General features: G+C 67.4%; 401 protein-coding genes, 45 pseudogenes and 2 riboswitches (2 of these 448 running past the window's edge). Of the genes and pseudogenes, 234 read left to right on the top strand and 212 right to left on the bottom strand.

The annotated features are described in order from the left end of the window. Both ACFJI0_RS24205 and ACFJI0_RS24200 read right to left on the bottom strand, forming a co-directional pair. Positions 1–384, bottom strand: partial view of a glutamine synthetase family protein gene (locus ACFJI0_RS24205; RefSeq protein WP_382163578.1) — the 5' end (the start) only. It extends 984 nt beyond the left edge of the window; 384 of the gene's 1368 nt are visible here — the first part of the coding sequence; its start codon is at positions 382–384; the stop codon falls past the left edge of the window. A gap of 61 nt (positions 385–445) precedes the next feature. Further along, positions 446–1255: a gamma-glutamyl-gamma-aminobutyrate hydrolase family protein gene (locus ACFJI0_RS24200; RefSeq protein WP_382322658.1), complete on the bottom strand. Its 810-nt coding sequence runs from the start codon at positions 1253–1255 to the stop codon at positions 446–448. A gap of 204 nt (positions 1256–1459) precedes the next feature. Here ACFJI0_RS24200 and ACFJI0_RS24195 point away from each other — a divergent pair, with 204 nt between their 5' ends. Continuing rightward, positions 1460–2956 carry a PLP-dependent aminotransferase family protein gene (locus ACFJI0_RS24195; protein WP_382322657.1) on the top strand — a complete coding sequence of 499 codons (1497 nt, stop codon included), beginning with the start codon at positions 1460–1462 and terminating at the stop codon, positions 2954–2956. A gap of 1 nt (position 2957) precedes the next feature. Here the strand turns inward: ACFJI0_RS24195 and ACFJI0_RS24190 are convergent, their stop codons facing one another. Further along, positions 2958–4259, bottom strand: coding sequence for an NAD(P)/FAD-dependent oxidoreductase (locus ACFJI0_RS24190; RefSeq protein WP_382322656.1), 1302 nt, complete (start codon positions 4257–4259; stop codon positions 2958–2960). Continuing rightward, positions 4259–5185 (bottom strand): agmatinase, encoded by a 927-nt coding sequence (gene speB, locus ACFJI0_RS24185; protein ID WP_382322655.1) that lies wholly within the window; start codon positions 5183–5185, stop codon positions 4259–4261. Before speB ends, ACFJI0_RS24190 begins: the two co-directional genes overlap by 1 nt. Before the next feature lie 155 nt (positions 5186–5340). On the opposite strand from speB, the gene ACFJI0_RS24180 reads away from it, so the two are divergent. Both ACFJI0_RS24180 and ACFJI0_RS24175 read left to right on the top strand, forming a co-directional pair. Then, positions 5341–6030: a DNA-binding response regulator gene (locus ACFJI0_RS24180; protein WP_382322654.1), complete on the top strand. Its 690-nt coding sequence runs from the start codon at positions 5341–5343 to the stop codon at positions 6028–6030. Continuing rightward, the gene (locus ACFJI0_RS24175; protein ID WP_382322653.1) at positions 6027–7811 is read left to right on the top strand and encodes a hybrid sensor histidine kinase/response regulator; all 1785 of its coding nucleotides are present in this window, start codon (positions 6027–6029) and stop codon (positions 7809–7811) included. The genes ACFJI0_RS24180 and ACFJI0_RS24175 overlap by 4 nt, the downstream gene beginning before the upstream one ends. On the opposite strand, the gene ACFJI0_RS24170 is transcribed toward ACFJI0_RS24175, so the two are convergent. Further along, positions 7801–8190: a hypothetical protein gene (locus tag ACFJI0_RS24170; RefSeq protein WP_382322652.1), complete on the bottom strand. Its 390-nt coding sequence runs from the start codon at positions 8188–8190 to the stop codon at positions 7801–7803. The two genes, ACFJI0_RS24175 and ACFJI0_RS24170, sit on opposite strands and share 11 nt — an antisense overlap. Next, a complete protein-coding gene (locus ACFJI0_RS24165) occupies positions 8191–8373 on the bottom strand; it encodes a hypothetical protein (RefSeq protein ID WP_382322651.1) in 183 nt (60 codons plus the stop codon). A 227-nt stretch (positions 8374–8600) separates the two neighbouring features. On the opposite strand from ACFJI0_RS24165, the gene ACFJI0_RS24160 reads away from it, so the two are divergent. Together ACFJI0_RS24160 and gstA are read left to right on the top strand one after the other, a co-directional pair. Next, positions 8601–10367 carry a hypothetical protein gene (locus tag ACFJI0_RS24160; protein WP_382322650.1) on the top strand — a complete coding sequence of 589 codons (1767 nt, stop codon included), beginning with the start codon at positions 8601–8603 and terminating at the stop codon, positions 10365–10367. A gap of 87 nt (positions 10368–10454) precedes the next feature. Continuing rightward, complete coding sequence (gene gstA / locus ACFJI0_RS24155) at positions 10455–11060, top strand: glutathione transferase GstA (protein WP_382322649.1); 606 nt, start codon at positions 10455–10457, stop codon at positions 11058–11060. A 98-nt stretch (positions 11061–11158) separates the two neighbouring features. On the opposite strand, the gene ACFJI0_RS24150 is transcribed toward gstA, so the two are convergent. Together ACFJI0_RS24150 and ACFJI0_RS24145 are read right to left on the bottom strand one after the other, a co-directional pair. Then, positions 11159–11785 (bottom strand): YbfB/YjiJ family MFS transporter, encoded by a 627-nt coding sequence (locus tag ACFJI0_RS24150; protein ID WP_382322648.1) that lies wholly within the window; start codon positions 11783–11785, stop codon positions 11159–11161. A 109-nt stretch (positions 11786–11894) separates the two neighbouring features. Next, positions 11895–12240, bottom strand: a pseudogene (locus ACFJI0_RS24145) (YbfB/YjiJ family MFS transporter); the annotation flags it as partial. Positions 12241–12499: 259 nt separating this feature from the next. On the opposite strand from ACFJI0_RS24145, the gene ACFJI0_RS24140 reads away from it, so the two are divergent. Continuing rightward, positions 12500–13852, top strand: a complete 1353-nt coding sequence (locus tag ACFJI0_RS24140) for a transaminase (protein ID WP_382322647.1) — start codon at positions 12500–12502, stop codon at positions 13850–13852. Here ACFJI0_RS24140 and ACFJI0_RS24135 read toward each other — a convergent pair. Both ACFJI0_RS24135 and ACFJI0_RS24130 read right to left on the bottom strand, forming a co-directional pair. After that, entirely contained in the window at positions 13849–14451 is a 603-nt protein-coding gene (locus ACFJI0_RS24135; RefSeq protein WP_382163599.1) for a hemerythrin domain-containing protein, read from the bottom strand. The two genes, ACFJI0_RS24140 and ACFJI0_RS24135, sit on opposite strands and share 4 nt — an antisense overlap. Positions 14452–14538: 87 nt before the next feature. Further along, a pseudogene (locus ACFJI0_RS24130) lies at positions 14539–16865 on the bottom strand (heavy metal translocating P-type ATPase). A gap of 141 nt (positions 16866–17006) precedes the next feature. Between ACFJI0_RS24130 and ACFJI0_RS24125 the strand changes: the two are divergent. The 6 genes from ACFJI0_RS24125 (at position 17007) to minE (ending at position 20744) form a co-directional block, all read left to right on the top strand. Continuing rightward, entirely contained in the window at positions 17007–17204 is a 198-nt protein-coding gene (locus ACFJI0_RS24125; RefSeq protein WP_382163603.1) for a heavy-metal-associated domain-containing protein, read from the top strand. Between the two features lie 4 nt (positions 17205–17208). Continuing rightward, positions 17209–17763, top strand: a complete 555-nt coding sequence (gene cueR, locus ACFJI0_RS24120; protein ID WP_382322646.1) for a Cu(I)-responsive transcriptional regulator — start codon at positions 17209–17211, stop codon at positions 17761–17763. 64 nt (positions 17764–17827) lie between these two features. Beyond that, a complete protein-coding gene (locus ACFJI0_RS24115) occupies positions 17828–18451 on the top strand; it encodes a Spy/CpxP family protein refolding chaperone (protein WP_382322645.1) in 624 nt (207 codons plus the stop codon). A 410-nt stretch (positions 18452–18861) separates the two neighbouring features. Further along, positions 18862–19629 carry a septum site-determining protein MinC gene (gene minC / locus ACFJI0_RS24110; RefSeq protein WP_382322644.1) on the top strand — a complete coding sequence of 256 codons (768 nt, stop codon included), beginning with the start codon at positions 18862–18864 and terminating at the stop codon, positions 19627–19629. A gap of 35 nt (positions 19630–19664) precedes the next feature. Beyond that, entirely contained in the window at positions 19665–20480 is an 816-nt protein-coding gene (gene minD, locus ACFJI0_RS24105) for a septum site-determining protein MinD (RefSeq protein ID WP_291116397.1), read from the top strand. 3 nt (positions 20481–20483) lie between these two features. Continuing rightward, a complete protein-coding gene (gene minE, locus ACFJI0_RS24100; protein ID WP_204735402.1) occupies positions 20484–20744 on the top strand; it encodes a cell division topological specificity factor MinE in 261 nt (86 codons plus the stop codon). Positions 20745–21040: 296 nt separating this feature from the next. Here the strand turns inward: minE and ACFJI0_RS24095 are convergent. From ACFJI0_RS24095 to ACFJI0_RS24035, 13 genes and pseudogenes are all read right to left on the bottom strand, one after another. Continuing rightward, positions 21041–23330, bottom strand: a pseudogene (locus ACFJI0_RS24095) (penicillin-binding protein 1A). Positions 23331–23458: 128 nt separating this feature from the next. Then, a riboswitch (glycine riboswitch) is annotated at positions 23459–23548 on the bottom strand. Between the two features lie 29 nt (positions 23549–23577). Then, positions 23578–24369 carry a type I methionyl aminopeptidase gene (gene map, locus ACFJI0_RS24090; RefSeq protein ID WP_382322643.1) on the bottom strand — a complete coding sequence of 264 codons (792 nt, stop codon included), beginning with the start codon at positions 24367–24369 and terminating at the stop codon, positions 23578–23580. Next, positions 24369–24623 (bottom strand): ParD-like family protein, encoded by a 255-nt coding sequence (locus ACFJI0_RS24085; RefSeq protein ID WP_382322642.1) that lies wholly within the window; start codon positions 24621–24623, stop codon positions 24369–24371. The genes map and ACFJI0_RS24085 overlap by 1 nt, the downstream gene beginning before the upstream one ends. 56 nt (positions 24624–24679) lie before the next feature. Next, positions 24680–25282 carry a hypothetical protein gene (locus tag ACFJI0_RS24080; protein ID WP_382322641.1) on the bottom strand — a complete coding sequence of 201 codons (603 nt, stop codon included), beginning with the start codon at positions 25280–25282 and terminating at the stop codon, positions 24680–24682. 83 nt (positions 25283–25365) lie between these two features. Further along, positions 25366–26553: a calcium:proton antiporter gene (locus ACFJI0_RS24075; RefSeq protein WP_382322640.1), complete on the bottom strand. Its 1188-nt coding sequence runs from the start codon at positions 26551–26553 to the stop codon at positions 25366–25368. A gap of 247 nt (positions 26554–26800) precedes the next feature. Next, a pseudogene (locus ACFJI0_RS24070) lies at positions 26801–27590 on the bottom strand (aminoglycoside phosphotransferase family protein). 23 nt (positions 27591–27613) lie between these two features. Next, positions 27614–27922, bottom strand: a complete 309-nt coding sequence (locus tag ACFJI0_RS24065; protein WP_382322639.1) for a hypothetical protein — start codon at positions 27920–27922, stop codon at positions 27614–27616. Between the two features lie 131 nt (positions 27923–28053). Beyond that, entirely contained in the window at positions 28054–29847 is a 1794-nt protein-coding gene (locus ACFJI0_RS24060) for an ATP-binding protein (protein WP_382322638.1), read from the bottom strand. Between the two features lie 7 nt (positions 29848–29854). Next, complete coding sequence (locus ACFJI0_RS24055) at positions 29855–30451, bottom strand: response regulator (protein ID WP_382322637.1); 597 nt, start codon at positions 30449–30451, stop codon at positions 29855–29857. Between the two features lie 92 nt (positions 30452–30543). Next, positions 30544–30936: a GFA family protein gene (locus ACFJI0_RS24050; protein WP_382163630.1), complete on the bottom strand. Its 393-nt coding sequence runs from the start codon at positions 30934–30936 to the stop codon at positions 30544–30546. Positions 30937–31021: 85 nt separating this feature from the next. Continuing rightward, entirely contained in the window at positions 31022–31723 is a 702-nt protein-coding gene (locus ACFJI0_RS24045; protein WP_382325810.1) for a spore coat protein U domain-containing protein, read from the bottom strand. Positions 31724–32016: 293 nt separating this feature from the next. After that, the gene (locus ACFJI0_RS24040; RefSeq protein WP_382322636.1) at positions 32017–32427 is read right to left on the bottom strand and encodes a hypothetical protein; all 411 of its coding nucleotides are present in this window, start codon (positions 32425–32427) and stop codon (positions 32017–32019) included. A gap of 13 nt (positions 32428–32440) precedes the next feature. Further along, complete coding sequence (locus ACFJI0_RS24035; RefSeq protein ID WP_382322635.1) at positions 32441–32950, bottom strand: hypothetical protein; 510 nt, start codon at positions 32948–32950, stop codon at positions 32441–32443. Positions 32951–33007: 57 nt separating this feature from the next. Here ACFJI0_RS24035 and ACFJI0_RS24030 point away from each other — a divergent pair, with 57 nt between their 5' ends. Both ACFJI0_RS24030 and infA read left to right on the top strand, forming a co-directional pair. Further along, on the top strand, positions 33008–33985 hold the full coding sequence (locus ACFJI0_RS24030) for an ATP-binding protein (protein ID WP_382322634.1): 978 nt from the start codon (positions 33008–33010) through the stop codon (positions 33983–33985). 651 nt (positions 33986–34636) lie between these two features. Then, on the top strand, positions 34637–34891 hold the full coding sequence (infA, locus tag ACFJI0_RS24025) for a translation initiation factor IF-1 (protein ID WP_056265133.1): 255 nt from the start codon (positions 34637–34639) through the stop codon (positions 34889–34891). A gap of 12 nt (positions 34892–34903) precedes the next feature. Here infA and ACFJI0_RS24020 read toward each other — a convergent pair whose 3' ends face one another. Together ACFJI0_RS24020 and ACFJI0_RS24015 are read right to left on the bottom strand one after the other, a co-directional pair. Next, complete coding sequence (locus ACFJI0_RS24020; RefSeq protein WP_382322633.1) at positions 34904–35932, bottom strand: patatin-like phospholipase family protein; 1029 nt, start codon at positions 35930–35932, stop codon at positions 34904–34906. A 5-nt stretch (positions 35933–35937) separates the two neighbouring features. Next, positions 35938–37035, bottom strand: a complete 1098-nt coding sequence (locus ACFJI0_RS24015) for a 3-deoxy-7-phosphoheptulonate synthase (protein WP_382322632.1) — start codon at positions 37033–37035, stop codon at positions 35938–35940. 171 nt (positions 37036–37206) lie between these two features. Between ACFJI0_RS24015 and ACFJI0_RS24010 the strand changes: the two genes are divergently transcribed. Then, on the top strand, positions 37207–37536 hold the full coding sequence (locus ACFJI0_RS24010; RefSeq protein ID WP_382322631.1) for a hypothetical protein: 330 nt from the start codon (positions 37207–37209) through the stop codon (positions 37534–37536). Here ACFJI0_RS24010 and ACFJI0_RS24005 read toward each other — a convergent pair. The 7 genes from ACFJI0_RS24005 to ACFJI0_RS23975 form a co-directional block, all read right to left on the bottom strand. Beyond that, on the bottom strand, positions 37517–38161 hold the full coding sequence (locus ACFJI0_RS24005) for a PolC-type DNA polymerase III (protein WP_382322630.1): 645 nt from the start codon (positions 38159–38161) through the stop codon (positions 37517–37519). The genes ACFJI0_RS24010 and ACFJI0_RS24005 overlap by 20 nt on opposite strands. Positions 38162–38247: 86 nt before the next feature. Further along, positions 38248–38613 (bottom strand): DUF4148 domain-containing protein, encoded by a 366-nt coding sequence (locus ACFJI0_RS24000; protein WP_382322629.1) that lies wholly within the window; start codon positions 38611–38613, stop codon positions 38248–38250. A gap of 93 nt (positions 38614–38706) precedes the next feature. Continuing rightward, positions 38707–39129 carry a PaaI family thioesterase gene (locus ACFJI0_RS23995; protein WP_382322628.1) on the bottom strand — a complete coding sequence of 141 codons (423 nt, stop codon included), beginning with the start codon at positions 39127–39129 and terminating at the stop codon, positions 38707–38709. A 38-nt stretch (positions 39130–39167) separates the two neighbouring features. Continuing rightward, complete coding sequence (locus ACFJI0_RS23990; RefSeq protein WP_382322627.1) at positions 39168–40553, bottom strand: MATE family efflux transporter; 1386 nt, start codon at positions 40551–40553, stop codon at positions 39168–39170. 13 nt (positions 40554–40566) lie between these two features. Then, a complete protein-coding gene (locus ACFJI0_RS23985; protein ID WP_382322626.1) occupies positions 40567–41274 on the bottom strand; it encodes an SDR family oxidoreductase in 708 nt (235 codons plus the stop codon). Between the two features lie 99 nt (positions 41275–41373). After that, complete coding sequence (locus tag ACFJI0_RS23980) at positions 41374–41970, bottom strand: TetR/AcrR family transcriptional regulator (RefSeq protein ID WP_382322625.1); 597 nt, start codon at positions 41968–41970, stop codon at positions 41374–41376. A gap of 73 nt (positions 41971–42043) precedes the next feature. Continuing rightward, a complete protein-coding gene (locus tag ACFJI0_RS23975) occupies positions 42044–42661 on the bottom strand; it encodes a TetR/AcrR family transcriptional regulator (protein ID WP_382322624.1) in 618 nt (205 codons plus the stop codon). Positions 42662–42761: 100 nt separating this feature from the next. On the opposite strand from ACFJI0_RS23975, the gene ACFJI0_RS23970 reads away from it, so the two are divergent. Further along, positions 42762–43502, top strand: a complete 741-nt coding sequence (locus ACFJI0_RS23970) for an SDR family NAD(P)-dependent oxidoreductase (protein ID WP_382322623.1) — start codon at positions 42762–42764, stop codon at positions 43500–43502. After that, positions 43499–43834, top strand: coding sequence for a multidrug efflux SMR transporter (locus ACFJI0_RS23965; RefSeq protein ID WP_291111674.1), 336 nt, complete (start codon positions 43499–43501; stop codon positions 43832–43834). Before ACFJI0_RS23970 ends, ACFJI0_RS23965 begins: the two co-directional genes overlap by 4 nt. A gap of 7 nt (positions 43835–43841) precedes the next feature. Here the strand turns inward: ACFJI0_RS23965 and ACFJI0_RS23960 are convergent, their stop codons facing one another. Next, positions 43842–44507 (bottom strand): TetR/AcrR family transcriptional regulator, encoded by a 666-nt coding sequence (locus ACFJI0_RS23960; RefSeq protein WP_382322622.1) that lies wholly within the window; start codon positions 44505–44507, stop codon positions 43842–43844. A 142-nt stretch (positions 44508–44649) separates the two neighbouring features. Here ACFJI0_RS23960 and ACFJI0_RS23955 point away from each other — a divergent pair, with 142 nt between their 5' ends. Genes ACFJI0_RS23955 through ACFJI0_RS23945 form a run of 3 tightly spaced genes read left to right on the top strand, consistent with a single transcriptional unit; the run spans position 44650 to position 48174 of the window. Further along, positions 44650–45456 carry an SDR family NAD(P)-dependent oxidoreductase gene (locus tag ACFJI0_RS23955; RefSeq protein WP_382322621.1) on the top strand — a complete coding sequence of 269 codons (807 nt, stop codon included), beginning with the start codon at positions 44650–44652 and terminating at the stop codon, positions 45454–45456. A 14-nt stretch (positions 45457–45470) separates the two neighbouring features. Beyond that, positions 45471–46607 carry a DUF5938 domain-containing protein gene (locus tag ACFJI0_RS23950; RefSeq protein WP_382322620.1) on the top strand — a complete coding sequence of 379 codons (1137 nt, stop codon included), beginning with the start codon at positions 45471–45473 and terminating at the stop codon, positions 46605–46607. Between the two features lie 13 nt (positions 46608–46620). Continuing rightward, positions 46621–48174, top strand: a complete 1554-nt coding sequence (locus ACFJI0_RS23945) for an AMP-binding protein (protein WP_382322619.1) — start codon at positions 46621–46623, stop codon at positions 48172–48174. Here the strand turns inward: ACFJI0_RS23945 and ACFJI0_RS23940 are convergent. Further along, positions 48159–49076: a LysR family transcriptional regulator gene (locus tag ACFJI0_RS23940; protein WP_382322618.1), complete on the bottom strand. Its 918-nt coding sequence runs from the start codon at positions 49074–49076 to the stop codon at positions 48159–48161. The genes ACFJI0_RS23945 and ACFJI0_RS23940 overlap by 16 nt on opposite strands. Before the next feature lie 103 nt (positions 49077–49179). On the opposite strand from ACFJI0_RS23940, the gene ACFJI0_RS23935 reads away from it, so the two are divergent. Continuing rightward, the gene (locus ACFJI0_RS23935) at positions 49180–50271 is read left to right on the top strand and encodes an alkene reductase (RefSeq protein ID WP_382322617.1); all 1092 of its coding nucleotides are present in this window, start codon (positions 49180–49182) and stop codon (positions 50269–50271) included. Positions 50272–50308: 37 nt separating this feature from the next. Beyond that, positions 50309–51329: pseudogene (locus ACFJI0_RS23930) on the top strand (zinc-binding alcohol dehydrogenase family protein). A 13-nt stretch (positions 51330–51342) separates the two neighbouring features. On the opposite strand, the gene ACFJI0_RS23925 reads toward ACFJI0_RS23930, so the two are convergent. Continuing rightward, positions 51343–52722, bottom strand: a complete 1380-nt coding sequence (locus ACFJI0_RS23925) for a sigma-54 interaction domain-containing protein (protein WP_382322616.1) — start codon at positions 52720–52722, stop codon at positions 51343–51345. Positions 52723–52935: 213 nt separating this feature from the next. Here ACFJI0_RS23925 and ACFJI0_RS23920 point away from each other — a divergent pair, with 213 nt between their 5' ends. Then, positions 52936–53718, top strand: a complete 783-nt coding sequence (locus ACFJI0_RS23920; RefSeq protein ID WP_382322615.1) for an alpha/beta fold hydrolase — start codon at positions 52936–52938, stop codon at positions 53716–53718. Positions 53719–53740: 22 nt separating this feature from the next. Beyond that, positions 53741–55307: pseudogene (locus ACFJI0_RS23915) on the top strand (MFS transporter); the annotation flags it as partial. 118 nt (positions 55308–55425) lie between these two features. Here ACFJI0_RS23915 and ACFJI0_RS23910 read toward each other — a convergent pair. Next, the gene (locus ACFJI0_RS23910) at positions 55426–56331 is read right to left on the bottom strand and encodes a LysR substrate-binding domain-containing protein (protein WP_382322614.1); all 906 of its coding nucleotides are present in this window, start codon (positions 56329–56331) and stop codon (positions 55426–55428) included. A 230-nt stretch (positions 56332–56561) separates the two neighbouring features. Between ACFJI0_RS23910 and phnD (ACFJI0_RS23905) the strand changes: the two genes are divergently transcribed. The 6 genes and pseudogenes from phnD (ACFJI0_RS23905) (at position 56562) to phnY (ending at position 62876) form a co-directional block, all read left to right on the top strand. Further along, positions 56562–57425: a phosphonate ABC transporter substrate-binding protein gene (gene phnD, locus ACFJI0_RS23905; RefSeq protein WP_382325808.1), complete on the top strand. Its 864-nt coding sequence runs from the start codon at positions 56562–56564 to the stop codon at positions 57423–57425. Continuing rightward, a complete protein-coding gene (phnC, locus tag ACFJI0_RS23900) occupies positions 57422–58252 on the top strand; it encodes a phosphonate ABC transporter ATP-binding protein (protein ID WP_382322613.1) in 831 nt (276 codons plus the stop codon). The genes phnD (ACFJI0_RS23905) and phnC (ACFJI0_RS23900) overlap by 4 nt, the downstream gene beginning before the upstream one ends. Next, positions 58249–59067, top strand: coding sequence for a phosphonate ABC transporter, permease protein PhnE (phnE, locus tag ACFJI0_RS23895; protein WP_382322612.1), 819 nt, complete (start codon positions 58249–58251; stop codon positions 59065–59067). The genes phnC (ACFJI0_RS23900) and phnE (ACFJI0_RS23895) overlap by 4 nt, the downstream gene beginning before the upstream one ends. Beyond that, on the top strand, positions 59067–60314 hold the full coding sequence (phnA, locus tag ACFJI0_RS23890) for a phosphonoacetate hydrolase (RefSeq protein WP_382322611.1): 1248 nt from the start codon (positions 59067–59069) through the stop codon (positions 60312–60314). Before phnE (ACFJI0_RS23895) ends, phnA begins: the two co-directional genes overlap by 1 nt. Positions 60315–60323: 9 nt before the next feature. After that, positions 60324–61424, top strand: coding sequence for an iron-containing alcohol dehydrogenase PsrA (gene psrA, locus ACFJI0_RS23885; RefSeq protein WP_382322610.1), 1101 nt, complete (start codon positions 60324–60326; stop codon positions 61422–61424). Continuing rightward, a pseudogene (gene phnY / locus ACFJI0_RS23880) lies at positions 61421–62876 on the top strand (phosphonoacetaldehyde dehydrogenase). The gene psrA and the pseudogene phnY overlap by 4 nt, the downstream one beginning before the upstream one ends. A gap of 7 nt (positions 62877–62883) precedes the next feature. Here phnY and ACFJI0_RS23875 read toward each other — a convergent pair. After that, positions 62884–63816 (bottom strand): LysR family transcriptional regulator, encoded by a 933-nt coding sequence (locus tag ACFJI0_RS23875; protein ID WP_382322609.1) that lies wholly within the window; start codon positions 63814–63816, stop codon positions 62884–62886. A 141-nt stretch (positions 63817–63957) separates the two neighbouring features. Between ACFJI0_RS23875 and ACFJI0_RS23870 the strand changes: the two are divergent. From ACFJI0_RS23870 to ACFJI0_RS23840, 7 genes and pseudogenes are all read left to right on the top strand, one after another. Next, positions 63958–64804, top strand: a pseudogene (locus tag ACFJI0_RS23870) (fumarylacetoacetate hydrolase family protein). Between the two features lie 28 nt (positions 64805–64832). Then, positions 64833–66930 (top strand): annotated as a pseudogene (locus ACFJI0_RS23865) (hydantoinase/oxoprolinase family protein). Continuing rightward, a complete protein-coding gene (locus tag ACFJI0_RS23860; RefSeq protein WP_382322608.1) occupies positions 66927–68681 on the top strand; it encodes a hydantoinase B/oxoprolinase family protein in 1755 nt (584 codons plus the stop codon). Before ACFJI0_RS23865 ends, ACFJI0_RS23860 begins: the two are co-directional and overlap by 4 nt. A gap of 1 nt (position 68682) precedes the next feature. Continuing rightward, positions 68683–69066, top strand: a complete 384-nt coding sequence (locus tag ACFJI0_RS23855) for a hypothetical protein (RefSeq protein ID WP_382322607.1) — start codon at positions 68683–68685, stop codon at positions 69064–69066. Next, positions 69063–70091: a CobW family GTP-binding protein gene (locus ACFJI0_RS23850; RefSeq protein ID WP_382322606.1), complete on the top strand. Its 1029-nt coding sequence runs from the start codon at positions 69063–69065 to the stop codon at positions 70089–70091. The genes ACFJI0_RS23855 and ACFJI0_RS23850 overlap by 4 nt, the downstream gene beginning before the upstream one ends. A gap of 23 nt (positions 70092–70114) precedes the next feature. Next, positions 70115–70453, top strand: a complete 339-nt coding sequence (locus ACFJI0_RS23845) for a tripartite tricarboxylate transporter substrate-binding protein (RefSeq protein ID WP_382322605.1) — start codon at positions 70115–70117, stop codon at positions 70451–70453. Then, the gene (locus tag ACFJI0_RS23840) at positions 70450–71088 is read left to right on the top strand and encodes a Bug family tripartite tricarboxylate transporter substrate binding protein (protein ID WP_382322604.1); all 639 of its coding nucleotides are present in this window, start codon (positions 70450–70452) and stop codon (positions 71086–71088) included. Before ACFJI0_RS23845 ends, ACFJI0_RS23840 begins: the two co-directional genes overlap by 4 nt. A 7-nt stretch (positions 71089–71095) precedes the next feature. Here ACFJI0_RS23840 and ACFJI0_RS23835 read toward each other — a convergent pair whose 3' ends face one another. The 5 genes and pseudogenes from ACFJI0_RS23835 to ACFJI0_RS23815 form a co-directional block, all read right to left on the bottom strand. Next, a complete protein-coding gene (locus ACFJI0_RS23835) occupies positions 71096–72712 on the bottom strand; it encodes a gamma-glutamyltransferase family protein (RefSeq protein ID WP_382322603.1) in 1617 nt (538 codons plus the stop codon). Continuing rightward, positions 72709–73706 (bottom strand): annotated as a pseudogene (locus ACFJI0_RS23830) (amidohydrolase family protein). The gene ACFJI0_RS23835 and the pseudogene ACFJI0_RS23830 overlap by 4 nt, the downstream one beginning before the upstream one ends. 195 nt (positions 73707–73901) lie before the next feature. After that, the gene (locus ACFJI0_RS23825; RefSeq protein ID WP_382325806.1) at positions 73902–74495 is read right to left on the bottom strand and encodes a Bug family tripartite tricarboxylate transporter substrate binding protein; all 594 of its coding nucleotides are present in this window, start codon (positions 74493–74495) and stop codon (positions 73902–73904) included. Positions 74496–74520: 25 nt separating this feature from the next. Next, positions 74521–74868 (bottom strand): annotated as a pseudogene (locus ACFJI0_RS23820) (Bug family tripartite tricarboxylate transporter substrate binding protein); the annotation flags it as partial. A 147-nt stretch (positions 74869–75015) separates the two neighbouring features. Beyond that, the gene (locus ACFJI0_RS23815; protein ID WP_382322602.1) at positions 75016–75948 is read right to left on the bottom strand and encodes an MBL fold metallo-hydrolase; all 933 of its coding nucleotides are present in this window, start codon (positions 75946–75948) and stop codon (positions 75016–75018) included. 98 nt (positions 75949–76046) lie between these two features. On the opposite strand from ACFJI0_RS23815, the gene ACFJI0_RS23810 reads away from it, so the two are divergent. Then, on the top strand, positions 76047–76946 hold the full coding sequence (locus ACFJI0_RS23810) for a LysR substrate-binding domain-containing protein (RefSeq protein ID WP_382322601.1): 900 nt from the start codon (positions 76047–76049) through the stop codon (positions 76944–76946). A 14-nt stretch (positions 76947–76960) separates the two neighbouring features. Here ACFJI0_RS23810 and ACFJI0_RS23805 read toward each other — a convergent pair whose 3' ends face one another. Both ACFJI0_RS23805 and ACFJI0_RS23800 read right to left on the bottom strand, forming a co-directional pair. Next, positions 76961–77872, bottom strand: coding sequence for a glutaminase (locus ACFJI0_RS23805; protein WP_382322600.1), 912 nt, complete (start codon positions 77870–77872; stop codon positions 76961–76963). Positions 77873–77886: 14 nt separating this feature from the next. Further along, positions 77887–80491 (bottom strand): annotated as a pseudogene (locus ACFJI0_RS23800) (excinuclease ABC subunit A). A gap of 251 nt (positions 80492–80742) precedes the next feature. Here ACFJI0_RS23800 and ACFJI0_RS23795 point away from each other — a divergent pair. From ACFJI0_RS23795 to ACFJI0_RS23780, 4 genes are all read left to right on the top strand, one after another. After that, positions 80743–81303 carry a DUF6622 family protein gene (locus ACFJI0_RS23795; RefSeq protein WP_382322599.1) on the top strand — a complete coding sequence of 187 codons (561 nt, stop codon included), beginning with the start codon at positions 80743–80745 and terminating at the stop codon, positions 81301–81303. 76 nt (positions 81304–81379) lie between these two features. After that, on the top strand, positions 81380–82024 hold the full coding sequence (locus ACFJI0_RS23790; protein ID WP_382152382.1) for a TetR/AcrR family transcriptional regulator: 645 nt from the start codon (positions 81380–81382) through the stop codon (positions 82022–82024). A gap of 106 nt (positions 82025–82130) precedes the next feature. Continuing rightward, positions 82131–83147 carry an amidohydrolase family protein gene (locus ACFJI0_RS23785; protein WP_382322598.1) on the top strand — a complete coding sequence of 339 codons (1017 nt, stop codon included), beginning with the start codon at positions 82131–82133 and terminating at the stop codon, positions 83145–83147. Between the two features lie 32 nt (positions 83148–83179). After that, positions 83180–84148 carry a Bug family tripartite tricarboxylate transporter substrate binding protein gene (locus ACFJI0_RS23780; RefSeq protein WP_382322597.1) on the top strand — a complete coding sequence of 323 codons (969 nt, stop codon included), beginning with the start codon at positions 83180–83182 and terminating at the stop codon, positions 84146–84148. 21 nt (positions 84149–84169) lie between these two features. Here ACFJI0_RS23780 and ACFJI0_RS23775 read toward each other — a convergent pair whose 3' ends face one another. Continuing rightward, complete coding sequence (locus ACFJI0_RS23775) at positions 84170–85783, bottom strand: hypothetical protein (RefSeq protein ID WP_382322596.1); 1614 nt, start codon at positions 85781–85783, stop codon at positions 84170–84172. Between the two features lie 150 nt (positions 85784–85933). On the opposite strand from ACFJI0_RS23775, the gene ACFJI0_RS23770 reads away from it, so the two are divergent. From ACFJI0_RS23770 to ACFJI0_RS23755, 4 genes are all read left to right on the top strand, one after another. Continuing rightward, complete coding sequence (locus ACFJI0_RS23770) at positions 85934–86176, top strand: glutaredoxin domain-containing protein (RefSeq protein WP_382322595.1); 243 nt, start codon at positions 85934–85936, stop codon at positions 86174–86176. Between the two features lie 81 nt (positions 86177–86257). Beyond that, positions 86258–86749: a GFA family protein gene (locus ACFJI0_RS23765; RefSeq protein WP_382322594.1), complete on the top strand. Its 492-nt coding sequence runs from the start codon at positions 86258–86260 to the stop codon at positions 86747–86749. An 11-nt stretch (positions 86750–86760) separates the two neighbouring features. Beyond that, complete coding sequence (locus ACFJI0_RS23760) at positions 86761–87030, top strand: alpha/beta fold hydrolase (protein WP_382322593.1); 270 nt, start codon at positions 86761–86763, stop codon at positions 87028–87030. Positions 87031–87065: 35 nt separating this feature from the next. Then, positions 87066–87434 (top strand): alpha/beta fold hydrolase, encoded by a 369-nt coding sequence (locus ACFJI0_RS23755; RefSeq protein ID WP_382322592.1) that lies wholly within the window; start codon positions 87066–87068, stop codon positions 87432–87434. Between the two features lie 21 nt (positions 87435–87455). Here the strand turns inward: ACFJI0_RS23755 and ACFJI0_RS23750 are convergent, their stop codons facing one another. Then, the gene (locus tag ACFJI0_RS23750) at positions 87456–87653 is read right to left on the bottom strand and encodes a hypothetical protein (RefSeq protein ID WP_382322591.1); all 198 of its coding nucleotides are present in this window, start codon (positions 87651–87653) and stop codon (positions 87456–87458) included. A 157-nt stretch (positions 87654–87810) separates the two neighbouring features. After that, complete coding sequence (locus ACFJI0_RS23745; protein WP_382152402.1) at positions 87811–88044, bottom strand: hypothetical protein; 234 nt, start codon at positions 88042–88044, stop codon at positions 87811–87813. 250 nt (positions 88045–88294) lie between these two features. Between ACFJI0_RS23745 and ACFJI0_RS23740 the strand changes: the two genes are divergently transcribed. Next, positions 88295–89413, top strand: a complete 1119-nt coding sequence (locus ACFJI0_RS23740) for a DUF2325 domain-containing protein (protein WP_382322590.1) — start codon at positions 88295–88297, stop codon at positions 89411–89413. Positions 89414–89441: 28 nt separating this feature from the next. On the opposite strand, the gene ACFJI0_RS23735 is transcribed toward ACFJI0_RS23740, so the two are convergent. Continuing rightward, the gene (locus tag ACFJI0_RS23735) at positions 89442–89891 is read right to left on the bottom strand and encodes a MarR family winged helix-turn-helix transcriptional regulator (protein ID WP_382152407.1); all 450 of its coding nucleotides are present in this window, start codon (positions 89889–89891) and stop codon (positions 89442–89444) included. Between the two features lie 115 nt (positions 89892–90006). On the opposite strand from ACFJI0_RS23735, the gene ACFJI0_RS23730 reads away from it, so the two are divergent. The 7 genes from ACFJI0_RS23730 to ACFJI0_RS23700 all read left to right on the top strand — a co-directional run bounded on the left by ACFJI0_RS23730 (position 90007) and on the right by ACFJI0_RS23700 (position 95886). Further along, entirely contained in the window at positions 90007–91506 is a 1500-nt protein-coding gene (locus ACFJI0_RS23730) for a carotenoid oxygenase family protein (RefSeq protein ID WP_382322589.1), read from the top strand. A gap of 5 nt (positions 91507–91511) precedes the next feature. After that, positions 91512–91832, top strand: coding sequence for an alpha/beta fold hydrolase (locus ACFJI0_RS23725; protein ID WP_382322588.1), 321 nt, complete (start codon positions 91512–91514; stop codon positions 91830–91832). Beyond that, a complete protein-coding gene (locus ACFJI0_RS23720) occupies positions 91829–92221 on the top strand; it encodes an alpha/beta fold hydrolase (RefSeq protein WP_382322587.1) in 393 nt (130 codons plus the stop codon). The genes ACFJI0_RS23725 and ACFJI0_RS23720 overlap by 4 nt, the downstream gene beginning before the upstream one ends. 15 nt (positions 92222–92236) lie before the next feature. Next, a complete protein-coding gene (locus tag ACFJI0_RS23715; protein ID WP_382322586.1) occupies positions 92237–93031 on the top strand; it encodes an alpha/beta fold hydrolase in 795 nt (264 codons plus the stop codon). A gap of 43 nt (positions 93032–93074) precedes the next feature. Then, positions 93075–94052, top strand: a complete 978-nt coding sequence (locus ACFJI0_RS23710; RefSeq protein ID WP_382322585.1) for a Bug family tripartite tricarboxylate transporter substrate binding protein — start codon at positions 93075–93077, stop codon at positions 94050–94052. A 59-nt stretch (positions 94053–94111) separates the two neighbouring features. Continuing rightward, positions 94112–95179, top strand: coding sequence for a porin (locus ACFJI0_RS23705; RefSeq protein ID WP_382322584.1), 1068 nt, complete (start codon positions 94112–94114; stop codon positions 95177–95179). 173 nt (positions 95180–95352) lie between these two features. Then, complete coding sequence (locus ACFJI0_RS23700) at positions 95353–95886, top strand: hypothetical protein (protein ID WP_382322583.1); 534 nt, start codon at positions 95353–95355, stop codon at positions 95884–95886. Between the two features lie 140 nt (positions 95887–96026). Here the strand turns inward: ACFJI0_RS23700 and ACFJI0_RS23695 are convergent, their stop codons facing one another. After that, a complete protein-coding gene (locus ACFJI0_RS23695) occupies positions 96027–96962 on the bottom strand; it encodes a LysR substrate-binding domain-containing protein (protein ID WP_382322582.1) in 936 nt (311 codons plus the stop codon). Positions 96963–97067: 105 nt separating this feature from the next. On the opposite strand from ACFJI0_RS23695, the gene ACFJI0_RS23690 reads away from it, so the two are divergent. From ACFJI0_RS23690 to fba, 13 genes are all read left to right on the top strand, one after another. Further along, positions 97068–98537 (top strand): form I ribulose bisphosphate carboxylase large subunit, encoded by a 1470-nt coding sequence (locus ACFJI0_RS23690; protein ID WP_382322581.1) that lies wholly within the window; start codon positions 97068–97070, stop codon positions 98535–98537. 27 nt (positions 98538–98564) lie between these two features. Beyond that, entirely contained in the window at positions 98565–99014 is a 450-nt protein-coding gene (locus tag ACFJI0_RS23685; RefSeq protein WP_382322580.1) for a ribulose bisphosphate carboxylase small subunit, read from the top strand. 20 nt (positions 99015–99034) lie between these two features. Next, positions 99035–99193 carry a hypothetical protein gene (locus ACFJI0_RS23680; protein WP_382322579.1) on the top strand — a complete coding sequence of 53 codons (159 nt, stop codon included), beginning with the start codon at positions 99035–99037 and terminating at the stop codon, positions 99191–99193. Next, entirely contained in the window at positions 99144–100007 is an 864-nt protein-coding gene (gene cbbX / locus ACFJI0_RS23675) for a CbbX protein (RefSeq protein WP_382322578.1), read from the top strand. The genes ACFJI0_RS23680 and cbbX overlap by 50 nt, the downstream gene beginning before the upstream one ends. Continuing rightward, complete coding sequence (locus ACFJI0_RS23670; protein WP_382322577.1) at positions 100000–100770, top strand: HAD-IA family hydrolase; 771 nt, start codon at positions 100000–100002, stop codon at positions 100768–100770. The genes cbbX and ACFJI0_RS23670 overlap by 8 nt, the downstream gene beginning before the upstream one ends. Positions 100771–100803: 33 nt before the next feature. Then, positions 100804–101565, top strand: coding sequence for a ribulose-phosphate 3-epimerase (rpe, locus tag ACFJI0_RS23665; RefSeq protein WP_382322576.1), 762 nt, complete (start codon positions 100804–100806; stop codon positions 101563–101565). Further along, positions 101556–102644 carry a class 1 fructose-bisphosphatase gene (locus ACFJI0_RS23660; protein ID WP_382322575.1) on the top strand — a complete coding sequence of 363 codons (1089 nt, stop codon included), beginning with the start codon at positions 101556–101558 and terminating at the stop codon, positions 102642–102644. Before rpe ends, ACFJI0_RS23660 begins: the two co-directional genes overlap by 10 nt. A 41-nt stretch (positions 102645–102685) precedes the next feature. Next, positions 102686–103564, top strand: coding sequence for a phosphoribulokinase (locus tag ACFJI0_RS23655; RefSeq protein ID WP_382322574.1), 879 nt, complete (start codon positions 102686–102688; stop codon positions 103562–103564). Continuing rightward, positions 103561–105636 (top strand): transketolase, encoded by a 2076-nt coding sequence (gene tkt / locus ACFJI0_RS23650; protein ID WP_382322573.1) that lies wholly within the window; start codon positions 103561–103563, stop codon positions 105634–105636. The genes ACFJI0_RS23655 and tkt (ACFJI0_RS23650) overlap by 4 nt, the downstream gene beginning before the upstream one ends. A 61-nt stretch (positions 105637–105697) precedes the next feature. Continuing rightward, a complete protein-coding gene (locus ACFJI0_RS23645; RefSeq protein ID WP_382322572.1) occupies positions 105698–106366 on the top strand; it encodes an HAD-IA family hydrolase in 669 nt (222 codons plus the stop codon). Positions 106367–106372: 6 nt separating this feature from the next. Continuing rightward, positions 106373–107389 carry a type I glyceraldehyde-3-phosphate dehydrogenase gene (gene gap, locus ACFJI0_RS23640; protein ID WP_382322571.1) on the top strand — a complete coding sequence of 339 codons (1017 nt, stop codon included), beginning with the start codon at positions 106373–106375 and terminating at the stop codon, positions 107387–107389. Continuing rightward, positions 107386–108579, top strand: a complete 1194-nt coding sequence (locus tag ACFJI0_RS23635; RefSeq protein WP_382322570.1) for a phosphoglycerate kinase — start codon at positions 107386–107388, stop codon at positions 108577–108579. The genes gap (ACFJI0_RS23640) and ACFJI0_RS23635 overlap by 4 nt, the downstream gene beginning before the upstream one ends. Before the next feature lie 35 nt (positions 108580–108614). Continuing rightward, positions 108615–109652, top strand: a complete 1038-nt coding sequence (gene fba, locus ACFJI0_RS23630; RefSeq protein ID WP_382322569.1) for a class II fructose-bisphosphate aldolase — start codon at positions 108615–108617, stop codon at positions 109650–109652. On the opposite strand, the gene ACFJI0_RS23625 is transcribed toward fba, so the two are convergent. From ACFJI0_RS23625 to ACFJI0_RS23515, 23 genes are read right to left on the bottom strand one after another with little or no spacing between them, the layout of a single operon-like run. Next, positions 109643–110983, bottom strand: coding sequence for a sensor histidine kinase (locus tag ACFJI0_RS23625; protein WP_382322568.1), 1341 nt, complete (start codon positions 110981–110983; stop codon positions 109643–109645). The two genes, fba and ACFJI0_RS23625, sit on opposite strands and share 10 nt — an antisense overlap. After that, entirely contained in the window at positions 110984–112441 is a 1458-nt protein-coding gene (locus tag ACFJI0_RS23620) for a nickel-dependent hydrogenase large subunit (protein ID WP_382322567.1), read from the bottom strand. Continuing rightward, positions 112438–113439: a HupU protein gene (locus ACFJI0_RS23615; RefSeq protein WP_382322566.1), complete on the bottom strand. Its 1002-nt coding sequence runs from the start codon at positions 113437–113439 to the stop codon at positions 112438–112440. Before ACFJI0_RS23615 ends, ACFJI0_RS23620 begins: the two co-directional genes overlap by 4 nt. Before the next feature lies 1 nt (position 113440). Then, a complete protein-coding gene (locus tag ACFJI0_RS23610) occupies positions 113441–114895 on the bottom strand; it encodes a sigma-54-dependent transcriptional regulator (RefSeq protein WP_382322565.1) in 1455 nt (484 codons plus the stop codon). After that, a complete protein-coding gene (locus ACFJI0_RS23605) occupies positions 114892–116628 on the bottom strand; it encodes an enoyl-CoA hydratase-related protein (protein WP_382322564.1) in 1737 nt (578 codons plus the stop codon). The genes ACFJI0_RS23610 and ACFJI0_RS23605 overlap by 4 nt, the downstream gene beginning before the upstream one ends. 4 nt (positions 116629–116632) lie before the next feature. Beyond that, entirely contained in the window at positions 116633–117745 is a 1113-nt protein-coding gene (hypE, locus tag ACFJI0_RS23600; RefSeq protein WP_382322563.1) for a hydrogenase expression/formation protein HypE, read from the bottom strand. Next, a complete protein-coding gene (hypD, locus tag ACFJI0_RS23595; RefSeq protein ID WP_382322562.1) occupies positions 117742–118902 on the bottom strand; it encodes a hydrogenase formation protein HypD in 1161 nt (386 codons plus the stop codon). Before hypD ends, hypE begins: the two co-directional genes overlap by 4 nt. Next, positions 118899–119135: a HypC/HybG/HupF family hydrogenase formation chaperone gene (locus ACFJI0_RS23590; protein WP_382322561.1), complete on the bottom strand. Its 237-nt coding sequence runs from the start codon at positions 119133–119135 to the stop codon at positions 118899–118901. The genes hypD and ACFJI0_RS23590 overlap by 4 nt, the downstream gene beginning before the upstream one ends. Beyond that, complete coding sequence (locus tag ACFJI0_RS23585) at positions 119126–120301, bottom strand: carbamoyltransferase HypF (protein WP_382322560.1); 1176 nt, start codon at positions 120299–120301, stop codon at positions 119126–119128. Before ACFJI0_RS23585 ends, ACFJI0_RS23590 begins: the two co-directional genes overlap by 10 nt. Further along, on the bottom strand, positions 120298–121167 hold the full coding sequence (gene hypB / locus ACFJI0_RS23580; protein ID WP_382322559.1) for a hydrogenase nickel incorporation protein HypB: 870 nt from the start codon (positions 121165–121167) through the stop codon (positions 120298–120300). Before hypB ends, ACFJI0_RS23585 begins: the two co-directional genes overlap by 4 nt. A 26-nt stretch (positions 121168–121193) precedes the next feature. Next, complete coding sequence (locus ACFJI0_RS23575) at positions 121194–121541, bottom strand: hydrogenase maturation nickel metallochaperone HypA (RefSeq protein WP_382322558.1); 348 nt, start codon at positions 121539–121541, stop codon at positions 121194–121196. Next, entirely contained in the window at positions 121534–122673 is a 1140-nt protein-coding gene (locus tag ACFJI0_RS23570) for a hypothetical protein (RefSeq protein ID WP_382322557.1), read from the bottom strand. Before ACFJI0_RS23570 ends, ACFJI0_RS23575 begins: the two co-directional genes overlap by 8 nt. Beyond that, on the bottom strand, positions 122670–123119 hold the full coding sequence (gene hybE, locus ACFJI0_RS23565) for a [NiFe]-hydrogenase assembly chaperone HybE (protein ID WP_382322556.1): 450 nt from the start codon (positions 123117–123119) through the stop codon (positions 122670–122672). Before hybE ends, ACFJI0_RS23570 begins: the two co-directional genes overlap by 4 nt. Before the next feature lie 8 nt (positions 123120–123127). Further along, complete coding sequence (locus tag ACFJI0_RS23560; RefSeq protein WP_382322555.1) at positions 123128–123355, bottom strand: rubredoxin; 228 nt, start codon at positions 123353–123355, stop codon at positions 123128–123130. Continuing rightward, entirely contained in the window at positions 123352–124230 is an 879-nt protein-coding gene (locus ACFJI0_RS23555; protein ID WP_382322554.1) for a hydrogenase expression/formation C-terminal domain-containing protein, read from the bottom strand. The genes ACFJI0_RS23560 and ACFJI0_RS23555 overlap by 4 nt, the downstream gene beginning before the upstream one ends. Positions 124231–124245: 15 nt before the next feature. Further along, the gene (locus tag ACFJI0_RS23550; protein WP_382322553.1) at positions 124246–124749 is read right to left on the bottom strand and encodes a hydrogenase; all 504 of its coding nucleotides are present in this window, start codon (positions 124747–124749) and stop codon (positions 124246–124248) included. 25 nt (positions 124750–124774) lie between these two features. Then, the gene (locus tag ACFJI0_RS23545) at positions 124775–125077 is read right to left on the bottom strand and encodes a HypC/HybG/HupF family hydrogenase formation chaperone (protein ID WP_382322552.1); all 303 of its coding nucleotides are present in this window, start codon (positions 125075–125077) and stop codon (positions 124775–124777) included. Between the two features lies 1 nt (position 125078). Next, on the bottom strand, positions 125079–125744 hold the full coding sequence (locus tag ACFJI0_RS23540; protein ID WP_382322551.1) for a HyaD/HybD family hydrogenase maturation endopeptidase: 666 nt from the start codon (positions 125742–125744) through the stop codon (positions 125079–125081). Between the two features lie 20 nt (positions 125745–125764). Continuing rightward, positions 125765–126100, bottom strand: coding sequence for a HigA family addiction module antitoxin (locus tag ACFJI0_RS23535; RefSeq protein WP_382322550.1), 336 nt, complete (start codon positions 126098–126100; stop codon positions 125765–125767). A gap of 2 nt (positions 126101–126102) precedes the next feature. Beyond that, on the bottom strand, positions 126103–126825 hold the full coding sequence (gene cybH / locus ACFJI0_RS23530) for a Ni/Fe-hydrogenase, b-type cytochrome subunit (RefSeq protein WP_382322549.1): 723 nt from the start codon (positions 126823–126825) through the stop codon (positions 126103–126105). A 31-nt stretch (positions 126826–126856) separates the two neighbouring features. Then, positions 126857–127468 carry a HupE/UreJ family protein gene (locus tag ACFJI0_RS23525; protein ID WP_382322548.1) on the bottom strand — a complete coding sequence of 204 codons (612 nt, stop codon included), beginning with the start codon at positions 127466–127468 and terminating at the stop codon, positions 126857–126859. 29 nt (positions 127469–127497) lie between these two features. After that, on the bottom strand, positions 127498–129357 hold the full coding sequence (locus ACFJI0_RS23520) for a nickel-dependent hydrogenase large subunit (protein WP_382322547.1): 1860 nt from the start codon (positions 129355–129357) through the stop codon (positions 127498–127500). Positions 129358–129392: 35 nt separating this feature from the next. Further along, entirely contained in the window at positions 129393–130475 is a 1083-nt protein-coding gene (locus tag ACFJI0_RS23515) for a hydrogenase small subunit (protein ID WP_382322546.1), read from the bottom strand. 524 nt (positions 130476–130999) lie between these two features. Between ACFJI0_RS23515 and ACFJI0_RS23510 the strand changes: the two genes are divergently transcribed. The 5 genes from ACFJI0_RS23510 (at position 131000) to ACFJI0_RS23490 (ending at position 137678) form a co-directional block, all read left to right on the top strand. Next, positions 131000–132748 (top strand): AIPR family protein, encoded by a 1749-nt coding sequence (locus ACFJI0_RS23510; RefSeq protein WP_382322545.1) that lies wholly within the window; start codon positions 131000–131002, stop codon positions 132746–132748. 660 nt (positions 132749–133408) lie between these two features. After that, positions 133409–133984, top strand: coding sequence for an NYN domain-containing protein (locus ACFJI0_RS23505; RefSeq protein ID WP_382322544.1), 576 nt, complete (start codon positions 133409–133411; stop codon positions 133982–133984). Between the two features lie 229 nt (positions 133985–134213). Beyond that, entirely contained in the window at positions 134214–135653 is a 1440-nt protein-coding gene (locus ACFJI0_RS23500; RefSeq protein WP_382322543.1) for a CHASE2 domain-containing protein, read from the top strand. Between the two features lie 95 nt (positions 135654–135748). Further along, positions 135749–136042: a hypothetical protein gene (locus tag ACFJI0_RS23495; RefSeq protein ID WP_382322542.1), complete on the top strand. Its 294-nt coding sequence runs from the start codon at positions 135749–135751 to the stop codon at positions 136040–136042. After that, a complete protein-coding gene (locus tag ACFJI0_RS23490; protein ID WP_382322541.1) occupies positions 136032–137678 on the top strand; it encodes a M48 family metallopeptidase in 1647 nt (548 codons plus the stop codon). The genes ACFJI0_RS23495 and ACFJI0_RS23490 overlap by 11 nt, the downstream gene beginning before the upstream one ends. Here ACFJI0_RS23490 and ACFJI0_RS23485 read toward each other — a convergent pair. Next, positions 137671–138591, bottom strand: coding sequence for a LysR family transcriptional regulator (locus ACFJI0_RS23485; protein ID WP_382322540.1), 921 nt, complete (start codon positions 138589–138591; stop codon positions 137671–137673). The two genes, ACFJI0_RS23490 and ACFJI0_RS23485, sit on opposite strands and share 8 nt — an antisense overlap. Positions 138592–138707: 116 nt before the next feature. Here ACFJI0_RS23485 and ACFJI0_RS23480 point away from each other — a divergent pair, with 116 nt between their 5' ends. The 6 genes from ACFJI0_RS23480 to ACFJI0_RS23455 are packed head-to-tail and all read left to right on the top strand — an operon-like array spanning position 138708 to position 143903. Further along, a complete protein-coding gene (locus tag ACFJI0_RS23480; RefSeq protein WP_382322539.1) occupies positions 138708–139262 on the top strand; it encodes a cupin domain-containing protein in 555 nt (184 codons plus the stop codon). A gap of 8 nt (positions 139263–139270) precedes the next feature. Then, positions 139271–140080 (top strand): alpha/beta fold hydrolase, encoded by an 810-nt coding sequence (locus ACFJI0_RS23475; protein ID WP_382322538.1) that lies wholly within the window; start codon positions 139271–139273, stop codon positions 140078–140080. Positions 140081–140099: 19 nt separating this feature from the next. Further along, positions 140100–141686 carry an FAD-dependent oxidoreductase gene (locus ACFJI0_RS23470; protein WP_382322537.1) on the top strand — a complete coding sequence of 529 codons (1587 nt, stop codon included), beginning with the start codon at positions 140100–140102 and terminating at the stop codon, positions 141684–141686. Further along, a complete protein-coding gene (locus ACFJI0_RS23465; protein WP_382322536.1) occupies positions 141683–141886 on the top strand; it encodes a hypothetical protein in 204 nt (67 codons plus the stop codon). The genes ACFJI0_RS23470 and ACFJI0_RS23465 overlap by 4 nt, the downstream gene beginning before the upstream one ends. A gap of 43 nt (positions 141887–141929) precedes the next feature. Further along, a complete protein-coding gene (locus ACFJI0_RS23460; protein WP_382322535.1) occupies positions 141930–142931 on the top strand; it encodes a Bug family tripartite tricarboxylate transporter substrate binding protein in 1002 nt (333 codons plus the stop codon). 12 nt (positions 142932–142943) lie between these two features. Next, entirely contained in the window at positions 142944–143903 is a 960-nt protein-coding gene (locus ACFJI0_RS23455) for a Bug family tripartite tricarboxylate transporter substrate binding protein (RefSeq protein ID WP_382322534.1), read from the top strand. On the opposite strand, the gene ACFJI0_RS23450 is transcribed toward ACFJI0_RS23455, so the two are convergent. Further along, positions 143890–144858, bottom strand: coding sequence for a LysR family transcriptional regulator (locus tag ACFJI0_RS23450; protein WP_382322533.1), 969 nt, complete (start codon positions 144856–144858; stop codon positions 143890–143892). The genes ACFJI0_RS23455 and ACFJI0_RS23450 overlap by 14 nt on opposite strands. An 83-nt stretch (positions 144859–144941) precedes the next feature. On the opposite strand from ACFJI0_RS23450, the gene ACFJI0_RS23445 reads away from it, so the two are divergent. The 4 genes and pseudogenes from ACFJI0_RS23445 to ACFJI0_RS23430 all read left to right on the top strand — a co-directional run bounded on the left by ACFJI0_RS23445 (position 144942) and on the right by ACFJI0_RS23430 (position 148129). Beyond that, positions 144942–146030 carry an adenosine deaminase gene (locus ACFJI0_RS23445; protein WP_382322532.1) on the top strand — a complete coding sequence of 363 codons (1089 nt, stop codon included), beginning with the start codon at positions 144942–144944 and terminating at the stop codon, positions 146028–146030. Between the two features lie 9 nt (positions 146031–146039). After that, positions 146040–146594, top strand: a pseudogene (locus ACFJI0_RS23440) (Bug family tripartite tricarboxylate transporter substrate binding protein); the annotation flags it as partial. Positions 146595–146655: 61 nt separating this feature from the next. After that, a pseudogene (locus tag ACFJI0_RS23435) lies at positions 146656–146865 on the top strand (tripartite tricarboxylate transporter substrate-binding protein); the annotation flags it as partial. Positions 146866–147028: 163 nt separating this feature from the next. Continuing rightward, positions 147029–148129, top strand: coding sequence for a nucleoside hydrolase (locus tag ACFJI0_RS23430; RefSeq protein WP_382322531.1), 1101 nt, complete (start codon positions 147029–147031; stop codon positions 148127–148129). A gap of 13 nt (positions 148130–148142) precedes the next feature. On the opposite strand, the pseudogene ACFJI0_RS23425 reads toward ACFJI0_RS23430, so the two are convergent. Together ACFJI0_RS23425 and ACFJI0_RS23420 are read right to left on the bottom strand one after the other, a co-directional pair. Then, positions 148143–149046: pseudogene (locus tag ACFJI0_RS23425) on the bottom strand (nucleotidyl transferase AbiEii/AbiGii toxin family protein). Continuing rightward, positions 149043–149642: a type IV toxin-antitoxin system AbiEi family antitoxin domain-containing protein gene (locus ACFJI0_RS23420; RefSeq protein WP_382322530.1), complete on the bottom strand. Its 600-nt coding sequence runs from the start codon at positions 149640–149642 to the stop codon at positions 149043–149045. Before ACFJI0_RS23420 ends, ACFJI0_RS23425 begins: the two are co-directional and overlap by 4 nt. Before the next feature lie 110 nt (positions 149643–149752). Here ACFJI0_RS23420 and ACFJI0_RS23415 point away from each other — a divergent pair, with 110 nt between their 5' ends. The 11 genes from ACFJI0_RS23415 to ACFJI0_RS23365 all read left to right on the top strand — a co-directional run bounded on the left by ACFJI0_RS23415 (position 149753) and on the right by ACFJI0_RS23365 (position 161738). Further along, a complete protein-coding gene (locus ACFJI0_RS23415; RefSeq protein WP_382322529.1) occupies positions 149753–150400 on the top strand; it encodes a TetR/AcrR family transcriptional regulator in 648 nt (215 codons plus the stop codon). A gap of 129 nt (positions 150401–150529) precedes the next feature. Next, complete coding sequence (locus tag ACFJI0_RS23410) at positions 150530–151585, top strand: NAD-dependent epimerase/dehydratase family protein (protein WP_382322528.1); 1056 nt, start codon at positions 150530–150532, stop codon at positions 151583–151585. Continuing rightward, positions 151572–152411 (top strand): GNAT family N-acetyltransferase, encoded by an 840-nt coding sequence (locus ACFJI0_RS23405; protein WP_382322527.1) that lies wholly within the window; start codon positions 151572–151574, stop codon positions 152409–152411. The genes ACFJI0_RS23410 and ACFJI0_RS23405 overlap by 14 nt, the downstream gene beginning before the upstream one ends. Before the next feature lie 3 nt (positions 152412–152414). After that, positions 152415–153479, top strand: coding sequence for a dihydrodipicolinate synthase family protein (locus ACFJI0_RS23400; protein WP_382322526.1), 1065 nt, complete (start codon positions 152415–152417; stop codon positions 153477–153479). Positions 153480–153498: 19 nt separating this feature from the next. Further along, entirely contained in the window at positions 153499–154275 is a 777-nt protein-coding gene (locus tag ACFJI0_RS23395) for an ABC transporter permease (protein WP_382322525.1), read from the top strand. Between the two features lie 73 nt (positions 154276–154348). After that, on the top strand, positions 154349–155365 hold the full coding sequence (locus tag ACFJI0_RS23390) for an ABC transporter substrate-binding protein (RefSeq protein ID WP_382322524.1): 1017 nt from the start codon (positions 154349–154351) through the stop codon (positions 155363–155365). A 115-nt stretch (positions 155366–155480) separates the two neighbouring features. Next, positions 155481–156257: an ABC transporter ATP-binding protein gene (locus ACFJI0_RS23385; protein ID WP_382325804.1), complete on the top strand. Its 777-nt coding sequence runs from the start codon at positions 155481–155483 to the stop codon at positions 156255–156257. Positions 156258–156295: 38 nt separating this feature from the next. Next, a complete protein-coding gene (locus tag ACFJI0_RS23380; protein WP_382322523.1) occupies positions 156296–157117 on the top strand; it encodes a sugar phosphate isomerase/epimerase family protein in 822 nt (273 codons plus the stop codon). Positions 157118–157130: 13 nt separating this feature from the next. After that, complete coding sequence (locus ACFJI0_RS23375; RefSeq protein WP_382322522.1) at positions 157131–158588, top strand: mandelate racemase; 1458 nt, start codon at positions 157131–157133, stop codon at positions 158586–158588. Then, a complete protein-coding gene (locus ACFJI0_RS23370) occupies positions 158585–160024 on the top strand; it encodes an amidase (RefSeq protein ID WP_382322521.1) in 1440 nt (479 codons plus the stop codon). Before ACFJI0_RS23375 ends, ACFJI0_RS23370 begins: the two co-directional genes overlap by 4 nt. Further along, on the top strand, positions 160014–161738 hold the full coding sequence (locus ACFJI0_RS23365) for an FAD-dependent oxidoreductase (RefSeq protein WP_382322520.1): 1725 nt from the start codon (positions 160014–160016) through the stop codon (positions 161736–161738). The genes ACFJI0_RS23370 and ACFJI0_RS23365 overlap by 11 nt, the downstream gene beginning before the upstream one ends. On the opposite strand, the gene ACFJI0_RS23360 is transcribed toward ACFJI0_RS23365, so the two are convergent. Next, positions 161713–162393 (bottom strand): hypothetical protein, encoded by a 681-nt coding sequence (locus ACFJI0_RS23360; RefSeq protein ID WP_382322519.1) that lies wholly within the window; start codon positions 162391–162393, stop codon positions 161713–161715. The genes ACFJI0_RS23365 and ACFJI0_RS23360 overlap by 26 nt on opposite strands. Positions 162394–162481: 88 nt before the next feature. Continuing rightward, positions 162482–162829 (bottom strand): hypothetical protein, encoded by a 348-nt coding sequence (locus tag ACFJI0_RS23355; RefSeq protein WP_382322518.1) that lies wholly within the window; start codon positions 162827–162829, stop codon positions 162482–162484. 40 nt (positions 162830–162869) lie between these two features. On the opposite strand from ACFJI0_RS23355, the gene ACFJI0_RS23350 reads away from it, so the two are divergent. Next, positions 162870–163142: a 2Fe-2S iron-sulfur cluster-binding protein gene (locus ACFJI0_RS23350; RefSeq protein ID WP_382322517.1), complete on the top strand. Its 273-nt coding sequence runs from the start codon at positions 162870–162872 to the stop codon at positions 163140–163142. Here the strand turns inward: ACFJI0_RS23350 and ACFJI0_RS23345 are convergent. The 5 genes from ACFJI0_RS23345 to ACFJI0_RS23325 all read right to left on the bottom strand — a co-directional run bounded on the left by ACFJI0_RS23345 (position 163126) and on the right by ACFJI0_RS23325 (position 164922). Then, a complete protein-coding gene (locus tag ACFJI0_RS23345; RefSeq protein WP_382322516.1) occupies positions 163126–163308 on the bottom strand; it encodes a hypothetical protein in 183 nt (60 codons plus the stop codon). The two genes, ACFJI0_RS23350 and ACFJI0_RS23345, sit on opposite strands and share 17 nt — an antisense overlap. Positions 163309–163458: 150 nt before the next feature. Beyond that, positions 163459–163713 (bottom strand): hypothetical protein, encoded by a 255-nt coding sequence (locus tag ACFJI0_RS23340; protein WP_382322515.1) that lies wholly within the window; start codon positions 163711–163713, stop codon positions 163459–163461. A 299-nt stretch (positions 163714–164012) separates the two neighbouring features. After that, positions 164013–164243 (bottom strand): hypothetical protein, encoded by a 231-nt coding sequence (locus tag ACFJI0_RS23335; protein WP_382158994.1) that lies wholly within the window; start codon positions 164241–164243, stop codon positions 164013–164015. 179 nt (positions 164244–164422) lie between these two features. Further along, the gene (locus tag ACFJI0_RS23330) at positions 164423–164722 is read right to left on the bottom strand and encodes a hypothetical protein (protein ID WP_382322514.1); all 300 of its coding nucleotides are present in this window, start codon (positions 164720–164722) and stop codon (positions 164423–164425) included. Beyond that, on the bottom strand, positions 164719–164922 hold the full coding sequence (locus ACFJI0_RS23325) for a hypothetical protein (RefSeq protein ID WP_382322513.1): 204 nt from the start codon (positions 164920–164922) through the stop codon (positions 164719–164721). Before ACFJI0_RS23325 ends, ACFJI0_RS23330 begins: the two co-directional genes overlap by 4 nt. 115 nt (positions 164923–165037) lie before the next feature. On the opposite strand from ACFJI0_RS23325, the gene ACFJI0_RS23320 reads away from it, so the two are divergent. Continuing rightward, the gene (locus ACFJI0_RS23320) at positions 165038–165433 is read left to right on the top strand and encodes a hypothetical protein (protein ID WP_382322512.1); all 396 of its coding nucleotides are present in this window, start codon (positions 165038–165040) and stop codon (positions 165431–165433) included. Between the two features lie 46 nt (positions 165434–165479). Here the strand turns inward: ACFJI0_RS23320 and ACFJI0_RS23315 are convergent, their stop codons facing one another. From ACFJI0_RS23315 to ACFJI0_RS23290, 6 genes and pseudogenes are all read right to left on the bottom strand, one after another. After that, positions 165480–165950, bottom strand: a complete 471-nt coding sequence (locus tag ACFJI0_RS23315; protein WP_382322511.1) for a hypothetical protein — start codon at positions 165948–165950, stop codon at positions 165480–165482. Between the two features lie 130 nt (positions 165951–166080). Next, entirely contained in the window at positions 166081–166317 is a 237-nt protein-coding gene (locus ACFJI0_RS23310) for a hypothetical protein (RefSeq protein ID WP_382322510.1), read from the bottom strand. A gap of 66 nt (positions 166318–166383) precedes the next feature. Next, positions 166384–167880, bottom strand: a complete 1497-nt coding sequence (locus ACFJI0_RS23305) for a cbb3-type cytochrome c oxidase subunit I (protein WP_382322509.1) — start codon at positions 167878–167880, stop codon at positions 166384–166386. A gap of 79 nt (positions 167881–167959) precedes the next feature. After that, positions 167960–168739: pseudogene (locus ACFJI0_RS23300) on the bottom strand (cbb3-type cytochrome c oxidase subunit I); the annotation flags it as partial. Positions 168740–168987: 248 nt separating this feature from the next. Beyond that, positions 168988–169923, bottom strand: a complete 936-nt coding sequence (coxB, locus tag ACFJI0_RS23295; protein WP_382322508.1) for a cytochrome c oxidase subunit II — start codon at positions 169921–169923, stop codon at positions 168988–168990. A 25-nt stretch (positions 169924–169948) separates the two neighbouring features. Then, positions 169949–170368 (bottom strand): c-type cytochrome, encoded by a 420-nt coding sequence (locus tag ACFJI0_RS23290; RefSeq protein ID WP_382325802.1) that lies wholly within the window; start codon positions 170366–170368, stop codon positions 169949–169951. Here ACFJI0_RS23290 and ACFJI0_RS23285 point away from each other — a divergent pair. Continuing rightward, on the top strand, positions 170367–171098 hold the full coding sequence (locus ACFJI0_RS23285) for a c-type cytochrome (RefSeq protein ID WP_382322507.1): 732 nt from the start codon (positions 170367–170369) through the stop codon (positions 171096–171098). The two genes, ACFJI0_RS23290 and ACFJI0_RS23285, sit on opposite strands and share 2 nt — an antisense overlap. Here the strand turns inward: ACFJI0_RS23285 and ACFJI0_RS23280 are convergent. Both ACFJI0_RS23280 and ACFJI0_RS23275 read right to left on the bottom strand, forming a co-directional pair. Further along, positions 171008–171640 (bottom strand): cytochrome b, encoded by a 633-nt coding sequence (locus ACFJI0_RS23280; protein WP_382322506.1) that lies wholly within the window; start codon positions 171638–171640, stop codon positions 171008–171010. The genes ACFJI0_RS23285 and ACFJI0_RS23280 overlap by 91 nt on opposite strands. Beyond that, positions 171637–172440: a cytochrome c oxidase assembly protein gene (locus tag ACFJI0_RS23275; RefSeq protein ID WP_382322505.1), complete on the bottom strand. Its 804-nt coding sequence runs from the start codon at positions 172438–172440 to the stop codon at positions 171637–171639. The genes ACFJI0_RS23280 and ACFJI0_RS23275 overlap by 4 nt, the downstream gene beginning before the upstream one ends. An 89-nt stretch (positions 172441–172529) precedes the next feature. Between ACFJI0_RS23275 and ACFJI0_RS23270 the strand changes: the two genes are divergently transcribed. Next, on the top strand, positions 172530–172913 hold the full coding sequence (locus tag ACFJI0_RS23270; protein WP_382322504.1) for a hypothetical protein: 384 nt from the start codon (positions 172530–172532) through the stop codon (positions 172911–172913). Further along, positions 172910–174181 carry a PQQ-dependent sugar dehydrogenase gene (locus ACFJI0_RS23265; RefSeq protein WP_382322503.1) on the top strand — a complete coding sequence of 424 codons (1272 nt, stop codon included), beginning with the start codon at positions 172910–172912 and terminating at the stop codon, positions 174179–174181. The genes ACFJI0_RS23270 and ACFJI0_RS23265 overlap by 4 nt, the downstream gene beginning before the upstream one ends. A gap of 10 nt (positions 174182–174191) precedes the next feature. Here the strand turns inward: ACFJI0_RS23265 and ACFJI0_RS23260 are convergent, their stop codons facing one another. From ACFJI0_RS23260 to ACFJI0_RS23250, 3 genes are read right to left on the bottom strand one after another with little or no spacing between them, the layout of a single operon-like run. Then, entirely contained in the window at positions 174192–174902 is a 711-nt protein-coding gene (locus tag ACFJI0_RS23260) for a nitroreductase (protein ID WP_382322502.1), read from the bottom strand. Continuing rightward, positions 174899–175465 (bottom strand): DUF4863 family protein, encoded by a 567-nt coding sequence (locus ACFJI0_RS23255; protein WP_382322501.1) that lies wholly within the window; start codon positions 175463–175465, stop codon positions 174899–174901. Before ACFJI0_RS23255 ends, ACFJI0_RS23260 begins: the two co-directional genes overlap by 4 nt. A gap of 2 nt (positions 175466–175467) precedes the next feature. Then, positions 175468–176451 (bottom strand): tripartite tricarboxylate transporter substrate-binding protein, encoded by a 984-nt coding sequence (locus tag ACFJI0_RS23250; protein ID WP_382322500.1) that lies wholly within the window; start codon positions 176449–176451, stop codon positions 175468–175470. Between the two features lie 120 nt (positions 176452–176571). Between ACFJI0_RS23250 and ACFJI0_RS23245 the strand changes: the two genes are divergently transcribed. Beyond that, positions 176572–177540: a LysR substrate-binding domain-containing protein gene (locus ACFJI0_RS23245; RefSeq protein WP_382322499.1), complete on the top strand. Its 969-nt coding sequence runs from the start codon at positions 176572–176574 to the stop codon at positions 177538–177540. 8 nt (positions 177541–177548) lie between these two features. On the opposite strand, the gene ACFJI0_RS23240 is transcribed toward ACFJI0_RS23245, so the two are convergent. After that, complete coding sequence (locus ACFJI0_RS23240) at positions 177549–178166, bottom strand: FMN-dependent NADH-azoreductase (protein WP_382322498.1); 618 nt, start codon at positions 178164–178166, stop codon at positions 177549–177551. A gap of 65 nt (positions 178167–178231) precedes the next feature. Between ACFJI0_RS23240 and ACFJI0_RS23235 the strand changes: the two are divergent. The 3 genes and pseudogenes from ACFJI0_RS23235 to ACFJI0_RS23225 all read left to right on the top strand — a co-directional run bounded on the left by ACFJI0_RS23235 (position 178232) and on the right by ACFJI0_RS23225 (position 180540). Next, positions 178232–179654: pseudogene (locus ACFJI0_RS23235) on the top strand (PLP-dependent aminotransferase family protein). Positions 179655–179764: 110 nt separating this feature from the next. Next, positions 179765–180223, top strand: a complete 459-nt coding sequence (locus ACFJI0_RS23230; RefSeq protein ID WP_382322497.1) for a carboxymuconolactone decarboxylase family protein — start codon at positions 179765–179767, stop codon at positions 180221–180223. A 5-nt stretch (positions 180224–180228) separates the two neighbouring features. Further along, a complete protein-coding gene (locus ACFJI0_RS23225) occupies positions 180229–180540 on the top strand; it encodes a DMT family transporter (protein ID WP_382322496.1) in 312 nt (103 codons plus the stop codon). A gap of 14 nt (positions 180541–180554) precedes the next feature. Here the strand turns inward: ACFJI0_RS23225 and ACFJI0_RS23220 are convergent, their stop codons facing one another. The 5 genes from ACFJI0_RS23220 to ACFJI0_RS23200 form a co-directional block, all read right to left on the bottom strand. Next, the gene (locus tag ACFJI0_RS23220; protein WP_382322495.1) at positions 180555–181703 is read right to left on the bottom strand and encodes a TIGR03364 family FAD-dependent oxidoreductase; all 1149 of its coding nucleotides are present in this window, start codon (positions 181701–181703) and stop codon (positions 180555–180557) included. A 40-nt stretch (positions 181704–181743) separates the two neighbouring features. Then, positions 181744–182529 carry a phosphonate ABC transporter, permease protein PhnE gene (gene phnE, locus ACFJI0_RS23215; protein ID WP_382163808.1) on the bottom strand — a complete coding sequence of 262 codons (786 nt, stop codon included), beginning with the start codon at positions 182527–182529 and terminating at the stop codon, positions 181744–181746. 41 nt (positions 182530–182570) lie between these two features. Further along, positions 182571–183521: a phosphonate ABC transporter substrate-binding protein gene (gene phnD, locus ACFJI0_RS23210; protein WP_382322494.1), complete on the bottom strand. Its 951-nt coding sequence runs from the start codon at positions 183519–183521 to the stop codon at positions 182571–182573. A 47-nt stretch (positions 183522–183568) separates the two neighbouring features. Continuing rightward, a complete protein-coding gene (gene phnC / locus ACFJI0_RS23205) occupies positions 183569–184399 on the bottom strand; it encodes a phosphonate ABC transporter ATP-binding protein (protein WP_382322493.1) in 831 nt (276 codons plus the stop codon). A gap of 315 nt (positions 184400–184714) precedes the next feature. Further along, positions 184715–185824, bottom strand: a complete 1110-nt coding sequence (locus tag ACFJI0_RS23200; protein ID WP_382152545.1) for a porin — start codon at positions 185822–185824, stop codon at positions 184715–184717. Between the two features lie 328 nt (positions 185825–186152). Between ACFJI0_RS23200 and ACFJI0_RS23195 the strand changes: the two genes are divergently transcribed. Genes ACFJI0_RS23195 through ACFJI0_RS23185 form a run of 3 tightly spaced genes read left to right on the top strand, consistent with a single transcriptional unit; the run spans position 186153 to position 188184 of the window. Further along, the gene (locus ACFJI0_RS23195; RefSeq protein WP_382322492.1) at positions 186153–186602 is read left to right on the top strand and encodes a cation:proton antiporter; all 450 of its coding nucleotides are present in this window, start codon (positions 186153–186155) and stop codon (positions 186600–186602) included. Continuing rightward, entirely contained in the window at positions 186539–187420 is an 882-nt protein-coding gene (locus ACFJI0_RS23190) for a cation:proton antiporter (RefSeq protein ID WP_382322491.1), read from the top strand. Before ACFJI0_RS23195 ends, ACFJI0_RS23190 begins: the two co-directional genes overlap by 64 nt. Before the next feature lie 20 nt (positions 187421–187440). Then, positions 187441–188184 (top strand): class I SAM-dependent methyltransferase, encoded by a 744-nt coding sequence (locus tag ACFJI0_RS23185; RefSeq protein ID WP_382322490.1) that lies wholly within the window; start codon positions 187441–187443, stop codon positions 188182–188184. Between the two features lie 16 nt (positions 188185–188200). Here ACFJI0_RS23185 and ACFJI0_RS23180 read toward each other — a convergent pair. Beyond that, a pseudogene (locus ACFJI0_RS23180) lies at positions 188201–189528 on the bottom strand (NAD(P)/FAD-dependent oxidoreductase). A 440-nt stretch (positions 189529–189968) separates the two neighbouring features. On the opposite strand from ACFJI0_RS23180, the gene ACFJI0_RS23175 reads away from it, so the two are divergent. Both ACFJI0_RS23175 and ACFJI0_RS23170 read left to right on the top strand, forming a co-directional pair. Further along, entirely contained in the window at positions 189969–191066 is a 1098-nt protein-coding gene (locus ACFJI0_RS23175) for a DNA cytosine methyltransferase (protein ID WP_382322489.1), read from the top strand. A 42-nt stretch (positions 191067–191108) separates the two neighbouring features. Further along, positions 191109–194225, top strand: a complete 3117-nt coding sequence (locus tag ACFJI0_RS23170; RefSeq protein ID WP_382322488.1) for an N-6 DNA methylase — start codon at positions 191109–191111, stop codon at positions 194223–194225. A gap of 70 nt (positions 194226–194295) precedes the next feature. Here the strand turns inward: ACFJI0_RS23170 and ACFJI0_RS23165 are convergent, their stop codons facing one another. The 6 genes and pseudogenes from ACFJI0_RS23165 to ACFJI0_RS23140 all read right to left on the bottom strand — a co-directional run bounded on the left by ACFJI0_RS23165 (position 194296) and on the right by ACFJI0_RS23140 (position 206437). Continuing rightward, positions 194296–195363: an AAA family ATPase gene (locus tag ACFJI0_RS23165; RefSeq protein ID WP_382325800.1), complete on the bottom strand. Its 1068-nt coding sequence runs from the start codon at positions 195361–195363 to the stop codon at positions 194296–194298. A 267-nt stretch (positions 195364–195630) separates the two neighbouring features. Next, positions 195631–195987 (bottom strand): annotated as a pseudogene (locus ACFJI0_RS23160) (NERD domain-containing protein); the annotation flags it as partial. A 1-nt stretch (position 195988) separates the two neighbouring features. Beyond that, the gene (locus ACFJI0_RS23155) at positions 195989–202297 is read right to left on the bottom strand and encodes a DEAD/DEAH box helicase (RefSeq protein WP_382322487.1); all 6309 of its coding nucleotides are present in this window, start codon (positions 202295–202297) and stop codon (positions 195989–195991) included. Between the two features lie 12 nt (positions 202298–202309). Next, positions 202310–205354, bottom strand: coding sequence for a hypothetical protein (locus ACFJI0_RS23150; protein ID WP_382322486.1), 3045 nt, complete (start codon positions 205352–205354; stop codon positions 202310–202312). A 613-nt stretch (positions 205355–205967) separates the two neighbouring features. After that, entirely contained in the window at positions 205968–206237 is a 270-nt protein-coding gene (locus ACFJI0_RS23145; protein WP_382322485.1) for a hypothetical protein, read from the bottom strand. Beyond that, positions 206234–206437, bottom strand: a complete 204-nt coding sequence (locus tag ACFJI0_RS23140; RefSeq protein ID WP_382322484.1) for a hypothetical protein — start codon at positions 206435–206437, stop codon at positions 206234–206236. Before ACFJI0_RS23140 ends, ACFJI0_RS23145 begins: the two co-directional genes overlap by 4 nt. 105 nt (positions 206438–206542) lie before the next feature. Here ACFJI0_RS23140 and ACFJI0_RS23135 point away from each other — a divergent pair, with 105 nt between their 5' ends. Then, entirely contained in the window at positions 206543–206944 is a 402-nt protein-coding gene (locus ACFJI0_RS23135) for a helix-turn-helix domain-containing protein (protein ID WP_382322483.1), read from the top strand. Positions 206945–206968: 24 nt separating this feature from the next. Further along, on the top strand, positions 206969–207838 hold the full coding sequence (locus tag ACFJI0_RS23130; RefSeq protein ID WP_382322482.1) for a serine hydrolase domain-containing protein: 870 nt from the start codon (positions 206969–206971) through the stop codon (positions 207836–207838). 29 nt (positions 207839–207867) lie between these two features. Here ACFJI0_RS23130 and fahA read toward each other — a convergent pair. The 4 genes and pseudogenes from fahA to ACFJI0_RS23110 form a co-directional block, all read right to left on the bottom strand. Further along, positions 207868–209140: pseudogene (fahA, locus tag ACFJI0_RS23125) on the bottom strand (fumarylacetoacetase). 6 nt (positions 209141–209146) lie between these two features. Then, entirely contained in the window at positions 209147–210142 is a 996-nt protein-coding gene (locus ACFJI0_RS23120; protein ID WP_382322481.1) for a Bug family tripartite tricarboxylate transporter substrate binding protein, read from the bottom strand. 40 nt (positions 210143–210182) lie between these two features. Then, positions 210183–210971, bottom strand: coding sequence for a cyclase family protein (locus ACFJI0_RS23115; protein WP_382322480.1), 789 nt, complete (start codon positions 210969–210971; stop codon positions 210183–210185). Between the two features lie 10 nt (positions 210972–210981). Continuing rightward, positions 210982–211662 carry a TetR/AcrR family transcriptional regulator gene (locus ACFJI0_RS23110; protein WP_382322479.1) on the bottom strand — a complete coding sequence of 227 codons (681 nt, stop codon included), beginning with the start codon at positions 211660–211662 and terminating at the stop codon, positions 210982–210984. A 198-nt stretch (positions 211663–211860) separates the two neighbouring features. Here ACFJI0_RS23110 and ACFJI0_RS23105 point away from each other — a divergent pair, with 198 nt between their 5' ends. Together ACFJI0_RS23105 and ACFJI0_RS23100 are read left to right on the top strand one after the other, a co-directional pair. Continuing rightward, entirely contained in the window at positions 211861–212844 is a 984-nt protein-coding gene (locus tag ACFJI0_RS23105; protein ID WP_382322478.1) for a Bug family tripartite tricarboxylate transporter substrate binding protein, read from the top strand. 11 nt (positions 212845–212855) lie between these two features. Further along, complete coding sequence (locus ACFJI0_RS23100) at positions 212856–213824, top strand: TAXI family TRAP transporter solute-binding subunit (RefSeq protein ID WP_382322477.1); 969 nt, start codon at positions 212856–212858, stop codon at positions 213822–213824. A 22-nt stretch (positions 213825–213846) separates the two neighbouring features. Here ACFJI0_RS23100 and ACFJI0_RS23095 read toward each other — a convergent pair whose 3' ends face one another. Both ACFJI0_RS23095 and ACFJI0_RS23090 read right to left on the bottom strand, forming a co-directional pair. Beyond that, the gene (locus ACFJI0_RS23095) at positions 213847–214449 is read right to left on the bottom strand and encodes a LysR substrate-binding domain-containing protein (RefSeq protein WP_382322476.1); all 603 of its coding nucleotides are present in this window, start codon (positions 214447–214449) and stop codon (positions 213847–213849) included. A 175-nt stretch (positions 214450–214624) separates the two neighbouring features. Next, a pseudogene (locus tag ACFJI0_RS23090) lies at positions 214625–214747 on the bottom strand (LysR family transcriptional regulator); the annotation flags it as partial. Positions 214748–214838: 91 nt separating this feature from the next. Here ACFJI0_RS23090 and ACFJI0_RS23085 point away from each other — a divergent pair. The 15 genes and pseudogenes from ACFJI0_RS23085 to ACFJI0_RS23015 form a co-directional block, all read left to right on the top strand. Beyond that, positions 214839–215534 (top strand): annotated as a pseudogene (locus ACFJI0_RS23085) (FAD-dependent monooxygenase); the annotation flags it as partial. Positions 215535–215733: 199 nt separating this feature from the next. After that, positions 215734–215862, top strand: a pseudogene (locus tag ACFJI0_RS23080) (FAD-dependent monooxygenase); the annotation flags it as partial. A gap of 151 nt (positions 215863–216013) precedes the next feature. Continuing rightward, positions 216014–216499, top strand: a complete 486-nt coding sequence (locus ACFJI0_RS23075; protein WP_382322475.1) for a hypothetical protein — start codon at positions 216014–216016, stop codon at positions 216497–216499. Further along, the gene (locus ACFJI0_RS23070) at positions 216496–217425 is read left to right on the top strand and encodes a VOC family protein (RefSeq protein ID WP_382322474.1); all 930 of its coding nucleotides are present in this window, start codon (positions 216496–216498) and stop codon (positions 217423–217425) included. The genes ACFJI0_RS23075 and ACFJI0_RS23070 overlap by 4 nt, the downstream gene beginning before the upstream one ends. After that, positions 217422–218282: a fumarylacetoacetate hydrolase family protein gene (locus ACFJI0_RS23065; RefSeq protein WP_382322473.1), complete on the top strand. Its 861-nt coding sequence runs from the start codon at positions 217422–217424 to the stop codon at positions 218280–218282. Before ACFJI0_RS23070 ends, ACFJI0_RS23065 begins: the two co-directional genes overlap by 4 nt. A 115-nt stretch (positions 218283–218397) precedes the next feature. Continuing rightward, positions 218398–219375, top strand: coding sequence for a hypothetical protein (locus ACFJI0_RS23060; RefSeq protein WP_382322472.1), 978 nt, complete (start codon positions 218398–218400; stop codon positions 219373–219375). A gap of 34 nt (positions 219376–219409) precedes the next feature. Then, positions 219410–220510 (top strand): alcohol dehydrogenase catalytic domain-containing protein, encoded by a 1101-nt coding sequence (locus ACFJI0_RS23055; protein ID WP_382322471.1) that lies wholly within the window; start codon positions 219410–219412, stop codon positions 220508–220510. 21 nt (positions 220511–220531) lie between these two features. After that, the gene (locus tag ACFJI0_RS23050) at positions 220532–221257 is read left to right on the top strand and encodes a dienelactone hydrolase family protein (RefSeq protein ID WP_382322470.1); all 726 of its coding nucleotides are present in this window, start codon (positions 220532–220534) and stop codon (positions 221255–221257) included. Positions 221258–221261: 4 nt separating this feature from the next. After that, entirely contained in the window at positions 221262–222035 is a 774-nt protein-coding gene (locus tag ACFJI0_RS23045; RefSeq protein ID WP_382322469.1) for a class II aldolase/adducin family protein, read from the top strand. Positions 222036–222099: 64 nt separating this feature from the next. Continuing rightward, positions 222100–222951, top strand: a complete 852-nt coding sequence (locus ACFJI0_RS23040; RefSeq protein WP_382322468.1) for a VOC family protein — start codon at positions 222100–222102, stop codon at positions 222949–222951. A 33-nt stretch (positions 222952–222984) separates the two neighbouring features. Beyond that, entirely contained in the window at positions 222985–223728 is a 744-nt protein-coding gene (locus tag ACFJI0_RS23035; RefSeq protein WP_382152621.1) for an IclR family transcriptional regulator, read from the top strand. Positions 223729–223740: 12 nt separating this feature from the next. Then, entirely contained in the window at positions 223741–225279 is a 1539-nt protein-coding gene (locus ACFJI0_RS23030) for a bifunctional 3-(3-hydroxy-phenyl)propionate/3-hydroxycinnamic acid hydroxylase (RefSeq protein WP_382322467.1), read from the top strand. Positions 225280–225337: 58 nt separating this feature from the next. Continuing rightward, on the top strand, positions 225338–226165 hold the full coding sequence (locus tag ACFJI0_RS23025; protein WP_382322466.1) for a fumarylacetoacetate hydrolase family protein: 828 nt from the start codon (positions 225338–225340) through the stop codon (positions 226163–226165). 2 nt (positions 226166–226167) lie between these two features. After that, entirely contained in the window at positions 226168–226551 is a 384-nt protein-coding gene (locus tag ACFJI0_RS23020; RefSeq protein WP_382322465.1) for a nuclear transport factor 2 family protein, read from the top strand. 153 nt (positions 226552–226704) lie between these two features. Next, on the top strand, positions 226705–227844 hold the full coding sequence (locus ACFJI0_RS23015) for a porin (protein ID WP_382322464.1): 1140 nt from the start codon (positions 226705–226707) through the stop codon (positions 227842–227844). Between the two features lie 22 nt (positions 227845–227866). Here ACFJI0_RS23015 and ACFJI0_RS23010 read toward each other — a convergent pair whose 3' ends face one another. From ACFJI0_RS23010 to ACFJI0_RS22990, 5 genes are all read right to left on the bottom strand, one after another. Beyond that, positions 227867–228253: a hypothetical protein gene (locus ACFJI0_RS23010; protein WP_382322463.1), complete on the bottom strand. Its 387-nt coding sequence runs from the start codon at positions 228251–228253 to the stop codon at positions 227867–227869. A 328-nt stretch (positions 228254–228581) separates the two neighbouring features. Further along, on the bottom strand, positions 228582–229457 hold the full coding sequence (locus ACFJI0_RS23005; RefSeq protein WP_382322462.1) for a Bug family tripartite tricarboxylate transporter substrate binding protein: 876 nt from the start codon (positions 229455–229457) through the stop codon (positions 228582–228584). Positions 229458–229610: 153 nt separating this feature from the next. Beyond that, positions 229611–230732: a dihydroorotase family protein gene (locus ACFJI0_RS23000; RefSeq protein WP_382322461.1), complete on the bottom strand. Its 1122-nt coding sequence runs from the start codon at positions 230730–230732 to the stop codon at positions 229611–229613. A gap of 15 nt (positions 230733–230747) precedes the next feature. Further along, on the bottom strand, positions 230748–231011 hold the full coding sequence (locus tag ACFJI0_RS22995; protein ID WP_382322460.1) for a hypothetical protein: 264 nt from the start codon (positions 231009–231011) through the stop codon (positions 230748–230750). Continuing rightward, positions 230999–232099, bottom strand: a complete 1101-nt coding sequence (locus ACFJI0_RS22990; RefSeq protein WP_382322459.1) for a CobW family GTP-binding protein — start codon at positions 232097–232099, stop codon at positions 230999–231001. The genes ACFJI0_RS22995 and ACFJI0_RS22990 overlap by 13 nt, the downstream gene beginning before the upstream one ends. A gap of 74 nt (positions 232100–232173) precedes the next feature. On the opposite strand from ACFJI0_RS22990, the gene ACFJI0_RS22985 reads away from it, so the two are divergent. Both ACFJI0_RS22985 and ACFJI0_RS22980 read left to right on the top strand, forming a co-directional pair. Beyond that, the gene (locus ACFJI0_RS22985; protein WP_382322458.1) at positions 232174–232959 is read left to right on the top strand and encodes an IclR family transcriptional regulator; all 786 of its coding nucleotides are present in this window, start codon (positions 232174–232176) and stop codon (positions 232957–232959) included. 107 nt (positions 232960–233066) lie between these two features. Continuing rightward, positions 233067–234044, top strand: a complete 978-nt coding sequence (locus ACFJI0_RS22980; RefSeq protein WP_382152649.1) for a Bug family tripartite tricarboxylate transporter substrate binding protein — start codon at positions 233067–233069, stop codon at positions 234042–234044. A gap of 253 nt (positions 234045–234297) precedes the next feature. Here the strand turns inward: ACFJI0_RS22980 and ACFJI0_RS22975 are convergent, their stop codons facing one another. After that, positions 234298–234498 (bottom strand): hypothetical protein, encoded by a 201-nt coding sequence (locus ACFJI0_RS22975; RefSeq protein ID WP_382322457.1) that lies wholly within the window; start codon positions 234496–234498, stop codon positions 234298–234300. A gap of 14 nt (positions 234499–234512) precedes the next feature. Between ACFJI0_RS22975 and ACFJI0_RS22970 the strand changes: the two genes are divergently transcribed. Then, positions 234513–235127: an NAD/NADP octopine/nopaline dehydrogenase family protein gene (locus ACFJI0_RS22970; protein ID WP_382322456.1), complete on the top strand. Its 615-nt coding sequence runs from the start codon at positions 234513–234515 to the stop codon at positions 235125–235127. Here ACFJI0_RS22970 and ACFJI0_RS22965 read toward each other — a convergent pair. Then, positions 235013–236011, bottom strand: coding sequence for a LysR family transcriptional regulator (locus ACFJI0_RS22965; protein WP_382322455.1), 999 nt, complete (start codon positions 236009–236011; stop codon positions 235013–235015). The two genes, ACFJI0_RS22970 and ACFJI0_RS22965, sit on opposite strands and share 115 nt — an antisense overlap. A gap of 164 nt (positions 236012–236175) precedes the next feature. Further along, complete coding sequence (locus ACFJI0_RS22960) at positions 236176–236742, bottom strand: DUF4148 domain-containing protein (protein ID WP_382322454.1); 567 nt, start codon at positions 236740–236742, stop codon at positions 236176–236178. Positions 236743–236955: 213 nt separating this feature from the next. Between ACFJI0_RS22960 and ACFJI0_RS22955 the strand changes: the two genes are divergently transcribed. After that, entirely contained in the window at positions 236956–237906 is a 951-nt protein-coding gene (locus tag ACFJI0_RS22955; protein WP_382322453.1) for a LysR family transcriptional regulator, read from the top strand. 10 nt (positions 237907–237916) lie between these two features. Here ACFJI0_RS22955 and ACFJI0_RS22950 read toward each other — a convergent pair whose 3' ends face one another. From ACFJI0_RS22950 to ACFJI0_RS22900, 11 genes and pseudogenes are all read right to left on the bottom strand, one after another. After that, positions 237917–239926 carry an acetoacetate--CoA ligase gene (locus tag ACFJI0_RS22950; RefSeq protein ID WP_382322452.1) on the bottom strand — a complete coding sequence of 670 codons (2010 nt, stop codon included), beginning with the start codon at positions 239924–239926 and terminating at the stop codon, positions 237917–237919. A 2-nt stretch (positions 239927–239928) separates the two neighbouring features. Next, on the bottom strand, positions 239929–240312 hold the full coding sequence (locus ACFJI0_RS22945; protein WP_382322451.1) for a porin: 384 nt from the start codon (positions 240310–240312) through the stop codon (positions 239929–239931). After that, positions 240240–241046, bottom strand: a complete 807-nt coding sequence (locus tag ACFJI0_RS22940; RefSeq protein ID WP_382322450.1) for a porin — start codon at positions 241044–241046, stop codon at positions 240240–240242. Before ACFJI0_RS22940 ends, ACFJI0_RS22945 begins: the two co-directional genes overlap by 73 nt. A gap of 187 nt (positions 241047–241233) precedes the next feature. After that, positions 241234–242280, bottom strand: a complete 1047-nt coding sequence (locus ACFJI0_RS22935; protein WP_382322449.1) for a phosphotriesterase — start codon at positions 242278–242280, stop codon at positions 241234–241236. Next, positions 242277–243569, bottom strand: a complete 1293-nt coding sequence (locus ACFJI0_RS22930; protein WP_382322448.1) for an aspartate aminotransferase family protein — start codon at positions 243567–243569, stop codon at positions 242277–242279. The genes ACFJI0_RS22935 and ACFJI0_RS22930 overlap by 4 nt, the downstream gene beginning before the upstream one ends. A 26-nt stretch (positions 243570–243595) precedes the next feature. Then, complete coding sequence (locus ACFJI0_RS22925; RefSeq protein WP_382322447.1) at positions 243596–245107, bottom strand: M81 family metallopeptidase; 1512 nt, start codon at positions 245105–245107, stop codon at positions 243596–243598. Further along, positions 245104–246742, bottom strand: a pseudogene (locus ACFJI0_RS22920) (ABC transporter ATP-binding protein). Before ACFJI0_RS22920 ends, ACFJI0_RS22925 begins: the two are co-directional and overlap by 4 nt. 2 nt (positions 246743–246744) lie before the next feature. Continuing rightward, a pseudogene (locus tag ACFJI0_RS22915) lies at positions 246745–247696 on the bottom strand (ABC transporter permease). A 13-nt stretch (positions 247697–247709) separates the two neighbouring features. Then, entirely contained in the window at positions 247710–248333 is a 624-nt protein-coding gene (locus ACFJI0_RS22910; RefSeq protein ID WP_382322446.1) for an ABC transporter permease, read from the bottom strand. A gap of 154 nt (positions 248334–248487) precedes the next feature. Beyond that, positions 248488–248652, bottom strand: a pseudogene (locus ACFJI0_RS22905) (ABC transporter permease); the annotation flags it as partial. A gap of 21 nt (positions 248653–248673) precedes the next feature. Then, on the bottom strand, positions 248674–250251 hold the full coding sequence (locus ACFJI0_RS22900; RefSeq protein ID WP_382322445.1) for an ABC transporter substrate-binding protein: 1578 nt from the start codon (positions 250249–250251) through the stop codon (positions 248674–248676). A 278-nt stretch (positions 250252–250529) separates the two neighbouring features. Here ACFJI0_RS22900 and ACFJI0_RS22895 point away from each other — a divergent pair, with 278 nt between their 5' ends. Further along, the gene (locus ACFJI0_RS22895; protein WP_382322444.1) at positions 250530–251273 is read left to right on the top strand and encodes a TetR/AcrR family transcriptional regulator; all 744 of its coding nucleotides are present in this window, start codon (positions 250530–250532) and stop codon (positions 251271–251273) included. Positions 251274–251346: 73 nt separating this feature from the next. Here the strand turns inward: ACFJI0_RS22895 and ACFJI0_RS22890 are convergent, their stop codons facing one another. Genes ACFJI0_RS22890 through ACFJI0_RS22880 form a run of 3 tightly spaced genes read right to left on the bottom strand, consistent with a single transcriptional unit; the run spans position 251347 to position 254070 of the window. Beyond that, positions 251347–252006 (bottom strand): hypothetical protein, encoded by a 660-nt coding sequence (locus tag ACFJI0_RS22890; protein ID WP_382322443.1) that lies wholly within the window; start codon positions 252004–252006, stop codon positions 251347–251349. Positions 252007–252054: 48 nt separating this feature from the next. Continuing rightward, positions 252055–252795 (bottom strand): SDR family oxidoreductase, encoded by a 741-nt coding sequence (locus ACFJI0_RS22885; RefSeq protein ID WP_382322442.1) that lies wholly within the window; start codon positions 252793–252795, stop codon positions 252055–252057. Between the two features lie 48 nt (positions 252796–252843). Beyond that, on the bottom strand, positions 252844–254070 hold the full coding sequence (locus ACFJI0_RS22880; protein WP_382322441.1) for an FAD-dependent oxidoreductase: 1227 nt from the start codon (positions 254068–254070) through the stop codon (positions 252844–252846). A 288-nt stretch (positions 254071–254358) separates the two neighbouring features. On the opposite strand from ACFJI0_RS22880, the gene ACFJI0_RS22875 reads away from it, so the two are divergent. Then, positions 254359–256248: a hypothetical protein gene (locus ACFJI0_RS22875; protein ID WP_382322440.1), complete on the top strand. Its 1890-nt coding sequence runs from the start codon at positions 254359–254361 to the stop codon at positions 256246–256248. 345 nt (positions 256249–256593) lie between these two features. Here the strand turns inward: ACFJI0_RS22875 and ACFJI0_RS22870 are convergent, their stop codons facing one another. Continuing rightward, positions 256594–257571: a Bug family tripartite tricarboxylate transporter substrate binding protein gene (locus tag ACFJI0_RS22870; RefSeq protein WP_382322439.1), complete on the bottom strand. Its 978-nt coding sequence runs from the start codon at positions 257569–257571 to the stop codon at positions 256594–256596. 134 nt (positions 257572–257705) lie between these two features. Here ACFJI0_RS22870 and ACFJI0_RS22865 point away from each other — a divergent pair, with 134 nt between their 5' ends. Next, positions 257706–258656 (top strand): LysR family transcriptional regulator, encoded by a 951-nt coding sequence (locus ACFJI0_RS22865; protein ID WP_382322438.1) that lies wholly within the window; start codon positions 257706–257708, stop codon positions 258654–258656. On the opposite strand, the pseudogene pcaB reads toward ACFJI0_RS22865, so the two are convergent. The 4 genes and pseudogenes from pcaB to ACFJI0_RS22845 form a co-directional block, all read right to left on the bottom strand. Then, positions 258622–259967 (bottom strand): annotated as a pseudogene (pcaB, locus tag ACFJI0_RS22860) (3-carboxy-cis,cis-muconate cycloisomerase). The gene ACFJI0_RS22865 and the pseudogene pcaB sit on opposite strands and share 35 nt — an antisense overlap. A 44-nt stretch (positions 259968–260011) precedes the next feature. Next, complete coding sequence (locus tag ACFJI0_RS22855; protein ID WP_382322437.1) at positions 260012–260842, bottom strand: HpcH/HpaI aldolase/citrate lyase family protein; 831 nt, start codon at positions 260840–260842, stop codon at positions 260012–260014. Positions 260843–260857: 15 nt separating this feature from the next. Further along, positions 260858–262057: a CaiB/BaiF CoA transferase family protein gene (locus ACFJI0_RS22850; protein ID WP_382322436.1), complete on the bottom strand. Its 1200-nt coding sequence runs from the start codon at positions 262055–262057 to the stop codon at positions 260858–260860. Positions 262058–262087: 30 nt separating this feature from the next. Then, positions 262088–262948, bottom strand: coding sequence for a MaoC family dehydratase N-terminal domain-containing protein (locus tag ACFJI0_RS22845; RefSeq protein WP_382322435.1), 861 nt, complete (start codon positions 262946–262948; stop codon positions 262088–262090). A gap of 207 nt (positions 262949–263155) precedes the next feature. Here ACFJI0_RS22845 and ACFJI0_RS22840 point away from each other — a divergent pair, with 207 nt between their 5' ends. Both ACFJI0_RS22840 and ACFJI0_RS22835 read left to right on the top strand, forming a co-directional pair. Next, positions 263156–264607, top strand: a complete 1452-nt coding sequence (locus ACFJI0_RS22840; protein ID WP_382322434.1) for a 4-oxalomesaconate tautomerase — start codon at positions 263156–263158, stop codon at positions 264605–264607. Further along, positions 264492–265163, top strand: a complete 672-nt coding sequence (locus ACFJI0_RS22835) for a tripartite tricarboxylate transporter substrate-binding protein (protein ID WP_382325798.1) — start codon at positions 264492–264494, stop codon at positions 265161–265163. The genes ACFJI0_RS22840 and ACFJI0_RS22835 overlap by 116 nt, the downstream gene beginning before the upstream one ends. Positions 265164–265514: 351 nt before the next feature. On the opposite strand, the gene ACFJI0_RS22830 is transcribed toward ACFJI0_RS22835, so the two are convergent. The 4 genes from ACFJI0_RS22830 to ACFJI0_RS22815 all read right to left on the bottom strand — a co-directional run bounded on the left by ACFJI0_RS22830 (position 265515) and on the right by ACFJI0_RS22815 (position 273102). Then, complete coding sequence (locus ACFJI0_RS22830; RefSeq protein WP_382322433.1) at positions 265515–266300, bottom strand: response regulator; 786 nt, start codon at positions 266298–266300, stop codon at positions 265515–265517. A 439-nt stretch (positions 266301–266739) separates the two neighbouring features. Beyond that, positions 266740–269619, bottom strand: coding sequence for a PAS domain S-box protein (locus ACFJI0_RS22825; RefSeq protein WP_382322432.1), 2880 nt, complete (start codon positions 269617–269619; stop codon positions 266740–266742). 247 nt (positions 269620–269866) lie between these two features. Further along, a complete protein-coding gene (locus ACFJI0_RS22820; protein ID WP_382322431.1) occupies positions 269867–270505 on the bottom strand; it encodes a response regulator in 639 nt (212 codons plus the stop codon). Beyond that, positions 270502–273102: a PAS domain S-box protein gene (locus ACFJI0_RS22815; RefSeq protein WP_382325796.1), complete on the bottom strand. Its 2601-nt coding sequence runs from the start codon at positions 273100–273102 to the stop codon at positions 270502–270504. The genes ACFJI0_RS22820 and ACFJI0_RS22815 overlap by 4 nt, the downstream gene beginning before the upstream one ends. Before the next feature lie 389 nt (positions 273103–273491). Between ACFJI0_RS22815 and ACFJI0_RS22810 the strand changes: the two genes are divergently transcribed. Further along, positions 273492–276353, top strand: a complete 2862-nt coding sequence (locus ACFJI0_RS22810; protein WP_382322430.1) for an ATP-binding protein — start codon at positions 273492–273494, stop codon at positions 276351–276353. Between the two features lie 19 nt (positions 276354–276372). On the opposite strand, the gene ACFJI0_RS22805 is transcribed toward ACFJI0_RS22810, so the two are convergent. Both ACFJI0_RS22805 and ACFJI0_RS22800 read right to left on the bottom strand, forming a co-directional pair. After that, the gene (locus ACFJI0_RS22805; protein WP_382322429.1) at positions 276373–277497 is read right to left on the bottom strand and encodes a sensor histidine kinase; all 1125 of its coding nucleotides are present in this window, start codon (positions 277495–277497) and stop codon (positions 276373–276375) included. A 926-nt stretch (positions 277498–278423) separates the two neighbouring features. After that, positions 278424–279354, bottom strand: a pseudogene (locus ACFJI0_RS22800) (LysR family transcriptional regulator). 97 nt (positions 279355–279451) lie between these two features. On the opposite strand from ACFJI0_RS22800, the gene ACFJI0_RS22795 reads away from it, so the two are divergent. The 5 genes from ACFJI0_RS22795 (at position 279452) to ACFJI0_RS22775 (ending at position 285804) form a co-directional block, all read left to right on the top strand. Further along, the gene (locus ACFJI0_RS22795; RefSeq protein ID WP_382325794.1) at positions 279452–280678 is read left to right on the top strand and encodes an MFS transporter; all 1227 of its coding nucleotides are present in this window, start codon (positions 279452–279454) and stop codon (positions 280676–280678) included. 106 nt (positions 280679–280784) lie between these two features. After that, positions 280785–282434 carry an aldehyde dehydrogenase gene (locus tag ACFJI0_RS22790; protein WP_382322428.1) on the top strand — a complete coding sequence of 550 codons (1650 nt, stop codon included), beginning with the start codon at positions 280785–280787 and terminating at the stop codon, positions 282432–282434. A gap of 37 nt (positions 282435–282471) precedes the next feature. Beyond that, the gene (locus ACFJI0_RS22785; RefSeq protein ID WP_382322427.1) at positions 282472–283458 is read left to right on the top strand and encodes a Bug family tripartite tricarboxylate transporter substrate binding protein; all 987 of its coding nucleotides are present in this window, start codon (positions 282472–282474) and stop codon (positions 283456–283458) included. A 47-nt stretch (positions 283459–283505) separates the two neighbouring features. Beyond that, the gene (locus ACFJI0_RS22780; RefSeq protein ID WP_382322426.1) at positions 283506–284675 is read left to right on the top strand and encodes an amidohydrolase family protein; all 1170 of its coding nucleotides are present in this window, start codon (positions 283506–283508) and stop codon (positions 284673–284675) included. Between the two features lie 22 nt (positions 284676–284697). Continuing rightward, entirely contained in the window at positions 284698–285804 is a 1107-nt protein-coding gene (locus ACFJI0_RS22775; RefSeq protein ID WP_382322425.1) for an NADH:flavin oxidoreductase/NADH oxidase, read from the top strand. Here ACFJI0_RS22775 and ACFJI0_RS22770 read toward each other — a convergent pair. Continuing rightward, complete coding sequence (locus ACFJI0_RS22770) at positions 285762–286802, bottom strand: LysR family transcriptional regulator (RefSeq protein WP_382322424.1); 1041 nt, start codon at positions 286800–286802, stop codon at positions 285762–285764. The two genes, ACFJI0_RS22775 and ACFJI0_RS22770, sit on opposite strands and share 43 nt — an antisense overlap. 2 nt (positions 286803–286804) lie before the next feature. On the opposite strand from ACFJI0_RS22770, the gene ACFJI0_RS22765 reads away from it, so the two are divergent. The 8 genes from ACFJI0_RS22765 to ACFJI0_RS22730 are packed head-to-tail and all read left to right on the top strand — an operon-like array spanning position 286805 to position 295192. Beyond that, a complete protein-coding gene (locus ACFJI0_RS22765; RefSeq protein ID WP_382322423.1) occupies positions 286805–287563 on the top strand; it encodes a VOC family protein in 759 nt (252 codons plus the stop codon). A 53-nt stretch (positions 287564–287616) separates the two neighbouring features. Continuing rightward, positions 287617–288627 carry a Bug family tripartite tricarboxylate transporter substrate binding protein gene (locus ACFJI0_RS22760; RefSeq protein WP_382322422.1) on the top strand — a complete coding sequence of 337 codons (1011 nt, stop codon included), beginning with the start codon at positions 287617–287619 and terminating at the stop codon, positions 288625–288627. 15 nt (positions 288628–288642) lie between these two features. Continuing rightward, a complete protein-coding gene (locus tag ACFJI0_RS22755; protein ID WP_382322421.1) occupies positions 288643–290223 on the top strand; it encodes an ABC transporter substrate-binding protein in 1581 nt (526 codons plus the stop codon). Positions 290224–290226: 3 nt separating this feature from the next. After that, positions 290227–291204 carry an ABC transporter permease gene (locus ACFJI0_RS22750; protein ID WP_382322420.1) on the top strand — a complete coding sequence of 326 codons (978 nt, stop codon included), beginning with the start codon at positions 290227–290229 and terminating at the stop codon, positions 291202–291204. Beyond that, positions 291201–292052, top strand: a complete 852-nt coding sequence (locus ACFJI0_RS22745) for an ABC transporter permease (protein ID WP_382322419.1) — start codon at positions 291201–291203, stop codon at positions 292050–292052. The genes ACFJI0_RS22750 and ACFJI0_RS22745 overlap by 4 nt, the downstream gene beginning before the upstream one ends. Next, complete coding sequence (locus tag ACFJI0_RS22740) at positions 292049–293059, top strand: ABC transporter ATP-binding protein (protein ID WP_382322418.1); 1011 nt, start codon at positions 292049–292051, stop codon at positions 293057–293059. The genes ACFJI0_RS22745 and ACFJI0_RS22740 overlap by 4 nt, the downstream gene beginning before the upstream one ends. Then, positions 293043–293885: an ATP-binding cassette domain-containing protein gene (locus ACFJI0_RS22735; RefSeq protein ID WP_382322417.1), complete on the top strand. Its 843-nt coding sequence runs from the start codon at positions 293043–293045 to the stop codon at positions 293883–293885. The genes ACFJI0_RS22740 and ACFJI0_RS22735 overlap by 17 nt, the downstream gene beginning before the upstream one ends. Continuing rightward, a complete protein-coding gene (locus tag ACFJI0_RS22730) occupies positions 293882–295192 on the top strand; it encodes an amidohydrolase family protein (protein WP_382322416.1) in 1311 nt (436 codons plus the stop codon). The genes ACFJI0_RS22735 and ACFJI0_RS22730 overlap by 4 nt, the downstream gene beginning before the upstream one ends. A 36-nt stretch (positions 295193–295228) precedes the next feature. Here the strand turns inward: ACFJI0_RS22730 and ACFJI0_RS22725 are convergent, their stop codons facing one another. From ACFJI0_RS22725 to ACFJI0_RS22700, 6 genes are all read right to left on the bottom strand, one after another. After that, complete coding sequence (locus ACFJI0_RS22725; protein ID WP_382322415.1) at positions 295229–295933, bottom strand: TetR/AcrR family transcriptional regulator; 705 nt, start codon at positions 295931–295933, stop codon at positions 295229–295231. A gap of 47 nt (positions 295934–295980) precedes the next feature. Beyond that, positions 295981–296691: an ABC transporter ATP-binding protein gene (locus ACFJI0_RS22720; protein ID WP_382322414.1), complete on the bottom strand. Its 711-nt coding sequence runs from the start codon at positions 296689–296691 to the stop codon at positions 295981–295983. Then, positions 296691–297443 carry an ABC transporter ATP-binding protein gene (locus ACFJI0_RS22715; protein WP_382322413.1) on the bottom strand — a complete coding sequence of 251 codons (753 nt, stop codon included), beginning with the start codon at positions 297441–297443 and terminating at the stop codon, positions 296691–296693. Before ACFJI0_RS22715 ends, ACFJI0_RS22720 begins: the two co-directional genes overlap by 1 nt. Continuing rightward, positions 297433–298440, bottom strand: a complete 1008-nt coding sequence (locus ACFJI0_RS22710; protein WP_382322412.1) for a branched-chain amino acid ABC transporter permease — start codon at positions 298438–298440, stop codon at positions 297433–297435. The genes ACFJI0_RS22715 and ACFJI0_RS22710 overlap by 11 nt, the downstream gene beginning before the upstream one ends. Continuing rightward, positions 298437–299312 carry a branched-chain amino acid ABC transporter permease gene (locus tag ACFJI0_RS22705; protein ID WP_382325792.1) on the bottom strand — a complete coding sequence of 292 codons (876 nt, stop codon included), beginning with the start codon at positions 299310–299312 and terminating at the stop codon, positions 298437–298439. Before ACFJI0_RS22705 ends, ACFJI0_RS22710 begins: the two co-directional genes overlap by 4 nt. A 75-nt stretch (positions 299313–299387) precedes the next feature. Then, positions 299388–300599 carry an ABC transporter substrate-binding protein gene (locus tag ACFJI0_RS22700; protein WP_382322411.1) on the bottom strand — a complete coding sequence of 404 codons (1212 nt, stop codon included), beginning with the start codon at positions 300597–300599 and terminating at the stop codon, positions 299388–299390. A 247-nt stretch (positions 300600–300846) separates the two neighbouring features. Between ACFJI0_RS22700 and ACFJI0_RS22695 the strand changes: the two genes are divergently transcribed. Then, the gene (locus ACFJI0_RS22695) at positions 300847–301323 is read left to right on the top strand and encodes a VOC family protein (protein ID WP_382322410.1); all 477 of its coding nucleotides are present in this window, start codon (positions 300847–300849) and stop codon (positions 301321–301323) included. Positions 301324–301346: 23 nt separating this feature from the next. Beyond that, positions 301347–302570 (top strand): FAD binding domain-containing protein, encoded by a 1224-nt coding sequence (locus ACFJI0_RS22690; RefSeq protein ID WP_382322409.1) that lies wholly within the window; start codon positions 301347–301349, stop codon positions 302568–302570. A gap of 51 nt (positions 302571–302621) precedes the next feature. Here ACFJI0_RS22690 and ACFJI0_RS22685 read toward each other — a convergent pair whose 3' ends face one another. The 5 genes and pseudogenes from ACFJI0_RS22685 to ACFJI0_RS22665 all read right to left on the bottom strand — a co-directional run bounded on the left by ACFJI0_RS22685 (position 302622) and on the right by ACFJI0_RS22665 (position 307475). Then, a complete protein-coding gene (locus ACFJI0_RS22685) occupies positions 302622–303263 on the bottom strand; it encodes a 3-oxoacid CoA-transferase subunit B (RefSeq protein WP_382322408.1) in 642 nt (213 codons plus the stop codon). Continuing rightward, positions 303260–303976, bottom strand: a complete 717-nt coding sequence (locus tag ACFJI0_RS22680; RefSeq protein WP_382322407.1) for a 3-oxoacid CoA-transferase subunit A — start codon at positions 303974–303976, stop codon at positions 303260–303262. Before ACFJI0_RS22680 ends, ACFJI0_RS22685 begins: the two co-directional genes overlap by 4 nt. Positions 303977–303995: 19 nt before the next feature. After that, positions 303996–304992 (bottom strand): annotated as a pseudogene (locus ACFJI0_RS22675) (NAD(P)H-quinone oxidoreductase). 14 nt (positions 304993–305006) lie between these two features. Next, the gene (locus ACFJI0_RS22670) at positions 305007–306002 is read right to left on the bottom strand and encodes a Bug family tripartite tricarboxylate transporter substrate binding protein (RefSeq protein ID WP_382322406.1); all 996 of its coding nucleotides are present in this window, start codon (positions 306000–306002) and stop codon (positions 305007–305009) included. A gap of 35 nt (positions 306003–306037) precedes the next feature. Next, positions 306038–307475: pseudogene (locus ACFJI0_RS22665) on the bottom strand (NAD-dependent succinate-semialdehyde dehydrogenase). A 114-nt stretch (positions 307476–307589) separates the two neighbouring features. Here ACFJI0_RS22665 and ACFJI0_RS22660 point away from each other — a divergent pair. From ACFJI0_RS22660 to ACFJI0_RS22635, 6 genes are all read left to right on the top strand, one after another. Next, positions 307590–308147, top strand: a complete 558-nt coding sequence (locus tag ACFJI0_RS22660; RefSeq protein ID WP_382322405.1) for a LysR family transcriptional regulator — start codon at positions 307590–307592, stop codon at positions 308145–308147. A gap of 16 nt (positions 308148–308163) precedes the next feature. After that, complete coding sequence (locus ACFJI0_RS22655) at positions 308164–308523, top strand: LysR substrate-binding domain-containing protein (RefSeq protein WP_382322404.1); 360 nt, start codon at positions 308164–308166, stop codon at positions 308521–308523. Positions 308524–309077: 554 nt separating this feature from the next. Continuing rightward, positions 309078–309587, top strand: a complete 510-nt coding sequence (locus ACFJI0_RS22650) for a hypothetical protein (protein ID WP_382322403.1) — start codon at positions 309078–309080, stop codon at positions 309585–309587. Between the two features lie 412 nt (positions 309588–309999). Then, positions 310000–311790, top strand: coding sequence for an AAA family ATPase (locus ACFJI0_RS22645; protein ID WP_382322402.1), 1791 nt, complete (start codon positions 310000–310002; stop codon positions 311788–311790). A gap of 36 nt (positions 311791–311826) precedes the next feature. Next, positions 311827–312378, top strand: a complete 552-nt coding sequence (locus ACFJI0_RS22640; protein WP_382322401.1) for a DUF6036 family nucleotidyltransferase — start codon at positions 311827–311829, stop codon at positions 312376–312378. Positions 312379–312388: 10 nt separating this feature from the next. Beyond that, positions 312389–312889 carry a hypothetical protein gene (locus ACFJI0_RS22635; protein ID WP_382322400.1) on the top strand — a complete coding sequence of 167 codons (501 nt, stop codon included), beginning with the start codon at positions 312389–312391 and terminating at the stop codon, positions 312887–312889. A 133-nt stretch (positions 312890–313022) separates the two neighbouring features. On the opposite strand, the gene ACFJI0_RS22630 is transcribed toward ACFJI0_RS22635, so the two are convergent. The 10 genes from ACFJI0_RS22630 to ACFJI0_RS22585 all read right to left on the bottom strand — a co-directional run bounded on the left by ACFJI0_RS22630 (position 313023) and on the right by ACFJI0_RS22585 (position 323281). Then, the gene (locus ACFJI0_RS22630; RefSeq protein WP_382325790.1) at positions 313023–313211 is read right to left on the bottom strand and encodes an antitoxin Xre/MbcA/ParS toxin-binding domain-containing protein; all 189 of its coding nucleotides are present in this window, start codon (positions 313209–313211) and stop codon (positions 313023–313025) included. Positions 313212–313347: 136 nt separating this feature from the next. Beyond that, positions 313348–313794, bottom strand: coding sequence for a helix-turn-helix domain-containing protein (locus ACFJI0_RS22625; RefSeq protein ID WP_382322399.1), 447 nt, complete (start codon positions 313792–313794; stop codon positions 313348–313350). A gap of 724 nt (positions 313795–314518) precedes the next feature. Next, complete coding sequence (locus tag ACFJI0_RS22620) at positions 314519–315079, bottom strand: TniQ family protein (RefSeq protein ID WP_382325788.1); 561 nt, start codon at positions 315077–315079, stop codon at positions 314519–314521. 605 nt (positions 315080–315684) lie between these two features. Then, positions 315685–316554 carry a TniQ family protein gene (locus ACFJI0_RS22615; RefSeq protein WP_382322398.1) on the bottom strand — a complete coding sequence of 290 codons (870 nt, stop codon included), beginning with the start codon at positions 316552–316554 and terminating at the stop codon, positions 315685–315687. Then, entirely contained in the window at positions 316551–317507 is a 957-nt protein-coding gene (locus ACFJI0_RS22610) for a TniB family NTP-binding protein (protein WP_382322397.1), read from the bottom strand. The genes ACFJI0_RS22615 and ACFJI0_RS22610 overlap by 4 nt, the downstream gene beginning before the upstream one ends. 15 nt (positions 317508–317522) lie before the next feature. After that, a complete protein-coding gene (locus ACFJI0_RS22605) occupies positions 317523–318539 on the bottom strand; it encodes a Mu transposase C-terminal domain-containing protein (protein ID WP_382322396.1) in 1017 nt (338 codons plus the stop codon). Further along, positions 318527–319534 carry a hypothetical protein gene (locus tag ACFJI0_RS22600; RefSeq protein WP_382322395.1) on the bottom strand — a complete coding sequence of 336 codons (1008 nt, stop codon included), beginning with the start codon at positions 319532–319534 and terminating at the stop codon, positions 318527–318529. Before ACFJI0_RS22600 ends, ACFJI0_RS22605 begins: the two co-directional genes overlap by 13 nt. Beyond that, complete coding sequence (locus ACFJI0_RS22595; RefSeq protein WP_382322394.1) at positions 319515–320288, bottom strand: Tn7 transposase TnsA N-terminal domain-containing protein; 774 nt, start codon at positions 320286–320288, stop codon at positions 319515–319517. The genes ACFJI0_RS22600 and ACFJI0_RS22595 overlap by 20 nt, the downstream gene beginning before the upstream one ends. 249 nt (positions 320289–320537) lie before the next feature. Further along, on the bottom strand, positions 320538–320969 hold the full coding sequence (locus ACFJI0_RS22590; RefSeq protein ID WP_382322393.1) for a helix-turn-helix domain-containing protein: 432 nt from the start codon (positions 320967–320969) through the stop codon (positions 320538–320540). A 704-nt stretch (positions 320970–321673) separates the two neighbouring features. Further along, a complete protein-coding gene (locus ACFJI0_RS22585) occupies positions 321674–323281 on the bottom strand; it encodes a hypothetical protein (protein WP_382322392.1) in 1608 nt (535 codons plus the stop codon). Positions 323282–323463: 182 nt separating this feature from the next. On the opposite strand from ACFJI0_RS22585, the gene ACFJI0_RS22580 reads away from it, so the two are divergent. From ACFJI0_RS22580 to ACFJI0_RS22560, 5 genes and pseudogenes are all read left to right on the top strand, one after another. After that, the gene (locus ACFJI0_RS22580) at positions 323464–326298 is read left to right on the top strand and encodes an SEC-C metal-binding domain-containing protein (protein ID WP_382322391.1); all 2835 of its coding nucleotides are present in this window, start codon (positions 323464–323466) and stop codon (positions 326296–326298) included. Positions 326299–326526: 228 nt separating this feature from the next. After that, entirely contained in the window at positions 326527–328317 is a 1791-nt protein-coding gene (locus ACFJI0_RS22575; protein ID WP_382322390.1) for an ATP-dependent endonuclease, read from the top strand. Between the two features lie 44 nt (positions 328318–328361). Next, positions 328362–328658: pseudogene (locus ACFJI0_RS22570) on the top strand (hypothetical protein); the annotation flags it as partial. Positions 328659–328750: 92 nt separating this feature from the next. Further along, a complete protein-coding gene (locus tag ACFJI0_RS22565) occupies positions 328751–329575 on the top strand; it encodes an ATP-binding domain-containing protein (RefSeq protein WP_382322389.1) in 825 nt (274 codons plus the stop codon). Positions 329576–329868: 293 nt separating this feature from the next. Beyond that, entirely contained in the window at positions 329869–331716 is a 1848-nt protein-coding gene (locus tag ACFJI0_RS22560) for a hypothetical protein (RefSeq protein WP_382322388.1), read from the top strand. A gap of 276 nt (positions 331717–331992) precedes the next feature. Here the strand turns inward: ACFJI0_RS22560 and ACFJI0_RS22555 are convergent, their stop codons facing one another. The 3 genes and pseudogenes from ACFJI0_RS22555 to ACFJI0_RS22545 form a co-directional block, all read right to left on the bottom strand. Then, on the bottom strand, positions 331993–332202 hold the full coding sequence (locus ACFJI0_RS22555; protein WP_382322387.1) for a hypothetical protein: 210 nt from the start codon (positions 332200–332202) through the stop codon (positions 331993–331995). Between the two features lie 253 nt (positions 332203–332455). Next, positions 332456–333765 (bottom strand): annotated as a pseudogene (locus tag ACFJI0_RS22550) (Y-family DNA polymerase). Between the two features lie 40 nt (positions 333766–333805). Further along, a complete protein-coding gene (locus ACFJI0_RS22545) occupies positions 333806–334183 on the bottom strand; it encodes a LexA family protein (RefSeq protein WP_382322386.1) in 378 nt (125 codons plus the stop codon). A 107-nt stretch (positions 334184–334290) separates the two neighbouring features. Between ACFJI0_RS22545 and ACFJI0_RS22540 the strand changes: the two genes are divergently transcribed. Next, complete coding sequence (locus ACFJI0_RS22540; RefSeq protein ID WP_382322385.1) at positions 334291–334962, top strand: SOS response-associated peptidase; 672 nt, start codon at positions 334291–334293, stop codon at positions 334960–334962. A 279-nt stretch (positions 334963–335241) separates the two neighbouring features. On the opposite strand, the gene ACFJI0_RS22535 is transcribed toward ACFJI0_RS22540, so the two are convergent. From ACFJI0_RS22535 to ACFJI0_RS22520, 4 genes are read right to left on the bottom strand one after another with little or no spacing between them, the layout of a single operon-like run. Beyond that, entirely contained in the window at positions 335242–335547 is a 306-nt protein-coding gene (locus tag ACFJI0_RS22535; RefSeq protein ID WP_382325786.1) for a DUF6527 family protein, read from the bottom strand. 35 nt (positions 335548–335582) lie between these two features. Beyond that, entirely contained in the window at positions 335583–336977 is a 1395-nt protein-coding gene (locus ACFJI0_RS22530) for a HesA/MoeB/ThiF family protein (protein WP_382322384.1), read from the bottom strand. Positions 336978–336979: 2 nt separating this feature from the next. Then, positions 336980–337378 carry an E2/UBC family protein gene (locus tag ACFJI0_RS22525; RefSeq protein ID WP_382322383.1) on the bottom strand — a complete coding sequence of 133 codons (399 nt, stop codon included), beginning with the start codon at positions 337376–337378 and terminating at the stop codon, positions 336980–336982. 3 nt (positions 337379–337381) lie between these two features. Continuing rightward, on the bottom strand, positions 337382–337657 hold the full coding sequence (locus tag ACFJI0_RS22520; RefSeq protein ID WP_382322382.1) for a multiubiquitin domain-containing protein: 276 nt from the start codon (positions 337655–337657) through the stop codon (positions 337382–337384). A gap of 169 nt (positions 337658–337826) precedes the next feature. Between ACFJI0_RS22520 and ACFJI0_RS22515 the strand changes: the two genes are divergently transcribed. The 4 genes from ACFJI0_RS22515 to ACFJI0_RS22500 are packed head-to-tail and all read left to right on the top strand — an operon-like array spanning position 337827 to position 340313. Then, a complete protein-coding gene (locus ACFJI0_RS22515) occupies positions 337827–338372 on the top strand; it encodes a hypothetical protein (RefSeq protein ID WP_382322381.1) in 546 nt (181 codons plus the stop codon). After that, entirely contained in the window at positions 338365–338742 is a 378-nt protein-coding gene (locus tag ACFJI0_RS22510; protein ID WP_382322380.1) for a hypothetical protein, read from the top strand. The genes ACFJI0_RS22515 and ACFJI0_RS22510 overlap by 8 nt, the downstream gene beginning before the upstream one ends. A gap of 37 nt (positions 338743–338779) precedes the next feature. Next, complete coding sequence (locus tag ACFJI0_RS22505) at positions 338780–340132, top strand: hypothetical protein (RefSeq protein WP_382322379.1); 1353 nt, start codon at positions 338780–338782, stop codon at positions 340130–340132. After that, the gene (locus ACFJI0_RS22500) at positions 340107–340313 is read left to right on the top strand and encodes a hypothetical protein (RefSeq protein ID WP_382322378.1); all 207 of its coding nucleotides are present in this window, start codon (positions 340107–340109) and stop codon (positions 340311–340313) included. The genes ACFJI0_RS22505 and ACFJI0_RS22500 overlap by 26 nt, the downstream gene beginning before the upstream one ends. Before the next feature lie 504 nt (positions 340314–340817). On the opposite strand, the gene ACFJI0_RS22495 is transcribed toward ACFJI0_RS22500, so the two are convergent. From ACFJI0_RS22495 to dnaA, 4 genes and pseudogenes are all read right to left on the bottom strand, one after another. Beyond that, complete coding sequence (locus ACFJI0_RS22495; protein WP_382322377.1) at positions 340818–341693, bottom strand: hypothetical protein; 876 nt, start codon at positions 341691–341693, stop codon at positions 340818–340820. A gap of 536 nt (positions 341694–342229) precedes the next feature. After that, positions 342230–344846 (bottom strand): annotated as a pseudogene (gene gyrB / locus ACFJI0_RS22490) (DNA topoisomerase (ATP-hydrolyzing) subunit B). Positions 344847–344928: 82 nt separating this feature from the next. Then, entirely contained in the window at positions 344929–346035 is a 1107-nt protein-coding gene (gene dnaN, locus ACFJI0_RS22485; RefSeq protein ID WP_297401592.1) for a DNA polymerase III subunit beta, read from the bottom strand. A 138-nt stretch (positions 346036–346173) separates the two neighbouring features. Beyond that, a complete protein-coding gene (gene dnaA, locus ACFJI0_RS22480) occupies positions 346174–347592 on the bottom strand; it encodes a chromosomal replication initiator protein DnaA (RefSeq protein ID WP_382322376.1) in 1419 nt (472 codons plus the stop codon). A 235-nt stretch (positions 347593–347827) separates the two neighbouring features. Here dnaA and rpmH point away from each other — a divergent pair, with 235 nt between their 5' ends. From rpmH to ACFJI0_RS22445, 7 genes and pseudogenes are all read left to right on the top strand, one after another. Then, entirely contained in the window at positions 347828–347962 is a 135-nt protein-coding gene (gene rpmH, locus ACFJI0_RS22475; protein ID WP_006299042.1) for a 50S ribosomal protein L34, read from the top strand. Between the two features lie 67 nt (positions 347963–348029). After that, on the top strand, positions 348030–348452 hold the full coding sequence (gene rnpA / locus ACFJI0_RS22470; RefSeq protein ID WP_382322375.1) for a ribonuclease P protein component: 423 nt from the start codon (positions 348030–348032) through the stop codon (positions 348450–348452). Continuing rightward, the gene (yidD, locus tag ACFJI0_RS22465; RefSeq protein ID WP_382322374.1) at positions 348442–348729 is read left to right on the top strand and encodes a membrane protein insertion efficiency factor YidD; all 288 of its coding nucleotides are present in this window, start codon (positions 348442–348444) and stop codon (positions 348727–348729) included. Before rnpA ends, yidD begins: the two co-directional genes overlap by 11 nt. Beyond that, positions 348726–350439 (top strand): annotated as a pseudogene (yidC, locus tag ACFJI0_RS22460) (membrane protein insertase YidC). Before yidD ends, yidC begins: the two are co-directional and overlap by 4 nt. A 163-nt stretch (positions 350440–350602) precedes the next feature. Beyond that, positions 350603–352003, top strand: a complete 1401-nt coding sequence (gene mnmE, locus ACFJI0_RS22455; RefSeq protein WP_382322373.1) for a tRNA uridine-5-carboxymethylaminomethyl(34) synthesis GTPase MnmE — start codon at positions 350603–350605, stop codon at positions 352001–352003. Between the two features lie 106 nt (positions 352004–352109). Then, entirely contained in the window at positions 352110–352601 is a 492-nt protein-coding gene (locus tag ACFJI0_RS22450; RefSeq protein ID WP_382163815.1) for a cyclic nucleotide-binding domain-containing protein, read from the top strand. A gap of 94 nt (positions 352602–352695) precedes the next feature. Then, complete coding sequence (locus ACFJI0_RS22445) at positions 352696–353319, top strand: hypothetical protein (protein WP_382322372.1); 624 nt, start codon at positions 352696–352698, stop codon at positions 353317–353319. A gap of 95 nt (positions 353320–353414) precedes the next feature. Here the strand turns inward: ACFJI0_RS22445 and ACFJI0_RS22440 are convergent, their stop codons facing one another. Both ACFJI0_RS22440 and ACFJI0_RS22435 read right to left on the bottom strand, forming a co-directional pair. Continuing rightward, the gene (locus ACFJI0_RS22440) at positions 353415–353960 is read right to left on the bottom strand and encodes an adenine phosphoribosyltransferase (protein WP_291115220.1); all 546 of its coding nucleotides are present in this window, start codon (positions 353958–353960) and stop codon (positions 353415–353417) included. 213 nt (positions 353961–354173) lie between these two features. Further along, positions 354174–356159, bottom strand: a complete 1986-nt coding sequence (locus ACFJI0_RS22435; protein WP_382322371.1) for a monovalent cation:proton antiporter-2 (CPA2) family protein — start codon at positions 356157–356159, stop codon at positions 354174–354176. Positions 356160–356219: 60 nt separating this feature from the next. On the opposite strand from ACFJI0_RS22435, the gene ACFJI0_RS22430 reads away from it, so the two are divergent. From ACFJI0_RS22430 to ACFJI0_RS22410, 5 genes and pseudogenes are all read left to right on the top strand, one after another. Further along, a complete protein-coding gene (locus ACFJI0_RS22430) occupies positions 356220–357218 on the top strand; it encodes an SIS domain-containing protein (RefSeq protein WP_382322370.1) in 999 nt (332 codons plus the stop codon). 11 nt (positions 357219–357229) lie between these two features. Next, complete coding sequence (locus ACFJI0_RS22425; protein ID WP_382325784.1) at positions 357230–357775, top strand: KdsC family phosphatase; 546 nt, start codon at positions 357230–357232, stop codon at positions 357773–357775. A gap of 119 nt (positions 357776–357894) precedes the next feature. Continuing rightward, positions 357895–358179 (top strand): annotated as a pseudogene (gene lptC, locus ACFJI0_RS22420) (LPS export ABC transporter periplasmic protein LptC); the annotation flags it as partial. Positions 358180–358291: 112 nt separating this feature from the next. Next, complete coding sequence (locus ACFJI0_RS22415) at positions 358292–358444, top strand: hypothetical protein (protein ID WP_382322369.1); 153 nt, start codon at positions 358292–358294, stop codon at positions 358442–358444. A 25-nt stretch (positions 358445–358469) separates the two neighbouring features. Further along, positions 358470–359279 (top strand): SDR family oxidoreductase, encoded by an 810-nt coding sequence (locus ACFJI0_RS22410; protein ID WP_382322368.1) that lies wholly within the window; start codon positions 358470–358472, stop codon positions 359277–359279. Between the two features lie 96 nt (positions 359280–359375). Here the strand turns inward: ACFJI0_RS22410 and ACFJI0_RS22405 are convergent, their stop codons facing one another. Next, on the bottom strand, positions 359376–359783 hold the full coding sequence (locus ACFJI0_RS22405) for an RNA-binding protein (RefSeq protein ID WP_291115208.1): 408 nt from the start codon (positions 359781–359783) through the stop codon (positions 359376–359378). Positions 359784–360065: 282 nt separating this feature from the next. Beyond that, positions 360066–360141, top strand: a riboswitch (SAM riboswitch). 24 nt (positions 360142–360165) lie between these two features. Between ACFJI0_RS22405 and ACFJI0_RS22400 the strand changes: the two genes are divergently transcribed. Both ACFJI0_RS22400 and metW read left to right on the top strand, forming a co-directional pair. Then, positions 360166–361365: a homoserine O-acetyltransferase gene (locus ACFJI0_RS22400; protein WP_382322367.1), complete on the top strand. Its 1200-nt coding sequence runs from the start codon at positions 360166–360168 to the stop codon at positions 361363–361365. Positions 361366–361426: 61 nt separating this feature from the next. Continuing rightward, entirely contained in the window at positions 361427–362008 is a 582-nt protein-coding gene (gene metW, locus ACFJI0_RS22395; protein ID WP_297402977.1) for a methionine biosynthesis protein MetW, read from the top strand. Positions 362009–362021: 13 nt separating this feature from the next. On the opposite strand, the gene ACFJI0_RS22390 is transcribed toward metW, so the two are convergent. Continuing rightward, the gene (locus ACFJI0_RS22390; protein ID WP_382322366.1) at positions 362022–362708 is read right to left on the bottom strand and encodes a transglutaminase family protein; all 687 of its coding nucleotides are present in this window, start codon (positions 362706–362708) and stop codon (positions 362022–362024) included. Between the two features lie 206 nt (positions 362709–362914). On the opposite strand from ACFJI0_RS22390, the gene ACFJI0_RS22385 reads away from it, so the two are divergent. From ACFJI0_RS22385 to ACFJI0_RS22350, 8 genes are all read left to right on the top strand, one after another. Next, positions 362915–363442: a chemotaxis protein CheW gene (locus ACFJI0_RS22385; RefSeq protein WP_291115200.1), complete on the top strand. Its 528-nt coding sequence runs from the start codon at positions 362915–362917 to the stop codon at positions 363440–363442. Between the two features lie 39 nt (positions 363443–363481). Then, complete coding sequence (locus ACFJI0_RS22380; RefSeq protein WP_382322365.1) at positions 363482–365701, top strand: methyl-accepting chemotaxis protein; 2220 nt, start codon at positions 363482–363484, stop codon at positions 365699–365701. A 35-nt stretch (positions 365702–365736) separates the two neighbouring features. Then, positions 365737–366156, top strand: a complete 420-nt coding sequence (locus ACFJI0_RS22375; protein WP_382322364.1) for a hypothetical protein — start codon at positions 365737–365739, stop codon at positions 366154–366156. Next, positions 366041–367294, top strand: coding sequence for a methyl-accepting chemotaxis protein (locus ACFJI0_RS22370; protein ID WP_382325782.1), 1254 nt, complete (start codon positions 366041–366043; stop codon positions 367292–367294). Before ACFJI0_RS22375 ends, ACFJI0_RS22370 begins: the two co-directional genes overlap by 116 nt. A 58-nt stretch (positions 367295–367352) precedes the next feature. Next, positions 367353–368933, top strand: a complete 1581-nt coding sequence (locus ACFJI0_RS22365) for a methyl-accepting chemotaxis protein (protein WP_382322363.1) — start codon at positions 367353–367355, stop codon at positions 368931–368933. Between the two features lie 19 nt (positions 368934–368952). Then, on the top strand, positions 368953–370473 hold the full coding sequence (locus ACFJI0_RS22360) for a methyl-accepting chemotaxis protein (protein ID WP_382322362.1): 1521 nt from the start codon (positions 368953–368955) through the stop codon (positions 370471–370473). A gap of 171 nt (positions 370474–370644) precedes the next feature. Continuing rightward, positions 370645–372147: a M20 family metallopeptidase gene (locus ACFJI0_RS22355; protein WP_382322361.1), complete on the top strand. Its 1503-nt coding sequence runs from the start codon at positions 370645–370647 to the stop codon at positions 372145–372147. A 9-nt stretch (positions 372148–372156) separates the two neighbouring features. Further along, complete coding sequence (locus tag ACFJI0_RS22350; RefSeq protein WP_382152802.1) at positions 372157–373014, top strand: alpha/beta hydrolase; 858 nt, start codon at positions 372157–372159, stop codon at positions 373012–373014. 8 nt (positions 373015–373022) lie between these two features. Here the strand turns inward: ACFJI0_RS22350 and ACFJI0_RS22345 are convergent, their stop codons facing one another. After that, the gene (locus tag ACFJI0_RS22345) at positions 373023–373550 is read right to left on the bottom strand and encodes a YidB family protein (RefSeq protein WP_291121853.1); all 528 of its coding nucleotides are present in this window, start codon (positions 373548–373550) and stop codon (positions 373023–373025) included. 41 nt (positions 373551–373591) lie between these two features. After that, a pseudogene (locus tag ACFJI0_RS22340) lies at positions 373592–374768 on the bottom strand (MFS transporter). Between the two features lie 24 nt (positions 374769–374792). Here ACFJI0_RS22340 and ACFJI0_RS22335 point away from each other — a divergent pair. Next, entirely contained in the window at positions 374793–375509 is a 717-nt protein-coding gene (locus ACFJI0_RS22335) for an aspartate/glutamate racemase family protein (RefSeq protein WP_382322360.1), read from the top strand. Between the two features lie 122 nt (positions 375510–375631). Further along, positions 375632–377191 (top strand): methyl-accepting chemotaxis protein, encoded by a 1560-nt coding sequence (locus ACFJI0_RS22330; protein WP_382322359.1) that lies wholly within the window; start codon positions 375632–375634, stop codon positions 377189–377191. A gap of 5 nt (positions 377192–377196) precedes the next feature. Here the strand turns inward: ACFJI0_RS22330 and ACFJI0_RS22325 are convergent. Further along, positions 377197–377933: pseudogene (locus ACFJI0_RS22325) on the bottom strand (16S rRNA (uracil(1498)-N(3))-methyltransferase). Positions 377934–377935: 2 nt separating this feature from the next. Further along, positions 377936–379028, bottom strand: a pseudogene (locus ACFJI0_RS22320) (aminoglycoside phosphotransferase family protein). 144 nt (positions 379029–379172) lie between these two features. Here ACFJI0_RS22320 and ACFJI0_RS22315 point away from each other — a divergent pair. Genes ACFJI0_RS22315 through rsmA form a run of 4 tightly spaced genes read left to right on the top strand, consistent with a single transcriptional unit; the run spans position 379173 to position 383825 of the window. Beyond that, positions 379173–381425, top strand: a complete 2253-nt coding sequence (locus ACFJI0_RS22315) for an LPS-assembly protein LptD (RefSeq protein WP_382322358.1) — start codon at positions 379173–379175, stop codon at positions 381423–381425. Beyond that, positions 381364–381639, top strand: a complete 276-nt coding sequence (locus ACFJI0_RS22310; RefSeq protein ID WP_382322357.1) for a hypothetical protein — start codon at positions 381364–381366, stop codon at positions 381637–381639. Before ACFJI0_RS22315 ends, ACFJI0_RS22310 begins: the two co-directional genes overlap by 62 nt. Beyond that, complete coding sequence (locus ACFJI0_RS22305) at positions 381632–383017, top strand: peptidylprolyl isomerase (RefSeq protein ID WP_382152822.1); 1386 nt, start codon at positions 381632–381634, stop codon at positions 383015–383017. Before ACFJI0_RS22310 ends, ACFJI0_RS22305 begins: the two co-directional genes overlap by 8 nt. Before the next feature lie 34 nt (positions 383018–383051). Beyond that, positions 383052–383825: a 16S rRNA (adenine(1518)-N(6)/adenine(1519)-N(6))-dimethyltransferase RsmA gene (gene rsmA / locus ACFJI0_RS22300; protein WP_382322356.1), complete on the top strand. Its 774-nt coding sequence runs from the start codon at positions 383052–383054 to the stop codon at positions 383823–383825. 196 nt (positions 383826–384021) lie between these two features. Here rsmA and ACFJI0_RS22295 read toward each other — a convergent pair. Both ACFJI0_RS22295 and ACFJI0_RS22290 read right to left on the bottom strand, forming a co-directional pair. Next, a pseudogene (locus ACFJI0_RS22295) lies at positions 384022–384417 on the bottom strand (barstar family protein); the annotation flags it as partial. Positions 384418–384471: 54 nt separating this feature from the next. Continuing rightward, positions 384472–384894: a ribonuclease domain-containing protein gene (locus tag ACFJI0_RS22290; protein ID WP_382152827.1), complete on the bottom strand. Its 423-nt coding sequence runs from the start codon at positions 384892–384894 to the stop codon at positions 384472–384474. Here ACFJI0_RS22290 and ACFJI0_RS22285 point away from each other — a divergent pair. Then, positions 384893–385093, top strand: a complete 201-nt coding sequence (locus ACFJI0_RS22285) for a hypothetical protein (protein WP_382322355.1) — start codon at positions 384893–384895, stop codon at positions 385091–385093. The two genes, ACFJI0_RS22290 and ACFJI0_RS22285, sit on opposite strands and share 2 nt — an antisense overlap. 21 nt (positions 385094–385114) lie before the next feature. Here ACFJI0_RS22285 and ACFJI0_RS22280 read toward each other — a convergent pair whose 3' ends face one another. From ACFJI0_RS22280 to bfr, 3 genes are all read right to left on the bottom strand, one after another. Next, complete coding sequence (locus ACFJI0_RS22280) at positions 385115–387442, bottom strand: NADP-dependent malic enzyme (protein WP_382322354.1); 2328 nt, start codon at positions 387440–387442, stop codon at positions 385115–385117. A gap of 228 nt (positions 387443–387670) precedes the next feature. Then, positions 387671–387895, bottom strand: coding sequence for a bacterioferritin-associated ferredoxin (locus ACFJI0_RS22275; RefSeq protein ID WP_382322353.1), 225 nt, complete (start codon positions 387893–387895; stop codon positions 387671–387673). A gap of 141 nt (positions 387896–388036) precedes the next feature. After that, positions 388037–388513 (bottom strand): bacterioferritin, encoded by a 477-nt coding sequence (gene bfr, locus ACFJI0_RS22270; protein ID WP_382152838.1) that lies wholly within the window; start codon positions 388511–388513, stop codon positions 388037–388039. A gap of 198 nt (positions 388514–388711) precedes the next feature. On the opposite strand from bfr, the gene ACFJI0_RS22265 reads away from it, so the two are divergent. From ACFJI0_RS22265 to ACFJI0_RS22195, 15 genes and pseudogenes are all read left to right on the top strand, one after another. Then, positions 388712–390955 carry a TonB-dependent hemoglobin/transferrin/lactoferrin family receptor gene (locus tag ACFJI0_RS22265; protein ID WP_382322352.1) on the top strand — a complete coding sequence of 748 codons (2244 nt, stop codon included), beginning with the start codon at positions 388712–388714 and terminating at the stop codon, positions 390953–390955. Between the two features lie 19 nt (positions 390956–390974). Further along, a complete protein-coding gene (locus ACFJI0_RS22260) occupies positions 390975–391307 on the top strand; it encodes a hypothetical protein (RefSeq protein ID WP_382322351.1) in 333 nt (110 codons plus the stop codon). Positions 391308–391351: 44 nt separating this feature from the next. Continuing rightward, on the top strand, positions 391352–392443 hold the full coding sequence (locus ACFJI0_RS22255; protein WP_382322350.1) for a hemin-degrading factor: 1092 nt from the start codon (positions 391352–391354) through the stop codon (positions 392441–392443). Beyond that, entirely contained in the window at positions 392440–392847 is a 408-nt protein-coding gene (locus ACFJI0_RS22250; protein ID WP_382322349.1) for a VOC family protein, read from the top strand. Before ACFJI0_RS22255 ends, ACFJI0_RS22250 begins: the two co-directional genes overlap by 4 nt. A gap of 32 nt (positions 392848–392879) precedes the next feature. Continuing rightward, positions 392880–393764, top strand: a complete 885-nt coding sequence (locus ACFJI0_RS22245; RefSeq protein WP_382322348.1) for a hemin ABC transporter substrate-binding protein — start codon at positions 392880–392882, stop codon at positions 393762–393764. Further along, a complete protein-coding gene (locus tag ACFJI0_RS22240) occupies positions 393761–394258 on the top strand; it encodes a hypothetical protein (protein ID WP_382322347.1) in 498 nt (165 codons plus the stop codon). The genes ACFJI0_RS22245 and ACFJI0_RS22240 overlap by 4 nt, the downstream gene beginning before the upstream one ends. Continuing rightward, on the top strand, positions 394255–395337 hold the full coding sequence (locus tag ACFJI0_RS22235; RefSeq protein ID WP_382322346.1) for a FecCD family ABC transporter permease: 1083 nt from the start codon (positions 394255–394257) through the stop codon (positions 395335–395337). Before ACFJI0_RS22240 ends, ACFJI0_RS22235 begins: the two co-directional genes overlap by 4 nt. Next, a complete protein-coding gene (locus tag ACFJI0_RS22230; protein ID WP_382322345.1) occupies positions 395334–396284 on the top strand; it encodes a heme ABC transporter ATP-binding protein in 951 nt (316 codons plus the stop codon). Before ACFJI0_RS22235 ends, ACFJI0_RS22230 begins: the two co-directional genes overlap by 4 nt. Next, the gene (locus ACFJI0_RS22225) at positions 396281–396718 is read left to right on the top strand and encodes a hypothetical protein (protein ID WP_382322344.1); all 438 of its coding nucleotides are present in this window, start codon (positions 396281–396283) and stop codon (positions 396716–396718) included. The genes ACFJI0_RS22230 and ACFJI0_RS22225 overlap by 4 nt, the downstream gene beginning before the upstream one ends. A gap of 146 nt (positions 396719–396864) precedes the next feature. Next, entirely contained in the window at positions 396865–398094 is a 1230-nt protein-coding gene (locus ACFJI0_RS22220) for an ABC transporter substrate-binding protein (RefSeq protein ID WP_382322343.1), read from the top strand. A gap of 95 nt (positions 398095–398189) precedes the next feature. Further along, positions 398190–398786: pseudogene (locus ACFJI0_RS22215) on the top strand (branched-chain amino acid ABC transporter permease); the annotation flags it as partial. Positions 398787–399060: 274 nt separating this feature from the next. Beyond that, a complete protein-coding gene (locus tag ACFJI0_RS22210; protein ID WP_382322342.1) occupies positions 399061–399951 on the top strand; it encodes a branched-chain amino acid ABC transporter permease in 891 nt (296 codons plus the stop codon). After that, positions 399948–400694: an ATP-binding cassette domain-containing protein gene (locus ACFJI0_RS22205; protein WP_382325780.1), complete on the top strand. Its 747-nt coding sequence runs from the start codon at positions 399948–399950 to the stop codon at positions 400692–400694. Before ACFJI0_RS22210 ends, ACFJI0_RS22205 begins: the two co-directional genes overlap by 4 nt. Continuing rightward, positions 400687–401394 (top strand): ABC transporter ATP-binding protein, encoded by a 708-nt coding sequence (locus tag ACFJI0_RS22200; protein ID WP_382322341.1) that lies wholly within the window; start codon positions 400687–400689, stop codon positions 401392–401394. Before ACFJI0_RS22205 ends, ACFJI0_RS22200 begins: the two co-directional genes overlap by 8 nt. Before the next feature lie 29 nt (positions 401395–401423). Further along, the gene (locus tag ACFJI0_RS22195) at positions 401424–402929 is read left to right on the top strand and encodes an amidase (protein ID WP_382322340.1); all 1506 of its coding nucleotides are present in this window, start codon (positions 401424–401426) and stop codon (positions 402927–402929) included. Positions 402930–402934: 5 nt separating this feature from the next. On the opposite strand, the gene ACFJI0_RS22190 is transcribed toward ACFJI0_RS22195, so the two are convergent. Next, positions 402935–403927, bottom strand: a complete 993-nt coding sequence (locus tag ACFJI0_RS22190; protein ID WP_382322339.1) for a carbon-nitrogen hydrolase family protein — start codon at positions 403925–403927, stop codon at positions 402935–402937. A gap of 107 nt (positions 403928–404034) precedes the next feature. Here ACFJI0_RS22190 and ACFJI0_RS22185 point away from each other — a divergent pair, with 107 nt between their 5' ends. Continuing rightward, positions 404035–404955: a helix-turn-helix domain-containing protein gene (locus ACFJI0_RS22185; RefSeq protein ID WP_382322338.1), complete on the top strand. Its 921-nt coding sequence runs from the start codon at positions 404035–404037 to the stop codon at positions 404953–404955. 3 nt (positions 404956–404958) lie between these two features. On the opposite strand, the gene ACFJI0_RS22180 is transcribed toward ACFJI0_RS22185, so the two are convergent. From ACFJI0_RS22180 to ACFJI0_RS22145, 8 genes and pseudogenes are all read right to left on the bottom strand, one after another. Beyond that, a complete protein-coding gene (locus ACFJI0_RS22180; RefSeq protein ID WP_382322337.1) occupies positions 404959–405873 on the bottom strand; it encodes a helix-turn-helix domain-containing protein in 915 nt (304 codons plus the stop codon). Positions 405874–405970: 97 nt separating this feature from the next. Continuing rightward, positions 405971–406480 carry a DUF1513 domain-containing protein gene (locus ACFJI0_RS22175; protein WP_382322336.1) on the bottom strand — a complete coding sequence of 170 codons (510 nt, stop codon included), beginning with the start codon at positions 406478–406480 and terminating at the stop codon, positions 405971–405973. Between the two features lie 106 nt (positions 406481–406586). Continuing rightward, positions 406587–407024 (bottom strand): annotated as a pseudogene (locus ACFJI0_RS22170) (DUF1513 domain-containing protein); the annotation flags it as partial. 49 nt (positions 407025–407073) lie between these two features. After that, the gene (locus ACFJI0_RS22165; protein ID WP_382322335.1) at positions 407074–408168 is read right to left on the bottom strand and encodes an imelysin family protein; all 1095 of its coding nucleotides are present in this window, start codon (positions 408166–408168) and stop codon (positions 407074–407076) included. Next, positions 408165–409619 (bottom strand): di-heme oxidoredictase family protein, encoded by a 1455-nt coding sequence (locus tag ACFJI0_RS22160; RefSeq protein WP_382322334.1) that lies wholly within the window; start codon positions 409617–409619, stop codon positions 408165–408167. Before ACFJI0_RS22160 ends, ACFJI0_RS22165 begins: the two co-directional genes overlap by 4 nt. Positions 409620–409805: 186 nt before the next feature. Beyond that, positions 409806–410990, bottom strand: coding sequence for an imelysin family protein (locus ACFJI0_RS22155; protein ID WP_382322333.1), 1185 nt, complete (start codon positions 410988–410990; stop codon positions 409806–409808). A 132-nt stretch (positions 410991–411122) separates the two neighbouring features. Then, positions 411123–412520 (bottom strand): aminopeptidase P N-terminal domain-containing protein, encoded by a 1398-nt coding sequence (locus tag ACFJI0_RS22150; RefSeq protein WP_382322332.1) that lies wholly within the window; start codon positions 412518–412520, stop codon positions 411123–411125. A gap of 45 nt (positions 412521–412565) precedes the next feature. Continuing rightward, entirely contained in the window at positions 412566–413270 is a 705-nt protein-coding gene (locus ACFJI0_RS22145) for an NDP-sugar synthase (protein ID WP_382325778.1), read from the bottom strand. A 299-nt stretch (positions 413271–413569) separates the two neighbouring features. Here ACFJI0_RS22145 and tkt (ACFJI0_RS22140) point away from each other — a divergent pair. From tkt (ACFJI0_RS22140) to ACFJI0_RS22120, 5 genes and pseudogenes are all read left to right on the top strand, one after another. Beyond that, positions 413570–415571 (top strand): annotated as a pseudogene (tkt, locus tag ACFJI0_RS22140) (transketolase). A gap of 44 nt (positions 415572–415615) precedes the next feature. Beyond that, the gene (gene gap, locus ACFJI0_RS22135) at positions 415616–416614 is read left to right on the top strand and encodes a type I glyceraldehyde-3-phosphate dehydrogenase (RefSeq protein ID WP_382322331.1); all 999 of its coding nucleotides are present in this window, start codon (positions 415616–415618) and stop codon (positions 416612–416614) included. A gap of 113 nt (positions 416615–416727) precedes the next feature. Further along, positions 416728–417330: a TetR/AcrR family transcriptional regulator gene (locus ACFJI0_RS22130; RefSeq protein WP_382322330.1), complete on the top strand. Its 603-nt coding sequence runs from the start codon at positions 416728–416730 to the stop codon at positions 417328–417330. Positions 417331–417340: 10 nt separating this feature from the next. Then, positions 417341–418237, top strand: coding sequence for an alpha/beta fold hydrolase (locus tag ACFJI0_RS22125; protein ID WP_382322329.1), 897 nt, complete (start codon positions 417341–417343; stop codon positions 418235–418237). A gap of 133 nt (positions 418238–418370) precedes the next feature. Next, entirely contained in the window at positions 418371–420287 is a 1917-nt protein-coding gene (locus tag ACFJI0_RS22120) for a S8 family serine peptidase (protein WP_382322328.1), read from the top strand. A gap of 19 nt (positions 420288–420306) precedes the next feature. Here ACFJI0_RS22120 and ACFJI0_RS22115 read toward each other — a convergent pair whose 3' ends face one another. The 3 genes from ACFJI0_RS22115 to ACFJI0_RS22105 are packed head-to-tail and all read right to left on the bottom strand — an operon-like array spanning position 420307 to position 422433. Further along, on the bottom strand, positions 420307–421080 hold the full coding sequence (locus tag ACFJI0_RS22115) for an SPOR domain-containing protein (protein ID WP_382322327.1): 774 nt from the start codon (positions 421078–421080) through the stop codon (positions 420307–420309). Beyond that, positions 421074–421877 carry a biotin--[acetyl-CoA-carboxylase] ligase gene (locus ACFJI0_RS22110; RefSeq protein ID WP_382322326.1) on the bottom strand — a complete coding sequence of 268 codons (804 nt, stop codon included), beginning with the start codon at positions 421875–421877 and terminating at the stop codon, positions 421074–421076. Before ACFJI0_RS22110 ends, ACFJI0_RS22115 begins: the two co-directional genes overlap by 7 nt. Positions 421878–421893: 16 nt before the next feature. Continuing rightward, a complete protein-coding gene (locus ACFJI0_RS22105) occupies positions 421894–422433 on the bottom strand; it encodes an SET domain-containing protein (RefSeq protein ID WP_382322325.1) in 540 nt (179 codons plus the stop codon). A gap of 97 nt (positions 422434–422530) precedes the next feature. Between ACFJI0_RS22105 and ACFJI0_RS22100 the strand changes: the two genes are divergently transcribed. Together ACFJI0_RS22100 and ACFJI0_RS22095 are read left to right on the top strand one after the other, a co-directional pair. Further along, a complete protein-coding gene (locus ACFJI0_RS22100; protein WP_382322324.1) occupies positions 422531–425476 on the top strand; it encodes a DNA topoisomerase III in 2946 nt (981 codons plus the stop codon). Between the two features lie 22 nt (positions 425477–425498). Next, positions 425499–426149, top strand: a complete 651-nt coding sequence (locus tag ACFJI0_RS22095) for a glutathione S-transferase family protein (protein WP_382322323.1) — start codon at positions 425499–425501, stop codon at positions 426147–426149. Positions 426150–426153: 4 nt separating this feature from the next. On the opposite strand, the gene ACFJI0_RS22090 is transcribed toward ACFJI0_RS22095, so the two are convergent. From ACFJI0_RS22090 to ACFJI0_RS22080, 3 genes are all read right to left on the bottom strand, one after another. Then, entirely contained in the window at positions 426154–427533 is a 1380-nt protein-coding gene (locus ACFJI0_RS22090) for a sensor histidine kinase N-terminal domain-containing protein (protein WP_382163823.1), read from the bottom strand. Between the two features lie 115 nt (positions 427534–427648). Continuing rightward, positions 427649–428323 (bottom strand): response regulator, encoded by a 675-nt coding sequence (locus ACFJI0_RS22085; protein ID WP_382152905.1) that lies wholly within the window; start codon positions 428321–428323, stop codon positions 427649–427651. A gap of 99 nt (positions 428324–428422) precedes the next feature. Beyond that, positions 428423–428941, bottom strand: a complete 519-nt coding sequence (locus ACFJI0_RS22080; protein ID WP_382322322.1) for a MarR family transcriptional regulator — start codon at positions 428939–428941, stop codon at positions 428423–428425. 134 nt (positions 428942–429075) lie between these two features. Between ACFJI0_RS22080 and recA the strand changes: the two genes are divergently transcribed. Next, the gene (recA, locus tag ACFJI0_RS22075) at positions 429076–430197 is read left to right on the top strand and encodes a recombinase RecA (RefSeq protein WP_382322321.1); all 1122 of its coding nucleotides are present in this window, start codon (positions 429076–429078) and stop codon (positions 430195–430197) included. 17 nt (positions 430198–430214) lie between these two features. Continuing rightward, positions 430215–430676 (top strand): recombination regulator RecX, encoded by a 462-nt coding sequence (gene recX, locus ACFJI0_RS22070; protein ID WP_382152914.1) that lies wholly within the window; start codon positions 430215–430217, stop codon positions 430674–430676. Positions 430677–430685: 9 nt separating this feature from the next. Here the strand turns inward: recX and ACFJI0_RS22065 are convergent, their stop codons facing one another. Together ACFJI0_RS22065 and argC are read right to left on the bottom strand one after the other, a co-directional pair. Further along, positions 430686–432245, bottom strand: coding sequence for an MFS transporter (locus ACFJI0_RS22065; protein WP_382322320.1), 1560 nt, complete (start codon positions 432243–432245; stop codon positions 430686–430688). Positions 432246–432346: 101 nt separating this feature from the next. Next, positions 432347–433259, bottom strand: a pseudogene (argC, locus tag ACFJI0_RS22060) (N-acetyl-gamma-glutamyl-phosphate reductase). A 171-nt stretch (positions 433260–433430) separates the two neighbouring features. Between argC and sucC the strand changes: the two are divergent. The 11 genes and pseudogenes from sucC (at position 433431) to tfpZ (ending at position 444232) form a co-directional block, all read left to right on the top strand. After that, positions 433431–434591, top strand: coding sequence for an ADP-forming succinate--CoA ligase subunit beta (gene sucC / locus ACFJI0_RS22055; protein ID WP_382322319.1), 1161 nt, complete (start codon positions 433431–433433; stop codon positions 434589–434591). A 15-nt stretch (positions 434592–434606) separates the two neighbouring features. Continuing rightward, positions 434607–435499 (top strand): annotated as a pseudogene (sucD, locus tag ACFJI0_RS22050) (succinate--CoA ligase subunit alpha). Positions 435500–435725: 226 nt separating this feature from the next. Beyond that, positions 435726–438143, top strand: a complete 2418-nt coding sequence (locus ACFJI0_RS22045; RefSeq protein ID WP_382322318.1) for a CHASE2 domain-containing serine/threonine-protein kinase — start codon at positions 435726–435728, stop codon at positions 438141–438143. Beyond that, positions 438103–438420, top strand: a complete 318-nt coding sequence (locus tag ACFJI0_RS22040; protein WP_382322317.1) for a hypothetical protein — start codon at positions 438103–438105, stop codon at positions 438418–438420. Before ACFJI0_RS22045 ends, ACFJI0_RS22040 begins: the two co-directional genes overlap by 41 nt. A 10-nt stretch (positions 438421–438430) precedes the next feature. Beyond that, the gene (locus ACFJI0_RS22035) at positions 438431–439216 is read left to right on the top strand and encodes a Stp1/IreP family PP2C-type Ser/Thr phosphatase (RefSeq protein ID WP_382322316.1); all 786 of its coding nucleotides are present in this window, start codon (positions 438431–438433) and stop codon (positions 439214–439216) included. Positions 439217–439266: 50 nt separating this feature from the next. Beyond that, positions 439267–439896 (top strand): FHA domain-containing protein, encoded by a 630-nt coding sequence (locus ACFJI0_RS22030; protein ID WP_382152925.1) that lies wholly within the window; start codon positions 439267–439269, stop codon positions 439894–439896. Positions 439897–440083: 187 nt separating this feature from the next. Continuing rightward, a pseudogene (locus ACFJI0_RS22025) lies at positions 440084–440888 on the top strand (3',5'-cyclic-nucleotide phosphodiesterase). A gap of 187 nt (positions 440889–441075) precedes the next feature. After that, positions 441076–441564, top strand: coding sequence for a prepilin-type N-terminal cleavage/methylation domain-containing protein (locus ACFJI0_RS22020; RefSeq protein WP_382322315.1), 489 nt, complete (start codon positions 441076–441078; stop codon positions 441562–441564). A gap of 64 nt (positions 441565–441628) precedes the next feature. Further along, entirely contained in the window at positions 441629–442534 is a 906-nt protein-coding gene (locus ACFJI0_RS22015; protein WP_382322314.1) for a hypothetical protein, read from the top strand. After that, positions 442422–443459, top strand: coding sequence for a Wzy polymerase domain-containing protein (locus ACFJI0_RS22010; RefSeq protein ID WP_382322313.1), 1038 nt, complete (start codon positions 442422–442424; stop codon positions 443457–443459). Before ACFJI0_RS22015 ends, ACFJI0_RS22010 begins: the two co-directional genes overlap by 113 nt. A gap of 11 nt (positions 443460–443470) precedes the next feature. Beyond that, entirely contained in the window at positions 443471–444232 is a 762-nt protein-coding gene (tfpZ, locus tag ACFJI0_RS22005) for a TfpX/TfpZ family type IV pilin accessory protein (RefSeq protein ID WP_382322312.1), read from the top strand. A 10-nt stretch (positions 444233–444242) separates the two neighbouring features. Here tfpZ and moaC read toward each other — a convergent pair whose 3' ends face one another. Beyond that, positions 444243–444740 (bottom strand): cyclic pyranopterin monophosphate synthase MoaC, encoded by a 498-nt coding sequence (moaC, locus tag ACFJI0_RS22000; RefSeq protein WP_382322311.1) that lies wholly within the window; start codon positions 444738–444740, stop codon positions 444243–444245. A gap of 57 nt (positions 444741–444797) precedes the next feature. Between moaC and ACFJI0_RS21995 the strand changes: the two genes are divergently transcribed. Continuing rightward, complete coding sequence (locus ACFJI0_RS21995; protein WP_382322310.1) at positions 444798–446450, top strand: M48 family metalloprotease; 1653 nt, start codon at positions 444798–444800, stop codon at positions 446448–446450. 69 nt (positions 446451–446519) lie between these two features. Here the strand turns inward: ACFJI0_RS21995 and ACFJI0_RS21990 are convergent, their stop codons facing one another. Together ACFJI0_RS21990 and ACFJI0_RS21985 are read right to left on the bottom strand one after the other, a co-directional pair. Next, a complete protein-coding gene (locus ACFJI0_RS21990; protein ID WP_382322309.1) occupies positions 446520–446870 on the bottom strand; it encodes a phage holin family protein in 351 nt (116 codons plus the stop codon). 94 nt (positions 446871–446964) lie between these two features. Continuing rightward, positions 446965–447717, bottom strand: a complete 753-nt coding sequence (locus tag ACFJI0_RS21985) for a TerC family protein (protein WP_382152949.1) — start codon at positions 447715–447717, stop codon at positions 446965–446967. Positions 447718–448159: 442 nt separating this feature from the next. On the opposite strand from ACFJI0_RS21985, the gene ACFJI0_RS21980 reads away from it, so the two are divergent. After that, positions 448160–448535: the 5' portion of a DUF3717 domain-containing protein gene (locus ACFJI0_RS21980; RefSeq protein WP_291111565.1), read on the top strand. The gene runs 47 nt beyond the window's last position; 376 of the gene's 423 nt are visible here — the first part of the coding sequence; it begins with the start codon at positions 448160–448162; its stop codon lies beyond the right edge, outside the window.

Genomic DNA, 448535 nt, shown 5'->3' with positions numbered 1-448535 from the left:
CACGTGGCGCAGCACGCTGCGCGGTGCGAACGGCACCAGCTTGCCGGCGTGGTCGAAACAGTCGTGGATCACCTGCGCCGTCGGGTCGGTGGCCCAGGGCACGATGCGCGCGGTGGTCGGGTCCGGGCGCAGCTGCATGTCGCGGTCGGTCGGCTCGATCACATCGTAGTAAGGCCCGCTGGCCGGAAACTCCCCCGTCACCCCCATGGCCACGATGCCCTGGGGCAGTCGCATGCCCCGGTCCTCGGTGAACTTCTCACGCGGCAGGATCTTGCCGCGCGCCACGCCGGTCAGGTCGGGCACCAGGCACTCGACTTCGGTCACGCGGTTCTGGTTGAGCCAGTTCTCCAGATCGTTGAAGCTCATCTTTTGGGGGGCTGTCATGTGCCATCTCCTGTGGGTGTGTTGTCGTTCGGGTAAGGCGGTCGGCAGAGCGAAAAGGGGGTCAGGCGCTGGCGCTGGCGGCGCTGCGCGCGAGGTCGGCGTGCTGCAGGCGCAGGTTCATGCGCTGGCGGCAGGCACGGCCGAAGGCCTCGAAGATCGCGGCGTAGAAAGGGGTTTCCCAGCAGCGCCACTCGGGGTGGAACTGCACGGCGTAGGCGAAGGTGCGCGCGCCGCGCACACCGAAGGCCTCCACCAGGCCGTCGGGCGCGTGCGCCAGGGCGTCGAGCCCGGCGGCCAGGCGGTTGATGCCCTGGCCGTGCAGCGAGTTGACCTGCGTCTCGCGGCCGCCGGCCCACTCCTCGAACACGCTGCCCGGCGCGAAGCGGATGGCGTGGCGCGGCGCGTACTGCTCGTCGGGCGGCGCGGTCTTGGGTTCGCGGTGGTCCATCATGCCGGGCACCTCGTGCACGCGCTGGTGCAGCGTGCCGCCCAGGGCCACGTTGATCTCCTGGAAACCGCGGCAGATGCCCAGCAGCGGCACGCCCTCGTGCACGCAGGCCTTCACCAGCGCCAGCGTGAGCAGGTCGCGGTCGGCATCCAGCGGCAGGCTGGGGTCGGCCACGTCCTCGTCGAAATGGGAGGGGTGCACGTTGGAGGGTGAGCCGGTCAGCATCACGCCGTCCACCAGGGCCAGCAGTTCGCTGATCTGGCCGGTGTCGGCCAGCGGGAACATCACCGGCTGGGCGTCCGCCCCGACCTTGACGGCCCGGGCGTATTTGTCACCCAGCAACAGAAAGGGCATCTGATGCCCGTGATCGCCCATCAGGCGGTGGTCGGCAGGCAGCCAGACCATGCAAGGTGGCTTGTTCATGAAGACTCCAGACAATGGCATTCATTGTGGGGGGCCAATTGGATTGGAACGAGGGCCATTTGGCCCCATGTTATGGTGCCAATGGCTCCCCCCCCTGCGCCGCTGACGCGGCTTCCCCCCGGAGGGGGGACCGCACCTGTGGCCCGGCCAAGCCGGTTCCACGGTACGCCTGGATGGGGGATTTCGCTCCGGATAAGGCTTTGCATGCTGTCTGAATTTCTTCTGGCTGAAATGAGCCGCCTGGGCTCGCAGGACGCCCTGCCCTTGCACCGGCAGCTCTACGAGGCGCTGCGCCGCGCCATGCTGGACGGCAAGCTGGGCGCGGGCGAACGCCTGCCGTCCAGCCGCGATCTGGCACAGGACCTGCGCCTCTCGCGCAACACGGTGGTGGCCGCGATCAACCAGCTCAGCGTGGAGGGCTACCTCGCCAGCCGCGTGGGCAGTGGCACCTTCGTCAACGACAACGTGCCGCGCACCACGCCAGGGCGCTCGGCGCGCCCGGGGCCGGGCCGGGCGGCCGCCACGGTGCAAGCCGCCCGCCTGTCCACACGCGGCCTGGCGCTGTCCAGCACCTTCTGCGCCACCGAACTGGAGGTGCAGCCCTTCACGCCCGGCATCGCCGACTTCAGCGCTTTTCCGCTCACGCTCTGGCAGCGCCTGCAGAACAAGCACTGGCGCATGACCTACCCGGACATGCTGGACTACAACGACTCGGGCGGCTACGCGCCGCTGCGCCGCGCCGTGGCCGACTACCTGCGCGTGTTCCGCAGCGTGCACCTGGAGGCCGACCAGGTCGTCATCACCAGCGGCACCCAGCAGTCGCTCGAGCTCTGCGCGCGCCTGCTGGCCGACCACGGCGACACGGTGTGGGTGGAAGACCCGGCCTACTGGGGCGCGGTCAAGGCCTTCATCGCCACCGGCCTCGCCCTGCACCCGGTGGCGGTGGACGAGCAGGGCATCAACCCCAGCACGGCCGACAACGCGCGCCCGCCGCGCCTGATCTACGTCACGCCCTCGCACCAGTACCCCACCGGCGCGGTGATGTCGCTGCCCCGGCGCCACCAGCTGCTGGCCACCGCGCGCGCGCACGACGCCTGGGTGCTGGAAGACGACTACGACAGCGAGTACCGTTTCAGCGGCCCGCCGATCTCCAGCCTGGAAGGCCTGGACACCGATGGCCGCGTGTTCTACATGGGCACCTTCTCCAAGGTGCTCTACCCGGGGCTGAAGATCGGCTACCTGGTGGTGCCCAAGCCGCTGGTGGCGGCCTTCAAGCAAGCCCACTACGACCTCAACCGCCCGGGCCAGATGCCGGTGCAGGCCGCGCTGGCCGAGTTCATCGAGATGGGCCACTTCGCCAGCGCGCTGCGCCGCGCGCGCCAGAACTACGGCGAGCGCCGCCAGTGCCTGCTCGAAGCCCTGAAACCGGTGCTGCGCGACGACCTGCCCGACGGCCCCAGCATCAGCGGCGCCGAGCAGGGCCTGCACCTGTGCCTGCGCCTGCCGCCCGAGGTGGACGACCGGGCGCTGGCGCAGCGCATCGCACAGCACGGCCTCACGGTGCGCCCGCTCTCGGCCTACTGCCTGCAGCGCAAGGACCTGCGCGGCCTGGTGATCGGGTACGGTTACGCGCCGCTGGCCGAGATCGAGCGCTGCGGGCCGTTGCTGGCCAACGCCGTGCGGCAGGTCCTCGCCGGCTGACTCAGATCACATCGCGCAGGCGGTGCCACAACATGCCCAGCGCCAGGCTGGGGGTGCGCAGCAGCGCGCCGCCGGGGAAGCGGCGGTGCTTGAGGCGCGCGTACACGTCGAAACGCGCCGCCTGCCCGGCCACGGCCTCGGCCACCAGCCGGCCGGCCAGACCGGTGAGCGCCACACCGTGGCCGCTGAAGCCCTGCAGGTAATACAGGTTGTCGCCGAGGCGGCCGAAGTCGGGCGCGCGGTTCATGCTGATGTCCACGAAGCCACCCCACAGGTGCTCGATCGGCACATCGCGCAGCGCGGGGAACACCTCGCCCATGCGCTGGCGCATCAGGGCCTCGAGGTTCACCGGCGTGCGGGTGGTGTAGCTCACGCGCCCGCCGAACAGCATGCGGTGGTCGGCGCTGAAGCGGAAGTAGTCGAGCACGAAGTTGTTGTCGCACACGGCCGCGTTGCGCGGGATCAGGCGCGCGCACAGCTCGGGGTCCAGCGGCGCCGTGCCCAGGATGTAGGTGCCCACCGGCATGATGCGCGGCGCGATCTCGGGCGCCACGCGCGGGCCGTACTCGGGCAGCATGCAGTTGCCCGCGAGCACGCCGAAACGCGCCTTCACCTGGCCGCGCGCGGTGCTCGCCACCAGCGTGGCGCCGCGCTGCAGGCCGGTCACGGGCGAGTGCTCGAAGAGGCGCGCGCCCGCGGCCTGCGCGGCGCGCGCCAGGCCCAGCGCGTACTTCAGCGGGTGCAGGTGGCCCGAGCGCTGCTCGCGCGCGGCCGCCACGTAGCGCGGGCTGTTGATCAGGCGCGGCAGGTCGGCGCCCTCGGCCCAGTCCACCGCGAGGCCGCGCCGCTTGAGGCCCTCCATCTCCTCGTGCAGCTCCTGCGCCTTGCGCGCCGAGTCGGCCACGTACACATAACCGTTGACGCGGTCGCACTCGATGCCGTGTTCGGCGATGCGCGCGTCGATCAGGTCCAGCGCCTCCAGCGACATGTCCCAGGCGCGCCTGGCGTCCTCGGCGCCGAGCTGCTGCTCGAACGGGCCCTGCCCACTCGCGTAACCCACGATGGCCTGGCCGCCGTTGCGCCCGCTCGCGCCGCTGCCGATGCGATCGGCCTCCAGCACCACCACCGAGAGGCCGCGCTGCGCGAGTTCGAGCGCCGCGCTCAGGCCGGAGAAACCTGCGCCGACCACCACCACGTCGGCCTCGACGGCTCCTTCCAGCGGCGGCAGCACCTCGGGCCGCTGCACGCTGGCCTCGTAGTAACTTTTCTGGTTGAGCTGGGTGTCCGAACCGATGAGTGACATCAGAGACCCCTCTGCCGCTTGGCGACCTGGCCGCTGAGGTAGGTCCAGACGAAGGTGGCCGCCGCGTTGGTGGTGAGCTCGGCGTGGTCGTAGGCCGGGGCCACCTCCACGCAGTCCATGCCGATCCAGTTCAGGTCGGCCAAGGCTTCCAGGAAGGTGAGCACCTGCGAGCTCGTCATGCCGCCGGGTTCGGGCGTGCCGGTGCCGGGCGCGAAGGCCGGGTCCAGGCAATCGATGTCCAGCGTGAGGTAACAGGGGCGTTGGCCGATGCGCGCGCGGATCGCCTCGATGGCGGGTTGCAGGCCCGCGCCGTCCAGCCCGCGCAGCGCGCGCGCCGTGAAGATCTGGCCGCCCTGGTCGGCCACGTACTCGCGCGCCGCGCGCTCGCCGCTGGAGCGAATGCCGATCTGCACCGTGTGCGCCGGGCTCGCCAGCCCTTCCTGCAGGGCCTCGTAGGTCCAGGTGCCGTGGCCGGCCGGTTCGCCGAAGTGGTCGGCCCAGGTGTCGCAATGCGCGTCGAAGTGCACCAGCGCCAGCGGCTCGCCGCCGTGCCGGGCCTTCGCGGCGCGCAGCAGCGAGAGCGTCACGGAGTGGTCACCGCCCAGGAACACGCAATGGTGCTTCGCCATCAGCGCCGCCGCCTGTTCCTCGATGTGGCGGCGCACCTCGGGCAGCGGCGAGGCGTTGGGCAGGCGCAGGTCCAGCGCGTCGCCCAGGTGCGCCAGGGGCGAGACGTCGAACACCGGGTGGATGCCGTCGCACAGCATCAGGCTGGCCGCGCGGATCGCCTGCGGGCCGAAGCGCGCGCCCGGCCGGTTGGTCACCACGCCGTCGAATGGCACGCCCGCGACGGCAAAAGGCTGGTCGGCCAGCGGGGCGCAGGCGAGGAAGCGGTTGGTGTTGCTGGCGTAGGCGAACTGACCCATCGGCCATGAAAACGTCCTCGGTGAACAGGGTGCCAGAAGATACCCCCCGCCGGTACCGCCCATGAGTCCAATTGACCGGCGGCGTCGGTGTCCACCGGCCGGGGTGACTTTCGTCACTTCCGCGATGCGCCCCCAGCGCCTAACATGCCCGCACCATGCATGCCCTGGTTGCCCCACCCGCCCACGCCGCGCCCGACCCGCACGGCGCCACCGGCTTGCTGGTGGTGGACGACCACGACCTGCTGCGCCTGGGCCTGCTCACCCTGGTGCAGGCCCACGCCACCGACAGCGGGCGTCAGATCAAGGTGCTGGAATCGCGCACCCTGCAGGAGGCGATGGAGCTGTACGGCCGCTACCGGCAGCGCATCGGCCTGGTGCTGCTGGACCTGCACCTGCCCGACGCCCACGGCCTCTCGGGCCTGACGGCCTTCGTCAAGGCCTTCCCCGAGGCGCCGGTGGTGGTGCTCTCGGGCGTGAACGACCCCGGCCTGATGCGCCACGCCCTCTCGCGCGGCGCGCGCGCCTACCTCGCCAAGTCGGGCGACCTCAAGGAGGTCATCGGCTACATCCGCTCGCTGGGCCTGTTCGGGCCCGCGCCGGCGCCCGGACCCGCCGCGCCCACCGAGCCGGTGCTGCGCAGCGTGCGCAACAACGCCAATGGCGAGTCGCTGCAGCTCACCGACCGCCAGGTGCAGGTGCTGGAATGGGTGCTGGCCGGGCAGTCCAACCGCGACATCGCCGAACGCGCCCACCTCAGCGAAGGCACGGTGAAGAACCATGTCTCGGCGCTGCTGCTGCTCTTTGGCGTGAGGTCGCGCGCGCAACTCATCAGCCTGTTGCGGTGAGCGAAGCCGACACCGGCGACCTGACCCAGCAGCGCGTGCTGCGCGAGCAGGTCGCCGCGCTGTACGCCACTTCGCTGAGTTCCACCATCGCCGACGCGGTGCTGGCCTGGGCCCTGTGCGCGCTGTTCTGGTGGCAGCTGCGCGACCCCCTGATCTTCGTGTGGCTGGGCCTGCACACCATCCAGGTGCTGCGCTACCCGCTCATCCACGCCTACTTCCGCGACCGCCAGGCCGCCGCGCGCAGCGCGTTCTGGGCCCGGCGACAGTGGCGCGAGCTGCTGTACTACAGCGCCACCTGGGGCCTGGCGCCCTGGCTGTTCATGCCGGCCGACGACCTGCCCATGACCACGCTGCTCATGCTCATCATGCTCGGCCTCATCAGCGGCGGCGTGCCGTCGGTGGCGCCACGCTGGGCCTCGGTGCTGGCCTTCGTGCTGCCCATGATGACCGGCCTGATCTCCGCCCTGCTCTGGCGCGGCGACCCCACGCACCTCTTCCTCGGCGCCTGCGTCGGCATCTACACCGGCGCCATGCTGCACTTCGCGCGCCGCCAGCACCTGCTGCTCACCGCCTCGCTGCAGATGCGCTTCGAGAAAGAGGCGCTGGCCGAGCAGCTCGCCGGGCAGATGGCCGCCACCCAGCGCGCCAGCGAGGACAAGACGCGCTTCTTCGCCGCCGCCAGCCACGACCTGCGCCAGCCGCTGCACGCCATCGCGCTCTTCGGTGCCGTGCTCGACAAGGAACTGCAAGGCCAGCCCACGCACGCCCACGCGCAGCGCCTCATGGGCGCGGTGCATTCGCTGGGCACCTCGCTGGACACCATGCTCGACGTCTCGCGGCTCGACGCCGGCGTGATCGAGGCCGATGTGCAGGACGTGCCGCTCAACACCGTGCTGCAGGCCCTGCACCCCTCGTTCGCCTCGCGCGCGGAAGAGCGCGAACTGCAGCTGCGCCTGCGCGCCACGCCGGTGTGGGTGCGCACCGACCCGCACCTGCTGCGGCGCCTGCTGGGCAACCTGATCGAAAACGCCATCAAGTACACCGCGCGCGGCGGCGTGCTGGTGGTGGCGCGGCCGCGCGGCGCGCAGGTCTGGATCGACGTGGTGGACACCGGCATCGGCATCGCGCCCGAGCACGCCGACCGCGTGTTCGACGAGTTCTACCAAGTCGACAACCCGGGCCGCGACCGCACGCGCGGCCTGGGCATCGGCCTGTCCATCGTGCGCCGGCTCTCCCTGCTGTTGAACCACCCGGTGCGCCTGCGCTCCTGGCCCGGCCATGGCACGCGCTTTCGCGTCACCGTGCCCCGCGCCAAGCCCACGCCCGAGCCCACCCTCTACAGCCCGCCGGCCACCCTGGCGGCCAGCCAGGCGCTGCCGCGCCGCGTGCTGCTGGTCGACGACGAGGCCGACATCACCGATGCGCTGAGTGCCTTCCTCCAGACCTGGGGCGTGGCCTCGGAGACCGCGCGCGACGAGGACGGCGCGGCACTCGCCCTGCAGGCCGCCGCTGCGCGGCAAGAGCCCTTCGACGCGATGCTCTGCGACTACCGCCTGGCCGAGGGCGCCGACGGCCTGGCCGCCTCGCAGCGCCTGCGCGCGCGTTTCGGCCTGGCGCTGCCCGTGCTGCTGATCACCGGCGAGACCGCGCCCGATCGCCTGCAGCGAGTGCGCGACTCGGGCGTGCCGGTGCTGTTCAAGCCGGTCGATCCCGACCGCCTGCTGCAGGCCCTGGCCCGCCTCGCCCCGCCGGGCACCGCCCCCGCCGCCTTCACGTCGTGACTTTCGGCACTGTCGCGCGCACCCGGCTTTGCCTATCGTGCGGACCCAAGGGCAGCCCCACCGCCCGGAGGTCTTCATGTTCGCTGTCACACCATCCCCACGCCCACGCCTGTCCCTGCCGCTGTGGCTCATCGCCTGTGTGCTGCTGCCCGCGCTGCTCGGCGCCTGCGGCGGCAGCAGCAACCCGCCCGAGGCGCCGGCCGAGCCCGAGCGCGTGACGGCGGTGATCGGCCCGGCCGGCGGCACCCTCACCGGGCCCGATGGCGCGCAGGTGGTCATCCCGCCCGGCGCGCTGCGCGGGCAACACCACCATCGGCATCGCGCGCTCCAGCGCGGGCGCGCCGGTGCGCGACGCCTTCTGGCCCGCGCCCGCCGCCACCTACGAGTTCACGCCGCACGGCATCGCTTTCGAAACCCCGGTCACGATCCGCCTGCCGGTGCCCGCCGGCACCACCGGCCCAACGGCGTGGATGGCCTCCACCGACGCCGACTGGCAGGAGAGCGAGGCCACCCTCGCCGGCGGTTTCGCCAGCGTGCGGCGCAACACCTTCTCGTGGGGCATGGTGATCGCGGCCTGTTCGACCCCCGCCAACGCGCCACCCAATCCGGACCGCTGCTTCTCCCCACGCGGGCACACCAGCGTGGTGGCGCAACCCCGGCAACGCCCTCACGCTCACCGGCTACTCCAACGCCTACAACAGCTCGGGCGGCTCCTACCGGCTCGACGCCGCGGCCACGCTGACCTTCACCGCGGTCTACAACCTCTGGCCCAGTTGCGCGAGCGCCCGCGTGACCATGGTCCGTCGCCAGCTCGACCGCCACCCGCAGGTGGTGGAAACGCTGTACGACCAGGCGAACATCGGCCTGACCCAGGGCGCCCACGGCGGGCGCGGCGCGGGTGGCACCACCGTGCTGCCGGTGCTCTCGCTCAGCCACCTCGACCAGGGCCGCCACGTGGTCGCCACCTACGTCGCCTGCCAGCGCGGCGACGGCTTCCAGGCGCGCTACTACGACGCCACGGTCATCAACGTGGCCGTCCCTGTGCCCACCACCACGCAGACCATCGGCGGCAACGTCAGCGGCCTCGCCGGCACGGTGGTGCTGCGCAACAACGGCGCGGACGACCTCGCCGTGAACACCGACGGCCCGTTCACCTTCCCCACGCCGGTGCGCACCGGCGTGCCCTACAACGTCACCGTCGGCACCCAGCCCGCCGGCCAGACCTGCACCGTGCAGAACGGCGGCGGCACGGCCAACGCCGACGTGAACAACGTCGCGGTGAACTGCACCGCTGGCGCGACCCAGGCCTGGCAGGGCGCGGCATTGATCGAGACGAACGACCTCGCCCGCGCCTTCAACCCCGTGGTCGCCACCGACAGCCAGGGCAACGCCTTCGCGGTCTGGGCGCAGGGCAACGGCAGCTTCGACAACATCTGGGCCGCGCGCTACACCCCAGGTGGCGGCTGGGGCACGCCGCAGGTGATCGACGACCACTCGGGCAACGCGACCGAGCCCCGGATCGCGGTGGACAGCGCGGGCAACGCCGTCGCCATCTGGGTGCGCGAGAACATCGTCTCCCACCGCGGCCTGGTCGCGGCGAGCTACACCGCCGGCACCTGGGGCGCGCCGCAGGACGTGGAAGGCAATGCCGGCCACGCGCGCGCGCCGCAGATCGGCATGGACGCCAGCGGCGCGGCCCGCGCGATCTGGATCCAGCACGACGGCAACTTCGAGCGCGTGCGCAGCGCCCGCCTGCAAGGCGGCTCCTGGGACTCGACGGGCTCGTCCATCGACGGCGGCACGGGCGACGCCTCCGACGCGCAGATCCAGGTGTTCGCCAACGGCAGCGCCCTGGCGGTCTGGACGCAGATCAGCGCGGGGGTTCCGCGGGTCTGGCACAACCGGTTCAACGGCGTCGGCTGGTCCAGCGCCGACCTGCTGGACGACAACAACACCAGCTTCAGCCTGGGCGCACCGGCCCTCGCGGCCGACGCCACCGGCAACACCATCGCCGTCTGGTCGCAGGGCACGGCCACCACCTCGTCCACCGTGTACGCACGGCGCTACGCCGGCGGCACCTGGGGCGCGGCCGAGGTCTTGTCGGGCGGCGGCACGGACAACAGCGCCCGGGCCCGGGTCGCGATGAACGCCAATGGCACGGCCACGGCGGTCTGGCAGGAATCGTTGGCCGACGGCCTGCGGACCTGGGCGCGCCGCCGCGTGGGCGCGGGCGCCTGGGGCGCGGCGGTGCGGCTGGACACCCCGCTGGGCGCGAGCGACAGCGAAGGCGAGCCCCAGGTGGCCATGGACCCCGCCGGCAACGCCACCGTGGTCTGGAGCCACACCCTCTCCGGCGGCAACCACCGCGACCTCTACGGCAGCCACCACCGCGTGACCACCGGCAGCTGGAGCGCGCCCACGCTGCTCGACGCGGTGAACACCGGCGGCGTCAACCGCTGCTCGGTGGCGATGGACGCCAACGGCAACGCCCTCGTGGTGTGGGACCAGGACACCGTCAACGCGCGGCTGGACATCTGGGCCAACGTGTTCCGCTAGGGCCCTGGCGCAGCAGGAAATCCCGGGCGCCGGTAGCATCGGGCCCGGTGCCGCCATCCGGCGGCGCCTTCCTGAGGACGACCACACATGAAGCTCTACTACTCCCCGGGCGCCTGCTCGCTCTCCCCGCACATCGCCCTGCACGAAGCCGGCCTGGCCTTCGAGGCCGTGCCCGCGCCCACCAAGACGCACCAGCTGCCCGACGGCACCGACTACTACACCATCAACCCGCTGGGCTACGTGCCCCTGCTCGAACTCGACGGCGGCGAGCGCCTGCGCGAAGGCCCGGCCATCGTGCAGTACATCGCCGACCAGGTGCCGCAGAAGAACCTCGCCCCGGCCAACGGCACGCTGGCGCGCTACCACCTGCAGGAATGGCTGAACTTCATCGGCACCGAGGTGCACAAGAGCTTCTCGCCGCTGTTCAACCCGGCCACGCCCGACGAGGTGAAGACCGCCACCAAGGACAAGCTGGGCCAGCGCCTGAAGTGGGTCGACAGCCAGCTCGCCGGCAAGCAGTACCTGATGGGCAACGACTTCAGCGTGGCCGACGGTTACCTGTTCACCGTCACCAACTGGGCGCCGCGCGTGGGCGTGGACATCACCGGCCTGGCCAACCTCACGGCCTACCGCGCCCGCGTGGGTGCCCGCCCGGCCGTGCAGGCCGCCATGAAGGCCGAAGGCCTGATCTAGAGAAGCACCCCCGCGCCGCCTGCGGCGTCACCCCCTCCAGGGGGCGTGCCTGGCGGCCCGGCAAAGCCGGTTCCACGGGCACCCTGGAGGGCGTTGTCTCACACCAGCGCCTTTTGCTTCATCGCGAACGCCGCGCCCAGCCACAGCGCGACGGCCGAGAACACCAGGCCGCGCGCCAGGCCGCCCGGGCCGTCGGCGATGAAGCCCACCACCGTGGGGCCGACGATCTGGCCGGCCGCGAACACGATGGTGAAGGCGCTGATGCCCGCGGCCCACTGCGCGGGCGGCAGGTTGTGCCGCACCAGCGCGGTGGTCGAGGCCACCACCGACAGGAACACCCCCCCGAACACCAGGCCCGAGGTCAGCACCAGCGGCCAGCTGCTGGTGAGCGCCGGCACGATGGCCGCCACGCCCAGCAAGGCGTTGAGCCGCGCCAGTGCCTGGCCGTCGCGGTGCCGGTCCAGCAGGCCGGCCCAGATGCGCGACGAGGCCACCACCGCCACCCCGAGCAAGGCATAGAACAGCGTGATCGAGCCGGACGAACCGCCCTGCTCGCGCAGCAGCGCGATCACGAAGGTCATGTAGCCGATGTAGCCCACGCCAAAGCCCGCGTAACCCGCGAGCGAGAACACGAAGTCGCGCACCTGGAACACACGCCCGCCGCCCGCCTGCGCGCTGGCCGATGGCACGGCGTGAGCGGCCAGCACGCGCGCCGGCCAGGCCATGAGCGCGGTGGCGCAGCAGGCAGACCAGCGCCAGCCCCCACCAGGCCCAGGCCCAGCCGTGCGGCTGGGACGCCGCCGCCAGCACCGGCGGCACGCCCAGCGCCGAGACCACGATGCCCAGCCCCGTGCCGCCGTAGTACAGGCCCAGCAGGAAGCCGCTGCGCCGCGGCTGGCGCGCGCCCAGCCGCGCGGCCAGCAGCCCGCCCACGATGAACACCACCGCACTCGCCACACCCGCCAGCAGGCGCTGCGCGAGCAGCGGCGCGGCGGCCGTGAAGAAACCGCTCAGGCCCATGAACAGCGAGGCCAGCAGCGAGCCCGACAGCAGCAGGCCGGTGGGCGAAAAACGCCGCATCAGCCAGGGCGTGCGCCAGCGCGCCGATCAGGTAGCCCAGCGCGTTGAAGGTGTTCATCGCGCCGGCCAGCGTGTAGCTCCAGCCCAGGTCCTCGCGCATCGGCGGCAGCAGCAGGCCGTAGGCGAAGCGCGTGATGCCCAGCGACACCGCCGCGCCGAGCGAGAGCGCCAGCGCGAGCCGCACGTAGGGCGTGGTGTCGGGCACGTCGGTGAGGGAGACGGGTTCGGTGCGTGGGTTCATGGCTGGGCCATTGTGGTTCAAGCGGTGCCCCACCGCACCGGTGCCAATTCGGCGCGCAACGAAATGTCCACTGCCACGCAGCGGCCCCACACCGCACCACCGCGCTTAAGCTGGCGCCATGCCCGACCCTCGACACATCGCCGCGCTCCAGCAAGCCGAGCGCGAACGTTTCATCGCCACGCACCCGCAATCCCTGGCACTCGCCCAGGCCGCGCAGGCCCACTACCTGTTCGGCGTGCCCCTGCACTGGATGCGCGACTGGCCCAGCCCCGCCGCGCTGTTCGTGCGCGAAGCGCAAGGCGCCTCGCTCACCTGCGTGGACGGCCTGCGGCACACCGACTTCTGCCTCGGCGACACCGGCGCCATGTTCGGCCACAGCCCGGCACCGCTGGCCCAGGCCATCGCGCAGCAGGCCGCGCAAGGCCTCACCTGCATGCTGCCGGCGGCCAACGCGGTGGCGGTGGGCGAAGGGCTCGCGCGCGTGTTCGGCCTGCCGATGTGGCAGCTGGCGCTGACCGCCAGCGACGCCAATCGCTTCGTGCTGCGCTGGGCGCGCGCCATCACCCGGCGGCCCCAGCTGCTGGTGTTCGACGGCTGTTACCACGGCGCGGTGGACGACACCCTGGTGGACCTGGACCCCGCGACCGGCCGCACGCTGCCGCGCGCCTCGGTGCTCGGCCAGGTCCACAACCACGCGGCCTTCACGCGCGTCGTGCCCTTCAACGACCTGCCCGCGCTCGAGGCCGCGCTGGCCCGGGGCGATGTGGCCTGCCTGCTGGCCGAGCCCGCGCTCACCAACTTCGGCCTGGTGCCACCCGCGCCCGGCTTCTGGGACGCGGCGCGCGACCTGTGCCGCCGGCACGGCGCGCTGTTCGTGTGCGACGAAACCCACACCATCTCCACCGCGCTGGGCGGCTACGCGCGGGCCCACGCGCTGGAGCCCGATTTCCTGGTGGTCGGCAAGGCGGTGGCCGGCGGCCTGCCCTGCGCGGTCTATGGCTTCACCGCCGAGATGGCCGACCGCATGGCGCGCGCCAAGGACGCCGCGCCCGAAGGCCACAGCGGCATCGGCACCACGCTCTCGGGCAATCCGCTCACACTCGCCGCGCTGCAGGCCGCGCTCACCCACCTGCACACCGATGCCAGCTACACCCCCATGCTGGCGCTGGCCGAGCGGCTCGAAACCGGTTTGCGCGAGCGCATCGCCCGCGCCGCCAAACCCTGGACGGTGACGCGCCTGGGCGCGCGCCTGGAGCTGCAGTTCATGCCGCACACCCCGCGCGACGCGCAGGACGTGCGCGACCACGCCCAGGCCGGACTCGAAGCCCTCACCCACCTCTTCATGCTCAACCGGGGCGTGCTGCTCACGCCTTTCCACAGCATGATGCTGGTCTCGCCCGCCACCACCGCGCAGGACGTGGCGCACTTGCTGCAGGTCTTCGACGCGCTGCTGACCGCGCTCGCGGCCTAGGCCTCGCCCAGCCCCAGCGGCGCGGGCGCGCGCAGCACGATGCGGGTGAACAGCCGGTCGAACTGCGGGTCGCGCGGCCTGCGCGGGTTCAAGGGGTCGGTGTGCCGGGTGAAGGCCTCGTCCAGCACGGCCCAGTCCGCCTCGGTCAGCACCTTCTCGGCCACCGGCAGCAGGGCGGTTTCTTCCAGCCGCATGTGGTCCAGATAAAACGCCACGTAGCGCTGCGCCTCGGCCACGAAGGCCGGGCGGTGCAGGTCGCCCATGTACTCCCAGGCCATCAGCAGGTGCATCAGTTCGCGCACCCGCATCTCGCCGCTCATGTGGTCGCGCTCGAGCTGTTCGATGGTCGGCATCAGCTGCGGCGCCGCGCGCGCCAGGCGCGGGAAAAGCAGGTTGGATTCCTTGGGGTGGTGGTTCTTCTCGGGGAAGGCGTCGATGTAGAACAGCATCGCGCGCAGCACGTCGAAGTAACGCTCGGGGCCACCCTCGCCGGACGCATCGGGGCCGATCCGCACCATCTGCGACAGCGTGGTCAGCATCGCGCTCAGGCTGGCGTGCTCGTCAAGGATCACGCGCACGGCGTCGTGTGTCGTCGTCATGGGAAGTCTCCTCCTCCTGCAGGAGCCCCGAGCATCGCGCGGCGGCCGCGCGCGCGCCTTGACGTGCATCAAGCCTTGAGCGCGGGCTCAGCGCTGCGGCGGCTTCCAGCGCTTGAGCAGCAGCGCGTTGCCGACCACGCTCACCGAGCTCAGGGCCATGGCCGCGCCCGCCACCACCGGGCTGAGAAAGCCCAGTGCCGCCAGCGGGATGCCGGCCACGTTGTAGGCAAAGGCCCAGAACAGGTTCTGCCGGATCTTGCGCACCGTGCGGCGCGAGATGTCCAGCGCGGCCGCCACCAGCAGCGGGTCGCCGCGCATGAGCGTGATGCCGGCGGCGTGCATGCGCAGCGTCGGCGCTCGCGCCCTGGCTGTGGCTCATGGCCATGCCCACGTCGGCGGCGGCCAGCGCGGGCGCGTCGTTCACGCCATCGCCCACCATGGCCACGGTGTGCAGGCGGTCGCCCACCACGGCCGCGCGCAACTTGCGCACCACGGTCGCCTTGTCGCCCGGCAGCACCTCGGCGATCACCTCGTCGTGGTCCGCGCGCAGGCCCAGCCGCGAGGCCATCGCCAGCGCCGCACCGCGGTTGTCGCCCGAGACCATGAACAGCCGCATGCCCTGCGCCCGCAGGCCGGCAATGGCCTCGGCCGCGCCGGCCTTGGGCTCGTCACCGAAGGCCAGCAGGGCCAGGGGCGCCCAGGTGGCGGCCGAGGCCGCATCACCCGGCGTCTGGCTGGCCAGCACCGACACCGTCGCGCCCTCGGCCTGCAAGGCCTTGGCGCGCTCGTCCAGCGGGCCCAGCTTCGCGCCGAGCTCACCCATCCAGCGCAGGCTGCCCAGGGCCAGCAGCGCGCCGTTGACGCGCCCCTGGCTGCCCCGGCCCGAGACCGCCTGCACGTCCTGCGCGGCGTCCGGCGCCACCTTGATGGACCTGGAGGCCGCGGCCTCCAGCACCGCGCGCGCCAGCGGGTGCGCGCTCTGCGCCTGCAGCGCCGCCGCCACCTGCAGCACGGCGATCTCGTCCACGCCCGGTGCGGCCTCGATCACCGTCAGGCGCGGGTGGCCCTCGGTCAGCGTGCCCGTCTTGTCGAAGGCCACCGTGTCGACCTTGTGCGCGATCTCCAGCGCCTGCGCGTCCTTGATCAGGATGCCGTGCTGCGCCGCCACGCCGGTGCCGGCCATGATGGCCGCGGGTGCTGGCCAGGCCCAAGGCACAGGGGCAGGCGATCACCAGCACCGCCACCGCGTGCAGCAAGGCCTCTTCCATCGGTGCGCCAGTCCCCAGCCAGCCCAGCAGCGTCACCAGCGCGATCACCAGCACCACCGGCACGAACACGGCCGCCACCTGGTCCACCATGCGCTGCACCGGTGCCTTGCCGGCCTGCGCGTCCTGCACCAGGCCGATGATCTGGGCCAGCACGCTTTGCGCGCCGACCGCGCGCACCCGCACGTCCACCGCGCCCTCGCCGTTGAGCGAGCCGCCGGTCACGCCATCGCCCACGTCCTTGGACACCGGCAGGGACTCGCCGGTCAGCATGGACTCGTCGGCCTGGGTGTGCCCCTGCACCACCGTGCCGTCGGCCGCGAAGCGCTCACCCGGCAACACGCGGATCACATCGCCCGGCAGCAGCTCGTCCACCGCCACATCGGTGGTCTCGGTGCGGCGAATGCCATCGGGCAACAGGTGGGCCCGCTCGGGCCGCAGCGCATGCAGCGCGCGGATGGCCGTGGTGGTCTGGCGCTTGGCGCGCGCCTCCAGCCACTTGCCCAGCAGCACCAGCGTGATCACCACCGCCGAGGCCTCGTAGTACAGGTGCGGCACCTCGCCCGCTTCGGCGCGCCACCACAGCCAGGTCGACAGCGCCCAACCGGCCGTGGTGCCGATCGCCACCAGCAGTTCCATGTTGCCGGTGCGCGCCTTGAGCGCGTGCCAGCCGGCGCGGTAGAAACGCGCGCCCAACACGAACTGCACCGGCGTGGCCAGCAGGAACTGGATCCAGGCCGGCAGCATCCAGTGCTGGCCGAACAGGTCCCCCACCATGGGCAGCACCAGCGGTGCCGAGAGCAACACACCGATCAGCACCGGCAGCAGGTCGCGCGGCACGCCCATCACGCGCTCGGTGTCCTCCTCGTCCAGGGCTTCCAGCGTGCGCGGCTCGTAACCCGCGTCGCGCACGGCGCGCTTGATGCGCGCCAGCGATTCGGCCTCGTCCACGCCACTGAGCGTGACGCGCGCCGACTCGGTGGCCAGGTTCACGGTGGCGTCGCTCACGCCCGGTTGCTTGCGCAAGGCCTTCTCGACCCGCGTCACGCACGAGGCGCAGGTCATGCCACCCACACCCAGATCGATCTGGGTCAATGGATAGGTCGAGAAGGTGGCACCGGCGTCGGGAGAGGCAGCGATCGTGTTCATGGGGTCAGCATAAGCTTTACCACCATGGGAAGGTCAAACGCGCTTGTAGCGAACTGTGACAGCGCGACCACCGCTTGACCTTGACACCATGTCAAGGATCACAATGGCTTCATGTTCCATCCACCTTTGAAGAAAGACACCATGAAACAAGTCCTCGATGTGCACGGCATGACCTGCGGCCACTGCGAAAAGTCCGTGACCACCGCCATCAAGCTGCTCGATCCCCAGGCCGAAGTCCGCATCGACCGCGGCCAGAACCGCGTCGAGGTGAACAGCACGCAGACGCGCGAAGCCCTGGTCGAAGCGATCCGCGAAGAAGGCTACCAAGTGGCGGCCTGACCCCATGCGCACCGACCGCTTTCTGCACGCGCTGGCCCCCGCCGGCGAGCAAGACCCGGGCGACGCGCTGATCCACTGGCCGGTCAGCATCGGCAAGGCGGCGCAGCTCAGCGGCATCTCGCCCAAGATGCTGCGCCACTACGAGAGCCTGGGCCTGCTCACGCCCGTGCCCCGCACCGACAGCAACTACCGCCAGTACAGCCTGGCCGACGTGCACACGCTGCGCTTCATCCGCCGTGCGCGCGACATGGGCTTCGGCCTGGACGCCATCACCGAGCTCGTGAGCCTCTGGCACAACCGCCGGCGCAGCAGCGCCAGCGTCAAGCGCATCACGCAGAAACACCTGGACGAACTGGCCCAGCGCATCGAAGCCCTGCAGGCCATGCAGCGCACGCTGGACCAGCTGCTGCACCTGTGCCCCGGCGACGACCGACCCGACTGTCCCATCCTCGACGACCTGAGCCACCCCGCTTGCACAGTTGCTGCAAAAAGCAGCACAAAACTTTACAAACCCGCCACATCGGCGGCACGGGGTGGAAACACGCGCGCCAGACACTGAAACCACTCCGCAGCCCGACACCTGTCCTGTGGAGATCCATCCTCAACAGACACCAGGAGTCCTCATGAAATCGCTTCCGAAACGCGCGCTGATCGCCACCACCCTGGCCACCGCCCTGGTGGGCACCTTCGCCACCGCCCTGGTGCAGGCCTCGGCCCTGCACCCCTCGGCCCTGGCCGCCGGCACGGCCAACACCGTCACCGTGGTGGCCCAGGCCGACACGGCGGCCAAGCCGGCCGTCAAACCCGCTGCCCCCACCGCCGAGCAGCGCGACCAGAAACGCGCCGAACGCCACGCCCAGATGCAGAAGCGCATGGCCGAGCGCCAGGCGGCCTTCAAGGCCGAGCTCAAGCTCACCCCCGAGCAGGAACCGGCCTGGAACGCCTTCATCGCCCGCACCCAGCCTCAGGTCGGCGCCATGCCGCGCCAGGGCACCCGGGAAGACTGGTCCAAGCTGACCACCCCGCAGCGCCTGGACAAGATGCAGGCCCTGAAAGCCGAGCGCGACGCCGCGATGGCCGAACGCGTCGACGCGATCAAGAGCTTCTACGCGGTGTTGAACGCCGATCAACAAAAAGTCTTTGATTCAAAACACCTGGGCGGCTTCCAGCGCGCCGGCATGCACCGCGGCCACCGGGGTGAGCATCGGCACCACGGCGAGCAACCGGGCGTGAAAAAGCCGACCTGAACAGGCGCCCGGACCGCGCCGGGTTCCCGTTCCACTATTCTTCTAAATCTTTAAATACAAAATAGCAGTAGTAGTAGAGGGCGCTGTCCGGTGTGGACAAGCGCCCTTTTTCTTGCTGGATCAAGGACTTGGCTCGCTCAGAAGCCTGTGTGAAGGGCACGGTTCCTTGGCGCTCGAAACGGGGATAACAAGGCAGTTACCCACTTTTCTGTGGATAACTCATGCGTTGTTAAAAAATTATTCACAGGTTTGTGCAAAACCCGCTCGTCGGTTGCTGAAACATGCCCTGACACCTGCACACCTTCCCGGGCCAAAACCCGTCAACCCGGCTGGTAAGATGCGCCGCTTCACAGCCAGACCTGCCGACCCGGCGTTCCTGCGGCTGGCCCGTTTTTGGATCTGTTTCGCCCATGTCTGTCGCCCTCGCAGGAAACGCGCCCGCCACCTTCGAAATCAAGAGCGCCCACCTGCCTTTGGTGGCCCTGATGCTCAAGTCGTCCAACCTGGATCTCCTGGCGCAGGAGTTCGCCCAGCGTTTTGGCGACATGCCCGATTTCTTCGACCACGATCCGGTGGTCATCGACCTGCACCCGTTGAACGTGGCCGAGGCCCATGCCCTGCCCGACTTCGGCGCGCTGCAGACCTTGCTGCGCCAGCACCGCCTCACGCCCCTGGCCGTGCGCGGCGGCACCATCGAACAGACCGCGCTGGCCGTGGCCGCCGGCCTCACGCCCGCGCCCGATGCCACCGTGCAACGGGCCGCCCCGTCGGCGGTACCGACCGAGACCGCCTCGCCGGAACCCGTGGCCGCGCCCCAGCCGATGCCCATGCCCGGTGCGCTGGTGATCGACAAGCCCCTGCGCTCGGGCCAGCAGGTTTACGCGCGCGGCCGCGACCTGGTGGTCATGGCCATGGTCAACCCGGGTGCCGAGGTGATCGCCGACGGCAACATCCACGTGTACGCGCCGCTGCGTGGCAAGGCCATCGCCGGTGCGCGCGGCTACGGGGAGGCGCGCATCTTCGCGCTGTCCATGGCGCCCGAACTCATTTCCATCGCCGGCATCTACCGCACCAGCGAAGTGGCCTTGCCCGAATCGGTCCAGGGCAAGACCGCGCAGGTGCGCCTGGTGCCCGGGCCCGATGGCGACAAACTCGTGATCGACGCCATCGGCGTCTGAGTCTCACCCCTTATTCGAATCGAAGGACTTTCACCATGACCAAGATTGTTGTCGTCACCTCCGGCAAGGGCGGCGTGGGCAAGACCACCACCAGCGCCAGCTTCGCCTCGGGCCTGGCCCTGCGCGGCCACAAGACCGCCGTCATCGATTTCGACGTGGGCCTGCGCAACCTGGACCTGATCATGGGCTGCGAGCGCCGCGTGGTGTACGACCTGATCAACGTCATCCAGGGCGAGGCCAACCTGAACCAGGCCCTGATCAAGGACAAGCAGTGCGACAACCTGTTCGTGCTGGCCGCCAGCCAGACGCGCGACAAGGACGCCCTGAGCCAGGAAGGCGTGCACAAGGTGCTGACCGACCTGTCGGCCATGGGCTTCGAGTACATCATTTGCGACTCGCCCGCCGGCATCGAGACCGGTGCGCTCATGGCCATGCACTACGCCGACGAGGCGCTGGTGGTGACCAACCCCGAGGTCTCCAGCGTGCGCGACTCCGACCGCATCCTGGGCATGCTGGGCAGCAAGACGCAGCGCGCCATCGAGGGCAAGGAGCCGATCAAGGAACACCTGCTGATCACGCGCTACAACCCGGGCCGCGTGGCCGATGGCCAGATGCTCTCGCTCAGCGACATCCAGGACATCCTGCGCATCAAGCTGATCGGCGTGATCCCGGAAAGCGAAAGCGTGCTGACCGCCTCCAACCAGGGCATGCCGGCCATCCACCTCAAGGGCACGGACGTGGCCGAGGCCTACAGCGACGTGATCGACCGTTTCCTCGGTGCCGACAAACCACTGCGCTTCATCGAGGCCGAAAAAGTGGGCTTCTTCAAGCGCCTGTTCGGAGGGAAGTAAGGCATGTCGATCCTGTCTTTCCTGCTGGGTGAAAAGAAGAAAACCGCCAGCGTCGCCAAGGAGCGCCTGCAGATCATCCTGGCGCACGAGCGCAGCGGGCGCAGCGCTTCCGAGCCCGACTACCTGCCCGCGCTGCAGCGCGAGCTGGTCGCGGTGATCGGCAAGTACATCAAGATCAACCCGGACGACATCAAGGTCCAGCTCGACCGCCAGGACAACCTGGACGTGCTCGAGGTCAAGATCGAGCTGCCCGACCGCAAGTGATCGATGGCGGATCGGGTGAACTTTTGCAGTTCGCGCCTCCGATTCCCCATCTCGGGCCGTTTTCAGCCCACTTCATGCCACCGGTGCGCGGAACATCCGCCAATTCCTAGACTCCATGTTCTAGGGGGTGGCGCCGGCTTGCTGGCGTGATGCGGTGGAAGAGCCGCACCCATCCCGGGTTTCGCGGCGCTGCTATGTTCTTGCTGGAAGGGTGCAAGGACGCGGTTTCCAGCTTGTCTGGCTTCTCCTCTGGGCCTGTTTGTTGGGGCAAATCGGGGCCGAGCAACGCCGCTTTTTCATTCCCCCGGGGCCGGGATGCCGCTGCGGCATTCGAACGGGCCCTGGATGAAGGTGTGGGGCTCGACGGTGCAGGGGCCCTCCAGGGATTCCGGGTAGACGTAGTCGTCGCCCCATGGCACCAGGTCCGCCGGCATGCGGCGCTCCTGCTCGGGCCGCTGGGCGACGGCGACCTTCATGTAATCCGTCCAGACGGGCAATGCCAGGCTTCCCCCGGTCGCGTTGCCCAGGCTGCGCGACTGGTCGTACCCGATCCACACCACCGAAGCGACGCCCGATGAATAACCGGCGAACCAGGCATCGCGTGCGTCGTTGGACGTGCCGGTCTTGCCGGCTGTGTCCTCGCGCCCGAGTGCGCTCGCTCGCCGCCCCGTGCCGTGCCGCACCACGTCGCGCAGCATGCTGTCCATCACGTAGGCATTGCGTGGGGAGATCACCTGGCCGCGGGGCGACACCGGCGGCGCTTCGTAGAGCACCGCACCGCCGCGCTCGCTCACCTTGAGCACCAGGCGGGACTCGACCCGTTCTCCTTCGTTGGCGAACACCGCGTAGGCCTCGGTGAGCTGCAGCGGGGTCACCGCACCCGCGCCCAGCGCCAGCGGCAGGATCGGAGGATTGAGCTCGGCCGCGAAACCGAAACGGGTGGCGAACTGCTGCACATATTCCGTGCCGGCGGCGTCCATGAGGTTGACCGCCACCACGTTCTTCGAGCGCGCCAGGGCCCGCCGGGCCGTGATGAAGCCTTCGTACTGGTTGCCGTAGTTGCGCGGTCGCCAGGCCTTGCGGCCGCGCGCCGAGGGCGTGACCAGCCGCTGCGTGTCGTCGACCAGGGTGCCGGGGAAATAGCCTTTTTCCAGCGCGGCGGAAAACACGAAGGGCTTGAAGGTCGATCCCGGCTGGCGCACCGCCTGCACCGCGTGGTCGAACTGGTTGAACGCAAAGTCGAAGCCCCCGGCCAGTGCCAGGATCTCACCCGACCTCGCATCGATGGACACCAGCGCGCCCTGCATCTGCGGCAGCTGTGTCAGCCGCCAGCGCCCGGCCGTGTCGGCCACGACACGAACGACGGCACCCGGTTCGATGCGCCTGCGCGCCGGTGCGTCGGGTTTGAGCAGCGCGCTGCTGCCCGGGCTCAGCGTGTGGCGTGCAATGCGAATCACGGTGCCGTCGCGCAGGGCGGCCGTGATGCCGGCGGAGGTCGAGGCTTCCAGCACGGTTGCGCACGCGCAAGGCGCCACTGTCCCGGTAGGGCGCGAGGGCCCGGCGGATGCCGGCCGGGTCGTCGGCCTGCACGGCTTGCTTCAGATGGCCTTCCGGCCCCGCGGGGCCGCGCTGGTGCTGTGCATTCAACAGGCCGGCGCGCAAGGCATGGGTGGCGGCGCGCTGCTCGGCCACGTGGATGGTGGTGGTCACATCCAGGCCCCGCGAGTAGGCCTCGTCCCCATAACGCTCCACCAGCATCTTGCGAACCTGTTCGACCGCGTAGGCCGATGCCGGGTCGGTCGACGGGTGGTTCAGCGCCAAGGTCAGGGGCTCGGCGCGGGCCTGCTCATAGGCCGGCTCATCGAGATGCCCCAGCTCGCGCATGCGCTTGAGAATGTGCTGCTGGCGCACGGTGGCGCGCTCGCGGTTGGCGACCGGGTTGTAGGCGGAGGGCGCCTTGGGCAGGCCGGCCAGCATGGCCGCCTCGGCGACGCTGAGCTGGTCGAGCGTCTTGTCGAAGTAGACCGATGCGGCCGCCGCGAAACCGTAGGCCCGTTCGCCCAGGTAGATCTGGTTCATGTACAGCTCCAGGATCTTGTCCTTGCTGTAGACCGATTCGAGCTTGTAGGCCAGCATGATCTCCATGACCTTGCGCCGGTAGGTCTTCTCCCGGCTCAGGAAGAAGACCCGCGCGACCTGCATGGAGATGGTGCTGCCACCTTGCGCGTGCCCACCGGCCAGGAGGTTGCCGAGCGCCGCGCGAACGAGGCCCGCGTAGTCCACCGCCCCGTGTTCGTGGAACCGCGCGTCCTCGATCGCCAGCAAGGCCTGCTGCATGCGCAACGGGATGCGCTCGATCGGCACGAACTCGCGCCGCTCTTCGCCGTACTCGGCGAGCAGGCTGCCGTCCCTGGCGTGGATGCGCATGGGCAGCATCGGTTCGTAGTGGGCCAGGTGACCAACCTCGGGCACCTGCTGCCACAGGCGGTGCAAGGCATGGGCGGCGCCGAGGGCAACGCCGATGCACAGGCCAAGGGCCAGCGCGGCGAAGAACCGGGCCGTGAAAGGGGTTCGAAAGGAGAACATGGGCAAGGCTCAGGTGAAAGCGCCTCTCCCCCTGTCCTTTTACCTGAGAGTTTCGACTGCGTCGGCAGTCTGCCCCTTCGGTGTGCCGGTGCGCGCGCGGTGCGGCTCGGCCTCTCTCCAGTCGGCGAAATGTGTCTGCGGTCCGGTGGCCTGAGCGATCATGGGAGTTTGCGCCTTCGGCGGAGGCGCGACACGCCTCGCTCTCCCGCAGAGCGTCGCAGTCTATCAGAGGGTCAAAACCCGGGCGTCACACCGGTGCGCGGGCACCCGTGCCACCCGGCCAGGGCGTGAGCACCTCGTGTCCCTCGGGCGTGACGGCCACCATGTGTTCCCACTGGGCGGACAGGGAGCGGTCTTTGGTCACGACGGTCCACCCATCGGCCAAGGTCCGGGTCTCGCGCTGGCCTGCGTTGAGCATGGGTTCGATGGTGAAGACCATCCCCGGCTCCAGCCTGAGCCCCTCGCCGCGCCGGCCATGGTGAAGCACGTTCGGTTCTTCGTGGTAGATCCGGCCAATGCCGTGCCCGCAGTACTCGCGCACCACGCTGAAGTGCTCTCGATGGGCGACGGACTGGATGGCATCGCCAATGTCCCCCAGCGTCGCGCCGGGCCTGACCTGCCGGATGCCGGCCAGCAGGGCTTCGTAGGTGGTCTCCACCAGACGCCGGGCCAGCACGTTGGGTGTGCCGACGAAGTACATGCGGCTGGTGTCGCCGAACCAGCCGTCCTGGTTGACGGCCACATCGATGTTGATGATGTCGCCCTTCTTCAGCAGCTTGTCGGGCGAGGGGATGCCGTGGCAGACCACCTGGTTGACGGAGGTGAGGATGGTCTTGGGGTACCCGTGGTACCCCAGGTTGGCCGGGATGGCGCCCTGGACATTCACGATGTGGTCGTGGCAGATCCGGTCCAGCGTCTCCGTGCTGACCCCGGGGACGACGTGGGGCTCGATCATGCCGAGCACCTCCGCGGCCAGCCTGCCGGCGCGCCGCGCCATCTCGATGTCCTCGGCGGACTTGATGGTGATGCCGCGAGCCACTAGCGCTGGCCCGCCGGGGCTGTGCGGGACTTGCCCGGTGGGGTCGCGGCCGCCACGGTGATGTCCAGGCCCCCCGCGAGTTCCGCCCGCACCAACAGCTGGCAGATCTCCCGGTGGTCCAGCGCCGGGTGAAGCTCGGTCAGCATGCCAACCCGCATCCAGTGTTCGGCCTGCGCATTGATGGACCTGCTCAGCGCATTCCCCGCCACGCGCAGGTTCTCGTGCATCAGGTCCGAAATCTTGACGATCCCCATTCATCACCTATATATGAAACGTATATGAATTATATACGCCTCAAGGTGGACGGCGGCTAGTTGGGGTTGGCCGGCGGGGTGGGTGGCGCGGCGGCCGGTGGGGGGTCCACCGGATCCAGCAGGCCCTTGGGCGGGTTGCGCTTCATCTCACCGGCCAGCGTCAGCTGCTCGGGACTCATGCATTCATCGGCCAGCCGCTTGCCCAGTTGCTGGCTCATGAGCATGGACTTGTTGCCCAACTGCAGCCACATGGCGCCCCGCTTCGGGTCTTCGAGCCGGATGGCACCGGTGCGGCTTTCCACCGGGTGCATGTAGTACCGCGCGTTGCGCATGTTCTTCACCTGCACGATGAAGAACCCCTGCCGCTTGGCGGGCACGATCTCCACAGCCGAGCCCAGTTCGCAGGGGATGTTGCCGAGGTACACGCGCTGCGCGACCGCGAGATCGGCTTCGGTGAGGTTCACGCTGGAATCCTCTTCGATCGGTGTCACTTCTTCCACGGCCTTGGCCGCGGAGCGCGCCAGCGGCGCGCGTTTGGTCGTGGTGGTGGGTTTGGCCGCTGGCTTGGCGGCGGGCTTCGCGGGGGTCTGCTGCGCCATCACCGGGATGGGCGCGAACGCCACGGCGCTCAGGGAGAAGACGAGGGCAAGGATTTTCATGGGCCATAGTCTGCCCGCATGGCCGCTGAAATGCTGTTCGCAGATGTTTCGACCGCATCCACCGTGGGCCGCCCATGGCGCGGCTAGGGAAAGAACAACAGCACGGCGAACACGGCAAACAGCGCGAGGTGCATGTAACCCTGCAGCGCCGAGGTGCGCTGGCCGTTGAAGGTGAGCATGCTCAGCACGGCGGTGCGCACAAACAGGGCCGTGTCCATGTGGGAGATGCCCATGACGACCTGCTTGTCGTACAACAAGCCAATGGCCAGCACCGCGGGAACCGTGAGCCCCACGGTGGAGACAAAGGCACCCAGACACAGGTTGACGGCCCGCTGCATCTCATTGCCCAGCGCCGCGCGCACGGCGGTCAAGGACTCGGGGGTGAACACGATCAGGGCGATGAGCACGCCACTCACGGCCACGGGCGCGCCCGCGGCCGCAATGCCGTAGTCGAGCACGACGGCCAGGTGGTGGCCCAGCAGAACGATCGGAACAATCATGGCCAGCAGCAGCAGCGAATGCACCCAGACATCCTTCCTGCTTTGCTGGACAGAACCCTCCGCCTTTTCGGTCTCGGTCGGCGCCCTGGAGGTGCGTTCCATGCGGCGCACCACCATCGCCCCGGGAGGGGGCTGAACGAAGAGGCGCTTGTGGCTGCCGATCTGCTTCCACAGGAAGGCCGCGTACAGCAGCGCGGTGAGGACACCGATGCCCATCGCCTGCTCAGGCCCGAATTCACCCGCTGTGCTGGTGAACTTGGGCAGCACCAGGGCCACCGTGGTCAACAGGGCAATCATCGACAGGTAGGCCGTCGCCCCCTGCGCATTGAACTCCTGTTCGCCATGCCGGGCAGCGCCCACCGCCAGGCAGATCCCCATCACGAGGTTCAGGATGATCATCAACACGGCAAAAATGGAATCGCGCCCGATCGTGGGAGCTTCCCCCGGACCCAAGAGCACCGAGGCAATCAGGATGACCTCGATGGACACGATGGACAGCGTCAGGATGAGCGTGCCGTACGGCTCGCCCAGTTTGTGCGCCAGGTAGTCCGCCTCATGCACGACACCAAACGATGCCGCCACGATGGTGGCCAGCAGCACGGCGAAGCTCAGGCCGGCGACACCGGGTGTGAGTGGCGCGGCCAGCCAGGAGGAACCGTAAAAAGAGAACAACCCCACCACAACCCATGCACCGAGCAGAAGCGCCCAGGTGGCTGGAGAGATGAGCCGCGCGCGCGCGGCGGGTGGGTGGAGGGGGGAGGCGTTGACCATGGCGACCACTTTCACAAGCAGTGCGGGGGCCGTCCCTCGCGGTTGAATCCATGCCGATGGGGTCGTCCCCATTCGGCCTCACACCTGGCGCGTGAGCCCCACAATTATAGGTTTCGAGCTTGTGACCCCGTGAACCGCCTCAGCCGCGCCTCTCCTCTCACGGCATTGGCGCGGGCCTGAACAGGACCTGTGAAGCGGCCCTGTTCGGGCGCCATGCGGCTGGAGAAGAAACGGTGCTCGTGACCGCTCAGAGATGGGCCGATGCCATGTGGGCCATCGCCAAGGCCGTGTCCGGCGCGGAGCCGTCCTCCAGATGCCAGCAAGCGGAAAGGCCCGCCCAGGCCAGGATCCATTGAAGCAGCCGCCTGCGCTCGAGACCCGCCGAGGCGGCAACCACCTCCAGCCGGCGGAGAAACCGCTCCGGCGAGGTGGCGGTCTCAGCGTCGGGATTGCAGAAGAGGTTGGCGTAGTCAAAACCGCGTTCGCCCCACAGGCCCTTGGGGTCGATCGCGAGCCAACCGCGTGGACCGAAGTCCAGGACGTTGCCGTGGTGGATGTCCCCGTGAAGCACACCGACATCCCGCGCCGAGGCCAACAAGTCCCGTGCGGTCGCTGCGGCCGTGGCGAAGATGCCGCCTCTTGCTGCCGCGCAGGCCTCCAGCCCTTGAAACCAGGTGGGCAAGTCGGTGAGTGCCGGTGGCGGCCCTGGCCGGGGCGCGTGCAGTCGGGCGACCACGGCACACAGGATGTTGCAGGCTTCATCGTCGCGCCCATGGCGAGCCATCTCGGCGAGCGCCATGCCGCCTGGCGCGCGCTCCAACAGCAGCGCCGGGCCCTCGTGGGCCAGCACCCTGGCCGCACCGTCGCCCTGCCACCAGGCCATCAATGCCGCGCCGGCCCGCTCCTCCTGTTGGGTTGCGCAGCTTCAGCATGGCGGGCGTCCCGTGGAACCGCACGGGCAGGAGCTGCCCGCTGTTCGTGACGACAGGCGGGCCGTCGGGCACCAGGCCCCAGCGATGGATGTGCTCGGCCCTCACGACACCTTACTGCATGCCCCCTGTCACCTGCATTGCTCGTCAAACGTGCTCGTCATGGTGGACACCACCTCGGGGCGGATGCCGAGCCAGGTCTCGACCTTCATGTTCGTGGCCTTGGCTTCGCACTGGAGCCGCGCCTGTTCGGGCGGTTTTGCCGGCATCAGCTTGATCAAACCCGACAGGGCATCGCAATACAGTTTGAAGTTCTTCGCGCGCAATGCGTTGTCTCTCTGGGTGCGGAGCTTGTCGTACTCGGCACACTGCGGATCGGGTGCCGCGACGGACACGGCGGCGAGCAAGGACAGGGTCAGGCCAAGAAGGAGTTTGCGCATGGGAACGGGTCCGGGGCGGGACGTGGTTGGGTCGGAAGGAGAGATGGTCAACAGACGATCGCGAGTATTCATCGCGACCCTCCCTGGCGTGAAGTGACCCCGGTCACATGGCGGCGGGTGAGAACGGCAGATCAGCGCGCCAGCGCGTCCAGCAGCTGTTGCGCTTGCACAGGTTTGTGCAGGAAGGGCACACCGCTGGTTCGGATGTCGGTGATGCGTTGCGGCGCGGTCTCGCCGGTCACCAGCAAGGTGCGCAGGTGGGGTGAGGTGTTGCGCAGGACCAGGAGGTAGTCCAGGCCGTTGCGTTCTCCCGGGAGCCGGAAGTCGGAAACGACGGCGTCGATCGGGTGTCGCTGCAGCAGGTGCTGCGCCTGCGCCAGATCGCTGGCGGGGTACACCGTGCAACCGCGCGCGCAGAGCACCAATGCCATGGCCTCGCGGCTGGCCGGCTCGTCGTCAATGACGAGCACATGGCGCGGCAGGCTGTTCGCGGCGTGAACCGGGGGAACAAGGCCAGCGTCTGCAGGGCTTGCTGGATGGAGCCTGCGCCCGTCGGCCTGTTTCACCCACACCCGAAAGCGTGTGCCTCGCGACGGCATCGATGAGAGCGCCATGGGATGTTCCAGCAGGCTCGAGAGCCGTTTGACGATGGACAGGCCGATGCCCAGACCGGATGCGCGGTCGCGTTGTGGATTGGCCAGCTGGTAGAACTCGTCGAACACCCGTTGTTGATGTTCTGTCGCGATGCCGATGCCGGTGTCGACCACCTCGAAGCGGACCCAACCGGCCCGTCCCGCGGGGACCCCCGCCCTTGCCGCGACGAGCACACCACCGGTGCGCGTGTATTTGATGGCGTTGTCGATCAGATTGCCGAGCAGGCGCGTGAGCAGCTGCACGTCGCTCACGACGACCAGATCGCCCGGCGCCCGGAACCGAAGCTGCAGGTCGCGCTCCTGGGCGCTGCCGGAGAACATGTGGTTCAGCGACAGGAACAGCTCGTGCACGCGCACGGGCGCCAGCGCGGGTTGCACGGCGCCCGCATCCAGCCGGGAGATGTCGAGCATGGTGTCCAGCGACTGGTTCAGCATGCGCACCGAGTGGCTCAACCGCGTGACCGTCTGTGCGCTGTCCGGATCGAGCTGGGACCGTTCCAGCACCGAGGTGAACAGCGAGATGGCATGAAGCGGTTGGCGCAGATCGTGGCTGGCGGACGCGAGAAAGCGGCTTTTTTCCCGGTTGGCGTTTTCGACCAGTTCCACCTGCTGGGCCAGGCGGCGGGCGAGGTCTTCCTTTTCAAAGCGCACCGTCAGCGACTGCTCGAGCAGGTCCGCCTGCTGGAACGTCCACTTGAGCGTCATCACCAGAAAAAGCGTCATGCAGAAGGCCAGCACCGAACCGACCAGGCCACCGTGCCAGAGGCAGGCGGAGATCATGCCGACCGCCGCCGGGACGCTGAACGCGGCGATGGTCTGGCGGTGGGTGGAGACGATCGCGGAGCCGAGCGATATCGCACCCATGATGAACACGGAGATGAGAATCAGAGGGTCCACGTTCCGGTGCGCGTTGAGCAGCCAGGGTGCGGCCCCCCACATGGCGCCCAGCAGAAAGATGTCCCGGACACGGCCTTGCAGGATGCGGGGCAACTCGTGGTCCTGCAGGGGGCCGTGGGCCTCCAGCTTTCTGCGCTGCACGTAGCTCGTGAAGACGACGATGTAGAACAGGCCGAGCCAGACCAGGGGAAGCAGGGACGTCCCATTCAGGTAGAACAGGATCGCCAGCGGCGTGGCGAAAGGGATGGGCGAGAGGATGCGCACCGGCCCGGTCTTTTGCAGCAGGAGCGCGAGCTGGATGCGCTGCACGGTCAGTGGCGACCGGGCTTGCACGCCCAGCGCCCGGTGAATGCTCGTCAGCAGCTTCTCGATCACACCAGGCTCAGGAAAACAGCCCGATCAGCTCGGCGCGGGAGCGAACGTTGAAGACGAGAAAAATCGTCGAAACGCAATTCTTCACCGAGCCCAGCACCAGCCCGGTTTCGGCGGCGATCGCCTGGTTGTCGAGGCCGCTGAGCAGCAGCTCCAGGACCTGGACCTGGCGGTCGGTCAACCGGACGCCAGGCCTCAGGTTCTGGCTGCGGGCCGCCGCGCCGTGTTTCCCCGGGCGATGGCTGGCCGTGGAGGCGCTCTCAATCGCCGCGAGCATGCCCTTCAATCCATCGGTATCGCCCGTCTTGCAGAAGTAGCCCCAGGCACCGTGCGCCAAGGCTTCTTCGCGAACGCGGGGATCGTGCGTGCCCGACACGACCACGATCGGCAACTGCGGATAGAGCTGCCGCAGGAGTTTGAGGCCGGTCAGGCCGCGGGTGTCGCCCAGGTTCAGATCGAGCAACAGCAGAAAGACCTCCTCGGCGCGCTGCTTCAGAAACAGCAGGGCCTGCTCCAGGCTGTGCGCATCGGCCACATGGAAACGGTCGGCGAAGTGCTGATCGATCACCTGGCGCAGACCCATCCGCACCAGTTCGTGGTCGTCCACGGCCAGTATCGTTTTGCATTGCTGGGTTTCTGACATCGCCAGATGTTAGCCGCGGCAGCATCGCGGCCGCAGAGGGCGCAAGGATTCGCCGCTCATGCCTCGGGACGGCCCGTTTCCTCCTCGTCGCGCTCATACCGCCTGGCGAGTGGGAACGGTGGCAGCCAGGATTCGCGGCGCACGGTCCAGAGTTCGTAGGTGGGCACGAACTGGTCGGGCGCGTCGAGGGTGCCCAGGTTGACTTCGATTTCGTCGCCACTGCGCCCATACACCGACGAACCACAGCGAGGACAGAAAAACCTGCCGGCGTAGTCGCTCGTTTCGCCTTCGACGGTCACGGCGTTCTGCGGAAAGATCGCGGAGGCGTGGAAGAGCGCGCCGTGGTGTTTCCGACAGTCGAGACAGTGGCACAGGCCCACCCGATGGGGTCGGCCGGTGGCTTCAATTCGAACGTTGCCGCACAGGCAACCACCCGTGAATCGGTCCATGCTGCGTCTCCTGGGATCGACCGCCATTGTCTCCCCGGCACCCGGTTTTCGAAAACGGTTTTTTTGACCACGGTCACACGGGCGTTCAGTAGGTGATGAACACCGTGTGCGCCTGGGTGCCCGAGCATGTGGGCCCGGTGCAGGTGCCTGCCTGACCCGCCTGCATGCTGCCGGTGAGCGTGACCGCCTGGCCGGTGTTGCCGTTGCCGCTGCCCGAAGCGGGCGACGGGGTGATGGTGTACCGCAGACCTTGGAGCACGGCGGGGTTCGGGCTCACAGAGATGGTCCACGGCAGGCCCGAGCTGCAGCGCAACATGAAGCTGGTGGTTGAGGTTTGTGCTGTGGCGCTGAACGCGGTGTAGTTGAACGCCAGGTTGCCCGGGTAGGTGTTGAACACGCACTGGTTGTTCACGCCCACTGTCATCACCACCGGTGCGTTGGGGCTGAGCGCGCCCGCGTTGCTGTTGGGGTATTGCGCGAAGATGTTGAAGGTGTCGCTGTAGACGCCGGCCGCGGGTGAGGAGGGGTTGCCGCCAAAGCCCACCTGAACCCGGATGCAATAGGTCAGCGTGGTCGTGGCCGTCAAGGCGGCACCAAAGTTCAAAGTGCCGGTTTCCACATTGCCTGTGCCCGTGGCGGGCGCGCGCCAGTTGGTGTTGTTGTTGCAAGTGCCGCCGCGGCGCAGGGAGTAGCTGAGGTAGTTGGAGCTGCTGCTCAGGCGCACACGCCGGAAGGGCTGAGAGGACGTTGCGTTGAGCCCGTCGTCCGCCTTGAGGCGGTAGCTCAGGTTGCTGCTATCGCCTGCGGACCGGGTGCAGGTCCGCCTGCAAGGCCACCTCGGTCTCACCCTCGTTGCTGATGGACACGGCCACGACCCGCTCGCGTGGGGTCATGTGGATGCGGACCGGCGAAATCGAAAAGGCACCCGCCTCGGCCGCAGGGGCCCATACCAAGGCGGGCGTGGAGAAAGCAAGTGCAAGACACCGGAGCCACGTCGATCGGGCGAGAGAGGCAGAAACGTTCATGGGCTTGAGCCTGCTCTGCAAGGAACGGGCATCCTCCGCAGGAAGTACAGAGACACTAGAAAGACACCAGGATCTCCACCGGCTCGTCGGTCCGCTCGTGGCCCGAGGACACTCGCATCGCGGTGACGGAGGCTGGTGGATCCCGCGAGACCGGGAAACGGGCGGAACGGGCCGAGTCGGACGCTCCGCGCATCATGAGATAGCGAAAATGGCCGCCCGATGTGCCCACAAAGGCATGGAGGGGCATTGGCAAGATGTCCACGAACTGACCGCTGGTGCACGTCACCTGGAAATCGGCAGCTTCGTTCAGAGGCTCACTCACGCAGGTGCCTTGTGACGTCGATGCCATCTTCACCGCGACGTGAAAGCCCGCCGTGGCTGCGGCGCCGGCCGCGAGGGGCCACGTCAGAAGAAGACCGCACAACACACCCACCGCTCGGCGGTGGGTGCTGCAGACTGCGTTCATGACATCTCGGGCGTCAATAGGTGATGATCAGCTGGCGCGCCTGCGTCTGCAGACCTGGGTTGTGAGTGCCTGCCTGGCCTGGAGGCATGGCGCCTGACACGGCATAGCGGTAGGTGTCGGCCGTGCCGATGCTGGAGGTCGTGGCTGCCGAGCCCGCTGTGATGGCACCTGCTGCCACGGCCAGCGTGTAGCGCAGGCCGGCAACCACGCCTTCGCCCGTCGCCGTGGCTGCCGCAGCGGTGCTCGTCATGTCGGTGCCGGTGTCGAAGGCCACGGTGGGGGCGGCGGCAAAACCGCGCGTGCATTCGAAATCGATATTGATGCCGGCGGCGTTTTGTGCGCCGCCCTGGAACGCGGTGTAGGTGCCGAAATTGAGTGTCTGGTTGTCCGAGCCGGTCTTGACCCGGCAGACGGAGGTCAGCGTGACAGAGGCGTTGAAGGTGGCGCTGACATTGGCAGCCAGTGCTTGCTGGCCCACAAGGCCGACGGCGCAAAGCAGCAGAACGCGGAATGGGGTCTTCATGGAACTTCCTTTGTGGCGAATGAGGCGCCCGCGTGCGATGCGTTGGAGGTCGAAGCGGTGAACGAAGTGGTCAACTCGCTTTCGAAATCCCTCACCATGTTGATGGCCGTCACACGGCTGAACTCCGGGCAGGTCACGACGTTGTCGGAGGCCATCTCGCTGGAAAAGATGTTCAGCTCCTTCGCCAATGAGTTTGAAGAGACGGCCAGCACCAGCGGTTTGAGCGTCGTTTTCGAGGCGCACGAACTGAGCGTGCTGACCGATCCCCATCATCTGAGAACGATCCTGACGAACCTGCTGTCCAACGCCATCAAGTATTCGTCGCGCGGCCTGGTGCGGATCACTGCCACGTCGCCGGCGCCCCAGTCGGTGGTGATCACCGTCGCGGACAACGGGATCGGCATCCCGACGGACGACCTGAACAAGATATTCGAGCCTTTTGTCCGATTGCCTTATCGAAAGGACTCGGTGGATGGCATCGGGCTCGGTTTCGCGATCGTCAAACAGACGGCCGATCTCATCAAAGCCCCCATTCAGGTGGAATCGCTGGTGGGGCAGGGAACCACCTTCTTCCTGACCCTGCCCCGCAGCCAGGACCTGCAGGCGGTGGTCGCACCCGCCAAGGACACCTACCTTCGTGGGTTGCGCATCGTCGTCGTGGACAACGATGAAATCGTGCTGGAAAGCATGGCGCGCACGCTGGAGGAGTGGGGTTGCCGCGTCATCGCCGCGTGCGACTGGGTTGGCCTGGAAGCCAAGCTGGAAATGACGTCCAGCCCGATCGACCTGATCCTGACCGACTTTCATCTGGACGCCGGACTGTCCGGCTATGAATTGATCAAACGGGTCCGCAAGCGGGCCGGGGCACAAATCCCGTCCATTCTGCTGACCGGGGATGTGGAAATCCGGCATGGCCCGGAAAGCACCGCCACCGCCGTTGTCATCGCCTACAAGCCCCTGCCCTACGAAAAACTGGCGAATCTCATCCAGGAGACCATTTCTTCCTTTGGGGCCCAGGCGTCAGGCGGCGCCTGAGGGCAGCCAGCGCGGCTGGCTCTTTTGTGTTACATTACGCAGTCGCCTTGAGCGACCAGCCGCATCCCGACTTCACTGCCAGGATGCAACCGCCCCCGGCAGAGGGGCTGCTGGTCCAGCCCCTCCAAGGTGCCGCCACACCGCTTTCTCACAGCACCGTGGCCTTCTTCCTCCCTGCTGTTGCCGATGCCTCTGCCGTGGCTCGTGCGCCGGTTCTGGCTTGACGCATCCGCGCCACGCCGAGATCGGATGAACCGGTGGGGCACCCCGGCGCATGGGGCTGCCACCTGTTATTTGTTTCGGGCATCCACGACGCCACGGTACCGACCGCGCGTCCCGCCCACTGATGTTTTTGATGATTCACACGAACGACACAACGATTACGAGACTGTCTCCCCTCACCATGGGCAAATACCGCATCGCGGCTTTGCCCCGCCTTCTGCCGGAACGGCCTTTTTGCCGCGCAGGTCTCCATTGCCAGCGGCCATGGCAGCGCGTCCACCGACCGGGTGATCCGGTTCGACAGCGCCTTTCCCACACACGACGCGGCGGCCGATTACGCCCTTGCGCAAGGCATTGACTGGGTGCACGACTCGGTCCGCCTTTCCGCCCGCCCGAACTGACCGATACACTTCAAGCAAAGGAAACACCATCGCCAAAGAAGAACTGATCGACATGATGGGCATCGTCAACGAGGTGCTGCCCGACACGCGCTTTCGCGTCACGCTGGACAACGGTCATCAATTGATCGCTTATTCGGCCGGCAAGATGAAGAAGAACCACATCCGCATCCTGGCGGGTGACCGGGTGTCGCTGGAGCTCTCGCCCTACGACCTGACCAAGGGCCGCATCAACTTCCGCCACATCGAAGGCCGCGGCCCGATGGTGCCGCGCAAGCCGCGCTGATCCTTCGTTTTCTCAGTAGAACAGCGCCTGCAGGTCGACGCTGCTGCGTCGGCCCACGTCGGCGTGGTGCGCCGACAGCCAGGCGCTGCCGTGCTCGCGGCCCAGCGCGAACAGCATTTCAAAGAAGCGCATGTTCGCCGCGGCCTTGCTCTCGGCGCTCAGCTCGCGCATGACCTCGCTGGCCTCGATCACGTGAAAGTGCGTGCCGGCCAGGCGCCGGTCGAGTTCGCCCCGGCGCCACCAGGGGCTGTGGGCCGCGCGCTCGCGCAGGTGGGCAAACATGCGCATCTCGCGCAGGAAGGTGGCGTTGAACGCCAGTTCCATCATGCGGCTCTTGATGTCCGCCGCCGACTGCGGCGTGGCGCTGTGCTTGAGCGGGGCCAGCATCACCAGCACAATGTCGCGCGCGCGGCACTCGTGGAACAGCGGGAACACCGCCGGATTGGCCGCGTAACCCCCATCCCAGTAAGGCTCTCCATCGATCACCACGCTGCGGTGCATGGTGGGCAGGCAGGCCGAGGCCAGCACCGCGTCGGGCGTGAGCTCCCCCGAGCGGAACAGCCGCAGCTTGCCGGTGTTGACGTTGGTCGCCGCGACGAACAGCTTGACCGGGCTGCGCGCGCGCAGGCGCTCGAAATCGACCTGGCTCGACAGGATCTTGCGCAAGGGGTTGAGGTCGAACGGGTTGAGCTGCTCGGGCGAGAAGTAGTGGGTCCACTGCAGCATCAGCTGCATGGCCGGCGCCAGCCGCATGTCCTTGCCGTCGGCCGTGGGCAAGGCCACCTCGAACGGCATGCTGGCCGCCACGGCGCTCCAGAAGCCCCTGAGCGCGGCGCGCGCGCCCTCCGCTCCCCCGGCCATCAGGCCTTGCGCCAGCAGCACCGCGTTCATCGCGCCCGCGCTGGTGCCACTCACGCCGTCGAAGCGCAGGCGCCCATCCTCCAGCAGGGCATCGAGCACCCCCCAGGTGAAAGCGCCGTGCGCGCCGCCGCCCTGCAGGGCCAGGTTGACGGTGGGCGGACCGCGCCAGCGCAGGGCCATGGTGCCTACCCGCGCGTGCGCCGGGCCCGCACGGCGGCCGCCAGGCCTTCGAGCACCGGCACGGTCTGCTCGAACGAGATGCAGGCATCGGTCACGCTCACGCCCGCCTGCAGGGGCTGGCCGGGCACGATGTCCTGCCGGCCTTCGTGCAGGTGGCTCTCGATCATCACACCGACGATGCGGCGCTCGCCCGCGCCGATCTGCGCGGCCACATCGGCGGCCACGTCGATCTGCCGGCGGTGCTGCTTGCTGCTGTTGGCGTGCGACACATCGACCATCACCTGTTCGCGCAGGCCGGCTTTCTGCAGCAGGCCGCAGGCACCGGCGACGTCCGCGGCGCTGTAGTTGGGCTGCGCGCCGCCGCGCAGGATCACGTGGCAGTCGTCGTTGCCACGCGTCTCGAAGATCGCGGCCTGCCCCATCTTGGTCATGCCCATGAAGGCGTGCGCGGCGCGCGCGGCCTGGATCGCGTCGGACGCGACCTTGACCCCGCCGTCGGTGCCGTTCTTGAAGCCCACCGGGCAGCTCAGCCCGCTGGCGAGCTGCCGGTGGCTCTGGCTCTCGGTGGTGCGCGCGCCGATCGCGCCCCAGCTCACCAGGTCGCTGATGAACTGCGGGCTGAGCAGGTCCAGGAATTCGGTGCCCACCGGCAGGCCCAGCGCGAGCACCTCCAGCAGCAGCGCGCGCGCCATTTCCAGCCCTTCGTTGATCGCGAAGCTGCCATCGAGGTGCGGGTCGTTGATGTAGCCCTTCCAGCCCACCGTGGTGCGCGGCTTCTCGAAGTACACGCGCATCACCACCAGCAGGTCCTCCTGCAGCGCGTCGGCCTGGGCCTTGAGGCGCTCGGCGTAGTCGATGGCCTGGGCGTGGTCGTGGATGGAGCACGGACCGACGACGACCACGAGGCGGTCGTCCTGCCCATGCAGCACGCGCGAGATCGCGGCGCGGCTGCTTTCCACCAGGGCTTGCGCGGGATCGGGCGCGGGCAGCCATTCCTGCAGCAGGGCCGGCGTGATCAGGGGGCGCACCGCGCCGATGCGCAGGTCGTCGATGCGGGTGGTGTCGTGGGTGGACAGGACGGTGTGCGGGGTGTGGGTTTTCATGGCAGATCGAAATGTCGGGCGGATGACAAAGAAGCGGCCCGAGGTCCGTGGGCGCGCAAAAAGGTCACGTTCGGTGGATTCTGGGGCATGGGCGGTTTCAGGCGCCGAAGCGCGCGGTCGAGATAGACAGAGACAGCCCCACCGCGTGGGCGATGGAAGATGGACAGGACGATGAAGACCTTTTACCTCGGACTCGTGGCAGTGTGCCTGGGCAGCGGCCCGGCCCTGGCGCAGACGACCGCGCCCAGCGACCCGCCCGCGATGGTGCTGGAGCCTTTCAAGAACGAGGTCTGGATCAACGTGGGCGGCTTCTCGCGCCACTTTGCCCGCCACAACGGCTACAACGAGAACAACCTGGGCCTGGGCGCCGAGTACCGCACCAGCGCCGAGCTGTCCTACATGGCCGGCGCCTACGACAACAGCGTGCACAAGACCACCTCGTACGTGGCCATGAACTGGCAGCCCTGGTCGCTGGGGCCGATCAAGCTGCGCGTGGTTTGAGGGCCTGCGCATCCGGGCGCTGTGTGTGCGTCTGGATGAAACGAGGCAGGGCGGCGCGCGTGCAGCGCTGCAGGGCCATCAGAAAACCGTGATCGGGCTCGTCCACACCATGGCGTGCGCGCAGGTCGTGCTGGATGCGGCCCAGCAGCTCGGCCGCCATCTCGGCGTCGGCCAAGGCCCGGTGTGCCTGACCGGTGCGCGGCAGCCGAAAAAAATCCACCAGTGAACCCAGCTTGTGGCTCGGCGCCTCGGGGTAGAGCCGGCGCGAGAGCAGCACGGTGCAGGCAAAGGGTTGCGGCGCCGGCGCGCCGGCGCGCTCGAGCTCGGCTGTCCAGAAGCGGCGGTCGAACGCCGCGTTGTGCGCCACCATGGGCACCTCGCCCACGAAACGCGCGGCCTCGCGCATCACGGTGTCGGCCGGTGGCGCGGTCTCGATCATGGCGTTGGTGATGCCGGTCAGCTGCGTGATGAAAGACGGGATGCGCACGCCCGCGTTCATCAGGCTCTGGTAGCGGTCCACCACGCGCCCCTGTTCGGTGATGACGATCGCCACCTCGGTGGCGCGGTCGCCCATGGTGGGCGAGATGCCGGTGGTTTCGAAGTCGATGACAGCAATGCGGGGCATGGGGTTGAACTGTAGCGCGGCGCGCACCCCATGCGCCGAAGCCCCGACATCGCTGAAAGACGCCGGGGCTCCGGTGGGCGGGCCGTTCAGCGCTGGACCACCACCAGGGTCTGCGTCATGTAGCGGTGCGGCGCCTGTTCGCGGTAGGTGATGCCGGTCTGGCCGTCGGCCACCAGCTCACCACGCGCCCAGGCGGTGCGCAGCTCGGCCCGCACGTCGGCGCGGGTCTTCATCGATGCCATGGGCATGGTGGCGTAGCGGCCAGGGTTCAGGTCGCGGTAGGTGGCACCGGTCTGGCGATCGGCGATCAGCGTGCCGTTGCGCTGCGCTTCGGCGAGTTCGGCGCGCACCTGGTCGCGCGTCTTGGGCGACGCAGCGTCGGCGGCCAGCGCCATGCCGGCGCAGGCGGTGGAGAGGGCCAGGGCGATGAGGGAGAGGCGGGCGAGTTTCATGGGAGGCTCCTTGGGGTTGTGCCGGCGGTGCCGGCGTTGGCTTGCCCACTGGATACGCGCTCATCCCGCCACTGGATTCAACCCGGTGCGCGCTCAGCCCGCCGCCTTGGGGTACAGCACCATCTGCGTGCAGCGGAACAGGGCAATCGTCTTGCCCGTCTCGCGGTGCGTGACCACCGCGTCCCACACCTGCGTGGTGCGGCCCAGGTGCGCGGGTTTCGCGACGCAGTCGATGGTGCCTTCCAGCGCCGTGCCCAGGTGGTTGCTCTTGAGCTCGATGGTGGTGAAGCCGTTGGCCTCCTTGGGCAGGTTCGCCACGCAGCCGTAGCCGCAGGCCGTGTCGGCCAGCGTGACCACGCTGCCCGCGTGCAGGAAACCATTGGGTGCCATGGTGTGGGGCTGCACGGCGAGTTCGGCGCGCACCTCCTGCGGGCTCACCTGCGTGAAGACCAGGCCGAGATGGCCCGGCAGCTTGCCCACGCCGCGCTGGTTGAATTGTTCGGTGAGATCGGTCATGCGGGTCTCCTGTCTTTTGGAATGAAAGGGCGAGGGGCTCAACGCGTCCAGCTGCCCAGCCGGATCGCGATCGCCAGGGTGGAACCATAAACGACCAGGCTGAGCGCGACCACCGCGAACAGGCCGCTGGCCGAGGTCTGGAACACATGCACGCAGAGCCAGCCGCCCACCCCGAGGATGACGAGGCGGCCCATGCTGCCCGCGAGCGGCCAGAACATGCGGCCCGCGCCCTGCGAAGCGAAGAACAGCGCCAGGCCCAGGCCGAAGAAGCCGTAGCAGCCGCCGACGATGTTCAGGTAGCTGGCGCCGAAGGCCAGCACCGCGGCGTCCTGCGTGAAGAGGTTCATCCACAGCCCGGGTGCGATCGCGGTCGCCACGCCGATGGCGCCCGTGATGGCCGCCACCACCGCGCCACCGGCCCAGGCCACGCGCACCGCGCGCGGGGCCTGCCCCGCGCCCATGTTGGTCGCGACCATCGCGGTCAGCGCGGTGCCGAAGCCGAACGCGATCGGCACCAGGATGTACTCGAGTCGCGCCGCCACGCCATAGCCCGCGAGCGCGGCAGTGCCGTAGTGGCCCACGAACGCCGTGCGCACCGCGATGGAGGCGTTGCTGATCACCGGGCTGAGCGAGGCCGGCAGGCCCACGCGCAGGATCTCGCGCCACAGCGAGCGCTGGGGCCACCACGGTGTGCGCCCCAGGTGCACCGCGCCGTCGCGGCGCAGCAGCCAGGCCACCATCACCAGGGCCGACAGCGCGTTCACCGTGAGCGTGCTCAGGGCCGCGCCGGCCACGCCGATGCCCGGCACCAGGCCCCAGCCGAACACCAGCAGCGGGCTCAGGCCCAGGTGCATCAGCGCGGTGGCCACCAGCAGCAGCGAGGGCAGCAGCATGTTGCCCGCGCCGCGCACCACGGCGGCCAGCACGTTGGTGAACCAGATCACCGCGGCGCCCGCGAACAGCGCGTTCGAATACGCCAGCGCCGCCTCCAGCGCCGGCCCGCGCCCACCCATGGCGGCGAAGATGCCGCGCCCGCCGCCGAGCATGGCCGCCATGAACAGCACTGCCAGCAGCGCGGCGATCAACAAGGCCTGCTGCGCCAGCCGGCTCGCGTCCTCGCGCCGGCCCGCGCCCAGCGCGCGCGCCACGGCGGCGGTGGTCGCGCCGCCGATGCCACCGGCCGACATCTGCAGCATCAGCATCGACAAGGGGAACACCAGCGCGATGCCGGCGAGCGCGTCCGCCCCCACCAACCCGAGGATGTAGCCGTCGTAGCCGATCACGATGGTCATGGCGAACAGGCCCATCACATTGGGCGTGGCCAGCCGGAACAGCGTGGGCAGCAGCGGCGCGTGCAGCATCTGCTGCACGCGGGTCTGGGCGGGGTCGGCGCGCGGTGCGTCGACGGGCAGGACAGCGCTCATGGGGGGGCTCCGCTCAGGCGCGCGCATCGCGCAGGTAGATGCCGGGTTCGGCCGAGAGGCCGCGTTTGACCTGCTGCGTGAGCTCGTCGCCCAGCACCTCCTCGGCACCGGCTTCCAGCGCGTCGAAGGCGCGGCGCACGATGGCCTCGGGCGTGGACTTGGGCATCTCGATGCCGCGCGTGAGGTCGGTGTCCACGAAACCCATGTGCAGGCCCAGCACCTGCGTGCCCTGCGCGCGCAGGTCGTGGCGCAGCCCGTTCGTGAGCGCCCAGGCGGCGGACTTGCTCGCGCCGTAGACCGACAGCATGGGCGAGTTGATCCAGCTCGCGATCGACAGCACGTTGAGCAGCGCGCCGCCGCCGTTGGCCGCGAGCACCGGCGCGAAGGCCTGGCTCACGCGCAGCAGGCCGAAGAAGTTGGTCTCCAGGTGCGCGCGCGCCGAGGCCTCAGCCCCATCGGCGAGGAAGCCGCCCAGCGAAGCGATGCCGGCGTTGTTGACCACCAGCGTCACGTCGCTCGCGTGGCGCGCCGCGGCGGCGACCGCCGCCGGGTCGGTCACGTCCAGCGCGATCGGCTCCACGCCCGGCAGCGTCACGCTGGCCGGGTTGCGCGCCCCGGCGTAGACCTTGCGCGCGCCGCGCGCCAGCGCCTCGCGCGCGAAGGCCAGGCCGATGCCCCGGTTGGCGCCGGTGATGAGAACGGTGGCGTTGTGAAGCTGCATGGTGAAAGTCCAGTCAATGAAGGAAGGGAGACAAGGTGAATATGACGATCGTCATATTTGTGGGCGAAGCAAAACGGGGCACATGAAAGCCGGCAGGGTTCAGGTGGAAGGGGAAGAAGAAACGTCGTGCCGCGCCAGCAGGGCGCGGCGGTTGTCGGCCAGCAGGGCCTTGCCCTCGGCGTTGTCGCCCAGCGCGCGCGCCAGCTGCAGCGCGCCCACCAGCTGGCTGGCGATGGCGGCGGCCAGGCCAGGGGCCGCGCCCTCGGGCAGCGCGCGCTCGACCGCCGACACCAGGCCGCGCACGCGCTCGGCGGCGGCGGCGCGCACATCGGGCGACTGGCGCGGCATCTCCGACACCAGGGCCGCGACCGCGCAACCGTTTTCGGTGCCGCTCAGGTGGCGCTCCGACAGGTAACCGTCCACCAGCGCGCGCAGGGGGCTCGCACCCTCGGCCTCGCGCGCGGCGTTGCCCTTGGCGATGCGCGCCGCGCTCTGCTGCCCGGCGTGCGCCAGGGCCTCGGCCAGCAGCGCGTCGCGCGAGGCGAAGTGGGCGTAGAAGCCGCCGTGGGTCAGGCCGGCCTCTTTCATGATGTCGGCCACGCCCACGCCCTGGAAACCCGCGCGGCGGATCGCCCGCGACGCGGTGTCCACGATGCGTTCGTGCGTGAGGGCCTTGCGGTTGGGCGCGATTTCCATGGTGGCGGGATTGTAGCCGTCAATATGATGATCGTCATATTTCACCCGATCAACGGCGCAACCGCGCCCGGCGCTAACGCTTCGACGCCACCACCACCGAGCTGCGCCACGAGGCCATCGCGCAGTCAACGATGCGCAGCAGCTGTTCCTCGCCCATGCCGTCGCGCGCCTGCATCGACAGGCCCTCGAGCACCGTGGTGTAGTACATCGCGAGCAGCGCCGAGTCGACCTGCGGCGGCACGTCGCCGTCGGCGATGCCGCACTCGATGCGGTGCTGGATCGCGTCCTGCGCGCGCAGGCGCAGCTCGCGCAGGTGGGCGCGCACCTTCTCGTTGGCCGGCACGCCCACGGTGGCGCCGAGCACCACCATGCAGCCGCTGGGCCGGCTCGGGTTCACGTAGGCGATGGCGTGGCTGCGCAGCATGGCCGCGATGGCCTCGAAGGCCGTGGGCTCGTCGGTCAGCGCCAGCTCGGCCTCGGGGTTTTCCGTGCGCTCGTAGAGGTCCACCGCCTCGCGGAACAGCGCTTCCTTGGAGCCGAAGGCCGCGTAGAGGCTGGGCGGGTTGATGCCCATGGCCGTGGTGAGGTCGGCGATGGACGTGCCGTCGTAGCCGCGGTCCCAGAACACCAGCATGGCCTTGGCGAGCACGGCATCGCGCGTGAAACCGGGTGGGCGACCTCGGGTGCGCATGGCGTTTCCTTTCTGTATGAGTGGTCGAAGAATTCGGGCCGGACGCGAACCGGTCCGCCTTTCTACCATTTTGAAGTCATCACTACGAAAAGGACTCGACATGAAACCGCTCCAGGGCAAAGTGGCGTTCGTCACCGGCGGCAGCCGGGGCATCGGCGCGGCCATCGCGCGCCAGCTCGCGCAGCACGGCGCCGAGGTGGCGTTCACCCACCAGCACGCCTCGGCGCAGGCGCAGCGCACCCACGACGCCATCGTGGCCGAGGGCGTGCGCTGCAGCGCCATCCAGGCCGACAGCGCGGACCGCCTGGCCCTGGCCGCCGCGGTGGGCCGCGCGCGCGAGGTGCACGGCCGGCTGGACATCCTGGTCAACAACGCGGGCATCTACGCCGGTGGCGCCATCGACGAGACCACCGATGCGCAGCTCGACGCGCTGGTCGCCGTGCACATGGCCGCGACGGTGATCGCCACGCGCGCCGCGGTGCCGCACATGGCGCCGGGCGGCAGCGTGATCAGCATCGGCAGCTGCCTCTCGGAGCGCGTGCCGGAGGCGGGCTGGAGCCTGTACGCGATGAGCAAGGCCGCGCTGGTCGGCCTCACCAAGGGCCTGGCGCGCGACCTCGGGCCGCGCGGCATCACGGCCAACCTGGTGCTGCCCGGCCCGATCAACACCGACATGAACCCGGCGGACAGCCCGCAGGCCGAGGGCGAGCGCGCCCATGTGGCGCTGGGCCGGTACGGTGAGCCGCACGAGGTGGCGGCGCTGGTGGCCTTCCTGGCCGGCGACGGCGCGCGCTTCATCACGGGCGCATCGATCGCCGTCGACGGGGGGTACGCCGCATGATCGCCTCTCAGGAAAAAACCGCCTGGCTGATCCTGCTCTTCGCGGCCCTGCTGGAGCCGGTGTGGCTGATCGCGCTCAAGCGCTCGCAGGAGTTCACCGTGTTCTGGCCCAGCGTGATCGGCCTCGGCGTGGTCGCGCTGAGCCTGGGCCTGCTGACGCTGGCCCTGCGCGACCTGCCCATGGGCACCGCCTACGCCGTGTGGGTGGGCGTGGGCTGCGTGACGGTGGCGCTGTCGGGCATCACCTGGATGGGGGAGAGCGGCGACCCGTTCCGGCTCGCCTGCATGGGCCTGATCCTGGTCGGCGTGGCCGGCCTCAAGGCCACGACGTAGCGCCGGCTCAGGCGATGGCGAGCTTGCGCTTGGGCGCCTTCTTCGCGCGCTGGGGCGTGGCGGCGGCGGGCGCGTCGATCATCTGCAGCACCACCAGGCGCACGCCGGCCTGCAGGGTGGCGATGGCCTTCCTGTCGCCTGAGAGGTGCTTGAGCAGGGCCTGCTGGAACAGGCCGTCGAGCAGGGCGTAGGCCACCTCGCTCGGCGCCTTCACCGGCGCGCCCGCGAGCTCCGAGAGGCGCTGCATCACGCGCCAGATCATTTTCTCCAGGCTCTTGTCGATGGCCTCCACGTCGTCGCGCAGCGCCTCCTCGAACAGCGCCTGCGAGCGCAGGTCGTACCAGAGCCGGTGCATGGTGGTCTCGGTGCGCAGCGTCTCGCCCAGCGCCTCGGCAAAACCGTCGAGCAGTTGTTCGAAGTGGGTGGAGGTCGTCGTGACCTCGTCGTAGCGCGTCACGCAGCGCGCCTTGTACTGGCGCACGCTGCACAGGATCAGGTCGAGCTTGTCGGTGAAGTAGTAGTGCAGCACGCCGTGCGAGAACGCCGAGTTCTGCGCGATCTCGCGCAGGCTGGTGCGCGCGTAGCCCAGGTCGGCCAGCGTCTGCAGCGCGGCCTCGCCGAGTTCGGCGCGGCGTTCGTTGAACTTGTCGTTGCGGGGGGGCGCTTTGCTCATCGGGCCATTGTAAGGACGGCCGCCCGCCCGCGCCATTCGAATTTGGACAGTCGTCAAGAAAAATCTTGACACTTGTCAAGAAAGCTCCGTAGCATGGAGCCGTTCCTCGAAGAACACGGTCCACACACACCAGGAGACAAACATGGCGAAGTTCGATCTGACCGGCCGCAAGGCCCTGGTCACCGGGGGCGCGCGCGGCCTCGGCGAAGGCATGGCACAGGCGCTCGCGGTAGCGGGTGCCTCGGTGATGATTGGCGACGTGCTCACGTCGCTCGGCCAGGAGACGGCGGGCAAGCTGCCCGTCACCGGCGGCGCGAAAGCCGGTTTCGTGAAGCTCGACGTGACGCAGGAGGCCGACTGGCAGGCCGCCGTGAAGGCCACGGTGGACACGCTGGGCGGCTTCGACATCCTGATCAACAACGCCGGCATCGAGGTCACCGCGCTGGTGGCCGACATCGAGCCCGAGTCGCTGCGCAAGATGCTGGACGTGAACATCGTCGGCACGGCGCTGGGCCTCAAGCACGCCTTCCGCGCCATGCGGCCCAACGGCGCCGCCGGCCAGGGTGGGGCGGTGGTGAACATCTCGTCGGTCGCCGCCACCATCGCCTTCCCCGCCATCGCGGGCTACTCGGCCACCAAGTCGGCGGTGGACCGCCTCACCCGCGTGGCCGCGATGGAAGCCGGCAAACTCGGCTACGGCGTGCGCGTGAACTGCATCTACCCCGGCCTGGTGCCGACCGAGATGGGCATGAAGCTGGCCACCGACGTGGTGGCCGCCGGCCTGTTCGCCTCGCCCGACGCGGCGGTGGGCGCGATCATCGAGCAGACCCCCTCGGGCCGCCTGGGCGAGGTGGGCGACATGGCGGACGCGGTGGTCTTCCTCTGTTCGGACGCGGCGCGCTTCATCAACGGCGCGGGCCTGCCGGTCGACGGCGGCATGGGCATGTGAACCGGGAGAACACCATGAGCAAAACCAGCAAGAAACCCGTCATCGTCTACGGCGCCTCCGGCTACACCGGCCGCCTGGTCTGCGAGTACCTGCGCGAGTACAACATCCCCTTCATCGCCGCCGGCCGCAGCGCCGACAAGCTCAACGCCGCCATGCAGGCCAACGTGCCCGGCATCGAGACCGCGAGCTTCGAGGTGGTGGAGGTCGAGCACTCGGTCAAGGCGCTCACCGAGCTCTTCAAGGGCGCCTCGGTGGTGCTCAACACCGTCGGCCCGTTCGCGAAGTTCGGCCCCGAGGTGGTGCAGGCCTGCCTGGCCGCGAAGTGCCACTACACCGACACCACCGGCGAGCAGGACTGGCTGATCACGCTGGACGAGCAGTACGGCGAGAAGTTCGCCAACGCCGGCCTGCTGCTCTCGCCCGGCCTGGCGCAGATGTACACCACCGGCGAGATCGCCGCGCAGCTCTGCCTGGAGACGCCCGGCCTGGACACGCTGGACATCGCGGTGTTCTGGGGCGGCAGCCCGACCATCGCGTCCACGCAGACCATCCTGGTCAATGCCGCCATCGCCAAGGCCTACCACCTGCAGCAGAACCAGTTCGTCGAATGGCAGCCCGACGCCGGGCTCTACCAGCTGGCGATTCCCGGCCAGCACGAGATGGCGCTGGCCCTGCCCTGGGGCGGCACCTCGCACCCGGTGTGGTTCAAGCGCGATCCGCGCGTGGCCAACGTGAAGGTGCTCGGCGGCGTGTTCAACAAGCCGCTGATGCAGGGCGTGCCGCTGATCGTGGCCGCCGCGCTGGAAGCCACCAAGGACATGAACCCCGACGACCGCTACGCCGCGCTCGCGCAGACCGCGGCCGGCGTGATGAACACCATGCCGCCGCGCGAGAACCCGCGCATCAACAAGTCGGTCGACTCGGTGCACGCCTCGGGCCCGCTGGGTCGCGCGCACTGCGTCATCTTCGGCAACTGCAACTACAAGCAGACCGGGATGATGCAGGCCTTCGCCGCCAACTGGCTGCTGCAGCAGCCACCGAAGCGCGTGGGTTTCGCCTCGGGCTGCCAGGCCTTCGGCCACCACGAGCTGCTCGGTGCGTTGCGCGGCTTCGGCCTGGTGCAGGCCCCGGTGCTGACCGTGCACGTGTGAAACGGGCCCCTCCATGCGACTGATCGACTACCTCGACAAGGGGGCCATGCTCGGCCCGGACGCGCCCTGTCTCTCGATGGGTGGCATGGACCTGAGCTACGACGACGTGCGGCGCATCAGCCACCGCGTGGCGCGCGCGCTGGCGCGCACCGGCATCGACCCCGGCGCCAAGGTGGCGGTGCTCTCCAGCAACGACGCGCTGGCCTTTGCCTGCGTGTTCGGCATCTCGCGCGCGGGCGCCGTGTGGTGCCCGGTGAACCCGCGCAACGAGGCCTCGGAAAACCGCTACGTGCTCGACGCCTTCGACTGCAGCTGCCTGATCTTCCACAGCGCCTACGCGCCCATGGTCGAGCAGATGCGCGCGCAGCTGCCCAAGGTGCGCGTGTACGTGTGCCTCGACGCCGTGCTGCCCTTCGCGCCCTCCTGGGCGCAATGGGCCGACGGCACCAGCGACGAGCCGGTGGAGGTGCTCCCGGTGGACGACCTGGCCATGATCGCGGGCACCGGCGGCACCACCGGCAGCCCGAAGGGCGTGATGCTCTCGGGCCGCAACCTGGAGACCATGAGCGCGCTCACGCTCATGGGTTACCCGTTCGACGGCCGGCCCACCTACCTCGCGCTCGCGCCGCTCACGCACGCGGCCGGCGTGTTGTGCCTGCCGGTGATGGCGCTGGGCGGGCGCGTGGTCATCATGCCCAAGCCCGACCTGGGCGAGTTCCTGTCGCTGATCGAGCGCCACCGCGTCACCCACACCTTCCTGCCGCCCACGCTGATCTACATGCTGCTGCAGCACGAGCGGCTGGCCACGACCCAGCTCGATTCGCTGCAGTGCTTCTGGTACGGCGCCGCGCCGATCTCGGCCGCGCGGCTGGAAGAAGCCTTGAGCAAGATCGGCCCGGTGATGGCGCAGCTCTTCGGCCAGACCGAGGCGCCGATGATGATTTCCATGATGTCGCCGCGCGAACACTTCCACGCCGACGGCAGCGTGGCGCGCGAGCGCCTCTCGTCCGCCGGGCGGCCCGGCCCGCTGGTGCAGGTGGCGACCATGGACAGCGAAGGCGTGCTGCTGCCCCCGGGCGGGACCGGCGAGATCGTGGTGCGCAGCTCGCTGGTGATGATGGGCTACTACCAGGATCCGAAAGCCACGGCCGAGGCCGGCCGCTTCGGCTGGCACCACACCGGCGACATCGGCCGCCTGGACGCGGACGGTTTCCTCTACATCGTGGACCGTGCCAAGGACATGATCATCACCGGCGGCTTCAACGTCTACTCGGTCGAGGTCGAGCAGGCGCTGATGCAGCACCCCGACGTGCAGGACAGCGCCGTGATCGGCCTGCCCGACGAGAAGTGGGGCGAGGCGGTGGTGGCGGTGCTGCAGCCGCACGCGGGCCGCAGCCTGCAGCCCGAGGAGATCATCGCCTTCGTGAAGGCGCGCATCGGCAGCGTGAAGGCGCCCAAGCGGGTCGAGGTCTGGCCCGACTTGCCGCGCTCCAAGGTCGGCAAGGTGATGAAGAAGGACATCCGCGCCGAGCTGCTGGCGCGGCTGAACCGTCAGACCGGCGCCTGAGCGAGCAAGGGCGCGGTGCGCTCGGCGATGAAGTCGCGCAGGCAGCGCATCAGCGGTGTGAGCTGGCGCCGGCTGGGCAGCACGAGGAACAGCGGCACGGCTTCGGTGGTCCAGTCGATGCACAGGGCCTGCAGGCGGCCTTGCGCCAGGTCGTCGGCCACGTCGAAAAACGACTTGTAGGCGATGCCCTTACCCAGCAGGGCCCAGCGCCGCACGGCGTCGCCGTCGTTGGAGACATTGACGCTCTTCACGCGCACCGTGATCTCAGCCTCGCCGTCCCCGCGCGAGAAGCGCCAGCGGTCGTGCACCTCGTCGTTGAGCATGAAGCACAGGCAGTCGTGCCCGCTGAGCTCGTGCGGCGTGGCGGGCGCGCCGTAGCGCGCGAGGTAGGCCGGCGAGGCGCACAGCACGCGCCGGTGCGAGGCCGCCAGCGGCAGGGCCACCAGGTTGGAGTCGCGCGGCTTGCCGTAGCGCAAGGCCGCGTCCACCGGGTTGCTGTAGACGTTGGCGATGCTGTCCGAGAGCAGCAGGCGCACGTCCACTTTCGGGTGCGTGTCCTGGAACTCGTTGAGCCAGGGCAGCAGCAGGTTGCGGCCGAGGTCCGACGGCGCGGCGAGCTGCAGCACGCCTTGCAAGGCCTGCTCGCCCGCGCCGATCTGCTGGCTGGCCTGCTGCAGCGCCTCCAGCGCCGGGCGGCATTGTTCCAGGAAGCGCTCGCCCTGTTGCGTGAGCCGCAGGCTGCGGGTGGAGCGCACGAACAGCGGCACGCCGAGTTCGGCCTCCAGCCGCTTGAGCGCCGCGCTGGTGGCGGCCGGCGTGAGGTCGAGCGCGCGCGCCGTGGCCGAGAGGCTGCCGCTGTCGACGGTGCGCACGAAGATGTCCAGGTCCTGCAGGGCTTTCATGATCTTCAAATTCTGCTTGAAGATGCATTCAAAGGCCAGGTGGTTTTTCAAATGAACGGATCGAGAGACCATCCGTTCATTCCCATTTCACCGAAAGCCCACCATGACCTCCACCCTGTTCCGCCCCCTCGAACTCGGCCCGCTGCAGCTGCCCAACCGCCTGGTGATGGCGCCGCTCACGCGCAGCCGCAGCAGCCAGCCCGGCAACGTGCCCAACGAGCTCATCGCAGCTTATTACGCGCAGCGCGCCGGCGCGGGCCTGATCGTGTCCGAAGCCACCCAGATTTCGCCGCAGGGCCAGGGCTACAGCTTCACGCCCGGCATCCACAGCGAAGCCCAGGTGGACGGCTGGCGCCGCGTGACCGACGCGGTGCATGCGGCGGGCGGGCGCATGGTGCTGCAGCTGTGGCACGTGGGCCGCATGTCGCACGCCAGCTTCCATGCCGACGGCCTGCCGGTGGCGCCCTCGGCCCTCTCGCCCGACGCCAAGGTCTGGGTGATGGGCGAGGACGGCGTGGGCCGCATGGTGGATGCCCCGGTGCCGCGCGCCATGACGCTGCAGGACATCCAGGCCACGATCGGTGACTACCGCCGCGCCGCCGCCAACGCCATGCGCGCCGGTTTCGACGGCGTGGAGATCCACGGCGCCAACGGCTACCTGATCGACCAGTTCCTGCGCACCACCTCGAACCACCGCACCGACGCGTATGGCGGCGGCATGGCGCAGCGCACGCGATTTGCCGCCGAGGTGGCCGCCGCCGTGGCCAGCGAGGCCGGCGCGGAGCGCACCGGCATGCGGCTGGCGCCCTTCATCACCCAGCGCAACATGGACTGCCCCGAGATCGTGCCCACCATCCTGCACCTGGCCAAACAGCTCGACGAGATCGGCCTGGCCTACCTCCACCTGGCCGAAGCCGACTGGGACGACGCGCGCCAGGTGCCCGAAGCGTTCCGCCGCGAACTGCGCCGCGCCTACCAGGGCCGCGTGATCGTCGCGGGCAAGTACGACGCGCCGCGCGCCGAGGCCATCCTGCAGGCCGGTCTGGCCGACCTCGTGGCCTTCGGCCGCTCCTTCATCGCCAACCCCGACCTGCCGGCGCGCCTCGCGGCCAACCTGCCGCTGGCCGAGATCGACCCGACGACGCTGTTCGGCGGCGGCGCGCGCGGCTACACGGACTACGCTGTCGCTGCCTGAGTTCCTTCTTATTCCCTTCTCAATTGAAAGCACCCCCATGAAAGCCGTTGGATACCAGAAGCCCCAGGCCATCAGCGCCGCCGATTCGCTGATCGACATCACCCTGCCCGACCCCGTGCGCAGCGGGCCGCGACCTGCTGGTCGAGGTGAAAGCCGTGTCGGTCAACCCGGTGGACGCCAAGGTGCGCAAGAGCGGCGCGCCGGCCGAGGGCGAGGCCCACAAGGTGCTGGGCTGGGACGCCAGCGGCATCGTCAAGGCCGTGGGCCCGGAGGTCACGCTGTTCCAGCCGGGCGACCGCGTCTGGTACGCCGGCTCCATCGCGCGCCCCGGCACCAACAGCGAGCTGCATCGGGTGGACGAGCGCATCGTCGGCCGCATGCCCCAGTCGCTCGACTTCGCGCAGGCCGCGGCGCTGCCGCTCACCGCCATCACCGCCTGGGAAATGCTGTTCGACCGCCTGGGTGTCGCCCCCGGCAAGTCGCCCACCGCGGGCACGCTGCTCATCATCGGAGCCTCGGGCGGTGTGGGCTCCATCCTCACGCAGCTGGCCACGCGGCTGACCGGTCTCACCGTCATCGGCACCGCCTCGCGGCCCGAGACGCAGGCCTGGGTGAAGGCGCTCGGCGCGCACCACGTGATTGACCACAGCCAGCCGATCGCCGCGGAATTGAAGCGCATCGGCTTTCCCCAGGTGGACCGCATCGTGAGCCTCACGCAGACCGATGCGCACTTCGATCAGATCGTCGAGGCGATCGCGCCCCAGGGCCAGTTCGGCCTGATCGACGACCCGGCCTCGCTGGACGTGACGAAGTTCAAGCGCAAGTCGGTCTCGGTGCACTGGGAGCTGATGTTCACCCGCGCGCTGTTCGGCACCGCCGACATGATCGGCCAGCACCGCCTGCTCAACGAAGTGGCCGCGCTGGTCGATGCCGGCCTGATCCGCACCACGCTGGCCGAGCACTTCGGCCCCATCAACGCCGCGAATCTGAAGCGCGCCCACGCCCTGATCGAATCGGGCAAGGCGCGCGGCAAGGTGGTGCTCGAAGGCTGGGTCTGAGCGGCGCCGCGGTTCAGCCCGCGCCCAGGCGGCGCAGCTCGCGGTAGAGCGAGGCCCGGCTGATGCCCAGCAGCCGCGCGGCCTCGTCTTTCCGGCCCTCGGCCGCGCGCAGGGCCTGGCGGATGCGCGCGTCCCGCTCGCGGTCCAGCCCGGCCTGCAGCGAGTAGCCGCCGTCCGCCGCATTCGCTGCATCCGCCACGGGGCGCCCGGTGTCGGCGCCCAGGCCGGCGTCCTCGTCCAGCGCCACCTCGCCCGAGAGCAGGAAGCGCAGCAGCGCGTTCTCCAGCTGGCGCGCATTGCCCGGCCAGGGGCACTGCACGAAGCGCGCGAGCACCGCCGCCGGCATGCGGCGCGGCTCCAGGCCCTCGCGCTGCGCCACGCGCTGCAGCAGCAGGCCGATGAAGTCCGCCAGGTCGTCGCGCTCGCGCAGCGCCGGCATGCGCAGGCCGGCCACGTTCAGGCGGTAGTACAGGTCGAGCCGGAAGGCGCCGCGCCGCACCAGGGCGGGCAGGTCGCGGTGGGTCGCGCAGACGATGCGCGTGTCGATCGCGATCGGCGCGGTGCCGCCCAGGCGCACGATCTCCTGGTTCTGCACCGCGCGCAGCAGGCTGGCCTGCAGGTGCAGCGGCATGTCGCCGATCTCGTCGAGGAACAGCGTGCCGCCGTTGGCGATCTCGAACTTGCCGGGCTTGCCCCGGGCGCGCGCGCCGGTGAAGGCGCCACTCTCGTAGCCGAACAGCTCCGCGTCGATCAGGCCCTCGGGGATGGAGGCGCAGTTCACCCACACGAAGGGGCGCCGCGCCCGCGCCGAGTGCGCGTGGATGGCGTGCGCGGCCAGTTCCTTGCCGCTGCCGCTCTCGCCCTGGATCAGCACCGGCAGCGCGTGCTGCGCGGCCTGCACGATGCGCGCGCGCAGGGCGTCCATGCGCGCGCCCGTGCCGATCAGGTCCTGCACGCCGTGGCGCGCCACCCAGCCGCTGCCCGCGCTGCGGATCGACAGGTCCTGCTGCGCCGCCAGCGCCACCGCCTTCTTCAGCGCATTCAGGTTGGAGAACAGCGCCAGCCCGACCGCGCCGATGATGCGGTCGTCCTGGTACACCGGCACCTGGCGCGCGAACAGCTGCTGCCCTCGCACCTCCAGCGGCACGCCCGTCACCACCGCCTCGCCCTGCGCCACGAGGTGCAGGCGCGTCTTCTCCGACACCACCTCGGTGATGTGGCGGCCGATGAAATCCTCCTGCCGGCCGCCGAGCAGGCGGCAGTAGGGCTCGTTGATCAGGACCACGCGCCCTTCGGTGTCGACGGCGACCAGGCAGTCCGACACGTGGTCCAGCAGGCGGCGCAGAAAGACCGCCTCGTTCTGGCCGGAGCCGAACCAGTCGGGAAAGGGCATGGTGGGTTCCTCTCGGTTCTCAGATTTGAGACGCGAATTTGAGACTAGCCGCCGGCCGCGAAACCGTCAATCGGGCCCAACGCGCGGTTTTTCCCTTGAGAAACAACGGTCTTGCCTCGCGGGGCGGCCGAGGCGCGCACTGGCACATGTCGTGCGAAGACGGGCAGGCCGCCTGGCGGCGGCTTTTCTCAGCCCAACCCTGGAGACCCCAAGATGAGTTCCACATTGATCGGCGACACGCGCGTCACGGTGCACGGCAGCGGCCCCACCCTGTTCCTGTGCCACGGCTTCACGACCACCGGCGCGTTCTGGCGCGAACAGATCGAGGCCTTCTCGACCACCCACCGGCTGGTCATCATCGACCTGCCCGGGCACGGCAGCTCGCCGCGCCCGGCCCACCGCGACTACACCATGGAGGCCTTCGTGAGCGACCTCGAACGGGTCTTCGACACGCTGCGCATCACCGAGGCCGTGCTCATCGGCCTCTCGATGGGGGGCACGATCGCCCAGGCCTTCGCGCTCAAGAACCCCCACCTTCTGCGCGCGCTGGTGCTCGTGGGCGCCACGCCCCACGGCCTGGGGCCGGACGTGCGCGTGGACAACGTGCTCAAGGCGATCGACGAACTGGGCGTGGAGCCGGCCAGCCAGGCGGTCATCGAGCGCTCGTTCGGCTCGGTGGCGCCGCGCGCGCTGATCGACTTCGCGCGCCAGGAGGTGACGCAGACGCCCGCCTTCGTCGCCCGCCAGGCGATCGCCTCGCTCAACGCGGCCGACTCGCGCGCGCAGCTGGCCCGGCTGCAGCTGCCGGCGCTGGTGGTCTGCGGCGAAGAGGACCGCATCACGCCGCCCGCCGAATCGCGCGCGCTGGCCCAGGGCCTGCCGCACGCCGAGCTGCTGCTGATCCCGCAGGCCGCGCACTTCCCCATGCTGGAGCAGCCGGCCGAGTTCAACGACGGCCTGCGCCACTTCATCGGCCGGCTTCCTGCGGTTCAATAAACACCATCACGGAGACAAGATCATGAGCACAACAACACCTTCCCCCGCCGAGACGCGCCGCGTCGTCTTCGCCGCCGCCCTCGGCACCGTGTTCGAGTGGTACGACTTCTTCATCTACGGCAGCCTGGCCGTGTTCTTCGGCGCCCTGTTCTTTCCGCAGGGCAACGAATCCGCCGCCATCCTCGCCTCGCTCGCCACCTTCGGCGCGGGCTTCGTGCTGCGGCCTTTCGGCGCCGTGTTCTTCGGCCGCCTGGGCGACACGGTGGGGCGCAAGAAAACCTTCCTCATCACCATGATGATCATGGGCGTCGCCCCCGCGGCCATCGGTTTCCTGCCGACCTTCGAGACCATCGGCTGGGCCGCGCCGGCCATCCTGGTCTCGCTGCGCCTGCTGCAGGGCCTGGCCATCGGGGGCGAGTTCGGCGGTGCCGTGACCTACATCGCCGAACACTCGCCGGTGCGCCGACGTGGCTTCATGACCAGCTGGCTGCAGATCACCGGCACCATCGGGCTGCTGCTGTCGCTGGCGGTCATCCTCGCGCTGCGCTCGGTGCTCAGCCCCGAGCAGTTCCTCGCCTGGGGCTGGCGCGTGCCCTTCATGCTCTCCATCCTGCTGCTGGCGTACTCCATGTACGTGCGCGCGCGCCTCGAAGAGTCGCCCGTGTTCCAGCAGATGAAGGCCGAAGGCCGGGGCTCGCGCAACCCGATCAAGGACACCTTCGCGCACGGCCCCACGCTGCGCATCGTGCTCGTCACCATCTTCGGCGCGGTCGCCGGCCAGGCCGTGATCTGGTACACCGCCCACTTCTACAGCCTGCAGTTCCTCACCGCCACGCTCAAGCTGCCGCCCCAGTCGGCCTACGCCTACCTCACCATCGCGCTCATCCTCGCCACGCCCTTCTTCGTGTTCTTCGGCTGGCTCTCCGACCTCATCGGGCGCAAGTGGATCATGCTCACGGGCTGCCTGCTCTCCGCGCTGCTCTTCATTCCCATCTTCGAAGGCATGGCGAAGTACGGCAACCCGGGCCTGCAGGAATTCCGCGAGCGCACGGTGGTGGTCATCGAAGGCGGCGACTGCCGCGAAGACCAGACCTTCATCGGCCAGCTGTTCCAGCCCAAGGCCACCAAGCCCTGCACGCGCGCGCGCTCCTTCCTCGCGGCCAACAGCGTGCCCTACACCATCCAGCCCGCCAGCGGCGAGCTGCGCGTGGTGCTGGGCGAGCAGCGCTGGGACGGCTTCGACCAGGCCGCGCTGCGCGAGGCGCTGATCGAGCGCGGCATGCCGGTGAGCGCCGACCCGGCGCGCATCAACGCGCCCATGGTGGTGCTGATGCTGTTCTGCCTGGTGTTCCTGGCGCACCATGGTCTACGGCCCCATGGGCGCCTTCCTGGTCGAGCAGTTCCCCACGCGCGTGCGCTACAGCGGCGTCTCGGTGGCCCTGCAGTTCGGCAACGGCTGGATCGGCGGCTTCGCCCCCTTCATCGCCACGGCCATGGTGGTCGCCTCGGGCAACATCTTCCAGGGGCTGGTCTACACCGTGGCGGTGTCGGCCCTCGCGGTGCTCATCGGCGCGCTCTTCGTGCGCGACCGACACCGCACGGGCATGGACGACGCCACGGGGATCGTCGAGGCGCCGGCCGTGGTCTCGCCGCCGGGCGCGCTGCAGGTGAAGAGCCCGCCCCTTCGGTAAAACCGTCCCTTCGCGCCTACCGTCCGTTGCCTTTCTTGCGGGCCGGCCGGTGGACGCCTTCGGTGGGCGGCGACACGGTCTCGAAGAACGCGTGCACCATGCGCGCGCTGCGCCGCTCGGCCAGGCACAGCACGTGCGCGTAGGTGTAGATGTCCGCGTCGCTGATGCTCACCAGGTGCAGGCCCGGGCCGGGCACGAACTCCACCGTGGACACCGCGGCGATGCCGATGTCCTGCGACACGGCCTCGCGGATCACCTCGCGGCTGCTGATCTCCATCACCACCTCGGGCTCCACGCCGGCCTTGTGCAAGGCCAGCTCCAGCGCCTTGCGCGTGGTCGAGCCCTGCTCGCGCAGGATCATGCGCTCGCCCTGCAGCTCGGCCAGCCGGATGCTGCGGCGCCGCGCGAAGCGGTGCTCGCTGGAGGTGAAGATGCCCACCGGGTGGCGGCTGAACGGCACCGAGAGGAAACGGTCGTCCTTCACCAGCTGCGCGAGCACGCCCACGTCGGCGCGGTAGTCGAGCAGGCGGTCCAGCACGTCCTGCGAGTTGCCGGTGCTCACGCTGACCTTGATGGCCGGGTAGTGCTGGCTGAAGTCCGCCAGCATCCGGGTCACGTGGTACGGCCCCACGGCCGCCACGCGCAGCTGGCCGGTGCGCAGCTCGCCCGCGTCGCGCAGCAGGCTCACCGCGTCGCCCTCCAGGCTGAAGATGTTCTGCGCCAGCTGCATCAGCTGTTCGCCCAGCTGCGTGAGCTGCACGCGGCGACCGCTGCGGTGGAACAGCTCCACCTTGTAGCTCTCCTCGAGAAAGCGCACCTGCGTGGTGATGGTGGGCTGGCTCACGTGCAGGTGCTCCGCGGCCTTGGTGAAACTGCCCATGCGGGCCACGGCGTAGAAGGATCGGAGCTGAGTCAGTCGCATAGAAAAATTGTATAGAACTCCGCCAATCTTTGAATTGGTCTCGGCTGAACGGCGGTGGTTTACTGCGTCCAGAGCGGTGCAGGAGTCGACAGAACCACCGGACGCTCGTGATTTTTCATCGTTGTCACAGGCGCGTCACACCCGGCTGAAAAACTCCAAGCCGGGCAAGTCCGCTCAGTCGAAGATGGAGAATTTTCATGCCCCTACAAACCCCCGGAGACAAGCTCATGATGAATCGCAGAAAGGTGCTGATCGGCACCGCCGCCACCGTGGCCGGCACGATCGCCTTCCCCGCCCGCTCGCAACAGGTGCTCACCGTCGGCCTGATCCCGTCGGAAGACTCCCGCGCCATGATCGCCAACAGCCAGAAGATGATGGACATGCTGTCCGCCGCGCTGGGCATGCCGGTCAAGCCCTTCGTGGCGGCCGACTACAACGGCGTGATCGAGGCGCTGCGCTCCAAGCGCCTGGACGTGGCCTACCTCGGCCCGTTCTCGTACGTGCTCGGCGCCACCATCGCGCCCATCGAGGCCTTCGCCGTGGCCGAAACCAAGAAGGCCGGGCGCACGTTCTATTACAGCCAGGTGATCGCGCACAAGGACAGCGGCATCAGGACCGTGGCCGACTTGAAGGGCAAGACCTTCGCCTTCGTCGACCCCAGTTCCACCTCGGGCCACCTGTTCCCCAAGGCCGGTCTCATGAAGGCCGGCTTCGACACCGACAAGGACTTCGGCCGCGTGATCTTCTCGGGCTCGCACGACTCCAGCGCGATCGCCGTGCAGAACAAGAAGGTGGACGCCGCCGCCATCGCCGACCGCATCCTGGACGCGGCCATCGCCAAGGGCCTGGCCAAGCGCGAGGACCTGGTCGAGGTGTGGAAGTCCGACCCCATCCCCGAGTCGCCCACCGTGTGGCGCACCGACCTGCCGGCCGATCTCAAGAAGCGCGTGCAGGCCGCCTTCCTGCAGGTCAAGGACATCCCCTGGTCCGACCAGGGCCAGCTCAACGGCTTCCACCCCACCAACGACGCGGCCTACAACGTGATCCGCGACACCGCCAAGCTGCTCAACCTCGATCTGAGGAAGATGAAATGATCGAGATCCGCAACCTCACCAAGCGCTACGGCGACTTCGTGGCCTTGCACGACGTCAGCCTGAGCGTGCGCCAGGGCGAGTTCGTGGTGATCCTGGGCGCCTCGGGCGCGGGCAAGTCCACGCTGCTGCGCTGCATCAACCACCTCGCCGAGCCCTCGGGCGGCGAGATCCGGGTGGACGGCGAGCTCTCGCGCGGCGACCGCGCCGGCCTGCGCAAGGTGCGCCGCGACGTGGCCATGATCTTCCAGCACTACAACGTGGTGCCGCGCCTCTCGGTGCTGAAGAACGTGCTCACCGGCCGCCTGGGCTCCATGCCCGCGCTGATGTCGTGGTTCCAGCTGTTCCCGCGCGAGGACATCGACGCCGCGCGCGAATGCCTGCGCCGCGTCGAGCTTGAGCACAAGGCCGACGTGCGCACCGACACCCTCTCGGGCGGGCAGAAGCAGCGCGTGGGCATCGCCCGCGCCCTGGCGCAGCACCCCAAGGTGATCCTGGCCGACGAGCCCGTGGCCAGCCTGGACCCCAAGACCTCGCGCAAGGTGCTGCGCTACCTGCAGCAGGCCAGCCGCGACTCCGGCATCACCGTGATCTGCAACCTGCACCAGGTGGACTACGCGCGCGAGTTCGGCCAGCGCGTGATCGGTGTGGCCGGCGGGCGCATCGTGTTCGAGGGCCGGCCCGACGAACTCACCGACGAGGTGCTGCAGCGCATCTACCCCGGCGGCCTCGAAGGCCCGACCCCACCCGACGCACCGGCGGCCTCGGTGGCCGCGCCGTCCCCTGTCGCGGCGCACGCCGCTCCCCAACTGGCTTTGGAGCAACCATGATCGGCATCGGACGCTACAACCTGCTCGTCGCCAAGAGCGGCGGCAACGACGGCTGGTGGAAATACGCCGTCACCGGCCTGGCCCTGCTCGCCGTCATCTGGTGGGCCGCCATCGGCAGCCAGGTCAGCTTCAGCGAACTGGTCAAGGGCGCGCCCTGGATCGGCGACTTCCTCTCGCGCATGTTCCCGCCCAACTGGGAATTCGCGTCCAAGCTGGTCACGCCCGCCATCGAGACCGTGCAGATCGCGATCTGGGGCACGCTGCTGGCTTTCGTGCTCGCGGTGCCGGTGTGTTTCCTGGCCGCGCGCAACCTCTCGCCGCACCCCGTGGTGTTCCACTTCATGCGCCAGGTGCTCAACATCATGCGCGGCATCAACGAGATCATCCTCGCGCTGATCTTCGTCGCCGCCGTCGGCCTGGGCCCGTTCCCCGGTGTGCTGGCCCTCGCGCTGCACGGCGCCGGCATGCTGGGCAAGTTCTTCGCCGAGTCCATCGAAGACATCGACCAGGGCCCGATCGAAGCCCTGCGCTCCACCGGCGCGGGCCCGATCCAGATCATCATCTTCGGCGTGCTGCCGCAGGTGGTCACGACCTGGATCGCCGTCATCCTCTACCGCTTCGAGACCAACCTGCGCCAGGCCACCGTGCTGGGCATGGTGGGCGCGGGCGGCATCGGCTTCGAACTGGTGGGCAGCATGAAGCTGTTCCAGTACCAGGACACGGCCACCTGCATTCTCGTGATCGTGGCCATGGTCATGACCGCCGATTACGTTTCCAGCAAGCTTCGCGCTTGGATCCAACAAGGAGCACGTTGATGGCCCCGGACCAATTCAAACTCAAGGTCAATGACCGCGAGTACAACAAGCCGGCGCAGCCGGTGGTGGTGGTGTGTGTCGATGGCTGCGAGCCCGACTACATCACGCAGGCCATCCAGGCCGGCGTGGCACCCTTCCTGAAAAAGATGCTGGCCAAGGGCACCTCGCTGGTCGGCGACTGCGTGGTCCCCAGCTTCACCAACCCGAACAACCTGTCCATCGTCACCGGCGCGCCACCCTCGGTGCACGGCATCTGCGGCAACTACTTCCTCGACACCGCGCTGGGCAAGGAAGTGATGATGAACGACCCGGCCTACCTGCGGGCCGAGACGCTGCTGGCCGCGTTCTCCCGGGCCGGTGCGAGCGTGGCCGTGGTCACCGCCAAGGACAAGCTGCGCACCCTGCTGGGCCACCAGCTCCAGGGCGGCATCTGCTTCTCGGCCGAGAAGGCCGACAAGGCCACCGTGGCCGACAGCGGCATCGACCGGGTGCTCGAGCTCGTGGGCAAGCCCGTGCCCTCGGTCTACAGCGCCGACCTGAGCGAGTTCGTGTTCGCCGCCGGTGTGAAGCTGCTGGAGGCGCGCCGCCCCGACCTGATGTACCTCTCCACCACCGACTACGTGCAGCACAAGTGCGCGCCGGGCACGCAGGGCGCGAACGACTTCTACGCCATGATGGACGGTTACCTCGCCCAACTCGACGCGCTCGGTGCCGTGATCGCGCTCACCGCCGACCACGGCATGAGCCCCAAGACCGACGCCGCCGGCCAGCCGCGCATCGTCTTCCTGCAGGAGGTGCTGGACGAAACCGCCGGGGCCGATGGCAGCCGCGTGATCTTGCCCATCACCGACCCCTACGTGGTGCACCACGGCGCGCTCGGCTCCTTCGCCACCGTCTACCTGCCGCGCGGCGCGAACGCCCGCACCATCGCCAGCGCCCTCATGAGCCACGACGGCATCGAAGCCGTGCTCACGCGCGACGAGGCCGCCGACCGCTTCGAGCTGCCGCCCGACCGCATCGGCGACCTGGTGGTGATCTCCGACCACCTCACCGTGCTGGGCACGCGCGCCGCCGAACACGACCTCAGCGGCCTGACCGTGCCGCTGCGCTCGCACGGCGGCCTGTCCGAACAGAAGGTGCCGCTGCTGTTCAACCGGAAGCTGCAAGGCCTGCTCCCCGGGCGCCGGCTGCGCAACTTCGACATCTTCGACCTGGCGCTCAACCACGCCGTGCTCACGACCGCCTGAAGGCTTTCCATGACCGCGAACTACTTCAATCCCGTGCACAGCGTGTACGGGCCAGGGGCCCTGTTGTCTCTGCCGAAGCTGCTGGGGGGCCGCAAGGCCGCCCTGGTGACCTTCCCCGAGGCGCGCCAGCTCGGCCTGCTGGCCCGGCTGGAGGGCGTGCTCGGCGCGCAGCTGGCCTGCGTGATCGACCAGGTGCTGCCCAACCCCGACGTGGCCGAGCTCGCCGCGACGCACGAGGCCTTCTGGCGCGAACACGCCGACGTGGAGGTCATCGTGGCCGTCGGTGGCGGCAGCGCCATCGACACCGCCAAGGCGCTCATGGTCGGCACCGCCAGCGGCCGCTTCCAGGAGCTGGTCGACCTGCTGCGCACCGGCGCGGCCTTCACGCCGCACGCGGTCAAGACCCTGATCGCCGTGCCCACCACCGCCGGCACCGGCAGCGAGGTCACGCCCTGGGCCACCATCTGGGACCGGGAAAGCCAGAAGAAGTACTCGCTGCACCTGCCGCAGACCTGGCCCACGGCGGCCCTCATCGACCCCGAGTTGATGCTCTCGCTGCCGCCCGCGGTGACGCTGCAGAGCGGGCTCGATGCCTTGTCGCACGCGCTCGAATCGATCTGGAACGTCAACGCCAACCCGGTCTCGGACGCGTTCGCGATCTCGGCGGTGAAGGACATCCTGGACGTGCTGCCGCGCCTGATGCGCGAGCTCGGCAACCTGGAGCTGCGCGGGCGCATGGCGCTGGCCGCGCTCAAGGCCGGCATGGCGTTCTCCAACACCAAGACGGCGCTGGCGCACTCCATCTCCTACGAGATGACGCTGCGCTACGGCCTGCCGCACGGCATCGCCTGCTCCTTCCCGCTGCCCATGGTGCTGGCGCGCGCCATCGGCCGCCGGGACGACCGCGACGCGGTGCTCGAGCAGGCGCTGGGCGGGCCGCTGTCCAGCGCCCCCGTGCGCCTGGCGCGCTTCATCGAACAGTTCGGCGTCGGCACGCGCTTCTGCGACTACGGCGTGAGCGACGAAGAAGCCGAACAGATGGTGCTGCACGCCCAGGGTGGCGCGCGCGGCAAGAATTTCATTGGCAGCGCCGAGGAGACCCTGGCATGAACGCACGCAACCCCTTGCGCGACAGCGAACACTTCCGCGCCGAGGCGCTGCGCATCGGCGGCGAGCGCATCGCGCGCGAACGCACGCTCGACGTGATCAACCCCTACAACCGCGAGCGCGTGGGCACCGTGCCCCTGCGCAGCACTGGACGACGTGCGCCGCGCGTACCACATCGCCCACGCCTACCAGGCCCAGCTCACGCGCTACGAGCGCTCCAGCATCCTGCAGAAGGCCTCGGCCCTGCTGCGCGCGCGCGCCGACGAGGCCTCCACGCTGATCACGCTGGAGTCGGGCCTGTGCAAGAAGGACTCGATGTACGAAATCGGCCGCGTGGCCGACGTGCTGGTGTTCGGCGCCAACGAGGCGCTGCGCGACGACGGCCAAGTGTTCTCCTGCGACCTCACGCCGCACGGCAAGAAGCGCAAGGTCATCACCATGCGCGAGCCGCTGCAAGGCGTGATCACCGCCATCACGCCGTTCAACCACCCCATGAACCAGGTGGCGCACAAGGTGGTGCCCAGCATCGCGACCAACAACCGCATGGTGCTCAAGCCCTCCGAGAAGGTGCCGCTCTCGGCCTACTTCCTGGCCGACATCCTGTACGAGGCCGGCCTGCCGCCCGAGATGTTCCAGGTCATCACCGGCGACCCGCGCGAGATCGCCGACGAGATGCTGGTCAACGAGCACGTGGACCTGATCACCTTCACCGGCGGGGTGCCCATCGGCAAGTACATCGCGCAGAAGGCCGGTTACCGCCGCATCGTGCTCGAACTCGGTGGCAACGACCCGCTGATCGTGATGGAGGACGCCGACCTCGACAAGGCCTCCGACCTCGCGGTGCAGGGCTCGTACAAGAACTCGGGCCAGCGCTGCACCGCGGTCAAGCGCATGCTGGTGCAGGCCTCGGTGGCGGCCGAGTTCACCGAACTCGTGGTGGAGAAGACCCGCCGCTGGCAGCACGGCGACCCCATGGACGCCAAGATGGACATGGGCACCGTGATCGACGCCCAGGCCGCCGAGCGCTTCCAGGCCCTGGTGAACGAAGCCGTATCGCAGGGCGCGCGCCTGCTCACCGGCAACCAGCGCGAGGGCGCGCTCTACGCACCGACCGTGCTCGACAACGTGCGGCCCGAGATGACCGTGGTGCGCGAGGAAACCTTCGGCCCGGTCTCGCCCATCATCACCTTCCGCGACATCGACGAAGCCATCCGCATCTCCAACGGCACGGCCTACGGTCTCTCGTCCGGCATCTGCACCAACCGCATGGACCACGCGACGCGCTTCGCGAAAGAGCTGGTGGTGGGCACGGTGAATGTGTGGGAAGTGCCAGGCTACCGCATCGAACTCACGCCCTTCGGCGGCATCAAGGACTCGGGCCTGGGCTACAAGGAAGGCGTGCAGGAGGCCATGAAGTCCTTCTGCAACGGCAAGACCTTCACCCTGCCCTGGTGAACCGGGACTAGAGGGCGGGTGAACCGCCGGGTTCGCTGAGCCGGTTGCCCCAGCCCTCCACCGTCTCGCGCAGCATGCGCGCGACGATCTTGCTCGCCGGCGTGAGCTGGCCCTGTTTGGGCAGGGCCAGGGTCACGTGGCGCCGCAGGTCGGGGTTGACCACGCGCGAGGCGCGCAGCCGGCCCGCGCGCAGCTCGGCGTCGATGGAGAACGGCCCGAGCAGCGAGTACAGCCCGCGCGTGTGCGCCACCAGCTCGCGCTGCACGCGCAGCGAATCGGCCTCCACCTCGGCCTGCAGCACGAAGCCCTTGCTGCGCGCCGTCTCGTCCAGCACCGCGCGCCAGTGCGCGGGCCGCCGCGGCAGCACCAGGCGCAGCCCGGCCAGGCGCGCGAATTCGAAGGTGTCGTTCTGCGTCAATGGGTCGTCCGGCCGCGACACCAGGTAGGTGCCCGCCACGGCCAGCAGCTGCTCGTCCGCGCTGGTGGGCTTCTGGTAGCGGAACAGGATCGCCATGTCCACGCTGCCCATGTCCAGCAGCGTGTCCAGCTCGCCGCCCTGGCCCTCGCGCACGTTGAGCTTGATCTTCGGAAACTCCGCCTGCAGGCGCAGGAACACGTGGGTGATCAGCGGGTGCGCCGCCGAGGGCAGGATGCCCAGCCGCACCTCGCCCATGGGCTCGCCGGCGTCGATGCGGATGTCGGCCAGCAGCTGGTCCGTGTCGCGCACCCAGCCGCGCACGCGCGCCTCCACGTGGCGGCCCAGGTCGGTCAGCGTCACGCCGCGCCCGGTGCGCCGGAACAGCGCGCCGCCGCACTGTTTCTCCAGCTCGCCGATCTGCCGGCTGATGTGCGACTGCACCGTCTGGCGCAGCGCCGCTGCCTTGGTGAAGCTGCCGAGTTCGGCCACCTCGAGGAACAGCCGGAAGTCGTTGGGGTTCATGGGGTCTCCGGTTCTGATATGCCAATCAAGGCATGTCTGAAATCTCCGTTTGCATTCTAGGCAGATGGCGGGCGCTTTCCTAGACTGCGTCCCCATCACCCCCGCGCTGCCCGCAGCGCCCCACCCGGAGACAAGCCCACCATGCGTTTCGCCAGCTTTGAGACCGACGGCCGCGCCACCTACGGGGTGGTCGGCAGCGACGGCCGCCACACCCCGGTGCCCGCCGCCTTCCAGGCGCGCCACGCCGACCTGAAAGCCGCCATCGCCGCCAACGCGCTCGGTGAACTGAACGGCCTGGCCGGCCCCTCGCTCGCGCCCGAGCAGGTGCGCCTGCTGCCCGTGATCCCCAACCCCGGCAAGCTGATCTGCGTGGGCCTGAACTACAAGAGCCACGTGGCCGAGACCAAGCGCGCCGACAGCGAACACCCCTCGCTGTTCCTGCGCTTCAACGACAGCCTGGCCGCGCACGGCGACACCGTGCTGCGCCCCGCGTTTTCCGACCGCTTCGACTGGGAGGGCGAACTCGCCTTCGTGATCGGCCAGGGCGGCCGCCACATCGCGAAGGAAGACGCCTTCGAGCACATCGCCGGTTATGCCTGCTTCAACGACGTGAGCGTGCGCGACTGGCAGAAACACACCCACCAGTTCACGCCCGGCAAGAACTTCCCCGGCACCGGCCCCTTCGGCCCCTGGCTGCGCCACGCGCGACGAGGTGCCCGACGTGACGAAGCTGCAGCTCGAAACCCGCGTCAACGGCCAGGTGATGCAGCACGCCAGCGTGGGCGACCTGATCTTCGACATCCCGACCATCGTGGCCTACATCTCGCGCTTCACGCCGCTCTCGCCCGGCGACGTGATCGCCACCGGCACGCCCGGCGGCGTGGGCGACCGCCGCGAGCCGCCGCTCTACATGAAAGAAGGCGACGTGGTCGAGGTCGAGATCACCGGCCTCGGAATTCTCCGCAACCCGATCGGCGTCACGGCATGACTGGCCGCACGCACCCGAGGAACACACCATGAGCAACACCAACCTCACCCCCCATGACGCGCGGCTGCGCGTCGCCGTCGACATCGGCGGCACCTTCACCGACATGGCCGCCTTCGACGAAGTCACCGGCCAGCTGCTGTTCGGCAAGGCCCTGTCCACCCATGGCCAGCTGGTCAACGGCATCCAGGCCACGCTGGACAGCGCGAACATCGACCTGCGCGACGGCCACCTGTTCCTGCACGGCTCCACCATCGCCATCAACACCCTGCTGGAGCGCAACGGCGCCAAGACCGCGCTGCTGATCACCGAGGGCTTTCGCGACATCTACGAGATCGGCCGCGTCAACCGGCCCGACGCCTACAACCTGTTCTTCAACAAGCACGAGCCGCTGGTCAAGCGCTCGCTGCGCTACGAAGTGGCCGAGCGCCTGCGCGCCGACGGCAGCACGCACAAGGCGCTGGACGAGGCCGCCGTGCGCGAGCTGGCGCGCGAACTCGGCGGAAAAAACATCGAGGCCGTGGCCGTGCTGCTGCTGCACTCCTACCGCAACCCGGCGCACGAACAGCGCGTGAAACAGATCCTGCAGGAGGAACTGCCCGGCGCCTTCGTCTGCGCCTCGCACGAGCTGAGCCAGGAATACCGCGAGTTCGAGCGCGTCTCCACCGCCGTGGCGAACGCCTACGTGGGCCCGCGCGTCTCGGCCTACCTCGGCCAGCTCGAAGAGCATTTGAGCAACAAGGGCTTCGAGGGCGACTTCTACGTGGTGCAGTCCACCGGCGGCCTGTTCCCCAGCGAGCACGCGCGGCGCGACTGCGTGCGCATGCTGGAGTCCGGCCCGGCGGCCGGCGTGATCGGCGCCCAGGCCATCTGCGCCCAGCTCGGCATGGGCGACGCCATCGCCTTCGACATGGGCGGCACCACCGCCAAGGCCGGCGTGATCAGCGAAGGCCGGCCGCTGACCACCGGCAGCGCGCTCATCGGCGGCTACGAGCGCGCCCTGCCGATCCAGATCCCGATGATGGACATCCATGAGGTCGGCACCGGCGGCGGCTCCATCGCCCGCGTGGAAACCGGCAACGCGCTGCGCGTGGGCCCGCAGAGCGCGGGCTCCATCCCCGGCCCCGTGGCCTACGGCCGCGGCGGCACCGAACCCACCGTGACCGACGCCAACCTGGTGCTCGGCCGCCTCGACGCCGACCACTTCCTCGGCGGCGAACTCAAGCTCGACCTGGCCGGCACGCAGCGCCAGATGGAAGAGCGCGCTGCGCAAGCCCCTGGGGCTGGACACCACCGCCGCCGCCGACGGCATCCTGCGCATCGCCGTCACCCAGATGTCGCACGCGGTCAAGGCCGTGACCACCGAGCGCGGTCTGGACGCCGGCAGCTTCACCATGGTGGTCTACGGCGGCGCCGGCCCGCTGCACGCCTCGGCCATCGCGCGCGAGATCGGCATCCGCAAGGTGCTCATCCCGTACGCGCCGGGTTATTTCTCGGCCTACGGCATGCTGTTCTCCGACCTGCGCTACGACTACGTGCGCTCGGTGTTCCGCAAGCTCAACGACGTGTCCTTCGACGAGATCGAAGCGCTCTACAAGGGCATGGAAGACGAAGGCCGCGCCGCGCTCGCCGCCTCCGGCATCACGCCCGACGGCATCGTGATCGAGCGCGCCGCCGACATGCGCTACGTGGGCCAGGAGCATGCCGTCACGGTGGACCTGCCCGGCGCTTTCTTCGTCGACAAGGACCGCTCGGCCATCAAGAACCACTTCGACCAGGTGCACAAGGTGCGCTACGGCACCTCCGCGCCTCAGGAAGCGGCCGACCTCGTGAGCCTGCGCGTGACCGTGCTCGGCACCATGAAGAAACCGCCGCGCCACCATGTGGACGAAGGCGCGGCACAGCCCGAAGCCGCCGCCCTGCGCGGCACCAAGCCGGTGTACTTCCGCGCCGGCGGCTGGGCCGACACGCCCATCTACAAACGCGACCTGCTGCGCGCCGGCAACCTCATCAGCGGCCCGGCCCTCATCGAAGAACACGCCTCCACCACCGTGGTCCAGCCCGGCGACGAACTGCGCGTCGACGGCCTGGGCAACCTGCAAATCGCCATCGGGAGTGACCGCTCATGAACACACGAGACCTGCCCAGCACGACGGTTGACCCCGTCACCGTCGAGATCATCCGCAACGGCCTCTTCGCCGTGACGGAGGAGATGAAGACCAACCTCACGCGCACCGCCTACAACCTCATCATCTATGAAGCGCTGGACTTCACGGTGGGCCTGTTCACCAAGGAAGGCGACACCGTCTCCATCGGCCTGGGTCTGCCCATGTTCATCCGCGGCATGGCCGAGACGGTGAAGGCGAAGATCAAACATTTCGGTGTTGAGAACATCAAGCCGGGCGACATCCTCGTCACCAACGACGCCTACACCACTGGCAGCCACCTGAACCACTTCACCTTCACCATGCCGGTGTTCCACGAAGGGCAGCTCGAAGGCTTCACCTGCTGCATGGCGCACTGGCTCGACGTGGGCGGCACCCTGGGCAACGTGACCACCGACATCTTCAGCGAAGGCATCCAGATCCCGATCGTGAAGTACCAGCGCGAAGGCGTGGTCAACCAGGACCTGATCGACATCATCGCCATGAACGTGCGCATGCCCGAGCGCGCGCTGGGCGACCTGCGCGCGCAGATCACCGCCATCACCACCGGCGAGCGCCGCTACGTGGAGCTGCTGCAGCGCTACGGTGCCGACGCGGTCAACGGCTCGATCCGCCAGATCATGGACTCCAGCGAGGCCGTGGCGCGCAAGAACACGCTGTCGATCCCCGACGGCGTGTACGAAGCCGAGTCCTACATGGACGACGACGGCCTGGAGATCGGCAAGCGCATCCCCATCCGCGTCAAGGTCACCGTGAAGGGCGACGAGATGACGGTGGACCTCTCCGACGTGAGCAAGCAGGTGCGCGGTTTCTACAACTCGGGCTTCACCACCGGCATCGCCTGCGCGCAGGTGGCCTACAAGTGCCTCACCACGCCCACCGACTACCCGGTCAACGACGGCAGCTTCCGCTCGCTCAAGGTCATCATGCCTATGGGCACCGTCATCAGCGCCGAGCGCCCCTACCCGATGCGCGTGTGGATGACCTTCCCCATGACGGTGATCGACACCATCTTCAAGGCGCTCGCGCCCGCGATTCCCGACCGCGCCATCGCCGGCCACCACGCCGACCTGGTGTTCCCCAACATCCACGGCATCTCGCCCGAAGACGGCCGTTTGTTCATCGTGGGCATCGGCCCGCTGGGCGGCGGCTGGGGCGCCAAGAGCACCGAAGACGGCGTGTCCGTCACCGTCTGCATCAACGACGGCGACACCCACAACAGCCCGACCGAACAGCTCGAAGCCAAGTACCCGGTGCTGGTCGAGAAGTACGAGATCCGCCAGGACAGCGCGGGCGCCGGCAAGTACCGCGGCGGCCTGGGTGCCGAGATGGTGGTGCAGGCGCTCTCGCCCTTCACCGTCACCACCCGCATCGACCGCGTGCACTGCAAGCCCTGGGGCCTGGAAGGCGGCGGCGACGCCATGGGCAACGGCCTGGCCGTGCGCCACAAGGGCGAGTGGAAGAGCGACCACCTCAACGCCAAGATCTTCAACGTGCGCCTGGAGCGCGGCGACGCCTACAAGATGCTCTCGGGCGGCGGCGGTGGCTTCGGCAGCCCGCTGGAGCGCGAGGCCGAGAAGGTGGCCGAGGACGTGCGCGAAGGCTATGTGAGCGCCGAGGTGGCGCGCGAGGTCTACCGCGTGGCGCTCGACGGGCAACAGCAGCTCGACGCCGCCGCCACGGCCCGGCTGCGCGCCGCCGCCGCGCAGGCCTGAGATGGACGCCGCCACCGTGGCCGCCGCCGACCCCCGCGCCGCCCGCCTGCTGGGCCTGTGGAGCCGCCTGAGCGCCCAGCACGTCACGCTGGGCTCGGGTTGCGGCTGCGGCGTGGGCGGGGTCAGCGTCTCGCTGCAGGACTTCGAGCTCGACATCGCCGACTACCTCTGGGCCGAGAGCGAGCGCCTGGGCGTGCCCAGCGTGGAGGCCTTCCTGCTGCAGCCCGGGCCGATCGCCGAACAGCGCCAGCCGGTGATGCAGCTGCTCACCCGCCTGGAAGCGGGCGAGGCCGACGAAGCCGATGCCGACTGGCTGCTCACGCGGCTGGCGCGCACGCTCGAATCGTTTGCCAAGCTGCATGGCCCCATGGGCGAGATGTCATGACGAAGGCTGTGCCTGTCACCGTGCTCACCGGCTTCCTCGGCAGCGGCAAGACCACGCTGCTCAACCGCCTGCTGCGCGAGCCCGGCATGCAGGGCACGGCCGTGGTCATCAACGAGTTCGGGTCCGTCGGGCTCGACCACGACCTGGTCGACCACACCGAAGAGAACATGGTGCTGCTGGCCAACGGCTGCATCTGCTGCACCATCCGGGGCGACCTGGTGGAAGCTTTCGAGCGGCTGGCCGCCACACCGGCCGCGCAGCGTGGCGAGCTGCGCCACGTGGTGCTGGAGACCACCGGCTTGGCCGACCCCGCGCCCATCCTGCACACGCTCATGGGCGACCCGCGCCTGCAGGGTGCGTGGCGCCTGGCGGGCGTGGCCTGCACCGTGGACGCCTGCCACGCCATCGCCACGCTGGACCAGCACCCCGAGGCCGTGAAACAGGCCGCGGTGGCCGACCGCCTGCTGCTCACCAAGACCGATCTCGCGGCGGCGCCCGAGCTCGAACCGCTGGTGCAGCGGCTGCGCGACATCAACCCGCTGGCCGAGATCCGCACCGACGCCGACGGTGCCCTGAACGCCCTGCAGGCCTTGCTGGCGCGCCCGGCCGCCGCCTTCACCGCCGTGCCCGACACCGGCCGATCGAGTTTCTTTCCCGCGTCCGGCGGGCACGGTGCCAGCCGGCACGACGACCGCATCCGCTCGCACGTCATCGTGCGCGATCGGCCGCTTTCGCGCGAAGGCTTCTTCGCCTGGCTGGACATGATCGCGAAGATGCGCGGCGACGACCTGCTGCGCGTCAAGGGCATCGTGCACCTGGACGACGACCCGGAGCACCCGCTCGTCATCCACGGCGTGCAGCACCTGTTCCACCCGCCCGAGACGCTGCCGCGCTGGCCCAGCGACGACCGGCGCACGCGCATCGTGTTCATCACGCGCGGCATCGATGCCGAAGACATCGACGCCACGCTGAGCGTTTTCGAACGGCGCCGCGCGCGCCGCACCCCCGCCCCTCAACCCGATTGACCACAAACCCGAAGGAGACAGACATGAAGTGGATGAAGCATTGGATGACCGGCCTCGCCCTCGCCGCCGTGGGCGTGGCACCCGCCCTGGCCCAGGGGAAATTCCCCGACAACATGATCAAGCTCATCGTGCCCTTCGCGGCCGGTGGCGGCGTGGACGGCGCGGCGCGCCTGCTCGCCAAACAGCTGCAGACCGACCTGGGCGTGACCGTGGTGGTGGACAACCGCGCCGGCGGCAGCGGCACCATCGGTGGCAAGGCGGTGCAGACCGCGCACCCCGATGGCTACACCCTGCTGTTCTCGGCCGCCACGCACGTGCTCGCCAGCCACGTGCTGGCGCAGCGCCGCCCTACGACCCGGTGACCGACTTCACCCCCGTGGCCCGCACCGGCGAGGCGCCGCTGCTCATCGTGATCCCGCCCACCGCGCCGCAGAAGAACCTGCGCGAGGTGATCGACGCGGCCGGCAAATCCGGCAACCACTGGAACGCCGCCATCCCCGCGCTCGGCGCGCCCAGCCACCTCGCCACGCTGCTGCTGGCCAAGCAGGGCAAGGTCAACTTCACCATGACGCCCTACCGCGGCACGGCGCCCGCCGCCACCGACGTGGCCGGCGGCCACGTGCAGGTGCTGGTGGATTCCATCATCTCGCTGCAGCCCATGGCCAAGGGCGGCCGCGTCAAACCCATCGCCCAGACCGGCGCCAAGCGCAGCAGCATCGCCCCTGATGTGCCCACGGCCGCCGAGAGCGGCTACCCCGGCCTGGTGTACGTGTCCTGGTACGGCGTGTGGGCGCCCAAGGGTACGCCGGACGACCGCGTGCAGTTCCTCAACAAGGCCATCAACAAAGCCACGGAAGAACTGGCCAAGGCCGGCTCGCTCGCCTCGCTGGGCGTGGAGCCGGTGGTGGAATCGGTGGACACCTTCCGCAAGTACATCGCCAGCGATGTGGCGCAGAGCGCGGGCTTGTTGAAGGAGGCCGGGTTCAAGCCGGAGTGAGCGTCCTTCAACAGCCCACGGCCTGCCCGTCGCGCCGGGGGTCGCTGGCGGCCACGTAGCCCGCCCCTTCGCCGTCCAGGCGCCAGATGAACTGCCCGGCGCCGAAGTCCTGGTAGGCGTCGTCGATGGTCTTCACGCGGTGGCCGCGCCGCTCCAGCTCGGCGACGGTCTGGCGGTTCATCGCGCCTTCGACGTTGATGTCCAGGCCCTGGTCGAAGCGCCAGCGCGGCGCGTCGCAGGCGGCCTGCGGGCTCTGGCCGTAGTCCAGCATGCGCGCCAGCGTCTGCATGTGGCCCTGCGGCTGCATGTTGCCGCCCATCACGCCGAAGCTCATCACCGGCTGGCCGCTATGGGTGAGGAAGGCCGGGATGATGGTGTGGAACGGCCGCTTGCCCGGCTGCACGGCGTTGGGGCTGCTGGGGTCCAGGCTGAAACCATGGCCCCGGTTCTGCAGGCTGACGCCGAAGCCCGGCTCCACGCAGCCCGAGCCGAAGCCCATGTAGTTGCTCTGGATGAAGCTCACCATCATGCCGTTCTCGTCGGCCGCCGTGAGGTACACCGTGCCGCCGCGCACCAGGTTGCCGGCGCCGAAGGTCTGGGCGCGGCCCATGTCGATCAGCCGCGCGCGGGACGCGAGGTAGCCGTTGTCCAGCATCTGCTCGGGCGTGACCTGCAGGTGGCGGCTGTCCGCGACGTGTCGGTACACGTCGGCGAAGGCCAGCTTCATGGCCTCGATCTGCAGGTGCTGCGAGTCGGCCGAATCCACCGGCAACGACGCCAGGTCGAACTGCGCCAGGATGCCCAGCGCCATGAGCGCGGCGATGCCCTGGCCGTTGGGCGGTATCTCGTGCAGCGTGTAGCCCCGGTAGTCGCGCGAGATCGGGGTGACCCATTCGGGCTGGAAGCTGGCCAGGTCCTGTTCGCTCAGCACGCCGCCGGCGTCCCTCACGAAACGCACGAGGGCCGCCGCCACCTCGCCGCGGTAGAAGGCTTCGCCCCGGGTCTCGGCGATGGCGCGCAGGGCGCGGGCCGCCGCGGGAAAGCGGAAGCGCTCGCCGATGTCCGGCGCGCGGCCGAAGGGCAGGAAGCTCTGCGCGAAGCCGGGCTGCGCCGCCAGCTCGGGCGCGCCGGCCTTCCATTTCTGGTGCACCACGGGGGGCACGCCATAGCCGCCCTCGGCCGCCTCGATGGCGGGCTCCATCAGGTCGGCGAACGGCAGCTTGCCGAAGCGCGCATGCAGCGTGGTCCACGCGGCCACGGCGCCGGGCACGGTCACCGCGTCGACGCCGCGCTTGGGCGGCGTCTTCGGGTCTTCACCGTACTTGCGGCGGAAATAGTCCGTCGACCAGCCGGCCGGCGCCGGCCCCGAGGCATTGAGGCCATGCAGCCCCTGGCCGTCCCACAGGATGCAGAAAGCATCGCTGCCCAGCCCGTTGCTCACGGGCTCCGTGATGGTCAGCGCGGCGGCGGCGGCGATGGCCGCGTCCACCGCGTTGCCGCCCTTGAGCAGCATGCGAAGACCGGCCTGCGCGCCGAGTGGCGTGGAGGTCGACACCACGTTCCTGAAAAAGCCCGGCAGACGGACGCTCGCGTAGGGGTTCTGAAAATCGAAAGGCAGGTTCATGTCAGTCCCGATTCGGGGCCGGCGACCACTTGCCCGGCCTTGATGACCAAGCGGTGGTGGCGCCGATCCGCCACTTGTTCGATCTGGGTGAAGGGATCGCCGCGCACGATCAGCATGTCGGCGATGTGGCCGGCCACCAGCGCGCCCCGGTCGGGCAGGTTCAACAGGTCGGCCGCCAGCGAGGTAGCGCCGACCAGCGCGGCCAGCGGCGACATGCCGCAGGCCACCATGTAGCGCAGCTCCTGCGCGTTGTTGCCGTGCGGGTTGCACAGCGTGCCGGTGTCGGCCCCCATCACGATGCGGCCGCCGGCGCGGTAATACAGGCCCACCGATTCGCGGTGCCGCGCGGCCACGCGCTGCGCCTTGGCCAGCGACGCGGGCGACACGGCCTGCGGGTTCAGCAGCACCTGCTCCACCGCGGCCAGCGTGGGCACCAGGAAGATCTGCCGCTCCAGCATCAGGCGCACGGTCTCGTCGGTCATGAACATGCCGTGCTCCACCGAGGTCACGCCCGCGCGCGCGGCGTTCAGGATGCCCTGGGTGCCGATCGCATGGGCGGCGGTGGGCTTGCGAAACCGGCGGGCCTCGGCCACGCCCGCGGCCAGCTCTTCCTCGGTGTACTGCGCGTCCTCGATGTCGGTGCCGGCGTGCAGCACGGCGCCGGTGCCATCAGCTTGACGCAGTCGCAGCCCGCCAGCAGCTGCTCGCGCACCGCCTTGACGACCTCCTGCGGGCCGTCGGCCACGCGCGCGATCTTCCACTTGGTGCCGCCCGTCATGCAGATCACCTTGCCCGACACCCGGATGTACGGCCCGAGGAAACGCCCGGCGTTGCAGGCGTCGCGCACGGCGAACTCCACGTGGTCGACGCCGCCGCAGTCCCGCAGGGCCGTGATGCCGCCGCGCAGGGAGGCCTGCGCGTTCTCCAGCGCCTGCAGCGTCAGCGCCGCGTGGTCGTTGCCCTGCCCGGTGACGGTCTTGCCGTCGCCCGACATGGTGAGGTGCACATGGCAGTCGATCAGCCCGGGCAGCAGGGTGTCGCCGCCGAGGTCGAAGCGCGGCCCCTGGTAACCGGTGAAGCGGTCGGCCGGCCCCACCGCGTGGATGCGGCCGGCTTCCACCAGCACCGCGTGGCCCGTGGGCAGGACATCGCGCCCGTCGAAGACGGTTCCGTTTTCATACAGCATGCGTCAGTCGGCCTTGATGTTGGCGGCCTTGACCACCTTGGCCCACTTGGCGTACTCGCTCATGACGTAGGCCTGGGCTTCCTGCGGCGTGCCGCGCATGACTTCCACGCCCAGGCTCTGCCACTTCTCCTGGGCCTCCGGCGTGTTGACGGCGTCGTCGATGAGCTTGTTGAGCTTGAGCACGACATCGGGCGGCGTGGCGGCGGGCGCCATGATGGCGTACCAGGCCTCGAAGTCAAAACCCGGCACGCCCGCCTCGGCGATGGTCGGCAGATCCCAGCCCTTGCTGCGCTGGGCGCCGGTCACCCCCAGGCCGATGAGCTGGCCCGATGCGATGGACGGCTTGATCACCAGCGGGCTCACGAAAGCCACCGGCACGCGCCCGGCCAGCAGGTCGGGCATGAAGGCGCCCGTGCCCTTGTACGGGATGTGCTGCATGTTGACGCCGGCGGCCAGCTTGAACAGCTCGGCCGCCAGGTGCGGCGAGGTGCCCGGACCGCCCGAGGCGTAGTCCACGCCGGTCGGCTTGCTCTTGAGGTAGGCGATGAGCTCCTTGACGTTCTTCACGCCCAGGGACGGGTGCGCCACCAGCACCAGCGGGCCTTTGGCGCACGATGGAGACGGCGGTGTAGTCGCCGACCTTGTAGGACGACGCGGCGCCGAAGATCGACGGGTTGACCGCGTAGGTCATGCCGTGCAGCACCAGGTTGTGGCCGTCGTGCGGCTGTCGCAGCACCGAAGCGGTGGCCAGGTTGCCCCCGGCGCCCGGGATGTTTTCGATCACCACCTGCTGCCCGAGGCCGGCGCCCAGCTTGGGGGCCAGCGTGCGCGCGAAGGTGTCGTTCGGACCACCCGGCGCCACCGGGACCACGAGGCGCACCTGGCGCACCGGGAAGTCCGTGGCCGCCGCGCTGGACACCAACCCGGCAAGGACCGCACCGAGGGTCGCCTGGACCCATGTCTTGACCATCTGATTCATGAAAGTACTCCATTTGCCCGCAGAGAACCCGCGCGCCCGGGGGCAAACCAGGGCGCAGCACATCGCGCTTTTTCTTGTCTTCCTCTACCGACCGCCGAGACGTTTCCAGGGTGGAGCGACTTGAGCCTGAAGCACAAGTCAGGCCTGCCCGTGGTCCACCTTCCAGGCATGGCCGCTGGCGTCCACATGCACCGTGTCGAAGTGCAGCGGCACGATCACCTGGGAGTCGGGCGAGGTGGTGTTCACCTCCTGCACAAAAGTCTCCGCCTGGGCCAGCGCCTCGGCCTGCGAGGCGCCATACGGCGCGGTCTGCACATCCCAATGGGTGGCGATCACGAGCTTGGGCAGGCCCAGTCGGCGCAGCAGGCGGTCGGTGTAGTCGCGCACATGCAGCCGGGGGCGCGCGGCGGGCACCAGCGCGATCGTGGCGTCGATGTCCAGCAGGTCGCGCTCGATGTAGTTCATGGAGCCGAACACGACGATGCGGTGCCCGCCCCAGCGGATGTAATAACCCATCGTGCCGCCTTCGCAGTAGTCGATCATGCGCAGCGGCCGATCCACATCGCGCGGCACCTCGCCCCATTCGAAGTAGCGCTTGGCCGCCAGCGGCGAGTGCAGGCTGTTCACCACCCGGATGGCGATATCGTCGAACTGGTAGTCCTCGCCGCCCTTCACCGTGATGAGCTGCTGCTCGTCCACGCCGTTGGCGCGCGCGATGTTGGTGGTGCTGTACGTCCCGATCACCAGCGCGCCGGTCTTGCGCGCGATGTGCGGCATGTCCATGCAATGGTTGAAATGCGAGTGCGAGATGACGATGTAGTCGGCGCTGTCAATGTGCCGGTCGACCAGCCCGGTGTCGGACGACAACACGTCCTGCGGACGAAAGATCGGCCGCGTGTCGCCGGGGGAGATCGGGGCGTCGGGGTCGCCGAAGGTCTTGCCCGCGTAACGCACGCGGGAGAAGTAGGGGTCGACCAGGAGCACCGTTTTGCCGTCGGTGATCCGCCAGCCCGCGGCGCCGAAATGGGTGAGCTGCAAGGCGCACGTTTCAACGGATTTTTTGTCGCTCATGACCGCTTCTTTTTGATGGATGAGCGCCCATTCTGCGGACGGTTCAGTGATACTTCTAATACCGTTTTGCTATTTATTGATAGCTCAAAGATATCAACATGATCGAGTTGCGCCAGCTGCACCAGTTCGTCGCCGTCGCTGAAGAGTTGAACTTCCGCCGGGCGGCCCTGCGCCTTCACATGTCGCAGCCGCCGCTGTCCCATGCCATCAAGCGCATTGAAGAAGCGGTCGGCAAGCCCCTGTTCGACCGGGGCCGGCGCCACGTGCGGCTCACCCCGGTCGGCGAGATCTTCCTGCGTGAAGCGCGCCGCACCTTGGCGCAGGCGGCCCACGGCATGAGCCTGGCGCAGCGGGCCTCCGACGGCACCGCCGGCAGCATCCGGCTTTCTTTTGTGGCCAGCGCCGCGCTCGGGCCACTGCCCGATCTCGTGCTGCTCTTTCGCAAGGAGTACCCGGGCGTCGAAGTCCTGCTGGACAGCGACACCACCGGCGGGCAGCTGGAGGCGCTGCGGCGAGGGGCCACGGACATCGCCCTGATCGTCGCGCCGCTGCAGGACTCCAAGGGCCTGGTCGTCGACCACTTCAAGGAAGAAAAGATCGTCATCGCCCTGCCGTCCTGGCACCCGCTGGCGTCGCGCAAGTCGATCCAGCTGAGCCAGGTGCGCACCGAGTCGTTCATCTCGTTCCCGTTCTCGGCGGGGCCCGGCTTCGAGAGCATCTTTCTCGCCGCCTGCCAGCGGGCCGGCTTCTTTCCGAAGGTGGTGCAGGAGGTCTCCCAGATGGTGACCAAGATCATGCTCGTGGCCAGCGGTGTCGGCGTCGCGCTGGTGCCGAGCTCCTTCGCCGCGATGCAGATGCCCCACGTGACCTACGTGCCGGTGCTGGAAGGCCGGCGTCCGCTGCGCTACAGCCTGGCGTTCGCGACGCAGGCGCGGCGCGACAACCCCCTGGTCGAATCGTTCCTGGCGCTGGCTTGCGGCAGCCAGCCTCGCGGGTGACGCCGCGCGCTCCGTCAGAACACGGACAGCCCGGTGCGCGAGGCGAAGAGTTCCAGCGCCTGCATGCCCAGCAGCGAGTTGCCCGTGGCATCCAGCGCGGGTGACCACACGCACAGGCTCAGGCGGTCGGGCACCACCGCCACGATGCCCCCGCCCACGCCGCTCTTGCAGGGCAGGCCGATCCGGAAGGCGAACTCCCCTGCCGCGTCGTAGGTGCCGCAGGTCAACATCAGCGCGTTGATCCGGCGCGTCTGGCGCTCGCTCAGCAGGGGCTCGCCGCTGAAAGGGTGGCGGCCGTCGCGGCACAGGAAGCCGGTGGCGCGCGCCAGCTGTTGGCAGCTCATGCGCACCGCGCAGTGGTGGAAATAGGCGTCCAGCACGGCCGCGACGTCGTTGTCGATCTTGCCGAAGCTCTTCATGAAGTTGCCCAGCGCGATGTTGCGAAAGCCCGTCGCGGCCTCCGATGCCGCCACCTCCTCGTCGAAGTGCACCGGCTCGTTGCACAGGCTGGACACCAGCTCCAGCATGGCCGCCTTGGGATCGCCCTGGCTGACCAGCCGGTCCGTGACGGCGATCGCGCCGGCGTTGATGAAGGGGTTGCGCGGCGTGCCCTGTTCGGCCTCCAGCTGCACCAAGGAGTTGAAGGGGTTGCCGGAGGGTTCCCGTCCGATGCGTTCCCACAGGCGCTCGCCCATGGCTCGCATGCCCAGGGTCAGGGCGAAGAGTTTGGAAATGCTCTGGATCGAGAAGGGGGTGGCGCTGTCGCCGGCCTGCGCCTCCTCGCCGTCGCAGGTGCGCAAGGCGATGCCGAACTGCGCCGCGGGCACGCGCGCCAGCGCGGGAATGTAGTCGGCCACCCGGCCCTGCGCCCCCAGGGTCGGGCGCAGGGTGGCGACGATGTCCTCGAGGATGGGCTGGAATTGCATGGGGCGATTGTCGGTCAGCGTGCACCGAGCGCCGCCGCCAGATGGGGTGCCGTCGGGCCGCCGGGGCAGGCCGCCACCGCGTCGGGCGTGCCCGCCACGACGATGCGGCCGCCTTCATGGCCGGCGCCCGGCCCCACGTCGATCACCCAGTCGCTGGCGGCCACGACACGCATGTCGTGCTCCACCATCACCACCGTGTTGCCGGCGTCCACCAGTGCATTCAGCTGCGCCATCAGCCGATCCACATCGGCGGGATGCAGGCCGGTGGTGGGCTCGTCGAGCACGTAGAGCGTGTCCCCGCGGTTGGGCCGCTGCAGCTCCGTCGCCAGCTTGATGCGCTGTGCCTCGCCGCCGGAGAGTTCGGTGGCGGGCTGCCCCAGCCGCAGGTAGCCCAGGCCAATGTCCTGCAGCAGCTTCAAGGGCCGGTGGATCGCCGGGTCTTCCTGGAAGAAGGCCACGCCTTCCTCCACCGTCATGGCCAGCACCTCGGCGATGTTCTTGCCGGCATGGGTGATCTGCAAGGTTTTCTCGTTGTAGCGCTGCCCGCCGCAGGTGGCGCAGGGTGCGTACACGCTGGGCATGAAGAGCAGTTCCACATGGACGAAACCTTCGCCTTCGCAGGTGTCGCAACGACCGCCCGGCACGTTGAACGAAAAGCGCCCTGCGCCCCATCGCCGCGACCGCGCCGCAGGCTCGGCGGCGAAGCGTTTTCGCACCGCATCGAACAGGCCCGTGTAAGTGGCGAGGTTGGAGCGCGGCGTGCGGCCGATCGGTTTCTGATCAACCCGCACCAGGCGGCGAAAGGCATCGGCACCGGCTTCGATCCGGCCGCCGCTCACCACCGCGCCGCCGACCTCGGCGTCCTCCGCCGTGTCGCCCGTGTCGCGCTGGGGCGGTTCATGGCCGAGGTGGTCCGCCATGAGGTCCACCAGGGCATGGCCCACCAGGCTCGACTTGCCCGAGCCGGAGACACCGGTCACCGCGGTCAGCACGCCGATGGGGAAAGCCGCGTCGAGGCGGTGCAGGTTGTTGCAGCTGACGCCGGTCAGCTTCAGCCAGCCCCGCGGTGGGCGAACGGCCCGCCTGCGCGGCGGCGGCGCGGCGAAGAGGTGCCGCGCGGTGTGGGAGTCCGGCACGCGGCGCAGGCCCGCCGGCGGGCCGCTGTACAGCACGCGCCCGCCGTTCTCGCCCGCTTCAGGGCCCACGTCCACGATCCAGTCGGCGTGTTTCATCACCGCGAGATCGTGTTCGACCACGAAGAGCGAATTGCCGGCGCGCTTGAGGCGGTCCAGTGCCGCCAGCAGCGCCACGCCGTCGGCGGGGTGAAGGCCTGCCGAGGGTTCGTCCAGCACGTAGAGCACGCCAAAGAGGTTCGCGTGGATCTGCGTTGCGCAGCCGCACGCGCTGCAGTTCGCCCGACGACAGGGTGGGTGTCTGCCGGTCGAGCGACAGATAGCCCAGACCGATGTCCTCCAAGGTCTTGACGCGCTCCAGCACGTTCTGGGCGATCCGTTGTGCGGCGATGCGTTTCTCTTCCGAGAGGTGGGGCGTTCGCCGCACGTCGGGAGCGCCTTCATGACCCGGGCGCGGGGCCATGGCCCGGCGGGCGCGGCCCCTGGGCGTGGCCGCTGGCGCCGAAGTGGATGCGAGCCGGCCGGCGGCCGCCGGTTCAAGCACCTGCGCGAGCCGGGTCAATGGCAAGCGGGAGAGCTCGCCGATGTCCAGGCCGGCGAAGGTCACCGAGAGTGCCTCGGCCTTCAGGCGTTTGCCCTGGCACGAAGGACACACCGTGCCGGACATGAAGCGCGCCACGCGGCGCTTCATCAGTTCGCTGGAGGTCGTGGCGAAGGTCTGCAACACGTACTTGCGCGCGCCCGTGAAGGTGCCCTGGTAGCTCGGCTCCATCTTGCGGCGCAACGCGGCCCGCGTCTCGGCCGGGGTGAAGCCGGCGTACACCGGCACGGTGGGCTGCTCTTCGGTGAACAGGATCCAGTCCCGGTCCTTCCTGGGCAGATCGCGCCACGGCGTGTCGACGTCGTAACCCAGCGTGACCAGGATGTCGCGCAGGTTCTGCCCATGCCAGGCCGGCGGCCACGCGGCGATGGCGCGCTCGCGGATGCTCAGCGTGTCGTCGGGCACCATGGCCTTCTCGGTCACGTCGTAGACAAACCCCAGTCCCTGGCAGACCGGGCAGGCGCCCTGGGGCGTGTGGGGCGAAAAGTCCTCGGCGAACAGCATGGGCTGATCGCGCGGGTACCAACCGGCGCGCGAGTACAGCATGCGCAGCATGTTGGAGATCATCGAGACCGAACCGAGCGTGGAGCGCGAGCCCGCCGAGCCCCTGGGCTGCTGCAGCGCCACGGCGGGCGGCAGCCCTTCGATGCTGTCCACATCGGGCGTGCCGACCTGGTCGATCAGCCGGCGGGCGTAGGGCGACACCGAGTCGAAGTAGCGCCGCTGTGCCTCGGCATAGATGGTGCCAAACGCCAGCGAGGATTTGCCGGAGCCGGAGATGCCGGTGAAGACGACCAGTGCATTGCGGGGCGCGTCGACATCGACGTTCTTCAGGTTGTGTTCGCGTGCGCCGCGCACGCTGACGAACTCGAAGGTTTTGTTCACAGGCGCACTCTTGAAGTTGCCGGATCAAGCGAAGATCCGATGCCCTACAGCTTGGCACAGTGGGAGGCGCGGCAACAGGGGGTGCTTGGCGGGGTCGTGTGTCGGAGGCGTCCGACGCGGCCGCCGCCGTTCGCCCTCGTCAGACGGCTCTTCGCGCCGCACCCACGCAGTTTCGTCGCAACGGGATCGCCAGGCGCCCTCGCCCCCGGCACAGTGCGTCCTCCCTCAACCCCTTCCTCGCGGAGCCCACCATGCTGCTGCAACTGCTCGCCAACCACCCCGAAGCCGTCGTCCCCGTCCTGCGCCAGACACCGTTGTGGGTGTGGGGCCTGCTCGTGGCGCTGCTCGCGCTGGGCGCCAGCCAGCTGCGCGAGCGCAGCGCCAGCCTGGCCCGCGTGTCGCTGATGCCCCTGGCGATGACGCTCTTCTCGGTCTCGGGCACGTATTCGGCCTTCGGTGCGACGCCCCACCGGGGCCTTGCCGTTTCGGCCTGGCTCATCGCCGCGGTGCTGGCCTTCGCCCTGGTCGCGCGCGGCCGCGCCGATGGCGCCCAGTACGACCCGGCGCGGCGCCTGTACCGCCTGCCGGGCAGCACCGTCCCGCTGGGCTTGATCGTGGGCATCTTTCTGGTGAAGTACGTGGTCGGGGTCGATCTCACCATGGCGCCGCAGCTGGTCCGGGACACGCAGTACGTGCTGTGCGTCGCGGCCCTGTACGGCGCGTTCACGGGTTTCTTCATCGGCCGCGCCGCGCGCCTGTGGCGCCTGGCGGTGCGCCCTGGCAAAGCCCTTTATTCACTTAATGGTGAATAAAGGGCTGCGCGGGGGAGTTCGGGTACGCTGTGGCGGCATTGCCCGCCCCACTTTCCCCCGCACAAGGACCTCCGCCGTGACCGCCAGAAAGGCCCCTTCCGAGCCCAAGATCCGCGACGCCGAGCGCTCCAAGGCCGCCATCCTGGTCGCCGCGCGCGAAGAATTCGCCCGCACCGGTCTGGGTGGCGCGCGCGTGGAGCGCATCGCCGAGAAGGCGGCGGTGGACAAGAAGCTCGTCTACTACTACTTCAAGGACAAGGACGGCCTGTTCGCCGCCGCGCTGGAGAGCGTCTACGCCGAGATCCGCAACGCCCAGCTCTACCTGGACCTGCAGGGCATGCCGCCGCTGATCGCGCTGCGCCGGCTGGTGGAATTCACCTGGGACTACTACATCGCCCACCCCGAGTTCATCACCCTGCTCAACAGCGAGAACCTGCACCTGGCGCGCCACCTGCACGGCTCGCAGCGCATCCGCGAGCTGAACTCGCCGCTGGTGCAGTCGCTGGGCGACATCCTGGAGCGCGGCCAGAAGGCGGGCCTGTTCCGCGCCGGCATCGACCCGGTGCAGCTCTACATCACCATCGCCGGCTGCTCGTACTTCTACCTCTCCAACATCCACACCCTCTCGGCCGGCTTCAACCGCGACTTCAAGGCGCCCAAGCAGCTCACGCAGCGGCTGGCCCACATCACCGAGGTGATCTCGGCGTTCGTGCTCGCGTAGCGGCTTTCTTCACTGCTCAGGGAAAACCAGGGGAAATCGGGGGCCCCACGCCCCTTTGCTTTTCCCTATAATTCTCCAATTGGTGAATAAAGAGCGAGAAAAGCCCATGCGAAAGATCGACAGTTACGCCCACATCCTGCCGCGCAAGTACTTCGAGCGCATGGCCGAGCTGGCCAAGGACAAGGGCGCCATCAAGCGCTGGCTGACGATTCCGGTGCTGTACGACCTGGACGCGCGCCTGAAGATGATGGAAGGCTTTCCCGAGTACCAGCAGATCCTCACGCTGTCGAACCCGCCCATCGAGCTGATCGCCGGCCCCGAGGACTCGCCCGCGCTGGCCCGCCTGGCCAACGAGGAGATGGCCAAGATCCGCGACGCGCACCCGGACAAGTTCCCCGCCTTCGTGGCTTCGCTGCCCATGAACAACCCGGCCGCCTGCCTGGAAGAAATGGAATACGCCATCAACGTGCTGGGCGCGCGCGGCATCCAGGTGTTCACCAACGTGAACGGCCGCCCGCTCGACGAGCCCGAGTTCTGGCCCATCTTCGAAGCCGCCGTGAAGACCCACGACGTGCCGGTGTGGATGCACCCGGCGCGCGGCGCCAACATGCCCGACTACGCCTCGGAGAAGAAGTCCAAGTTCGAGATCTGGTGGACCTTCGGCTGGCCCTACGAAACCAGCGCGGCCATGACGCGCATGGTGTTCTCCGGCTTCTTCGACCGGCTGCCCGAACTCAAGGTGATCACCCACCACATGGGCGCCATGATCCCGTTCTTCGACGGCCGCGTCGGCCCGGGGCTGGACCAGTTCGGCAGCCGCACCTCGGACGAAGACTACGAAGGCCTGCTCAAAAGCATGGCCAAGCGCCCGATCGACTACTTCCGCCTGTTCTACGCGGACACCGCGCTGGCCGGTGGGCGCGCGGGGCTGCAATGCGGGCTCGAGTTCTTCGGCGCGAAGCAGGTGGTGTTCGCGTCCGACTGCCCCTTCGATCCCGAAGGCGGCCCCATGTTCATCCGCACGATTCCCGAAGCCATCGACTCGCTCAAGCTGTCCGAAGAAGAGCGCGAGGGCATCTACTTCGGCAACGCGCTGCGCCTGCTGAAGATGCCCTGCTGCTAGTCGCCACACCCACCTTTCAAGGAGACACGACGATGAAGAACCCATGGATCCGCGCGCTGCTGGCCGGCCTGCTCGCCGCCACCGGCCTCGCGGCGCACGCCCAGACCTACCCGAACCGCCCGGTGCGCATCATCGTGCCCTACGTGCCCGGCGGCACGGTCGATCTGGTGGCGCGCGTGCTCGCGCAGCGCCTCACCGAGCAGATGGGACAACCCTTCGTGGTGGAGAACCGCGCGGGCGCCAGCGGCGTCATCGGCAGCGACCTCGTGGCCAAGGCCCCGGCCGACGGCTACACGCTGCTGGTGCAGTCGCCCACGCTGATCGCCAACCCGCTGATGGTGCGCAAGGTGCCCTACGACGTGGTCACGGACTTCACGCCGGTCTCGTTCCTGGGCTCCGTGCCCATGGTGGTGGCGGCGCACCCCAGCGTGCCGGCCGACGACCTGAAGCACTTCCTCGAAGCCGCGCGCGCCAAACCGCAGGGCTTCAGCCTGGGCACCTCGGCCATCGGTTCGCCCATGCACGTCTCGCTCGAAGCCATCAAGTTCGGCGGCAAGCTGGAGATGCCCATCGTCGCGTACCGCGGCACGGCGGCGGCCCTGAACGACCTGCTCGGCGGCCAGATCAGCGTGATCATCGACGCCCTGCCGTCCACCGCGCCGCACATTGCCAGCGGCAAGCTCAAGGCCCTGGCCGTCACCACCAAGGCGCGCCTTCCGAGCATGCCGAACGTGCCCACCGTGGCCGAGTCCGGCATTCCCGGTTTCGAGATGGTGACCTGGTACGGCCTGTGGGCGCCGGGCAAGCTGCCCGAGGCGATCAGCAAGCGGCTCACGGAAGAAAGCGCCAAGGCCATGCGCTCGTCGCTGGTGACCGAGCGCCTGGGTGCGCAAGGCTTCATCGCCGCGCCCATGGGCCCGGCGCAGTTCGCACCCTACATCACCAAGGAGATCGCGACCTACGCGCGCATCGTGCGCGACGCGAAGATCCAGATCGACTGAGGACGCGGGGCGGCCCGGGGTTCACCAGAACTTCAGCTTCGCCATGAGCTGCTCGAACGCGGTGCGAAAGCCGGCGTCGCGACTCAGGAGTTGGTGGCCCCAAGAGAGCCTCTCGTAGCAGCAGGGCGAGCCGTTCTGAAAGGCATGCAGGATCTTGTACAGCTCCCGCTTCGAGGCCTTGTTCATGTGCCGTGAAGCGCCTGCGAGCAGATTCAGGTAGGCCAGCGCGGTTGCGGTGCGCAAAGGAACCTCTTCTTCGCGGGTGAGCAGATCGAGCATGGTCTCGTTGTTCAACGCCAAGCTCCACAGCTTCGCCGCCTGCTCGGGATCCTCATCGATCGCTTCCTGGAAGCTCTCATGCACCTCTGTGGTGTGCAGCCATTGTGCAAGCCATCCGATGGCCTGCACGTGGCCCCATTGCACCGCCATGGTCAGGGCGCGCCGCACCTCCGCGTGCATGTGAGCGAAGGCGTTCCAGTTCCTGATCGTTTTCAGTGCCGCCGCCATTTCATGCACGGTGCCGTTGGCCAGGGCTTCCACGAAGCTTTCCAGAAGCGTTATGTCGTCCGACTCGATGAAGTGACCTGCCCGAGCTTTCGCCAGTGTCCGGTTGCCGATGTCCATGGACAGCACGTTCGCCGATTTGACGATGTAGCCCAGCGCGTCATAGAGCGCGATGCTGTGGCTTGAAAGTCCGTCGGGCGAGGTCTTGATGTGCAGGGCATTGCCGGAAACATTGGGGTCGTACAGCCAGACCTTGTCAATCCCATCGTCCCCCTTCTCGAGCAACACGGCCATCTCGTGGCCGTGAGCATGGAGGTCGTTCGGGATGTTCCAGCAGATCAAGTGTCCTTGGCGCTCACCCGGTTTCATGCACGAGAGCAGGCGCACGAGGAGGCGGCCGAAGTGTTGTGGCGTGAACTGGACACGGCTGTCGCTGCTGTCGCACACGTGCTCGTAATGCAGATGCTCCAGTGTGTCGACGTCGAAGGGGTAGGTGCCTTCAGCCACGTTGCACAAGAACTGCTTGAAGCATTCGCAACCTTGCATGAAGGCCATGGTCGCTTCCCACGCCATGTGGCGGCACAACGCGTCCCGGATCTTGCCGTTTTGATTCAACAGCGAGTTCACGTGCAGACCTCGGTAGGGAGCGGGCTTCCCGACCTCGTACACCTTGGATACCCTCCCCGGAACCTGCCAGGTGTGGTTCTTGTGCTTCGCGCTCTTTTCGGCGACGTGGGTGTGGAACGATTTTCTGCGTTGGTCACTTCGGGCGCCGCTGAACCACTCGGGCGGCAGCCCCGTGTCGAGCGCCAGCATCGTGGCGCGTTCCCAGCGGTCCTGGCGACGATGCCTGTGCATCGGTTTGCCCAGCAGGGTGGCGAAGGCATCCCGCACCTCGCGGTTCCACAGCAGGACGGCCACGGACTCCGGGTGGTCCATGACCAACTCAAGGCAGAGGTCGGCGGTTTGCTTGGGGTCTTGGATGGGAAAGCGGGAGAGGGTGGCGATCTCGCCCTTTTGCATCAGCAGACGCAGTGCCACGCGCTCGTCTGATGAATCATCATCTTCTTCTTGATGTCGCAGGTCTTGGTATTCGGTGTCGAATGCGTATCGGGTATCCAGTGAGTACATCTCGTCATGAACGGTCGCGAACCAGGCGCTTTGCGCTGAAGGCCTGTCAAAAAAACTCCCATGGCGGCCTGAGTACCGCGTTGTCGATCGAAAGTTCTATGCCGATTTTTTGCCCTGTCGCGCATACCCTCCCCCCGTAAACTCTCAGCCATGTCACTCAAAATCGTCGTCTACTCCAAGTCCGCCTGCCCGCAATGCGAGTCGGCCAAGATGCTGCTGAAATCCCGTTCGCTCGGTTTCGAGGAAATCAAGATCGACGACGAAGCCGAACGCATGGCCTTCTACGAAAAGTGCGGGCCCTCCGTGCGGCAGATGCCGCAGATCTTCATCAACGACCAGCGCGTGGGTGGCCTGCAGGGGCTGCAAGCGGCGCTGGCGCAACTGAGCCGGTAGGGCCGCCCGTCGTTGCAGGGCGTTGTCCGACAGCCTTCGAGGCATCGGGCGGGCCCAATGGGGGTTTGCAAGGAGATCGCCATGAAGCTCGAAGGCTCTTGCCATTGCGGCCGCGTGACCTTCTCGGTCGACTCGGCCGAGCCCGTGCCCTTCATGCGGTGTTACTGCTCCATCTGCCGCAAGACCGCGGGCACCGGTGGTTACGCGATCAACCTGGGCGCCGACCACCGCACGCTGAAGGTGAAAGGCAAGCGGCACCTGCGCGTCTACCAGGCCAGCATCACCGAGGGCGACGAGGTGCGGCACAGCACCGGCCAGCGCCATTTCTGCGGCGTGTGCGGCACCGCGCTCTGGCTGTACGACCCGAGCTGGCCCGAGCTGGTGCACCCGCACGCGGGCGCCATCGACACGCCCTTGCCCGAGCCGCCCGCGAACGTGCACATCCTGCTGGACTCCAAAGCCCCGTGGGTGCGCGTGGAAGGCCGCAAGGGCGACCAGCGCTTTGACGGGTACCCCGACTTCTCGCTCAAGGACTGGCACAAGCAGCACGCCAGGAAGCCCAAGGCATCCTGAGCCGGCGCCGCATGGACACCCTGTCAATCGATGGCATCCGCGTGGCATTGCGCCTTGCGGGCGACCCCCACCGGCCGGCCTTGTTGCTGCTGCACGGCTTCCCCAGTTCGTCGGCGTCCTTCCGCAACGTCATCGACGGGCTGGCGCAGGACTGTTTCGTCATCGCGCCCGACCTGCCCGGCTTCGGGCAGTCCGAGCCCATCGATCCCCCGTCCTTCGCGGGTTTCGCGGACCTCAGGACCCCACGCCCGAGCGCGCCGCGGCGGCCACGGCGCACCTGACCCGGGCGGGCACGCGCGACCAGTACGTGGGGGGTGTGCCCGACGACATCGCGCGGCGCATCGATTCGAGTGTGTGGGAAGAGGACTGGCGCGTCATGTCGTTGCCCGGGCGCATCGAGATGCACCGCCAGCTCGTGCTCGACTACGGCCAGCACCACGCGCGCTTTGGCGAGATCGCCGACTGCCTGGCCCACTGGCAACCTCCGGCGCTGATGCTCTGGGGCCGGCACGACGTCTTTTTCGATCTGGCCGAAACGCTTTCGTGGATGAAGGCCCTGCCGCGCATGGAAGCCCACATCCTGGATGGGCCGCATTTTCTGCTGGAGACGCACGCCGCCGAATGCGCCGCGCTGATGCGCGATTTCTTCCGCCGCTGCGAGCGGGCCGCTGGAACGGCCGCCTGAACGGGCCAACCGCCCGGGCCGTCAGGCGGTCATCTGGTCGATGCGCTTCTCCATGTCCAGCAGGCCCATCAGACCCAGTGCGCCGCTGGAAATGCCCAGGTAGATCAGCGCGTTCCAGGGAGACTGGTCCTGGCCCAGGGCCACGGCCAAGTGAAGGAGAGAGGCGATGGCCGCCATGCCGGCCACCGTGATCACGTACAGCTTGAAAAATTCTTTCATCGCCATCTCCTTGAATCAACGGTAACGGTCCGTGACAGCAGGAGACGAGTGTGGATTTGAACCTCGGGCGACTCTGTAGGAAGACCAAAAATGCGGATGTAGGAGATGTCCCACATGACAAAAACCCCTCCAAGAGAGGGGCGGGCGGCCCGAGGGCTCAGGCGGCCAGCATCCAGCGCGGGGGGCTGGGTTGTTGAGGCGCGTGCTCTTCGGCCGTGCCGAGCTGCACCACGCGCAAGCCTTCGGGCAGCCGGGAGGACGAACGCGGGTAGAGGTACGGACACTCGTCGAGCCACAGGTCGGGCTGGTTCTGCAGGTTCTTCACGCAGCTGTTGAAGATCAGCCCTTCGGCAAAGCCGGGTTGTTCACCAAAAATCTTGTAGATAAACACGAAAGCACTCCCAGAAGCAATTGGACAAGGGATGGGTCGCATGCACTTGAAACTTCTTTCGCACATGCTGCCACCGTTGCGCGGCAAGAATATGACGCAGGACGCGATCGCCGTGTAGGAGTTGTGGCAATTTTCACGAGGGAGAACGGGAAACGGCGAACGGCAGGGGGGCCGGTTCGACCCCGCGGCACCAGGGGGCTCGGTTACAGTATCGCTATATTCGGTTGTATATATCGAAAGCGCCCACCGCATGCCATCCCCCACTGCCCATCCCGGTCACCGTCTGCACTGGGTCTGTCTCGCCCCCCATCTGCAGGGCATGGTGCTGCGCACCTGCCTGCCCGCGCACGGTCTGCGGCAGCTCATGGCGCCCTTCACCGACGTGCTGAACCCGTCGGACTTCGCGCTGCGGTGCGAGGCCGCGCGGCTCGCCTCGCAGCACGCCGGCGTGGCCCGCGCCTTGCAGGGCCTGCTGGACCAGCGGCATCGGGAGGCCATCGAGCAGTGCTCCCGGGCCCGCACCGAGGCCGATCTGCTGAGCCTGTGGGAAGCGGCCACCCGCGCGGGGGAGGTGCGCGGCGCCTGCTGGGCCTTGCTCACCGACCGCCGCAGCACGCCCCGGCTGAGCGGACTGATCTCGCGCGACATCGAGGCGCTCACCAGCGCCGCGAGCGCGCAGCGCGAACGCGACGCGGCCGAGATCGGCGCCCTGCGCACGCAGGTGGCGGCCATCGACGAATCGTGGCGGCTGAGCGCCACCTTGCTCGAAGCGGCCAGGGACGCGCGGGAGCGGGCCGAGTCGCTGTCGTCGGCGCTGATGTTCCAGGGCGGTCGCCGGGAGCAGGCCGAAGTCGCCGCGCTCGCTGCCGAGGCCAACGCCTTGCGCCTGGAGCAGGAAACGATCCAGCTCCAGGTCCAGCTCGGCGAACTCGGGCGCGAGCTGACGGTGGTGGAAGAACAGCTGCGCGGCTGGATGAACGGCGAAGGCGCCGAACCCACGTCGCTCGGGCCGCTCATCCGTGGCCGCAAGCTGCTCTACGTGGGCGGACGCCCCAGCGCCAATCCGTCCATCCGCGCGCTGGTGGAGCGGCACGGCGGCGAGTACCGGCGGCATGAAGGCAGCGTCATCGACCCGCGCAACGAACTGCTGCTGGCCGCGCTGACCTGGGCCGACCTCGTTGTCGCGCCGCTGGACTGCGTGGACCGCGAATCCGCCGTGGCGCTGCAGCGCGCCTGCCAGCACAACGGCCTGGACTATGTGCCGTTGCGCACCGCCAGCGTCGCCAGTTTTGCCGCCGGCCTGTGCACCACCATGGCCCTGCCTCGCGTGTCGGCGCCGGTCAACAGGCTCTGCCTGCGGCACGGCTGAGCCGGCGTCACGCCACGCGGCCGCCGCCTCAGGGGATCGGGCGGTCGTCCCCGACGTTCATGCTGATGCGCTCCAGCACGTGGATGCAGGCGTCCACCTCCTCGGGCGGAATGCCCTGCAGCATGGTCTCCAGGAAGCGCTTGCGCTTCTCCAGAATGCCCTGCACCAGCTTGTCGCCCAGCGGGGACAGCGAGACGCGCGTCAGCCGGTTGTCGGCCGGATCGTCTTCGCGAACGATCAGCTTCTCCGCCTCCAGTGCCTTGAGCTGGCGGGTGATCGACCCGGGGTCGACGCGGATCTCCGAGATCAGTGCCTTCTGCGTGCAGCCCCGCTGCCGGTGGATCAGAAAGAGCAGCCGCCAGCGCGCGGCCGTGACGCCCGTGCTCTCCTCGAAGGCGTTGGTGGCGGCGTGGTAGGCCTTGCCCAGCCACAGGAAGATGGTGCTCTGGACAGGCGGTGACTTGGCTTTTTTGGTCATGTCGTCGGTGCGTGCTAGGTACTTTCCATTATCGATCGAAAATTGCTTGCCACAAGCAATTGATTGCCGGATACTCTCTTCATTGATTGGCACAGGCAACCATTGGAGTGGGCAAATGATTGAGGTGGTGGACAGGATCGCCCTGACGATCCGGGCGGACAACGACAACCCTTTTCTTCAGGGCCCGTTCACGCCCAACGCGAACGAGTACACGGCCGACACCGACAGCCTGCAGGTGATCGGCGAGATCCCGAAGGACCTGCACGGCATCTACGTGCGCAACACGCACAACCAGGTGCACGAACCGCTGGGCATTTACCACCCGTTCGATGGCGACGGCATGCTGCACGCGGTGCATTTCGAGAACGGCCGCGCCACCTACCGCAACCGCCTGGTGCGCACCACCGGCTACCTGGCGGAGAAGGGCGCGGGCCATTCCCTGTGGCCGGGCCTGCTGCAGCCGCACCTGGCCTCGCGGCGCGGCTGGGGCGCCATCGGCGCCATGAAGGACAACGCGGGCACCGACGTGATCTGCCACGCGGGCAAGCTGATCGCCAGCATGTCGCAAGGCAGCGAACCCTGGCGCCTGGACCCGCGCACGCTGGAGACGCTCGGGCCCGACGCCAACTGGGCGCGCAAGGTGCCCGAGGGCGTGAGCTCGCACTACAAGGTCGACCCGGAAACCGGGGAGATGATGTTCTTCAACTACCCCGAGAAATGGCCGTACATGCACTACGGCGTGGTCGATCGCCACAACCAGCTGGTGCACTACGTGCCGATCGAGCTGCCGGGCGCGCGCTGGCCGCACGACCTGGGCATCACGAAGCACTACACCATCCTGCACGACCTGCCGCTGTACTTCGACCCGGTCAAGCTCAAGACCGGCGAGCACGATCTGGTGTTCAACCGCGACCAGGCGGCGCGCTTCGGCGTCATCCCGCGCCATGGGGACAGCAGCCAGGTGCGCTGGTTCGAGGCCAAGCCCTGCTTCATCCTCCACCTCTCGAACTGCTACGAAGACGGCGACGAGGTGGTGATGGACGGCTGCATCATGCCGGACTTCAAGAAGATCCCGGTGAGCGCCGACATGAACGTGTACGACCGCATCCTGGCGAACCTCGACAAGCACCACAACAAGACCTTGATGCACCGCTGGCGCTTCAACCTGAAGACCGGCCAGACCACCGAGCAGTACCTCGACGACGAGGTCACCGAGTTCCCGGTCTGCAGCAACGATTACGTGGGCCGCCCTTACCGCTACAGCTACAACGTGCTGTACAAGCCCGGCGACTGGCTGTTCGCCGGCCTCAAGCGCTTCGACCTGCTCACCGGCGCGGCGCAGCGCTACGAATACGGCGAGGGCCGCTACGGCAGCGAGCCGCAGGTGGCGCGCCGCCTGGGCGCGAAGGCCGAGGACGACGGCTACGTCGTCGTGATGGTGGCCGACATGCGCCAGAACCGCTCCGAGGTGCTGGTGCTCGACGCGGCCGACGTCGCGCGCGGCCCGCTGGCCACGATCGTGCTGCCCGAGCGCATGTGCGTCGGCACCCACGCCTGCTGGGTCGAGGGCGACCGCATCGACGGCGAACACCGCGACCCGGCCGCGCTGGCGTGAGCACCATGCCCTCGCATCCCCTCGTGCTCCTGCACGGCCTGAACACCACCGCCGCGGTCTTCGATGGCGTGCGAAGCGCCCTGCCTTCCACCCTCGCGGTCCACACGCCCGAACTGCCGGCCCTGGCCGACGTCGACGCGATCGCCTCCGCGCTCTTCAAGACGCTGCCCGCGCGTTTTCACCTCGTCGGCTTCTCCTTCGGGGGTTACGTCGCGCTGGCCGATGCGGGCGCTGGCCCCCGAGCGCCTGAGCGGCCTGGGCCTGGTCTGCAGTGGGCCCCAGGCCGACACGGCGGCACAGGCCGCCGCGCGCCGCCAGGCCATTGACACGGCGGCGAACGGTTGCGCACGCCCAGCTGGTCGCGGCGCAGACCGCGGCCGCCTTCCACCCCGACAGCCTGGGCGATGCGCTGCTGATGCAGCGGCGCACGGCCATGGTGGCCGCCTACGGCGCCGAGCGCTTCATGGCGCACCAGGAAGCCAGCCTCGCGCGGCCCGAGCGCGGCGCCTTGCTCGACGGCCGCGTGCCCACGCTGATCGTCGCCGGCTCGCACGACAAGCTGTTCGCGCCCGAGCACCAGCGCGCGCTCGCGCAGGGCATTCCGGGGGCCGAATTCCACACCGTGCCCGGCGCCGGCCACCTGCTTCCCCTGGAGCAGCCCGAGGCGCTGGCGGCCCATCTGGCGCGCTGGGTCGCCGCCACGTCCTCTCTTTGAACCAAGGATCCCGACATGCGAACCTATGAGCTGCCCGACTACCTGGTGTCGGGCGAAGGGCCGACCACGGTCTACCTGCTGCACGGTGCCTACGGCGCCAAGGAATACTGGCGCTGCACCACGCAGGCGCTCAACCAGGCCGGCTACCGCGTCGTGGCCTGGGACGCGCCCGGCTACGGCACCAGCCCGGTGCCCGACACCCTCAGCATGACCGACATGGCGCGCGTGGCCGGCCGCCTGATCGGCGCGACCAGCACGGGGCGCAACGTGGTGCTCGGCCACAGCATGGGCGGCATGGTGGCGCAGAAAACGGCGGACCTCTTTCCCGACCGTGTGCAGGCGCTGGTGCTCTCGGCCACCGCGCACACCTTCAACCACTCGGGCCCTGAATGGCAGGCCAACTTCCTGGCCACGCGCGTGGCGCCCCTGACACAGGGCCGCGCCATCGCGGACTACGCGCCCGAAATGCTGCGCTCGATGATGGGACCGGGCGCGCAGGGCCCCGCCATCGACCACGTGCTGCACAACGTCCGCCTCATGAACGCTGCCGGTTTCCAGAAAGCCATCCAGGCCACGGCCGCCTACCTCGAAGAAGACGTGTTGTCGCGCATCGCCGCGCCCACGCTGTGCATCGCCGGTGAACTCGACGAGACCTGCCCCGCTGCGGTGATGCGCCGCATGGCCGGCCTGCTCAAGCGGGGCGAGTACCACGAGATGAAAGGCGTGGCCCACTTCGGCTGGGCCGAGCGGCCCGACGAGTACCACCAGGTGCTGCTGTCCTTCCTCGGCCGCACGGCCCCCGCGCACTGACCGACGCCCATCATCGCCCCCCACAAGAACGGAGACCGTTTCCATGAGCCCCCTTCACAAGACCCTGGGCCGCCTGGCGGCCATGGCCGCGCTCGCGGTGCTGCCCCACCTGGCGATGGCCGACACCTGGCCGAGCAAGCCCATCACCCTCATCGTGCCGTACCCGCCCGGGGGCTTCGCCGACAACGTCACCCGCTCCCTGGCCGCCGAAGTCAGCAAGACCCTGGGCCAGACGGTGGTGGTGGACAACCGCACCGGGGCCAGCGGCCGCATCGGCACCGACGCCATCGTGCGCGCGCCGAAAGACGGCTACACCATCGGCCTGGGCGTGCCCGCCACCCTGTCCCTGCTGCCCGTCACCGACCCGCGCTACGCCGACCTGAACCGGCAGATCACGCCCATCACCATCGCCGTGCGCACCGAGGTCGGGCTGGCCATCAACCCGCACCGCATCCCCGCGCGCAACTTCAAGGACTTCGTGGCCTACGCGCGCTCGCTCAAGGGTGAGATGGCCTACGGCTCGGCGGGCAACGCCACCAGCTCCCACCTCTGGTCGGAGACCATCCTGGAGGCGGCCGGCATCAAGGCGGTCCATGTGCCTTACAAGGGCGAAGCGCCGGCCGTGACCGACCTGCTCGGCGGGCAGGTCCAGTTCGTGCTCATCAGCGGCAGCGTCAAACCCTACGTGGACAGCGGCAAGCTGCTCGTCATCGCCACCTCGGGCGAAGAGCGCTGGCGCCTGTTCCCCGACGTGCCCACGCTCAAGGAACTGGGTGTGGACGGCGTGGCCGCCTCCGGCTGGCTCGCCTACTTCGGCCCGGCCGGTCTGCCTGCCGGTGTCACGGAAAAACTGAACAGCGCCTTCGCCGCGGCCCTGAAACAACCCTCGGTGCAGAAGCTGCTCGAGGGGCAGGGCTACAGCGCGATCGGCAGCACGCCGCAGGAACTCAGCGCCGTCACGGCGCGCGAGATCGTGCAGTTCGACAGGATCATCAAGTCGGGCCGCGTGAAGCTCGACTGATGCCAGGGCGCAGCCGCGCCCGTTTCACTTCCCCTTCCTTTTCCCCCGGAGACAAACCAATGACATGCAACCAGCTGCTGGCTGGCGCGGTGCTGTGCGCGCTCGGCGCCGGCGCGAGCGCCCAATCCAACGTCACGCTCACCGGCGTGGTGGACGCCGCGGTGCGCCACAGCACCAACTCACAAGGCTCGCTGACCTCCCTGGCCAGTGGCAGCAACTCCACCTCGCGCTTCATCCTGCGCGGCGTGGAAGACCTGGGCAGCGGCCTGAAAGCCAGTTTCTGGCTGGAAGGCGCCTTCAACGCCGACACCGGCACCTCCGCCGTGAGCAACCAGTTCTTCGACCGCCGCTCCACCGTCGGCCTGGCTGGCCCCTGGGGTGAAGTGCGGCTCGGCCGCGACTGGAACCCGGCCTTCCTGTCCTGGGCCGGCACCGACCCCTTCGTGGTGGTCGGCGTGGGTGGCGCGATCAACATGTGGGCCTCGGCCCCCTCCGTCGCGCTGCGCCGGGCCTTCGGCGCGGGCGCCACCACCTTGTCGCGTTCCAACAATGCCCTGCAATACCTCCTGCCCACCAACCTGGGCGGGGTGTACGGGCAGCTCATGGTCGCGCCGGGCGAGGAGGGCAACGCGCAGGGCAGCTACGACTACCACGGGGCGCGCCTGGGCTACGCGGCGGGCCCGTTCGACGTCGGCGGTTTCTACGGCAACACCCGCATCGACGCGACCAACGCGCAGTTCAAACAATCGGGCGCGCGCGCCTCGTACCACTTCGGCGGGGCCATCCTCTCGGGCAGCTTCACGCAATCGGCCTACCTGGGCTCCAAGCACAAGGCGCTCTTGGTCGGCCTCAGCGTGCCGGTGGGCGTGGGGGTGATCAAGGCCTCCTACGTCAAGGTGGACCAGAGCGGCCGGGACGCGGCGGGCGCCAGCATCGCCGCCGACGACGCCCAGCGCTTCGCGGTGGGTTATGTGCACAACCTCTCCAAACGCACGGCCGTGTACGTGAACGCCGGCCACGTCTCCAACAAAGGGCGGGCCACCTTCGCCATCTCGGGCGGCCCGGCCGGCAATGCGCCCGGCACCAGCTCCAGTGGCTACGAAGTGGGCCTGCGCCACCACTTCTGAGATCGACGGTCGAAGCCCAGGGGAGACGACGGGGCATGGCGGTCCGCGGGATGAAATGTCCTGAATGAACCAATTCACGCCGCGCCGCACTTTTGCCGTGGTTCCCTCGGCCGTGCGCCTGCACGGTCGAGGGAATCGACGTTTCCCGTTTGCTTACCGACTTTTTTTTCAGAATGAACCCGATCTCCCATCCGACTCCGAGCTTCAACCTGGAGGCTGCCCGCGACTACTACAACTACAGCCCCGACACCGTCCAGTTCCTGGAAGAGGACCGTTCCGAGACCCCCTTGAGCTTCGACCACGCTCGCCAGTACTTCGCCCAGGACGCGATGCAGCGCGGGATGATGCTGGAGAAAGCGCGGAACGTGCAGGCGAAATGGGGCAACCATGAGCCTGGCCTGGAATGGTTCGCCTATCTGAACAAGCATCCCCAGCTTCGGCAGACGATGTCCATCGAAGAGGCCGTGCAAGCCTCGAAGTTGCTGTGCAAGACGATCGAGGCACTCCGCGATCCCCGTCAGTGCGCGACGAACGCCCAAGCCCTTCACCAGGTGCTGTTGTGGGGGACGGCCGAGCAGTTCCATCTCCATGGCTTCGCGCTGGAGTGGTTGAAAGACAGCCTGAAGCCCCGGGAACTCCAGGCGCTGCTGCTGCGCAGAAAACTGCGAAGGTGTGCCAGTCCGTGCCGCGGCTTTGCGGCGTGGTGATGCGGAGGCGGTCGACCGGTACGACCGGCTGCTGGACACCTTCGAAACCCACCTGGGCGAAGAAGGCATCCGGTGGGTGATCGAGGTGGGCTCCCACGACCGGCGGGTGTCCTGATCGGCCTGGGCCGCTTCAAACCCCATCAGCGCGCGGGCGGCGGTGGGGCGGGAAAACTCTCCGCCAGATACGCCTCCCCGCGCTCCAGCACGAAGTAGCGGAACGCCTCCGCCGCCGGTGACAGCAGCTTGGACTGCGTGTGCACCACGTTCCAGGCGCGCACCACCGGCGCGCCCTCCACGTCCAGCACGGTCATGAGCTGGTTGCTCAGCTCCAGGCCGATGGTGTGCAGCGACAGAAAGCTCAGGCCCATGCCGGCCATCACGGCCTGCTTGATGGTCTCGTTGCTGGCCATCTCCATGATCACGCGCAGCTCCACGTGCTCGTCGGCCAGGAATTTCTCCAGCGCCGCGCGCGTGCCCGAGCCCTGCTCGCGCACGATGAAGTCGTATTCCCGCAGCAGCGCCGCCGGCACATGGCCCGCGTGCGCGAGCGGGTGGTCCACCGGCGCCACGAACACGTGCGGGTGCGCCGCGAAGGGCTCGGCGCGCGTGGCCAGTTCCTTGGGCGGGCGGCCCATGATGGCGATGTCCACCTCGTTGGCATGCAGCATCTTCACCAGCTGCTCGCGGTTGCTCACCGCCAGGCGGATGTCGATGCGGCCATGCTCGCGCCGGAACTCGGCCAGCAGGTGCGGCAAAAAGTACTTGGCCGTGCTCACCATGCCGATCACCAGCGTGCCGGTCTCCAGCTTCTGCAGCCGCGCGGCCGCGTCCTCCGCGTCCTTCAGCGTCGCCAGCACCTTCCTCGCGTAGACCAGCATGTACTCGCCCACGGTGGTCAGCGCCACCTTGCGGCCGTTGCGCTCGAAGAGCGGCATGCCCACGTGCCCTTCCAGTTCCTTCACCTGCATCGTCACCGCCGGCGGCGTGAGGTGCAGCACCTGCGCCGCGCGCGCGAAGCTGAGGTGGCGCGCCACCTCGCTGAAGACCCGCAGCTGCCGAAAGGTGGCGTTCTTCATTCAGCAATTCCTTAATCGAACTTCTAAAAATCGTGAATTTACTTTATTCAATCCGAAATCTACAGTCCGCTCCACCCCAGACAAACCCCACTTTTGGAGCCACCGATGAGCAACGCCCCCACTGGTTCAACCGAGATCACCGACGCCAAGAAGCGCTACAGCGCGGGCGTGCTCAAGTACAAGCAGATGGGCTACTGGATGCCCGACTACGTGCCCAAGGACACGGACACGCTGTGCCTGTTCCGCATCACCCCGCAGGATGGCGTGGACCCCGAGGAGGCCGCGGCCGCCGTGGCCGGCGAGTCGAGCACGGCCACCTGGACAGTGGTGTGGACCGACCGCCTCACCGCCTGCGACAGCTACCGCGCCAAGGCCTACAAGGTGCAGCCCGTGCCCAACCGCCCGGGCGAGTACTTCGCCTGGGTGGCGTATGACTTGATCCTGTTCGAGGAAGGCTCCATCGCCAACATGACGGCGAGCCTGATCGGCAACGTCTTCAGCTTCAAGCCGCTGAAGGCCGCGCGGCTGGAAGACATCCGCATTCCCGTGGCCTACGTGAAGACCTTCAAGGGCCCGCCCACCGGCCTGGTGGTCGAGCGCGAGCGCCTGGACAAGTTCGGCCGCCCGCTGCTGGGCGCCACCACCAAGCCCAAGCTGGGCCTCTCGGGCCGCAACTACGGCCGCGTGGTCTACGAAGGCCTCAAGGGCGGGCTGGACTTCATGAAGGACGACGAGAACATCAACTCGCAACCCTTCATGCACTGGCGCGACCGTTTCCTGTTCGTGATGGACGCGGTCAACAAGGCCAGCGCCGAGACCGGTGAAGTCAAGGGCAGCTACCTGAACGTGACCGCCGCCACCATGGAAGACATGTACGAGCGCGCCGAGTTCGCGAAAGAGCTGGGCTCGGTGATCGTGATGGTGGACCTGGTGATCGGCTACACCGCGATCCAGAGCATCGCCAATTGGTGTCGCAAGAACGACATGATCATGCACATGCACCGTGCGGGCCACGGCACCTACACGCGGCAGAAGAACCACGGCGTGAGCTTCCGCGTGATCGCCAAGTGGCTGCGCCTGGCGGGCTGCGACCACCTGCACACCGGTACCGCCGTCGGCAAGCTCGAAGGCGACCCGCTCACCGTGCAGGGCTACTACAACGTCTGCCGCGACAGCTACACCAAGACCGATCTGCCGCGCGGCCTCTACTTCGACCAGGACTGGGCCGACCTCAAGAAGGTCATGCCCGTGGCCTCGGGCGGCATCCACGCCGGCCAGATGCACCAGCTGATCGAGCTCTTCGGCGACGACGTGGTGCTGCAGTTCGGCGGCGGCACCATCGGCCACCCCATGGGCATCCAGGCCGGCGCGGTGGCGAACCGCGTGGCGCTCGAAGCCATGGTGAAGGCGCGCAACGAAGGGCGCGACCTGCTGCAGGAAGGCCCTTCCATCCTCAAGCAGGCCGCGCAGCACTGCAGCCCGCTCAAGGCCGCGCTCGATACCTGGGGCGAGATCAGCTTCAACTACCAGAGCACGGACAGCAGCGACTACGTCGCGACGCCCGCGATGGCCTGAACCCATTCACTTCGAGGACCGCACACCATGATGACCAACGCCACCGGCCGCATCACGCAAGGCCAGTTCAGCTTCCTGCCCGACCTCACGGACCCGGAAATCACCGCGCAGATCGAATACGGCCTCAAGCGCGGCTACGCCTGGAGCGTGGAATACACCGACGACCCGCACCCGCGCAATACCTACTGGTCGATGTACGGCAACCCCATGTTCGACCTGCACGACGCCGCCGGCGTGCTGGAGGAGCTGCAGGCCTGCCGCAAGGCCTTCCCGCGCCACTACATCCGCCTGATGGCCTTCGATTCGACGCGCAACGTCGAGACCATCGCCATGAGCTTCATCGTCAACCGCCCGGCCAGCGAGCCCGGCTTCATGCTGGAGCGCCAGGAAGTCAACGGCCGCAGCCTGCGCTACACCACGCGCGGCTACGGTGCCGACCGCCCCGAGGGTGAACGCTACCGCGACACCGCCGCCTGATCACCGGGGAGCGCGCCGCCATGTCGTACCTCATCCCCGGCAGCACGCCGCCGCCGCTGTCCACCGATGCCGCCGTGACCACCGCGGCGGCATCGGTGGCGCACACCGCCCGCGCGCTCGGTCGGTGCCGTGCTGGCCGACACGCAGGTCGAGGCCGTGCTGCAGGAGCTGGACGATGAGCTCGTGGGCCTGGCGCCCATCAAGGCGCGCGTGCGCGACATCGCCGCGCTGCTCGTCATCGACAAGCTGCGCACCGGCCTGGGCCTGCCCTCGCAGCCGCCCAGCCTGCACATGTGTTTCTCGGGCAACCCCGGCACCGGCAAGACCACGGTGGCCCTGCGCATGGCGCAGATCCTTCACCGCCTGGGCTATGTGCGCAAAGGCCATCTGGTGGCCGTCACGCGCGACGACCTGGTGGGCCAGTACATCGGCCATACCGCGCCCAAGACGCGCGAGGTGCTCAAGAAGGCCATGGGCGGCGTGCTGTTCATCGACGAGGCGTATTACCTCTACCGCCCCGAGAACGAGCGCGACTACGGCCAGGAGGCGATCGAGATCCTGCTGCAGGTGATGGAGAACCACCGCGACGACCTGGTGGTGATCCTCGCCGGCTACGAGGACCGCATGAACACCTTCTTCCAGTCCAACCCCGGCATGCGCTCGCGCATCGCGCACCACCTGGCGTTCCCGGACTACTCGGCCGACGAACTGATGCGGATCTCGCGCCAGATGCTGGCCGAGCAGAACTACCGCTTCAGCCCCGAGGCCGCCGAGGCCTTCGAGCGCTACCTGGGCCTGCGCCTGCAGCAACCCCATTTCGCCAACGCGCGCAGCGTGCGCAACGCGCTGGACCGCGCGCGCCTGCGCCAGGCCAGCCGCCTGTTCGCGCAGCCGCAGCGCGAGCTCACGGCCGAAGAACTCACCACGCTGCAGGCGCCCGACATCCTGGCCAGCCGCCTGTTCAGCGACACCGAAGGGGCCGGCCATGCTTGAGGCCCTCATCTTCGACGTGGACGGCACCCTGGCCGACACCGAGGCCGCGCACCGCGCCGCCTTCAACGCCGCCTTCGCCGAGGTGCGCCTGGGCTGGCACTGGGACGACGCCACCTACATCCGCCTGCTGCAGGTCTCGGGTGGCAAGGAGCGCATCGCCCACCACTGGCGCATGGTCGAGCCCGACGTGGCCGGCGGCCAGGCCGCGCAAGCCACCATCGAGCGCGTGCACGCCATCAAGACGCGCCTCTACGAAAACCGCGTGAGCGGCGGCCAGCTCGCGCTGCGCCCCGGCGTGCTGCGGCTCATGCGCGAAGCCCTGGCCAGCGGCCTGCGCCTGGCCATCGCCACCACCACCACGCCGGCCAATATCGACGCCCTGCTGCGCACCCCGCTGGGCCCGGACTGGAAACGCCACTTCGCCGCCATCGGCGACGCGTCCACCGCGCCGCGCAAGAAGCCCGACCCGCAGGTGTACCAGCAGGTGCTCGCCACGCTGGGGCTGCCGGCCAGCGCCTGCCTCGCTTTCGAGGACTCGGCCAACGGCCTGCGCGCGGCCACCGACGCCGGCTTGCAGACCCTGGTCACGCCCACCGTGCACACGGCCGACCACCGCTTCGACGACGCCCTGCTCGTGCTGCCCCACCTGGGCGACGTGGACCAGCTGCTGCCCAGCGGCGTGGCCGGCATGGAGCAGCGCTGGGTCACGGTGGAGGCGCTGCGGCGCTGGCACGCCGGCACCACGCTGTTCGAGTCGGCCTGAGCTTCTTTTTTTCCAACACAGAGTCGCCCCACGATGTCCCGCCCGCCCAAGTTCACCCCGTCGCCCAGCGTGCGCCTGGCGCCCTCCATCCTCTCGGCGGACTTCGCGCGCCTGGGCGAGGAGGTGCGCGCCATCGAAGCCGCCGGCGCCGACTTCGTGCATTTCGACGTGATGGACAACCACTACGTGCCCAACCTCACCATCGGCCCGCAGGTCTGCGAAGCCATTCGCCCGCACGTGCAGATCCCCATCGACGTGCACCTCATGGTGGAGCCGGTGGATGCGCTGGTCCCGCTGTTCGCCAAGGCCGGCGCCAACTGCATCACCTTCCACCCCGAGGCCTCGCGCCACGTGGACCGCACGCTGCAGCTGATCCGCGCGCACGGCTGCAAGGCCGGCCTCGCGCTCAACCCCGCCACGCCGCTGGCCTGGATGGAGCACGTCATGGACAGACTGGACCTGGTGCTGCTCATGAGCGTGAACCCGGGCTTCGGCGGCCAGGCCTTCATTCCCCACACCCTGCACAAGCTGCGCGAGGCGCGCCGCCGCATCGACGCCCACACCGCCACCGGCGGCCAGCCGATCTGGCTGGAGGTGGACGGCGGCGTGAAGCTGGACAACATCGGCGAGATCGTCCAGGCCGGCGCCGACATCTGCGTGGCCGGCAGCGCCATCTTCGGCGCCGCCGACGCGGCGGGCGGCTACCACGGCGTCATGAGCGCGATGCGCCACGCCGCCACCACCCCGGACTTCCATTCCAGCAACGCCCCGCGGAGAACCACGCCATGCCACTGACCGGCCGCAAGACCCTCACCCAGTACCTCATCGAAGAACGCCGCCGCTTCCCCGAAGCCAGCGGCGATTTCAACGCCCTCATTCTCGACGTGGCGATGGCCTGCAAGGCCATCGCGCGCGCCGTCGCTTTCGGGGCTTTGGGCGACGTGCTGGGCAACCACGCCGCCGCCGCCGGCGGCTCGGTCAACGTGCAGGGCGAGACGCAGAAGAAGCTGGACGTGCTGAGCAACGATTACTTTCTGCGCATCACCGAGTGGGGCGGCCACCTCGCGGGCATGGCCTCCGAGGAAATGGACGCGCCGTACCAGATCCCGGGCACCTACCCGCGCGGCAAGTACCTGCTGGTGTTCGACCCGCTCGACGGCTCCAGCAACATCGACGTGAACGTCTCCGTGGGCAGCATCTTCTCGGTGCTGCGCGCGCCGGCCAGCGAGGACCGCGAAGTCACCGAGGCCGACTTCCTGCAGCCCGGCACGCAGCAGGTGGCCGCCGGCTACGCGCTTTACGGCCCCACCACCATGTTCGTGCTCACCGTGGGCAACGGCGTGACCGGCTTCACCCTCGACCCCAACCTGGGCGAGTTCATGCTCACCCACCCCGAGCTCACCGTGCCCGCCGACACGCAGGAGTTCGCCATCAACGCCTCCAACAGCCGCTTCTGGGAAGCGCCGGTCAAGCGCTACGTGGACGAGTGCCTGGCCGGCAAGACCGGCCCGCGCGCCAAGGACTTCAACATGCGCTGGATCGCCAGCATGGTGGCCGAGGCGCACCGCATCCTCATGCGCGGCGGTGTCTTTCTCTACCCGCGCGACAGCAAGGACCCCGCCAAGCCCGGCCGCCTGCGCCTGCTGTACGAGGCCAACCCCATCGGATTCATCATGGAGCAGGCCGGCGGCCGCGCCAGCACCGGGCGCGTGCCCATGCTGGGCGTGCAGCCCGACGGCCTGCACCAGCGCATCGGCCTGGTGTTCGGCTCGAAGCACGAGGTCGAGCGCATCGAGCGCTACCACGCCGAGCCGCCGGCGCGCAAAGACCTGGACAACCCCCTGTTCCACGAGCGCAGCCTGTTCCGCGTCTGACCTGCGCTGGCACCGATTCTTCAACTCCACGGGACATCACCATGTCTGAGCGCCACCCCATCATCGCCATCACCGGCTCGTCGGGCGCGGGAACCACCTCGGTCACCCGCACCTTCGAGAACATCTTCCGCCGCGAAGGCGTCACCGCCGCCATCATCGAAGGCGACAGCTTCCACCGCCACGACCGTCAGCAAATGAAGCTGCGCCAGGCCGAGGCCGAGCGCGCGGGCAACGGCCACTTCAGCCACTTCGGCCCCGAGAACAACCTGTTCCCCGAGCTGGAGGCGCTGTTCGCCAGCTACGGCCGCAGCGGCACCGGCCAGTCGCGCAAGTACCTGCACGACGCCGAAGAGGCCGCGCCCTGGAAACAGGCGCCCGGCACCTTCACGCCCTGGCAGGAGCTGCCCCAGGACACCGACCTGCTGTTCTACGAAGGCCTGCACGGCGCCGTGGTCACGCCCGAAGTCAACATCGCCCAGCACCCCGACCTGCTCATCGGTGTCGTGCCCGTGATCAACCTCGAATGGATCCAGAAGCTCTGGCGCGACAAGTCCAAGCGCGGCTACAGCACCGAGGCCGTCACCGACACCATCCTGCGCCGCATGCCCGACTACGTGAACTACATCTGCCCGCAGTTCGCGCACACGCACGTCAACTTCCAGCGCGTGCCCTGCGTGGACACCTCCAACCCCTTCATCGCGCGCGAGATCCCGGCGCCCGACGAGAGCTTCGTCGTGATCCGCTTCGCCAAGCCCAAGGGCATCGACTTCCAGTACCTGCTGAGCATGGTGCACGACTCCTTCATGTCGCGCGCCAACACCATCGTGGTGCCCGGCGGCAAGATGGAGCTGGCGATGCAGCTGATCTTCACGCCCTTCATCTGGCGCATGATGGAGCGCAAACAAAGGGCGTTCGCATGAGCGCGCGCCAACCCCCGAACCTCGACCTCGCGCGCCGCATCGCCAACGCGATCCGCCTGCTCTCGGTGGACGCGGTGGAGGCCGCGCAGTCCGGCCACCCCGGCGCGCCCATGGGCATGGCCGACATCGCCGAGGTGCTGTGGAACCGCCACCTGCGCCACCACCCGGCCAACCCGAACTGGTTCGACCGCGACCGCTTCGTGCTCTCCAACGGCCACGGCTCCATGCTGCTCTACGCGCTGCTGCACCTCACGGGTTACGACCTGTCGATGGACGACCTGCGCCAGTTCCGCCGCCTGCACAGCAAGACCGCCGGTCACCCCGAGGTCGGTGTGACGCCCGGCGTGGAAACCACCACCGGCCCGCTCGGCCAGGGCCTGGCCAACGCCGTCGGCATGGCGCTGGCCGAGAAGCTGCTGGCCACCGAGTACAACCGGCCGGGCCACGCCATCGTGGACCACCACACCTACGTGTTCCTGGGCGACGGCTGCCTGATGGAAGGCATCAGCCACGAAGCGTGCTCGCTCGCCGGCACGCTGCGCCTGTCGAAACTGGTGGCGCTCTACGACGACAACGGCATCTCCATCGACGGCCACGTGCAGGGCTGGTTCACCGACGACACGCCGCGCCGCTTCGCCGCCTACGGCTGGCAGGTGGTCACGGTGGACGGCCACGACCCCGGCGCGATCGACGCGGCGCTGCGCCGCGCGCGCAGCGCCAGCGCACAGGCCGAAGGCAAGCCCACGCTGATCTGCTGCAAGACCATCATCGGCAAGGGCGCGCCCCACAAACAGGGCAGCCACGACGTGCACGGCGCCGCGCTCGGTGCGGCCGAAGTGCAGGCCACGCGCGAGGCCCTGGGCTGGACCGCCGCGCCGTTCGAGATCCCGGCCGACATCGCCGCCGCCTGGAACGCCACCGAACGCGGCCACGCGCTCGAAGCCGACTGGCAGGCGCGCTTCGCCGCCTACCGCGAGGCCTACCCGGCCGAGGCCGCCGAGTTTCACCGCCGCCTGGTCGGCGAACTGCCCGAGGGTTTCGCCGACGGCCTGCCCGCGCTCGTCGCGGCCCTGGGCCGGCGCACCGACGCCATCGCCACGCGCAAGGCCAGCCAGCTCGCGCTCGACGCCCTGGCGCCGCAACTGCCCGAAATCTTCGGTGGCAGCGCCGACCTCACCAGCTCCAACCTCACGAACTTCAAGGGCTGCGTCACCGCCGGCCCCGACAAGGCCGGCCGCTTCACCGGCGGCAACCACCTGAGCTATGGCGTGCGCGAGTTCGGCATGGCCGCGATCATGAACGGCCTGGCCCTGCACGGCGGCTTCATTCCCTACGGCGGCACCTTCCTCGCCTTCAGCGACTACAGCCGCAACGCCGTGCGCATGGCCGCGCTGATGAAGCTGCAGGTGATCCACGTCTTCACGCACGATTCCATCGGCCTGGGCGAAGACGGCCCGACCCACCAGCCGGTGGAGCACGTGCCCAGCCTGCGCCTCATCCCGGGGCTGGACGTGTGGCGACCCGGCGATGCGCTGGAAACCGCCGTGGCCTGGGCCCACGCCCTGCAGCGCCGCGACGGCCCCACCGCGCTCGCGCTCTCGCGCCAGAACCTGCCGCCGCTGGGCGACGAGACCCGCGCCACCGCCATCCAGCGCGGCGGTTACGTGCTCTCGGACATGCCGGGCGCGCAGGCCCTCATCCTCGCCACCGGCTCCGAAACGGTGCTGGCCCTGCAGGCGCAGACCGCGCTCGCGGCCGAGGGCATCGCCGTGCGCGTGATCTCCATGCCCAGCACCAGCGTGTTCGACCGGCAGGACACCGCCTGGCAGGACGCCGTGCTGCCGCCCGCGCTGCCCGCCGTGGCGGTGGAGGCCGCGCACCCCGACTTCTGGCGCAAGTACGTAGGCCGCACGGGCCGTGTCGTGGGCATGAGCAGCTTCGGCGAATCGGCTCCCGCGAAAGACCTGTACGCGCACTTCGGCATCACCGCGGCGCGCGTGGCCGACGAGGTGCGCGCGCTGCTGCATCCGCGCCCCCGTGTGCGGGCCGGCATCGAGGCGGAGGCCGCATGAGCGCCGCGCCGGGCCGCCCCAAGCCAGCTCGCACCGCAGTGCGCAGCACGGAGGTTTCACCATGAGCGCCATCGACCTGGCGATGTTCGACCTCGACGGCACGCTGGTCGCCACCGCCGGCGAGATCGGCGACGCCGTCAACGACACCCTGGTGCGCTTCGACCTGCCCGCCGTCTCGCCGGTGCAGGTGGAGCGCTGGATCGGCCACGGCACGCGCGAGCTGCTGATCCAGGCCCTGGCCTCGGCCGGCAAGACCGAGGTGGCCGCAGTGCGCGCCAGCAGCGCCTTGCCGCTGATCGCCGCCGAGTTCGACCGCCACTACCAGCGCCGCTGCGGCACGCGCAGCCAGCTCTACCCCCAGGTGCGCGAAACCCTCACCGCCCTGCGCGAACGCGGCGTGAAACTCGCCGTGGTCACCAACAAGGAAAGCCGCTACACCGCCACCGTGATGGACGCGCACCGCCTCGCGCCCCTGTTTCACCGTGTGATCAGCGGCGACACCCTGCCCACCAAAAAGCCCGATCCGGCCGGCATCCACAGCTGCCTGGCGCTGTTCCAGGTGCCGCCCGAGCGCGCGCTCTTCGTGGGCGATTCGTCCATCGACGTGGCCACCGCGCGCAACGCCGGTGTGCGCGTCTGGGCCCTGCCCTATGGCTACAACATGGGCGAGCCCATCACCGCCTGCGCGCCCGACCGCGTCATTCCCGACCTCTCCGCCCTGCTGAACTGAACCCCCATGACACAGAAAGCTCCCCTCCGCCTCGGCATCAACGGCTTCGGCCGCATCGGCCGCAACGTGCTGCGCAGCGCCATCCAGAACTTCCAAGACATTGAAGTGGTGGCGATCAACGACCTGCTCGAGCCCGACTACCTGGCCTACATGCTGCAGTACGACAGCGTGCACGGCCGCTTCAAGGGCGAAGTCAAGGTCGAGGGCAACACCCTGATCGTCAACGGCAAGAAGATCCGCCTGACGCAGGAGCGCGACCCCGCCAACCTCAAATGGAACGAAGTCGGCGCCGACGTCGTCATCGAATCGACCGGCCTGTTCCTGGACAAGGTCACGGCCCAGAAGCACCTGGACGCGGGCGCGAAGAAGGTCATCCTCTCGGCCCCCTCCAAGGACGACACCCCGATGTTCGTCTTCGGCGTCAACGACAAGACCTACAAGGGCGAGGCCATCATCTCCAACGCCTCGTGCACCACCAACTGCCTGGCGCCGATCGCCAAGGTGCTCAACGACAAGTGGGGCATCAAGCGCGGCCTGATGACCACGGTGCACGCGGCCACGGCCACGCAGAAGACGGTGGACGGCCCGAGCAACAAGGACTGGCGCGGTGGCCGCGGCATCCTGGAGAACATCATCCCCAGCAGCACGGGCGCGGCCAAGGCCGTGGGCGTGGTGATTCCCGAGCTCAACAAGAAGCTCACGGGCATGAGCTTCCGGGTGCCGACCAGCGACGTGTCGGTGGTGGACCTGACGGTGGAGCTGAACAAGGACGCGACGTACGAAGAGATCTGCGCGGAGATGAAGGCGCAGAGCGAAGGCGCCTTGAAGGGCGTGCTGGGCTACACGACGGACAAGGTGGTGGCGACGGATTTCCGGGGCGACACGCGCACCTCGATCTTTGATGCCGACGCCGGCATCGCGCTGGACAAGACCTTCATCAAGGTCGTGAGCTGGTACGACAACGAGTGGGGCTACTCCAACAAGTGCCTGGAGATGGCGCGCGTCGTGGGCGGTTTCGCATGAGCGCGCTGCGTTTCGGCGACGTGTGCGCGAGCGGCTTCGCGCGCGGCAAGCGGATCTTCATCCGGGCGGACCTCAACGTGCCGCAGGACGGCGCCGGCCGCATCACCGAAGACACGCGCATCCGCGCGAGCCTGCCGGCCATCCAGCTGGCGCTGGACGCCGGCGCGGCCGTGATGGTCACCAGCCACCTGGGCCGCCCCACCGAAGGCGCCTTCAAGCCCGAGGACTCGCTGGCCCCCGTGGCCGCGCGCCTGGGCGAGCTGCTGGACCGCCCGGTGCGCCTGGTCGCCAACTGGATCGACGGCGACTTCTCGGTCGCTCCCGGCGAAGTCGTGCTGCTGGAGAACTGCCGCCTCAACGTGGGCGAGAAGAAGAACAGCCCCGAACTGGCGAAGAAGCTCGGCGCCCTGTGCGACATCTTCGTGCACGACGCCTTCGGCACCGCCCACCGCGCCGAAGGCACGACCTACGGCATCGCCGAGACCGCGCCCATCGCCTCGGCCGGCCCGCTGCTGGCCGCCGAGATGGACGCGATTGCCAAGGCCCTCGCGGCCCCGAAGCGCCCGCTGGTGGCGATCGTGGCCGGCAGCAAGGTCAGCACCAAGCTGACCATCCTCAAGAGCCTGGCGAACAACGTGGACAACCTGATCGTGGGCGGCGGCATCGCCAACACCTTCATGCTGGCGGCCGGCCTCAAGATCGGCAAGAGCCTGGCCGAGGCCGACCTGGTGGGTGAGGCCAAGGCGGTGATCGAGGCCATGAAGGCGCGCGGCGCCGAAGTGCCGATCCCCACCGACGTGGTCACGGCCAAGGCCTTCGCGGCCGACGCGCCGGCCACGGTGAAGAAGGCCACGGAGGTGGCGGACGACGACCTGATCCTGGACATCGGCCCCGAGACGGCAGCCAAGCTGGCGGCGCAGCTGATGCAGGCCGGCACCATCGTGTGGAACGGCCCGGTGGGGGTGTTCGAGTTCGCGGCCTTCGAGGGCGGCACCAAGGCCATCGCGGACGCCATTGCGAAGAGCAGCGCGTTCAGCATCGCCGGCGGTGGCGACACGCTGGCGGCCATCGCCAAGTACGGCATCGAGAAGGACGTGGGCTACATCTCCACCGGCGGTGGCGCCTTCCTCGAGGTGCTCGAAGGCAAGACCTTGCCGGCCTTCGAGGTCCTCGAACGCCGCGCGGCCTGATTTTTTTCCTTTTCACTTCACCCAGGAGCTTTCCCATGGCGCTCGTTTCCCTTCGCCAGGTGCTGGACCACGCGGCCGAACACGGCTACGGCGTGCCCGCCTTCAACGTCAACAACCTCGAACAGATCCTGGCCATCATGGAGGCCGCGCAGGAGACCGACAGCCCGGTGATCCTGCAGGCCTCGGCGGGGGCGCGCAAGTACGCGGGCGAGGCCTACCTGCGCCACATGGTGCTGGCGGCGGTGGAAGCCCACCCGGACCTGCCCGTGGTGCTGCACCAGGACCACGGCGCCACGCCGGCCGTGTGCATGCAGTCCATCCGCTCGGGCTTCACCAGCGTGATGATGGACGGCTCCCTGCGCGAGGACGGCAAGACGCCCGCCACCTACGACTACAACCTCGCGGTGACGCGCCGCGTCTGCGAGCTCGCGCACGCCGTCGGTGTGTCGGTGGAAGGTGAACTCGGTTGCCTCGGTTCGCTCGAAACCGGCGAGGCCGGCGAAGAAGACGGCGTGGGCGCGGTGGGCAAGCTCACGCACGACATGATGCTCACCGACCCCGAGCAGGCCGAGGACTTCGTGCGCCGCACCGGCGTGGACGCGCTGGCCATCGCCATCGGCACCAGCCACGGCGCCTACAAGTTCACGCGCCAGCCCACCGGCGACATCCTCGCGATCGACCGCATCGCCGCCATCCACGCCCGCGTGCCCAACACCCACCTGGTGATGCACGGCAGCTCCAGCGTGCCGCAGGAGTGGCTGGCCATCATCCGCGAGCACGGCGGCGACATCAAGGAAACCTACGGCGTGCCGGTGGAAGAGATCCGGCGCGGCATCCAGAACGGCGTGCGCAAGGTCAACATCGACACCGACATCCGCCTGGCCATGACCGGTGCCATGCGCCAGACCTTCGCCAAAGAGCGCAGCGAGTTCGACCCGCGCAAGGCGCTGCTGGCGGCGAAGAAGGCCGCGCGCGGCGTGTGCCGCGAGCGCTTCGAGGCCTTCGGCAGCGCAGGGCAGGCCGGCAAGATGAAACCGGTGCCGCTGGACGCGATGGCCGAGGCCTATGCCTGAGGGAGTTCCAGCACGAACTCCGCGCCGCCGCCCTCGACGTTGCGCGCGCTCAGCCGCCCGCCGTGCTGCTCCACGATGCCGTAGCTGATCGACAGGCCCAGGCCGGTGCCCTTGCCCACCGGCTTGGTGGTGAAGAAGGGGTCGAAGATGCGCAGCAGGTGCTCGGGCGGGATGCCCGGGCCGTTGTCGCGCAGCGCCACGCGCACGGTGCCGTCCGCGCGCTCCAGCGACACCACGATGCGCGGCGCCTCGCGCTGGCCCACGGCGTCGAAGCCGTTCTGCAGCAGGTTCATCATCACCTGCTGCAGCTGGCCCGCGCTGCCCATCACGGTGCAGGTCTCGCCGGCCTGCCACTGCACCTCCACCGGGGCCGAGCGGCCCTTCTGCACCCAGTGGATCGCGCGCTCGATCACCTCCACCAGGTTCACCGGCTTGCGCTCTTCCGAGTCCATGGCCGAGAAGCGCTTGAGCCCGTGCACGATGTCGGCCGTGCGCTGCGCGCCCTCCAGCGTGCCCTCGATCAGCGAAGGCAGGTCCGCCAGCAGGTGCTCGATGCGCAGCTTGCGCCGCATCTCGTCCAGCACCGCCTCGGGCTCGTGCGCGTGCATCGCGGCCAGGTAGGTGCGCAGCCGTTCGCTGTACTTGCTGAGCGCGTGCACGTTGCCCAGCACGAAGCTGATCGGGTTGTTGAGCTCGTGCGCCACGCCCGCCACCAGCTGGCCCAGCGAGGCCATCTTCTCCGAGTGCAGCAGCTGCTGCTGCGTGCGCTTGAGGGCCTCGTGCGCGGCGCGCATCTCGTGGTACGCGCGCTTGAGTTCGGCCGTGGGCCGGCCCACCCACACCGTGCCCACGCGCCGGCCCTTGTCGCCGATGCGCGGCGTGCAGTTCGCGTCCACCGACACGGCCTGGCCCTGGCGGTCCAGCAGGTTGAGCTCGATCGCCTCGCCCGCGCGCGGCGCGTCGGCCTTCTCCATGGCCGCGCGCGCCAGCTCCCGGCTCGCGTCGTCGGCCAGCAAGGCGTACAGCGGCGTGCCGCTGAGCTGTTCCTCGGGGCGGCCGGTCAGCTCGCACAGCGCCGCGTTGGCCTGTTCGATCACCCCGTTCGCGTCGCACACCACCAGCACGTCCGACATCGAGGTCAGCACGCTGAAGATGAACTGCTGCGACTGCTCCAGCTCGGTGTTCTTCTTCTCCAGCTCCACCTCGTCGTCGATCAGGCGGGTGTAGACCTCGTCCATCTTCTGGATCACGTCCATCCAGGTGGACTCGTCCACGCCCTCCATCGGCACGGTGGGCAAGGGACTCTTGGCGCGCGCTTTTTTCGTGGCCATCTAGTGCACCGTGCAGACCATGCAGGGGTCGAAGGAGCGCACGATGTGCTGCACGGCCACCGGCGTCTTCTCGCCCTCGCGCACCGGCGCGTTCACCAGCGCCTGCTCCAGCGCGCCGGGCGTGCCGGCGGCGTCGCGCGGCGAAAAATTCCAGCTCGTGGGCGCGACGATCTGGTAGTTGGCGATGCGCCCGCGCCGCACCACCACCCAGTGGCCCAGGCTGCCGCGCGCCGCTTCCGACAGGCCCATGCCGCTGCCCTCGTCGGGCAGGTCCGAGGGCACGCAGAATGGCTCGGTGGGCCGCAGCGCGCCCAGCCAGTCCTCCATCAGCGGCACCACGCGCGCGAGTTCGAGCGCGCGCGCCAGCACGCGGGTGTAGACGTTGCCGCCGTGCCGCGCCACGGCGTCGCGCACCAGCGGGTGGCCGGCCGCGAGCTGGCGCGCGATCGCGCCGGTCTCCACCACCTCGCCGGCCAGGCGCGGCGCCTTGTTCCAGGTGTAGCCGCGCGCCTTGTCGGGGTCGGGTTTCGTCTGCCCCACCAGTGGGTGCAGCGGGCCGGCGCCGTCGGCCAGCCAGGCGTGCGTGGCGTCCTCGGTGATGGCCGCCGCGTCCACCGCGTCGAGCCGCGCGGTGTCTGCCCGCCACACGCCACCGGGCAGGGCGAAGCCGCCCTCGGGCTGGGCGTAGGCGCCGTAGCTCAGGTAACGCCCCGGGCCGGGGCCCAGGGTCTGCAGTTGCAGGTCGCGCACCAGCGTGAGGAAAAAGCGCAGGTCGCCGCCCAGCGGGTCCCGCGCGTGCCAGTCCCACAGCGCGTCTTCGGTGGCGATGGCGGTCACGGCCTCCAGCGGCGTGGCGAACAGCTGGCGCTCCAGGAAGGCGCGGAACTCGCGCACGCGCGAGAGCAGGCGCACGCGTTCGGCCGCGTCGATCGGCCGCGTGGAGCCGCCCGGCTCGATGGACTGCGTGTGCGGCCACTTGCCACCCAGCGTGCCCAGCAGCGTGAGCCAGCGCTGCCGCGCGGCGGTGGCCGCGCGCACCTGCTCGCCATGGTTCGGCGCGAAGCGGCGCACCGCCTCGGCGTGCCAGGCGTGGGCCGCGTACACCGGGCGCGTGAAGTCCGGCATGAAGAACAGGTAGAAGTGCGTGAGGTGGTCGGCCAGGTTCTCGGTCGCCAGGATCACGTTGCTCGCGTGCTGGCCGTTGGCCGGCATGGTGATGCCGCCGAGCGCGGCCAGCGCGCGCGCCGAGGCGACCGACTGCGACACCGAGCAGATGCCGCAGATGCGTGGCACGTACACCAGCGCGTCGTGCGGCGCCTTGCCCTGCAGGATCTGCTCGAAACCCCGGTACATGGTGGCGTTGACCTGGGCCGAGGCCACACGGTCGCCCTGCACGTCGAGCTGGACTTCGAGATCACCCTCGACGCGGTTGAAAGGACCGACCAGAAGACGGCTCATTTGAGGCGGGTCTTCCGGATGGCCGGCGTCACCACCAGGTGGTCGGCCACGGCGTTGTGCTTCACGCGCTTGGGCGTGGCGCTCTTGGAGAGCGAGGCCAGCGCGACGAACCAGGCCTTGGGCATGTCGGTGGGCAGGCCGATGGGGATGCCGGCGAGTTTGGGCGTTTCGTGGAAGGGGTGGCCCGGCTCCTGGAAGCCGGGCTCGGTGCAGGCGATGCAGGCATAACCCCCGCGCGTGCACGAGCCTTCGCCGTTCCACAGCCGCGTGTTGCAGTCGGCGTGCACCTGCGTGCCCTTGCAGCCCATGTGCTCCATCATGCAGCCCAGGTCCGACGGTTTTTCCGCGCTGGCCTTGAACTCGTAGTACTCGTTGCGCGTGCAGCCGTGGTGCACCAGCTGGTCGGCGTAGAAGCGCGGGCGGTTCAGCGGGTCGAGCTCGCCGGCGCCGAAGCCGTCGGCGGCCAGCGCCATCAGCGTGTCGATCACCCAGCTCGGGTGCGTGGGGCAGCCCGCGATGTTGATCACCGGCAGGCCGCTGGCCGAGCGGAAGGCTGCGCCCAGCAGGCCGCCGGCTTCGTCGTCCTCGTACTGCAGGCCGCAGGCGTCGGTGGGGTTGTCGCCGCCCGCCGTGATGCCGCCCCAGGCCGCGCAACTGCCCACGGCCAGCACGTGCTTGGCGCGCGCGCTCAGGCGTTTCACCCATTCGATCATCGGCAGCTGCGTGCCGGCCAGCATGTGGAAGCGGCCGGTGCCGTTGGGCCCGCGCAGCAGTGAGCCTTCCACGCACAGCGCATCGAGCCGCGTGCGGCCATCGAGCACCGCGTCCAGCAGGTCCAGCAGCTCGTCGCCGCTTTCCATCGAGAGCGAGGGGTGCCACAGCAGGTTCACACCCGCGTCGCGCAGGTGGCCCTGGAAGTCGGTGGTGTCGGCGCACAGCAGCGACATGCTGCAGCCACCACACCCACCGGATTGCAACCACAGGACGTTCAGTGCCATGTCATTTCTCCAATCCCAGGCGCTGCATCTTGCCGCGCAGGCCCACGCGCGAGAGGCCCAGCTCCTGCGCCACGCGGGTCTTGTTCCAGCGGTGCCGCTGCAGCGTCTCGCGCAGCACCATGGCTTCGATCACGTCCAGCCGCTCGGCCAGGGTGCCGCTGGTGGGCAGCGCGGCCTGCAGGTCGTCACCGCCATTGCCATGGCCCTGCAGCACGCGCCCCGAAAACGCGGCGGCGTCAAGCGCGCTGCCGTCCTGCAGCGCGAGCGCGCGCGCGATCTCGTTGCGCAGCTCGCGGATGTTGCCGGGCCAGGGGTAGGCCAGCAGACAGGCCAGCGTGGCGTCGGGCAGGGTGGCGCCGGGGTGGCCGAGTTCGCGCGCCACGTCCTGCAGCAGCTGGCGGGCGATGGGCGCGATGTCGGCCGCGCGCTCGCGCAGCGGCGGCACGGTGATGCTCACGCCCGCGAGGCGGTAGTACAGGTCTTCGCGGAACAGGCCTTCGCGCACGCGCTGCTCCAGGTCGCGGTGGGTGGCGGCGATCACGCGCACGTCCACCGGCACCGGGCGCGCGCCGCCCACGGGCCGCACCTCGCCTTCCTGCAGCACGCGCAGCAGCTTCACCTGGAAGGCCGGCGAGGTCTCGCCGATCTCGTCGAGGAACACCGTGCCTCCGTGCGCGCGCTGGAACAGGCCGGGGTGGTCTTCGTACGCGCCGGTGAAGGCGCCGCGCTTGTGGCCGAACAGCTCGGACTCCAGCAGCGTGTCGGGAATGGCGGCGCAGTTCTCCACCACGAAGGGGCCGGTCAGGCGCGGCGAGGCGTAGTGGATCGCGCGCGCCAGCAGCTCCTTGCCGGTGCCCGATTCGCCGAGCACCAGCACCGAGAGGTCGTAGCGCGCCACGCGCTGCGCCATCGCGCACACGCCGTCCAGCGGGCTGCCGGGGGCGCGCACCAGGCGGTCGAAACCGAAGCTGGCGCGCGCGCGGTCGATCTGCGTGGCGGTGCGCTGGCGCAGCACGCCGGTGCTGGTGCGCAGCTCCAGGTCGAGTCGGCTGGTCTGGCGCTGCAGGGCCTGCGCTTCGACCGCGTTGCGCACCGAGTCCAGCAGGTGGTCGGGCGCCCAGGGCTTGAGGATGTACTGGTAGATGCCGGCCTCGTTGATGCCGGCGATGATGTCTTCGCTGTCGGTGTAGCCCGAGATCACCATGCGCACCGCATCGGGCCAGCGCTCGCGCACTTCCTTGAGGAAGCTCACCCCCGTCATGCCGGGCATGCGCTGGTCGCACAGGATCACGCTCACCGGCTGGCGTTCGAGCAGGCCGCGCGCCTCGTCGGCGCTGCTGGCGGTGAACACGGTGAAGTCCTCGTCCAGCGTGCGGCGCATCGCGTCCTGCGAGCGCACCTCATCGTCCACCACCAGCACGGTGGGCAACACGTCGGTGGGGAAGGGCGCGTTCATCGGTGCACGGCCAGATGCCGGGGCGTCCACGCGTGCGGCAGCTTGTGCACGAAATGGTGGCGCGCCACGTGGTAGCTGGGGTCGAAGCCGTAGAAGTTGCGGTGCATGCGCGCGAGTTCCTGTTCGCGGTGGTGGGCCAGCGGGCGGCGCGCTTCGTCGCGCTCGCGGGTGGCCTGCTTGGCCGCCAGCCTCTGCGGCAGATTGTAGGAGGCCGCGAGCGCCAGCGCGCGCTGCAGACAACGGTCTTCAAAGCCCTCGCGTCCCGTTCCGTCGCAGTGGTCGATCAGCGTCAGGTGCCAGGCGTCGAGCGCGCGCAGCGGCGTGCGCTGGCGCATGAGCGCCTGCGCACCGGCCTCGCCCAGGCGGCGTGGCAGCAGGTAGGTCCAGTACTCCGAGCCGTACAGGTTGCCCATGTTCTTGTAGTGCGGGTTGAGCACCACGCCCTCGTGCGCCCACACCTCGTCGGCCGCGAGCGCGAGGAAGGCGCCACCCGCGCCCGCGTTGCCGCGCAGCAGGCTCACCGTGAGGCGGTCGGTGGTCTCGATCACCGCCAGGGCCAGGTCGTTCATGGCCTGGATGTTGCGCCACGAGGCGTCGGCCGCGCTGTCGCCGCTGCGGTGGGCGGCGGCCTCGATGGCGTTGAGGTCGATGCCGTTGCTGAAGAAGTCCTCGCCGCCCATGAGCAGCAGCACGTTCACCGGCCGCTCGCGCACCGCCTGCCAGGCCGCGCGCAGGCGCTCGCAGCGCCCGGTGGACATGGCGCCGTTGTGGAAGTCGAAATGCAGGCAGCCCACGCGCGCGCCCTCGGGGCCGTGCTCGCTGTAGCGCAGCTCGCCCCACTCGTCCTCGGGCCGTTGCAGCGGCGCGGGCAGCTCGGGCAGGGCGGCGGCCTCGGTGGCGAAGGCCTGTGCCGCCGCCTGCTTGAAACCGGCGGCTTCGCCCACGCGGCGCACATGGCCGATCCACACGCCGCCGTCGCGCGTGCGGCGAAGCAGCGCGCCGTCGCGCACCGCCAGCAGCTCACCCGGTGCCGCGTGCGCGAAACCCGCCATCGCCGCGCCGGACGCCGCGTGGCCGTCCATCAGGTGGCAGGCCTGGCCCCAGAGCGCGTCGAGCACGCCGGGCTGGCCGTCGGCGCAGCGCAGGCGCGCGAGCACCTCCGCCGTGGTGTGCTGCGCCCAGTGAATGGCGCGGTCGGCCTGGCGCATCGCGGGGCGCCATAACGCGGGCGGCGGTGGTTCGCCCGAGCGCTCGCCGTTTTGAAAGCGCTGCACGGCGGCCAGCGTGGCGGCGAGTGCGGCTTGCGTGACCTCGCGCCGGTACAGGCTGCCCTTGGCCGCCTGGCGCAAGGGAAAGGCCGCGTGCGCCCACACCGGGCCCGCGTCGAACTCGGCGTTGGCCTGCAGCACGGTCACGCCCCAGTCGCGCTCGCCGCGCAGCACCGCCCAGTCCAGCGCGTTCGGCCCCTGGTCGCCCGGCGGGCCGGGGTGCACCACCAGGCAAGGCAGTGCCTGCCACACGCTGGCCGGGATGCGGCGCTTCAGGAACGGCGCGATCAGCAGCTCGGGCTGGAACAGGGCCACCGCCTCTTCGGTCACGCGGTCGTTGATGTCCAGCTCCACGCTCACCCGGTGGCCGCGCGCGCGCAACTCGGCGAACAGCCGCTGCGTGAGGCTGTTGAAGCTGTGGCACAGCAGCAGGATGCGCAGGCCGGCAGGGGCCGGGGCGTTCATGGCATCAGCAGATCCGCGGCAACTGCTCGCCACTCAACCAGTCCACCACGCGCCGACCGCCGAAGCGCGTCGCGATCTGCACGAAGTGGTGCGGGTCGGCCGTCACCTCGCCGATGCGCGCGGCGTCCGTGCCCAGCGGGTGGGCGCGCATGGCCGCGAGCACGGCCTCGGCCGCCTCGGGCGCGCACACCGCGACCAGCTTGCCTTCGTTGGCCACGTAGAGCGGGTCCAGCCCGAGCAGCTCGCAGGCCGCGTCCACCTGCGGCCGCACGGGGATGGCGGCCTCCTGCAGCAGCATGCCCACGCCGGACTGGCGCGCGATCTCGTTGAGCGTGGTGGCCAGGCCGCCGCGCGTGGGGTCGCGCAGCACGCGCACGGTGCCCGGCGCGGCCGCGAGCATGGTCGCCACCAGCGTGTGCAAGGCGGCGGTGTCGCTTTCGATGGTGGTCTCGAAGGCCAGCGACTCGCGCTGCGAGAGCACGGCCACGCCGTGGTCGCCGATGGTGCCGGAGAGCAGCAGCACGTCGCCCGCACGCGCGTTGCGCCCGCTGATGTCCACGCCCGGCGGCAGCACGCCGATGCCGGTGGTGCTGATGAACACGCCGTCGCCCTTGCCTTTTTCCACCACCTTGGTGTCGCCGGTGACGATGGGCACGCCGGCCTCCCGCGCGGCCTGTGCCATGGAGCGCACCACGCGCTGCAGCTCGATCAGCGGGAAGCCTTCTTCCAGGATGAAGCTCGCGCTCAGCCACAGCGGCGTGGCGCCGGACATCGCCACGTCGTTGACGGTGCCGTGTACGGAGAGGCAGCCCACGTCGCCGCCGGGGAAGAACAGTGGCGAGACCACGTGGGCGTCGGTGGCGACCACCAGCCGGCCCTGGCCGGGATTCAGCGAGGGCAGGGGCAGCACCGCGCCGTCGTCGCCCTGGCGCAGCCAGGGGTTGTCGAAGGCGGCGAGGAACAGCTCCTCGATCAGCTGCGCGGCGGCCTTGCCGCCCGCGCCGTGGCCCATGTCCACGCGGCCGTGTTTGATGTCGAGCGGGCGCGTGTAGTTCTTCTTCACCGGGCGCGGTGCGGGGGCCTCGCCGCTGGCGGCCTGGTCGGTGTCGGTTCTCATGGCGTGGCCTCCTCGATGGCGGCGGTGGCGATGGGGATGTCTCGAAAGCGGCCGTAGGCGTAGTGCGCCGCGCAGGCGCCTTCGCTGGACACCATGCACGAGCCCACCGGGTTCTCGGGTGTGCACACGGTGCCGAAGATCTTGCAGTCGGTCGGCTTCTTCACGCCGCGCAGGATCGCGCCGCACTCGCAGGCCTTGTTGTCGGCCACCGGGCGGTAGGTCAGCGCGAAGCGGCGCTCGGCGTCGAATTCGGCATACGCCTCGCGGATCTTCAGCGCGCTGTAGGGCACCTCGCCCAGGCCGCGCCACTCGAAGCTGGGCCGCAGCTCGAACACCTCGGACACGAGCGCCTGCGCCTTGAGGTTGCCTTCGCTGGTGACGGCGCGCTTGAACTGGTTTTCCACGTGGGCGCGGCCTTCGTTGACCTGGCGCACCAGCATCAGGATGGCCTGCATCACGTCCAGCGGCTCGAAGCCGGCGATCACCACCGGCTTGCGGTACTCCTCGGCGAAGTGCTCGTAGGGGCCGGCACCGATCACGATGCTCACGTGCGCCGGGCCCACGAAACCGTCGATGGGCACGGTGCCGTACTCGCGCACCTCGGGCGACTCCAGGATGTGCGTGATGGCCGACGGCGTGAGCACATGGCAGCACAGCACGCTGAAATTGGTGAGGCCCTCGCGCTGCGCGAGCTGGATGGTGAGCGCGGTCGGTGGCGTGGTGGTCTCGAAGCCGATGGCGAAGAACACCACCTCGCGCTGCGGGTTCTGGCGCGCCAGGGCCAAGGCATCGGCGGCCGAGTACACCATGCGGATGTCGCCACCGCGCGCCTTGGCGCGGATCAAGGAAAGGCTTTCCGACGCCGGCACGCGCATGGTGTCGCCGTAGGTGCAGACGATGGCGCCCTGCGCGAGCGCCAGGCCGATCGCCTGGTCGATGCGGCCGATGGGCAGCACGCAGACCGGGCAGCCCGGGCCGTGCACCATCTTCACGTTGGGCGGCAGCAGCTCCATCACGCCGTAGCGCGAGATCGCGTGCGTGTGGCCGCCGCAGAACTCCATGAAGCTGTAGGTTCGGTCGGGGTGGGCTTCGGCGGCGATGCGCACACCCAGCTGCTGGGCAATCTCACCGTCGCGGAATTCGTCGATGTATTTCATGGTGTGGCCTCCTCGTTCAAACGGGCCATCTCGGCGAACAGCGCCAGCGTGCGCTCCGCCTCTTCGGGGTCGATGGTGCCGATGGCGTGGCCCACGTGCACGATCACGTAGTCGCCGACCTCCACATCGGCCACCAGGGCGATGGAGATCTCCTTGCGGATGCCGCCGAGATCGACCACCGCCTGGTCGTTGGGCCGCAGCTCCACCAGCCGCGCGGGGATGGCTAGGCACATGGTTCGGTTTCCTTTTCGTGGGGCGTTGTCTGAACGGAAGCGGGGGATTCGAGCTGGCGCGCGGCCGCCCAGGCCTGGCCCAGGGCCAGGCCGGCGTCGCCGCAGCCGTGCGGGCCGGGCAGGTGCACGCCGAGGCCGGCGCCGCGCAGGCGCTCGGTCACGCGCTCGCGCAGCAGGCGGTTGAAGAAGCAGCCGCCGCCCAGGCACACGGTGGTGCTGCCGTGGTCGTGCGCGGCGCGCGTGGCCCAGTGCGCCAGCGCATCGGCCAGCGCGAGGTGAAAACCCGCCGCCGCCTCGTCCACGCGGTCGGTGCGCACGTCGAGCAGCGCGGCGAACAGGCCGCGCAGGTCGAGCCGGCGCTGGCCGTCGGGCAGGGCGTCGGTGAGCAGGTCCACCAGCGAGGCGGGCAGGGGCGGCTGCGCCGGGTGCAAGGCGAGCCAGCGCGCGGCGGCGGCTTCGAGCGCGATGGCGGCCTCGGCCTCCTCGGTCTGGCGCACGCTCAGGCCCAGCGCGGCGGCGGCGGCGTCGAACCAGCGACCGGCGCTGCTGGTGGGCGGGCAGTTCAGCCCGCGCGCCAGCATCTGCTGCACGCCGCTGGCCGTGGCCTGGCCCACCACGGGGGCGAAGCGCGGCACGGTCTCCGCGCCCCGGCCCAGCGCGTGCAGGGCGCTGGCGGCCATGCGCCAGGGCTCGCGCGCGGCGCGGTCGCCGCCGGGCAGGGCCAGCGGGTGCAGGTGGCCCAGGCGCTGGCAGCGCGCGCCGTCCACCAGCAGCAGTTCACCGCCCCAGGCCTGGCCGTCATCGCCCAGGCCCACGCCGTCGAGTGCGAGGCCGATCACCGGGCCTTCGATGCCGTGTTCGGCCACCACGGCCGCGATGTGCGCGTGGTGGTGCTGCACACCGATGGCGGGCACGCCCAGCGATTCGGCGAGGTCCATCGCCAGTCGGCTGCTGAAGAAGTCCGGGTGCAGGTCGTGCGCCACCGCGGCCACCGGCCCGTGCTGTTGCAGCAGCGCGCGGGCCGAGGCTTCGAGCGCGGCGCAGGCGGCCGGGTCGCTCAGGTCGCCGTGCACCGCCGTCCAGTGGGCCCGGCCCTGCGCGTCGAGCAGGCACGCGGCGTTCTTCAGCCAGGCGCCGCAGGCGAGCACGGGGGTGGTGGCGATCATGCGTGGACGTGATGATCGTGGTCGTGGTGCATCTGGTGGTCCAGCCAGTGCAGCCAGGCGTCCATGCCGTCGCCGGTGGTGGCGCTGAGCTGGATCACCTCGATGCCCGGGTTCACGCGCCGCGCGAGCTCGATGCAGCGCGCCACGTCGAAGCGCACGTGCGGCAGCAGGTCGGTCTTGTTGAGCACCATCAACGAGGCGGCGGCGAACATGTCGGGGTACTTCAGCGGCTTGTCCTCGCCCTCGGTCACCGAGAGGATGGCCACCTTCGCGGCTTCGCCCAGGTCCCACACGGCGGGGCACACCAGGTTGCCCACGTTCTCGATGAACAGCAGGCTGTGTTCGTCGTGGTGGTGATGGTGGTGATCGTGGTCATGGTGATCACCGTGGTGCGAGTGCAGCCGCGCGAAGGCCTCGGCCACCATGGGCGCGTCGAGGTGGCAGCCCTTGCCGGTGTTGACCTGGATCGCGGGCGCGCCGGTGGCGCGGATGCGGTCGGCGTCGAAGCTGGTCTGCTGGTCGCCCTCGATCACCGCCACGTGCAGGCCGGGTGCGCGCGCCTTGAGCGCCTCGATGGTGGCGCACAGCAGCGTGGTCTTGCCCGAGCCCGGGCTGGACACCAGGTTGAGCGCGGTCACCCCGTGCGCATGGAAGTGCGCGCGGTTGTGCGCGGCCACGCGGTTGTTGGCGCCGAGGATGTCGGTCTCCAGCTTGATGGCGCGCGCCTGGCTCATGCCGGGCACCGAGACGCGCGCGGCGCCGGCACCGAAGTGCAGGTCGCCGTTGGCGGGGTTCACCTGCAGCGCGGCCGGCGCGGCCACGGCGGCGCCCGCGACATGGTCACTGCATCCACATACGACACACATGGTCGGTCTCCTGTTTTCGTGGGGGTTCAATCATCGGCCACCTGCATGTCCAGCACGCGCAATTCAGCGCCACCGGTCGGCTGCAGATGGAAACTGCCGCAAGCCGGGCAGGCGTCGCCGCGCTGGGCCAGGGCCACGGTCTGCGAACAGCCCAGGCACCAGGCCTGGCCCGGGGGTTCTTCGATCTCGATCGCCGCGCCTTCGAGCAGCGTGCCGGGGGCCAGCGCCTCCAATGCGAAGCGCAGCGCGCGCACGTCCACGCCCGCGAGCTGGCCGGCCTCGAGCCGCAGCGCGAGCAGGCGCTGGAAGCCTTCGCGCGCGGCCGTGTCTTCCACCAGCTGGAGCACGCCGCCGGCGAGGCTGGCCTCATGCATGGTCCACCTCCGGGGCGCGCGCGAGGTGTTCGATGGCGAAGGGCACGCAGGGGTCGAAGGCGGCCACCAGCAGGTTCACACGCCGCGCGATCGCGCAGTCGGGCAGCTCGGGGTCGAGCCGCGCCAGGCGCTGCGCCACCTCGCCTTGCGGGTGGAAGTTCCATTCGGTCGGCGCGACCACGCGGCAGGCCAGCACGCGCTGCGCCTCGGGGTCCACCTCGACCTGATGCACCAGCAGGCCACGCGCCATCTCCACCCAGGCCAGGCCGCGACGGGGGCCGGTGGCTACGGCGCCCCAGTCCAGGCAGGCGTCGCCGCCGTCGAGCGCGAGGCGCACCAGCTCGGCGATGCGGGTGCCCAGCAGCGCCCAGGGCGTGAGCGGCACGCCGTCGGCCACGGCACCGAGGCGGCTCCAGGGGCCGGTGTGGGCGCAGGCGCCATGCCACAGCGGGCGCAGCGCGAAGGCGGGTTTGTGCGCGAGCGTGGCGCCCAACATGCACAGGCTGGGCGGGTGGGCGTGCGGGCGCAGCGCGGTCTCGTGCGTGAGCGGGGCGAAGGCGTCGGCGCTGTGGGCGCGGCGCAGCAGCAGGGGCAGCCACTGTTCGTGGCGCTGGGCCCAGGTGTCGAGCCAGTCGGTGCCGCCGGCCTGCCAGGCCGCGAGCCAGTCGCTCGCGGGCAAGCGCAGCAGCGCGTGCTGCAGCCAGTGGCGCAGCGCGGGCCAGGGGGCGGGGTCGTCCTGCGCGGGCCAGGGGCAGCCGCGCAGCGCAGCGGCGGCCTGGGCCGCGGTGGGCGCGTCACCCGGTGCGAGCAGGCGCGGCCAGTCCAGGCCGATGCGGCGGAGGTGCTCGGCCGCGGTCTCGCGGCGCAGGCGCTCGGCCACGGCCTGGGGCGGCGGCAGCAGGCCGGGCGCGGCCGCGCCGATGGCGAGCTGGCAACACAGGCGGTGCGCGTGGCTGCAGAGGTTGAACAGGCTGGCCATCAGCCCGGGCAGGCGCGCCGGCGGCACGCCGTGGCCCATGCGCGCGGCCCAGTCCTGGCGCGTGCTCTGCAGGCTGTGCGGCGGCGGCGCGCCTGGCGTGAAGCGCAGGGCGCCCGCCAGGTGGGCCAGACCGCCGGGGGCGACCAGGTTCATGCGCGGCCTCCCAGGAAGAAGGCGCGGCGCGAGGGCACGGGTGGGGGGGTGACCTGGGGCGCGGGTCGGGTGAGCGCCAGCGCTTCGCGCGCGGTCTCGCGCGCCAGGGCCTGCGTGGCGAACTCGCCCATGGGCGAGAACAGCGCGCAGGTCTCGTGGTAGCCCACGGCGGGGTCGTGCGCGCCGATGAAGTCAAAGCGCTCGCTGCCGAAATCGCGAACGAAGCTGCGGCCCACCTGGCCGCCGTGCGGAAGCGGCTGCGCGGGCAGGCGCACCAGGCTCATGAACCAGGGCGTGATGAGCACGCCCTCGGCCACGGGGTCTTCGTCACCGGTCCTCGCCCACTCGAAGCCCACCGCTTCCACGCACAGCGCGGCATTGAGCAGCGGAACGCCCTGCATGCGCTCGGCCTGCACATGCCGGTAGAAGTCTTCGAGGGCTTGCACGCGGTTCATCATGGCAACAACAAAAACTGATCGGGCTCGCAATCACAGTTCGGGCAGCGCCAATGCGACGGCAGGTCGGCGAAGGGCGTGCCGGCGGGGATCTGCCACTGCGGGTCGCCCACGGCGGGGTCGTAGACCCACCAGCAGATCTTGCACTCCAGGCGCGAGCCGGCTTGCAGCACCTCGCGGTTGCCGAGGTAGGAGCCCTCGAAGCCCTCGAAGTGCTCGCCGCTCATACCGCCTCCAGCCAGGCCATCACTTCGCGCAGGCGCTCGTGCGAATCGCGCAGGTCTTCGGGCGCGGCCATCGCCACCTCGGGCATGTCCACCACCTCCACCGTGTTGAGGATCACCTTGTCCATGGAGTTGTAGTACACCACGCGCCAGCAGTTCGGCAGCCGCGTGTTGGAGATGCGGCAGTTGCCGTACCCGCGCGAGAGCATGAGCACGCGGCCGGTGCCGAGCTGGTGGTCCAGGAAGCCGATGTCTTCGGGCGTGACGGGCAGCAGCGTGAGGTTGACCACGTGCGAGACCTGGCCGGGCTGCCAGCGCGCCACCTGGTCGCGGATCTCGTCCACCAGCAGCGGTGCGTTCTGCACATTCGGCGGCAGCAGGCCGTTCCACTGCGGCGGGCTGGCCCACACGTCTTCGGCGGCGGTGGCGGCGAACAGCGAAGGCACCGGGCCGACTTCGATCGCGTCGTCCACCAGCTCGGCGTCGCGGCCTTCCTCGTGGCGCCAGGTCATGAGGCGCCAGACGCCGGCGAACACCGACTCCTGCACGCGCACTTCCAGGTTGCCCGCGCCCAGCTGCACGATGGCGCTGGCCTCGCCCTCGCCCAGCACCTGGTTGATGATGCGGAAGTCGCGCGGCGCGAGCTGGCGCAGCGGCACCAGGCCCGGGGCACCGCCCTCGGCCCCCTGTTCCAGCAAGGTCAGCACCTGCTGCAGCGCGGCGCGCGCCTGGTCCAGCCCCACCAGTTCCTCGGGCTCGGGCAGCACCGGCGGGCGGTAGGTGCTCATGTCCTTGGGCAGGGGCAGGTAGTCGAGCGACTCGTCTTCGGGTTGCGTGCCGGGGCCCAGGGCCACGAGCGGAATGGGGAAGTCTTTCATGGGGTGTCCTTGGGTTCAGTGGCAGCCGCCGGCGTCGCTGGAAGAAGAAGCCGCCGTCTTGCTCACGACGGGAATGCCGATGGTGGGCGGGCGCGAAGGCGGCATGCGCAGCGCGGCGTCCACGCCTTGCAGGTACACGTCCCAGTCCTGCATGCCGGCGATGGCGGTGACGTATTGCCCGCCGCGGAAGAACAGCAGCGAAGGCCAGCGCTGCGAGCCGTAGCGGCGCGCCACCGCGTCTTCGCTCTCGCGCGGCACGGCGGCCACCGCGAAGCGGCCGGCAAACACCTTCATGAGCTCGGGCAGCACGGCGGCCACGTCCTGGCCTTCGGGGAAGCGCACGGCGTCGCCGGCCAGCAGCAGCACGCGGTCGCCGGGCTGGGCGGCCCAGTCGGCCACGCTGGTCTCGTCGACGAGGGCGGCGCCGAACTCGCGCACCAGGCGCATCACCAGCGGCGCGGCGGGGTCGGTGCTGGGCGGGGTGACGGCCAGCGGGCGGAAAGCGGTCTCGGTGGTCATGACAAAGTCTCCTGAAGAAGGGAATTCAACCGTGGGCGAGCTGGCGCAATTGCTCGGCGCTCATGCGCGAAGGCAGCTCGAAGCCGGCCTCGCCGTCGGCGCCCTGGCCCTGCATGGCGCCCAGCACCAGGTTCAGCGCGGCGTTCACTTCGCTGGCGCGCTCGGCGTCGATGCGCTCGCGCGCATCGCCCAGGAACACCAGCAGCCAGTCGCCCGGCGCCACGTCGCCCACCAGCGCGGTGGTCACGCGGCGGCGCTCGCCGCGCCCTTCGCACTGCGCGTGGCCGGGCTCGATGGCCGTGACCTGCATGGGCATGCCGATGCACATCTCAAGCACCCTGCGGAAAGAAGCGCTCGTCGCCTTCTCGGCAGGCCGCGTCGGGCGCGGGGCGCTGGGTCTCATACGCGGCGAGCGCGAGCTCGTCCATGGTCACGGTCTCGCGCCCGCTCAGCGGCTCGCGGCGCGGCACGGGCTCACCGCCCCAGCGCGCGATCTCGGCCACGGCCAGCGCCAGGGCTTCGTCCATCGCGGCCTTCACCACCGGGCGCAGGCTGCCGCCGTAGTCCTCCAGCTCCTGCGGCTGGCAGCCGATCAGCAGCACCTGGGCCGGGTACTGGCCGGTGAGCTGGGCGAGCGAGAGCACTTCCTGGAAACCGGTCTGGTGCAGGCTCATCTTCTTCGCGCCCAGGAATCGCGGCACCTCGTCGTCGCGCACCAGCTTCAGCGTGCCCGGGGCCAGGCCGTAGTCGATCGCATCGAAGATCAAAAGGCAGTCGGCCGCCTGCACGTGCTGGATGAGGTACAGGCCTTGCGTGCCGCCGTCCACCAGCGACACGTGGGGCGCGAACTGATGGCGCTGCTGCAGCGCTTCCACGCAGCGCACGCCGAAGCCTTCGTCGGCCCACAGCAGGTTGCCGATGCCCAGCACGCAGATGGCGGAAGGCGGGGTGTCACCGCTGGGGTGACAGGCGTTTTCAGGCGAGGTGAGGCTCATGGTGGGCAGGCTCACAAAAATCAGGTGGAAGAAAGAAGGGCGGCCGCGCGCAGGCGCTTCCAGGCGTGGAAGCTGTCCCAGGCGGCTTGCTGCGCGAGCCAGAAGCCCGCGTCCACGCGGAAGACGCGCGCGCAGCGAATCGCGGTGTCGGGCGACATCGCACGCTGGCCGTGCACCAGCTCGTGCAGCCGCCGGCGCGACAGGCCCAGCAGCCGCGCGGCCTCGCTCTGGTTGAGCGAGAGCGGGCGCAGGCAGGTGCGCGCCAGCAGCCGCCCCGGGTGCGTGGGCACGCGCAGCGGCACGCCCACCGGCGGCAGGGCCGGGGCGAGCTTGAAGGCAACTGCTGCGCGTTTCACGCTCATTCCTTGAACGTGCGGTGGCCGGAGATCATCGTGCTCACGATGCTCTGGCGGCCCATGATGTCTTCGCGAATGGCCGCGTAGATGTGCAGCAGCACGAAGGTGACGATGCCCCACATGCCCAGGCGGTGCCAGGTGTGCACGTCCTGGCTCTGGCCCATGAGCGGGATCACCCAGCCGAACAGGTGGTCCTGCCACGAGCCGGCCTGCGAGCCCTCGCTGTACAGCGCAAAACCGGTGACGATCATGAAGATCGACAGCATCAGGTAGAACGCGAACATCGCGAACCGCGCCAGCGGGTTGTGGCCCACGTACTGGTTGGGCTTGGGGATCAGGAACAGGTACCAGCGCAGCATGTTGAACACCTCGCGCCAGTAGGCCTTCTGGAACATCGGCACCCAGAACAGCTCCTTGGCGTGGTGGTTGCCCACCAACGCCCAGTAGGCGCGCGCCACCAGGCCCACGGCCATGATGTAGCCCGCCGCGAAGTGGGCAAAACGGATGTAGCCCATGAGGTAGTTCGCGCTGGCCTCGCCCGGCATGGTGGGCAGCGGCTGGCCGATGAAATAGCCGGTGACGCACAGCACGGTGATCGACAGCGCGTTGATCCAGTGCCAGAGGCGCACCGGCACCTCGTACACATAGACCGAGCGGATCGTCTGGCCCTGCTGCAGTTCGAGCGCGTCCGCGTTGGCGCGCGCCGTGGAGGATGGGGTGGACATGGTGACCTCCTTGAAAGAGGGTGCTGCCGCGTCAGGCCGCGAGCTGGCCGAAGAGGTACAGGCCGGCGGCGCTCAGCAGCGCGCCCAGGCCGCCCAGCGCCCAGCCGCTGCGCTCGGCCAGCCAGCGCCGGATGCCCAGGCCGATGCCCACGCCGCCCACGTGCAACAGCGCGGTGGTGAACAGAAAGCCCACCGCGTAACCGGCGAAACCGCTCTCGGGCGTTTCGGAACCGTGCGCCAGGCCGTGCAGCGACGCGGCGGCGGCGATCAGCCCCAGGCCGATGGCCGGCGACACCGTGGCGCGGCGCGCGAGCAGCAGCATGCCGCCGAACAGCACCACCGAGAGCGACACGCCGTGTTCGAGGTAGGGCACCGTCACACCGAGCATGCCCAGCGTGGCGCTGACGATGAGCGCCAGCAGAAAGGTGGCCGGGCCCTGCCAGGCCTTGTTCGCCGGCAGCGCCGAGACCGACCACACGCCCACGGCCACCATGGCCAGCAGGTGGTCGGGCCCGAAGGGGTGCACCAGGCCCTCGAACAGGCTGCTGGTGCCGTGGCCCGTGTGGGCCTGCGCGGCGCCGGCCGCGCCGGCCAGCAGGGTGGCGGCGATCAGGCCGCGCGCGGTGTTGCTCTTGAATGTCATGGGGAATCTCCTCGTTCTTGTGGGGGCGTTCAGCGAACCGTGACGTGGCTCATCTCCTGGCCGTCTTCGCTCATCACGTGGGTGGAGCAGGCCAGGCAGGGGTCGAAGCTGTGCAGCGTGCGCAGGATCTCCAGCGGCTGCTCGGGGTTGACCATGGGCGTGTTCATCAGCGAGGCCTCGAAGGCGCCGATCTGGCCCTTGTGGTCGCGCGGCGAGCCGTTCCAGGTGGTGGGCACCACGCACTGGTAGTTCTCGATCTTGCCGTCCTTGATGCGGATCCAGTGGCCCAGCATGCCGCGCGGCGCGGCCACCGTGCCCACGCCCTTGGCCTCCTTCGGCCAGGTGCTCGGGTCCCACTTCTCGATGTTGGCCGTGCTGGTGTCGCCGGCCTTGATGTTGCCGACCAGCTGCTTGAAGTCGTCCATCATCATCTCGGCGGCGTACTGGCTCTCCAGCGCGCGCGCCAGCGTGCGGCCGATGGTGGTGGGCAGCAGCTGCTTGGCGCTGTACTTGGTCTCGGGCATGCCCAGCGCCTTCGGGATGGCGCTGTTGATCGCCACCGCGGCCTCGTCCACCTGCTGCTTCACGCGCTGGCAGAACTTGTTGCCTTGCGTGGCATGCGCATAGCCCAGGATGTAGCGCGAGAGCGGGCCCACCTCCACCGCGTGGCCGCGCCAGCGCGGCGACTTGATCCACGAGTACTTGGCCGACTCGTCGAGGTTCTCGATCTTGGTGCGCGTGCCCTTGAAGTTCGGGCCCTCGGGCGTGTAGTTGGCCTCGGTCACGCCGTCCCAGGGGTGCAGGCCCTTGGTTTCGTCGCCGTACTTGTACCAGCTGTGCGTCACGAACTCCTGCACCTGCTCGGGGTCGCGCGGGTCGATCTCGTGGATCTTGTTCCAGTCGCCATTCAGGATCACGCCGCCGGGCAGCTGGTGCGTGCTGTGGTCGTAAGGCACCTTCTCATACGTGCCGTAGTCCGCCACGTTGGTGGCCGAGAGGCCGCCGCCGTACAGCCAGCCGGCTTGCTTGTAGATGGTGCCGATGGCCAGCACGTCCGGGATGTAGACGTTGTTGTTGAAATCGATCATCTCCTGGATGCGGGCCTGCACGAAATTCAGCCGCTCCATGTTGATCGGGGCGCCGGCCGCGCCGTTGCCATCGATGTTGATCGCGCAGGGCACGCCGCCCACCAGGTAGTTCGGGTGCGGGTTCTTGCCGCCGAAGATGGTGTGCACCTTCACCCATTCCTTCTGCAGGTCCAGCGCCTCCAGGTAGTGGGTGACGGCCATCAGGTTGGCCTCGGGCGGCAGCACATAGGCCTTGGAGCCCCAGTAGCCGTTCGCGAAGGGGCCGAGCTGGCCGCTCTCCACGAACTTCTTGAGCCGGTTCTGCACGTCGCGGAAGTAGCCCGGCGACGACAGCGGGTGCGAAGGCGACACGATGTGCTGCAGATCGCTGGTCTTCTTCGGGTCCGCCTTCAGGCACGAGACCACGTCCACCCAGTCCAGCGCGTGCAGGTGGTAGAAATGCACCGCGTGGTCGTGTACCTGCAGCGTCTTGGCCATCATCTCGCGGATGAGGTGGGCATTCAGCGGAATGCGGATGCCCAGCGCGTCTTCCACCGCGCGCACCGAGGCCAGCGCGTGGCAGCCGGTGCACACGCCGCAGATGCGTTCCACGAACGCCCAGGCGTCGCGCGGGTCGCGGCCCTTCAGGATCACCTCCAGCCCGCGCCACATGGTGCCGGTGGACACCGCGTTGCGGATCACGTTGTTGCTGTCGAGGTTCACCTCGCAGCGCATGTGGCCTTCGATGCGCGTCACCGGGTCGACGACGATGCGCCGGCCCGTGTTGTCCATGCGGAAGCCTTGAGTTTCGTAAGCACCCATCTGGTGTTCCTCGTGTTCGTTCTGGTTGTGGGGTGTCAGTGGCTGGCGGGTGCGTCGGTCTTGCGGGTGTCGCGGGCGCGCTTGCGCACCGAGATGGCGGCATGCGCCGCCACGGCCGCGCCCACCACGCCGGCGGCGGTGGCGCCGATCTGGTCGGCGTTGGCTTCGATGCCGAAGGCGTGGATGTCGGTCAGGCGGTCGTAGAACGAACCCTTGTCCCAGAAGCCGTCTTCCGAACAGCCGATGCAGCCGTGGCCCGCCTTGATGGGGAAGCTCGTGCCCTCGTTCCACTGCACGGTGGAGCAGGCGTTGTAGGTGGTGGGGCCCTTGCAGCCCACCTTGTAGAGGCAATAGCCCTTGCGTGCGGACTCGTCGTCCCACGCCTCCACGAACTGGCCCGCGTCGAAATGCGGGCGGCGGTAGCACTTGTCGTGGATGCGCTGGCTGTAAAACATCTTCGGGCGGCCTTGGCGGTCCAGCTCGGGCACGCGGTCGAAGGTGAGCATGTAGGTGATGACACCCGTCATCACCTCGGGGATGGGCGGGCAGCCCGGCACCTTGATGATGGGCTTGTCGGTGATCACCTTGTGGATCGGCGTGGCCTGCGTCGGGTTCGGCTTGGCCGCCTGCACGCAACCCCAGGAAGCGCACGAACCCCAGGCGATGATGGCCTTGGCGTCCTTCGCCACGTGCTTGAGCTTTTCAACGAAAGGCTTGCCCGACTGGATGCAGAACATGCCGTCTTCGTTCAGCGGCGGGTTGCCTTCCACGGCCAGGATGTACTGGCCCTTGTACTTCGTCATGATCTCTTCGAGGATCGCCTCGGCCTGGTGGCCGGCGGCGGCCATGAGCGTGTCGTCGTAGTCCAGCGAGATCATGGAGAGCACCACGTCTTTGGCCAGCGGGTGGGCGCTGCGGATGAACGATTCGGTGCAGCAGGTGCATTCCAGCCCGTGCAGCCACAGCACCGGTGTGCGCGGCTTGTTTTCCATGGCGTGCGCGATCTGCGGCACAAAGGAAGGCGCCAACCCCAGCGAGGTGGCCGTGAGCGAGCAGTATTTGAGAAAGCTGCGGCGCGAAATGCCTTTGCGGCGCATGACCTCGTAGAAGGTTTCCATGACGGGATGTCTCCGGTGCTTTGTTGGGGGCGGGGGGCGACACGCTGATTTGCAAGTCGTGCGCCAGCCCGCTCCATGTCCGGGAATACCCTGGGGAGCGCTTCTAAGTGGTTGTTTTTGTTGGGATGCGGCGCGGGAGTGCGCGCGGCGTGGGAGGCGGGGGGATTTAGGGGTGGAAGCGAGGTTGCCGGTGCCGGTGTTGGATTGAAAGAAAGTCTTGCAGTGAAAGTTCAATCGAATGAATTGTTTACACGTACCTGCCCACCTCTGGGTGATGGACTGACACTACAGCGCCCAAAAATCTCGCCCTCGCAACGACGACGAAAAATTTATGGGGGACACAGGCTTCCACAAGGCGGAAGAGTCCTTTTATTTGTCAGCGGCATAGTTCGTCTGGCTCGTGGCTTGTTGCCAAACATTGCCAACTTTGGCACAGCCCCAGCTATCGATCTCAGCATGCCCCATCGTTCTTTGCAGATTCGGGCTATATTTTCAGCTCCTTCATCAAGATTCAAGGGAATGAAATGACAAAGGCATGGGAGACAGCCTACCAAGCTAGAACAGACCTTACAGCCTACGGAGACAACGCTCTAGGACTCTTCGCGCTTGGGTTACGGTTCAATATAGAAGACCTAGCCACAGTGGCGGCGGATGCTATCACCGATGGGAGTGATGATAAAAAATGTGACATTGTCTACATTGATGAGAATGAAGGCTACGCTGTCGTTACGCAATGCTACCTCGCGACAAGGCAAAAGCAGAGCGCGCCAGCGAATAAAGCCTCTGATCTCAATACTGCAATCAGCTGGCTTCTTCAGGCATCATCGAAAGAGTTGCCGGAGCGAATTCGATCAGCCGCAATGCAGCTTCGTCAAGGAATAGACAATGGTGAAATAAAGAAGCTCTATATTTGGTATGTCCATAATCTTCCTGAATCCACTCAGGTAAAAAGCGAACTCAAGACTGTCGAAGAGACAGCTGTTGCCGCTCTCAAACGTCATTTTTCTGAGCGAAATGTGGCTACCTCAGTGTCCGAAGTTGGCCGTGCCACATTCGAGACTTGGTATAGCGAAACACTTTCCCCGATTCTTGTCAATGATGAATTTCTCATTGATATCCCTCACGGTTACGAGGTGGCGGAAACGGATTGGAATGCATTTGTAACCTCTGTTCCAGCAGTATTTCTGCATCGAACTTACAAGAAACATAAAACCAAAATTTTCTCGGCCAATGTGAGAGATTATCTTGGATCGAGATCTAGTGACTCAAATATTAATAATGGTATCAAGAAGACGGCTGAAGGTGAGCCGCAGAATTTTTGGGTTTACAACAATGGACTGACAATCCTGGTTAATGATTTTGAGCTGATCAATGTTGGGCGGAAGCAGCAACTGAAGATCTCAGGTATGTCGATTGTTAATGGTGCTCAGACCACCGGCGCTCTCGGTTCACTTTCCAAGGTGCCTAGTTCAAAACTTCAAATCCCCGCTAGGTTTGTTAAGACCAGTGATAGTGATTTGGTCCACAGCATCATTCAGTTCAACAACAGTCAGAATAAAGTGACTGCATCCGACTTTAGAAGTACCGATAGCGTACAAAAGCGACTAAAGGATCAGATGAGCAGGATTCCGAACGCAGAGTATGAAGGTGGTCGAAGAGGCGGTTCTGGCGATGCTATTGCACGGCGACCAAATCTACTTCCCTCGTATACTGTTGGCCAAAGTTTGGCTGCATTTCACGGCGATCCAGTGACGGCCTACAACCAGAAAACAAATATCTGGATCAACGACCGCCTCTATTCTAGGTACTTCAATGAGGAGACTTCTGCCACACATATCGTGTTCTCCTTCAGCCTTCTGAGGGCGGTAGAGCAAAGGAAACTTACGCTTACGCAGAAAAACAGATCAAATTCTGCATTGACCAAGACTGAAGATAAACAACTAGCGTTTTTCCGCAAGCGAGGTTCCATTTATCTTCTCGTTAGTGCCCTTGCCGCTTGTATCGAGACATTCCTTGGGAAAAGAGTATCTAACTTGTATCGTCTTTCGTTCGGAGATCGTGTATCGCCGAAGGATGCGCAAAAAATTTGGTCTGAAATTGTGGAGCTTACAGCGCCCCTTGCAATTCACTTGGAAGAGGCCCTAAACGATGGTCTCAAGAGCTTGGAACGAAGCGAGGCTGCAATCGTAAAGTTTCAGTCCTTAGTGGAAACAACAGCGTCGGCCAATGCATCGCAATTCAAGAACTTCAAAGCGAAGGTGCAGCAAAAGTAGGCATTGAACTCCTCTTGTGATAAGGCCGGAGTAGTTGTAAGTTGTGTATGAAGGCCAATCGAAAGCTGATGAGCGCAGGAGAGGCATTTGAAACGAATTTCGTGCTTATCAATAAGTGAACTCAGACTCTTTGGTTTTCCTCCCATACCAACTATGTCTTCTGATTACTTAAGGTCAAGAGTATTCCATTAAAGTGACTTGCGGAAATTTCGTCGGAGCTTTTCTGTGCTGAGGGGCCCGAACCGCCACTGAACAGATAAGGGCCCATTCTGAAATAGATCTTGTTGCTGTGAAGAATGGTTAAAAGAGTTGGCAATGGCAGGGTTGCTAGTTGGTCTGTGCGATCTATCATGAGATAACCAGCGGTTGATCACAACCTAGGCTCTCAATCGTTCCCTTGCCAAGCTGCCCTATACTCACCGCGTCGTACATCGAAAGTACGACCGGGATTGGCATCCCGAAGACGAATACTCACCGAGATAGCTGCAACGCTCACGCGCTGCGGCTATCTCCGTCTGTGCCTACCGCTTTTTTGGTGGCCCGGACGGGGAGCCGCGAGGCTCGCCGGTCCTGAGTAATCGTCCCGGTATGCCAACCCGTTCGGGCCACCGCCCTCTCACAAAGGGGGCGGTGGTATCACCCACCTGATAGGGAAGGCACATGCAACATCCCCGCATTTCTTCGTCTCATCTCTCCCACCACCATCGTCGCCGCCCGCGCCTGGCCGTCTACATCGACGCCGAGAACGTGAGCGGCCAGCACGCCGAGCAGCTCATGCGGCTGGTGAACCAGCGCGGCAGGCCCACGCTGTGCTGCGCGTATGGCGACTGGACCACCGACTTCCTGCTCTCCTGGAAGAAGTGGTTGCATCCGCTGGGCATCCGGCCGGTGCAGCAGTTCCACTACTCGCAGGGCAAGAACGCGAGCGACGCCGCGCTCATCATGGACGTGATGGAGCGGCTGCACCGGGGCCGGGTGGACGGCATCTGCATCGCGTCTTGCGACAGCGATTTCGTCGGCCTCGTGGGTCGCATTCAGGAGCACGGACACGTGGTCTACGGCTTCGGCCAGCACAGCGCTTCGCCCGCCTTCGTGGCGGCCTGCGACGAGTTCGTGTTTCTGGACGGCAGCGATGGCGACAAGAACAACAACGCCCGCGGCACGCCGAAAGGCGGCGGCAGCGTGGAGCTGCTGATGCGCCAGGGGCTTGCCCCCGCACCGCTGCCGCGCCCCTAGCCGGCGCGCCCCCCGGGCCCGCAGGCCGCGCATCGCGCGCTGCATACATTTGCTTGCAATTCGCGGCGCGGCCCTTGATCATGGCTGATCGCATGGCATTGGGCGGGGGGCTGATGTGGGTGAGCAAGCGCGCTTTCAGTGGCTGAAGGAGGCCTTGAGTTTTTGCGACAACAGCAAGCAATGGCGCTGCCCACGGTGGCCCATTCTTTTGCTGTCGGTCGTGATGCTCATGCTGGTGTCGATCGTCTTTCTGGCGATCGGCGATGCATTGAATGCCAAGGGCGCGGTGTTGACGCGCTTCCTCGCCCGGGCCCAGGCGCCGCTCACCGCGCAATGGAGTTATCCCTCGCAAGCCCGCGACCAGATCACCGTTCTTCTGTACGACGAAGAATTTCTCACCGGCACGGGCAGCGCCTGGCCCATCAGCTACGGGGAGCACGCCAGCAACCTCAAGCGCCTGGTGGCAGACACGAACGCGCTGCCCAAGGCCATTTTTCTGGACATCACGTTCGGCCAGGTGCGAGACGACAAGACGATCTCGCAACTGGCCGAAGCGCTGTGCGAGATCCAGAACCCGAAGAAGAAGGAGCATGCGGTCCCGGTGTTTCTGGCGGCGCTGCCGTCCAACGGGATCACACCGTTGGCGGTGCGCAAGGAACTCATGAATGACAAGGGCATGGCGGCGTGCGCCACCCTGGTGGGGGTGGACTATTTCCCCGATCCGCTCGACGGCCTGGCCTGGACTTACGAGCTGAGCCGCCACCGCACCGTCGAGGGTTGGCACCACGGCCCAGGCGGCCCGGGGGATCCCACCTACCGCAGCGCCGCCCTGGCCATGGCCCAGCTGGACAAGAAACTGGGCCCGGAGGTGGGCCCGATGGCGCTGGTGTGGGGCCTCAACTCGGCCAAGGAGCAGCGCGCCGCGACCCTGAAGAACTGCGTCCGGGGTGAGCCGAGCTGGTCGCGCCTGATTCCCGGGGTGTTGCGCAAACTCTGGGAGCCCGAGCACAAGCTGCCGCTGTGCCCTTACCACGCCACCTTGTCGATGGACCAGTTGAATGTCATGAACCCGGTGGAGATCAATGCCCACCTGAAGGACAAGTTCGTCATGGTGGGGGCGAACGTGCCGGGCTACAACGACTTTGTTCACTCGCCCGTGCACGGGCTGCTGCCCGGGATTCACGTGCACGCCATGGCGCTGGACAATTTCCTGACTTTTGGCGACCGGTACCTGGTCAGCGCCGAATGGGACAAGCCCTCGCGCAAGGAGCTGTTCCTGCCGTCCCTGGTGGTGGTGGCCGTGGTCTTTCTGATCCACCTGCTGTGGAACCTGGTGCGGCGCCGGGTGTGGGCGTTCTGGCGCCACCTCCATGCGTTTCCGGACTTTCAGCGTTGGCGCAGGCGCTACCGGGCATCGCCTGAATGGGCCAAATGGGCCACCCCGCGGCTTTTGAAGGGGCTGGGCTGGATCGTTCGATTGACGCTGCAGACCATTGCCGCCATGATTCTGATCGCGTTGTTACAAAAAGTTTTTCGGATCGGGATGGTGCCGGTGGCGGAGCTGGTGGGCATGACGCTGGTGGCCGAGGGGTTGGACGTGGTCCGGCGGTTGAAGAACTTTCTGTTCGAGCCCACTGCGCGGCCCAGGCGGGCAACGCCTTCCATGTGAATTCACCCATTGTTTTGAGATTTCAGGCGAGGTGTCTCTTGAAAAATCAGGTCATTGCAATCGGTCTTTTCGCGGTCTTCGCCAGCCCATGGGCTGTGGCGCAGTCCCAAATCGTGGGCCTGATGCCCAGCAACCAGACCACCCTGGATCTGTACAACAACGTGGGCGACTCGGGCACGGACACGCGAGCCACGCTGGCCGACTTGCCGATGAACGTGCTGGAGACCAAGGCGGGCCATCACCGGGTGAACTACAAAGGAAAAGACTACTGGGTGAGAGGGCCGCAGGTGCGCATCAGCCGGGGGAGTTCGGCCGGCTGCACCACCGCCCGCATCGCGCCCACCACGCAGACCACCAGCACCCCCGGAGCCGGCAAGAATGCGTGCTGACCGTCGCCGGCTTCCGGGTGGTGGCGCACCCGCATTGGCAGCGGCTTTGCTCGCGGTGGGCTTGCTGGCCGGCTGCGAGACCATGCCGCAGAGCATTGCCTCGCTGCCCGTCATATCCCAGATCCGCGGTTCGGGGCCCAGCAACCCGCTGGCCGAACTGCCGCCGCCGGTGGCGCGCACCTGGCCCGACGTGCGGCAAGACGTGCTCAACCAGCGCGCCCGCGGTTTCGGGCTGGTCAACGCCCCCGAGCTGCAGCGCTACCTGAACGGCCTGCTCAAGCGCATCAAGACCGCCGCCGGCGTGCCCAACTGGCCCGGCGGCGTGCACGTGCTGGCCAGCCACGCGCTCGACGCCTATGCCACCGGCGCCGGCAACATCTACATCTCGCTGTCGTGGTTGACCGACATGGAGAGCGAAGACGAACTTGTCGCCCTGCTCAGCCACGAGTTCGCGCACATCTACCTGCACTACCACCAGCTGGAAAGCGCGGTGGCCGACGCCGACACCGTGACCTCGGTGCTCGGGCTGGGCGTGGGCCTGACGCTCAAGACCGGCGAGGCGGCGCGCTGGAACAAGGTGGACACGCTGCTCACCACCTACACGCTCGGGCGCGGGCTGGTGACCACCATCTACAGCCAGTCCGAAGAGAGCGCGGCGGACCGTTTCAGCCTCAGCCTCACGCACAAGCTCGGGTATTCCTACGAGCACGGGATCAAGGCGTTCCTGGAGCGGCTGGCCACCTGGGAAGACGAGCAGGAGAAGCGCGAGAAACTGCAGCAGGAAGCCCTGCTGGCCGCGATCCGCGCGCAGGCCGCCACCGCGCCGGCTCCCCGGCCCGGTGCGGCGGCCAACAACCCGCTGAACCAGGGCATTGCCGCTACCGGCGCCGCCGCGCAGGGTGAGGTGGCCGCCGCGGCCAGCCAGTTGTCCTTCGAGCTCACCAAGGGCTTCGAGAAGGTGGCCGGCTCGCACCCGTCCACCCTCAAGCGGCTGGACGCGATGGCGGAAACCGCCGCCGCCTTCCCGGCGATCGCCGTGGAGCGGGAGGCCAAGAAGAAGCCGCTGGACGCCGCGCGCCAGGAGCGCAACACCGCGAACCTGCTGCGCAACTACGCGCTGGCCTTCAAGGTGATCGACGCCCCGAACGCGCCGGACGCGCTCGAAACCGCGCGCAAGGCGGTGGCGGCGCCCACGGCCTCGCACGCCGTGCCCCTGTTCGCGCTGTACGTCGCGACCAACGAAGCGCCGCCGGCACCCCGCACCCCGCGCCCGGCCGACCCCAGCCAGATGCTGGAAGCGAACTTCAACGCCGAGGCCGACCGCGCCTGGATCACCTACAAGGAGCGCAGCAGCAAGCTGAAGGACAACCGCCAGGTGCCCGCCGCGCAACGCGTGGTGGACCAGGGCCTGGCGTACTTCAGCCGGGCCGAGGAAGCCATGCCGTATGCCGTGCGCTTCTACGGCGAAACCAAGGGCTGGGACGAAGCCAAGCGCCGCGCCCAGGTGTGCGCGAAGGACTTCCCACGCGCGGCCGCGCGCTGCAACCAGGCCGCCATGAGCCCGGCCGAGCAGAAGCAGCAGGACCGCACGGACAAGATCAAGAAGGAAGGCCTGATGGAGCGCTTCTTCAAGTAGCCACCGCCTGCGCCAGCGGCCACTCGCCGCGCTCGACCAAGCCGAGCATCATGCGCTGCAGGCTCAACGCGGTGGAGCGCACGCCCGCGCTGTGGCGGCGCGCCTGGCTCACGTAGAGCGACCAGGTGATGGTCAGGCCCTTGATGGGCGTGGCGCTGAGTTCGCTCATCTGCGGGAAGTCGTGCATCGCGCAGTAGGGCATCACGGTGTAGCCCAGCCCGTCTTTCACGAGCGACAGGCAGAGCTGCAGGGTCTCCGCGTCGGCCGCGCGGCGAAACTTCTGGCCGTGGCGTTTCAGGTAGGCGTCCACGCTCTTGCGCACGAGGTTGGGCCGCCCCGGCAGGATGAGCTTGCACGCGCCCAGCTTCTCGGCGCTGGCGGGGCGGTCGGGGCGCAGGCCGGCGTCCACCGGGCCCACCAGCAGCAGGGGCTCGCGCACCAGCGGGGTCTGGTCGTGCAGCGGTGAGCTGCCTTCCTCGAAGTCCATGATCGCCACGTCCACCAGGCCCTGGTGCTGCCACTCGCGAAGGTGGTGGATGAAGCCTTCGTAGATGCGCAGCGACACGGCCGAGCGCTGCTGGATCTCGGCGGCGGCAAAGGGCGCGGTGATGAGCCGGTGCATGGAGAACGGCAGGCCGATGGAGACCTGCGTGCGCGCCTCGCGCCCGAGCTCGTCGCGCAGCAGCTCGGCCTGGCGCAGCAGGGGCCGCGCGCCGTTGTAGAGCAGGGTGCCGGCTTCGGTGAGTTTCACGCCGCGCGCTTCGCGCACCAGCAGCTGGATGCCGAGGTCGTGCTCGAGCGCGTTGAGCCGGCGCGAGAGCGCGGGCTGGGTGATCTCCATGTCGAGCGCGGCCTTGTTGATGCTGCCGGCTTCGACCACGCGCAGAAAACAGTCCACCAGTTTCAGGTCCATGCGGGCTCCATCGGGGTCGGGTTCGAGTTCAACGATTGTCGTTGAACTGCCATGTCGATTCTCATGTATCGCATATCCGGCGCCGTCCCTACCATCGCGGCTCAAGGAGACAGACCATGGCTACAGACAAGCTCGGCGCGGTGCGCCGTGTGGTGACGGGTCACGACGCGGCGGGCCGCTCGGTGATCGTGCAGGACGGCGCTTCGCCGTTCGTGTTGAGGACGACGGCCACCGGCCCGGTGGTGACGGACCTCTGGAAAACCTTTCGCACCCCCGCCGACAACAGCGACGCCGCCGAACCCTGCGGGGACGTGACGCTGGCCCCGCCCGCCGGCGGCAGCGTGTTCCGCGTGGTGCAGTTCCCGCCCGACGCGGGCTACATGGACGGCTGGGACGAGCACGCGGCCTTCGCCGCGATGGGCCACGACCTGGCCGGCTCGGCCACCCGCAAGGGCAAGACGGTGGGCATGCACACCACCGCGTCGGTGGATTACGCCATCGTGCTCTCGGGCGAGATCTGGGCGGTGATGGACGAGGGCGAGACGCTGCTGAAAACCGGCGACGTGCTGGTGCAGCGCGGCACCAGCCACGGCTGGAGCAACCGCACGGCGGCGCCGGCCTCGGTGGCGTTTGTGCTGATCGACGCGCTGGCCCTGCCGGCGCGGGGCTGAGCCGGGCCATGGACTCGCAGACGATCACCGTGGCGCGCACGCCGCCGTCGCCGCACCTGGCGGTGAGCGTGGCCGGCCAGGGGCCGCTGGTGCTCATGGTGCACGGCATGGGCGGTGACCGCCACACCTGGCGGGCGCAGATGAAGGCGCTGGCGCAGCAGGGCTTCACCGCCGCCAGCGTGGACCTGCGCGGCTACGGCGGCAGCGGCGACATTGAAGGCGCGCTGGACTTTCACCGCGATTTCGGCGCCGACCTGCTGGCGGTGCTGGACCATTTCCAGGTGCCGCGCGCGCACCTGGTGGGCCTGTCCATGGGCAGCCGCGTGGCGCGCTCGCTGGCGCTGCGCCACCCCGAGCGCGTGGCCTCGCTGGTGCTGGCAGACAGCAGCCCGGGTTTTGACGCGATGGGGGCCGACGAGGTGGACCGCTTCATCGCCGAGCGCTCGGCGGCGTTTCAGGGTGGGCAGGTGCCGGCCAGTTTCGGCATGGACCAGGCCCGCGCCATGTGCGCGCCCGACGCCGCGCCCGAGGCGCTGCGCAGCGCGGCCGAGGCGATGCAGCGCATCCGCCTGAAGAACTACCTGGCGGTGCTGGTCGCCTCTACGCGGCAGGACCGGGGCGACCGCCTGGAGCAGATCGCCTGCCCCACGCTGGTGATCACCTCGGACCAGGACCGCGTGTACCCCGAGCCGGTCACGCGCCAGCTGCTGGCGCGCATCCCTGGCGTGGCGCACGCGCGCATCGAGCGCGCCGGCCACCTGAGCAACCTGGAGCAGCCCGAGGCCTTCAACCGGGCCCTGCTCGCTTTTCTTCGTTGAGAGAGAAAGAGAACCTCCCATGTATTTCAACTGGCAAACCCTGCCGCTCCAACCGCTCGCCAGCCTGGACAACGCATCGGCCGAGGTGGTGATCGTGGGCGCCGGCCCCGTCGGCCTGGCCACCGCGCTCGGCCTGGCCCGCGAGGGCGTGCGCACCGTGGTGCTCGAAGCGCGCGACACGATTTCCAAGGGCAGCCGCGCGCTGGCCATGAGCCGGCGCTCGATGCAGATCCTGGACCAGCTCGGCGTGGGCGAGCGCGTGCTCGAGAAGTCGCTCACCTGGTCGGCCGGCTGGACCTTCTATGGCCGCCAGGAGGTGCATTCGATGAACATCGCCTCGCCGCCGCACGAGAAACACGGCCAGACCAACCTGCAGCAGTGCTGGATGGAACAGCTGCTGCTCGACGAGCTGCTGGCCAGCGGCCTGTCGGACGTGCGCTACCAGCACACGGTGACGCAGATCGAGGCGGGCGACGAGGGGGTGCGGCTCTCGGTGTCCACGCCCGAGGGCGCCTGCACGCTGGACGCGGCCTACCTCGTGGCGGCCGACGGCCCGCGCGGCCTCACACGGCGCAGCGTGGGCATCGACTACGAGGGCACCTCGTATTCGCAGCGCTTCGTCATCAACGACATCCTCTGCAAGGAGCCGCTGCCCGAAGGCCGGCGCCTGTTCTTCAGCCCGCCCTACCTGCCGGGCAAGACGGTGCTGATGCACAAGGCGCCGTTCGACATGTGGCGGCTGGACTTCCAGCTGATGGACGACCAGGACGCCGAGACCGAGATGCAGCCCGCGCAGGTGCATGCGCGCATCCGCGCGCACTTCGAGCTGATGGGCATCGAGCCGAACTACGAGCTGGTGCTGACCTCGGTCTACAAGGCCAACGCGGTGTCGCTGCCCACCTACAACACGGGGCGCGTGCTGTTCGCGGGCGACGCGGCGCACCAGGTGCCGATCTTCGGCGGGCGCGGCGTGAACCACGGTTACGAAGACGCGCACAACCTGGCCTGGAAGCTGGCGCGCGTGGTCCAGGGCGTGTCCGACCCGCAGCTGCTGGACTCGTACACGCAGGAGCGCCGGGGCGCGCTGCTGGCCACGCTGGCTGAGCTCACGCGCACCACCATCTTCATCACCACGCCCTCGCCGGGCATTGCGCTGGTGCGCGAGGCGATCCTCTCGCTCTCGCTGAGCGAGAACTTCCTGGGCAACCTGTTCGACCCCTACGCCACGCCGCCGCACGACTGCACCGACAGCCAGCTCAACACGGCGGACGCCGGCGGCGACTTCGGGCCCGCCTGCCGCCCAGGCGCGCTGGTGCCCGATGCCGTGGTCGGCGCGGCGGGCGAACGCCTGTACGACCGCTTCGGCCCGCGCTTCACGCTGATCGCTTTCACCGACGCCGCGCGCTTCGCCGCCCTGCCGCTGCAGGTGCTGGGCTTCGAGGCGGACAGCACCGTGGGCCGGCTGTTCGACGCGCGCCCGGGCAGCTGTTATCTCGTCCGCCCCGACAACCGGGTGGCCGCGCGCTGGCGCGAGGCCACGCCCGAGCAGGTGGACGAAGCCCTGAACATCGCCCTGTGCGCCGCCCGCACCGAGGAACTGCAATGAGCACCACCACCGACAACGCCTCTTCTTCGGCCACCTTTGCCGAACGCGATTTCGTCGACCTCGCCGGCGCGATCGACCAGGTGCCCGCGCCGCAGCGCGAGCTGTTCCTGACCAAGCTGGTCATCCTGCTGGCCGCCGGCGCGCCGGCCGGCCTGCTGGCCGATCGCATTCAGCGCGCGGGCCGGCACCTCTCGGGCTAGGCGAACCCTGTTCCGGATTTTTGATAACAAGGAGACAAGAGACATGAAGACAACGACAAGCTGGATGGGCCTGGGCCGCCTGGCGGTCGGCGCGCTGGCCCTGGCCTGCGCGGCCCCCGCCTGGGCACAGCCCGAGGCAGCCTACCCCACCAAGCCCGTGCGCCTCATCGTGCCGCTGGGCGCGGGCGGCGCGCCCGACGTGGTGACGCGGCTGCTGAGCCAGATCCTCACCGAGAAGAACGGCCCCTCCTTCGTGGTGGAGAACCGGCCCGGCGCCAACACCATCATCGGCACCGACACCTGCGCCAAGGCCCCGCCCGACGGCAGCACGCTGTGCGTGGTCAGCGGCAGTTCGTTGTCGATCAACCCGCACCTCTACCGCAAGCTGCCCTACGACGCCGCGAAGGACTTCGAGGCGGTCACGCCGCTGGTGGTGCCGGACATGGTCTTCCTCGTCTCGCCCTCGGTGCCGGTGAACAGCATGAAGGAGCTGATCGCGCACGCGCAGAAGCACCCGGGCAAGCTGGCCTACGGATCGTTCGGCAACGGCTCGGACACGCACCTCACCATGGAGTGGCTCAAGCGCGCCACCAAGACCGACCTGCTGCACGTGCCCTTCAACGGCTTCGGCCCGATGATGCAGGCCTTCCTCACGGGCGACATCCAGGTGCTCTACGTGTCGGTGGGCAACCCCGGCATCGTGGCGCAGGCCAAGGCCGGCAAGATGCGCGCCCTGGCGGTGCTGGCGCCCACGCGCTCCGCGCAGCTGCCCGAGGTGCCGACGCTGACCGAGGCCGGCGTGGGCGACCCCGGCACCTTCACCTGGTTCGGCCTCATGGCGCCGGCCGGCACGCCGCGCGGCATCGTCAACAAGCTCAACGCGCAGATCACCGCCGCGATGCAGACCCCCGCCATGCGCGAGCAGAACCAGACCATGGCCATGCGCACCCGCGCGCAGACACCGGAAGAGTTCGCCGCCTTCCTGAAGAAGGACCGCGAGGTCTGGGGCGAGCTGGTGCGCCAGACCGGCATTCAACTGGACTGAGGGGACTGAGCCATGAAGACAAGTGCTTTCCTGACCCTCGCGCTGGCCCTGTTCGCCGGCACCTGCGGCGCGCAGACCGCCTACCCGAGCCGCGCCGTGAAGGTGATCGTGCCGCTCGCGGCCGGTGGCCCGGTGGATCTCGTGGCGCGGCGCGTGAGCGACCGGCTCTCGAAACAGCTCGGCCAGCCGGTGATGGTGGAGAACCGCGCGGGCGGCAACGGCATCATCGGCGCCAACGCCTGCAAGTCCGCCGCGCCCGACGGGCACACGCTGTGTATCCTGCTGAGCGACACGCTGGTGATCAACCCCGCGATCTACAAGAAGCTGCCGTACGCGGTGGGCGATTTCGCGCCGATCTCGGAGATCAGCCGCATCGACACCGCCGTGGTGGTGAGCGCGGGCCTGCCGATCCGCAGCATCCAGGAGCTGGTGCAGTACGACCGCGCCCACCCGGGCAAGCTGAACTGGGGCCATTTCGGCATCGGCAGCTCGTCGCACCTGTTCATGGCGCAGGTCAACGAGAAGCTGGGCGCGCGCATCGTGGACGTGCCCTACCAGGGCGGTGGGCCCGCGCTCAACGGCCTGCTGGGCGACCAGGTGCAGGTGTCGAGCCTGTCGTACTCGCTGGTGGCGCAGCACATCGACGCGGGCAAGCTGCGCGCGCTGGCCGTGCTGGGTGACACGCCGTCGCCGCGCTTCGCCGGTGTGCCGCTGCTGAAGAACCAGGGCCTGGGCACCGCGCGCAACGCGTGGATCGGCCTGTACGCGCCCACGGGCACGCCGCCGGCGGTGATCGCGCGGCTGTCCGCCGAAATCAAGGCCATCACCTCGGACCCCGAGTTCCAGAAGAGCCTGGACGCGCAGGGTTTGCACGTGACCGGGCGCAGCCCCGAGGAGACGGCGGCGGTCATCAAGGCCGAGGGGGCGGACTGGAGCGCGGTGGCCAAGGCGGCCAACGTCAGCCTGGACTGAGCTTCGGTCCGGCCTTGCGCGTGAAGCGCCTCACCTTCGGCTTCTTCGGCTGGGTGAGGTGCTCGCGCAGGAAGTCGATGAAGTCTTTCGCCGCCGCGTTGCGCATGGGGCCGGGCCGGTAGACCAGCACCACGCGGCGTTCGATGCGCGGGTCCTGCAGCGCGAGCACGGCCAGCTCGGGGTCGTGCAGCGAGGTGGTGTAGAGCTGGGGCATGAGGCCCAGCGCCATGCCGCCGCGCACCAGGGCGTACAGCGTTTCCGAGTAACGCACGTGGTACGGCGCCTGCGCGCCCTGCTGGCCGAACTGCGCGCGCGCCGGCTCGCCCAGGGCGGGCATGCTGCCGCTTTCGAACAGCACCAGGCGTTCATGGCCGATGGCCTTCCAGCTCGCCTTGCCCTCGCGCGCCAAGGGGTGGTCGCGCCGCACCACCAGCACCAGCGGGTCTTGAAAGAGGTCGATGCAGGTGAGGCCGCCCGGCGGCTCGGTGATGGCGGCCAGGGCCAGGTCCAGCCGGCCTTCGCGCACCTCCTGCAGCAGCACGGTGGAGGGCGCGTCGCGCCAGACGAATTCCACCGCCGGCCCGCCCGTGGGCTTGAAGGCGTTGACCGCCGCCGCCAGCCGCGTGCTGGCCGAGGGGATCACGCCCACGCGCACCAGCGCGCGGCCGCGCTGCACCACGTGGTGGATGTCCTGCAGGGCCAGGTCCACGGTGTTGACGAGAAAGTCGGTGCGCGCCAGCACCTCGGTGCCCAGCGGCGTGATCTCCAGCCGGTGGGTGTTGCGCGTGAGCAGCTGCGCGCCCAGCAGCTTCTCCATCTGCTTGATGGCGTTGCTCAGCGCCGGCTGCGTGATGGCCAGCCGCTTGGCCGCGCGGCCGAAGTGGCCTTCCTGCATCAGCACGGAAAAGAACTGCAGGTGGCGCAGCGTGAGCGCGCGGATGGCGGGGTTTTCCACGGCGGCCTGGTGATAAATCGGATGAATGAAATTATAGAAACTTAAAACTTCTCTTATCAAGCACGCCTGCCTAGACTGGCCGCATGCCCCCCACGACCGACCCGGCCGACCAGGCCCTGGACCGCTTTCTGCAGGCCATCCCGAAGATGGAGCTGCACTGCCATCTGTTCGGCACGGTGCGGCGCGACACCTTCGCCGAGCTGAACCGCCGCGCCGGCGCGCCGCTGACGGACGAAGAAGTGGCCGGCTTCTACACCCGTGGCGAAAAACCCGTGGGCGTGCTGCGCGTGCTGCGCTCGCTGGACGCGCAACTGGTGCGCACCCCGGCCGACCTCTACCGCCTCACCATCGAGTACCTGGAAGACGCGGCCGCGCACCACGTGCGTTATGCCGAGTTCTTCTGGAACCCCACCGGCACGGTGCAGGTCTCCGGCATTCCCTATGCCGCCGCGCAGGACGCGATCGTGCAGGCCATCCGCGACGCCGAGCGGCCGCTGGGCATCGTGGGCCGCCTCATCGCCGCAGTGGACCGCGAAGCCAGCCCGCAGGCCGCCACCGAGATGGTGGAGTGGGTCGGCGCGCACCGCTGCGACGAGGTGATCGGCATCGGCATCGACTACCGCGAGAACGAGCGCCCGCCCGAGCTGTTCGCGCAGGCGTACCAGAACGCGCGGCGCGCCGGCCTCAAGACCACCGCGCACGCGGGCGAGTTCGGCATGCCCTGGACCAACGTGCGCACCGCCCTGGAACTGCTGCAGGTGGACCGCATCGACCACGGCTACACCGTGGTGGACGACCCGGAGTTCGCGCGCTACTGCGCCGGGCGCGGCGTGCTGTTCACCGTGGTGCCCACCAACTCCTACTACCTGCGCACGCTGCCGCCCGAGCGCTGGGCGCTGGACCACCCGATCCGTCGCATGCCCGGCCTGGGCCTGCGCATCCACCCCAACACCGACGACCCCACCCTGCACCACGTCACGCCCACCGGCGCGTGGACCATGATGGTGCGCGACTTCGGTTTCCACCTCGACGACCTGCGCGGCTTCATGCACAACGGCCTGGACGGCGCGTGGATCGACGACACGCAGCGCCGCCGCTGGCGCACCGAGTGGTCCGCCGAGTTCGACGCACTGCGCGCCGCTTCTTTTTCTTCCGCTTCCATCCCCACCTGAAAGACCCCCATGGCCCACGAACGCTCAAGCCTCGTCCTCGCCGCCTCGCTGCTGCTGGCCTTCTCGGCCCACGCCCAGGGCCCCGCCTGGCCCACGGCCAAACCGGTGACGCTGATCGTGCCGTTCACGGCCGGCGGCAGCGTGGACTTCATCGCCCGCCAGGTCGCCACCAAACTGGGCGAGCGCCTCAACCAGACCGTGGTGATCGAGAACGTGGCCGGCGCCGGCGGCGCCATCGGCCTGCAGAAAGCCGTGAACGCCGCGCCCGATGGCTACACCCTGGTGGCCGGTCCCGACAGCGCCATCGCCATCGGCAAGCTGGCCAACCCGGCGGCCTACCGCTTCGACCCGCTCAAGGACTTGGTGCCCGTGGGCATGCTCAACACCGCGCCCATGCTGCTGGTGGCGCGCACCGACCTGCCGATCAAGAGCTACGCCGACTTCGTCAAGCTCGCCAAGGCCGAGCCCGGCAAATACACCTACGCCACCTCGGGCGTGGGCACCGTGCTGCACCTCGCCATGGAACAGCTCAAGCAGCGCTCGGGCATCTTCGTCACGCACGTGCCCTACCGGGGCGGCGCGCAGATCGCCAACGACGTGATGGGCAAGCAGGTGGACCTGGCCGATGCTGGTCAGCGCGAGCAGCATTCCCCACGTGCGCGCCGGCAGCCTCAAGGCGCTGGGCGTGACCGGCAAGCAGCGCATCGCCTCGCTGCCCGACGTGCCCACCTTCGACGAGATGCCCGGCCTCAAGGGCTACGACGTGCTCACCTGGACCGGCATCTTCGCGCCCAAGGGCACGCCCGGCGCCATCGTGAGCAAGCTCAACGAAGCGCTCAACGACGCGCTGAAAGACCCCGACGTGCGCGCCCGCCTCGCCGAGCAGGGCGCCCTGCCGGGCAGCGGATCCCCCCGAGGCGCTGGGCGGCTTTGCCCAGGCCGAATTCGCGCGCAACCAGAAGCTGGTGCCCACCCTCAACCTGAAGGACTGAAACAACATGCCCATCGACCTGGCTTCCCGTCGCGGTTTTCTTTCCACCGGTTCGCTGGCCCTGGCCGGCGTGGCCGCCACCGGCCTGCTGCCCGCGTTCGCGCAGGACGCGCAGACCCAGGTGCTGCTGGGCGTGGCGGCGCAGCAGCTGCCAGCCATTCCGGCGACGAAACGCACCGTGATCATCGACACCGACCCGGGCCAGGACGACGCCATCGCGCTGCTCTTCGCGCTGGCCGCGCCCGAGCGGCTGGACGTGCGCGCGCTCACCGTCTCGGTGGGCAACATGCCCCTGAGCGTGACCGAGAAGAACACGCGCCGCGTGCGCGACTGGGCCGGGCGCACCGAGGTGCCGGTGTACGCCGGCTACCCCCGGCCGCTGATCCGCGACCCCATCTTCGCCGACGACGTGCACGGCAAGACCGGCCTGGACGGCCCCACGCTGCACGAGCCGCGCGGCCCGCTCGCGCCCGGCCACGCGGTGGACTACCTCATCAGCACCCTGCGCGCCGCCGCGCCCGCCAGCGTGGTGGTGGTGGGCCTGGGCCCGCTGACCAACATCGCCGCCGCGCTCAACATGGCGCCGGACATCAAGGCCGCCATCAGCGAGGTGGTGGTGCTCGGTGGCTCGTGGGGCGTGGGCGGCAACATCACGCCGGCCGCCACCTTCAACCTGTACGCCGACCCGGAGGCCGCGTCGGTGGTGTTCCGCAGCGGCGTGCCGGTCACGGCGATCTCGCACGACGCCGCGCGGCGCGTGCTCGTCACGCCCGAGCGCATCGCGCCCTTCCGCCAGATGGGCAACAACGCCGGCAAGGTGGTCGCCGACATCCTGGACTCGGCCATGGACTACGCCATGCGCCGCCGGGGTGTGAAGGTGGGCCCGATGTACGACCCCTGCGTCATCGCCTACCTGCTGCAGCCCGAGCTGTTCAAGGGCGCGCGCGTGCCGGTGGACATCGAGACCCGGGGCGAATTCACCAGCGGCGCCACCGTGGTGGACTTCCGCGGCTACACCAAGCGCAAGGCCAACACGCTGTGGGTCAACGCGGTGGACATCGACGGCTTCTACCGCCTGCTCGAAAAACGAATCGCGCGTTTGCCTTGACCGGACCCGCTGCTCATACCCACCGTGAGGCTTCAGGGCGCCAGGTGGCCGTTGCCTGACTGTGGGCGGCGGCGACCTCGGTGGGTTGCGCACAGCAGGTCATCCAGCAACGCGACGGTGTCTCCAAGGCTGGCTGCCGCGATGCGGTTCTTGCTCAGGAAGGCCTGCCACTGGCGCAGCTTGGCGCCGTCTTCGCTGAACTGCCGGGTCAGTGCCAAGGGCCGCTCGGTCGGCAGTGCCGTCTGGCGCCGGGCAAAGGTGGCGGCGATGGCTGCGGCCAGCGTGGCGCCCTCCAGTTCCGTGCGCCGGGCAATCACCGCGAGATCGAAGAAGTCCTTCATGCGGCTGTTCGCCTGCCCCAGCATCACCATGGCCTGGTACTTCTCGGCGATCACGGTGTAGACCGGATACACCCGCAGCATGGAGGCTGGAAAGTCCCCCAGCAAGGTGGGGTACGCCACGGTCTGCGGTCCCGGCGTCACGGCATCACCGAAGCCCACGTCGATCTGCAGGGCGCAGCGCGCGGAGCCCAGGCGTGCCACCAGCCGGATGCGGGTGCCGCCGTAGGTGTTGTCTTCGCGAATGGCATCGGCCTTCACGGAGTCGGGGTCGAACACCATGCCGTCGCCCAGGTCCATGGCGGCGACTTCGCGGAAGGTGGCGATCAGGTTGGCCTCATCGTCGGGGCCGAAGCCCAGCAGGTCGGCGTCCCTTGTCGGGCGGTGCGGGGTGTCGTACCACAGCGCAAAGAGCAGGGCGCCTTTGAGCAGGAAGCGGTCGGCATGGGGAGACAGGCTGATGCGAGCCAGCAGGCGCTCCGTGCCAAACCGGTTGAGCAGCAGGTTGTAGTCATCACCGCGCTGTTTGGCGAGCGTCAGCAGCCGGGCCAGGATGGATGCCGAGCGGTTGCCGGTCATTGCGTCACCGCCTCCAGGTAGGGCTGCATGACACGCTCCACCCGGTTGATTTTGGCAAAGTGGCTCAGCTCGGCCATGGTGACCTTGCGGGTGCGCCAGGCGTCTTTCAGTGCCTCCAGCGCCACGTCCAGGCCGATCTTGTTGCGGAACTTGAAGCAGTCGGTCACCGTCTTGGCCGCGCTGTACACGCGGATGGGCGTCCCGTGGTCGATCACGGTCTGGATGCCCTCGCTGTACGCGGCGCCCCGCAGGCGCGTGATGCGCAGCGTCGGGTAGCTCAGCACCGGTGCCTGCGTTGCCTCGGGCAGCGCGATCCACACATCGTGCGGCAGTTGCGTGCCGATCTCATGGAATTGCAGCGCAGTCAGCAGGCACAGCACGGCCTTTGGCACACGCTGGCAGACCTCGATCAGCGTTTGATGTTCGGTGATGTCGGCGTCGGGCAGCCCGTACAGGCCCCGCGCGAACCGTTGCAGCTTGCCTGCGTGGTGAAGCCGGATCAGAAGCTGTGGCGACCAACCCTGCTCGCGCACGTCCGCGGCCCGCAGCACACGCCGGTGCCGGGCCAGTTCGAGGATGTGGTCAGACTGGTTCATGAAGTATGAGTTTAATATTTGCATTACTTTTGTTCAAGTGATGCGATTTTCAACCTAACGAGAGACCGTGCACATAATCCGCCCCACCGCACAGCCAGCCGCAGACCACGATGCCACCACGCCGCGCTTCCGCTTCCAGCCCCACCGATGCCGACAGCAGCGCCGCCCGTTCGGCCATCCTCGCGGCGGCCCGCGCGGAGTTTTCCGCCAAGGGGCTGACGGGCGCGCGCGTCAACGAGATCGCGGCCCGCGCCGGCGTCAACAAGCAGCTGATCTACTACTACTTCGGCAGCAAGGAAGACCTCTACCGCGCCGCGCTCGAGGTGGTCTACACCGAGATCCGCACGCAGGAACGCAGCCTGAAGCTGGGCGACATGCAGCCCGAGGAGGCGATGGCCAGGCTGATCGGTTTCTCGTTCGACTACCTCGCCGAGCACCCCGACTTCATCGGCCTGCTCAACCACGAGAACGCGCAAGGCGCGCGGCATGTGCGCGATTCCAGCGCGATCCGCGACACCAATTCGCCGCTGATCGAGCTCATCGCCAAGACCCTGGCGCGCGGCATCCGCGCGCGCGTGTTCCGCCGTGGCATCGACCCGGTGGAGCTCTACATCTCGGTCGCCGGCATGTCGTATTTCTTCTTCTCCAACCGCCTGACCCTGTCGTCCATCTTCAGCCGCGATCTCTCGTCGGCCGACGCGGTGGGCGCCTACCGCGCGCACGTCGTGGCCTTCGCCATGGCCGGTCTGCGCGCCTGATTCCACCGCACCATTCGAGGGCGCGAACGCATCCGGGCAAACCCTTTGTCCCGATTTCAACCAAACGGTTGACACGAAGTTGACACGCCCATATGCTCATCCCATCGCGTTTGAGAAAAGGGTCATGCCATGTCAGGCAACGTTGTCACACTGCTGGATCCCGCGCAGCTGCCGGCTCGTTTCGAGTCGGTCGAGGCGCTGGAGGAATTCCTGTCGCGGCCGAGCCAGGCCCTGATCGACGACCTGGCGCAGGTGGACGGCGACATCATGATCCTGGGCGTGGCCGGCAAGATGGGCCCCACGCTCGCGCGCCTGGCCAAGAACGCCGCGCCGCACAAGCGCGTGATCGGCGTGGCGCGTTTCAGCGACCCCGCCGTGCGCCAGCGCATGGAAGCCTGGGGCATCGAGACCATCGCCGCCGACCTGCTGGACCGCGCCGCCATCGAGGCGCTGCCGCGCGTGCCCAACATCGTCTTCGCGGCCGGCCACAAGTTCGGCGCCAAGGACAACCAGGCCCTGACCTGGGCCATGAACACCCACGTGCCGGCCCTGGTGGCCGACACCTTCCGCGAGTCGCGCATCGTCGGCTTCTCCACCGGCAACATCTACCCGCTGACCACGGTGGGCCGCCAGGGCGCGAGCGAGAAGACGCCGCCCGCACCGCTGGGCGAGTACGCGCAGTCGTGCATCGGGCGCGAGCGCATGTTCGAGTACTTCTCGGGTCAGCACGGCACGCCGGGCCGCATCTTCCGGCTCAACTACGCGATCGACATGCGCTACGGCGTGCTGTACGACATCGCCTCCAAGGTGCACCGCGGCGAGACGGTGGACGTGACCATGGGCCACGTGAACGTGATCTGGCAGGGCGATGCGAACGCGCAGGTGCTGCGCTGCCTGCGCCACTGCACGGTGCCGGCCACGCCGGTGAACTGCACCGGGCCGGAAACGCTCTCGGTGCGCTGGCTGGTGGACGAGTTCGCCGCGCGCCTGGGCGTGAAGGCGCAGGTGAGCGGGCAGGAGGCGGCCACCGCGCTGCTGTCGGACACCACTTTGGCGGGCAAGCTGTTCGGTTACCCGCTGGTGCCGCTGGGCGCCATGCTCGACTGGGTGGCCGACTGGGTCAAGCGCGAGCAGCCGGCGCACGGCAAGCCGACCAAGTTCGAGGTCCGGGATGGCGCCTTCTGAGGCACTGACCTCGGTCATCCTCGGTCCGGACGATGTGCCGGAGGGCCTCGCTTTGTCGGACGCCGCGGGCTGGAACCAGACCGCCGACGACTGGCGCCTGTTCATCACGCAGGGCCGCGTCTTCGGCCTGCGCGATGGCGATGCGGGCCCGCTGGTGGCGACGGCCGCCGCGCTGCCGTATGAAGGTGGCATCGGCTGGGTCTCCATGGTGCTGGTGAACCCTGCGTGGCGGCACCAGGGCCTGGCCACCGCGCTGATGGCGCGCTGCGTGGCGCACCTGCGCTCGCTCGGCGCCACGCCGGTGCTGGACGCCACGCCCGCCGGGCAACAGGCCTACCTGCGCATCGGTTTCGAGGACGGTTTCGCGCTCGCGCGCTGGGAAGGCACGGTCGCCGATGCCGCCGCCGCGCCGCGCCCCGCGCCGCCGGCCGATGCCGCCACGGTGTCGGCGCTCGACGCCCAGGCCAACGGCTGTGGCCGGGGCTTTCTGCTGACCGACTTCCTGCAACGTGCCGGCACGCGCGTGGGCCTGTCGCCGGCGCGCACCGGTTTCGTGATCGCCCGCGAAGGCCGCCGCGCCACGCAGATTGGCCCGCTGGTGGCCGACGACGAAAGCTCGGCGCTCTCGCTGCTGCAGGCCGCGCTGGCCGGCGCCAGCGGCCGCGTGTTCCTCGATGTGCCCGAACGCTGGGCCGCGCTGCGCGCCTGGCTGGAGCAGGCCGGTTTCGCGCGCCAGCGCGCCTTCGTGCGCATGTCGCTCGGCGCCGCCCCCATCGCCTCTGTCAACGACCGCCTGTTCGTATTGGCCGGTCCCGAATTTGGTTGAACCATGAGCCTCACTGCCTCCCAAGTCGAACACACCCGCGCGCTGCTGCGCCGGGGCCTGGCCATTCCCGCGCACCCGCTCGCGCTCAACGCGCAGCGCCAGCTCGACGTGCGCCGCCAGCGCGCGCTCAGCCGCTACTACCTCGATGCCGGCGCCGGCGGCCTGGCCGTGGGCGTGCACACCACGCAGTTCGCGATCCGCGAGGTGGGGCTGTATGAAGAGGTGCTGCGCCTGGCCGTGGAGACCGCGCGCGCCTGGGTCGAACCCGGCCGCGAGCTCGCCATGGTGGCCGGCGTGTGCGGCCGCACCGAACAGGCCGTGGCCGAAGCGACACTCGCGCGCGGCCTGGGCTACAACGCCGGCCTGCTGAGCCTGGCCGCGATGAAGGGCCAGAGCGAAGACGCGCTGATCGCCCACTGCGAGGCGGTGGCGCAAGAGATCCCGCTGATCGGCTTCTACCTGCAGCCCGCCGTGGGCGGCATGAACCTGAGCGCCGCCTTCTGGGCCCGCTTCGCGGCGATCCCGAACGTGGTGGCGATCAAGGTCGCGCCCTTCCACCGCTACCGCACGCTCGACGTGGTGCGCGGCCTGGTGCAGGCGCGCGCCGAAGAGCGCGTGACGCTCTACACCGGCAACGACGACCACATCGTGCTCGACCTGATCACGCCCTTCACCGTGCCGCGCGACGGTGTGCCGGTGACGGTGCGCTTCCGGGGCGGCCTGCTCGGCCACTGGTCGGTGTGGACCTCGGGCGCGGTGCGCATGCTGGAGCTGTGCAAGTCGGCGGCCAAGGGTTCGGTGGTGACGGCCGAGATGCTGGCGCTGGACAGCCGCGTGACCGACTGCAACAGCGCCTTCTTCGACGTGGCCAACGACTTCCACGGCTGCATCGCCGGCTGCCATGAGATCCTGCGCCGCCAGGGTTTGCTCGAAGGCATCTGGTGCCTGGACCCGAACGAAGGCCTGAGCCCGGGCCAGAAGGAAGCCATCGACCGCGTGTGCGCCGAGCACGGCGACCTGGCCGACGACGCCTTCGTGAAGGCCGGCCTGAGCCGCTGGCTCGCGTGACGGAAAGAAGAAACCCACCATGACGCAAAACAGAATCGCCCGCTGGACCGCCCACTACCTGCCCGCCATCGGGCTGTTCGTGGGCTTCATCGTGTTGTGGCAGCTCGCGGTGTCGGTGTTCGGCATCCGCGAATACCTGCTGCCCAGCCCGTACTCGGTGTGGCAGGCCATGCTGAGCGACGAGATCCCCTGGTTCAGCCACGCCTGGATCACGGGTGTGGAAATCCTCGGCGCCTTCGTGCTGGCCGGTGTGGCCGGCGTGATGCTGGGCATCGCCATCGCCTGGTCGCAAGGCATTTCGCGCGCGCTCACACCCTTCCTGGTGTTCGTGAACACGCTGCCCAAGGTGGCGATCGCGCCGCTGTTCCTGATGTGGCTGGGCTACGGCATCCTGCCCAACATGCTGATCGGCGCGCTGATCGGCTTCTTCCCGGTGGTCATCAACACCGCCGTGGGCCTGACCCAGATCGACCAGGACATGGTGGACCTGGGCCGCGTGTTCAGCGCGCCCAAGTGGAAGGTGTTCATGAAGATCCGCATCCCCAACGCCTACCCCTACATCCTGAGCGCGCTCAAGGTCACCGCCACCTCGGCCGTGGTGGGCGCGGTGGTGGGCGAGTTCGTGGCCTCGCAGAAGGGCCTGGGCTACGTGATCATCACCACGCAGAGCAGCATGAACACGCCGGCCGCGTTCGCCGCGCTGGTGTGGATCTCGGTGCTGGGCCTGCTGCTGTACGGCCTGGTGGCCCTGCTCTCGCGCCTGCTCGCGCCCTGGGCCGAAGAAGCCCCGCGCTGATCAAAGAAAACAACAACCCCTTCCCTCCCCGCCGTTCTCCTCTTCCCCACCCGTCCTCCGAAAGGAAAGCACCATGACTCCCAGGATCGCTGTTTCCGCCGCCGCCGTCTGCGCGGCCCTGCTGGCGCTGCTGCCGGCCACGGCCTCGGCCCAGGCCAAGGAGAAGTTCACCTTCGCCCTCAACTGGTTCGCCGTGGGCGACCACGCCGCCTACTGGGTGGCGCTGGACAAGGGCTATTACGCCCAGCGCGGCCTGGACGTGACGCTGGAAAACTCCAAGGGCTCGGGCGACTCCATCGCCAAGGTGGACACCAACCGCGCCGACGCCGGCCTGGCCGACGCGGTGCCGGTGATCTCGGCCGCCTCGCGCGGCGCGCGCGTGAAGATGGTGGGCATGGTGTTCGACAAGACGCCCATGACCTTCTTCAGCCACGCCGACGCGCCGCTGCTCAAGCCCAAGGACCTCGAAGGCAAGACCGTGGCCGCGCCCGCCGGCGACAGCCAGCGCCTGGCCTTCCCCGCTTTCGCGCGCCTGAACCAGATCGACCCGAACAAGGTGAGCTGGGTGAACATCGAGCCCACCGCCAAGGTCGCCTCCATCGCCGAGAAGCGCGTGGACGGCGTGGCCGACTACACCACCGGCCAGCCCTTCTACGACAAGGCCATGGGCCCGGGCAAGGCCGTGCGCCTGCAGTGGGCCGACTACGGCTTCGACCTCTACGCCATGTCCATCATCGCGGGCGAGAAAACCATGGCCGACAAGCCCAAGCAGCTCAAGGCCTTCCTCGAAGCCTCGTACATGGGCTGGCGCGACGTGATGGCGAACCCCAAGGAAGCGCTGGCCATCTTCAAGAAGCGCGTGCCCGAGATCGACGTGGCCATCATCGAGTCCAACATGATGATGGGCTTCGACCTCATGCGCACCAAGAACTACGCCGACAACGGCATCGGCTGGATCGACGAGAAGAAGATGTGCGCCTCCACCGACATCGTCAACACCTACATGGGCCTGCCCAAGAAGGTGGATTGCAAGACGGTGTTCAGCACCGAGTACTTCACCAAGGTGGCGATGCCGCTGCCGGTCAAGTAAGCCCACAGCGCGCAAGAAACCAGGCATGCAGGACACCGACGAGATGAGCCCAGCAACAGAACAAACGGATGGCGTGGCCTCGGGCCGCGTCCTCATCGAGGTGGACCATGCCGGCATGATCTACCAGGCCGAGAGCGGCCCGGTGGAGGCCTTGCGCGACATTTCGCTGCAGATCCGCGAAGGCGAGTTCGTGGCGCTGGTCGGCCCCAGCGGCTGCGGCAAGTCCACGCTGATGCGCGCCATCGCCGGCCTGCGCCCCGTCACCAGCGGGCGCATCCTGGTCGACGGCGTGCCGGTGGACAAGCCGATCCCCAAGGTGGGCATGGTGTTCCAGGCCGCGCTGCTGCTCAAGTGGCGCTCGGTGCTCGACAACGTGCTGTTGCCGGTGGAACTCTCCGGCGGCAACCCCGCGCAATACCGCGAGCGCGCGCACGCGCTGCTCAAGATGGTGGGTCTGGGCGACTTCGCGAACAAGCGGCCGGGCGAACTCTCGGGCGGCATGCAGCAGCGCGCCTCGCTCTGCCGCGCGCTGATCCTGGACCCGCCCATCCTGCTGATGGACGAGCCCTTCGGCGCGCTCGACGCCATGACGCGCGACGAGATGAACATCGAGCTGTTGCGCATCTGGGGCGAGAGCAGCAGCGGCGGGCAGCGCAAGACCATCGTCTTCGTCACGCACTCGATTCCCGAGGCCGTGTTCCTGGCCGACCGCGTGGTGGTGATGTCGCCGCGCCCGGGCCGCGTGGCGGACATCCGCCAGGTGGACATCGCGCGCCCGCGCACCGCCGAGACGCGCGCCGACCCGGCGCTGGGCCGCATGTCCTTCGAGCTGTACACCGAACTCTCGGGCGCCACCGGCCGGCGCGAGACGCGGGCCGGCCCGCAGTGGTGAACCTTCGCCACCGCCCGCGCGGCTGAAAGAGCGGCCCCGTGCGCATCGCCCTGTGCAACGAGGTGCTGGCGCCGCTGCCGTTCGCCCGCCAGTGCGAGGTGGCGGCCGCCCTGGGTTACGACGGGCTGGAGGTGGCGCCCTTCACGCTGGGCGAGGAAGCCTTGTCGAGCGCGCGGCGCAGCGGGCTGCGCCGCGCGGCGGTGGACGCGGGCATCGAGGTCTCGGGCCTGCACTGGCTGCTGCGGCAACCGGCGGGCCTGTCCATCACCTCGGCCGACACCACCGTGCGCGCCCGCACGCTCGACACCCTGCGCCACCAGATCGACCTCTGCGCCGACCTCGGCGGCTCGGTGCTGGTGCACGGCTCGCCCGCGCAGCGCCGCCTGCCACCGGGTGAGGAAGCCGCCGCGCGCGAACGCGGCATCGAGGCCTTCGCCGCCGTGGCGGCGCACGCGCAGGCGGCCGGCGTCGTCTACTGCATCGAACCCCTGGCCGCGCCCGAGGCCGACTTCATCCACACCGTGGCCGAGGCCGCCGCCATCGTGCGCGCCATCGGCCGCCCCGCGCTGCGCACCATGCTCGACTGCTGCGCCGCCGCGCGCGCCGAGGCCGAGCCGGTGCCTGCCGTGCTCGCGCGCTGGCTGCCCACCGGCCTGCTCGCCCACGTGCAGGTGAACGACCCCAACCTGCGCGGCCCCGGCCAGGGCGCGCTGGCCTTCGCCGACATCCTGCGCACGCTGTGCCAGCACGGCTACGCCGGCTGGGTGGCGGTGGAGCCCTTCGACTACCAACCCGATGGCCCCATGGCCGCCGCCCGCGCCATCGGTTACCTGCGGGGCCTGCTGGAGGCCCTGCATTGAGGAAATGACCGCCATGCCCACCGCCCCCCGCGTCCAAGTTTTGTCCGTCGAGCGCTTCGAGTCGCCCTACCGGCTGCGCCTGCCGTTCCGCTTCGGCGTCATCACCGTGACCGAAGGCCGCCAGGCCATCGTGCGCGTGCGCGTGCGCCACGAGAACGGGCGCGAAGGCACGGGCTACGCCGCCGAAGCACTGGGCGCCAAGTGGTTCGACAAGAACCCCGCGCTCTCCGACGCGCAGAACCACGACCAGCTGCGCAAGGCGCTGGAACTCACCGCCGAGGCCTACGGCGCGGCGCCCCCGCTCAGCGCCTTCGACCTGTATGCCAACCACTACCGCGAGCTGCTGGAGGCCGGCGCCGCGTGTGGCCTGAACCCGCTGGTGACCAGCTACGGCCCGGCCCTGATCGACCGCGCGGTGCTCGACGCGCTGTGCCGCATCGAAGGCCTGAGCTTCTGGCAGGCGATGCAGCACAACCGGCCCGGCATGCGCGCGCACCCCATCGCGCCCGATCTCCAGGGCTTCGCGCTCGCGCCCTTCCTGCGCGGCCTCACGCCGCTGACCTCGCTGGCCGTGCGCCACACCGTGGGCCTGCTCGACCCCATCGTGGCGGGCGACCAGGCCGCCGGCACGCGCGTGAACGACGGCCTGCCCGAAACCCTGGAAGAGGTGGTGGCCGCATACGGCAACCGTTACTTCAAGCTCAAGGTCTCGGGCCAGGCCGACGCCGACCTCGAGCGGCTGCGCCGCATCGCCTCCGTGCTCGACCGCCTGCAAGACCCCTACGTGGTCACGCTCGACGGCAACGAGCAGTACGAGAACGCCGAGGCCATCGCCGCGCTGTGGCAGCGCATGGCCGCCGAGCCCGCGCTGCGCCGCCTGTGCGAGGCCACGCTGCTGATCGAACAGCCCATCAAGCGGCAGATGGCGCTGGCCCAGCCGGTGGCGGCGCTGGCGCGGCACAAGCCCGTGATCATCGACGAGTCCGACGGTGACCTCGACGCCTTCCCCTGCGCCCGCGCGCTGGGCTACACCGGCGTCTCCACCAAGGCCTGCAAGGGCTTCTACAAATCGGTGCTCAACCTCGCGCGCTGCCAGGTGTGGAACCAGGCCGAGGGCCGCGAGACCTTCTTCATGTCGGCCGAAGACCTCACCACCCAGCCCGGCATCAGCGTGCAGCAGGACCTGGCGCTGGTCAGCCTGCTCGGCATCACCCACGTGGAGCGCAACGCCCACCACTTCATCGACGGCTTCAACGGCCGCCCACCGGCCGAGGCCGACGCCTACCTGGCCGCGCACCCCGACCTCTACCACCGGCAGGACGGCCGCGCGCGCCTGCGCATAGCGCGCGGGCAGCTGGCCCTGGGCTCGCTCGCGGGCGTGGGCTTCGGCTCCGGTGTGGACCCGGACCTGAGCGACACCGCCGCCATGCCGCGCGCCGACTGGCCCCCCCACGCATCGGAGACCCCATGAGCACCATCGACTACGAAAGCCACGACGGCCTGGGCCTGGCGCAGCTGGTCAAGCAAGGCGAGGTGACGCCGCAGGAGCTGCTGGAGGCCGCGCTCGCGCGCATCGCCGCGCACAACCCGGCGCTCAACGCGGTGGTCACGCCGCTGTACGACGCGGCGCGCGCCGAGATCGCGCGCGGCCTGCCGGCCGGGCCGTTCCAGGGCGTGCCCTTTCTGGTGAAAGAGCTGGTGGCCTCGGTGGCGGGCGCGGCCACCACCGCGTCCTCGCGCCTGTACGCGCACAACACCGCGGCGGCCGACAGCGAGATCGTGGCGCGCCTGCGCCGCGCGGGGCTGGTGATCGCGGGCAAGACCAACTCGCCCGAGTTCGGGCTCTCGCCCATCACCGAGTCGCTGCTGTACGGCGTGACGCGCAACCCCTGGAACACCGAACTCTCGCCCGGCGGCTCCAGCGGCGGCGCGGCGGCGGCCGTGGCCTCGGGCATGGTGCCGCTGGCCCACGCCACCGACGGCGGCGGCTCCATCCGCATCCCGGCCTCGTGCTGCGGCCTGTTCGGCCTCAAGCCCACGCGCGCGCGCATCACCGCCGGCCCCGAAGGCGGCGAGGGCCTCAACGGCCTCGCCCACCAGCACGTGGTGAGCCGCAGCGTGCGCGACAGCGCGGCCCTGCTCGACGCCATCGCCGGCCCCATGCCGGGCGACCCCTACACCGCCGTGCCGCCCGAGCGGCCCTACCTGGAAGAGATGGGCCGCGCGCCCGGGCGCCTGCGCATCGCCTTCGCGAAGACCGCGCCCACCGGCGTGCCGGTGGACCCGGCCTGCGTGGACGCCGTGGAAGACGCCGCGCGCCTGTGCGAACAGCTCGGCCACCACGTGGAAGAAGCCTCGCCCGACTACGACGCGCAGGTGGTGGAGCGCGGTTTCGAAATGGTGTTCGCCACCCACACCATGGCCAACATCGCGCGCGCCACCGGTGGCCCCCTGCCCGACCCGGAACTGGTCGAGCCCTTGACCTACGCGCTGGCCCAGGTCGGCCGCGTGCCCAGCGCGGCCGAATACATTCTCAACCTGCATGCGCTGCAGCGGCAGTCGCGGCGCATCGCGGGCTTCTTCGAGCGCTTCGACGTGTGGCTCACGCCCACGCTCGCGCAGACGCCCCGGGCCATCGGCCACTTCAACATCCGCTCCAGCGACGTGCGCGACTGGATGAGCAAGCTCGCGGCCTACCTGCCCTTCACCTACCCCTTCAACGTCACCGGCCAGCCCGCGGCCTCGGTGCCGCTGCACTGGACGGCTGACAACCTGCCCATCGGCTGCCAGTTCGCGGCGCGCTATGGCGACGAAGGCCTGCTGCTGCGCCTGTGCGCGCAACTCGAAGCAGCGCGGCCCTGGTTCCACCGGCGCCCGCCGGTGAGCGGCCTCCCGCATGCGCACTGAGGAAACGGTCGACCTGCTCGTCATCGGCGGCGGCGTGGCGGGGCTCACGGCCGCGCTGGTGGCCGCCATCGAAGGCCTGAGCGTGCTGGTCTGCGAGAAGACCGAGCAGCTCGGCGGCACGGCCGCCACCTCGGCCGGCACCGTGTGGATACCCGGCAGCAGCCAGAGCGAGCGCGCCGGCCTGGCCGACCCGGTGGTGCGCGCGCACCACTACCTGGCCGCCGAGATCGACACCGACAGCGGCGCCGACCTGCGCGACACCTTCCTGCGCACCGGCCCGCGCGTGCTCGACTACCTGGCGCAACACTCCTGCGTCAGCTTCGTGCCCGCCGCGCGCCACCCCGACTACCACGACCAGCACGCCGGCGCGGCCATCGGCGGCCGGGCGCTCGTCGCGCGCGCTTTCGACGGGCGCGAGCTCGGCCCCGACTTCGCGCGCGTGCGCCCGCCCATGAGCCACATGATGGTGCTGGGCGGCATGTCCGTCAGCAAGGACGACATCGCGCCGCTGCTCAAGCCCCTGGCCTCGCGGGCCGCATTGCGCCACGTGTTCACCCTGCTGAGCCGCCACGCGCGCGACCGCCTGCGCCACCCGCGCGGCACGCGGCTGGTGATGGGCAACGCGCTCATCGCGCGCCTGCTGCTCAGCCTGCGCCAGCGCGGCGTGGACCCGCTCATGGGCGTGGCCGTGCAGCAGTTGCACGAAGACGGCGGCCGGGTGAGCGGCGCCACGCTCTCGCAAGGCGGGCGCACCTGGCGCGTGCAGGCGCGGTGCGGCGTGGTGCTCGCCTGCGGCGGCTTTCGCGACGCGCCCGAGTGGCGCCAACGCCTGCTGCCCGCGCCCGCGCAGACGCAGTCGCTCCTGTTCGAAGGCAACACCGGCGACGGCCTTCGCCTCGCGCAAAGCGTGGGCGCCGCCATCGACGAGACCGGGCACCGCACGCCCGCCTTCTGGGTGCCGGTGTCGGTGCTGCGCCAGGCGGACGGCACCGAGCAGCGCTTCCCGCACTTCGCGCTGGACCGCGCCAAGCCCGGCCTGATCGCGGTGGACGCCAGCGGCCGGCGCTTCGTCAACGAAGGCGACTCGTACCACGACTTCGTGCTCGCGATGCTCAACGCCTCGCCCGAGCCCGCCGTGCCCGCGCACCTGATCTGCGACGCCCACTTTCTGCACCGCTACGGCCTGGGCCTGGTGCGCCCGGGCGCATGGCGGCTGCGGCCCTACCTGCGCGCCGGTTACCTCAAGCGCGCGCCCACGCTGGCCGCGCTCGCGGGCCAGCTCGGCATCGACCCCGAAGGCCTGCGCGTCACCGTGTCGCGCCACAACGGCTTCGCGCACACCGGCGTGGACCTGGACTACGGCAAAGGCACGAGCGAACTCAACCGCTTCAACGGCGACCCGACCCACACGCCCAACCCCTGCATCGGCCCCATCGCGACGGCGCCGTTCTACGCGGTGACCGTGTGGCCCGGCGACGCGGGCACCAGCGTGGGCCTGCGCACCGATGTGGACGCGCGGGTGTTAGGCCGCGACGGCCAGGCGATCGAAGGGCTGTACGCGGCCGGGGCCGACATGGCGTCCATCATGCGCGGGCGCTACCCCGGGCCGGGAGTGACGCTGGGGCCGGCGATGGTGTTTGCCTGGCGGGCGGTGATGCACGCGGTGGGGCGGCGCACCTCCACCCAGGTCAGTTCGTCGCGAAGCAGTACATGAGCCCCGCGCTGCCGCTCATCTTGAGCTGATCGACGCTGCAGCCGCGCGTGCCGTGCGACGCGTTCCACGACGCGTTCGCCGCCGGGTCGGGGTTGGTGCCCTTGCGGTCGTGGTGGCCCACCATGGCGGAGCCGCCATCGCTCTTGGTCCAGTTGCCGCAGGTGGTGTCCTTGCCGGGCTCGGGCACGGCCAGCGTGCCGTCGGGGCGCGAGCCGGTGAGGATGTCGTGGCGGTTGACCGCATCACCGAAGCCGGAGACCACTTCGCCCTTCTCGGTCAGCGAGGTGTCCTTGCCGAGCTTGGCGTTGGCGCTGTGCAGGTCGGCCACGCTGGTGGCGACGACGACGCCCTTCGCATTGGTCCATGGGCCGGAGCCGATCCGGTCGCGCGCATTGACCACCGCTTGCCCATCCATGGCCGCGGTGCTCAGGTAGGCGCGCCAGGTCTTGCCACCCGCGCCGGCGGCGGTGGCCAGCGACTGGCAGAAGCGGTCCGCGCCGGCCAGGCCGCCGAGGTCGCCGCCCTTGCCCGGGTTGGCGCTGGTGATGAAGAAACCCATGGAGTTGCCGCCAGAAGGCTTCATGGCGCCGCAACCCGCGATCAGGGCGACAGTGGCAACGGCGGCGCTGGCGAGAAGAAGGGAACGGCTGGGCATGGGAGGCTCCTGGGCACGGTGGAAGGAAGCCGCAGGCTAGCGCAGCGCCGTGTCAGCGGCAACCGAAGCCACCATCCATGGAGGGGTCTCAGTAAGCCGTCTCGCGGGCTTCCAGCACCAGCGACAGCACCCGCGAGCCCTTGCAGCTCGCCTTGGCGCGCACGCGGCATTCGGCATCGGCCTCGACCGTCAGGCGGCAGTGGTAGTCCAGGCCGTCGGTCTCGCCGGGGCTATGGCCCGGGACGCGGCGAGCCCACAAACGCCGGCCGTCCACCTCCACGACCAGTTCGTGCGAGGGCTCGGCGGGGTCCGCCAGCACAGACACCAGCAGGGTGGCATCGAGGTCGAAGGTGCGCGCGCGGCCCAGTGCGGCGGGAATCACCAGGGAGGCGACGGATTCGGTGCCCGCGTCATACTTCCAATATTCCAAGGTCATGGGGAAAGTCTAAGCCCACGCCATTCCCCTTTCGACGCGCATGAAAACCTTCCGCATCCAGATTGACGGCCAAGCCGTGGCCGCCGAGGCCGACAGCGAGACCAGCCTGTTCGCGGCGATGGCGCGCGCGGGAATCGATTGGCCGGTGTCCTGCCGCAACGGCACCTGCCGCACCTGCATCGCCCGGCTGCTGCAGGGGCAAGTGCGCTACGACATTCCCTGGCCCGGCCTGAGCGCCGACGAAAAGCAGGACGGCTATTGCCTGCCCTGCGTGGCCCGGCCCATGGCCGATTTGGTCATTGCCCGGGCTTGAAGCCCAAGCCACCCGACGCTTCGCCCGGCTTGCGATCGGCGGGATTGGTCTGAGGCGCCCGATCCGGATGCGTCGGGTTGGCACCCGGCGCGCGGTCGTCGCCAGGGGGCTGTTGGTCGATGGGCTTGCCGGGGGTCTGGCCTGGCGGGTTGGGGGTGATGGACATGCTGCGGGGCTCCTGAGCGTTTGCGGGACCGGACATCGGTCCGAAGACTCAGTGTCAGGTTGAAGCGCTTTCGCCCCGGTAGGCCAACTCTCTGTGGACCTGTAGGCCCTGTCCGGCCTCGTCGAATGCGCTGCTGAGTGCTCTTGCTCTCTAGCGGGCAGAAGAAGGATCGTCTGCCGTGTAGCGTCTTTCTATCCAGTGTGAGCCGTGGCCGAACTTCTCATTGCCCGCTTCGACCACGGTCCTGAGCGTCTGAAGAACAGCGGGATCCGCTGTCTGCCAATGGGTGGATGTGGAGGCTTCGCGCTTGAGCTTGCTTGCTGCGGGCGTGCAGCAAATTCGCGCGAGATGGTGCACGCTTTGAACGGTGTGCCCTTTGCCCACGGGTGCCTGCAGGATGCTCATCGCCTTCTCCTGGGGGGTGGGGTCCAAGCGCTCCACCAACAAACAGCTTGCCTTCGAGCTGGGCTCGCGTCTATCGATCCGGCAGGTTTTGAGTAAACGGATGTTTCTGGCGTGGGCCGAAAAGCCTTCGCGGGGCGGGGGTGGCCAAGGTGCGATCTGCAACACATTGCAGTCATTCAGCCATTGGCGGTGAAGGTCTAGGACTTGCAGGAAGCAGTGTCACCGCTAGACTGCCGCAATCGGCCAGAAGCGGACGTTCTCAGCTCGTCCTGGGAACGTCCGCTTCTGGCCGATTCCCGCTATTGGGGTGGCGATAGCTTTGTGACTTCCACGTCAACGCTGAAGAGGCCGAAGAACCATGGGCGCCGTTCTCTCACAACGTCGAGATGTAAAGGGCGACCATCCGCGTCTGTCACCACGTACTCGCCATTTAGGACATCAATTGGCTCAAGCTTCGCTTCGACTTCGGCAACCGACCAGTACTCCGTCAGGTCTCCACTTTCATCAACGCGAATGGGCAATTTGATCATGAATGCAATGTCCGCTTCTGGCCGATTGCGGAAGTCTAGCCGTGGCACCGCTGTGTGCAAGCCGTACACCTTCATAGTCACGACTGGATGACCGCCACGTGGCGCAGATCGCACGTTCGGTGCGCAAGCGCAGCCGTCAGCAATCGCTGCGATCGATTTACTGCGTTAGTGCGAGTCCTTCAACCGCACGGGGCAGTGCAAGCCAAGCTATCAAGCCTGTTGCAGTTCGCCGCAGCGTCAATCAACCTGGCCGCAAGCGCCCGTGCCTGCGCGGGGCTGAGGCTCCATTCCAGGTCGAAGGGGGCTTCGCGTGCCTGCAGCAGCACCACCGCAGGCACATCTGGTTCCGCCGTGCGGCTCGCGGCCACGCTCAGGCCTGCCATCGTGCGTTGCTGAATCGAGAGTGACATGCGCTGTGCCGGCACGGTGCAGCGCATGAGGTAGACCGGCTCGGGCAGTGGGATCTGGCGGAGTTTCATGGGGTGGTCCCCGTGTCGTTCATGCCCAGCTCACGCAGCACCGCGAGGCGGCACACGCTGGCCATGGAGCGGTGTTCGCGTTCGGCCCGTTCTTTCACACGTTCCAGCTCGGCCGGCGTGAGCCGCAGCGCGATGGGGCGCGAGCTGTTGACGCCGTTGGGCACGCGCTTGCGTGTCGAAGAGTCAGCTGATCGGGTCATGGCGAAGTAGCTCCTTCCCTGGGCTAGCATTGAGTAACGGAAAAATACACAAGCAAGTGAGAGGCTTGTCTTTTAAATAAGTACTTTGGATGTAGTTTTGAGGAAATATCAGATAATGTCAACCGTCGATGTGGAAGAATTAGTTACTCGTTTTCGTGCCGAGCTGGATCGGTTTGGCTCGATCGCCGAAGCCTCCCGGAAAATCGGCGAGCCGAATGGAGCCGGTCTTCGCGACGTGTGCAACGGCCGCAAGCGCCTTACGGCCGAGTTGCTGGCGCGGTTTGCTGCCGAGGGCGTGGACGCTCTCTACGTTCTGACGGGTGAGCGCCTTGTCAAGCGATCGGGCCTGAATCCGATGCAGCGCGCCGTGGTGGATGACCTCGAACGTTGCTCTCCGGAGAAGCAGGTCGAGGCGGTGAAGTACGTGGGCATGCTCGCCGCAGGCATGACGCCGCCACCATTGCCCACGGTGCCAATTGCTCCAGCGCGAAAGCCCCAGGCCAAGGGCTAAGCACCCTCCAAGCGAAAGAAGAGCGGTTAACCCCGATCGCTCCAGATCACGCCTTCGGAGACTTCGGCGAACTCGGCCTCGGTGGCGCCGTGCCGTCTTCCTCACTCTCGTCCAACCCCTCGTCGCTCAGCGGGTCGCCGGCTTCGGCGTCGTCGATGAAGGCGAGGTCGGGGTCTTCGTCGTCGGAGGCGGCGTCCGTGCCGCCGGGCGTGATCACGTGATCCACGCCGATGTCCCATCCATCGCGCTTGCCGCCGTCGCCGCCGGCGCTGCGGCTCTCGCCGGTGCCGGCGGCGTCGCTCGGGGAGGCCAGCGCGTCGGGCGACAGCAAGCTGGGGCGCTGTTCGTCGCGGGTGTCGAAGTCGGCGGGCGCGTTGGGGTCGCCGCCGTCGCTGTCGGCAATGCCCATCATGTCGCTGCCGCTGTCGGAGGAGTCCCCGGGGCCGAGCGAGGCGGTGTCGCGGCCGGCGGGTTCGGGTGGTGCAGGGGTGGTGCCCTGGATGCTGCTGCGTGCCATGGTGTGGTTTCCTTTCGGGTCGATGGGCGCGGTGTGCCGCGCCCACAGGGTCTCCGGCAGTTGGCGTGCCCGCCCGTCTGCCCTGGGCGCGGTGGCCGGCCTGTTCCTCGAGGTCTGCAAGTTTTGCCGCTCAGGGCAGAAACACCAGGGAAGGCAATGCGCTGAACACCACCGCCGCCGTGGCAATGGCGGTGGACCCTCGCGCGATGCGGTAGCTCCAGCCCGGGAGGCGGCCATCGGTGTGTCGGGCCTTCAGTCGAACGTCGTGCACGCCCACGGCCAGCAGCGCGATCGCCGTGGCGCCCCAGGCCACCGCGTTGGCCGTCCACTGGTGCGGCCAGATTTCGCTGGCCGCCCAGATCACCATGAAGTGCGCGAACCAGATGCGCCAGGGCCGTGACGATCGGCCGCCCGCTCGACGGCTGGAGCGCCTTCACACGCCGCCCCACGGCAGCACGCGCGGCAACAGCAGGGCGGCCGCGCCTTCGCACGCGGCAAACATGAACAGGATGCGCAGCGCCTCCAGGGTCTTGTTGGCCGGGCCCGGCGCCAGGCCGCGCATCCAGCGCGCCAGGTAGTACACGGCCGAGAGCATCACCGCCAGCACGATGGAGCTGTGCCACGCCAACATGGCGTAGATGGCCGCGCCTTGCCCGCTGGCATCGCCGCGCAGCCCGGCGTTCCACCAGTCGAGGCTGTCCACCGCCAGCGCCGCGACGAGGCACACCATGCTCAGCGCCATGGCGACGGCGCTGAGCCCGCTGCCGCGCTTGAACCTCGCCAGCAAGGGCCGGGCCGCGTAGGCCAGGCCCGCCGAGGCGCCGAGCAGCAGCAGGCCAGGCGCCAGCGCGCCGCGTGGCGCGGTGATGCGCCACCAGTCCGGGTGGGCGCCGAACAGGTAGAGGTAGGAAAACATCGCCATCAGAAAGATCATCCCGAGCACGATGACCAGCAGCACCGCGGCCCACCAGCCGTGCGATTGCGGGCCGGTCACGTAGGTCGGCAGCAGGATGCCCCCGCCCGCGTCCACCTGCTTCTGCGGGATGTGCCGGTCGTTGTGCCAGACCCAGCGCATCACGCAGACGATGGTGAGCACGCCGCAGATCGCGCTCAGCGTCAAGGCCTTCACCGTGAGCAGCAGGAAGAAGCCGGCGGTGAAGAGCGCCGCCAGCAGCGGCGACCAGGCGGGCCCGGGCATGATCTGCACGTACTGCGGCTCGGCGCGCGAGCTGCTGGTGATCAGCGTCTCGCGCGCGCCGGTGGTGGTGCCGGGCAGGAAGTAGCGCCCGGCCTCGACGTTCTCGCGCAGCCGGGCATCGGCCCACAGGGGTTCGAGGGAGCTGACGACGGGGATGGAACGGATGCCGTAGTTGCCGGTGGACAGCCACTCCAGCGTGCCGCCGTGGTAGACGTTGCGCGCGTTCCCCCCGCCGCCGCCCATGCCCTGGCGGCTGTAGCAGCGGATGGCGTCGATCAGGAAGAGCAGCACCCCGGCCGCCATGATGAAGGCGCCCACGGTCGAGATCAGGTTGGGCACCTCCATGGACCGGCCCGGCAGGTAGGTGTCCACGCGCCGGGGCATGCCCATCAGCCCGCTCAGGTGCATGGGCAGGAAGCAGACATGCACACCGACGAAGTTGAGCCAGAAGACCCAGCGCCCCACGCGCTCGGACAGCTGCTGGCCGTTGATCATCGGCGTCCAGTAGTAGAACGCGGCGAACAGCGGGAACACCATGCTGCCGATCAGCACGTAGTGGAAGTGCGCGACGACGAAGTAGGTGTCGTGCACCTGGCCGTCGAAAGCGACCATGCCCACCATCACGCCGGTGAGGCCGCCCATCACGAAGATGAGGATGCCGCCGACGAGAAAGAGCGAGGGCACGTTGCGCTGGATCCTGCCCGCCGCGAGCGTGGCGATCCATGCGAACACCTGGGCGCCCGCCGGGATGCGCCACCGCCATCGACGCGGCGGAGAAGTAGCCGGCCGACAGGCCGGGCAGGCCCACCGTGAACATGTGGTGGGCCCAGACCCCGAAGCTGATGAAGCCGGTGGCGATCAGCGCCAGCACCACGATCTCGTGGCCGACCAGCGGCTTCTGCGCGACCGTGACGATCATGGTCGAGAGCATCGCCGAGGCCGGGATGAAGATGATGTAGACGTCGGGGTGGCCGAAGAACCAGAACAGGTGCTGGTACAGCAGCGGGTCGCCGCCGCGCGTGGCGTCGAACAGCGGCCAGTTGAAGGCGCGCTCGAGTTCCAGCAGAAAGGTCACCATGATCATCGCGGGGAAGGCCAGGATGATCATCACGCCGAAGATCAGCACCGCCCAGGCGTAGAGCGGCATCTTGGCCAGCGTCATGCCGGGCGCGCGCGTGCGCAGCACGCCCACGGTGAGTTCGATGGCGCCGGCGATCGCGCTGATCTCGATGAAGCCGATGCCCAGCAGCCAGAAGTCGGCGTTGATGCCCTGGGCGTAGACCGCCGAACTCAGCGGCGGGTACATGAACCAGCCGCCGGACGGCGCCAGGCTGAAGAAGATCGAGCAGAAGAAGACGACGCCGCCGATGAGGTAGGCCCAGTACGAGTAGGCCGACAGCCGCGGGAAGGGCAGGTCGCGCGCGCCGATCATCTGCGGCAGCAGCAGCACGGCGATGGCCTCGACGGCGGGCACGGCGAACAGGAACATCATCACCGAGCCGTGCATCGTGAACAGCTGGTTGTAGGTCTCCTGCGGCACGATGCCGGCCAGCGGCGCGGACAGCTGCACGCGCATCACCAGCGAGAGCACACCGGCGGCGACGAAGAAGCCGAAAGCGGTGACGATGAACAGGAAGCCGATGAAGTTGTTGTTGACGGCGCTGAAGGCGCGCCAGCCCGTGGGCGTTTCCCAGACCTTCTTCAGTTCCTCGAGCTCGCCTCGCGGCCTTCGGCCCTTGGTGGGAAAACGCTCGTAGAGCCGCGCGTCGAAACCGGTTTCCGACGGCGCGCTCGCCGCGTCGTCGAGCGCGCCCGCCACGCCGGAGGGAATCCGGCTCGTCACTTCAAGGACTCCATGTACGCGGCCAGGGCGTGCAGCTCGGCGGCCTGCAGCGAGCGGTAGGCGGGCATGCGGTTGTTGGGCTTGATCGACTGGCTGTCGCCGATCCAGCCGATCAGCGTGCCGCGGTTGTTGGGTAGGATGCCGGCGCCGAGCGACTGCCGCGAACCGATGTGCGTGAGGTCGGGGCCCGACAAGCCTTGCGCGGCCGTGCCGGCGATGCGGTGGCAGGCCGCGCAGCCCATGTCGCCGAAGAGCTGGCGGCCGCGCAGCACCTCGTCGTTGACGGGGGCTGCGGCCGGGGCCGGCGGTGGCTGCTGGCGCGCCAGGCGCGCCTCGCGCCAGCGCTGCCAGTCGGCCGGCTCGTGCGCCACCACCACGAAGCCCATCAGCGAGTGCGCCCCGCCGCAGAATTCGGCGCATTGCCCGCCGTAGACGCCCGCCTTGTCGGCCTGCAGCTTGAGCCGGTTGGTGCGGCCCGGGATCATGTCCATCTTGCCGCCGAGCTTGGGCACCCAGAAGCTGTGGATCACGTCCTCGGACACCATGTCCACCACCACCGGCTGGCCCACCGGGATGTGCAGTTCGTTGGCATCGGCGTGCGCCTCGTTGCCCGCCGCGTCCAGGTAGGACACGCGCCACCAGTAGATGTTGCCCGAGACGCGCATGCGCAGCTCGTCGCCCTTGATGGTGCTCATGCCTGCGGCCAGCGTCAGGCCCCACACCAGCAGCAGGAAGAGGATGCCGGTCGGGACGATGAGCCCGAACCATCTGACGACGCCTTCGCCACCGAGCCTGGCGCGCAATTCGTCGCTGCCGTACAGCGCCACCCAGAGGGCCGCGCAGACCAGCACGAAGATCAGCGTGACGAGCGCGATCAGCACCCAGGCGAGCGAGGTGACCGTGTTCGAGAACGGGCCGTGCGGATCGAGCACGGGCGGGGGCCAGCCGCTCAGGGCCTCAGCGAGACTGGAGCGTGAGGAGGTAGGCTGTGACATCGCGGGCTTCCTGGTCTGACATCGTGATGGCCGGCATGGCCGTCCCGGGCACCAGCCCGGGCGCGTTTCTGACGAACTGCATCAGCACGCCGGGCTGGTTCGGCAGCTGCCCGGCGATCAGGCCCTGCCGGGCGAAGCCGTGCAGCGACGGCCCGAGCCCGCCGCGCGGCCACTTCACGTCGGGGAAGGTGTGGCAGGCCACGCAGCCTTTGTCGGCGACGAGGCGTCGGCCGGTGGCGGCGTCGGCGTCGCCCAGCGTCGGCGTGCGGTCGGGCGGGCCGTCGCAGGCCACCAGGCTGAAGCAGGCCAGCACCAGCCAGCGGCCGCAATAGCCCCTCAATGTGCCGCCGGGGCCCGGCATGAACGATGATCTAGATTCCATGCGCACCCACCCGCTGCTGCACACACACCGGCCCGCGAACCCCGGCCGGCTGTGGCTGGCCCTGTGCGCCCTGCTCCTGACGACGGCCTGCACCGACCGCAAGACCCCCAGCGACGACCGCTGGAGCCGCAGCGGCGAACTCATCGCGATGAGCGGCGGCGAAGCCGGCGCGCGCTACGCCTGCGCGACCTGCCACGGTGTGCGCGGCGAGGGCAATGGTTTCGACGCGCCGCGGCTCGCCGGCCTGCCGGCGGGCTACCTGCAGAAGCAGATGGAAGACTACGCCGCCGGCCTGCGGCCGCACGAGGTGATGCGCGACGTGGCGCGTTTTCTCGACAGCCACGAACGCGTGCGGGTGCGCAACCACTACGCCGCCTTGCCGCCGCAGGCGGTGGCACCCGCCACGCAGGAAACCATCGATGCCGCGACGCCGGCGCTGTATGCGCGCGCGTGCCAGCAGTGCCACGGCGCCGAAGGCGTGGGCAGCGAGAACGGGCCGCCGCTGAACGCCCAGCCGGCCTTCTACCTGAGCCAGCAACTGCAGGACTGGCAGCGGTCGAAACGGCGCAATGACGGCAAGCATGGGATGTTGGAGGTGGCTCAGCAGCTCGATGCCGGGCAGGTCAGGCAACTGGGCCTTTATCTGGCGCGGATCCCCACCACACCCGGCGAGTCCGGGCCGTTGAGGTCGAACATCGAAGGCAGGACGCGGTCGCGCTTGATCACGTAGTGCAGCACGGCCGCCCCGGCATGGCCGGGAATGAGGAGCGCCGTGATCCACACGATCCAGAAGTGGGCGGTCGCGGCCCACTGCATCAGGCGGTGCTGCAGGCCCTCGGACAACTGATCGAACGGCAGGTTGGGGAACGGGATCAGGCCCGCGATCGACAGCGGCAGGTCGCTGGGCAAGGTGGACCACATCACCCAGCCGCTGATGGGCAAAGCGAAAAAGCTGACGTAGAACCAGGTCTGCAGCAGGCGGCTGGCCTTGCCCGCCAACGAGGTCTCGTCCACGGTGTCGGGGCCGCTGAGCTGGCTGTGCCAGAACAGGCGCAGCGTGCCCAGCAGCATGATCGTCAGGCCGATCTGCGTGTGGGTCTGGTAACCGACGTACTTGTCGCCCCCCACCGGCTGCCAGCCCAGGTACCAGCCATGGGCCAGCTGGAAGATCATCAGCGCCGCCATCACCCAGTGGAAGGTGACGCCGATCGGCGAGTACAGGCCGCGCCGGTTGTAGCCCTCGGCCCATTCGATGGCGGCAATGAGGTTCATGCGAGATCGGCGCGCACGCCGCGCGCGCGTTCGGCGCCCATCCAGCGCCAGCCGATCCACATCGCCGCGGCCAGGTAGGCGATGCTGCCCGGCGCCCACATCGTGATGCCGGCGAGTTGCTGGTCTTCCAGCGGCGCCACGCCCCAGCTCAGGGCGGACGCGAAATGCGGGGGATACAGTGGCCGCCCGGCGAAGGTGATCAAGGCGCCCAGCAGCCCCATCCACACCGTCGTGACCAGCACGGCGCCCATCGCCGCGGCCGGCGCGGCCCGACGCACGGCGAGCCAGAACGCCATGGCGCTGGCCAGCAGCGTGCCTTGCATCAGCGCGTAGATCCCGTCCGACGACAGGGCCGCCGCGTACGGCGCCGGCGCATGCCAGATCCAGAACACCACGGTGGCGATGGCCGTGGCGCTCCAGAGCGACACCGGCAAGCGCCGCAGCCAGGGCTCCAGACCGAACACCAGCAAGGGCGCCATCACCAGCACGAGCGCGAGGTGGTGGATCACCCGCACGGTGAAGAAGGTCGAGCTCAGCGCGCACAGCGGCGACACGTAGAGCACCACCGCGAGGGCCCACGCGCCGCGCAGGCTCAGGCGCCGGCGGGGCGTGGCATCGCTGCCCACCGGCATGCGCCAGAGGGCCAGCGCCGCCAGCAACAGAACGGCCCCGAGCACGGGGTCGAGGTTCCATCGGCTCAGCCAGACCTCCGGGCCGGGTGCCTCGCCGCAGTAGGGAACCCACCTCCTCAGTTCGTCCAAGGCATGTACCTCCACGTGCATGACACCACGGAGCGACATCGTGCACTGTTCGGTGGCGAACAGACACCTGCCCCAGCCCCTGGCGATCATGGCCTCAGCAACACCGCAGTTGGACCGTGAATACCCGAATGCATGCCCTCTTCGCCCTCTCCTCCGTGCCGCTCTTCCTGGGCGCGCTCCTCAGCGACTGGGCCTACGCCGGCAGCCAGGAAATCCAGTGGCTCAACTTCGCCGCGTGGCTGAACGCGGGCGGCTTGCTGATCGCCGGCCCGGTGCTGTTGTGGGCCGCCGTGGACGCGCTGCGTGCGTCGGCCCAACGTCCACGTGGGGGCCTGCTCTATCTGGCCTTGCTGCTGATCACCTTCGTCGTCGGCTTCGTCAACGCCTTGATCCACGGCAAGGATGGCTGGGCCACGATGCCGGCCGGCCTGATCCTGTCGGCCGTGGTGGTGGTGCTCGCCGTGGCGGCCAGCGCGAGCGGGCTGGCCGGTTTTCTGCGGAGGACGGCATGACGGCCCGGGCCCTGTGGATGGGCACCACCCTGGCCTTGGCGGCCGCGGCGAGCGGCGCACAGCAACCCGCCAACCCCGAGCTGCCGCCCCCGCAGCGGGGCTTGCTGCCGAGCATGCGCATCGCGGAACCCGCCGGCTGGGGCGAGCGCCGGCCCACCGTGCCGCCAGGCTGGACGATCAAGTCCATCGCCACCGACATGAAAGTCCCGCGCCAGTCGCTGGTGCTGCCCAATGGCGACATCCTCGTGGCCGAAGGCAAGGGCGGCGGTGCGCCGACCCTGCGGCCCAAGGACTACATCGCCGGCATCATCAAGGCCAAGGGCAACACCGCCGTCAAGGGCGGCGACCAGCTGACCTTGTTGCGCGATGCCGATGGCGATGGCACCTACGAAGGCCGATGGGTCTACGCGAAGGACCTCAATGCGCCCTACGGCCTGGCGCTGGTGGGCAACAAGCTGTACGTCGCCAACCAGGACGAACTGGTGCGCTTCGATTACGTGGCCGGGCAGACCCAGGCCACGGCGGCGCCCGTGAGCGTCACCAAGCTGCCTTCGGCGGTCAACCACCACTGGACGAAGTCGCTCGCGGCCGATGCCGAGGGCCGTTACCTCTACGTGGGCATCGGCTCCAACAGCAACATCGGCGAGCGCGGCATGGCGGTGGAAGAGAACCGCGCCGTGGTCTGGCAGATCGATGCCAGCCATGGCGCCACGCGCACCTTCGCCACCGGCCTGCGCAACCCCACGGCGCTGGCGTTCGAGCCCACCAGCCGGCAGCTCTGGGCGGTGGTGAACGAGCGCGACGAGCTCGGCCCCGACCTCGTGCCGGACTACCTCACGTCGGTGAAGGAAGGGGCGTTCTATGGCTGGCCCTATGCGTACTGGGGCCAGAACGTCGACCGCCGCGTGCAGCCTCAGGACGACAAGAAGGTCCAGGCTGCGGTGCGCCCGGACGTTGCCCTGCCCTCGCACTCGGCGCCTTTGGGGCTGTCCTTTGTGCAGACGGGGTTCGCGGCGCCGTTCGCCGAGGGGGCGTTCATCGGCATGCACGGCAGCTGGAACCGCGACGAGCCTGTGGGCTACAAGGTGGTATTCGTGCCCTTCGCCAACGGCCGCCCCAGCGGCCCGGCGGTCGACTTCGTCACCGGCTTCCAGAGCGACGGCAAGACCATGGGCCGACCGGTCGGCGTGACCGTGGACCCCAAGGGCGCCTTGATCGTGGCGGACGACCTGTCCAACACCGTCTGGCGCGTGACGCCGGCGCGCTGAGCACGCCCATTCACGCGCGCGGTGGCGCGTCGAAGCTTTCGAAGCTGACGAACTCGCTCACCTCGCGGCGCGGCATTGCCATGCGGTTGACGGGTGCGTCTGGCTCGGGGTAACCGAGCGACATGCCGCACACCGTGAGTTCGTGCTCCCGCAGGCCGAGGTGCTGAGCGACCACCGGGTGGAAGCGCGCGAACGACACCTGTGGGCAGCTGCCCAGGCCGCGCGCGCTGGCCGCGATCATCACGTTCTGCACCAGCAGGCCCAGGTCCAGCCAGCTGTGCGGCGCCAGGCGGGCGTCGATGGTGAAGATCAGGCCGACCGGCGCGCCGAAGAAATGGAAGTTCTTCTCGGTCTGGCGCATGCGGGCCGGCATGTCGGTGACGGCGATGCCCAGGGTGCGGTAGTAGAGCGCGCCGAAATCGCGCTGCCGCTGCGCGTGTTCCTCGGGCAGGGGCTCGGGGAAATGCGGCGAGGGTGGCAGGCGGTTCTCGCGGAAGGCGGCCACCAGCGCGTCGCCCATCGCCTGCAGGGGCGCGCCGGCGAGGACGTGCACGCGCCAGGGCTGGGTGTTGGAGTTGCTCGGCGCGGTGGCGGCCACGGCCAGCAGTTCCTCCAGCAGCGCGCGCGGCACCGGCTCGGGCCGGAAGGCGCGCAGGGTCCGGCGCGAGCGCATCACGCCATCGACCACGCGGGTGGTGTCTTGGATGGAAGGCCTGTTCACGTTGCGTTCTCCGTGGCCGCTTCCACCGGCGGCGGGTGGTAGGCGATGCGCCCGGCGGGCAGGTAGAACAGCGCGATGACCGCGCCGCCGCGCGCCTCGGGGTAGTGGTGGCTGCCCGGGCCGGGCGCGGTCCAGCCGCCTTCGCACCAGCCATTGGGGCCGGCCAGCGCGGCGCCGGGGTTGAGCGGGATCACCATGTTCAGCTCGCCGTAGGGGTGGGCGTGGTACTGGCCGCGAAAGGTGTGGCCCGGATTGCCCTGCGTGTTGCCGGTGCTGTCCATGACCACCGCCGTGATGCTGAACCAGTGCGTGCGCGCCGAAGGCTCGGCGATGCGGCTGCGGCGGTAGTGCGGGCCGGTGATCTCGACGTTGGCGGCCCAGCCGTCGCGCACGCCGGCTTTCACGAGGCGCGCCAAGTCTTCGTACAGCGCGCTGCCCGGGCCGTGCGTGCTGTTCAGCCAGCGCTCCAGGGGCGTGCCGGCGGTCATGTCCTTGACCTCGTCCAGAAAGGCGATGCTGCGCTGGATGAGGGCTTCGCGGTCGTCGGTGGTCTGGGGTGACATCTTCATTCCTCCGATTTGAAGCCGGATGCGCGCACCACGGGCCCCCATTTGTCGCGCTCGGTCTGGATGTAGCGCTCGTAGGCCTTGGGGCTGAGGCTGAACAGCTCCAGGCCCACCTCTTCGAAGCCGGCCACCAGGGTCTCGTCGCGGCTGGCGGCGGTCACCGCCTCGTGCAGCGTCTTCACCGTGGCCTCGGGCGTGCCGGGCGGCGCGAAGAGGCCGTACGACTCCACGCCGGTGAGCGCGGCGTAGCCCTGCTCCGGAAAGCTCGGCACCGCCGGCAGGAAACGCGAGCGCTTCTCGCCGCTCACGGCCAGGATGCGCAGCTTGCCGCTCTGCAGGTAGGGCAGGAAGTCGGCCACGAAGCCGAGGTAGGCGGGGATCTGGCCGCCGAGCAGGTCGTTCATGGCCGGGGCCGAGCCGCGGTAGCCCACGTGCTGCAGCTGCAGGCCGGCCGCCTCGGAGAACTGGAAGCCCAGGAAGTGCGCCATCGAGCCGGCGGCGGGCGAGGCGTACATGGCGTGGGCGGGCGACTGCCGCACCCACTTCACGTAGTCGGCCAGTGTCTTCACCGAGGTGGGCACCGCATGGCCCACCGCCAGCGCGCAGGTGGCCGAGACCACCGGCGAGATGGGCACGAAGTCGGCCACCGCGTCGTACATGAGCTTGGTGTAGACGTGCGGGTAGATGCTGAGCGCCGAGGTGTGGGTGCACAGCAGGGTGTTGCCGTCGGCGCGCTCGCGCTTGAGCTGCGCGCTGCGCACGCGACCGGCGGCGCCCGCGCGGTTGTCCACGATGAAGCTCGCGCCCTGCTTGCGCCAGGCCTCGGCCACGCGGCGCGCGGTCTGGTCCAGCGTGCCGCCCGGGGGGTAGCCGACGAGCAGCCGGCGCACGGTGGTCTGCGCCCAGCTGGCGGGCTGCCAGGCGGTGGCGGCCAGGGCGACGAGGCTGGTGGCGCCGAAGCGCCGGCGCGAGAGGGTGTTCATGGTGGGGCTCCGTGGGGTTCAGGGTGGGAATATGCGGATGATCGCCATCGATCGACTTGAATGGAATCGCTGTTTTTGCAAGAGCAAAATGCACGCCATGCAATTCGCCAAGGACACGCCATGAGCATCGGACGCATCGACCTGAACCTCATCAAGGTGTTCGACGCGGTGCACGAAGACCGCAACCTGCTGCGCGCGGGCAAACGCCTGAACCTGAGCCAGTCGGCGGTGAGCCACGCGCTCACGCGCCTGCGCGAGGTGGTGGGCGACGAACTGTTCGTGCGCACGGCCAAGGGCATGGTGCCCACGGCGCGCGCCATGGCCATGGCCGACGAGCTGCGCGATGCGCTGCGCCGCATCGAGGCCACGCTGGGCGTGGAGCCGTTCGACCCGGCGCGCTCCACCCGGCGCTTCGTGCTCGCCGCCAACGACCACCTCACGGCGGTGATGGTGGCCGAGCTGAGCCGGCTGATGGCGCTGGAGGCGCCGGGCATCGACCTGGTGGTGCGCCCCTCCACGCGGCTGGACCTCGCGGAGCAGATCGACGTGGGCCGCATCGACCTCGCGGTGGGCATCTTCGCGCAGGTGCCTTCGCGCCTGAGCTCGCGCACGCTCATGACGCAGGGCGAGCGGATCGTGATGCGCAAGGACCACCCGGCCTCGCGCCGAAAGCTCGCGCTGGCGGACCTCGCGCGCTACCCGCTGGTGACGGTGTCGGTGGGTGGGCAGGAAGAGGGCGCGGTGGGCGGCTTCATCCTGGAGCGGGGGCTGGCTCGGCAGGCCGAGATGTTCGACCGCCATGCGCTCGAAGAGGCCTTGTCCGCCGTGGCCCTGGCGCCGCGCTACCGCGCCACCGTGCCGCACTCGCTGGCGATTCCCGCGCTGCTGCGCGGCTCGGACATGCTGTCCATCATGCCGTCGTCGCTCGCGCGCAACCTGGCCGAAAGCGGCGAACTGCGCATGCGCGAACCGCCCTACCCCAGCGCCCTGTCCACCTTCCGCGCGGTCTGGCACAGCCGCAACGACCACGACCCGGCGCACGTGTGGCTGCGCGACGGGGTGGCGCGCGCGGCGGCGCAGGTGGCCTGAGCGGGCGTTCAGATCGCGTCGAAGTGCGCCTGCAGCGCGCGCTCGGCCCGGGCGCGGGCCTGCGCCACGGCGTCCGCGCCGCCGCCGGTGCCCTCGACCGTGAAGAAGGTGACATCGCGCAGGCCGATCACGGCCAGCACGGCGCGCAGGTAGGGCGTGAGGAAGTCGGGCTGGCGCGCGCGCTCGCCCGAGAACGCACCACCCGAGGACACGGCCACCAGCACCGGGCGGTCGCGCAGCCGGCCGAGCTTGCCCTGAGGCCCCACGTCGAAGCTGCGGCGCACGCGCACGATGTGGTCGATCCAGGCCTTGAGCGCGGCGGGCACGCTGAAGTTGTGCATGGGGGTGGCGATCACCACCACGTCGGCCCGCTCGAGTTCGCTGATGAGGGTTTCGGAGAGGGACAGCGTGCCCGCGTTCGATGCCTCGGCCGGCGAGGCCTGCGCGGCGCCCAGCGCGGTGGCGTGCGCGCCATCGATGGGCGGCGGCGCGTCGGTGCCCAGCGCCCGCTCGACCCGCGCCGCCGTGGGGTGGGCGCGTTGCAGGTGCTCGATGATGCGCAGGGCGAGCCGGTGGCTCTCGGAGTCGGGGCCACGGGGGCTGAAGCTGAGGTGAAGGATGTTCATGGGCGGCATTCTTGGGCCGGCATGGCCCATCGAAAAGAGCCATGAATCGATAAGATGGCTGGGCCATGCCGAACCGACCGCCCCCCGCCCTCTCGCCGCTGGACCCGTCGTCCACCGAGCCCTTCTACCGCCAGATCCACGAGCGCTTTCGCGGCGCCATCGCCAGCGGCGTGCTCAAGCCCGGCGACCGCATCCCGTCCGCGCGGGCGCTGATGACCGAGCTGGGCCTGGCCCGGGGCACGGTGGAGGCGGCGTATGCGCTGCTCGGCGCCGAGGGCTACATCCAGGCGCGGGGCCAGGCCGGCACCATCGTGACGCCGGGCCTCAAGCCGCGCATGCCCGTGGCCCTGCCCGAGCGAGCGCCGCGCAGCGGCAGCGCGGCGGCGGGTTTCCGGCCCGACTCCATCCTGCCGTTCCAGTTGGGCCTGCCCGCGCTGGACGCGTTCCCGCGCAAGATCTGGGCGCGCCTGGGCGCGCGCTGCGTGCGCGCCATGCAGCCGGCCGACATGGCGCACCCGCCGGTGCAAGGCCTGCCCGCGCTGCGCGCCGAGATCGCCGCCTACCTCCAGGTCTCGCGCGGCATCGCCTGCTCGGCCTCGCAGGTGTTCGTGACCTCGGGCTACCGCCAGACCATGGAGCTGATCGCGCACGCCCTGCTGAAAGAGGGCGACCGCGTGTGGCTGGAAGACCCCGGCTACCCGCCCACGCGCGAGTTGCTCGGCCAGCGGGGCATCACCCCCGTGCCGGTGCCGGTGGATGGCGAGGGTCTGCAGGTGGCCCAGGGCCTGAAGCTCGCGCCCCGCGCGCGCGCGGGCGGTGGTGACGCCCGCGCACCAGAGCCCGCTGTGCGTGTCGCTCTCGCTGCCGCGCCGCCAGGCCCTGCTGGACTGGGCCGCGCGCGCCAAGGCCTGGATCGTGGAGGACGACTACGACGGCGAATACCGCTACGTCAGCCGCCCGCTGCCCGCGCTCAAGAGCCTGGACCGCGAAGGCCGCGTGCTGTACGCGGGCACCTTCAGCAAGGTGCTGTTTCCCGGCATCCGCCTGGCCTACCTGGTGGTGCCGCCCTCGCAGGTGGCGCGCTTCGAGCAGGTCAGCGAGGTCTTTGCCGGCGGCAGCCCCGCGCTCACGCAGGCCATCGTCACAGGCTTCATCACCGAAGGCCATTTCGCGCGCCACATCCAGCGCATGCGCAAGCTGTACGCGCAGCGCCGCGAGGCCGCGACGGCGGGCCTCGAACGCGTGCTCGGCGCCCACCTCAGCATCGACGCCCCGCCGGGTGGCATGCACCTGGTGCTGCGGCTCAAGGCCCGCCGCTCCGACCGCCGGCTGGCCGCGCGCCTGCGCGAAGAAGGCCTGTCCGCCGAGGCGCTGTCGGACTGGGCGATGGACGGGCCCGTGGCGCCGGCCCTGCTGCTCGGCTTCACGAACATCGAGACCGAGGCCGTGGCCGAGAAGCTCGGCGCGCGCATCCTGCGGCTGCTGTAGCGGAAGGGGCCAGATCATGGCCCAGAGAGAAACGCGCATCTTGGCTCTTTCTGGATGGGCCATGAATGCGCACCATGGCGACCTTCGAAACTTTCTTTCAAGGAACCGTCATGAACCCGAATCGCATCGAATACGCCCAGGTCTCGCCCGAGAGTTACAAGGCCTTTGGCGGCGTGTACGCCAGCGTCCAGAAAAGCGGCCTGCCCAAGGGCCTGGTCGACCTCGTGTACCTGCGCGTCTCGCAGATCAACGGCTGCGCCTTCTGCATCGACATGCACACCCGCGACCTGCTCAAGGGCGGCCTCGCGGTGGACAAGCTCGCCCTGGTGCCCGTGTGGCACGACGCGCGTGGCCTGTTCACCCCCCGCGAGCGCGCCGCGCTGGCCTGGGCCGAGAGCGTCACGCGCGTGGCCGACACCGGCGTGCCCGATGCCGACTACGCGGCCGCCGCCGCCGAGTTCAGCGACAAGGAATTGGCCGACCTCACCTACGCCATCGGCCTCATGAACGCCTTCAACCGCTTCGGTGTGGCCTTCCGCGCCACGCCTGCCGCCGCCGCCAAGGCCTGAACGCCATGGCGTGGACCCTGCTCGGCATCGCCGGCCTGCTCGAAATCGCCTTCGCCCTGGCGATGAAGTCCTCGCTGGGCTTCACGCGCCTGTGGCCTTCGCTGCTCACGGTCGCCACCGGTGTGTGCAGCGTGGTGCTGCTCTCGCTCTCGCTGCGCACGCTGCCCGTGGGCACGGGCTACGCCGTGTGGACCGGCATCGGCGCGGCGGGCACCGCGCTGCTCGGCATGGCGCTCCTGGGCGACCCGGTCGCGCCGCTGCGCCTGCTGTGCATCGCGCTCATCCTCGCTGGCGTGATCGGGCTCAAGCTGGCCTGAGGGCCGAACGGCGGCTACCAGGCCGCGAACACGTCTTCGGCGATGCCGAAGGCGGTGCTCGCGCCGGTGCCACTGGTCACGAGCACGAGGCGCGTGGCATCGTCGGGGGCGTCGATGAAGCAGTCGCGGGTGGCGGACGAGGGGTAGGTGCCGACCCACCGGGCGCTGACGGTCGCCTGCTGGAGCTTGAGCGTTTCGCGAAGGTGGCGCAGGATCAATGCGTCCACGTGCTCTTGCGCGAACGGCTCGGGTGCCGCGCCGTAGTGATGCGAGTCACCCACCACCAGCGAACCGTCGGCGCTTTGCACCACGATGAGGTGGATGCCGTGGGCCAGCGATTCGCTCTCTTCGTGCCGAAGCTGGGCGAGCAAGGGCGCGGCTTCGGGCAACTGGCTGTAGCCGTGATAGCGGACCAGGCTCAGATCGCCCATCACCGAGCCCGGCAGCCGGAACCCGGCCTCTGGCGTGACCCGCAACATCTGCAGTTGGCACAGGCGCAAGTCTTGTGCGGCCAGCCGCTCGGAAAACAGGCCGTGCAGTTCGGTGTTGGTGCACACGGCCACGCGATCGGCGTGCAGCACGGCGCGCGAGGTTCGAACGCGCGGCGTGGCGACCTCCAGCACGGCTTCGCCAAAGCGGAAGACCACGCCGTGCCGCTCGGCCAACCAGCGGGCCAGCAAGCCGATGGCGGTGCGGGACTCCACCCGCATGTCGTGCGGGCTGTACAGGACGGCCTGCGCTTCATCCAGCCGCAGCACCGGTGCACGGCGCCGGGCTTCGGCCGGCGTGAGCAGCTCGCAGCCTTCACCCATCTCTGTGCGCATGAAGGCTTCCACCACGGCGCGTGCCAGCGGTCGCCGCGCGCAGAGGTACAGGCCGCGGTGCAGGACGTCGATGCCGGCTTGCGGGGCCACCGTGTCCCACACCTCGCGCGAGCGGCGCGCCCGGCGCCAGGTGCTGCCCGCGCCTTGGCCCGTGACCGTGACGAAGCCGAAGTTGCGGATCGACGCGCCGATGCAGGCGGCGTCGCGCTCGACCACGCAGACCTTCAGGCCTCGGCTGGCCGCCGTGTAGGCGTGGGCCAGGCCCACGATGCCGGCGCCCACGACGATCAGGTCGAAGTGGGACGGCGCGGTGCTGGGCGTGTGAAGGATGTCCGTCATTTTTTTGGAGTTCGATGAGAAACAGGCCAGGCGCTTTTTTTCAGATGAATCGTTTTCGCACCTTGGCCGACACCAGGTCGATCAGAGAGACCGTCACCACCAGGATCAACAGCACCGCGGCGGTCTGCCCGTACTGGAAGCTGCGGATCACCTCGTACAGCACCACCCCGATGCCGCCGGCGCCCACCATGCCCACCACCGAGGCGGAGCGCACGTTCGACTCGAAACGGTACAAGGTGAAGCTGAGCCACAGCGGCAGCACCTGCGGAATGACACCGTGGATCACCTCCACCAGACGGTGGCCCCCGGTGGCGCGGATGCCTTCGACCGGGCGCGGGTCGATGGCTTCCACCGACTCGGAGAAGAGCTTGGCGAGCGTGCCGGTGGTGTGGATGGCCAGCGCCAGCACACCTGCGAACGGACCCAGGCCGACCGCCACGATGAACAGCATCGCGAACACCATTTCATTGATGGCTCGGCAGGCGTCCATGAGGCGGCGCATGGGCTGGTACACCCAGGGCGGTGCCACGTTCGAGGCGCACAGCAACCCGGCCGGGACCGCCGCCACGAGCGCCAACACCGTGCCCCAGATGGCGATGTGCACGGTGACCAGCATCTCGTTGGCGTAGATGCGCCAGTCGCGGAAGTCCGGCGGGAAGAAGTCGCTGGCGTAGGTGCCGATGTTGCCGGCGTCGCGGATCAGATCGAGCGGCCGGATCTCCGCGCCGCGCCAGGCCCAGGCCAGCACGCCCAGCACCACGGCCCACGCCAGGTAGGTCAGCAGGCCCGGCCGCTCGCTTTCGGCGCGCGCCCTCAGTCGATCCAGCGCCGCCGCGCTGGGCGCGGCGCGGGGGAGGGTCGTGGCGCTCACAGCTTCAGGGCCGCCAGCCTGGCGTCGATGTCGGCGATCTGCCTGGCCCGCGTCGCGGCATCCAGCGCGGTGTCGTTCTCGATCTTGCTGCGGTCCTTGAACAGCTCGAGCTGGCGGATCGGCACCAGCTGTTCATTGCTCGACTCGCGGAAGCCCCCGTAGTTGTAGATGTTCTTGAGAATCGTCTTTTCCTGCTCGTCGGTCTTGGCGTAGTTCAGGATGAAGCCCTTGAGCTTGGCCTTGACGGTCGGGTCCAGGTCCTTGCGCCAGACGAAGGGGTCGCTGGGGATCAGGGGGCTTTCCCACAGCACGCGAATCTGGCTGGCCAGCTCGGGCTTGTTGGCCTTGAGCTTGTCCAGCTCTTCGGTGTTGTTGGTCGCCACATCGATCTGGCGGGCCAGCACGGCCTGGATGTTGGCGCCGTGGCTGGCGTTGCGCGCGGTCTTGAAGGCCGTGCGGTAGTCGATCTTGTTCTGCGAGAACAGGTAGAAGGTCGGGACGAGGAAGCCGGACGTGGAGTTCGGGTCGCCGATGCCGAAGTTCAGCGACTTTCCGTTCTTCACCACGTCGTCCCACGACTTCAGCGGGCTGTCCTGGCGGGTGATGAGCAGGCTTTTGTAGCCGAAGCTGCCGTCGGCGAACATGACCTGCGCGAAGACCTCGCCGTTGGCGCGATCGACCGCTTCCATGGCCGACTTGTTGCCGTACCAGGCCACCTGGATCTTGTTGAAGCGCATGGCCTCGATCACGCCCGCGTAGTCGGGTGCGTAGAAGGACTTGACGCTCAGGCCCGTCTTCTTCTCCATGTCGCGGAAGAAGGGCTCCCAGCGTTCGCGCTGGGTCGAGGCCGAATCGGTGGCGATGATGCCGAAGTTGATGTCCTGCGCATGGGCGACGGTGGCCGCGAGCGACAGCGCGGCGATGGCCAGGGTGTGAAGCTTGAACATGGAATTTCCTTTGGGAGGTTGGGGTGTGAGAGAAGCGGGCGCCGGCCTCAGGCCGCCAGCGCCAGTGGGAACATGTCGCGCGCAGGGGCCTCGGTGCCGGGCTCGTGCAGAAGTTCCGCCGCGGCGGTGCCGTAGAGGTGCTGGAGGAAACCCGGCGTCAGTGCATTGCTGGGGCCGTCGTAGACCAGGGCGCCATCGCGCAGCGCCACCACGCGATCGCTGTAGCGCTGCGCCAGCGCCACGTGGTGAAGGCTCACCACCAGCGTCATGCCCGACTCGCGGTTCAGGGCGGCCAGTTGCTCCATCACGCGGTGGGTGGACTGCGGATCCAGGGACGCGACCGGCTCGTCGGCCAGCACCAGTTCGGCGCCTTGCAACAGGACGCGCGCGATGGCCGCGCGTTGCTGCTGCCCACCCGACAACGTGGACGCCCGCTGGAAGGCTTGAGGCATCAGGCCGATGGCATCGAGCGCGTCCAAGGCCCGGGCCTGGTCGCTCATGTCGTACCGGCCGGCGAGTGCGCGCCACAGCGGCGCCTCCGCGGCCAGGCCCGTCATCACGTTTTGCATCACGCTCAGGCGGCCGACCAGGTTGAACTGCTGAAAGATCACGCCGATGCGCCGCCGCAGGGCGCGGATGTCCGGGCTGAGCCGGCCCCGCGCCTGCAGCAACTGGCCGAAGGCCTCGATGCGCCCGCCGTCCGGGTCGGTGGTTTCGAGCCCGCACAGGCACCGGATCAGCGTCGACTTGCCGGAGCCGGACGCCCCCAGCAGGGCCACGCGCTCACCGCGCCGGACCTCCAGAGACACATTGCGCAATGCCTGATGGCTGCCGTAGCTGCGGTGCACGGCGCTTGCGCTCAAGACGATGGGATTCATGGAATGGAGGCCTTGCGCGCCGGGGTGGCGATGGGCCTTGCAACTGGGATGAGGGCAGTATTTCGACGCCGTTTGACAGATCCGTGACAGCGCACGCCCCCTCAGCCATTTAATCCATTCAAAAATTTATCGTTAACTATTGATCCAATCTATGCATCTTTTCAGCGACCCCAGCGCTTCTTCTTCGCGCAAAAAAAACAGCCCCCGAGGGGGCTGTGAAAAAGGTGGAGTCATCTGGGATGGACCACCCTTGGAGAGACGTTGCGGCGGCGGCGTCGCCAGATAAGTGTCTGAGCGGCGCCTTCCAGAAAAAGTTCAGAACGTGTGGCGGATGCCGACGGCGAACTCGGTGATGTCGTTGTCCGCCGCCGAGGTCAGGCCGGCCGGCAGCGCCGCATTGAAACGACCCAGGCCGCCGGCGCCGGCGTTGGCGTCGTTGCGGAAACGGGTCAGGCTCGAATAGAGGGCCGTGCGCTTGGAGAGGTCGTACACCACGCCCACGCCAAAGGCCTTGCTGTCCGCGTTGCTCAGGTTCTTGGGCGAGTTGAGCACGTACTGCGCTTTCCAGGTGGTCTTGCCGGTCTGGTAGTCCACACCGATCCAGGCGCCTTCGCCATCGAGATCGGCCACGCGCTTGTCGTCGAAGTTGATGTAGCCGGCCACCACGCGGAACGGCGCGAAGTTGTAGGCGCCCGACAGCGTGCCGATGCGCGCGTCCGTCGAATTCACGCCGATGCCGCCACGGGCTTCGTCGGTGAGGTAGGAGCCGATCACGTCGAAGCCATGGCCGGTGTAGCGCACCGAGGCTTCCATCACCTGGTTGTCGCCGCTGGCGCCGGCGACTTCACCCATGCCGTAGACCGCGCCCAGCTTGAAGCCGGCCAGGCTCGGGGATTCGTACTTGATCGAGTTGTTGATCCGCGCGGGACCACCGTTGCCCGTGGCGCCCGCTTGCGGAGGCGCACCGGTGGCCGACGCACCGCGCACCAGCTCGTAGCCGCCGCCGAAGCCGCCGATGAGTGCGGTGGACGGGCCGGCGGCCGCGCTGGTGAACAGGCTGTGGTCGTTCGTGGCGGCGTAGAGCGCGGTGTACTGGCGACCGAGCGAGACCGAACCGAAGGCGCCGGACAAGCCCACGTGCGCCTGGCGGCCGAACATCGCGCCGCCTTGGCCGCTGGTGCCATCGTCCACGTTCACGCCACCTTCCAGCGTGAAGTTTGCGCGCAGGCCACCGCCCAGGTCTTCCGTGCCACGCAGACCAAAACGGCTGCCGGCCAGGCCACCCGATTGCGCGCGGGACAGCGAGTTCGCGCCATCGGCGTACTGATAGAACATGTCCGCCACGCCATACAGCGTGACGCTCGACTGGGCGAAGGAGGGAACTGCAAGTGCTGCAAGAGCGGCTGCGGCGGCGATTTTTTTCATGGTGTCTTTTCTTGGGTAAAGAAAGTTGAGGGCGAACGAGGCCGTCCCTGGCGAAAACCGGGGTTGGCATTTCCATGGAAGGAACAGGAGGGCGGGGGCGGTCAGGAAGGCGGTGGTGCCGCGGCCTGGAAGACGGCGCGCAGCGCGCCTGCGCCGATGGCGCAATGAAGATGACGAAGGTGGAAGCCCATGGAAAGAACTATAGGCACGACCTCGCTTCGGATAAAGACGATAACCAGGAGTAGTCTGTTTCTATTGCGTCAACAATGCGCCGGGCTTTTCCGCGCGCGCTTGTACCATCCGGGCTGCATCAACGAACGAGGCGTCCATGTCGGCAACGGTCCTGCTGCTCCAGCTCATCGTCATCCTGGTCACCGCGCGCGCCTGCGGCTGGCTGCTCCGTTACCTCGGCCAGCCCAGCGTGGTCGGTGAAATGGCCGCCGGCATGCTGCTCGGGCCGGTCGTCATGGGGGCGCTGTTCCCCTCGCTGCACGCGCAGATCTTCGACAAGGCCTCGCTCGCCGGTCTGTCCGCGCTGTCGACCGTGGGCCTGGTGATGTTCATGTTCATCGTGGGCCTCGAGCTGCGCGCCCACAAGGGCGCGCGCGAACAGCTGCGATCCGCTGGCGCCGTGGGCGTGCTGAGCGTGGTCGTGCCGATCGCGCTGGGCCTGGCATCTCGCCCGCGCTGCACCCCACGCTGGCGCCCGCCGGTGTGGGCTTCTGGCCCTTCGCGCTGTTCATCGCCGCGGCGCTGTCGATCACCGCCTTCCCGGTGATGGCCCGCATCCTCAAAGACCAGGGCCTCACGCACACGCGGTTCGGGCAACTCTCGCTGGCCTCCGCGGCCGTGGTCGACGTGTTCGCCTGGGTGCTCGTGGCCTTCGTCGTGGCCCTGGTGGGCGCGGGCGATGGCTACGCGGGGCTGGCCCGAATCGGCATCGGCGTCGTCGTGCTCGTGGGCACGCTCTTCTGGGTCGTGCGGCCGGCCTTCGCGTGGTGGCTGCGCAAGCACGCGCCCGACGGCGAGCCCGGCCTTTCGGTGCTCGCGGCCCTCATGATCGGTTTGCTGGCGACCGCGCTGGCGACCGAATGGCTGCACCTGCACGCGGTCTTCGGCGCCTTTCTTTTCGGTGCCGCGCTGCCGCGCGACGACCAGCTGCTCAACTCGCTCGCCCAGCGCATCGAACCGTTTTCCATCGTGCTGCTGATGCCGCTGTTCTTCGCGCTGGCGGGCCTGGGCACCACGGCGAACGCTTTCGTTGGCGGCGGGCTCGGCGCCATGCTGCTCGTGCTCGGCGTGCGCACAGTGGGCAAGATCGCCGGTGGGGCTGCGGGCGCGCGCATCGCTGGCTACTCGTGGCGCGACAGTCTGGCCACCGGCGCGCTGATGAACGCGCGGGGCCTGATGGAACTCATCGTGATGAAGATCGGCCTGGACGCCGGCCTGATCGGCCCGGAGCTCTTCACCATCCTTCTCGTCATGGCCCTGGTGACCACCGCCATGACCACGCCGCTGATGACGCTGTTCTCGGGTGTCGGCCGCGCGCGCCCACACCCCAGCCCCGAGCACCCGACCCACCCCTACCGGCCTTGAGCCCCAGGAGCAGACCTTCGATGGAACCCACCACCTCTTCCCTGCCGCATGCGCCCCTGCCCGCCTACTACCGCGACGAGGCCGACCATGCGCGCTACGTGCGCCGCATCTTCGACGAGACCGCCGTCGACTACGACCGCATCGAGCGCGCCATGGCGTTCGGCTCGGGTGGCTGGTACCGGCGCGAGGCCTTGGTGCGGGCGGGCCTGGCGGCCGGCGACAAGGTGGTGGACGTGGGCATCGGCACGGGGTTGCTCGCGCGCCAGGCCTGCGACTTGATCGGCGAGCACGGCCGCCTGATCGGCGTGGACCCGAGCCCCGGCATGCTGGCGCAGGTGGACCTGCCGGGCGTGGAACTGCGCGCCGGCCGGGCGGAGGAACTGCCCTGCGCCACGGGCGAAGCCGACTTCCTGAGCTTTGGCTATGCCTTCCGGCACGTGTCGGACGTGGACGCCGCACTGCGCGAATTCCACCGCGTGCTGCGGCCCGGCGGCCGGCTGCTGATCCTGGAAATCAGCCAACCTTCGAGCCGCCTTTCGCGCACCCTGGTGAAGTTCTACATGCGCCGCATCGTGCCCACCCTGGCGCACTTCGTGGCCCGCGAGCGCGGCAGCGCGGAGCTGTGGCGCTACTACTGGGACACCATCGAAACCTGCATCCCGCCCGCGCAGATTTTGCAGGCCATGGAGCGCGCCGGCTTCCAGCAAGTGCAGCGCCACACCGAGCTCGGCGTGTTCTCGGAGTACACCGCCGTGCGGCCCTGAGAAAAGACCTCGTCGGTCAGTCCGCCTTCATGACCGTCTCGCCGCGCAGCGCCCCCATGTCGCGGATGTTGAAGCGGTGCCGCTTCCAGCCCGCATACGTGCGGCGCCAGTTCGCCACCGAGACCACGTAGTAGATCAGCTTGAACATCACCAGCGACATCCGATAGGCCGGGCCGTGGTGAATGTCCGCCGCCAGCAGCGACATGAGACCCTGCTTCACCTTGAACCGGTTGTTCGGGTGCATGAACATGTCGCGAATGGTGGGGTTGGTGACGCGGTAGATGAACCACGAATAGTCGCGCGGGCCCACGCGCACGCGCTTCTCGTAAGCGGCGCGGGCCGCGGGCAGGCGCTGCGGCGCGTCCAGCGCCGTGGTGACGAACTGCGCGCCGTCAAAGCCGCTTTGCATCGCCAGAAACACGCCCGAAGAAAACATCGGGTCGATGAACGTGAACGCATCGCCCACCATCAGGTAGCGGTCGCCAGTGGCGTGCGTGCTGGAGTACGAGAAGTTGCCCGTGGCATGCACCTGGTCGTCCACCAGCGTGGCGTTCTTCAGGCGGTCGTGCAGCTCGGGGCACAGGGCGATGGTGTCGAAGAAGTAGTCTTTCAGCGGCTTGTCGCGCGCTTTCAGGTAATAGGCCCAACACACCGCGCCCACGCTCGTGGTGCCGTCGGCCAGCGGAATGAACCAGAACCAGCCGTGCTCGAACCAGCAGATGCTGATGTTGCCCTCGCGCTTGCCTTCCAGGCGCCGCGCGCCGCGGGAAGCTGCGCAAACAGCGCCGTGCTGTTGTGGTCCTTGTTCTTTTCCTTGCACTTGAACTTGTTCGCCAGCAAGGTGTCGCGGCCCGTGGCGTCCACCACGAAGCGGGCGCGCCAGCGGCGCTTTTCACCGCTGTCGAGCACCGCCTCGGCACTGGCGCCCTCGTCGTCGAAAGCCACCTCGGTGACCTTCGCGCCTTCGAGCGCCTCGGCGCCCACCTTGGCCGCATGGCGAAACAACAGCTCGTCCATCTCGGAACGGCGCACCTGCCAGGCCGATGCCATCGACGGATCCCAACCCTCGGCGAAATCGACATAGCTGCAATAGTCCAGATCCGGCGGAACGAACTCGATGCCGAACTTCGGCATGCCGATTTTTTCGATCTGGTCCCGCACACCGAGCTTGTCGAACAAGGCCACGTTGCCGGGCAACAGCGACTCGCCGATGTGGAAGCGGGGATGGTGCTCCTTCTCCAGCAACACCACCTTGCGGCCTTCGCGCGCGAGCAGGGCGGCGATGGTCGAGCCGGCGGGGCCGCCGCCGATGACTAGGACGTCGCAGTTGTCTTCAGGGTGCATTGGGGGCTCTTGGGGTGGTGCGGGCGGATGAGGGCTGAAAAATACCATGTAGGGAGGCTGTCCTAGTGGATCGCGACTGCTCCAGACAGGCCTCGGACTTTCATGACCATGGCGCTGAAGGGTCACGATGGAACCTCACTCCGCTGCGCCCGTCACGTTCACCACTGTGGTGTAAAATGGTGCACTTGCTCTTCAGTTCGGGGAATAGCCATGCGGGCTCAGGCAAAACGCAATGACAGCGGGGCACATGAGCGCACGGTTCGCGCTTCCGTTAGCTTCCCTGAGGAACAGTACCAAGTCCTGGAAAGGATTGCGGCAGAGAACAGGGTCTCTCTTGCCTGGGTCGTCCGCGACGCGATCGATGGCTACTTGAAAGCTAAGTGGCCTCTTCTCCTGCAAGGCTCCGATGCCGAAGATGCGCAGTAGAGAAGCGAGAGAGCGTGCAGAAAAAATTTGAACAAAGTGGTGGAGAGATCAGGGTGCTATCCCTGTTCTCCGGTTGCGGTGGCATGGACTTCGGCGTGGAAGCGGCTGGCGGCCACGTCATCTTCTCGAACGACATACTGGCCGATGCCTGCAAGACGCTCGAGAAGTACTTTCCCGGCGCGGACATCCGCAATGCGGACATCTCGGGCATCCAAGCCTTTCCAGATGCCGACGTTGTCGTGGGCGGCTATCCCTGTCAATCGTTTTCTATGGCAGGGAACCGGGATCCTGAAAAGGATGAGCGCACGAGCTTGTACAAGCAATTCCTGCGCGTAGTCGGCATTGTCCAGCCCAAGTATTTCGTCGCGGAGAACGTGTCCGGCCTCAAGCAGTTGAGCAGCGGCACCTTCTTGAAGGAACAGCTTGAAGCCTACGATGAGGCCGGCTACAACGTCGCCTACAAGCTTCTGAACGCCAAGGACTATGGTGTGCCGCAATCGCGCAAACGGCTATTCATCGTTGGCGTGAGGAAAGACCTGAACCAGTCCTTCGAATTCCCCAAGGAAACCCACGGCAAAACAACCAAGGCTTCGGGCCCGCTACTGCCGTACGCGTCACATGGCGAAGCGATCAAGGGCATGCCGCTGTGGCCAGAGGGCGAGTTCTACGAGCGTCCGCATGATCCCGAGGGCCACTTCTCTTGGTACTACATGTCCAGGAACCGCAAGGCCAAATGGGCGGACCCAGCATTCACCGTCGTTGCCAACTGGAGGCACATCACGCTGCATCCAGCCAGCCCGGTGATGACCCTGACGTGGTCGAACCTTGCTGATGGGTGGAAGCAGCGCTGGGACTTCTCTGGCGAGTACGAGCACCTGGAGGCCAATCCGAAGCGCAAGAAGCTTGAAACACCGCGTAGGCTGTCGTGGCGCGAATGTGCGCGCATCCAGACCTTCGACGCCAAATTCACGCCAATTGGAGACACGGAGTCGAAGTTCACCCAGATCGGGAACGCAGTTCCGCCAAAGCTTGCAGAGGCCATATTCACCCACCTGTTCTCCGGTGCTGGTTTGGTTGCACAAAAGGTTCCGGGCGCCCGCAAGGGCGCCTAGGACCGTTATGCATTCCCCCGGTGAGCCTGAACGAGTATTGATGTGAGCAGCGCAACCACCACCCTCGTCACCGCTGTCATATCTGCAGCGGAAGTTTCTCAAAACGAAGCGCAGCTGCGGCATGCGCTCGAGAATGCGCTTGAGCAAGCTTGCTTGGACCGATCCATTCCTTGGACGCCATTCCAACTCGAGCGTGCCCTCAAGGAGAAGGGTAAGCCCACCAAGTTCGCCGACGTGGCGCATGGTGCCGTGGTCATCGAATACGAGCCGCCGAAGTCGTTTGGCGGACGCGCTGGCGCAAAGGCGATACACGCGCGCAAACAGGCTGAAGAGTATGCAGACCTGATCTCTGCCGAAGAGGGGCGCGCTCTTGAGGAGTACGTCATGGTCGCCTGGGACGGCGCACACATCACCTTTGGCCGTTTCGATGGCGCGGCCGCAGCAACCACTTGGGAAGATGTTGTGGCATTCGACGGGATTGCCGCGGACCGCCTGCTTGCCGCTTTGGAAAGCAACGGCTGCCCGCTGGTCCACCCACAGCTCCTACAAGCGTTGGTGGGGCCCGACTCGGAGTACGGTACGGCGCTGATTCCCGAGCTTTATGCCAGCATCTGCAAGGCGGATGCTTCGGCGGCCACCACGAAAACCAAGATGCTGTTTTCGGAGTGGCGCAGGCTCTTTAGCCAGGTCGTAGGTTTCCAGCCTGCGCAAATGCAGAAGCTGCTCGCCCGGCAGGAGATCTCCCATGACCAACCGTACCAGGACAACCCTGCTGCATACCTGTTCGCGCTCAATACGTACATAGCCATCATTGCGAAGGTAGTCGCTGCCTGTGCCCTTCCAAAAGTCAGCCAAGACGTACTGGAGCCGGGAGTGCCAGTGGCAGAGCGGCTGCGCGCGGTGGAGACAGGCGAGTTGTTTGAGCACGCCGGCATCCTGAACATGCTGAGTGGCGATTTCTTCTCGTGGTACTTGGACGACAACGACTGGTCACGCTACCAAGACTCGCTCGGCGCCATGCTGGGAAGGCTGAGCGGGGTCGACTTCGCCGTATCCAAAAAACACGCGGATACCACGCGGGATCTGTTCAAGGGTATCTACGAGCGGTTCATCCCTCGGGAAGTCAGGCATGCGCTTGGCGAGTTCTACACGCCGGACTGGCTGGCTGAACATGGCATGGACCTGCTCGAATGGCAGCCATCGGATTCGCTGACGGATCCCACGTGCGGGTCGGGCACCTTCTTGCTCGAAGCGATTCGTCGCCGGCGCAAGGCCGGCAACGACGCTACGGCCCAATCGCTGCTCGCGGGTATCCACGGCATCGACCTCAATCCACTTGCCGTCCTTGCTGCAAAAGGGTCGCTTGCCGTCTTCCTGTCCCCACACCTGGACCCTGCGCATCCCATCCGCCTACCGGTGTACTTGGCAGATGCCGTCTACCCTGCCGCCGTCGACTTCTTCCGGAACTACAGCCACGTCCTCCACACGGAATTGGGACCCAGGGAGTTTTCCGTCCCTGAGAGGATGATCGGACACCCGGATTTCTTCCGGATCTTCGCGAAGATACGGATGTTGATCGATGCAGACTACGCTGCAGCAAAGATCTGCGGTTCGATCCTCGCCGACCTGCAAGCCATGGGGCTTGATCCGTCCGACATTTCCATTGTTGGCAATACTGTCGGAAACTTGGTCGAACTCCACGACCAAGGATGGAATGGCATCTGGTGCTCGATACTGGCTGACCGCTTTGCGGCAGGTGCGATTCCGCCGTCATCCCACATCTGCGGCAACCCGCCTTGGGTCAAGTGGAGCAACCTGCCAAAGGACTATGCCCAGTCGATCCAAAAACATTGCCGGGGGCTCGGCGTCTTCAGCGCCGACAAATGGGTGGGTGGCATCGAGTCGGATATCTCGACTGTGATCACCTACCAGGCCGTGAAGCACTACCTTGCCCGCGATGGGCGCTTGGGCTTCTTCCTACCTGGATCCGTGTTCACGACCGAGTCCAGCGCCGGCTTCAGGCGCTTCTCGATTGACAACGGCAGCTTGCAGTGCCGCGTCCTGCTGGTTGAGGACTACCAGGACATCAGGCCGTTCGATGGTGTCAGCAACCACCCCACATTCCTGATACTCCAAAGGGATGCAGCCACCGTATTTCCTGTTGCTTACCGCTCATGGACCGCAGACCCGGACAAGAGCACCAACCAACGGACCTACGCTTCGGCGGAGCAGTTCCGCCAGACTGCCAAACGGATCGATGGAACTGCGGTACCAGTGCCAGGGGGCGATGGAACGCGCCCATGGCTGGTCGGCTCCACGCAAGACCAAGCCGTGTTTTCGAAGGTCTTTGCAGCAGGTGCAAAGCCTGAGTACAAGGCACGTAAGGGCATTACGACCGACCGCAACGGCATCTTCTGGGTCCATGCCACTGGTGCAGTCGGAACTGACCTGGTAACGGTGTGCAATGCGGCAGACATTGGCAAGACGAAAGGGATTCCCCTGATCACCGCGACGGTCGAGTCAGAGCATCTTTTCCCGCTTCTGCGGGGCCGTGGTGTCTCGCCATTCAATGCCGTGCCAGAAGCGGACCTCCGGATCCTTGTTCCCCAACGGGGCATGCATGGCGACCCGAATCTGCCGTCCGACAGCCCGCACACGTTCAAGTTCCTCAACCGCTTCAAGAGCCATCTTGAACAGCGGTCCAGCCTGAAGAGATTCCAGAAGGGGCAGGAGTTCTATTCGCTTTGGAGCACGGGGTCCTACACATTCGCTCCGTTCAAAGTACTCTGGCGCGAGATGGGCAACACCTTCGCAGCCGCTTATATCGGCAGCGCCTCAATCGAACACGCGGGCGAAAAGATTGTTGTACCGGACCACAAGCTCTATTTCATCCCGGTCGAATCTGAGCCCGAGGCGGCGTACCTGACAGGCTTCCTGAACGCGCCCACGATCGCCAAGGCAGTGTCTGCATATGCGGCGCAGCTCAGCCTGGGTGCCAGCGTTGCGGAGTACCTCAACATTCCTAAGTTCGACGATACCAATGGACAGATGGCTGCCATTGGCAGTATCGCGCGAGATCTCACCAATGGTCTGCGCAGCATGCAGCCTGCAGACTTGGAGCAGCTGGACTTGCGGGTCCGGGAACTGCTGTCGATTTAGCGGAGGCAGTGTGTGCCAAGGCGAGTGCACAGGCTGCCTCTGTACAAGCAGCCGGACCAGATCGTTGGCGTTAGACGGTCGGGGCGCTCGCTGAAAGACGGCCGGTGCGTTGCGAGTACCACTGCATAGCCTCTTCCGAAACCGCCATGATGGCTAGGCGGCCAGTCGCCCTGGTGCATGCGACATACAAATCATCAGCACTAAGTGCCCGGATCCGTCCAGGAACATCGGCATGGAGCAGAACCACATTCTTTGCCTCAAGGCCTTTGAACGACCTGATGGTGGAGAAGTAGACGAAGCCAGGCTTTCCCAGCAACGTGATGTCTTCGGTCAACTCAAGGCCATAGGCCCGCCTTGCCGAGGCCAAGTAGGAGTTGTCCAGCCTGAACGGAGACAGGAAGACCGCTCCGCCCTCCGGGCTCAGTTCATGTGCCGCTGCCCATGCAGATGCCGGGGCCGTCGCTGCGCTCCATCCCTTCTTCACAAGCGGGGCGGCACCCAACGGAACGCCCGGCATGTGCATCACCGAAAGTTCGCAGCAGCCATTCGTGGCTGCGTTCACCCGCTGGGTATTTCGGCAGTTGTGATACAGCCTAAAGGTGACCTCAGCGCCTATCGGTTCCTGCTTGGAAGACCTGTAGACGTTCTGATCCCAATCGGCAAAGAAGAGCCATTGGCCGGAGGGCGTGAGCAGTTCCAGCAACGCAAGCAGCCGAAGCTCCCCGAAGTCTTGGCCCTCATCCACGATGATCGCGTCGTACTTGGACAGCAGCGGCAGTTCCGATGCCACGTCCTGTACGAGGGACGGAAGCTCTTCCGTGAAGAAGCGATCGCCGATGGGGTGTTCTTCTGGTGTCGCGGCAAGCTGAAAGAAAAGTCGGTCGACGGAAGTGATTTTTTCCGCCATTTCTGGATTGGCTAGCTTCAAATGTTCGGAAAGGGCCTTGTTGAAACACACGTACAGGACGCGCTTTCCCTCTTCGATCAGGGCGTCCAACTTCCAAAGCGCGAGCAGGGTCTTGCCCGAGCCTGCAGGGCCAACGATGGCGACCCGCGGCAGCTCAAATGCTCCCCGCAGAGCTGCGAACTGTTGCCTGGTCAGCTCATCGAGATCGACGGCATCGTCGTCGGCATTCATGGGAACGTCTCGAGGCGCAATGCGGAAGGAGTTATTCGAAAGGATTGCAGCAACCCGTCCTGCCATATCGGCTGTGAATTCGCTGCTCCGCTGCTGAGGAATCCGGGACTCTAGAGCACCTCTTATTCTCCGTTCCAAGCGATGCATTTCCTGGGAGGGCACCACTGTGCTGGGGTCGTAGAGCGAGGAGGAGCCTTCAACCTGACCATTTGGGTATGCGACGAGGAAGGCAAACGCACCAGGGAACCGTGGCCGGGGCAACCGGTCGCAAACCGCCTTTGCCAGCGTGTGCATGTTCCTGCACGCCTGCTCCGGCGGAGGCTCGTCGATCGGCACCTCAGCTCGGACCTGCCCTGTACGCCGGTCGGTTTCTTGCCGGTACCAAGTCCCGTCCTCGCCTACACGGACCGACCGGGAGCCCTTCACTTCTAGCACGGCCATTCCGAGGCCTGGGACCAGTACAACGAAGTCGCACTGACCATCCCGAACCAAGCCCTGGTCATTCTGCAAAGCCCAGGCGACGTTGCACACCACTATCCAGTCTTGTGGCAACTGGTTCGCCAAAAGGCGGCGCACTTCCCGCTCCCAGCGGTCGATACTGATCTGTCCAAGTATCTTCGGCATATCAGGAACCCCCTCCGTTGGAGCGCAGCGCAATCAGGGGCAGGTTTGGACATGATTGGCGGTCGAGATGTGCGCCGCCGAGAACTTTGATGCGCAAGCCAGCTCCTGCAAAGTTAGAAATGTTCACCTTGGCCGGCCTCCCGTTGAAGTCTGCGAGCCAGACACCTGGCTGGGCTGTCCAGCCATCCACGCTGGACACTCTTGTCCACTGCACGCCATCTTGGGCCAAAGCCCCACCTTCTGGCATGTCTATCAGTTCCTGCATCCAAGGATCTATTGATGCGAGAGGCGTGCCACTGCCCGCGGCCGAGCTTGCCGTACTGATATCGATTTTCGGAAAGAGATGCAGGTTGCCACGCACCCACGCCATTCGGCGCGACAGGTTGAATGAGTCGATCAAGTAAATTTCCGTTGCCCCGATGCTGCGGGCCCAGTCCTCAAGTTCCGAATCGATTGGTCCTGAGCCCGTAACGGAAGCCGCCCATAGCGGATGACTCACCAAATAGAGGATGAGCGAGTCTTGCCCTGCCACGCTGCCTCGCGCTATCCAGCCATGTTCGCCCCTAGGCCCACTCTGCCGAGCCTGGGCGCTCCTCTCATAGGCTGAACAGTAGGTGTCTGCCAGGTCTGAGGCGAGGGCGCTCCAGCTGCGCAGTCCCACATCCCAATCCTCAAAGAACCGGTCCCGGCCAGGCACAAAGGTTGGGTCTTGCATTGCGTGCAGCAGCTCAAGTCCCAGACGCCACTCGATCAGCCCGTGAAGTTGCCGGTTCCGGAAACCGCGAAGCAAAATATCAGGCGAGCGCCATACCAGTTCGCTTTGATCGGAACGCCTGCATTCCTGCCTGATCATTGAGCCGAGCCTGGTGTGGTCGCCAGAACCGCTGATGCATCCGGCCAACAACGCGGCCCAGTTGCGGTTGGCCCAGTCGACAAGCCCGGCGCCATTGGGGTGGGCATCTGCAAGGTAGAGCTCCGCGCCGGACACATCGCTGTCCTGCAGGTATCTGTGGACAGACGCGATCTCGATATCAACCGAGTCGATGTCAAGTTCCAAGGCAATTGCGCGTTGCAAGATGGTCGCTGCGGAATACCAGGCAGCTCGCTTTGCGCAAAGTTCCTTCTCGCCATCAAAGAAGGCCAAGCCGTTGCCATCAAGAAGCCTGACGCTCAGGATGTCTGTCGTCTTCGGGGAGGCGATGCTTGCAGAGATCTCGGCCTCGTCATTCGAGGCCCTCCAGATCTCGCCGTTCAACCATTGATTCCCGTTGAGCTGACGAAGTGAGGGAGTCCGATTGAAGCCGAATGGCTTGCCCTTCGGGCCCTGCGCGATCCTGTAAACCTGTCCTTGGTGGTCCAAAGCCAGGAAGGCCCTTCCAAGCTGGCGATGCTGCGCCGTGCGTAGTGAAGGCGAGGCCACAAAAGACCTCGGTCCACCATTTCGCGAGGATTCTGTGGACGCCACTGGCTTTTCGATGTTGAGGTCGGTCACAAAGCCATTGGGAACAACTGCCAAGGATATAGCCGCAACAGCGCCGCATCTTGGGCAGGGTTGAGGCGGTGGATTCCTGATCCAAGACTCGTTCCACCCATCTATCGCGGTGGTGGGCTGCAACGTGACAGGATCGGCACGATACACGGTGAAGTTCCGGCAGCCTTGGCAAAAAAGCTGCCACGTTGCGCTGCCGATCGGTCTGTCAATCGTCGACCACCTGTTGATACGGTCATGGTCAATGGAGCCCGCGAGGCCAATCGGCGAAAGCAGCCGCTTATCCCAGACCCGCTCGGAGCCGGGCGCAAAGTCGGTGATAGCCTGGTCGAGGGTCCGGTCAAGAACTTTTGGCTCCCGCGATTGGCCCGCAGGCTCAGGTGGAAGGTGGAAGTACAGGTTGCGCACCGACGTGGGCATGCCATACATCGGCAGTACACCCGCTTCGGCCAGTGCCGTAGCAAGGCCCTGAGCCGTATCAGAGGCTGAGCTTGCAACGCTCGCGAGCTGCGTTGGCAAACACCGCGCTTCATTTGCGAGCCCAACAGGATCGATTCCCGTGCCGTTCGAGACTACCTGCGCGATGCCGGAGATCTGATCGCTGTGGTCCAGGAACCATTGCTCAACCATTGCCTTGCGTTGGTCGCGATAGTCGCGGACAAGTCCCATTTCTCCATGCGTATCGACGGGCTTGCCCGAGTGGTGCCAGGTGCAGCCGGCAGACCGGAATGCACGGCGAAGGACTTCTTTGGCAACCAGGCGTTCAGCGAGCAAGCGCTGGTCTTCAGTGACTGAAACCGTTGGTTGGGGCGGCGTCCCGCCCGTCATCTCTTCGGGATGGTCGAAATGGATCCGATCGTGCGTCTGGCCTCGGCAGTAGGTGAGGACTACCGAAAAGGCTTGTCCTTTGCGGCCAGCACGGCCTGCACGCTGCTGGTAGTTGAAGCGCTCAGGAGGCATGTTGGCCTGGAACACTGACTGAAGGGCACCAATGTCTACGCCCACCTCCATCGTCGTGGTCACGGAGAGCAAGTCGATCGTGTCAACTTGGGGCACGATTGTTCGCCGCACCACATCCTCGATGCTTTCCCCTGGAAAGAAGACGTCGCGGAAATGCCGCTGGCGCTGGGCCTGATCGCTTGTTTGTCCGGTCAGTTCCTCGGCATGTATCCGGAATGTCGATCCTTCATCGGACGCCAGATAGGCGTAGTAGTGGTCCTGCTCAATCTCTGCCGCCGAAAGCTGACCATTGGGGGCCGAAGGCAGATGTGCAGTGCAGCGGGAGCAGACTCCTGCAGACGGCTGCCAGTGGAGCTGGCCGCACCGCCCGCACACCCAAGGCCGGGCATCGCGTGGCGGAACTTTTACCCAGAGAGAGGAGAGCGAAACGATGCCCCACGCGTCATTGGAGCCGTGTCCAACCCGAGCCAAGGCGTCACGCACGCTGTCCCTTAGGCCCTCCCAAGCGACGCCAAGCCTGCTGGCGCACGCAGCCAGGTACGTCACGATCCGCGCCTTGTCCGCACCCTCCCTGCGGCTCCCGCTCGGGTGGATCGCGGACCACCGCTCTGGCGGCCAGTCCCTTTGGGGGGGCTCCGTGCGCCGCTGTTCAGTGAAGATCCGAATGACGCTCTCACAGACTCCTCGGAAAACTTGCTCATCAACATTGGAGGGCGCAAGAGCGCTCACTGATGGAGGCAAGCATAGATAGCCGACGCCTTGTGCTTCAAGGTCATAGAGCAGCCGCCCGGATATGGCCCGCCAAGATTGCCGGCGCAGGGCGACGCCAAACTGCTCAAGGCTGGCGATCTTGTCTTGCGGAAAATCAGCGGACGCGAGCTTTGGACCACCGGTATTGGGGCCGAATTCGAAGAGTGACGTCCAATCCTCGTCTTTTCCGACACGTTTGGAATCGATGCCTGGCCCCGCAGGATTGACCCCTAAACCCGCAAAGTGCTCCCATAGGGGGGGAAGCGTCTGCCTGGCTGGATTCGGCAGAGAAAGAAACTCATCGAAACGCACGAACCCGGGTTTCCAGTGAGTCAGGCGATCGACGTTTGATTTGGCTTCTTCGCTGGCGAACTCCGGATCGCCATGTACGGATCGGGCGTCTTGCCAGAACGCCATCAAGGCCTGCAACTGGGCTGGCGGCACCGACTCTTTGCTTGCGCGCAGGAGCGTGTGTGCATGGGATACATCGCCTGCATAAAGGGCATCAAGAAGCTGGCGCTTGATGGGTTCGATCCCTCCGGTTGCCCTTTCGCGGATCTCACGCAGCACAGCGACCCGCAGCAGGTGCTCCCATTGCTCGGTCTCGACCCCGTTGGCCAGTCTGGCGGCAGACTGCCTGCTGTCAGAGAACGCGACGAGCTTGCGGCCAGCGCCCACGGGCATGACACCCATGAGGTGTTTGGTCAGCAGCAGCGAAGTCTGGTTCAGGCCGGTTGCAAAAGACCGTATAGGGGCCGGCCGGCCGCCTTTGCGCGCGGAGTAGTCGATCTTGCATGACGGGCAGCGCTGTGGCATCGCCGGCAGCAGGTCGCCCGATGTCTCCAGGCGGAACCAAAGGCAAGGAACTTCATTGCCCGTGGGGTTCTTGCCTACTTCGACAATTCCCGTTGCGGGGTCGATAGAGGAGCGCTGCCAGCTCGCTTGAGCCGTGGTCACAGGCTTCCGGTCGGTCTCACGGCGTTCCTCTGATCCCTGTGTCCACTGCAGCTCGGACGGATCGGAGGCTCCTTCCCAATCGTCCGGCAGCAAATGCACCACTCCCAAATTGTCATAACGCTGTGCGTCGGTCCTGGTCTGGGGTGTTGACTCCGGCAATCCCTCGATTGCAGGAGGCATGGGCGCCAGCTCGAATCGATCGATGCTTCCGGGAATGGATGCAGAAGTCTTGTAGCCGGCAAGCAGCTGTGTTCCGCAGCACTCGCAGTACAGCACTTCAAGGGCCCGCTTGCCTTCAACCTCCATACGGGGTTCAGCAAGCAAGCGCCCAACCCTCCGGCGCCTGTCTTGGCCGACATGTTGAGCGATGGCCCACAGTCCATCGATGTTCTTGACCATCCAGTGGAACCTAATCCGCGGCAAAGGATGGGCAGGCTGGACCTTTCCCACGGAGAAGTGTTTTGCGGCGTTTCCTGCGGCCAAGAACAACCCGCGCACGGCATCGCTGGCATCGTGTTCAGGCATGTGTGGGAACAGGCTCTGCAGCAAACTGGGGAGCGATACAGCACGGTGGCGGCCACGCTCTCCCTCTACTCTCCAAAAGGAGTCTGCAAGGCGCTTAGCAGGTATGGCGCCATCCCTGCTCGATCCAAACTCGCCCGCGAGTAGATCCACCGGCTTGGCTCCCTCAGCTTGCCGGGCAAGGTTCAAGCAATCGTCCGCAAAGGAAGGCGGGATTTCAGTGGGCCCTTCGGGAGACCCATTCAAGCTGACACCTCCCTCCACGTGGAAGCGCGCACGGGCAACTTCCGGCTCCATTCCGAAGAACTCGCCGAGGAACTTGTATGTGTTCTCTGCCTCCCCATCCAGCGAAGCACTGGAGGCCAGGATCTGTAGCTGGTTGCTGACCGGCTCTAGGCCGAGGCGTTCCAGCAGCAGCCGAAGCAAATATCCGACCTCCGTCCCAGCCGCGCCGCGGTAGAGGTGGAGTTCGTCAAGGACCAGCTGGAAAACATGGTTGTCCCGGTCTTCTGCAAGCCACCTGCGCGTGGTCTCAAAGATATCGGCGTCAGCGCGGTCGTCTGCTATGGCGGGGCTCGCCTGGCGCATGAGCATGATGGAGAGCATGCTCACGTTGGTGATCAGGAGGTCAGGAGGTGCCGCCTGCATTTCCCAGCGGTGGAACATCTCGGCCGAGCTGGGTGACATCCGCGGCACGAACGATATCTGCTCCGTCAAATTGTCGAGCTGCCGTTTGGCGTCCCCGGGATCGCCACCTGCAACTCCAGCCGAGCTCAGATGTTCGCGTGCGGCCAGGGTCGCTGCAACCAGCTGTTGGTACTGATCGATAGCGTCCTTAAAGGCCGCCTTGAGCTCGTCATGCTTCGGCCTATTCAGCTCCCGCTGGCCCTCGTCATTGAGCCGCCATGGGTGGCCTGGTACGGGGGTTGTGCCGTTGTACCGGCCGAACCGCACGCGGTTAGCGCCCCAGTGCTGATCAAATGCGGCGTGCGCATCATCGGAGTCGAGCGCGCGGCGCAAGCGGGACATCTGGTCTTCTACCAGCGCGTTCATTGGGTATAGAAGCAGGGCCCTGACTGCAGGTTTTCTCCGCTCGCCACGTGCAGCGGCTCGGTCAAAATTCCACGGTGGAGCGCTTTGCCAATGGGATGGCAATGCAGGAGGCGGCCTAGCAGCATCCCATCCCCCAGAAGACCTGAGTGCTTCCCTTGCGATGGACGCGAAGACCGGCAGCAAGAACGATTCGGTCTTGCCAGAACCTGTACCGGTGACGACCACACAATGCTTGCCTTGCATGGCGGCTTGGAGCATCCGTTGCTGATGCACGTACAAATCCGCGCCAGCGGGCATGAGCCCGGCGCCTGCCAGTGCGAGGAATCCACGCCTCGCCGCCTCATCCAAGCCTGGCAAGTCCGCTGCGTCAAGGCTGCCCAGCTTTTTGTCGGCCGCATAGGCGGGCAATAGCTCGAGGTAGGGCTCCTGGAACAGGACGCCCGCAGTGTTCAGAAGCGCCTCGCGCTCGGCCTCAAAGGACGGCGAGTCGGTGCCAAATGCCGATTGGATGTAACGCTTCAGATGGTCCTTGAGCTGTTCCCACGAACCGATGGGGTCCTCACCTATGGTCTCTTGCACTCTTCCGTCCTCCTAATTAGTCATAGTTTCCGAGCCTCGGGCGACTCCCAAGCACGCGAATGGCTGCAGGATGCATCCCAGCAGCCCGGCGACTTGGCGCGCCGTCTCGGCTGGAACCCACTGGTAGCGCAGCCAATAGCCTGGAACGAACTCTCCGTACATGTGGCTGATAGTCCCCACCGCATGCCCAGAACCGTTGTCGAAAACCGCCAACGCTCCGTCGGCATTGCGGGAGGGAGAAAGGGAGTGGGTCTCGGGGCCGGCTCCAGAACAAAGCGCCAGGGCCCGCTCTAGCACCGCCGGTGGTCGCAGCCGCGCAGGCACCCAAATGTCGCGTGTTTCTGGGTCATAGTGGAGAGGCCAAGGAAAGGCGTCGGTCCGGCCATGCTTGTCTTTGAGCATTTCCGCAAACGCCAACTGCGAGATCCACACGCCCCAACGGGAGTCGGGCACGTGCGAGTATCTTGAGGCGCCATCTGGGCGGCGAACACCCAGGACGTACAGCTGCAATGCAGCAGCCTGGGGGTCGTCAAAGCGGAAAAGCTGAGCGCCACACTCCTGGTCTATGGACATGCGGGGTTCGCTAGCCGGTACAAACCGTGCGGAGTCTGCTTTTAAACGATGTAGATGCCCCAGCTCGGCAGTAACAGACTCTGTGCCGCGCGATTCTGCAGCTCCCCTGGCGTGCCTCAGCGACTCTGCCCAGCGGGCCACATCCCGCGCTGGACTCGGCGCGAAATCGAAGCCCATTGAGGAACACGCGGCCTGGACGGAAAGCGCGTCGATCGCAGCCACGCGCAACATTGGAAGATGCCCTGCTGCGGCGTCTGCGACGGTGGCGAGGAAGTCGGCATTGCCTTGTAGCAAAGCCCATTGGGCGAGCCGCAGGGTTCCTGATACGCCGAACAGCGGCAGGCCCTCTTGTGTAGCGGGCAGCGCATACAGCGAGGGCGCTACGCTGTGTATGCGGACAAAGTGTCCCTTGCCATCGGCTTCTATTTCCAAGCACCCTCTTGCCCGGAGGTCCATCAACAAGGCAATGGGGAGAGCGTCTTCGGATAGCCGCAAGAGCTGGTCCCTAGCCGTGCCGTACGACATCGATCCACGCGCTGCCAGTGTGTCTAGGAATTTTGCGGCAATGGAGTCTTCGACGGATGCGCTCCCGCGTTTCAGTGAGGCTGTGGCCTCCAGCATCTCTTCGCTTTGCCAACCACCTTCAATCGGGTCTTGGCACCCACCTCCAATGGTGATGCCACGCAGTCCGCCAAGATTCGATCTTGGGAATCCCAAGGGGTCGAGGGAGAAAGGCCTGCTCTCTCCGCGGCCCTCTCCATCAGGATCAGCCACCCGTAGCCGAAGGCTCGCCAATCCAATCCCATTCGACACGAGGCTGATGTCGAAACTGCTGCGGGTCAATTCAATCGAGTTGACCACGAAACGCCTGACTCCAGATCGCCCATTACTGGCAAGGTGTTGCGGCACTTCCAACAGCGTCAGTCCGGGAGATTCGACAAGCGTGCCAGACGGCGCTTCGACTTCGATATCGGGCAGGTCGTAAGAAGCAAACAGCCGTGTGCCGCCGCGCAGTAGCCGACTTCCTCCCACAAGTTTCAACCTGGCCGGTGGCACGTCGGTGGCTTCGGGAGCATCGGCCAAATGTTGCCGATGCTGTGTAGAGAGGTGCTCTGCCCGATGGACGCAAGCCATCTGCCAGCCATCGGGCAAACCGCAGACCTGCATGGGCTCGAAAGAGATCCGCTCCCGCTGCAGCCAAGGACCGGTCCTGGTCCAATCCACCGAACTGCAAACCAGGTAGAAAACCCCGTAGAGAGGAATCTCCCGCTCAATGAGCTGTTGTCCCAAGCGTGGATCGATCGAGTTCCAAACCAGTATCCGGCGGCTTGCCCGGCTGATCAGTTCCACGCGGTATTGGTCGCCGCATGCTCCAACGCTATCGTCTTCAAATCGGACCTGCACTGCGAGCTGGGCCAATGACGAAGAGGAGAGAGCCGCTACGGAGTGGCGGATGCTGGATTCCGAGAGATCCGTTAGAAATGTTGCGCTGGCGCGATGGAGGAAAGCCGGCTGGCGTTGACCAGCGATTTCAAAGCAGCAACGCGGCGCATCGACGACTGCAGGAAAGCTCCAGCGCACATCCCAGCCATTCGGCACTTCGTCTGAGGGCGACAGGACCAGGGTGACTGCGGCCCCAATCTGGCCTTGCTCCTTTACCAGCGGCCCAGCGCTGCGGTTCTCTGCGTCTGCGTGACCAATATTTGGCCTGCTTCCACTCCACGACCGGAGAAGCTTGCGCAATAGGGCGGCGAGTTGCGGGACATAGGCGGGCTCCGCCATTGCAATACAAAGCGGCCTCGTCAGGTAGGGCGCGTTGCGGCCGCGCTCAAGCAGGGATGTCAACGTAGAGTCGCTTAGCTCCTGGCCTGGTCGCAGCCTGGCCTCCCAAAAGAGCCTGTAGAGGTTCCTTTCGTCCTGGCGGCTGACTAGGCATTGCGAACGCGCGATACCGACAAACCGATGTTCTCCCAGAACGCGGTAGTGGAAGTTGCCGAACCGGCCAGCACACTCCTTGCACGACCAAGCTTCGAGGTCTTCCCATGCCTTGGACATGGCTTCGGTGATCCTCGGCTCGCTTTTGAATTGGGGGCCTAGCAAACGCTGCACTGAAGCGTAGAAGCCGTGTTCCAGCTGCTCACCCGATGCGGCCAGCACCCATAGCGCGAGGATAGGAAGGTATGCAGGCGCTCGCACGCGGGCATACCTTGGATTGGATGCTCCTGGATCCTCGTACAACAGCGTGCGAAGGGGGTCCCTGCGCTGTTGAACCAAGATGCGGGCGGTGTCCGCGCAATTGGGACCGTTCGGCACCCAAGGAGGGCCAGATCCGACGGCGTCTATCAACCCATGAGCGCCACCGAGATGCAAGCCGAAAGAGTCGAGTTCGGCGCGTGTGGCGCGGATCCACACCTCTTCGTTTTCAGCGGCTTCCGAAAAGAACTCCGACAACAGCAGATTGTTCCACGCGACGAAGCGGGACATCGTGCTGCGCCGGCTAGTAACCTATAGCCAAGAACGCGGCATCGGACCGCCAAGGCGCAGTCGCGGCCTGGTGAATGGGATTTTCTGCCTTGATCGGTTTGCGGCTCGGCGACATGCATTCCCCTCCTTTGATGCTGCTTATTTATTTGGCAGGTACATTTTGCAACATGTTTGCAAAGTCGTGGGACACGCATCACATTTGGCAAGAGGCGGACTCACCCCGTATGCTGGCCGTTACTGTCGCGCGGCGCTACCACCTTTATCTGAAGCTCGTGAACTAGTCCCTGGTGCACCCCAAAATGACTGCATTTGCAAGGCAGTCTTGGGTACACGCAAGAACGGGGCGTTGTGGTATTCGGAGACACCGCATGGGCCGCCTCTCAAACACGGACTTTTGAGCGGACCAGCGCTGATAAAGAAAGATGATGGCCTGGTGCGGAATCGAACACCGATACGCGGACTTTTTATCTCCAGCTCCACACCCATATCGCCGTGAGGCGGACGAGCGGAGACATTGTGCGTTCGCTTGCCACAAGCAGCTACCGCCGCCTAGCGGCCATCGAGTTACCGCGTTTGGCTCGAGGGCCTCGGGGCAGGTTTGGCCCCGATTCCTTTAACCGCAGTAAGCAGGGCCTGCGACCCTGTCGAGCTTGTTGCAGTTGTCCGCAGCTTCAAGCAACCTGCCCGAGAGCGCACGTGCCTGCTCGGGGGTGAGTTTCCATTCCAGTTCGAAGGGCTCTTCGTGTACCTGAAGCAGCACCACACCAGGCACGCCCCGTTCTGCGGTGCGGCTTGCGAGGACGTTGAGTCCCGCTGTTGACCATTGCTGAATCGTCAGTGACATGCGTTGGGCGGGCAGATCGTGTGGCTTGCTGGGTTTCATGCGGTGGCTCCTTTGTCGTTCATGTCCAGTTCGCGCAGCACGGCCAGGCGGCACACGCTGGCCATGGAGCGTTGTTCGCGCTCGGCCCATTGCTTGACGCGTTCTAGTTCGGCCGGCATGAGTCGCAGCGCGATGGGGCGCGAGCTGTTGACGCCGTTGGGCACGCGCTTGCGTGTCGAAGAGACAGCTGATCGGGTCATGGCGAAGTAACTCCTTCCCTGGGCTAGCATTGAGTAACGGAAAAATACACAACCAAGCGGAAAAATGCGATCAAACGATCCATTGTAAGCGATTTGAACGATTTAATGAATACTTTTGGTTCACGTTTTCGCGAAGAACGGCGACGGCTCGGCCTGCTCCAGCAGGAGGTCGCAGATGCCACCGGGCTTTCGATGCGCGCGATAGGGACCTACGAGAGAGGGGTGCGCAGTCCGGATGCCGAGGTGCTGATGCGTTTGATCGATCTGGGCATGGACGTGTACTACGTGTTGACGGGCGAGCGCGTTGGCACCAGGCTGGATCTGGACCCGATGCAGCGCTCGCTGCTGGATGATTTCGAGCGATGCCCCCCGGAGGCGCAGCTGGAGTTGGTGAAGCAAGCAGCGCTGATGGTCAAGGGTGTGGCACCACCGGCTTCGAGCACGCCAGCCCGAAAACCGCGGGCAAAGGCCACCGCCCCCGCCAAACAAAAAAAGAAGATCGACTAGTCAGGCCAGCCTGAAGATCCGGCCATGGCCTTCTCGCTGATCTGCAACGGTTCGCCCCTGCCGCATGAAGAGCCGCACAACGCGGCGGTGCCGTGGTGGAGTTTCACGAAGACGGTGTTGTCGGCCGCCTCGCTGACCCTGGTGCGCGACGGCCTGGTCGGGCTCGACGAGGCGGTGCCCGAAGGCCCGTTCACGCTGCGCCATCTTCTAAGGCACGAGGCCGGGCTGGCGGACTATGGCGAGCTGCCCGACTACCACGCCGCCGTGGCGCGCCATGAGGCGCCCTGGCCGGCAGACGAGATGCTGCAGCTCCTGGACGCCACCCGCCTTCGCCACGCGCCCGGGGCCGGTTGGCGGTATTCCAACGTGGGTTACCTGTATGTCGCGCGGCTCATCGAGCGCGTGGCGGGCCTCGCGCTGGAAGACGCGCTCGCGCAGCGGGCGCTGGCGCCGCTGGGTGTGGCGGGTGTTCGTCTCGCGCAAGCCCCGGGTGATGTCCAAGGCTCCCCGGCCTACCACCCGGGCTGGGTCTATCACGGCCTGCTGGTGGGCCCGCTGTCGGGCGCGGCGCGGTTCCTGGACGGTCTGCTGGCCGGGCAGCTGCTGCCCGATGCGCTGTTGCGCGAGATGCAGACGGCGCGCCACCTGGGCGGGGCCATCCCCGGGCGGCCGTGGACGTCGGCGGGTTATGGCCTGGGGCTGATGCAGGGCACCGTGGACGCGGGACTCACGGTGGCCGGGCACACCGGCGTCGGGCCGGGCAGTGTGGTGGCGGTCTACCGTTGCGCCCAGGGTGCCCGTTCGGCGACCTGCGCGGTGTTTCATGCGGGGGCCGACGAAGGCCGCGCGGAGAGAGACGTGGTCGATCGTCTCTCGCGGTGCTTGGCGCGCTGAGGCCGGCCGGGGGCGCCCGAGGGTCTCGGTTACCGAGGCAGCACCGTGCCCCGGCACTCCCCGAACCCGATGCGCCGGTAGCCTTCGCGCTCGCAGTGCGCGCGCAGCACGATGGTGTCGCCGTCCGCCAGAAAACCCAGGGTCTCGCCGTTGCGCCAGCGTCAGCGGGCGTTGGCCGCCTTGCGTGAGCTCGAGCAGTGAGCCGCCCTGTTCGGGCGCGGGGCCCGAGATCGTGCCGCTGCCCAGCAGGTCGCCGGCCCGCAGGTCGCAGCCGTTGACGGTGTGGTGGGTCACCAGCTGCGCGGCGGTCCAGTAGGCGTCGGTGAAGTTGGATCGGCTGAGCCGCTCGGCCGCGTGGCCGCTGGCGCGCATGGCCGCGGTCTGCACCCACACTTCCAGCGCGATGTCGATCGCGCCTTGTTCGCGGTTGCGGGCCGAGTCCAGGTAGGGCAGCGGGGCCGGGTCGCCCTCGGGCCGCGTGAAGGCCTGGCGGTAGGGCGCGAGCGCTTCCATGGTGACGATCCAGGGCGAGAGCGTGCTGGCGAAGTTCTTCGAGAGGAAGGGGCCCAGGGGCTGGTATTCCCAGGCCTGGATGTCGCGCGCGCTCCAGTCGTTGAGCAGCACGATGCCGAAGAGGTGGTCTTCCGCGTCTTCGATGGCGATGGGCTCGCCCTGCTGGCTGGGCTGGCCGATGACCAGGCCGAGTTCGAGTTCGTGGTCCAGCCGCTTGGTGGGTTGCAGCGTGGGCGCGGCGCCGTTGCCGGGGCTCAGCTGGCCCATGGGGCGCTTGAATTCATCGGGGCTCACGCGCAGCGTGGAGGCGCGGCCGTGGTAGCCGATGGGCACCCATTTGTAGTTGGGCAGCAGGGGGTTGTCGGGCCGGAACAGCTTGCCGACCGTGGTGGCGTGGTGGATGCCGGTGTAGAAGTCGGTGTAGTCGCCGACGTCGAAGGGCATGCCCATGCGCACGCTGGCTTGTGGGTGCAGCGCGGCTTTGAACGTGGCTTCTTTCGGGCTGCCCTGGCGCAGGCCTTCGCTGAGGGTGCGGCGCAGCACCCGCCGTTGTTCGGGTGCGAGCGCCAGCAGGCGCGCCATGTCGCTGTGGTCCAGCACACCGGCGTGCTGCAGGTCGAGCACCTGGTCGCCGATCGCCACGCCGATGCGCCAGCCGGGTTCGTCGCCCACGGTGAACCGGCCGTAGGGCAGGTTCTGGATGGGGAAGTCGGTGGCGGGGTGATTGGCGGACGCCAGCCAGCTCTGCAGGCCGGCGCCGTGGGTGTCGTCGATGCGGTGCGCGGCCATGGGGCTTTACTCCACTTGGATGTTCTGGCGCTTGATGACCGCGCCCCATTTCTGGGTTTCGGCCTTCATGAAGGCGGCGAACTGCTCGGGCGTGCCGCCGGCGGGCTTGAGCGATTGTTCGTCCAGGAACTTCTGGAACTCGGGCGACTTGAGCGCGGCGTTCACGCCGCCGTTGAGCTTGCTCACCACGTCGGCCGGCACACCGGCGGGCGCGAGCAGGCCGACCCAGGAGGTGGCTTCGAAGCCGGGGTAGGTGTCGCCCACGGTGGGCACGTCGGGCAGCGCGGCGATGCGCTCGCGCGAGGTCACGGCCAGCGCGCGCATCTTGCCGGCGCGGATGTGGGCCAGCACCGAGGTGACGCTGACGAACATCACCTGCACCTGGCCGCCGAGCACGTCGGTGATGGCGGGTGCGCCGCCCTTGTAGGGCACGTGGTTGAACGCGGTGCCCGAGGTGGCCTTGAAGAGTTCGGTGGTGAGGTGGTTGGAGCTGCCCGCGCCGGTGGAGGCGTAGTGCAGCGTGTCGGGCTTGGCCTTGGCCAGGTCCACGAGTTCGCGCAGGCTCTTGGCCGGCACCGAGGGGTGCACCACCAGCACCAGCGGCGAGGTGGCGATCAGCGCGATGGGCTTGAGGTCCTTGTCGGAATCGAAGGTGAGCTTGTAGAGCAGCGGGTTGACGGCGTGCGTGTCGAAGGCGGTGAGCAGGGTGTAGCCGTCGGCCTTGGAACGCGCGACCTGGGCCGCGCCGATGGAGCCGCCCGCGCCGGCCTTGTTCTCCACCACCAGGGTCTGGCCCAGGCTGGCGCTGAGTTCGGTACCGAGCTTGCGCGTCACGTTGTCCACGATGCCGCCGGCCGGGAAGGGCACGATCACCTGGATGGTCTTGTTCGGGTAGGCGCCCGACTGCGCGCTGGCGGCCAGCGGCAGGCCGCCCACGGCCAGGGCGATGGCGCCGGCCACCACGGTGCGGCGGCGGGTGAGCGGAAGGGATGCGTGGTTCATGTTGTCTCCAGAGAAGGGAAAGAAAGAGAGAAGGGGGATGTCAGTCGTTGAGCACCGCGACCGCGCGCACCCAGCCGGCCGAGCCGTGTTTGATCTTGATGGGGAAGCAGCTGATGTCGAAGCCGTGCGAGGGCAGCTGGTCGAGGTTGGAGAGCTTCTCCATCTGGTAGTAGCCGATGTCGCGGCCGGCCTTGTGGCCTTCCCAGATGATGGAAGGGTCACCGTCGCGCTCGAAGCGCTCGACCACGAACTTGAAGGCCGCGTCCCAGCTGTAGGAGTCGGTGCCGACCACGCGCACGCCGCGCTCCAGCAGGTAGAGCGTGGCCGCGCGGCCGAAGCCGCAGGCGCTTTCCCAGTAGTCCTCCTGGCCCTGGCGCGCGCCGGCGCGGGTGTTGGCCACCACGATGTCCAGCGGCTGCAGCTCATAGCCGATGCGCTTGAGCTCGGCCTCGATGTCCTGCGGCGTGACCACGTAGCCGGCCTCGAAGTGGCGGAAGTCGAGCTTCACGCCGGGGCGCAGGCACCAGTCCAGCGGCACCTCGTCGATGCCGGGGGCAGGGCGGCCGCCTTCCTGCAGCGCGTGGTCGGTGGTGGGGTGGTAGTGCCAGGGCGCGTCCATGTGCGTGCCGGCGTGGGTGGAGAGCGAGATCTTTTCCACCGCCCAGGCCTTGCCCTCGGGCAGCGAATCGGGGCCGATGCCGGGGAACAGCTTGGAGAACAGCTCCCACGACTGGTCGTGGTCGGCGTACTGGATCTGCGGGCGGTGGTGGGCCGGCGAGGTGGGCTTGTCTTCCAGCGTGACGGAGAGGTCGATGATGCGGCGGGGCATGGGGGCTTGTTTACGGTGAGGTGGGGGAGGAAGGCGAGGCGGGCCGCGCGCGCAGGCCGGCGACCACGAAGGCGACCAGCTGGCGCACGATGGTTTCGGGGTCGTCGGTGTCGCACAGGCCGCCCGAGAGGCGGTTGAGCCGGTGGTAGGCCGCGTCAGCGTCGGACACGATGTAGTGCATGGCGCCGATGGCGAAGGCGTAGCGCCAGAACGCGTCCTGCCGGCTCAGGCCGGGCTCGGCGTCCATCAGGGCCTGCACGAACAGCAGGGCGGTGCTGTCGTACTGCTGGAACAGCGCGCTGTTCGTGAATTCGCTGGGCAGCGCGCGCGCCTGCAGGATCAGGCGCGTGAGCAGGCGGCCGTCGCCGGTGGCGTCGGCGCTCAGGCGGATCGGGGGCGCCAGCAGCGCTTCCACCACGTGCTCGAGCGAGCGGCCCGGGCCGTCGGGCTGCTGCGCCAGCATCTCGCGGCGCAGCTGGTTCACCGGGTCGGCCACGGTCTGCAGCACCTCGCGGATCAGCGCTTCCTTGGAGCCGAAGTGGTAGTGGATCGCCGCCACGTTGGTCTCGCTCGCGGTGGTGATCTCTTTCAGCGAGGCGGCCTCGAAACCGCGCGTGGCGAAGACGCGCAGCGCGGCCATCACGATCTTGGAGCGCGTCGAGTCCTTGGGTTTGGGGGCTGGGGTGTTCATGTGAAATTCAAATTTTAATTTGAAATGTAGATTTGAAGTCTGGTCTGGGGCATTGGTACAAACCCTAGGTCGGCGGGGAATGCGGGCCGCATCTCCGAGGCGGATTCTCATCAAACGAGAATGCAAATTGACCGGCCCCGGGGCGCGGCGCCACCATCCCGACCCTCACACCGCTTCCCATTCGATACTGGAGACTCCATGAAACCTTCCCGCAACCTGGCGCGTGCCCTGGCGCGCACCCTGGCCGCCCTCAGCCTGGGCGCCGCGAGCGCCGCCTGGGCCGGCCCTTTCCAGGGCGGCATCGTCACGCTGATCACGCCAGCCTCCTCGGGCAGCTCGTTCGACAACGCCGCGCGCGCCCTGGCCGACGGCCTGGCCAAGACCTGGGGCATCCCGGTCGTGGTGAACAACCGCCCCGGCGCGGCCACCATCCTGGCCACCAGCGTGGCCGCCAAAGCCGCGCCGGACGGCCGCACGATCCTGCTGTCCGTCACGCCCACGATCCAGGCGCCCTTTCTCTCCACCAAGCTGGACTACGACCCCGTCACCAGCTTCGCGCCGGTCGCGCAGATGTTCGACGCGCGCCTGTGGCTGGCGGTGAACACCCAGGTGCCCGCGCGCACCGTCAAGGAGTTCGTGGCCCTGGCGAAAGCGCCGAACGCGAAGTTCGCCTACTCCTCGCCGGGCAACGGCTCCACGCCGCACCTGAACGCGAGCCAGCTCGCGCACCAGGCCAGGATCGAGATGCTGCACGTGCCCTACAAGGGCGTGGCGCCGGCCGTGGTGGACCTGGCCGCCGGCATGGTCACCGCCACCTTCGCGAGTTATTCCGACCTGGTGCCGCACGTGCAGAGCGGGCGCGTGCGCATCCTCGCCAGCACCGGCGCCGAGCGCTCGCCGCTGAGCCGCGACGTGCCCACGATGAAGGAGGCCGGCTACGCGGACTTCGAGACCGTGGGCTTCGGCGGCCTGGTGGTGCCGGCCGGTACACCGCAGCCGCTGGTGGACGAGATCTCGCGCGACGTGATCAAGGTGCTGGCCCAGCCCGAGGTCAAGGGGCGCCTGATCACGCTCGGCCTCGAACCGCACAGCCAGGGCCCAGCCGAGTTCGGCAAGCTGATCGTGGCGCAGACCGCCTACTGGAAGAAGGTGATCAAGGACGCCGACGTCAAGCCCGAATGAAAGTCCCCACCATGACCGCACCCCGCCTCGAACACTCCCACCACCTGCGCTTCGTCGGTGACTGGGGCCAGGCCAATTTCCACCGCATCTGCTCCTGGCTGTGCGAAGAGTTCTGCAAGCGCAGCGGCCCACGCAGCCGCGTGGCGATCTGGAGCATCCGCGCCGGTGGCATCGAGGCCATCGACCTGGTGGAGGAAGGCGAGGCCGATCTGTGCATCGTCACGCCGGCCATGCTCATGCCCGCCGCGCTCGACGGCCGCCTGATCTTCCAGGGCCGCGCCGCGCCACACCTGCGCGCCCTGGCCGTGCTGCCGCAGAACGACCGCATGGTGCTGGCCCTGCGGCCGGACCTGGGCATCCGCAGCTTCGAGGAGCTGCGCCAGAAGAAGCCGGCACTGCGCCTCGCGACCTCGCGCAACGACGGCACCAACTTCATCGGCTACGTGGCGCGCCTGTTCATGCAGGCGCACGGCATCGACGACGCCACCTTCGCCAGCTGGGGCGGCCGCTACGTGGAAGACTCCAACCCGCGCGAAAGCCTGCAGCGCATGCAGGACGGCGAGGTGGACGGCGTGCTGCAGGAAGCGATCATGACGCCCTGGTGGTCCGACATCGTCGAGACCGGCAAGGTGGTGCCGCTGCCGTCGGAAGAGGCGGTGCTGCAGCAGCTCCAGAAGGACTACGGCTTCGGCCGCAACGACCTGCCGGCCGGCTACTGGCCTTCGCTGCAGACCTCGCTGCCCGCGCTCGATTTCTCGGACTTCCTGATCCTGGTGCGCGACGACATGCCCGACGACATCGCCCACCTGCTGACCTGGTGCCTGGTGGAAACGCGCGCGGCCATCGAGCGCCAGTACCGCCACCTGCCGCCGCAGCGCAGCCCGCTGAGCTACCCGCTGGTGCCCTCGGCGATGGCGCGGACCTCGATCGCCCTGCACCCGGGCGCGCGCCGCTACTACGAGGCCGCGGGCCACCTCTGAGCCTTGCGCGCAGCGCCCTCGCTCAGGGCGCGCGCATGTGTTGCACCGCGCGGCGCACCATGTCGCAGAAGTACTCCGCCGCCGGCGTGGGCGGCAGGCCGGCGCGGCGCACCAGGCACACCGGCGGCGCGGGCAGGGGCTCGCGCACGTCGATGCGCGCCAGCAGCGGCGCCAGCGACTCCGACTGGATCCACTGCACCGGCAGCATCATCAGCAGGTCGGAGTTCGCCAGCGCCACCATGAAGGTGAGCGCCGAGTGCGCCTTCATCACCAGCCGGGGCGCCGGCAGCCCGTTTTGCGCGAACAGCGGGCCCAGCTCTTCTTCCGCGTTGTGCGTGATCGAGGTCGTGATCCATTCCGCGTCCACCAGCTCGCGCAGCGAGCGCGCCTGCGCCAGCGGGTGGCCCTTTCGGCTCACGATGGTGCGCGTGTTGTCGAACAGCTTTTCCACCTGCAGCGCCGAGACCACGTCGGCCGGGGCCGGGCCGATGTAGAGGTCCAGGCTGCCGTCGAGCAGGCCGGGCTCGCTGCCCGGGTACACCGCGTCCACGATGTCGATCTGCACCTGGGGGTAACGCGCGCGGAACGCGCCGAGTGCAAACGGCAGCAGGGCGATGTGCGCCACGCTGGACATTGCGCACCGCGAGGTTGCCGTGCACCTCGCCGCGCAGCTGGTCCAGCTCTTCCGTGGCGCGGCGCAGGTCGTGCATGGCGCAGGCCACGCGCTTGTGGAAGGCCGCGCCCATGTCGGTCAGCACCACGCCGGTGGAGCGCCGCTCGAACAGCACCACGCCGAGTTCCTTCTCCAGTTCCTTGATGCTGTGGCTCAGCGCGGGCTGCGCGCTGCCGAGCTGGCGCGCCGCCGCGCGCAGGCTGCCGCGCTCGGCCACGGCGAGGAAATCCCGCAAGGCGTTGAACTTCATGCCGCGCCGCCCGGGGTGATCGAAAAAACATATCGCATCCCGCAATTCTCCGTCTTTTCCGATTCGCGGTGGCTGCCTACGATGCGGCCGCATGAAGACCTCGCCTCCCGTGATTCCCCGCGTGCTCATCGTCGGCGCCGGCCCCGCCGGCCTGGCCCTGGCGATCGAGCTGGGCCAGCGCCGCATCCCCTGCCTGCTGCTGGAGCGCAACGACCGCGTGGGCTACGCGCCGCGCGCCAAGACCACCAACGTGCGCACCCGCGAGCACCTGCGGCGCTGGGGCATCGCGCCGCAGCTGCGCGCGGCCTCGCCGCTGGGCGTGGACTACCCGTCCAACGTGGTGTTCTGCACCCGCCTCTCGGGCCACGAACTCACGCGCTTCGAGAACGCCTTCTTCTGCGCGCCGGGCCGCAACCCGCTCTACGCCGAGCACGCGCAGTGGATCCCGCAGTACAGCTTGGAAGAGGTGCTGCGCGCCCACGCCCAGACGCTGCCGGGCGTGGAAATCCGCTTCAACAGCGAGGTGCTGGCCTTCGAGCAGGATGCGCAAGGCGTGCACGTCACGGTGCGCGACCTCCAGCGCGAGGACACCTACACCGTCTCCGCCGACTACCTGGTGGGTGCCGACGGCGCGCGCAGCCTGGTGCGCGAGGGCATGGGCGCGAAGCTGGAAGGCCAGTACGGCCTCTCGCGCAACTACAACATCGTGTTCCACGCGCCGGGCCTGGCGCAGGCCCACGCGCTGGGGCCGGCCATCATGTACTGGCAGATCAATGAAGACGTGCCCAGCCTGATCGGCCCGATGGACCGGGGCGACACCTGGTTCTTCATGCCCACCGGCGTGCCCGCTGACTTCCGGCTCGACGCCGAGGGCAGCGCGGCGCTGATCCGCCGCGCCACCGGCATCGACCTGCCCTACCGCGCGCTGTCCACCGACGAATGGGTCGGCCAGCCGATTCCTGGGCGACAACTACCGCGACCGGCGCGTGTTCCTGGTCGGCGATGCCTGCCACCTGCACCCGCCCTTCGGCGGCTACGGCATGAACATGGGCGTGGCCGACAGCGTGGACCTGGGCTGGAAGCTCGCGGCCGTGCTGGCGGGCTGGGGCGGCGAGGCCTTGCTGGACAGCTACATGGCCGAGCGCCGCCCGGTGCACCAGATGGTGCTCGACGAGGCCGTGGCGCAACCACGCGCTGCTGGGCAACCAGCTCGCGCGCGCCGGGCTGGACGCCGACGACCCGGCCGGCGCGGCCCTGCGCGAGGACGTGGGCGCGCGCATCCAGGCCGCCAAGTCGCGCGAGTTCACCACGCTGGGTGTGGTGCTCGGCTACCGCTACGAGGACTCGCCCGTGATCGCCCACGACGGCAGCCGCGCGCCGCAAATGGACTACCTGAACTACGTGCCGTCCAACCGGCCCGGCGCGCGCGCGCCGCACGCCTGGCTGCACGACGGCAGCTCGCTGTACGACCACTTCGGCGAAGGCTTCACCCTGCTCGCGCACGCCGACGTGCCCGAGACCGTGGTGCAGGCCGTGCGCGAGCGCCTGCGCGCCGCGGGCGTGCCGCTCACCGTGCTGCGCCCGGCCTGGGGCGCGTTCGCCGAGCTCTACCCGACCCGGCTCACGCTGGTGCGGCCCGACCAGCACGTGGCCTGGCGCGGCGATGACTGGCCCGACGCGCCGGACGCGCTGGTGGCGCGCATCACCGGCCACACCGCGGTTGCTTCCCCTCGACAGAAGGCCTTCGCATGAACACCCACCTGCCCGCCGCGGTGCATTCGGTGCACCGCTTCACCTTCACCGTGCCCGACCTGGCCGAGGCCGAGCGCTTCTACACCTGCTTCGGTCTGGACGTGCGGCGCGACGGCGATCGCCTGCTGCTGCGCACCTTCGGCCACCCGCACGTCTGGGCGCACGTGCTCGAAGGCGGCGAGCGCAAGCGCCTGCAATATGTGGCCTACGGCATCCACGCCGAGGATGTGGAGACCTTCGCCGAGCGCATCGCGGCGCAGGGCCGCGCAGGCGAGCCGCACCCGCTGGCGCAAGAGCCGGGGCTGTGGCTGCGCGACCCCGATGGCCTGGCGCTGCAGCTGGTGGTCGCGCCCAAGGTCTCGCCCTCCGCACCCTCGGTGCCCCGGCCGCCGGTGCCCGCCGTGCCCGGCCAGGGCCAGGCCTCGCCGCGCAGCCGGCTGGGGCCCGTGCGGCCGCGTTACCTCTCGCACATCCTGCAATTCACGCCCGATGTGCCGGGCATGCTGGCCTTCTGTTCATCGATGCTCGGCCTGCGCCTGTCGGACCGCTCGGGCGACGTGATCGCCTTCCTGCACACGCCGCACGGCAGCGACCACCATCTGGTGGCCTTCGCGAAATCCCACGGCCCCGGCCTGCACCACAGCAGCTGGGACGTGCCTTGCCTCGACGAGGTGGGTCAGGGCATGGACCAGATGCGCAGCGCCGGCTACGGCGACGGCTGGGGCGTTGGCCGGCACGTGCTCGGCTCCAACTACTTCAACTACGTGCAAGACCCCTGGGGCAGTTTCTGCGAGTACTCGGCCGGCATCGACCACGTGCCCGCCGGCCTGGACTGGCCCGCCGCCGACCACCCCGCCGAGGACGCGCTGTTCGTCTGGGGCCCGGCCGTTCCCACCCACTTCATCACCAACCACGAGATCCCATGAGACTGATTGCCTTCCAAGACGAGAACGGCGCCGCGCGCCTGGGCGCGCGCGTGAACGACCACACCCTGCTGGACCTCACCGCCGCCGGCCTGCCCGATTCGCTCGACGAGCTGCTGCGCCAGGGCGAGGCGGGTTTTCGCGCGGCGCGCGCGGCCATCGAGCGCGGCCAGCACGCGCGCCCGCTCGCCGGCCTCACTTACCTGCCGCCGGTGCTGGAGCCCGCCAAGGCCTTCGCGATCGGCCTGAACTACGTGGACCACGCGACCGAAAGCCACTTCGAGAAACCGAAGCACCCGGTGATCTTCCACCGCTACCCCTCGTCCTGGGTCGCCCACGGGCAGCCGCTGGTGCGGCCGCACGTGTCGGCGCAGTTCGACTACGAGGCCGAGCTGGTGGCGGTGATCGGCAAGGGCGACCGCTACATCCGCCAGGAAGACGCGCTGGACCACGTCGCGGGGTACACGCTGTTCAACGACGGCTCCCTCCGCGACCACCAGTTCCGCTCCAACCAGTGGATGATGGGCAAGAACTTCGACCGCAGCGGGGGCTTCGGCCCCGAGTTCGTGAGCGCCGACGAGCTGCCCCCGGGCGCGCACGGCCTGCGCCTGCAATGCCGGCTCAACGGCCAGGTGGTGCAGGACGCCAACACGCGCGACATGATCTTCGACGTGGCCACGCTGGTGGCCGCCTGCTCGGAGGCCATGGCCCTGGTGCCGGGCGACCTCATCATCACCGGCACGCCCGCCGGCGTGGGCCTGGCGCGCAAGCCGCCGCTGTGGATGAAGCCGGGCGACGTGTGCGAGGTGGAGGTCGAAGGCGTGGGGGTGCTGCGCAACCCCATCGTGGACGAGCGATGATTGTCGACCCCGTTTCTCAGCATCCGAGAAACGGGTTTGACCCCGGCCGCACCGGTGGGCATGCTCCCACCGTGCTGTTTTCCTTCACGCAATTTCCATGTCAGGCAGAAACCCCATGAAGCTGGTCCGCGAACACATCGATGCCTTTCCCTTCGATGCGCCGCCCTATGTGCTGGAGCGCCGCGAAGCGCTGTTGCTCGCCGATCCGCTGCCGTCCCCGATGAAGCGGGCGCGCGAGTACCCGCCGATCGAGGTGGCGCACCTCGGCGCGGCCTACGTGGAGCGCGCCTTCGCGCCGCCCGTGGGCGTGTACGAGAGCGCGGACATCCGCATCGAATGGCAGAACATGAACGGCCGCCAGCCGTTCTACCACCGCAACACCGGCGTGGATGAGCTTTCGTTCCAGGTCTGCGGCGAGCGCACCCTCATCACCGAACTCGGCACGGTGGAGTTGCGGCCGGGTGACTTCTCGCGCATCCCCAACGGCGTGGCGCACGACAACTTCGGCCGGCACGACGTGCACCTGCTGTTCTACGTGCCGGGCCCGGTGCGCGAACTGGTCGCCCCCAGCCGCCAGGCCGAGTACCTGAGCACGCCCTTCCCCGGCTGGACGCCGGCGGTGATCAATGAGCTCACCACCGAAGGCGTGGGCGGCCCGGGTCAGGACCTCGCGCTCTCGCCGGTCGACGAGGCCCTGCTGCTGCAACACGCCGAGCAGGACGCCGAGCGCATCCAGGTGCTGCACCCCGAGGGCGAGGGCCTGCAATGGCTGTACCGCAGCGCGGCGGTTGCCATCGGCCGCTCGCGCAAGGCCTCGGACGACGGCGCCGTGTACACGCGGCACCGCGACGCCTGCGAGGTGCAGTATCAGATCCAGGGCGAGCGCACCCTGGTCACGCAGCGCGGCAGCGTGCACCTGGTGCCGGGCGACTTCGTGCAGATCCCGCGCGGCATCGCCTTCACCAGCCTGCACAGCGGCCCGAGCGAACACCTGGCCCTGGCCAGCACCCTGCCGATCCCGCAGGTGGCGCCGGCCCTGCGCCAGGGCACGCGCTTGCCGGCCGACGAGCTGGCCCGGCTGCGTGGCGCCTGAGCGCTTCAGAACCAATCACAACAAGGAGACAGACATGTCAACGATGATGGCCGCGCGCGCCCACCCCAGCGCGCGCGAACTCAGCCTGGAAACCCTTCCCGTGCCCACGCCGGGCGAGGGCGAGGTGCTGGTCAAGGTGGCGTCGGCCGGCATCGCGCCCGGCATGATGAAGCTGCTCGAAATGGGCCGCTTCAAGCACCTGCCGACCACGCCGGGCCACGAGATCGCCGGCACCGTGGTGGCGCTGGGCAGCGGCGTGGATGCCGCCTGGCAGGACGCGCGGGTGCGCGTGCACCCCATGCTCTCGTGCGGCCAGTGCGACTACTGCCGCTCGGACCGCCAGCAGATGTGCAACGACGCGGCCATGATGGGCCACGCCGGCTTCGGCCGCGGCCCGATGGCGCTGTACGCGAAGTACCACAACGGCGGCCTGGCCGAGTACGCCTGCGTGCCCGCCGACCTGCTGGACCGCCTGCCCGCGCACGTCAGCTTCGACGTGGGCGCCAAGGTGCACGACCTGGCCAACGCGGTGCGCGCGCTCAAGGGCGCGGCCCTGCCCGCCACCGGCCGCCTGGTCATCACCGCCGCCACCGGCACCATGGGCACGGCCAGCATCAAGCTCGCGCGCTTCTACGGCGCGCGCGAGCTGGTGCTGGTGGGCCGCTCGCGCGAGCGGCTCGAAGCCCTGCGCCCGTTGGCCGGCGATCTGCCGGTGCAGCTCGCGGTGCTCGACGAACTCGCGCCCGACTGGGCCGAGACGCAAGGCCTCACGAAACGCCTGCGCGAACTCATGCCACGCGGCGCCGACGCCGTGCTCGACTACTTCCCCGACGGGCCGGGCTCGGCGCAGGCCGCCTCGGCCATGGCCCAGGGCGCCAGCTTCGTGCACATGGGCGGCAGCAACGCCGCGCTGCCCTTCGCACTGCGCGACATGATGATCTTCTGCTGGCGCTTCGTCGGCACGCGCGCCTGCACCCGCTCCGACACCGACGAAGTTCTGGCCCTGCTGGCCGACCAGCGCCTCGACGCGGAAGACCTCATCACCCACCGCTTCGGCCTGCAGCAGGTCAACGAGGCGCTGGAAGCCACCCGCACCCGCACCCTGCCCATCTGGATGGCGGTGGTGAACCCCTGACCTTTTCCACCGGAGATTGAATTGCAAGACCGCAACCCCTGGATCACCGTGCCGACCGCCGCCGGCCCCATGCAGACCTACGTGGCGCGCCCCGCCGCGCCCGCCACGCGCGCGGTCATCGTGCTGCAGGAAGCCTTCGGCGTGAACCCGCACATCCAGGACATCGCTCGGCGCTTCGCCGCGCAAGGCTTCCTGGCGCTCGCGCCCGACCTGTTCCACCGCAGCGGCACGCGCGAACTCGCCTACGCGCAGCACAGCGAGGCCGTGGCCCTGATCTCGCAGATCGGCGTGTCGCCCATCCTCGAAGACGTGCAGGCCGTGCTCGCGCACCTGCAGACCGCGGAGCAGATCGAGGCCGGCCGCAGCGCCGTGGTGGGCTTCTGCTTCGGTGGCCGCGCCGCCTTCACCGCCGCCACGCGCCTGCCCGATCTGGGCGCGGCCGTGGTGTTCTACGGGCCGGGCATCGCCGCCGGCCCGCACGCCACGCTGGGCGAGGCGGGCGCCATCCGCGCGCCGCTGCTGCTGCACGTGGGCGCGGAAGACCCGACCATCCCGCCCGCGCAGGTGCAGGCCATCGACGCCGCGCTGCAGGCCGCCGGTGTGCGCTTTGCGCAGCACGTGTACCCGGGCGCCGGGCACGCCTTCCTGTGCGACGCGCGCCCCGCCATGTACCGCGAAGGCGCGGCGGCCCAGGCCTGGCAGCGCACACTGGATTTCCTGAATACCGAGCTGCCTCCCGGACAATGAGCGCATGTGCCCACCCTCCACTTCCCTGGCCGCTGCCCTCGATGACGTGAAGCGCGCGCCGCTGCCCCCGGGCGACGGCCTGCTCGCGGACCTGGTCTGCGCCAACCACATCCTCTACGACCAGGGCGTGGTCGATGCCTTCGGCCACGTCAGCGTGCGCCACGACCGCGACCCCGAGCGTTTCCTGCTCGCGCGCAACATGGCGCCCGGCCAGGTGGGCGCATCGGACATCGTCTCGTTCACGCTCGACGGCGAGCCCATCGACGCGGGCGGGCGGCGCGTCTACATCGAGCGCTTCATCCACGCCGAAATCTACCGCGCGCACCCGCAGGTGCAGGCCATCGTGCACAGCCACTCGCCGGCCATCGTGCCGCTGACCATCTCGCGCGGCACGCCGCTGCGCGCGGTGTTCCACATGGCCGGCTTCATCGGCACCGGCGCGCCGGTGTTCGAGATCCGCGACGTGGTGGGCGACGGCAGCGACCTGCTGGTGCGCGACGGCCGCATCGGCGCCGCGCTGGCGCGCCAGTTCGAGGGCCATCCCATCGTGCTCATGCGCGGCCACGGCAGCACCGTGGTGGGCGAGAGCCTGAAGCAGGTGGTGTACCGCGCGGTCTACGCCGAGGTGAACGCGCGCGTCCAGACCACCGCCCTGGGTCTGGGCGAGGTGAGCTACCTGAGCGAGGCCGAGTGCGCCTCGTGCATGAGCAGCCACGAGGCCCAGGCCGAGCGGCCCTGGGCGCTGTGGAAGGAAGAGGCCCGGCGCCGGCGCGCCTGAGCCATCTGGGTTCTCATTTCTCAGGAAACGAGAAACGGTTTTGACCGGCCGGCACCCGATGTCCATGATCGACCCACTCGATCTCGAAAGGACATCCATGGAAATCGGAGCGCACCTCGCGCGACTCGAACTCACCGCCAGCGACCCGGCCGCGCTGGCCGGCTTCTACGCCCGGACCTTCGGCTTCGCGGTCTCGCACCAGGGCGATGCCCACGTGTGCCGCGCGCCCGAACGCGAACTCGTGCTGCGGCCCGGCAAGGGCGGCCAGCTGCACCTGGCCTGCTTCCGCTTCGACAGCGCCGCCGCGCTGCACGCGCACCGCGCGCAGTTGCAGGCGCGCGGTGTGGCCCTGCAGGAGGTGGGCGAGAGCGCCCACACCGTGCTCGACCCCGAAGGCCGCCGCATCCGCTTCGAGCACGGCCCGGCCGCGCCCGCCGCGTCCACCGCCGACGGCCTGCCGAGCGCGCGGCTGCAGCACTTCGCGGTGCGCACGCCCGATCCCGCCGCGCTGCTGGCCTTCTACACCGAGCAACTGGGCTTCGTGCTGTCGGACCGCGTGCGCGACGAGGCCGGCGCCATCACGGCGGCCTTTCTGCGCACCGACGCCGAGCACCACGCCATGGCCATCTTCCGCGCGCCGCTGGCGCGCTTCGACCACTTCTCGTGCGAGGCGCAAGACTGGGCCGCGCTGCGCGACTGGGCCGACCACATGGCCGACGCCGGCTTCCCGCTGGCCTGGGGCGTGGGCCGGCACGGGCCGGGCAACGACACCTTCTTCATGCTCAAGGACATGGACGGCAACATGGCGGAGATCTCCGCCGAGCTGGAGGTCTGCGAGCCCGGGCGCGCGGTCGGCGAATGGCCGCACCAGCCCTCAACCCTCAACCGCTGGGGTGTGCGCATCATGCGAAGCTAGCCCCACCGACTTGCCCTTTCAGGAGCGCCACCCATGACCACCACCGCCAAGGCCTTGCAGGTTCTTCGCCTGTTCAAGCAGGGGTTCAAGCACGTGCGCGCGGTGGACGTGGAGACCGAGCTGCGCATCTCCACCGCCACGGCCTACCGCTACCTCGCCGACCTGGAGGAGGCCGGCCTGATCGAGCGCACCTCGATCGGCCAGTACGTGCTGGGCCCGGAGATCGTGGAGCTCGACCGCCTGATCCGCATCAACGACCCGCTGATCGCGGCCGCCAGCGAGATCATGAAGACGCTGTCGGAGCGCACGGGTGGCGTGGTGCTGCTCAGCCGCCTGCACAGCCGCAAGGTGGTCTGCGTGCACCAGGTGCGCGGGCGCCATGGGCCGCCGCACGTGAGCTACGAGCGCGGCCGGGCCATGCCGCTGTACCGGGGCGCCACGTCCAAGGTGATCCTGGCGCACATGGCGCCCGAAGACCTGCGCGACCTCGTGCGCCACGACACGGCGGCCCTGCGCGAAGCGGGCCTGCCGGGCAGCTTCGACGCGCTGTCGGCGCTGATGGCGCAGATCCGGCGCGACAAGGTCTGTGTGACGGCAGCCGAGGTGGACGCCGAAGCCTGTGGCTGGGCCGCACCGATCCACCAGGGGGAGCTGCTGCTGGGCAGCCTCTCGGTGGTGATGTGGGCCCAGGCACCGAACATCAACCCGCAGCGCGTCGCGGACCACGTCCTGCGAGCGGCGCTGCGCATCGGAGGGCGGCTGGAAACGCCGCGCTAGCAACTTATGTGGATGGATGGAAAAGACCCCGACGTGGTGATCGTCGGCGCGGGTCCGGTCGGGCTCACCCTGGCGAACCTGCTCGGCACGCACGGCGTGCGCACGCTGGTGATCGAACGCAACGCGGCGCTCGAGCCTGAGCCCCGCGCGGTGACGCTGGACGACGAGAGCCTGCGCACGCTGCAGGGCGCCGGCCTGCTGGACGCGGTGCTGAAGGACGTGGTGCTGGGCTACGGCGTGCAGTACCACGACTGGCGCGGCCGGCCCTTCGCGGCGATCCAGCCGACGCGCCAGGAATACGGCTACCCCAAGCGCAACGCGTTTCGCCAGCCGCTGCTGGTGCGAACGCTGTTCGACGGGCTGGCGCGCTTCGAACACGTGGCGGTGAAATTCGGCCACAGCTTCACGTCCTTCGAGCAGGACGCCGAAGGCATCACCGTGCAGGTGCAGGCCGAGGGCGAAGCCCGCCCCGTGCGCGCGCGCTGGCTGGTGGCCTGCGACGGCGGGCGCAGCCCGGTGCGCGAGTTCTGCCAGATCGTGCTCGAAGGCGAGACCTACGCCGAGCGCTGGCTCATCGTGGACCTCGCGGAGCGCACCGTGCCGCTGCGCCACACCAGCACCTACTGCGACCCGAGGCGGCCCACCATCCGCCTGCCGGGGCCGCGCGGCGCGCTGCGCTACGAGTTCATGCTGCGCGAAGGCGACCGCGACGAGGACGTGCTGGACGAGCGCAACTTCCGCGAGTGGATCGCGCGCCGCGTGCCGGCCGACCGCGACCTGCCGCTGGTGCGCAAGGTGATCTACGGTTTCCACGCCCGCGTGCGCACGCGCTGGCGCGAAGGCCGCGTGCTGTTCGCGGGCGACGCGGCCCACCTCACGCCGCCGTTCGCGGGCCAGGGCCTCAACAGCGGCATCCGCGACGCCGCCAACCTCGGCTGGAAACTCGCGGCCCTGCTGCGCGGCAGCCTGCCCGAGTCGGTGCTGCACAGCTACGAGCAGGAGCGGCGCCCGCACGCGGCCGCGCTGATCCAGATGGCCCTGCGCATCGGCCGCGTGATGCAGCCCAAGAGCTTGCTGGGCGCGGCGCTGACCCAGACCGCCCTGCGCGCGGCCTGCCTGTTGCCGGTCTGCCGCGACTACATCCTGCAGCTCAAGTTCAAGCCCAAGCCGCGCTTCGCGCAAGGCTGCTTCCTGCCTTCGCCGAACCTGAGCGCGACCGAGCTCGCGCCCCAGCCCTGGGTGCAAAGCCCGGCGAAGGACGTGCGGCTGGACGAGGTGCTGGGCGCGGGCTTCTCGGTGATCGGCTGGGACGCGGCCGTGGTGCGCGAGGCCGCGCGCCAGGTGGTGCCACAGGGCCTGTGCACCGGGCAGGTGGCGCTGGTGCGCAGCGAAGACGATTTTCTCGACACACCCGCGGACGACGGCGGCGCGGTGGTGCGCGTGCGCGATGCGAGCGGCGAACTCGCGGCCCTGCTCGCGCGCTTCGGGGCCGCCGCCCTGGTGCTGCGGCCGGACCGCTACGTCTACGCCGTCGTGCCCCAGCCGGCCTGAGCCTTTCTTTTTTTCTTTCACAGGAACCCCCCCATGAAATTGATGAGTTTTGAGATCGGTGCGCAGCGCCTCCTACGGGCTGTGCACGGCCGAAGGCGTGATCGACCTCGGCCGCCGCCTCGGCGCGGCCGCGCCCACGCTGCGCGAGCTGCTGGCCCTGCCGGACTGGCAGGCGCTCCCGCGCTCCCACGCGGGCGCGAAGGCCGACCACGCGCTGGCGGCGCTGACGCCGCTGCCGGTGATCCCGCAGCCGCGCACCATCGCCTGCGTGGGCCACAACTACGAGGAGCACCGCGTCGAGACCCAGCGCGACCCCACCGAGCACCCCTCCATCTTCTTCCGCCATCCCGAGTCGCTGCGGGGCAGCGGCGTGGCGCTGGTGCGCCCGCGCGAATCGACGCAGCTGGACTACGAAGGCGAACTCGCCGTCGTGATCGGCCGGGGCGGGCGCCGCATCGCGCAGGCCGACGCCTGGGCGCACATCGCGGGCGTGAGCTGCTTCAACGACGGCAGCGTGCGCGACTGGCAGCACCACACGCGCCAGTTCGGCCCGGGCAAGAACTTCGCGGGCACGGCCGGCTTCGGCCCCGCGCTGGTGACGCTGGACGAGCTGCCCGCCGACCGCGTGCTGTCGCTGCAGACCCGCGTCAACGGCAAGGTGGTGCAGCAGGCGCGCACCGACCAGATGATCTTCCCGATCCCGCGCCTGGTGGCCTATGTGTCCACCTTCATGACGCTGGTGCCGGGCGATGTCATCGTCACCGGCACGCCGGGCGGCGTGGGCGTGAAGCGCGTGCCGCCGCTGTGGCTGCAGCCGGGCGACCTCGTGGAGGTGGAGATCTCCTCGGTGGGCGTGCTGAGCAACGGCGTGGTGCAGGAGGCCTGAGCATGCAGGAGGCCCTGATCGCGCTCGAAACGCGCCGCTGCCAGGCCCTGGTGGCGGGCGACCTGAGTGGCATCGACGCGGTGCTGGACGCGCAGCTGGTCTACGTGCATTCGACCGGCCTGGTCAACGACAAGCCACAACTGCTGGACTTCCTCGCGCACCGCATCCGCTACGAGGCCGTGGAGCGCCAGGGCCTCGTGGTGCACCCCCACGGCGACGCGGCGTGGATGGCGGGCCTGATGCGCCTGCGCGGCCAGCGGGTGCCGGGCGGCGAGGCCGTGGCCTCCACCACCTTCGTGTCGCAACTGTGGGTCCACACCGCCGGTGCGTGGAAGCTGCGCGGCTTTCAAGCGACGCGCGTGGACGACGCGGCGTGGGCGAAGTGAGGCGCCGTTTCTCATCATCTGAGGCAAGGCTTTGACGCTCGCGACCCCCTCTGAACATCATGCCGACGCCGGTGCCTGAAGGCATCGCATCTGCTTCTCTTTCTTCTCATCAACCACATCACCCTCTCCGCAGAGAGAGGGACGGAGACATCGATGCCCCATTCTTCAAAAACCTCCCGTGCCCCGCGCTCGCTGGGCCGTGGCGTGCACCTGGCCCTCGCCAGCCTCGCGCTGATCGGCGCCGCGCCCCAGGCCTTCGCGCAAGCCCCCGGTGGTGGCGGCAGCGGCAGCAGCCAGGTCTCGCTCTACGGCGTGCTCGACGGCGGTTACTACCGCCGCAACCTCGCCGGCGAGGCCACGGTCTCGCGCATGGACAGCGGCCTGCTCTCCATGCCGCGCTGGGGCATGCGCGGCAGCGAAGACCTGGGCGGCGGCCTGAGCGCCGCGTTCGACATCGGCGGCCACTTCCGCATGGACACCGGCGAAGCGGGCCGCCACCCGGGCGACACGGCGGTGGGCCGCACCTTCTCGCTGGCCTCGTGGGTGGGCCTGCGCGGCGGCTTCGGTTTCCTGCGCATGGGCCGCATCCCCACCGGCAGCTACATCGCCACGCTGCAGTTCACGCCCTTCGCGGAGTCGGTGAACCTCGGTCCCTTCCTCATGCACACCATCACGGGTTCACAGCCCATGAACGCGGTGAACGGCGCCACCGACGGCATCTGGAGCAACTCGGTCGCCTACACCACGCCCACCTTCGGCGGTCTGTCGGCGAACCTGCAGTACGTGGCGCGCGAGGCCTCCACCGAAGGCCGCCGCGTGGACCTCACGGCGAACTACCGCCAGGGCGCCTTCGCCGCCGCGCTGAACCACCGCCGCGTGGACGGGGCCGCCATCACCACGCCGCGCGCGGCGGCCGAGCCCGCCGGTGCGCCCTACGTGATCCTGGAGACCAAGAGCACGCTGGCCAGCGTGTCCTACGACTTCGAGGTGGTGAAGGTGTTTGGTCAGTACTCCACCGGCACGGTGCAGGCGCGCGGCCTGCGGGAGATCGACCTGGACACGCTGGGCCTGAGCGCGCAGGTGCCGGTGGGCGCGGGCCGCATCGTCGCGTCCTGGGCGCGCACGAAGCGCGAGCAGGCCGGCGTCAGCGACCGCGTGCGCAGCACGCTGTCGGCGGGCTACATCCACGCGCTCTCCAAGCGCACCGACCTGTACGGCGTGGCGATCGCCGACCGCGCCACGAACCTGCGCTCGGGCACGGGCCTGGCGCTGGGCATCCGGCACTCGTTCTGAGGGGCTTGGCCCGGCCGGCCGCTCAAGCGGGGTTGGGGGGAGGCCGCACGATCAGGTGGGCCTGCAGTTCGCGGATGCGCTCGTCGGTGTAGTAACCGCCGACCTCGGTGTAGCGCAGGAAGGGCCGGGCGCAGCCGCTGCATTGCCAGACGTCGCAGCGGTTGTAGGGGAACCAGCCGAGGGCGATGGGCGCGTCGTCGGACCAGGCGCCTGTGCCGTTCGGGTGGTGCTCGGCCAGTGTGGGTTCGTCGGCGTCGGGGTCGCGCAAGCTGCCGACGCGTGTCAGGCGGGTCAGGTCGAAGCCGCCGGGCACGGAGTCCCAGCCTTTGCACACCAGGGCCTGGCAGTGGGGGCAGGTGGTGGCGGTGCGGCTTTGCTTGGCGATGGCCATCAAGTCTTCCAGGGTCATGGTCGCCATTGTGGGCCGCTTCTTCGCTGTCGGCTGGCGTCCCCCCGTTCTCCGGCGCCTGCTCGCGGGCGGCTGCCCGGGTCCGCAGCGACCCCTTCGTCAACACGACCCCTGACGCTCAAGCTCTGTGGCAACCGCGAATGGGGCGCCTGCGTCCGGGGGGAACACCATCCGCCGAGAGGTCGTCCCGGGCCCGCCGAAAGGAAGGCACCGCATGCCTGCGGTGCACTCTCGACGGTGGGTGGGGTTGCCGGGCGCAGGCGCCCGCGAGCAGGCGCCGGAGAACGGCAGCCACGCCCACCGGCAGCGAAGAAGCCCCGGCCCGGGCCTACTCGGGCTTGACGTCGATGGCCTTGATCACCGGCCGCCAGAGTTCCACGTCGGCCTGGATGCGGCGCGCGAAGTCCTTCGGCGTCTGCTGGCCGGTCTGCGGAATGAGGCCGGCCTTGGCCATGCGCGAGAGCACCGCGTCGTCGGTGAACATCTTCGCCACCGCGCCCGCGAGGCGGTCGGCGATCGGGGCCGGCAGCCCGGCCGGCGCGAGCAGGCCGTTCCAGGTTTCGGTCTGGAAGCCCGGGAACAGCGAGGCGATGGTGGGCACGCCCGGCAGCATCGCCACGGGTTGCGGGCTGGTCACGCCGAGCAGGCGCAGGCGGTCGCTCTGCAGGTAGGGCAGGGTCTCGGAGATGTTGGCCGTGTAGACCTCGGTCATGCCCGCGATGGTGTCGGCGATGGCCGCCGCGCCGCCCTTGTAGGGCACCATCACCGCGTCGATGCCCGCGCGTTTCAGGAACGCCGCGCCCGCGAGGAAGGACATGGAGCCGGTGCCCGCGTGCGCCATCAGCAGCTTGCCCGGGTTCGCGCGGCCGTGGTCCACCAGGTCCTTCAGGCTCTTGTGCGGCGAGGCGGCCGGCACCACCACCACCTGGGGATTGCCCGCCACGTTGGCGATCGGCAGGAAGTCCTTGAACGGGTCGTAGCGGATCTTGTAGAGGAAGGGCGCGAGCGAGATCTGGGCGATGGAGGCGAGGAACACCGAGTAGCCATCGGCCGGCAGCTTGGCCGCGTGCATGGAGGCGATGGTGCCGCCCGCGCCGGCGCGGTTGTCCACCACCACCGGCACGCCGAGCGCGCGGTTGAGGTAGTCCGCCGTCATGCGCGCGACGAAGTCGGTGTTGCCGCCCGCGGGGTAGGGCACCACCATGTTGATGGGGCGCTCGGGCCAGTTGGCCTGGGCGCGCGCCGCGCTGCCGGTGGTGCGCCAGGCCCAGGCCGCCCAGGGCGGGCAGCAGCAGGGAGTGTTGGACGAAGGAGCGTCGTTTCATGGAAAGTCCTTGGCTGGCAGGGTGGGGGCTGTTCAGGCCAGGGCGGCGGCGGGTTCGCGCACGGCCTTGGCGTGCTGGCCGAAGCCCTTCTGGCCGATCACCTGGTCGTTGAGGTAGACGGTGGTGCCGCGCACGATGGTGCGCACCGGCTTGGCCTTGAGCTTGCGGCCGGCGTAGGGGCTCCAGCCGATCAGGCTGAGCACGTCCTCGTCGCGCACCTCGTACTCGCGGTTCAGGTCGACCAGCACCAGGTCCGCGTCCGCGCCGACGGTCAGCGCGCCCTTGTTCGCGAGCTTGAACAGCTCGGCCGGCTTGGCGCTGCAGGCCTCGACCACGCGCTCCAGGCTGATCTTGCCTTCCAGCGCGGCGGTCATGAACATGCTGTAGTAGAACTGGGTCGAGGGCGTGCCGGTGTGGGCCTTCCAGCCGTCGGTCCAGCCGATCTCCTTCTCTTCGCGCGTGTGCGGCGCGTGGTCGGTGGCGACGATGTCGATGGTGCCGTCGCGCAGGCCTTCCCACAGGCCGGGCACGTTCTTCTCGGGCACCCAGTACGAGAGCGCGTAGGAGCCCAGGCGCTGGATGGCCGACCACTCGCAGCCCAGGAACAGCGCCCAGGGGTTGATCTCGCAGGTCACCTTCTGCCCGGCCGCCTTGGCCTGGCGGATCAGCTCCACGCTGCCGGCGGTCTGGGTGTGCAGGATGTGCAGGTGGCAGCCCGAGGCGCGCTGCAGGCGCAGCAGCGTGGCGATGGCGGTTTCCCAGATCACACCGTCGTGCGCGGCGTAGGCCTTGGCGTAGGCCAGGGCGTCGCGCTCGCCGCGGTCCCAGAACTTCTGCTCGATCACGTCCATCAGCGCCTGGTCGTGCGGGTGCACCATCAGCGGCACGTTCAGCTCGGCGCAGCGCTGCATGATCTCCAGGATCTTGCCGTGGTCGTGCACGCCGATGCCGGGCATGTGCGGGTAGTCGCGCCCGGTGTCCACGACCATGAAGATCTTGAACGCGGCGATGCCGGTGTCGGCCATGCCGGGCATCTCTTCGCTGATGGTGGGCGCGGGGTTGAAGTTCCAGTCCACGATCGCGTCGCTGCGGTAGATGTCGTACTGGCGCTCCAGCAGCTCCAGCGAGTTCGGCGGCGGCTGCACGTTGGGCATGGCCAACGCTGGTGGTCACGCCGCCGGCCGCGCACTGCAGCGTGGAGGTGTGGATCGTGTCCTTGTACTCGAAGCCCGGCAGCGAACCCTGGCGGTGGTGCGAATGCATGTCGATGGCGCCGGGCACGATGCCAGGCCGTCGGCTTCGATGACCTCGCGCGCTTCGGGCTCGGCCCCGGGTTCGTAGATGCCGGCGATGCGGCCGCCCTGGATGCCGATCGAGGCGACGCGGCGCCCTTGCGGCGTGACGATCAGCCCGTGGCGGATCAATGTGTCCATGAAATGTTCTCCTTGTGAGCGAGGGGGGTGGTGGAAGAGGGGTTGGGGCGGGGCGCGCGGCCGCGGATCACGTCGAAGATGTGTTCGACGTAGGCGCGGTCCAGGCCGCGGGTGATGAAGACCAGGCGCGAGTGGCGGTCCTCGTAGGGCCATTCGGCCAGCGGCGCGGGCGGGTGGAACAGGCGCTGCACCGCGTGCACGACGATGGGCCGGGCCTCGCCGGCGATGTTCAGGATGCCCTTGACGCGCAGCAGGTCGTCGCCGTGCGCGAGCACCAGCGCATCGAGCCAGGCGGCGAGTTCCTGCCAGGCCAGCGGCTCGTCGTACACGAGCGAGAAGGTCGCTATGCCCTCGGTGTGGTGGGGCGCGGCCGCCGCGCCGATCGGGCGGTAGCGCGCGGGCTGGTCGGCGTGGGCCTCGGCGTTGAGCCAGCGCCGCACCGCGGGGGCCGGCGTCGCGGCGGCGTACACGTCGAGCTCGGTGAGCACCTCCAGGCAGGGCACCTGGGTCGGCGTGGCCCAGCTCACCGTGGCGCCCGGGTTGAGCGCCTGCAGGCGCTGCTGCAGCGCCCGGGCCTGCGGCGGGTCGGCCAGGTCCATCTTGGTGACGACCAGCTGGTCCGCCACCGCCACCTGCCTGGTGGCTTCCTCGAAACCGTCCAGCGTGGTGGCGCCGTTGACGCCGTCCACCGTGGTGATCACCTGGGCCAGGCGGTAGCCGTTGGAGACCGGGAAGGTCATGAGGGCCTGCAGCACCGGGCCGGGGTCGGCCATGCCGGTGGTTTCGATCACGACGCGGTCGAAGGCGCGCACCAGGCCCCGGCTGCGCTTGTCCAGCAGCTCGCGCAGGGTCTCCACCAGATCGCCCTGCACGCTGCAGCACAGGCAACCGGTGCTCAGCTCGATGGTGTTGTCGTTGCTGCTGGCGATCAGGTTGTGGTCGATGCCGATGTCGCCGAACTCGTTGACCACCACCGCCGCGTTCGACAGCGCGGGCTCGCGCAGCCAGCGGTTGAGCAGGCTGGTCTTGCCGCTGCCCAGGAAACCGGTCAGCAGGGCCACCGGCAAGCGCGCACGATCGGAACTCATAATGGCTCTCCTTGATGAAAATCGCACCGGCTTGCGGTGCATCAGTTTTCGCAACAAGTGCGAATAATAGCAAAATGGAAACAAATGCGAAACAAGTTCGTTCGGGCGAGGGCGCGGGCATCCGCACGCGCAACCGGACGCTGCACATCCTTCAGCTCTTCGAGCGGCGCACGCTGTGGACGGTGGAGGCGATCGCCGCCGAGATGGGCGTGTCCATCAGCTCGGCCTACCGGGATGTCAAGGAACTGAGCACCCTGGGTTTCCTGGCGCCGTCGACGCGCTCGGCGTACATGCTCGGCCCGGCCTTCATCCGCTACGACCTGCTGATGCGCCAGGGCGACCCGCTGGTGAAGGCGGCCTCGGGGCCGATGCGCGAGCTGCTGGCGCGCACCACGCAGCACGCGGTGGTGCTGATCAGCCGGCGCTTTCGCGACCAGGTGATGTGCGTGCACCAGGAGAAGGGCAGCGACCACCCGCCCTCGTCCACCTACGAGCGCGGCGTGGCCCTGCCCATGTTCAAGGGGGCCACGTCCAAGGCCATCCTGGCGAACCTGGGTGACCGCGCGCTCAAGCAGATCTACCTCGACCACGAGCAGGAGATCCGCGAATCCGTGGGCCTGGGGGGCTGGAAGGACTTCGCGAAACAGATGAAGGCGATCCGCGAGACCGGCTTCGCCTGCACCGATTCGGAGGTGGCCCGGGGCCGGGTGGGCATCGCCGCGCCGGTGTTCGGCGACGGCCAGGTGGTGGCGGGCGTGAGCCTGGTGTTCGAGCTCGCGCACTACGACGAGGCCGCCTTCGCGGCCGAGGTGCGGCGCTGCGCGCAGGCGATTTCGGCGGCGCTGGAAACCTCGGCCTGAGCTCCCTGCGTTCACCGGCGGTTAAGACCTCTTGAGAAGGCTTCGCTGGTGGTGGCGCGCGCCGCTGCCTAGACTCGCGCTCAGCGAAACACCCTGAGGTTGCGACGATGACATTGACACAAGCCCTGGCCGCGGGCCTGGCCGCGATCGCGGTCGGCACCGCCCCCACCGCCTTCGCGCAGGCGAGCACCTACCCGAACCAGACCATCAAGCTGCTCGTGGGCTGGACGGCCGGCGGCGCCACCGACCTGCTGGCGCGCCACCTCGCGGCCCACATGGCCCGGCAGCTGGAGCAGCCGGTGGTGGTGGACAACCGCGCGGGCGCCGTGGGCACGATCGCCCACAGCGAAGCCAGCCGCGCCAAGCCGGATGGCTACACCATCATCCTCGCGACCAACAGCACCTACGCGATCGCGCCGCACCTGATCAAGCCGCTGCCCTACGGGCCCGATGCGCTCGCGCCGATCTCGCTGGTGGGCACGAGTCCGCTGATCCTCACCGTCAGGCCCACGCTCAACGCGCCAGGCGTCAAGGACGTGATCGCGCTCGCGCGGCAGCAGCCCGGCCGGCTGAACTACTCGTCGGGCGGCAACGGCTCCACCAGCCACCTGGCCAGCGAGCTGTTCAAGGACCTCACGCGCACCTCCATCACGCACATCCCCTACAAGGGCGGTGGACCGGCCACGCTGGCCGTGGCCTCCGGCGAGGTCGACCTGGGCTTCGTCGACATCGGCGTGGCCGTGCCGCTGATCCGCGCCGGCCGCCTGAAGGCGGTGGCCGTCTCCGGCAGCACGCGCAGCCCGGTGCTGCCCCAGGTGCCCACGGTGGAAGAAGCGGGCGTGCCGCGCTTCGAGTCGGCCACCAAGTTCGCGCTGTTCGCGCCGGCCGGCACCCCACCGGCCGTCATCGACCGGCTCTACGAGGCGGTGCGCAGCGTGCAGAAGAACGACGAACTGAAGGACCGGCTGCGCCAGCAAGGCATCGAGCTGGTCGCCGCCAGCCCGGCGGAGCTGCGCAAGGACGCGGCCGACGACCTCGCCAAGTGGGGCCGGCTGATCAGCGAGCGCAAGCTCTCGCTGGACTGATGCGCCGCATGACGTCGCGGATCGCCATCGTGGGCGCGGGGCCGGTCGGCTGCGCCGCCGCCGCCTTTCTCGCGCGCGACGGCATCGCGCCGGCCCTGTGGTCGCCCACCGGGCGCCGGGTGCGGCGCCACGCGGGCCGCGCCAGCTTCAGCTGCTCGGGCGCCGTCGGCGGCGAGGTCGAGGTCGAATGGCTGGCCTCGCCGGAGCGCCTCGCCGAGTTCGGCGTGGTGCTGGTCTGCCTGCCGGCCGACGCCTACGCCCGCGTGCTCGGGCCGCTGAACGCGCTGTGGCGGCCCGGCCAGCACGTGATCGTGAGCGGCGCCCTGTCGCTGGCGCCGCTGTGGATCGCGGCGGCGGCCGAGGGCGTGCAGGTCAGCGGCTGGGGCACCACGCTCACGACCACGCACTTCCAGCCCGACGGCAGCCTGCACGTCAACCCGCTGCGCAGCCGCATCGACATCGCCACCCGTGGGCCCGCTGGACCCTTCGGAGGCGCGGCAGCTGTGCGCGGACCTGTTCGGCGACCGCTTCGTCGCGGCGGACAACCTGCTCACGCCCACGCTGGCCAACATCAACCCGATCGCGCACGCGGCCGAGGTGATCCCGAACCTCACGCGCATGGAGGCCGGCGAAGCCTGGTCGCTGTTCGGCCACTTCACGGCGGTGGTGGGCCGCATGGCCGAGGCGCTGGACCTCGAGCGCCGCGCGGTGGCGCAGGGCTTCGGGCTCGAAGTCCCGTCGCTGCGGCAGCACTACGCGCGCTCCTACCACGTGCCCGAAGGGCCGCTGCACACCATGGCGGCCGCGATCACCGCCAACGGCATGAGCCCGAACGGGCCGGCCTCGCTGCAGCACCGCTACGTGCTGGAAGACGCGCCGTTCGGCCTGGCCTTCCTGGAAGCGCTCGGGCGCGCGGCCGGGGTGCGCACGCCGGTGCTCTCGGCCTGCCTCGGCCTGCTGGCCGTGGCCTACGGGCGCGACTTCCGCGCCGACAACTTCTTGCTCGACGCGCTGGACATCGCGGGCGGCGGCGCCGACGCGCTGCTGGCGCGCTGCGCGGCGGCGGCCAGCCCGGCCAGCTGAGCCCGGTCGTTGCCGCTGCGGCGGTAGACCATGGCGATGGGCACGGGCGGCGGCAGGCTTTCCATCGGCAGCTCCACCAGGCTGCCGCGCCGCAGCCGCTCGGTCAGCGTGCCCTGGGCCGCGAGCGTGAGGCCCAGGTTCTGCTCGGCCAGCTCCAGGTGGGTGATCGCGCTCATGGTCTCGATGTGCGGGATGAGCGCCGGCAGGCCGTGCCCGCGCAGCGTGTGCTCCAGCATCATGCGCGAGTTGGTCGGCCGGGGCGGCAGGATCCAGTGGGCCTGCGCCACCTCGGCCCAGCGCAGGGGCGGGCTGTTCGCGCCGCGGTTCGCGGCCAGCGCATGCTGCGGTGAGCCGACCACGCGCCACTGCTCCAGGCCGATGTGCTCGATGGTGAAACCCTGGGCCGACAGGCTGCCGAGTTCGGAGGGCGTGTCCATGGTGATCAGGGCGTCCACCTCGCCGGCCTCGAGCTGGCGCGAGATGTCGGCCAGCCGGCCTTCGAGCAGCAGCACGCCGGGCAGCTGGTCCTGCGCCGCGAGCACCGAGAGGATGCGCGGCAGCACGGTCCAGGTCAGGAACGGCGTGGCGCCGATCTTCAGCCGCTCGTGCAGCGGGCGCAGTGGCGCGGCCAGTTCGTCGGAGAGCTGCTCCATCTCCGCCAGCAGCACGCGCCCGCGCTGCACCACCAGCGTGCCGGCCACGGTGGGCACCACGCCGCGCGGCAGGCGGTGGAACAGCGGCTGCTCGAACAGCGCCTCCACGTCCTTGAGGCCCTTGCTCACCGCGGCCGTGGTCATGTGCAGCCGCTGCGCCGCGGCCCGCATGTTGCCGGTGTCGGCCAGCGTGCTGAGCAGCTCCAGCTGGCGAAAACGCAGGGCGGCCATGAGCCGCTGCGATGGGTTCCTCACGCGATGCCTTTCATGGGTCCTGCGGGACAGGACGGCCAACCAGCATAGCGTCTTGGTGATGGACCCCAGAAAGCCGATGGCCGCCATGGACGGATCGTCCATCGGCGGCCATCGGCCAGGGGCGTGGTCAGAACCGCGGGTTAGCCGCCGTTGCTGCTGCGCGATTCCACGCGTTCGGCGCGCACGTCACCCCGTGCCTTGCTGTCGGCCAGCACCGGCTGGGCGTATTGGCCGGAGAACAGTTCGTTGGCCTTGACACCGGTCTGGCCGTCGATCACGTAGTCGCCCGTGCGGATGGCTTCGGCCACTTCGGCCTTCACTTCGGCGCGGGTCTTGCCCACGGCGGCGGTGACAGCAGCGGGCTTCTCGGCGCGGGCTTGGGCGTACTGGGCGGGAAACAGCTCGTTGGCCTTGGCGCCGGTCTGGCCGTCGGCCACGATGTCACCGGTGCGGATGGCTTCGGCCAGCTCGGCCTTCACCTCAGCGCGGCTCTTGCTCACGACCACGGGCTGGGCGTACTGGGCGGGGAAGAGGTCCTTGTAACGGGCACCGGTTTCGCCGTCGGCGATCAGGTCGCCGTTGCGTTGGGCCTGGATCAGTTCGGCGCGGACTTGTTCGCGGGTCTTGCCCACGGAGGCATCGGCGGCGAAGGCGTGGCCGGCAACGAGGGTGGAGAGGGCGATGGCAACAACAGACAGCTTTTTCATGACAGTTTCCTTGGAGAGGGTTGAACATGCCGGTCGGTCCGTTGTGCGGTCTGGCCGGCTTCGATGCCTCTGCGGAGGGGTTTGCGTGCATCGATGGGATGAACTGTAAAGTTTCTGAATCAGAAGAAAAACAGCATTGGAAGGCTTTATGTATTGCTGAATTGGCAACAATGAGGGCAAATTTCTCCGGGAAAACCCTTTAAATTGGGTCTCATGGACCGTCTGACTTCAATGCGTGTTTTTCAGAAAGTGACCGACGAAGGCGGCTTCGCGGCCGCCGCCCGGGCGCTCGACCTGTCGCCCGCCGTGGTCACGCGGCTGGTGGCCGATCTGGAAGACCACCTGGGCACCCGCCTGCTGCACCGCACGACGCGCCGCGTCTCCCTCACCGACGCGGGCGAGAACTACCTCGACCGGGTGCGCGTGATCCTGCAGGAGCTCGACGAAGCGCACGCGCTGGTGAGCTCGCAGACCAGCGAACTCGCGGGCGTGCTGCGCCTGCTGGCGCCACCCGTGCTCGCCACGCACGTGCTCGCGCCCCTGGTCAGCGGCTTTCGGCAGGCCTACCCCAAGATCCTGCTCGACATCGACGTGGAGTCGCACCGCGAGCCGCCGATCCAGGACTACGACATCACGCTCATGGGTACGCCCGCCTCGTTCGACGCCAACGTGATCGCGCGCAAGGTGCTCTCCAGCGTCACCGTGCTGCTGGCCTCGCCCGCCTATCTCCAGCGCAAGGGCACGCCCGCGCGGCCCGAGGACCTGGCGCAACACGACTGCCTGCGCTACAGGGCTGCGGTGGGCCGGGGCCGCAGCTGGCGCCTGCTGCACGAGACGGACGAAGCCCGCTTCGTCGACATCGAGGTGCGGCCCGTGCTCTGGGTCAACCACCCCGACACCCTGATGCACGCCGCGCTCGATGGCGCCGGCATCGGTGCCTGCGCCATCGGCCTGGCCGCGCCCTTCATCGAAAGCGGCGAGCTGGTGCGCGTGCTCAACCCCTGGATCACGGACCGGCTGACGATGTACGCGGCCCTGCCCAGCCGCAAGTTCATGCCGCGCCGCACCGAGGTGTTCCTGGACTACCTCGTCGAGCAGACCCGAGCCCGCGTGGGCAGCGCGCTCACCACCTGCACACCCGCCGAGGCCAGTCTGGCGGTCTAGGTCGCGCGGTTCAGGTGGGCACCCTCTTTCTCGCGTAGTCGACGAAGAAGTCGAAGCTGCCCGGGTTCTGCATGGCATCGGGGCTGGCCACCTGGTCGGGTGGCGCGCCGAGCAGCAGCTTGCGCACCGGCACCTCCATCTTCTTGCCGCTGAGCGTGCGCGGGATGTCGGCCACCTGCAGCACCTCGTTGGGCACGTGCCGCGAAGAGGCCTTCGACCGGATCTGCTCGACGATGCGCGCCTTGAGCGCCCCGTCCAGCGCCAGGCCCGGCTGCAGCACCACGAACAGGGGCATGAAGGAGGGCCGGCCGAGGTACTCCAGGTCCACCACCATGCTGTCGCGCACCTCGGGCAGCTCTTCCACCACCCGGTAGATCTCGGCGGTGCCCATGCGGATGCCGAAGCGGTTGATGGTGCTGTCGGAGCGACCGTAAATCACCGAGGTGCGGCGCTCGGTGAAGCGGATCCAGTCGCCGTGGCGCCAGACGCCGGGGAAGGTGTCGAAGTAGCTTTCCCGGTAGCGCCGGCCGTCCGGGTCGTTCCAGAAGAAGACCGGCATGGAGGGCATGGGCTGGGTGATGACCAGTTCGCCCACCTCGTTGACCACCGGCTGGCCCGCGTCGTTGTAGGCCTGGGCGGCCACGCCCAGTTCGGGGCACTGGATCTCGCCCGCGTGCACCGGCAGCGAGGGCGCGCAGGCCACGAAGCCGGCCGCGATGTCGGTGCCGCCGCTGATCGAGGCGAGCCAGACGTCGGGTTTGACGGCGCTGTAGACCCAGCGGTAGGCATCGATGGGCAGGGGCGAACCGGTGGCGTTGATGGCTCGCAGGTGCTGGAGCGAACAGAAGTCGCGCGGCCGCAGGCCGTCCTTCATGGCGTTGATGAGGAAAGCCGCGCCGCAGCCGAACAGGGTGATGCCCTGCTCGTCGAGGAAGCGCCAGAGCGCCTGGGTGTCCGGCCAGCTGGGGTTGCCGTCGTAGAGCACGATGGAGGCGCCCGTGAGCAGCGCGCCGACCTGCCAGTTCCAGACGATCCAGCCCGTGCTGCCCAGGAACAGCAGCCGGTCGCCCGCGCGCAGGTCGTGCTGCAGGGCCATGGTCTTGAGGTGCGTGAGCACGATGCCGCCGTGGCTGTGCACCATGGCCTTGGGCAGGCCGGTGGTGCCGGAGGAGTACACGATCCAGAGCGGGTGCGCGAAGGGCACCCGCTCGTAGCGCGGCGGCGCCGCGTGCTGGATGCACTCGGACCAGTCCAGGCGGTCGCGCCAGCCGACGGCGCGGGTGGTGTGCGCCGGGCCGTGCACGTGCACCACGTGCCGCACGCTGGGCAGTTCGGCGAGCAGGTTCTCGACCTGGGGCGCGCGGTCGTGCGCCTTGCCGTTGTAGCGGTAGCTGTCGGTGGCGAACAGCACCTTGGGTTCGATCTGGCGCAGCCGGTCCAGCACCACGGTGGGCCCCATGTCGGGCGCGCAGCTGGACCAGATGGCGCCCACGCTCGCGCAGGCCAGGAAGGCGATCACCGTCTCGGGCCGGTTCGGCAGGTAGCTGGCCACGCGGTCGCCGGGGCCGACGCCGAGCGAGCGCAGGGTGGCGGCGAGCGCGGCGGTGTCGCGCTCCAGCGAGGCCCACGAGAGGCTCAGCAAGGGTTCGTCTTCGGCGTGCGCGAGGATGGCGGGGCGCTCGGCGGTGGCGTTGCGGAAGATGTGCTCGGCGTAGTTCAGGCGCGCATGCGGAAACCACTGCGCATGGGGCATCCGCCGCTCGCCGAGCACGGGTTGCGGGCTGCCCTCGGCCACCACCTCGAAGTGTTCCCAGATGGATTGCCAGAAGCCGTCGAGGTTGTCGGTGGACCAGCGCCAGAGCTCGTCGTAGGACGTGGTGCGCACGCCCTTGTGTTCGCCCAGCCAGGCCTGGTAGTGGGCCAGACGGCTGGACCGCACCTGCTCGGCGGTGGGCGACCAGAGCAGCTCGCCGGCGCCGTCCGGCAAGGGGTGGGCGTTCGAAGCGGTGGTGGTCGCCATGATCAGAAGCGGTGGCGGATGCCCACGCGCAGCGCGTTCTGGCTGTCGTCGGACGACGGGCCGTTGGTCACCAGCACCGCGCGCGTGTTCGGGCCCGAGGCCTTGCGCGCGTTGTAGGTCACGTACACGTCGGTGCGCTTGGAGAGGTAGTAGTCGGCGCCCAGCGTCACGGTGGTCCAGGCGGAAGACTCCAGCTTGGCGCGCTGCACGCCCGAGGACAGGATCAGCTCGCCGAGCTTGTACGACAGCGAGAGGCCGACCGTCTTCATCGCGTCCGAGGCGCCGTTCGCCAGCTCGAACGTCGAGCGCGTGGTCAGGGCCGCCACGGTGGCCGGCCCGAAGGCGTAGGAGGCGCCGATGCCGGTGGCCTGGTACTCGGGCAGCACGAAGGCGGTGGCCGCGGTGGCGCAGCGGGGTGCCGAGGAACTGCGACACGCCGTAGCTGCTGCCCGGGCGCACGGTGTGGCCCTGGATGCTGGTGGTGCGCGACGCCCAGGTTGAACGGGCCGTTGCCGTAGGTCGCGCTGGCGCTCCAGGCGTTGCCCGCGTTGGTCGCGCTGGTGCCGCCTTCGGAGAGCGCGCGCTGCACCGCGACCTTGAAGCCGGCGAGGTCGGGGCTCACGTAGGTGATCTGGTTGTCCAGCCAGGCGCCGGCCACGCGGTCGGCGTCGCCCGGCGTCATGCCGTAGATGCCGGTGTTGAAGCCCGGGTGGTAACGCAGCAGGGCGCCCACCATCTGGTCGAACTGGCGGCCCACCGTGAACTGGCCCAGCTTCTGGTCGGACAGGCCGACGAAGGCCGCGCGGCCGAACGCCAGGCCGCCCTGGCGCAGCGTGCCGTTGTCGGTCGCCACGCCCATCTCCAGGTTGAAGATCGCGGCCAGACCCCCACCGAGGTCTTCGCGCCCGCGAAAGCCGACGCGGCTGCCCTGGGACACGCCGTCGTCCACGCGCGTGATGCCGCTGCCGCCGACGTTGCTCACCCGGCTCAGGCCGATGTCCAGCACCCCATAGAGGCTGACGCTGGACGTGGGCGCGGGGGCCGTTTGCGCGAAGGCGCTGAGCGGGCTCAGCGCGACCATGCCGAGGCAGGCCAGACCAACGAGTTTCGAATGTTTCACAGTGCTTGCTCCATTTGCCAGTGGTGGCGCCTGCGTGGCGCCGGTTGCGATTCCGGAGCGGGTGCTCCGGGCCTTGGGTGGGCCTTGCGGCCGTTTTCGGGCAACAGAAGCCCCGGCACGTGCGCCCTGGGGCGCGCGCGCAGCGCTCTGTCGGGGGGAAAGGAAATGGCTTGCGGGTGCGCTTGGCTCAGATCAACGTCAGCAGGCGGCGCGGGGTCTTCACCAGGATGGTGTCCACGTCGGCCTGGGTGAATCCGCGGCGCAGCATGCGCGGCGCGATGTTGGCGAAGATGTGCTGGTAGCCGTGGCCGCCGTAGCGGCCCAGCCGCGTGCGGGTGCAGATGTCGTGGCTGATCAGCACCTGATCGCGGTGGCCCCGGTCGACCAGCAGCTTGACCATGCGCAGCCGCGCGCCGTCGTTGGGCATGTCGATGTCGGCCGCCGGGTAGGCGGTCTGCTCCCAGCCGAACAGGTCGAACTCGATCACGCAGCCGGTGTCGGCCAGGCGCAGCAGCCGCTCGTCGTCGAAGATGGTGCGGTCGATGTGGCTGATGACCACGCGGTCCACCGGCAGGCCGCGCGCGCGGATGAAGTCCACCACCTCCATCGGCTGGTCGGCGTCGCGCCCGGGGTGCACGTTGAGCGCGGCCCCGGTGGCCTGCATCGCGGTGAGCGCGCCGTGCATGACGCGCTGCTCCAGGTCCGTCCACGGGGCCTGGCAACCGATCTCGCCGATGATGCCGGCGCGCACCTGGGTGCCCCAGGCGCCCACGGTGAGCTGCTCCACCATCTCGCGCGCGAAGTCGTCGGCCGTTCGCGTGTGGTTGGCCGGGTGCTGGTAGTCGTTCACGTAGTGGCCGCAGCCCATGACGATGTGCACGCCGGTGGCCCGCGCCACCTCCACCAGCCGATCGGGCTGGGGGTTGAGGCCGCCCACCGTGAGGTCCACCAGCGAGGCGCCGCCCGCGGCCTTCATGTCGCGCAACTCGGCCACGGCCACGTCGGTCTCGTCCAGCCGGTAGTTGCGCATGAAGAGCTTCTGGCCGTAGGCGATGCCCCAGCAGTTGCAGAGCTCGATGTCGGCTTCCTGCTCGGGCGGCGGGTTCAGTCGCAGCGGGGGCGGCGTGAGGTCGATGAAGACGTGCTCGTGCATGAGCGTGGGCCCCAGCTCGGCGGGGTCCACCAGGCCGAGCACGGTCTGCACGCGGCCTTGGCGCGGCTCGGCGGCGCTCATGGCTGAAGGCCCTGGCCGTAGCGGTCCACGAAGGCTTCGAAGGCGCCGTGGAAGCGGTCCAGGTCCTCGTCGGTCAGCGGCAGCGACAGCACGATGAAGCCGCGCCGCGCGACGTAGAAGCCGTGGGCCAGCATGTGGAAGAAGAACAGGTCCTTGACGATCTGTTCGGCGGCGGGGATGTCGTCGCAGTGGCGGATCTCGCCCGGCGTGGCGTGCAGGTTCATGAGCGTGCCCAGGCCGGTGAACTGCAGGCGGGTGCCGCGCGCCCGGGCGGTCGCGTTCAGGCGCTCGCGCAGCGCGTCGCCGCGCGCGTTGAAGGCCACCGCCACCTCGGGCGTGTAGACCTGGCTCAGGCCCGCGATGCCGGCCGACATGGTCATCACGTTGTTGTTGAAGGTGCCGGCGTGGCCCAGGTGGCCCGGCACGCGCGGGTCGAACAGCGCCATCACGTCCTGGCGGCCACCGAAGGCGCCGAAGGACATGCCGCCGCCGATGTACTTGCCCAGCGTGGTCATGTCGGGCGCGATGCCCAGGGCGGCCTGGCGCCCGCCCGGCGTCAGGCGCGAGGTCATCACCTCGTCGAACACCAGCAGCGCGCCGGTCTCGGTGGCGAGGCGGCGCAGGTCGGCCAGGAACTCGGGGCGCCCGACGATGCAGCCCCCGGCGCCCTGCATGGGCTCGACCAGGATGGCGGCCAGGTCTTTCGCGTGCTCGGCCACCAGCGCGGCGGTGCCGGCCTGGTCGTTGTAGGTGCCCAGCACGAAGTCGTGCGGCACGTTGATCGGCGAGTGGCCGGCGGCGAAGGTGAGCACGCCGCCGTGGTAGCCGCCCTTGAACACGAGGATCTTCTGCCGCCCGGTGAAGTGTTTGGCCGCCGCGATGGCCAGCAGGTTGGCCTCGGTGCCGGAGTTGGTGAAGCGCAGGCGCTGCACCGAGGGGAAGCGGCTGGTCACCAGTTGCGCCAGCCGCGCTTCGAGCAGGTTGTGGCCGGTGAGGTTGATGCCGCCGTCCAGCGCCGCCTGGATGGCTTCGCGGATCACCGGGTGGCTGTGGCCGTACAGGCCGGCCGTGAACTCGCCCAGGAAGTCGAGGTATGGATGGCCGTCCGCGTCCCAGAGGCGGGCGCCTTCGCCGCGGGCCATGGCCAGCGGAAAGGGCTCGTAGTAGAGCACCGAGCGGGTGTTGCCGCCGGGCATGACGGCGGTGGCCGCCTGGTAGCGGCTTTGGCTCTGGGGGTGGCGCGCCACGTAGGCGTCGCGCAGCTGGCTCAGTTCGGTGTCGAGGTTCATGTGATGGTCAGAGAAGGCAGGGGAAATCAGCCGGCGGTGTCGTCCAGCGGCCAGAGGGGGCGCCGCACGTTGCGGTAAGGCAGGGTGCGCAGGTCGGTGGCGTGGATGCCGCCCGATTCCACAAACACGATGCCGCGCGCGATGGGTTCGAGGTCGGCGCGGAAATGGTTGATGCCCTTGAGGGCGAGCACGTTGAGCCGCTCGACGTCCACGCCGAGCACGCGGTACTGGCCGCGCTCCTCGGCCTGCACGCGGTTGCTGGCGACGATGACCTGCACCTCGCCGCATTGCAGCAGGGCGCTGGCGCCGATGGAGGCCGGTGTGCCGGTCTTGAAGGGGCCGGTGCGCACGAAGCGGCCGTCGGACACCGCGAGCACCTGGGCGCGCACGGCCACGGGCCCGCCGCCGAAGGCCGGGTCGGTCTTGCCGCCGATGCGCAGGTCCAGCGCCTGGCCCACGCCGGCTTCGATCGCCTGGCGGGCGCTCTCGGGGTCGTGGAGCAGCCCCACCAGCGTGCCCGGCAGGTTGGCGGCCAGCAGGGCCTGGAGCAGGGCGGTGGCGTCGCCGTAGCCGCCGCCGCCCGGGCCGTCGGTGTAGTCGGCCAGGATCAGCGGGCCGCGGCCCTGGGCCGGCTCGCGGCAGCGCGCCAGCGCCTCGTCGACGCTTTGCAGGTGCACGGTCTTCTGGTCGCGCCAGCGGTAGGCATCGTCGATCAGCTCGTCCGCCACGCGCTGGCACAGCGCGGCGTCGCCGTCGCCGACCACCAGCACCGAGGGGCCGGCTTCGTAGACGTCGCCCATGTAGTAGCCCGCATTCAGGCTCACATCGAGCACGGCCGCCTCGCGCTGCTCCCAGGCCCGCGCGCGGGCGTGCAGGCGCGTCATGGGGCCCTCGCGCAGCGTGCGGCCCAGGTCCATGCCGGCGATCATGTCGCGCCGCGCGAGGTGCACGCGCGGGCGGATCTCGCCGGCCAGGGCGCGCCCCACCAGCGCGCAGGCCCGCTGGCCGGCCTCGTACTGGTCCACGTGCGGCGTGGTGCGGTAGCTGGTGAGGATGTCGGCGTAGCGCACCATGGCGTCGGTGACGTTGGCGTGCAGGTCCAGCGTGGCCGCGACCACCACGCGCGGGCCGACCTGCTGGCGGATGCGGCACAGCAGATCGCCCTCGGGGTCGGGCAGGCCTTCGACGAACATCGCGCCGTGCAGCGACAGCACCACGGCGGCCACGTGAGGGTGCTCGGCCAGCGCGCGCAGCATGGGCTCGGTGAGCGCGTCGTAGGCCGCGCGGGTGACGGGCCCGGCGGTGGAGGCGCAGGCGCTGACCGTGGGCACGAGCTGCCAGCCCTGCGCCTGCGCGGCGTCGATGATGCCGCCCAGCTCGGTGCGCGTGCCGCGCATGCGCTCGACGAGCTCGTCGCCGAACAGCAGCTCCTCGCGGCCGAACTCGGCCAGCGTGGTGCGCAGCCGGCTGAAGGCGTGGCTCTCGTGGCTGAGCCGGGCCACCACCACTTGGGGGGCCGTGGTGCGGAGCGCGCTCATGCCGTGGCTCCGTGGAAGGCGAAGCCGCGGCCGGGCACCGAGTCCAGCAGGGCGCGGGTGTAGGCGTGGGCCGGGTCGGCGAACACCTGGTGCGCCGGCCCTTCCTCGACGATGGCGCCCTGGTGCATCACGATGATGCGGTCGCAGATCTGGTTGGCCACGCGCAGGTCGTGGGTGATGAACAGCAGACCGATGCGCAGGCGTTGCTGGATGTCGTCGAGCAGCTCGAGGATCTGCGCCTGCACCGAGACGTCCAGCGCCGAGACCGCTTCGTCGGCGATCAGCACCTGCGGGTTGCAGGCCAGCGCGCGCGCGATGCAGATGCGCTGGCGCTGGCCGCCCGAGAACTCGTGCGGGTAGCGGTGCAGCGCGTCCGGGCGCAGGCGCACCAGGCGCATCAGCTCCTCGGCGCGGGCCCAGGCCTGTTCGTGGCGCTGGCCGGCGTTGACCGCGCCTTCGATGATGGACTCGCCCACGGTCTGGCGCGGGTTGAGCGAGCGGTAGGGGTCCTGGAACACCACCTGCACCTGCTCGCGGAACGCCTTGAGCCGGCGCCCGCTGGCTTTCTCGACGGCCTCGCCGTGCGACAGCACCTCGCCCGCGCTGGGGTCGATCAGGCGCGCGATGCAGCGCGCCACGGTGGACTTGCCCGAACCCGATTCGCCCACGATGCCCACCGTCTCGCCGGGGCGCACGCGCAGCGACACGTCGCGCGCGGCGTGCACGTCCTTGCGGCCGCCGAAGAGGCGCCGCGTGCTGTTGGTCTTTGGCCAGGCCACGCGCCTCGATCAGGGGCGCGGCCTCGGCCACGGGCGCGCGCCGCACCGGCTCGAGACCGGGCACGGCCGAGAGCAGCATGCGGGTGTAGGGCTCGCGCGGCGCCTGCAGCACCGCGAGCTTGGGGCCCTGTTCGACCATCTCGCCCAGTCGCATCACCACCACGTGGTCGGCGATCTCGGCCACCACGCCGAAGTCGTGCGTGATGAAGAGCACGGCGGTGCCGTTCTCGCGCTGCAGTTCCCGGATGAGCTTGAGGATCTCGGCCTGCGTGGTCACGTCCAGCGCGGTGGTGGGCTCGTCGCAGATCAGCAGCGCGGGCTTGAGGATCAGCGCCATGGCGATCATCACGCGCTGGCGCTGGCCGCCCGAGAGCTGGTGCGGGTAGGCGCCGAAGATGCGCGGGGGCGAGGGCAGGCGCGTGCGGCCGAACACCTCGAGGATGCGCTCGCGCCGCTCGGCGGGCGAGAGATCGGTGTGCACGGCCAGCATCTCGTCGAGCTGCTGGCCGCAGGTCATGACCGGGTTGAGCGCGGTCATGGGCTCCTGGAAGATCATGGCCATGCGCTCGCCACGCACGCGGCGCAGGCGCTCCGACGGCATCGCCAGCACGTCTTCGCCGAGCAGGCGCACGCTGCCGCGCACGGGCGACACGGCGGGCGGCAGCAGGCGCATCACGGTCTGCGCGATGACGGATTTGCCCGAGCCCGATTCACCCAGCAGGCAGGTGGTCTGGCCGGCGAAGACCTCGAAGCTGATGCGCTCGACCGCATGGAGCCGGTCGGCGTTGGGGGGCAGCTGCACCGTGAGGTCGTGGACCGTCAGCACGGGCTCGATGGCGGCGTGGGAAAGGGTCATGGTCAGGCTCCGCGGCGGCGCAATTTGGGGTCCAGCGTGTCGCGCAGGCCGTCCCCGAGGATGTTCACGGCCAGCACCGTCAGCGCCAGGAAGGCGCCCGGGAACAGCACGTTCTCGGGGTGTTCGTTGAAGTTGACGCGGCCCTCGGACATGATGTTTCCCCAGGTCGGGATCTCGGGCGAGAGGCCGATGCCGAGGAAGGAGAGGATGGCCTCGACCAGCATGGCCGAACCGCAGACGTAGGTGGCGTGCACGATCAGCGGGGCCACGGCGTTGGGCAGGATGTGGCGCCAGAGGATCTTCCAGGTCGGTGTGTTCAGCGCGGCGGCGGCTTCCACGTACGGTTCCTCGCGCACCGAGAGCACGATGGAGCGCAGCAGCCGCGCCACGCGCGGGATCTCGGGAATGGCGATCGCCACCACGATGGTCAGCAGGCTGGCGCGCCACATCGAGACCAGCGCGATGGCCAGCAGGATGTTGGGGGATGGCCATGAAGCCGTCCATGAGGCGCATCAGCACGCCGTCGAGGCGGCGGAAGTAGCCGGCCACCAGGCCGATCAGGCCGCCGCCCAGCATGGCGAGCACGGCCACCGCCACGCCCACCAGCAGCGAGACGCGCGCGCCGTAGGCGATGCGGCTCCAGGTGTCGCGCCCGAAGCCGTCGGCCCCGAGCAGGAAGAGGTGGTCCCTGGCGTCGCCGGCCAGGTCGGTGAAGGGCGCGCGCGTGCCGGGCGCGATGTTGATGCTGGCCGGGTCGATGGCGGAGGGGTCCACCGTGCCCAGCCAGGGCGCGGCCAGGGCCACGAAGGTCAGCAGGGCCAGCGCGCAGGCGCCGACGCGCACGGCGCCGTTGGCGCGCACCAGGCGCCAGGTGGAGGGCCGTTGGCGAGCCGGCGTGGCTTCTTCGGGGGCCACGGAGGGCAGGTCGCGGGGATCGGAGGTCATGGTCGTCATTCGGGCAGGTCGGTCAGTAGCGGATGCGCGGATCCAGCAGCACGTAGCTCAGGTCGATCAGCAGGTTGATGAGCACGTAGACCACCGAGAACAGCAGGATCACGCCCTGGATGACCGGGAAGTCGCGCGAGAGCACCGCGTCCACGGTGAGCTGGCCCAGGCCGGGGATGGCGAACACGGTCTCGGTGACCACCACGCCACCGATCAGCAGCGCGATGCCGATGCCGATCACCGTGACGATGGGCACGGCGGCGTTGGCCAGCGCGTGCCGCATGAGGACGGCGCGCTCGGCCAGGCCCTTGGCCCGCGCGGTGCGGATGTGGTCTTCGGTCAAGGCCTCCGACACCGCCGCGCGCGTGACCCGCGCGATCAGCGCGGTGTAGACCAGCGAGAGCGTGATGGCGGGCAGCACCAGGTTCGCGAGCCAGGGGCCCACGCCCGAAGAGAGGCGCGCATAACCCTGCACCGGCAGCCAGCCCAGCTTGAGGGCGAACAGCCAGATCAGCGCGTAGCCGATGACGAACACCGGCACCGAGAAGCCCAGCACCGAGAAACCCATGAGCATGCGGTCGAGCCAGCCGCCATGGCGCGCCGCCGCGAGCACGCCCAGCGGCACGGCGATCAGCACGGCCAGCACGATGGTGAGCGCGGCCAGCGAGAGCGTGGGCTCCAGGCGCTGCGCGATCAGCGTGCGCAGCGCTGGTCTTGAAGTAGTAGGACTCGCCCAGGTCGCCGCGCAGCAGCTCCCCGATCCAGATCAGGAACTGCGAGGGGAGCGAACCGTCCAGCCCCAGGCTCTGGCGCACGCGGGCGAGGTCGGCCTCGGTGCCCATGTCGCCCACGATGAGCGCCGCGGGGTCGCCGGGCGTCAAACGCAGGATCAGGAACACGAAGACCGCGACGAAGATCAGGACCGGCAGCGTCGAAAGCAGCCGGCGGGCGATGAAGGTGTACATGGCGTGGGGACCGGCGGTGCGTCAGGGCTTGCTGATGTTCCAGTAGACGTTGGTCGCTCCGACGAGCACGCCGCTGACCACGCCTTTGCGGAAGGCCACCGGGCGCAGCAGCTCGCCCATGGGGGCGAAGGCGCCGATCTCGTAGGCGCGCACCTGGATGTCGTCGGCCAGCTGCTTGCGCTGCGCTTCGGTGGTGGCGCGCGCGTAGGCGGAGCGGAGCTGCTCCAGGCGCTCGTCGCTGGCCCAGCCGAACCAGCCGGCTTCGCCGTTGGCCGACAGCGGGGCGTAGTTGATCGGGTTCAACGCGTCCTCGGTGCCCCAGTAGGTCACGAAGGCGTCCCAGCCGCCCTGGCTCGCCGGCTCCTTCTTGGCGCGGCGCGCCACCACCGAGCCCCAGTCCATCGATTTCATGTCGACGGTGAAGCCGCCCTGGCGCAGCAGCTGCGCCACCACCGGCGGCAGCTTGGCCAGCAGGCTGTTGTCGGTGGCGTGCAGCAGCACCACCGGCTGGCCCTTGTAGCCCGCGGCCTTCAGCAGTTCACGCGCCTTGGCGAACTGCGGCTTGTCGGTGAAGCCCAGGCTCTTGGTCGAAGCCAACGGCGAGCCGCAGGGGTAGACCGACATGCAGGTCTTGTACAGCTCGGGAATGCCGACCTGCGTGCGCAGCAGCGCGTCCTGGTTCATGGACAGCATGGCGGCCTGGCGCACCCGCACGTCGTTGAACGGTGGCACCAGGTGGTTGAAGCGCAGCAGGTACTGCCCGCCGGCCGCGGCCGCGGTGGTGATGCGGTTGTTGGCCTTCAGGGCGTTGTAGTGCTCGAAGGGCACGGACTCGAGCATGTCGACCTCGCCGTTGACCAGGGCATTGACCTGTGTCTGCGCGTCCTTGAGCACCACCCACTCCACGCGATCGACCTTCACCGTCTTGCCACCGGTGGTGCCCGAGGGGGCTTCGGTGCGCGGCACGTACTTGTCGTTCTTCAGGTAAACGGCGCGCTCGCCCGGGCGGAACTCGTCGGCCTTGAAGACGTACGGGCCCGAGCCGATGTGCTCGGCGATCTGCTTGTCGGCCGGCGTGTCGGCGATGCGTTTGGGCATGATGAAGGGCACCAGGGACGAGGGCTTGCCCAGGGACTCGAGCACCACGCCATACGGTTCGGTGAACACCAGGCGGAAGCTGCCGGCCGACACCGCCTCGGCCTTGTCCAGCACCGCGTACATGCGCTGGCCCATGGGGTCGCGCTTGGCCCAGCGCGCCAGCGAGGCGAGCACATCCTCGGCCGTCACCGGCTGGCCGTCGTGGAAGGCCAGGCCGGCGCGCAGCTTGAACGTCCAGCTCTTGCCATCGCTGCTCACGCTGTGGGACTCGACCATCTGCGGCTGGATGCGCCCTTTGGCGTCGGTGCCGAAGAGCGTGTCGTAAATCATGTAGCTGTGGTTGCGGGTGACCACGGCCGTGGTCCAGACCGGGTCCAGCACCTTCAGATCGGACGAAGGCACCAGGCGGAACGTGCTGCCCTGCGCCAGGGCGGACGACGCCGCGAGGACGAGGGCAGCCCCCAGGGTGGAGGCGAACATGAAGCGGCGCGTGAAGGGCATGGGCATTCCTTGGTGGACACGTTGAGTGGGGACGTTCAGCTTCAAGCAAGCAATATGCCACGCATGACAATTACTTTATTGTTCACTGGATAATTAGATTTTGTCGGATGGAGCATGGCGACAGGAGAGGGATAACCCTAGGCGGCAGGCTGGAGCCCTTGCCCGACAACGGTGCGCGCAACGCACCAAACGGGCCGTTGGGGCGCCCGGGAAGGGTGCGTGGCACGCGGGTGGAGCGTGTACCATCGGCCCGGCATCCTCAACGCCGTCCCGACGCCATGCCCCCCTCAGCTTCCTCCAAGCCCGCCCGCAAGACGGCGGGAAGGCCCACCAACAGCACCATCACGCGCGAGCTCATCGTCGAGGTGGCGCTTGCCCAGATCGACCGGGTGGGCATCCATGCGTTCAGCATGCGGGACGTGGCGCGGTCGCTGGACGTGTACCCCAGCACCATCTACTGGCACCTGGCGTCGAAGGACGCGCTGCTGGCCGAGGTGTCGAACCTGGTGATGGCCGGTGTGGTGCCGCCACGCGGCGAAGGCGACTGGCGCGCCTGGATGCGCAAGCTGTTCAACCGCTACCGCAAGTCCGTGCGCAAGCACCCCAACGTGGCGCAGTTGATCGGTGCGCAGCTGGCGTCAAACGGCGCCTTGAGCACCGACCTGATCGAAGGCGTCATCCAGGCCCTGCTGGAAGCGGGCGCCACCGAGGCCAACCTGCGCGAGGCCTACAACTGCGTCATCTCCGCGATGATGGGTTTCATGACGATGGAACTGGCGCCCCTGCCCACCGACGATCCCGAGGGCTGGGCCACCGCGCTGGAAGGCCGGGTGCGCTCCATCGACCCGCTGGCCAATCCCACGCTGGTGCGCTACCTGCCCTTGCTGGCGAACCGCGCTTTCATCCTGCGCTGGCAGAACGGCACCGACGTGCCGCTCAACAGCAGCTTCGACGCCCATGTCGAGATTTTCCTCGGGGGCCTCGAGGTCTTTCTTCGCGGCGAGGCGCCCCAGGCGAGCTGAGGCGGCCGCCGCCGGGCGCCAAAGAGTCTGCTTTGGCGTGCCATCGCGCGCGCTGTTGAAGGGCTGAGCCCTGTCAGAGCCTGAACGCCGTCAAGCGCGCCTTGGCGGCCTGCAAGAGACCACCGCGCCCGCTGGGCGCCTGGGCTTTGGTCTCGCCCGGGGCGAGGATCTGCATCGCTTCGCCCGAGGCCAGGCGCCGCGCCAACTGGGTTCGCGCCGCATGGGCCTCGAAGGAGGCGTGGCTCAGCACGTGCACCTGAAGGTGGCGCCCCAGCGTGCCCCGCAGCTTCTGGCAGGCCGCGGCCATGGCGGCGGCATCGGGCAGGCGTTCGCCGTGCACGATGAGCAGGTTCAGCGTGCCCTCGGCGTCCTCGCCCAGCAGCACGGCCTGCAGCACCGAGTCCTTGAACTTGGTGCGCAGCATGGCGCGCAGCGGCTCCGCCGCGGCGAAGGACTTGAGCGCGATGCGGCGCAGCTCGGCGTAGAAGACGAAGCCGGTGTTCGCGCTCACCGGCCCGGCCTCGCCATCGGCTTCGGCGGGGTGCTGGATCAGAATGCCGCTCTGCAGCAGGTGCTGCTGCGTGCGCTCGACATCGTCGGGCGTCAGCCGCGTCGCCTTGGCGAGCGCGGACCTCGAGTGCGGTTGGGTGGGGTTGGCGAAAACGGTTTTGAGGATCTGTTGAACCTCAGGCGCCAGAAGGAAATCGGCGGCGCTGCTCGTGCGGGAAGTCATGACCGCGACTTTGACACAAGCGCCGACCTCGCCGCCGGTCGGCAAGGGTTAGAGCGACAACCTCTTGAAGAGGCGCTCGGGAATGGACCGGATGATGGCCATCACGCCCCACCAGAACCAGGGCGCGTAAACGACATCGCGTCGCTTGGCGATGCCGCGAAGAATCTCTTGGGCGATGGCATCGGGAGAACTCCAAAGCGGCCCCTTCTTGTCGAATGCCGCCGTCATCGGTGTGTCCACGAACCCCGGCTTGATCGTCAAGACCTGGACGCCCGACTTGTGCAATCGGTTGCGCAGGCCTTGCAGGAACGTCGCCACGGCACTTTTCGCGGTGCCGTACACGTAGTTGGATTGCCTGCCGCGATCGCCGGCCACCGAACCGAGAACAACGATGGCGCCCTGCTTTTGCACTTCAAATCGGTTCGCCAGATGGGTGAGCAACGAGATCACGCTGATGGCGTTGGTGTTCAGTTCCTGGAGCGCGGCCTGGAAATCCTGCTCACAGGCTTTTTGATCGCCCAATGTGCCGTGGGCAATCAGGGCCACGTCGAGCCCCCCGAGGGCGCCTGCGGCGGCGTCGATCACAGCGGCATGCTGTGCGAAGTCGTTCACGTCCAGCGCCGCGCACTGGACCGACTGAGCGCCGCGAACTTTCAGATCACCCGCGATCTCGTGCAGATGATCCCTGTCGCGCCCGACCAGATAGAGCTCATGCCCCTCGCGCGCCCAGCGACGCGCCGTCGCTTTCGCGATGGCTGAAGTCGCACCGATGATCAAAATTCTCGTCATGATTTGTTGGGTCCAGATGAATCTGAAGGGCGTGCCTGCGTGCAGCGCTTATGCCAAACCCAGTCGGCGGGATTGGGTCGACATGAATTTGCCGTGGGCATGCCAGCGGGCACGCACGTCCTCGAACTCCTGCCACCGTGGGTAGCCCGCCTTGAACATGGCTTCGCTCATCCGAGCATCCTTGCGCAGATACAGCCGCCCGCCGTGCGCGGCAACGATGCTGTCCAGCACGTCGAGCAGTTCAAATGTCGCGGCTTCCGCTTTGAAATCCACCGCCAACGAATACCCTTTCAGGGGGAAACTCAACGGGTTGGCATTGGCGTCGCCAAACAATTTCAGAACAGCGAGGAAAGCACCGAGTCTGGATTGGCCGATGTGTTGGAGTATTTCCCGCAATCCGTCCGCACCGGATGCCTTGGGCAATACAAACTGGTATTGCAGAAATCCAGGGCGGCCATACAAGCTGCTCCACCCGGCAATGGCATCCAGCGGGGCAATAAATGACTCGAACGGCTTGCGCGACTTTTGTGCATTGGCGCGTGCCCGGCCGTAATAGGCGGCATTGAACATCTTGGCCACCGCTCGATTGAGCAAACCCGAGGGCATTTCGGCAGGTATTCCAAGGGCCTTGACCTGTTGTGCGACCAGCGGGCCTTCGGTGCATTGCTCCCCCATGACGAGAATGGAGCGGCCCAGGTGGGTGCCACGCGCCATGCAGTCGATCCAGGCGACCGAATAGGCGCTTGCGGCGTGCGCGTCAAAGGCTTCGAGCACCGCGTCCAGGCTGGGTGTCTTGATCCTGGTCTCCAGGATGTCGCTGGCGGTGATGGCTTTGAGCCGCAACACGGCGGACACGATGACGCCGGTCAGGCCCATCCCGCCACAGGTGGCGTGGAAAAGCTCGGCCTTGTCGGATGGGGACGCACCCACGCACTCCCCGTTGCCCAAAAGAATCCGAATCGACGCAACATGGGCGCTGAAGGTGCCGTCACGGTGGTGGTTCTTTCCGTGGACGTCACTGGCAATGGCACCGCCGACGGTGATGAAGCGTGTGCCGGGCATGACGGGCAGGAACCAGCCGCGTGGCACGAAGGTTCGCAGAATGTCATCCAGCGAAACACCTGCATCGCAGGAAAGCACACCCGTCTCCGGATCAAAGTCATGAAACCGATCCAGATAGCGGGTTGAAAGAACCTGGGGGCCCAGCGCACTGTCGCCATAGCTTCGCCCCCGCCCGCGAGCAATCAGTGGCAAGGCGCCTGGCACGGTGCGCATGCACTGCTGTCTCGACAGCGGCTCGGCCACATGGGCTTCTTGCCTCGGATAGCGACCCCAGCCATGCAACTCCATCAGGCCGCCTGGGGTGCAACGCTTTCGCGGTGGATGGTGCAGTCCAATGCCAGGCCGATGGCACCACCAATGCATCGCATGGTGATGGAGAGGCGAGGTGGACGCATGGCGGCGATGCTAGCATGGGAGTTGTCCATGCCACGGGCTGGAATGGACAACGGCCGCAGGGTTCGCCGATAAAAAAAACAGTTCTCGCTCGACGTCCATCCATCCATGAAAACCCGACTTCTCTCTTTCGCGGTGCCGCTTGCCGGAACGCTGTTCATGCTCGGGTATTTGCTGTACGGGGATTTCGCACCATCAATGCGCGGGCTCGATTTGTCTTGGCACGTGATGCTGGGGTACGCCCATGAAAATAAACTTCAGCACGGCAGTCAGATCCTATTCAACTACGGGCCGTTGTCTTTCATCGAGTCGGTCATTTACTTCGAACAATCCCATCAGCAAAGGCTGCTCTACAAGGCCGCCTTCCTGCTGATGGTGGGCATCGGTTGTTTCCTGGTACTGCAAATCAGGAGCGCAGGGGCTTTGCTGGCCTGGGGGGGCCTCACCCTGCTGATGGGCATCTGGCGGGATGTGTACCTGCTCCTGCCGGCCTTGCTGCTGTGCCACCATGAATGCCGCAGACAGCAGGGCAATGCCGCGCAACTCGCGCTTTCGGTTCTGCTCGCGTTCGCCGCCGCGTTTGCATGCCTGGTCAAGGCGAACGCCCTGTTCTTTACCTTGCCCGCCCTTGTCCTGGCGAGCATCTACCGCTTCACCGTGCGGGACTACCGGCCCATTGTCCCCGTGTGTTTTGTCTTGTCCTTCGTCCTGCTGTTCTGGTTGTCTGGCCAGGATGTCTCAGGCGTGTTCGCCTTTCTGCGCGGCTATGTCGATGTCTCGCTGGCCTACAACGCGGACATGGGACTGCCCGCGCCGCTCGCGCTGCATGGCGCCTACATCGTTGGCGCCGCAGTCCTTCTCGCTGCGACGCTGCGCATGACCCAGCCTGCCAGCACCGTGCTCAGCCTCCTCACGCTGGGGTATCTGCTGGTGGCCTACAAGATGGGTTTTGTTCGGCATGGCGCGAACCCCGGAGCTTCGTTTCTCGCGCTGGCCTTGCTGTGCGCCGTGCAACTTGGGAGCCCAAGCGTCGACGTCCCGACCCGCCACCACCGGCGTGTGATTGCCGCGGTGGCGATGGCAGCGGCTTTGCTGGTCATCCACATCTCGGCATCCGTGCTCCCGCAGGGGGGCTACATCACAGGATACGTCCACGCTGTGGAGAATCGCATCCGCTATGTGCTGGACCCAGGATACCGGGCCGCCTCGGATGCCGACAGGCGCCGTCACCACGAGACGGCGCTCATGGAGGCACGCTCAGCCCTGCCATTTGTGGGCGTTGAAGGCCCCATCGATGTCTTCCCCTTCGAGTTCAGTCTGGCTTACGCGTCGGGGTTGCCGATCGCCTCGCGGCCCGCATTTCAGTCCTACTTTGCCACCAGCCGCTACATGTCGGCGCGCAACGCGGATTTCCTCGCCAGCCCGCAGGCTCCGCGGTCGGTGGTTTTCAGCGTCGTGCCCATCGATGGCCGCTACGCAGCCCAGGAAGATCCGCTCACCCTGGGAGCCTACCGACGGCAGTACCAAGTTGACCGGCAGACGCCGAACGCCCTGCTGTTGACGCGCCGTGCTTCGCCGCTGGCGCAGTCCGAGCGGTGCCGCACGTCTGAAACGGAGTTCGATCTGCCCCTGCTGATTCCCTCCGTGGGCCCGGATCAAGCGGTTTGGGCCGAGATGGACGTGGAAACCACCTGGTTCGGACGGATCCTGGGCGTGTTGACCGGTCCCCCCGTTCTTCGCATGACGATCGCCACCCCGATGGGGAGCACCGATTTCCGGTATCTGCGCGAGGCGGGCCAGACCGGTTTCCTGTTGTCACCCGCGCTGGTCTCGACCGAAGCGGCCGCGCATTTTTTCAATGCCGAGAGCCGCCTGGAAGACAAGGTCCTGGGTCTTTCGATCCACCAGCCCGGTGGCGCAATGCCTTGGTTTGAGGAGAGGATCTCCGTCAGGCTGTGCGTGCTTTCCTGGGGTTCAGCAGACAAAGCGGGCCCATGACGGCGGGCCGTTGATTCGTCACGTAGGGCGCCACGGTAATTGCTCTGGCGCATTCCAACAATCAAGAACTTACGAGACCTCGTGCCATAGGGCTGGCTCGGTTCGGGTCGAAGTTGGTGCGACTGGCCTACTTCGGTGCCAAAGTTCCTGAGACTGGACTTCCGGTGTCAAACCAGTCCAAGTAAACGTCCGCATCACCCCCCCCCGAGGGGTGCGGACAAATACGTGGACTGGTTTATGCCGCAAGTCAAAGTTTTCGTCCGCATCTCCACTGGGTCAGTTTTCAATGGAAGACAACACAATCACGTGAAAAAATGCGTGAGAGCAGCTGCGTCGGGTGGAACTTCAGTCGGCCTTCAGTTTCGCGGCCTGCACCACCTGCTTCCACTTCACCTGCTCGGCCTGTAGGAAGCCACGCATCTCGTCCAGGCCCATCGCGTCGACTTCAGCCCCATGCTCTTCAAGGCGTTTGACGACGCTGGGGTCGGCGAGCACCTGGTTCAGCGCCTTGTTCAACTGCTCCAGCACCGGCTTGGGTGTCTTGGCGGGCGCGAAGATGGCGTACCACTGCGACACGTCCACGTTGTTGATGCCCTGCTCCTTGAGCGTGGGCACGTCGGGCATCAGCGGTGACCGCTTGGAGCCGGCCAGTCCCAGGGCCTTGAGCTTGCCGTTCTTCACGTTCGGCATCGCCGTGAACAGGCTGGGGAACATCACTTGCGTCTGGCCCGCGATGGTGTCGGTCACGGCCGGTGCGGAGCCCTTGTAAGGTACGTGCGTCATCGCGGTGCCGGTGGACAGCTTGAACATCTCGGCCGCGAAGTGCGGTGCCGTGCCGTTGCCCGCCGACGCGTAGTTGATCTTGTCCGGGTTGGCCTTCATAAAGGTCACCAGCTCCTTCGCGTTGTTGGCGGGCACCTGGGTGTTGCGCACCATGAGCGTGGCGGAGTAGCCCACCATGCCCACCGGTTCGAAGTCCTTGACGGGGTCGTAGCGCAGCTTCTGCAGCGCGGGGTTCATCGCATGGGTGGCGATGTAGCCCAGCATCAGCGTGTAGCCATCGGGTGCGGCGCGTGCCACGAACTCGCTGGCGATCGCGCCATTGCCGCCGGCCTTGTTGTCCACGATGAAGGACTGCTTGAGCAGCAGCGACAGGGCCTGGCCGATGGTCCGGGCCATGGCGTCGTTGGCGCCGCCCGCCGACGTCGGCACCACGATGCTGATGGTCCTTTCGGGGTACGCCGCCAGCGCGCTGCCACACGCCCAGGTGGCGGTGATCGCAAGGGCCACGGTGCTGAGCACGCGTCTTTTCTGAATCTGCATTTGTCTTCTCCGATGGGTGGGGGTGGCTTTGAATCTCGGAACGTATCGTCGCTGTTGTCCTATGCCAAGTAAATTGCATGTTTGTGAAGCATTGATGCACAATTTGGATCAACCAGAACACCCTCCAAGCTGCCATGGCCATCAACTTCAACCTTAACGACCTGCAGGCGTTCCGCGCCGTGGCCGAACTCAGCAGCTTTCGCAAGGCCGCCAACGCGCTGCACGTGTCGCAGCCCGCGTTCAGCCGGCGCATCGAGAAGCTGGAAGAGGCCCTGGGGGTCAAGCTGCTGGAGCGCACCACGCGCAAGGTCGAACTCACAGCCGTCGGCCGCGACTTCGACCGAAAAGTGCAGCAGTTGCTGGACGAGCTGGACAACACCTTGCTGGGCATTCGCGGGGTGGGCAGCACCCGCATGGGCGAGGTCACGATCGCCTGCGTGCCGTCCACGGTGTACTACTTCATCTCGCACGTGATCTCGCGCTACCGCGAACAGTACCCCAAGATCCGGGTGAAGATCTTCGACGCCAGCGCGAACGAGGTGCTGTCCGCCGTGTCGCGCGGCGAGGCGGATTTCGGGCTCAACTTCATGGGCAGCCAGGAACCCGACATCGAGTTCAAGCCGCTGCTGGAGGAGCGCTTCGTGGCGGCCTGCCGCCGCGATCACGCCATTGCCAAGAAGCGCCGCGTGTCCTGGGCCGAACTGGCGAAGTACGACTACATCTCGGTGAGCAAGGCCTCGGGCAACCGCCTGTTGATCGACCAGGCGTTGTCCGGCCAGCCCGGCCTGCCGCAGAACATCTACGAAGCCCAGCATGTGACGACCATGCTGGGCCTGGTCGAAGCGGGCCTGGGCGTGGCGGCGGTGCCGTCGATGGCCATGCCCGCCCCCGGCCACCCGCTGCTGGTGAGCGTGCCGCTGGTGGATCCGATCGTCACCCGCAAAGTCGGGCTGATCCGGCGCAAGGGCCGCTCGCTTTCGCCGGCGGCGCTGCAGCTGTATGAATTCTTCGCGGAGATGAAGGCGAAACGCGGCAAGGCCGCCGAGGGCCTCAGCGCCGCGCCGCGAGCACGCGATCGACCATGACGCCGGCTTGGCCCAGGTGGTTGGCCGGTTCGCACATGGCTTCGAGCTGGGCCCGGGTCACGTGGGCGGTGATCTCCGGGTGCACGGCCAGGATCTCGATCAGAGGCTGGTTTTCCTTCAAGGCCTGGCGGCACAGGTCGTAGACCAGGTCGTGCGCGTATTCGCGGCCGATGTAGGGCCCCAGGCCCATCATCACCGCCTCCGACATCACCAGACCGTGGGTGATGTCGATGTTGGCGCGCATGCGGGTGGCGTCCACTTCGAGGCCCTTGAGCACGAACTTGGTCTGTTTCAGCGCGCCGGACATCAGGCAGAAGATCTCGGGCAGCGACACCCACTCGATCTCCCAAGGGCCGGTGGAGCGCTCGTGGTCGGCGACCATCGCGTCCATCAGGGCGGCGGCGTGCTGCCGTGCAACCGAGATGTTGGCATGGATGTAGAGGCAGGAAATCGGGTTGCGCTTCTGCGGCATGGTGGAGGAAGAGCCGCGCCCCGGCGCATAAGGCTCGAACACCTCGGCCACTTCGGTCTGCATCATGAGCTTGACGTCCATCGCGATCTTGCCGAGCGAGCCACCGACGAGCCCCAGGAAGGCGCCGACCTCGGCGATGGTGTCGCGCACCGTGTGCCAGGAGATCAGCGGCTGGGCGAGGCCCAGCTCCTTCATCAACTCCGCCTGCGTTTCCATCGCGCCCTTCTCCAGCGACGACAAGGTGCCCGAGGCGCCACCGAATTCGCCCATCAGCACGCGCGGTTTGAGTTGCTGCAGCCGCTCGCGGTGCCGGTCGATGCCGGCCAGGATGCTGGCATCTTGTAGCCGAAGGTGATGGGCGTGGCCTGCTGCAGGTTGGAGCGGCCGATCACGGGTGTGTCCCGGTACTTGCGGGCCAGCGCGGCCAGCGCGTCGCCGATCTCGTCCAGGTCCTGCTCCACCAGCGCGAGGCCTTCGCGCATCTGAAGGACGGCGGCGGTGTCGGTGATGTCCTGGGTGGTGGCGCCCCAGTGGCAGTACTCGCCCAGCTTGTCGCGGCAGTTGGCGTTGATCTGGTTGACGACCGCGATGATCGGGTAGCCGATCTGTTCGGTCTTGGCCTTGAGCTTGACCCAGTCGATCTGCGACAGCTCGCAGTTCTTCACGATCTCGTCGGCCGCTTCCTGCGGAATGATGCCGAGTTGTCCCTGGACCTTGGCCAGCGCGCGCTCGATGTCGAGGTACTTGGCCGTGCGGTTCTCGTCGGACCAGACCTCGCGCATGCGCGCGTCGCTGAACATGTCGCCGAAGATGCGCGAATCGATGATGGTGGATGCCATGGTGTGTCTTTCTCTGGGGTGATCGGTGGGGATGAAAGCCGGGGTCAGTGCCCTGCGGCCCGCAGCGTGCGGCGCGCCTGGCGCACCACAGGCGCATCGACCATGCGGCCGTCGAGCCGGGCCGCGCCGGGCGACGCCGCATCGGCCGCCAGCACGCGCCGGGCCCAGGCCAGCTCGGCCGCGTCGGGCTGCAGCGCGCGGTGGATCGGCAGGACCTGGTTGGGGTGAATGCACAGCTTGGCGCCGAAGCCGTGGCAACGGGCCCAGGCCAGGTCGGCCATGAGCCGTGCCTCGTCGTCCAGTTGCGGGGTAACGCCAGCCACGGGCGCGGGGAGGTCGGCCAAGCGCGATGCCAGCGCGATGCGCGCCGCCGCGTGACTCAGGCCGATGGCGTCGTGGCGGATGTCCAGGTCCAGGTCGAGGGCGAAATCCAGGGTGCCGAACACCAGCCGGGCCACGCCGACGGCACCCGCCACCTCGTCCACCTGGGCCACGCCCCTGGCGCTTTCGATGAGGGCCAGCACCTGAACACCCGGCACAGCCGCCACGACGAAGCCGACCTGCTGTGCCTGCTCGGCCTTGGGGAGCATGATCTGCGCCACGCCGGTGCCGGGCAGGGCGGCCAGGTCGTCCGCAAACCCGTCCGATGTCGAATCGTTGATGCGCACCACGCAGCGGGCCCGGTCGGCCGGTGCGGCGCTGTGCAACCAGCCGGCCACGTGGGCACGCGCGGCGGCCTTGTGCTCGGGCGCCACGGCGTCTTCAAGATCCAGCACCACCGCATCGGCGCCGCTGGCGAGGGCTTTGTCGAAGCGATCGGGCCGCGAGCCGGGCACGAAGAGGTAGGTGCGTGCGGGGGTGAGGGACGCCGACATGGTCGCGCCCTCAGCTCAGATGGCCTGGGCCGCGCGCAGCGCGGCAATGCCGTCCGCGCCGTAGCCGAGCTCGGCCAGGATGGCATCGGTGTGCTCGCCGAGCGCTGGCACCGGGTCCATGCGCGGGCCTTCGTTCCAGGTGCCCGGTGGCAGCAGGGCCGGCAGCGGCCCCTGGGGTGAACCCACCTCGGTCCAGCGCTGGCGGGCCTGGAGTTGCGGGTGTGCCCAGACGTCGGCCATGGTGTTCACGCGGGCGTTGGCGATCTGCGCCACCTCCAGCCGCGCCTCCACCTCGGCCACCGTCAGCGGCCGGAAGGTGTCCACGATGATCTGGCGCAGGGCGGTGCGTTCGGCGACGCGCTTGAAGTTGGCGGTGAAGCGCGGGTCGGTGCGCAAGGCCGGCTGGAGCAGCACCTTCTCACAGAAGCTGAGCCATTCGCGCTCGTTCTGCAGGCCCAGCATCACGTGGGCGCCGTGCTCCGCCGGTCCGACCGGGAAAGGGCCGTACGGATAGATCGTGGCGTGGCTGGCGCCGGTGCGCGGTGGTGGCGCGGCGCCTTCGAACGCGTAATACAGCGGGTAGCTGGTCCATTCGGTCAGCGATTCCAGCATGGAGATGTCGATGCGCTGGCCGCGGCCGGTCTGGCTGCGCTGCATCAGGGCCGCGAGGATGTTGCTGTAGGCGTACATGCCTGCGGCGATGTCCGCGATCGACGGGCCGGCCTTGCAGGGTTCGTCGGCGGTGCCGGTCACCGACACGAACCCGGCTTCGCTCTGGATCAGCAGGTCGTAAGCCTTCTTGTCGCGGTACGGCCCCGGGTTCTCCCGGTCGTCGCCGTAGCCCGAGATGTCGCAGACGATCAGCCCGGGCTTGATGGCCGACAGCGCCTCGTGGCCCAGGCCGAGCCGGGCCGCCGCGCCGGGCGCGAGGTTCTGCACCACCACGTCGGCCTTCTCCAGCACCAGCCGTTCCAGGACGCGGGCGGCCTCCGGGTGTTTGACGTCGAGCGTGAGGCTTTCCTTGGAGCGGTTGGTCCAGACGAAGTGCGATGCCAGGCCGCGCACCCGCTGGTCGTAGCCGCGCGCGAAATCGCCCGTGCCGGGGCGCTCGATCTTGATGACGCGCGCACCCAGGTCGGCCAGCTGGCGCGTGGCGAAGGGCGCGGCGATGGCGTGTTCCAGGGTGACGACGGTGATGCCTGCGAGTGGCTGCATGAGGGTCTCGGGTGATCGTGGAGAAAAGAATCAGCGCAGCACGGCGGTGGCATCCATCGTGAGCCAGCCTTCGTGGTCGCTCGCCCACAGGCGCACGGTCTTGCCGTCGGCGGACGGCTCCCCTTGCACCTGAAAGGCGTGCAGGTCGAAGGTGGGGCGCACCGCCTTGAAGCGGAAGCTGGCCACGTCGGCCGTGGGCATCTCCCGGCGCAACAGGTCCAGCAGCAGCGTGGCGATCAGCGGGCCGTGCACGATGAGGCCCGGGTAGCCTTCGACCTGGGTCACGTACTGCCGGTCGTAGTGGATGCGGTGGCCGTTGAAGGTGAGCGCCGAGTAGCGGAACAGCAGCACGTCGTCCGGCACGACCTGGCGACGCCAGGTCGCCTGTTCCGGGGCGGCCAGCGGGGGCGGCGCCACATCGCCGGGTTGCTGGGCGTCGCGGTAGACGATGTCGTGGAACTCCACCAGGGCCGGTTCAGCCGCACCGTTGCACCGCATCTCGTGACGCACCTTCACGAACACCAGCGGGCCCGTGCGGCCTTCCTTGCGGCTCACGTCGTCGATGGTGGACGTGCGGGCCACCTGGTCGCCCACGCGGATCGGGGAGCGGAATTCGAACTGGCTGCCGGCCCACATGCGGCGCGGCAACGGCACCGGAGGCAGAAAGCCGCCGCGCCGGGCGTGGCCGTCGGCGCCGATGTCGGATTGCCGATGCAGGGGCAGGAAGTACAGCCAGTGCCAGAGCGGTGGCAGCAGCGTGCCGGGCGCGGTGTCGGCCGCAGGGTGGTCGAGCGTGGCGGTCAGGGCGGCCACGGGCGTTGGGTTCACGGTGTCGTGCACCGTCTCGCTGCGACCGATCCATGCGCGCAGGTCGTCGGTGGTCTGGGTCATGAGGATGTCCTTCGCTCTCAGGGCTGGAATGGCGGGTGCCGAGCAGGCAGTTTCGGCGCATCCGGTGGCGAAGTAAATTGCAATGTTGAGAACAAGTGATGCCTTTGGTGCATCAATGAACGGCTTGCCTGTTTATTGCAAACCATGGATCAATGCTTCTCAACTATGCAATTCACAGAATCAAAGCGGCTCTTGAGAATGCGGCCCATGAACAAAGTCATTCCCTGTGTCCTCATGCGCGCCGGCACCTCGCGCGGCCCCTTCTTTCTGCGTGAGTGGTTGCCCGACGGTGACGAGGCCCGCGACCAGGCCCTGATCGGGGCGATCGGGGCTTCGGACCCGTTGCAGCTGGACGGCGTCGGTGGCGGCAGCACCTTGAACAGCAAGGTGGCCATCGTTTCGCGCTCCACCCAGCCCGACTGCGACCTCGACTACCTGTTCGCGCAGGTCGGCGTGGGCCACCGTTCCGTCGACACCCGGCCTAACTGCGGCAACATGCTGTCGGGTGTGGCGCCGTTCGGCATCGAGCAGGGCCTGGTGAAGGCGCAGGACGGCGTGACCCGGGTGCGCGTGTTCAATGTCAACACCCGTTCTCGCATCGATGTGACGGTGCGCACGCCGAACGGTCGCGTCACGTACGAGGGCGACGCTCGCATCGACGGCGTTGCCGGCACGGCCGCTCCCATCCTGCTGGACTTCCTGGACGCGTGGGGCGCGGTGACGGGCCAGGTTTTTCCGACGGGCCAGCGCATCGACCACATCGACGGCACGGCCGTTACCTGCATTGACGCCGCCATGCCGCTGATGATCGTGCGCGCGGCCGATCTGGGCGTCACGGGACGGGAAAAGCCGGTGGCCCTCGACGCCAACACTGCGCTCCTGGCGCGCATCGAGTCCCTGCGCCTGCAGGCGGGACGGATGATGGGGCTGGGGGACGTCTCCAACAGCGTCATACCGAAGCCGGTGCTGGTCAGCGAAGGCGATGCCCCCCACAGCGTCACCTCGCGGTACTTCACGCCGCACCGCTGCCACGCGTCGCACGCCGTCACGGGCGCCATCGGGGTGCGCAGCGCCTTTGCTCTGCCCGGCACGGTCGCCAGCGGCATCGCGCGCGAAGCGGGTCGCCACAAGCTGGTGGTGCTGCACCCGGCGGGCCAGATCGATGTCGAGGTGGAGCTCGTCGGCCAGGGAGACGCGGCCGAGGTCAAGGGCGCCGCACTGGTTCGCACGGCGCGCAAGATCATGCAAGGGGAAATGCACCTGCCGGACTACGTGTTCCCGCGTCCCGAGGAGGCGGCGGCCCCGGCACGCAAACCGATCACCATCATCGTCCCGACCGCCGCCGGCGGCGGGAACGACACCATGGCCCGCATCATTGCCGGCAAGATGGGGCGGCTGCTGGGGCAGGAGGTGCTGGTGGACAACCGGGCGGGCGCGAACGGGGCCATTGCCAGCGAGTTCGTGGCCCGCGCGGAGCCCGATCGCCAGCACGCTGATGTTGGGCTATGTGGGCACGCACGCCATGAACCCCGCGCTGCAGAAACTGGGCTACGACCCGGTCGGGGACTTCGAGCCGATCGGCCTGGTGGGCTCATCGCCGACCTTGATGGTGGTCCACCCGAGCGTCTCCGCGCCCGGCGTTCAGGAGCTGGTGTCTGAACTGAAGGCGAAGCCCGGCAGCCTGGTCTACGCCTCGGCCGGCGACGGCACGCCGCCCCATTTTGCGGCGGCGCTGTTCCTGTTGGGCAGCGGCGCGGACATCGCCAGTGTGAAGTTCGACGGCGCGGCGCCGGCCATTGCCGACGTGGTGAGCGGACGCACGCAGGTCATGTTCCCCAGCCTGTTCACCGCCCATCCGTTCGTTCACAGCGGCCAACTGCGGGCCATGGGGGTGGCCGGCACGAGTCGGTTGCCCAGCCTGCCCGCGTTGCCCACGCTGGCAGAAGGCGGGATCGACGGCGTGGACGTCACGCAGTGGTATGGCCTGTTCGCGCCGGCACACACGCCTTCTGCGACGCTCGCCAAGTTGAACCAGGCACTGAACGACGCTTTGGCCGACGCGGCCGTGGTCGCTCAATTCGAGAACCACGGCGCCAGGGTGGAGCCTGGCACGCCCGACGCGCTGCGCATCAAGGTCGACAACGACCTCAGTCGGTGGAGAACGCTTGTGGCCCAGGGTGCGTTGGGCCTGACGGATGTGATCGCAGAAGGTTAGCGTCTTCCGACGGGGTACATCACTCGCTGGTTCCACCGTCAGAAAGATCTGTATTGTCGATCATCCCAAATCACTGCGAGGCGAGGGTGAAATAGAAGGTCGCGCAGTGGCGCCATCGGCCGGCGCGATGCGGCGAGGAAGCACACCCTGTTGACCAACCTGATTCAGTTGTGGCTGACTCGGTACGACCGGGGAGAGCTCGTGGATGGACCTCTGCTGGCGCAGTGCCCAGCGTCATATCACAGTCAGTGTCGCCACGTCTATTACTCCTGAAATCTCCTGCTGCCAAAAGCAGCAGGATAGGGTTCTTACGTGGGTCGGCTTTCAATGGAAATTGATGCTCTAACTGGGTCAGTTTTCAGTCGAAGACAACACCGAATGCGACCTCAGTGCGCCAAGTGCTGGGCCACCTTTCGCAGCAGGATGTCCCGGTTGAAGGGCTTGGCGCACAAAGCCCACAGCGCCCGCCTTGCGGCTCTCCACGATTACCTGCTTTTCGGTTTGGCCTGTGAGCATGATCACCGGTGTGTTCATGTGGAACTGGCCGGCCTTGAGCTCGCGCGTGAGCAAGATGCCGTTGGAGTCCGGCAACAGGACGTCCATCAGGATCAGGTCGGGCCGATTCTTTGTCAGAAAAAGCTGGGCATCCGCCGCGGTACCCACCCCCTCGACGTCGTACTGCTCGCTGGTCAGCAACTGCTTGAGCAATCGGCGCATGAACACATCGTCGTCCACGACCAACAGTTGCGGGCGGCTCCGTTTGGCGCGGTGCACCATTGCCTGTGTGGCTCTCAGTGGTTCGGCCAGTTCACTGGTGATCGTGTCCACCCAATCCTGCACCGGCTGGGCCGCCCGCACCACCTGTTCCAGCGTAGGAATCAAGGACTCGCGTTGCAGATTGCCAAAGGCCTGTTTCACGCGCGAGGCGTCGCGCACCGTCAGAGCGTTGTCCAGGCCGTTGGCCAGGATGCGCTCGGACAGGCCTCCCATCGCGCGGCTGACCGAGGCCTGGGCCATGCGCGCGGAGCTTTGTGCGTTCTGCGCGTGCACCCGCCCCAGCTTCACCTGCTGGGCGAGCTGCTCCTCCAGCGCTTCGGCACGGCGGGCCAGGGGTGCGCAACTCGGACAGCGGTTCAAGCGCCTGCTCTTGGTCGAGGGCGCACAGCGCCAGGTGCGCCGACATGGGCAACCGTCTGGCGTCGTGCACCAGTGGCCAGAACAACACGTAGTCGTCAAACACCTCCTGCATGCAGAGATCGAAGGCGCGGTGCACGCTTTCCTTGTCGCACAGCAACAGCGTGCGGTGTGCCAGCGACTGGATCACCTCGCTGCGCCGGTACAGGCCCAGGTAGAAGCGCTCACAGGCCTCCAGCGATTTGAAAGCCAACACCAGCAGTTGCGGCTTCAGCCGGTCGAATACCGCGTCTGACTTCGTCGGATCTGTCGTGGCCTCGGTATGTGGGTATCGACCGCGAAGCATGCCGCAGACCTGTTCTGCGTCCACCGCGTTGTCGCCGACAACGAGGATGCGCGCTTCTTTGTGCTTCATCGTCAGGTCCGGGTTGGTTGGCTCGGTTCAATCGGAAGCGTTTGAATGCTGCAATGCCTCGTGACCGGACAGGCGTGTCATGACATGGGCGAGCGCGTCTTCCAGCTGGGACATGAGCCCGTGCATCTCGCTTGGGCTGCAGCCAGAGCCAGCGCGTTCGATGCGGCTGCAGCACTCTCCCAGCGCCACGGCGCCGATCATGCGACAGGAGGACGAGAGGCGGTGAGCCAGGCCGGACAGGGTGGCCGTATTGCCGTCGCTGGCGGCGCGGCGCATCTCGTCCACGGTGTTGAGGGCAGAAACAATGAAACGCTGGCGGAACTCGGCCAGCAGCCCGGGCTCTTCGCCGACCAGACGCTTCAGCGCCTGGTCGTCGTAGACACAGTGGCCGAGCTCGACTTCGATCACATCCACTTCTTCACAGTCCGCAGCGCCAAACGAGGCCAGGGTTGGCGCCCCGTCCGACGGCAACCAACGCCTGATCATCTCGCCCAACTGGTGCGTCCGAACCGGTTTGCTGAGGTAATCATCCATGCCGGCCGAACGGCAGCGTTCGATCTCGCCATACAAGGCATTGGCTGACAAGGCCACGATCGGGAGACGAGATCCACCCGTTTCCTCGCTGCGAATGGTGGTGGCCAGCGTGTACCCGTCGATGCCCGGCATGTGCAGATCGGTGAGCAGCAAGGCATGGCGCCGGGTGGCCCGACCCGCGCGCCAAAGCGCCAAGGCGCCGAGTCCATCGCCGACCATCTCCACCGCCCACCCCAGCAGCGCGAGCTGGTGCCCGATCACTTTCTGGTTGACGGAATTGTCTTCGGCCACCAACACCAGCGGGCCGCCGGATGGCACGAAGTGCGGCCCGGTGCGCGTGACCATGGCGAAGTTGTCATCTGCCACGGGCCGCGGGGACGACGTGGACTGGAAAGGCAAGGTCACGGTAAAAGCGGATCCTTGGTCCATCTCGCTGTCGACCTTGATCCATCCCCCCATCAAGCCAGCCAGCCTGTTGCAGATCGACAGGCCCAGGCCGGTGCCTCCAAAACGCCGGGTGGTGGCGCTCTCGGCCTGCACAAACGGCTGGAAGATGCGCTGCAGCACTTCAGGGTTCATGCCGATGCCGTTGTCGATCACGCTCAACTGAAGGTGCCCGGGCAGGTCCGACCCGCAAGTCCGTACTCGAAGCGCCACCCGACCTGCTCGAGCCAAGCCAGCGGAGAATTTGATGGCATTGCCAATCAGGTTGTTGAGAATCTGGCGCAGCCGTGTCCCGTCGCTCAGGATCCAGTCAGGCAGGCCCGGCGCCACATCCACCTGCAGATCGACTCCATGGGAGGTGGCCGTCGGACGCAAGGCGTTGCACACACTGTCGGTGAGTCGCTCCAGCGAAACCGCCTCACTCTGCAGCTTGAGCTGACCCGCTTCGATCTTGGAGAAATCCAGGATGTCATCAATGATGGTCAGAAGACCCAGCGCCGACTCGCTGACGGTGTCGATCAGATCCCGCTGGTAGGCCGAGAGCTCCGAGTGTTGCAGCAGATCGAGACTGCCCACCACCCCATTCATTGGCGTGCGAATCTCGTGGCTCATTGTGGCGAGAAACGCGCTTTTGGCTTCGCTGGCAGCCTCGGCTGCGCGGCGCGCGTCCACCAGTGCCACAGTGCGCTGCTCCACAAGCTGCTCCAGGTGGGTCTGATGGCACTCCAGTTCTTCGGTCAGGCGCCGCTTCTCTGTCACATCCAGCATCAGGGCCAGGTACTGGGTCACAGTCCCTCGAGCGTCTCGAATGGGTGTGATCGTTGCGGCCTCGACGTACTCCACGCCGTCCTTGCGACAGTTGAACAGCAGGCCGCGCCATGCCTTGCCCGCGGTGAGCTGCTGCCACATTTGGGCATAGGTCTCACGCGGCGTCTTGCCCGACTGCAACATGCGCGGATTTCGGCCCAGCATTTCCTGCATGGTGTAACCCGAGCTTGTCAGCGCCGCAGCGTTGACGTATTCGATGTTGGCATTCAAGTCGGTGATCAAGATGCTTTGCGCGCTTTGCTCGACCGCCATGGAGAGCAGCCGCACCTCCTGCTCCTGCGAATACCGCTGTGAAATGTCGCGCATAACCACCACAAAACGCTGCTGCTCCACCATCCGGATACTGACCTCCGCAATGAAGCAGCTGCCATCGCGCCGCAACACCCGCCAGTCGGCCAGTTGCTCGCGGCCCTTGAGCACCCGCAGCGTTGCGCGCGTGAGCCGGGTGTGTTCGTCTGCGGGCAACAAATCGCGCAGGTGCATCTGCCGCAGTTCGCCGGCGCGGTGGCCGAGCATGCGCGCGGTTGCGCGGTTCACTTCGATCACGCGGTGGGTGCGATCGACCAACAGGATCCCGTCGCCCATCTGATCAAACAGATTGCGGCGCTCGGCATCGGCCCTCTGCGTTTGCAGCCAATGCTCGGCCGCACGCGCGAGGTCTTTCAGCGTCTGGCGCTGCACGTCGGATAGCTGGCGCGGGCGATGGTCGATCGCGCACAGCGTACCCATGGCGTGACCTTCCACAGACAGGGGAACGCCGGCGTAGAAGACCACGTGGGGCTCGCCAGTCACCAACGGGTTGTCGGCGAACCGCGCGTCCAGCCGAGCGTCACTCACTTCGAACAAGCCGGTCTGCTGGATGGCGTGGGCACAAAACGCCTGCTCGCGCGGTGTCTGCTCCACATTCAGACCTAGACGCGCCTTGAACCACTGGCGCTGAGCATCGACCAGGCTAACCAGCGAAACGGGGCAACCGATCAGTTGGGCGGCAGCCCGCACGATGCCATCGAGCACGGGGTCGGCCGGCGTGTCGAGCACGCCCAGGGAATCGAGGATCGCCAGACGGCGGGACTCGCTGGGGGGCGGGGTGGCGGATTGCATGAGGTTGCATCAAGGGGTTGCAGAGGGCACGCGGCCAGAACTGAGAATGCGTCAGAACACGTTCTTTTGCACGTCTGCATGCCGTCCAAGGGAAGATCGGATACACCGACCAACATCTGCGATGGACTTTAAAAAGACCGCTGCTGGTGGTCTGTGGGGAGTTCTCGATGCAGCCTGGGGGCCGATCGTGTTGTTTGTTCGTTTGTGTTTGCTATCGCGCAAGACGATGTGGGGAGGACGCCACGAATCAGGCGTCCCCGGCATCGATCAGGCCGTTGCGGATGGCGAAGCGCACAAGGGCTGGCACGTCCGGCGCGGCCAGCTTTGCCATGATGCGGCTGCGGTACGAGTCCACCGTTTTGGGCGACAGGTGCAACGCGCGCCCTATCTCGGTGCTGGACTTCCCCTGCACCACCATCAAGACAATCTGGCGCTCGCGCACCGAGAGCGTGTCCAGGGCGTCGTCTCCCGGCGCCGTGAAACCCTGTACGGCGAGCTCGGCCACATCGGGGCCAAGGAAGCGCTGCCCCTTGCTCACGGCGTCGACCGCTTGCAGCAGTTGGGAGGCGGGCGATCCCTTGAGCACGTATCCAGCCGCACCCATCCTAAGTGCTTCAGCCACATGACGCGGCTGGGCCGACATGGTCAGCACAATCGAGCGCACCTCCGGCGCCCGACGCTGCAGCTCGGTCAGCAACTCAAAACCCGAGCGCTGGTCCAGATGCAGATCGAGTAGAACCACCACTGGCCCAAGCTCGCGCAGCTGGGCCAGCGCTTGCGTCGGATCGGCCGACTCACCCACCACGCGATGCCCGGCGGCTTCCAGCAACGCCCGCAGTCCGTCGCGCACGAGTGTGTGGTCGTCGACCAGGTAAATGTTGCTCATGGTTCCGATACCGTCCAGCTCAGGCGGACGTGTGTGCCGGCACCGGGTTCTGCGCTGATGAAACAGCGCGCGCCGATGGAGATGGCCCGCTCCCGCATGCCCACGATGCCCAGATGGCCAGGTCGGCCGTGCTGCATGTCGGGGTCGATGCCCACACCGTCGTCAATGACTTCCACATTGAGCTGGTGCGTATCGCCTTCCAGAACCACCCGGATCAGCGACGCGTGTGCATGAAGCCTGGCGTTGGCGATGGCCTCGCGGACTACCATGAAAGCACTGTACTCCACGTCGGAAGGCCAACGCTGGCTGTACAAACCATCGACGACCTCCAGCAGCACATCGGGGCCAGATGCCGACAATGCGACGCGGATTTCGTTGTCCAGCGCGGCCGCCAGACCCTGTTCCTCGAGCAGGGGCGGCCGCAGGTCGGCCAGCACTTTGCGCACGTCCAGCACCGCTTGCCCCAGAACACCCGAAAGATGCTGGCACTGTTCCGCAAGCACAGAAGGCAAGGTCTCGCCCGCCATGATCAGCAAGGTTTCGAGATTCAACCGGGCCACTGCCAGAGACTGGCCGAGGTTGTCGTGCAGCGCCTGGGCCAGGCGTTGGGTGGTGATCCGCTCCTGCTGCATCAGCCGCTGATTGAGTTCGGAAAGTTCAAATTGATGAGTGAGCAGCGCAGTCTCAGCAGCACGGCGATCGGTGATGTCGCGCAGCACCGCGATGTGGCGGGTGGGGTCCAGTGCACGCGCGCTTACCTCCACCGGCACAACAGCACCATCCCGGCGCACGACGTTCCATTCCGTCAGCGGACCCCTGCCGGGAGACCGGGTCTTATGGGTGTCGAAAGGGATCGTCGGCTGCTGACCCGCCAGCAAGGCATGCAGCGGCATGTTGAGCAGGCTGTCACCCGGGTAGCCCAGCATGTTCATGGCCTGCGGATTGGCGTCGAGGATGCGATTGCTGTCGTCGATCAGCAGAACACCGTCGGCCAATTGCTCGAACAGCTTGCGCCGGTAGGCCTCGGATTCTCGCAGTGCGGCCTCAGCCTTCTTGCGCGGGCTGATGTCGACGGTGGTGCCGGCCATGTAAACGGCTCGCCCTGCGCCGTTCCATTCGGCAAGTCCACGAACATGCATCCAGCGCCATTCGCCCCAGGCATCGCAGATGCGAATCTCCAAGTCGAACGCTTCCCGGTTCTTGAGGTGGCGGCGCATTGCTTCGTGATGCCGAACGAGGTCCTCGTGGTGGATCATCGCACCCAGGCGGCTGCTGCGACAGTCCAACGCCGAAATCGGTTCAAACCCAAGCTGCCACCAGAAGTCTTCGCTGAAGCTGAGTCTGTCGCTCAACAAGTCCCAGTCCCACACCTGCCCGCTGGCCGCGGCCAATCGGTAGCGCTGCTCACTGCGTCGCAAACTGGCCTCGCTCTCGCGCAAGGCCTGTTCACTCTCCACCAGATCGGTGATGTCCAGAGCGATGCCTTGCACATACGCCGGACTTCCATCCGTGGGGTCAATCCGGCAGGAGCGGTCGCGGAAATGACGCCACTTGCCCTGTGCATCGCGCAAGCGGTACTGAATCTGGTGATCGACGCCGTCCAAGTACTCATCCGACAGCGCAGCCACCGCGCGTTCGCAATCGTCAGGGTGAAGCGCCTTGGTCCACGCCAGCGGATCGGCCATCCATTCGCTCACCGTGTACCCGAGGATACGAATGGACGGGCTGACATACAGCGTGCGATAGGGCGGCTCGAGAGACGCACGGTAGATCATCGCTGGCGTCTGCTCGGTCAGCAGGCGGAAATCACGCTCCCGGTCGAGCAACAGGCGTTCGAACAGCTTGCGTTCCGTGATGTCGTTGCAGAAGATCGACAGCCCCTCCGGCGAAGGGAAGACACGCCCTTCGAACCACTTGCTCCAGGGTGCATAAAAAGCCTCGAAGACTTGTGCCTGTTGGGACCGCAATGCCCTGTCGTATGCATGGTGAAAGACTTGCGCCTGCTCCAACTCGTACTCGTCCCAGATGTATCGACCGATCAGTTGTTCGGCTCGATCACGCTGGAGCAGGCTCAAGGCAGGCGCATTGAGGTAGGTGAAACGCATTTCCCTGTCGAGCGCAAAGATCGCGTCGCCCACCCTGTTGATCACGTGGTCCAGCAATTCGCGCGCCACACCCATTTCCCGCAGGGCATGCGCGGCCTGGCGCTGCAACGCAACATGTGCGGTCACCTCGTTCGTCACCACCAGGCTCACTGCACGGCCTTCCCAGTCCAGGTCGCTGGAGGTCATGTCGACATCGATCAGGCTGCCGTCTCGTAACCGATGCTGCTCTCGCTTGGTCAATCGCCGACCATCGGTTCCCACAAGCTCTCGGTCAAGATCCTCCCCCGTCTCGCCTTGGCCTGGCGGCACAAGCCGGATGTCCATGACTTTGAGTTGCAGGAACTCTTCGTATGAGTATCCGTAACGCGCGACGGCCGCCGCGTTGGCGGCCAAGATGCGCTTGCTGGTCTGTTCGAACACCCACATCGGCTGCGGGTGGGCATCGAACAGCAACTGGTAGCCCTGTTCATCGTTCCAGAGTACCCCCCGCATATCTGACTGCGCAGTTTTTCGGGGCGATGGGCAATCCATGGGCGCAGACATAAGGGTATTGTGCGCGCCGGGAGGCTTGTTGACGCCGACTGAAAAATTGACAGAGGGGGAACCTTTGACTGGTTTTGGGCCGTTCAAGGCTCTCTCGCTATTCGATGGGGCTGAGAGGGTCAAAGGAGAGCTTGATGCGCTTCTCGTTGTACCAGCGGAGAGTCATTGCCGGTCCGATGAGGTCAATGACGTGAGGTTCTTCACAACGCCGGGGCTTTACGGCTTGCAACACCCCAATCTTCTGAAAACTCACTACCCTGTATGTTTGGCTGCGACGTCAACGCACAGAGCGCCCTCGTGGATCTGGAACTCCCTATCTTGAATGGAAGCAACGACCCATGACTGCAAGTGACCACAAGTCAGTTGGTGCGGCAGCGCACCGAGCAGATGAGCAACGCGCACGCGAGCGGTTCTGGCACGGATTCTCTTTGCGCCGCCGTCTGATGTTGTTGGGCGTGGCAACGATTCTCCCGTTCTGTCTTTTTGCAACAGCCGCATTCGTCGTGATGCTTCATCAACAGAAGCAGCAGGTCGAACAAGCGACGCTTGGCATGACTCAAGCGCTTGCAGCTGCCATCGACGCGCGAATGCAGCGGACGGTGGCTACGCTGGAGGCCTTTTCGTTGGCTCAGTCCATGCAGGACGCTGAAGCCGCCCAGCTTCCGTCGGTACATGCGGCCGCGCGGGCGCTTCGTGCCGCGCGGCCGGATTGGCGAGGCGTCGTACTGGCAAACCCGGATGGCTCCATCGTTTTCGGCAGCGAGAGCCCGTTTGGGAGTGGCATGCGCCAGTCCATGGAAGGCTCAAGCGTTGCGGATGTGGTGCGTACCCAAGCGCCCATGGTGGGCCCGATGGTCGCGGGCCCTCGAGGCAATGTGGGCTACACCGTGCGCATTCCTGTTCTGCGCGCAGGCGAGGTCCGGTACGTGCTGACGGCCATCGTGAGTACCGACTCCATCCTGGAAGTCATTCAGCGCCAAGCGCTGCCGGGAGATTGGGTGGTGTCCGTCTTTGACTCCAACATGAAGCGGGTGGCCCGCTCCAAAGACCACGGCAAATACTTCGGCACGCCACCGAGTCCCTCGCTCCAGACCATGCTCGCGGAGTTGGGCGACAGGAAGGAGGGGGTAGGGATGACGTCCACCATGGAGGGGGATGAGGCCTACACGGCGGTCTCGCGGATCGAGCACACGGGGTGGACGATTGCGCTCGGCGCATCTTCAGAGATCGCACACGCCGCACTCTGGCGGGCCGCGTGGCTCTACCTGGCCGGCTTGCTGCTTTCGCTCGCGCTGGGGGGCTTGCTCTTCTGGCTGGTCAGCCGGTCAATCACTGTTCGCGCTCAGGCCTTGCGCGATGGCGCGGTCGCGCTGGGAAAGGGAGCTCCTTTGCTTCCTCCGACAAAAGGGCTGCCGGACTTTGACGAGGTCTCCTTTGCGCTTTGGACGGCGGGTCAGGAGCGTTCACGCGCTGAAAATGAGCGGGAAAGCCTGCTGCGCTCCGAGATATGTTCACGTGCAGTGGCCGAGGCGACAAGAGGGCGGCTCCAGATGTTGCTGACAGCGACGTCTTCGCTGACGCAATCGCTCGATGAGACGAGCACGATCAACGCGATCGCCGCGGCGGTGGTTCCCGGTGTTGCCGACATTCTGCGCATCGATATCATGAGTCCGGATGGAGCGCCGGCGCGAAAGCTCACTTTCCACGTGGATCCCGTGCGGTTGGAGGCCATTGAGAAAATCGTTCAATCCGGATCCCTGTCGGCCACGGTGCACGGCTCGCTGTCGTGGGTGGTCGCTTCGGGACGCGAATACGTGCATCACTTCGAACTTGGCGGTGTGTCGAAGATCGAGGATCCGCTGTACCGCCAGTTTGCGGAGGTGTCCGACATGAAGGCGATCTGCGCCGTGCCTCTGATGGCAAGGGACCGTGTCATAGGGGCCATGGCGGCCATCCAGGTCGATTCCGAACGCCGTTTCGAGGCGGACGACGTGGCCTTGTTCAGCGAGTTGGGACGGCGCGCAGCCCTCGCGCTGGACAACGTCCGGCTGTACTCGGAGTGCAACAGCGCGCTGGACAAGGCCAACGCCGCGAGCAAGGCGAAAGATGATTTCCTGGCGATGCTGGGCCACGAGTTGAGGAATCCGCTCTCGCCTATTCTCACGGCCATCGAGATCATGAAACGCCGCGATGGCGCAGCGTTCGTCCGAGAGCGAGAGATCATCGAACGGCAGGCCACACACCTGACGCACCTGGTTGATGACCTGCTCGACGTTTCCAGGATCGTCGCCGGCAAGATACAGCTTCAGCTCGAGCAGGTGGACCTTCGTCTTGTGGCCTGGCGGGCCATCGAAGTCACCCAACCTCTTTTTGATCGACGTGCTGAGCCGGTCGTCCAAGCCGAATCTGAGCCGATCTTCGTGAGCGGCGACTTTTTGCGGCTCGCTCAAGTGGTTGGCAATCTCCTGAGCAATGCCGCGAAATTCAGCGAGCCCGACCAGCCTGTCACCATCTGGATTCAGCGCGGGACGAGCGAAGCCATGCTCACAGTGGAAGATGGCGGGACGGGCATTCCCGACGACCTGTTACCGCAGGTGTTCGACCGCTTTTTTCAAGGCGAGCAAAGTTTGCAGAGGTCCAAGAGCGGCTTGGGTCTTGGTCTGACCATTGCAAGAAGCATTGTTGAACTTCATGGCGGCAACATCAAGGCCGATCACGGCCATGAGGGTCATGGAACACGGGTCACGGTCTCTCTTCCTCTTGCGTGTCCTGCTGGTGCAAGGTTAGAGGCATGCGGGGAAGCAGCACCCCGGCAACACAATGGGACCCCTGCCCGAGTGCTGATCGTGGACGACAACGCGGACGCGGCCCACACGCTGGCCAGTCTGCTGACGCTGGCCGGACACGAGGTCAGAACTGCGCTGCACGCAGAAGAATGCCTTGCCATGGTGGCGGACCGCGCCCCTGACGTCTGCATCGTGGACATCGGCCTGCCCGGCATGGATGGCTATGAGCTGGCACGCCGACTCAAGGCCGAGCCCGCGACACGGTCCCTTCACCTGATTGCGCTGACCGGCTACGGGCAGCCCTCTGATCGCGAAAAGGCGCTCCGCTGCGGCTTTGATGACCACATGACGAAACCCGTCCATATCAACGCGCTGGAGACCGCGCTAGACGCCATTGGCCTGAGGTCATCCTGATGCAAGGAGGACGTATTTGCTAGTGCAGCAAATGCCCTGGCAGATCGAGCGTGAAAATGCAGCCGATCCCTGGGACGTCCTTGACCGTCAACGTACCCATATCCGCCTCGACGCTTTGCCTCGCGATGGAAAGTCCAAGTCCCATTCCAGCCATACGGCCTGTGTTGTGGGCGAAGGGAATGAACATCTTCTTTTCCTCACCCAGGGTCAGACCGCCGCAGTGATCGGCCACGCTGATCAGTATCCGGTTGCCGGCCGCGCGTGCGCTCAGGCGGACGGCGGTATCGGACTGGGTGAACTTGAATGCGTTTTGAATGACGTTGGCCAGTGCCGCATGAAGCAGCTCCTTGTTCCCACTGAGAGCCAAAGTCGGATCGACGGCCTGGACTTCGAGTCTGCATCTGACCAGGTTCACATCGAGGCGGGCCCACAGATCGACGTCCGAGATGAACGTCGCCAGGCTGAACAGCTGACGCTCCTGAGGTTTTGAAGCGCTGATTTCCGAGATGGTTCTGCCAATCTGTAGCGCCAGTGCGGCCAGACTGCGCTTGAGAATGGCACCTGTGGCGCCGCTGATGGGCATGTTTCCCAGCTCAAGGGCACGCACTGCCCGCGTGGCTGTTCCCAGCGAGTTCCTCAGCTCATGCACTAAAAAGCCGAGGCGCTGCTTTTCTTCCGCAACATGCAGACCAGCGATCTGAGCGTCTCGTCGGGCGCTGAACTCCGAGACAGCGCCCGCGATGGCGTTGTCCAGACAACGATTCAAGGTACGAAATTCGGTGACGGCAAAGGGGGCATCACGCTCAAATGCCAGGTCGGTGATGGCTTGGCAGAGATCCCCATAGTCGTGCACGACCTGATCGACCGTGTAACCCAGGTCGAGCAGTTCTTTGCCATGCCGGGTAGCACTCATACCAATTTCCGACAGGCGCAGTGCGCCTCCTCCGGAAGGTCCGGATATCCGGGTGCTCAGCTCTTGCTTGTCCTCGTCTTCCGCCTTGAGCGTGCGGATGAGCTGGTCCAGAAACATCGGTATCCCATGCGACAACTGTTGATCAGTGGCCGCACGTTGAGGGCGCTGTGCCACCTTGTGTTTGCACCTTGCTGTGAGCTCCTCACGGTTGTTTTCAAGAAATTGGTACATGGATACCTCAGTGAAAATGCACCAGGGATCATTGCGAGAGGGGGGTGCGGATAAAAACTTGAACTGGTTATGTGCCACAGGTCCGAGGCTCTCCCTGTATTCGATGGGGCGGAGAGCCCCCAGGCAGATCTTGATCCGTTTCTTGTTGCACCAACGGATGTAGGAGTCGAGCGCTCCAGTGCGCTGCTCTCATAAAACTCCTTAAGCGAGGTACGCAGGTGCTGATCGGGTCAAACTCTTTGAGAGCCGCGTTCAGCATCCGCTCGTTGGCTTGTTCGTTAAGCCTTGCAGAGGCGCGCAAACCTGCGACCTCAGGAATTGCGATGGCTATGAGGATGGCAAGCACGCAACCTATGCTTGAACCCACGCAGCCTGCTTCGAGCTAGTAAGGCTGCACCATGAAATAAATTGACACATTACTGTTCAACAGTGCGCGTTCGTCACTGCACTGATAAACAGCAAATGCAGCAAGCGATGCGTTTGCTAAAAACTTGCGGTGCCCATTCGCATGCCGTTGGGGTCTTGCGATGCAACTGCCAGTGCGCTCCTAGCCATTCAAATGCAGTCCCTCGCTAGCGCGGCACGACTGACCGCATCCGCGTAGCCGACCTACAGCGCGCGGCTGAGAAGCTATGGCGTTAGGCCAGTTGCAATAACTAGCGTCCGCCAGTAGCAGAACTATGGCGGGAGTTGCAGTTACTTTGGCGGCCTACGCGTCAGGTGAGAGGAAGTGGAAATGACGGGACACTGGGTCCAGTGAAGTCAACGCCGGTCCAGTTATTTTCTTCCGGCAGTCTGCCTCGAAAACAAAAACACCTGGACTTTCTCCTCCTTAAGCTGGCAAATAGTCGGACTTTCTCCGGCGCGAGAAAAACTTGCTTAGCTAGAGCAATGCGGGCGCTCGGCCTTAAGCAGGCTGCAAAGCGCTACAAACGTTGAGGCCCGGTCTCGTCTCGGGGCATCGCCTCGCGCACGATGTCGATGAATGTGCGAAGCCGGCGCGGCTGCAGCCGTGATGCCGGGTAGATCAGGTACATGGGCAGGGGGGCGGCACGCCATGCCGGGGCCAGATGAACGAGGCGGCCGTTCGAAAGGTCGTCCGTTACGAGCCACGCCGACACGATCGCCGCACCCAGGCCTTCCAGGGCCGCGCGGCGCAGGGCGTAGAGGCTGTCGGTTGCGCAGTCGAGGCGCGATGGCAAAGGCCTTCTCCTGGCCATCGGCTTCGTGGCGCAGGAGCACCTCGCGCTGGTAGAAGGTGCTCAGCGCCAGCCAGGGCAATGACACCAGCTCATCAGGATCCAGCGGTCGCCGGGCCGTGACGAGGCCGGGCGCGGCCACCACGATCCGCGGCACCTCGGCGATCAGCAGGGCGACCACGGATGGGTCGTTCACCGTGCCGACGCGAATCGCGCAGTCCACGTCTTCGGCGGCGAAGTCGGGCAGGCGGTCGTTGAGGCGCCACTCGACCGAAACCTCCGGATAGCGACGCAGGTAGTCGGCCAGCGGCTTCATGAGCTGGTCTTGCCCCAGCGCGTGGGGCGCGACAACGCGCAGCCTTCCTCGCGGTGTGTCCCGGCCTTGCGTGAGTTCGGCCTGCATGGCGAACCATCCCGCCACCAGTTCGCGGGCCATCTCCAGGAAGCGCTCCCCGTCTACCGTGAGCTTCATCGAGTGGGTGGACCGCTGCAACAGCCGGATGCCCATGGATTGCTCCAGCGACTTCAGGCGGCGGCTCACGGTGGGCTGGGTGGTCCCCAATTGCACCGCCGCGGCCGACAGGCTGCCCGCTTCGACGATGCGGATGAAGGTCTGCATGAGGTCGAGACGGTCGGCCTGCAGGGTGGGCTCGGTCATTCGCGAAGTGTATAGCCGATGTGCACGGGTGCCCTCTACCCAGCCGGATTTCGCAGGAACAGAATCCGGCAACGCACAAAACAAAGGGTTTTCACTTATGTCTACCATCCGAAATTCGCATGACGAGCCACTCAGCCCACCTCGCTCCCTGATCGGCCTGCTGGCCGCGGGCGCCGGGTTCTCCGTGGCGTCGATCTACTACGGCCAGCCCATCCTCGGCGCCATGGCGGCGGACCTCGGCGTCGCGCCGACCACCGTCGGCCTGCTGCCGATGTTGACGCAGCTGGGCTACGCGCTGGGCATCCTTCTGCTGGCGCCCCTGGCAGACCGCTACAGCCGCCGCCGCGTGATTCTTGCCAAGGCGGTTGCATTGACGCTGGCGCTGGCCGCCAGCGGACTGGCCCCGGGAATGCACGCGCTGCTGGTGGCGAGCTTTTTGGTCGGGCTGTTCGCCACCTTGGCGCAGGACTTCGTGCCGGCGGCCGCCACGGTCGCGCCGCCTGCGCACCGGGGCCGCATCGTGGGCACCGTCATGACCGGGCTTCTGCTGGGCATCCTGCTTTCTCGCACGGTCAGCGGGCTGATCGGCCAGGGCCTGGGCTGGCGCGCCGTGTACGTCTTTGCCGCGGGCAGCGTGGCGCTGATTGGTGCGATCTCGTGGTGGCGCCTGCCCCACTTTGCGCCTGGCAGCTCGCTGCGGTATGGCGCCTTGCTGGCGTCGATGGTCGCCCTCTGGCGCCGCCATGCCGGATTGCGCAGGGCCACCGCGTCACAGGCCTTGCTGTCCGTCGGCTTCAGTGCCTTCTGGTCGACGCTTGCCTTGATGCTTCACGCCGACTTCGGCTTGGGCAGCGCGGCCGCTGGCGCCTTTGGCCTGGCAGGCGCGGCCGGCGCACTGGCCGCGCCACTGGCGGGCCGACTCGCCGACAAGTGGGGCGCCACCGGAGTGGCCCGCATGGGCACCGTGGTGGCTGGCGCGAGCTTTGCCGCCATGGCGGCAGGGTGGGCGCTGCCCAGTGCGTGGCATCTCGCGCTGCTGGCGGCTGCGGCCATCGGATTCGACTTCGGGGTGCAGGCCGCCTTGGTGGCGCACCAGACCCTGGTCTATGGGCTGGATGCCGATGCGCGCAGCCGTCTCAACGCCTTGCTGTTCACGGGCATCTTTCTGGGCATGGCGCTGGGTTCGGCGCTGGGCACCTGGGCCCTGGCGCACTGGGGCTGGATGGGCGTGATCGCGGTGGCGGGGGCCAGCGCACTGGCGGCGTTCGGGGTTCACGGCCTGCCTTTCCGAAGCGCCATGGCGCCTGTTCGCCATCCTATTTGATTATCAAAAGATAATCAAAGTGCCTTGGGGTGCCGCCTGCTGCCGGCGCCTCTGGGCCTTACTTTGCCTCTAACGCCTGATTGGATCAGGGTATTTACCAGTCGCCGTGCTGCGCGACGGGTGGCAAACTCGATTCTATAGTTATCATTCGATAATTAATAAAGGCCGGTGCAGGCTGCACTTGCAGTGCCCGGTGCCAACGACGACCCAGGAGTTCCACATGTCCTCTCCCACTTCCCCTTCTCTTTCGGCGTGGCTTCAAAAGCGCCATGGTTTGTTCATTGACGGGGCTTCCCGGCCAGCGCGCTCCGCGGCCGAGATGCCTGTCATCGCCCCGGGTCACGGGGGCGTGATCGCGCAGGTGGCGGATGCCGATGCGCAGGATGTCGCCGACGCCATCGCAAGCGCCCGGCGTGCGTTCCGCTCGCCCGAGTGGGCGGGCCTGTCGATCCGTGCGCGCGCCCGGCTGGTCAACCGCCTGGCCGATGCCATGGAGGCGCACATGGAGGAGCTGTACCAGCTGGAGACGCTCAACAACGGGCGCCCGCTGCGCGAGACCAGGGCCCAGCTCGCCCGGGTGCCGGACCTGTTCCGGTACAACGCGGCCCTGGCGATCGCGCGGCGCGACTCGGTCATACCGGTGGAAGGCCACTACCACGCCTTTACCAACCGGGGCCCGGTGGGTGTGGTGGCGAACATCGCGCCCTTCAACCACCCGTTGCTGATCGCCTCGCGCAACCTGGCGCCTACCTTCGCCTCCGGATGCACGACGGTGGTCAAGCCTTCTGAGCTCACGCCGCTGACCACCTTGCGCCTGGCGGAGATCTTCACCGAGGCAGGCTTGCCGCCGGGCGTGTTCAACGTGGTGACGGGTGTGGGCGCTGCCGCAGGCAAAGCGCTTTCCGAACACCCCGGAATCAACAAGCTGGTGCTGACCGGGGGCACCGAAGCAGGCCGCAGCGCGGGCGCCGCGGCGGCCCGCAACTTTGTCCGCCAGACGCTGGAGCTGGGTGGCAAGACGCCGGTGATCGTGTTTGACGATTACAGCGTGGACCAGGCGGTGAACTACGCGGCGTTTGGGGCCTTCGTCGGCGCAGGGCAGACCTGCGTCTGCGCGGCGCGGCACATCGTGCACCGCCGCGTCTATGACGAGTTCGTGGAGAAGCTGGCGCGCAAGGCGGACGGCCTGGTGGTGGGCGACCCGTTCGACCCGCGCACGCAGATGGGCCCCGTCGTCTCGCAGCGTCAGCGAGAACGCATCCTCGATTACGTGCGCATCGGCGTGGCCGAGGGCGCGCGGCTGGCCGCTGGTGGTGTCGTGCCCCCGGCGTTGAGCGATTCTTCGGGCTTCTACGTGAGACCCACGGTCCTGGCCGATGTCCGACCCGAGATGCGCGTGGCGCGCGAGGAGGTGTTCGGACCCTTCACCGTGGTGCTCCCCTTCGACACCGAGGAAGAAGCCATCGCCATCGCCAACGGTTCGGAGTACGGCTTGGCTGCCGCCGTGAGAACCAATGATGTGGCCCGCGCGCATCGCGTGGCGAACGCGCTCGAGGCAGGCATCGTGTGGGTCAACGACCACCACCGAGTCGACGCGGCATCGCCCTGGGGCGGGGTGAAGCTCTCCGGCATCGGCCGGGAGTTCGGGCAGGAAGCGTTCGACGGCTACTTCGACACCAAGGCCGTCATGGTCAACACGAGCAACGCGCCCTTCGACTGGTTTGACGTGTCGCAAACCCATGCGCGCCTGAACTGAGCCAGGCCCCTTGCCACCCCACACCGAGGAGACAACCATGAAATTCATAGCAAGCCTTGCCAAGTCCATCCCGCCCATGCTCGCCGGCCTGGGCGCGATCGTCATCGCCACCAGCGCGGCCGCGCAGGCAGACCCGAGCAAGGAAACCATGCGCATCCTGGTGCCTTTTGGCCCAGGAACCCCGCTGGACGTGATCGCGCGCGACATCGTTCAGGAAATCCGGCCCCTGCTCCAGCAGACCATCGTGGTCGAGAACAAGCCCGGCGCTGCCGGCATGATCGGAGGCGCGGAACTGGCGCGCACCACCGCACCGGCGACGACGTTCATGCTGACCACGCACAACACCGTGGTGATCAACCCGCACCTCTACAAGAACATGAGCTACCAGCCTCAGCGCGACTTCACGCCGGTCGGCCTGGTGGGCGTGGGGGGCTATGTGCTAGTGGCCGCGCCGACCGCTGCGTTCAAGACGCTTGAGCAGTACCTGGCGCAAGCCAAGGCGCAGCCGGGCAAAGTGTCCTATGGCTCGCTCGGCATTGGCAGCGGGCCCCACATGTGCGGGGAGATGCTGGTCGACAAGACCAAGGTGAAGTTGTTGCATGTGCCGTTCACGACGGGGAGCATCGTCAACGTCGTCAGCGGCCAGGTGGATTCGTCCTGGGAGCCGTACGCCACGGCGGCTCCCTTCATCAAGACCGGGAAGCTGATTCCACTGGGCGCGAGCACGAGCTACCGGGCGTCCGTCTTTCCGTCGACGGTGCCGCTCCTGCCGGAGCTGTTGCCGGGCTACGAGTGCACCAGCTGGATCGGACTGTTCGCGTCCAGCAAGGCGCCAGAGGCGGTGGTCCGTCGGCTGTCGGAGGCCTTGACCAAGGTCGTCCAGCTGCCCAGCTTCCAGGAGCGCCTGATGACCAACGGCTTCCTGCCCAAGCTGGCGACACCCGGCGAGATGCGCGACCTGATAACCCATGACAGCAAGACCTGGGCCCGCATCGTGAGCGAGACCGGGCTCAAGCTCGAATGACCCGGTGGGTGCCCGCCCTCCAACAACGATCTGAAAAGGAACCCCCCATGCTCTACACCTGCGCACCCGGTTGCCGCGATCCACGGCATCGGCACACCGCGTCCCCGTCCTTCACCGATGCGTCCGGCGCGACGCCTGCCCCGCCGCTGGAAGATGGCGGCGGCGCCGGCCGAGGCATCGCGACCCCGCGCAAGGTGGCGCGGCGGATCGATGTGCACTGCCACTACCTGCAGCCGGCGGTGGCGGCCAAGGTCGCGCACCTCGAGCCCGCCCGTTACGACCCCAGCACTGTGTTCGCCAATGCGCTCACGCGCGAGACCAACCAGCGCCAGATGCAGGAACGCTCGGTGGCATTGACGGACGTCGCCCGCCGCCTTCAGGACATGGACCGGATGGGCGTGGACCTGCAGGTCGTGAGTCCCGCGCCTTTCCAGTACTACTACTTCACCCCGCCCGCCGTGGGCGCGGCATTGGCCCGCGAAATCAACGAAGGCATGCGCGCGCTGGTGGATGGGCACCCGGGCCGCTTCGCCGCGCTGGGCACGGTGCCGCTACAGGACGCCGATCTCGCCGTGCGCGAGCTGGAGCACGCCATGGCCCACCTGGGCTTGCGTGGCGCAGAGATCGGCACCAGCGTGAACGGCATGGACCTGACCGACCCCCGGCTGGGGCTGGAGCGCTTCTTCGCGCTCGCCAACGAGCGGGAGGCGGTGCTCTTCCTGCATCCGGTGGGGTTCACCGAAGGCGGCCGCCTGGTGGACCACTACCTCAACAACGTCATCGGCAACCCGCTGGAAACGACCGTGGCCGCGAGCCGCCTGATCTTCGACGGGGTGGCCGCGCGCTACCCGAAGATCAAGTTCCTGCTGGCCCACGGTGGCGGCTACTTGGCCTCGTACTGGGCGCGCATGGACCACGCGTGGAAGGCGCGTGCCGACTGCCGCACGGTGATCGCCGAAGCACCCACCCGGTACCTGGAAAAGATGTACCTCGACACCGTGGTCTTCGACCCCACCCTGCTGTCCAACCTGATCGCGCGTTACGGTGCCAGCCAGGTGCTCATGGGTTCGGACTATCCGTACGACATGGGCGAGGAGGCGCCGGTGCGCCTGATCGAAAGCGTGGCCGGGCTGCGCGAGTCGGAGCGTGCGCTGATTCTGGGCGGCAACGCGGAGCGGGTCTTCGGCCTCCAACCCCAGGCCGTCACCACGCATTGAAGCAAGCAAAGGCCTTTTCACCATGAGCGCACTCTTCAGCCCCGTCCATGTGGGCGCCGTCCAACTGCCCAACCGCATCGCGGTATCCCCCATGTGCCAGTACGTCGCCCAGGAGGGGCAGGCCACCGACTGGCACCTGCAGCACCTGGCCCAGCTGGCGATGTCGGGCGCGGGCCTTGTCATGCTGGAGGCCACGGCGGTGGAGCCGCGCGGGCGCATCACGCACGGCTGCCTGGGTCTGTATTCGCCTCAGACCGAAGCCGCGCTGGAGCGGGTGCTGCGGGTCGCGCGGTCGATGGCCGCGCCAGGCACGCGCTTTGGCATCCAGTTGAGCCACGCGGGGCGCAAGGCATCGAGCCGCGTGCCATGGCGCGGTGGCGCGCATCTGAGCGCGGGCGAGCGGGACGCCGAGGGGCCGCCCTGGCAGTCGGTGGCCCCTTGCGCGCTGGCCTTCGGCGAATTCCCGGTGCCTGTCGCGCTGGGCACCGGCGACATGGAGGCGATCGCGCAATCCTATGTGGCTGCGGCGCATGCCGCCGTGCGGCTGGGTTTCGACGTGGTCGAGTTGCACTGCGCGCACGGCTACCTGATGCACCAGTTTCTCTCGCCCCTCTCCAACCAGCGCGGCGACGCCTTCGGGGGGACCGCGTCGGCCCGCCAGCGATGGCCCTTGCAGGTGGCCGAGCGCGTCCATGCCGCATTGCCGGCGCAGGTCGCCTTCGGCGCGCGCATCAGCGCAAACGAATGGACAGAGGGCGGGCTGGATGTGGACCACGCCGTCGATTTCAGCCGCCAACTCCAGGCGGTGGGGGCCGACTACGTCTGCGTGAGCAGCGGCAGCGTCGACGCGGGCACACGCATTCCGTTCAGCCCCGGGTTCCAGGTGCCCTTCGCCTCGCGCATCCGCAGGGAGACCGGCATCGTCACCCGGACGGTCGGTGGGATCACCGAGCCCATGCAGGCCGAGGAGATCGTTGCCAACGGCCACGCCGATGTGGTCGCGCTGGCGCGGGCTTTCCTGGCCGATCCGCGCTGGGTCTGGCGCGCAGCAGAAGAGCTGGGTGCGACCACCTACTACCCACCCCCTTACGAACGCGCCAAAGGGCTGCGCCGCGCGCCAGCGCGCTGACCCTTCGGTTTGGCACCCAGCAGGGTTTCCAGGAAGCGGCTGGCCCCCGGCGCGAGCGCCTCGGGGCGCCAGACGATGCGGTAGTGGCTTTCCATTTTCAGCAAGGGCAGCGGGCGAACCACGATGTCCTTGCCCGCAAACGGCGTCAGGCTCTCCTGGGCGACACACAGGCCGAACCCGCCGGCCACCAAGGCCAGGGCCGAGATCATGTCGCCCGCCACGCAGGCGACGCGGGGCTCGAAACCCAGGCGGTTGCACGCTGCCGTGAAGCGCGCGCGTAGCGATTGCCCAGGCCGCACGGGTGTGACCACCCATTCGGCTTCCATGAGTGCGTTGAGCGTGATCCGGGGCATCTCGGCGCGGGGGTGGTTGCGGGGCAGCAAAAGCACGTACTTCTCCACGCTGTAGATCTCGGTGCGGAACTCCGGGTCCGCGGCCTCCTGCGTGCTCACGGCGAAGTCGAGCCGCCCGCGCCGCAAGGCGTCCAGCTGCTCATCCTCTGGCGCACTCTCGAACTGAAAGCGCAGCGAGGGGTGGGCCTGCTGCACCCGGCGTGCGATGGCGGGGATCACGCCGTTGTAGAGCGCGCCCGGCATGTGACCGATGACGACCGTCCCGCCCATGCCGCTGGCGTGCCGCTGCAGGTCCTGAACGAGCTGCTCGTTGTTCATGAGAATCCGGCGGGCGTTCAGGAGCAGCTCCCTGCCGGCGTTGTTCAGGCGCAGTCCGCGGCCGACACGTTCAAACAGCGCAAAGCCGATCTGCGTCTCCAGCTTGAGGATGGCGCGGCTCAAGGGCGAGGCCGAGATGTGCAGCTGCATCGCGGCTTTGGAAATGCTTTCGTTTTCAGCGACAGCCACGAACTGTCTGAGGGTGCGGAAATCCAGGTGTTGCATGTCTTCTGTCTTGATCGGGGCTCGAAAAAATAAGACTTGAAAGGTCCGTAAATTGGAGAAAAAAAGTCCTTTTACAGTGGTCATCAAATCGTCAAAATTCATCCATGTCAAGCGCTTTCGTGGCGCCCCAACCTCGTCCACCAACGCAATTCTTCGCCGCAATGATTCATTTCGATCACGTCTGTATGGCCGCCCCCAATGTCTACGAATCGACCTTCCGCCTGAGCCAGGAGACAGGCCTGGGCAACTACGACGGGGGCTTCTTTCCGCTCTATGGCATCGGCCACCGGGTGGTGCCCCTGGCCCCGGACATCTACATCGAAGTCGAAAGCCTGATCGATCGGCGACCCCTGGCGCAGGGGCAGCCACTGGCCGCCTTCATGGACCGCCAGACCCGGGAAGGCGACCGCTTCGTCGGCTGGTGCCTGCGCAGCGACACGCTGGAAGAGCTGGAAGCGTTCGCGGCCCACCATGGCACGGTGGTCGACCAGGCGACCACGGGCAAGAACGCCGGTCGCCAGATGATGGATGGCACGCGCGGCTTTGCGTTGCAAGCTCCCAGCGCGACCACGGCCTGGCCCATGGGCAAGCCCAACCTCTACTTCAAGCCGGGCAGCGGGGTGCACGCAGGCAGCCTCCCCGTCGTGCCTGGCTCGGGCCGCGTGGTGGGCCGCGGTCTCGAATGGATCGAGATCGGCGAAGACCACCATGCCTTTGCCGCTTGGCTGGGCGACGTCGCCACGCCGTCCGGATTCCCGTTCGAGGTCCGCTACAACGGCGGCGCGCCCGGACTGTATGCCATGGGGGTGCGCAGCGACGAAGGGGTGATCGAGATCCGGCGCCCTTCGGTGCTCGTCGAATGAACGCGGACTTTGCCTGCCACCAGCCCACGACCCAGCATCCAACGGAGTACCCCATGTCCATCCTTGCTTCACCCCGCCCAGCGCGACCGATCTCGCGCGTTGCGCGGCGCTCCACCCTGCTCGCTGTCGCACTCGGCCTTTGCGCGCCGCTGGCCATGGCGCAGGCGCCCTATCCCGCGAAGCCCATCAGCGTGGTCATTGGCTACCCACCGGGCGGTAGCGTGGACGCCGTGGGCCGCGCGGTGGTCGAGGCCATGGGCCAGCGCCTGGGTGCCACCACGGTGATCGAGAACATCGGAGGTGCCGCCGGCGCCATCGGCGTCCAGAAGGCGGTGGGCGCTGCGGCCGATGGGTACAACCTCGTCTTCGGCTCCAGCAGCGAGTTCGTCGCGGTCAAGGCCATCAACCCCGCGCTGAAGTACGACGTGCAGCGCGACTTCGTTCCGATCGGGTACGTGGGTTCCATTCCGCTCGTCCTGGTGGCGTCTCGGCAAAGTGGCGTGACCTCGTTGAGCCAGTTCGTGACCGAGGTCCGCGCCAAGCCGGGCAAGTTCACGTACGGCACCTCGGGCGTCGGCTCCATGCTGCACTTCTCCGGTGAACTCCTCAAGCGGCAGGCAGGGATCTCCATCCTCCACATTCCCTACAAGGGCGCCAGCAACATCGGTGCCGACCTCGCCGGCGGCAGCATCGAGTTCGCCTTCCTGGGGCCGGGTGCCGCGCGGCCTTTCATCGACGCAGGGCGCATCACGCCGATCGCCGTGACCAGCGCCCGCAGGACCGCCAGCCTGCCCGATGTGCCCGCGCTGTCCGAACACCCGGCGCTCAAGGGCTACGACCTGGTGGCCTGGTACGCGCTGATGGCGCCCCGCGCAACGCCACCCGACGTTGTGGCCAAGCTGCATGCGGCGCTGATGCAGTCGCTCCAGGAGCCCGACGTGCGATCGAAGCTCGAGCGCATTGGCGTCGATGTCGGGCGAGGCGACGAAGACATGCCCAAGCTGATGGCCCGAGATGCCCTGCAGTACCAGCGAATCGTGCAATTCGCCGGCATGAAGGAATAACCCCAAGGAACCACCATGACGATTGATCGCCGCCTCTTCCTCAAGCGCACCGGTTCCGGCATTGCGCTTTCCACCGTCAGCCTGAACGAAGTCTTCGCGCAGAAAACCCGGCGCCTCATCGGCGCCATCGAAGAAGACCCTGCGAGCATCAACCCCGCGTTGACCACGGTGATCTCCAGCTTCACCGCCGGTTGCCCGGTCTACAGCGCCCTCACCTGGATGGATGCGAAAGGGGACGTGCACCCCGATCTCGCCGAGTCATGGGAGGTCAGTCCCGACAACAGGGCGTACACCTTCCGCCTGCGCCAGAACGTCAAGTGGCACGACGGGGCGCCCTTCAGTGCGGAGGACGTGAAGTTCTCGCTGGAGAACATCACCCGCAAGCTGCATCCGTGGGGGCGCAATGCGTTCGCGGCGCTCAGCGTGGTCGATGTCGTCGACCCACGCACGGTCGTGTTGCGGTTCGATCGGCCCAATCCCTTCGTGCTGAGCGCCTCCACGGTGTCCATCGCCGCGATCCTGCCCAGACACCTGTGGGCGAACCAGGATCCGGTGCAGAACCCGCACAACCGAAAACCCGTTGGGACCGGTCCTTTCATGCTGGTGGACAACAAGGTGGGCGACCGCCTGGTGTATCGCCGCAATCCGAACTTCTACATTCCGGGCCAACCCGCATTTGACGAGCTCGTCCTGCGTGTCATGCCCGATGGTGCGGCCCGTGTCGCGGCGCTCGAAAACGGCGAGATCGACATGCTGAACACGTTCGCCCTGCCCACGACGGAGGTGCGCCGTGTGAGCCGGCTGCCCCACATCAAGATCGCCTCGACCGGTCAGGCGGCGCCGACCTACCTCTGCACCTTCAACCTGCGCTCGTCCCAGCTGTCCAAGGTGCAGGTGCGCCACGCCCTGGCCCACGTCATTGATCGCAGCTTCATCCGCAACACGGTCATGCCGGGGCTGGCCGATCCGGTGATCGGCCCCGTGCCGGGGGTGCTCAAGCTGGCCAGCAGGAACGTCGCCGACTACCCACTCGACGTCGAACGCGCCAAGCGGCTGCTGGATGAAGCGGGGTTCAAGGCGGTCGATGGCCGGCGCTTCGGCCTGCGCCTGCTCTTTCCCAATTCGGACACGCGTGCCGTGCGCATGGCCGACATCGTCCGGCAGAACCTGATGGCCGTGGGTATCTCGATCGAGATCGTTCCGATGGAGCGCGCACTGCTTATGCAGAAGGGCTACACGGACGGTGAATTCGATCTGATCATCGACAGCTACCTGCTCGGGCCCGATCCGGCCATTGGCGTGGAGCGCCTGTACAACTCGGCCAGCATCTTCACGCCAGCGCGGCCCTTCACCAACAACAGCGGCTACCGCAATGCCGAAGTCGACAAGCTGTTCGAGCAGGAAAAGCAGGCCGTCGACCCGGAGAAGCGAAAGGCGGTCTACGAGCAGATCCAGCAGAAGATCTGGGCCGACCTGCCCATCCTGCCGCTGTTTTCCTACCGCGGCGCGGAGGCCTACAACGCGCGGATGGTCAGCGGCGTCTTCGATGTCGCCGACGGCAGCAAAGAGAGCTTCGCTCGCGCAAGGCCGGTCTGAACCATGAGCGCGCCTGCCCACCTGGCGATGGCCATCGGCCGTCGCATGATGATGGCCGTCCCCGTGGTGATGGCCATCGTGGTGCTGACCTTTGTCCTGATCAGACTGTCGCCCACCGATCCGGCGGTGCTGCTGGCCGGTGATGCGCCAGCGCCCGAGTTCCTGGAGAAGATCCGCACGCAGTACCACCTTGACGAGCCCGTGCCCAAGCAGCTCGCCATCTACGTGGGTTCGGCCTTGCAGGGGGACCTCGGGACGTCGATCTACTTCCGCAAGCCAGTGGCAGAACTGATCCTTGCGCATGCGCCGGTCACCTTCCTGCTCACCCTCACCAGCCTGGCCATCGCGAGCGTCATCGGGGTGTCGCTGGCGGTCCTCGCCGCCTCGCGCCCCGCAACGGCCGCCGACACGGCGGTCACCACCTTGTCGCTGGCGGGCTACTCGATGCCGGCGTTCTGGATCGGGCAGTTGCTGATCCTGGCCTTTTCGGTCTGGCTGGGTTGGCTGCCCAGCAACGGCATGGGGTCGGCACGCGAGTCCTTCGAGGGGTTCGAGTTGTTGGTGGACCGCGTTCGCCACATGGTGCTGCCTGTCACCAGCCTGGTGCTGTTCGAATTGGCGGTCGTCACCCGCTTCACCCGCGCGGCCATGGTGCAGGCGCTGCGCCAGGACTATGTGACGGTGGCCCGGGCCAAAGGCGCCAGCCCGGCGCGGGTGTTGTGGCGCCATGCCTTGCCGAATGCGCTGGTCACCACCGTCACCGTGCTGGGCCTGGAGTTCGGCTTTTTGCTGGCGGGATCGGTGGTCACCGAAATCGTCTTTGGCTGGCCGGGTCTGGGGCGGCTTTTCTTCGATGCCATTTTTAGGCGCGACTTTCCGCTGCTCACGGGTTGCTTCATCTTCACCTCCGTGATGGTGGTGCTGGCCAACATGATCACCGACGCGCTGGTGTCGGTGCTCGATCCGAGGACCGCCCGATGACCGCGGTGAATGCCACCCACGCGAGGCCCTGGCCGGTCTGGCGCGCGCTCAACCCGTCGGGCCGAACGGGCCTGCTCCTGCTGCTGGCGGCCGTGCTGCTGTGCACTGTGGTCGCCGGGATGCTGCAGCACTCGCCATCGACCATGAGCGAAGCCTTGCGGGAGCCCCCGGGCGCGACTCACTGGCTGGGCACCGACGACCTGGGGCGCGATGTGCTCGCCCGGGTGGCCCACGGCGGGCAGATCTCTTTGATGGTGGGCACATTCAGTGCGTTGATCGCGGTGTTGATCGGCGTGGCCGTCGGAGCGGCCTGCGGTTACCTGGGCGGGACTTTCGATGCCATCGTCATGCGCGTGACCGAAGCCTTCCAGATCATTCCCCGGTTCTTTCTGGCGCTGATCGTGGTGGCCCTGGTGGGCTCGGGCATCTGGAAGATCATCCTGGTGCTGGGCCTGCTCAGCTGGCCGGCCACTGCGCGCGTGGTGCGTGCCCAGGTGCTGGTGCTGCGCAAGGAAGAGTTCGTGCTGGCGGCGATCATGGGCGGCGCATCCACATTTCGTGTGATCGGCCGCCACATCCTTCCCAACGTGGTGCCCATCATTGCCGTGAGCGCTTCCCTGCAGGCGGGATCGGCCATCCTGCTGGAGTCGTTCATCAGCTTCCTCGGTCTGGGCGATGTGGCTCACCCGAGTTGGGGACTGCTGTTGCAGCAAGGCCAGTTGTTCATCCGCGATGGCTGGTGGATCTCGACCTTCCCGGGCCTGGCGCTCTCCCTCACCATCCTCGGCCTCAATCTGCTAGGCGACGGCATCCGTGCCGCGCACGGCGACTCCGCGAGCACCTCATGACGGATCTGAACACGATTCTGGATGTGGACGATCTTCACATCGATATCGCCGCCCCCGGTGGGCGCGCATTCTCGGCCTTGCAAGGCGTTTCGCTTCAGATCCGCGCCGGGGAGATCGTGGGCGTGGTCGGCGAGTCCGGCTCGGGGAAGTCATTGCTCGCCAAGTCGATCATGCGGCTTCTGCCTGCCGTGGCACGGGTGGCGCGGGGCCGGATTCGCCTCGGGGCGCAGGACCTGCTGACGCTTGACGCCGCCGCCATGCGCAGACTTCGCGGTGGTGATCTGTCGATGGTGTTTCAGGACCCGATGACCTCGCTCAACCCGGTGTTGCGCGTGGGAGCCCAACTATCAGAGGCCATCGAGTTGCATCAACCGGTGGCGCGCCGCACTGCTTGGGCAAAGGCGCGGGAGCTTCTCACCCGGGTGGGCATTGGCAACCCTGTCGAGCGGGCGCGCCAGTACCCGCACGAGTTCTCGGGCGGCATGCGCCAGCGGGCGATGATCGCCATGGGCATTGCGAACGCACCCAGGCTGCTGATCGCCGACGAGCCGACGACAGCGCTTGACGTCACCGTGCAGCTGCAGATCCTGCGACTGTTGCGCGCGTTGAACCAGGACTCGCAGACCGCCGTGCTCTTCATCACGCACAACATGGGTGTGGTCGCCAGTCTCTGCGACCGCGTCGCGGTGATGTATTCCGGCCGCATCGTGGAGGAAGGGCCGGTGGACGCCATCTTCTCTGCGCCCCGGCATCCCTACACCTGGGCGCTGCTCAATGCCGTCCCTCGCCTGGATTTCCCCCGGGGAGAACGGCTCGCGGCCATTCCCGGCCAGGCGCCGGACCTAGCGGCGCCGCCGGCGGGCTGCCGGTTCGCGCCCCGTTGCAGCCACGCCACCGACCAGTGCCGCACGCAGGAGCCCACTCGGGTCGAAGCGGATGAGTTCCACAGCGTGGCGTGCTGGGTGAGGCCCGACCTACAGGAGAAGACACATGCCGTTCGCCAATGACAGGGTGACGCGCCCGCTGCTGCAGGTGAACGGCGCCGGCCGGGACTTCGCCGCGCGAGGCTGGGGTTCGTCTGGCGTTTTTCGCGCTGTCGATGAGGTGAGCCTGGAGGTGCACCGCGGTGAAACGCTCGGCATTGTGGGAGAGTCCGGGTCCGGCAAGTCCACGCTGGGAAGAATGATCGCGGGCCTGTTGGCGCCGACCCGGGGTCAGGTGCTGCTCGATGGGCAGGACGTCCACGGCGGTTCCGGCGCCCGAAAGCGCGCGGTGTGGCGCCGCATGCAGATGGTGTTTCAGGACCCGTATTCCTCTCTCAACCCCCGCATGACGGTGCGCGATGCCTTGCTCGAACCCATGCGCAATTTTGGCGTGGCGCAGGGGCAGGCCGCAGAAGACCGCGCGCGCCGCCTGCTTGACGCGTGCGGTCTGCCGGCGCGCAGCCTGGATCTGTATCCGCGCGAGTTCTCGGGTGGTCAGCGCCAGCGCATCGGCATCGCGCGCGCGCTCGCCGTGCAGCCCGATCTGATCGTGGCCGATGAGCCCGTGTCCGCGCTGGACGTGTCGGTGCAGGCGCAAGTGATCAACCTCATGATGGATCTGCAGGCCGAGTTCCAGCTCACCTACGTGTTCATCGCACACGACCTGGCCGTGGTGAGGCAGATCGCCGACCGCGTGGGCGTGATGCACAAGGGCTGCATGGTCGAGCTGGCGGCCAGCGAGGCGCTGTTTGCCGCTCCAGAGCACGCTTACACGAAGACCCTCTTGGCCAGCAGCCCGATGGCGGACCCGGCCAGGGCGAGGCTGCAACTCGCGGGTGCCCCGGCATGAGCAGGCTGCTCCTGCGCCAGGCCGATGTGGTGACCATGGACGAAGCGGGCGACCTGCCCGCTGCCGACATCCTGGTGCAGGACGGCGAGATCGTCGCGATCGGTCCGGCGCTGCCGGCGGCGGATGCGCAGGTGATCGATGCCTCGGGCTGCATCGCGCTTCCCGGCATCATCGATGCGCACACCTGCCTGTGGCAAACCGTGTTGCGCAACTGGGTTCCCGACCTCTGGGGCGGCCGGTATTTCGGCGAACTGCTGCCGCTGCGGCGGCGCTTTTGCGCGCAGGACAACCACCGTGGCGGCTGGATCGGCGGCTCGGAACTTCTGTCATGCGGCACCACCACGGTGGTTGACTACTGCCACAACATCGCCAGGCCCGGGGACGCGGAGGCGGCCATCGCCGGGTTGAAGGAGTCGGGCATCCGGCACGTCTTCACCTACTCGTTCATGAACGAGCAGCCTGACGGCTTTGCCAGCGCGCGCGCCCGCTTTGCCGATGCGGCGCAGATCTTCCAGCGGTTCCACGAAGCGGCGGGCATGACGAGCGTCCATTTCGGCATCGAGTCCGTTGGCGCACCGGGGCTGTCCGCGCAACTGGCCTTCGCGCGCGAACACGGGGCGATGAGCTGCATTCACGTCAACGCGGCCAACGACATTGACCAACTGCTCGCCGACGGTCTTCTGGGCCCCGACCTGCTGGCGATCCACGGCAACCTGATCACCGACGGGGAGCTCCAGGCCATCGCCAGCGCCGGGATGCCGCTGTGTTTCACCCCGTCGGCCGACGTCCAGGGCACGCCGGCCGACGTGGTGCGGCGCGCGCGCTTAATGGGCGTACCCGTGGTCTACGGATGCGACGTGCCCTGCCACGTGGCATCGGACACGCTCCAGCAGCTTCGGTACCTCTTTCATGTGCAGGGCTACATCGACGGGTGCGTCGCGCGTGAGCGCGCACCGGTCGCCACGCGGCGGCCGGCGCCGGCCGAGGGCATGCCGCTATTTCGACCGCGCGACCTGCTGCGCAGTGCCACCCTCGAGGCCGCGACCGTGCTGGGAATGGCCGACCGCATCGGCTCGATCGCCGTCGGCAAGCGGGCAGACATCGTGCTCGTGCGCAAGGATGCATTCGGTGGTGCGGCGGGCGATCCCTGCGCCTATGTATTGCTGCAGGCCAGCGCGCGCGACATCGACACCGTGCTGGTCGACGGGGTGGTTCGCGTCCGGGGTGGGCGCGTCCTGGGCTTCGATGCGCAGCGGGCGCACCGCCTCGCGGACGAGGCGCGGCAGAGATTGATCGGCGCGGCGTGACGGGGTGGGCCTGGTGCGCGCCCGCCCCCGTGCGCGCTAGCGTGCGCGCCGCTCTTCCGACAGGACGGCAGGCACGCCGCGCAAGAAGGCCTCCACGCGCAGATCGATGACCCGGTCGAGGTTCTTCGGCGTGGGCAGCTCATATATCCACTTGCGCACGCCGATGTAGAAGACGCTGGAGTGCATCGCCCAGATGAGGTCGAGCTCGTCTTCCAGCTCCGATTCGTCCCTCGGTTCGGGAATGCCGTACTCGCGCCGGAGTTCGCTGGCGATCACCATGAAGTGCCGCTCGCGCAGCCGGGCCAGGTATTTCTGGTTGATGCCGCCGCGGCTCAGGCCAGCGTAGATGAAGATCCGGACCCACTCGCTGCGCAGCACAAAGCGGCCGTAGTCCTTGAGGTAGCGGCACAGGCGCTCCTTCAGCGTCAGCGAGCGGTCGGCCAGCCACTCCTCCCACTCGGGATTCCAGCGCCGAATAAAGACTTCTTCATACACCCGGTCGATCAGCGCCTCCTTGTTGGGGAAGTACCGATAGAGCAGCGGCTGCGTGATATCGAGCTCCTTGGCCAGATCGCGTGTGCTCGCGGCGAATCCGTGGCTGGCGAAGAAGGCCACGGCGCGCTGCACGATCTCGTGCTCCCGGTCTTCCGGGGCCAGGCGCCGCCTGGGTGCGGTGCGCTCGGCAGGCGCTGCCGCGGGGGGGGCGGCTGGAGGGGTCCGGGGGGCGCGCTTGTCGGTCATGGTTGCAGCTGGACGAGAAAGCAGGAGATCGGCTAATTATCACTTGCTCACACCGCGCAATACCGCTCTTGGATGGCCTGGTCGGCCAGCATCGCCTGCGCCGAGCCGCTGTAGACGAGCTCGCCCTGGTCCAGGATGTAGGCGCGGTCCGCGATCCTCAGTGCTAGGCCCACGTTCTGCTCGATCAGCAGGATCGTCACACCGGCCTTTTTCAAAGCAGCGAAGTACTCGAACATTTCATCGACCAGGACCGGCATGATGCCTTCCGAGGGCTCGTCGAGCAGCACCATCTTGGGCTTGGCCGCGACCGCTCGCGCGATCGCCAGCATCTGCTGCTCGCCGCCAGACATCGTGACGGCCTGCTGGTCCAGCCGCTCCTTGAGGCGGGGAAAGGTCTCGGCGATTTCCTCGATGACCTGCGCCTCCCGCCCTCGCATGGGCGAGGCCAGGAGGCCGAGGCGGATGTTTTCCCGCACCGTCAGGCCCGGCACGATCCTGCGCTCTTCGGGCACATAGGCCAGGCCCATGGCGAAGCGACGGTGCGCCGGCACGGCAAGGAGCTCGGCACCGTCGAACTTCACCGAGCCGCTGACCTTCTGCATGAGGCCGCAGATGCTCTTGACGGTGGTGGTCTTGCCCGCGCCATTGCGGCCGATCAGGCACACCAGCTCGCCTTGGCCCACTTCGAGGCTGACGCCTTGCAGCACATGGCTGCTGCCGTACCAGGCATTCAATTGGGTGACTTCGAGCATCGCCATCAGTGGTTCCCCTGTCCCAGGTACACGCGCTTGACGAGCTCGTTGGAGCGGATGTCCTCCGGCCGGCCTTCGGCAATCAGCTCTCCGTGATGAAGCACCACGATGCGCTCGCTGATGCCCATCACCATCTTCATCTTGTGCTCCACCAGGACGACCGAGCGCTCCCCGACCAGCTTTCGGATGAGCGCCATCATCACCTGGGTCTCCTCGGGGCTCATCCCGGCGGTGGGCTCGTCCATCAGCAGCAACTTCGGATCGGCCGCCAGTGCCACGGCGATCTCCAGCGCGCGTTGCTGGCCGTGGGCGAGTTCACGCGCGAGGTGCCGGGCGCGCGGTGCCAGGCCGACGGTCTCGAGCAGGCTCATGCTTTTCTCGGTCAAGCCTTGCAGATCCGATCGCCTGCGCCACAGCGCGTAGCGGCAGACGTGGGCCTGCAGGGCGATGCGCACGTTCTCCAGGGCGGTGAAGTTGGGAAACAGGTTGGTGATCTGGAAGGATTTGGCGATGCCGATGTGCGCAAACTCGTGCGCGCGCATGCCCGTGATGTCGCGCCCTTGGAACAGCACCCGCCCCGCGCTGGGGGCGAAGGCGCCCGACAGCAGGTTGAAGAACGTGCTCTTGCCGGCGCCATTGGGCCCGATGATGGAAGTGAGGATGCCGGCTTGCACCTTCACGCTCACATTGGTCAGCGCCTTGAAGCCGCCGAACACCTTGCCGACGGACTGGGTTTCGATGATGGGTTCAGCGGCCATGGTTCAACTTTTGAAGAAGGGTTCCCCACACGCCCCTGGGGAAGAACAGGACGAAGAAGATGAAGACCGCCCCGACGATCATCTGCCAGTGCTCGGTCCATGCAGAGGCGCGGTCCTGGATCAGCAGGAACAATGCCGCTCCGACGAAGGGACCGAAGTAGGTGCCCATGCCACCCAGGAGGCACAGCATCACGACCATGCCGGAGGTGGCGTAGTGAAGCGTTTCGATGGGGACACTGCCCAGGTGAATGGCGTTAAGCGCACCGGCCAGCCCGCAAAAGCCCGCTGAAAGCACGAAGGCCAGCAGCTTGGTGCGCTCGATGTCGAAGCCGCAGGCCCGGGCGCGCGCCTCGTTCTCGCGGACCGCTTCGATCGCGCCGCCAAAGGGCGACGCCAGAATCCGCGACAGCAGCCACATGGCCAACACCACGAAGCCGAACATGAAGAAGTACTTCTGAACCGGGTCCAGCAGGTTGATCGTCATGCCGGGCAAGGAGATCTCGGCCACGTTGACGCCTCGAAGACCGTTCTCCCCGCCCGATGCCGGGAGTTGATAGACGAGGAAGTAGACGCATTGGGACAGCGCCAGCGTCACCATCGCGAAATAGATGCCGCGGGTGCGGATGGCCAGCAAGCCCATCAGCAGTGCCACCAGGCTACTCATCGCGATGGCCGCCGGCACGGCGAGCCACCAGCTCACCTGGTGCTGGGAGATCAGAATGCCTGCGGTGTAGGCCCCCACGCCGAGAAAGGCCGCGTGCCCGAACGAAAGCAGGCCTGTGTAGCCAAAGAGCAGGTTGAAGCCCACCGCGTACAGGCCGTAGATCAGGATGTTGATCGCGACGGACTCGTAGGGCATCAACAGGGGGAACACGGCAAAGAACACTGCCGTGGCCAACACCCGATGCCTTTCGACAAGCCCGAGAATGCGGCGCAGCGTGCCTGGTGCAGGCGCGCTCGAAGGTGACACAGACGTATGCATCGGAAGGTCTTTCATGACATCAGCCCGGCGCGGCCGAACAAGCCCTGGGGGCGGATGAGCAGCACGGTGGCCATGATCAGGAACATGGACACCTTGGCGGCCTCGGGGAAGAACAGCACGGCCATGCTTTCAACGACCCCCACCAGAAGGCCGGCCACCACGGCGCCCATCAGGGAGCCCATGCCGCCGACCACGGTGACCACGAACGCCACGGTGAGCACGGAGGTGCCCATCTCGGGCGAGACGCCCTGAAGCGGGGCGGAAAGCACCCCGGCCAGTGCCGCGATGCCGGTGCCCACGCCAAACACGACCAGCCACACGCGCGACACGTCGATGCCCAGCACCCGCACGATCACCGGGTCGCGCGCGCCAGCGCGGACGATGAGGCCGAACGGCGTCTTTTCGATCAGCAGCCACAAAGAGGCGATCAGGACCGCCACCACACCGATGACGAAGAGGCGGTACGTCGGAAACTGGGCAAAGCCCAGATCCGTCGCACCTTGCAGCAGTTCGGGGGTGTCAAACGGCAGGCCCGATTTCCCCCAGACCATGCGAACCGCTTCGACCATCATGTAGGCCAGGCCGAAAGTGAGCAGCAAGGGATAGTCGATGCCCCGACCGTAGAGCGGGCGGATCAGCCAGCGCTCGCAAGCCATCCCGAAGGAGGCGACCACCACGGGCGCAATGAGCAGCGCGAGCCAGAAGCTGCCGGTTTTCTCTGCGGCGAATACGCCGATGTAGGCCCCGAGCATGAAGAAAGCGCCATGCGCGAAGTTCACGACCGTGAGCATGCCGAATATGAGCGAGAGCCCGACGGCAAGCAGCACGTAGATGGCGCCCAGCGCCAAGCCCGTGAACAACTGGAGTGCCAAAAGGTCGAAGGTGATTTCCATGGGTTTTGCCTGGATGGGATCTGCCGCCGGCCGCGCCATGCGCGGCCGGGTTGCGGCGTCCGGTCCTGTTTAGCCCTTGTGGCCCAGTTCCTGGCAGCTGCGCAGGAGTTTCTCGCTGCCGGGCTCGACGTGCAGAACCTGGAAGACATCGGAGGGATCCCCGGCTTCCTTGCTGTTGGACTGGATGACCAGCACCGACTGGACCGATTGGCGATCGCATGCCCGGTAGTACTGCGGTCCCTTGTAGGTGTCGTACCTGAGCTGCGAGAGCGCAGCGGCGACCGCCTCGCTTTGGGTGCTGCCTGCGTTCTTGACGGCGATCAGCAGGCTCTTGACGGCCGAATAGGCCATCGCCCCGTAGTCGGACGGGTAGCGATTCTCGTTGGCAGCCTTGAATGCGGTGTTGAACGCCTTGGCGCTCGGCGTCTTGTCTTCAATCTCCCAGAAGTACTGGGTCCCGCCGATCACACCTTCGTAGGTGGAGGCACCGCCGGCCACCCGCGCGGTGTAGGTGAGGATGGGCGTGACGAACTGCATCCCCTTCTTCATGCCGAAATCGCCCGCCTGCTTGATGGCGATGCGGTTGTCGTTCCCGAAGTTGTTGAAGATGAGCACGTCGGGCTTCATCGCCTGAATGCGGGGCAGGAACGCCGAGTAGTCCTGGTGGCCCAGGGGGTGCTTGACCTCACCCACCACCTCCGCGCCCATCTCGCGTGCGACCCGCGTGAACCCCCGCGTCATCTCATGGCCGTAGGCGTAGTCCGCCGTCAGGAAGGCGACCCGCATGCCCTTCTTGAACACGTAGCGACCCACGGCCTGCGTGGTCATGTGCGGATTGAGGGCCTCGTGGAAGGTGTAGGGGCTTGCGTCGGAAGCCTCGTTGATGACATCGGACTGGCTGATCGAGATGTACACCACCTTGCGCTGTCTGGTCACGTTGTTGATGGACAGCTGGGTCGCTGCGGACAGCCCTCCTACGATGAAGTGGGCGCCGTCTTTCTCGAGCAGTTCGAGTGTGCGTGTCGCGGCTTCTCCCGGGTTGAGCTTGTCGTCGCGCACGAGCAGCTCGGCCTGGCGGCCACCCAGCCCGCCTGCTGCGTTGAACTCTTTGACCGCGAGTTCGGCGTTGCGCGCCTGGTCCTTGGCTTCCGCGCCGTAGGGCCCAGTCAAGGGAATCGGCAGACCGATCTTGATCGTCTGGGCGCCGACCGCGCCCGACAGAAGGCCCAGACCCGCCAGCAGGCAACCAGCGAGATGGGAGAGGGAGAGGATTCTGGGCATAGGGCCTCCTGTGGGTGTTGAACGGGGCGATATTGATCGAGTGATCATTTGAGTGGTGAATTCAACTATTTTTCGATTGATAAATACATGGTGAAAACCCTAGTCCGTGAAGCCGTCGCAGTACTTCTCTGTAAATCTTTGCAGGAAAGCCATGCCTGTTGTCGTCGTGGATGCGTCGCCTCTTGCGCAGGCTCTTCGTTTTCGGATACTATTTATCCATCGATAACTTAAAGGGCGAGATATTCATATGGCGATCAGCAAGCTGGCTCACTTCTCGATACGAACCACCGACATGGAGGCGACCAGGCGTTTCTATGTCGACGTGATGGGGTTCAGGGAGGGGTTTCGACCGCCGTTCCAGTTCCCGGGGATCTGGCTCTACCAAGGTGGGGACGAGTCCGACTACGGGGTGGTGCACATCATCGGGATGGATCCGGACGATCAGGCGGGCCTGGTGGAATACTTGGGCGACAAGCCACAAGCCTCGCTCCATGGAAGCGGCGCGGTCGATCACGTGGCCTTCCTGGCCACGGACCTGCCCGGCATGCACCGTCGGTTGAAGGCCGCCGGCCTGGCGTATCGCGAGCGCACCGTTCCCAGCCTGGGGCTGCACCAGGTGTTTGTTGAAGAGCCTTCAGGCTTGACCGTCGAAATCAACTTCCCCGCCAGCGAGGCGCCTGCCAGGGCCGATGCCGATCAGGGCCGTCACAGCGGCGGTCGGTGACCCGGTTTCACAAGGAGACAACCATGCAAACATCCAAATCCGCCATCGTCATCGGTGGGTCTTTGGGAGGGCTTCTGGCGGCCAACATGCTGCACCGCGCGGGCTGGGACGTTCACGTCTACGAGCGGGTGGCCGAAGCACTGGAAGGACGTGGCGCGGGCATCGTGACGCATCCCGAACTCATGACCGCGCTGGCGATGGCGGGTGTGTCCATCGATGACACCATTGGCATCTCTGTGCAGGAGCGGGTCACGCTCAATCTGGATGGCTCGGTGCAGCGCAAGCAGCCCTTGCCCCAGATCCTGACGGCTTGGGGCCGGCTCTACAGCGTTCTGAAGTCGGCATTTCCCGAGGACCGCTATCACAACGGCAAGCAACTGGCATCGTTTGCGCAGGACGAACATGGCGTCACGGCGTCGTTCTCGGATGGGTCCGAAGCCCGTGCGGCATTGCTGGTGGCGGCCGACGGCGTTCGCTCAGCCGTGCGAAGCAGCCTGCTGCCGCAAGCCAGGCCTATGTATGCGGGCTATATCGCGTGGAGGGGGCTCGTCGAGGAGGCCGCCCTGTCCGAGCGAACGCTCCAGGAGCTCTTTCCGTACTTCGCGTTCGGGTTGCCTCCCCAGGAGCAGATGATTGCCTACCCCGTCGCGGGCAAGAACAACTCGGTGAAGACGGGTACGCGCCGCTTCAATTTCGTGTGGTACCGCCCCGCCGAAGAGTCCACCACGCTCAAAGACATGGTGACCGATTCGACCGGGAAGGTGTGGTCCGACGGCATCCCTCCGCCGCTGATCCGCGCCTCGATCCTTGCCCAGGCGCGCCAGGCGGCTCGCGAAGTGCTCGCGCCGCAGTTCGCCGAAGTGGTTGAGAAGACCGAGTCGCTCTTCTTCCAGCCGATCTTCGACCTGGAGAGCTCGCAGCTGTCGTTTGGGCGCGTGGCCTTGCTGGGGGATGCCGCCTTCGTGGCGCGTCCGCACTGTGGCATGGGCGTCACGAAGGCCGGGGGCGATGCGGTCGCGCTGGTGCGCGCCCTGTCGGGGGCTTCAAGCGTCGCGTCTGCGCTGCAAGCCTACGACCAGGAGCGCCGCGCCTTTGGTGAATTCATCGTCGGGCACGCGCGTGCCCTGGGCGCCTACATGCAAGCCCAGTTGCTGACCGCGCACGAGCGTGAAATGGCGGAGCGGTATCGGTCCACCGAAGCGGTCATGCGGGAGACGGCTGTTTCGCCCGTGGCGCATGAAGCCTAGGTGCCATCGGGCACTTCGATCTTGACGTGCGAAAGCCCTTGAAAGCGGGCTTCAGGCGGCCACCCGAAGGCCCACGAGCTTTTCGAGCTCGGCGTGTTCCAGGCCCTCGACCTTGTCGATCAGCTTCAGACCTTGCGGCGTGCACGCCAGCGTGGCGAGGTCGCTGTAGATGCGCTTGACGCAGCCGATGCCGGTGAGCGGGTAGCTGCACTGCGCCACCACCTTGCTCGCGCCCTGCTTGGTGAGCAGGTCCATCATCACCCAGGTCTGCTTGGCGCCGATGGCCAGGTCCATCGCGCCGCCCACCGCCGGGATGGAGCCCGCTTCGCCGGTGCTCCAGTTGGCCAGGTCGCCGGTGGCCGAGACCTGGAAGGCGCCGAGTACGCAGATGTCCAGGTGGCCGCCGCGCATCATCGCGAAGCTGTCGGCGTGGTGGAAGAACACGCCGCCGGGCAGCAGCGTGACCGGCTGCTTGCCGGCGTTGATCAGGTCGTAGTCTTCCTCGCCCGCGGCCGGCGCCGGGCCCATGCCCAGGATGCCGTTCTCGCTGTGCAGCACCACCTCGATGCCCGGGGGCAGGTGGTTGGCCACCAGCGTGGGCTGGCCGATGCCCAGGTTCACGTAGGCGCCGTCGTGGATGTCCTGCGCCACGCGGCGCGCGAGTTCGTCTTTGGTTCTTCTCGTGTAGCTCATGCCGCTTCCTTGAAACCGCCGGCCTGCGTGCGCACGCGGGGGATCTGCACGATGGCGCTCACGTGGATGCCGGGCGTCACCACCGCTTCGGGGTCGAAGCTGCCGAGTTCGGCGATCCCGTAGACGCTGGCGATGGTGCGCTTCGCGGCGGTCGCCATCACCGGGCCGAAGTTGCGCGCGGCCTTGCGATAGGTGAGGTTGCCCCAGCGGTCGCCGCGCTCGGCCTTGATGAGCGCCACGTCGCCGAAGATCGGGTACTCCAGCACATAGGGCTTGCCGTTGATCACGCGCGTTTCCTTCGCGCTGCCGTCGGCGTTCTTCGCGAGTTCGGTGCCGAAGCCGGTGGGCGTGAAGAAGGCGCCGATGCCGGCACCGGCGGCGCGCAGGCGCTCGGCCAGGTTGCCTTGCGGCACCAGCTCGAGTTCGAGCTGGCCGCTGCGGTAGAGCGCGTCGAACACATGGCTGTCAGCCTGGCGCGGGAAGCTGCAGATGACCTTGCGCACGCGCCCTGCCTTGAGCAGCGCGGCCAGGCCGGTGTCGCCGTTGCCGGCGTTGTTGTTGACCACGGTGAGCTCGCGCGCGCCCTGGTCGATCAGGCCGTCGATGAGTTCACCGGGAATGCCGGCGGTGCCGAAACCACCGATGAGCACGGTGGCGCCGTCTTCGATGCCGGTGAGCGCCTCGGCGACCGAGGCGGCGATCTTGTTGATCACGGGCGTTTCCAGCGGTGTATCAGTGCGCAGCGGTTGCCGGAATCAGCAGGATCTTTCCCACGCTTTCGCCCGATTCCATGCGCCGGTGTGCATCGGCGGCGTCAGCGAGTGCAAAGGTGCTGTCGATCACCGGGCGGATCGCGCCGGCGGCGAGTGCCTCAAGCCACCGCTGCGCAAAGCGTTGCGTCATGGCCTGCTTGACTTCGGGCGACCGAGACTTCATCACCGTGCCGAATATCTGCAAGTGCCGGTACAGCAGCGCATCCAGAGGCAGGGCTGCGCCCTGCGTGCCGCCAAGCAGGCCGACGACCACCATGCGACCGCCCACCGCCAGGGATCGCACGTTGCGCTCCAGATACGGCGCGCCGATAAAGTCGATCACCACGTCCACGCCCTTTCCGTCCGTCTTCTGATCGACCACGTTCTGGAAGTCCTCGGTGCGGTAGTCAATGACCTCATCAGCGCCGAAGCCGTGGACGGCATGGCGCTTGTCACCGCCGGCCGTCGCGAACACCCGCGCCCCGGCAGCGTGTGCAAGTTGGACTGCGGCCGAGCCCACTCCGCCAGCAGCCGCATGGATCAACACAGTTTCGCCGGTCTGAAGGCGGGCCAGGTGAAACAGCGCCTCATGGGCGGTCACGAACACCTCGGCCACCGCGCCCGCGTCTGCCAACGCGAGCCCCGGCGGAACGCGCATGGCCATCCGATGATCGATGCGGGAAAACTCGGCATAGGCGCCCCCCACCCACAATACCCATGACACGGTCGCCCACGGCATAGCCGCGCACCTGCGATCCAAGCTCCACCACGGTGCCGGCGATTTCCAGGCCCATGATGTCCGAGTCGCCGAAGTGGGCACGGCCGTAGGCCCCCTTTCGATGTGAAATGTCGGCCCGGTTCACGCCGATCGAGGCATTGGCCACCAGAAGGTCATGGGGGCGAGCGCAGGGGCGTTCGACCTCGCGGGACACGAGCACCTCGGGACCTCCGAACGCGTCGAAAACGATGGCTTGCATGGGGTTCCCGTCCTTTATTCCAGGGTGATGTTCAGGCCCTTGACCGACTCCGCCCAAGCCTTGTCCTGCACCGCCAGAAACTGTCGGAACTGCTGCGGACTGCTGGTGTCGGGCTGCATGCCGAGCTGTTCCATCCGGTGCCGCAGCGCAGGGTCGGCAAAGGCCTGGACGGCCGCCTGGTTGAGCTTGTCCACCATGGCCGGCGGCAGGCCGCGCGGCCCCAGGAGGCCGAACCACCCCTGCACGCCGAAGCCGGGGTAGCCGGATTCGGCCACGGTCGGCACATCGGGCAATACGCTGACTCGACTCGGCCCAGTGATCGCCAACACCTTGATGCGCTTATTGGCGTGGTGGGACATGGTGGTGGCCAGTGACGTCTCGAAGGACAGATCAACGTGGTTCGCGAGCAGGTCTTGCATCGCGGGTGCGGCGCCCTTGTAGGGGATGTGGACCATGTCGACCTTGACCGCCTTGGCCAGGATTTCCGCAGTCAGGTGCGGGATCGAACCGGGGCCGACGCTGGCGTAGGTGACCTTGCCCGGATTCGCTTTTGCGTACTTGACGAACTCCGAGAAGCTGTTGAAAGGCGTGCCAGGCCCGGCGATCAAGGCACCGGGTGTATTGACCAGATTGGTGATCGGCGTGAAGTCGCGCGAGGGATCGAACGGCAGCTTTCGGCTCAAGTGGGGCGCGATGGACAGTGCGCTGACGGTCAGGACGCCCAGCGTGTAGCCGTCCGGCGCGGCGCGTGCGACCGCCTGCGTGCCGATGTTGCCCCCCGCGCCTGCCCGGTTGTCGACCACCACGGGCTGCCCGAGCGCAGCACCAAGCCGATGCGCGAGCTCGCGCGCCACCACGTCGGTGACGCCGCCAGCGGGAAACGGGACGACCAGTGTGATCGGGCGGCTGGGGTACGTGTCCTGGGCGAGGGCATGGCCGCACAACGCCGCGGCTGAAACGGCCAATGCGAGTGCGCGAGTGATCCCGAGGGCGCGTTGCGTGAACTTCATGTCGATGTCTCCTACTTGTCGAAGGGGGATGCGGTTCAGACTTGGCTGATGAACTTGGTGTTGAGGTAGCTCTGAATGCCCTCGGCGCCGCCTTCGGAGCCGTGACCGCTGTCCTTGATGCCGCCAAATGGCAACTCGCAGACGATCATCTGTGCGTGGTTGATGCCGATCATTCCGGCCTCGAGCTCGTTGCTCACGCGCATGGCGGTTCGTGCCGACTCGGTAAATGCGTAAGCGGCCAACCCGTAGGGCAATCGATTGGCTTCCGCGAGGGCGTCATCGATCGAGTCGAACGGAAGGACGATGGCCAGCGGGCCGAAAGGCTCTTCGTGCATGACCTTCGCATGCGCCGGCACATCCGCGAGGATGGTGGGCTGCCAGAATAGGCCCGGCCGGTCGATGCGCTCGCCTCCGGCCCGCACCGTGGCACCGCATGCGCGTGCGTCGGCCACGAGGGCCCGGATGGCCTCGATGCGCCGCTCATTGGACACCGGTCCGACCTGGGTCCCCGGATCGAGGCCATCACCGATCCTCAAGGCCTGCGTCTGGGCGACGAACTTGTCCAGGAATGACTCATACACAGAACGCTGCACCAGAATGCGCGTGGGCGACAGGCAGATCTGCCCTGTGCCGCGGAACTTGTTTGCGGCCAGAAGATGAGCCGCTGTGTCGAGGTCTGCGTCGGCGAAGACCAGCACAGGGGCATGCCCACCCAATTCCAGCGTGATGGGCTTGAGGGCCCGACCGGCCTGGGCGGCAAGCACGCGCCCCACCGGGACCGAGCCCGTGAACGACACCTTTCGGATCACTGGCGACTCAATGAGGTGGCGCGAGATCTGATCGGGTACGCCGAACACCACGTTCAGCACGCCTTTGGGCAACCCCGCGTCATCCAGGGCGCGGGCGATGGCCAGGGCCGTCGCGGGGCACTCCTCGCCTGGCTTGATGATGACGGAGCAACCTGCCGCCAACGCGGCTGCGATCTTTCGGCTGGGGGTGATGGCCGGGAAGTTCCAGGGCGCAAAGGCCGCGACAGGGCCGATGGGCTCCTTGTGAACGCGCTGGTGCACCTGCGGGCGCCTGGAAGGGACGGTGCGCCCGTAGACGCGGCGCCCTTCTTCTGCAAACCATTCAAAGTAGTCGGCTGAGCTGCGCAGCTTCATACTGCGCCTCGTGCAGCGCCTTGCCTTGTTCCAGGGTCAGTTGCTTGGCGATGGCGTCGGCGCGCTCGCGCAGGAGTTCGGCCGTGCGGCGCAGCACCTTGGCCCGGTCGTACGCGGCTGTTCTGCGCCAGACGGCGAAACCACGATCGGCTGCCTGCAACGCTCGCTCCAGGTCGGCCTGACGCGCGTGCGGCACGTGGCCGATCACACCGCCTGTTGCCGGGTTGAGCACCGCGGAGGTTTCGCGGTCTCTGCGGTCGATCCACTCTCCGTCGATGAAAAGAAACAACTCGTCGTATGGCGTCGCCATGTGATCTCCTTTGCTCTGCTTGCTCAAATCTGTTGAAGTCAAGAGAATCGTAGGGATGTCATTCATTGAGAACAATCCCAGCGTTCGCGAAACGTCTTTGCAGGATGTGCAAAGATGAGTCAGGCCCGCACCATGGAGAACCTGGAGGTTTTCGTCGATACGGTGCGTGCGGGGTCGTTCTCTGCGGTCGCGCGGCGCAGAGGCGTGGCTGTGTCCTCGGTGGCGCGGCAGATCGATGCGCTGGAGGAAGAGTTGAAGGCGTCGCTGTTCACACGCTCGACGCGTGCGTTGCGCCCGACCGATGCCGGCAAGCTCCTGTTCAGCCGCGCCGTCAAGATCTTGAGCGATCTCGCCGACGCACGCAGCGAAGTGGTTTCGTTCGAGGCGGCGGTGGAGGGCGTGCTGCGGGTCAGTTGCCTGCCCACATTCGGGCGCCGATACGTGGTTCCCTGTCTCGCGCAGATGTTCCATACCCATCCGGGCCTGAGCGTTGAGCTGGACTTGACGGAGCGGATCGCCGATCCGACCACGGAGCGGCTGGATCTGGCCATCCGCTTTGCGCAGCCTTCCAGACAGCACGCTCATCAGCACCAAGCTGACCGACCAAACCTACGTGGTGTGTGCGGCCCCGGATTACCTGGCGCGCCACGGTGCTCTCCATTCGCTGGATGAGTTGGAAAACCATCGATTGATCGACAAGCGCCGCAGCCAAAGTCCCCTGGGATGGCGCGAAGTCCTGGGGGACGACTTGCTGCAATATCGCCACTGTGTGTTTGAGTCCGATGACTTCGAAGCGCAGCGGCAGGCTGCGGTGGCGGGTGCGGGGATCGTGCGCCTGCCGGACTGGGTGGTGGGGCACGATATTGGCAGTGGAGAACTGGTGGCTCTGCATCCGAAGGGAATGCCCCCCGCCGAGATCACGGGCATCCATCTCGTGCGGGCGTTGCGACGTCCCAGCGCCCGTTTGAAGGCCTTCGTGACCGCGCTTTCGGACCATGTCGGTCGACCTGCAAGTTGGCAGCGCGCCATGCAGAGGCGGCTGCCATGACGTGGTTGCCTGATCGCGCCGGTGCCTCAAGCGCATGCCACAGGGCGCAACGGGTTCGAAGCGGGTGCGGCGGGCCGGCCTGGTGTGCGTTGCCGTGGTGCGGCCACTTCTTTCCAGCAAGGTTTGTGGGGCCCGTTCGCCACTTTGCCCAGGGCATTTGATCGCGCGCCCGCGGGCAGGGCGACCGCGTATATGGGCCGAGCCACTTTTTTCTTCAGCTTCGCGTGCGCGTGCCGATAGGGCAGTGGGCAAGACTTGTCCGCCACGCCATTGCCCGACACGGAACAAGACCGGTAACCGATTCTGCGTGGTGGACGTCTGGCTTCGATGCAGCCCTTGTGGACCACGGCGGCGAGTGCCCCGGGCTGTCGGCCCAGGAGCGTTCGGCGCGTCAGCGTGCACGAGCCGGGCGCCGTCACCGAGCTGATCGATTCGGCTGCGGCTGCACTGCCAGTGGAGGGCGTGAGCGTTCGTTTCTCGCCCCAGGTGTTGCCCCATCAGCGGCAGTCGCCACACGCACCGGCGGTGTGGGCGGGCCATTGGGAGGTGCTCGCATGAAGCCCGTTCGCATCCAGTTCGTGGAGCCTCGTGCGTGGAAAGTCATCTGGCTGGTCACGGCGGTGATCCTGCTGTCCATCGCGAGTTTCACAGGCTGGCAGGTCTGGCAGCAGCACCAGATCCGGCAAGGCCTGCAGGTGGAGCTGGACCGTTTGCAAGCCGAGCTCAAGGCCAGGTCGGCACCGGTGGCACCCGCCGTCAATCCGCGCGAGGCGAGCGAGAAGGCCGCTCTGCGCCTGATGCAACGGGATTGGAACCGCTTGTACGACGCTATCGAGCATCCGGACCTCGCCCATGTGCGGCTGGTTCAGCTGACCTTCGATGCTGAGACCGGCGAGGCACGGTTGGAGTACGAGTTGAAGGACATGACGGAGGGTGCGAGTGTGACCTCGGCGCTCAACGCCGCTTCACGCGCGAATGTCTGGCAACTGGAGCGCTTGAACACGGACGGCGCCGCGACCGGTGCAGGGAAGGCACGAGGCGTTTGGCGCGCAAAACTGAAATGAACGGTAGTGCCAGCAACGCGCAGTGCCAATGCTCATGGCGATATGGCAACCAGATAAGCGAGACTCAACGTCGACAAAGGTGTTGCGCGCGAGGGGAGTGAAGAGCTGTCGGAGGGTCACAAGAGTTGTCTTCGCACCCGGCTCTGCGTTGAAAAGCAAGACCACTTGGCGATGCATACATATCGGTCGAAACGAAATGACAGGCGGTCGATCTTGAGCATCTCCCTATGAAAAAAGTCGACCTTAATGTCATCTCGTTGCATCCCGAATATCTCCTACACAGCTCATCACCTGAGAGGAGTTTGAGAGCCCTTGCAACGTCCTTGACTCGGCCGTAAAGTTCACCCCAAGCGGGCGGGAATCACATCGATTCCCCGCCCTGTTGGTTGCTCTCCGAAGGCTGCTGCGCAGCTTGAACCGCAACGTTCTTGTGGAGAGCAGCATGGAAACATCACATCCGGAATTCCGCATTCCCGCCAGGGCGCAAGCTCTGTTCACCAACCTCCCCTTCCAGCTTCGACACCCCCTGCTTCTGGCCTTGCCATTCCCCAGTGGATCTGGCGCGCACCTGATTGAGCTGGAGCGGTACGTCTGCCACGCGCTTGACCCGCGAAGCAGTGAGACACTGCGCTGCGCCTCGATTCGGTACATCGGTCGGTGGCTAAGAACCCACGCAGCGGACATGAACGTGGAGGCCTTCATGATCGATCTCTTCCGCCTCCTCGACCGGCTGACTTGGTCAGTGAACCTGCTTCACGCCTTTGCCACGGCCCACCTCTGCGCAGCAGGCATCACCATCAAGCGCCGGGAGTCGAGTGAGTCCACGGAGCGAATCTTTATCCTGACGGCCGCCACGCTGGAGCTGCCGGTGGGCCGCCTGGTCGGCCAATCCCTTTGGCCGTGCATGGAGCGCGCTCAGGAGTTGCTGAAAAATCTGATGTGGCGCGGAACGGCAGCACTGGGATTCATGGAGTGCTTCAAGGCCGCGGAGTTGCTGAGCTTGTTCGTCCAGTACGGCAGACCCCAGAACAGGGAATGGACAACCTGTGACCGGTTGGAGTTTCACACGGAGACAGCTCCGCCCATCTGGGTAGCGCTGAGGCACGGAGCCCTCTTGGATCCTATGTCCGACACGAAAGCAGCTGGGGCCGCCAGGATGGATCCGCTTCAGAATGGCATGTACGACTCTGTCCTCAAGCGGCTCACCGAAGCCAATGATGCGGTGCTGGCAGCTCGTAGAGGTCAAGTCTCGGTCAAACAAGCGCAGGAACCGCCGGCGACGGTACCGGCGACATACGGCGCGGAAGACCAGAAGGTGCCATATCGCATCGTTGTGCGCGGGCCAGTGCCCCCGGCCAACGACTCCAGCGACAAAGCTGTGCTGGAGCGTTTCAAGCCGCTGGAATCTGCGCAGCCTGTCGCCCTGCTGCCCGATGCTCCCCGGCTGGAGGAAAGCCAGACCAAACTGCTCGCCGAGTTCCCCTGGGCCAGCGCGGCGGTCGGCTCCATCTTTGATGAACTCATGACGTGTCGCCAGTTTGGGGTGCTGGAATTCCGCTTGCGCCCGGTGCTGTTGCTCGGGCCACCCGGTGTAGGCAAGACCCGCTTCACCCGGCGCTTCGCTGAGGAGATGGGTCTGGCGTTTCGGGCGATCGGGCTGGGTGGCATGTCCGACATCCGAACCCTTACGGGTACTTCGCGAGGGTGGGCAAGCGGCCAGCCCTCTGTCTTGCTCGAACCTTTGCTGAACGACAAGTCGGCATCCGCGCTGGTGTTGCTAGATGAGATCGACAAGGTCATCGACGGCGAGCGTCACACGCCGCCGGCTTCCAGCTTTCTGCTGGGCATCTTGGAGCCGGAGAGCGCCCGCCGGTGGTTCGATTCCTTCCTTCAGGCGGAGTGCGATCTTTCGCGGATGGTCTTCATCGCCACCGCCAATGACTTGACCTGGTTGCCGGAGGCATTGCGCTCCCGGTTCACGATCCTGCATTTCGGGCGCCCGTCAGCCGCCGACGTCCGCAAGGCCATCCCGTTTGCGCTGGAGGACATCGCTCAGGACTGGGGCCTGCCGAAAGATGTCTTCGCGTCCATCGTGCCGCTAGACAACGTGAGGGTGTCCAGCATGCGAGCGCTGAAGGTTTTCCTGACCCGCTACCTGACGGCGTGGGCTAGTCTGAACATGCGTTCCGGTCTCAAGCACTGAACGCAGCATGCCAAGCGCAGAACATCGGGTGTCACCATGACCCATAAGTTGTTTCTTGATACCGAGATCGCCCAGGAAATCTGGCAACTCTTCCGGGAAATTGAGGAGGAAATGCAGCTACGCGCGCCGTTGAACATGTACTTGGCCGGCGGTGCGGCCATGCATCTCTACGACGGTGAGCGCGTCCCCAGGGATGTCGATGCCATCGTGGACGCGCGCCATTGGGGCCTTGCACCTCACCTTTGCGTGCCGTCGCCTCGGCTTGCACTGGATCCGGGCTACTTCGAGACGAAGTCGTGCCTGCCAGAGCGATTCCGGGATCGAGCAACGCGACTTGATGTTGGCACCTCCCTTTTGCAGCTCCATGTCGTCTCACCCGTCGACCTAGCTATCAGCAAGTTGTACTTCTTTCCCGGATTGCATGAGCGCGACGTGAGAAAACTGCTCGAGTTGGGCTTGACATCAGACGCTGAACTTCAAGGACCGCTACAAGAGCTGGCTGGTGAATGGGTCTCCGGTCCGGACCGGTTCTGGAGAGATTTTGAACCTGCCTTGCGCGCGCTGGGCATGTCCAACGCACAAGACTAAGGAGCAACCTATGTTGAAGGACGTGCGTTTCATGGGGGTGAAAGACGCGATCAAGCTTGCGCCGAGTTCGGACACCGTGATCATTTCGATCCTCAACCAGTTTGAAGAGTGCAACCGCCCCGAACACCTGCACCAGTTTCGAGACCATCTGATCCTGCACTTTGTGGACACCTTTGAAAAACCTGGCGAGCCTGAGTGGCGAGACCAGATGTCAGAAGAAGAACACAAGGTGATCTGCAAGTACGACGAGGAGAAGGCGCCCGAACTCATCGACGCGCGGCGCATTGTTGAGTTTGTCGGCCGGCACCACGAAACGCCCGATGAGATACGGCTGGTCGTGCACTGCCAAGGGGGCATCAGCCGATCTGCAGCCGTGGCCAAATGGGTGGGAGAGGCCTACGAAGTCCAGCTACCTCAACTTGGCGATGGCATTCACGTATTGGACGGGGCAAATCCCCGTGTGCTGCGCTTGCTCTCGAAAGCTTCTAGAGGTCTCCGGCAGGGCGAATAGTCCGGCAGACTGAGATGCTGCCGGTCTAATTCAAACTGAACTAAGCGTCTTGGGCTTGCCCGCACTGTGCGGAACTGAGATTGACGAACGTTGGTGGTCGTCCCGCCGCACGCGCTATATCTAACATGCCAAGCTAGACCACTCCTCCATACTTGATAGCGACAAGCATGTCCTGAATTCTTCTTGCCCCATCCTCGGTCTTTCCTACTTGGAGCGGTGACGCTCCCTCGAGCAACGGATGTGGCCTCAATAGCCAGCTACGAGCGTCGGCTCGTGACGCAAACGCCTCTTCTGCCAGGCGTTCAAGTTCCTGCAAACGCATCTTCGATTCAGCGGTTGTCTTTGCCATCACCAGCCTTGAAATCCATTGTGCAATCTAAAGCCCGGACCTCGTTCTATGATTGGTCACCTACTGAACGCAAGTTGCCAGAGATCGCCTTCTTACACGCGAGACTATCTTAGGCTTGCAGGCGCGCCATTGCAGCACGCTTGCCGATCTTGCGGACCGCCAAGAGCTTCTCAAGCTGCGTAGCCCGAGGAGTCACCTGCCCGCTTTCCCACTTGTAGATCGAAAGGGACGATACGCCAACTAGTGTGCCCATCTGTGCTTGGGTAAAACCAAGCTTCTGGCGCAACGTCAACAAGTCGGTGGGACCAAATTTCACCTTGCGCCCTGGCGTCGACCGAGGAGGCGGAGCAATCTCCTTGGGCGCCACTTCGGCCCTTGAGGTCGAACGCCCCAGCGACTTGACCTGAGACTCCAGTGATTTGATCTTTCGCTTGAGTTCCGCGATGTCGGAACGATAGCTAGCGGAGCTCTTGCGGAGCATTGCAAACTCATCGCGCAGTTCTTTGCGCGCGATGCGCGCGATTTCTTTCTTGAGAGAGGTTGCGAAGGTAGTCATCGGTTCATTCTGCCCTATTAGAAGTCCTCAGGTCTGTCCAAGCTTGGCGCAAGCAGGCTATACAGGAGTTTCCGTTTTCAGTGTCCTCGCCAACTCGGTCACGTCGATCTGCCTAAAGCGCCAGACTGATGATCCGTCCACACTTGGCCCTGCTACTGGACGAAGCCTCTCCATCTGCATCAACTCTTTCGCGCGTCGCTTTCCAATCCGGAGGATTCGACAAACACTACTCATATCGACCCACTGCAGCTGCTCTTTCTTGACCTGATCTACGTCTTCTCGATGGGCCACAGACATGGTCCTTCCTGAAGGAAGAGCTCTGACATGTCCACGCAGTATCCCTGCTGTTATCGCACGCCGAAGGCGCGGCGCTCTCCAGCCCAACTCCTTTGCTGCTCGGGTCGCAGGCATCCAGACGTGTTCTGTTGCCGCCTCGTCTCCAAGTCGGCGGTTTCGCTTCGCAACTTGTCCCGTCCACCTCAAGCGGATGTATTGCTCGAACGATTCTCGGAGCATGGTGAAGGCTCGCCATGTTCCCTTTGCATACATGTCACGGTAGACAGGGCCAAAGGCGGCTGCTACACGATTCGACTTGCTCGGCGGAGTTCCTGCGCTAAGCTCGTCAAGCAGCTCAAAAAACGCCTCCGGCCAATGGCCAAGAACACTGCCGGCCGCTTCCACGACTTCAGTTGCTCGGCGACAATCGTGCAAGTCAGATAGCTGTTTACGCTTGACCCCCGTGCCCACGACATGCGCGCCCAGCAGCCAGATACGATGCAGGAGATCGCAGAGGTGATCCGCCGCATTGACTGAAGGGTCGCTCCAGCAGGTCTCGCCAGCAGGTCTCGCCAGCTATCTGAATCTCTGCAGACATGTAAATCGCTGCTTTAGATGCTGGCTCAGTGGAAAGACACCGGAGGTCCTCACCGCAGGTGCAGGAGTGCAAGTTCTGTCTGGTCCATCGGAGCTCTTTGCCACATGAGCACCGATCCACGAGCTTTACCTTGTGAATGGTGCATGCGACGGTAAAACAAAGCCCCCACTCCGCCTTCCAAAACAGGGCCTCCTGCAAGCAAATTGGACAGAAGCGCGACCTTCTCAATGTCCAGAATCTGCTCGGAACGCGGTTGCCCGCAGAGCGGTTGAGCGGGCCTAAGCCGTTGATGGGGCCTTGGGGTGTCAGACCACCGTTTAGGCATTCTGCGAGGTTGTCGCCCCGCCATCCTAAGGTTGCCAGCGATCGAGGGGAGCTCAACGCGTTATCGCCAGAGACTCGCAACAACACCGCTTGCGCGAGCTCTCCTGAGCGTGCAACGGGCCGAACAAGCAGTTTGGTATGAACTTCAATCACTACATCCCCCCGATTTTGAGCAGCAAATGTTTCTGGTGCGAAGAGCAAGACCTACTTCTTCTTCCGCGCGGGGTCTGATGCGCCAAACTTTCCACCGCTGAGTTCCTCGACGGCACGACGTAGGCCACGCGCGTCGGAATCCCCTCGGGCAAGCAGATCCTGAAGGCGCCTGTATCCCCATGTACGTCCGACGGCACAGTAAAAGAGGCGGCGCATTGAGGAGTCCAATTCCCCTGCACGCACAGGCTTTGTGTTGTTCGGCGCAAGCCCGGCTTTTACAAGCGTTTCTAAACGGGGAATGGAAACGCCGAAAGCATGCGCCATGGCGGCGTTCGATACAAGAAAGTGGTCTCGGATGGTCTGAGACCTGTCGTTGAAACAAGTGTGCCCCCATGCGGCCTTCCGAGGCGGTGGCCGCTTGCACAACAAGAAGTACGTTTTTCCCCGAGCTGTCACCGACTGCCGTTTAATGAAGCGATCCACTTCGTCACGAAGCAACATCGGCAGGCCTATCCGTTCGGCCTTCTCCTTGGACGGCGCTAGTCGGAAGAGGGCATGCGGCCATTTGATGATGTGAATATCGCAGACCTTGCCTTCGCCTCCGGAAGTTTCCTTGGCTGAGTGTTGAAGTGCGAGGTTGATGTTTTTGGCCAGTGGGCCAGGTTATGAGCCGCCGATGTCTGCGCCCAGGTCTGGCGCGCAAGGCGTTCACTGATGTGGTCATCGGACGAGCGAGGGGAGAGAAGTGCGCAAAGAGGAGAGGGGAGCATTTTCAGGATTTCGACTGTCCCTACCATGGCTCGCACATCCATGCGCTTCAATGTCCTGTGAAAGCCAAGGGCACCATGTGTATCCGTGCTTGCAAATCCCCTTAGGCGATCCGAGAGTAGCGCGGACAGGGCCACGACCTCTGGCGCGGCCGCAGTGGATGACGAGTTGGCGAGATCGAATCCGCAAGCGCATTTGCGTACACCGGGGCGGTGCCACGAGATGCCTTTGCTGCAACCTGGGCAGACGTCAATGAGGTGACAGGCATGATCTGGGCATACACAAAAAACGGAGATTTCCCACTCAGCCCGAGCGCGGCTTTGCACTTGAAGACATCGCGGGCAAATGGAGCATTGAACGTGGCGAACTTCAGAGGACGGCAGCGCAATACCGTAGGTCCAGGGAGACCGTGAGGCGTGTCGTTCTTCTTGCCACCAGATCTTAGGAAGCTGTGAGATTTCTAGGCCGGACAAAGCGGCAACCGCCGCCTTGTACGACCGATACCTCCGCAATCCGGTGCGCAGGACCTCTTCCAGAAGTAGGCTGCCGAGCCCGTTCAATTCACCTAGGTACAACAAGTACCCTCGAAGGCTCTCACCCTCCATCGGCAGAGGTCTTACCAGAAGAGGTCCCGCGATCATTTTCCGAACCCGAAGAACGGTTCCCCCACGTCGACCAAGGGACGATGGTCGAATTTTTCATCGAAAGGGTTTCGGTTGCGTTTACAGCCGAGATACACCTCCTCGCCAAAGGCCTTCCTCAAGTGTTCTCGGGTGAGTGAGTTCGCACGCGCTCGAAGCGCAATTCGGACCGCTGCCTCTAACAACATGGCGAGGGAACCAATCAAGCCGTAGCAGGCCCGATGAAACCGCGGTGTGAGCTCCGGGTCGATCAAGGCAGAATCGCCGCTGAACGGCAGCTTCTCGTGAAAGCTCAAGAGCAGCGTTGCGAACAGGTCCTGGTTGGCGTCGGTGTCGTACGAGAAGACGCCCAGATCGATCTTAGGATTGAGCCGACGGCCGAGCTGCATACGATTGGAAAAGTACTTCGACGCCGAAGGCAACCCAAAGAACACAAACGGGATCCCCGTCGCGTTCATGAGATTTTTAAGGGTGTCTGAGGCGATATCGCGCGTTCGGCCATCGAGATTGTCCGAGATGTGCTGGACCTCATCGATCAGAACAATCTCGACCTTGCACGCGGCAAGCAGTGTGCGCACCCGCGAAAGTTTGAATTCCGCCGTGCCACTGTGCGCCATCGGATCGCCCATCGCGGTAAGGATTGCTTCCGCAATGACTTTCGGCGTGGGCAGAGAAGGTAGTTCGACGAAGAGAACAGGGATGATGGTTCGGTCGTCTGCATCGTACCGCGGGAACTGCTCCTCCAGGCATTTGCAAAGCGTCGTCTTCCCGGCGCCGGAGAGGCCATAGATGAGGGCGCCTCGCGCCCTTTTCCGATTGTGTCGTGATGCGGTCTTGAGGACCTTCAGGGCGTCGATGCCCGCCTGCAGAGGCGCGTGTTGAATGAGGACATTGCTGAATGACGACACCTTTTCCTCAATGGCATCAAGGTCAGCAAAGGATTGGCTTTTCATGCTGTTCTCCTAGGCTTAGAACAAGGTCGGTTCGCCGCTCGGGAAGGCTTTGAGCTTTTCGAAGTTCGGCATGCGCTTGGGAGCGACCGAAGGAGTGTGGGGCTCAGCATCCACTGCGGCGGACTCAATGGCTTTGCTTGCCGAGGCAGCTGCGTGAGCCGCCTTTGACGTTCGCTTGCCCGTGGTCTTTTTGGCTTTCCGAGAGGCCTTCGCCTTAGGCTTGTCGGCTTCCTCAATCTTTTCCTTCTGCATCGCAGCGATCTCTTCGCGAATCTCCTGTTTTGCCAGCAGCATGGCTGTTTCGTCGTCGAGCGCGCTGTACTTCTCTCGGGCAAGCTTGCGGATCCACTTGTCCTCCTCAACACTTAGGCCGTTCGCATACGACGGATTCGTGGAGTACGCCAAGAAGTACGATTGCGTGTCGGGGTGCAAGACGTTGATCTTGCCCATATCGTCCAGGTCAGGACGAACCTGAAGTTCAAGTTTTCCGTGGATCTCGAGAACGTCTGTGAGTTCGTCGCACCTGTAGAACTGACAGTTGATTTCGATGCCCTTGGAGCTCAGCATTCGCTGGTGGATGGGCGACGTGTAGAAGGTGACGACGTCCATGCGCTTAGGCAGGACCGGGGGGCCGAGCTTCACGAGGTCGCGCCACTTTTCGCGAGGAGAGGTTTGAAGGCCGCGATGGAAGCGGCGGCTGTACACCTCTGCAATCCACTTCCAGATGAATCGCTTGAGATCTTCAAGAGGGATCACTGCGTCCCGATACGGATCAAGATCGTTCCGCTTAAAGTAGCGATCCAAAGTGGTGCCTGGCTGCAGGTGCATGAATCGGTAGTTAATCTGCTTGAGCCAGTTCTCGACCACCCCCTTGAAGCGGGGTTGCCGACGAGGGCAATACACCACCTTGATTTGCAGATCCAGCGCGGCGCCCTCCAAGTCGTTGCCGTGGAACTCGAGGCCGTTGTCCAGGACCAGTTCAAGCGGGACGCCGTGTGCGTCATATTCACTCTTGATCTTCAGTTTTCGCATGAGATCGTCCTTCGGCAGGATCGCCGACCCGCAGTGCGCGAAGGACGGAACCCGAGTTTGGCGGTTGGAAGCTGATCCAGATACCCAAGATCATGCGAGTTGCGCACGTCAATGAGGACGGTGAGGTATGGCCTTGCTGCAATGCCCCCCTTGCTGGTGAGAGCGATTACGTCGAGCGGAGTGTGATCAACCTCAACTCGCTCCAACACCCGCTCGGGTTCCTCTTTCCTTCCCCGCAAGCTTGTGGCGGCCTCTGCGTGGGCCTTTCCGTATCGCTTCTCCAAAACACGTTTGCGATCGAGCTTGCGGAGCTCCCGCACGATCTGGTTTCTCGTCGCCCTCGGAATGGCGTCAATCGGAGGCACGTTCAGATTGCACTTTGCGATCAAGCCGTTGGCGTGATCAAGGGTCTCTGCGACCGTAGGGTGATTCGGCTTGAGGAAGGTCTCTTCGATGGCTTGCTCAAGGAAAGGCAACACACGCGGGTTCGTCTCGTCGCATTTCCTGCCGCGGAGGTCGTATCGGTTGACCAAACTTCGCGTCTGGTAGCCAGACCTCATCCACCGGCTACGCCATTCGTAGAAGGTGGCGATGCTGGGCGCACGAGGTGTGAGAAGTTCCTTTGGGAGTTGGGCGTGACACTCCTGCAGTTTTTGCCGGAGCTCACGCCGACTGAAGAGCACATGGCCGCGAGGGCAGATGCTTCGCAGATAGTGAAGCTTCCCTGCGGCCTCATTCTTCAAGCGAGCCGGGAAGTCGGACAACGATTTCTCGTGTTGGAATTCCTCCAAGTTCGATGAGGCCGTCGCAAGAAGGTCGCTGAAAACGAGATGGCCTTCTTTGTATGCGGCGACAAGCTCGGAACGTTTCTTGACCTCGACCTCCTCAGCCTTGATGTCTTCGAGTACGAGGCGCTGTTTGGTTGCTGATGTCACACGGTAGTTTTTCCCGCGAAGACAGAACTCACTGCCAACATCAAATGAAGAGTTGCTCATCATCGATCTCCGAGTAAATGTGAAGTTGCGTGTGGCGGCCCAGCGACTGCGAGATGGGCCATGCGAGCGTGCGTGTGAGAAGCAGCAGGTCCAGCGACCACCGGGCCTCATCCGTGCTCCCCAGCATGCGGATGACCTCCGCCATTGACATGCGCGGCTTGTTTTCAAAGGCCCGTTGAAGGGCTGGGTTTTCGTGCCAGATGGAAGCAGCTGTGGTGTCCAGTGATTCGTCCAAGGGAGGCCCGCCCAGGTTCTCGACAACCCAGTCACGGCGCATTTTCAGAAGGCGTTTCACATCCTTCATGCCTGGTCGTCTGAAGTGGTGCTCGGTGACCACGGCGAAGCGACAGCCCTCCTGTGCCGCAGCAACCTTTGCCGCTTTGAAGAAGGCCTTCATTTCCGGAAGGCAAGCCTTTGCTTGCGGTTTGACCTCGACAAGAAGATGACCGCCACCAACAAGGCTTCCGGCGAAGTCAGGGGTGTAGCGCCGGCGTTTGCCGTCCAGTTTGAACTTCAGCGTCGGTGGTTGGTGGGTGATATGAAGAATCTGCTTGCTGAACTCTAGAAGGTCCGTTGCACGGATCTCGGTCAGTGACTCGCACTTGATCGTGCTGCCACATGTCAAGGATTTGAACTTTCCCCTAAAGGTGTCGCCGCTGATCGTGATGGGATTGCGGCTAGGTAGCAGTTGCTGCGAAGGCGTGACGTCCCTGTACGGAATGGCGCCCGAGCGTGTGCCCATGGGATTTTTCATGTGTCGCTCCAGAATTTTGGCGACAACAGGCCCTCACACAGTCAATGTGACTGCCGGAAGTCGCGCCAGGTGATGGTCTGGCGTGCACAAACGTTCCCAACACTGGTCACCAGTGATTGAAGAGAACTTTGGGGTTTGCGCGCGCGTAGTTGACCGCCGCGGGAACTGGCGCGATACTTCAAGTGCCAACCGGAAGTAGCGTCAGCTGCATCCCGCAAACGGGGCAGGCCGAGAGGTTTGTCCCGTTTTTTACATGGTGTCCTCCTTTTGATCGTGATGGATGGCACTGGAAGGACGACTCGCTCGAGCGCGTCCTCTCCCCGCATGCGGATCACCGATCTGCAATACAGCGCTTAACGCGCGCAGATGCCTGGTCGTCAGCTTGTCCAGACGGGTGAATAGATCGTGCACAAACTCGTATGTCGCCTGGGGTGAGTCGCCCGGCACGGTGTACGTCCTCCTGGAATGACTCCTGGCCGAGCGCAGGCCCTCTGCCTCTTCTTCATTCAGGCTGAGAGCCTGGATCAACCTTTCCAGAAACTCCGGGGTGGGTGCTGGTCTTTGGTCGTTCTCAAGCGCCGAGAGATAAGTGCGGTCACAGCCGACGAGGTCGGCCAGTTCCTGCTGGCGGAGACCAAGTTGGAAACGGAGGGATCTCAGCGCTTCAGAAAACGGGCTCATGTGACAGTTGTGACGTGAAATTGTGGCGACAGACAAGGTACATCAGTCGGCAGCATCCGTCTACCGGTGAGTCAGCTGTAAGTCATTGATTTATAAGGTGTTTTGTATATCTCTTACACACACAGTAAAAGCAAATACAACGAAAATTCAAGCACCTGCGGTACACTTCTTAAGTAGGATTTCGGGGAGTCTTAGGCCCGGTTGCGGAGCTTCTCATCCGATAAGCGGTAAGCGAACTGCATTAACGTAAGACGGCATGCGATCCAGGTGAACAAGAATCCAAGCTACTTGGGCCGAGCGGCTTCGCTTTGGGGCACTGCGTTGCGAGAATGAACGAAGTCGACGAGCTACGTTGCATTGCCAAGGCAGCCCTCGAACAACCGTTTGTGCGCACCCTTCACGCTTGGCTCGCACGATAGCGCTACCGAGACGAGCTTGAAGCCATCCTCCTGGTGCTAAAGCCAGCTGTGCAGCGGGAGCGGTCGGCTGGGCTTATGCGCCGAACGTTCGCTCTGCGCCGCGTTGCGGACGTTCAGAAATCCGCGATGTCGGTTGACTGTTTGCAGAAGCGAGGTCATAGCTAGACTGCCGCAATCGGCCACAAAGAGTCGTTCAGTATCCCGACGCAATGCAGACAGTCTGGCTCTGCCGACGGGAAGAACCCGAGCTACTCACCAGAGGACTGATGGCTCCAGCCATCGGCCTCACGTCCCGACCGCAATGGCCCTGAACCGCAAGATCTCGCCGAAGGCCAAAACGCAGGGGTTCTGCGTTGCGACGGGATAGCGGCTCACAACGAAGTGCTTGATAGCGGTCAGGCCCAACTCGCCTAATAGCGTTTGCTCGCGCGCGCGCTCCTTCTCGAGGGCCTTCCTGTAGGCCAAGTCAAGGGAGCGGTTGTAGCGAACGAACCTTCGGACGTCGGCCTCGATCCGATTCAAGTCGACGAGGTTGTTCTTGCACTGAACGTTGTAGATCACGCCGTCGAGCGTCGCAACGACGTCGAACTCCGCGCGGCCCACTCTCTTGATCTCCGTGACGTCGAACCCTTGGGCCTGCAGCGCTGCTTTGACTGACTTCTCGAAGATGAATCCGGAGCGGATCTGGTATCGACGAACGCGGTTCAAACAGACATTCTTCCAGTGGTTCGCGAATCGACCGAGTAGGGTGATAGAAGTGACCAGGTCGCCGCCGACGCGCGTGAACGGCGCGTAGGTGCTGGTGTTGTCGACGTAGTCGGCGCCTTCAACGACAAGCGCCTTTCTGAGGGCTTCTGGTAGCTTCTGCTCGGAGCACAACTCGTCGAAGCGCTTGACTGTCAGTCGAACGAAATACTCGTCAACAACGAGAGGGAGCAAGCTGCGGATGAACGCGGCCAATTGGCGATATGACGTCTCGTGAAGGTTGAACTCCGCGTACGCCGCGGCGATGAACGCAAGATTGTTCTCCAGCTCGGCCTTGGAGAAAATTAGCCGACGGTTCAATGGAGCCAACTTGATTTCGCTGAAGTCGACGTCAGTCATTTCGGTGATGGCTGTTCGCTCGGGCTCCAGAAACTGCGAGTTCAGCCCGTTGAAGCTGTGGCTTGCCAAGATCCCCACTTCATCGACGTCTAAGGTGAAGTCCGGATACACCCGGGCCAGCATCAGGTTGCGATGCATCGACGTTGTGCCCAGACCGGCGGTCTCGATGAGGTGGAGGAACTGGTTGAGGCCGTCCAGCTCATGCAGCCGGTGAGTTCCCCGGCAGGCACCGGGAATCATGTGAAGGAGGGCCAGCATATGCCGTCGGCGGGACTGCAGGTAGCTGATAGCGGAGCCGAAGGTTGCCATCTCCCAAGCTACAGACAGCTGATGCGTCGCAAACGATGTGGCGATGGCATGTAACTGAATGAGCGTGCGCACCAGCCGCTGTGCGACCAAACGGGAGAAGCGGGACTTAACGCCTGCTTTGATGGATGGCAATGCCCGCTGCATGCCGCCGATGTCGAGGAGAGCCAGCCCCTCAATTTCGTCGAGGAGCGGCTCGCCTCGCAGTTCACCCGGGAGGTTGATCAGCTCTTCGATGCCACGGAAGGTCGAGAACCAGATCTCGAATGTGCTTCTTGGCTCGAAGGGCGCAAGAGACGATTCGATGCAGGCACGCGAATGGGTCAGCGCCCGCATGGCCTCGGTCTGCGCGGCCGCGCCCGTCAATCGTTGTCCTGCCATCCGTCGGATCCCTGGGTAAGGCGCCGCATCATTGCCCCGCGCCGTCTTAGTTTTGAAGCATCCAATATATAGCCGCCTCAGGAAGGCGGCTTTCGAGCGCATCAGTCCGATATCAATTGAAGTGCGGCTGGGCGGCGAGCCCCAAAATGACTTGTACGCTCGCTCCGCCGTTGGCAGTGGGCAGTGGGCAGTGGGCAGAATAGGATGTCACATCCTAGACGAGGCAATCAGCTGCCGCTGGAGAATGCACCTCGCGAGACCCGAAACCAAGTCTTCTTGCCCATATGACCCATACCGCGACGCTCGATCCAGCCCAGGAGATCCGCATTGAGGCTGTGCACCGGGGCTTCCTATATCAGCATCTCTATGCTGCCGCCTGTCTTCTGACTTCAGGGCATACCGGTGCGACTTCCGTGGTGGTCGAGCGAGACGAGGATATCGAGCTCGTCACACCTGCGGGGCGCTTCTACATCCAGGTCAAGACGCGTAGCCAGCCGATCATGCCAGCCGACATCAAATCGACGATGGCCCGATTTGATGCCCTGCGGCAAGAGCACCAGCAGGGCCGTCGGCAGGGCCGCGCAACGTTCGTGGTGTTGGTCAACCGAGCCTTGGGGCCGTCCTTGGCTGAACAGGTCGAGACTGGAAAGCTGTCGGGCGACGTGGAGATCCTGTGGCCAGGCCGCGTGTGTTCTGGTGACCTTGGTCAACTTCCACCGGCTTGGGCGGATATCGATGAGGCAGTCGCATGGTGCGTCGACCGAGCCACCACAGTCCCGCTTGCCATGTTGGCGCCCGACTCCCTCGTTTGGAAACTGGCTGGCCGCGTCCAGGCTGCGGCCGCTGGGGAAGCGCCTCATGCGGATCACACTTTCTTGGTTTCGGATTTGCCGTCACTGCTGGATCAGATCCTGATCCAACTGCAGGATTTCCCGGCACCGCCCGAGCAGTACCGCCCGCAAGAGAACGAGCCTCAAATCGACTCGAGTTCCCGAGTCCGGATCGTTTCTGGCTTCTCTGGGGCCGGGAAGACCGCGTGGGCCTCTCAGGCGGCCACCTTAAGTAGGCACAACTGCGCGTACTTCGACTGCGCCGAGACGCCGGGGGAGGCCCTCGCCCTTTCGCTGGTGCGTGAGCTGGCCGCCAAGTTGGCCGGCGCCGGACCAGATGTGGTGCGCAAGATTTTGCTGCCGGGCGCCACTGGCGTCGAGTCACTTAGCCAGTTGGACATCTATCTCAAGCGCGAGGGGCTCTCGCCGATCGTTGTGCTGGACAACGTGCATCGGGTTTCGGCTGAGAGCCTCAAGCGCATGATCGATGTCACGTCGGCGCTGAAGTTCGTGCTCCTAGCGCAACCGTTTGGGACGTTGCCCGAGATCGAAGCCCTTCTGGGGTTGACGCGAGAGCCGCTGAAGGGGTGGGGTGTGGACGATGTTGCGGCGGCGGCTGTCGGGTGGGGATGTCGAGGGGATGCGGCCACCATGGGGCGTCTGAAGACCCTGACGGCTGGCATGCCTCTGTTCGTCAGGAGTGCCGCCACGATTGCTCGCGAAGAGTACTCAGGGCGCATCGACCAGATGTGCGACGCCGTCGACGCGTTGACCAACCTGACCCAGACCGCGCAAGAGGTCATCTTGGCGAAGGTCTTCGACGCGTTTCCCCTCGCCGCGCAACAGACGATCGCGGTGCTGAGCCTGCCCGATATTGGCCTACTACCAGCCGAGATCACCAAGCTGCTGGACACGGCCCTTGAGATGAATGAGCGAGCGGTTGCTGGCGTGATCCGGGCATTACGAGCCGCAGGGGTGGTGGAGATCTATGGCAACAAGGAGATCCGACTGCATGACGCCATCCGTGTTGTCGCGAGCCAGCACCTGTCGGGCATGTCCGCAGAGGTCGCGTCACGGGCTCGTGTTGCCCTCAAGGACCTGATGGTTATGGCGTTCGAGCGTGATCGCAATACGGCGCGCTTCTCGCTCTACACGCGGCTGCTGCTGGCCACTGGGGACGTCAAGACGTTGGTGGACCTCATCGGCGAAGAGATGTTCCACGAAATGGGCGTGGCCGTAGAGGTCTGGCACGGCCTGGAAGCGCTGGTAGCCAAAGACGGATCAGATCCGGAGCAGCGATACTGGGCTCTCGATGGTCTTGTCTTCTCGGACATGAAGCTCGGGAACATGGATCGTCTGGCGCCTAGGTTCGAGGCGATGGAGCAATTGATCGAAAGCGGCGCGCTCGGTGAGGACGAAGTTCTGTCCTTCCTGATGAAGCGCATGCTCCATTTCTCGAATCAAGGTGACGAAGAGGGGGTTCGGCGCGCGATTCGCGAGCTGGACAGCCGATTGCCGGACAAGCCTGTCCACCGACGCGTCTTCCTCTACAACGCGGCAGCGGCGCTCTTTCGCCTTGAGCGCTACGAGAGCGCGATGAGGGTGGTCGAACAGGTGATCGAAGAGACGTTCGCGGTTCTCGGCATTCGGCCCGAGCAGGTACTAGGTGCGAAGCAAGCCGCGCTCTGGGCGCTCATCAACAAGCCGGGCCTTGATCACGTGGACATCAAGCGCCTCGCGGATGCGCTCGAACTAAAGGCCATGGTGGCCGGCAAATTGCACGTACTCGCGCCTCTCGCGCGAATCCATGCCATGAAGTTCTACGCCTTAGCCGGCGCCATCGACTCGCTCATACGAGTGGGGCAAGACCTCGCTGACGAGTTCGTCGCACGGCATGATTTCGTGGGCGCGCGTGAGATTCTTGAGCAGCACGTCATGCCGGTGTTCGTGGACAACCAACTCCTGAATCGGCACTTGGATGTCCGCGCGCAGTACGCCGTCGTTCTAGCCTACTGCGGCAACTACTCAGAGGCTGAGAGGGAGATGGAGCGGCTTCAGCCTTACGCGGCCGGCTTGGCACCCTTAGCCCGCATGACTCTCGCGGACCAACGCCAGCTGATCGCGGAAATCAAGGCCAATCCGATACCGCAGTGGCGCCCGGGAGGGCGGCCTATGGCAATCCAAAGGAGCCAGCCGATTTCCGCTGGAGTAAAGATCGGGCGCAATCAGCCCTGTCCCTGTGGTTCAGGCAAGAAGTTCAAGAAGTGTGGCTGCGGTCTTGCCGGATAACCGTGGCGTGCGCACGACTGCCATCGTCAATCGCCTGACTGCGCGTCGCGGAGGTCATCGTTGCCTGCTTATTTAAGTGGCGCCAAAGAGACAAGATGGAAGTGTCGCGCTAGACCTGCACTTGGCGCATGGTTCGTCGCAGGAGGAGACGTTGGAACTCGCCTAGCAGGTCAGGGCACTTGGCGGCCGGAGCCCGTGGTCCGAACACTCATAGAAATGGAGAGAAGAATGCGAATAGCCAACTTGAGAATCGAAAATTTCCGAGGTGTGAAAAGTGGCTTCGTGCAATTCGGCAGACATCCCGTACTTGTCGGTGACAACAACACTGGCAAGACTACCCTGATCGAAGCTTTGGCTCTCGCGCTTGGCAGAGATCGCCTAGTTCGCGAACTGACAGAACACGACTTCTTCGGGTCCAACCCACAGGCAGCCGATAGGATCAAAGTCGTGGCAACTGTCACTGATTTTCCTGGTGATGACCCTGAGCAGAGTAGCCAGTGGTTTCGTGATGAGAGGGCAGTCGTCAAATGGCTTGACGAGGCGACAGGCCATGTGCATCCGGCGCGCAACAACCCCGCGTGGAAGCTGTGCTGCCAACTCGGCGTTCAAGCGCGCTTCGACCAAGATAGCTTGGCTGTCGAGACGGTTCGCTACTTTCATGACCACGATGATCCCATCGATCCCTTCGCCGACGAGGCACCGGCGCCTGTCCCGGGCAAGCTCATCCAGGAACTCAGCTTCTATCTCGTGCGCGCGAGCAGGACTTGGGACAAAGTTTTTTCGTGGGGGAACGAACTTTTCAAGCGCACCGTGCTGGCGGCTGCGGCCCAGCCTTCAGGTGCGCTGCTCGCTGAGCGCGATCGCCTGCGGGCACCTGCTCAGCCGATCGATGCTGACCCCGGCATTCAACCTCTGATCGAGAATCTGAATAGCGAGCTTGCGCGCTCTTTCCCAAACGCTCCGAAGGTTCAGTTGAGGCTCACCAGCACAGACAGTAAGTCGGTGATGGAGGCAGTTTCAGCCCACTTCGTAGGAAACGATGGCTTCAGCATTCCAGCGGGGAGACAAGGCAGCGGGCTGGTCTCCATGCAAGGTCTATTGCTGCTGCTGGAGCTTGGCCGCGCTCGTGCTGCAAGCGGTGGAGAGTTCCTCATGGCTCTGGAAGAGCCTGAAGTCCATCTGCCACCTTCTGCACAGCAACGGTTGGTTCAGCGGGTCCAAGCCCTGTCTACCCAGACCTTCGTGACGACCCATTCGCCGCACGTTGCCAGCATGGCAGACCCGACCTCGGTGCTGATCTTGAAGAAGCATGACGGGGTTCTCTCTGCCGAGCCATTCTTGGACACGCCACTTCCTGCGGCGGCGCCGAACTGGAAGCGCAAGTTTTTCCAACACAGCCGGGTTGATGTGTTGAGTGCATTGATGCAGCCTGCACTCCTCGTCCCAGAAGGCAGAGCCGATTTCCAACTGCTACGTTGCATCCTCCGGCCTTTGATGATGACCGAAGGGTGGATCGACACGATGCAGCGCCCCTTCGGCATCGAAGTCGGGGTGGTTCCCACGGAAGACGCAAACGTCATCGAAACCCACCGGCTGATGCAGCGGCTCCACAGGCGTGTGTGTTGTATTGTTGATGGCGACGCAGCTGGGCTGGACTATGCGGAACAACTACGGCAAGAAGCCGCCCCGCCAAGCGCGATCATCCGCTGGAACAACGGCGCGATGATCGAAGACGCTGTCGGGTGGGTCCTCAATGCAGACGAGGCGACGGTGGTAGGCAAGTTGGCGGAACTATGCCCGCAACCTCCAGCTTCGACCGCGGCGGTAGTCGCGTATCTGAAGACGAAGAAGATGGACATCGTCGCCTACGAGAGTCTCGCGGAAGCCATTGCCACTTCGCCAGGCTGCAGGGCGCGGGCGGCAGACCTACTGGGCGGTCTGGCCTGTGCTTGCGCGGGCGACGAGGCGACGCAGCGCTTTGTTCGCGACGCCAATGGGGTGTGGGTGTTTCAGCCGTGACGGTCCGCGCATTCACTGGCGGCGCTGGTTGCGGCAAGACGCACATGCTCATGGATTCACTGTCAGCGCATCTGGACGCTGCACCTTTGCATGCCGGTGAGAAAGTTCTGGCGCTCACGTTCATGCACGGATCTCGCCGGCGCTTGGAAGAGCGTCTTGGGATGCTCCAGAACCTCAAGGGCAAGACGGAATGCACGACCATCGACAGCTTCGCATGGCGTCTGGTTCGGCGTTGGCGTTCCCTTGCCGCGGCACTCGGCTTCGTAAACATCGAACCAACTGAGTACGAGCGCGTATGTGAAGCTGCCGGCGCCCTTGCACAGGTCAAGGAGGTCCACAACTGGGTGGCGGCGACTTTTCCTATCCTCGTCGTGGATGAGGCCCAAGACATGACCGTGAATCGTCTCGGCATGGTTGCAGGCCTGGCAACAGATTGGAGGTCTTCGTCGCCGCGGACGAGTTTCAATGCCTCAGCGAAGAGCTTCGCCCCAACCCAGCATGCGCTTGGCTCACCGAGGTATGCGCGCCCGAAGAACTTACGCAGCCTCGTCGAACCAACGTCGATGAGTTGCTTAATGCAGCTCGAGCGATTCGCGCCGGCGAAGCGCCGAAATCAGAGAAACTCTTCATGGTTGCGCAGACGTCGACGGCCCCGTTGGCTGGTGCATGGATCAACTCTAACTTGAGCTGGTACGGTGGAGGCAAGCGTGTCGCGATCATCACCCCAACGCATGGGACGTTTTCGAGAGCTGCATTGGCCTGGGCTGCCGCAAACAAGACCAAGAAGGGCGCAGGCCCTTACAAAGTCGCTTGGGAACAGTCGGAAGCAAAAGCGGCAACTGAGTACCTCGCCACGATCCAGTTGGCCGACCAAGCTGACGCTGTTTCCATCGCTGCCATCCTCGCCGCTGCTGGTGATGCCAGAACGGCCAGAGATGTGGTCGAATGGCTTGAGATTCAACGTCGAACCAAGGCGAAGGTGGAGTTCACGAAGGGCGAGGTCGTGAAGTTGGTCGAGCAGTCCTTTTCCCAGCGCCGCCAATCTCGACGGAGCGATGTTCGTGGCTGGAAGGGGATGACAGTTCACGGTGCCAAGAACCGAGAGTTCGACAACGTCATTGTGCTCTGGCCAGCAGCCGTCGGTGGCAGCGACGACCAGAAGAGGCGTTTGCTCTACAACGCGGTGACACGCGCAAAAGAGCGATGCATCGTCCTTGTGCAGGCAACTGCCCATATGAGTCTGCCGCCCTTCGCATGAGGCCCCACCCTACATTTCGAGGGGGCAGATGGGTCTGATTGGGCAGACTATTGGCTGGAATGGGTCGAGAGCTGCCGGCTGATGAATGTTGGCCGAAAGGCTGCAACCAGTCTGAGCTGCAGCTCAGCTCGCGAGGACGACACCGCGGCGGTCGCTGCCGGCCTTTTTGAACCGATCATTCCTGGAGGACGGCACTGTTGGGGATGGAGTGATCTTGCTGCTTGAACTCTTTCGGGGTCTAGCACGCGGTCGTCGAGCTGCCAACGGCCCTTTGCTGAATTAAGCTCGACATCATGACAAAGAGACTTTTCCCGGCGATAGAGCACACGACGGTCGCTGAAGCGATTGACAAAGTTCCGTTTCTCAACTTGCAGTGGCTCTTCTTGGATGTCGCAGACCTCCAGCAGCGCGCGGATGCGATGAAGCCGAACGTTCCTCGCGGTCAGACGTTCAAAGACTGGAACGCTAAACGAGACGCTGGGCTCAAGAAGCAGCTCAATCTTGCACCGCAGAGGGATCGCTTTCACAAGCTCGATCGGTACAGCGACTACGTCTATGGGCTGCGTCGCGCTGACTTCAATATTGAGGCGCTGATTGACCTGTATCGACGTTTTAAAGAGTACGTCAAGGAGGACGTATTGCGCGATCCGGACGACGCTCCGACCACTACCATCATTCCTCTGCTATTGGCACCAACACTCCGATGGCGCAGCGCAGCACCTGCGCAGGGAAAAGCGTTGATGAATGCGTTGGAAGACGTCTTGGACAAGGTATCTTCAGAGTTGAGGGTTCGGTTCAGTCCAGATCTTCTCGCCTTCCAAAACGCAATCTTCTTCACATATTTTGTTGTCTCCGAGATCGCGAACGTGGGCTTGAATCCCGCGGCAGGCTCCTACTATGTGAAGATCTTCCGCTCCGTCAGCCCTGCGAAATGGACTGCGACGAGAACAGATGTGCGGGTCCAGTATTCGGCCCTGGTGCTGACATTTGCGATTCGCTTCTACAAGCTTGACGAGGCTTTCGATGCAAAGCTCGGCTTCAGCTACAACGTGTTGGCCGAGCTTCGCTCGGTTTTTCACGATGCGGCTCACAGCGAACTGGAAGCCAAGTTCACTCCTTCGCAATGGGTCTTCCGCTGGTTCGTCGACAAGCTAGACGCGGAAGTCTTCAGCTCGGGCAACAGACTTGAACTGGCAGGCCTCGCCGCCCTGAGTCCGGTCGAACACAACTTGGCAGTAGAACTAACTCGACGGTTTGCCGCCTACCGAGTTCCGATCTCTATCGAAGCGATCTCTGGATTCCTCCTTCAATTCGGAACTACTCAGCGCATTCGAGCAGCTTTGAGATTGCTTAGTCACATCAAGTTCTATCCCCTGTGGGAACTTTCCCAGTCGATAGAGCGGACGCTTGAAGCGCAGCTTGCTCTCACCCAGGAGAAACAACTGGTCATTGCTACTTTCGGTGAGCACACCGGAAGCGCAGCGATCATGAACTACTTGGTTTCACACTCGACACTTTCGAGCAGGCTCAAGTTCGAACCCAATCTACCAGCGGCTCTTAAGGCGACTCCGGCCGACGGTTCCATCTACATCGTTGACGACTGCTTGTTGAGCGGCACGCAGGGGCTTAACACGCTCGGCGATTTGATGGGTACGCGGGTGCGCAAGAGCCACCACACCGTGCACGCACCAAGCCTTTCTGCCGGGGACAGAAGGCGCCTTGAAAACAGACAGCTGCGCTTTTGCTACGGTGTCTCTATGGACGTTGGATTGACGCGCTTCCTGGGCGAAGAGTACGCAAGTACTGGCCTCGACAAGCAGCGGGCAAAAGTGCTATCTGGCGTGATTGAACCTTCCAGCTCCAAGATCTTCGAGCCTCTTGGCCCCGTTGGCTGGGCGAACGAAGCAGAACGAGATGACATGAAGTCATTCTGCGAAGATGTCGGGTACAAGATCCTGAAGCGTCGCGCCACCGAAAAGACTTGGACTGATGAGCGACGCAAGGAGAGTGCCCTTGGCTTCTCAGATATGCAGCGGCTGCTTGTCTTTCCATATAACGTGCCAAAGACTACGCTGACTCTGCTCTGGGAGAGGTGCTCAGAAGACTTTAAGTGGCGGCCGCTTTTTCCAGGCTTTGACTAAGGGGCGCGTTGAGGCTGTGGCAGCGGGCCAAACAGTCTGCCCGCCTCTCAGTGCTTCAGTTGCCCACAGATCCAGTTCGTCCGGCGTCATCCTCTCGCTGTGTTGTCTATCGGCGGAACGGCGTGCCGACCGGATGATGGCCGGTGCAGCCTGTCGCCTGCAGCGATCAATAGCCGGTTCTGGCAAATGCCGCCGCTCCAGTATCCGCACCCGAATGACTCAGATCAGTCTGGAACAGTCACCCAGCCATTCAACGTGCCCGGTATCTATGTGACGTCACAGCGGGCTTGGCGAGCGATAGACCTTCACTGGACCTGCGCCCTTGTACACCACCTCGCCGTTTGCAATCACGATCACGAGCACGGTCTCCAAGCTGGGCAACTCGATGACGTGGTACTCGTGCGGTTCCAGTGGCAAGCGAGTCTCGCGGTAGCGGGTCACACCATCGGTTGTGGGATGCCATAGCGGCGTCGGATGCTGGTTCATCAAAATGGCGCAGCGGATACGAACACTTCGACCGGCCCTGGACCTTGATACACCGCTTCACCGGTGGCCCCTATCCGCACGATCCACCAGTCATCTCGCTGCTCCACCTCATACGCGACCGCAGGCAACTCGAGCACCGTCTCCACCGGGAAAGGGAGTCCATCCGGTACTGGGTGTCGCAGCAGTGTGGGATGCCCTGGAGGAAAGTTCACGGTGGGCATCATACGGGTGGGGGTATGACAATCGGCTCTGCTCACGCCCTCGCCACGGGCACATCCTCAAGCCGTGTCGTGTACTGAGGCGTACGGCGCTCCTGCTTCATGCCCCACACCCGCTGAGGACCGACCTTTCCTGTAGATGCGGTGTGTACCGTGCCTTTGCCGTATCGCCCGTTGATCGCATCCATCGCGCCCATGAGCTGTGAACGATCGCGCTTCGGCTCGTCGTCCGCAGGCGTCTCCAGATCCAGCTCACGTTGCAGCACATCTGCGGATTGCAGGTCCACCAGGATGACCCCGGCCTTGATGAACCGGTACCCTGGCACGTACATGTACCGCATGCCGTCCGCAGCGGCCTGAGCCAGTGCCAGCGTGTCGTCGGTGGGTCGGCGCAGGGGTACCACCACGCTGCGGGAGAGTTGCGGCCCGGGCCGATAGGGTGAGGTGTGCATGAACACCAGCAGCTCGGTGGCCAGGCTCTTCTGCGAGCGCAGCTTCTCGGCCGCTCGCCCGGCATACTCACTCACCGCTTCGATAAGGGGCGCCAGTTCGTGCATGGGCTTGCCGAACGACCGCGTGCAGGCGATTTGCTGTTTTTGTCCGGGCGCGTCGTCGAGCTCAATGCAGGGCTGCCCCTGGAGCTCGCGCACCGTGCGCTCCAGTGTCACGCCCCATCGGCGGCGGATGGTGGCCGGGTCCATGCGCGTGAGATCCAGGACGGTGCGCACGCCTTCCTCCTGGAGTTGCTTGCCGATGCGGGGTCCCACGCCCCAGACGGCACCCACTTCGGAGGCCCGGAGCACGTCCTCCAGGTCTTGCGCAGGCAAAGTCGCCAGGTTGCACACCTGCGTCAACTCGCTGGGGTAGCTACCAGGCTTGCGTTCCGCGGTCTTGGCGATGTGGTTCGCCAGCTTGGCCAGGGTCTTGGTTTGTGCGATGCCGATGCAGCATGGAATGCCGACCCACTGCAGGATGCGTTCACGAACCGTCTTGGCCCGCTTCACCAGATCACCGCGTACACCCTGCAGTCCAATGAAGCTCTCATCGATCGAATAGATCTCCTGGGTGGGGCCCAGCCCCGCGGCCAGGCTCATCATCCGGTCGCTCATGTCGCCGTACAGCGTGAAGTTGGCCGACAGAGCCACCAAACCCGCTTCCTGCTCCAGATGCTTGATCCCGAACCAGGGGGCGGCCATCTTTATGCCCAGGTCCTTGGCTTCGTTGGAGCGCGCGATGGCGCAACCGTCGTGTTGGAGAGAACGACGACAGGCCGGCCGTTCAGGCTGGGCCGGAACACCCGCTCGCACGAAACATAGAAATTGTTGCCATCGACCAGGGCGTACATGGCCGCATCGCTCGCGTCGGGTGGAAGGGGTGGAAGGGGTTCAGACGGCGAAGCGCTTGATGCAGGAACTGACCACACCCCACACTTCGATCGTCTGACCGTCCCGGGGCACGATGTCCGGGAAGGTGGGGTTGGCCGCCTTGAGGCGAACCCGCCCCGCGCGCTGGTGCAGATACTTCACCGTGAACTCGCCATCGACCACGGCCACGACCACCTGGCCATGGTGGGGTTTGATGGCTCGGTCAACCACCAGCGTGTCACCGTCGTCGATGCCGGCGTCCCGCATGGAGGTGCCCGCCACGCGCAGCAGGAAGGTTGCCTGGGGGTGCGTGACCAGGATCTGGGTCAGGTCCAGCCGGTTGACCGAGAAGTCCTCGGCCGGCGACGGAAACCCTGCGCGCACAGGAGCAGCGGGCATAGGCAGCTCGAGCGGGGACGCCATAAAGGTCACGGGCGTTGAGCTGGTACAGATACTGTTCATATGTACAGTATACGGCGGCAGGCCGTTTCCGACCAGAATTCCCCATGTGTTCGAACTATGTGGCCGTGACCAGCACGGAGCGCCTGCGGATGTACTTCGGTGTGGAGGCGCCACCGCCCACGGTGAAGGCCGAGGTCTGGCCGATCTATGAGGCTCCCTTCATCCGCCGGCATCCGAACAAGGATGTGGGCGACGAGGCCGTTCCCCCGCGCGAGGTCAAGGCTGGTCTCTTCGGAATGATTCCGCACTGGGCGGGTGAACTTAGCTTCGGGCGGCGGACCTATAACGCCCGGTCAGAGACGGTGGCGGAGAAGCCCAGTTTTCGGGATGCCTGGCGCAACGGTCAGCACTGCGTCGTGCCCGTGGAGTACATCTACGAGCCCGACTGGCGCAGTGGTGTGGCGGTTCCCACACGCATCCAGCGCAAGGATGGCCTGCCCATGGGCATCGCCGGGCTGTGGACCAGCAACCGCAAGGCAACGGGCGATGAGGTGTTCAGTTTCACCATGCTCACCGTCAATGCCGACGACCACGAACTGTTCAAGCACTTTCACAAACCACAGGATGAGAAGCGCATGGTGGTGATCCTGCATGCCGACCAGTACGACACCTGGCTCGATGCGCCGACTGCGCGTTCGATGGAGTTCATGCGGCAGTTTCCTGCGCACTTGCTGATCTCAACGCCGGAGCCTGAGAGGGGAAAACGTCAAAGGTGAAGTTCGGATCACGCGTGTATGCGGATTGGGCCGCCCAAGCAAAGGTCCCACGCCTACTTTGAAGTCGGCTTAAGGCTGACGGTGGTCGTTCGACGAAGTCGACGGGAAAGACGGCCTCCGACCCAAAGCGGACCCATCCCTAGGCGAAGCTAGCCGTCAGCGCGTTGAGCCGCCTCATACTCCAAGTCAGTCTATACACATTCGCCCGTTCTCGGCCGCACAGCGCTCTGAACTCCGCACGAACCTTGTCCAGTGCGGACGCACGCTGTCATCGACAATCTACGAGTCCTGTGGATAGGCCCAAAGCACCTTTCCTTTCTTGATGTAGAAGTGACTGCGACACCCCTTGGTCCGCCAAACAGACGGCCACAGAGAGATCGAGCCCAGCGGGTGGATGGCGTGTCGCCATCTCGGGTTGTCGTTCTCGATCAAACTGAGCGTGATGACGTCACCGCATCCACATGGACAGATGAGCTGCGCGGACCAAGGCTTCGGTTGTTCCCCGATCAAGTAGACAAAGCCGGGACGGGTCACAGGCGGCGGATCCTCAGCCCACGCATAGACGTACTTTAGGCGCGGGTCCATTACAAGCCTGAAGGCACGCGCAAGACGACCCAATATCATGATTTGGCTCCGGCGCTGAGTTCGGGCATGTCGAGCATGGGTTCGACGTCTCCTCGGCCCACGTGGCGCTTGAAGACCGGACAAGGTGGTCCGTCCGTTTCGCCCGCGAATATGCCATGCGACAGACTGACTCGAAAAGTTGCGGTGTCTCCGTTGGAGTCCATGCGGTAAGGATGCAGGCGCGCCAGGAACTCATTGATCGCCAGGCTCGCGATCAGCATGTTCAATTGAATGACGGCCGGCTGGTCCTCATTGACGCCCTTGATATAACCCTCGCCTAAGAGCTTGCGGTATTCGCCGGGATCCGTGCGATAGAGTCCAGCGACGCGGACCTGCTCCATGGTGAACAGGTGGCGGCTCAGCAGGCTCGATCCGCCGGGCTGGAGGTAGTGAACCGTACCGCACACCTGGTCGACACCACCGGCGCCGTCGGCGTCGATGCGCACCCCCAAGTCGAAATAGGGAATGGCATAAAACGAGGCCAGCTTGTTCAGCGCAAACCGCCCGTCTACCGAGTCCATACAGCCGAAGAGGACGTCGCAACTCGCCAGCGCTCGCACCACCTCGCGGTTGAATAGGATGCTCTGGAACGCCAGCACGTCTGTGCCCAACTCCAGTTGAGAGATGGTTCGCCGCGCGAGTTCGACTTTGGGCAGCCGGGCAGCGACGTCGGCCATCGTTGAATTCAGGATCCGGTTGAGATTCTTGCGTTCAACGACGTCAGGGTCGACCAGCACCAGCGATCCGACGCAGTTGCGCGCCAGCTGCTCGATGACCGGGCTTCCCGTTCCCGAGCACCCGACAACCCCGACGCGCAAACGGGTCAACTTCTCGTAGGTGCCCTGGCCGAAGGTCTGCGCAATCCGGCGACCTTGCTCCGGAACGGCCTGAGTGTCACCTGGGGCATCGAACACCCGGATGTCGTCTCCTACGACCGTCACTCTCGCCAGTGTCTCGAAGCTGCCATCGGGCGCCACGATACGGCCGAAACAGCGGCCATCGTCCATCACCACGACACTGCAATGGGGCTGGTTCTGATCCATCCAGCCATGAATGCTGGGGAACAAGGCCCGGTCGGACTCGTCATCGATTGCAGAGAACCGATCAAACCCCCGGTGCCCGTGGACCTTCACGAGCGACATGTTGTGCTTGTTCGCTTCCGCCAGTAGCGGCAGCAGAATGGCCGTGGACCACGTCACCCGATCGGGTCTGCGGACGCTGCATTGGTCGTAGGGCACAAGCACGACCTTGCGCGCCACCAGCCGATGGCCATAGGCGGACTTTGCGCGACCACACAACACGATGGCGACGGCTTCGCAGCCGTCCGGCGGAAAAAGGTGAGAGGCCAACTCCTCGAACTGGAACTGCGCCAACGTCAACGACACGCCCATGCTCAGACCTTCTTGAGTTCCTGCGCCAGCCATTCCTGCACAAGCGCGAAGTGGGTGCCCAAGCCGTCAATGCCAGGACGCCAAGGGTTCGAAGGCGTGCGGTGCCGACTCCAGCGCTGCCATTCCTTGCCGGCGAAGCTGTCCGAACTGGTCGCGCGGATAGCGCGCCCGCTTTGAAGCGACAGTGTCGGGAAGAAGTAGGCCATGTCGATCTGGGCGTCGGGGTAGCCCGGATCGATTCGCACATTGACGTCGACCGCCGAGACGTTGTAGCCGGCGGGCACCGCAAAGTCGTGGAGGACCACGCGCAAGACGCTGGCCTCCGCGGCTAGGTCATAGGCGTCGCCACAGCCTTCGAGCCACTCCATGTCCTCCGCCGGCAACGAGAACTCCCTGCGCATGGCTCAACCCTCCGTCTGGTCCAGCGGCAAGGTGACGAAGTGCTCCACGCCCGGCTCGCGCAGGTCAACTTCCTTGTCCAGACCGATGCGCTCGGGCTGGGCACCCTTGTGCTTAATGTAGATGCCGAATTGGTCCACCGGCACCTTGCCCGCCAGCTGCAGCAAGGCGGCGCCGGTGATCAAGGGCTGGTGCACATCAAAGTGCACCTTGTCGATGGTGATCTTGTAGACCTGCTTGCGGTCCGGGTCCTTCGCGGCGGGGGTGTTTTCAGCTGCCATGGTGTGCCTGATGCCTTTCTCGGGTTCGCGGCGACTAGCCGCTTACCTAGATATGCGCACCGGCGCTCCCTCCCCGGACAAAAAATTTTTGTGTCGGGCGTGTCCGCAACCAGGCTGCGGGTGAGCATATATTTATGAGATGACCAGTCCTGCACCGCAGCAAAGAGAAGTGGCGACCCCCAATCAGGTGGCGTACGCCTTCTCCATGTTGTCTCCTAGTGAGCAGCAGTGCCTGCGGCAAATTGCCAAGCTGCGCGCGCTCGGCCTGCCGGCTATGAGCTGGGAAGATCTACTGCACGAGGCGCTTTACCGGGCGCTGGCCGGAGCGCGCCTTTGGCCGTTGAACGTCAGTTTGGTCGCCTTTCTGGCGCAGACCATGCGCAGCATTGCCAGCGAGGAACGGGCGCGAACCGCCAAAGAACCGGTGGAGCAGCTTGCGGTTGGGGCCGATGACGAGGGACCCAGCGCCGTGGAGACGGTAGCCGACGAGCAGACACCGGAGACTGAGTTGGCGGCCCGCCAAGCCATCCGGCAAGTGGAAGCGATGTTCGCCGCCGACCCCCAAGCCTTGCATGTGATCCACGGCCTGGCTGAAGGGCTGACACCCACCGAAACACAGGCGCGCTCTGGAATGACCCCGGTACAGTATGCGAGCGCTCAAAAGCGAATCCAGCGCACCTTGGCGCGCAAGTACGGAGAGGCAAGCGATGACTAAAAGGCTAACCGCCGCGCAGCAGCTCGAAAGTCTGCTGGATGGTCTGGAAGACTTGGTGTTGGCAGCGCAGTCCCCGGACGCGGTGCCCGCTAGAGAGCGCGACGACCTCGCGGAGTCAATGCGACTGGTCTTGGCAGCCAGCACGGCGCGGGCGAACGTGGAAGCCAAGCCAGGGACGGCTCGTCGCAGCAGACCTCGGGCGATCACGGCCATCAAGTTGCGCGAGTTGCGGGCTTTGCTCAGCCCACCGTCGGTCATGGGGATGCAGGCTGCGGCTGCGTTCGAGGGGGATGACTCCCATCAGGCCGGCCTAGACTTTCTTATCGACGACATCGAGCGCATCATCTCGAACAAGCAGCAGAGAAAATAGGTGTCAGGGCCCGTCGGCCACTGGGGAAGGGACAGACGTGACGGCAGAAGTGGTAGTCATGAACCGGCTTGGAATTGCGCTGGCAAGCGACAGCGCGGCGACGGTGCGCTCCAATGGCAAGGCGAAGTTTTTTCACGCAGACAAGCTGTTCATGCTCTCGAGCTTCCACCCCGTGGGCGTGATGGTCTACAACAACTCTTCGCTCCTAGGCGTGCCGTGGGAGGTCATCTTCAAGATGTACCGCGCCAAGCTCGGTCATAAGAGCTTTCCGCATCTGCAGGACTATGCGACTGATCTCATTGCTTTCCTGACCAACAACCAGCAGCTGTTTCCGCTTGACGTTCAAGAGCACTACTACAAGCACCTCATTCGTACGTTCTTCACGGGGATCGCGAACGGCATCACGAAGCGATTCAAAGCGTTGATCGACAACGGGGACGGCATTACACAAGAGGACCTGGAGTACATCCCAACCGAGGTGGTAAAGGACGCCTTGAAGGAGTGGCAGGCCAAAGACGACGCCACATGCTTTAAGAAAGACGTTGCGGCGGACCTAAAGTCCAAGCAGTCAGGCTTCATCTCAGGGCTGACGATGAGCGTCTTCGAAGGATTGAAGCCCGCAGTGCTGCACAAGCTGACGCCCGACCTGTACGAATTAGCCAAGTTGGTCGTACAGAAGGACAAGATCGTCACCGAGTCTTTGACAGGATTGGTCATCGCCGGATACGGTGAAGTTCAGCACTTTCCGGTCATGCAGCAGTACGAGTTCGGTGAGATCTTTGAGGGCGAACTGAAGCACAAGCTCCTGGAGACATGGCAAATCAGCAAGGACGTCACGTCCGTGATCAAGCCATTTGCACAATCGTCCATGGCACAGACTTTTTTGGAAGGCATCAGCCCCAAGGTGGAGTTGCAGGTTGCCCGGGCGCTCGCGAAAGCGTACGTACAGACGCCCGAGGCCATCATCGACGGGTTTCCTGGCGTGTCCAAAGCCAGGAAGGAAGCCTATAAAGCCCAGTTGAGGGCTGTGTCCGCGAATGCTGCGAAGGATGCGATCAAAGAGTTCTCCGGGTTCAAGGGGCGCAACCACCGCATACCTATCCTCCAGTCGGTCGTCCATCTGCCGAAAAAGGAGCTTGCGCACGTGGCGGCGTCCCTTGTAACTTTGAGCTCATTTCAAAAGCGCATGACAACTGGGGAAGACGAAACCGTCGGTGGGCCGATCGACGTGGCAGTGATCTCGAAAGGTGATGGCTTCGTCTGGATCGATCGCAAGCACTACTTCCAACCCGAGTTCAACGAACATTTCTTCAGGAATCGTCCTACCAAGTCTGCGAAAGGAGAACCGATTGACAAAAAAGGCAATGAAGACGAAAGCAACGCCGGCTAGCCATGCCAACGATCGGATGTTGGCGGAAGTCAACGCCATCGTGGATGAGTTCATTAAGGAGAACCCGCGACTGGAGCTCACGGATTCTTCGGACATTGACGACTCGAAGGAAGCCGAGAAGCAAGAACTGGAACTTGCGGACATCTATCGCAAACATCTAGGGCTGTTGGGGTCGAATTAGGCTTTGGTCTGTCTTGCGTGCGACTGATGCTCGTGCCCCGCACATTGGGTCGCACGCGTGAGACCAGCGCGCATTCCATGATGCAGCGACTACAAATACTTGGCCGTGTCGACGCTGAACTTAGCAGCGGCGACGATCCGTTCGCGCCCGCTCGCTAGACCTTCGCGGGATCGCCGGCCATCGAGTCGTCCGTGACGAACTCTCAAGAATGCAGCCACTCCCATTGCGCTGAACATGCAGTCGTACTATCGGTACGCAGCAAAAGAGACTGGGTGGCGACCCGTGTGGTGGCGAAGCCTGTCGGCACTGCGTTGTGAAAATTCGTTGAAGCCCGGCTACTTCATCGTCTTCCACATCGGCATGCTAGCCACGCTTCGGACATTTGCTGGTGAATGAAGCGCAATTTGGTTGCGCGAGATGTGCAATGTTGGATGATGGTGCAATGCGCGCTTTTGGCCGAAAGCGGACATCGCCCTCCCGGTTGGGGCGGCATGCTACTCACTTCTACGAATGACTCCACCGAATTTGGTCTAGTAGCGCTGACAACCTCGACCACAGCGCTCGGTATCGAGGATGCCGATCCGCATCAGTGATTGCGAAGAACGTCTCGAAATACTTGCGGACAACCACTGGTAGCTCGCGGCGGAATAGTCGCTTGTAGTCCCGCATGCTGAGAGTCGACTGGGACTCCATGCGAGCGTTCAAATAGTGTCTAAGTGCGAAGTCCCTCACCCTCCGTGGAGTTGCCTCCGTCTGCAGATACTGCGTCATCAGCAATTCGAACCAACGTCGAGCGGTCATGACATGCAACTCGCCCTCTCGCAAAGTGTGTCCCCTGAGAGCGGCGATGGCGGGGCCTGCAGCCAGGGTTCGCAACATGGCTCCGTAGAAGTCACGGAACGATCCCATGACCTCCGATTCATCGATCCTGTGGGACGGTCCGACGAGCGCGAAGCAAGGCGCTGGCTTGCTGAGGCGAATGCCAGAAATCAGACTTCCTCCGTAGCACGCCGCCACGGTGACCAACAGGCGCATCCCAGTAGCGATGTTCAATGGAGTCATGGCGTCGCAGAAGTCGTCCCAGCTCAGATTGCTGTCATCAGCGAACCAGATCCCGGAGTTCTCGTCTCCGTGTGCTTCCAGGTGAAGCACGGGCAAGAGGCCTCTGGTCTGAACCTGAGTTTCAAGATCCCTGAGAAGAGCCAAGAAGGCATCGCGGGAGGCTACTTGCACGAGTGTCGCCTTCGCAGGGGCCTCGTCCAAGGTGTTGATGTAGTCGCGAAGAAGGGACCCGGTCTTCATCTCCAAGCTGCTCAATGATTCGGCGACAACGATCGCATTGAACGTAATGTCATCGGGAGGATCGGCAGCTTGCGCCAAGGGTAGTACAGTCCGCACGGTTCTCATTTTGACCCAACGTCCGCTCCCGACTCCTTGGTGTCATTCGAGCTTCTACAGGTACATGGCCGAATGACCGCCTTGGAGCCGAGACCGTGCACTGGGCATGCTCCGGAGAGTGACCGCAACCGCTGCTCAGCCGCCGTTGTCTGCTCAATCCAACGCAGTTGGACATAGCCGCAGCGCTAAGCCCTCTGGAGGAGCATCTGTTAGTTGAAGACTGGGCCGAGGCGGAGGGTGCGATAGCTGAGGCGGGACAAGAACTTTCGGTCTCGGAGAAGTTGCCAGTTCGAAAGCGGGATCGCACAACGTTCCCGCATGCCTTGGCCCGAAAACGCCAGAGCCGTGGTATCGGGATGCCTGTGTAAGAAAAGCGCAGTTTCTGGCTTCTTTGTTGAGAGTGATCGCAAACTCACATCTAAAGATGTAGGCGAGAAAGTCTGACTATTTCAGTTTCTCAAGTCTGAGAAACTCGAGTTCAGTCCGACGAATTCGAGTTCCTCTCATCAGGTCCCAGGTCAGACGTCGATGTTGCCCGCGCGCAGCGCGTTGGTCTCGATGAAGTCGCGGCGCGGTTCCACCTCGTCGCCCATCAGCATGGTGAACACGCGATCGGCTTCGATCGCGTCGTCGATCTGCACGCGCAGCAGGCGGCGCACGTTCGGGTCCATGGTGGTTTCCCACAGCTGCTCGGGGTTCATCTCGCCCAGGCCCTTGTAGCGCTGGCGGCTGGTGGTGCGCTCGGCTTCGCTGATGAGCCAGCGCATGGCCTGGCGGAAGTCACCGACCTTCTCTTCCTTCTGCTTGTCGCCCTCGCCACGCATCACCTTGGCGCCTTCGCCCAGCAGGCCACGGAAGGTGTCGGCGGCGGTGGCGCAGCGCGGCGTAGTCGGCGCCGTGCACGAAGTCCTGCGTGAGCACGCTGCTCTTGATGTTGCCGTGGTGGCGGCGGCTGATGCGCAGGATGGGTTTGTCGGTGCGCACGTCGAACTCGGCCGCCACTTCGGCGGGCACGCCGGTGGTGGCGAGTTCGCGCAGCTTGGCCTGCAGCGAGACCGCGCTGACCTCGGCCTGCTCCACGCTGTCGAGGTTGAGCGCCACGCCATCGGCGATCGCGCGCAGGGCCTCGGCGTCCATGAAGTTGGACAGGCGCGCGATCACGCTCTCGGCGATCTGGTGCTTGCGCGCCAGCTCACCCAGGGTGTCGCCGCTGAGCGTGGTCTGCGTGGCGCCGCCGGTGAACACGCTGGCATCCTTCAAGGCGATGCGCAGCAGGAAACCGTCGAGCGCGGAAGCGTCCTTCAGGTACAGCTCTTCCTTGCCGGCCTTGACCTTGTAGAGCGGCGGCTGCGCGATGTAGATGTGGCCGCGCTCGACGAGCTCGGGCATCTGGCGGTAGAAGAAGGTCAGCAGCAGGGTGCGGATGTGCGCGCCGTCCACGTCGGCGTCGGTCATGATGATGATGCGGTGGTAGCGCAGCTTGGCGACGTTGAAGTCGTCCACGCCGGCCGTGCCGCCCGCGCCCGTGGCCTTGCCGATGCCGGTGCCCAGCGCGGTGATGAGTGTGAGAATTTCGTTGCTGGTCAGCAGCTTCTCGTAGCGCGCCTTCTCCACGTTCAGGATCTTGCCGCGCAGCGGCAGGATCGCCTGGAACTTGCGGTCGCGGCCCTGCTTGGCCGAGCCGCCGGCGGAGTCACCCTCCACGATGTAGATCTCGCACAGCGCCGGGTCCTTTTCCTGGCAGTCGGCGAGCTTGCCGGGCAGGCCCATGCCGTCGAGCACGCCCTTGCGGCGCGTCATTTCGCGGGCCTTGCGCGCGGCTTCACGGGCGCGCGCGGCTTCGACGATCTTGCCGCAGATGATCTTGGCGTCGTTCGGGCGTTCCTGCAGGTAGTCGGCCAGCAGGCGGCTCACGATGTCTTCGACCGGGCCACGCACTTCGCTGGAGACCAGCTTGTCCTTGGTCTGGCTGGAGAACTTGGGCTCGGGCACCTTGACCGACAGCACGCAGCACAGGCCTTCGCGCATGTCGTCGCCGGTGACTTCCACCTTGGCCTTCTTGGCCAGCTCGTGCTCTTCGATGTACTTGTTGATCACCCGCGTCATGGCCGCGCGCAGGCCGGTGAGGTGGGTGCCGCCGTCGCGCTGCGGGATGTTGTTGGTGAAGCACAGCACCTGCTCGTTGTAGCCGCTGTTCCACTGCATCGCGACTTCCACGCCGATGTTGGTGCCCTGGTCGCTCTGGCGGTCGCCCATGGCGTGGAACACGTTGGGGTGCAGGACGGTCTTGCCCTTGTTGATGAAGTCGACGAAGCCCTTGACGCCGCCGGCGCCGGAGAAGTCGTCTTCCTTGCCGCTGCGCTCGTCCTTCAGGCGGATGCGCACGCCGTTGTTCAGGAAGGAGAGTTCGCGCAGGCGCTTGGACAGGATCTCGTAGTGGAAATCGGCGTTCTCGCGGAAGATCTCGTAGTCGGGCAGGAAGTGCACCTCGGTGCCGCGCTTCTCGGTGGCACCGGTGACGCGCATGGGCGAGATCTCCACGCCGGTGGGCGTGGTCTCGATCACGCGGTTCTGCACGAAGCCGCGCGCGAACTCGAGCAGGTGCACATGGCCTTCGCGGCGCACGGTGAGGCGCAGCCACTGCGAGAGCGCGTTCACGCAGCTCACGCCCACGCCGTGCAGGCCGCCCGAGACCTTGTAGCTGTTCTGGTTGAACTTGCCGCCGGCGTGCAGTTCGGTCAGCGCAATCTCGGACGCCGAGCGCTTGGGCTCGTGCTTGTCGTCCATCTTCACGCCGGTGGGGATGCCGCGGCCGTTGTCCACCACGCTGATGGAGTTGTCGGTGTGGATGGTCACCACGATGTCGTCGCAGTGGCCGGCCAGGGCTTCGTCGATGGAGTTGTCGACCACCTCGAACACCAGGTGGTGCAGGCCGGTGCCGTCGGACGTGTCGCCGATGTACATGCCCGGGCGCTTGCGCACGGCTTCCAGGCCTTCCAGGATCTGGATCGAGCCTTCGCCATAGCCCTCGCTGGCACCGGCCTGGTGGGCGTCGATGGTGGGCTGGAAATTGGAGCTTTCGGCTTGCGCCTCACCGGTGTTGACGGATTCGGCGGGCTTGTTGGCGTCGGACATGGTGGAATTTCTCGATCTCAGTAAACGCCAAACCCGCGGTGTTCGCGGGTTTGGAATGCGGGAGCAACCAGGGGGTTGGACCTCAGATGCGCATCGGCATGACAACGTATTTGAAGGCGTTGTCGTCGGGGTTGGTGACCAGCGCGGAGCTGTTGCCGTCGGACAGCTCGATGCGGACCATCTCCTGCGACATGTTCTGCAGCGCGTCGATCAGGTAGGTCACGTTGAAGCCGATCTCGATGGTGTCGCCACCGTAGTCGATGTCGAGTTCGTCCACGGCCTCTTCCTGTTCGGCGTTGCTCGAGGCCACGCGCAGCACGCCGGGCTCGACGTTCAGGCGCACGCCCTTGAACTTCTCGCTGGTCATGATGGCGGTGCGCTGCAGGCTGGCCAGCAGGGGCGCGCGGCCCAGGGTGACGATGTTCTTGTGGTTCTTGGGAATCACGCGGTTGTAGTCGGGGAACTTGCCCTCGACCAGCTTGGTGACGAACTCCATGCCGTCGAAGCTGAACTTGGCCTGGTTGGCCGCGAACTGCATCTCGATCGCGCCTTCCTTGTCGGACAGCAGGCGCTGCAGTTCGAGCACGGTCTTGCGCGGCAGGATGACTTCCTGCTTGGGCACTTCCACGTCCAGCGTGCTGGAGGCGAAGGCCAGGCGGTGGCCGTCGGTGGCGACCAGGCTGAGCTGCTTGCCTTCGGCCACGAACAGGATGCCGTTGAGGTAGTAGCGGATGTCGTGCACCGCCATCGCGAACGAGACCTGGCTCAGCAGGCTCTTGAGCGTCTTCTGCGGCACCGAGAACACGGGGCCGAAGCTGGCCGATTCCTGCACCAGCGGGAAATCTTCGGCGGGCATGCTCTGCAGCGTGAAGCGGCTCTTGCCGCCCTTGAGGATCAGCTTGCCGGCGTTCGATTCCAGGCTCACGGTCTGGTCGCCCGGCATGGTGCGCAGGATGTCGATCAGCTTGCGCGCGCCCAGCGTGGTGGCGAAGTTGCCGCTGTCGCCGTCGAGTTCGGCGGTGGTGCGGATCTGGATTTCCAGGTCGCTGGTGGTCAATTGCACCTGCGAGCCGGTCTTGCGAAGCAGGACGTTGGCCAGGATCGGCAGGGTGTGGCGGCGTTCCACGATGCCCGCGACCGATTGCAGCGCGGCCAAAACCTTGTCCTGGGTCGATTTCAAAACGATCATGTCAGACTCTTTCTTCTCTGGTTGCTTGTCGGCCGGTTCCTGCCTCCCGGTTGGCCCTTTTCCTTGTTTGGGCCAAATCCTCGCTATTTTCGCCTTTTTGTGAGCGGCTTCCGCAAAACGGCCCCCGGGTCTTCCCGCTCATCCCTTGAGCGTCTGTTCCAGCACGTGCAACTGCTGGTTCAGCTCGGTGTTCTGCTGGCGCTCGGCCGCGATCTTGCGCACCGCGTGCAGCACGGTCGTGTGGTCGCGCCCGCCGAACAGTTCGCCGATTTCGGGCAGGCTCTTCTGGGTCAGTTCCTTGGCAATGAACATGGCGATCTGGCGCGGCCGCGCAATGCTGGCCGGGCGCTTCTTGCTGTACATGTCGGCAACCTTGATCTTGTAGAAATCCGCCACCGTCTTCTGGATGTTCTCCACGCTGATCTGCCGGTTCTGGATCGACAGCAGGTCCTTGAGCGCGTCGCGCGCGAGCTGGATCGAGATTTCCTTCTGGTTGAAGCGCGAATAGGCCAGGATCTTGCGCAGCGCGCCTTCGAGCTCGCGCACGTTGGAGCGCACGTTCTTGCGCACGAAGAAAGCCACTTCCTCGGGCATGACGGCGTTCTCCACCGCCGCCTTGTTGATCAGGATGGCCACGCGCATCTCCAGCTCGGGCGGCTCGATCGCCACCGTGAGGCCCGAGTCGAAGCGCGAGACCAGCCGTTCGTGGATGTCGGCCAGGCCCTTGGGGTAGGTGTCGCTGGTCAGCACGATGTGGCTCTTCTTGGCCAGCAGCGCCTCGAAGGCATTGAAGAACTCCTCCTGGGTGCGCTCCTTGTTGGCGAAGAACTGCACATCGTCGATCAGCAGCAGATCGAGCGAGTGGTAGCGTTCCTTGAACTCATCGAAAGTCTTGCGCTGATAGGACTTGACCACATCGGAGACGAACTGCTCGGCGTGGATGTACAGAACTTTGGCCTGTGGACGGTCGGCCAGCAGGTGGTTGCCGATGGCATGCACCAGGTGGGTCTTGCCCAGGCCGACGCCGCCGTAGATGAACAGCGGGTTGTACAGCTGGCCCAGGCTGCCGGCCACGTGCATGGCCGCGGCGCGCGCCATGCGGTTGGCCGAGCCCTCGACCAGGGTGGAAAACGCGAGCGCCGGGTTCAGCCGGGTCTTGGGGCCGCTGGGCGCGGCGACCTCGGCCGGCGCCAGGTCGGGCAGCTCGGACAGCACCTGGTCTTGCACCGTGCGCGGCGCTGGCGACGTGCGGCTGGGCGTTTCGCGCGGAGCAAGCACCAACTCCAGTGTCACCGGGACCCCCTGGAGGGTCTCCAGCAGGGCCGAAATGCGGGACGCGTACTGGGCCCGGATCCAGTCCATCTTGAACCGGTTCGCCACGGCCACGACCACCTTGGAACCGTCGGGCGCGACGGTGGCGGTCAGGGGCCGGATCCAGGTGTTGAACTGTTGTTCGGGGATCTCTTGCGCGAGCCGGTCCAGGCAGGTGGACCAGAGCGAGAGGGCGTCCGGCCGGGGAGCGGTCAGGGACGCATCAGGGGGAATGCCCTCGATCATGCTGGGAGCGGTGAAGCCGTTGTGGTTGTGGACAAATGTCTCGGGGCAATCCGACGATTGTAGTGCGCGCCGCGACTTATCCACAAGGCAGGGAAATCACCGTTGGCAGGGGGTGGGCAGTCGGTGCGCAAGCCCGGCCGCTTGAAGTGATGCGGCGGCTCCCACCGCCAAGTGCTTGCCGGACATCGGGTTTATTTGCGATAATTGCGGGTTTCCCCGATTTCTACAGAGCACCATGAAACGCACTTACCAGCCCTCCAAGATCCGCCGCGCCCGCACCCACGGCTTCCTCGTCCGCATGAAAACCCGCGGGGGCCGTGCCGTGATCAACGCCCGCCGCGCCAAGGGCCGCAAGCGCCTGGCCGTCTGAGGCTGCGCGTGTTCTGCCGGCGCCGACTCGCCCGGCTCCCTCACCGCGTGACCCGGACGGTTCAGCGGTGACCCAGCGGCTGCGGTCCCGGCAACAGTTCCAGGCCGTCATGGCGGGCGCCCCCGTCGCCAAGACCCCCCACTTTGCCCTGCACCGCGCCGCGCTTTCCAGCGCGCACGAGGGCAGGGCCTTGTTTCCCGTGGCCGACGCCTGGGTGGGGGTGCTGCTGCCCAAACGCTGGGCCAAGCGCGCCGTCACGCGCAATGCGATCCGCCGTCAGATCTACGAAGTCGCCCGCCACCGGGCCGCGAGCCTGCCCCAGGCGGCGCTCGTGGTGCGCCTGCGCAGCGAGTTCAGCCGCCAGCAGTTCGTCAGCGCCACCTCCGACGCGCTCAAGCGCGCGGTGCGCGCCGAGCTGGAGCAGCTGCTCGCGCCGCCGCGTTCCGCGCCACGCGCGGCACCGCCTGCGGAGATCCGACATGCTGTCTGACTGGCCGCGCCAGGGCCTGCTGGGCCTGGTCAAGGGATACCGTCTGCTGCTCAGCCCGTGGCTCGGCAGCGGTTGTCGTTTCGAACCTTCCTGCTCGCTCTACGCCATCGGTGCGCTGGAGCGCCATGGTGCCCTGGGCGGCACCTACCTCACGCTGCGGCGCCTGGTCCGCTGCCACCCGTGGTGCGACGGTGGCGATGACCCGGTGCCCGCCTCCCTGCCCACGCTGTTCTCCAGCCTGATTTCACCTTCCTGCGAAAAGAAGAACCCGTCATGAATGACATCCGTCGGTCCATCCTGTGGGTGGTTTTTGGTCTGTCGATGGTCCTCATCTGGGACAAGTGGCAGATTCACAATGCGCAGCAAGCCCACCTTCTTCCCCGGCGCCGCGCCGGCCGTGACCGCGCCCGCCGCGTCCACCAGCCAGCCGGCCGGCGGCAGTGGCAGCAACGCCGGCGTGCCGACGGCGGCGCAGAGCGGTGCGACGCCGGTCGGCGAAACCCCGGCCGCAGCGCCCGGCGCCGTGGCCCAGCGCCACGAAGTCACCACCGATCTGTTCAAGCTGGTGTTCAACAGCGAAGGCGGTTCGCTGATCGGCGCCGAGCTGCTCAAGCACGCCGAGGCCACCGGCCAGAGCAAGGACAAGACCGAGCGCCCGTTCACGCTGCTGGCCCAGGGTGGCGAGCACATCTACGTGGCCCAGACCGGCCTGATCGGTGGCAACTTCCCCACCCACAAGACGCCGATGGCGCTGGTGGGCAACCCCACCACCCTGGCCGACGGCCAGAACGAGTTGCAGGTGCGCTTTGAATCGGCCGAGGTCGGCGGTGTGAAGCTGGTCAAGACCTACACCTTCACGCGCGGCCGCTACGACATCGGCGTGCAGCACGAGGTGCAGAACGTGGGCAGCCAGGCGGTCACGCCCCAGCTCTATCTGCAGCTGGTGCGCGACGGCAGCAAGCTCAGCAGCGAAACCCCCTTCTACTCGACCTTCACCGGGCCGGCGGTCTACACCGCGGAGAAGAAGTACCAGAAGATCGAGTTCGCCAACATCGAGAAGAACAAGGCCGAGTTCGTCAAGTCGGCGAGCGACGGCTATGTGGCGATGGTGCAGCATTACTTCGCCTCGGCCTGGCTGCTGGGCGATGGCGTCGCGCGCGAGAACTTCGCGCGCAAGATCGACAACAACCTGTTCGCTGTGGGCAGCATCACCGCGCTGACCGCCATCGAACCGGGCCAGAGCCAGAGCCAGCAGTCGCGCCTGTTCCTGGGCCCCCAGGAAGAGAAAGTGCTCGAGACCATCGCCCCCGGCCTGGAACTCGTGAAGGACTACGGCTGGCTCACCATCCTGGCCAAACCGCTGTACTGGCTGTTGGAGAAGATCCACGGCTACGTGGCGAACTGGGGCTGGTCCATCGTGCTGCTGGTGGTGCTGATCAAGGCCGCGTTCTACTGGCTCAACGCCAGCGCGTACCGCAGCATCGCCAAGATGAAGAAGATCAATCCCCGCATCATGGAAATGCGCGAGCGCCTCAAAGGCAACCCGCAGCAGATGCAGCAGGAGATGATGAAGATCTACCGCGAGGAAAAGGTCAACCCGCTGGGTGGCTGCTTCCCCATCCTGATCCAGATCCCCGTGTTCATCGCGCTCTACTGGGTGCTGCTGTCCAGCGTGGAAATGCGCAACGCGCCCTGGGTGGGCTGGATCACCGACCTGTCCTCGCCCGATCCGTACTTCATCCTGCCCCTGGTGATGGCCGTGACCACGCTGATCCAGACCGCGCTCAACCCGCTGCCGCCGGACCCGCTGCAGGCCAAGCTGATGTGGCTGATGCCGCTGATGTTCTCGGTCATGTTCTTCTTCTTCCCGTCCGGCCTGGTGCTGTACTGGATCACGAACAACGTGCTGACCATCGCGCAACAGGCCGTGATCAACAAGAGCATGGGCGTGCCGCTGAAGTTCAGCATGCCGAATTTCAAGGCCTGACCCCGTGATCGGATGACCCCCTGCGCCGCTGACGCGGCTTCCCCCTAAAAGGGGGACGGCGTCTTGGGCCGGCGGAGCCGGACCCTCGACGCCTCTGGAGGGTGTGTTTCTCTTCTGTGAAGGGCCTGCGTTGCGGGCCCTTTGTCTTTTATGCTCGCCTCCTATGCTCGCTGCCTCGCGTGACCCCATCGTTGCCATCGCCACCGCGCCCGGTCGTGGGGCCGTGGGCATCGTGCGGGTGTCGGGACGGGGCCTGGCGGCTTTTGTCTTGGCCCTGCTGGGGCGCGACCTGAGGCCGCGCGAGGCGACCTACCTGCCCTTGGCCGATGCCACGGGCCAGCCCATCGACCACGGCCTGGCCCTGTGGTTTCCCGGCCCGCACTCCTACACCGGCGAAGACGTGCTCGAGCTGCAAGGCCACGGTGGGCCGGTGGTGTTGCAGTTGCTGCTGGCGCGCTGCCTGGAGGTGGCGCGCGACACCGCGCCCACGCTGCGGCTGGCGCGCGCGGGCGAGTTCACCGAACGCGCCTTCCTCAACGACAAGCTCGACCTCGCGCAGGCCGAGGCGGTGGCCGACCTGATCGATGCCAGCACCGAGGCCGCCGCGCGCAGCGCCTCGCGTTCGCTGGCCGGTGTGTTCTCGGGCCGCGTGCACACGCTGCGCGACGCGCTGGTGAACCTGCGCATGCTGGTCGAGGCCACGCTGGACTTCCCCGAGGAAGACATCGACTTCCTGCAGAAGGCCGATGCCACGGGCCAGCTGCAACGGCTGCGCGACGCGTTGGCCGAGGTGCAGGCCCAGGCGCGCCAAGGCGCCTTGCTGCGCGACGGTTTGCAGGTCGTCATCGCGGGCCAGCCCAACGCGGGCAAGAGTTCGCTGCTCAATGCCCTGGCCGGGGCCGAGCTGGCCATCGTCACACCCGTGGCCGGCACCACGCGCGACGTGGTGCAGCAGACGATCCAGATCGAGGGCGTGCCGCTGCACGTGATCGACACCGCCGGCCTGCGCGACAGCCCCGATGTGGACGAGGTCGAGAAGATCGGCATCGAGCGCGCCTGGGAGCGCATTCAGCGCGCCGACGCGGTGCTGTTCGTGCACGACCTCAGCCGCAGCGAAGGGGCGGACTACCAGACGGCCGATGCCTCGATCGCGGCCAGCCTGGCCAGCACCCTGCCCGCCGACGTGCCGGTGCTGCACGTCTGGAACAAGCTGGACCAGGCGCCCGCGGCGGTCGTGATGGACGCGCAGGCCGACACACTGGCGATCTCGGCCAAACACGGCACCGGCCTGGAGGCCTTGCGCCAGCGCCTGCTGAGCCTGGCGGGCTGGCAGCACGCGGGCGACGGCCTGTTCATGGCGCGCGAACGGCACCTGCAGGCCTTGCGCCGCGTGGGCGATCACCTCGACGCCTCGAACGCCTTGCTGCAGGCGCGCGCGGAGCACCTGGACCTGCTGGCCGAGGAGCTGCGCCTGGCGCAACAGGCCCTGAGCGAGATCACCGGCGAGTTCACCGCCGACGACCTGCTGGGCGAAATCTTTTCGCGTTTTTGCATCGGCAAATGAAGCCAGCGCACCGCTCGGTGCCGCTCTGAGACCGCCGAGAGTGCAACTGTAAGCACGGGTAAGAACAGGCTTGCGCGCGCCGGTCGTGCGCGGTTATCTTGACCGCATGAACGCCCAGTTGCCCACGTCCGTGCGCTTTGACATTCAAGGCTTGGCCCAGTCCATGCGGCTGAGCAGCGCGCTGGACGCCGTGCCCCTGAACCTCAACGACCCCCAGTGGGTGCAGCTGGCCAACTACCTGCAGCCGGTGGCGCTGCAGCAGGGGCAGGTGCTGATCGAGCAAGGGGTGAAGGACCGCACGGTCTACTTCGTGGAGAGCGGCACCCTCACCGTGCACTACGAGGATTCGCGCGAGCGCGTGCGCATCGCCGTGGTCGGTGCGGGCTCGTTGCTGGGCGAGGGTGCGTTTTTCAGCCACCTGCCGCGCAGCGCCACGGTGCACGCGGGCAGCGATTGCCGGCTCTGGTGTCTGACCCCTTTGCGTTTTCGGGAACTCTCCTCGCGCCACCCCGATGTCGCGCTGGACCTCAGCGTGGCCATGTCGGCGGTGCTGGCTCGGCGCATGTACAACCGGCCCAAACGGGTCGCCGTGACCTGAGCGCCGCGGGCACGAACGGAATCAAGGCCGTCCTGTGTTGCTTTTTCAACCTTTTGCGCGCGCGTCCCTGGCGCACACTTTGCCCATGTCCTTGATGAGCTGGCTACAGGCCAAAAAATCCGCCACACCCGACAAGGGTCCTTTCACCCGTGCGCGCAAGAAGTTCAGCCAGACCACGCTGCCGCTGATCTCGCCGCGCCGCGGGCGCCGCATCCTGCGCCGTGAGCAGCTGTTCGCGGTGGTGCGCGAGTCGCTCATCCGCGCGGGCGTGTTGTCCACCAGTTACGAGTTCAAGGTGCTCACGCTGGACGCCAACGGCGACAGCTTCCTGGTGCTGGTCGACCTCGCGCTGCCCGCCAAGGCCATGCCCGATGAATACCTGCTGGAGATCGAGCGCTGGATCCAGCAGAGTGCCCAGACGCGGCACGAGATGGACGTGCGCTCCGTCTACTGGCGCCGCAAGGCCGTGCACGACCAGGTCGGCATGGCGCTCAAGGCCGCCGTGGCGGCCCAGACCCGCCGCGAGGCGGTGCCGATGACGCCGGGTCTGGTGCCTGAAGCCAAGGTCACCAGCCCGATGCCCAGCCCCACGGCCATTCCCCGGCCCGTCATGACGCCGTCGAGCGCGCCCGCGCAGGTGGTGGGGGAAGACGAGGTGGAGGCGTTTCGCCTTGCCTTGCAGAGCGTTGCGCAAGCCACCCTACCGCTCCCCTGCTGAAGCGCAGGCGCAGCTGCCGGTGCCGGAGTCGCACAGCGATTTCGGGGCCTTGAGCGAAACCCAGTACGGCAAGCTCTGAGGGGCCGGCCGGTCGCTCAGTGGCCGGCGAAATCGAGCAGCGTGAAGAGCTTGAGGCCGGAGGCGCGCAGCTTCTCCGAGCCACCGAGTTCCGGCAGGTCGACGATGGCCGCGCCTTCCATCACTTGCGCGCCCAGCTTCTCCAGCAGCCGGCGCCCGGCCATCATGGTGCCGCCGGTGGCGATCAGGTCGTCGATCAGCACCACCCGGTCGCCTGCCTTCACGGCATCGGTGTGCAGTTCCACCGTCGCGCTGCCGTACTCCAGCTCGTAGGTTTCTTCCACCGTGGTGAAGGGCAGCTTGCCCTTCTTGCGGATCGGCACGAAGCCCACGCCCAGTTCGTAGGCCAGCACCGAGCCGATGATGAAACCCCGCGCATCGAGTCCGGCCACCACGGTGGGGCGCAGCGCCGTGTCCATGTAGCGGTGCACGAAGGTGTCGATCAGCACGCGAAAGACCTTGGGGTCTTGCAGCAGCGGCGTGATGTCGCGGAACTGCACACCCGGTGCGGGCCAGTCGGGCACCGTGCGGATGTGGGATTTCAGGAAGGCGGAGGTGTCCATGGGCTCGGTCCGTGAGGGAGCGGCCATTATCTGCGGTGGCGCAAAAAAAAGCCCCGGCACAACGGCCGGGGCGCAGACCATGGCGACCCTTGTACAAAGCCATGGGCTGGAACGGGAGGCCGTGATCGGCCCTGGGCGCATTCTGATTTCCCGGGCCCGCTGCCCGCCAGGGCTTCCGGCGTGTGGTGCCTGCCAGCCGACGAAGTGGCGTGCTCAGCCCGAGAGCAGCTTCTCTTCGGCCAGGGCCAGCGCGGGCGCCTTGCCACTGATCACCACCGTGTCGCCGCTTTCGAACACCGTCTCGTCGCTCGGGGACTGGGGCTTGCCGCTGGCGCGGCGCAGGCTCACCACGCGCACGCCCACCGCGTGCAGCGCCAGGCTGCCCAGGGTCTTGCCGACGTTGCGGCCACCCGGGGGCAGGGTCACGGTGTTGAGGCGCTCGTGGTCGATCTCGTCGGCACCGTCGTCGTCGGCACCGTGGAAGTAGCCGCGCAGCAGGTTGTAGCGCGCATCGCGCTGGTCCTGCACCACGCGGATCACGCGCCGCATCGGCACGCCCACGAGCGCCAGCGCGTGGCTGGCCAGCATCAGGCTGGCTTCGATCGCCTCGGGCACGACCTCGGTGGCGCCGGCGGTGCGCAGTTTTTCCAGGTCCGCGTCGTCCACCGTGCGCACCACCACCGGCACGTGCGAAGCCTGCTCGTGCGCGTGGCGCAGCACCTTGAGCGCGCTGGGGGTGTCCAGGTAGGTCACCACCACGGCGCTGGCGCGGTGCAGGCCGGCGGCCATCAGGGCCTGCAGGCGCGCGGCATCGCCGAACACCACCGAATGGCCGGCGGCCGCGGCCTGCCGCACGCGGTCGGGGTCGAGGTCGAGCGCCATGTAGGGAATGTGTTCGGCCTCCAGCAGGCGCGCCAGGTTCTGGCCGCAGCGGCCGTAGCCGCAGATGATCACGTGCTTGTCGGCGTTGATGGCCTTGCGCGCGATGCTGGTCATCTGCACCGACTGCATCAGCCAGTCGCTGCCCACCAGGCGCGTGACGATGCTGTTGGCGTAGAGGATGGCGACCGGCGTGGCGAGCATGGAGATCACCATGCTGGCCAGGATGGGGTTGAACAGCTGCGGTGGCACCAGGTTGTTCTGGCCGGACAGCGTGAGCAGCACCAGGCCGAATTCGCCGGCCTGCGCCAGATAGAGACCGGTGCGCAGCGCCACGCCCATGGGGGCGCCGAAGGCGCGCGTGACGCCCGTGATGAGCGCGAGCTTGAACGCCATGGACACCGACAGCAGCAACAGCACCAGCGGCCAGCGGTCCAGCACCAGGCGCCAGTCCAGCATCATGCCGATGGTGATGAAGAACAGGCCCAGCAGCACGTCGTGGAAGGGCCGGATGTCGGTCTCCACTTGGTGCTTGAACTCGGTCTCCGAGATCAGCATGCCGGCCACGAAGGCGCCCAGCGCGAGCGAGAGCCCGGCGTGTTCGGTCAACCAGGCCAGGCCCAGGGTGATGAGCAGCAGATTGAGCATGAAGAGCTCGTCGCTCTTGCGGCGCGCCACCTGCGTGAGCCACCAGCGCATGAGCCGCTGCCCACCGGTGAGCAGCAGGCCGAGCAGCAGCACGGCCTTGAGCGTGGCCCAGCCCAGTGCGCGCAGCAGCTCTTCGGGTTCCGAGGCCAGGGCAGGGATGATCACCAGCAGAGGCACCACGGCCAGATCCTGGAACAGCAGGATGCCCAGCACGCGCTTGCCGTGCTCCGATTCCAGCTCCAGCCGCTCGGCGACCATCTTGATCACGATGGCGGTGCTGCTCATCGCCATCACGCCGCCCAGCGCCAGCGCGGTCTGCCAGGGCACGTTCCACCAGGTGGGCAAGGCCAGGGTGAGCAGCAGCGAGCCCACGGTGGTCAGCAGCACCGTCAACACCACCTGCGACATGCCCAGGCCGAACACGTGCCGCTTCATCGCGCGCAGCTTGGGCAGGCTGAATTCCAGCCCGATCACGAACATGAGGAACACCACGCCGAACTCGGCCAGGTAGCGCACACCGCTCGAGTTCTGCGCCAGCGCCAGCGCGTTCGGCCCGATCACCACGCCCACGACCAGGTAGCCCAGCATCGGCGGCAGGCGCAAGGTGCGGCACGCCACCACGGCCAGCACGGCGGCCAGCAGATAGAGCAGGGCGAGGTCGAGCGAATTCATGAAGCGATGGTAATGGCTGACCCACCACGCGGCGGCGGGCCGGCGGCGATAATTGCGCCCATGACCCTGCCCCCTTCCTTCGACCCGGCCCGGGCCCTGACCCTGGCGCAGGAGACCCTGAGCATCGAGGCACAAGCCGTGACCGCCGTGGCCCAGCGCCTGGACGCGTCTTTCGCCCGAGCCATCGAACTGGTGCTGGGCATTCCCGGGCGCGTGGTGGTCATGGGCATGGGCAAGAGCGGCCACATCGGCCGCAAGATCGCCGCCACGCTGGCCTCCACCGGCACGCCGGCCATGTTCGTGCACCCGGCCGAGGCCAGCCATGGCGACCTGGGCATGATCACCAGCGCCGACATGGTGCTGGGCATCAGCAACAGCGGCGAAAGCGAAGAGCTCACGGCCATCCTGCCGCTCATCAAGCGCATGGGCGTGCCGCTGCTGGCCATCACCGGCCGGCCCGACTCCACACTGGGCCGCCACGCCAACGTGGTGCTGGATGCCTCGGTCGACAAGGAGGCCTGCCCGCACAACCTGGCCCCCACCGCCAGCACCACCGCCCAGCTCGCCCTCGGTGACGCGCTGGCCGTGGCCCTGCTCGACGCACGCGGTTTCAAGGCCGACGACTTCGCGCGCTCCCACCCCGGCGGCGCGCTCGGGCGCAAGCTGCTCACCCACGTGAGCGACGTCATGCGCAGCGGCGACGAGGCCCCGCGCGTGGGCCTGGACGCCGGCCTCATGGAGCTCATGCGCGAGATCAGCGCCAAGGGCCTGGGCATGACCGCCATCGTCGACAGCGGTGAGCGCGTGGTGGGCATCTTCACCGACGGCGACCTGCGCCGCCTGATCGAGAAGACCGGCAGCGGCGCCGATCTGCGCACGCTGGTGGCGCGCGACGTGATGCACCCCCAGCCGCGCACCGTGCGCCCGGACGCGCTGGCCGTGGAAGCCGCGGGTCTGATGGAAGCCAACCGCATCACCAGCGTGCTGGTGGTGGACGGCGCCGGACGCCTGCAGGGCGCGCTCAACAGCAACGACCTCATGCGCGCGAAGGTGATCTGAACGTGGAACCCCTGCGCCCGGTGCTGAGTTTCCCACCCGCCCTGTTGCTGCGCGCCCAGCCGGTGCGCGTGGTCTTCTTCGATGTGGACGGGGTGCTGACCGATGGCAGCCTGTACTTCAGCGAAGCGGGCGAAACGCTGAAACGCTTTCACACGCTCGACGGCCTGGGCCTGCAGCTGCTGAAGCGCGCCGGCATCACGCCGGCCGTGGTGAGCGGGCGCGACTCCGCCGCCCTGCGCCTGCGCCTGTCCGCCCTGGGCGTGGTGCATGCGCGCCTGGGCACCGAAGACAAGGCCCCGGCGGCCGAGGCCATCCTGGCCGAACTCGGCCTGGACTGGGGCGCCGCCGCCGCCATGGGCGACGACTGGCCCGACCTGCCCTTGCTGCGCCGCGCCGCGCTGGCCGCCGCCCCCCCCACCGCGCACGCCGAGGTGCTCGCCGTGGCCCACCACGTCACCGAGCGCCAGCCCGGGGCGGGCGCCGTGCGCGAGCTGTGCGACCTGCTGCTGGTGGCCCAAGGCGCGTATGCCCGTGAGCTGGAGGCGGCCGCGCGGTGAGCACGTCCGACCCGCTCGATTTCTTCGACACCGTCGACCAGACGATCGATGCGCCGCGCGCGCCACGCCGCAAGCGCAAGCTGCTGGACAACCTCTCGATCTACCTGCCCGTGCTGCTCATGGGCCTGCTCGCACTCGCCTCCTACTGGCTGCTGCGCGCCACGCCGGCGCCCGAGTCGGCCGAGCCCGAGCGCCCGGTGAGCACAGAGCCCGACTATTTCATGCGCCGCTTCTCGGTCAAGGCCTTCGATGCCAAGGGCACGCTCAAGACCGAGGTCAAAGGCGTGGAGGCTCGCCACTACCCTGCCACCGACATGGTCGAGATCGACGACGCGCGCATCCGCCACATCGGCGACCAAGGCCTGCCCACGCTTGCCACCGCGCGCCTGGTGACCACCAATGGCGACAACACCGAGTTCGTGCTCCGGGGCAACGCGGTGATCGTGCGCGAGGCCGGCAACGACCTGAATCGCGCAGCCCCAGCCCCGGCTGGAGTTCCGTGGCGAATTCCTGCACGTGTTCCTGGAGCCGGACCGCATCGTCTCCGACCAGCCCGTCACGCTGCTGCGCGGCAGCGACCGCCTGGTCGCCGACACCCTGGACTACACCGGCGAGGACCAGGTCGCGCGCTTCAAGGGCCGCGTGAAAGTGCAGCTGGCGCCGCGTTGAGCGCCCCACCCAGGCCCACCCCACCATGCACCCGACCCCCACCGTCTCCGGCCCGCTGGTGTTCATCACCGGCGCTTCCAGCGGCATCGGCCAGGCCCTGGCGGCCCGCTTCGCGCGGGCGGGTTACCGGCTCGCGCTGGTGGCGCGCCGCACCGAGGACATGCAGGCCTGGGCCCAGGCACAGGGCTTCGACGCCGCGCGCTGCCAGGTGTATGGCGCCGACGTGGCCGACATCGACAGCATCGTCGCCGCCGGCCAGGCCTGCCTGGCCGCGCAAGGCGTGCCCGACGTCGTCATCGCCAACGCCGGCATCAGCATCGGCATGGACACCGCCGACCGGAGCGACATCGACGTGATGGCGCGCACCTTCGCCACCAACAACACCGGCCTGGCCGCCACCTTCCACCCTTTCGTGGCGGCCATGACCGCGCGCGGCAGCGGCGCGCTCGTGGGCATCGGCAGCGTGGCCGCCATCCGGGGCCTGCCCGGGCACGGCGCCTACTGCGCCAGCAAGGCCGCGGTGGTGGCGTATTGCGAGAGCCTGCGGGGCGAGCTGCGGGGCAGTGGTGTGGCCGTTGTCACCCTGCTGCCGGGCTATGTGGACACGCCGCTGACACGCCAGAACCGCTACCGCATGCCGTTTCTGTTGACCGCGGAAACCTTCGCCGACCGCGCGTTCGACGCCATCGGCGCGGGCACGAGCTACCGCGTCATTCCCTGGCAGATGGGCGTGGTCGCCAAGCTGCTGCGGCTGTTGCCCAACCCCTGGTTCGACCGCCTGCTCGCCGGCCGCCCGCGCAAGCACCGTCAGGGCGAGCGGGACGCCACCCGCTGAGGCGGCCATGAAAAAAGCCCTGGGGCAGATGCCACAGGGCTTTTGTGTCGTGTCGACAGGCGCCAGGCGCCGGTTCAGGCCGACGGGTGCGGGCGATCAGTAACCGCCGCGGCCACCACCGCCACCGCCTTCACGACGGCCACCGCCGCCGTAGGGGCTGCGGAAGCCGCCTTCACCACCGCCACCACCACCAAAGCCGCCGCCGCCACTGCGGCCACCGCCGAAGCCGCCACCACCGCTGCGGGGTGGGCGGGCTTCCATCGGACGTGCTTCGTTGACCACCAGGCTGCGACCGCCCAGCGATTGACCGTTCATGCCTTCGATCGCGGCTTGCGCTTCGGCATCGCTGCCCATTTCCACAAAGCCGAAGCCCTTGGAGCGACCCGTTTCGCGTTCCATCATGACCTTGGCGCTGTTGACAGAACCATAGGCGCTGAAAGCTTGTTGCAGGTCTTCGTCGCGCACGGTGTAAGGCAGATTGCCCACGTACAGTTTGTTGCCCATGGTTGGGACTCCTAATAACACAGAGAAAAATAGCGATGGAGCCCCGTTAGCACACAAAAACCTGTAGCACGCGAAACCAACCGATCACTTGTCAAAACGAGCGTTTTCCACGCTCGCCGAGGGATTATGCGCTGAATGTCCTGCAAACACTAACTATTTTTCAGGATGTGCAAAGGTGTGGTAAGCCCGATGCGCGGCAACAACAGGGAGGCGAAAACAGCGGGAAAACCCGTCTTGGCGGGCCCTGGCCGGCGGCTGCAGGGGCCGTCGGATCAATTTATACTGACGCCCAGCGCCGATTTGTTCCAGATTGCGGGCGCTTTAAAAATGCCGCTAAAGGGGAGATTCCCGGTCTCGCTCTTGGCGGCACCGGGTTTTTTTATTGGGCGAACGGCGCCCGCAGGACAAGGCCTTGATCGTCACGCCACAGACATTCCCATTCTCCGAACCGCTGCCGCTGCGTTCCGGCGCCACCCTGCCGGCCTATGAGCTGGTGGTGGAAACCTATGGCACGCTCAACGCCGACCGGTCCAACGCGGTGCTGATCTGCCACGCGCTCAATGCCTCGCACCATGTCGCGGGCTGGTACGCCGACGACAGCGGCCAGCCGCTGGCGCGCAGCGAGGGCTGGTGGAACAACATGATCGGCCCGGGCAAGCCGGTCGACACCGACAAGTACTTCGTCATCGGGGTCAACAACCTGGGTTCTTGCTTCGGCTCCACCGGCCCGACCCACAACAACCCCGCCACCGGCACGCCCTGGGGCGCGGATTTCCCGGTGGTCACGGTGGAGGACTGGGTGGATGCACAGGCCCGCCTGCTCGACGCCATGGGCATCCAGACGCTGGCGGCGGTGATGGGCGGCAGCCTGGGCGGCATGCAGACCCTGAGCTGGACCCTGCAGTACCCCGAGCGCGCGCGCCACGCGGTGGTGGTGGCCAGTGCGCCCAACCTCACGGCCGAGAACATCGCCTTCAACGAGGTGGCGCGGCGCGCCATCGTGACCGACCCCGATTTCCACGGCGGCCACTACCTGCGCGAGGGCACGTTGCCGCGCCGGGGCCTGCGCATCGCCCGCATGATCGGCCACATCACCTACTTGAGCGACGACGTGATGAACGAGAAGTTCGGGCGCAGCCTGCGCTCGAGCGACGCCCAGGATCCCGCGGCGGCGGCCGAACTGGCCTACCGCTACTCCACGCAGGACGTGGAGTTCCAGATCGAGAGCTACCTGCGCTACCAGGGCGACAAGTTCAGCGAGTACTTCGACGCCAACACCTACCTGCTGATCACCCGCGCGCTCGATTATTTCGACCCGGCGCGCGCGTTCGATGGCAACCTCACGGCCGCGCTGGCGCGCGCCCAGGCGAAGTTCTTCCTGGTGAGCTTCACCACGGACTGGCGGTTTTCACCCGCGCGCAGCCGCGAGATCGTCAAGGCCCTGCTCGACAACCAGCGCGACGTGAGCTACGCCGAGATCGATGCGCCGCACGGCCACGACGCCTTCCTGCTCGACGATCCGCGTTACCTGCAGGCGGTGCGGGCCTACTTTGAACAGACCATCGCGGGAGGCAAGGCATGAGCGCCGCGCCGGGCCGCCCCAAGCAAGCTCGCTCCGCAGTGCGCAGCACGGAGGTTTTCAAATGAGCGAAAAGCCATTGATGGACGCCATCGCCCGCCTGGTGCCGCCGGGCTCGCGCGTGCTGGACCTCGGGTGCGGCGACGGCGCCCTGCTGGCCCATCTGCAGGCCGCGCGTGGCTGCAGCGGCTATGGCGTGGAGATCGACGACGCCAAGGTGCTCGCCTGCATGCGGCGCGGCGTCAACGTGCTGCAGCTCAACCTGGAAGACGGGCTGACCATGTTCGGTGACGACGCGTTCGACGTGGTGCTGCAGATCGACACCTTGCAGCACCTGCGCAACGCCGAAACCATGTTGCGCGAGACCGCGCGCGTGGGTCGCCTGGGCGTGGTCGCCTTTCCCAACTTCGCGCACTGGCCCAACCGCCTGCACGTGCTGCAGGGCCGCATGCCGGTCACCAAGCGCCTGCCTTACCAGTGGTACGACACGCCCAACATCCGCGTCGGCACGCACGCCGACTTCGAGGTGCTGGCGCGGCGCAACGGCCTGACCATCGAGGACAGCTTCGGCCTGCACGAAGGCCGCGAGGTCCGCGTGCTGCCCAACCTGATGGCCAGCACGGCCGTGTTCCGATTCTCGAGCTGATCGGCGGCCCGGCTCAGGCCCGGCCGGCTTCGCGCGCGGCGTCGGCGCCGAAGTCGCCCTCGATCGGCTGCGCGTCGGTGGGCATGTCGGGGTAGACCTCGCGGAACACCTCGCGCATGCGCGCCAGGGGCAGGTCGTCGAAGGCCCCGTGTTCGTTCACGTACTCCATGTGCTGGCGGCCTTCGCGGTCGAAGGGGTGGTAGATCGAATCGGCCTCGCCATCGAACTCCAGCGGCAACAGGCCGAACTTGTCGCACAGCTCGATGTTGAAAGCCGGCGTGGCCTTGCGCCAGGCGCCGTCGATCCACAGCGAGGTGTAGCCGTGCCAGACGAAGACGTCGGTCTTCATGGTGTGGCGCATGCGCTCGGTGGAGAGGTGGTTGCGCACGTCGGCAAAGCCCAGCCGCGCGGGAATGCCCTCGGCGCGGCACACCGCCGCCAGCAGCACGGCCTTGGGCACGCACCAGCCGTGGCCTTGTTCCAGCGCGCGGCTCGCGCTCATGCCGGCGTCGGACATGTCGATGCGGTAGGGGTCGTAGCGCAGCCCGTCGCGCACGGCGAGGTACAGCGACACCGCCTTCTCGCGCGGTGTCTCGCCGTGGACGTGTTCCCGGGCGAAGGCGCGCACGGCGGGGTGGTCGGTTTCGATCCAGCGGGTGGCGGCCAGGTGTTGCGGGCCAGGCGGGGTGGTGTCGTTCATCGGTCCAAGTTACCAGATGGCCGGCGGGGCCACCGACGCCTCAGGGACAAACCCTGAGCCGGCGCGGGGCCGCTTCTGCGTACTTTGGTACTCGATGTGCCTGGCGAGCGGTGATTGGGGCGGGTTTGTCGGCCTTTTTACGCCTTCAGCCGCCGCCGCGCTGGCCGATATTCCTGGGACCAACCCGTCAACTGAGGACCCGATCCATGGACATGCGCAACGAAGCCAACCACCTTGCCCGCCACGACAGTGCCAGGGCCGCCGCCGCACAAGCTGCCAGCGCCGAATTCCTGACCTTCCGCCTGGGTGGCGAGGAGTACGGCATCGACATCCTGCGCGTGCAGGAAATCCGCTCCTACGAAGAGCCCACCCGCATCGCCAACGCCCCGGCGTTCATCAAGGGCGTGGTCAACCTGCGCGGCGTGATCGTGCCGGTGGTGGACCTGCGCATCAAGCTGGGTTGCGACAAGGTGGAATACAACGGTTTCACCGTGGTGATCGTGCTCAACGTGCACGGCCGCGTGGTCGGCGCGGTGGTCGACTCCGTCTCCGACGTGCTCGAGCTCGCCGGCGACCTGATCAAGCCGGCACCCGAGATGAACACCAACGTCAACACCAGCTTCATCACCGGCATCGCCAGCGTGGGTGAACGCATGCTGATCCTGATGGACATCGAAGCCCTCATGTCCGGCAGCGACATGGGCTTGATGGACAGCGCCCAGGCACTTCAATAACAAGCCCGCGGCCCGGGCCGCGACGAGGAGCTTCCGAAGATGAGACCAACCGACAACCGACAAAGCTCGGTGGCGCGCCGCGTCGCCCTGCTCGCCGTGGCCCTGCTGTCCGTGGTGCTGGTGCTGATCAGTGGCGTCATGTCCGTCATGGCGGAAAAATCCTCGCGCGAGCGCATGGTCCAGTGGACGGGCGACAAGGCCTTGTCCGTGGGCAATTCGATCGACGCTTTCGACACCACGGCGCGCATGATGACGGACCGGGCCTACAAGCCGTTCCGCCAGAAGTTCGCCGACAAGTTCGAGCTCGACGTGCAGGCCGGCATGCTCAAGGGCTGGGGCATGCTGCTCAACAACGACTTCTCCGAGGTCGACACCTTCGGCCGCACCAACGGTGGCGCGGCGACGATCTTCATGCGCAAGGGCGATGACTTCGAGCGCATCAGCACCTCGCTGAAAAAGGAAAACGGCGAGCGCGCCATGGGCACGATGCTGGCCCGCAAGCACCCGGCCTACCCGTTGATGCTGGAAGGCAAGACCTACACCGGCCGCGCCGTGCTGTTCGGCAAGCCCTACATGACGCATTACGAGGCCCTGAAGGACGACGCCGGCAAGGTGGTCGGCATCCTGTTCATCGGTTTCGACATGGCCGACTTCCAGACCGCGCTGGACAAGCTCGTGGACGAAGCGCGCTTCTTCGAGAGCGGTGGCAGCTATGTGATCGACCCCGCCGGATCGAACGAGGACGCGGTGTTCGTCTCGCACCCCACAGCCGCGGGCAAGAAGGTGCTGGAGGTGAACCCCGGCGCTGCCGCGATGCTCAGCGAAATGCGCGCATCGCCGGAGGTGTTCGTGGGCGAGGCCACGCCTTTGTTCAACGCGTCCATCGAGCGGCCGTGGGCGGTCAAGCGCCAGTCCCAGTCGGGCTGGTGGGTGGTGGCCGAGGTGTCCGACAAGGAAGCCATCGCCAGCTACTGGCGCACCATGTACGCCCTGTGGGCCATGCTGGCCGTGGCCACGGCCGCCCTGGGCGCTGGCATGTACCTGCTGGTGCGCCGCAACGTGAGCCAGCCGCTGGCCCAGCTGACCGCCGCCGTCACCACCGTGGCGCAGGGTGACCTGAGCCAGGCCTTCCAGTCCAGCCGCAGCGACGAAATCGGCCGCCTGGTGCGCGAGGTCGAGAGCATGCGCCAGCGCTTCCTCGGCATGATGCGCGAGCTGCGCAGCGCGACGGACAGCATCAACACGGCGTCGGTGGAGATTGCCTCGGGCAACCAGGACCTGAGCGCGCGCACGGAGCAGGCGGCGAGCAACCTGCAGGAAACGGCGGCGAGCATGGAGCAGCTCACCAGCACGGTGCGCCAGAGCGCGGATGCGGCGCGCCAGGCGAACCAGCTGGCGGCGAGCGCCGCGGAGATCGCGGTGCGCGGTGGTGAAGTGGTGGGCCAGGTGGTCACAACCATGGACGAGATCAACCACAGCAGCAAGAAGATCAGCGACATCATCGGCGTGATCGACGGGATCGCGTTCCAGACCAACATCCTGGCGCTGAACGCGGCGGTGGAAGCCGCGCGGGCCGGGGAGCAGGGCCGTGGGTTCGCGGTGGTGGCCGGCGAGGTGCGCAACCTGGCGCAGCGCAGCGCGCAGGCGGCCAAGGAGATCAAGGGGCTGATCGGCGCGAGCGTGGACAAGGTGGAGACGGGCTCCAGGCTGGTGGCCGATGCGGGGCAGACGATGAGCGAGATCGTGGGCTCGGTGCAGCGGGTGAGCGACATCATCGGGGAGATCACGGCGGCGGCGGGAGAGCAGAGCGACGGGATCGGGCAGGTGAACGTGGCGGTGACGCAGCTGGACCAGATGACGCAGCAGAACGCGGCGCTGGTGGAGGAGAGCGCGGCTGCGGCCGAGAGCCTCAAGGACCAGGCCAAGCGGCTGGACCAGGTGGTGCGCGTGTTCCGCACCGGCGACGCCGAGCACCAACGCCCCGCCGAGCCGTCGCCCGTCGCCACCGTCGCCACGCCGCCGGCATCGGCACCGGTGCTGACCTCGGTGGTGAAACCGGCCACGTCCGCGGCGCCCGCCAAGGCCATGGCCGCAGTGCCCACCAAGGCGGCGATCGTTCCCGTGGTGGTGGCCCAGCCGACCCCGGCCAAGCCCAAGGCCAGCCGGCCCGTGGAGCCGGTGGCGGCACCGGTCCGTCCCGCGCCTGCCGTGGCCAGCGCTCCCAGGGCCGGCAGCGAAGGCGACTGGGAAAGCTTCTGATCGATTCTTCTCACCCACACGGATTCCTCTTTCCCATGTCTTTCCATCAATTCAAGGTCGGTCATCGGCTGGGCCTGGGTTTTCTCAGCGTGCTGGTGCTGCTCCTGGCCGTCACCGCGCTGGGCTGGAGCGGCCTTCGCGCCACCCAGGCGGCCACCGAGCGCGTGATCCATCTCGAGCACCTCGCCTCGGTCACGGAAGAGTGGGCCGCCGGCACGACGCTGAACATCAGCCGCGCGCTCGCCGTGGCCAAGTCCCCGCGCCGACCCGGAGGTCGATGCCTACTTCAAGCCGCTGATCGCGCAGACGTCCACGCGCATCAGCGAACTGCAGAAGACGCTGGAAGCCGAGATCACCAGCGCCGAAGGCAAGGCCTTGCTGGCCAAGATTTCGACGGTGCGCGGCGAGTACATCGCGGTGCGCAAGACCTTCTTCGACGCCCTCAAGACGGGTGACCTCGTGGCCGCCAACCAGATCCTGGCCAGCCAGGTGCTGCCGGCCGCCGACCGCTACAGCGGTGCCCAGAACGAGATGCTGGCCGCCCAGCGCAGCCTGGTGCAGGCCGCCATGGCCGATTCCGCCCGCACCGTGAGCCGCAACGTGACCTGGCTGGTGACGCTGGCCGCGCTGGCGGTGGTGGTGGCGTCCCTGCTGGCCTGGCGCATCACCCGCTCGGTGACGGTGCCGGTGCACCAGGCGGTGGTGATCGCCTCGGCCGTGGCCGATGGCAACCTGTCGGTGCCGGTGCAGACCGACCGCAAGGACGAGCTGGGCGACTTGCTCAACGCCCTGGGTGCGATGAAGAACTCGCTGATCCAGACCGTGAGCCAGGTGCGCAGCGCGACGGACAGCATCAACACGGCGTCGGTGGAGATTGCCTCGGGCAACCAGGACCTGAGCGCGCGCACGGAGCAGGCGGCAAGCAACCTGCAGGAAACGGCGGCGAGCATGGAGCAGCTCACGAGCACGGTGCGCCAGAGCGCCGATGCGGCGCGCCAGGCGAACCAGCTGGCGGCCAGTGCCGCGGAGATCGCGGTGCGCGGTGGTGAGGTGGTGGGCCAGGTGGTCACGACCATGGACGAGATCAACCACAGCAGCAAGAAGATCAGCGACATCATCGGCGTGATCGACGGGATCGCGTTCCAGACCAACATCCTGGCGCTGAACGCGGCGGTGGAAGCCGCGCGGGCCGGGGAGCAGGGGCGTGGCTTCGCGGTGGTGGCTGGCGAGGTGCGCAACCTGGCGCAGCGCAGCGCGCAGGCGGCCAAGGAGATCAAAGGCTTGATCGGCGCGAGCGTGGACAAGGTGGAGACCGGCTCCAGGCTGGTGGCCGATGCGGGGCAGACGATGAGCGAGATCGTGGGCTCGGTGCAGCGGGTCTCGGACATCATCGGGGAGATCACGGCGGCTGCGGGAGAGCAGAGCGACGGGATCGGGCAGGTGAACGTGGCGGTGACGCAGCTGGACCAGATGACGCAGCAGAACGCGGCGCTGGTGGAAGAGAGCGCGGCCGCCGCCGAGAGCCTCAAGGACCAGGCCCGGCGCCTGGCCGGTGTGGTGCAGATCTTCCGCACGGACGCCCATTCCTCATGAACACGGGCGGCGCCTGACCCCGCCGCATCCTTTCAATCAACAAGACGAAGAGACAGTCATGCAACACTTGATGCGCCAGTTTTCCATCCGAATCCGCATGAGGGCCGCCATCGGCGTGGTCCTGATGCTGCTGCTGCTGGTCGGTACCGCCGGCTGGTGGGGCATGGCGCGCATGCACGCGCTGAACGAGGACTTTGTCGAACGCACCTTCGAAGAGACGCTCACGCTCTCGCGCCTGCAGGTGGCGCTGGGCGACATGGGCCGCCACGAGAAGGACATGATCATTGCCTACGAAAAGCCCGAGGCCGTGCTCAAGGCCAAAGCCCAGTGGCAGGCCGCCCGTGACGAGGCCCAGAAGCAGATGGACGTGCTGCAGGCCGGCAAGGAAGAGGGCGAGAACGAACTGGTGCGCGAGATGCAGTCGCACCTCACAAAGTACGTCGCGGCCGTGGGGCCGGTGACGAACCAGCTGGAGTCCTCCGGCTACGACTCGGCGACGGTGGCCAACCGCATGCTGGGCCGCGCGCACGCCAACTACGGCGACCTGCTGCAAAGCCTCAAGCAGCTGGAAGAGGTGCTGATGGCCGATGCCGCCAGTGCCCGCCAGGCGGGCAAGAGCGCCAACGACCAGACCCTGATGCTGTTCGGCCTGGCCGTGGCGATCGCTGCCCTGGTGGTGGTGCCGACCACGCTGTCCAACATGAACAGCATCTGCCGCCCGCTGGACGAAGCCCAGCATCTGGCCAGCGCGATCGCCAAGGGCGACCTCACGCGGACGATCCAGCGCGAAGGCAAGGACGAAACGGCCGCGCTCATGCGCGCGCTGGGCGACATGCAGGCCTCGCTGGCCCGCATCGTGGGCGAGGTGCGCAGCTCCACCGACAGCATCGGCACCGCCAGCCAGCAGATCGCCAGCGGCAACCAGGATCTCTCCAGCCGCACGGAGCAGGCGGCGAGCAACCTGCAGGAAACGGCGGCGAGCATGGAACAGCTCACCAGTACGGTGCGCCAGAGCGCCGATGCCGCGCGCCAGGCCACGCAGATGGCCGTGGCCAACGCCGAGGTGGCGGTGCGCGGTGGCCAGGTCGTGGGCCAGGTGGTCACGACCATGGACGAGATCAACCACAGCAGCAAGAAGATCGGCGACATCATCGGCGTGATCGACGGGATCGCGTTCCAGACCAACATCCTGGCGCTGAACGCGGCGGTGGAAGCCGCGCGGGCCGGGGAGCAGGGCCGGGGCTTCGCCGTGGTGGCGGCCGAGGTGCGCAGCCTGGCGCAGCGCAGCGCGCAGGCGGCCAAGGAGATCAAGGGCCTGATCGAGACCAGCGTGGGCAAGGTGGAAGATGGTTCGCGCCTGGTGGCGCAGGCCGGCAGCACCATCGGCGAGATCGTGGCGAACGCCGAGAAGGTGTCGGCCTTCATCAGCGACATCACCACCGCCGCCGGCGAGCAGAGCGACGGGATCGGACAGGTGAACGTGGCGGTGACGCAGCTGGACCAGATGACGCAGCAGAACGCGGCGCTGGTGGAAGAGAGCGCGGCCGCCGCCGAGAGCCTCAAGGACCAGGCCGGTCGCCTGGCCGAAGCGGTGCGGTTCTTCCGCATCGACGACGGCACCCCGATGTTGCGCGCCTGAGCGCCGCGAGGGGCACGCCATGAACTTCAACCAACGCCTTCTTCTGGCGTTCGTCGCGCCGGCCGCGCTCTTCGTGGCCGGCCTGGCGGGCAGCATCTGGTCGCTGGCGCAGACGCAGTCGCGCTTCGACCACTACATCAAGACCGAGCAGGCCACGGCCAGCGGCCTGCAGGACATGTATGCGCAAGGCCTGCAGATGGGCCAGGCGCTGCGCAACATCGTGCTCGACCCGAGCAACCAGCAGGCCTACAAGAACCTGGAGGCGGCGCGCGAGGCCTTCGACGCGGCCCACCAGACCACGCTCGCGGCCGCCAAGGGCACGCCCGCCGAAGCGGGTCTGGCCCCACTGGCCGGCTTGCGCACGGCCCAGGCCCAGGCGCAGGACAAGGTGCTGGCCCTGCTGAAGACCAGCGCACCCGATGCGGTGCAGATGCTCAACACGGAAGAAACGCCTGCCTGGCGCAAGCTGCGCGGCGAACTGCTGCAGCTGGGCAAGGCCTCGCAGGCGCTGTCGACGCAGACGCACGAACAGGTCAACGCCGAGGCCGACCGCGCCCGCGCGCTGGCCATCGGCCTGGCCTTGTTGGCCCTCTCGGCCGCCGTGGTGCTGGGGCTGGTGGTGCAGCGCACGCTCAAGCGCGAGATCGGCGGCGACCCGGCCATGGCGCGCAGCGCCTTGCGCCGCATCGCCGACGGCGACCTCAGCGGCGCCACGCCGCCCGCGCAGGATCCCAACAGCCTGATGGGCGCGCTCTCGGCCATGCAGACCTCGATGCGCACCCTGGTCGGCCAGGTGCAGCAGTCCAGCGGGGGCATCGACGTCGCCAGCGGCGAGATTGCCTCGGGCAACCAGGACCTGAGCGCGCGCACGGAGCAGGCGGCAAGCAACCTGCAGGAAACGGCGGCGAGCATGGAGCAGCTCACGAGCACGGTGCGCCAGAGCGCCGATGCGGCGCGCCAGGCGAACCAGCTGGCGGCCAGTGCCGCGGAGATCGCGGTGCGCGGTGGTGAGGTGGTGGGCCAGGTGGTCACGACCATGGACGAGATCAACCACAGCAGCAAGAAGATCAGCGACATCATCGGCGTGATCGACGGGATCGCGTTCCAGACCAACATCCTGGCGCTGAACGCGGCGGTGGAAGCCGCGCGGGCCGGGGAGCAGGGGCGTGGCTTCGCGGTGGTGGCTGGCGAGGTGCGCAACCTGGCGCAGCGCAGCGCGCAGGCGGCCAAGGAGATCAAAGGCTTGATCGGCGCGAGCGTGGACAAGGTGGAGACCGGCTCCAGGCTGGTGGCCGATGCGGGGCAGACGATGAGCGAGATCGTGGGCTCGGTGCAGCGGGTCTCGGACATCATCGGGGAGATCACGGCGGCTGCGGGAGAGCAGAGCGACGGGATCGGGCAGGTGAACGTGGCGGTGACGCAGCTGGACCAGATGACGCAGCAGAACGCGGCGCTGGTGGAAGAGAGCGCGGCCGCCGCCGAGAGCCTCAAGGACCAGGCCCGGCGCCTGGCCGGTGTCGTGCAGCTGTTCCGCCTGTAAGCCAAAGGCGGCCGCTGGTCGCCGCAACCTCGCGCGCAGGGGGCCGAAACAGGGTCCTCGTACCGTGTACAAGCCACGGGCGTGCCTATACTGTTTCCCCTGTACCGGCCCCGGGGATTTTCGTCCCGGCATGCCGGCGCCTCACCGCCCGCGCACCCGGAGACCGACGCCATGAACGCTCGCCTGCCCCACGCCTCGCCGCCCCTGGACCCGGCCGCCTTGCAGGCCCATGTGGAGGCGAGCTGGTCGCGCGGCATCATCCCCGAATTGACGCGCTACATCGAGGTGCCCGCCAAGTCGCCGGCCTTCGACCCCGACTGGGCCGCCCATGGGCTGCTGGAGCGCGTGCTGCAGAGCGCGGCCGACTGGGTGCGGGCGCAGCAGGTGGAAGGTCTTCAGCTGGAGATCGTGCGCCTGAACGACGCGCAGGGCCGGCCCCGCACGCCGGTGCTGTTCTTCGAGGTGCCGGCCAGCGCCGGGCGCGACGGCACACCGGCCCCCGCCTCCGGCCAGACCGTGCTGATGTACGGCCACCTCGACAAACAACCCGAGTTCACCGGCTGGCGCAACGACCTCGGCCCCTGGACGCCCAAGATCGACGGCGGCAAGCTCTATGGCCGCGGCGGCGCCGACGACGGTTACGCGGTCTACGCCAGCGTGGCCGCGCTGCAGGCGCTCAAGGCCCAGGGCGTGGCGCACCCGCGCATCGTCGGGCTGATCGAAACCTGTGAAGAGAGCGGTTCGGGCGACCTGCTGCCCTACGTGGACGCGCTGCGCCCGCGCCTGGGCGACGTGGGTCTGGTGATCTGTCTGGACAGCGGTGCCGGCAACTACGACCAGCTCTGGCTCACCACCAGCCTGCGCGGCATCGCCAGCGGCGTGCTCAAGGTGGAGGTGCTCACCGAGGGCATCCACTCGGGCGATGCCTCGGGCCTGGTGCCGTCGAGCTTTCGCATCATGCGCCAGGTGCTGGACCGGCTGGAAGACAGCGCCACCGGCCGCCTGCTGCCCGCCAGCTTCCATTGCGAGGTGCCGGCTGAGCGCATCGAGCAGGCGCGCGCCACCGCCGCCATTCTGGGCGACGAGATCCACAAGCGCTTCCCTTGGGCGCACCACGACTGTGGTGGTTCCACCGTGTTCACCCTGCCCACCACCACCGACCCGGTGGAGGCCCTGCTCAACCGCACCTGGCGGCCCACGCTGTCGGTCACGGGCGCCGACGGTTTCCCCGAGCTGCGCAACGCCGGCAACGTGCTGCGGCCCTACACCGCGTTCAAGCTCAGCCTGCGCCTGCCGCCGCTGGTGGACGCGCCCGCGGCCGTGCAGGAACTCAAGGCCCTGCTGGAGGACAACGCGCCCTACCAGGCGCGCGTGACCTTCGAGGGCGAAGGCGCGGCCAGCGGCTGGAACGCCCCCACCACCGCGCCCTGGTTCGAGCAGGCGCTGCAGGACGCTTCGCAAGCCCACTTCGGCGCGGGCTGCGGCACCATCGGCCAGGGCGGCACCATCCCGCTCATGAACATGCTCAGCAAGGGTTTTCCGACCGCGCAGATGATGGTCTGCGGCGTGCTCGGCCCCAAGAGCAACGCGCACGGTCCGAACGAGTTCCTGCACCTGGACTACGCGCAGCGCCTGACCGCCACGGTGGCCCAGGTCATGGCCCGCATGCCCTGAGCCGCCATCATGTCCGACACCACCCAGGCGCCTTTCACCCTCCGCGATGGCCTGAACCTGGCCCTGTTCGACTGGCCGCTGCCGATGCGCTGGCGCCCACGCGCGGTGGTGCTGATCGTGCACGGCCTGGGTGAACACGCCTGGCGCTACGACCCGGTGGCGCAGCGCCTGAACGAATGGGGCTTCTGCGTGCGCGCGTACGACCAGCGCGGCCACGGCGAGTCGGGTGGCGCGCGCGGTGTGCTGCCCGATGACGACACCTTGCTCGACGACCTCGCCGAGGTGCTGGAGGACACGCGCAACCACATCGCCGAACCCTGGGCCTGCCCGCTCATTCTCATGGGCCACAGCATGGGCGGGCTGGTTGCGTCCACCTTCGTGCAGCGGCGCATGGCGCCTGTCGACGCGCTGGTGCTGTCATCGCCCGCGCTGGACGCTGGCATCGGCGCACTGCAGAAAAAGCTGATTTCCCTGCTCTACCGTTTCGCGCCCAACTTCGCCATCTCCAACGGCCTGGACGCGAGCAAGATCTCGCACAACGCAGCGGTGGTGGAGGCCTACAAGAAGGACCCGCTGGTGCACGACCGCATCAGCGCGCGGCTGGCGCAGTTCATCGACAGCAACGGCCCGGCCGTGGTGGCTGCCGCCGCGCAGTGGCGCGTGCCCACGCTGCTTTTGTATGCGGGGGCCGACAGCCTGGTGCGGCCTGCGGGCAGCAAGGCGTTTGCCGCCGCCGCGCCGCGCGACAAGGTGCATGCCCAAGTCTATGAAGGCCTGTACCACGAGATCTTCAACGAGGCCGATCCCTCGGCCGTGTACGGCACCCTGAAGGCCTGGCTGGACGTGGTCGCGCCCGCGCAGGCCTGAGCCGAGGTTCAGCGGCGGGGTGGTGTGAGCCCGAACAGGCCCATCAGGTCGGCCGCGCCAGCGCCGCCACCCTGACCACCGCCCCCGCCGAGCAGGGCGCCCAGCCCACCGAGACCCCCCAGGTCGTTGTCGGCCGGCAACTGCCCCTTGGGGCTGAGCTGGTCGATCAGGCCGGGCAGCAGGTCGGCCAAGGTGCCCGAAGCCTGCGCGGGGCTGCCGCCGAGTTGCGAGGCGATCATGCCCATCAGGTCGGGGCCGAGCGCGCTGCCGAGCTGGTCGCCCGACACCGGCTGGTTCGCGCCGGTGCCGATCCAGGATTGCACCGCGTCACCGAGGCCGCCCGATTGCAGCTTGGCCAGCAGGCCTTGCAAACCGCCCGAGCTCGCGAGCAGCGAGCCGACCAGGGCGATGAGCATCTGCGGGTCCATCCCACCCGGCAGGCCGTTGGCGGAGGCGGAGGGGCCCCGTTGTTGTCCCTGCAGCGAGCCCGAAGCGGCCTCGGCGGCGGCACCGATCAATGAATCCAGAAGTCCCATGGCATTGTTCCCTGTGATGGGCGCCCGGAATGGGCGCGCGGTCAGGCGGGATTGTGGGCCTGCCGGCGCACCCAGGCAAGCCAGACCAGGGCCAGTCCGGTGAGACCCACCGGTACCAGCGAGCCGATGTTGAGCCATTGCCAGCCCTGGGTGGTGACCAGCGCCCCGGAGGCGAACGAGGTCAGCGCCATGGTGGCGAACACGCAGAAGTTGATCGCGGCCTGCGCGCGGTTCTTCTCCTCGGGTCGGTAGGCCTGCAGCGACAGCGTCGTGCTGCCCGTGAAGAGGAAGTTCCAGCCCACACCGAGCAGGAACAGCGCGATCAGGAACTGCTGCAGGTCCACGCCCGAGAGCGCCACCAGGATGCACGCGATGTTGAGCACCACGCCCACGCCCATGATGGTGAGCACGCCAAAGCGCGCGATCAGATGGCCGGTGAAGAAACCCGGCGCGAACATGCCGATCACGTGCCATTCGAGCACCAGGGCCGCGTCATCGAACGCAAAGCCGCAGACCTGCATCGCCAGCGGCGTGGCGGCCATCAGCAGGTTCATCACGCCGAAACCCAGCGCCGCGCCAGCGGTGGCGACGATGAACACCGGCTGGCGCACGATCACCGAGAGCGGGCGGCCCCGGTCGGCGCCGGCGACCGGGGCCGGCGTGGGCGGGAAGCGCAGAAAGGCCATGAGCGCCATGGCGAGCAGGGCCACCAGGGCCAGCGCCACATACGCACCGGCGAACGGCGCACCCAGCCAGTCCTTGGTGCGCACGGCCAGGTTGGGCCCGAGCACCGCGCCCACCAGGCCGCCCGCCAGCACCAGCGAGACCGCCTTGTCGCGGAACGCGGGCGCGCTCAGCTCGGCCGCCGCGAAGCGGTAGAGCTGGCCGTTGGCGCTGTAGTAACCCGCGACCACGGTGGCGGCCACCAGCAGCCAGAAGTTCCGGTCCATCACCGCCCAGGCGCACAGCAGGGCCGAGGCCAGGGCCACCAGCAGGCCGATCTGGAACGAGGCCTGCCGCCCGAAGGCGCTCTGGGTGCGCGCCACCAGGGGCGTGGACAGCGCGCCGCCCAGCACATAGCCCATCACCGGCAGCGTGGCGCATCCAGCCCAGGGGCGCGAGCGCGAGACCCACCAGACCGTTGATGGCCATGAAGACCACGTTGTTGGTGAGAAAAAGCCCTTGCGCGCCGGCCAGCAGCCAGAGGTTTTTGTTCATAAGTCATCGTTTATACAATGCGGTATGCGCAAGACCCAGCACATTGGCATCGTGGCCTGCTCCGCCGAAGGGGCGGCCCTCTGTTATCGCACCATCTGCGTCGAAGGCGCGGCCTTGCTCGGGCCGCACGCGCACCCCGAGGTCTCGCTGCATTCGCTCTCTCTCGCCGACTACGTGGACTGTCTGAACCGGGGCGATCTGCGCGGCGTGGCCGATCTCATGCTGGCGTCCGCCCACAAGCTGGCGGCCGCCGGCGCGGACTTCCTGATCTGCCCCGACAACACCATCCACCAGGCGTTCCACCATGTCGAGCCGCGCTCGCCGCTGCCCTGGCTGCACATCGCCGAGGTGGTGGCGCAAGCGGCGGTGCAGGCCGGCCACCGGCGCCTGGGCATCACCGGCACGCGCTGGCTGGTGGACAGCGAGGTCTATCCCGAGAAGCTCGCCGCGGTGGGTGTGCAGGCGGTGCGGCCCAGCGTGGCCGAGCGCGAGGAGATCGGCCGCATCATCATGGACGAGCTGGTCTGCGGGGTGTTCAAGCCGGAGAGCGTGGCGCGCTTCCAGGCTGTGTTCGCGCGCCTGCAGACCGAGGAGGGCTGCGACGCCGTGGTGCTGGGGTGCACCGAGATCCCGCTGATCATGAGCGACGCGAACTCGCCCCTGCCCACGCTGGACTCCACCCGCTTGCTCGCTCGCGCGGCGCTGGCGCGGGCCGTGGGGGTTTCGGCGGCCGGCACATGACCGCTTGATGAAAGCCCATCCGCACCGGGGTGGCATGCGGTAACGGTGCTCAAGAAGCCCGGTCGGGCGTCGAAGCAGGAGCAAGGGTGGCATTCGCGCCACCCGCTTCTCAAAGACCTCCCATGAACTGGCTTTCCTACATTTCCGTGCGCGCCAAACTCGCGCTGCTGCTGGCCTTGTGCGCGCTGGGCATTCTCACCGTGGCGCTGTCGGCGCTCTTCAGTCTGGACCGCGCCGTCTCGGCGAGCCAGCAACTCGTGCAGGTCGAGGTGTCCGCCCTGCGGTCGTTGGGCGACGTGCGCGCCGCCGTGGGCAACATGCGGCGCTATGAGAAGGACCTCTTTCTCAACCTGGCCGACGAAACGGCCCTGCAGCGCTACCACTCGGCCTGGCAACAGCAGGTGGACCTGGGTCTGGGGCAGCTGGCCCAGCTGCGGCCCGGCCTGCACACGCAGGAGCAGGCCGCGCTCGACCGCATGACCGCGGGCCTCGCGAAGTACCGCGAGGCGGTCAACGCCATCCACCTGGGCATCACGCGCGGCGAGATCAACGACCCCTGGCGCGCCAACAGCGCCATGGAGCCGGCCAAGGCCGATGTGCGCTCGGCCGACGAGGCCTTCGTCGAGATCAGCAACGCGGTCGGCGTGCGCGTGGACGGCATGGTCGATGCGTTGGCCCGCCTGCAACGGCAAGCCATGTGGGTCACGGTGCTGGCCGCGCTGGCGGTGCTGGTGCTCGCGCTCGGCCTGGGTTACGTGGTCAGCGGCAGCATCACGCGCCCGCTGGACGAGGCGGCGCGCGCGATCGAGCGCGTGGCCGGCGGCGACCTGAGCACGCAGGTGCAGGCCCTGGGGCGCGACGAGATCGCGCGCGTGCTGGCCGGCATCGAGCGCATGCAGAGTGGGCTCGCGCGCATCGTGAGCGAGATCCGCGAGGGCGTCGATGGTGTGAAGATCGCCAGCGGCGAGATTGCCTCGGGCAACCAGGACCTGAGCGCGCGCACGGAGCAGGCGGCGAGCAACCTGCAGGAAACGGCGGCGAGCATGGAGCAGCTCACCAGCACGGTGCGCCAGAGCGCGGATGCGGCGCGCCAGGCGAACCAGCTGGCGGCGAGCGCCGCGGAGATCGCGGTGCGCGGCGGTGAAGTGGTGGGCCAGGTGGTCACGACCATGGACGAGATCAACCACAGCAGCAAGAAGATCAGCGACATCATCGGCGTGATCGACGGGATCGCGTTCCAGACCAACATCCTGGCGCTGAACGCGGCGGTGGAAGCCGCGCGGGCCGGGGAGCAGGGCCGTGGGTTCGCGGTGGTGGCCGGTGAGGTGAGGAACCTGGCGCAGCGCAGCGCGCAGGCGGCCAAGGAGATCAAGGGGCTGATCGGCGCGAGCGTGGACAAGGTGGAGACGGGCTCCAGGCTGGTGGCCGATGCGGGGCAGACGATGAGCGAGATCGTGGGCTCGGTGCAGCGGGTCTCGGACATCATCGGGGAGATCACGGCGGCGGCGGGAGAGCAGAGCGACGGGATCGGGCAGGTGAACGTGGCGGTGACGCAGCTGGACCAGATGACGCAGCAGAACGCGGCGCTGGTGGAGGAGAGCGCGGCTGCGGCCGAGAGCCTCAAGGACCAGGCCCGGCGCCTGGCCGGTGTCGTGCAGGTGTTCCGGCTCGCGCCGGCCTGAGCGCGTCAGCCCAGCGCGAGCGTGAGCGCCGCGAGCGCGGCCGTCTCGGCGCGCAGCACGCGCGGCCCAAGCGTGACAGGCAGGAATCCGGCCGCGCGGGCCAGCGCATCTTCGCTCGGGCTCAGGCCCCCTTCGGGGCCGCTGAGGAAGCAGACCGGCGCCTGGGCCGGTGCCTGTGCCAAGGCGTTCGCCAGCGGCTGCGTGCCTTCGGCCAGCGAGAGCAGGCAGCGCAGCGAGGGGGTTGCCGCATCGGCGGGCGCAAGCGCCTTCAGCCATGAAGCGAAGTCGCTCACCGGGTGCACCGTGGGCACGCGGTTGCCGCCGCACTGTTCACATGCCGCCACCGCCACCGATTGCCAGTGCGCCTGTTTTTTTGTCGCACGTTCGCCACTCAAGCGCAGCACACTGTGCGAGGTGTGCAGCGGCTGCAGGCTGGCGCAGCGCCGAGTTCAGCGGCTTTCTCCACCAGCCAGTCCATGCGCTCGTTGGCCGGCATGCCCAGCGCCAGGTGCACCGCGCGGGCGGGCTCGCGTTCGGTGGCGTGGTGCGCGCCGAGCACTACCTCCACGTCGCTGCGGCCCATGCGGGTGATGGTGGCGTCCCACTCGCCGCCCTGGCCGTTGAACAGCGTGATGGTCTGACCGGGTTGCAGGCGCAACACCTGCACATGGCGCGCCGCGGCGGCGGGCAGCGCAAGGGGCTGGCCCTCGAGCAGTGGCGCCGGGCAGTGGAAGCGCGGCATGCTCAGACGCGCCCGAAGGCGTAGCCGGAGGCGGCCTGCAGGCCTTCGATCTCGTCGAGCATCTTCAGGAACGGGCCGAGCGCGCGGTAACGGTGCGCCGTGTGTCGGATGTAGCCGATGAAGCGCGGCGCGTCGGCCAGGTACTTGGGTTTGCCGTCGCGCAGGGTGAGGCGCGCGAAGATGCCGGCCACCTTCAGGTGGCGCTGCAGGCCCATCCACTCCACGCCCCGGTAGAAAGCGCCGAAGTCGCTGTGCCAGTCCTCGAAGTCCATCAGGCCGGCCGCGCGCGCCTTTTCCCAGTAGCGCACGGTGACGTCGATCACGAAGTCCTCGTCCCAGCTGAGGAAGGCGTCGCGCATCAGGCTGGCCAGCGTCGTAGGTGATGGGGCCGTGCACCGCGTCCTGGAAGTCGAGCACGCCGAGCTGGCGCGCGGGTGTATCACCGGGTTGCAGCGGCAACATGAGGTTGCGCGGCATGAAGTCGCGGTGCACGTAGACCTGTGGCGCCGCGAGGTTGTGCGCGACGATGGTGTCGAAGGTCTTCTGCAGTGTCTGCGCCTGCGTGGCATCGAGCGCGAGGCCTTTGTGCTGCGCCAGGTACCAGTCGGGAAAGAGCTGCAGCTCGCGGCGCAGCAGGGTGTCGTTGTAGGGCGGCAGCACACCGGGTTTGGAGGCCAGCTGCCAGGCCAGCAGCGCGTCCAGCGCCTGCATGTAGCGCGCGTGGTTGGCCTGCGGCCTCTCGGCGTCGATGCCGTCGAGCATGGTCTGGTGGCCGAGGTCGCTCAGCAACATGAAGCCCTGCGGTTCGTCCCAAGCCAGGATCTCGGGCACCAGCAGGCCGGCCTCGCGCAGCAGACCGGCCACGTGCACGAAGGGCTGGCAGTTCTCTTGCGCCGGTGGCGCGTCCATCACGATCAGGCTGCCGCCGGCTTGCGCGTCCAGGCGCAGGTAGCGGCGAAAGCTCGCGTCGGCCGAGGCGGGGCGCAGGGTGCCGGGCAGCAGGCCCAGGCGGGCGGCCAGCGGCTGTATCCAGGCGTGAAAGGCGGCTTCCCGAACCGGATCGGCCCAGGTGACGGCGGGGTGGGACGGGCTCATGGAGGCGGGTGGTGGGACGTGGGTGGCCGTGCGACCTGTCCGGGTGTCGGGCAGTGGATAATCGCCCTTGATTCTACAAACCCCCTGCATCGCGGCGACTGGCCTCCGGGCCCGTTCTGGCAGCCGGACCACCGAATTCCACCCTTGAACCGCCGCACCGATCCGTTGCCCTCCAAGCGCCCGCACGGAGTCCTCGCCAACCCGCAATTCGTGGCGGCGCCTGTGGCGCGCGCGGTGCATGTGCTGCTGGCCGTGATGGCCTGGGGCGCGCTGTTCGTGCCCGGCGCCGTGCGCGCGCAGTCGGGCGATGGCGATGAAGCCACCGTGCACCTCAAGCCCAGCCGCCTGTTGCAGGAAAGTCTGCCGGAGGACGCGCGCCAGCAGGCGCCGACCTTCGTCCGGGGCGATCGCATCGAAGGGCAGACCGACAGCGTCACCACCGTCGAGGGGAATGCCGAACTGCGCCGGCATGACACCGTGATCCGTGCCGATCGGCTGGAATTCGACCAGCGCGACAGCGAGGCCAAGGCCACCGGCAACGTGCTGATCAACCGCAATGGCGATCGTTTCGAAGGTCCCGAGCTGCAGATCAACGTGGACACCTTCAAAGGCCAGTTCCAAAAACCCAATTTCACACTGCTCCAGAACGAAGGCAAGGGCGATGCCAGCCGGCTCGACTTCCTGGGCGAGGACCATGCGACAGCGCACCAGGCCCGCTACTCTACCTGCCCGCGCACGCCAGGCGCCGACTGGATGCCCGCCTGGCTGGTCCGGGCCACGCGCATCGATTTCGACAACGTGGAGGAGATGGGCACCGCCACCGGCGGGGTGCTGGAGTTCAAGGGCGTGCCCATCCTGGGCTGGCCGCGCTTCAGCTTTCCGCTGACCGACAAGCGCAAGTCGGGGCTGTTGCCGCCCACGATCAACCTGGACAACATCAATGGGCTCGAGCTGACGCTGCCCTACTACCTCAACATCGCGCCCAACCTCGATGCCACGATCTACCCGACGCTGATGAGCAAGCGAGGCCTGGAGTTGGGTGCCGAGGTGCGCTACCTGCAGCCGAGCTACGTGGGCCAGGTGCGTGGGGCGTTCCTGCCGTCCGATCCCTTGCGCGATGCCGACCGCTGGGGCTATTCGCTGCAGCACAACCAGAACCTGAGCAACACCAGCCTGGGCCTGGGCGGCTCGGCTGGCCTGTCGCTGGACCTCAACCGCGTGAGCGACGACAACTACTGGCGCGATTTCCCACGCGCTTTCGGCACGCTTACCAACCGCCTGCTCCCGGGCAATGCAGTCTACAGCTGGGGCCTTGGCCCCTGGGCCGTCAGCGCTGGCGTCTACACCTGGCAGACCCTGCAGGACATCGACGCCCCCATCACGCCGCCGTATGACCGCCTGCCCTCCGTCGCCGTGCGCTACAGCCGCGGCGATGGCCGCATCGGGGGCGTGAGCGGCTGGGACTACTCGGTGCTGAGCGAGTACACCCGCTTCGAGTCCAACCCGTTGCTCACCCGCCAGCCCAACGGTTCGCGCTCGATCGCCATTGCCGAGCTCAGCCGGCGCTGGGAGACGCCTGGCTGGTTCGTCAAGCCACGCGCGCAACTGCACGCCACGCAGTACCACTTCGACAACCCTCTGGCCGACGGCTCGCGCACCGCTTCGCGCGTGCTGCCCACGGTCAGCCTGGACAGCGGCCTCATCTTCGAGCGCGACACGAGCTATTTTGGCCGCGCGTTCGTTCAGACACTGGAGCCGCGCGCCTTCTTCACCTGGACGCCCTACCGCGACCAGCGCCTGCTGCCCAATTACGATTCGGCCGCGAACGACTTCAATTTCGCGACCATCTTCTCGGAGAACGTGTTCGGCGGCAACGATCGCATCTCGGACACGCGCGCCTTCACCGTGGGCGCGAGTTCGCGCCTGCTCGATCCGGATTCCGGCGCCGAGATCGTGCGCGTCGGGCTGGCCCAGCGTTACCTGATCCGCGACCAGAACGTCTTCCTGCCCAACACCAGTGCCCTGTCGGGTGGTGCGCCAGTGACGGATCGTCTGAGCGACGTCCTGCTGGCCAGCGCGCGTGCAGTGGACGCCGCGCTGGACCGTCGACACCAACTTCCAGTACAGCCCAGGTGCCGGCGAGTCGGTCCGCACCACGCTCGGTGTGCGCTACATGCCCAGCCGCTACCGCGTGTTCAGCGCGGCCTACCGCCTGCAGCGCGGCAGCAGCGAGCAGTACGACTTCGGCTGGCAGTGGCCGCTCAACGACCTGTGGGAAACGCCCGCGAAAACTGGCGTCCCCGGCCGTGGCCTGGGCGCGGGCCAGTGGTACAGCGTGGGCCGCATCAACTACAGCGTGCCCGACCGCAAGGTGGTCGATCTGGTGGCAGGCTTTGAGTACGATGCCGGTTGCTGGATCGGGCGCGTCGTGCTGGAGCGGCTGCAGCGCAGCGCCTCCTCCGCCAATCAGCGTATCCTGTTCCAGCTGGAGTTCTCCGGCTTCTCCCGCCTCGGCTCCAATCCGTTGAAGACGCTGAAGGACAACGTGCCGCGCTACCAGTACCTGCGCGAAGACATCAACCCGCCCAGCCGGTTCCAACAATATGACTGATCGCCACACCGCCCCCTCACGCCTGTCCACCTGGTTGTTGTGCTTGCCCCTCATGTGGGCCTGCACCGCCCAGGCGCAAGGCCTGCGGTCCACGGGCCAGCTCAACCTGCCGCGCAGCACCGCAGCCGCCACGCCGACCCAGCAGGGCACGGCCGATTTCATCGTTGCCCTGGTCAATTCCGAGCCGGTCACCAACAACGAGGTGCGCCAGCGCCTGTTGCGCGTGGAGCAGCAGATCGCCCAGGAAGGCACGGCCATGCCGGCGCGCGACGTGCTGGTGCGCGAGGTGCTGGAACAGATCATCAACGAGCGGGCGCAGACGCAACAGGCGAGCGAGCTCGGCATCACGGTCGACGAAGCCGCCGTCACGCAGGCCGAACAGGCCATCGCGGCGCAGAACCAGCTCAGCCCCGACGAGCTTCGGCGCCGCCTGGCGGCCGAAGGCATCGACATCAACCGCTTCCGCAACAACCTGCGCAACCAGATCCTGTTGCAGCGCGTGCAGGAACGCCAGGTTGATTCCCGCGTTCGCGTGACCGATGCGGACATCGACGACTTCATCCGCGAGCAGCGTGGCAACAACGACCTCGCGAGCCTGGAGCTCAACCTCGCCCACGTGCTGGTGGCGGTGCCCGAGGGCGCCACGCCCGAGCGCATCCAGGAACTGCAGGCCCGCGCGCAAGGGGTGGCCGATCGGGCCCGCGCCGGTGCTGACTTCGCCCAGCTCGCGCGCGAGTCGTCCGATGCGCCCGAGCGGGCCAACGGAGGCCTGTTCGGCATGCGCCCCGCCAATCGCCTGCCCACCCTGTTCGTGGACGCCACGCGCACGCTCAACGCGGGCGGCGTGGCCGGACCGTTGCGCAGCCCGGCCGGCTTTCACGTGCTCAAGGTGATCGAGAAAAAGCAGGCGGGCATGCCCGACGCCGTCGTCACGCAGACCCGGGCGCGCCACATCCTGCTGCGCACAGGGCCGCAACTGAGCCAGGCGGACGCGGTCGCGCGGCTTGCCGGTTTCCGCCAGCAGATCGCCAGCGGCCAGGCCAACTTCGAAGCGCTTGCGCGCGAGCACAGCCAGGACGGCTCGGCCAGCCAGGGCGGCGACCTCGGCTGGGCCGGGCCGGGCATGTTCGTGCCCGAGTTCGAGCAGGCCATGAACGCCTTGCGCCCGGGCGAGATGTCGGCACCGCTGGTGTCGCGTTTCGGGGTGCACCTGATCCGCGTCGACGAGCGCCGGCAGGCCACGCTCACGCAGCGCGAACAGCGCGACATGGTGCGCGGGCTGGCGCGCGAGAAGAAGCTCGAAGACGCCTTGCGGGTCTGGACGCAGGACACGCGCAGCCGGGCCTACGTCGAGTACCGCGACCCGCCGCAGCCGTGAGGCCACTGCCGCGCGGCGCGACGCCAGCCATCGCATGAAGCACATCGCCCGCAAGCGGTTCGGCCAGCACTTCCTGACCGACAGCGCCATCATCGATGCCATCGTGGCCGCCATCGCGCCGGCGCCGGGCGACGCCATGGTCGAGATCGGGCCTGGCCTGGCCGCGCTCACGCAGCCCCTGGTGGAGCGCCTGGGCCGGTTGACGGTGATCGAGCTCGACCGCGACCTGGCCGTGCGCCTGCGCGAGCACGGCCAGCTCGACGTGATCGAGTCGGACGTGCTCAAGGTGGACTTCAGCGCGCTGGCCCAGCGGCTGGACACCGAGCGGCGCCTGCGCGTGGTGGGCAACCTGCCCTACAACATCTCCACGCCCATCCTGTTCCACCTGCTCGACCAAGTCGCGGTCGTGCAGGACCAGCACTTCATGCTGCAGAAAGAGGTGATCGACCGCATGGTGGCGCGCCCCGCCACGGCGGACTATGGCCGCCTGTCGGTGATGCTGCAGTGGCGCTACGCGATGGACAACGTGCTGTTCGTGCCGCCGGAGAGTTTCGATCCACCTCCCCGGGTGGACAGCGCCATCGTGCGCATGGTGCCGCTGGCCGCGCCGCCCGCGCTGGACGTGGCCCGCTATGGGGCGATGGTTCAGGTGGCGTTCAGCCAGCGCCGCAAGATCCTGCGCAACACCCTGGGCCGCTGGCTCGACGAACAAGGCTTCGCGGGCGACTTCGACCTGCAACGCCGGGCCGAAGAGGTGCCGGTGAGCGAATACGTCGCGCTGGCGCAGGCCACCCCCACAAAGGCATGAAAAAAGCCGCTGGGCTGCAGCGGCTTTTGGGCGAGCGGGACGACCGCGATCAGGCGGCGGCCAGCCAGTAACCCGCGTTGAACGGGCTGCTCATGCGCAGCGCCATCGGGCTCACGTCCAGAATCTTGTCGGTGGGCATGGGCTCGTCGGTCTGCACTTCGATCGGCTCTTCGCCCTTGGGCGCGCGCGCCACGGAGAACGAATAGAAGCAGCGGAACGGGATCTTTCGGTCCGACCAGTAGTCGGCGGCGTCGCGGAAGATGTCGAGCAGCTGCTCGCGCGCTTCCTTGTCGAACTTGGCGTGCGCCGGAATGTGCTCCAGCACCACGATGAAGCCGGTTTGCGGGCCCGACTTGTGGACCATGTCGGTCATGCAGTCGTAGAGCGCGTCGAAGTTCTTGCCGAAGTGCGACGGCAAGGTGTACTGGGCAGCGATCAACTCCAACACGTCCTGCTTGCTCTGGGCCTTGGCCAGGTTGGCGTACAGGAAGTGATGCCCCAGGTGCTCGGCCGCGGCCTGCAGGTCTTTCACGCCATGGGCGCGAATCGACTGAACGATGTTGGGGCGTACGTTACGAAGTGGCGTGTCCATCTCCGCGTCTCTTTCTAAGGTCAAAGTTAAAAATCCGTTCACACCACCGAAGGTTCACTGCACGATCAGCCGAAAGCTGCTGTAGTGGTCTTCGGTGTAATAACACGCTTCAGGGGCCCGGGGCTTCAACCCGCCACACACGATCCGCCGGGCTCCCCGGTGGTTCAGACCCGGCGTGGGCACCGTGTATTCCCGGTAGTACCCGCGCTTCTCGCTGGGCAGAAGGCGTTCGCGGTTGCCGAACACCGAGCCGTCCTTGTCGTATCGGAAGGGCCCGCCTTGCCGGATCTGGTTCATCACGTCCTGACCTTGCGGCGGCAGTCCCGTGACCACCACCGACGCGGCACCCGGATCGGACCATGAAGCATTCGGGGCGCGGGCCTGCACCGCAATGGTGCCCAGTACCGCCGCCAGAACGGCGGCGAGGGCCACTCCCCTGGCCTTCCCGACACGAGCCCGGATCTGTTTCAGACCCATGAAATTCCCAGCTCCTGAAGACATCAACCCGCCGCCAGCACCTTCTGAAAGCAATGCCAAAGCATTATTTTGCGTCGCACTGGAGGGCGGGTTAACCCTGAAATCCAAGCGCGCTAGTGTGCCTGAGCCGGGGGGGAAAAGCAAGCGCCTGCTGAAATATTCAGCAAATCTCCGCGCCGAGAATGTGTGTAAAAGTTAGCGCTTGCTTGTTTGGGAGGCATCAACGCGAGACGTTGGCATCCGCCACGGTGAGGGCTGTCATGTTGACGATGCGACGCACGGTGGCGCTGGCGGTGAGGATGTGCACCGGTTTGTCGGCCCCCAGCAGCACCGGCCCGACCGCGATGTTGCCGCCCGCCGCGGTCTTGAGCAGGTTGTAGGCGATGTTGGCGGCATCGATGTTGGGCAGCACCAGCAGGTTGGCGGGGCCCTTCAGCGTGGAGTTGGGCATCAGGGTGTGGCGCGCGTTGGGGTCCAGTGCCACATCTCCGTGCATTTCGCCGTCGGCCTCCAGCCAGGGCGCCTGCTCGCGCAGCAGCGCCAGCGTGCGGCGCATCTTGATGGCGCTGGGTTCGTCGCTGGAGCCGAAGTTGGAGTGAGACAGCAGGGCCGCCTTGGGTTGCAGGCCGAAGCGCAGCATTTCCTCGGCCGCCATCACCGTGATCTCGCACAGCTCTTCGGGCGTGGGGTCGTAGTTGACGTGTGTGTCGACCAGGAACACCTGGCGGCCGGGCAGCATGAGGCCGTTCATGCAGGCGTAGATGCGCACGTCCTGGGCGGTGCTGGGGCTGCCGCCCTCGCGCTTGCCGATCACCTGGTCGATGTACTTCAGGTGGTGCTGGGTGGAGCCCCAGGTGCCGCAGATCAGGCCGTCCACCTCGCCCTTGTGCAGCAGCATGGCGCCGATCAGCGTGAGGCGCCGGCGCATCTCGATCTTGGCGAGCTGCTGGGTCACGCCCTTGCGCTCGGTCATGCGGTGGTAGGTCTGCCAGAAGTCGCGGTAGCGGTCGTCCTGCTCGACGTTGACGACGTCGTAGTCCAGTTCCTCGCGCAGGCGCAGGCCGAACTTCTCGATGCGCTGGGCGATGATGGCCGGGCGGCCGATCAGCGTGGGACGGGCCAGGCCTTCGTCCACCACGATCTGGCAGGCGCGCAGCACCCGTTCTTCTTCGCCTTCGGCGTAGGCCACGCGCTTGCGGGCCGCGGCCTTCGCCGCCGAGAAGATCGGCTTCATGATGGTGCCCGAGGCGAACACGAAGCTCTGCAGCTTCTCGCGGTAGGCCGCCATGTCGGGCACCGGCCGCTGGGCCACGCCGCTGTCGACCGCGGCCTGCGCCACGGCCGGCGCGATCTTCATCATCAGGCGCGGGTCGAACGGCTTGGGGATCAGGTACTCGGGACCGAAGGCCAGCTTCTCGCCGGCATAGGCCGCCGCGACCACCTCGCTCTGCTCGGCCTGCGCCAGCTCGGCAATGGCGTGCACCGCGGCGATCTCCATCTCATCGGTGATGGTGGAGGCGCCCGCGTCGAGCGCGCCGCGGAAGATGTAGGGGAAGCACAGGACGTTGTTGACCTGGTTCGGGTAGTCGGTGCGGCCCGTGGCCATGATGACGTCGTTGCGCACCGCGTGCGCGTCCTCGGGTGCGATCTCGGGGTTCGGGTTCGCCAGCGCGAAGATCACCGGCTTGGCCGCCATCGACGCCACCATCTCGGGCTTGAGCACGCCGCCGGCCGAGAGGCCGAGGAACACATCGGCGCCGACGATCACTTCGGCGAGCTTGCGCTTGTCGGTCTTCTGCATGTACTGGCGCTTGTCGTCGTCCATGAGTTCCTCTCGGCCCTCATAGACCACCCCGGCCAGGTCGGTGACGAACACGTTCTCGCGCTTGAGCCCGACCTTGAGCAGCAGGTTCAGGCAGGCCAGCGCCGCCGCGCCCGCGCCCGAGGTCACCAGCTTGACCTGACCGATGTCCTTGCCCGCGACCTTCAGGCCGTTGAGCATCGCCGCCGCCACCGTGATGGCCGTGCCGTGCTGGTCATCGTGGAACACGGGGATCTTCATGCGCTTGCGCAGTTCGCGCTCGACGTAGAAGCAGTCCGGCGCCTTGATGTCCTCGAGGTTGATCGCGCCGAAGGTCGGCTCCAGCGCGGCGATCACTTCGACCAGCTTCACCGGGTCCTTCTCGTTGATCTCGATGTCGAACACGTCGACACCGGCGAACTTCTTGAAGAGCACGCCCTTGCCTTCCATCACCGGCTTGGCCGCCAGCGGGCCGATGTCGCCCAGGCCGAGCACGGCGGTGCCGTTGGTGATGACCGCCACGAGGTTGCCGCGGGCGGTGTACTTGTAGGCGTTGACCGGGTTGGCCACGATCTCTTCGCAGGGCGCCGCCACACCGGGCGAGTAGGCCAGGGCGAGGTCGCGCTGGTTGGTGAGCTGCTTGGTGGCGGCGATCGACACCTTGCCGGGGACTGGGAACTCGTGGTATTCGAGGGCGGCTCGGCGCAGCTCGGCGCGCTTGTTCTCAGGGCTGTTTTCCATGCTCATGCTCTTGTCTCCAGCGGGTCGTTATCTTGCGATGCGGAAAGGAATTGCGCATTCTAAAGCGCCGGGCGGGAAAACCCTAGTGAGTGAAACCGCGTAAAGCGTTCGGGTGCCTGTGACTTTTCGGGAAGGAATGGCGAAGGCCAACACCACCAGCCGCAGTATGCGGCAGCGATTTCGCCCGATGCGGGCCGGGCAGGGAAAGTCAGGAGGGGGAAAGCCCTGCGGTGCTCAGGCCGCAGCGGCCTGGGCGGGCAGGGTGGTGGGGTGCAGCTGCAGGTGCACCACCGACTGGTGGGGTGTGCACTCCGACCACAGGGTGCGCGCGCAGGACTCGCACTGGCCGCACTGGGTGCGCACGCCCAGCTCGAGCTGGATGTCGTCGAATGCCATGCCGGACCGCGCACAACGTGCGATGGTCTGGTCACTGACTCGGTGGCAAACGCAAACGATCATGGGGCTGGGCGGGACGGAAAAAGGGTGGTTCAAGGTGAACGTGTGCGCAAATGATAATTGATCGTATTCAAAAGACCAAAAAAAGCCCCGCGAAAAGGCGGGGCTCTGTGGCAAGAAGGGAACGGCCTGGGGCGGGAGCGGTCAGCTGACCGAGCCCATCTGGCTCTGCAGGTAGTTCTGGATGCCCACCTTGTCCAGCAGGTCGATCTGGGTTTCCAGGAAGTCGATGTGCTCTTCCGTGTCGTCCAGGATCGTCTGCAGCAGGTCGCGCGAGACGTAGTCGCGCACCGATTCGCAGTGGGCGATGCCGTCCTTGATGGTCTTCTGCGCGCCGGTTTCCAGGCCCAGGTCGCTCTTGAGGATCTCGGGCACGTCCTCGCCGATGTGCAGCTTGCCCAGGTCCTGCAGGTTGGGCAGGCCGTCGAGCGTGAAGATGCGGTCCATGAGCTTGTCGGCGTGCTTCATTTCGCCGATCGACTCTTCGTATTCCTTGGCCGCCAGCTTGTCCAGGCCCCAGTGCTTGAGCATGCGGTAGTGGACGAAATACTGGTTGATGGCGGTGAGCTCGTTCTTGAGCTGCGCTTGCAGATGGGTGATGACTTGGGCGTCGCCTTTCATGGGACCACTCCTTTCGTTTTTGGTTGACAGGCGCGCATTGTGCGCGGAGCGCGCTATCAATTCAGTGCTGAGAATCGGTACGTCTTGCAAATGAGAATCGTTCGCATATAATCGATCCTCCAGCCAGCCCGCACCCGGCAGCCCGCCTGAGGTCGTGACGCCAGCCTTGTCCTCCACCCTCTGGATCCAGGTGCCGTCTTGACCCCCTTGCGCTCCCCCGTCTCCCTTTCCCTTTCTTCCCTGCGACTCAGCCCGCTCTGCCTGGCCTGCCTCGCCCTGCTGTCCGGTCCGGCCCTGGCCCAGACCGCGCCCCAGGCCACCCAGGTGGCTCAGGCATCCACCTTGCGCGAGTTGGTGGTGAGCGGCTCGCGCAGCGAGCGCGCGATCGAGGAGGTGCCCGCCAGCATCGACGTGATCACGGGCGAGGACCTCGACCCCGCGCGCGTGCAGGACATCCGCGACCTCGTGCGCGAGGTGCCCAACATGAGCGTGCGCCGCGCGCCGCAGCGCTTCGGCGGCGTCACCGGCTCGACCGGGCGCGATGGCAACGCGGGCTTCAACCTGCGGGGTCTCGAAGGCAACCGCGTGCTGCTCACGGTCGACGGCATCCGCGTGCCGCGCGAACTCTCCAGCGGCGTGTTCGGCTCGGCCTCGTTCGGCCGCGACTACTACGACCTGGGCCTGATCTCGCGCGTGGAAATCGTGCGGGGCGCGAACTCCGCGCTGTATGGTTCCGATGGCCTGGCCGGCATGGTCGCGATGTTCACCACCGAACCCAAGGACCTGCTCCAGCCGGGCAAGACCTTCGGTGGCCGCGTGGGGCTCAAGGCCGACAGCGAAGATGACAGCCGCGGCGTCGGTGTCACGCTGGTCGGCGCGCCGAACGACACGCTGCAATGGCTGGGCAGCGTGCAGGTCGGTCGCAGCGGCGAGCTGGACAACCAGGGCACCAACGAATCGCTCAACAGCACGCGCACCGCGCCCAACCCGCAGAAGGACAAGAACGTCTCGCTGCTGGGCAAGGTGGTGCTCACCCCCGGCGCGGGCCAGCGCCACACCCTCACGCTGGAACACGTGGACAAGTCGGGCGAGGTCGAGGCCTACACGGCCCGCGCGACCAGCATGGGCGTCACCACGCAGGACGTGGACGGCACCACCGACATGGAGCGCACGCGCCTGAGCTGGGACGGCCGCTTCAAGGTGAGCTCGGCCTGGGCCGACGAGTTGCGCGCCACCGTGGGCTACCAGCAGGCCGAATCGCAGGAGGTCTCGACCGAGCGGCGCAGCGCCGCGCCCACCTACCGCGTGCGCGACGTGACCTACACCGAGAAGCTCTGGCAAGGCGTGCTGCAGGCCGAGAAGGCCCGATCGCTGGGCGCCGACTGGGGGCAGAAGCTGGTCTACGGCGTGGACGTGTCGGTCGCGAAGATGGACAACATCGTCACCGGCGTGGGTGCGCCCGCCTACGAGAGCTACCCGCTCAAGCGCTTCCCGTCCACCAGCGAGACCAACACCGCGCTGTTCGTGCAGAGCGAGTTCGCCAGCGAGCGCTGGAGCATCATCCCGGCGCTGCGCTACGACCGTTTCGATCTCAAGGCCAAGGGCAGTCCGCTGTACCCGCTGCAGCCGGCCAGTCTGTCGGACTCGGCGCTCTCGCCCAAGCTGGGCGCGATCTTCCGCCCTGGCGCCGAGCTGAACCTGTTCGCCAACCTCGCGGCCGGCTTCAAGGCGCCGAGCGCGCTGCAGCTCAACAACTACTTCCAGAACACGCTCGCGAGCTACCGCACGATTCCCAACCCCAACCTCAAACCCGAGAGCAGCCGCACGCTGGAGCTCGGCGCGCGCGACAAGGTGGGTCCGGTGCAGTGGGAGGCCGCCGTGTTCACCGGCCGCTACAAGGACTTCATCGAAGAGCTCGTGGTGGTGGGCGGCCAGGCGGGCAACCCGCTCAACCCCCTGACCTACCAGGCCGTCAACCGCGGCCAGGTGCGCCTGAGCGGTTTCGAACTCAAGGGCAAGTTCGCGCTCGGCCCGGCCACCGACCTGCGCCTGGCCTATGCGCAGACCAAGGGCAAGGACACCCGCCTGGGCGCACCGCTGAACACGGTCAACCCGGCGCGCCTGCTGCTCGGCGTGGACCAGCGCGTGGGCGACTGGAAGCTGGGCGCCGTGGTCGCGCACACGATGAAGAAGTCCACCAGCGACATCAACTACGCCAACCTGGCCAACCAGTTTGCACCGCCTTCGTCCACCACGCTGGACCTGCGCGCGAGCTGGCAGGTCAGCAAGGCCACGCGGCTCAGCGCCGCGATCCACAACGTGACGGACCGCAAGTACTGGGAGTGGACCAACGTCGTCGGCGTGGCCGCGAACTCGCCCGTGCTCGACGCCTACACCGCGCCAGGCCGCAGCTTCTCGGTGGCGCTCGTCACCGACTTCTAGCCACCTCACAGGAGCCACCATGCCCGCCGCAGCCGACCACCACACCGAGACGACCGCCGACGAGGAGTACACCCTGCCCAGCGTGGAGGCCTTGCTCGCGGGCACCCTGGCGCTGATGACCGGCTACGCGCAGAGCGCGCGCGACTGCCCGCACCGCCCGTGCATGGCGCGCAAGCTGGTGTCCAACCTGCTGTACCTCTCGGCGCACCCGCAGCTCTCGCCGCCGATGCAGACCATGCTGGCCAACCTGCGCACGCGCTGGCAGCTCGAGCTGGAGCACACCGCCGAGGCCATGGCCGTCGAAGCCACGCCCACGCCCTTGTGGCACCCCGTTCCCGCCCGCGTGCAGTGACCGACCGACGCGCGCCGGCCCCACCCCACTTCCAGGAGAAGCACATGAATGCCCACGACATCCGAACCGCCTTCCAGGGCATGCGCGCCAGCGGCCTGCGGGCCAAGGAGGCCGCCGAAGCGCTGGGCCTGAGCGAAGGCGCGGCCATCGCCGCGCACCGCGGCGCGCACGGCGCGCCGCTGCAGGCCATCGCGCTCAAGCCCGACTGGCTGGGCCTGCTGCAGTCGCTCGAAGCCTGCGGCCCGTTGATGGCCCTCACGCGCAACGAGAGCGTGGTGCACGAGAAGACCGGCGTGTACCAGAAGGTCTCGGCCAGCGGGCCCGTGGGCCTGGCGCTGGGCGAGCAGATCGACTTGCGCCTGTTCTTCAACCAGTGGCACGCGGGCTTCGTGGTGGCCGAGGCGCTCAAGTCGCAGCCCGGCATGGGCACGCCCAGCCTGCAGTTCTTCGACCGCCACGGCGTGGCCGTGCACAAGATCTACGTGCGCGAGCAGACCGACCTGGCCGCGTGGCAGCGCGTGATCGCCGCGCACAGCGACGATCAGCGCGACATCGAATTCGTGGCGCGCGACACGGCCGGCACGGCCTCGCCCCAGCCCCTGGTGGACGCCAACGCGTTCGGCACCGCCTGGGGTGCGATGACCGACACGCACCAGTTCTTCCCGCTGCTCAAGCAGTTCGGCCTGGAGCGCCAGCAGGGCTTTCGCCTGGTCGAGGGCCGCTACACGCACCGCGTGGAAAAGGCGGCGGTGCGCGAGCTGTTGATGGAAGCGGCCTTCGATGGCACGCCCATCATGGTCTTCGTGGGCAGCCCGGGCTGCATCCAGATCCACACCGGGCCGGTGAAGCGCGTGGAGCCGATGGAGATCCAGGGCAAGGCCTGGCTCAACGTGCTCGACCCCGGCTTCAACCTGCACCTGCGCGAGGACCTGATCCAGGACGTGTGGGTGGTCGAGAAGCCGACCAGCGACGGCGTCGTCACCTCGGTGGAGGCCTTCGACGCGCGCGGTGAACTCATGGCCATGTTCTTCGGTGCGCGCAAGCCCGGCCAGAGCGAGCTGCAGGCCTGGCGCCACATCGTCGCGCACCTGCAGGCCGCCGCCGCGGGTCAGCCGAGCGGCGCGGTGACCGCATGAGCACCGCCGCCGCCGCCCTGCAGGCCGTCGAGATCAAGGCCTTCGTGCCGGCGAAGGACTTCGCGCTGTCCAAGCGCTTCTACGCCGACCTGGGCTTCACCCAGCGTTCCGAGGGTGGGGGCGTGGCGTACTTCTGCGTCGGCGACTGTCCCTTCCTGCTGCAGGACTTCTACGAACAGGCGCTGGCCGAGAACCTCGTCATGCACCTGCTGGTGACCGATGTGCACGCCTGGCGCGCGCACGTCGAGGCGCAGGACCTCGCGGGCCGTTACGGCGCGCGCATCACGCCGGTGACGGCGCAGCCCTGGGGCATCACCGAGTTCGTGGTGATCGACCCCTCGGGCGTGTGCTGGCACATCGGGCAGAACACGCCCGGCTTCGCGCCGGTGGGCCGTCTGCCCTGAACGCCTTTTCTCCAGTTTCCAGGGAACCCCCGATGTTCAATTCCTCCTCCCTCTCGCGCCGGCGCGCGCTGCAGGCCCTCTCGGCCATGGCGGCAGCGGGGTCGCCCCTGGGTCTGATGGCGGCCCCCCCTGCACCGCGTCTCATCACGGTGGGCGGCGGCATCACCGAGGTGGTCTACGCGCTGGGCGCGCAGGACCAGTTGGTCGGCACCGACACCACCAGTCTGTACCCGGCGGCGGCGCAGGCCACGCCCAAGGTGGGTTACATGCGCCAGCTCTCGGCCGAAGGCCTGCTCGCGCTGCGGCCCGACGCGCTGATCGCCGGCACCGACGCCGGCCCACCGGTGGTGATCGACCAGCTGCGCAGCGCCGGTGTGCGCGTGGAGCTGGTGGCGTCCGACCACACCTGGGACGAGGTGCGCCGCAAGATCGCCGCCGTGGGCCGCGCCTCGAACCGCGAAGCCGCCGCGCGCGAGCTGCAGGCCCGGCTCGATGCGCGCTGGCAGGCCGTGAGCGCGCGCGTGCAAGCCGCCAAGGGTCCGGGGCCGAAGATCCTGTTCGTGCTCTCGCACAGCGGCAGCCCGCAGGTCTCGGGCGAGAAGACGGCGGCCGATGCGCTGATCCGCTTCATCGGCGCGCGCAACGCGCTCGGCGGTTTCCAGGGTTACCGGCCGATGACGGCCGAGGCCATGGCGCAGGCCGCGCCCGACCTGATCCTGACCACCACGCAAGGCATCGAAGCCATCGGCGGCGAAGCGAAGTTCTGGCAGCGCCCCGAACTCGCGCTCACGCCGGCTTTCCAGCGCCGCACGTCCGCCAAGACCCTGGTGCACCTGGACGCGCTGGAGCTGCTCGGCTTCGGCCCGCGCCTGCCCGAGGTGGTGGGGCGCCTGCACGACCAGGTGGTGAAGACATGAACGCCGTGCGCCACGACCTCGCCAACGTGCGCACGCCCGACCTGCACCGCGCGGTGGCCGACTACACCGAGGTGCTGGGCTTCGAATGCCGGCAGCACATTCCCGGCGTGTGCGCGCTGGTGGCGCACGGCCCGCTGCAGGTGCAGCTCTGGGCCTGCGCCGCCACGCCTGGGCGCTGGGAACGGCCCACGCCGGGCGACCGGGGCTTCGCGCCCGGCCACCACCGCGTCGAGGTGCCGCGCATCCACGTGCTGCACGCCAGCCTGCGCGCGGCCGTGCTGCGCCCCTGCCGCACCGGCCTGGGCGGGCGCAAGCCGCTGCACGCGCACCGCTTCGAAGGCGAGTCGCCGCGCTGGCAGCCCTGGGGCGCGTGGGAACTCACGCTCAGCGACATCGACGGCAACGTGCTGCACCTGATCGACCGCGTGGCCTGGTGGCCCGACGTGTCGGCGCAGCGCCAGCCCGGCGAGCAGCGCATGGAGGACCGCTCGTGAACGCGGCCGCGCCGGCGGTGGCGGCCCTGCGCTGGACGCCGCGCCGCCTCTCCGGCCCGAGCCTGTTGCTCTGTTTGGGCGCGCTGCTGATGCTCACGCTGCTGTGGGCGGCGGGCCAGGGCGCCTACAGCCTGCCGCTGAGCGAGTTGCCGGGCGTGCTGCTGGGCGCGGTGACCACCACCGCGCCCGGCGGCAGCGGCGCCGAGCTGGTGTTCTTCAACATCCGGCTGCCGCGCCTGGTGCTGGGCCTGGCCGCCGGGGCCGGCCTGGGCCTGGCCGGCGCGCTCATGCAGGGCCTGTTCCGCAACCCGCTGGCCGACCCGGGCCTGATCGGCGTGAGCAGCGGCGCGGCGCTCGCGGCGGGCGCCACCATCGTCATGGGCAACCTCTGGTTCCCCGACCTGCCGCGTTCGCTGGGCAGCTGGACGCTGGTGCTCATGGCCTTCGGCGGCGGCCTGGCGGTCACCGTGCTGATCTACCTGCTCTCGCGCGGCGAAGGCGGCACGCGCGTGGGGCTGATGCTGCTGGCCGGCATCGCGGTCAACGCGCTGGCCGGCGCGGGGCTGGGCCTGCTGAGTTTCCTGCGCACCGACGAACAGCTGCGCAACCTGCAGTTCTGGCTGCTCGGCAGCCTGGGCGGCGCGCGCTGGAGCGCCGTCGCGCTGGTGGGCGGCATCACGCTCGTGGCCGGAGGGATCGGGCTGCGGCTGGCGCGCCCGCTCAACGCGCTCGCGCTGGGCGAGGCGCAGGCGGTGCTGCTGGGCGTGTCGGTCGAGCGCGTGAAGCAGATCGCCATCGTGGTCACGGCGCTGGCCGTGGGCGCGGTCACCGCCACCACCGGCATCATCGGATTCATCGGCCTGGTGGCGCCACACATGGTGCGCCTGGTGGCCGGGCCCGACCACCGCTGGGTGCTGCCCGGCTCGGCCCTGCTGGGCGCGGTGCTGGTGCTGCTGGCCGACGCGGTCGCGCGCACCCTCCTGCAACCGGCCGAGCTGCCGCTGGGCGTGCTCACCGCGGTGGTGGGCGTGCCCTTCTTCCTGCTCCTGCTGCGCGGCGCGCACGGGAGGCGCCTGTGAACGCGCGCCTGCTCGACGCCGACTGGCGCAGCGCCTGCGGTGAACTGCCGGCCGGCGAACGCCCGCTGTGGCTGGACGACGACGAGGACGCCGAACCCGGCATCGACACGCCCGCCCTGGACGAGGGGCAGGGCCTGTGCGCGCTGGACGTGGGCGTGCGCGCCGGCCCCAGCACCCTGCTGCAGGGCGTGCGGCTGCAACTCGCGCCCGGTGAGGTCGGTGCCATCCTCGGCCCCAACGGCGCGGGCAAGTCCACCCTGCTCTCGGTGCTCGCGGGCCTGCGCGCGCCCGACAGCGGCCGCGTGACGCTCAACGGCCTGGCGGTCACGCCCGCGACCGTGCACCAGCTCGCGCGCCACCGCGCGGTGCTGCCGCAGGAGACGGCCGTGGCCTTCGACTTCCGCGTGCGGGACGTGGTGGAGCTCGGTCGCTACCCGCACCACCTGCAACCGTCTCCCAACGAGGCCGCCATCGTGCAGGCCGCGATGCAGGCCACCGGTGTGGCCGGCATGGCCGAGCGCAGCATCAGCAGCCTGAGCGGCGGCGAACGCGCGCGCGCGCAGCTGGCGCGCGTGATGGCGCAGATCTGGGCGCCGCGCGCCGACGGTGCGCCGCGCTGGCTGCTGCTCGACGAACCGACGGCCGCGCTCGACCTGCGCCACCAGCACGAGACCCTGAGCACCGTGCAGCGCTGGGCGCGCGAGCAGGGCGTGGGCGTGCTCGCCGTGCTGCACGACCCCAACCTCGCCCTGCGCTACGCCGACCGCGTGTGGGTGCTCGACGGTGGGGTGCTGCAGGCCAGCGGCCCGCCCGCGCGCGTGCTGCGGCCCGCGCTGGTGCGGCGCGTGTGGCAGGTGCAGGCCAGCACCGTGCGCGCGGCCGACGGCGTGCCCCAGTTGCTCATCGCGGCCGGCGCGCCGCCGTTGCCCGGGAAGGACCGCCCATGACACAGACCCCGCCATCGATCCTGCTCACGCGCCACGACAGCGCGGCCGCGCGCGAGATCGCCATCGAGCACGGTGTGCTGACCCGCCAGGTGGCCGGCCTGCAGCGCCGCGTGGGCGAGCAGCTGCGCGCCCATGCCTTGCGCGTGTCGGCGCTGGAAGACGAGGTGCTGCACCTGCGCGCGCAACTCATCGTCTCGCGCACCAGCCTGCTCTGGGGCCTGGGCGTGGCCGGCGTCATGAAGCCGCTGTCACGCCGCGCCCGCCCGCTGGCCGGGCGCGCCGAAGCCCAGGCGATGGCCGAGGCCAGCAGCGTGATCTGCCAGACCGGTTGTGTGGGCCACGCCCATCCCTGGCTGGAGGCCGACGGCCAGTGCCGCCGCACCGGCCAGGCCTGCGAGCTCTACGCCGGCAGCGCCAGCGAAGCCGCCAAGTAGCGCCGTTTCCGGCAGGAATTGCGCCGACCCTGCCGAAGTTGCGCTGAAGTTCGGTCGCACCCCCTCCAAGGCATTGGCACGTCGCACGGCTGAAATATCGTCGCTCCCCACACGGGCCCGCCGGGCTTTCGACAAGGAGCAACGCTTTGAATCCGAACCGCCGTTCTTTCACGGGCTCGATGGCCTGCGGCCTGCTGGCCGCGCCGCTCGCCAGCCTGACCTCCCTGGCGCGCGCCCAGGGCAACGACATCGTCATCGGCAGCATCCAGGACATGTCGGGTCCCCTGCAGCCCTTCGGCCGCGGCAAGAGCAACGTGCTCAAGTTCGGCGTGGCCCAGATCAACGCCGCGGGCGGCCTGCTCGGGCGCAAGCTGCGCATCGTCGAGTACGACACCCAGTCCAACAACCAGCTCTACGCCCAGTTCGGCCAGCAGCTCGCGCTGCGCGACAAGGCCGTCGTGGCCTTCGGCGGCGTGACCAGCGCGGCGCGCGAGGTGGTGCGCCCGGTGCTGCGCCGCGCCAACGTGCCCTACTTCTACAACATGCCTTACGAAGGCGGCGTGTGCGACCGCAACACGGTGCTCACCGGCGTCACACCCAGCCATGCGCTGCGCACCATCGTGCCGCACCTCATCAAGCACCACGGCAAGAAGCTCTACGTGCTCGGCGCCGACTACAACTTCGGCCAGCTCTCGGCCAAGTGGATCCGCCGGCTCGCGGCCGAGCACGGCGGCGAGGTGGTGGGGGTCGAACTCTTTCCGATGGACGCGGCCAACTTCAACGCCACCATCGCCAAGATCCAGGCCGCCGCGCCCCACGCGATCATCAACAGCTTCGTCGGCCCGGCGCACGGCAGCTTCTACGGCCAGTGGGCGGCCTCGGGCATGAAGGGCAAGGTGGCCCTGGCCTCGCAGACCTTCGGCGACGTGGGCGAGCACCTGCTGATGCCCAAGGAGATCACCAACGGCGTGATCGTCTGCACCAACTACTTCGAGGAGCTGGACCTGCCCTCGAACAAGGCCTTCATCAAGGCCTACCGCGACGCCGGCAACAAGGACTACGTGAGCAACACCACGATGAACGAGTACGTGGCGCTGCGCCTGTGGGCCGCCGCCGTGGCCAAGGCCGGCAGCCTGGATCGCAACGCCGTGTTGAAGGCGCTGGAGTCGGGTCTGTCGATCGACGCGCCGCACGGCAAGGTGTCGCTGGACGCGGCCACCCACCACTGCAGCTACGACATGTACCTGGCCGAGGTGCGAGACGGCGGCTACCGCGTGCTGGAGAAGGCCAGCGCCGTGACCGCGATCGACATGGTGGGGCAGTGCGACCTCGTGAAGAACCCCGCGACCAACCAGCAGTTCGAGCCCCGGATCTGAGCACCGCATGGAGCACCTCGTCCTGTCCTTCCACCTGCTGTACGCCATCGCCCTGCTGGTGCTCACCAGCCTGGGCCTGGCCATTCGTCTTCGGGATGATGCGCGTGGTGAACTTCGCGCACGGCGAGTTCCTCATGATCGGCGGCTACACCCTGGTGCTCTGCGTCCAGGCCGGCCTCAACATCTGGCTCGCGATGTTCGTGATCGCGCCGCTGGTGGTGGGGCTGGTGGGCTACGCGCTGGAGCGGCTCATCATCCGCCACCTCTACGGCCGCATGCTCGACACCATCCTCGCCACCTGGGGCGTGAGCCTGGCGCTCATCGGCCTGGCGACCTGGGCCTTCGGCTTCCAGCAGCGCGGCGTGGTCTCGCCCCTGGGCAGCTTCACGCTCGGCGGCCACCGCGACTCCTGGTACAGCGTGCTCATCATCGGGGTGGCGATCGTGCTGGTCGCGGCCACCTGGTGGGTGCTGCGGCGCACGCGCATCGGCCTGCTGGCGCGCGGCACCATGCAGAGCGCTCCCATGGCCGAGGCCCTGGGCATGAACACCTCGCGCGTGTACGCCTGGACCTTCGCGGCCGGCGCGGCCGTCAGCGGCCTGGCCGGCGCGGTGATGGCACCGCTCACCGGCGCCGTGCCCACCATCGGCACCGCCTACGTCACGCGCGCCTTCATCACCGTGATCACCGGCGGCGCCAACGCCATCACCGGCACGGTGGTGGCGCAGCACCCTGTTCGGCACGCTCAGCGAGGCCGTGACGCGCTGGGCCACCCCGGTGGCCGGCCACGTGGCGCTGCTGGTGGCGGCCATCGTGCTGCTGCGGCTCATGCCCTCGGGCATCACCGGTCGCTTCTTCCGGAGGTCGCTGTGAACTGGGGGCTGCGCAAGTTCCAGCCGCTGCTGTGGGCCGGTGGCCTGCTGGTGTTGTTCGGTGTGGCCGGGGTGGTCGAGCTGCGCAGCGCTGGTGAGCCTGAACGTCTACGTGATCCTCTCCATCCTGGCGCTGAGCATGGCGCTGGTCTGGGGCGTGGCCGGCATCTTCAGCTTCGGCCAGTCGGTGTTCTTCGGCCTGGGCGCCTACGCCTACGCGGTGCTCGCGCTGGGCGGCCATGGCAGCGCCGTGGCATTGGCGGCGTCGGTCGCCGTGCCCTGCGTGGGCGCGGCGCTGATGGGTTACTTCCTGTTCTACGGGCGCATCAGCGACGTGTACCTGGGCGTGATCACGCTCACCGCGTCCCTGATCCTGTTCCACCTGGTCAACACCGTCTCGGGCGCGGACTTCCGCCTGGGCGGCGTGGCGCTCGGGGGCTACAACGGCATTCCCGGCGTGCCGCCACCCGCCCTGCCCGGCGGGCAGGAGCTGGACTTCGTGCAGCTCTACCTGCTCTCGGCCGGCGTGCTGGTGCTGGTGTACGCGGGCCTGCGTTGGCTGGTGCGCTCGCGCTTCGGCCAGGCGGTGGCGGCCGTGCGCGAGCACGAGCTGCGCGCCGAGCTGCTGGGCTACGACGCGCGCGCCCACAAGCTGGGGGTGTTCGTCATCGGTGCCGGCATCGCCGGGCTGGCCGGTGCCCTGCACGCGGCCTGGGGCGGCTTCGTCGGGCCCGATGTGTTCGGCATCGGTTTCGCCGCGCAGATCATCATCTGGGCCCAGGTCGGTGGCGTGGGCCTGCTGGCCGGGCCGGTGGTGGGCTGTGTGCTGATCCAGTGGCTCACCACCTGGCTGGGCCAGACCCGGCTGGCCGACACCAACCTGGTGCTGGGTGTGATCTTCGTGCTGTGCGTGCTGCTGTTGCCCGCCGGCCTGCTGCCCTGGTTGCGCCAGCGCCTGCGGCGCGACCCCGGGAGCGCGGCATGAACGCGGTGCAAGTCCCTCCGGTGTGGGCCGTGGACACCGAAAGCCTCACGGTGCGCTTTGGCGGCGTGGTGGCGGTGGACCGGGTGAATCTGCAGGTGGCGCGCGGCGAGCTGCGCTGCCTGATCGGCCCCAATGGCGCCGGCAAGAGCACCTTGTTCAAGACGCTCACCGGCCAGCAGAAACCCAGCGCCGGCCGGGTGCGCATCCTGGGCCAGGACGTGGGGCGCCTGGAGCGCCACCAGATCGCGCGCCTGGGCGTGGGCGTGAAGACCCAGGTGCCCAGCGTGTTCGACGGCCTCACGGTGGGCGCCAGCCTGCGCGTGGCGGCCGGGCGCCACCGCGAACGGCGGCCCGTGGCCGCCGTGGTCGACGAGGTGCTGGAGCAGCTGCGCCTGGGCGCGGTGCGCGACCGCCAGCTCGCCACGCTCTCGCACGGCCAGCGGCAGTGGGTCGAGCTGGGCATGGTGCTGCGCACCGACGCGCAGCTGGTGCTGCTGGACGAACCCGTGGCAGGCATGAGCGAGGAGGAGACCGCGCGCACCGCCGAGCTGATCCTCTCCATCCGCGCCGGGCGCGCGGTGGTGGTGGTGGAACACGACATGCGCTTCGTGCGCCGCATCGCCGACCGCGTGACCGTGCTGCACCGGGGCGCGGTGCTGCGCGACGGGCCGGTGGCCGAGGTGTTGGCCGATCCGGTCGTGCGCGATGTGTATCTGGGTCGTGAGGAGCATGTCCGTGCTTGAACTGCAAGGCGTTCGCGGCGGCTACGGCCGCATCAACATCCTCGACGGCATCGCGCTGCGCGTGGACGACGGCGAGGTGCTCGGCGTGCTCGGCCACAACGGCATGGGCAAGACCACGCTGATGCGCGCCATCGTGGGCGAGATCGCAGTGAGCGCCGGTGAGCTGCGCTGGCAGGGCGAGTCCATCGCGCGCCTGCCGACGCACCGGCGCGTGGCGCGCGGCATCGGCTACGTGCCGCAGGGCCGGCGCATCTTCCCGCTGCTCTCGGTGCGCGAGAACCTGCTGTTCGCCGCTTCGGTGCACGGCGGGCGGCAGGCCATGCAGGTGGTGGACGAGGTGCTGGCCGACTTCCCCGCGCTGCCGCGCCTGCTCGATCGGCCCGGTGGGCTGCTCAGCGGCGGTGAACAGCAGATCCTGGCGCTCGCGCGCTGCCTGTGCACGCGCCCGAAGCTGGTGCTGCTGGACGAACCGACCGAGGGCATCCAGCCCTCCATCATCGAAGACATGGTGCTGCTGCTGCGCTCGCTGCGGCAGCGCCACCGGCTCTCCATCGTGCTGGTGGAGCAGAACCTGGACTTCCTGCGCGCCCTGTCCGACCGCATCGTCGTGCTGGAGAAGGGCCGCACCGTGCGCGAGGCGCGCGCCAGCGACGCCGCCGCGATGGCGGCGCTCGTCGAATCGGCCGAGTTCGCCGGCTGACCGTCAACCCGTTTTTTCAGAGGAACACCATGGCATTCAACCTGCCGAACAAGGACCGCCTGCACCGCCTGGGCGCGCAGCTGGGCATCGACGTGGACGCGGACTATGCGCAGACCGTGCTGGACATGCTGGCGCCGCTGGTGCCCGAGTTCCGGGCCCTGGACCGCCTGCCCAACGAGCCCCTGCCCGTGCACTACCCGCGCGCCGGCGGCAGCCGTCCCGAGCCGCGGGACAACCCCTGGGGCGCCTGGTGGATGCGCACCGACATCCAGGGCGCGGCCCAGGGCAAGCTGGCCGGCCTGCGCCTGGCGATCAAGGACAACGTGCAGATCGCGGGCGTGCCGATGATGAACGGCGCCTCGCTGCTCGAAGGTTTTGTGCCCGACGGCGACGCCACGCTGGTCACGCGCATCCTCGATGCCGGCGGCCACATCGTGGGCAAGTCGGTCTGCGAGTATTTTTCGTTCTCCGGCGGCAGCGCCACCAGCGCCACCGGCCCGGTGGAGAGCCCGCGCAACCCGGGCCACACGCCCGGCGGCTCCACCACCGGCAGCGCGGCGCTGCTCGCGGCGGGCGAGGTGGACCTGGCGATCGGCGCCGACCAGGCGGGCTCGATCCGCATCCCGGCCTCGTTCTCCGGCATCGTGGGCCTCAAGCCCACCTACGGCCTGGTGCCCTACACCGGCGTCATGGGGCTGGACTACACGATCGACCACGTGGGCCCGATGGCGCGCGACGTGGCGGGCGTGGCCCTGCTGCTGGAGGTGATCGCCGGCGAGGACGGCATCGACGGGCGCCAGCGCAACGTGCGCGTGGAGCGCTACACCGAGGGGCTGGACCAAGATGTGAAAGGCCTGCGCATCGGCGTGGTGAAGGAGTCGTTCGGCCTGCCCGAATCGCACCCGGGCACCGACGCGGCGGTGCGCGCCGCCATCGACGCCCTGCGCGCGGCCGGTGCGATCGTGGACGAGGTGTCGGTGCCGTGGCACCGCCACGGCTTCGCGATCTGGAGCGCGATCGCCAACGAAGGCACGTACCACACGCTGTACGGCGGGCAGGGCGCGGGCCACCTGACCACGGGCGCCTACCCGCTCGCGCTCATGACCGCGCTGGGCGGGCTGCGCGAGCGCGCCAACGAGATGCCGCACACGCTCAAGATCGGCATGCTGCTGGGCGCCTACGTGCACCAGCAGTACCAGGGCCGCTATTACGCGAAGGCGCAGAACCTGCGCCGCCGGCTGCGCCAGGCCTACGACGACGCGCTGGAGGGCCGCGACCTGCTGCTGATGCCGACCACGCCGTTTCCCACGCTGCCGATCCCGCCGGCCGACGCGGGCGTGGCGGCCGTGATCCAGCACAGCTGGACCATGCTGGCCAACACCAGCGCGTTCGACCTCACCGGCCACCCCGCCATCAGCGTGCCCTGCGGCGAGACCGACGGCAAGCCGGTGGGCCTGATGCTGATCGGCCGCCACTTCGACGACGCGCTGGTGCTGCGCGCGGCCGCCGGCCACGAGCGGCTGCACGCCGGCTGATCGGTTCAGGCGTCCTCCATCGCCCGCACCGTGCCCTGGACCACGGAGGACTGGGGCAGCGCGGTCTGCGGCGCGCGGTTCACGTCGAAGCTGAAGACGTCGGGCCGGCTGTAGTGCCCCGCGCCGTCGGCGAAGAACTTGGCGAACGCGATCATGGACAGATCGAGATCGGCAAAGATCACCGCTTCGGTGTCGCGGTGCGGCTCGGCGAGCCATTTGCCGTTGGGTCCCATGAAGCCGCTGATGCCACCGCCCTCGGTGGGGGCGTCCGGGCCCGGCTTCATGCCGAGCCGCTCGACGATCTCTTCCGACACGCGGCCCTGCACCAGGATCACGTAGGTCTGGGCGCAGATCGCATGCGCGGCGGCCAGCGTGGTCGAGTAGTGGTCGAAGTCGCTCGCGTTGGGGTCGCCATGGGTGGCGTTGATGGCCGGCCAGGAGGCGACGTGGATCTGTTCGCCCATGGCCGCGAGCGCATGGCGGTTCAGGTCCATGCTGTGCTCGAAGCAGATCAGGCCGCCCACCTTGGCGAAGCCGGTGTCCACCACGAAGACATCGCGGCCGTCGCCGCGTCCCCACACGGTGCGCTCGGCATTGGTCGGGTGCAGCTTGCGGTGCCGGGCGACCAGCCGCCCTTGCGGCGAGAACCAGGCCATGGTGTTGTACAGCGTGCCGCCCTCCCGTTCATTGACCCCCAGGCAGACCCAGATGCCCACCTCGCGGGCCGCCGCGGCGATCTGGTCCGCCTGCGGGCTCGGGAACTCGATGGCGTTGCGGTACAGCTCCGCGAACAGCGGCGCCGCGTACTTCGAGGTGTGGGACCAGATCCAGTGCGGGTACCCCGGCAGGAAGGTTTCCGGAAAGGCGACGAGGCGGGCGCCGCCGGCCGCGGCCTGCTGGATGAACGCGATCGTGCGTTGAACACCGGCCTCGAGATCGAGGAAGGGCGCGGCGGCATGAACGGCAGCGACGCGCACGGATTCAAAGGAAGTGGTCATGGTGTGAGCCTGTGTGAGAACCCCGCGAACCTTGCGGTGGCCGGATCATCTGCGGGCGGTCCCCAACGGGTCTATCGGAATCGCTTCGCCGTTGTCAAAATCGTTCCATGAGCACACCCTCCCTTCCGTGGCCGGATGATGTCTTTCTGCCCGGCCAGACCCACGGCATCGCGCAGCGCTCGGAAGTTCAGCTCCTGCGGGAGAGCGCATCCCTGCGGTGGCGAGGCCTGTATGCCTCGCTGGTCCAGGAGGCGCCCTGGAGCGCGGACCTGCCGGTGGCGTCGACCGCAGGCATCGCCTACTGCGTGTCGACGGCCAGCCCGGTGGCGCGCACGCTGTCCCGGGTGCGCCGGGAAGCGGTGCTGAGGCCGCGCCAGTTCAGCGTGTTGCCCGGCGCATCCACGAGCCGATGGGCGATCTCGGGCCGCCCCCGCATCCTGCACCTCTATGTCCACGACGCCATCTTTCGGCAGGTGGCCGACGAGCTCTACCGGCGTTCTTCGTCGGTCGGTGAGCTCATCCCCCGGCTGTGCACGCACGACCCGGTGATCGCCCACCTGGCCGAGACCACCCTCGAGCTGCTGTGCGAGGGCGACGCCGCCAGCCCTTACCAGGCCGATCACCTGGCCCACATGCTGGCGAGCCGGCTGCTCAGCCACCATTCCAGCCTGACGCCACGAAAGAGTGCCACGGTCCCCGGGCCGCGCGTGCACCGCTGGCGGCGGCTGCTCGATCACATCGAGGACCATCTGGCGGAGGATCTCTCGTTGGAGGCCATGGCCGAGCGTGCCGGCCTGCCCGCGACCCAGCTGTGGCGGTCGTTCCGCGCGCACCTGGGCACGAGCCCGCACCAGTACATCCTTCTGCGGCGCCTGGAGCACGCCAGGCGCCTGCTGGAAGACGGCACGGAGCCCATCGCCGAGATCGCGGTGCAGAGCGGGTTTTCCAGCCAGAGCCATCTGGCCAGCGCCTTCAAGAAACACTTTCAGACCACGCCCGCCCAGCATCGCCGCCAGCGGCGGGGCTAGGCCTCAGTGCCGGCGCGGCGCGCGCACCTCGCCCAGGGCCGTGCGGTAGGCGCGCGGTGAAAGCCCGGTGGCCTTGCCGAACACGCGGGCCAGGTGCTCGGCGTTTGAAAAGCCGCTCTGGCGCGCCACCACCTCCATCGTCAGCGACGTGGTCTCCAGCAGGCGGCGCGCCTGCGCCACGCGCAACTCGGTCACGTACTGCAGCGGCGAGCGGCCGGTGGAGGCCTTGAAGCAGCGCATGAAGTGGTACTTGGTGAGCCCGGTCTGGGCCGCCAGGTCGTCCAGGCTCAGGTCCTGCGCGAGCTGTTCCTTGATGTGGTCGATCAGCCGCGCGAGCTGGGCCGAGGGCAGCTTGCGCACCGCCGGGCCGGCGGGCGCGCGCGTGTTCCATTGCCGCGCCAGCTCGTTGGCGATCACGGTGCAGTAGCTGTCCACCAGGATCTGCGGGCTGTCCGCCGAGGCCTGCTGCATGAACTGCGTGAGCGCCTGGTAGATCATCGGGTTGGCGAAGCCGCGCTGCGACAGCTCCCACAGGCCGTCGTTCGGATTGCGGTGGCCCAGCTCGTCGAGCAGCGCGGCCAGGTCGGTGGCCGAGAGCGCGAGCAGGGTCACGTCCGCGAAACCGTCCTTGAGCCAGCGGTAGGCGTTGCCCGCGGGGAAGAGGTGCAGTGGGTGCGGGTGGCTGCTGAAGTGGTCGCGAAAGCCCCAGCCGAAATCGAACAGCGCGCGCTTGAGCCGGTACTGGTTGGCGGCCAGCAGCACCACCTCGTCCAGCGGCGGGATGTCCACCGTGTGGGCCTCGAAGGTGCAGTGAATGAGGCGGCCCCGGCACCGGCCGCCCAAGGTCGTGACCTGGTCCAGGTGGAAGTTGGGCGAGCGGGACAGCACATTCGCCAGGTGCGGTGCGACGGTGTTCATGGGCAGCTTGCGATCACCCTTCCGGCCGCCAACGTGCCGGGCGCCTGATTCTGCCACCCCACCCGCTGACAGGCTGGTGTGGAGGCGGGTACCCGCCTCAGGCCTGGGGCCAGACGGCCCAGTGGTTGTCGATCTGCAGGCGCTCGCCGCCGCGCGTGCTGGTGCGGGCCTCGGTGCCTTCGGGCGCGCACCACACGCCTTCGGCGCCGCTGGCCCACCAGTGGCCCTGGTCGGCCGCGAGCGCATAGGCCTCGCGGTGCGCGAGGTTCTGCGACCAGCGCGCGTCAGCGCCGAACAGGGCCAGTGCGTCCGCGCGCGGGCAGCTCACCACGAAACCGCCTTCGGGCAGGGCGCAGATGTCGCCGCCATAACCCTGCACCGCGGGCTGGGCCAGCGAGGCCTGCAGGCGCTGGCCGTTCCACGCGGCGAACACCGGCGCGCGCCGCTTGGCCTCGGCATCGGGGTGCTCGGCCTGCAGCGCGATGCCCACGGTGCGCGACACCGGGTCCCAGGCCAGGTGGCGGATGCTCAGGTAGGGGTCGTCCAGGCGCCACTGACCCAGCACCGCGCCGTCGCGCGGGTCCAGCGCCACCAGCGAGGCGTCCATGCGGTCGAGCTGGCGCTTGCTGCGCCCGGTCTCGGGCAGCGTGGGGGATGCCGCCGTTGGCGACCAGCAGGCTGCCGGCCGGGATCTCGCCCATGCGCTGCGGCAGCACGATGAGCTCGTGCGGGTCCATGCCCTGCGTGGCCCACTCGGCGGACTTCTCCAGCGTCTTCGCGTCGCGCGTGGCCAGGCGGCCCTGCGCGGTGTCGAGGTCGGTTTCGGTGGTCCAGACCGTCTGGCGATCGGGGCTGGCGACGGCGTGGCCGTTGAAGCGGCGGTCGTCCTCGATCCAGTGCCATTGCGTCTGCCCGCTCACCGGATGCCAACGCAGCAGCCAGTCGCCCGGGCGGCGCGCGGCGGCCAGCACGCTGCCACCGGCCTCGAGCAGCAGGCCGTGCGCGCGCGTGGGCACGGCGAGCGAGCGCTGCACCGACCAGCGCGCCCCGTCCACCGCGATCACGCCGATGCGGTGTTCGTTCGAGGTCTGCCAGGCCGAGATCAGGCGCGTGCCCGCGCTGCGCGCGGCCCAGGCCGGCGCGAGGCCCATGGCCGCCATCGCCACCAGCCACTGGCGGCGCGACAACAAGAAGGCGGTGTCAGTCTCCATCGGCATCCGAGAACCCGAGTGGCACATCCAGCGCGGCCGCGACCTCGTTCTGGAACAGCACGGTCACGGCCTTCATCGACTTCGTGAGCGCGAGCAGCTCGCGCTCGCTCGAGCGCGGCGTGAGCTTGTCCATGCCCGCCGTCACCTGGTCCAGCGCCTGGCCCCATTTCTGCGCCAGCGCGAGCTGGCCGCGGCCCATGAGCAGGGCCTCCATCGGCACCAGGGCCTGGCCGGCGGCGGGTGGTTGCGCACCGGGGGGCAGGCGGCCTTGCTGGCGCAGGCTCTGCCATTGCGCGCGCCAGTCGCGCAGGTTGCTCTCGCGGTCGAGCCGGGCGTAGGGCACCGGCGCGCCCTTGGCCGCGTTGCCGGTGGTCTGGTGGGTGGTGATGGGTTTTTCGATGTGGGCCCAGCGCAGCCGCTCCAGGCCGGCGAGCCACTGGTTGACCCATTCGGCCAGCGAGGCGGTGGTGACCTCGGGCTCGTCGTCCCATTCCTTCGTGGCCCATTGGCCGAGTTCGTCGTTCAAGGCGCGCGCCTCGGCGGCGATGCCCTGCGCCACCAGCTCGGCGTAGCGGCAGGCCGGGGCCGGCGCGGGCTGGCGGCTGCCGACCCACTGGTTCAGCAGCAGTTCGAAGGCGGGAAAGCCTTTGGCGGGCGTGCCCACGCGCTCCATGTCCGCCAGGGTGTTGGGCGCCTTCTCCATCGAGCGGCGCAGCAGGTCCGGGCGGGTGGGCCAGAAGTCGATCTGGCGCTGCGAGCGCCGCGCGATCAGCGGCCCCACGGCCGGCGTGGACAGGGTCTCCCAGCTCACCAGCGTGTCCTGCCATTGCGCGCGCAAGGCCGGCAGCGTGGCCTGGCCTTTGCAGTGTTGGGCCGTGGTCTCGACCAGGCGATCGGCCTGGGCCTGGAAGTCGCGCGCCAGCGGCGGCAGGTGGTGCGTGTACACGCCCTGCAGGGCCTGCTCGGCCGAGTAGTAGGGCGCGGCCACGATGGGGGCGTTCTGCGCCGCCGCGAGGCCGGACAGCGTGAGGCCCAGGGCCAGCGCGGTGGCGCTGCGAAGGAAGGCAAAAGCAGACGTTGTCATAGCGACTCCACGAATTTCACGAGCGCGCTGCGGTCGGCCCGTTTCATCTTGAGCACCTGCTCCTTGGACGCCTGGGCCTCGCCGCCGTGCCAGAGGATGGCTTCGAGCACGCCGTTGGCGCGGCCGTCGTGCATCAGGCGGGTGTGGCCGTTGACGTCCTTGATGAGGCCGATGCCCCAGAGCGGCGGGGTTTTCCACTGGCTGCCGCTGGCGAGGTAGTCCGGGCGGCCGTCGGCGAGGTCCGGGCCCATGTCGTGCAGCAGCAGGTCGGTGTAGGGCCAGATGCGCTGGCCCTTGAGGGCGGGGCTGGTGAGCGGCGGAAACGGGCCTTCGGCCGTGACGTAGCTCGGGCGGTGGCAGGCCGCGCATTGCGCCTGCGCGAACAGCGCCTGGCCGCGCAGCACCTGCGGGTCGTTCACGTTGCGCCGCGCCGCCGGGGCCAGCGTGGCCTGGTAGAAGATCACCTGACCCAGGGTCTCGTCGTCGATCTCGGGTTTCAGCGCGGTCGCGTTGGCCGCCGGCACGATGCCGTCGCGGCCTGTGGTCTTGCCGCCGCCGTGCGGCGCGGCCAGGCAGTCCTTCTGCGTGGGCGTGCAGGTCTCGTGCGGGAAGGCGTTGGAGGTGATGCCGATGTCGCCATGGAAAGCCCCGGCGGTCTGGTGCGCGAGGGTGGCGACGTTGGCCTTCCAGCCCAGGCGCCCCAGGCGCTCTTCCTGCGCGAACACGTCCCACACGCGGTTGGGCTGGCCCTTGATGGGGCCGGGCGCGGCCGCCTGTTCGCGCGCGTTGCGCAGGATCTCGGCATCGGGAATGGCTTCGATCAGGCCGATGCCGGCGAGCTGCGGTGCGATGCGCGGGCTGACCATGAGGCCGGGTGCGAACGGGCCGTAGGCGAGGTCGGTCAGCTTGTAGATCGGCTTTTGCAGCGTGTAGCGCGTGCCGTCCGCGAAGCGGCCGTGAATGGGTTGTTGGCGGATCTCGACCCGGCCCTCGGGCTTGACGCCCTGGATCGCCGCGTTGTTGAACTGGTCACCGTACACCGGGTCGGGCCGCACGCCGGCCTTGGGGTCGGGCGTGCCGGCCACCGACAGGCGCATGAGCAGCGCCACCGTGCCTTCGGGCTCGGGGCCCAGCGTGTTCTTCCAGGCCGGCGGCTCGCCCCGGCCATCGAGCACGTGGCAGCCCGCGCAGGACCGCGCGATGAAATGCGGGCCCAGGCCGTCGCGCGCGGTGGTCGACGCCGGTGCCTCCACCCAGTTGCGTTTGAAGAACGAGTTGCCGATCACGAAGCGCGTGCGCCCCGGATCGTCCAGGTTGGCCAGCGGAAACGAGAACGCGTTCTTGCCGGTGGCGTAGACCGTGGTCGCGCCACCGGTCTTCTCACCCAACGGGTCGGGCGCTTCGTCGGCGTGCAGGACGAGCGCGGTGGAGCCGCAAAACAGGACCCCCATGGCGAGCGCAAGGCGCGTGGCTGTGGGAAGGAGCGACATGATGAAGGCCTAGACAACAGAAGAAACGTCAATCCAGAGGGGTCAAGGGTCCGGCTCCGCCGGCCCGAGACCCCGTCCCCCCTCCCAGCGCCGAAGGCGCGCCAGAGAGGGGGGAAGCCGCGCAGCGGCGCAGGGGGGTGTTCCGAATCAAGGCTCCACGAGGGTCAGCTTGGCGATGCCCACCGCGCTGGCCGATTCCACCAGCAGCTTGGACTGTTCCACCAGGCTGGCGACGGTCTTCTCGATCGCCGGGCGGCCGGCCGAACCCTTGGCGATGGCGCGGTCGAACGGGGCGGGAATGGCTTCGGCACCCGCCACCGAGGCGGCGATCTGCGCGGTGGTCTTCTCGGCCAGGTCGGCCTTCTTGGCGGCCACCAGGTCGCGCACGCCCGGGCCTTGCAGCACGCTGCCGTCGCGCTTCTTGTACTGGCCCAGCCACACGTTCTGGATGCCGGTGGCGTTGGTCACGATGTCGCGGTGCGTGTTGTCGGAGAAGCAGGAGTGTTCGTCTTCCTGGTCCTGCGAGTTCAGCGCCACTTCCATGCGCTCACCCGAGAGTTCGCCGCGCGAGAGCGAGCCCAGGCCCACGATGATCTTGCGCACCGATTCCTTGCCGCCCTTCTCGAAGCGCGCGCGGTAGTTCTTCTGGCCGGGCGCCCAGGCCTTGACCAGGAAGTTCAGGTCGTCCACCAGCAGCTCGGTGGCCACGGTGAGGAACTGGCGGCGGCGGTCGGCGTTGGGGGTCTTGCCGTCCACATAGTCCTCGAACGAGCGGTTGCCCGGGCCGGTTTCGCTCAGGTCCTGGCCCCACAGCAGGAATTCGATCGCGTGCCAGCCGGAGCTGATGTTCTCTTCACCACCGCGCTCGTTGAACTTGGCCAGGTTGGTCTTGGTGATCTTGAACTTGGTGTTGGCGATCAGGCCGGCTTTGGGCTTGCCCTGCACGTAGTCCACATAGGCTTCGTCCAGCGGCCAGGCGTTGATCTGGCCTTCCGGGCCCTTGTCGTCGTCGATCGGGCCGCTGTAGAAGCGGAAGGCCTCGGTCTGGCCGTAGAACTCGCGGGCGCCCAGCCAGGCCTTGCGCGCGGCGGCCAGGCCGTCGGCCGAGGGCGCGGCCACGAAGGCCTTGATGGTGGTCTGCATCTCCTGCGCGGCGGCCAGGGTGTCGCTGTAGTTGGCGTGCACCAGCGCGGCGTAGTGCGTGGCCACGGTGGCGTAGGTCGCGGCGGCGGGTGCGCTCGTGGCCGCGGGAGCGGCGGCCTGGGCGTGGGCCGGTGCGTGCAGCAGGGACAGGGTGGCCGACAGGGCCAGAACGAGCAGGGTGGGTTTCATGGCGGAAGGGCTTGGAGTGAAGGAATCGGGCCGGCAGCGCCGGTGGGTCTCACAGTGTAAATGAGAATGATTCCTGCTCTATATCCAAGACCCGGCCGCCGATGGGCCCATCGGCGGTGCTCTTGACCTGCGTCAAGCGCGCATCAGGGCTTCGATCTCGTCGGCCTTCACCGGCACGTCGCGCGAGATGAGTTCGCAGCCGGTCGCGGTGACGATGGCGTCGTCCTCGATGCGGATGCCGATGTTCCAGAAATGCTCGGGCACGCCTTCGCCTGGCCGCACGTACAGGCCGGGCTCGATGGTGAGCACCATGCCGGGGCGCAGCACGCGGCTGGGCCGGTCCTTGATGGTCTCGCCGCTGAGCGGGTCCTGGCGCTCGCTCACGCTGCCCAGCTCGGAGGGCTCCACGTAGCTGCCGCAGTCGTGCACGTCCATGCCCAGCCAGTGCCCGGTGCGGTGCATGTAGAACGGGAAGTAGGCGCGGTGGGCGATCACGTCCTGCGCGTTGCCGACCTTGTTGCGGTCCAGCAGGCCGACGTCGAGCAGGCCCTGGGCCAGCACGGCCACGGTGGCCTCGTGCGGATCGACGAAGCGAGCGCCGGCCTTGGTGGCGGCCACGGCGGCGTCCTGGCTGGCGAGCACGAGGTCGTACAGCGTGCGCTGCGGGCCGGTGAAGCGGCCGTTGGCGGGAAAGGTGCGGGTGATGTCGCTGGCGTAGCCGTCGAGTTCGCAGCCGGCGTCGATCAGCACCAGCTCGCCGCTGCGGATCGGCGCGGCGTCGGCGCGGTAGTGCAGCACGCAGGCGTTGGCGCCGGCGGCCACGATGCTGCCGTAGGCCGGGTACTGCGAGCCGTGTTCGCGGAAGCTGTGCAGCAGCTCGGCGTCGAGGTGGTACTCACGCACGTCCTGCCCGGCGCGCAGCATGGCCGCGCTGCGCTGCATGGCGCGGATGTGGGCCTTGGCGCTGATCTGAGCGGCGCGGCGCATGGTGGCCTGCTCGAAGGCGTCCTTCACCAGCCGCAGTTCGTCGAGGATGCCGCAGAGGTCGCGCTGCGATTCGGGGCACAGCGCGCCGTAGCGCACGCGCGCGCGCACCGGTTGCAGCCAGCCGTTGATGCGGCTCTCCAGCCCCGCGTGCGTGGCGAAGGGGTACCACACGGTCTGGCGGTTCTCCAGCAATTTGGGCAGGCGCTGGTCGAGTTCGGCGACGGAAAACGCCTCGCTCACGCCCAGGTGTTCCGGTGCGGCTTCGGGGCCCAGGCGGATGCCATCCCAGATCTCGCGCTCCAGGTCCTTGGGCTGGCAGAACAGCGTGGTCTGGCCCTCGGCGGTGATCACCAGCCAGGCATTGGGCTCGGTGAAACCGGTGAGGTAATAGAAGTAGCTGTCGTGCCGGTAGATGAAATCGGTGTCGCGGTTGCGCGGCCGTTCCAGCGCGGTGGGCACGATGGCGATGCCGCCGGGCCCGAGCTGGGCGGCCACGCGGGCACGGCGCTCCGCGTACAGGGTGGTGTGGGTGGTGGAGTCCATGCGGGCCATTGTCGGCGTTTTGGCGCGCGCCGTGGGGCGTGGGGATCAGCCCGCGGTGTTCAGTTCCGCGAGTCGCTCTGGGGTGCCCACGTCCACCCAGGGGCCGGTGTAGAGCTCGGCGCTCACCAGGCCGGCGTCCATGGCGCGGCGCAGCAGCGGCGCCAGCGGCTCGGCCGTGCCCTGCGGGTTGCCCGGCACGATCTCGCACCAGGGCGCCTCGAACAGCTCGCGGCGGTACAGGCCGATGGTGCTGTAGGTGTGGCGCATCTCGGCCTCGTTGAGCGCCAGGCCCTCGGCGCTCAGGCCGAAATCGCCGCGTGGGTGGTGCGGCGGGTTGGGCACCAGCCAGAGATGGGCGAGCAGGCCGCTGGCCTTGAAGCGGGCCACGCTGGTCGGCGTGAAGGCGAACTCCGGCGCGTACACGTCGCCCGCGAGCACCCAGAACACATCGCCCAGCAGCGGCAGCGCGCGCGCGATGCCCCCGGCGGTCTCCAGCGCGTAGCCGAAGTCCTGGCCTTCGCGCGAGACGGTCACCTCGGTGCCCGGGTGCTGCGCCTGCCAGTCGGCGCAGAAGGCGTCGATCTGTTCGCCCAGCCAGGCGGTGTTGACCACCAGGCGCCGGAAGCCGCCGGCCAGCAAGGCCTCCATCGGCCATTGCATCAAGGGCCGGCCCTGCACCGTCAGCAGAGGCTTGGGCGTTTCGTCCGTCAAGGGGCGCATGCGCATGCCACGCCCGGCGGCAAGCAGCATGGCCGGGATGGGGGCGGTGGCAAGTCGGGTCATGGGTGTTGGACGGTGGGCGTACCGGGTTCACAGGGCCCGACGCATCCGGAATTATGAGCGCCTGCGCGCGGCTCGGCCGGCCGTCGGGGGCGCCGGTCCGGGCGGCCCGATAAAATCCCCTGTTTTGCGCCGCCGCGCAATTGTTCCTTCCTCATACCCTCCCCCAGCACCCCATGTCCGACGCCGCCAGCACCCCCACCCGCACCGCCCCCGCCGCTTCGGCCGTGACCGCCCAGACCCAGGCCAACGCCATCCGCGCCCTGGCCATGGACGCGGTGCAACAGGCGAACTCGGGCCACCCCGGCGCGCCCATGGGCATGGCGGACATGGCGGCCGCCCTCTGGGGGCGCCACCTGCGCCACAACCCGACCAACCCGCAGTGGGCCAACCGCGACCGTTTCGTGCTCTCGAACGGCCACGGTTCCATGCTGATTTACGCGCTGTTGCACCTCACGGGCTACAAGCTGCCGATCGGCGAACTCAAGAACTTCCGCCAGCTGCACAGCAAGACCGCCGGCCACCCCGAGGTGGGCATCACCCCCGGCGTGGAAACCACCACCGGCCCGCTGGGCCAGGGCATCACCAACGCCGTGGGCATGGCGCTGGCCGAGAAGCTGCTGGCGGCCGAATTCAACCGCGATGGCCACGCCATCGTCGACCACCACACCTACGTGTTCCTGGGCGACGGCTGCCTGATGGAAGGCATCAGCCACGAGGCCGTGGCCCTGGCCGGCGCCTGGAAGCTCAACAAGCTGATCGCGCTGTACGACGACAACGGCATCTCGATCGATGGCCAGGTCACGCCCTGGTTCATCGACAACACCGCGCTGCGCTTCACCGCCAGCGGCTGGAACGTGATCGGCCCGATCGACGGCCACGACACCGACGCCGTGGACCGCGCGATCGCCGACGCCAAGAACAAGGCCAGCATGGGCACCTTTGGCCCCACGCTGATCATCTGCAAGACGCACATCGGCAAGGGCAGCCCGAACCGCGCCAACACCGCCAAGGCCCACGGCGAGCCGCTGGGCGGCGAAGAGATCCAGCTGACCCGCGAGGCCCTGGGCTGGATGCACAAGCCCTTCGAGGTGCCGCAGGACGTGTACGCCGCCTGGGACGCCAAGGCCGCCGGCCAGGCCGTGGAGGCCGACTGGAACGGGAAGTTCGCCGCCTACAAGGCCGCTTTCCCCGAGCTGGCCAAGGAGTTCACCCGCCGCATGAAGGGCGAGCTGCCGAAGAACTTCGCGCAGGTCGCGGTGGACGCCGCCGTGGGCGCGCACACCAAGGCCGAAACCGTGGCGCAGCCGCAAGGCCAGCCAGCTGGCGCTGGAGACCTTCACCGCCGCGCTGCCCGAGCTGCTGGGCGGCAGCGCCGACCTCACCGGCTCCAACCTCACCAACACCAAGTCCACCCCCAGCCTGCGTTTCAACATGGCCGGTGACGTGGTGAAGAACGAGCAGGGCCAGGGCGGGCGCCACATCAACTACGGCGTGCGCGAGTTCGGCATGGCCGCGATCATGAACGGCGTGGCGCTGCACGGCGGCTTCATCCCCTACGGCGGCACCTTCCTCACCTTCAGCGACTACAGCCGCAACGCCATCCGCATGGCCGCGCTGATGAAGCAGCGCGTGATCCACGTGTTCACGCACGACTCCATCGGCCTGGGCGAAGACGGCCCGACGCACCAGTCCATCGAGCACGCGGCCAGCCTGCGCCTGATCCCCAACCTGGACGTGTGGCGCCCCGCCGACACGGCCGAGACCGCTGTGGCCTGGGCTGTGGCGCTGGAGAACGCCAGCCGCCCGACCGCGCTGCTGCTCAGCCGCCAGAACCTGCCTTACGCGCCCAAGAACGACCTGGGCCACATCAGCCAGGGCGCCTACGTGCTGGCCGAGCCGGCCGAGGTGGGCCTGAAGAAAAAGGCGCAGGCCGTGATCATCGCCACCGGCTCCGAAGTGCAGCTCGCCCTGAAGGCGCAGGAGCTGCTGGCCCGCGAGCACAAGATCGCCGTGCGCGTGGTCTCCATGCCCAGCACCACCACCTTCGACCGCCAGACCGCCGCCTACAAGGCCTCGGTGCTGCCGGCCGGCGTGCCACGCATCGCGGTCGAGATGGGCACCACCGACGGCTGGTGGAAGTACGGCGTGGCCGCCGTGGTCGGCATCGACACCTACGGCGAATCGGCCCCGGCGCCGGTGCTGTTCAAGCACTTCGGCTTCACCGAGCAGAACGTGGCGGACACGGTGCGCGCCGTGCTCGCGAAGTGAATTTTGGTTAACCCTTTTTTGAAACCCTCCAGGAGAGACGAGACATGACGATCAAGATCGGCATCAACGGCTTCGGCCGCATCGGCCGCAACGTGCTGCGCAGCGCCATCCAGAACTTCAACGACATTGAAGTGGTGGCGATCAACGACCTGCTCGAGCCCGACTACCTGGCCTACATGCTGCAGTACGACAGCGTGCACGGCCGCTTCAAGGGCACGGTCTCGGTCGAAGGCAACACGCTGATCGTCAACGGCAAGAAGATCCGCCTGACGCAGGAGCGCGATCCCGCCAACCTCAAATGGAACGAAGTCGGCGCCGACGTGGTGATCGAATCCACCGGCCTGTTCCTGGACAAGGTCACGGCCCAGAAGCACCTGGACGCGGGTGCGAAGAAGGTCATCCTCTCGGCGCCTTCCAAGGACGACACCCCGATGTTCGTCTACGGCGTGAATGACAAGACCTACAAGGGCGAGGCCATCATCTCCAACGCCTCGTGCACCACCAACTGCCTGGCGCCGATCGCCAAGGTGCTCAACGACAAGTGGGGCATCAAGCGCGGCCTGATGACCACGGTGCACGCGGCCACGGCCACGCAGAAGACGGTGGACGGCCCGAGCAACAAGGACTGGCGCGGTGGCCGCGGCATCCTGGAGAACATCATCCCCAGCAGCACGGGCGCGGCCAAGGCCGTGGGCGTGGTGATTCCCGAGCTCAACAAGAAGCTCACGGGCATGAGCTTCCGGGTGCCGACCAGCGACGTGTCGGTGGTGGACCTGACGGTGGAGCTGAACAAGGACGCGACGTACGAAGAGATCTGTGCGGAGATGAAGGCGCAGAGCGAAGGCGCCTTGAAGGGCGTGCTGGGCTATACGACCGACAAGGTGGTGGCGACGGATTTCCGGGGCGACACGCGCACCTCGATCTTCGATGCCGACGCCGGCATCGCGCTGGACAAGACCTTCATCAAGGTCGTGAGCTGGTACGACAACGAATGGGGCTACTCCAACAAGTGCCTCGAAATGGTTCGCGTTGTCGCCAAGTAAGCGCAAGCTCACTCGACTTGAAAAAGCGCCTTCGGGCGCTTTTTTCTTGCCCGGTTCACCTCGGCGACAAGCGCGCATTGACACTAGACCGACCGGTCTATAGATTGCGCCCCATGACCGACACCCCCACCCCCGGCACCCGCGAACGCCTGATCGCCGCCATGACCGACGCCCTGCGCCGGCGCGGCCTGCACGGCATCGGCCTGACCGAACTGCTGGCCCAGGCCGGCGCGCCCAAGGGCGTGCTGTACCACCACTTTCCCGGCGGCAAGACCGAACTCGCCGTGGCCGCGATCGACGATGTGGTCGCGCGCATGCTGGGCTGGCTGGACGGCCTGCTGGCCAAGGAGGGCGACCCGATCGAAGCCGCGCGGCAATGGATGCAGGGCGCGACCCAGCGCCTGAGCAGCACGGGCTTTCACGCCGGCTGCCCGCTGGCGACCGTCGCGCTGGAGAGCACGCCCGACGACCACGCGCTGCGCGAGGCCCTGGCGCGGGCCTTTGCCACCTTGCGCGAGCGCATCGCGCTGGCGCTGGAACAGGCCGGCGAGCCGCGCGAGTCGGCCCGGGGTGTGGCGGCGCTGATCGTCGCCACCTACGAAGGCGGGCTGTTGCAGGCGCGCGTGGCCCACAGCACCGAACCCATCCAGCAGGCCGTCCAGACGCTGCTGGGCCTGCTCGCCGCGCGCCGCCCGCGCGAAACGGGCACCACTTGAGGAGATCCCCATGAGCACCCCCCCGGACGTTCGCATCGAAACCCTCCTGCTGACCGCCGCCGACGGCTATCCGCTCTCGGCCCGCCGCTACCGCAGCCCCACGCCGGCCCGCGCCCACCTCGTGATCGGGGGCGCGACCGCCGTGCCACAGGGCTTCTACAAGCGCTTCGCCGAACACGCCGCGCGCCGCGGTTTCGACGTGCTCACGCTGGACTACCGGGGCATCGGCGAGTCGGCCCCGCCCACGCTCAAGGGCTTTCGCATGGACTACCTCGACTGGGGCCGGCTCGACCTGGCCGCCGCCGTCGAAGCCATGCGCCAGGACGGCATGCCGCTGTACCTGGTCGGCCATTCGTACGGCGGTCATGCCCTGGGCCTGCTGCCGCACCACGACTGGGTGGACGGCGCCTACACCTTCGCCACCGGCGCCGGCTGGCACGGCTGGATGCCACCGCTGGAGCGCATGAGGGTGCTGTTCATGTGGCGCGTGCTGGGGCCGGTGTGGACCAAGTTCGCCGGTTACCTGCCCTGGAGCCGCCTGGGCATGGGCGAGGACCTGCCGCTGGACGTGTACCGCCAGTGGCGCGGCTGGTGCCGCTTTCCGCGCTACTTCTTCGACGACCCGCAGATGCAGGCCACCACCGAACGCTTCGGCCAGGTGCGTTTCCCGATCGTGGCCGCCAACGCGCTGGACGACGCCTGGGCGCCACCGGCCTCGCGCGATGCCTTCATGGCCGGTTACCGCAACACCTCGGTGCGGGCCGTCACCATCGACCCGCGCCGCGCGGGCCTGGGGCCGATCGGCCACATGGGCTACTTCCGGCCCAAGGCCTTGCCCTTGTGGAACGAGGCGCTCGACTGGTTCGAGGCGCTGCGTCCCGCCGCCGCCCCTTTGGCCGGCCGCTGAGCGCGGGTGTTGTAAAGCTGTGCGGAAATGCCGAATCGCCAGGGGATAAAGGCCATGCGAAAGACCGGCATGTCAAAATGTTTCGACACATCCCCCACCTTGCCTCGCTTGCCCTTCCGGCCCTCCCCATTCCATGCGGCGACTGTTTCCAGCACTGCTCCTGTGCACGGCCACCCTGGCGGGCCTGATTGCCACTCCCGCCATGGCGCAGGAGCCGTCCAGCCGGCGTGAGGCGGCCGGCCTGATCATCGGCTTCAAGGGCGACGAACTCGAATCGAACACCGCGACGGACCAGGGGCCCTGGGCCTCCGGACGTGAGCGGGCCCGTTCGCAATGGGACCGCAACGCCCGCCAGGGCCGCGAGCGCCTGACCCGCTGGGCGCGCGAGGTCGGGCTGCCGTCGGGCCAAGCCGGCGAGGCAGGCAACGCCCGCCTGCTGCGCTTCGATCGGCCCTTGCGTCGCCAGGCGCTGGACAACGCCGTGCGCCGCGCGCGCCTGCATCCCGATGTGGCCTGGGTCGAGCCCGATGTGCTGGTGCCCCGCCTGGGCGCGCCCGTCACCCCCAGCGACACGCTGTTTCCCCAGCAATGGCACCTGCAGACGCCCGATCTGGTGAACCTGACGGGCCTGAACCTGCCCCCCGCCTGGGGCGACACGACCGGCAGCACCTCCGGGTCCACGGCGGTCGTGGCGGTGGTCGACAGCGGCATCCGGGCGGGACACCCGGATCTGGCCGGCAAGCTGCTGCCCGGCTACGACCTGGTGAGTGAGCTGGCCGTGTCCAACGACGGCGACGGGCGCGACCCCGACCCGAGCGACCCGGGTGACTGGGTGCACCCAGCCGACCTGGCGAATCCGCTGTTCGCGGGCTGCGACCTGTCCAACAGCACCTGGCACGGCACCTTCATCGCGGGGCAGATCGCCGCCGCCACCGACAACGCCCAGGGCGTCGCGGGCCTGAACTGGGGCGCGAAGGTATTGCCGGTGCGCGTCTCGGGCAAATGCGGCGCGCACCTGTCGGACCTGCTCGACGGCCTGCGCTGGGCGGCCGGCCTGCCGGTCTCGGGCCTGCCGATCAACCCGAACCCGGCGCGCGTGATCAACCTCAGTTTTGGTGGCGATTCGGCCTGCACGCCGGGCTACCAGACCACCATCGACGCGGTCACCAACGCGGGCGCCCTCATCGTCGTGGCGGCCGGCAATTCGAACACCACGCTGACCCGCCCGGCCGACTGCCGCCGGGTCATGACCGTGGCTTCGGTGCGCAAGGATGGGGCGAAGGCCGAGTACTCCAGTTTCGGCACCCGCGTGGCGCTGGCCGCGCCCGGGGGCTCGACCGATGCCGGCCCATCGACCTTGCTGTACTCGACCGACAACAGCGGCACGACCACGCCAGGGGTCGACATGTATGGCTACAAGCAGGGCACGAGCTTTGCCGCGCCACAGGCCGCGGGCATCGCCAGCCTGATGCTGGCGGTCAACCCCTTCCTGAGCCCGCGCCAGCTCATCGAGCGCATGAAGGCGGGGGCCCGACCTCACGTGGTGACGGGATTGGCCGCGTGCGGCACCCCGGGCGCGGGCGCCGTCTGCGGCTGCACCACCACCACCTGCGGCGCCGGCCTGCTGGACGCCAACACCTCGGTGCAGCTGGCCACCGGCCCGGCGGTCGTGATCAAGCCGGTGGGCGAGGTCGAGCCGGGCACGGTGATCACGCTCGACGGCAGCCAGAGCGTGCCCATTCCCGGTCGCAGCATCGTGTCCTACCAGTGGGTGCAGGTGAGCGGGCCGCCGGTCACGCTCTCGTCGGCCAGCAGCGCGGTGGCCAAGGGCACGCTCGTGGCGGAGGACAGCTATGTGTTCTCGCTCACCGTGGTGGACAACTTCGGCCGCACGGGTGAAGACACCGTGCGCGCGGTGGCGGCCATGCCCGTGCTCGCCGCCAGCAGCAGCGGGGGAGGTGGTGGCTCCGCTGGCCATCTCTGGGGTTTGAGCCTGTGGGCCTGGGTGATCGCCGTGGCGCTGTGCCAGCGCCGCCGCCGTCGGGTCTGAGCCGAGCCCGCCGGTCGGCTCAGCTGCAGCGGCGCAGCGCCTTGCCGGCCATGGCCTCGCGCAACCCTTCCACTGCCGCGCGCTGGGCGTCGGTGATGGCGGGCAGGCGCAGCGCGAACGACACGCTTTCCGCCCGTTCCTGCGCCACCCTGGCGGTGCGCACGCCGTCGCGCTCGGTCTGCTGCAGCGCCTGCCGCGCGGCGGCTTCGGTGGAGTAGGTGCCCAGCGCCAGCCCCGGGGCCAGGCCATTCGCGGTGAGCTCTCGGAACTGCACGCCCAGCCCGCGCAACTCGGCCTTCTTGCGCTCCACCTGCTCGGTGTTGTCGTAGCGCCCCATGTAGACGATCCAGCGGCCGCTGCTGCGGGTCTCGTTGAGTTGCCAGCCGTTCGCCGTCAGGCCCAGCAGCGCGAGTTCGGCGCGCAGCAGCTCAGCCTGGGCTTCGGTGAAGCCGGCGGCCTGCCAGCAGGCGCGCGGGCCATCGCTCGCTGGGGCGGCCGCTGTGGGCGGGGTCGGGGTGGGCGCGGCCGGTGGCGTCGGTGCGGCTTCCACCGCCGCGGCCGGCAGCGCGGCCGGTGGTGCCGCGGTCTCGGGCTCCGGCGCAGTGGTGGTGTCGGCCGACGTTCCTTTGGGGCCATTGAGCAGGCGCAAGGCCTCGGGCCTGAGCTGCTGCGCCAGGCGCTGGGGCTCGCGCTGCTCGATCGGGGCCAGGCCCAGGCCGCCCAGGTAGCCCTGGGTCCAGGCGAAATAGCCCGCGTTGGCCAGCACCAGCACGATGACCGCCCACCTCAACACGGGCGCACACTCACTTCTGAACTGGTGACGGTCAACATGCCCTGGTCGGTCAACACCTGCAGGGCACCGTCGGGGGTCACCCCGCAGGCCGTGCCCCGGGTGCCATCGGAGAGTTGCACGGCCAGGCCCTGCAAGGCGTCCAGGCCGGCGAAACGCTGCGCAAAGGCGCCAAAGCCTTGCGAGGCGAACGCCAGCACGTCCTGCACCAGCGGCGGCGCCACGCGCTCGAGCACCTCGCCGGGCGTGATGCCCACGCTGACCTCGGCCAGTCCGGCCGGCGCCATGGCGGCCACGGTCGAGCCGTCGGGCACCAGGGCGGCCACGGCCGAGGCCTCGGGCCGGGCGATGTTGATGCCCACGCCGATCACCACCATGCGCTGGCCCTGCGCCGCGTCACCGGTGCTGGCGGTCTCCACCAGGATGCCGCCGAGCTTGCGCTGGTGCAGCCAGAGGTCGTTCGGCCATTTCAGCCGCACGTCGGGGTGCAGGCTGTGGGCCAGGCTCACGCCCACCGCGAGCGACAGGCCCGACCAGTTCGATGGCGCCAGCGGCAGGGCGATGGAAAACGTGAGCGATTGGCCCGGCTTGCTGTGCCAGCCCTTGCCGAGCCGGCCCCGCCCCGCGGTCTGCTGCTCGGCGGTCAGCAGCACCGGCTCCATGAGGCCGCTGCGCGCGCGCCGCATGAGCTCGCTGCTGGTGGAGTCGATGCTGGGCAGCACCTCCACCGTGAAGCCCGGCAGCAGGGGCACCACGGCTTCCCAGACCGCTTCCGCGTGACGGGTCAGGGTGTCTGCCATGCGAGGGGAGAGGTCCTTAGCCGAGCTTGGACGCGCGTCCCGCGCGTTTGGGGGCGAGCAGCGTGCCGCGGCACTTCTTGGCGCCGCACCAGCAGGGGTACTCGGCCTTGAGCTTGGGCGTGTAGGGCTCGTCGATCACCAGGCCGTAGTCGTAGAACAGCTCCTCGCCGGCCTGGATGGGGCGCAACGAACGGATGAACACCCGGCCGTCTTCCACGTCGGCTTCGCAGTTGGGCTTGCAGCTGTGGTTGATCCAGCGCGCCGAATTGCCGCCGACCTTGGCGTCGATCACGTGCTCTTCATCGATGTGGAAGTAGAACGTATGGTTCGGGTCGCTCGGGTCGTGCGGATGGCGGCGCAGCGCCTCCTCCCAGGTGATGATCTCGCCCACGTATTCGATGAGCGTCTCGCCCTCGGCCAGATCGACCACGGCGTACACGCCCTTGCCATGCACGCCGGAGCGCCGGGTCTGGATGCGGCGGCTGGCGGCGGGGGCGGCGGCCTTGGTCTTGGTGGAAGAAGGGCGCGGCTGCGTCTGGCGGGGGCTTTTCGTCACGGCCGAAATATTTGGTAAGGTTGTTTCATGCAGGTGCGCGCGGGTGTGCGCGTGCCCATGTGCGCGTGTACACGCGCGTGGAAAGCCGATTGTAGAGATGAAAACCCTGGTCATTGCCGAGAAGCCATCCGTGGCCCAAGACATCGTGCGAGCGCTTACCCCGGTGGCGGGCAAGTTCGACAAGCACGATGACCACTTTGAGAATGACAAGTACGTGGTGACTTCCGCCGTGGGTCACCTGGTGGAGATCGCTGCGCCGGAGGAATTCGACGTGAAGCGCGGCAAGTGGAGCTTCGCGCACCTGCCGGTGCTGCCGCCGTACTTCGAACTCAAGCCGATCGACAAGACCAAGTCGCGGCTGTCCGCGGTGGTCAAGCTCGTCAAGCGCAAGGATGTGTCGCGCCTCATCAACGCCTGTGACGCGGGCCGCGAGGGGGAGCTGATCTTCCGCCTGATCGAGCAGTACGCAGGCGGCCTGAAGAACGGCAGCTACCAGCCGCTGGGCAAACCGGTGCAGCGCCTGTGGCTGCAGTCGATGACGCCCGCGGCCATTCGAGACGGCTTCGAGCAGCTGCGCAGCAACGAGCAGATGCTGGGCCTGGCCGATGCCGCGCGCAGCCGTTCCGAGGCCGACTGGATGGTCGGCATCAACGGCACGCGCGCCATGACCGCCTTCAACTCGCGCGACGGGGGCTTCTTCCTCACCACCGTCGGCCGGGTGCAGACGCCCACGCTGTCCATCGTGGTCGAGCGTGAGGAAAAGATCCGCGCCCACAGGAGCCGCGACTACTGGGAAATCCACGCCAGCTTCCTGGCCGAAGCCGGCGAGTACCCGGGCAAGTGGTTCGATCCCAACTTCAAGAAGCCCACCGGTGACGATGCCGACGCCGAGCTGCGCGCCGACCGCGTCTGGACCCAGCGCGAGGCGCTGGCGATCGCCGACGCGGTGCGGGGCAAGGCCGCCAGCGTCAAGGAAGAGAGCAAGCCCACCACCCAGGCCTGCGGCCTGCTGTACGACCTGACCAGCCTGCAGCGCGAGGCCAACGGCCGCTTCGGCTTCTCGGCCAAGACCACGCTGCAACTGGCGCAAAGCCTGTACGAGCGCCACAAGGCCCTGACCTACCCCCGGACCGACTCGCGCGCCCTGCCCGAGGACTACCTGCCCACCGTCAGGCAGACCTTCGAGATGCTGGCCGGCAGCGGCATGAAGCACCTCGCGCCGCACGCGAAGACCGCGCTGGACAACAGCTACATCCGCCCGAGCAAGCGCATCTTCGACAACAGCAAGGTCAGCGACCACTTTGCCATCATCCCCACGCTGCAGGCGCCCAGCGGCCTGAGCGAAGCCGAGCAGAAACTGTACGACCTGGTCGTGCGCCGCTTCCTGGCGGTGTTTTTCCCGAGCGCCGAGTTCATGGTGACCACGCGCATCAGCTCGGTGCTGAACCACCACTTCAAGACCGAAGGCAAGGTGCTCGTGAAGCCGGGCTGGATGGCCGTCTATGGCAAGGAGGCCGCCGAGGACGTGGCCGATGCCAAGGACGGTGACAAGGGCCAGAACCTGGTGCCCGTGCGCGAGGGCGAGACCGTGCGCACCGAGAGCGTCGAGCCCAAGGGCCTGAAGACCAAGCCGCCCGCGCGCTATTCGGAAGCCACGCTGCTGGGCGCCATGGAAGGCGCCGGCAAGCTGGTGGACGACGACGAGCTGCGCGAAGCCATGCAGGAAAAGGGTCTGGGCACGCCTGCCACGCGCGCGGCCATCATCGAAGGCCTGCTGACCGAGAAGTACATGTTCCGCGAAGGCCGCGAGATCATCCCCACCGCCAAGGCCTTCCAGCTCATGACGCTGCTGCGCGGCCTGGGCGTGGAAGAACTCTCCAAGCCCGAGCTCACCGGCGAGTGGGAGTACAAGCTCGCGCAGATGGAGCATCGCCAGCTCAGCCGCGCCGCCTTCATGGGCGAGATCGCCGCCATGACCGAGCGCATGGTGAAGAAGGCCAAGGAATACGACCGCGACACCATTCCGGGCAACTACGCCACGCTGTCCACGCCCTGCCCGAACTGCGGCGGCGTGGTGAAGGAAAACTACCGCCGCTACACCTGCACCGGCGCCGACGGCAACAGCGAGGGCTGCGGCTTCTCGTTCGGCAAGTCGCCCGCCGGGCGCACCTTCGAGCCCGAGGAGGCCGAACAGCTGCTGCGCGACAAGAAGATCGGCCCGCTCGAAGGTTTCCGCTCCAAGGCGGGTTGGCCCTTCGTGGCCGAGATCGTGATCAAGTTCAACGAAGAAGAAAAGAACTGGAAGCTGGAGTTCGACTTCGGCGACGACAAGAAGGGCGAAGAAAGCGGCGAGCTGGTGGACTTCACCGGCAGCGAGTCGCTCGGCGCCTGCCCCAAGTGCGGCAGCCCGGTGCACGAGCACGGCAGCAACTACGTGTGCGAAAAATCGGTGCCGACCCTGGCCCAGCCCACGCCGACCTGCGACTTCAAGAGTGGCAAGATCATCCTGCAACAGCCGGTGGCGCGCGAACAGATGAGCAAGCTGCTGGAGACCGGCAAGACCGACCTGCTCGACAAGTTCGTTTCGATGCGCACGCGCCGCGCGTTCAAGGCCTTCCTGGCCTGGGACAAGGAAGCCGGCAAGGTGAACTTCGAGTTCGAGCCGCGCGCGAGCAAGTTCCCGCCGCGCAAGACCGCCGCCGGCGCGCCGGCCAAGGCCGCCCCGGCGAAGAAGGCCGCGCCCGCCAAGAAGGCACCCGCGGCCAAGAAAGCCGCGGCGGCCAAGACGCCCAAGGCACCGCGCAAGACCACGGCGGCCAGCGGCAAGCAGCCCAGCGCCGCCCTGGCCGCGGTGATCGGCGAAGGCCCGGTGTCCCGCCCCGAGGTGGTGAAGAAGCTGTGGGACTACATCAAGGCCAACGGCCTGCAGGACGCCACCGACAAGCGCCGCGTCAACGCCGATGCCAAGCTCGCCGCCGTGTTCGGCAAGCCGCAGGTCACCATGTTCGAGATCGCGGGCATCGTGGGCCAGCACCTGACCTGATTGTTTCCAAAAGGATTTCCGCATGAGCCTGACTCTCTATTTCGCCCCCGGCGCGTGTTCCTTCGTGCCCCACAGCATGCTGGAGCTCTCCGGCGCCGCGTTCGAGCCACACAGCGTCAAGCTGCACAAGAACGAGCAGCGCAGCCCCGAGTACCTGGCGATCAACCCGCGTGGCCAGGTGCCGGTGCTGGTGGACGATGGCCAGGTGATCACGCAGATCGTGGCGATCCTGCTGCACCTCGATGCGAAGCTGCCCGAGGCGGGCATCCTGCCGGCGTCCGGCCTGGCGCGCACGCGCGCGCTGCAGACCCTGACCTGGATGAACAACACCGTGCACCCCACCTTCACGCACGTGTTCATGCCGGACAAGTTCACCGACGACGAGGCCGCCAAGCAGGCGATCCGCGCCCACGCCGCCAAGACCTACAAGGGCCTGCTGGACGAGATCGAGGTGATGGCCAGGCAGGCCTCGCCCTGGATGATGGGCGAGCGCCCCGGCGCGCTGGACGCCTACGCGCTCACGCTGCTGCGCTGGGGCGGTTTTGCGGGCATCGATCCCACCACCCAGCCGGCGACCTGGGACCTGGCCCAGCGCTTCGCCGCGCTGCCGCCGGTGGCGCGCGCGGTCGAGCGCGAAAAGCTGATGCTCAACATCTACAAGCCCAAGGCCTGAACGTTCAGGCCGGCAGTCGGGGCGTCTTCGGGGTGAAGCGCACCGAGGCCAGCAGACCGGGCGGGTTGCGCTCGGGGTGCGCGCTGTCGATCAGCACCGTGGCGCCGTGCTGCTGCGCGATCTCCTGCACGATGGTCAGGCCCAGGCCCGAGCCGTCCACGTTGGTGCCCAGCGCGCGGTAGAACGGCTGCAGCACGAACTCGCGTTCGCTCTCGGGAATGCCCGGGCCGTTGTCCTCCACCTGCAGGATCTGCACGCCGCTGAACGGGTCGATCAGCACGCGCGCGGTGACCACGCCGCCGCGCCCGCTGTAGTTGATCGCGTTGTCCACCAGGTTGCGCACCATCTCCTGCAGCAGGATGGGGTTGCCGTCCATCAGACAGTCTTCCGGCACCTCCTCGGGGCCTTCGCAGCCCAGGTCGATGCCGTGTTCCAGCGCGCGCGGCACCGAGTCCTGCACCACACCGCGCACCAGGCGCGCCAGGTCCACGCGCGCGCTGGGCAGGGTGCGGCCGGTGGTCTCGGCGCGCGCCAGCGCGAGCAGCTGGTTCACGGTGTGCGTGGCGCGTGAGCTGGAGCGCGCGATCTGCTTGAGCGAGCTGTGGATTTCCTCCGCGTTGCTCTCGCGCTGGGCCAGTTCGGCCTGCATGCGCAGGCCGGCCAGCGGCGTCTTGAGCTGGTGCGCCGCGTCGGCCAGGAAGCGCCGCTGCGTGGTGAGCGAGGCCTTCAGGCGCGTGAGCAGGTCGTTGATCGACGACACCAGCGGCGCAACCTCCTGCGGGATGGCCGACTCCTCGATCGGGCTCAGGTCGTCGGGCTTGCGCGCGCGGATGCGCTGCTCCAGCTCGTTGAGCGGGCGGATGCCACGCACCAGCGCCAGCCACACCAGCAGCACGGCCAGCGGCAGGATGACGAACTGCGGCACCATCACGCCCTTGATGATTTCGGCCGCCAGCGTGGAGCGCTTGCCGCGCGTCTCGGCCACCTGCATCAGCACCAGGTGCTGGGCGTCGTTGCGTTCGAGCCAGGTGTAGGCCACCCGCACCTCGTCGCCGCGCACCACGTCGTCGCGCAGCAGCACGCGGCCGGCCTCGGGCGTCTCGTCCTCGCGCGGGCGGGGAAAGTCCAGCTCACCGCTGACGAGCTTGCCGCGCGGGTCGATCACCTGGTAGTAGACGAGGTCGCTGTCGTCGGCGCGCAGCAGGTCGCGCGCCTGCGCGTTGAGGTTGAAGCTGATCTGCCCGTTCTGGTTCGCCACGAACTGCGTGAGCGCCTGCAGGTTGAACTCCAGCGCACGGTCGAACGGTTTGCTCGCGATGCCCTGGGCCACGAACCAGGTCAGGGCCAGCGACAGCGGCCACAGCAGCAGCAGCGGCGTGAGCATCCAGTCCAGGATCTCGCCGAACAGACTGCGCTGTTCGCGCTGGAACAGGCCGAACGACTTCGGGATGGGGCGGCCCGCCACCGGCGGCGGTGCGGCCTCGATCAAAGCCTCGGTTTCAGCCGGCGATTTTTTCAAGGCAGTAGCCCAGACCGCGCACGGTGGCGATGCGGATCGGGCCCTTCTCGATCTTCTTGCGCAGGCGGTGGATGTAGACCTCGATGGCGTTGTTGCTCACCTCTTCGCCCCACTCGCACAGGCGCTCGACCAGCTGGTCCTTGCTCACCAGGCGCCCGGCGCGCTGCAGCAGCACCTCCAGCAGGCCGAGTTCACGCGCCGAGAGCTCGACCATCTTGCCGTCGATGGTGGCCACGCGGCCGGCCTGGTCGTATTCGAGCGGGCCGTGGCGGATGGTGTTGGTGGAGCCGCCCATGCCGCGCCGGGTGAGCGCGCGCACGCGGGCTTCGAGTTCCTGCAGCGAGAACGGCTTGGCCATGTAGTCGTCGGCGCCGTAGTCCAGGCCCTTGACGCGCTCCTCGATGCTGTCGGCCGCGGTGAGGATGAGCACCGGCAGCGTGGAGCCGCGCGAACGCAGGCGCTTGAGCACCTCCAGGCCGTGCAGCCGGGGCAGGCCCAGGTCCAGGATCAGCAGGTCGAACTCGTTGTTGGTCAGCAGGGCGGCGTCGGCCTCGGTGCCGCTGGTAACGTGATCCACCGCCGCGCCGGCGGCGCGCAGGCTGCGCAGCAGGCCGTCCGCCAGCACGTGGTCGTCTTCGGCAATCAGGATGCGCATGGGAAGGTCTCCTGGGTGGCTGCCGGGGCAGCGCTTCATCGGGGATGCCCGGCATCGGGCGAACCATTTTAGGCCGCGCAGGCCCCTGCGGCACGGTGTTCAGCGGGGTGGCACGGCCGCGCGCGCGCCGGGTGATTCCGAGCCATAGGCCTCCAGGCCGAGCGCCACCACGGTGCGCACCGCGTCGCCCACCTGGGCGCGGAATTCCGCCTCGGCCTGGGCCACGGCCTGGCGGAACGCCTCCAGCCACAGCAGGCCGGTGTCGGTGAACACGATGCGCCGTGCCCGCGCATCGCGCGCGTCCGCCTCGCGCCGCACCAGGCCCCAGGCCTCGCACTGCGTCACCAGGTCGCCCATGGCCTGCTTGCTCATGCCCGCCTGGTGCGCCAGCTCGGTCAGGCGCGAGCCGTGCAGGCCCAGGTGGCGCGTGATGTGGATGTGCGCGGCGCCCACCTGCGCCCGCGCCGCCAGGTGCGAGAGCGCCAGCGGCACGTTGGCGTCGTGCGCCATCAGGCTGAGCACGCGCTCGTCGAAGCGGCGCAGCGCCAGGCCCATCAGGCGCCCCAGGTGGCCGCCGCGCCAGCGGTCGTCGGGCAAAACAGGGGCGGTGTCGGGCATTCGCTGATGGTAAGGCAAACTGACCAAATAACGCCTTGTTCGAATTCAACCTGCCTGTAAACTCCTGCTCAAGCATCCAGCCTGTACGCATTTACAGGCTTTGCGAACCTCTACCACCCGCTCAGGAGCCCCTCATGGACGCAGCCGTCAAGAACAACCCCCTCAACAGCGAAAAAGCCAAGGCCTTGCAGGCCGCGCTGGCCCAGATCGAAAAGCAGTTCGGCAAGGGCACCATCATGCGGTTGGGCGAGGGTGAGGTGATCGAGGACATCCAGGTCGTCTCCACCGGCTCGCTGGGCCTGGACATCGCCCTGGGCGTCGGCGGCCTGCCCAAGGGCCGCGTGGTCGAGATCTACGGCCCGGAATCCTCGGGCAAGACCACGCTGACCCTGCAGGTCATTGCCGAAATGCAGAAGCTCGGCGGCCAGTGCGCCTTCGTCGATGCCGAGCACGCGCTGGACATCCAGTACGCGCAGAAGCTCGGTGTGAACCTGCAGGACCTGCTCATTTCCCAACCCGACACCGGCGAGCAGGCGCTCGAGATCGTCGACAGCCTGGTGCGTTCCGGCGCGGTCGATCTGATCGTGGTCGACTCGGTGGCCGCGCTCACGCCCAAGGCCGAACTCGAAGGCGAAATGGGCGATTCGCTGCCCGGCCTGCAGGCCCGCCTGATGAGCCAGGCGCTGCGCAAACTCACGGCGCACATCAAGAAGACCAACTGCATGGTCATCTTCATCAACCAGATCCGCATGAAGATCGGTGTGATGTTCGGCAGCCCCGAAACCACCACCGGCGGCAACGCGCTGAAGTTCTACGCCTCGGTGCGCCTGGACATCCGCCGCACCGGCACGATCAAGAAGGGCGAGGAAGCGATCGGCAACGAGACCAAGGTCAAGGTGGTCAAGAACAAGGTCTCGCCACCCTTCAAGACGGCCGAGTTCGACATCCTGTTCGGCGAAGGCATCAGCCGCGAGGGCGAGATCCTCGATCTGGGCGTGGTGCACCGCGTGATCGAGAAGTCGGGCGCCTGGTACGCCTACAACGGCGAGAAGATCGGCCAGGGCCGCGACAATGCGCGCGAATTCCTGCGCGAGAACATCGAACTGCGCGTGGAGATCGAGAACAAGGTGCGCACCGAGCTGGGCGTGCCGCTGCTGCCGGTGGACGAAGCGCCGGCGCCCGCCAAGGGCGGCAAGGCCGAAAAGGCCGAGAAGGCGGCCAAGGCCAAGGACGTTGACGCCACGCCGGCGGCCTGATCCCCGCCCTTGCGCGCATGGCCTTCGACCAGATTTCCCTCAAAGGCCGTGCGCTGCGCCTGCTCGCCGGGCGCGAACATTCACGCGCCGAGTTGCAGCGCAAGCTGAGCGTGCACGAAACCGAGCCCGGCGAGCTGGCGAAAGCGCTGGACGAGCTGGAGGCCAAAGGCTTCATCAACGAGCAGCGCGTGCTGGAGTCGGTGCTGCACCGGCGCTCGGCCCGCCTGGGCGCGTCTCGCGTGCGCCAGGAACTGCAGGCCAAGGGGCTGGACCCGCAGGCGGTGGCCGAGGCGGTGGCGGGCCTGCAGGGCTCAGAAGAAGCGCGCGCGCGCGAGGTCTGGCGCAAGCGCTTCGCCGGACCGCCGGCCGACGCCGCCGAGCGCGGCAAGCAGATGCGTTTCCTGCTCACGCGCGGCTTTGGCGCCGAGGTGGTGCGGCGCGTGGTGAAGGGCGCTCCGGCCGACGACAGCGAGGACTGAACGCGCGCGTCAGCGTGGCTGGGTGGCCGAGGCGCCGCCCGGCGCCCGGGGCGGGCGCAGCATGCGCCAGGCCAGCAGGCCGCTGGCCACCATGATGCCCGTGCCCAGCACCGCGGCGGCCTGCAGCCCATCGACAAAGGCGGTGCGCGCGGCCAGCCCCAGGGCCTCGGCCAGCGGCGCGGGCAGGCTTTCGGCGACCCGCAGCGCGCCGCCCAGGGTCGAGGCTTCGGCCACGGCCTCCTGGGGCAGGCCCGCCGGCAACTGGCCCGCCATGCCGGCGCGGTAGAGGCCCGTGGCCATGCTGCCGAACACCGCGATGCCCAGGGCGCCGGACAGCTCCGCGCTGGTCTCCGACAGGGCCGATGCCGCGCCCGCGCGCTCGGGCGGCGCCGAGCTGATGACGATGTCGTTGCCCAGCGTGAACACCGGCGCCATGCCGATGCCCATGAGCGTCATGCCCACGACCAGCGCGGCAAGGCCATGGGGGCCATCGACCAGCGCCACGCCCGCGAAGCCGACCGCTGCCACCGCCAGCCCCGTCACCATGGTGCGGGGCGCCGAACAACGTTGCGCGATGGCCGGTGTCAGCATCGAACCGACCACGAACGACAGGGCCCAGGGCACGGTGCACAGGCCCGCCACCAGGGGCGAGAGGCCCAGCACCAGCTGCAGGTGCTGCGAGATGAAGATGTAGACGCCGAACATCGCGAACGAGGTAAGGGCATAGGTGCAGATGGCGGCCGCGAAGCGGGGCTGGCCGAACAGCCGCAGGTCGAGCAGCGGGTAGGCGATGCGGCGCTGGCGCCGCACGAAGGCCACGCCCGCCGCGAGGCCGAGCGCCGCAGCCACCCAGGTCGGCGCGTCCACATGGCCTTCGGCCGCCTGCTTGAGCGCGAACACGCCGCCGAGCACGGCGGTGAGCGAGAGCGCCACGCTGCCCAGGTCGAGCCGGCCCGCCTCGGGGTCGCGGTACTCGGGCAGCAGGAAGGGGCCCACCGCCAACAGCAGCAACATCACCGGCACCGCGGCCCAGAAGATCGCGGGCCAGGCGAAGTACTGCAGGATCACGCCACCCACCAGCGGGCCGATCGCGCCACCCACCGAGTAGCTCGAGATCCAGATGCCGATGGCGATGCGGCGCTCGCGCTCGTCGCGGAACATGTTGGAGATGAGCGAGAGCGTGGACGGCGCCAGCGTGGCGCCGGCGATGCCGAGCAGCGCGCGCGTGGCGATGAGGGCCTGCGCGGTGGTGGACAGGGCCGCCGCCACCGAGGCGGCCGCGAACGCCATCGCCCCGATCATCAGCAGCCGGCGCCGCCCGATCTTGTCGCCCAGCGTGCCCATGGTGATCAGCAGGCCGGCGACCATGAAGCCGTAGATGTCGATGATCCAGAGCAGTTGCGCGGACGAAGGCCGCAGGTCGGCGCTGATGGCGGGCAGCGCGAGGTTGAGCACCGTGAGGTCCATGGCATAGACCAGGCAGGGCAGGGCGATCACGCCCAGCGCCACCCATTCGCGGCGCGTGGCCCGGGGTGGAGCGATCTCGATGGCTGGCGGAGTGGCAGGCATGGGGTTTCCTCGAGGTTCGGCGGTGGACCGCGCCGAGATCCGGCGCCATCCTGGGGTACGACGAACCAGGGCCGGGCGTTTCGACAACCCGCCGCTCAGCCTTACAGGCCGAGCATCAGCTTCAGGTTCTGCACCGCGGCGCCGCTGGCGCCCTTGCCCAGGTTGTCCAGCCGGGCGACCACCACCGCCTGCTTCGCCTCGCCGTTGCCGAACACGCGGATTTCGAGCTGGTTGGTGTCGTTCAAGGCCAGGGCGTCGAGCTTGCCGTCTTCGGTCGCCGGTTGCACGCTCACCCATTCACTGCCCGCGTAGTGCTTTGCGTAGGCCGCGTGCAGGTCGGCCAGCGTGGGCTGGCCGGGCAGGGTGTCCAGGTGCAGGGGCAACTGCACCAACATGCCCTGTGCGAAGTTGCCGACGGATGGCACGAAGATGGGCCGGCGCGTGAGGCCGGTGTAGGCCAGGATTTCCGGGATGTGCTTGTGCTTGAGGCCCAGGGCGTACAGCTCATAGGCCGGGGCTTCGCCTTTTTCGTAGGCCTCGATCATGGTGCGGCCGCCGCCCGAGTAGCCGCTGACGGCGGGCAGGCAGACCGGGTAGTCGGCGGGCAGCAGGCCGGCGTCGACCAGCGGGCGCAGCAGGGCAATGGCGCCGCTGGCATAGCAGCCCGGGTTGCGCGACGCGGCGGGCGTTGACCACCGCGTCGCGCTGGCCCGGCGCGAGTTCGGGGAAACCGAACACCCAGCCGGGTGCGGTGCGGTGGGCGGTGGAGGCGTCGATGACCTTGGGCTGCCGGCCGGGCAGGGCATCGATCATGGCGACCGATTCGCGCGCCGCGTCGTCGTGCAGGCAGAGGATGACCAGATCGACCTGCGCCATCAGCTCGCGCTTGGCGACCGGGTCCTTGCGGCGCTCGGGTGCGATGCTCACGAGTTCGATCTGCGGCATGCCTTGCAGGCGCTCGCGAATCTGCAATCCGGTGGTGCCTGCTTCGCCGTCGATGAAAACCTTGGCCATGGCCGCTCTGCCTTGTCAGTTGGATTCAGGGGGATTACCAAACCCGCGCGTCGAATGCGCGCTTTTGGTGCGTTGCACCATGATACAGTCCCGGGTTGCTGTTTTCAGTGCCCACCCAGCGGCCACCCCGGTTCGGCCGTCACTCTTTTACCTGTTCCTGAGAGACACCTCATGAAGATCCATGAATACCAAGGCAAGGAAATCTTGCGCCAGTTTGGTGTGCCCGTGCCCCGCGGCATTGCGGCATTTACGGTGCAAGAGGCGGTGGAAGCCGCTCAAAAGCTCGGCGGCCCGATCTGGGTGGTCAAGGCCCAGATCCACGCCGGTGGCCGTGGCAAGGGCGGTGGCGTGAAGGTCGCCAAGTCGGTGGACGACGTCAAGCGCCTGGCCGGCGAAATCCTGGGCATGCAGCTCAAGACGCACCAGACCGGCCCCGAAGGCCAGAAGGTTCGCCGCCTCTACATCGAAGACGGCGCCGACATCAAGAACGAACTGTACGTCTCGCTGGTGACCGACCGCGCGACGCAGAAGGTGGCCCTGATCGCTTCGAGCGAGGGCGGCATGGACATCGAGGAAGTGGCGCACACCACGCCCGAAAAGATCATCACCGAGATGATCGATCCCCTGACCGGCATCACCACCGAGCAGAGCAAGAAGGTCGCCGCGGCCATCGGCCTGACCGGCGCCTCCGTCGACCAGGCCGCGGACATCTTCTCCAAGATCTACAAGTGCTACATGGACACGGACGCGTCGCTGGTGGAAATCAACCCGCTGAACTGCGACTCCAAGGGCAACCTGATCGCGCTGGACGCCAAGTTCAACTTCGACGCGAACGCGCTGTTCCGCCACCCTGAGATCGTGGCCTACCGCGACCTGGACGAAGAAGACCCGGCCGAAGTGGAAGCCTCCAAGTTCGACCTGGCCTACATCAGCCTGGACGGCAACATCGGCTGCCTGGTCAACGGCGCCGGCCTGGCCATCGCCACCATGGACACCATCAAGCTGTTCGGTGGCGAGCCCGCCAACTTCCTGGACGTGGGCGGTGGCGCCACCGCCGAGAAGGTGACGGAAGCCTTCAAGATCATGCTCAAGAACCCCAACGTCAAGGGCATCCTGGTCAACATCTTCGGCGGCATCATGAAGTGCGACACCATCGCCACCGGCGTGATCACCGCCTGCAAGGCCGTGAACCTGTCCGTGCCGCTGGTGGTGCGCATGAAGGGCACCAACGAAGAGCTGGGCAAGAAGCTGCTGGCCGAATCCGGCCTGCCCATCATCGCCGCAGACACCATGGCCGAAGCGGCGACCAAGATCGTTGCTGCCGTCAAGTAAGCCCGGAGAAACATCATGTCCATCTACATCAACAAAGACACCAAGGTCATCACCCAGGGCATCACGGGCAAGACGGGCCAGTTCCACACCGAGAAGTGCCAGGAATACGCGAACGGCAAGAACGCTTTCGTGGCCGGCGTGAACCCGAAGAAGGCCGGCGAGTCGATCTTCAACATCCCGATCTACGCCTCCGTCAAGGAAGCCGCGACGCAGACCGGCGCCACCGTGTCGGTGATCTACGTGCCGCCCGCGGGCGCCGCCGCCGCCATCTGGGAGGCCGTGGAAGCCGACCTGGACATGGCATCTGCATCACCGAAGGCATCCCGGTGCGCGACATGCTCGAAGTGCGCAACAAGATGAAGGCCAAGGAAGCCGCCGGCGGCAAGAAGACCCTGCTGCTGGGCCCCAACTGCCCCGGCCTGATCACGCCCGACGAGATCAAGATCGGCATCATGCCCGGCCACATCCACCGCAAGGGCCGCATCGGCGTGGTGAGCCGTTCCGGCACGCTGACCTACGAAGCCGTGGCCATGCTGACGGAAGTGGGCCTGGGCCAGTCGACCGCCGTAGGCATTGGTGGCGACCCCATCAACGGCCTCAAGCACATCGACGTGATGAAGGCCTTCAACGACGATCCCGACACCGACGCCGTGATCATGATCGGTGAGATCGGCGGCCCGGACGAGGCCGACGCCGCCCGCTGGTGCAAGGCCAACATGAAGAAGCCGGTGGTGGGCTTCATCGCGGGCGTGACGGCGCCTCCCGGCAAGCGCATGGGCCACGCGGGCGCGCTGATCTCCGGCGGCGCCGACACCGCCGATGCCAAGCTTGCCGTCATGGAAGAGTCCGGCTTCATCATCACGCGCAACCCGTCGGAACTGGGCAAGCTGCTCAAGGCCCAGCTCTGAGTCACCCCGCGGGTGTGAAAAGGGCAACGCTTGCGTTGCCTTTTTTTATGTCCGCACGGAAATTGAGGTGCCGAATCCACAAAGGCGCTTGCTCGGCCGAACCTGATTGCAACAAAATGCAACATCCAGGATGCCGGCGATTTGCTGGCACCGACGGTGCGCTTGTCTCTGACCTTTGGGCAGTTCGCGGCGACCTGCAGGCGAACCCACCCGGAGAATGCGCGACGTGTCCACCCGCAAGACGAAACCCCTGCAAGGCCGAGGCCGGATCTGGCGATCCGACGCCTTCCTGGGCCTTGGGGTGGTGCTCGCCGTTTTCGCGCTGCACGCTTCGACCGACCTGTTTGACGGTCTGGAACGCCGCTTCTACGACGTCGCCAGCGCGGCCAGCAGCCGCCAGCCCAGTGAGCGCATCGCCATCATCGCGATCGACGACCAGAGCATCGCCAACATCGGGCGGTGGCCCTGGTCGCGCGAGGTGCATGCGGAGCTGATCGACCAGCTCAGCGCGGCCAAGGCCAAGACCGTCGCTCACACCGCCTTCTTCTTCGAACCGCAGACCGACCGGGGCCTGGCCCAGCTGCGGGCCTTGCGCGGCCAGCTCGACGGCACGGCACCCGGCGCCACACCGCTGCCCGATCTGGGCGCCGTGTCGCGCCAGCGCCTGCTGGGATTCATTGGCGAGGCCGAGCAGCGCCTGGATACCGACGCCCGGCTGGTCGCCAGCATGGCGCGCGCGGGCAACGTGATCGTGCCTTCGGTGTTCACCCTGGGTGAGCCGCTGGGCCGGCCCGACGCGCCTTTGCCCGCCTTCGCCCAGCGCAGCGCGCTGGCCGACGACAGCGGCTTTGGCCTGCCGGCGCAACGCACGCAACAGCCCCTGCCCGCCGTGGGGGAGGCCGCCCGGGCGGTGGGCCACCTCAACCAGATTCAGGATGCCGACGGCGCGGTGCGTCGGGAAGCGCTGCTGGTGGACTTCGATGGTTACGCGGTGCCGTCCATGGCGCTGAGCGTCGCGGCGCACAGCCTGAACCTGGGCATGGAGGACATCCGCCTGTGGCCGGGCGAGGGCGTGCAGCTGGGCCCGACCCGCCTGCCGACCGACGAGGCGGCGCGCCTGCTGCCGCAGTTCTACGCCGATCGCGACGGCAAGCCCGCCTTCACGGTGGACTCCTTCTACGACGTGATCTCCGGGCGCATTCCCGCCAGCAAATACACCGACAAGGTGGTCATCATCGGCGCGACCGCCGCGGGCGTGGGCACGCTCTTCACCACCCCGGTGTCGCCGGCGATGTCCCCCGCTGCCATTCTCGCGCACATCACTTCCAGCCTCCTCAATGGGCATTTCATCGCCCAGCCGGCCTGGGGTGGCCTGGCGGTGTTGGGCGTGTTGCTGGTGGTCGTGGCGCATCTGGTGGCGTTGCTGCCGCGCCTGTCCGCCGCTGCGGGCGCCGCGGTGACCGCTGGGCTGTTCCTGCTCCTGCTGGGGGCCGAATATCAACTGCTGGCGTCGGCCGCGATCTGGCTGCAACTGGTGTTCCCGGTCGCGCTGCTGCTGATCGGGCACCTCGCGCTCACCACCCGGCGCTTCCTCGCAACGGAAGCGGGCAAGATCAAGGCGGACGAGGAGTCGGCCGAAACCAACCGCATGATGGGTCTGGCGCTGCAGGGCCAGGGTCAGCTCGACATGGCGTTCGACCGCCTGCGCCGCGTGCCCTTCAGTCCCGCGCTGATGGACAACCTCCGGCACCTCGCGCTGGACTTCGAGCGCAAGCGCCAGCTCAACAAGGCCGAAGCGGTGTACGAGCACATGACCCGGCTCGATCGCACCGACGCCGATGTGGTGGCACGCCTTCAGCGGACCAGGCATCTTTCGAACACGGTGGTGCTGGGGCCGGGCTCGTCGCATCCAGGCGGAACGCTGGTGCTCGGCGATGAGCGTGTCGAAAAACCCATGCTGGGCCGATACCGGATCGAGAAGGAGCTGGGCAAGGGCGCCATGGGCGTGGTGTACCAGGGCCTGGATCCGAAGATCGGGCGCACCGTGGCCATCAAGACGCTGGCGCTGAGCGCCGAGTTCGAAGGCGCGGAGTTGGCCGATGTGCGCGAACGCTTCTTCCGCGAAGCCGAAACGGCCGGGCGGCTGCAGCACCCGAACATCGTCACCATCTTCGATGCGGGCGAAGAGCATGACCTGGCCTACATCGCGATGGAGTTCCTGCAGGGGCGCGACCTCGCGGCGCACACCCGCGACGGACAGCTGTTGCCGGTCGCGGCCGTGCTGTCCATCGGCGAGCGCGTGGCGCTGGCGCTGGACCATGCGCACCGCCAGCAGGTGGTGCACCGCGACATCAAGCCCGCCAACGTGATGTACGACCCCGCCACCGATTCGGTGAAGGTCACCGACTTCGGCATCGCGCGCATCACCGGGTCCAGCAAGACCCGCACGGGCATGGTGCTGGGCACCCCGAGCTTCATGTCGCCCGAGCAGCTGGCCGGCCAGCGCGTGGACGGCCGCTCGGACCTCTATTCGCTGGGGGGTCATGCTGTTCCAGTTGCTCACGGGCAGCTTGCCGCTGCGCGGCGACTCGATGGCCGCGCTCATGTACCAGATCGCCAACCAGCCCGCGCCCGATGTGCGTGAACGACGTCCTGAATTGCCGCCGGAACTGGCCGATATACTGAGCAAGACCCTGTCGAAATCGCCTGCGGAAAGGTACCAGACAGGGCTCGAAATCGCCGCCGACCTCCGCAAGACCATCGCCGCCCTGTCGACGTCCCCCGACGTTCACATGGCGCCTCAGACCGTGCCCGCTTCCCATGGGCACGGCCATGAAAACGCGGTGCTTGCCACAGTTGTCACGCCGGTGCCGGTTTCGTCGCGCGAGCCCGAGACAGTCAGCTTCGATATCCGCTTATAAATCCAACAATATGATTTTTGAGTATTTTTGTCTGACAGATCCGGGTCTGGTCAGGGACAACAACGAGGACTCCGTGGCCCTCGATCCCGACAACCAGATCGTGGTGCTGGCCGATGGCATGGGCGGGTACAACGCGGGTGAAGTCGCGAGCGCGATGGCGACCACCTTCATCCGGACCGAGCTCGGGCGATGGATGTCCGAGGGGGGGCATGAGGCCAGCGCGCGCGAACTCAAGCGCGCCATGGAAATCTGCATCGACAACGCCAACCGGTCCATCTTCAACGCCGCGAATTCCAACGCGCAATACGCCGGCATGGGCACCACCCTGGTCATGGGCGTGTTCCATGGCGCGCGCGCCATGATCGGCCATGTGGGCGACTCGCGCTGCTACCGCCTGCGCGCCGGCAGCTTCGTGCAGATCACGCGGGATCACTCCTTGCTGCAGGAGCAGATCGACGCCGGGCTCATTTCGCTGGAGCAGGCCCAGTACGCCACCCACAAGAACCTGGTCACCCGCGCCCTGGGGGTGGAAGACACGGTGTTGCTCGAGGTTAACGAGTACCGGGTCGAGGACGAAGACCTCTATCTGTTCTGTTCCGACGGGCTCAGCGACATGATGAGCGACGAGCGCATTGCCGCCATTCTGGTGACCGCGGGCACGCTGGAGGAAAAGGCGCAGGCCCTGGTGGACGGGGCCAACGACTGCGGTGGACGCGACAATATTTCGGTGATACTGGCGTATGCTCGATCGAAGCCGATCCGCAAAGGCCTGCTCTCGCGGATGCTCGGCAAGTAATCGCCAGCGCCATTTCAGAATTCAATCAATAGGTTCCAGAGGAGTCGGCCATGCCGAAAATGATCGTTTCCATCGACGGTGTCGTCATCAAGGAAGTGCAACTCACGAAAGACCGCACCACGCTGGGCCGGCGTCCTTACAACGACATCGTGATCGACAACCTCGCGGTCAGCGGTGAGCATGCCGTGATGCAGATGTCGGGCATGGACGTGTTTCTGGAAGACCTCAACAGCACCAACGGCACCTACGTCAACGGCAAGGCGATCAAGAAGCAGCAGCTGCAGAACGGCGATGCCGTCGAAATCGGCAAGTACAAGATCAAGTTCGTGCACGAAGGCGCGAGCGAAACCTACGAAAAGACCACCGTCATCAACGCCGGCTCCGTGGTGGAGGCCGGCGACTCCCAGGGCGCACCGCTGGGCAACGCCGCGATCAAGGTCATGTCCGGCACCGCGGCCGGCCGTGAAGTGCCTCTGGTCAAGGTGGTGACCACCATTGGCAAACCCGGTGTGGCGGTGGCGGCCATCACGCGCCGGCCCCATGGTTATGTGGTGGCCCTGGTCGAAGGCACGCAGAAGCCCACCATCAACGGCAGCCCCATCGGGACCGACGCCGTGAACCTGCACCATGGCGACCTGCTGGAACTGGCCGGCACGCAGATGCAGTTCGTCCAGCACTGAGACGAACCCGAGCCATGCCTGGGCATGGCGGCCATCGGCAGAAATGCCAAAAAAGTCCTTTCCGGCGCCTGGTCAAACGGGTAGCCTTCGGCAGTCGGTTGCCAACCCGGCTTGTTCGGGTTGAGGCAGCCAGTTTCCCCATCCAATGTGCCGGCGGTCCCGGCCATGCCACTGCCAAAGCTGCCAAATGAGGGTCCGCGTACTGGGGTGCTCTGGCGCCATCGCCCATGGTTGCCGCACCACGTCCTTTCTGCTCGACGACAACGTCCTGATCGACGCCGGTACCGGCGTGGGCGATCTGACCCTGGATGAGATGGCGCGGGTGGACCACGTCCTGCTCACCCATTCGCACCTGGATCACGTGGCCGCGCTGCCCCTCATGCTCGATGCCGTGGCCGCCCGGCGCCTGGCCAGTGGCGCTGCGCCGCTACAGGTGCACGCGCTGCCCGGCACCATCGCCGCGCTCAAGGTGCACATCTTCAACAACCTGATCTGGCCCGACTTCTCCGCCATTCCCAGTGTGGACACGCCGCTCATGCGCTTCGTGTCCATTGCGGTCGGCGAGGTGCTCCATGTCGGCGGCAAGTCGGTCGAGGTCTTGCCTGCGGTGCACACCGTGCCGGCGGTCGGCTTTGCCGCCGCCAGCGCCTCGGGTCACTGGGTCTTCAGTGGCGACACCGGGCGCAACCCGGCGTTTCTGGCAGCGCGTCAACCAGCTCCCCGTGGCCCTGCTGGTGATCGAAACCGCCTTCAGCGACCGGGAGCACGCCCTCGCGCAGCGCAGCCTGCACTTGGCCCCCAGCTTGCTGGCGCAGGAACTGGAGCAGATCGATGGCCGCCAGCGCTATCCGATCTACATCACCCACACCAAGCCGGCGGAAACCGGCCTGATCATGGAAGAGATCCGCCGCTTCGACGAAGCGCCCAACCACACGGGCGATGCGCGCCACGACATCCGCTGGCTCAGCGCGGGGCAGACCTTCGAACTGTGACAAAAAGCCGTTGCCTGAGGGCGAGGTGACAAAAATTGTCGGTCGCATGTCGATGCAGGGGTCACCAAATGTCACTGATGCAGGGTAAAGCGCTAAAAAGACCTCAAAAAGCGCGGCATTTCGGGCTGGCACGGTGTCTGCTGATAAGGATGCGTCTTTACCCCAACCCTGCCCCAAGGAGTTCTCCATGAAATTGAAACGCGCCGTCCAAAAAGGCTTCACCCTGATCGAATTGATGATCGTGGTGGCCATCATCGGTATTCTGGCTGCCGTCGCGTTGCCGGCCTATCAGGACTACACGGTGCGTGCCCGCGTGTCGGAAGTCGTGCTGGCCGCATCGTCGTGCCGCACTTCCATCACCGAGACGGTTCAAGCCGCAGCACCTGGCACCGACATCAGCTCGGCCATCTCCGGTTCCTGCGCAATCGTGCCGACACGCATGGTGCAATCCGGTTCTGCCGATGGAGACGGCGTGATCACGATCATCGGCAACGCCGCGAACATCGGTGGTGGCATCGGCACCAACAACCAAATCCAGCTGGCGCCGTTTGTGTCTGACACCGTGGCTTTGGATGGCGCTACGCATGCGGGTGCGGTCATCACCCGCTGGGTTTGCGGCCCCACGGGCACCAATGGCATGAATCCTCGCTTCCTGCCCGGCTCCTGCCGCGGCTAAGCCAAGCGCATTTTCAGCATGAAGGGCCGCTTTGCGGCCCTTTTTCTTGACCTTCTGTTGTGCCATGCCACTTCACTACACGCGCTTCCAGCTGATCGAGAACACGCTCGCGGTGCTCGTGCTGTCGCTGATCTGGACGGTGCCCAACCACCAATTGCCTTGGAACGCCTTTCACCATGAGGTCGCGATGGCGGTTGCGCTGGGCTTGATGGCCATTGTGGTGGCTTGGCAAACCCGCTGGCGCGTGCCCCTGTCGGCGTTCGTTGGCGTGCTGGGGCTGCTGATCCTGGTGCCTTGGGGGCAGTGGCTCGGCGGTTTGATGCCCAAAGCGGGCACGGCGGCGGTGTCATCGGCTTACGTGGCCGCCGTCCTGGTGGCCTTTCTGCTCGGTCATGCTGCGCGGTCGAACCGGCACCACCGGCTGCTGGACATTGTTTTCGCGGCCCTGGCCCTGGGCGCAGCGTTGAACGTGCCGGTGCAATGGATCCAGTGGTTGCAGTGGTACTCCAGCGATTTCGACTCCCTGGTGCTGCTGTTGGTCACCCCCATCAACGATCGTCAGCGTCCCTCGGGCATGATCCTGCAGCCTAACCAGTTGGCGACCATCCAGGTCTGGGGTCTGATCGGCCTCACGTGGTTCCGGCACCGTCGCCTGCTGTCACAGGGCATGTTCGTTCTGCTGTTCGCATGGATCGGCATCGGCATCGGGTTGACCCAGTCGCGCGCGGGCTTGCTGGAGATGGCCGTGGTGGCCGGACTGCTGGCCCTGGTGTTGAAGGGTGAAGGGAGGCGGGCCATTGGCACGGTCTGGTTTTCGGGCTTGGCGCTGCTGATTCTGTGGCTGTTGAATTTCAAGGATGCTGGCCAGCTGGCTGGGCCTGGGGGCACTTCAGAACGCCGAAACGCGTCTCACGGCCATCGATGGTGCCCGCATCGACGCCTGGCGGGCCTTTGGCGCGGCCCTGCTTGAGCGCCCGTGGTTCGGCTACGGTTTGACCGATGGCGGGTTTGCCTACGTGGCCGTGGCGCATCTTCAACCCGAGCTGTACATCGGCCAGCGTTTCGCTCATGCGCACAACGCCGTCCTCGACGTGTTGCTGTGGTTCGGAATCCCCCTCGGGCTGATGCTGCTGGGCGCCTTGGGCCTTTGGCTGAGCAAGCGGCTGCTGGAGCTGCCGAAACGGCCCGACAACGTTTTTGCACTGGCCGTGCTGGCGGCGCTGGGTGTGCACGCCATGCTTGAACTGCCACACCAGTTTCTCTATTTCATGGTGCCTGCCGCTTTGTTCGCAGGTTGGTTGATGCCAATGGACGCCACGTCGAAGGGGCCTTCGCTGCCCCGATGGTCGTGGGGCATGGTCGGACTGCTGACCTTGGGCGTGGCAGGCTGGATGTCGGCCGATTATTTCCCGTATCAGGAGCGCTACACCGAGTGGCGCTTCGAGAACAGCCGCGTGGGCCAGCGGCCGGACATTGAAGTGCACGAGCCGCGCGTGCTCAACCAGATTCACGATGAACTGGTGCTGTACCGCCTGCCGCTGCGGCCGGGGATGAGCGAGCAGGAACTCCTCTGGATTTCGGACACGGCGCGCAGCGTGAACTCCCCGCCGGCCTACTACGCGGCAGCCAAGGCGCATGCGCTTGCCGGTGAGACAGAAACTGCGCGCGTCTGGATGATGCGCCTCAACGCCATCATGGGCGCTGACCTTGTTTCGACGATGCAGGACATCTGGGCGCGCGATCAGAAGACTCATCCTTCGCTCGCCTCGTTGAACTGGCCGGACTATGCCGGACGCAGCACCTCTTTCCAGTTGGCCCCGGAAACCGTGGATCGCTCCGAGCCCCTGCCCCTTGCGCCGTCCGACAATCCCCAGGTTTCCTTGCCAACCCCGTGAGTCCCTCCGCCATGCACGCTGCTCTTCGATACCGCTTCAAGTGGGCCATCGGGCATTTCCTGGTCAGTGCCCTGATCCTGCTCGTGGTGGGCGGGTTGATCTTCTTCGTCTGGTACCCCCACCCTTACCGGGTGCTGGCGGGCGGCTTGAACCTGTTCCTGCTCGTGGCGGCCGTGGACGTCGTGCTGGGTCCCGTGTGCACCTTCGCGGTCGCGGCCGCGAAGAAGCCGCTCAAAGAGCTGCGCATGGACGTGGCCCTGATTGCGCTCGTGCAGGTCGGCGCCTTGTCGTATGGCGCCTGGACCGTGTTCCAGGCCCGGCCGGTGTACCTGGCCTTCGAGATCGATCGCCTGAGAGTGATTCACGCGATCGACGTCGACCCGGGCTTGCTGGCTCAGAGCGCGCCCGAATTCCGCTCACTGCCGGTTCGTGGCCCCGAGCTGGTGGCGGTGCGTCCGTTTGCCTCGGCAACCGAAAGGATGGAGGTGACGATGGCGGCCTTGCAAGGCGTGGACATCGGTGCGCGTGCCGATCTCTGGGTTGGGTATGACACGCAGACACAAGCCATTCAGTCGGCCGCCCAGCCGCTCAGCGCGTTGCTTGCCGCCAAACCCGAGGCCGCGCCGGTGGTTCAGGCCGGCCTGGCGTCGGCGGGGTTGAAGTTGGACGGCGTGCGCTACTTGCCGGTGGCCAGCCGACATGCGTTCTGGACCGCCATCCTCTCGCCGCTGGATGCACGGCCCGTGCTCTTTCTGCCTGTGGACCCCTATTGAGAGTGAGAGGTCAAGCGGCTGCCGTAAAACTCCCGCTCTTCCCTCCGCGTTTCTCCACCAGTCGCACCCCCCCCATCACCATCCCCCGATCCACGGCCTTGCACATGTCGTAGATGGTGAGCAGCGCCACCGACACCGCTGACAGGGCTTCCATTTCCACCCCGGTCTGACCGGTGCATTCGGCGGTTGCAAGACAGCGCACGCTGTGGGACTCGGGTTCGATGTCGAATTCCACCGCCACGCGGGTCAGCGCGATCGGATGGCACAGCGGAATGAGGTCGCTGGTCTTCTTGGCGGCCTGGATGCCGGCGATGCGCGCGATGCCGAGCACGTCACCCTTTTTCGCGGTGCCCGCCTGGATCAACGCCAGCGTGGCCGGCAACATGGTGATGCGGCCTTCCGCGACGGCCACCCGGTGGGTGCTGGCTTTGGCCGCCACGTCGACCATGTGGGCCTGGCCCTGGGCGTCGAAGTGAGTCAGGGGAGAGGAAGCTTTTGTATCGGTCATGGGGGCTTGTTTCGCGGGCTTTACAGAACCGTCGGGCGTTGGCGGCATCATACGGGGATGCGTTTTTTACCGAAGTCGCTGCTTTCCCCTGTTCGACGCACCGCCCTGGGCCTGGGCGTGCTGGCGATGGCGTCGATGCTGCTGCCCACACCGGCCTCGATCGCCCAGCCGGTCCGTGACGGCACGTCCACCTCCTCGCTGCCCAGCCTGGGCGACGGCGATGGCATGTCCATCGCGGCCGAACGGCGCCTGGGGGACCGCATCGCGCGCGACATCTACCGCGATCCGGACTACCTGGACGATCCGGTGCTCGGCGACTACCTGCAGGCCTTGTGGCAGCCCCTGCTGGGCGCGGCGCGCGATCGAGGTGACGTGCCGCCCGAACTGGCCGAGCGCCTGGCCTGGGAGCTGGTGGTTTCGCGCGACAAGCGCGTCAATGCCTTCGCCCTGCCAGGGGGGTACCTTGGCGTGAACCTGGGCCTGATCGCGATCACCGACAAGCCCGAGGAACTGGCTTCGGTGATGGCGCACGAGCTCAGCCACGTGTCGCAGCGCCACATCGCCCGCATGATGACGCGCGAGGAGCGCATGGCGCCGTGGATGATGGGGGCGATGATTCTGGGCGCGCTGGCGGCCGGGTCCAACCCGCAGGTCGCCAGCGCCGCGATCGCGGGCAGCACGGCCGTCGCGGCACAGACGCAGCTGAACTTCTCGCGCGACATGGAGCGCGAGGCCGACCGCGTGGGTTTTGGCGTCCTCACGGGCGCCGGTTTTGACGGCCTGGGCTTCGTGAGCATGTTCGACAAGATGCAGCAGTCCTCGCGCTACGACGACGGCTCGTTCCCCTACCTGCGCAGCCACCCGTTGACGGGGGAGCGCATTGCCGACATGCGGTCCCGGGTGCCCGCCGGGCCGGCCGCGGCGGCAGGCGGCCAGGTGGGCCCGATCAAGGCCACCACGCCGGATGCCAGCGGCGCCACCGCACCGGCCGCTCCCCTGGGCCTGCGTCTGGACCTGCCAGGCGCGCGGGGCGCGTCCAGCGCCTCCGTGGGCTTGCCCATGCCCTCGCGCAGCGTGCACGTGCTGGTGTCGGCGCGCGCCAGGGTGCTGGCGGAGAACGGTCCTGATCGGCAGCGCGCCTGGCTCGCCAATGGCCGATCGGCCAATGCCTCGCCCGGCGACCGCTACGCGGCCGCGCTCTCGGCACTGCGCCTGGGACAGCGCGATCTGGCTCTGGAGCTGGCGCAGCAGTTGCGCACGGCGGTGGCGCCCGAGGCGCGCCCCACGGTGGATGCGCTGCTGCTCGACATCTTGCTGTCGCCCGTCGCGGGCGGTGTGCCTTCCCTGCCTCCCGCGCAGGCGGCCCTGCTGGCGGAACTGCGCGACCAGGCCCTGGCGGGAACCTCCCGCGCCAGTGCCCTGCTCGGTGCGCAGGCCGCGCTGGCGCACCGGTCAGCCGCAGCGCGCGGTCAGCCGCTTGCAGGCCTGGGTGGCGCTGCAGCCGCGCGACGCGGTGGCCTGGCAAACGCTGTCACGGGGTTATGCCGTGCAAGGGCAGACCATGCGCGCCATCCGTGCCGAGGCGGAGGCGCGTGCCGCCCACCTGGACTTCGGTGGTGCGGTGGACCGCTTCAAGGCGGCCCAGGCGCTGCCCGCCGCGCAACGCGCGGACGGCATGGAACTGGCCATCGTGGACAGCCGCCGTCGTGAAGTCGAGGCGCAGTTGCGCGAGTCTGTGCGCGAAGAGAAGTAGGCCCGGTGACGGGCCGACCGATCGGCTCAGCGCGAGCCGATGGAGCGCATGGCGGAACTCACCAGCAGCATCAACGCCGAGTAGATCAACGAGCCCAGCAGCGCGGCCAGGAAGCCGTTGACGCGGAAGCCATCGAGCACACCCGACGCCGCCCAGAACATCAGGGCGTTGATGACGAACAGGAAGAGGCCCAGCGTGACGATGGTGACGGGCAAGGTCAGGATCACCAGGATGGGCCGCAGCACGGCGTTGAACAGGCCGATGACCGCCGCGGCGATCAGGGCGGAGGTGAAGCTCTGCACCTGCACGCCGGGGTAGATGTAGGCCACCACCAGCAGGGCGCAGGCCGCGAGCAGCCAGGTCAGGATGAGTTTCATGCGGACCAGCATAGCACCGGCCGCCCGCCGACATGAAAAAGGGCGGCGCCCTGTCGGACGCCGCCCTGCTGTGTCAGGACCTCGGAAGGCCGGATCAGCCTTCGTGCACCACCGGCGGACGGCGGGAGGAGATCCACTTGCCCAGTGCGAGCACCAACAGCGCACCGACGACGTGGGCCGACCAGTACAGCGTGTCGGAGATGACCGCCATGCCCTTCTCATCCACCGTGCCGAGCTTGGGCATGAAGGTCCACTTGTCGGGGGTGACGAAGGCCGGGTCGGTGACCAGCATGCCACCGGCGATCCAGCCCAGCAGCATGCCGCCCAGGGTGATGATGATCGGGAAACGGGCCATCAGCTTGATGACCATGGTGCTGCCCCAGACGATGATGGGAATGGAGATCAGCAGGCCCAGCACCACCAGCAGGAACGAGTGCTCGCCCGCGTTCTGAGCGGCACCGGCGATGGCGATCACGTTGTCCACGCTCATCACCAGGTCGGCCACGATGATGGTCTTGATGGCGGCGAACAGCTTGTCGCTGCCCTGGATGTCGCCGTGCGCCTCGTCATCGGGGGCCAGCAGCTTCACGCCGATCCACACCAGCAGCAGCGCGCCGACGAGCTTGATGAACGGCACGGTCAGCAGCGTCATCGCGAAGGCGATCAGGATGACCCGCAGCACGATGGCGCCGAAAGTGCCCCAGATGATGCCCTTGGTGCGCTGTGCGGGCGGCAGCTTGCGGCAGGCCAGCGCGATCACGACCGCGTTGTCGCCACCCAGCAGGATGTCGATGATGATGATCTGTCCCAGGGCGACCCAGAACGCGGGCGATGTCAGGAAATCCATAAATTCCTCGTTGTCGTTTGTCCAAATGGGTGGGGGCGCGAGCCGATCTCGTCGCCATCCGCCCGGCCTTCTCTTCTCATGTATCGACCACCATGGTCGATCGGAAGGCGCTGTGTCATCCGCCCGCAATGGCGCAACTGCGCTGGCGAAGGGGATGGACATGCCTTGATCGGCCCATGGGGCCTATCAAAGGTCTTGCTCAGCCCGGCAAGGTGATTGCCGGGCCCGGGTTGCCGGAAGCGGTGGCTTCGTATTGACGACAACCCGAATGTCCAGCGGCAAGCGCTGGAGCGGAGAGCTACTCCCCTTCGAGACCCGCGATTGTAGCGGGCCGTTACCGCGTCCGGTGCCTGGGACGGGTACGCAGTTACCACAAGGCCGGGGTTGGTTCCGGTTGCCGGTGCGTTCATCGAAGGGCCAGACTGGCTATGATCCACACCCCATGGCCGGCATCCACATCACCGACATCGAAGCCGCGATCAACTACTGGCGTGAGCGCTCACCCTCGCCAGACGGTGTCTCCCTGTGCAAGGAACTTCGCGCTTTGGCCGAGGTGTATGCGCTGATGATCTGGTTCCACGAGACCGAGGCCGACGAGGCCACGTTGCCCGCCCGCGCCCGCGAGGCCTGGCTGGCCTGGTACGAAACCACGCCCGACACGCCGTGCATCGCGATCTGCTCGACCAGCCAGGGCGACGAGGTCTGCAAGGGCTGTGGCCGGCGTTTCGACGAAGTGCAGCGCTGGACCGAGATGACCCCCGGTGAGAAACGCGCCAGCTGGCGGCGCATCACCATCGAAGGCGACGCCTGGCGCTTCA

The organism is Hydrogenophaga sp. UC242_53 (genome assembly GCF_042696965.1).
Classification (GTDB): domain Bacteria; phylum Pseudomonadota; class Gammaproteobacteria; order Burkholderiales; family Burkholderiaceae_C; genus Hydrogenophaga.
Note: the sequence above shows the minus strand (reverse complement) of the source record. Positions and strands in the feature narration are given on the sequence as shown.

What these genes read in the sequence shown, in the direction of transcription:
- ACFJI0_RS24200 (WP_382322658.1), bottom strand. Translation starts at nt 1,255, where the DNA reads ATGAACAAGCCACCTTGCATGGTCTGGCTGCCTGCCGACCACCGCCTG.
- ACFJI0_RS24195 (WP_382322657.1), top strand. Translation starts at nt 1,460, where the DNA reads ATGCTGTCTGAATTTCTTCTGGCTGAAATGAGCCGCCTGGGCTCGCAG.
- ACFJI0_RS24190 (WP_382322656.1), bottom strand. Translation starts at nt 4,259, where the DNA reads ATGTCACTCATCGGTTCGGACACCCAGCTCAACCAGAAAAGTTACTAC.
- speB (WP_382322655.1), bottom strand. Translation starts at nt 5,185, where the DNA reads ATGGGTCAGTTCGCCTACGCCAGCAACACCAACCGCTTCCTCGCCTGC.
- ACFJI0_RS24180 (WP_382322654.1), top strand. Translation starts at nt 5,341, where the DNA reads ATGCATGCCCTGGTTGCCCCACCCGCCCACGCCGCGCCCGACCCGCAC.
- ACFJI0_RS24165 (WP_382322651.1), bottom strand. Translation starts at nt 8,373, where the DNA reads ATGCCCCACGAGAAGGTGTTGCGCCGCACGCTGGCGAAACCGCCGGCG.
- gstA (WP_382322649.1), top strand. Translation starts at nt 10,455, where the DNA reads ATGAAGCTCTACTACTCCCCGGGCGCCTGCTCGCTCTCCCCGCACATC.
- ACFJI0_RS24150 (WP_382322648.1), bottom strand. Translation starts at nt 11,785, where the DNA reads ATGGCCTGGCCGGCGCGCGTGCTGGCCGCTCACGCCGTGCCATCGGCC.
- ACFJI0_RS24140 (WP_382322647.1), top strand. Translation starts at nt 12,500, where the DNA reads ATGCCCGACCCTCGACACATCGCCGCGCTCCAGCAAGCCGAGCGCGAA.
- ACFJI0_RS24135 (WP_382163599.1), bottom strand. Translation starts at nt 14,451, where the DNA reads ATGACGACGACACACGACGCCGTGCGCGTGATCCTTGACGAGCACGCC.
- ACFJI0_RS24125 (WP_382163603.1), top strand. Translation starts at nt 17,007, where the DNA reads ATGAAACAAGTCCTCGATGTGCACGGCATGACCTGCGGCCACTGCGAA.
- cueR (WP_382322646.1), top strand. Translation starts at nt 17,209, where the DNA reads ATGCGCACCGACCGCTTTCTGCACGCGCTGGCCCCCGCCGGCGAGCAA.
- ACFJI0_RS24115 (WP_382322645.1), top strand. Translation starts at nt 17,828, where the DNA reads ATGAAATCGCTTCCGAAACGCGCGCTGATCGCCACCACCCTGGCCACC.
- minC (WP_382322644.1), top strand. Translation starts at nt 18,862, where the DNA reads ATGTCTGTCGCCCTCGCAGGAAACGCGCCCGCCACCTTCGAAATCAAG.
- minD (WP_291116397.1), top strand. Translation starts at nt 19,665, where the DNA reads ATGACCAAGATTGTTGTCGTCACCTCCGGCAAGGGCGGCGTGGGCAAG.
- minE (WP_204735402.1), top strand. Translation starts at nt 20,484, where the DNA reads ATGTCGATCCTGTCTTTCCTGCTGGGTGAAAAGAAGAAAACCGCCAGC.
- ACFJI0_RS24085 (WP_382322642.1), bottom strand. Translation starts at nt 24,623, where the DNA reads ATGGGGATCGTCAAGATTTCGGACCTGATGCACGAGAACCTGCGCGTG.
- ACFJI0_RS24080 (WP_382322641.1), bottom strand. Translation starts at nt 25,282, where the DNA reads ATGAAAATCCTTGCCCTCGTCTTCTCCCTGAGCGCCGTGGCGTTCGCG.
- ACFJI0_RS24075 (WP_382322640.1), bottom strand. Translation starts at nt 26,553, where the DNA reads ATGGTCAACGCCTCCCCCCTCCACCCACCCGCCGCGCGCGCGCGGCTC.
- ACFJI0_RS24065 (WP_382322639.1), bottom strand. Translation starts at nt 27,922, where the DNA reads ATGCGCAAACTCCTTCTTGGCCTGACCCTGTCCTTGCTCGCCGCCGTG.
- ACFJI0_RS24050 (WP_382163630.1), bottom strand. Translation starts at nt 30,936, where the DNA reads ATGGACCGATTCACGGGTGGTTGCCTGTGCGGCAACGTTCGAATTGAA.
- ACFJI0_RS24040 (WP_382322636.1), bottom strand. Translation starts at nt 32,427, where the DNA reads ATGAACGCAGTCTGCAGCACCCACCGCCGAGCGGTGGGTGTGTTGTGC.
- ACFJI0_RS24035 (WP_382322635.1), bottom strand. Translation starts at nt 32,950, where the DNA reads ATGAAGACCCCATTCCGCGTTCTGCTGCTTTGCGCCGTCGGCCTTGTG.
- ACFJI0_RS24020 (WP_382322633.1), bottom strand. Translation starts at nt 35,932, where the DNA reads ATGGCCCTGCGCTGGCGCGGTCCGCCCACCGTCAACCTGGCCCTGCAG.
- ACFJI0_RS24015 (WP_382322632.1), bottom strand. Translation starts at nt 37,035, where the DNA reads ATGAAAACCCACACCCCGCACACCGTCCTGTCCACCCACGACACCACC.
- ACFJI0_RS24010 (WP_382322631.1), top strand. Translation starts at nt 37,207, where the DNA reads ATGAAGACCTTTTACCTCGGACTCGTGGCAGTGTGCCTGGGCAGCGGC.
- ACFJI0_RS24005 (WP_382322630.1), bottom strand. Translation starts at nt 38,161, where the DNA reads ATGCCCCGCATTGCTGTCATCGACTTCGAAACCACCGGCATCTCGCCC.
- ACFJI0_RS24000 (WP_382322629.1), bottom strand. Translation starts at nt 38,613, where the DNA reads ATGAAACTCGCCCGCCTCTCCCTCATCGCCCTGGCCCTCTCCACCGCC.
- ACFJI0_RS23995 (WP_382322628.1), bottom strand. Translation starts at nt 39,129, where the DNA reads ATGACCGATCTCACCGAACAATTCAACCAGCGCGGCGTGGGCAAGCTG.
- ACFJI0_RS23990 (WP_382322627.1), bottom strand. Translation starts at nt 40,553, where the DNA reads ATGAGCGCTGTCCTGCCCGTCGACGCACCGCGCGCCGACCCCGCCCAG.
- ACFJI0_RS23985 (WP_382322626.1), bottom strand. Translation starts at nt 41,274, where the DNA reads ATGCAGCTTCACAACGCCACCGTTCTCATCACCGGCGCCAACCGGGGC.
- ACFJI0_RS23980 (WP_382322625.1), bottom strand. Translation starts at nt 41,970, where the DNA reads ATGGAAATCGCGCCCAACCGCAAGGCCCTCACGCACGAACGCATCGTG.
- ACFJI0_RS23975 (WP_382322624.1), bottom strand. Translation starts at nt 42,661, where the DNA reads ATGCGCACCCGAGGTCGCCCACCCGGTTTCACGCGCGATGCCGTGCTC.
- ACFJI0_RS23970 (WP_382322623.1), top strand. Translation starts at nt 42,762, where the DNA reads ATGAAACCGCTCCAGGGCAAAGTGGCGTTCGTCACCGGCGGCAGCCGG.
- ACFJI0_RS23965 (WP_291111674.1), top strand. Translation starts at nt 43,499, where the DNA reads ATGATCGCCTCTCAGGAAAAAACCGCCTGGCTGATCCTGCTCTTCGCG.
- ACFJI0_RS23960 (WP_382322622.1), bottom strand. Translation starts at nt 44,507, where the DNA reads ATGAGCAAAGCGCCCCCCCGCAACGACAAGTTCAACGAACGCCGCGCC.
- ACFJI0_RS23955 (WP_382322621.1), top strand. Translation starts at nt 44,650, where the DNA reads ATGGCGAAGTTCGATCTGACCGGCCGCAAGGCCCTGGTCACCGGGGGC.
- ACFJI0_RS23950 (WP_382322620.1), top strand. Translation starts at nt 45,471, where the DNA reads ATGAGCAAAACCAGCAAGAAACCCGTCATCGTCTACGGCGCCTCCGGC.
- ACFJI0_RS23945 (WP_382322619.1), top strand. Translation starts at nt 46,621, where the DNA reads ATGCGACTGATCGACTACCTCGACAAGGGGGCCATGCTCGGCCCGGAC.
- ACFJI0_RS23940 (WP_382322618.1), bottom strand. Translation starts at nt 49,076, where the DNA reads ATGAAAGCCCTGCAGGACCTGGACATCTTCGTGCGCACCGTCGACAGC.
- ACFJI0_RS23935 (WP_382322617.1), top strand. Translation starts at nt 49,180, where the DNA reads ATGACCTCCACCCTGTTCCGCCCCCTCGAACTCGGCCCGCTGCAGCTG.
- ACFJI0_RS23925 (WP_382322616.1), bottom strand. Translation starts at nt 52,722, where the DNA reads ATGCCCTTTCCCGACTGGTTCGGCTCCGGCCAGAACGAGGCGGTCTTT.
- ACFJI0_RS23920 (WP_382322615.1), top strand. Translation starts at nt 52,936, where the DNA reads ATGAGTTCCACATTGATCGGCGACACGCGCGTCACGGTGCACGGCAGC.
- ACFJI0_RS23910 (WP_382322614.1), bottom strand. Translation starts at nt 56,331, where the DNA reads ATGCGACTGACTCAGCTCCGATCCTTCTACGCCGTGGCCCGCATGGGC.
- phnD (WP_382325808.1), top strand. Translation starts at nt 56,562, where the DNA reads ATGAATCGCAGAAAGGTGCTGATCGGCACCGCCGCCACCGTGGCCGGC.
- phnC (WP_382322613.1), top strand. Translation starts at nt 57,422, where the DNA reads ATGATCGAGATCCGCAACCTCACCAAGCGCTACGGCGACTTCGTGGCC.
- phnE (WP_382322612.1), top strand. Translation starts at nt 58,249, where the DNA reads ATGATCGGCATCGGACGCTACAACCTGCTCGTCGCCAAGAGCGGCGGC.
- phnA (WP_382322611.1), top strand. Translation starts at nt 59,067, where the DNA reads ATGGCCCCGGACCAATTCAAACTCAAGGTCAATGACCGCGAGTACAAC.
- psrA (WP_382322610.1), top strand. Translation starts at nt 60,324, where the DNA reads ATGACCGCGAACTACTTCAATCCCGTGCACAGCGTGTACGGGCCAGGG.
- ACFJI0_RS23875 (WP_382322609.1), bottom strand. Translation starts at nt 63,816, where the DNA reads ATGAACCCCAACGACTTCCGGCTGTTCCTCGAGGTGGCCGAACTCGGC.
- ACFJI0_RS23860 (WP_382322608.1), top strand. Translation starts at nt 66,927, where the DNA reads ATGAACACACGAGACCTGCCCAGCACGACGGTTGACCCCGTCACCGTC.
- ACFJI0_RS23855 (WP_382322607.1), top strand. Translation starts at nt 68,683, where the DNA reads ATGGACGCCGCCACCGTGGCCGCCGCCGACCCCCGCGCCGCCCGCCTG.
- ACFJI0_RS23850 (WP_382322606.1), top strand. Translation starts at nt 69,063, where the DNA reads ATGACGAAGGCTGTGCCTGTCACCGTGCTCACCGGCTTCCTCGGCAGC.
- ACFJI0_RS23845 (WP_382322605.1), top strand. Translation starts at nt 70,115, where the DNA reads ATGAAGTGGATGAAGCATTGGATGACCGGCCTCGCCCTCGCCGCCGTG.
- ACFJI0_RS23835 (WP_382322603.1), bottom strand. Translation starts at nt 72,712, where the DNA reads ATGAACCTGCCTTTCGATTTTCAGAACCCCTACGCGAGCGTCCGTCTG.
- ACFJI0_RS23815 (WP_382322602.1), bottom strand. Translation starts at nt 75,948, where the DNA reads ATGAGCGACAAAAAATCCGTTGAAACGTGCGCCTTGCAGCTCACCCAT.
- ACFJI0_RS23810 (WP_382322601.1), top strand. Translation starts at nt 76,047, where the DNA reads ATGATCGAGTTGCGCCAGCTGCACCAGTTCGTCGCCGTCGCTGAAGAG.
- ACFJI0_RS23805 (WP_382322600.1), bottom strand. Translation starts at nt 77,872, where the DNA reads ATGCAATTCCAGCCCATCCTCGAGGACATCGTCGCCACCCTGCGCCCG.
- ACFJI0_RS23795 (WP_382322599.1), top strand. Translation starts at nt 80,743, where the DNA reads ATGCTGCTGCAACTGCTCGCCAACCACCCCGAAGCCGTCGTCCCCGTC.
- ACFJI0_RS23785 (WP_382322598.1), top strand. Translation starts at nt 82,131, where the DNA reads ATGCGAAAGATCGACAGTTACGCCCACATCCTGCCGCGCAAGTACTTC.
- ACFJI0_RS23780 (WP_382322597.1), top strand. Translation starts at nt 83,180, where the DNA reads ATGAAGAACCCATGGATCCGCGCGCTGCTGGCCGGCCTGCTCGCCGCC.
- ACFJI0_RS23775 (WP_382322596.1), bottom strand. Translation starts at nt 85,783, where the DNA reads ATGTACTCACTGGATACCCGATACGCATTCGACACCGAATACCAAGAC.
- ACFJI0_RS23770 (WP_382322595.1), top strand. Translation starts at nt 85,934, where the DNA reads ATGTCACTCAAAATCGTCGTCTACTCCAAGTCCGCCTGCCCGCAATGC.
- ACFJI0_RS23765 (WP_382322594.1), top strand. Translation starts at nt 86,258, where the DNA reads ATGAAGCTCGAAGGCTCTTGCCATTGCGGCCGCGTGACCTTCTCGGTC.
- ACFJI0_RS23760 (WP_382322593.1), top strand. Translation starts at nt 86,761, where the DNA reads ATGGACACCCTGTCAATCGATGGCATCCGCGTGGCATTGCGCCTTGCG.
- ACFJI0_RS23750 (WP_382322591.1), bottom strand. Translation starts at nt 87,653, where the DNA reads ATGAAAGAATTTTTCAAGCTGTACGTGATCACGGTGGCCGGCATGGCG.
- ACFJI0_RS23740 (WP_382322590.1), top strand. Translation starts at nt 88,295, where the DNA reads ATGCCATCCCCCACTGCCCATCCCGGTCACCGTCTGCACTGGGTCTGT.
- ACFJI0_RS23735 (WP_382152407.1), bottom strand. Translation starts at nt 89,891, where the DNA reads ATGACCAAAAAAGCCAAGTCACCGCCTGTCCAGAGCACCATCTTCCTG.
- ACFJI0_RS23730 (WP_382322589.1), top strand. Translation starts at nt 90,007, where the DNA reads ATGATTGAGGTGGTGGACAGGATCGCCCTGACGATCCGGGCGGACAAC.
- ACFJI0_RS23725 (WP_382322588.1), top strand. Translation starts at nt 91,512, where the DNA reads ATGCCCTCGCATCCCCTCGTGCTCCTGCACGGCCTGAACACCACCGCC.
- ACFJI0_RS23715 (WP_382322586.1), top strand. Translation starts at nt 92,237, where the DNA reads ATGCGAACCTATGAGCTGCCCGACTACCTGGTGTCGGGCGAAGGGCCG.
- ACFJI0_RS23710 (WP_382322585.1), top strand. Translation starts at nt 93,075, where the DNA reads ATGAGCCCCCTTCACAAGACCCTGGGCCGCCTGGCGGCCATGGCCGCG.
- ACFJI0_RS23705 (WP_382322584.1), top strand. Translation starts at nt 94,112, where the DNA reads ATGACATGCAACCAGCTGCTGGCTGGCGCGGTGCTGTGCGCGCTCGGC.
- ACFJI0_RS23700 (WP_382322583.1), top strand. Translation starts at nt 95,353, where the DNA reads ATGAACCCGATCTCCCATCCGACTCCGAGCTTCAACCTGGAGGCTGCC.
- ACFJI0_RS23695 (WP_382322582.1), bottom strand. Translation starts at nt 96,962, where the DNA reads ATGAAGAACGCCACCTTTCGGCAGCTGCGGGTCTTCAGCGAGGTGGCG.
- ACFJI0_RS23690 (WP_382322581.1), top strand. Translation starts at nt 97,068, where the DNA reads ATGAGCAACGCCCCCACTGGTTCAACCGAGATCACCGACGCCAAGAAG.
- ACFJI0_RS23685 (WP_382322580.1), top strand. Translation starts at nt 98,565, where the DNA reads ATGATGACCAACGCCACCGGCCGCATCACGCAAGGCCAGTTCAGCTTC.
- ACFJI0_RS23680 (WP_382322579.1), top strand. Translation starts at nt 99,035, where the DNA reads ATGTCGTACCTCATCCCCGGCAGCACGCCGCCGCCGCTGTCCACCGAT.
- ACFJI0_RS23670 (WP_382322577.1), top strand. Translation starts at nt 100,000, where the DNA reads ATGCTTGAGGCCCTCATCTTCGACGTGGACGGCACCCTGGCCGACACC.
- rpe (WP_382322576.1), top strand. Translation starts at nt 100,804, where the DNA reads ATGTCCCGCCCGCCCAAGTTCACCCCGTCGCCCAGCGTGCGCCTGGCG.
- ACFJI0_RS23660 (WP_382322575.1), top strand. Translation starts at nt 101,556, where the DNA reads ATGCCACTGACCGGCCGCAAGACCCTCACCCAGTACCTCATCGAAGAA.
- ACFJI0_RS23655 (WP_382322574.1), top strand. Translation starts at nt 102,686, where the DNA reads ATGTCTGAGCGCCACCCCATCATCGCCATCACCGGCTCGTCGGGCGCG.
- tkt (WP_382322573.1), top strand. Translation starts at nt 103,561, where the DNA reads ATGAGCGCGCGCCAACCCCCGAACCTCGACCTCGCGCGCCGCATCGCC.
- ACFJI0_RS23645 (WP_382322572.1), top strand. Translation starts at nt 105,698, where the DNA reads ATGAGCGCCATCGACCTGGCGATGTTCGACCTCGACGGCACGCTGGTC.
- gap (WP_382322571.1), top strand. Translation starts at nt 106,373, where the DNA reads ATGACACAGAAAGCTCCCCTCCGCCTCGGCATCAACGGCTTCGGCCGC.
- ACFJI0_RS23635 (WP_382322570.1), top strand. Translation starts at nt 107,386, where the DNA reads ATGAGCGCGCTGCGTTTCGGCGACGTGTGCGCGAGCGGCTTCGCGCGC.
- fba (WP_382322569.1), top strand. Translation starts at nt 108,615, where the DNA reads ATGGCGCTCGTTTCCCTTCGCCAGGTGCTGGACCACGCGGCCGAACAC.
- ACFJI0_RS23625 (WP_382322568.1), bottom strand. Translation starts at nt 110,983, where the DNA reads ATGGCCACGAAAAAAGCGCGCGCCAAGAGTCCCTTGCCCACCGTGCCG.
- ACFJI0_RS23620 (WP_382322567.1), bottom strand. Translation starts at nt 112,441, where the DNA reads ATGAGCCGTCTTCTGGTCGGTCCTTTCAACCGCGTCGAGGGTGATCTC.
- ACFJI0_RS23615 (WP_382322566.1), bottom strand. Translation starts at nt 113,439, where the DNA reads ATGGCACTGAACGTCCTGTGGTTGCAATCCGGTGGGTGTGGTGGCTGC.
- ACFJI0_RS23610 (WP_382322565.1), bottom strand. Translation starts at nt 114,895, where the DNA reads ATGAACGCGCCCTTCCCCACCGACGTGTTGCCCACCGTGCTGGTGGTG.
- ACFJI0_RS23605 (WP_382322564.1), bottom strand. Translation starts at nt 116,628, where the DNA reads ATGAACGCCCCGGCCCCTGCCGGCCTGCGCATCCTGCTGCTGTGCCAC.
- hypE (WP_382322563.1), bottom strand. Translation starts at nt 117,745, where the DNA reads ATGAGAACCGACACCGACCAGGCCGCCAGCGGCGAGGCCCCCGCACCG.
- hypD (WP_382322562.1), bottom strand. Translation starts at nt 118,902, where the DNA reads ATGAAATACATCGACGAATTCCGCGACGGTGAGATTGCCCAGCAGCTG.
- ACFJI0_RS23590 (WP_382322561.1), bottom strand. Translation starts at nt 119,135, where the DNA reads ATGTGCCTAGCCATCCCCGCGCGGCTGGTGGAGCTGCGGCCCAACGAC.
- ACFJI0_RS23585 (WP_382322560.1), bottom strand. Translation starts at nt 120,301, where the DNA reads ATGATCGCCACCACCCCCGTGCTCGCCTGCGGCGCCTGGCTGAAGAAC.
- hypB (WP_382322559.1), bottom strand. Translation starts at nt 121,167, where the DNA reads ATGTGTGTCGTATGTGGATGCAGTGACCATGTCGCGGGCGCCGCCGTG.
- ACFJI0_RS23575 (WP_382322558.1), bottom strand. Translation starts at nt 121,541, where the DNA reads ATGCATGAGGCCAGCCTCGCCGGCGGCGTGCTCCAGCTGGTGGAAGAC.
- ACFJI0_RS23570 (WP_382322557.1), bottom strand. Translation starts at nt 122,673, where the DNA reads ATGAACCTGGTCGCCCCCGGCGGTCTGGCCCACCTGGCGGGCGCCCTG.
- ACFJI0_RS23560 (WP_382322555.1), bottom strand. Translation starts at nt 123,355, where the DNA reads ATGAGCGGCGAGCACTTCGAGGGCTTCGAGGGCTCCTACCTCGGCAAC.
- ACFJI0_RS23555 (WP_382322554.1), bottom strand. Translation starts at nt 124,230, where the DNA reads ATGAAAGACTTCCCCATTCCGCTCGTGGCCCTGGGCCCCGGCACGCAA.
- ACFJI0_RS23550 (WP_382322553.1), bottom strand. Translation starts at nt 124,749, where the DNA reads ATGACCACCGAGACCGCTTTCCGCCCGCTGGCCGTCACCCCGCCCAGC.
- ACFJI0_RS23545 (WP_382322552.1), bottom strand. Translation starts at nt 125,077, where the DNA reads ATGTGCATCGGCATGCCCATGCAGGTCACGGCCATCGAGCCCGGCCAC.
- ACFJI0_RS23540 (WP_382322551.1), bottom strand. Translation starts at nt 125,744, where the DNA reads ATGAGCCTCACCTCGCCTGAAAACGCCTGTCACCCCAGCGGTGACACC.
- cybH (WP_382322549.1), bottom strand. Translation starts at nt 126,825, where the DNA reads ATGTCCACCCCATCCTCCACGGCGCGCGCCAACGCGGACGCGCTCGAA.
- ACFJI0_RS23525 (WP_382322548.1), bottom strand. Translation starts at nt 127,468, where the DNA reads ATGACATTCAAGAGCAACACCGCGCGCGGCCTGATCGCCGCCACCCTG.
- ACFJI0_RS23520 (WP_382322547.1), bottom strand. Translation starts at nt 129,357, where the DNA reads ATGGGTGCTTACGAAACTCAAGGCTTCCGCATGGACAACACGGGCCGG.
- ACFJI0_RS23515 (WP_382322546.1), bottom strand. Translation starts at nt 130,475, where the DNA reads ATGGAAACCTTCTACGAGGTCATGCGCCGCAAAGGCATTTCGCGCCGC.
- ACFJI0_RS23510 (WP_382322545.1), top strand. Translation starts at nt 131,000, where the DNA reads ATGACAAAGGCATGGGAGACAGCCTACCAAGCTAGAACAGACCTTACA.
- ACFJI0_RS23505 (WP_382322544.1), top strand. Translation starts at nt 133,409, where the DNA reads ATGCAACATCCCCGCATTTCTTCGTCTCATCTCTCCCACCACCATCGT.
- ACFJI0_RS23500 (WP_382322543.1), top strand. Translation starts at nt 134,214, where the DNA reads ATGCTGGTGTCGATCGTCTTTCTGGCGATCGGCGATGCATTGAATGCC.
- ACFJI0_RS23490 (WP_382322541.1), top strand. Translation starts at nt 136,032, where the DNA reads ATGCGTGCTGACCGTCGCCGGCTTCCGGGTGGTGGCGCACCCGCATTG.
- ACFJI0_RS23485 (WP_382322540.1), bottom strand. Translation starts at nt 138,591, where the DNA reads ATGGACCTGAAACTGGTGGACTGTTTTCTGCGCGTGGTCGAAGCCGGC.
- ACFJI0_RS23480 (WP_382322539.1), top strand. Translation starts at nt 138,708, where the DNA reads ATGGCTACAGACAAGCTCGGCGCGGTGCGCCGTGTGGTGACGGGTCAC.
- ACFJI0_RS23475 (WP_382322538.1), top strand. Translation starts at nt 139,271, where the DNA reads ATGGACTCGCAGACGATCACCGTGGCGCGCACGCCGCCGTCGCCGCAC.
- ACFJI0_RS23470 (WP_382322537.1), top strand. Translation starts at nt 140,100, where the DNA reads ATGTATTTCAACTGGCAAACCCTGCCGCTCCAACCGCTCGCCAGCCTG.
- ACFJI0_RS23465 (WP_382322536.1), top strand. Translation starts at nt 141,683, where the DNA reads ATGAGCACCACCACCGACAACGCCTCTTCTTCGGCCACCTTTGCCGAA.
- ACFJI0_RS23460 (WP_382322535.1), top strand. Translation starts at nt 141,930, where the DNA reads ATGAAGACAACGACAAGCTGGATGGGCCTGGGCCGCCTGGCGGTCGGC.
- ACFJI0_RS23455 (WP_382322534.1), top strand. Translation starts at nt 142,944, where the DNA reads ATGAAGACAAGTGCTTTCCTGACCCTCGCGCTGGCCCTGTTCGCCGGC.
- ACFJI0_RS23445 (WP_382322532.1), top strand. Translation starts at nt 144,942, where the DNA reads ATGCCCCCCACGACCGACCCGGCCGACCAGGCCCTGGACCGCTTTCTG.
- ACFJI0_RS23430 (WP_382322531.1), top strand. Translation starts at nt 147,029, where the DNA reads ATGCCCATCGACCTGGCTTCCCGTCGCGGTTTTCTTTCCACCGGTTCG.
- ACFJI0_RS23420 (WP_382322530.1), bottom strand. Translation starts at nt 149,642, where the DNA reads ATGAACCAGTCTGACCACATCCTCGAACTGGCCCGGCACCGGCGTGTG.
- ACFJI0_RS23415 (WP_382322529.1), top strand. Translation starts at nt 149,753, where the DNA reads ATGCCACCACGCCGCGCTTCCGCTTCCAGCCCCACCGATGCCGACAGC.
- ACFJI0_RS23410 (WP_382322528.1), top strand. Translation starts at nt 150,530, where the DNA reads ATGTCAGGCAACGTTGTCACACTGCTGGATCCCGCGCAGCTGCCGGCT.
- ACFJI0_RS23405 (WP_382322527.1), top strand. Translation starts at nt 151,572, where the DNA reads ATGGCGCCTTCTGAGGCACTGACCTCGGTCATCCTCGGTCCGGACGAT.
- ACFJI0_RS23400 (WP_382322526.1), top strand. Translation starts at nt 152,415, where the DNA reads ATGAGCCTCACTGCCTCCCAAGTCGAACACACCCGCGCGCTGCTGCGC.
- ACFJI0_RS23395 (WP_382322525.1), top strand. Translation starts at nt 153,499, where the DNA reads ATGACGCAAAACAGAATCGCCCGCTGGACCGCCCACTACCTGCCCGCC.
- ACFJI0_RS23390 (WP_382322524.1), top strand. Translation starts at nt 154,349, where the DNA reads ATGACTCCCAGGATCGCTGTTTCCGCCGCCGCCGTCTGCGCGGCCCTG.
- ACFJI0_RS23385 (WP_382325804.1), top strand. Translation starts at nt 155,481, where the DNA reads ATGATCTACCAGGCCGAGAGCGGCCCGGTGGAGGCCTTGCGCGACATT.
- ACFJI0_RS23375 (WP_382322522.1), top strand. Translation starts at nt 157,131, where the DNA reads ATGCCCACCGCCCCCCGCGTCCAAGTTTTGTCCGTCGAGCGCTTCGAG.
- ACFJI0_RS23370 (WP_382322521.1), top strand. Translation starts at nt 158,585, where the DNA reads ATGAGCACCATCGACTACGAAAGCCACGACGGCCTGGGCCTGGCGCAG.
- ACFJI0_RS23365 (WP_382322520.1), top strand. Translation starts at nt 160,014, where the DNA reads ATGCGCACTGAGGAAACGGTCGACCTGCTCGTCATCGGCGGCGGCGTG.
- ACFJI0_RS23360 (WP_382322519.1), bottom strand. Translation starts at nt 162,393, where the DNA reads ATGCCCAGCCGTTCCCTTCTTCTCGCCAGCGCCGCCGTTGCCACTGTC.
- ACFJI0_RS23355 (WP_382322518.1), bottom strand. Translation starts at nt 162,829, where the DNA reads ATGACCTTGGAATATTGGAAGTATGACGCGGGCACCGAATCCGTCGCC.
- ACFJI0_RS23350 (WP_382322517.1), top strand. Translation starts at nt 162,870, where the DNA reads ATGAAAACCTTCCGCATCCAGATTGACGGCCAAGCCGTGGCCGCCGAG.
- ACFJI0_RS23345 (WP_382322516.1), bottom strand. Translation starts at nt 163,308, where the DNA reads ATGTCCATCACCCCCAACCCGCCAGGCCAGACCCCCGGCAAGCCCATC.
- ACFJI0_RS23340 (WP_382322515.1), bottom strand. Translation starts at nt 163,713, where the DNA reads ATGAGCATCCTGCAGGCACCCGTGGGCAAAGGGCACACCGTTCAAAGC.
- ACFJI0_RS23335 (WP_382158994.1), bottom strand. Translation starts at nt 164,243, where the DNA reads ATGATCAAATTGCCCATTCGCGTTGATGAAAGTGGAGACCTGACGGAG.
- ACFJI0_RS23330 (WP_382322514.1), bottom strand. Translation starts at nt 164,722, where the DNA reads ATGAAACTCCGCCAGATCCCACTGCCCGAGCCGGTCTACCTCATGCGC.
- ACFJI0_RS23325 (WP_382322513.1), bottom strand. Translation starts at nt 164,922, where the DNA reads ATGACCCGATCAGCTGACTCTTCGACACGCAAGCGCGTGCCCAACGGC.
- ACFJI0_RS23320 (WP_382322512.1), top strand. Translation starts at nt 165,038, where the DNA reads ATGTCAACCGTCGATGTGGAAGAATTAGTTACTCGTTTTCGTGCCGAG.
- ACFJI0_RS23315 (WP_382322511.1), bottom strand. Translation starts at nt 165,950, where the DNA reads ATGGCACGCAGCAGCATCCAGGGCACCACCCCTGCACCACCCGAACCC.
- ACFJI0_RS23310 (WP_382322510.1), bottom strand. Translation starts at nt 166,317, where the DNA reads ATGGTGATCTGGGCGGCCAGCGAAATCTGGCCGCACCAGTGGACGGCC.
- ACFJI0_RS23285 (WP_382322507.1), top strand. Translation starts at nt 170,367, where the DNA reads ATGCGCACCCACCCGCTGCTGCACACACACCGGCCCGCGAACCCCGGC.
- ACFJI0_RS23290 (WP_382325802.1), bottom strand. Translation starts at nt 170,368, where the DNA reads ATGGAATCTAGATCATCGTTCATGCCGGGCCCCGGCGGCACATTGAGG.
- ACFJI0_RS23280 (WP_382322506.1), bottom strand. Translation starts at nt 171,640, where the DNA reads ATGAACCTCATTGCCGCCATCGAATGGGCCGAGGGCTACAACCGGCGC.
- ACFJI0_RS23275 (WP_382322505.1), bottom strand. Translation starts at nt 172,440, where the DNA reads ATGTCGCTCCGTGGTGTCATGCACGTGGAGGTACATGCCTTGGACGAA.
- ACFJI0_RS23270 (WP_382322504.1), top strand. Translation starts at nt 172,530, where the DNA reads ATGCATGCCCTCTTCGCCCTCTCCTCCGTGCCGCTCTTCCTGGGCGCG.
- ACFJI0_RS23265 (WP_382322503.1), top strand. Translation starts at nt 172,910, where the DNA reads ATGACGGCCCGGGCCCTGTGGATGGGCACCACCCTGGCCTTGGCGGCC.
- ACFJI0_RS23255 (WP_382322501.1), bottom strand. Translation starts at nt 175,465, where the DNA reads ATGTCACCCCAGACCACCGACGACCGCGAAGCCCTCATCCAGCGCAGC.
- ACFJI0_RS23250 (WP_382322500.1), bottom strand. Translation starts at nt 176,451, where the DNA reads ATGAACACCCTCTCGCGCCGGCGCTTCGGCGCCACCAGCCTCGTCGCC.
- ACFJI0_RS23245 (WP_382322499.1), top strand. Translation starts at nt 176,572, where the DNA reads ATGAGCATCGGACGCATCGACCTGAACCTCATCAAGGTGTTCGACGCG.
- ACFJI0_RS23240 (WP_382322498.1), bottom strand. Translation starts at nt 178,166, where the DNA reads ATGAACATCCTTCACCTCAGCTTCAGCCCCCGTGGCCCCGACTCCGAG.
- ACFJI0_RS23230 (WP_382322497.1), top strand. Translation starts at nt 179,765, where the DNA reads ATGAACCCGAATCGCATCGAATACGCCCAGGTCTCGCCCGAGAGTTAC.
- ACFJI0_RS23225 (WP_382322496.1), top strand. Translation starts at nt 180,229, where the DNA reads ATGGCGTGGACCCTGCTCGGCATCGCCGGCCTGCTCGAAATCGCCTTC.
- ACFJI0_RS23220 (WP_382322495.1), bottom strand. Translation starts at nt 181,703, where the DNA reads ATGACGGACATCCTTCACACGCCCAGCACCGCGCCGTCCCACTTCGAC.
- phnD (WP_382322494.1), bottom strand. Translation starts at nt 183,521, where the DNA reads ATGTTCAAGCTTCACACCCTGGCCATCGCCGCGCTGTCGCTCGCGGCC.
- phnC (WP_382322493.1), bottom strand. Translation starts at nt 184,399, where the DNA reads ATGAATCCCATCGTCTTGAGCGCAAGCGCCGTGCACCGCAGCTACGGC.
- ACFJI0_RS23200 (WP_382152545.1), bottom strand. Translation starts at nt 185,824, where the DNA reads ATGAAAAAAATCGCCGCCGCAGCCGCTCTTGCAGCACTTGCAGTTCCC.
- ACFJI0_RS23195 (WP_382322492.1), top strand. Translation starts at nt 186,153, where the DNA reads ATGTCGGCAACGGTCCTGCTGCTCCAGCTCATCGTCATCCTGGTCACC.
- ACFJI0_RS23185 (WP_382322490.1), top strand. Translation starts at nt 187,441, where the DNA reads ATGGAACCCACCACCTCTTCCCTGCCGCATGCGCCCCTGCCCGCCTAC.
- ACFJI0_RS23165 (WP_382325800.1), bottom strand. Translation starts at nt 195,363, where the DNA reads ATGAATGCCGACGACGATGCCGTCGATCTCGATGAGCTGACCAGGCAA.
- ACFJI0_RS23150 (WP_382322486.1), bottom strand. Translation starts at nt 205,354, where the DNA reads ATGTCCCGCTTCGTCGCGTGGAACAATCTGCTGTTGTCGGAGTTCTTT.
- ACFJI0_RS23145 (WP_382322485.1), bottom strand. Translation starts at nt 206,237, where the DNA reads ATGAAACCCAGCAAGCCACACGATCTGCCCGCCCAACGCATGTCACTG.
- ACFJI0_RS23140 (WP_382322484.1), bottom strand. Translation starts at nt 206,437, where the DNA reads ATGACCCGATCAGCTGTCTCTTCGACACGCAAGCGCGTGCCCAACGGC.
- ACFJI0_RS23135 (WP_382322483.1), top strand. Translation starts at nt 206,543, where the DNA reads ATGAATACTTTTGGTTCACGTTTTCGCGAAGAACGGCGACGGCTCGGC.
- ACFJI0_RS23130 (WP_382322482.1), top strand. Translation starts at nt 206,969, where the DNA reads ATGGCCTTCTCGCTGATCTGCAACGGTTCGCCCCTGCCGCATGAAGAG.
- ACFJI0_RS23120 (WP_382322481.1), bottom strand. Translation starts at nt 210,142, where the DNA reads ATGAACCACGCATCCCTTCCGCTCACCCGCCGCCGCACCGTGGTGGCC.
- ACFJI0_RS23115 (WP_382322480.1), bottom strand. Translation starts at nt 210,971, where the DNA reads ATGCCCCGCCGCATCATCGACCTCTCCGTCACGCTGGAAGACAAGCCC.
- ACFJI0_RS23110 (WP_382322479.1), bottom strand. Translation starts at nt 211,662, where the DNA reads ATGAACACCCCAGCCCCCAAACCCAAGGACTCGACGCGCTCCAAGATC.
- ACFJI0_RS23105 (WP_382322478.1), top strand. Translation starts at nt 211,861, where the DNA reads ATGAAACCTTCCCGCAACCTGGCGCGTGCCCTGGCGCGCACCCTGGCC.
- ACFJI0_RS23100 (WP_382322477.1), top strand. Translation starts at nt 212,856, where the DNA reads ATGACCGCACCCCGCCTCGAACACTCCCACCACCTGCGCTTCGTCGGT.
- ACFJI0_RS23070 (WP_382322474.1), top strand. Translation starts at nt 216,496, where the DNA reads ATGAACACCCACCTGCCCGCCGCGGTGCATTCGGTGCACCGCTTCACC.
- ACFJI0_RS23065 (WP_382322473.1), top strand. Translation starts at nt 217,422, where the DNA reads ATGAGACTGATTGCCTTCCAAGACGAGAACGGCGCCGCGCGCCTGGGC.
- ACFJI0_RS23060 (WP_382322472.1), top strand. Translation starts at nt 218,398, where the DNA reads ATGAAGCTGGTCCGCGAACACATCGATGCCTTTCCCTTCGATGCGCCG.
- ACFJI0_RS23055 (WP_382322471.1), top strand. Translation starts at nt 219,410, where the DNA reads ATGTCAACGATGATGGCCGCGCGCGCCCACCCCAGCGCGCGCGAACTC.
- ACFJI0_RS23045 (WP_382322469.1), top strand. Translation starts at nt 221,262, where the DNA reads ATGTGCCCACCCTCCACTTCCCTGGCCGCTGCCCTCGATGACGTGAAG.
- ACFJI0_RS23040 (WP_382322468.1), top strand. Translation starts at nt 222,100, where the DNA reads ATGATCGACCCACTCGATCTCGAAAGGACATCCATGGAAATCGGAGCG.
- ACFJI0_RS23035 (WP_382152621.1), top strand. Translation starts at nt 222,985, where the DNA reads ATGACCACCACCGCCAAGGCCTTGCAGGTTCTTCGCCTGTTCAAGCAG.
- ACFJI0_RS23030 (WP_382322467.1), top strand. Translation starts at nt 223,741, where the DNA reads ATGGATGGAAAAGACCCCGACGTGGTGATCGTCGGCGCGGGTCCGGTC.
- ACFJI0_RS23020 (WP_382322465.1), top strand. Translation starts at nt 226,168, where the DNA reads ATGCAGGAGGCCCTGATCGCGCTCGAAACGCGCCGCTGCCAGGCCCTG.
- ACFJI0_RS23015 (WP_382322464.1), top strand. Translation starts at nt 226,705, where the DNA reads ATGCCCCATTCTTCAAAAACCTCCCGTGCCCCGCGCTCGCTGGGCCGT.
- ACFJI0_RS23010 (WP_382322463.1), bottom strand. Translation starts at nt 228,253, where the DNA reads ATGACCCTGGAAGACTTGATGGCCATCGCCAAGCAAAGCCGCACCGCC.
- ACFJI0_RS23005 (WP_382322462.1), bottom strand. Translation starts at nt 229,457, where the DNA reads ATGGTGGTGCCCTACCCCGCGGGCGGCAACACCGACTTCGTCGCGCGC.
- ACFJI0_RS23000 (WP_382322461.1), bottom strand. Translation starts at nt 230,732, where the DNA reads ATGCCCAACGTGCAGCCGCCGCCGAACTCGCTGGAGCTGCTGGAGCGC.
- ACFJI0_RS22995 (WP_382322460.1), bottom strand. Translation starts at nt 231,011, where the DNA reads ATGGACACATTGATCCGCCACGGGCTGATCGTCACGCCGCAAGGGCGC.
- ACFJI0_RS22990 (WP_382322459.1), bottom strand. Translation starts at nt 232,099, where the DNA reads ATGAGTTCCGATCGTGCGCGCTTGCCGGTGGCCCTGCTGACCGGTTTC.
- ACFJI0_RS22985 (WP_382322458.1), top strand. Translation starts at nt 232,174, where the DNA reads ATGGAAACAAATGCGAAACAAGTTCGTTCGGGCGAGGGCGCGGGCATC.
- ACFJI0_RS22980 (WP_382152649.1), top strand. Translation starts at nt 233,067, where the DNA reads ATGACATTGACACAAGCCCTGGCCGCGGGCCTGGCCGCGATCGCGGTC.
- ACFJI0_RS22975 (WP_382322457.1), bottom strand. Translation starts at nt 234,498, where the DNA reads ATGCGGCTGCGCAGCGGGTTGACGTGCAGGCTGCCGTCGGGCTGGAAG.
- ACFJI0_RS22965 (WP_382322455.1), bottom strand. Translation starts at nt 236,011, where the DNA reads ATGGCCGCCCTGCGTTTTCGCCAGCTGGAGCTGCTCAGCACGCTGGCC.
- ACFJI0_RS22960 (WP_382322454.1), bottom strand. Translation starts at nt 236,742, where the DNA reads ATGAAAAAGCTGTCTGTTGTTGCCATCGCCCTCTCCACCCTCGTTGCC.
- ACFJI0_RS22955 (WP_382322453.1), top strand. Translation starts at nt 236,956, where the DNA reads ATGGACCGTCTGACTTCAATGCGTGTTTTTCAGAAAGTGACCGACGAA.
- ACFJI0_RS22950 (WP_382322452.1), bottom strand. Translation starts at nt 239,926, where the DNA reads ATGGCGACCACCACCGCTTCGAACGCCCACCCCTTGCCGGACGGCGCC.
- ACFJI0_RS22935 (WP_382322449.1), bottom strand. Translation starts at nt 242,280, where the DNA reads ATGAGCGCCGCCGAGCCGCGCCAAGGCCGCGTGCAGACCGTGCTCGGC.
- ACFJI0_RS22930 (WP_382322448.1), bottom strand. Translation starts at nt 243,569, where the DNA reads ATGAACCTCGACACCGAACTGAGCCAGCTGCGCGACGCCTACGTGGCG.
- ACFJI0_RS22925 (WP_382322447.1), bottom strand. Translation starts at nt 245,107, where the DNA reads ATGAGCGCGCTCCGCACCACGGCCCCCCAAGTGGTGGTGGCCCGGCTC.
- ACFJI0_RS22900 (WP_382322445.1), bottom strand. Translation starts at nt 250,251, where the DNA reads ATGCCCTTCACGCGCCGCTTCATGTTCGCCTCCACCCTGGGGGCTGCC.
- ACFJI0_RS22895 (WP_382322444.1), top strand. Translation starts at nt 250,530, where the DNA reads ATGCCCCCCTCAGCTTCCTCCAAGCCCGCCCGCAAGACGGCGGGAAGG.
- ACFJI0_RS22890 (WP_382322443.1), bottom strand. Translation starts at nt 252,006, where the DNA reads ATGACTTCCCGCACGAGCAGCGCCGCCGATTTCCTTCTGGCGCCTGAG.
- ACFJI0_RS22885 (WP_382322442.1), bottom strand. Translation starts at nt 252,795, where the DNA reads ATGACGAGAATTTTGATCATCGGTGCGACTTCAGCCATCGCGAAAGCG.
- ACFJI0_RS22880 (WP_382322441.1), bottom strand. Translation starts at nt 254,070, where the DNA reads ATGCGCACCGTGCCAGGCGCCTTGCCACTGATTGCTCGCGGGCGGGGG.
- ACFJI0_RS22875 (WP_382322440.1), top strand. Translation starts at nt 254,359, where the DNA reads ATGAAAACCCGACTTCTCTCTTTCGCGGTGCCGCTTGCCGGAACGCTG.
- ACFJI0_RS22870 (WP_382322439.1), bottom strand. Translation starts at nt 257,571, where the DNA reads ATGCAGATTCAGAAAAGACGCGTGCTCAGCACCGTGGCCCTTGCGATC.
- ACFJI0_RS22865 (WP_382322438.1), top strand. Translation starts at nt 257,706, where the DNA reads ATGGCCATCAACTTCAACCTTAACGACCTGCAGGCGTTCCGCGCCGTG.
- ACFJI0_RS22855 (WP_382322437.1), bottom strand. Translation starts at nt 260,842, where the DNA reads ATGTCGGCGTCCCTCACCCCCGCACGCACCTACCTCTTCGTGCCCGGC.
- ACFJI0_RS22850 (WP_382322436.1), bottom strand. Translation starts at nt 262,057, where the DNA reads ATGCAGCCACTCGCAGGCATCACCGTCGTCACCCTGGAACACGCCATC.
- ACFJI0_RS22845 (WP_382322435.1), bottom strand. Translation starts at nt 262,948, where the DNA reads ATGACCCAGACCACCGACGACCTGCGCGCATGGATCGGTCGCAGCGAG.
- ACFJI0_RS22840 (WP_382322434.1), top strand. Translation starts at nt 263,156, where the DNA reads ATGAACAAAGTCATTCCCTGTGTCCTCATGCGCGCCGGCACCTCGCGC.
- ACFJI0_RS22825 (WP_382322432.1), bottom strand. Translation starts at nt 269,619, where the DNA reads ATGCAATCCGCCACCCCGCCCCCCAGCGAGTCCCGCCGTCTGGCGATC.
- ACFJI0_RS22820 (WP_382322431.1), bottom strand. Translation starts at nt 270,505, where the DNA reads ATGAGCAACATTTACCTGGTCGACGACCACACACTCGTGCGCGACGGA.
- ACFJI0_RS22815 (WP_382325796.1), bottom strand. Translation starts at nt 273,102, where the DNA reads ATGCGGGGGGTACTCTGGAACGATGAACAGGGCTACCAGTTGCTGTTC.
- ACFJI0_RS22810 (WP_382322430.1), top strand. Translation starts at nt 273,492, where the DNA reads ATGACTGCAAGTGACCACAAGTCAGTTGGTGCGGCAGCGCACCGAGCA.
- ACFJI0_RS22805 (WP_382322429.1), bottom strand. Translation starts at nt 277,497, where the DNA reads ATGTACCAATTTCTTGAAAACAACCGTGAGGAGCTCACAGCAAGGTGC.
- ACFJI0_RS22795 (WP_382325794.1), top strand. Translation starts at nt 279,452, where the DNA reads ATGTCTACCATCCGAAATTCGCATGACGAGCCACTCAGCCCACCTCGC.
- ACFJI0_RS22785 (WP_382322427.1), top strand. Translation starts at nt 282,472, where the DNA reads ATGAAATTCATAGCAAGCCTTGCCAAGTCCATCCCGCCCATGCTCGCC.
- ACFJI0_RS22780 (WP_382322426.1), top strand. Translation starts at nt 283,506, where the DNA reads ATGCTCTACACCTGCGCACCCGGTTGCCGCGATCCACGGCATCGGCAC.
- ACFJI0_RS22775 (WP_382322425.1), top strand. Translation starts at nt 284,698, where the DNA reads ATGAGCGCACTCTTCAGCCCCGTCCATGTGGGCGCCGTCCAACTGCCC.
- ACFJI0_RS22770 (WP_382322424.1), bottom strand. Translation starts at nt 286,802, where the DNA reads ATGAATTTTGACGATTTGATGACCACTGTAAAAGGACTTTTTTTCTCC.
- ACFJI0_RS22765 (WP_382322423.1), top strand. Translation starts at nt 286,805, where the DNA reads ATGTCAAGCGCTTTCGTGGCGCCCCAACCTCGTCCACCAACGCAATTC.
- ACFJI0_RS22760 (WP_382322422.1), top strand. Translation starts at nt 287,617, where the DNA reads ATGTCCATCCTTGCTTCACCCCGCCCAGCGCGACCGATCTCGCGCGTT.
- ACFJI0_RS22755 (WP_382322421.1), top strand. Translation starts at nt 288,643, where the DNA reads ATGACGATTGATCGCCGCCTCTTCCTCAAGCGCACCGGTTCCGGCATT.
- ACFJI0_RS22750 (WP_382322420.1), top strand. Translation starts at nt 290,227, where the DNA reads ATGAGCGCGCCTGCCCACCTGGCGATGGCCATCGGCCGTCGCATGATG.
- ACFJI0_RS22745 (WP_382322419.1), top strand. Translation starts at nt 291,201, where the DNA reads ATGACCGCGGTGAATGCCACCCACGCGAGGCCCTGGCCGGTCTGGCGC.
- ACFJI0_RS22740 (WP_382322418.1), top strand. Translation starts at nt 292,049, where the DNA reads ATGACGGATCTGAACACGATTCTGGATGTGGACGATCTTCACATCGAT.
- ACFJI0_RS22735 (WP_382322417.1), top strand. Translation starts at nt 293,043, where the DNA reads ATGCCGTTCGCCAATGACAGGGTGACGCGCCCGCTGCTGCAGGTGAAC.
- ACFJI0_RS22730 (WP_382322416.1), top strand. Translation starts at nt 293,882, where the DNA reads ATGAGCAGGCTGCTCCTGCGCCAGGCCGATGTGGTGACCATGGACGAA.
- ACFJI0_RS22725 (WP_382322415.1), bottom strand. Translation starts at nt 295,933, where the DNA reads ATGACCGACAAGCGCGCCCCCCGGACCCCTCCAGCCGCCCCCCCCGCG.
- ACFJI0_RS22720 (WP_382322414.1), bottom strand. Translation starts at nt 296,691, where the DNA reads ATGGCGATGCTCGAAGTCACCCAATTGAATGCCTGGTACGGCAGCAGC.
- ACFJI0_RS22715 (WP_382322413.1), bottom strand. Translation starts at nt 297,443, where the DNA reads ATGGCCGCTGAACCCATCATCGAAACCCAGTCCGTCGGCAAGGTGTTC.
- ACFJI0_RS22710 (WP_382322412.1), bottom strand. Translation starts at nt 298,440, where the DNA reads ATGAAAGACCTTCCGATGCATACGTCTGTGTCACCTTCGAGCGCGCCT.
- ACFJI0_RS22700 (WP_382322411.1), bottom strand. Translation starts at nt 300,599, where the DNA reads ATGCCCAGAATCCTCTCCCTCTCCCATCTCGCTGGTTGCCTGCTGGCG.
- ACFJI0_RS22695 (WP_382322410.1), top strand. Translation starts at nt 300,847, where the DNA reads ATGGCGATCAGCAAGCTGGCTCACTTCTCGATACGAACCACCGACATG.
- ACFJI0_RS22690 (WP_382322409.1), top strand. Translation starts at nt 301,347, where the DNA reads ATGCAAACATCCAAATCCGCCATCGTCATCGGTGGGTCTTTGGGAGGG.
- ACFJI0_RS22685 (WP_382322408.1), bottom strand. Translation starts at nt 303,263, where the DNA reads ATGAGCTACACGAGAAGAACCAAAGACGAACTCGCGCGCCGCGTGGCG.
- ACFJI0_RS22670 (WP_382322406.1), bottom strand. Translation starts at nt 306,002, where the DNA reads ATGAAGTTCACGCAACGCGCCCTCGGGATCACTCGCGCACTCGCATTG.
- ACFJI0_RS22660 (WP_382322405.1), top strand. Translation starts at nt 307,590, where the DNA reads ATGAGTCAGGCCCGCACCATGGAGAACCTGGAGGTTTTCGTCGATACG.
- ACFJI0_RS22650 (WP_382322403.1), top strand. Translation starts at nt 309,078, where the DNA reads ATGAAGCCCGTTCGCATCCAGTTCGTGGAGCCTCGTGCGTGGAAAGTC.
- ACFJI0_RS22640 (WP_382322401.1), top strand. Translation starts at nt 311,827, where the DNA reads ATGACCCATAAGTTGTTTCTTGATACCGAGATCGCCCAGGAAATCTGG.
- ACFJI0_RS22635 (WP_382322400.1), top strand. Translation starts at nt 312,389, where the DNA reads ATGTTGAAGGACGTGCGTTTCATGGGGGTGAAAGACGCGATCAAGCTT.
- ACFJI0_RS22630 (WP_382325790.1), bottom strand. Translation starts at nt 313,211, where the DNA reads ATGCGTTTGCAGGAACTTGAACGCCTGGCAGAAGAGGCGTTTGCGTCA.
- ACFJI0_RS22625 (WP_382322399.1), bottom strand. Translation starts at nt 313,794, where the DNA reads ATGACTACCTTCGCAACCTCTCTCAAGAAAGAAATCGCGCGCATCGCG.
- ACFJI0_RS22615 (WP_382322398.1), bottom strand. Translation starts at nt 316,554, where the DNA reads ATGATCGCGGGACCTCTTCTGGTAAGACCTCTGCCGATGGAGGGTGAG.
- ACFJI0_RS22610 (WP_382322397.1), bottom strand. Translation starts at nt 317,507, where the DNA reads ATGAAAAGCCAATCCTTTGCTGACCTTGATGCCATTGAGGAAAAGGTG.
- ACFJI0_RS22605 (WP_382322396.1), bottom strand. Translation starts at nt 318,539, where the DNA reads ATGCGAAAACTGAAGATCAAGAGTGAATATGACGCACACGGCGTCCCG.
- ACFJI0_RS22600 (WP_382322395.1), bottom strand. Translation starts at nt 319,534, where the DNA reads ATGAGCAACTCTTCATTTGATGTTGGCAGTGAGTTCTGTCTTCGCGGG.
- ACFJI0_RS22595 (WP_382322394.1), bottom strand. Translation starts at nt 320,288, where the DNA reads ATGAAAAATCCCATGGGCACACGCTCGGGCGCCATTCCGTACAGGGAC.
- ACFJI0_RS22590 (WP_382322393.1), bottom strand. Translation starts at nt 320,969, where the DNA reads ATGAGCCCGTTTTCTGAAGCGCTGAGATCCCTCCGTTTCCAACTTGGT.
- ACFJI0_RS22585 (WP_382322392.1), bottom strand. Translation starts at nt 323,281, where the DNA reads ATGCGCTCGAAAGCCGCCTTCCTGAGGCGGCTATATATTGGATGCTTC.
- ACFJI0_RS22580 (WP_382322391.1), top strand. Translation starts at nt 323,464, where the DNA reads ATGACCCATACCGCGACGCTCGATCCAGCCCAGGAGATCCGCATTGAG.
- ACFJI0_RS22575 (WP_382322390.1), top strand. Translation starts at nt 326,527, where the DNA reads ATGCGAATAGCCAACTTGAGAATCGAAAATTTCCGAGGTGTGAAAAGT.
- ACFJI0_RS22560 (WP_382322388.1), top strand. Translation starts at nt 329,869, where the DNA reads ATGACAAAGAGACTTTTCCCGGCGATAGAGCACACGACGGTCGCTGAA.
- ACFJI0_RS22555 (WP_382322387.1), bottom strand. Translation starts at nt 332,202, where the DNA reads ATGAACCAGCATCCGACGCCGCTATGGCATCCCACAACCGATGGTGTG.
- ACFJI0_RS22545 (WP_382322386.1), bottom strand. Translation starts at nt 334,183, where the DNA reads ATGCCCGCTGCTCCTGTGCGCGCAGGGTTTCCGTCGCCGGCCGAGGAC.
- ACFJI0_RS22540 (WP_382322385.1), top strand. Translation starts at nt 334,291, where the DNA reads ATGTGTTCGAACTATGTGGCCGTGACCAGCACGGAGCGCCTGCGGATG.
- ACFJI0_RS22535 (WP_382325786.1), bottom strand. Translation starts at nt 335,547, where the DNA reads ATGGACCCGCGCCTAAAGTACGTCTATGCGTGGGCTGAGGATCCGCCG.
- ACFJI0_RS22530 (WP_382322384.1), bottom strand. Translation starts at nt 336,977, where the DNA reads ATGGGCGTGTCGTTGACGTTGGCGCAGTTCCAGTTCGAGGAGTTGGCC.
- ACFJI0_RS22525 (WP_382322383.1), bottom strand. Translation starts at nt 337,378, where the DNA reads ATGCGCAGGGAGTTCTCGTTGCCGGCGGAGGACATGGAGTGGCTCGAA.
- ACFJI0_RS22520 (WP_382322382.1), bottom strand. Translation starts at nt 337,657, where the DNA reads ATGGCAGCTGAAAACACCCCCGCCGCGAAGGACCCGGACCGCAAGCAG.
- ACFJI0_RS22510 (WP_382322380.1), top strand. Translation starts at nt 338,365, where the DNA reads ATGACTAAAAGGCTAACCGCCGCGCAGCAGCTCGAAAGTCTGCTGGAT.
- ACFJI0_RS22500 (WP_382322378.1), top strand. Translation starts at nt 340,107, where the DNA reads ATGAAGACGAAAGCAACGCCGGCTAGCCATGCCAACGATCGGATGTTG.
- dnaN (WP_297401592.1), bottom strand. Translation starts at nt 346,035, where the DNA reads ATGATCGTTTTGAAATCGACCCAGGACAAGGTTTTGGCCGCGCTGCAA.
- dnaA (WP_382322376.1), bottom strand. Translation starts at nt 347,592, where the DNA reads ATGATCGAGGGCATTCCCCCTGATGCGTCCCTGACCGCTCCCCGGCCG.
- rpmH (WP_006299042.1), top strand. Translation starts at nt 347,828, where the DNA reads ATGAAACGCACTTACCAGCCCTCCAAGATCCGCCGCGCCCGCACCCAC.
- yidD (WP_382322374.1), top strand. Translation starts at nt 348,442, where the DNA reads ATGCTGTCTGACTGGCCGCGCCAGGGCCTGCTGGGCCTGGTCAAGGGA.
- mnmE (WP_382322373.1), top strand. Translation starts at nt 350,603, where the DNA reads ATGCTCGCTGCCTCGCGTGACCCCATCGTTGCCATCGCCACCGCGCCC.
- ACFJI0_RS22450 (WP_382163815.1), top strand. Translation starts at nt 352,110, where the DNA reads ATGAACGCCCAGTTGCCCACGTCCGTGCGCTTTGACATTCAAGGCTTG.
- ACFJI0_RS22445 (WP_382322372.1), top strand. Translation starts at nt 352,696, where the DNA reads ATGAGCTGGCTACAGGCCAAAAAATCCGCCACACCCGACAAGGGTCCT.
- ACFJI0_RS22440 (WP_291115220.1), bottom strand. Translation starts at nt 353,960, where the DNA reads ATGGACACCTCCGCCTTCCTGAAATCCCACATCCGCACGGTGCCCGAC.
- ACFJI0_RS22435 (WP_382322371.1), bottom strand. Translation starts at nt 356,159, where the DNA reads ATGAATTCGCTCGACCTCGCCCTGCTCTATCTGCTGGCCGCCGTGCTG.
- ACFJI0_RS22430 (WP_382322370.1), top strand. Translation starts at nt 356,220, where the DNA reads ATGACCCTGCCCCCTTCCTTCGACCCGGCCCGGGCCCTGACCCTGGCG.
- ACFJI0_RS22410 (WP_382322368.1), top strand. Translation starts at nt 358,470, where the DNA reads ATGCACCCGACCCCCACCGTCTCCGGCCCGCTGGTGTTCATCACCGGC.
- ACFJI0_RS22405 (WP_291115208.1), bottom strand. Translation starts at nt 359,783, where the DNA reads ATGGGCAACAAACTGTACGTGGGCAATCTGCCTTACACCGTGCGCGAC.
- metW (WP_297402977.1), top strand. Translation starts at nt 361,427, where the DNA reads ATGAGCGAAAAGCCATTGATGGACGCCATCGCCCGCCTGGTGCCGCCG.
- ACFJI0_RS22390 (WP_382322366.1), bottom strand. Translation starts at nt 362,708, where the DNA reads ATGAACGACACCACCCCGCCTGGCCCGCAACACCTGGCCGCCACCCGC.
- ACFJI0_RS22385 (WP_291115200.1), top strand. Translation starts at nt 362,915, where the DNA reads ATGGACATGCGCAACGAAGCCAACCACCTTGCCCGCCACGACAGTGCC.
- ACFJI0_RS22380 (WP_382322365.1), top strand. Translation starts at nt 363,482, where the DNA reads ATGAGACCAACCGACAACCGACAAAGCTCGGTGGCGCGCCGCGTCGCC.
- ACFJI0_RS22375 (WP_382322364.1), top strand. Translation starts at nt 365,737, where the DNA reads ATGTCTTTCCATCAATTCAAGGTCGGTCATCGGCTGGGCCTGGGTTTT.
- ACFJI0_RS22365 (WP_382322363.1), top strand. Translation starts at nt 367,353, where the DNA reads ATGCAACACTTGATGCGCCAGTTTTCCATCCGAATCCGCATGAGGGCC.
- ACFJI0_RS22360 (WP_382322362.1), top strand. Translation starts at nt 368,953, where the DNA reads ATGAACTTCAACCAACGCCTTCTTCTGGCGTTCGTCGCGCCGGCCGCG.
- ACFJI0_RS22355 (WP_382322361.1), top strand. Translation starts at nt 370,645, where the DNA reads ATGAACGCTCGCCTGCCCCACGCCTCGCCGCCCCTGGACCCGGCCGCC.
- ACFJI0_RS22350 (WP_382152802.1), top strand. Translation starts at nt 372,157, where the DNA reads ATGTCCGACACCACCCAGGCGCCTTTCACCCTCCGCGATGGCCTGAAC.
- ACFJI0_RS22345 (WP_291121853.1), bottom strand. Translation starts at nt 373,550, where the DNA reads ATGGGACTTCTGGATTCATTGATCGGTGCCGCCGCCGAGGCCGCTTCG.
- ACFJI0_RS22335 (WP_382322360.1), top strand. Translation starts at nt 374,793, where the DNA reads ATGCGCAAGACCCAGCACATTGGCATCGTGGCCTGCTCCGCCGAAGGG.
- ACFJI0_RS22330 (WP_382322359.1), top strand. Translation starts at nt 375,632, where the DNA reads ATGAACTGGCTTTCCTACATTTCCGTGCGCGCCAAACTCGCGCTGCTG.
- ACFJI0_RS22305 (WP_382152822.1), top strand. Translation starts at nt 381,632, where the DNA reads ATGACTGATCGCCACACCGCCCCCTCACGCCTGTCCACCTGGTTGTTG.
- rsmA (WP_382322356.1), top strand. Translation starts at nt 383,052, where the DNA reads ATGAAGCACATCGCCCGCAAGCGGTTCGGCCAGCACTTCCTGACCGAC.
- ACFJI0_RS22285 (WP_382322355.1), top strand. Translation starts at nt 384,893, where the DNA reads ATGAAATTCCCAGCTCCTGAAGACATCAACCCGCCGCCAGCACCTTCT.
- ACFJI0_RS22290 (WP_382152827.1), bottom strand. Translation starts at nt 384,894, where the DNA reads ATGGGTCTGAAACAGATCCGGGCTCGTGTCGGGAAGGCCAGGGGAGTG.
- ACFJI0_RS22280 (WP_382322354.1), bottom strand. Translation starts at nt 387,442, where the DNA reads ATGAGCATGGAAAACAGCCCTGAGAACAAGCGCGCCGAGCTGCGCCGA.
- ACFJI0_RS22275 (WP_382322353.1), bottom strand. Translation starts at nt 387,895, where the DNA reads ATGATCGTTTGCGTTTGCCACCGAGTCAGTGACCAGACCATCGCACGT.
- bfr (WP_382152838.1), bottom strand. Translation starts at nt 388,513, where the DNA reads ATGAAAGGCGACGCCCAAGTCATCACCCATCTGCAAGCGCAGCTCAAG.
- ACFJI0_RS22260 (WP_382322351.1), top strand. Translation starts at nt 390,975, where the DNA reads ATGCCCGCCGCAGCCGACCACCACACCGAGACGACCGCCGACGAGGAG.
- ACFJI0_RS22255 (WP_382322350.1), top strand. Translation starts at nt 391,352, where the DNA reads ATGAATGCCCACGACATCCGAACCGCCTTCCAGGGCATGCGCGCCAGC.
- ACFJI0_RS22250 (WP_382322349.1), top strand. Translation starts at nt 392,440, where the DNA reads ATGAGCACCGCCGCCGCCGCCCTGCAGGCCGTCGAGATCAAGGCCTTC.
- ACFJI0_RS22245 (WP_382322348.1), top strand. Translation starts at nt 392,880, where the DNA reads ATGTTCAATTCCTCCTCCCTCTCGCGCCGGCGCGCGCTGCAGGCCCTC.
- ACFJI0_RS22240 (WP_382322347.1), top strand. Translation starts at nt 393,761, where the DNA reads ATGAACGCCGTGCGCCACGACCTCGCCAACGTGCGCACGCCCGACCTG.
- ACFJI0_RS22225 (WP_382322344.1), top strand. Translation starts at nt 396,281, where the DNA reads ATGACACAGACCCCGCCATCGATCCTGCTCACGCGCCACGACAGCGCG.
- ACFJI0_RS22205 (WP_382325780.1), top strand. Translation starts at nt 399,948, where the DNA reads ATGAACGCGGTGCAAGTCCCTCCGGTGTGGGCCGTGGACACCGAAAGC.
- ACFJI0_RS22195 (WP_382322340.1), top strand. Translation starts at nt 401,424, where the DNA reads ATGGCATTCAACCTGCCGAACAAGGACCGCCTGCACCGCCTGGGCGCG.
- ACFJI0_RS22190 (WP_382322339.1), bottom strand. Translation starts at nt 403,927, where the DNA reads ATGACCACTTCCTTTGAATCCGTGCGCGTCGCTGCCGTTCATGCCGCC.
- ACFJI0_RS22185 (WP_382322338.1), top strand. Translation starts at nt 404,035, where the DNA reads ATGAGCACACCCTCCCTTCCGTGGCCGGATGATGTCTTTCTGCCCGGC.
- ACFJI0_RS22180 (WP_382322337.1), bottom strand. Translation starts at nt 405,873, where the DNA reads ATGAACACCGTCGCACCGCACCTGGCGAATGTGCTGTCCCGCTCGCCC.
- ACFJI0_RS22175 (WP_382322336.1), bottom strand. Translation starts at nt 406,480, where the DNA reads ATGGACGCCTCGCTGGTGGCGCTGGACCCGCGCGACGGCGCGGTGCTG.
- ACFJI0_RS22165 (WP_382322335.1), bottom strand. Translation starts at nt 408,168, where the DNA reads ATGACAACGTCTGCTTTTGCCTTCCTTCGCAGCGCCACCGCGCTGGCC.
- ACFJI0_RS22160 (WP_382322334.1), bottom strand. Translation starts at nt 409,619, where the DNA reads ATGGGGGTCCTGTTTTGCGGCTCCACCGCGCTCGTCCTGCACGCCGAC.
- ACFJI0_RS22155 (WP_382322333.1), bottom strand. Translation starts at nt 410,990, where the DNA reads ATGAAACCCACCCTGCTCGTTCTGGCCCTGTCGGCCACCCTGTCCCTG.
- ACFJI0_RS22150 (WP_382322332.1), bottom strand. Translation starts at nt 412,520, where the DNA reads ATGGACTCCACCACCCACACCACCCTGTACGCGGAGCGCCGTGCCCGC.
- ACFJI0_RS22145 (WP_382325778.1), bottom strand. Translation starts at nt 413,270, where the DNA reads ATGCTGCTTGCCGCCGGGCGTGGCATGCGCATGCGCCCCTTGACGGAC.
- gap (WP_382322331.1), top strand. Translation starts at nt 415,616, where the DNA reads ATGACGATCAAGATCGGCATCAACGGCTTCGGCCGCATCGGCCGCAAC.
- ACFJI0_RS22130 (WP_382322330.1), top strand. Translation starts at nt 416,728, where the DNA reads ATGACCGACACCCCCACCCCCGGCACCCGCGAACGCCTGATCGCCGCC.
- ACFJI0_RS22125 (WP_382322329.1), top strand. Translation starts at nt 417,341, where the DNA reads ATGAGCACCCCCCCGGACGTTCGCATCGAAACCCTCCTGCTGACCGCC.
- ACFJI0_RS22120 (WP_382322328.1), top strand. Translation starts at nt 418,371, where the DNA reads ATGCGGCGACTGTTTCCAGCACTGCTCCTGTGCACGGCCACCCTGGCG.
- ACFJI0_RS22110 (WP_382322326.1), bottom strand. Translation starts at nt 421,877, where the DNA reads ATGGCAGACACCCTGACCCGTCACGCGGAAGCGGTCTGGGAAGCCGTG.
- ACFJI0_RS22100 (WP_382322324.1), top strand. Translation starts at nt 422,531, where the DNA reads ATGAAAACCCTGGTCATTGCCGAGAAGCCATCCGTGGCCCAAGACATC.
- ACFJI0_RS22095 (WP_382322323.1), top strand. Translation starts at nt 425,499, where the DNA reads ATGAGCCTGACTCTCTATTTCGCCCCCGGCGCGTGTTCCTTCGTGCCC.
- ACFJI0_RS22090 (WP_382163823.1), bottom strand. Translation starts at nt 427,533, where the DNA reads ATGCTCACGCCGCTGCTGCTGCTGTGGCCGCTGTCGCTGGCCCTGACC.
- ACFJI0_RS22085 (WP_382152905.1), bottom strand. Translation starts at nt 428,323, where the DNA reads ATGCGCATCCTGATTGCCGAAGACGACCACGTGCTGGCGGACGGCCTG.
- ACFJI0_RS22080 (WP_382322322.1), bottom strand. Translation starts at nt 428,941, where the DNA reads ATGCCCGACACCGCCCCTGTTTTGCCCGACGACCGCTGGCGCGGCGGC.
- recA (WP_382322321.1), top strand. Translation starts at nt 429,076, where the DNA reads ATGGACGCAGCCGTCAAGAACAACCCCCTCAACAGCGAAAAAGCCAAG.
- recX (WP_382152914.1), top strand. Translation starts at nt 430,215, where the DNA reads ATGGCCTTCGACCAGATTTCCCTCAAAGGCCGTGCGCTGCGCCTGCTC.
- ACFJI0_RS22065 (WP_382322320.1), bottom strand. Translation starts at nt 432,245, where the DNA reads ATGCCTGCCACTCCGCCAGCCATCGAGATCGCTCCACCCCGGGCCACG.
- sucC (WP_382322319.1), top strand. Translation starts at nt 433,431, where the DNA reads ATGAAGATCCATGAATACCAAGGCAAGGAAATCTTGCGCCAGTTTGGT.
- ACFJI0_RS22040 (WP_382322317.1), top strand. Translation starts at nt 438,103, where the DNA reads ATGTACCAGATCGCCAACCAGCCCGCGCCCGATGTGCGTGAACGACGT.
- ACFJI0_RS22035 (WP_382322316.1), top strand. Translation starts at nt 438,431, where the DNA reads ATGATTTTTGAGTATTTTTGTCTGACAGATCCGGGTCTGGTCAGGGAC.
- ACFJI0_RS22030 (WP_382152925.1), top strand. Translation starts at nt 439,267, where the DNA reads ATGCCGAAAATGATCGTTTCCATCGACGGTGTCGTCATCAAGGAAGTG.
- ACFJI0_RS22020 (WP_382322315.1), top strand. Translation starts at nt 441,076, where the DNA reads ATGAAATTGAAACGCGCCGTCCAAAAAGGCTTCACCCTGATCGAATTG.
- ACFJI0_RS22015 (WP_382322314.1), top strand. Translation starts at nt 441,629, where the DNA reads ATGCCACTTCACTACACGCGCTTCCAGCTGATCGAGAACACGCTCGCG.
- ACFJI0_RS22010 (WP_382322313.1), top strand. Translation starts at nt 442,422, where the DNA reads ATGCTGGCCAGCTGGCTGGGCCTGGGGGCACTTCAGAACGCCGAAACG.
- tfpZ (WP_382322312.1), top strand. Translation starts at nt 443,471, where the DNA reads ATGCACGCTGCTCTTCGATACCGCTTCAAGTGGGCCATCGGGCATTTC.
- moaC (WP_382322311.1), bottom strand. Translation starts at nt 444,740, where the DNA reads ATGACCGATACAAAAGCTTCCTCTCCCCTGACTCACTTCGACGCCCAG.
- ACFJI0_RS21995 (WP_382322310.1), top strand. Translation starts at nt 444,798, where the DNA reads ATGCGTTTTTTACCGAAGTCGCTGCTTTCCCCTGTTCGACGCACCGCC.
- ACFJI0_RS21990 (WP_382322309.1), bottom strand. Translation starts at nt 446,870, where the DNA reads ATGAAACTCATCCTGACCTGGCTGCTCGCGGCCTGCGCCCTGCTGGTG.
- ACFJI0_RS21985 (WP_382152949.1), bottom strand. Translation starts at nt 447,717, where the DNA reads ATGGATTTCCTGACATCGCCCGCGTTCTGGGTCGCCCTGGGACAGATC.